Annotated in this window: 418 protein-coding genes, 3 tRNA genes, 1 other RNA gene, 3 pseudogenes, 1 CRISPR repeat array and 1 riboswitch (2 of these 427 only partly in view); of the genes and pseudogenes, 231 read left to right on the top strand and 194 right to left on the bottom strand. The window is 60.6% G+C overall.

The features are described 5' to 3' along the window. The 10 genes from yihA to Thiofri_RS21605 all read right to left on the bottom strand — a co-directional run. On the bottom strand, positions 1 to 624 hold the 5' portion of the coding sequence (yihA, locus tag Thiofri_RS21650; RefSeq protein ID WP_009148523.1) for a ribosome biogenesis GTP-binding protein YihA/YsxC. 6 nt of this gene lie to the left of the window's left edge; 624 of the gene's 630 nt are visible here — the first part of the coding sequence; the start codon lies at positions 622 to 624; its stop codon lies off the left edge, out of view. Beyond that, on the bottom strand, positions 621 to 1127 hold the full coding sequence (gene moaC / locus Thiofri_RS21645; protein ID WP_009148522.1) for a cyclic pyranopterin monophosphate synthase MoaC: 507 nt from the start codon (positions 1125 to 1127) through the stop codon (positions 621 to 623). Before moaC ends, yihA begins: the two co-directional genes overlap by 4 nt. Before the next feature lie 90 nt (positions 1128 to 1217). Next, a complete protein-coding gene (ppa, locus tag Thiofri_RS21640; RefSeq protein ID WP_009148521.1) occupies positions 1218 to 1766 on the bottom strand; it encodes an inorganic diphosphatase in 549 nt (182 codons plus the stop codon). 124 nt (positions 1767 to 1890) lie between these two features. Further along, positions 1891 to 2085: a DUF4926 domain-containing protein gene (locus tag Thiofri_RS21635; protein ID WP_009148520.1), complete on the bottom strand. Its 195-nt coding sequence runs from the start codon at positions 2083 to 2085 to the stop codon at positions 1891 to 1893. Positions 2086 to 2285: 200 nt separating this feature from the next. Next, positions 2286 to 4289 carry a sodium-translocating pyrophosphatase gene (locus tag Thiofri_RS21630; protein ID WP_009148519.1) on the bottom strand — a complete coding sequence of 668 codons (2004 nt, stop codon included), beginning with the start codon at positions 4287 to 4289 and terminating at the stop codon, positions 2286 to 2288. Between the two features lie 185 nt (positions 4290 to 4474). Next, positions 4475 to 5728: a 6-phosphofructokinase gene (locus Thiofri_RS21625; protein ID WP_009148518.1), complete on the bottom strand. Its 1254-nt coding sequence runs from the start codon at positions 5726 to 5728 to the stop codon at positions 4475 to 4477. Between the two features lie 208 nt (positions 5729 to 5936). Then, positions 5937 to 7283: a UbiH/UbiF/VisC/COQ6 family ubiquinone biosynthesis hydroxylase gene (locus tag Thiofri_RS21620; protein ID WP_009148517.1), complete on the bottom strand. Its 1347-nt coding sequence runs from the start codon at positions 7281 to 7283 to the stop codon at positions 5937 to 5939. Further along, positions 7280 to 8605: a 2-octaprenyl-6-methoxyphenyl hydroxylase gene (gene ubiH, locus Thiofri_RS21615; RefSeq protein ID WP_009148516.1), complete on the bottom strand. Its 1326-nt coding sequence runs from the start codon at positions 8603 to 8605 to the stop codon at positions 7280 to 7282. Before ubiH ends, Thiofri_RS21620 begins: the two co-directional genes overlap by 4 nt. 12 nt (positions 8606 to 8617) lie before the next feature. Next, entirely contained in the window at positions 8618 to 9976 is a 1359-nt protein-coding gene (gene pepP / locus Thiofri_RS21610) for a Xaa-Pro aminopeptidase (RefSeq protein ID WP_051023911.1), read from the bottom strand. 200 nt (positions 9977 to 10176) lie between these two features. Further along, positions 10177 to 10743 carry a UPF0149 family protein gene (locus tag Thiofri_RS21605; RefSeq protein WP_009148514.1) on the bottom strand — a complete coding sequence of 189 codons (567 nt, stop codon included), beginning with the start codon at positions 10741 to 10743 and terminating at the stop codon, positions 10177 to 10179. A gap of 351 nt (positions 10744 to 11094) precedes the next feature. Between Thiofri_RS21605 and Thiofri_RS21600 the strand changes: the two genes are divergently transcribed. From Thiofri_RS21600 to Thiofri_RS21585, 4 genes are all read left to right on the top strand, one after another. Beyond that, positions 11095 to 11304, top strand: coding sequence for a TIGR02449 family protein (locus Thiofri_RS21600; protein WP_009148513.1), 210 nt, complete (start codon positions 11095 to 11097; stop codon positions 11302 to 11304). Positions 11305 to 11333: 29 nt separating this feature from the next. Next, positions 11334 to 11642 carry a cell division protein ZapA gene (locus Thiofri_RS21595; RefSeq protein ID WP_009148512.1) on the top strand — a complete coding sequence of 103 codons (309 nt, stop codon included), beginning with the start codon at positions 11334 to 11336 and terminating at the stop codon, positions 11640 to 11642. 125 nt (positions 11643 to 11767) lie between these two features. After that, positions 11768 to 13381, top strand: coding sequence for a peptidoglycan D,D-transpeptidase FtsI family protein (locus Thiofri_RS21590; RefSeq protein ID WP_009148511.1), 1614 nt, complete (start codon positions 11768 to 11770; stop codon positions 13379 to 13381). Next, positions 13378 to 14709: an FtsW/RodA/SpoVE family cell cycle protein gene (locus Thiofri_RS21585; RefSeq protein ID WP_009148510.1), complete on the top strand. Its 1332-nt coding sequence runs from the start codon at positions 13378 to 13380 to the stop codon at positions 14707 to 14709. Before Thiofri_RS21590 ends, Thiofri_RS21585 begins: the two co-directional genes overlap by 4 nt. A 56-nt stretch (positions 14710 to 14765) precedes the next feature. On the opposite strand, the gene Thiofri_RS21580 is transcribed toward Thiofri_RS21585, so the two are convergent. Next, positions 14766 to 15308 carry a hypothetical protein gene (locus tag Thiofri_RS21580; protein ID WP_009148509.1) on the bottom strand — a complete coding sequence of 181 codons (543 nt, stop codon included), beginning with the start codon at positions 15306 to 15308 and terminating at the stop codon, positions 14766 to 14768. 279 nt (positions 15309 to 15587) lie between these two features. Here Thiofri_RS21580 and Thiofri_RS21575 point away from each other — a divergent pair, with 279 nt between their 5' ends. Together Thiofri_RS21575 and Thiofri_RS21570 are read left to right on the top strand one after the other, a co-directional pair. Further along, positions 15588 to 16016 carry a hypothetical protein gene (locus tag Thiofri_RS21575; protein ID WP_009148508.1) on the top strand — a complete coding sequence of 143 codons (429 nt, stop codon included), beginning with the start codon at positions 15588 to 15590 and terminating at the stop codon, positions 16014 to 16016. A 99-nt stretch (positions 16017 to 16115) separates the two neighbouring features. Further along, a complete protein-coding gene (locus Thiofri_RS21570; protein ID WP_009148507.1) occupies positions 16116 to 17543 on the top strand; it encodes a DEAD/DEAH box helicase in 1428 nt (475 codons plus the stop codon). A 33-nt stretch (positions 17544 to 17576) separates the two neighbouring features. Here the strand turns inward: Thiofri_RS21570 and Thiofri_RS21565 are convergent, their stop codons facing one another. After that, positions 17577 to 18650, bottom strand: a complete 1074-nt coding sequence (locus Thiofri_RS21565; RefSeq protein ID WP_009148506.1) for a uracil-DNA glycosylase — start codon at positions 18648 to 18650, stop codon at positions 17577 to 17579. Between the two features lie 28 nt (positions 18651 to 18678). Next, positions 18679 to 20253, bottom strand: coding sequence for a 2-isopropylmalate synthase (locus Thiofri_RS21560; protein ID WP_009148505.1), 1575 nt, complete (start codon positions 20251 to 20253; stop codon positions 18679 to 18681). Between the two features lie 384 nt (positions 20254 to 20637). On the opposite strand from Thiofri_RS21560, the gene Thiofri_RS21555 reads away from it, so the two are divergent. Beyond that, the gene (locus Thiofri_RS21555; protein ID WP_009148504.1) at positions 20638 to 21216 is read left to right on the top strand and encodes a Uma2 family endonuclease; all 579 of its coding nucleotides are present in this window, start codon (positions 20638 to 20640) and stop codon (positions 21214 to 21216) included. A gap of 58 nt (positions 21217 to 21274) precedes the next feature. Here the strand turns inward: Thiofri_RS21555 and pgi are convergent, their stop codons facing one another. After that, positions 21275 to 22918: a glucose-6-phosphate isomerase gene (pgi, locus tag Thiofri_RS21550; protein ID WP_009148503.1), complete on the bottom strand. Its 1644-nt coding sequence runs from the start codon at positions 22916 to 22918 to the stop codon at positions 21275 to 21277. Between the two features lie 37 nt (positions 22919 to 22955). Beyond that, positions 22956 to 24485: a glucose-6-phosphate dehydrogenase gene (gene zwf / locus Thiofri_RS21545; protein WP_009148502.1), complete on the bottom strand. Its 1530-nt coding sequence runs from the start codon at positions 24483 to 24485 to the stop codon at positions 22956 to 22958. A 177-nt stretch (positions 24486 to 24662) separates the two neighbouring features. On the opposite strand from zwf, the gene glgA reads away from it, so the two are divergent. Next, entirely contained in the window at positions 24663 to 26171 is a 1509-nt protein-coding gene (gene glgA / locus Thiofri_RS21540; RefSeq protein WP_009148501.1) for a glycogen synthase GlgA, read from the top strand. Positions 26172 to 26201: 30 nt separating this feature from the next. Here the strand turns inward: glgA and panD are convergent, their stop codons facing one another. Then, positions 26202 to 26582 (bottom strand): aspartate 1-decarboxylase, encoded by a 381-nt coding sequence (gene panD, locus Thiofri_RS21535; protein WP_009148500.1) that lies wholly within the window; start codon positions 26580 to 26582, stop codon positions 26202 to 26204. A 247-nt stretch (positions 26583 to 26829) separates the two neighbouring features. Between panD and Thiofri_RS21530 the strand changes: the two genes are divergently transcribed. Continuing rightward, positions 26830 to 27102: a YARHG domain-containing protein gene (locus tag Thiofri_RS21530; protein WP_009148499.1), complete on the top strand. Its 273-nt coding sequence runs from the start codon at positions 26830 to 26832 to the stop codon at positions 27100 to 27102. Positions 27103 to 27123: 21 nt separating this feature from the next. On the opposite strand, the gene Thiofri_RS21525 is transcribed toward Thiofri_RS21530, so the two are convergent. Continuing rightward, entirely contained in the window at positions 27124 to 27906 is a 783-nt protein-coding gene (locus Thiofri_RS21525; RefSeq protein ID WP_390166343.1) for a pyruvate, water dikinase regulatory protein, read from the bottom strand. Between the two features lie 67 nt (positions 27907 to 27973). Further along, complete coding sequence (locus tag Thiofri_RS21520) at positions 27974 to 28270, bottom strand: HypC/HybG/HupF family hydrogenase formation chaperone (RefSeq protein ID WP_407702922.1); 297 nt, start codon at positions 28268 to 28270, stop codon at positions 27974 to 27976. Positions 28271 to 28428: 158 nt separating this feature from the next. Between Thiofri_RS21520 and Thiofri_RS21515 the strand changes: the two genes are divergently transcribed. Continuing rightward, complete coding sequence (locus Thiofri_RS21515) at positions 28429 to 28962, top strand: L,D-transpeptidase family protein (RefSeq protein WP_009148496.1); 534 nt, start codon at positions 28429 to 28431, stop codon at positions 28960 to 28962. 41 nt (positions 28963 to 29003) lie between these two features. On the opposite strand, the gene lptG is transcribed toward Thiofri_RS21515, so the two are convergent. Further along, positions 29004 to 30065: an LPS export ABC transporter permease LptG gene (gene lptG / locus Thiofri_RS21510; protein WP_009148495.1), complete on the bottom strand. Its 1062-nt coding sequence runs from the start codon at positions 30063 to 30065 to the stop codon at positions 29004 to 29006. 159 nt (positions 30066 to 30224) lie between these two features. Here lptG and Thiofri_RS21505 point away from each other — a divergent pair, with 159 nt between their 5' ends. From Thiofri_RS21505 to lpxC, 28 genes are all read left to right on the top strand, one after another. Beyond that, the gene (locus Thiofri_RS21505) at positions 30225 to 31727 is read left to right on the top strand and encodes a leucyl aminopeptidase (RefSeq protein ID WP_009148494.1); all 1503 of its coding nucleotides are present in this window, start codon (positions 30225 to 30227) and stop codon (positions 31725 to 31727) included. Between the two features lie 4 nt (positions 31728 to 31731). Further along, positions 31732 to 32178 carry a DNA polymerase III subunit chi gene (locus tag Thiofri_RS21500; RefSeq protein WP_009148493.1) on the top strand — a complete coding sequence of 149 codons (447 nt, stop codon included), beginning with the start codon at positions 31732 to 31734 and terminating at the stop codon, positions 32176 to 32178. A gap of 196 nt (positions 32179 to 32374) precedes the next feature. Further along, an RNA gene (gene rnpB / locus Thiofri_RS21495) (RNase P RNA component class A) lies at positions 32375 to 32778 on the top strand. A gap of 41 nt (positions 32779 to 32819) precedes the next feature. Further along, the gene (locus Thiofri_RS21490) at positions 32820 to 33527 is read left to right on the top strand and encodes a site-2 protease family protein (RefSeq protein ID WP_009148492.1); all 708 of its coding nucleotides are present in this window, start codon (positions 32820 to 32822) and stop codon (positions 33525 to 33527) included. Between the two features lie 81 nt (positions 33528 to 33608). Beyond that, positions 33609 to 34826 carry a tryptophan--tRNA ligase gene (locus Thiofri_RS21485; RefSeq protein WP_009148491.1) on the top strand — a complete coding sequence of 406 codons (1218 nt, stop codon included), beginning with the start codon at positions 33609 to 33611 and terminating at the stop codon, positions 34824 to 34826. A 96-nt stretch (positions 34827 to 34922) separates the two neighbouring features. After that, positions 34923 to 35783 carry a segregation and condensation protein A gene (locus Thiofri_RS21480; protein WP_009148490.1) on the top strand — a complete coding sequence of 287 codons (861 nt, stop codon included), beginning with the start codon at positions 34923 to 34925 and terminating at the stop codon, positions 35781 to 35783. 8 nt (positions 35784 to 35791) lie between these two features. After that, the gene (gene scpB, locus Thiofri_RS21475; protein ID WP_390165879.1) at positions 35792 to 36613 is read left to right on the top strand and encodes an SMC-Scp complex subunit ScpB; all 822 of its coding nucleotides are present in this window, start codon (positions 35792 to 35794) and stop codon (positions 36611 to 36613) included. Continuing rightward, complete coding sequence (rluB, locus tag Thiofri_RS21470) at positions 36610 to 37449, top strand: 23S rRNA pseudouridine(2605) synthase RluB (protein ID WP_009148488.1); 840 nt, start codon at positions 36610 to 36612, stop codon at positions 37447 to 37449. The genes scpB and rluB overlap by 4 nt, the downstream gene beginning before the upstream one ends. 102 nt (positions 37450 to 37551) lie before the next feature. Further along, the gene (locus Thiofri_RS21465; RefSeq protein ID WP_009148487.1) at positions 37552 to 39414 is read left to right on the top strand and encodes a phosphoenolpyruvate carboxykinase (GTP); all 1863 of its coding nucleotides are present in this window, start codon (positions 37552 to 37554) and stop codon (positions 39412 to 39414) included. 171 nt (positions 39415 to 39585) lie between these two features. Beyond that, on the top strand, positions 39586 to 41274 hold the full coding sequence (locus tag Thiofri_RS21460) for a glutamine--tRNA ligase/YqeY domain fusion protein (protein ID WP_009148486.1): 1689 nt from the start codon (positions 39586 to 39588) through the stop codon (positions 41272 to 41274). 91 nt (positions 41275 to 41365) lie between these two features. Continuing rightward, complete coding sequence (locus tag Thiofri_RS21455) at positions 41366 to 41941, top strand: DinB family protein (RefSeq protein WP_009148485.1); 576 nt, start codon at positions 41366 to 41368, stop codon at positions 41939 to 41941. Between the two features lie 436 nt (positions 41942 to 42377). Continuing rightward, positions 42378 to 42833 (top strand): division/cell wall cluster transcriptional repressor MraZ, encoded by a 456-nt coding sequence (mraZ, locus tag Thiofri_RS21450; RefSeq protein ID WP_009148484.1) that lies wholly within the window; start codon positions 42378 to 42380, stop codon positions 42831 to 42833. A gap of 119 nt (positions 42834 to 42952) precedes the next feature. Continuing rightward, the gene (gene rsmH, locus Thiofri_RS21445; protein ID WP_407702921.1) at positions 42953 to 43843 is read left to right on the top strand and encodes a 16S rRNA (cytosine(1402)-N(4))-methyltransferase RsmH; all 891 of its coding nucleotides are present in this window, start codon (positions 42953 to 42955) and stop codon (positions 43841 to 43843) included. After that, positions 43840 to 44127 carry a cell division protein FtsL gene (gene ftsL / locus Thiofri_RS21440; RefSeq protein WP_009148482.1) on the top strand — a complete coding sequence of 96 codons (288 nt, stop codon included), beginning with the start codon at positions 43840 to 43842 and terminating at the stop codon, positions 44125 to 44127. The genes rsmH and ftsL overlap by 4 nt, the downstream gene beginning before the upstream one ends. Then, positions 44117 to 45910: a peptidoglycan D,D-transpeptidase FtsI family protein gene (locus tag Thiofri_RS21435; RefSeq protein WP_009148481.1), complete on the top strand. Its 1794-nt coding sequence runs from the start codon at positions 44117 to 44119 to the stop codon at positions 45908 to 45910. Before ftsL ends, Thiofri_RS21435 begins: the two co-directional genes overlap by 11 nt. Continuing rightward, positions 45907 to 47520 carry a UDP-N-acetylmuramoyl-L-alanyl-D-glutamate--2,6-diaminopimelate ligase gene (locus tag Thiofri_RS21430; protein ID WP_009148480.1) on the top strand — a complete coding sequence of 538 codons (1614 nt, stop codon included), beginning with the start codon at positions 45907 to 45909 and terminating at the stop codon, positions 47518 to 47520. The genes Thiofri_RS21435 and Thiofri_RS21430 overlap by 4 nt, the downstream gene beginning before the upstream one ends. A 2-nt stretch (positions 47521 to 47522) precedes the next feature. Next, the gene (locus Thiofri_RS21425) at positions 47523 to 48920 is read left to right on the top strand and encodes a UDP-N-acetylmuramoyl-tripeptide--D-alanyl-D-alanine ligase (RefSeq protein ID WP_009148479.1); all 1398 of its coding nucleotides are present in this window, start codon (positions 47523 to 47525) and stop codon (positions 48918 to 48920) included. Position 48921: 1 nt separating this feature from the next. Next, positions 48922 to 50004 carry a phospho-N-acetylmuramoyl-pentapeptide-transferase gene (gene mraY, locus Thiofri_RS21420; protein WP_009148478.1) on the top strand — a complete coding sequence of 361 codons (1083 nt, stop codon included), beginning with the start codon at positions 48922 to 48924 and terminating at the stop codon, positions 50002 to 50004. Beyond that, complete coding sequence (gene murD / locus Thiofri_RS21415) at positions 50001 to 51419, top strand: UDP-N-acetylmuramoyl-L-alanine--D-glutamate ligase (protein WP_009148477.1); 1419 nt, start codon at positions 50001 to 50003, stop codon at positions 51417 to 51419. The genes mraY and murD overlap by 4 nt, the downstream gene beginning before the upstream one ends. Next, positions 51416 to 52666 carry a putative lipid II flippase FtsW gene (gene ftsW / locus Thiofri_RS21410; protein ID WP_009148476.1) on the top strand — a complete coding sequence of 417 codons (1251 nt, stop codon included), beginning with the start codon at positions 51416 to 51418 and terminating at the stop codon, positions 52664 to 52666. The genes murD and ftsW overlap by 4 nt, the downstream gene beginning before the upstream one ends. Then, positions 52651 to 53742, top strand: a complete 1092-nt coding sequence (murG, locus tag Thiofri_RS21405; protein WP_009148475.1) for an undecaprenyldiphospho-muramoylpentapeptide beta-N-acetylglucosaminyltransferase — start codon at positions 52651 to 52653, stop codon at positions 53740 to 53742. Before ftsW ends, murG begins: the two co-directional genes overlap by 16 nt. A 50-nt stretch (positions 53743 to 53792) precedes the next feature. Then, entirely contained in the window at positions 53793 to 55232 is a 1440-nt protein-coding gene (gene murC, locus Thiofri_RS21400; protein ID WP_040855738.1) for a UDP-N-acetylmuramate--L-alanine ligase, read from the top strand. Then, positions 55229 to 56134: a UDP-N-acetylmuramate dehydrogenase gene (gene murB / locus Thiofri_RS21395; RefSeq protein ID WP_009148473.1), complete on the top strand. Its 906-nt coding sequence runs from the start codon at positions 55229 to 55231 to the stop codon at positions 56132 to 56134. Before murC ends, murB begins: the two co-directional genes overlap by 4 nt. Beyond that, positions 56131 to 57048, top strand: coding sequence for a D-alanine--D-alanine ligase (locus Thiofri_RS21390; RefSeq protein ID WP_009148472.1), 918 nt, complete (start codon positions 56131 to 56133; stop codon positions 57046 to 57048). Before murB ends, Thiofri_RS21390 begins: the two co-directional genes overlap by 4 nt. A gap of 11 nt (positions 57049 to 57059) precedes the next feature. After that, positions 57060 to 57899, top strand: coding sequence for a cell division protein FtsQ/DivIB (locus Thiofri_RS21385; RefSeq protein ID WP_009148471.1), 840 nt, complete (start codon positions 57060 to 57062; stop codon positions 57897 to 57899). Between the two features lie 11 nt (positions 57900 to 57910). After that, entirely contained in the window at positions 57911 to 59140 is a 1230-nt protein-coding gene (ftsA, locus tag Thiofri_RS21380) for a cell division protein FtsA (protein WP_009148470.1), read from the top strand. Positions 59141 to 59221: 81 nt separating this feature from the next. Beyond that, complete coding sequence (gene ftsZ, locus Thiofri_RS21375) at positions 59222 to 60391, top strand: cell division protein FtsZ (protein WP_009148469.1); 1170 nt, start codon at positions 59222 to 59224, stop codon at positions 60389 to 60391. A gap of 464 nt (positions 60392 to 60855) precedes the next feature. Then, the gene (gene lpxC / locus Thiofri_RS21370) at positions 60856 to 61767 is read left to right on the top strand and encodes a UDP-3-O-acyl-N-acetylglucosamine deacetylase (RefSeq protein ID WP_009148468.1); all 912 of its coding nucleotides are present in this window, start codon (positions 60856 to 60858) and stop codon (positions 61765 to 61767) included. 41 nt (positions 61768 to 61808) lie between these two features. Here lpxC and Thiofri_RS21365 read toward each other — a convergent pair whose 3' ends face one another. Continuing rightward, positions 61809 to 62345 (bottom strand): DciA family protein, encoded by a 537-nt coding sequence (locus tag Thiofri_RS21365; RefSeq protein ID WP_009148467.1) that lies wholly within the window; start codon positions 62343 to 62345, stop codon positions 61809 to 61811. A 227-nt stretch (positions 62346 to 62572) separates the two neighbouring features. On the opposite strand from Thiofri_RS21365, the gene Thiofri_RS21360 reads away from it, so the two are divergent. The 4 genes from Thiofri_RS21360 (at position 62573) to Thiofri_RS21345 (ending at position 68946) form a co-directional block, all read left to right on the top strand. Beyond that, on the top strand, positions 62573 to 63493 hold the full coding sequence (locus tag Thiofri_RS21360) for a M23 family metallopeptidase (RefSeq protein WP_009148466.1): 921 nt from the start codon (positions 62573 to 62575) through the stop codon (positions 63491 to 63493). A 313-nt stretch (positions 63494 to 63806) separates the two neighbouring features. Further along, positions 63807 to 66650, top strand: coding sequence for a preprotein translocase subunit SecA (secA, locus tag Thiofri_RS21355; RefSeq protein WP_009148465.1), 2844 nt, complete (start codon positions 63807 to 63809; stop codon positions 66648 to 66650). Positions 66651 to 66721: 71 nt separating this feature from the next. Continuing rightward, complete coding sequence (argJ, locus tag Thiofri_RS21350; RefSeq protein WP_009148464.1) at positions 66722 to 67933, top strand: bifunctional glutamate N-acetyltransferase/amino-acid acetyltransferase ArgJ; 1212 nt, start codon at positions 66722 to 66724, stop codon at positions 67931 to 67933. An 11-nt stretch (positions 67934 to 67944) separates the two neighbouring features. Continuing rightward, positions 67945 to 68946, top strand: coding sequence for a Nudix family hydrolase (locus tag Thiofri_RS21345; RefSeq protein ID WP_009148463.1), 1002 nt, complete (start codon positions 67945 to 67947; stop codon positions 68944 to 68946). Here Thiofri_RS21345 and Thiofri_RS21340 read toward each other — a convergent pair. From Thiofri_RS21340 to Thiofri_RS21330, 3 genes are all read right to left on the bottom strand, one after another. After that, positions 68930 to 70504, bottom strand: a complete 1575-nt coding sequence (locus Thiofri_RS21340) for a sensor histidine kinase (RefSeq protein ID WP_009148462.1) — start codon at positions 70502 to 70504, stop codon at positions 68930 to 68932. The two genes, Thiofri_RS21345 and Thiofri_RS21340, sit on opposite strands and share 17 nt — an antisense overlap. A gap of 157 nt (positions 70505 to 70661) precedes the next feature. Next, the gene (locus Thiofri_RS21335) at positions 70662 to 71117 is read right to left on the bottom strand and encodes a hypothetical protein (protein ID WP_009148461.1); all 456 of its coding nucleotides are present in this window, start codon (positions 71115 to 71117) and stop codon (positions 70662 to 70664) included. A 52-nt stretch (positions 71118 to 71169) separates the two neighbouring features. Further along, positions 71170 to 74652 carry a PAS domain-containing sensor histidine kinase gene (locus tag Thiofri_RS21330; protein WP_009148460.1) on the bottom strand — a complete coding sequence of 1161 codons (3483 nt, stop codon included), beginning with the start codon at positions 74650 to 74652 and terminating at the stop codon, positions 71170 to 71172. Between the two features lie 180 nt (positions 74653 to 74832). Here Thiofri_RS21330 and Thiofri_RS21325 point away from each other — a divergent pair, with 180 nt between their 5' ends. From Thiofri_RS21325 to Thiofri_RS21300, 5 genes are all read left to right on the top strand, one after another. After that, positions 74833 to 75813: a MotA/TolQ/ExbB proton channel family protein gene (locus tag Thiofri_RS21325; protein WP_313777923.1), complete on the top strand. Its 981-nt coding sequence runs from the start codon at positions 74833 to 74835 to the stop codon at positions 75811 to 75813. A 54-nt stretch (positions 75814 to 75867) separates the two neighbouring features. Continuing rightward, entirely contained in the window at positions 75868 to 76698 is an 831-nt protein-coding gene (gene tssL / locus Thiofri_RS21320; RefSeq protein ID WP_407702920.1) for a type VI secretion system protein TssL, long form, read from the top strand. After that, positions 76695 to 76988: a DUF3096 domain-containing protein gene (locus tag Thiofri_RS24895; RefSeq protein ID WP_009148457.1), complete on the top strand. Its 294-nt coding sequence runs from the start codon at positions 76695 to 76697 to the stop codon at positions 76986 to 76988. The genes tssL and Thiofri_RS24895 overlap by 4 nt, the downstream gene beginning before the upstream one ends. Then, the gene (locus Thiofri_RS21305) at positions 76985 to 78148 is read left to right on the top strand and encodes a GTPase family protein (protein ID WP_009148456.1); all 1164 of its coding nucleotides are present in this window, start codon (positions 76985 to 76987) and stop codon (positions 78146 to 78148) included. The genes Thiofri_RS24895 and Thiofri_RS21305 overlap by 4 nt, the downstream gene beginning before the upstream one ends. 93 nt (positions 78149 to 78241) lie before the next feature. Beyond that, entirely contained in the window at positions 78242 to 79831 is a 1590-nt protein-coding gene (locus Thiofri_RS21300; protein WP_009148455.1) for a GTPase family protein, read from the top strand. A 41-nt stretch (positions 79832 to 79872) separates the two neighbouring features. On the opposite strand, the gene Thiofri_RS21295 is transcribed toward Thiofri_RS21300, so the two are convergent. Both Thiofri_RS21295 and Thiofri_RS21290 read right to left on the bottom strand, forming a co-directional pair. Then, positions 79873 to 80796: an alpha/beta fold hydrolase gene (locus tag Thiofri_RS21295; RefSeq protein ID WP_009148454.1), complete on the bottom strand. Its 924-nt coding sequence runs from the start codon at positions 80794 to 80796 to the stop codon at positions 79873 to 79875. A gap of 92 nt (positions 80797 to 80888) precedes the next feature. After that, positions 80889 to 81563 (bottom strand): hypothetical protein, encoded by a 675-nt coding sequence (locus Thiofri_RS21290; protein ID WP_009148453.1) that lies wholly within the window; start codon positions 81561 to 81563, stop codon positions 80889 to 80891. Positions 81564 to 81823: 260 nt separating this feature from the next. Here Thiofri_RS21290 and Thiofri_RS21285 point away from each other — a divergent pair, with 260 nt between their 5' ends. Together Thiofri_RS21285 and Thiofri_RS21280 are read left to right on the top strand one after the other, a co-directional pair. Then, positions 81824 to 82279: a phosphate-starvation-inducible protein PsiE gene (locus tag Thiofri_RS21285; RefSeq protein ID WP_009148452.1), complete on the top strand. Its 456-nt coding sequence runs from the start codon at positions 81824 to 81826 to the stop codon at positions 82277 to 82279. 154 nt (positions 82280 to 82433) lie between these two features. Continuing rightward, positions 82434 to 84383 (top strand): GspE/PulE family protein, encoded by a 1950-nt coding sequence (locus tag Thiofri_RS21280; RefSeq protein ID WP_009148451.1) that lies wholly within the window; start codon positions 82434 to 82436, stop codon positions 84381 to 84383. A gap of 93 nt (positions 84384 to 84476) precedes the next feature. Here the strand turns inward: Thiofri_RS21280 and Thiofri_RS21275 are convergent, their stop codons facing one another. Then, the gene (locus tag Thiofri_RS21275) at positions 84477 to 85991 is read right to left on the bottom strand and encodes an ISKra4-like element ISThio1 family transposase (protein ID WP_323705484.1); all 1515 of its coding nucleotides are present in this window, start codon (positions 85989 to 85991) and stop codon (positions 84477 to 84479) included. 307 nt (positions 85992 to 86298) lie between these two features. Between Thiofri_RS21275 and Thiofri_RS21270 the strand changes: the two genes are divergently transcribed. Next, positions 86299 to 87162, top strand: coding sequence for an HDOD domain-containing protein (locus tag Thiofri_RS21270; protein WP_009148155.1), 864 nt, complete (start codon positions 86299 to 86301; stop codon positions 87160 to 87162). A 103-nt stretch (positions 87163 to 87265) separates the two neighbouring features. Here the strand turns inward: Thiofri_RS21270 and Thiofri_RS21265 are convergent, their stop codons facing one another. The 11 genes from Thiofri_RS21265 to Thiofri_RS21215 all read right to left on the bottom strand — a co-directional run bounded on the left by Thiofri_RS21265 (position 87266) and on the right by Thiofri_RS21215 (position 97831). After that, complete coding sequence (locus tag Thiofri_RS21265) at positions 87266 to 89605, bottom strand: proton-conducting transporter transmembrane domain-containing protein (protein WP_009148154.1); 2340 nt, start codon at positions 89603 to 89605, stop codon at positions 87266 to 87268. 82 nt (positions 89606 to 89687) lie between these two features. Continuing rightward, complete coding sequence (locus Thiofri_RS21260; RefSeq protein WP_009148153.1) at positions 89688 to 91496, bottom strand: complex I subunit 5 family protein; 1809 nt, start codon at positions 91494 to 91496, stop codon at positions 89688 to 89690. After that, entirely contained in the window at positions 91493 to 92998 is a 1506-nt protein-coding gene (locus Thiofri_RS21255) for a complex I subunit 5 family protein (protein WP_009148152.1), read from the bottom strand. Before Thiofri_RS21255 ends, Thiofri_RS21260 begins: the two co-directional genes overlap by 4 nt. After that, positions 92995 to 94464, bottom strand: coding sequence for a complex I subunit 5 family protein (locus Thiofri_RS21250; RefSeq protein ID WP_009148151.1), 1470 nt, complete (start codon positions 94462 to 94464; stop codon positions 92995 to 92997). Before Thiofri_RS21250 ends, Thiofri_RS21255 begins: the two co-directional genes overlap by 4 nt. Continuing rightward, positions 94457 to 94735 carry a cation:proton antiporter subunit C gene (locus Thiofri_RS21245; protein ID WP_009148150.1) on the bottom strand — a complete coding sequence of 93 codons (279 nt, stop codon included), beginning with the start codon at positions 94733 to 94735 and terminating at the stop codon, positions 94457 to 94459. Before Thiofri_RS21245 ends, Thiofri_RS21250 begins: the two co-directional genes overlap by 8 nt. A 75-nt stretch (positions 94736 to 94810) precedes the next feature. Continuing rightward, positions 94811 to 95506: an MnhB domain-containing protein gene (locus Thiofri_RS21240; protein WP_009148149.1), complete on the bottom strand. Its 696-nt coding sequence runs from the start codon at positions 95504 to 95506 to the stop codon at positions 94811 to 94813. Continuing rightward, positions 95503 to 96174: a Na(+)/H(+) antiporter subunit B gene (locus Thiofri_RS21235; RefSeq protein ID WP_009148148.1), complete on the bottom strand. Its 672-nt coding sequence runs from the start codon at positions 96172 to 96174 to the stop codon at positions 95503 to 95505. Before Thiofri_RS21235 ends, Thiofri_RS21240 begins: the two co-directional genes overlap by 4 nt. Next, positions 96171 to 96470 (bottom strand): monovalent cation/H(+) antiporter subunit G, encoded by a 300-nt coding sequence (locus tag Thiofri_RS21230; RefSeq protein ID WP_009148147.1) that lies wholly within the window; start codon positions 96468 to 96470, stop codon positions 96171 to 96173. The genes Thiofri_RS21235 and Thiofri_RS21230 overlap by 4 nt, the downstream gene beginning before the upstream one ends. Next, complete coding sequence (locus tag Thiofri_RS21225) at positions 96467 to 96793, bottom strand: monovalent cation/H+ antiporter complex subunit F (protein WP_009148146.1); 327 nt, start codon at positions 96791 to 96793, stop codon at positions 96467 to 96469. The genes Thiofri_RS21230 and Thiofri_RS21225 overlap by 4 nt, the downstream gene beginning before the upstream one ends. A gap of 34 nt (positions 96794 to 96827) precedes the next feature. Then, positions 96828 to 97397, bottom strand: coding sequence for a Na+/H+ antiporter subunit E (locus Thiofri_RS21220; RefSeq protein WP_190275797.1), 570 nt, complete (start codon positions 97395 to 97397; stop codon positions 96828 to 96830). Between the two features lie 269 nt (positions 97398 to 97666). Beyond that, complete coding sequence (locus Thiofri_RS21215) at positions 97667 to 97831, bottom strand: hypothetical protein (protein ID WP_009148144.1); 165 nt, start codon at positions 97829 to 97831, stop codon at positions 97667 to 97669. A gap of 38 nt (positions 97832 to 97869) precedes the next feature. On the opposite strand from Thiofri_RS21215, the gene Thiofri_RS21210 reads away from it, so the two are divergent. Next, positions 97870 to 98895 (top strand): DUF2333 family protein, encoded by a 1026-nt coding sequence (locus Thiofri_RS21210; protein WP_009148143.1) that lies wholly within the window; start codon positions 97870 to 97872, stop codon positions 98893 to 98895. 110 nt (positions 98896 to 99005) lie between these two features. On the opposite strand, the gene Thiofri_RS21205 is transcribed toward Thiofri_RS21210, so the two are convergent. After that, positions 99006 to 100577, bottom strand: a complete 1572-nt coding sequence (locus tag Thiofri_RS21205; RefSeq protein WP_009148142.1) for an SUMF1/EgtB/PvdO family nonheme iron enzyme — start codon at positions 100575 to 100577, stop codon at positions 99006 to 99008. Positions 100578 to 100834: 257 nt separating this feature from the next. Here Thiofri_RS21205 and Thiofri_RS21200 point away from each other — a divergent pair, with 257 nt between their 5' ends. Both Thiofri_RS21200 and Thiofri_RS21195 read left to right on the top strand, forming a co-directional pair. Next, positions 100835 to 101593 carry a DUF6776 family protein gene (locus Thiofri_RS21200; RefSeq protein WP_040855652.1) on the top strand — a complete coding sequence of 253 codons (759 nt, stop codon included), beginning with the start codon at positions 100835 to 100837 and terminating at the stop codon, positions 101591 to 101593. Positions 101594 to 101830: 237 nt separating this feature from the next. After that, complete coding sequence (locus tag Thiofri_RS21195; protein WP_009148139.1) at positions 101831 to 102376, top strand: bactofilin family protein; 546 nt, start codon at positions 101831 to 101833, stop codon at positions 102374 to 102376. A gap of 141 nt (positions 102377 to 102517) precedes the next feature. Here the strand turns inward: Thiofri_RS21195 and rpiA are convergent, their stop codons facing one another. Then, positions 102518 to 103174, bottom strand: coding sequence for a ribose-5-phosphate isomerase RpiA (gene rpiA / locus Thiofri_RS21190; RefSeq protein WP_009148138.1), 657 nt, complete (start codon positions 103172 to 103174; stop codon positions 102518 to 102520). Between the two features lie 264 nt (positions 103175 to 103438). Here rpiA and ilvA point away from each other — a divergent pair, with 264 nt between their 5' ends. Next, positions 103439 to 104983: a threonine ammonia-lyase, biosynthetic gene (gene ilvA, locus Thiofri_RS21185; protein WP_009148137.1), complete on the top strand. Its 1545-nt coding sequence runs from the start codon at positions 103439 to 103441 to the stop codon at positions 104981 to 104983. Here ilvA and Thiofri_RS21180 read toward each other — a convergent pair. The 3 genes from Thiofri_RS21180 to Thiofri_RS21170 form a co-directional block, all read right to left on the bottom strand. Continuing rightward, positions 104963 to 105586 (bottom strand): bacterial microcompartment protein, encoded by a 624-nt coding sequence (locus tag Thiofri_RS21180; RefSeq protein WP_009148136.1) that lies wholly within the window; start codon positions 105584 to 105586, stop codon positions 104963 to 104965. The genes ilvA and Thiofri_RS21180 overlap by 21 nt on opposite strands. A 68-nt stretch (positions 105587 to 105654) precedes the next feature. Continuing rightward, positions 105655 to 106644, bottom strand: coding sequence for a lipoyl synthase (lipA, locus tag Thiofri_RS21175; protein ID WP_255324716.1), 990 nt, complete (start codon positions 106642 to 106644; stop codon positions 105655 to 105657). A gap of 202 nt (positions 106645 to 106846) precedes the next feature. Further along, positions 106847 to 107941 (bottom strand): DUF2333 family protein, encoded by a 1095-nt coding sequence (locus Thiofri_RS21170; protein WP_009148134.1) that lies wholly within the window; start codon positions 107939 to 107941, stop codon positions 106847 to 106849. A 351-nt stretch (positions 107942 to 108292) separates the two neighbouring features. Between Thiofri_RS21170 and Thiofri_RS21165 the strand changes: the two genes are divergently transcribed. The 3 genes from Thiofri_RS21165 to Thiofri_RS21155 all read left to right on the top strand — a co-directional run bounded on the left by Thiofri_RS21165 (position 108293) and on the right by Thiofri_RS21155 (position 115660). Continuing rightward, the gene (locus Thiofri_RS21165) at positions 108293 to 109612 is read left to right on the top strand and encodes a metallophosphoesterase family protein (RefSeq protein WP_009148133.1); all 1320 of its coding nucleotides are present in this window, start codon (positions 108293 to 108295) and stop codon (positions 109610 to 109612) included. A gap of 63 nt (positions 109613 to 109675) precedes the next feature. Continuing rightward, positions 109676 to 113545 (top strand): ATP-binding protein, encoded by a 3870-nt coding sequence (locus tag Thiofri_RS21160; protein WP_009148132.1) that lies wholly within the window; start codon positions 109676 to 109678, stop codon positions 113543 to 113545. Positions 113546 to 113905: 360 nt separating this feature from the next. Continuing rightward, entirely contained in the window at positions 113906 to 115660 is a 1755-nt protein-coding gene (locus tag Thiofri_RS21155) for a methyl-accepting chemotaxis protein (RefSeq protein ID WP_009148131.1), read from the top strand. 251 nt (positions 115661 to 115911) lie between these two features. On the opposite strand, the gene Thiofri_RS21150 is transcribed toward Thiofri_RS21155, so the two are convergent. Then, on the bottom strand, positions 115912 to 118110 hold the full coding sequence (locus Thiofri_RS21150; protein WP_009148130.1) for a YgiQ family radical SAM protein: 2199 nt from the start codon (positions 118108 to 118110) through the stop codon (positions 115912 to 115914). 266 nt (positions 118111 to 118376) lie between these two features. On the opposite strand from Thiofri_RS21150, the gene Thiofri_RS21145 reads away from it, so the two are divergent. The 8 genes from Thiofri_RS21145 (at position 118377) to Thiofri_RS21110 (ending at position 134088) form a co-directional block, all read left to right on the top strand. Beyond that, on the top strand, positions 118377 to 119894 hold the full coding sequence (locus Thiofri_RS21145; RefSeq protein WP_009148129.1) for an efflux RND transporter periplasmic adaptor subunit: 1518 nt from the start codon (positions 118377 to 118379) through the stop codon (positions 119892 to 119894). Beyond that, the gene (locus Thiofri_RS21140) at positions 119891 to 123046 is read left to right on the top strand and encodes an efflux RND transporter permease subunit (protein ID WP_009148128.1); all 3156 of its coding nucleotides are present in this window, start codon (positions 119891 to 119893) and stop codon (positions 123044 to 123046) included. Before Thiofri_RS21145 ends, Thiofri_RS21140 begins: the two co-directional genes overlap by 4 nt. Positions 123047 to 123094: 48 nt before the next feature. Further along, positions 123095 to 123286 (top strand): type II toxin-antitoxin system HicA family toxin, encoded by a 192-nt coding sequence (locus tag Thiofri_RS21135; RefSeq protein WP_009148127.1) that lies wholly within the window; start codon positions 123095 to 123097, stop codon positions 123284 to 123286. A gap of 4 nt (positions 123287 to 123290) precedes the next feature. Further along, positions 123291 to 123539, top strand: a complete 249-nt coding sequence (locus tag Thiofri_RS21130) for a type II toxin-antitoxin system HicB family antitoxin (protein WP_009148126.1) — start codon at positions 123291 to 123293, stop codon at positions 123537 to 123539. Between the two features lie 24 nt (positions 123540 to 123563). Beyond that, positions 123564 to 124805 carry a malic enzyme-like NAD(P)-binding protein gene (locus Thiofri_RS21125; RefSeq protein ID WP_009148125.1) on the top strand — a complete coding sequence of 414 codons (1242 nt, stop codon included), beginning with the start codon at positions 123564 to 123566 and terminating at the stop codon, positions 124803 to 124805. A gap of 149 nt (positions 124806 to 124954) precedes the next feature. Continuing rightward, entirely contained in the window at positions 124955 to 129115 is a 4161-nt protein-coding gene (locus Thiofri_RS21120; protein ID WP_009148124.1) for an ATP-binding protein, read from the top strand. Next, the gene (locus Thiofri_RS21115) at positions 129112 to 133071 is read left to right on the top strand and encodes an ABC transporter substrate-binding protein (RefSeq protein WP_009148123.1); all 3960 of its coding nucleotides are present in this window, start codon (positions 129112 to 129114) and stop codon (positions 133069 to 133071) included. The genes Thiofri_RS21120 and Thiofri_RS21115 overlap by 4 nt, the downstream gene beginning before the upstream one ends. 99 nt (positions 133072 to 133170) lie before the next feature. Then, positions 133171 to 134088: a diguanylate cyclase gene (locus Thiofri_RS21110; RefSeq protein WP_009148122.1), complete on the top strand. Its 918-nt coding sequence runs from the start codon at positions 133171 to 133173 to the stop codon at positions 134086 to 134088. A 10-nt stretch (positions 134089 to 134098) separates the two neighbouring features. On the opposite strand, the gene Thiofri_RS21105 is transcribed toward Thiofri_RS21110, so the two are convergent. Beyond that, positions 134099 to 134263 carry a hypothetical protein gene (locus Thiofri_RS21105; RefSeq protein WP_009148121.1) on the bottom strand — a complete coding sequence of 55 codons (165 nt, stop codon included), beginning with the start codon at positions 134261 to 134263 and terminating at the stop codon, positions 134099 to 134101. A 12-nt stretch (positions 134264 to 134275) separates the two neighbouring features. Then, entirely contained in the window at positions 134276 to 134518 is a 243-nt protein-coding gene (locus Thiofri_RS21100) for a ribbon-helix-helix domain-containing protein (RefSeq protein WP_009148120.1), read from the bottom strand. Positions 134519 to 134706: 188 nt separating this feature from the next. Between Thiofri_RS21100 and Thiofri_RS21095 the strand changes: the two genes are divergently transcribed. Beyond that, on the top strand, positions 134707 to 134871 hold the full coding sequence (locus Thiofri_RS21095) for a hypothetical protein (RefSeq protein WP_009148119.1): 165 nt from the start codon (positions 134707 to 134709) through the stop codon (positions 134869 to 134871). A 185-nt stretch (positions 134872 to 135056) separates the two neighbouring features. Here Thiofri_RS21095 and Thiofri_RS21090 read toward each other — a convergent pair whose 3' ends face one another. The 7 genes from Thiofri_RS21090 to Thiofri_RS21060 all read right to left on the bottom strand — a co-directional run bounded on the left by Thiofri_RS21090 (position 135057) and on the right by Thiofri_RS21060 (position 144794). Then, positions 135057 to 137576 (bottom strand): cellulose synthase subunit BcsC-related outer membrane protein, encoded by a 2520-nt coding sequence (locus Thiofri_RS21090; protein WP_323705713.1) that lies wholly within the window; start codon positions 137574 to 137576, stop codon positions 135057 to 135059. Further along, complete coding sequence (locus Thiofri_RS21085; protein WP_009148117.1) at positions 137533 to 138666, bottom strand: glycosyl hydrolase family 8; 1134 nt, start codon at positions 138664 to 138666, stop codon at positions 137533 to 137535. Before Thiofri_RS21085 ends, Thiofri_RS21090 begins: the two co-directional genes overlap by 44 nt. Positions 138667 to 138781: 115 nt before the next feature. Continuing rightward, positions 138782 to 140416: a cellulose biosynthesis cyclic di-GMP-binding regulatory protein BcsB gene (locus Thiofri_RS21080; protein WP_323706239.1), complete on the bottom strand. Its 1635-nt coding sequence runs from the start codon at positions 140414 to 140416 to the stop codon at positions 138782 to 138784. After that, on the bottom strand, positions 140389 to 141294 hold the full coding sequence (locus Thiofri_RS21075) for a cellulose biosynthesis cyclic di-GMP-binding regulatory protein BcsB (RefSeq protein ID WP_323705712.1): 906 nt from the start codon (positions 141292 to 141294) through the stop codon (positions 140389 to 140391). The genes Thiofri_RS21080 and Thiofri_RS21075 overlap by 28 nt, the downstream gene beginning before the upstream one ends. Before the next feature lie 86 nt (positions 141295 to 141380). Continuing rightward, positions 141381 to 143750: a UDP-forming cellulose synthase catalytic subunit gene (gene bcsA, locus Thiofri_RS21070; protein ID WP_009148114.1), complete on the bottom strand. Its 2370-nt coding sequence runs from the start codon at positions 143748 to 143750 to the stop codon at positions 141381 to 141383. A 115-nt stretch (positions 143751 to 143865) separates the two neighbouring features. Next, on the bottom strand, positions 143866 to 144081 hold the full coding sequence (locus Thiofri_RS21065) for a hypothetical protein (protein ID WP_009148113.1): 216 nt from the start codon (positions 144079 to 144081) through the stop codon (positions 143866 to 143868). Continuing rightward, positions 144078 to 144794, bottom strand: coding sequence for a DUF2092 domain-containing protein (locus tag Thiofri_RS21060; RefSeq protein ID WP_223296715.1), 717 nt, complete (start codon positions 144792 to 144794; stop codon positions 144078 to 144080). Before Thiofri_RS21060 ends, Thiofri_RS21065 begins: the two co-directional genes overlap by 4 nt. 479 nt (positions 144795 to 145273) lie before the next feature. Between Thiofri_RS21060 and Thiofri_RS21055 the strand changes: the two genes are divergently transcribed. The 15 genes from Thiofri_RS21055 to Thiofri_RS20985 all read left to right on the top strand — a co-directional run bounded on the left by Thiofri_RS21055 (position 145274) and on the right by Thiofri_RS20985 (position 158959). Further along, on the top strand, positions 145274 to 145663 hold the full coding sequence (locus Thiofri_RS21055; RefSeq protein WP_009148111.1) for a DUF3775 domain-containing protein: 390 nt from the start codon (positions 145274 to 145276) through the stop codon (positions 145661 to 145663). 41 nt (positions 145664 to 145704) lie between these two features. After that, complete coding sequence (locus tag Thiofri_RS21050; protein ID WP_009148110.1) at positions 145705 to 145923, top strand: DUF433 domain-containing protein; 219 nt, start codon at positions 145705 to 145707, stop codon at positions 145921 to 145923. Beyond that, positions 145898 to 146242, top strand: a complete 345-nt coding sequence (locus Thiofri_RS21045) for a DUF5615 family PIN-like protein (protein ID WP_040855648.1) — start codon at positions 145898 to 145900, stop codon at positions 146240 to 146242. Before Thiofri_RS21050 ends, Thiofri_RS21045 begins: the two co-directional genes overlap by 26 nt. 255 nt (positions 146243 to 146497) lie before the next feature. Further along, a complete protein-coding gene (gene cas6 / locus Thiofri_RS21040; protein WP_143741857.1) occupies positions 146498 to 147352 on the top strand; it encodes a CRISPR system precrRNA processing endoribonuclease RAMP protein Cas6 in 855 nt (284 codons plus the stop codon). Positions 147353 to 147420: 68 nt separating this feature from the next. Next, positions 147421 to 148608 carry a CRISPR-associated ring nuclease Csm6 gene (gene csm6 / locus Thiofri_RS21035; RefSeq protein WP_009148107.1) on the top strand — a complete coding sequence of 396 codons (1188 nt, stop codon included), beginning with the start codon at positions 147421 to 147423 and terminating at the stop codon, positions 148606 to 148608. A 177-nt stretch (positions 148609 to 148785) separates the two neighbouring features. After that, complete coding sequence (locus Thiofri_RS21030) at positions 148786 to 149835, top strand: RAMP superfamily CRISPR-associated protein (protein ID WP_009148106.1); 1050 nt, start codon at positions 148786 to 148788, stop codon at positions 149833 to 149835. An 11-nt stretch (positions 149836 to 149846) separates the two neighbouring features. After that, positions 149847 to 152942 (top strand): type III-B CRISPR-associated protein Cas10/Cmr2, encoded by a 3096-nt coding sequence (gene cas10 / locus Thiofri_RS21025; protein WP_009148105.1) that lies wholly within the window; start codon positions 149847 to 149849, stop codon positions 152940 to 152942. Beyond that, positions 152939 to 154084, top strand: coding sequence for a type III-B CRISPR module-associated Cmr3 family protein (locus Thiofri_RS21020; protein ID WP_009148104.1), 1146 nt, complete (start codon positions 152939 to 152941; stop codon positions 154082 to 154084). Before cas10 ends, Thiofri_RS21020 begins: the two co-directional genes overlap by 4 nt. Positions 154085 to 154134: 50 nt before the next feature. Next, positions 154135 to 154395, top strand: coding sequence for a hypothetical protein (locus Thiofri_RS21015; RefSeq protein WP_009148103.1), 261 nt, complete (start codon positions 154135 to 154137; stop codon positions 154393 to 154395). Further along, positions 154386 to 154817: a type II toxin-antitoxin system VapC family toxin gene (locus Thiofri_RS24890; protein WP_009148102.1), complete on the top strand. Its 432-nt coding sequence runs from the start codon at positions 154386 to 154388 to the stop codon at positions 154815 to 154817. The genes Thiofri_RS21015 and Thiofri_RS24890 overlap by 10 nt, the downstream gene beginning before the upstream one ends. 24 nt (positions 154818 to 154841) lie before the next feature. Further along, positions 154842 to 155741, top strand: a complete 900-nt coding sequence (gene cmr4, locus Thiofri_RS21005; protein WP_009148101.1) for a type III-B CRISPR module RAMP protein Cmr4 — start codon at positions 154842 to 154844, stop codon at positions 155739 to 155741. Positions 155742 to 155745: 4 nt separating this feature from the next. Beyond that, complete coding sequence (gene cmr5 / locus Thiofri_RS21000) at positions 155746 to 156117, top strand: type III-B CRISPR module-associated protein Cmr5 (protein ID WP_009148100.1); 372 nt, start codon at positions 155746 to 155748, stop codon at positions 156115 to 156117. A gap of 2 nt (positions 156118 to 156119) precedes the next feature. Next, positions 156120 to 157424 carry a type III-B CRISPR module RAMP protein Cmr6 gene (cmr6, locus tag Thiofri_RS20995; protein ID WP_009148099.1) on the top strand — a complete coding sequence of 435 codons (1305 nt, stop codon included), beginning with the start codon at positions 156120 to 156122 and terminating at the stop codon, positions 157422 to 157424. A 9-nt stretch (positions 157425 to 157433) separates the two neighbouring features. After that, the gene (locus tag Thiofri_RS20990; protein WP_009148098.1) at positions 157434 to 157670 is read left to right on the top strand and encodes a DUF2283 domain-containing protein; all 237 of its coding nucleotides are present in this window, start codon (positions 157434 to 157436) and stop codon (positions 157668 to 157670) included. Next, positions 157667 to 158959 (top strand): TIGR02710 family CRISPR-associated CARF protein, encoded by a 1293-nt coding sequence (locus Thiofri_RS20985; RefSeq protein ID WP_009148097.1) that lies wholly within the window; start codon positions 157667 to 157669, stop codon positions 158957 to 158959. The genes Thiofri_RS20990 and Thiofri_RS20985 overlap by 4 nt, the downstream gene beginning before the upstream one ends. Positions 158960 to 159020: 61 nt before the next feature. Here the strand turns inward: Thiofri_RS20985 and Thiofri_RS20980 are convergent, their stop codons facing one another. Together Thiofri_RS20980 and Thiofri_RS20975 are read right to left on the bottom strand one after the other, a co-directional pair. Further along, a complete protein-coding gene (locus Thiofri_RS20980; protein WP_009148096.1) occupies positions 159021 to 159620 on the bottom strand; it encodes a putative phosphoesterase (MutT family) in 600 nt (199 codons plus the stop codon). Beyond that, positions 159613 to 161745, bottom strand: coding sequence for a CRISPR-associated ring nuclease (locus Thiofri_RS20975; RefSeq protein ID WP_040855643.1), 2133 nt, complete (start codon positions 161743 to 161745; stop codon positions 159613 to 159615). The genes Thiofri_RS20980 and Thiofri_RS20975 overlap by 8 nt, the downstream gene beginning before the upstream one ends. Here Thiofri_RS20975 and Thiofri_RS20970 point away from each other — a divergent pair. Both Thiofri_RS20970 and Thiofri_RS20965 read left to right on the top strand, forming a co-directional pair. Beyond that, positions 161740 to 161958 (top strand): hypothetical protein, encoded by a 219-nt coding sequence (locus tag Thiofri_RS20970; RefSeq protein ID WP_009148094.1) that lies wholly within the window; start codon positions 161740 to 161742, stop codon positions 161956 to 161958. The two genes, Thiofri_RS20975 and Thiofri_RS20970, sit on opposite strands and share 6 nt — an antisense overlap. 221 nt (positions 161959 to 162179) lie before the next feature. Next, positions 162180 to 162821 (top strand): Card1-like endonuclease domain-containing protein, encoded by a 642-nt coding sequence (locus Thiofri_RS20965; RefSeq protein ID WP_009148093.1) that lies wholly within the window; start codon positions 162180 to 162182, stop codon positions 162819 to 162821. A 247-nt stretch (positions 162822 to 163068) separates the two neighbouring features. Here the strand turns inward: Thiofri_RS20965 and Thiofri_RS20960 are convergent, their stop codons facing one another. Then, on the bottom strand, positions 163069 to 164580 hold the full coding sequence (locus Thiofri_RS20960; RefSeq protein ID WP_323705705.1) for an ISKra4-like element ISThio1 family transposase: 1512 nt from the start codon (positions 164578 to 164580) through the stop codon (positions 163069 to 163071). A gap of 400 nt (positions 164581 to 164980) precedes the next feature. Here Thiofri_RS20960 and cas1 point away from each other — a divergent pair, with 400 nt between their 5' ends. The 3 genes from cas1 to cas2 are packed head-to-tail and all read left to right on the top strand — an operon-like array spanning position 164981 to position 167167. After that, the gene (gene cas1, locus Thiofri_RS20950; protein WP_009148089.1) at positions 164981 to 165958 is read left to right on the top strand and encodes a CRISPR-associated endonuclease Cas1; all 978 of its coding nucleotides are present in this window, start codon (positions 164981 to 164983) and stop codon (positions 165956 to 165958) included. Beyond that, a complete protein-coding gene (locus Thiofri_RS20945; protein ID WP_009148088.1) occupies positions 165955 to 166806 on the top strand; it encodes a CRISPR-associated endonuclease Cas1 in 852 nt (283 codons plus the stop codon). The genes cas1 and Thiofri_RS20945 overlap by 4 nt, the downstream gene beginning before the upstream one ends. 10 nt (positions 166807 to 166816) lie before the next feature. Next, a complete protein-coding gene (cas2, locus tag Thiofri_RS20940; protein WP_009148087.1) occupies positions 166817 to 167167 on the top strand; it encodes a CRISPR-associated endonuclease Cas2 in 351 nt (116 codons plus the stop codon). A 137-nt stretch (positions 167168 to 167304) separates the two neighbouring features. Next, positions 167305 to 169296: a CRISPR direct-repeat array (repeat unit 37 nt; unit sequence GACCCGAACGATGACCCGATTTTTAGGGGATTAAGAC). 140 nt (positions 169297 to 169436) lie between these two features. On the opposite strand, the gene Thiofri_RS20935 is transcribed toward cas2, so the two are convergent. Together Thiofri_RS20935 and cls are read right to left on the bottom strand one after the other, a co-directional pair. Next, the gene (locus Thiofri_RS20935; RefSeq protein ID WP_009148086.1) at positions 169437 to 170780 is read right to left on the bottom strand and encodes a dihydroorotase; all 1344 of its coding nucleotides are present in this window, start codon (positions 170778 to 170780) and stop codon (positions 169437 to 169439) included. 314 nt (positions 170781 to 171094) lie between these two features. Next, the gene (cls, locus tag Thiofri_RS20930) at positions 171095 to 172489 is read right to left on the bottom strand and encodes a cardiolipin synthase (RefSeq protein ID WP_143741918.1); all 1395 of its coding nucleotides are present in this window, start codon (positions 172487 to 172489) and stop codon (positions 171095 to 171097) included. A 98-nt stretch (positions 172490 to 172587) separates the two neighbouring features. Between cls and Thiofri_RS20925 the strand changes: the two genes are divergently transcribed. The 3 genes from Thiofri_RS20925 to Thiofri_RS20915 all read left to right on the top strand — a co-directional run bounded on the left by Thiofri_RS20925 (position 172588) and on the right by Thiofri_RS20915 (position 175005). Further along, on the top strand, positions 172588 to 173658 hold the full coding sequence (locus tag Thiofri_RS20925) for a quinone-dependent dihydroorotate dehydrogenase (protein WP_009148084.1): 1071 nt from the start codon (positions 172588 to 172590) through the stop codon (positions 173656 to 173658). A gap of 138 nt (positions 173659 to 173796) precedes the next feature. Further along, the gene (locus tag Thiofri_RS20920) at positions 173797 to 174498 is read left to right on the top strand and encodes an HAD family hydrolase (protein ID WP_009148083.1); all 702 of its coding nucleotides are present in this window, start codon (positions 173797 to 173799) and stop codon (positions 174496 to 174498) included. A 138-nt stretch (positions 174499 to 174636) separates the two neighbouring features. Then, positions 174637 to 175005: a sulfur globule family protein gene (locus Thiofri_RS20915; RefSeq protein WP_009148082.1), complete on the top strand. Its 369-nt coding sequence runs from the start codon at positions 174637 to 174639 to the stop codon at positions 175003 to 175005. Between the two features lie 106 nt (positions 175006 to 175111). On the opposite strand, the gene Thiofri_RS20910 is transcribed toward Thiofri_RS20915, so the two are convergent. From Thiofri_RS20910 to Thiofri_RS20895, 4 genes are all read right to left on the bottom strand, one after another. Then, positions 175112 to 175663 carry a ferritin-like domain-containing protein gene (locus Thiofri_RS20910; RefSeq protein WP_009148081.1) on the bottom strand — a complete coding sequence of 184 codons (552 nt, stop codon included), beginning with the start codon at positions 175661 to 175663 and terminating at the stop codon, positions 175112 to 175114. Then, a complete protein-coding gene (locus tag Thiofri_RS20905; RefSeq protein WP_009148080.1) occupies positions 175660 to 176514 on the bottom strand; it encodes a thiamine pyrophosphate-dependent enzyme in 855 nt (284 codons plus the stop codon). The genes Thiofri_RS20910 and Thiofri_RS20905 overlap by 4 nt, the downstream gene beginning before the upstream one ends. Next, entirely contained in the window at positions 176501 to 178231 is a 1731-nt protein-coding gene (locus Thiofri_RS20900) for a 2-oxoacid:acceptor oxidoreductase subunit alpha (RefSeq protein ID WP_009148079.1), read from the bottom strand. The genes Thiofri_RS20905 and Thiofri_RS20900 overlap by 14 nt, the downstream gene beginning before the upstream one ends. A gap of 86 nt (positions 178232 to 178317) precedes the next feature. Continuing rightward, positions 178318 to 179115 carry an inositol monophosphatase family protein gene (locus Thiofri_RS20895; RefSeq protein ID WP_009148078.1) on the bottom strand — a complete coding sequence of 266 codons (798 nt, stop codon included), beginning with the start codon at positions 179113 to 179115 and terminating at the stop codon, positions 178318 to 178320. Between the two features lie 241 nt (positions 179116 to 179356). Between Thiofri_RS20895 and Thiofri_RS20890 the strand changes: the two genes are divergently transcribed. The 6 genes from Thiofri_RS20890 to Thiofri_RS20865 all read left to right on the top strand — a co-directional run bounded on the left by Thiofri_RS20890 (position 179357) and on the right by Thiofri_RS20865 (position 189112). Then, positions 179357 to 180469: a helix-turn-helix domain-containing protein gene (locus Thiofri_RS20890; protein WP_190275796.1), complete on the top strand. Its 1113-nt coding sequence runs from the start codon at positions 179357 to 179359 to the stop codon at positions 180467 to 180469. A gap of 223 nt (positions 180470 to 180692) precedes the next feature. Next, on the top strand, positions 180693 to 182930 hold the full coding sequence (locus Thiofri_RS20885) for a S8 family serine peptidase (RefSeq protein WP_009148076.1): 2238 nt from the start codon (positions 180693 to 180695) through the stop codon (positions 182928 to 182930). Positions 182931 to 183225: 295 nt separating this feature from the next. Continuing rightward, positions 183226 to 183567 carry an STAS domain-containing protein gene (locus tag Thiofri_RS20880; RefSeq protein ID WP_009148075.1) on the top strand — a complete coding sequence of 114 codons (342 nt, stop codon included), beginning with the start codon at positions 183226 to 183228 and terminating at the stop codon, positions 183565 to 183567. A gap of 20 nt (positions 183568 to 183587) precedes the next feature. Continuing rightward, positions 183588 to 184796, top strand: a complete 1209-nt coding sequence (locus tag Thiofri_RS20875) for an ABC transporter substrate-binding protein (protein WP_009148074.1) — start codon at positions 183588 to 183590, stop codon at positions 184794 to 184796. Beyond that, on the top strand, positions 184774 to 187200 hold the full coding sequence (locus Thiofri_RS20870; RefSeq protein ID WP_009148073.1) for a SpoIIE family protein phosphatase: 2427 nt from the start codon (positions 184774 to 184776) through the stop codon (positions 187198 to 187200). The genes Thiofri_RS20875 and Thiofri_RS20870 overlap by 23 nt, the downstream gene beginning before the upstream one ends. A 334-nt stretch (positions 187201 to 187534) precedes the next feature. Next, a complete protein-coding gene (locus Thiofri_RS20865; protein ID WP_040855638.1) occupies positions 187535 to 189112 on the top strand; it encodes an ATP-binding protein in 1578 nt (525 codons plus the stop codon). A gap of 82 nt (positions 189113 to 189194) precedes the next feature. Here the strand turns inward: Thiofri_RS20865 and Thiofri_RS20860 are convergent, their stop codons facing one another. Then, entirely contained in the window at positions 189195 to 190130 is a 936-nt protein-coding gene (locus Thiofri_RS20860) for an HD-GYP domain-containing protein (RefSeq protein WP_009148071.1), read from the bottom strand. A 705-nt stretch (positions 190131 to 190835) separates the two neighbouring features. Between Thiofri_RS20860 and Thiofri_RS20855 the strand changes: the two genes are divergently transcribed. Further along, entirely contained in the window at positions 190836 to 191108 is a 273-nt protein-coding gene (locus tag Thiofri_RS20855) for an NHLP leader peptide family RiPP precursor (protein WP_009148070.1), read from the top strand. Positions 191109 to 191238: 130 nt separating this feature from the next. Here Thiofri_RS20855 and Thiofri_RS20850 read toward each other — a convergent pair whose 3' ends face one another. Further along, the gene (locus Thiofri_RS20850) at positions 191239 to 191829 is read right to left on the bottom strand and encodes an RNA-directed DNA polymerase (RefSeq protein ID WP_009148069.1); all 591 of its coding nucleotides are present in this window, start codon (positions 191827 to 191829) and stop codon (positions 191239 to 191241) included. A 188-nt stretch (positions 191830 to 192017) separates the two neighbouring features. On the opposite strand from Thiofri_RS20850, the gene Thiofri_RS20845 reads away from it, so the two are divergent. From Thiofri_RS20845 to Thiofri_RS20815, 7 genes are all read left to right on the top strand, one after another. Continuing rightward, positions 192018 to 192260 carry an NHLP leader peptide family RiPP precursor gene (locus tag Thiofri_RS20845; protein WP_223296712.1) on the top strand — a complete coding sequence of 81 codons (243 nt, stop codon included), beginning with the start codon at positions 192018 to 192020 and terminating at the stop codon, positions 192258 to 192260. A gap of 230 nt (positions 192261 to 192490) precedes the next feature. Then, positions 192491 to 192763, top strand: coding sequence for a Nif11-like leader peptide family RiPP precursor (locus tag Thiofri_RS20840; protein WP_009148067.1), 273 nt, complete (start codon positions 192491 to 192493; stop codon positions 192761 to 192763). A 70-nt stretch (positions 192764 to 192833) separates the two neighbouring features. Further along, positions 192834 to 193775, top strand: coding sequence for a peptide arginase family protein (locus Thiofri_RS20835; RefSeq protein ID WP_040855635.1), 942 nt, complete (start codon positions 192834 to 192836; stop codon positions 193773 to 193775). A gap of 50 nt (positions 193776 to 193825) precedes the next feature. Next, positions 193826 to 195088 carry a hypothetical protein gene (locus tag Thiofri_RS20830; RefSeq protein ID WP_040855632.1) on the top strand — a complete coding sequence of 421 codons (1263 nt, stop codon included), beginning with the start codon at positions 193826 to 193828 and terminating at the stop codon, positions 195086 to 195088. Positions 195089 to 195197: 109 nt separating this feature from the next. Continuing rightward, the gene (locus Thiofri_RS20825; protein WP_009148064.1) at positions 195198 to 195659 is read left to right on the top strand and encodes a hypothetical protein; all 462 of its coding nucleotides are present in this window, start codon (positions 195198 to 195200) and stop codon (positions 195657 to 195659) included. A gap of 420 nt (positions 195660 to 196079) precedes the next feature. After that, the gene (locus tag Thiofri_RS20820; RefSeq protein ID WP_009148063.1) at positions 196080 to 197762 is read left to right on the top strand and encodes a GH3 auxin-responsive promoter family protein; all 1683 of its coding nucleotides are present in this window, start codon (positions 196080 to 196082) and stop codon (positions 197760 to 197762) included. Further along, positions 197759 to 198655, top strand: a complete 897-nt coding sequence (locus Thiofri_RS20815) for a patatin-like phospholipase family protein (RefSeq protein WP_009148062.1) — start codon at positions 197759 to 197761, stop codon at positions 198653 to 198655. The genes Thiofri_RS20820 and Thiofri_RS20815 overlap by 4 nt, the downstream gene beginning before the upstream one ends. 32 nt (positions 198656 to 198687) lie before the next feature. On the opposite strand, the gene Thiofri_RS20810 is transcribed toward Thiofri_RS20815, so the two are convergent. Continuing rightward, the gene (locus Thiofri_RS20810) at positions 198688 to 199953 is read right to left on the bottom strand and encodes an MFS transporter (RefSeq protein ID WP_009148061.1); all 1266 of its coding nucleotides are present in this window, start codon (positions 199951 to 199953) and stop codon (positions 198688 to 198690) included. Between the two features lie 28 nt (positions 199954 to 199981). Next, positions 199982 to 201628: a GH3 auxin-responsive promoter family protein gene (locus tag Thiofri_RS20805; protein WP_009148060.1), complete on the bottom strand. Its 1647-nt coding sequence runs from the start codon at positions 201626 to 201628 to the stop codon at positions 199982 to 199984. Positions 201629 to 201696: 68 nt separating this feature from the next. Between Thiofri_RS20805 and Thiofri_RS20800 the strand changes: the two genes are divergently transcribed. From Thiofri_RS20800 to Thiofri_RS20775, 6 genes are all read left to right on the top strand, one after another. Then, positions 201697 to 201936, top strand: coding sequence for a hypothetical protein (locus Thiofri_RS20800; RefSeq protein WP_009148059.1), 240 nt, complete (start codon positions 201697 to 201699; stop codon positions 201934 to 201936). 189 nt (positions 201937 to 202125) lie between these two features. Continuing rightward, positions 202126 to 202434 carry a Nif11 family protein gene (locus Thiofri_RS20795; RefSeq protein ID WP_009148058.1) on the top strand — a complete coding sequence of 103 codons (309 nt, stop codon included), beginning with the start codon at positions 202126 to 202128 and terminating at the stop codon, positions 202432 to 202434. A 55-nt stretch (positions 202435 to 202489) separates the two neighbouring features. Continuing rightward, the gene (locus Thiofri_RS20790; protein WP_143741855.1) at positions 202490 to 202852 is read left to right on the top strand and encodes a Nif11-like leader peptide family natural product precursor; all 363 of its coding nucleotides are present in this window, start codon (positions 202490 to 202492) and stop codon (positions 202850 to 202852) included. Positions 202853 to 203409: 557 nt separating this feature from the next. Next, the gene (locus Thiofri_RS20785) at positions 203410 to 203754 is read left to right on the top strand and encodes a hypothetical protein (RefSeq protein ID WP_009148056.1); all 345 of its coding nucleotides are present in this window, start codon (positions 203410 to 203412) and stop codon (positions 203752 to 203754) included. Between the two features lie 104 nt (positions 203755 to 203858). Further along, entirely contained in the window at positions 203859 to 205493 is a 1635-nt protein-coding gene (locus Thiofri_RS20780; RefSeq protein WP_190275794.1) for a radical SAM/SPASM domain-containing protein, read from the top strand. Positions 205494 to 205533: 40 nt separating this feature from the next. Next, the gene (locus Thiofri_RS20775) at positions 205534 to 206172 is read left to right on the top strand and encodes a TylF/MycF/NovP-related O-methyltransferase (RefSeq protein ID WP_009148054.1); all 639 of its coding nucleotides are present in this window, start codon (positions 205534 to 205536) and stop codon (positions 206170 to 206172) included. On the opposite strand, the gene Thiofri_RS20770 is transcribed toward Thiofri_RS20775, so the two are convergent. Further along, positions 206160 to 207332 (bottom strand): radical SAM/SPASM domain-containing protein, encoded by a 1173-nt coding sequence (locus Thiofri_RS20770; RefSeq protein WP_223296757.1) that lies wholly within the window; start codon positions 207330 to 207332, stop codon positions 206160 to 206162. The genes Thiofri_RS20775 and Thiofri_RS20770 overlap by 13 nt on opposite strands. 215 nt (positions 207333 to 207547) lie before the next feature. Then, complete coding sequence (locus Thiofri_RS20765) at positions 207548 to 207904, bottom strand: hypothetical protein (protein ID WP_040855620.1); 357 nt, start codon at positions 207902 to 207904, stop codon at positions 207548 to 207550. A 449-nt stretch (positions 207905 to 208353) separates the two neighbouring features. Between Thiofri_RS20765 and Thiofri_RS20760 the strand changes: the two genes are divergently transcribed. The 15 genes from Thiofri_RS20760 to Thiofri_RS20690 all read left to right on the top strand — a co-directional run bounded on the left by Thiofri_RS20760 (position 208354) and on the right by Thiofri_RS20690 (position 227569). Then, positions 208354 to 209466, top strand: coding sequence for a helix-turn-helix domain-containing protein (locus Thiofri_RS20760; RefSeq protein WP_323705691.1), 1113 nt, complete (start codon positions 208354 to 208356; stop codon positions 209464 to 209466). Positions 209467 to 209633: 167 nt separating this feature from the next. Next, positions 209634 to 210062, top strand: coding sequence for a Nif11 family protein (locus tag Thiofri_RS20755; RefSeq protein ID WP_009148050.1), 429 nt, complete (start codon positions 209634 to 209636; stop codon positions 210060 to 210062). A 69-nt stretch (positions 210063 to 210131) separates the two neighbouring features. Beyond that, positions 210132 to 210500 carry a hypothetical protein gene (locus tag Thiofri_RS20750; RefSeq protein ID WP_009148049.1) on the top strand — a complete coding sequence of 123 codons (369 nt, stop codon included), beginning with the start codon at positions 210132 to 210134 and terminating at the stop codon, positions 210498 to 210500. Between the two features lie 352 nt (positions 210501 to 210852). Further along, positions 210853 to 212256, top strand: a complete 1404-nt coding sequence (locus Thiofri_RS20745; protein WP_323705690.1) for a radical SAM/SPASM domain-containing protein — start codon at positions 210853 to 210855, stop codon at positions 212254 to 212256. A gap of 49 nt (positions 212257 to 212305) precedes the next feature. After that, on the top strand, positions 212306 to 213562 hold the full coding sequence (locus Thiofri_RS20740; RefSeq protein WP_009148047.1) for an NHLP bacteriocin system secretion protein: 1257 nt from the start codon (positions 212306 to 212308) through the stop codon (positions 213560 to 213562). A gap of 26 nt (positions 213563 to 213588) precedes the next feature. Beyond that, complete coding sequence (locus Thiofri_RS20735) at positions 213589 to 215805, top strand: NHLP family bacteriocin export ABC transporter peptidase/permease/ATPase subunit (protein WP_223296711.1); 2217 nt, start codon at positions 213589 to 213591, stop codon at positions 215803 to 215805. Between the two features lie 2 nt (positions 215806 to 215807). Then, entirely contained in the window at positions 215808 to 218876 is a 3069-nt protein-coding gene (locus Thiofri_RS20730) for an NHLP bacteriocin export ABC transporter permease/ATPase subunit (RefSeq protein ID WP_009148045.1), read from the top strand. Positions 218877 to 219107: 231 nt separating this feature from the next. Then, a complete protein-coding gene (locus Thiofri_RS20725) occupies positions 219108 to 219500 on the top strand; it encodes a hypothetical protein (protein WP_009148044.1) in 393 nt (130 codons plus the stop codon). A gap of 194 nt (positions 219501 to 219694) precedes the next feature. Then, the gene (locus tag Thiofri_RS20720; RefSeq protein ID WP_009148043.1) at positions 219695 to 221164 is read left to right on the top strand and encodes a radical SAM/SPASM domain-containing protein; all 1470 of its coding nucleotides are present in this window, start codon (positions 219695 to 219697) and stop codon (positions 221162 to 221164) included. 62 nt (positions 221165 to 221226) lie between these two features. After that, positions 221227 to 222180 (top strand): DUF7005 family protein, encoded by a 954-nt coding sequence (locus tag Thiofri_RS20715; protein ID WP_009148042.1) that lies wholly within the window; start codon positions 221227 to 221229, stop codon positions 222178 to 222180. Positions 222181 to 222299: 119 nt separating this feature from the next. Beyond that, a complete protein-coding gene (locus Thiofri_RS20710) occupies positions 222300 to 224039 on the top strand; it encodes a tetratricopeptide repeat protein (protein WP_009148041.1) in 1740 nt (579 codons plus the stop codon). 179 nt (positions 224040 to 224218) lie between these two features. Then, on the top strand, positions 224219 to 224992 hold the full coding sequence (locus tag Thiofri_RS20705) for an RNA methyltransferase (protein ID WP_009148040.1): 774 nt from the start codon (positions 224219 to 224221) through the stop codon (positions 224990 to 224992). A 93-nt stretch (positions 224993 to 225085) separates the two neighbouring features. Further along, the gene (cysE, locus tag Thiofri_RS20700; protein ID WP_009148039.1) at positions 225086 to 225853 is read left to right on the top strand and encodes a serine O-acetyltransferase; all 768 of its coding nucleotides are present in this window, start codon (positions 225086 to 225088) and stop codon (positions 225851 to 225853) included. A 117-nt stretch (positions 225854 to 225970) separates the two neighbouring features. Next, positions 225971 to 226465 (top strand): Fe-S cluster assembly transcription factor, encoded by a 495-nt coding sequence (locus tag Thiofri_RS20695; RefSeq protein ID WP_009148038.1) that lies wholly within the window; start codon positions 225971 to 225973, stop codon positions 226463 to 226465. Positions 226466 to 226561: 96 nt separating this feature from the next. After that, positions 226562 to 227569, top strand: a complete 1008-nt coding sequence (locus Thiofri_RS20690; RefSeq protein ID WP_009148037.1) for a lysophospholipid acyltransferase family protein — start codon at positions 226562 to 226564, stop codon at positions 227567 to 227569. A 92-nt stretch (positions 227570 to 227661) separates the two neighbouring features. Here Thiofri_RS20690 and soxZ read toward each other — a convergent pair whose 3' ends face one another. The 3 genes from soxZ to uvrA form a co-directional block, all read right to left on the bottom strand. Next, complete coding sequence (gene soxZ / locus Thiofri_RS20685; RefSeq protein WP_009148036.1) at positions 227662 to 227979, bottom strand: thiosulfate oxidation carrier complex protein SoxZ; 318 nt, start codon at positions 227977 to 227979, stop codon at positions 227662 to 227664. Between the two features lie 134 nt (positions 227980 to 228113). Next, positions 228114 to 228587: a thiosulfate oxidation carrier protein SoxY gene (gene soxY / locus Thiofri_RS20680; RefSeq protein ID WP_009148035.1), complete on the bottom strand. Its 474-nt coding sequence runs from the start codon at positions 228585 to 228587 to the stop codon at positions 228114 to 228116. 388 nt (positions 228588 to 228975) lie between these two features. Continuing rightward, the gene (uvrA, locus tag Thiofri_RS20675; protein WP_009148034.1) at positions 228976 to 231801 is read right to left on the bottom strand and encodes an excinuclease ABC subunit UvrA; all 2826 of its coding nucleotides are present in this window, start codon (positions 231799 to 231801) and stop codon (positions 228976 to 228978) included. A 195-nt stretch (positions 231802 to 231996) separates the two neighbouring features. Between uvrA and Thiofri_RS20670 the strand changes: the two genes are divergently transcribed. Together Thiofri_RS20670 and Thiofri_RS20665 are read left to right on the top strand one after the other, a co-directional pair. Next, entirely contained in the window at positions 231997 to 232710 is a 714-nt protein-coding gene (locus tag Thiofri_RS20670) for an SDR family oxidoreductase (protein ID WP_009148033.1), read from the top strand. A gap of 127 nt (positions 232711 to 232837) precedes the next feature. Continuing rightward, positions 232838 to 232912 (top strand) — tRNA-Val (locus Thiofri_RS20665). Here Thiofri_RS20665 and Thiofri_RS20660 read toward each other — a convergent pair. The 7 genes from Thiofri_RS20660 to Thiofri_RS20635 all read right to left on the bottom strand — a co-directional run bounded on the left by Thiofri_RS20660 (position 232869) and on the right by Thiofri_RS20635 (position 239305). Beyond that, positions 232869 to 233810 carry a tyrosine-type recombinase/integrase gene (locus tag Thiofri_RS20660; protein ID WP_456129297.1) on the bottom strand — a complete coding sequence of 314 codons (942 nt, stop codon included), beginning with the start codon at positions 233808 to 233810 and terminating at the stop codon, positions 232869 to 232871. The two genes, Thiofri_RS20665 and Thiofri_RS20660, sit on opposite strands and share 44 nt — an antisense overlap. 104 nt (positions 233811 to 233914) lie before the next feature. Continuing rightward, a complete protein-coding gene (locus Thiofri_RS24885; RefSeq protein WP_083848444.1) occupies positions 233915 to 234268 on the bottom strand; it encodes a helix-turn-helix domain-containing protein in 354 nt (117 codons plus the stop codon). Further along, positions 234252 to 234611 carry a hypothetical protein gene (locus Thiofri_RS20655; protein ID WP_143741854.1) on the bottom strand — a complete coding sequence of 120 codons (360 nt, stop codon included), beginning with the start codon at positions 234609 to 234611 and terminating at the stop codon, positions 234252 to 234254. The genes Thiofri_RS24885 and Thiofri_RS20655 overlap by 17 nt, the downstream gene beginning before the upstream one ends. Before the next feature lie 210 nt (positions 234612 to 234821). Further along, positions 234822 to 236594: a DNA polymerase gene (locus Thiofri_RS20650; RefSeq protein ID WP_009148031.1), complete on the bottom strand. Its 1773-nt coding sequence runs from the start codon at positions 236592 to 236594 to the stop codon at positions 234822 to 234824. A gap of 2 nt (positions 236595 to 236596) precedes the next feature. Next, on the bottom strand, positions 236597 to 237319 hold the full coding sequence (locus tag Thiofri_RS20645) for a hypothetical protein (protein WP_009148030.1): 723 nt from the start codon (positions 237317 to 237319) through the stop codon (positions 236597 to 236599). Positions 237320 to 237617: 298 nt separating this feature from the next. Next, positions 237618 to 238304, bottom strand: coding sequence for a hypothetical protein (locus Thiofri_RS20640; protein WP_009148029.1), 687 nt, complete (start codon positions 238302 to 238304; stop codon positions 237618 to 237620). Between the two features lie 599 nt (positions 238305 to 238903). After that, positions 238904 to 239305, bottom strand: coding sequence for a terminase small subunit (locus tag Thiofri_RS20635; protein ID WP_009148028.1), 402 nt, complete (start codon positions 239303 to 239305; stop codon positions 238904 to 238906). 111 nt (positions 239306 to 239416) lie between these two features. Between Thiofri_RS20635 and Thiofri_RS20630 the strand changes: the two genes are divergently transcribed. Next, a complete protein-coding gene (locus Thiofri_RS20630) occupies positions 239417 to 239650 on the top strand; it encodes a hypothetical protein (RefSeq protein ID WP_009148027.1) in 234 nt (77 codons plus the stop codon). A 79-nt stretch (positions 239651 to 239729) separates the two neighbouring features. Here Thiofri_RS20630 and Thiofri_RS20625 read toward each other — a convergent pair whose 3' ends face one another. After that, the gene (locus Thiofri_RS20625) at positions 239730 to 239996 is read right to left on the bottom strand and encodes a hypothetical protein (protein ID WP_009148026.1); all 267 of its coding nucleotides are present in this window, start codon (positions 239994 to 239996) and stop codon (positions 239730 to 239732) included. Between the two features lie 291 nt (positions 239997 to 240287). Here Thiofri_RS20625 and Thiofri_RS20620 point away from each other — a divergent pair, with 291 nt between their 5' ends. Next, a complete protein-coding gene (locus Thiofri_RS20620; RefSeq protein WP_040856235.1) occupies positions 240288 to 242177 on the top strand; it encodes a DEAD/DEAH box helicase in 1890 nt (629 codons plus the stop codon). A gap of 60 nt (positions 242178 to 242237) precedes the next feature. Here Thiofri_RS20620 and Thiofri_RS20615 read toward each other — a convergent pair whose 3' ends face one another. From Thiofri_RS20615 to Thiofri_RS20555, 13 genes are all read right to left on the bottom strand, one after another. After that, positions 242238 to 243701 carry a tetratricopeptide repeat protein gene (locus Thiofri_RS20615; protein WP_009148024.1) on the bottom strand — a complete coding sequence of 488 codons (1464 nt, stop codon included), beginning with the start codon at positions 243699 to 243701 and terminating at the stop codon, positions 242238 to 242240. Between the two features lie 7 nt (positions 243702 to 243708). Next, positions 243709 to 245763: a hypothetical protein gene (locus tag Thiofri_RS20610; RefSeq protein WP_009148023.1), complete on the bottom strand. Its 2055-nt coding sequence runs from the start codon at positions 245761 to 245763 to the stop codon at positions 243709 to 243711. Continuing rightward, a complete protein-coding gene (locus tag Thiofri_RS20605) occupies positions 245763 to 248807 on the bottom strand; it encodes a type III restriction-modification system endonuclease (RefSeq protein ID WP_009148022.1) in 3045 nt (1014 codons plus the stop codon). The genes Thiofri_RS20610 and Thiofri_RS20605 overlap by 1 nt, the downstream gene beginning before the upstream one ends. 66 nt (positions 248808 to 248873) lie before the next feature. Next, the gene (locus Thiofri_RS20600; protein ID WP_040856232.1) at positions 248874 to 249155 is read right to left on the bottom strand and encodes a helix-turn-helix domain-containing protein; all 282 of its coding nucleotides are present in this window, start codon (positions 249153 to 249155) and stop codon (positions 248874 to 248876) included. A 123-nt stretch (positions 249156 to 249278) separates the two neighbouring features. Then, a complete protein-coding gene (locus Thiofri_RS20595; protein WP_009148020.1) occupies positions 249279 to 249665 on the bottom strand; it encodes a type II toxin-antitoxin system VapC family toxin in 387 nt (128 codons plus the stop codon). A gap of 3 nt (positions 249666 to 249668) precedes the next feature. Then, entirely contained in the window at positions 249669 to 249902 is a 234-nt protein-coding gene (locus tag Thiofri_RS20590; RefSeq protein ID WP_009148019.1) for a type II toxin-antitoxin system Phd/YefM family antitoxin, read from the bottom strand. Positions 249903 to 249977: 75 nt separating this feature from the next. Further along, the gene (locus Thiofri_RS20585) at positions 249978 to 251849 is read right to left on the bottom strand and encodes a site-specific DNA-methyltransferase (RefSeq protein ID WP_009148018.1); all 1872 of its coding nucleotides are present in this window, start codon (positions 251847 to 251849) and stop codon (positions 249978 to 249980) included. 18 nt (positions 251850 to 251867) lie between these two features. After that, positions 251868 to 252539: a DUF4391 domain-containing protein gene (locus tag Thiofri_RS20580; protein ID WP_009148017.1), complete on the bottom strand. Its 672-nt coding sequence runs from the start codon at positions 252537 to 252539 to the stop codon at positions 251868 to 251870. 22 nt (positions 252540 to 252561) lie between these two features. Continuing rightward, positions 252562 to 255849: a helicase-related protein gene (locus Thiofri_RS20575; RefSeq protein WP_009148016.1), complete on the bottom strand. Its 3288-nt coding sequence runs from the start codon at positions 255847 to 255849 to the stop codon at positions 252562 to 252564. Positions 255850 to 256086: 237 nt separating this feature from the next. Then, positions 256087 to 257475, bottom strand: coding sequence for a hypothetical protein (locus Thiofri_RS20570; protein WP_009148015.1), 1389 nt, complete (start codon positions 257473 to 257475; stop codon positions 256087 to 256089). After that, positions 257472 to 258233, bottom strand: a complete 762-nt coding sequence (locus Thiofri_RS20565; RefSeq protein ID WP_009148014.1) for a hypothetical protein — start codon at positions 258231 to 258233, stop codon at positions 257472 to 257474. Before Thiofri_RS20565 ends, Thiofri_RS20570 begins: the two co-directional genes overlap by 4 nt. 190 nt (positions 258234 to 258423) lie before the next feature. After that, positions 258424 to 259278 (bottom strand): hypothetical protein, encoded by an 855-nt coding sequence (locus Thiofri_RS20560; RefSeq protein ID WP_009148013.1) that lies wholly within the window; start codon positions 259276 to 259278, stop codon positions 258424 to 258426. A gap of 13 nt (positions 259279 to 259291) precedes the next feature. Continuing rightward, the gene (locus Thiofri_RS20555) at positions 259292 to 259834 is read right to left on the bottom strand and encodes a YcjF family protein (RefSeq protein WP_009148012.1); all 543 of its coding nucleotides are present in this window, start codon (positions 259832 to 259834) and stop codon (positions 259292 to 259294) included. A gap of 582 nt (positions 259835 to 260416) precedes the next feature. Between Thiofri_RS20555 and Thiofri_RS20550 the strand changes: the two genes are divergently transcribed. After that, the gene (locus Thiofri_RS20550; RefSeq protein WP_009148011.1) at positions 260417 to 260683 is read left to right on the top strand and encodes a hypothetical protein; all 267 of its coding nucleotides are present in this window, start codon (positions 260417 to 260419) and stop codon (positions 260681 to 260683) included. A 146-nt stretch (positions 260684 to 260829) separates the two neighbouring features. On the opposite strand, the gene Thiofri_RS20545 is transcribed toward Thiofri_RS20550, so the two are convergent. Further along, positions 260830 to 261729: a phosphate-starvation-inducible PsiE family protein gene (locus tag Thiofri_RS20545; protein WP_009148009.1), complete on the bottom strand. Its 900-nt coding sequence runs from the start codon at positions 261727 to 261729 to the stop codon at positions 260830 to 260832. 782 nt (positions 261730 to 262511) lie between these two features. On the opposite strand from Thiofri_RS20545, the gene Thiofri_RS20540 reads away from it, so the two are divergent. Both Thiofri_RS20540 and Thiofri_RS20535 read left to right on the top strand, forming a co-directional pair. Further along, positions 262512 to 262769, top strand: a complete 258-nt coding sequence (locus tag Thiofri_RS20540; protein ID WP_190275791.1) for a carbon storage regulator — start codon at positions 262512 to 262514, stop codon at positions 262767 to 262769. Continuing rightward, on the top strand, positions 262766 to 263035 hold the full coding sequence (locus tag Thiofri_RS20535; RefSeq protein ID WP_009148007.1) for a DUF4224 domain-containing protein: 270 nt from the start codon (positions 262766 to 262768) through the stop codon (positions 263033 to 263035). Before Thiofri_RS20540 ends, Thiofri_RS20535 begins: the two co-directional genes overlap by 4 nt. Positions 263036 to 263335: 300 nt before the next feature. Here Thiofri_RS20535 and Thiofri_RS20530 read toward each other — a convergent pair whose 3' ends face one another. The 8 genes from Thiofri_RS20530 to metK form a co-directional block, all read right to left on the bottom strand. Further along, on the bottom strand, positions 263336 to 263524 hold the full coding sequence (locus Thiofri_RS20530; RefSeq protein ID WP_009148006.1) for a hypothetical protein: 189 nt from the start codon (positions 263522 to 263524) through the stop codon (positions 263336 to 263338). Beyond that, entirely contained in the window at positions 263521 to 263748 is a 228-nt protein-coding gene (locus tag Thiofri_RS20525) for an AbrB/MazE/SpoVT family DNA-binding domain-containing protein (RefSeq protein ID WP_009148005.1), read from the bottom strand. The genes Thiofri_RS20530 and Thiofri_RS20525 overlap by 4 nt, the downstream gene beginning before the upstream one ends. A 135-nt stretch (positions 263749 to 263883) precedes the next feature. Continuing rightward, entirely contained in the window at positions 263884 to 264792 is a 909-nt protein-coding gene (locus Thiofri_RS20520; protein WP_009148004.1) for a recombination-associated protein RdgC, read from the bottom strand. A 261-nt stretch (positions 264793 to 265053) separates the two neighbouring features. Next, positions 265054 to 265138: transfer RNA gene (locus Thiofri_RS20515), tRNA-Leu, on the bottom strand. A gap of 177 nt (positions 265139 to 265315) precedes the next feature. Beyond that, positions 265316 to 267415, bottom strand: coding sequence for a SulP family inorganic anion transporter (locus Thiofri_RS20510; RefSeq protein ID WP_040856222.1), 2100 nt, complete (start codon positions 267413 to 267415; stop codon positions 265316 to 265318). Positions 267416 to 267895: 480 nt separating this feature from the next. After that, on the bottom strand, positions 267896 to 268774 hold the full coding sequence (gene metF / locus Thiofri_RS20505; RefSeq protein ID WP_009148001.1) for a methylenetetrahydrofolate reductase [NAD(P)H]: 879 nt from the start codon (positions 268772 to 268774) through the stop codon (positions 267896 to 267898). A gap of 137 nt (positions 268775 to 268911) precedes the next feature. Further along, a complete protein-coding gene (ahcY, locus tag Thiofri_RS20500) occupies positions 268912 to 270333 on the bottom strand; it encodes an adenosylhomocysteinase (RefSeq protein ID WP_009148000.1) in 1422 nt (473 codons plus the stop codon). 22 nt (positions 270334 to 270355) lie between these two features. Further along, positions 270356 to 270463: riboswitch (S-adenosyl-L-homocysteine riboswitch) on the bottom strand. 64 nt (positions 270464 to 270527) lie between these two features. Then, positions 270528 to 271697 carry a methionine adenosyltransferase gene (gene metK, locus Thiofri_RS20495; RefSeq protein ID WP_009147999.1) on the bottom strand — a complete coding sequence of 390 codons (1170 nt, stop codon included), beginning with the start codon at positions 271695 to 271697 and terminating at the stop codon, positions 270528 to 270530. Between the two features lie 388 nt (positions 271698 to 272085). Between metK and Thiofri_RS20490 the strand changes: the two genes are divergently transcribed. From Thiofri_RS20490 to Thiofri_RS20405, 18 genes are all read left to right on the top strand, one after another. Then, the gene (locus tag Thiofri_RS20490) at positions 272086 to 272643 is read left to right on the top strand and encodes a thioredoxin family protein (RefSeq protein ID WP_009147998.1); all 558 of its coding nucleotides are present in this window, start codon (positions 272086 to 272088) and stop codon (positions 272641 to 272643) included. A 443-nt stretch (positions 272644 to 273086) separates the two neighbouring features. Beyond that, positions 273087 to 275099, top strand: a complete 2013-nt coding sequence (gene tkt, locus Thiofri_RS20485; protein ID WP_009147997.1) for a transketolase — start codon at positions 273087 to 273089, stop codon at positions 275097 to 275099. 70 nt (positions 275100 to 275169) lie between these two features. Next, the gene (gap, locus tag Thiofri_RS20480) at positions 275170 to 276171 is read left to right on the top strand and encodes a type I glyceraldehyde-3-phosphate dehydrogenase (protein WP_009147996.1); all 1002 of its coding nucleotides are present in this window, start codon (positions 275170 to 275172) and stop codon (positions 276169 to 276171) included. A gap of 72 nt (positions 276172 to 276243) precedes the next feature. Then, positions 276244 to 276573, top strand: coding sequence for a hypothetical protein (locus Thiofri_RS20475; protein WP_009147995.1), 330 nt, complete (start codon positions 276244 to 276246; stop codon positions 276571 to 276573). A gap of 57 nt (positions 276574 to 276630) precedes the next feature. Next, positions 276631 to 277812, top strand: coding sequence for a phosphoglycerate kinase (locus Thiofri_RS20470; protein ID WP_009147994.1), 1182 nt, complete (start codon positions 276631 to 276633; stop codon positions 277810 to 277812). A gap of 6 nt (positions 277813 to 277818) precedes the next feature. Further along, positions 277819 to 279267 (top strand): pyruvate kinase, encoded by a 1449-nt coding sequence (gene pyk / locus Thiofri_RS20465; RefSeq protein WP_009147993.1) that lies wholly within the window; start codon positions 277819 to 277821, stop codon positions 279265 to 279267. A gap of 146 nt (positions 279268 to 279413) precedes the next feature. Beyond that, entirely contained in the window at positions 279414 to 280478 is a 1065-nt protein-coding gene (gene fba, locus Thiofri_RS20460) for a class II fructose-bisphosphate aldolase (protein ID WP_009147992.1), read from the top strand. A gap of 364 nt (positions 280479 to 280842) precedes the next feature. Continuing rightward, entirely contained in the window at positions 280843 to 281397 is a 555-nt protein-coding gene (locus Thiofri_RS20455) for a DUF6776 family protein (protein WP_009147991.1), read from the top strand. Positions 281398 to 281483: 86 nt separating this feature from the next. Continuing rightward, on the top strand, positions 281484 to 282155 hold the full coding sequence (locus Thiofri_RS20450; protein WP_009147990.1) for a biliverdin-producing heme oxygenase: 672 nt from the start codon (positions 281484 to 281486) through the stop codon (positions 282153 to 282155). A gap of 333 nt (positions 282156 to 282488) precedes the next feature. Continuing rightward, entirely contained in the window at positions 282489 to 284198 is a 1710-nt protein-coding gene (ilvB, locus tag Thiofri_RS20445) for a biosynthetic-type acetolactate synthase large subunit (protein WP_040856216.1), read from the top strand. Positions 284199 to 284246: 48 nt separating this feature from the next. Next, positions 284247 to 284738 (top strand): acetolactate synthase small subunit, encoded by a 492-nt coding sequence (gene ilvN / locus Thiofri_RS20440; protein WP_009147988.1) that lies wholly within the window; start codon positions 284247 to 284249, stop codon positions 284736 to 284738. A 215-nt stretch (positions 284739 to 284953) separates the two neighbouring features. Then, on the top strand, positions 284954 to 285970 hold the full coding sequence (gene ilvC / locus Thiofri_RS20435; protein ID WP_190275827.1) for a ketol-acid reductoisomerase: 1017 nt from the start codon (positions 284954 to 284956) through the stop codon (positions 285968 to 285970). A gap of 533 nt (positions 285971 to 286503) precedes the next feature. Then, positions 286504 to 286845, top strand: coding sequence for a helix-turn-helix domain-containing protein (locus Thiofri_RS20430; protein ID WP_009147986.1), 342 nt, complete (start codon positions 286504 to 286506; stop codon positions 286843 to 286845). 144 nt (positions 286846 to 286989) lie between these two features. Next, positions 286990 to 287388, top strand: a complete 399-nt coding sequence (locus tag Thiofri_RS20425) for a PilZ domain-containing protein (protein ID WP_040855586.1) — start codon at positions 286990 to 286992, stop codon at positions 287386 to 287388. Between the two features lie 65 nt (positions 287389 to 287453). After that, positions 287454 to 288455 (top strand): zinc-binding dehydrogenase, encoded by a 1002-nt coding sequence (locus Thiofri_RS20420; protein ID WP_009147984.1) that lies wholly within the window; start codon positions 287454 to 287456, stop codon positions 288453 to 288455. A gap of 46 nt (positions 288456 to 288501) precedes the next feature. Next, positions 288502 to 289071 (top strand): metallophosphoesterase family protein, encoded by a 570-nt coding sequence (locus tag Thiofri_RS20415; RefSeq protein WP_009147983.1) that lies wholly within the window; start codon positions 288502 to 288504, stop codon positions 289069 to 289071. Between the two features lie 220 nt (positions 289072 to 289291). Then, positions 289292 to 290029: a tRNA 2-thiocytidine(32) synthetase TtcA gene (locus Thiofri_RS20410; RefSeq protein WP_009147982.1), complete on the top strand. Its 738-nt coding sequence runs from the start codon at positions 289292 to 289294 to the stop codon at positions 290027 to 290029. A 276-nt stretch (positions 290030 to 290305) separates the two neighbouring features. Continuing rightward, positions 290306 to 290707 carry a hypothetical protein gene (locus tag Thiofri_RS20405; RefSeq protein WP_009147981.1) on the top strand — a complete coding sequence of 134 codons (402 nt, stop codon included), beginning with the start codon at positions 290306 to 290308 and terminating at the stop codon, positions 290705 to 290707. Between the two features lie 43 nt (positions 290708 to 290750). On the opposite strand, the gene Thiofri_RS20400 is transcribed toward Thiofri_RS20405, so the two are convergent. Both Thiofri_RS20400 and polA read right to left on the bottom strand, forming a co-directional pair. Continuing rightward, positions 290751 to 291677 (bottom strand): alpha/beta hydrolase, encoded by a 927-nt coding sequence (locus Thiofri_RS20400; protein ID WP_009147980.1) that lies wholly within the window; start codon positions 291675 to 291677, stop codon positions 290751 to 290753. A gap of 61 nt (positions 291678 to 291738) precedes the next feature. Beyond that, positions 291739 to 294456, bottom strand: a complete 2718-nt coding sequence (gene polA, locus Thiofri_RS20395; protein ID WP_009147979.1) for a DNA polymerase I — start codon at positions 294454 to 294456, stop codon at positions 291739 to 291741. Positions 294457 to 294672: 216 nt separating this feature from the next. Between polA and Thiofri_RS20390 the strand changes: the two genes are divergently transcribed. The 5 genes from Thiofri_RS20390 to hda all read left to right on the top strand — a co-directional run bounded on the left by Thiofri_RS20390 (position 294673) and on the right by hda (position 299800). Next, the gene (locus tag Thiofri_RS20390; protein ID WP_009147977.1) at positions 294673 to 296223 is read left to right on the top strand and encodes a mechanosensitive ion channel family protein; all 1551 of its coding nucleotides are present in this window, start codon (positions 294673 to 294675) and stop codon (positions 296221 to 296223) included. Positions 296224 to 296318: 95 nt separating this feature from the next. Next, entirely contained in the window at positions 296319 to 296939 is a 621-nt protein-coding gene (locus Thiofri_RS20385) for a D-sedoheptulose-7-phosphate isomerase (protein ID WP_009147976.1), read from the top strand. Further along, positions 296936 to 298426, top strand: a complete 1491-nt coding sequence (gene hldE, locus Thiofri_RS20380; RefSeq protein ID WP_009147975.1) for a bifunctional D-glycero-beta-D-manno-heptose-7-phosphate kinase/D-glycero-beta-D-manno-heptose 1-phosphate adenylyltransferase HldE — start codon at positions 296936 to 296938, stop codon at positions 298424 to 298426. Before Thiofri_RS20385 ends, hldE begins: the two co-directional genes overlap by 4 nt. 54 nt (positions 298427 to 298480) lie before the next feature. Next, positions 298481 to 299071, top strand: coding sequence for an NAD(P)H:quinone oxidoreductase (gene wrbA / locus Thiofri_RS20375; protein WP_009147974.1), 591 nt, complete (start codon positions 298481 to 298483; stop codon positions 299069 to 299071). A gap of 30 nt (positions 299072 to 299101) precedes the next feature. Continuing rightward, complete coding sequence (gene hda / locus Thiofri_RS20370) at positions 299102 to 299800, top strand: DnaA regulatory inactivator Hda (RefSeq protein WP_009147973.1); 699 nt, start codon at positions 299102 to 299104, stop codon at positions 299798 to 299800. A 21-nt stretch (positions 299801 to 299821) separates the two neighbouring features. Here hda and Thiofri_RS20365 read toward each other — a convergent pair whose 3' ends face one another. Continuing rightward, positions 299822 to 302083 (bottom strand): patatin-like phospholipase family protein, encoded by a 2262-nt coding sequence (locus Thiofri_RS20365; protein WP_223296710.1) that lies wholly within the window; start codon positions 302081 to 302083, stop codon positions 299822 to 299824. A 217-nt stretch (positions 302084 to 302300) separates the two neighbouring features. On the opposite strand from Thiofri_RS20365, the gene Thiofri_RS20360 reads away from it, so the two are divergent. The 10 genes from Thiofri_RS20360 to ubiB all read left to right on the top strand — a co-directional run bounded on the left by Thiofri_RS20360 (position 302301) and on the right by ubiB (position 314369). Then, positions 302301 to 304316, top strand: coding sequence for a UvrD-helicase domain-containing protein (locus tag Thiofri_RS20360; RefSeq protein WP_009147971.1), 2016 nt, complete (start codon positions 302301 to 302303; stop codon positions 304314 to 304316). A 210-nt stretch (positions 304317 to 304526) separates the two neighbouring features. Beyond that, the gene (locus Thiofri_RS20355; RefSeq protein ID WP_143741853.1) at positions 304527 to 305513 is read left to right on the top strand and encodes a DUF1848 domain-containing protein; all 987 of its coding nucleotides are present in this window, start codon (positions 304527 to 304529) and stop codon (positions 305511 to 305513) included. A gap of 149 nt (positions 305514 to 305662) precedes the next feature. Beyond that, positions 305663 to 306292, top strand: a complete 630-nt coding sequence (parA, locus tag Thiofri_RS20350; protein WP_009147969.1) for a ParA family partition ATPase — start codon at positions 305663 to 305665, stop codon at positions 306290 to 306292. Beyond that, on the top strand, positions 306289 to 306561 hold the full coding sequence (locus Thiofri_RS20345) for a hypothetical protein (RefSeq protein WP_009147968.1): 273 nt from the start codon (positions 306289 to 306291) through the stop codon (positions 306559 to 306561). Before parA ends, Thiofri_RS20345 begins: the two co-directional genes overlap by 4 nt. A 40-nt stretch (positions 306562 to 306601) precedes the next feature. Then, the gene (locus Thiofri_RS20340; RefSeq protein WP_009147967.1) at positions 306602 to 307591 is read left to right on the top strand and encodes an MBL fold metallo-hydrolase; all 990 of its coding nucleotides are present in this window, start codon (positions 306602 to 306604) and stop codon (positions 307589 to 307591) included. Between the two features lie 245 nt (positions 307592 to 307836). Next, positions 307837 to 308199, top strand: a complete 363-nt coding sequence (locus Thiofri_RS20335) for a gamma-butyrobetaine hydroxylase-like domain-containing protein (protein WP_009147966.1) — start codon at positions 307837 to 307839, stop codon at positions 308197 to 308199. Between the two features lie 86 nt (positions 308200 to 308285). After that, complete coding sequence (locus Thiofri_RS20330) at positions 308286 to 311156, top strand: helicase domain-containing protein (protein WP_009147965.1); 2871 nt, start codon at positions 308286 to 308288, stop codon at positions 311154 to 311156. An 89-nt stretch (positions 311157 to 311245) separates the two neighbouring features. Next, the gene (gene ubiE, locus Thiofri_RS20325) at positions 311246 to 311995 is read left to right on the top strand and encodes a bifunctional demethylmenaquinone methyltransferase/2-methoxy-6-polyprenyl-1,4-benzoquinol methylase UbiE (protein WP_009147964.1); all 750 of its coding nucleotides are present in this window, start codon (positions 311246 to 311248) and stop codon (positions 311993 to 311995) included. Next, positions 311992 to 312711, top strand: a complete 720-nt coding sequence (locus tag Thiofri_RS20320) for a ubiquinone biosynthesis accessory factor UbiJ (RefSeq protein WP_009147963.1) — start codon at positions 311992 to 311994, stop codon at positions 312709 to 312711. The genes ubiE and Thiofri_RS20320 overlap by 4 nt, the downstream gene beginning before the upstream one ends. Beyond that, positions 312711 to 314369: a ubiquinone biosynthesis regulatory protein kinase UbiB gene (gene ubiB / locus Thiofri_RS20315; protein ID WP_040856195.1), complete on the top strand. Its 1659-nt coding sequence runs from the start codon at positions 312711 to 312713 to the stop codon at positions 314367 to 314369. Before Thiofri_RS20320 ends, ubiB begins: the two co-directional genes overlap by 1 nt. 57 nt (positions 314370 to 314426) lie before the next feature. Here the strand turns inward: ubiB and Thiofri_RS20310 are convergent, their stop codons facing one another. The 4 genes from Thiofri_RS20310 to Thiofri_RS20295 form a co-directional block, all read right to left on the bottom strand. Beyond that, entirely contained in the window at positions 314427 to 315404 is a 978-nt protein-coding gene (locus tag Thiofri_RS20310; protein ID WP_009147961.1) for an NAD-dependent epimerase/dehydratase family protein, read from the bottom strand. After that, the gene (xthA, locus tag Thiofri_RS20305) at positions 315401 to 316216 is read right to left on the bottom strand and encodes an exodeoxyribonuclease III (protein WP_009147960.1); all 816 of its coding nucleotides are present in this window, start codon (positions 316214 to 316216) and stop codon (positions 315401 to 315403) included. The genes Thiofri_RS20310 and xthA overlap by 4 nt, the downstream gene beginning before the upstream one ends. A gap of 37 nt (positions 316217 to 316253) precedes the next feature. Further along, positions 316254 to 316985: a phosphate signaling complex protein PhoU gene (phoU, locus tag Thiofri_RS20300; protein ID WP_009147959.1), complete on the bottom strand. Its 732-nt coding sequence runs from the start codon at positions 316983 to 316985 to the stop codon at positions 316254 to 316256. A 63-nt stretch (positions 316986 to 317048) separates the two neighbouring features. Then, positions 317049 to 317633, bottom strand: coding sequence for a L,D-transpeptidase family protein (locus Thiofri_RS20295; RefSeq protein ID WP_009147958.1), 585 nt, complete (start codon positions 317631 to 317633; stop codon positions 317049 to 317051). Between the two features lie 242 nt (positions 317634 to 317875). Here Thiofri_RS20295 and lgt point away from each other — a divergent pair, with 242 nt between their 5' ends. Beyond that, complete coding sequence (gene lgt / locus Thiofri_RS20290) at positions 317876 to 318730, top strand: prolipoprotein diacylglyceryl transferase (RefSeq protein ID WP_009147957.1); 855 nt, start codon at positions 317876 to 317878, stop codon at positions 318728 to 318730. Here the strand turns inward: lgt and Thiofri_RS20285 are convergent. The 11 genes from Thiofri_RS20285 to Thiofri_RS20235 all read right to left on the bottom strand — a co-directional run bounded on the left by Thiofri_RS20285 (position 318654) and on the right by Thiofri_RS20235 (position 330020). Continuing rightward, positions 318654 to 321329, bottom strand: a complete 2676-nt coding sequence (locus Thiofri_RS20285) for a glycosyltransferase (RefSeq protein WP_009147956.1) — start codon at positions 321327 to 321329, stop codon at positions 318654 to 318656. The genes lgt and Thiofri_RS20285 overlap by 77 nt on opposite strands. Then, on the bottom strand, positions 321326 to 323074 hold the full coding sequence (locus Thiofri_RS20280; RefSeq protein WP_009147955.1) for a glycosyltransferase family 39 protein: 1749 nt from the start codon (positions 323072 to 323074) through the stop codon (positions 321326 to 321328). Before Thiofri_RS20280 ends, Thiofri_RS20285 begins: the two co-directional genes overlap by 4 nt. Before the next feature lie 10 nt (positions 323075 to 323084). Continuing rightward, positions 323085 to 323654: a dCTP deaminase gene (dcd, locus tag Thiofri_RS20275; protein ID WP_009147954.1), complete on the bottom strand. Its 570-nt coding sequence runs from the start codon at positions 323652 to 323654 to the stop codon at positions 323085 to 323087. Further along, positions 323654 to 325069, bottom strand: coding sequence for a lytic transglycosylase domain-containing protein (locus Thiofri_RS20270; RefSeq protein WP_009147953.1), 1416 nt, complete (start codon positions 325067 to 325069; stop codon positions 323654 to 323656). Before Thiofri_RS20270 ends, dcd begins: the two co-directional genes overlap by 1 nt. A gap of 296 nt (positions 325070 to 325365) precedes the next feature. Next, the gene (locus Thiofri_RS20265; RefSeq protein WP_009147952.1) at positions 325366 to 325746 is read right to left on the bottom strand and encodes a helix-turn-helix domain-containing protein; all 381 of its coding nucleotides are present in this window, start codon (positions 325744 to 325746) and stop codon (positions 325366 to 325368) included. A gap of 579 nt (positions 325747 to 326325) precedes the next feature. Beyond that, positions 326326 to 327513 carry a twin-arginine translocase subunit TatC gene (gene tatC, locus Thiofri_RS20260; protein ID WP_009147951.1) on the bottom strand — a complete coding sequence of 396 codons (1188 nt, stop codon included), beginning with the start codon at positions 327511 to 327513 and terminating at the stop codon, positions 326326 to 326328. A 2-nt stretch (positions 327514 to 327515) separates the two neighbouring features. Beyond that, the gene (gene tatB / locus Thiofri_RS20255; protein ID WP_009147950.1) at positions 327516 to 327869 is read right to left on the bottom strand and encodes a Sec-independent protein translocase protein TatB; all 354 of its coding nucleotides are present in this window, start codon (positions 327867 to 327869) and stop codon (positions 327516 to 327518) included. 18 nt (positions 327870 to 327887) lie between these two features. Beyond that, positions 327888 to 328160 carry a Sec-independent protein translocase subunit TatA gene (tatA, locus tag Thiofri_RS20250; protein WP_009147949.1) on the bottom strand — a complete coding sequence of 91 codons (273 nt, stop codon included), beginning with the start codon at positions 328158 to 328160 and terminating at the stop codon, positions 327888 to 327890. A 174-nt stretch (positions 328161 to 328334) separates the two neighbouring features. After that, a complete protein-coding gene (locus Thiofri_RS20245) occupies positions 328335 to 328658 on the bottom strand; it encodes a phosphoribosyl-ATP diphosphatase (protein WP_009147948.1) in 324 nt (107 codons plus the stop codon). Then, complete coding sequence (gene hisA / locus Thiofri_RS20240; protein ID WP_009147947.1) at positions 328655 to 329419, bottom strand: 1-(5-phosphoribosyl)-5-[(5-phosphoribosylamino)methylideneamino]imidazole-4-carboxamide isomerase; 765 nt, start codon at positions 329417 to 329419, stop codon at positions 328655 to 328657. Before hisA ends, Thiofri_RS20245 begins: the two co-directional genes overlap by 4 nt. 55 nt (positions 329420 to 329474) lie before the next feature. Then, positions 329475 to 330020 (bottom strand): ATP-dependent zinc protease family protein, encoded by a 546-nt coding sequence (locus Thiofri_RS20235; RefSeq protein ID WP_009147946.1) that lies wholly within the window; start codon positions 330018 to 330020, stop codon positions 329475 to 329477. A gap of 841 nt (positions 330021 to 330861) precedes the next feature. Here Thiofri_RS20235 and Thiofri_RS20230 point away from each other — a divergent pair. The 11 genes from Thiofri_RS20230 (at position 330862) to Thiofri_RS20180 (ending at position 345070) form a co-directional block, all read left to right on the top strand. Further along, the gene (locus tag Thiofri_RS20230) at positions 330862 to 334692 is read left to right on the top strand and encodes a magnesium chelatase subunit H (RefSeq protein WP_009147945.1); all 3831 of its coding nucleotides are present in this window, start codon (positions 330862 to 330864) and stop codon (positions 334690 to 334692) included. Positions 334693 to 334703: 11 nt separating this feature from the next. Continuing rightward, a complete protein-coding gene (gene bchL, locus Thiofri_RS20225) occupies positions 334704 to 335615 on the top strand; it encodes a ferredoxin:protochlorophyllide reductase (ATP-dependent) iron-sulfur ATP-binding protein (protein WP_051023898.1) in 912 nt (303 codons plus the stop codon). After that, complete coding sequence (gene bchM, locus Thiofri_RS20220; protein WP_009147943.1) at positions 335616 to 336320, top strand: magnesium protoporphyrin IX methyltransferase; 705 nt, start codon at positions 335616 to 335618, stop codon at positions 336318 to 336320. Beyond that, positions 336317 to 336799, top strand: a complete 483-nt coding sequence (locus Thiofri_RS20215; protein WP_040855577.1) for a PucC family protein — start codon at positions 336317 to 336319, stop codon at positions 336797 to 336799. The genes bchM and Thiofri_RS20215 overlap by 4 nt, the downstream gene beginning before the upstream one ends. A gap of 28 nt (positions 336800 to 336827) precedes the next feature. Next, positions 336828 to 337604 (top strand): photosynthetic reaction center subunit H, encoded by a 777-nt coding sequence (gene puhA / locus Thiofri_RS20210; RefSeq protein ID WP_009147942.1) that lies wholly within the window; start codon positions 336828 to 336830, stop codon positions 337602 to 337604. After that, positions 337601 to 338296, top strand: a complete 696-nt coding sequence (puhB, locus tag Thiofri_RS20205) for a photosynthetic complex putative assembly protein PuhB (RefSeq protein ID WP_009147941.1) — start codon at positions 337601 to 337603, stop codon at positions 338294 to 338296. Before puhA ends, puhB begins: the two co-directional genes overlap by 4 nt. A 28-nt stretch (positions 338297 to 338324) precedes the next feature. Further along, complete coding sequence (gene puhC / locus Thiofri_RS20200; RefSeq protein ID WP_009147940.1) at positions 338325 to 338837, top strand: photosynthetic complex assembly protein PuhC; 513 nt, start codon at positions 338325 to 338327, stop codon at positions 338835 to 338837. Positions 338838 to 338855: 18 nt separating this feature from the next. Beyond that, entirely contained in the window at positions 338856 to 339671 is an 816-nt protein-coding gene (puhE, locus tag Thiofri_RS20195) for a putative photosynthetic complex assembly protein PuhE (protein ID WP_009147939.1), read from the top strand. A 509-nt stretch (positions 339672 to 340180) separates the two neighbouring features. Further along, positions 340181 to 341539: an oxygen-independent coproporphyrinogen III oxidase gene (hemN, locus tag Thiofri_RS20190; RefSeq protein WP_009147938.1), complete on the top strand. Its 1359-nt coding sequence runs from the start codon at positions 340181 to 340183 to the stop codon at positions 341537 to 341539. Further along, positions 341536 to 342162 (top strand): bacteriochlorophyll 4-vinyl reductase, encoded by a 627-nt coding sequence (bchJ, locus tag Thiofri_RS20185; protein ID WP_009147937.1) that lies wholly within the window; start codon positions 341536 to 341538, stop codon positions 342160 to 342162. Before hemN ends, bchJ begins: the two co-directional genes overlap by 4 nt. Before the next feature lie 85 nt (positions 342163 to 342247). Further along, complete coding sequence (locus Thiofri_RS20180; RefSeq protein ID WP_009147936.1) at positions 342248 to 345070, top strand: PAS domain-containing protein; 2823 nt, start codon at positions 342248 to 342250, stop codon at positions 345068 to 345070. A 108-nt stretch (positions 345071 to 345178) separates the two neighbouring features. Here the strand turns inward: Thiofri_RS20180 and Thiofri_RS20175 are convergent, their stop codons facing one another. From Thiofri_RS20175 to murJ, 6 genes are all read right to left on the bottom strand, one after another. Next, positions 345179 to 346210 (bottom strand): succinylglutamate desuccinylase/aspartoacylase family protein, encoded by a 1032-nt coding sequence (locus Thiofri_RS20175; RefSeq protein ID WP_009147935.1) that lies wholly within the window; start codon positions 346208 to 346210, stop codon positions 345179 to 345181. Between the two features lie 68 nt (positions 346211 to 346278). Continuing rightward, complete coding sequence (rimK, locus tag Thiofri_RS20170; protein WP_009147934.1) at positions 346279 to 347184, bottom strand: 30S ribosomal protein S6--L-glutamate ligase; 906 nt, start codon at positions 347182 to 347184, stop codon at positions 346279 to 346281. A gap of 197 nt (positions 347185 to 347381) precedes the next feature. Further along, positions 347382 to 347867 (bottom strand): signal peptidase II, encoded by a 486-nt coding sequence (lspA, locus tag Thiofri_RS20165; RefSeq protein WP_040856171.1) that lies wholly within the window; start codon positions 347865 to 347867, stop codon positions 347382 to 347384. An 11-nt stretch (positions 347868 to 347878) separates the two neighbouring features. Continuing rightward, the gene (gene ileS / locus Thiofri_RS20160) at positions 347879 to 350713 is read right to left on the bottom strand and encodes an isoleucine--tRNA ligase (RefSeq protein ID WP_051023897.1); all 2835 of its coding nucleotides are present in this window, start codon (positions 350711 to 350713) and stop codon (positions 347879 to 347881) included. Between the two features lie 114 nt (positions 350714 to 350827). Beyond that, entirely contained in the window at positions 350828 to 351754 is a 927-nt protein-coding gene (gene ribF / locus Thiofri_RS20155; RefSeq protein ID WP_009147931.1) for a bifunctional riboflavin kinase/FAD synthetase, read from the bottom strand. A 346-nt stretch (positions 351755 to 352100) separates the two neighbouring features. Further along, the gene (gene murJ / locus Thiofri_RS20150) at positions 352101 to 353666 is read right to left on the bottom strand and encodes a murein biosynthesis integral membrane protein MurJ (RefSeq protein WP_009147930.1); all 1566 of its coding nucleotides are present in this window, start codon (positions 353664 to 353666) and stop codon (positions 352101 to 352103) included. A gap of 128 nt (positions 353667 to 353794) precedes the next feature. On the opposite strand from murJ, the gene rpsT reads away from it, so the two are divergent. Together rpsT and Thiofri_RS20140 are read left to right on the top strand one after the other, a co-directional pair. Continuing rightward, entirely contained in the window at positions 353795 to 354061 is a 267-nt protein-coding gene (gene rpsT, locus Thiofri_RS20145; protein WP_009147929.1) for a 30S ribosomal protein S20, read from the top strand. 402 nt (positions 354062 to 354463) lie between these two features. Next, complete coding sequence (locus Thiofri_RS20140; protein WP_143741851.1) at positions 354464 to 355348, top strand: IS1634 family transposase; 885 nt, start codon at positions 354464 to 354466, stop codon at positions 355346 to 355348. A gap of 390 nt (positions 355349 to 355738) precedes the next feature. On the opposite strand, the gene Thiofri_RS20135 is transcribed toward Thiofri_RS20140, so the two are convergent. From Thiofri_RS20135 to Thiofri_RS20125, 3 genes are read right to left on the bottom strand one after another with little or no spacing between them, the layout of a single operon-like run. Then, the gene (locus Thiofri_RS20135; protein ID WP_009147928.1) at positions 355739 to 356698 is read right to left on the bottom strand and encodes a hypothetical protein; all 960 of its coding nucleotides are present in this window, start codon (positions 356696 to 356698) and stop codon (positions 355739 to 355741) included. A 12-nt stretch (positions 356699 to 356710) separates the two neighbouring features. Beyond that, positions 356711 to 357352, bottom strand: a complete 642-nt coding sequence (locus Thiofri_RS20130) for a class I SAM-dependent methyltransferase (protein ID WP_009147927.1) — start codon at positions 357350 to 357352, stop codon at positions 356711 to 356713. Next, a complete protein-coding gene (locus tag Thiofri_RS20125) occupies positions 357327 to 358337 on the bottom strand; it encodes a glycosyltransferase family 2 protein (protein WP_009147926.1) in 1011 nt (336 codons plus the stop codon). Before Thiofri_RS20125 ends, Thiofri_RS20130 begins: the two co-directional genes overlap by 26 nt. 409 nt (positions 358338 to 358746) lie before the next feature. On the opposite strand from Thiofri_RS20125, the gene Thiofri_RS20120 reads away from it, so the two are divergent. After that, positions 358747 to 360093 (top strand): ArnT family glycosyltransferase, encoded by a 1347-nt coding sequence (locus Thiofri_RS20120; protein ID WP_009147925.1) that lies wholly within the window; start codon positions 358747 to 358749, stop codon positions 360091 to 360093. 44 nt (positions 360094 to 360137) lie between these two features. On the opposite strand, the pseudogene Thiofri_RS24970 reads toward Thiofri_RS20120, so the two are convergent. From Thiofri_RS24970 to Thiofri_RS20070, 10 genes and pseudogenes are all read right to left on the bottom strand, one after another. After that, positions 360138 to 360602, bottom strand: a pseudogene (locus tag Thiofri_RS24970) (transposase); the annotation flags it as partial. A 42-nt stretch (positions 360603 to 360644) separates the two neighbouring features. Continuing rightward, entirely contained in the window at positions 360645 to 362336 is a 1692-nt protein-coding gene (locus Thiofri_RS20110) for a SulP family inorganic anion transporter (RefSeq protein WP_009147924.1), read from the bottom strand. A 181-nt stretch (positions 362337 to 362517) separates the two neighbouring features. Further along, complete coding sequence (locus Thiofri_RS20105; RefSeq protein ID WP_009147923.1) at positions 362518 to 363501, bottom strand: aldolase catalytic domain-containing protein; 984 nt, start codon at positions 363499 to 363501, stop codon at positions 362518 to 362520. A gap of 301 nt (positions 363502 to 363802) precedes the next feature. Continuing rightward, positions 363803 to 365230, bottom strand: a complete 1428-nt coding sequence (locus Thiofri_RS20100) for a GGDEF domain-containing protein (RefSeq protein WP_190275790.1) — start codon at positions 365228 to 365230, stop codon at positions 363803 to 363805. Between the two features lie 428 nt (positions 365231 to 365658). Further along, complete coding sequence (locus tag Thiofri_RS20095; RefSeq protein WP_009147921.1) at positions 365659 to 366333, bottom strand: hypothetical protein; 675 nt, start codon at positions 366331 to 366333, stop codon at positions 365659 to 365661. An 81-nt stretch (positions 366334 to 366414) separates the two neighbouring features. Then, positions 366415 to 371265 carry a hybrid sensor histidine kinase/response regulator gene (locus Thiofri_RS20090; RefSeq protein WP_190275789.1) on the bottom strand — a complete coding sequence of 1617 codons (4851 nt, stop codon included), beginning with the start codon at positions 371263 to 371265 and terminating at the stop codon, positions 366415 to 366417. A 193-nt stretch (positions 371266 to 371458) separates the two neighbouring features. Then, positions 371459 to 372613 carry a lipocalin-like domain-containing protein gene (locus Thiofri_RS20085; RefSeq protein ID WP_009147919.1) on the bottom strand — a complete coding sequence of 385 codons (1155 nt, stop codon included), beginning with the start codon at positions 372611 to 372613 and terminating at the stop codon, positions 371459 to 371461. Continuing rightward, a complete protein-coding gene (locus Thiofri_RS20080) occupies positions 372610 to 375207 on the bottom strand; it encodes an FtsX-like permease family protein (protein ID WP_009147918.1) in 2598 nt (865 codons plus the stop codon). Before Thiofri_RS20080 ends, Thiofri_RS20085 begins: the two co-directional genes overlap by 4 nt. Then, positions 375204 to 375884, bottom strand: a complete 681-nt coding sequence (locus Thiofri_RS20075) for an ABC transporter ATP-binding protein (RefSeq protein ID WP_009147917.1) — start codon at positions 375882 to 375884, stop codon at positions 375204 to 375206. The genes Thiofri_RS20080 and Thiofri_RS20075 overlap by 4 nt, the downstream gene beginning before the upstream one ends. Positions 375885 to 376028: 144 nt before the next feature. Beyond that, positions 376029 to 376679: a L,D-transpeptidase gene (locus tag Thiofri_RS20070; protein WP_051023895.1), complete on the bottom strand. Its 651-nt coding sequence runs from the start codon at positions 376677 to 376679 to the stop codon at positions 376029 to 376031. Positions 376680 to 376757: 78 nt separating this feature from the next. Here Thiofri_RS20070 and Thiofri_RS20065 point away from each other — a divergent pair, with 78 nt between their 5' ends. After that, positions 376758 to 377276: a nitrous oxide-stimulated promoter family protein gene (locus Thiofri_RS20065; RefSeq protein ID WP_083848442.1), complete on the top strand. Its 519-nt coding sequence runs from the start codon at positions 376758 to 376760 to the stop codon at positions 377274 to 377276. 31 nt (positions 377277 to 377307) lie between these two features. Here the strand turns inward: Thiofri_RS20065 and Thiofri_RS20060 are convergent, their stop codons facing one another. Further along, positions 377308 to 377796 (bottom strand): DUF3127 domain-containing protein, encoded by a 489-nt coding sequence (locus Thiofri_RS20060; RefSeq protein WP_009147915.1) that lies wholly within the window; start codon positions 377794 to 377796, stop codon positions 377308 to 377310. 176 nt (positions 377797 to 377972) lie between these two features. Between Thiofri_RS20060 and Thiofri_RS20055 the strand changes: the two genes are divergently transcribed. Both Thiofri_RS20055 and pgl read left to right on the top strand, forming a co-directional pair. Continuing rightward, a complete protein-coding gene (locus tag Thiofri_RS20055) occupies positions 377973 to 378338 on the top strand; it encodes a NifB/NifX family molybdenum-iron cluster-binding protein (RefSeq protein ID WP_009147914.1) in 366 nt (121 codons plus the stop codon). A 69-nt stretch (positions 378339 to 378407) separates the two neighbouring features. Continuing rightward, positions 378408 to 379097 (top strand): 6-phosphogluconolactonase, encoded by a 690-nt coding sequence (pgl, locus tag Thiofri_RS20050; RefSeq protein ID WP_009147913.1) that lies wholly within the window; start codon positions 378408 to 378410, stop codon positions 379095 to 379097. A 119-nt stretch (positions 379098 to 379216) separates the two neighbouring features. Here pgl and msrA read toward each other — a convergent pair whose 3' ends face one another. Next, complete coding sequence (gene msrA / locus Thiofri_RS20045) at positions 379217 to 379810, bottom strand: peptide-methionine (S)-S-oxide reductase MsrA (protein WP_009147912.1); 594 nt, start codon at positions 379808 to 379810, stop codon at positions 379217 to 379219. Positions 379811 to 380151: 341 nt separating this feature from the next. On the opposite strand from msrA, the gene Thiofri_RS20040 reads away from it, so the two are divergent. From Thiofri_RS20040 to Thiofri_RS20015, 6 genes are all read left to right on the top strand, one after another. Further along, complete coding sequence (locus Thiofri_RS20040; RefSeq protein ID WP_009147911.1) at positions 380152 to 380871, top strand: HAD family hydrolase; 720 nt, start codon at positions 380152 to 380154, stop codon at positions 380869 to 380871. Next, entirely contained in the window at positions 380861 to 382015 is a 1155-nt protein-coding gene (gene tgt, locus Thiofri_RS20035; protein WP_009147910.1) for a tRNA guanosine(34) transglycosylase Tgt, read from the top strand. Before Thiofri_RS20040 ends, tgt begins: the two co-directional genes overlap by 11 nt. A gap of 33 nt (positions 382016 to 382048) precedes the next feature. After that, entirely contained in the window at positions 382049 to 382363 is a 315-nt protein-coding gene (locus tag Thiofri_RS20030; RefSeq protein WP_009147909.1) for a FitA-like ribbon-helix-helix domain-containing protein, read from the top strand. A gap of 1 nt (position 382364) precedes the next feature. Beyond that, on the top strand, positions 382365 to 382769 hold the full coding sequence (locus Thiofri_RS20025; RefSeq protein ID WP_040856153.1) for a type II toxin-antitoxin system VapC family toxin: 405 nt from the start codon (positions 382365 to 382367) through the stop codon (positions 382767 to 382769). A gap of 101 nt (positions 382770 to 382870) precedes the next feature. Further along, positions 382871 to 383338: a CYTH domain-containing protein gene (locus tag Thiofri_RS20020; protein WP_009147906.1), complete on the top strand. Its 468-nt coding sequence runs from the start codon at positions 382871 to 382873 to the stop codon at positions 383336 to 383338. 47 nt (positions 383339 to 383385) lie between these two features. Further along, complete coding sequence (locus Thiofri_RS20015; protein WP_009147905.1) at positions 383386 to 384981, top strand: ABC transporter substrate-binding protein; 1596 nt, start codon at positions 383386 to 383388, stop codon at positions 384979 to 384981. Here Thiofri_RS20015 and Thiofri_RS20010 read toward each other — a convergent pair. From Thiofri_RS20010 to Thiofri_RS20000, 3 genes are all read right to left on the bottom strand, one after another. Further along, positions 384953 to 385963, bottom strand: a complete 1011-nt coding sequence (locus Thiofri_RS20010) for an alpha/beta fold hydrolase (protein ID WP_009147904.1) — start codon at positions 385961 to 385963, stop codon at positions 384953 to 384955. The two genes, Thiofri_RS20015 and Thiofri_RS20010, sit on opposite strands and share 29 nt — an antisense overlap. Positions 385964 to 386094: 131 nt before the next feature. Then, the gene (locus Thiofri_RS20005) at positions 386095 to 387039 is read right to left on the bottom strand and encodes a bile acid:sodium symporter family protein (protein ID WP_009147903.1); all 945 of its coding nucleotides are present in this window, start codon (positions 387037 to 387039) and stop codon (positions 386095 to 386097) included. 22 nt (positions 387040 to 387061) lie between these two features. Beyond that, positions 387062 to 387958 carry a phosphoribosylaminoimidazolesuccinocarboxamide synthase gene (locus tag Thiofri_RS20000; RefSeq protein WP_009147902.1) on the bottom strand — a complete coding sequence of 299 codons (897 nt, stop codon included), beginning with the start codon at positions 387956 to 387958 and terminating at the stop codon, positions 387062 to 387064. A gap of 108 nt (positions 387959 to 388066) precedes the next feature. Between Thiofri_RS20000 and Thiofri_RS19995 the strand changes: the two genes are divergently transcribed. The 3 genes from Thiofri_RS19995 to mltB all read left to right on the top strand — a co-directional run bounded on the left by Thiofri_RS19995 (position 388067) and on the right by mltB (position 390571). After that, on the top strand, positions 388067 to 388519 hold the full coding sequence (locus Thiofri_RS19995) for a hypothetical protein (RefSeq protein ID WP_009147901.1): 453 nt from the start codon (positions 388067 to 388069) through the stop codon (positions 388517 to 388519). Between the two features lie 139 nt (positions 388520 to 388658). After that, positions 388659 to 389045, top strand: coding sequence for a RidA family protein (locus tag Thiofri_RS19990; protein WP_009147900.1), 387 nt, complete (start codon positions 388659 to 388661; stop codon positions 389043 to 389045). Between the two features lie 197 nt (positions 389046 to 389242). Next, positions 389243 to 390571 carry a lytic murein transglycosylase B gene (gene mltB / locus Thiofri_RS19985; protein ID WP_009147899.1) on the top strand — a complete coding sequence of 443 codons (1329 nt, stop codon included), beginning with the start codon at positions 389243 to 389245 and terminating at the stop codon, positions 390569 to 390571. Between the two features lie 27 nt (positions 390572 to 390598). Here the strand turns inward: mltB and Thiofri_RS19980 are convergent, their stop codons facing one another. Further along, positions 390599 to 391015 (bottom strand): secondary thiamine-phosphate synthase enzyme YjbQ, encoded by a 417-nt coding sequence (locus Thiofri_RS19980; protein WP_009147898.1) that lies wholly within the window; start codon positions 391013 to 391015, stop codon positions 390599 to 390601. Between the two features lie 121 nt (positions 391016 to 391136). On the opposite strand from Thiofri_RS19980, the gene recG reads away from it, so the two are divergent. Then, entirely contained in the window at positions 391137 to 393431 is a 2295-nt protein-coding gene (recG, locus tag Thiofri_RS19975; RefSeq protein WP_009147897.1) for an ATP-dependent DNA helicase RecG, read from the top strand. A gap of 135 nt (positions 393432 to 393566) precedes the next feature. Here recG and yjjJ read toward each other — a convergent pair whose 3' ends face one another. Next, positions 393567 to 394949: a type II toxin-antitoxin system HipA family toxin YjjJ gene (gene yjjJ / locus Thiofri_RS19970; RefSeq protein WP_009147896.1), complete on the bottom strand. Its 1383-nt coding sequence runs from the start codon at positions 394947 to 394949 to the stop codon at positions 393567 to 393569. 77 nt (positions 394950 to 395026) lie between these two features. Between yjjJ and Thiofri_RS19965 the strand changes: the two genes are divergently transcribed. The 9 genes from Thiofri_RS19965 to Thiofri_RS19925 all read left to right on the top strand — a co-directional run bounded on the left by Thiofri_RS19965 (position 395027) and on the right by Thiofri_RS19925 (position 399298). Beyond that, the gene (locus Thiofri_RS19965; protein ID WP_223296707.1) at positions 395027 to 395347 is read left to right on the top strand and encodes a type II toxin-antitoxin system RelE/ParE family toxin; all 321 of its coding nucleotides are present in this window, start codon (positions 395027 to 395029) and stop codon (positions 395345 to 395347) included. Continuing rightward, entirely contained in the window at positions 395344 to 395751 is a 408-nt protein-coding gene (locus tag Thiofri_RS19960; protein WP_009147895.1) for a nucleotidyltransferase substrate binding protein, read from the top strand. Before Thiofri_RS19965 ends, Thiofri_RS19960 begins: the two co-directional genes overlap by 4 nt. 2 nt (positions 395752 to 395753) lie before the next feature. Then, the gene (locus Thiofri_RS19955) at positions 395754 to 396119 is read left to right on the top strand and encodes a nucleotidyltransferase domain-containing protein (RefSeq protein WP_009147894.1); all 366 of its coding nucleotides are present in this window, start codon (positions 395754 to 395756) and stop codon (positions 396117 to 396119) included. Positions 396120 to 396133: 14 nt separating this feature from the next. After that, a complete protein-coding gene (locus Thiofri_RS19950) occupies positions 396134 to 396286 on the top strand; it encodes a hypothetical protein (RefSeq protein ID WP_009147893.1) in 153 nt (50 codons plus the stop codon). A 100-nt stretch (positions 396287 to 396386) separates the two neighbouring features. Then, positions 396387 to 396638, top strand: coding sequence for a UPF0175 family protein (locus Thiofri_RS19945; protein WP_009147892.1), 252 nt, complete (start codon positions 396387 to 396389; stop codon positions 396636 to 396638). Positions 396639 to 396699: 61 nt separating this feature from the next. Further along, entirely contained in the window at positions 396700 to 396942 is a 243-nt protein-coding gene (locus tag Thiofri_RS19940) for a DUF2442 domain-containing protein (protein ID WP_009147891.1), read from the top strand. 430 nt (positions 396943 to 397372) lie between these two features. After that, positions 397373 to 397972, top strand: a complete 600-nt coding sequence (locus Thiofri_RS19935) for a winged helix-turn-helix domain-containing protein (RefSeq protein WP_009147889.1) — start codon at positions 397373 to 397375, stop codon at positions 397970 to 397972. Positions 397973 to 397987: 15 nt separating this feature from the next. Further along, complete coding sequence (locus tag Thiofri_RS19930; RefSeq protein ID WP_009147888.1) at positions 397988 to 398884, top strand: DUF2887 domain-containing protein; 897 nt, start codon at positions 397988 to 397990, stop codon at positions 398882 to 398884. A gap of 54 nt (positions 398885 to 398938) precedes the next feature. Next, positions 398939 to 399298 (top strand): hypothetical protein, encoded by a 360-nt coding sequence (locus tag Thiofri_RS19925; protein WP_009147887.1) that lies wholly within the window; start codon positions 398939 to 398941, stop codon positions 399296 to 399298. 1052 nt (positions 399299 to 400350) lie between these two features. On the opposite strand, the gene Thiofri_RS19920 is transcribed toward Thiofri_RS19925, so the two are convergent. The 6 genes from Thiofri_RS19920 to Thiofri_RS19895 form a co-directional block, all read right to left on the bottom strand. After that, on the bottom strand, positions 400351 to 401841 hold the full coding sequence (locus tag Thiofri_RS19920) for an MOP flippase family protein (RefSeq protein ID WP_009147885.1): 1491 nt from the start codon (positions 401839 to 401841) through the stop codon (positions 400351 to 400353). Between the two features lie 16 nt (positions 401842 to 401857). Continuing rightward, entirely contained in the window at positions 401858 to 402523 is a 666-nt protein-coding gene (locus Thiofri_RS19915) for a sulfotransferase family 2 domain-containing protein (protein WP_009147884.1), read from the bottom strand. After that, positions 402501 to 403661, bottom strand: a complete 1161-nt coding sequence (locus tag Thiofri_RS19910) for a glycosyltransferase (RefSeq protein ID WP_051023815.1) — start codon at positions 403659 to 403661, stop codon at positions 402501 to 402503. The genes Thiofri_RS19915 and Thiofri_RS19910 overlap by 23 nt, the downstream gene beginning before the upstream one ends. Before the next feature lie 28 nt (positions 403662 to 403689). Continuing rightward, complete coding sequence (locus Thiofri_RS19905; protein ID WP_223296706.1) at positions 403690 to 404085, bottom strand: nucleotidyltransferase substrate binding protein; 396 nt, start codon at positions 404083 to 404085, stop codon at positions 403690 to 403692. A gap of 124 nt (positions 404086 to 404209) precedes the next feature. Then, positions 404210 to 404509, bottom strand: coding sequence for a nucleotidyltransferase domain-containing protein (locus tag Thiofri_RS19900; RefSeq protein ID WP_009147882.1), 300 nt, complete (start codon positions 404507 to 404509; stop codon positions 404210 to 404212). A gap of 365 nt (positions 404510 to 404874) precedes the next feature. Next, on the bottom strand, positions 404875 to 405777 hold the full coding sequence (locus Thiofri_RS19895) for a glycosyltransferase (RefSeq protein ID WP_009147881.1): 903 nt from the start codon (positions 405775 to 405777) through the stop codon (positions 404875 to 404877). Between the two features lie 37 nt (positions 405778 to 405814). On the opposite strand from Thiofri_RS19895, the gene Thiofri_RS19890 reads away from it, so the two are divergent. Then, positions 405815 to 406924 (top strand): glycosyltransferase family 4 protein, encoded by a 1110-nt coding sequence (locus Thiofri_RS19890; protein WP_009147880.1) that lies wholly within the window; start codon positions 405815 to 405817, stop codon positions 406922 to 406924. A 152-nt stretch (positions 406925 to 407076) separates the two neighbouring features. Here the strand turns inward: Thiofri_RS19890 and Thiofri_RS19885 are convergent, their stop codons facing one another. Then, the gene (locus Thiofri_RS19885) at positions 407077 to 407766 is read right to left on the bottom strand and encodes a HipA domain-containing protein (protein WP_407702950.1); all 690 of its coding nucleotides are present in this window, start codon (positions 407764 to 407766) and stop codon (positions 407077 to 407079) included. A 374-nt stretch (positions 407767 to 408140) separates the two neighbouring features. Here Thiofri_RS19885 and Thiofri_RS19880 point away from each other — a divergent pair, with 374 nt between their 5' ends. The 3 genes from Thiofri_RS19880 to Thiofri_RS19870 all read left to right on the top strand — a co-directional run bounded on the left by Thiofri_RS19880 (position 408141) and on the right by Thiofri_RS19870 (position 410587). Beyond that, complete coding sequence (locus tag Thiofri_RS19880) at positions 408141 to 409091, top strand: PD-(D/E)XK nuclease family protein (RefSeq protein WP_323705616.1); 951 nt, start codon at positions 408141 to 408143, stop codon at positions 409089 to 409091. A gap of 58 nt (positions 409092 to 409149) precedes the next feature. Continuing rightward, complete coding sequence (locus tag Thiofri_RS19875) at positions 409150 to 410298, top strand: RNA-binding domain-containing protein (protein ID WP_009147878.1); 1149 nt, start codon at positions 409150 to 409152, stop codon at positions 410296 to 410298. A gap of 61 nt (positions 410299 to 410359) precedes the next feature. Further along, complete coding sequence (locus Thiofri_RS19870; RefSeq protein ID WP_190275788.1) at positions 410360 to 410587, top strand: hypothetical protein; 228 nt, start codon at positions 410360 to 410362, stop codon at positions 410585 to 410587. A 132-nt stretch (positions 410588 to 410719) separates the two neighbouring features. On the opposite strand, the gene Thiofri_RS19865 is transcribed toward Thiofri_RS19870, so the two are convergent. Further along, positions 410720 to 411694: an IS5 family transposase gene (locus tag Thiofri_RS19865; RefSeq protein ID WP_009148401.1), complete on the bottom strand. Its 975-nt coding sequence runs from the start codon at positions 411692 to 411694 to the stop codon at positions 410720 to 410722. Between the two features lie 271 nt (positions 411695 to 411965). Between Thiofri_RS19865 and Thiofri_RS19860 the strand changes: the two genes are divergently transcribed. The 5 genes from Thiofri_RS19860 to Thiofri_RS19840 all read left to right on the top strand — a co-directional run bounded on the left by Thiofri_RS19860 (position 411966) and on the right by Thiofri_RS19840 (position 414573). Then, complete coding sequence (locus Thiofri_RS19860; RefSeq protein ID WP_009147875.1) at positions 411966 to 412187, top strand: ribbon-helix-helix domain-containing protein; 222 nt, start codon at positions 411966 to 411968, stop codon at positions 412185 to 412187. Further along, positions 412175 to 412546, top strand: coding sequence for a type II toxin-antitoxin system VapC family toxin (locus Thiofri_RS19855; protein WP_009147874.1), 372 nt, complete (start codon positions 412175 to 412177; stop codon positions 412544 to 412546). The genes Thiofri_RS19860 and Thiofri_RS19855 overlap by 13 nt, the downstream gene beginning before the upstream one ends. Before the next feature lie 471 nt (positions 412547 to 413017). Beyond that, positions 413018 to 413281 (top strand): type II toxin-antitoxin system ParD family antitoxin, encoded by a 264-nt coding sequence (locus tag Thiofri_RS19850; RefSeq protein ID WP_009147873.1) that lies wholly within the window; start codon positions 413018 to 413020, stop codon positions 413279 to 413281. A gap of 70 nt (positions 413282 to 413351) precedes the next feature. Continuing rightward, on the top strand, positions 413352 to 413588 hold the full coding sequence (locus Thiofri_RS19845; RefSeq protein WP_051023814.1) for a type II toxin-antitoxin system RelE/ParE family toxin: 237 nt from the start codon (positions 413352 to 413354) through the stop codon (positions 413586 to 413588). 100 nt (positions 413589 to 413688) lie between these two features. Then, positions 413689 to 414573, top strand: a complete 885-nt coding sequence (locus tag Thiofri_RS19840) for a glycosyltransferase family 2 protein (RefSeq protein ID WP_009147872.1) — start codon at positions 413689 to 413691, stop codon at positions 414571 to 414573. Between the two features lie 301 nt (positions 414574 to 414874). Here Thiofri_RS19840 and Thiofri_RS19835 read toward each other — a convergent pair whose 3' ends face one another. The 12 genes and pseudogenes from Thiofri_RS19835 to Thiofri_RS19780 all read right to left on the bottom strand — a co-directional run bounded on the left by Thiofri_RS19835 (position 414875) and on the right by Thiofri_RS19780 (position 422199). Next, positions 414875 to 415813, bottom strand: coding sequence for a lysylphosphatidylglycerol synthase domain-containing protein (locus tag Thiofri_RS19835; protein WP_009147871.1), 939 nt, complete (start codon positions 415811 to 415813; stop codon positions 414875 to 414877). Continuing rightward, positions 415810 to 416859, bottom strand: coding sequence for a phosphoenolpyruvate carboxykinase (locus Thiofri_RS19830; protein ID WP_009147870.1), 1050 nt, complete (start codon positions 416857 to 416859; stop codon positions 415810 to 415812). The genes Thiofri_RS19835 and Thiofri_RS19830 overlap by 4 nt, the downstream gene beginning before the upstream one ends. 43 nt (positions 416860 to 416902) lie before the next feature. Next, positions 416903 to 418177, bottom strand: coding sequence for a glycosyltransferase (locus tag Thiofri_RS19825; protein WP_009147869.1), 1275 nt, complete (start codon positions 418175 to 418177; stop codon positions 416903 to 416905). A gap of 336 nt (positions 418178 to 418513) precedes the next feature. Next, on the bottom strand, positions 418514 to 418987 hold the full coding sequence (locus Thiofri_RS19820; protein WP_009147868.1) for a DUF29 domain-containing protein: 474 nt from the start codon (positions 418985 to 418987) through the stop codon (positions 418514 to 418516). An 81-nt stretch (positions 418988 to 419068) separates the two neighbouring features. Beyond that, on the bottom strand, positions 419069 to 419254 hold the full coding sequence (locus Thiofri_RS19815) for a Uma2 family endonuclease (protein ID WP_040855548.1): 186 nt from the start codon (positions 419252 to 419254) through the stop codon (positions 419069 to 419071). Between the two features lie 252 nt (positions 419255 to 419506). Continuing rightward, on the bottom strand, positions 419507 to 419980 hold the full coding sequence (locus Thiofri_RS19810; protein ID WP_407702919.1) for a DUF3782 domain-containing protein: 474 nt from the start codon (positions 419978 to 419980) through the stop codon (positions 419507 to 419509). A gap of 364 nt (positions 419981 to 420344) precedes the next feature. Next, a complete protein-coding gene (locus tag Thiofri_RS19805; RefSeq protein ID WP_009147866.1) occupies positions 420345 to 420716 on the bottom strand; it encodes a type II toxin-antitoxin system VapC family toxin in 372 nt (123 codons plus the stop codon). Next, on the bottom strand, positions 420706 to 420978 hold the full coding sequence (locus Thiofri_RS19800) for a DUF2281 domain-containing protein (protein ID WP_009147865.1): 273 nt from the start codon (positions 420976 to 420978) through the stop codon (positions 420706 to 420708). The genes Thiofri_RS19805 and Thiofri_RS19800 overlap by 11 nt, the downstream gene beginning before the upstream one ends. A 41-nt stretch (positions 420979 to 421019) precedes the next feature. Beyond that, positions 421020 to 421193, bottom strand: a complete 174-nt coding sequence (locus Thiofri_RS19795) for a hypothetical protein (RefSeq protein WP_223296705.1) — start codon at positions 421191 to 421193, stop codon at positions 421020 to 421022. Beyond that, positions 421178 to 421414: a HigA family addiction module antitoxin gene (locus Thiofri_RS19790; protein ID WP_009147864.1), complete on the bottom strand. Its 237-nt coding sequence runs from the start codon at positions 421412 to 421414 to the stop codon at positions 421178 to 421180. The genes Thiofri_RS19795 and Thiofri_RS19790 overlap by 16 nt, the downstream gene beginning before the upstream one ends. 14 nt (positions 421415 to 421428) lie before the next feature. Next, positions 421429 to 421605: pseudogene (locus tag Thiofri_RS19785) on the bottom strand (type II toxin-antitoxin system RelE/ParE family toxin); the annotation flags it as partial. A 9-nt stretch (positions 421606 to 421614) separates the two neighbouring features. Next, positions 421615 to 422199 (bottom strand): Uma2 family endonuclease, encoded by a 585-nt coding sequence (locus tag Thiofri_RS19780; protein ID WP_323705614.1) that lies wholly within the window; start codon positions 422197 to 422199, stop codon positions 421615 to 421617. Between the two features lie 405 nt (positions 422200 to 422604). Between Thiofri_RS19780 and Thiofri_RS19775 the strand changes: the two genes are divergently transcribed. Then, entirely contained in the window at positions 422605 to 422865 is a 261-nt protein-coding gene (locus Thiofri_RS19775) for a hypothetical protein (protein ID WP_009147862.1), read from the top strand. Positions 422866 to 422876: 11 nt separating this feature from the next. Next, on the top strand, positions 422877 to 423269 hold the full coding sequence (locus tag Thiofri_RS19770) for a type II toxin-antitoxin system VapC family toxin (protein WP_009147861.1): 393 nt from the start codon (positions 422877 to 422879) through the stop codon (positions 423267 to 423269). A 413-nt stretch (positions 423270 to 423682) separates the two neighbouring features. Here Thiofri_RS19770 and Thiofri_RS19765 read toward each other — a convergent pair whose 3' ends face one another. The 12 genes and pseudogenes from Thiofri_RS19765 to Thiofri_RS19710 all read right to left on the bottom strand — a co-directional run bounded on the left by Thiofri_RS19765 (position 423683) and on the right by Thiofri_RS19710 (position 430529). Beyond that, positions 423683 to 423928 carry a hypothetical protein gene (locus tag Thiofri_RS19765; RefSeq protein ID WP_009147860.1) on the bottom strand — a complete coding sequence of 82 codons (246 nt, stop codon included), beginning with the start codon at positions 423926 to 423928 and terminating at the stop codon, positions 423683 to 423685. Beyond that, positions 423921 to 424346 carry a putative toxin-antitoxin system toxin component, PIN family gene (locus tag Thiofri_RS19760; protein ID WP_009147859.1) on the bottom strand — a complete coding sequence of 142 codons (426 nt, stop codon included), beginning with the start codon at positions 424344 to 424346 and terminating at the stop codon, positions 423921 to 423923. The genes Thiofri_RS19765 and Thiofri_RS19760 overlap by 8 nt, the downstream gene beginning before the upstream one ends. Before the next feature lie 235 nt (positions 424347 to 424581). Further along, the gene (locus tag Thiofri_RS19755) at positions 424582 to 424914 is read right to left on the bottom strand and encodes a HigA family addiction module antitoxin (RefSeq protein ID WP_009147858.1); all 333 of its coding nucleotides are present in this window, start codon (positions 424912 to 424914) and stop codon (positions 424582 to 424584) included. A 14-nt stretch (positions 424915 to 424928) separates the two neighbouring features. After that, positions 424929 to 425075, bottom strand: coding sequence for a type II toxin-antitoxin system RelE/ParE family toxin (locus tag Thiofri_RS19750; RefSeq protein ID WP_086014225.1), 147 nt, complete (start codon positions 425073 to 425075; stop codon positions 424929 to 424931). A gap of 39 nt (positions 425076 to 425114) precedes the next feature. Beyond that, positions 425115 to 425699 (bottom strand): Uma2 family endonuclease, encoded by a 585-nt coding sequence (locus tag Thiofri_RS19745; RefSeq protein ID WP_009147857.1) that lies wholly within the window; start codon positions 425697 to 425699, stop codon positions 425115 to 425117. 41 nt (positions 425700 to 425740) lie between these two features. Then, complete coding sequence (locus tag Thiofri_RS19740) at positions 425741 to 425926, bottom strand: hypothetical protein (protein WP_143741849.1); 186 nt, start codon at positions 425924 to 425926, stop codon at positions 425741 to 425743. After that, positions 425913 to 426212, bottom strand: coding sequence for a PIN domain-containing protein (locus Thiofri_RS19735; protein ID WP_083848437.1), 300 nt, complete (start codon positions 426210 to 426212; stop codon positions 425913 to 425915). Before Thiofri_RS19735 ends, Thiofri_RS19740 begins: the two co-directional genes overlap by 14 nt. Before the next feature lie 318 nt (positions 426213 to 426530). After that, positions 426531 to 426788, bottom strand: coding sequence for a DUF4351 domain-containing protein (locus tag Thiofri_RS19730; protein ID WP_313778271.1), 258 nt, complete (start codon positions 426786 to 426788; stop codon positions 426531 to 426533). Between the two features lie 54 nt (positions 426789 to 426842). Beyond that, positions 426843 to 427384: pseudogene (locus Thiofri_RS19725) on the bottom strand (DUF2887 domain-containing protein); the annotation flags it as partial. A gap of 21 nt (positions 427385 to 427405) precedes the next feature. Then, entirely contained in the window at positions 427406 to 427603 is a 198-nt protein-coding gene (locus Thiofri_RS19720; protein ID WP_009147855.1) for a hypothetical protein, read from the bottom strand. A 411-nt stretch (positions 427604 to 428014) separates the two neighbouring features. Beyond that, positions 428015 to 429934: a hypothetical protein gene (locus Thiofri_RS19715; RefSeq protein WP_009147854.1), complete on the bottom strand. Its 1920-nt coding sequence runs from the start codon at positions 429932 to 429934 to the stop codon at positions 428015 to 428017. Positions 429935 to 430097: 163 nt separating this feature from the next. Then, positions 430098 to 430529 (bottom strand): pilin, encoded by a 432-nt coding sequence (locus Thiofri_RS19710; protein ID WP_009147853.1) that lies wholly within the window; start codon positions 430527 to 430529, stop codon positions 430098 to 430100. A 589-nt stretch (positions 430530 to 431118) separates the two neighbouring features. Between Thiofri_RS19710 and Thiofri_RS19705 the strand changes: the two genes are divergently transcribed. From Thiofri_RS19705 to Thiofri_RS19675, 7 genes are all read left to right on the top strand, one after another. Then, positions 431119 to 431580 carry an SEL1-like repeat protein gene (locus tag Thiofri_RS19705; protein ID WP_009147852.1) on the top strand — a complete coding sequence of 154 codons (462 nt, stop codon included), beginning with the start codon at positions 431119 to 431121 and terminating at the stop codon, positions 431578 to 431580. Between the two features lie 102 nt (positions 431581 to 431682). After that, a complete protein-coding gene (locus tag Thiofri_RS19700) occupies positions 431683 to 431928 on the top strand; it encodes an AbrB/MazE/SpoVT family DNA-binding domain-containing protein (RefSeq protein WP_009147851.1) in 246 nt (81 codons plus the stop codon). Then, positions 431928 to 432275, top strand: a complete 348-nt coding sequence (locus tag Thiofri_RS19695) for a type II toxin-antitoxin system PemK/MazF family toxin (protein ID WP_009147850.1) — start codon at positions 431928 to 431930, stop codon at positions 432273 to 432275. The genes Thiofri_RS19700 and Thiofri_RS19695 overlap by 1 nt, the downstream gene beginning before the upstream one ends. Positions 432276 to 432304: 29 nt before the next feature. Continuing rightward, complete coding sequence (locus Thiofri_RS19690) at positions 432305 to 432757, top strand: hypothetical protein (RefSeq protein WP_009147849.1); 453 nt, start codon at positions 432305 to 432307, stop codon at positions 432755 to 432757. Between the two features lie 113 nt (positions 432758 to 432870). After that, the gene (locus Thiofri_RS19685; protein WP_255324712.1) at positions 432871 to 433116 is read left to right on the top strand and encodes a type II toxin-antitoxin system TacA family antitoxin; all 246 of its coding nucleotides are present in this window, start codon (positions 432871 to 432873) and stop codon (positions 433114 to 433116) included. A 13-nt stretch (positions 433117 to 433129) separates the two neighbouring features. Further along, entirely contained in the window at positions 433130 to 433678 is a 549-nt protein-coding gene (locus Thiofri_RS19680) for a hypothetical protein (RefSeq protein WP_009147847.1), read from the top strand. A 45-nt stretch (positions 433679 to 433723) separates the two neighbouring features. Further along, entirely contained in the window at positions 433724 to 433993 is a 270-nt protein-coding gene (locus tag Thiofri_RS19675) for an SEL1-like repeat protein (RefSeq protein WP_009147846.1), read from the top strand. Between the two features lie 21 nt (positions 433994 to 434014). Here Thiofri_RS19675 and Thiofri_RS19670 read toward each other — a convergent pair whose 3' ends face one another. The 4 genes from Thiofri_RS19670 to Thiofri_RS19655 all read right to left on the bottom strand — a co-directional run bounded on the left by Thiofri_RS19670 (position 434015) and on the right by Thiofri_RS19655 (position 435021). Continuing rightward, positions 434015 to 434143 (bottom strand): PIN domain-containing protein, encoded by a 129-nt coding sequence (locus Thiofri_RS19670; RefSeq protein WP_255324711.1) that lies wholly within the window; start codon positions 434141 to 434143, stop codon positions 434015 to 434017. Beyond that, entirely contained in the window at positions 434140 to 434394 is a 255-nt protein-coding gene (locus Thiofri_RS19665) for a hypothetical protein (RefSeq protein WP_051023812.1), read from the bottom strand. The genes Thiofri_RS19670 and Thiofri_RS19665 overlap by 4 nt, the downstream gene beginning before the upstream one ends. A gap of 84 nt (positions 434395 to 434478) precedes the next feature. Next, positions 434479 to 434802, bottom strand: coding sequence for a type II toxin-antitoxin system PemK/MazF family toxin (locus Thiofri_RS19660; RefSeq protein WP_009147845.1), 324 nt, complete (start codon positions 434800 to 434802; stop codon positions 434479 to 434481). Then, positions 434803 to 435021 carry an antitoxin MazE family protein gene (locus Thiofri_RS19655; RefSeq protein ID WP_009147844.1) on the bottom strand — a complete coding sequence of 73 codons (219 nt, stop codon included), beginning with the start codon at positions 435019 to 435021 and terminating at the stop codon, positions 434803 to 434805. A gap of 242 nt (positions 435022 to 435263) precedes the next feature. Here Thiofri_RS19655 and Thiofri_RS19650 point away from each other — a divergent pair, with 242 nt between their 5' ends. The 3 genes from Thiofri_RS19650 to vapB all read left to right on the top strand — a co-directional run bounded on the left by Thiofri_RS19650 (position 435264) and on the right by vapB (position 436613). Further along, on the top strand, positions 435264 to 435524 hold the full coding sequence (locus Thiofri_RS19650; protein ID WP_009147843.1) for a type II toxin-antitoxin system Phd/YefM family antitoxin: 261 nt from the start codon (positions 435264 to 435266) through the stop codon (positions 435522 to 435524). Beyond that, on the top strand, positions 435524 to 435940 hold the full coding sequence (locus Thiofri_RS19645; RefSeq protein WP_009147842.1) for a type II toxin-antitoxin system VapC family toxin: 417 nt from the start codon (positions 435524 to 435526) through the stop codon (positions 435938 to 435940). Before Thiofri_RS19650 ends, Thiofri_RS19645 begins: the two co-directional genes overlap by 1 nt. A gap of 439 nt (positions 435941 to 436379) precedes the next feature. After that, positions 436380 to 436613: a type II toxin-antitoxin system VapB family antitoxin gene (gene vapB / locus Thiofri_RS19640; protein ID WP_009147841.1), complete on the top strand. Its 234-nt coding sequence runs from the start codon at positions 436380 to 436382 to the stop codon at positions 436611 to 436613. 344 nt (positions 436614 to 436957) lie between these two features. On the opposite strand, the gene Thiofri_RS19635 is transcribed toward vapB, so the two are convergent. The 4 genes from Thiofri_RS19635 to Thiofri_RS19620 all read right to left on the bottom strand — a co-directional run bounded on the left by Thiofri_RS19635 (position 436958) and on the right by Thiofri_RS19620 (position 438579). After that, positions 436958 to 437317 carry an HVO_A0114 family putative DNA-binding protein gene (locus Thiofri_RS19635; RefSeq protein WP_009147840.1) on the bottom strand — a complete coding sequence of 120 codons (360 nt, stop codon included), beginning with the start codon at positions 437315 to 437317 and terminating at the stop codon, positions 436958 to 436960. Then, entirely contained in the window at positions 437314 to 437601 is a 288-nt protein-coding gene (locus tag Thiofri_RS19630; protein WP_009147839.1) for a toxin-antitoxin system TumE family protein, read from the bottom strand. Before Thiofri_RS19630 ends, Thiofri_RS19635 begins: the two co-directional genes overlap by 4 nt. Positions 437602 to 437933: 332 nt before the next feature. After that, positions 437934 to 438272, bottom strand: coding sequence for a helix-turn-helix domain-containing protein (locus Thiofri_RS19625; RefSeq protein ID WP_009147838.1), 339 nt, complete (start codon positions 438270 to 438272; stop codon positions 437934 to 437936). After that, on the bottom strand, positions 438259 to 438579 hold the full coding sequence (locus Thiofri_RS19620; protein WP_223296704.1) for a type II toxin-antitoxin system RelE family toxin: 321 nt from the start codon (positions 438577 to 438579) through the stop codon (positions 438259 to 438261). The genes Thiofri_RS19625 and Thiofri_RS19620 overlap by 14 nt, the downstream gene beginning before the upstream one ends. 492 nt (positions 438580 to 439071) lie before the next feature. On the opposite strand from Thiofri_RS19620, the gene Thiofri_RS19615 reads away from it, so the two are divergent. Continuing rightward, complete coding sequence (locus Thiofri_RS19615) at positions 439072 to 440613, top strand: exonuclease domain-containing protein (RefSeq protein WP_407702918.1); 1542 nt, start codon at positions 439072 to 439074, stop codon at positions 440611 to 440613. 34 nt (positions 440614 to 440647) lie between these two features. Here Thiofri_RS19615 and Thiofri_RS19610 read toward each other — a convergent pair whose 3' ends face one another. The 4 genes from Thiofri_RS19610 to Thiofri_RS19595 form a co-directional block, all read right to left on the bottom strand. Continuing rightward, positions 440648 to 441382 carry an HIRAN domain-containing protein gene (locus tag Thiofri_RS19610; protein WP_009147834.1) on the bottom strand — a complete coding sequence of 245 codons (735 nt, stop codon included), beginning with the start codon at positions 441380 to 441382 and terminating at the stop codon, positions 440648 to 440650. Continuing rightward, a complete protein-coding gene (locus Thiofri_RS19605; protein ID WP_051023811.1) occupies positions 441379 to 441822 on the bottom strand; it encodes a HipA domain-containing protein in 444 nt (147 codons plus the stop codon). Before Thiofri_RS19605 ends, Thiofri_RS19610 begins: the two co-directional genes overlap by 4 nt. Before the next feature lie 22 nt (positions 441823 to 441844). Continuing rightward, positions 441845 to 442276: a hypothetical protein gene (locus tag Thiofri_RS19600; RefSeq protein WP_040855534.1), complete on the bottom strand. Its 432-nt coding sequence runs from the start codon at positions 442274 to 442276 to the stop codon at positions 441845 to 441847. An 867-nt stretch (positions 442277 to 443143) separates the two neighbouring features. Next, positions 443144 to 443233, bottom strand: a tRNA-Ser gene (locus Thiofri_RS19595). A 266-nt stretch (positions 443234 to 443499) separates the two neighbouring features. Here Thiofri_RS19595 and Thiofri_RS19590 point away from each other — a divergent pair. From Thiofri_RS19590 to dnaE, 4 genes are all read left to right on the top strand, one after another. Beyond that, positions 443500 to 444057, top strand: coding sequence for a Uma2 family endonuclease (locus Thiofri_RS19590; protein ID WP_009147832.1), 558 nt, complete (start codon positions 443500 to 443502; stop codon positions 444055 to 444057). A 189-nt stretch (positions 444058 to 444246) separates the two neighbouring features. Continuing rightward, entirely contained in the window at positions 444247 to 444912 is a 666-nt protein-coding gene (locus Thiofri_RS19585; RefSeq protein WP_009147831.1) for a Bax inhibitor-1/YccA family protein, read from the top strand. A gap of 135 nt (positions 444913 to 445047) precedes the next feature. Then, positions 445048 to 445233, top strand: a complete 186-nt coding sequence (locus Thiofri_RS19580; protein WP_009147830.1) for a hypothetical protein — start codon at positions 445048 to 445050, stop codon at positions 445231 to 445233. Between the two features lie 108 nt (positions 445234 to 445341). After that, entirely contained in the window at positions 445342 to 448953 is a 3612-nt protein-coding gene (gene dnaE / locus Thiofri_RS19575; RefSeq protein WP_009147829.1) for a DNA polymerase III subunit alpha, read from the top strand. A 54-nt stretch (positions 448954 to 449007) separates the two neighbouring features. Here the strand turns inward: dnaE and Thiofri_RS19570 are convergent, their stop codons facing one another. Continuing rightward, complete coding sequence (locus tag Thiofri_RS19570) at positions 449008 to 450618, bottom strand: bifunctional aminoglycoside phosphotransferase/ATP-binding protein (RefSeq protein WP_009147828.1); 1611 nt, start codon at positions 450616 to 450618, stop codon at positions 449008 to 449010. A 198-nt stretch (positions 450619 to 450816) separates the two neighbouring features. Here Thiofri_RS19570 and Thiofri_RS19565 point away from each other — a divergent pair, with 198 nt between their 5' ends. After that, a complete protein-coding gene (locus tag Thiofri_RS19565) occupies positions 450817 to 451017 on the top strand; it encodes a YgaP family membrane protein (RefSeq protein ID WP_009147827.1) in 201 nt (66 codons plus the stop codon). Positions 451018 to 451048: 31 nt separating this feature from the next. Here Thiofri_RS19565 and Thiofri_RS19560 read toward each other — a convergent pair whose 3' ends face one another. After that, positions 451049 to 451291, bottom strand: coding sequence for a DUF2934 domain-containing protein (locus Thiofri_RS19560; RefSeq protein WP_009147826.1), 243 nt, complete (start codon positions 451289 to 451291; stop codon positions 451049 to 451051). Between the two features lie 206 nt (positions 451292 to 451497). Between Thiofri_RS19560 and Thiofri_RS19555 the strand changes: the two genes are divergently transcribed. Both Thiofri_RS19555 and Thiofri_RS19550 read left to right on the top strand, forming a co-directional pair. Next, positions 451498 to 452253 (top strand): DUF2760 domain-containing protein, encoded by a 756-nt coding sequence (locus tag Thiofri_RS19555; RefSeq protein ID WP_009147825.1) that lies wholly within the window; start codon positions 451498 to 451500, stop codon positions 452251 to 452253. Continuing rightward, entirely contained in the window at positions 452250 to 454115 is a 1866-nt protein-coding gene (locus tag Thiofri_RS19550) for an Hsp70 family protein (protein ID WP_009147824.1), read from the top strand. The genes Thiofri_RS19555 and Thiofri_RS19550 overlap by 4 nt, the downstream gene beginning before the upstream one ends. A 71-nt stretch (positions 454116 to 454186) precedes the next feature. Here Thiofri_RS19550 and Thiofri_RS19545 read toward each other — a convergent pair whose 3' ends face one another. The 4 genes from Thiofri_RS19545 to Thiofri_RS19530 all read right to left on the bottom strand — a co-directional run bounded on the left by Thiofri_RS19545 (position 454187) and on the right by Thiofri_RS19530 (position 457894). Then, positions 454187 to 455560 (bottom strand): HDOD domain-containing protein, encoded by a 1374-nt coding sequence (locus tag Thiofri_RS19545; RefSeq protein ID WP_009147823.1) that lies wholly within the window; start codon positions 455558 to 455560, stop codon positions 454187 to 454189. Between the two features lie 146 nt (positions 455561 to 455706). Next, a complete protein-coding gene (locus Thiofri_RS19540; RefSeq protein WP_009147822.1) occupies positions 455707 to 456495 on the bottom strand; it encodes a tRNA threonylcarbamoyladenosine dehydratase in 789 nt (262 codons plus the stop codon). Between the two features lie 4 nt (positions 456496 to 456499). Then, positions 456500 to 457327 (bottom strand): TatD family hydrolase, encoded by an 828-nt coding sequence (locus tag Thiofri_RS19535; RefSeq protein WP_009147821.1) that lies wholly within the window; start codon positions 457325 to 457327, stop codon positions 456500 to 456502. Between the two features lie 36 nt (positions 457328 to 457363). Continuing rightward, entirely contained in the window at positions 457364 to 457894 is a 531-nt protein-coding gene (locus Thiofri_RS19530; RefSeq protein ID WP_009147820.1) for a DUF2058 domain-containing protein, read from the bottom strand. Between the two features lie 261 nt (positions 457895 to 458155). On the opposite strand from Thiofri_RS19530, the gene Thiofri_RS19525 reads away from it, so the two are divergent. After that, positions 458156 to 458458, top strand: the 5' portion of a protein-coding gene (locus Thiofri_RS19525; RefSeq protein WP_040856103.1) for an OmpH family outer membrane protein. The gene runs 216 nt beyond the window's last position; the window shows 303 of its 519 coding nt (coding positions 1-303); its start codon is at positions 458156 to 458158; the stop codon falls past the right edge of the window.

Raw genomic sequence — 458458 nt, 5'->3', positions numbered from 1 at the left:
GGCATCAGTTGACAACAGGGTGGATGGCTGATGCGCCAGTTGCGCTGTGATCCATGACTGGGCCGCTTCGATGCCGAGCGTTTTGGTGGCGGAAAAGGCGAGCAGCTGGCTGCCTGGCGGCAAGTCGGTGAGTTCGCGCCGCACCAGATGCAGGGCTTTGTCAATTGCGCCGCGCTTGAGCTTGTCGGCTTTGGTCAGCAGGATGAGCAGGGGCAGCTCGCCGTCCTGGCCCCAGGCGAGCATCTGGCGGTCGATCTCGGTGAGCGGGTGGCGGATGTCCATCAGGACCACCAGACCTTGCAGGGATTGGCGCTCGGCCAGGTAATTGGCCATGAGCTGCTGCCAGCCGGTCTTGATGGCGACCGAGACCTTGGCGAAGCCGTAGCCAGGCAGGTCAACCAGGCGGCGCTGGTCGTCGAGTTGAAAAAAGATCAGCTGCTGGGTGCGCCCCGGCGTTTTGCTGGTGCGCGCGAGCCGGTTCTGGTGGCACAGGGCATTGAGCGCGCTGGACTTGCCGGCGTTGGAACGCCCGGCAAAGGCCACCTCGGCGCCCTGATCGGGCGGGGCGTGATCCAGCCCGGAGGCGGCGGAGAGAAAATGCGCGCGCTGAAAGATTGCGTTCATGCCATCGTGGTGCCGGGGGGCTGGTGTTGGTCACGTTGCCAATGTCCGGATTGGCCGCCGTTTTTCTCGACCAGCCCGATGCCGTCCATGGTCATGCCGCGGTCGACGGCCTTGCACATGTCATAGATGGTCAGCAGGCCAATCTGCACCGCGCACAGGGCTTCCATTTCCACACCGGTTTTGGATTGGGTCTCGACCCGTGCGGTACAAAGCACCGCCGGCGGACTCTCCTGCGGCTGAAAGTTAACCTCCACATGGGTCAGCGGCAGCGGATGGCACAGGGGTACCAGGTCTGCCGCCCGTTTAGTGGCCATAATGGCAGCGATGCGGGCGATGCCCAACACGTCGCCCTTGACGGCGTCGCCGGCTTGAATCAATGCGAGCGTGTGGCGTTGCATCAGGATGCGCCCGGAAGCGATGGCGCAGCGGTGCGAGGCGGGTTTCTCGCCCACATCGACCATGTGCGCCTGACCCTGGTTGTCGAAATGCGTGAGCTCAGCCATTTGCTTGACCCTGAATCACAAGGATGCATTCTCCGGGGTGGCCGGGACCATAAGCGGTGGTTGCCAGTTCGGCAGTTACAAGTGCGGCGGTTAGAAGTTCGGCTTCTCAGGTGCCTCTTCAAACATCTTGACCGAAGCCATGATCTCCTCGCGCGCTTCCTCGCGCCCGCCCCAGCCGGCGATACGCACCCATTTGCCCTCGTCGAGGTCTTTGTAGTGCTCAAAAAAGTGCGCGATTTGATCGAGCAGATGCGGCGGCATGTCGCGGAAGCTGGTGATGTTGCGATAGCCCTTGAACAGCTTGTCGATCGGCAGGGCCAGAATCTTGGCGTCGTCGCCCGACTCGTCGGTCATCTTGAGCACGCCGATGGGGCGGCATTTAATGACCGAGCCCGGGATGAGCGGATAGGGCGTGACCACCATCACATCGATGGGGTCGCCGTCGAGCGACAGTGTGTGGGGCACGTAGCCATAGTTGCAGGGGTAATGCATGGCCGTGGACATGAAACGGTCGACGAACATGGCCCCGGTGGTCTTGTCCATCTCGTACTTGACCGGTTCCGCATGCGACGGAATCTCGATGATGACGTTGATTTCGTTCGGTACATTGTCGCCGCGCGGGACGCTGCTTAAATCCATGGAGGTCTCCAGTAAACACTTGGCTGAAAGGCTGGGCTGTTCGCGCCTGTCGGCCAGCTTGAAAACAAAAAAGGCCCTGAACGGGCCTTGGCCAGTCGGGGATTTTACCCCTTTTTGCGCAGGTTTAGGCTGCGACCTCGGCCATGTGATGCAGGCGCATCAGCTTCTCTGTGGGAACGGGCAGTAAAGCACGGGTTCTTCCCTGAGCATCGGCGAAGTCGACCTCGCAGTTTTGTTCATCGTAAATCATGACGATAGTCCCCACCTGGCCGCGCTTTAGAACAAAAGAACGGTTGGTTTCAAAATCTTGCGCCGGCATGTCGATGAGCAGGGCAACAGGGTCGTGAAGACGGAATTCTGATGTCTTAGTTCAAACGATGTAGCAACTGACTAACCGAGGACAATGTTGAGTGATGTTATCCAGTGCGACCTGTTTTGAGCAGGGTGTTTTTTCAGGATATTTAGAAGTCCTGGCATGCAACATATTGTGGCATGCCAGGACTGGCTAGAGCGCCCCGATCACAGCAACGGCACAATCAACAACGCCACGATGTTGATGATTTTGATCAGCGGGTTCACCGCAGGGCCGGCGGTGTCCTTGTAGGGGTCGCCAACGGTGTCACCGGTGACGGCCGCTTTGTGGGCTTCCGAGCCCTTGCCGCCACAGTTGCCGTCTTCGATGTACTTCTTGGCGTTGTCCCAGGCGCCGCCGCCGACGGTCATGGAGATGGCGACGAACAGGCCGGTGACGATGGTGCCGATCAGCATGCCGCCCAGGGCTTCTTTACCCAGAATCACGCCCACCAGCACGGGTGCCAGTACTGGCAGCAGGGAGGGGACGACCATCTCCTTGATGGCGTCGCGGGTGAGCATGTCGACCGCCTTGGTGTAGTCCGGCTTCTGTTCGCCCTTCATGATGCCGGGCATTTCGCGGAACTGACGGCGCACCTCGTTCACGATACCGCTTGCGGCACGACCGACCGCTTCCATCGCCATGGCGCCGAACAGATAGGGCACCATGCCGCCGATGAACAGGCCAATAATCACCATGTGATTGTTCAGGCTGAAGTCGATGGTGGCATCGCCGAGCGCATGGGTGTAGTCGGCGAAGAGCACCAGCGCGGCGAGCCCTGCCGAGCCGATGGCATAGCCCTTGGTGACGGCTTTGGTGGTGTTGCCCACGGCGTCGAGCGGATCGGTAATATTGCGGATCTTTTCATCCAGTTCGGCCATCTCGGCAATACCGCCGGCGTTGTCGGTGATGGGGCCGAAGGCGTCGAGCGCAACGATGATGCCAGTCATGCTGAGCATGGCGGTGGCGGCGATGGCGATGCCGTAGAGACCGCCGAGCCAGTAGGACAGCAGGATGGCGAGACAGACCGCAAGCACAGGGGCGGCGGTGGCCTTCATCGAGACACCCAAGCCTGCGATGATGTTGGTGGCATGGCCGGTTTCGGACGCCTTGGCCACCAGTTGCACCGGACTGAACTCGGTGCCGGTGTAGTACTCAGTGATCACCACCAGCAGGCCGGTCAGGACCAGGCCGATCAGGGCAGCCAGATAGAGCGAGAAGCTGGCGCCAAAGCTGCCACCGGGGCTCATGATCAGGGTGATCGGCAGGAAGGCGACAGCCGCGATGCCGCCAGCGACGATCAGCCCCTTGTACAGGGCGCTCATGATCTTGGTGTCGCCTTCCTCGGCCTTGACGTAGAAGGTGCCGATCACCGAAGCGATGATGGATACGCCGCCGAGGACCAAGGGGTAAGTCACAGCTGTGCCGGAGGCCATCAGCAGGGAACCGAGCAGCATGGTCGCGACCACGGTGACGGCATAGGTCTCAAACAGGTCCGCTGCCATGCCGGCGCAGTCGCCAACATTGTCGCCGACGTTATCGGCGATCACCGCCGGGTTGCGCGGGTCATCCTCGGGGATGCCGGCTTCGACCTTGCCGACCAGATCAGCGCCAACGTCCGCACCCTTGGTGAAGATGCCGCCGCCAAGTCGGGCGAAAATGGAGATCAGCGAGCCGCCGAAGCCCAGGCCCACCAGCGCGTGCAGGACTTTTGCCTGTTCCACGCCCATCATCGATAGCAGGCCGTAGTAGCCGGCGACGCCCAGCAGCGCCAGGCCGACGACCAGCAGGCCGGTGATGGCGCCGCCGCGGAAGGCGACCTGCAGTGCCGCGTCCAGCCCGTCATTGGCGGCCTGGGCGGTGCGCACATTGGCGCGTACCGAGATGTTCATGCCGATGTAACCGGTCGCACCGGACAGTACGGCGCCGATCACGAAGCCCATCGCGGTGTAGAAGTCCAGGAAAATCAGCAGGACTAATGCCAGGGCACCGCCGACCATACCGATGGTCATGTATTGGCGGTTGAGGTAGGCGGTGGCGCCCTCCTGGATGGCTCCGGCAATTTCCTGCATGCGCTCGTTGCCGGGCGAGAGCTTGAGGATCCATTGTACGGACCAGATGCCGTAACCGAGCGCTGCGAAGGCGCAGAGAATCGCAAAAAAGGTTCCCATGGTTTAAGTTCGCTCCTAAATCGGGTTAGTGGGGCTTGGATAACCGTCAGGGCGCGGCACAGCATGGATTAAGTTTTGCGCGATGACGGCAAGGAAGTCCGCAGTCGGGCTTGGTGAGGCCCGACCGCCAGACGCTAGTCGCGGGAGCAGGTCCGCGACTGGCGCAAGTCGTTGGCAGCCTTTGCTCAGAGCTCAAAAGCCGCGAGTTTTTTCTCAACCGCTGCGTTTTTAAGCGTGACGAAACGCGGCAGCCCGTTGGTGAACGGCGGATAATCCTCGCCCTGAATCAAGGGCAGCAGATACTCCTTGCAGGCGGCGGTGATGCCGAAGCCATCCTCGGTGATAAATTCCCGGGGCATGAATTTTTCCACATTGGCCACCTCCGATAGCGGTGCCTCGCCCACTTCCCAGCGGTAAGGGTCGCTGCTGACCCGCTTGATGGTCGGCATGATTGCGTTGTGCCCGGCCAGCGCGAACTCCACGCCCGCCTTACCGGTGGCATAGGCCTGCTCGACATCGGTCTTGGAGGCCAGATGGCGCGCGGCGCGTTGCAGATAATCCGCCACTGCCCAGTGGAACTTGTAGCCGAGTGCCTCCTTGACCATGTTTGCCACTACGGGCGCGGCGCCGCCGAGCTGGGCATGGCCAAAGGCGTCCTTGGTGCCCTGTTCGGCTAGAAAGCGGCCGTCTGGCCAATGGCAGCCCTCGGAGACGACCACGGTGCAGTAGCCATGCTGTTCGACCATCGCCTTGACCTTGGCCATGAAGCGATCCTGATCGAATTCGATCTCTGGGAAGAGCACCAGTACCGGGATGCCGTGATCATCAATCAGGCCACCGGCGGCGGCGATCCAGCCGGCATGGCGGCCCATGACCTCAAGCACAAAGAGCTTGGTCGAGGTCTTGGCCATGGAGCGCACGTCGAACGATGCCTCAAGCGCTGAGGTGGCGATGTATTTGGCCACCGAGCCAAAACCGGGGCAGTTGTCGGTGATCGGCAGGTCGTTATCCACTGTCTTGGGGACATGAATGGCCTGCACCGGATAGCCCAGGGTCTCGGACAGTTGGCTGACCTTGTAGCAGGTGTCAGCCGAGTCGCCCCCGCCGTTGTAGAAAAAGTAACCGATGTTATGTGCCTTGAAGACTTCGATCAGGCGCTCGTACTCGCGCCTGTTGGCCTCCAGGCTTTTCAGCTTATAGCGGCAGGAGCCGAAGGCGCCGGCTGGGGTATAGCGCAGCGCGGCGATGTCATCGTCGCTCTCCTGACTGGTGTCGATTAGATCCTCGGTCAGGGCGCCGATGATGCCGTTGCGCCCGGCATAGACATTGGCGATTTTGTCCTTGTGCTGGCGCGCGGTTTCGATTACCCCGCAGGCGGAGGCGTTGATCACGGCGGTGACGCCGCCAGATTGGGCGTAGAAAGCATTCTTCGCGGGCATCGGAAGTCTCCCGGGGATGTGGTTTGGGGGATGGGTTTTGGGGCTTGGAGTAATGGGGGCTGGCTGATTGGGGTTTGGACGAGTCGGCTTGGCGAGATAGGGTAACCAAAGCCCATGCCGAGCGCACCGAAAAAATCGCCTTGATCGCCAGTCGGGCATCCTGAAAGGCCGGGTGCTGGCTTGGCTTCGGCCCGCTGGCCGCATCGGCTCAGGGACGCGCTAGCGATGGCAGGCGGTCGCTGAGCCCCATGGCTTCGCGCATGAAGCCGAGCTTTAGCGGCCGCAGTTGGTCGACGGCGCTCAGGCCCAGGCCACGGCCGGCGGTGAGTAGTGGGTTGTCGTTGCTGAACAGTCGTTTGATGGCATCCATGGCAAGCAGCATTTGTTGATTTTCCGCCCGACGCGCACGCTCGTAGCGGCGCAGGATGGCGGGGCTGGCGATGTCGCGGCCACGGCTGCTGGCATGGGCCAGGGCATCGTAAAGGGCGGCGATATCGAGAAAGCCGAGATTCACCCCTTGCCCGGCGAGTGGGTGAATGGCATGGGCGGCATCGCCGATCAGGGCCGCGTGTTCGGCGACATAGCGCATGGCGTGCGCGCGGCGCAGCCCGAAGGCCGCGCGCGGACCCACTGCGCGGATTGGTCCCAGACGCCGGTCAAAGGCCTGCTCCAGTTCGGCAGCGAAGGCGGCATCGTCGAATGCCAGGAGTTCCTCGGCGCGCCCTTGTTCTGCTGACCAGACGATGGAGCAGCGCCCGTCGGCCAGTGGCAGAAAGGCCAAGGGACCGGTTGGTAGAAAGCGCTGCCAGGCGGTCTCGCGATGCCAGTGTCCCGGCTCCACCGTGGCGACTATGGCCTGCTGGTCATAGAGCAGGGTCTCGCTGCCGATGCCGAGCGCGGCGCGCACGCGCGAGTCGCGCCCGTCGGCGCCGACCAGCAGCTTGGCTGTCAGGCTCTGGCCATCGCCAAGGCGCAGCTGTGCGCCACTGGTGTTCATCTCGAGCGCATCCAGGGTGGCCGGGCACAGCAGGCTGACATTCTCGGCCGGTTCGAGCTGTTCCCAGAGCGCCAGGCGGGTGACGCGGTTCTCGACGATGTGACCCAGATCCGGCTCGCCCAGCTCGGCGCTGTCGAAATGCAGTTCGCCCTGACCGAGACCCGTCTCTGGCGCTTGCCAGACGATCATCTCCCGATAGGGGCTGACGCCGAGTTCGAGCATGCGTGGCCAGGCGCCGAGGCGGCGCAGCAGACGCTCGCTCGCGCGGCTCAGGGCTGAGACGCGCAGGTCGATGCTACCAATGGGCCAGTTGCGCTGCGGCGGTTGAGCGTCGATGATGGCGATACGCAGGCCGAGAGGGCAGCAGGCACAGGCCAGGGCAGCGCCCACCATGCCGCCGCCGACGATGGCCAGATCGAAATGCTCGGGGCTGTTACGGATTTTCTGGGTGGGGCGCCTCGCGGTGGCCTTGGTCTGAGGACGTTTTTTGGCGGAGCTTGAGCGGGAATGATTGCCGGTGCGCGGTTTCCCGGTCTGCGGGTTGGATTTGGTGCTCATGCCGGCCCTCCCGAAGACTGTTCGGCCCAGCGGGCAAAGGCGGGGGAGATTGGTGGCAGCCCGCGCGCCAGTCGCGGCAGGCGCCCTTCGAGCCCCATGAAGCGCCGCGCGAGCCGATGACGCAGCGGCGGCAGGAGATCCAGCCCGACCAGCCCCAGGTTGCGCCCGAGTTGCGCGCCGGGACAGGGGAGGCCAAACAGGCGCACCAGGCCATCGGTCAGCCCGGCGGTGGCCAGATGATCCGCCCGGCGGCGGCGCTGGTAGGCATTGAGCAGCGTTGGTCCGCCCAGATCAGCGGCGGTGCTCTGTGCCTCGACGAGCAAATCTGTTAGCTCGGCGACATCGCGCAGGCCGAGGTTGAAGCCCTGGCCAGCGACCGGGTGCAGGCTGTGGGCGGCGTTGCCGAGCAGCGCAAAGCGCGCCCGGGTGAGTTGACCCGCCAGACGCAGCCGCAGCGGGTAGGCGACGCGTCGCGCGGGCTGTGTCAGTGGCCCGAGTCGCTGGCCAAAGCGCTGCTGCAAGCGCGCGAGAAAGGCCTGGTCGTCCAGCCCCATGATGGCCGGGACTTCTCTGTCCAGTGCGGTTAAGACCACCGAGTAGCGGCCCCTTGTCATCGGTAGCATGGCCAGCGGGCCGGAACTGGTGAAGCGCTCAAAGGCGGTGCCAGGTGCTGCGTCGGTCCCCTCGGGCGTCACCGTCGAGATGATGGCATGCTGGCCGTAGTCGAGATCCTTCAGCGGGATGCCCAGGCGCTGGCGCAGGCGGGAGTCGCCGCCATCTGCCGCCACCACCAGGTTGGCGGCGAGGCTGCGATGTCCATCTGGCAGCATCACCTCGAGCCGCGCTTGCTCACCGCTCAGGCTGAGGGAGACCACCTGCCCGGGGCGCAGCCAGTCCACATTCGGGCTGTCGGCGAGCGCTTGCTCGATGGCTGCGCCCATGGCGCGTGCCGGGACCACCTCACCCAGGGAGTCCACGCCTTCATCGGTCGCGCTCAGGTGGGCAAGGCCGGCATGGCCGCGATCAGAGATGTGAACTTGCCGGATGGCTTCGGCCTCGGGCGCGATTGCGGGCCATAGGCCCATGCCAGAAAAAATGCGCCGGCTGCCAAGCGACAGGGCAATCACGCGCTCGTCGTAGCTTGATTGCCCTGATTTGGGTTGCTGGTGGCCAGATTGCCCTGGGCTGGATTGTCCGGGGTTGGCCGGCCCAGGCGCTTTCTCGATAATGGCAATGCGCAGCCCGGTGTCGCGCAGGGCGCAGGCCAGGCTGCCGCCGACCAGGCCGCCGCCGACGATGGCGAGATCGTAGCTGTGCGTCATGCTGTTCTCCGGTTAGGCGGTTATGTCGTGCGCCCCGTTTTTGGTGATCGGGAGCTCGGCCATCAGGCGCTCGATCTCATCGGGGTCTTTGGGCGCGTCCCGCGACAGGATCTCGGCGCCCGAGTCGGTAATCAGGATGTCGTCTTCAATGCGGATGCCAATGCCACGGTACGCCTTAGGCACCTCGGCAGCGGGCGCCACATAAAGCCCCGGCTCAATGGTGAGCGTCATGCCAGGCTCGAGTGTGCGCCAACTCCCGTCGCGTTTATAATCGCCGACATCATGCACATCAAGCCCCAGCCAATGGCCGGTGCGGTGCATGTAGAAGGGCTTGAACTTCTCCTTCTTGATGAGTTTTCGGACTTTCTGCCCCTTCTTGTCAAGCAGCCCAAGTCGCACCAGTCCCTTGGTCAGCACTTGCAGCGCGGCCTTGTGCATGGCACTCCATGCCTGGCCGGGGCGTGCTTTGTCAATGGCGGCTTGCTGGGCCTCCAGCACCAGGTTGTAGAGTTCACGCTGGGCCGGGCTGAAGTGGCCATTGACCGGGAAGGTGCGGGTGATGTCCGAGGCATAGCCCTGCCACTCGCAGCCGGCGTCGATCAGCACCAGATCGCCGTCGCGCAGGCGCGCGCTGTTCTCGACATAGTGCAGGATGCAGGCATTCTCGCCGCCGGCGACGATGGGCGGATAAGCCTGCTCGCGCGCGCCCTGTTCGGCGCAGCGGTGCAAGAACAGCGCTTCGAGCTGCTGTTCGCTCATGCCGGGGCGGCAATGGGTCATCAGCGCAAGATGCGCACCGGCCGATATCCGCGCCGCCTTGCGCATCATTGACAGTTCTGACTCGCTCTTGCGCAGGCGCGCCTCGTGCAGTAGCTCACCGCTGTCGACCAGCTCCACTGGCGCGGTGACGCCTTTGCGCGCCTGCCCGCGCAGGGTTCTCAGCCAGCGCATCACGCGCAGGTCGAAGGCATCATCCTGGCCGAGGGGATAGTACAGCTGTCGGCGCGAGGCCAGCAGCTTGGGCAGTTTCTTGTCGATCTCAGCGAGCGGATGGGCGGCTTTAGCGCAAAAGTCTTTCACTGCACCCTCGGGACCGAAGCGTCGGCCATCCCAGGTCTCGCGCTCGGGGTCTTTCGGGCGCACGAAGAGCACATAGTCGCCGTCTTTGTGCTCGGGCGCCAGTACGGCAATGGCTTCGGGCTCGGGAAAGCCGGTCAGCCACAGGAAGTCGCTGCTCTGGCGGAAGGGATACTGGGTGTCGCGATTGCGCGTCACCTCGCTGGCGGCGGGGATGATAAGCGCCGCATCGGGTCCAATGGCCTCGAGTAAGGCATCCCGGCGCTGGCGGTGTTCGTCCTGGCTGATGCTCATGTTCCCGATCACCCCCATAAGGTTACAGCAGATGTTTCACGATAACGCCCCAAGGTTTTCAACACCACGGCGGATCAATCGAATGTTTCACGCCATGCCAGCTGCTATACCGAAACCCTTTTTAGAGTTCGGCCCAAAACCGACAACCCGTATGCGGTTGGTATATGCGGTCTGATCGCGCTTCGCTGGTGTGATCCGTTTCAGCGCGCCTGGGCCTGTGCTTGTTCCTCGTACACCAGCATGGCGACAACCCAGAGGAATTCGGTCACCTCGGCCAGGGATTGCTCGTTGTCCTCGCTGTCGTCAAGTTCGTTGACGTCCATGTGCGTGATTTCGGTCAGATCCCCGAGCGCATCGCGCGTGATCTCGCTGAAGCTGTTGGGGTCGCAGCCGTTCAGGCCCAGTCCGTAGAGAAACCCCCGGCTCCAGTCGCTCACCGCCTCGGCACGCGCGGCCAGGGGCGCCTCAGGCTCCGGCAGCAGCGGGGTGAAAGCGCCTTCAGGGCCTTGGATGGCCGCCAGGGTCTGCTCCGCGACCTGGGTCAGGGCGGCGCGGCAGTTCGCGCTGTCGTGATCCGAGGTGGGGGTTTTGGGCAGAATTTCATCGAGCCAGCGCGCCAGGCAGTCGCGCTTGCCGCTGCACAGCAGGCCGCAGTATATGCCGTGCGCCTCACTGGGGGTTAAAGCAAGATCGCTTAAGTCGCTCAGATGCGCAAGTGCGGAAAAGTCGGCCAGGGTGGTGGCGGAGAGGGGTTGTTCGGCGGACATGGCAACAGGATGTTTGAAGGTTGGTGCGCGGGTTTGCGAGCAGGGGTTTCCTGTCGCTCTGGGATGGCCGGGGCCACGAGCCTGTGGCAGGCAGTGACAGGCGCCTGGGGAGCTCACCGGCTGCCAGGGAGCATGTGCTCGGGTAATCTGGGATAATAGCACGCCGCTTGCGCTCGGCCCCTTCAATGGGGTTTTGCGGAGGTGACAAAAGGCTTGCGGTGCGCGAGTTTTTTCTACAAAGTTGCCGCAAGTCTGTGTCCTTGCGAGGCATCCGGTTGCAGTTCAGATTGACCGATTGGCTCGCGACTTCTATATTGCAAAGCGTTAATAGGTAAAAAAGAAGCTCGCGCGATGTCCGGGTTCGACTTCAATCTTTTTGAAAAGCAGGTGGATGAGCTGGTCGCTCTGAGTGATCGGCTGCGCGAGGAAAATGCGTCCTTGCGCGCGAGCCAGGAACACCTGGTCACCGAAAGAGCCGAATTGATCGAAAAAACCGAGCTGGCCCGCAGCCGCATCGAGGCCATGGTGCAGCGCTTGAAATCGCTCGAAGATCAACTGTAGAGGGCATTAATTGTGAGAGGGCATCAACTGTGAGCCAGGATACCCCCGCCCCGGTCACGGTTCAGATTCTGGATAAAGACTATCGCGTTTCCTGCGGACCCGATGAACGCCAGGGCCTGCTCGAATCCGCGCGCATCCTTGATGAACGCATGCGCCAGGTGCGTCAAAACGGCCGCGTGCTTGGCGCCGACCGCATCGCCGTCATGGCCGCGCTCAATCTCATCTATGAGCTAATGCAGGAACGCGACGTGCAGGCTGAGACGGCGAGCCGACTAAAAGGTCTGCAAGAGCGCGTTAGTCACGCCGTCAGTGGGGATTCCGGTTCGTCCTCATCGTAACGCCCAATCTTCGCTACCCTGTCGAACCCCCGCGCCATCTTATCGCCATTGTTTATCGCTGCCTGGGGGTGGCTGATGCTGCCGCGCTCAGGCGCTGACGGCTCAAGTTCCTCAGACGCCGGCCCTTGAATCCGCTCGCCACCTTCAACACCCTGATCGACTCGCCCGCCTGGCCGACCTTGCAACTGGGTCTGCACGGGCTGTTTTTTCTCGCTTTTCTGTATCTGCTCAAGCGGCTGTTCGATCTGCGCCGCGCAGCTGTGCTCAAGGCGTTACCCAAGCCGAAATCCATGGTCGGTGGGGGGCTGGTGCTTCTGGTGCTTGGCGTGGCCTTCGGTGCCGTGCTGGCCTATCAGGCGAGCTGGCAGCTGATGGGCATGACTCGCCCGGACTTCATCGCCTTTATGCAGACGTACGACAGGCGTCAGTTCAATCCGGCCCATCGTATTGCGCGCGGGCGCATTGCCGACCGGCGCGGGCGGGTGCTGGCTGACAGCGACGAGGCTGAGGGCCGGGTGCGACGGGTCTATCCCTACGGGCCAGTCTTCGCCCATGTTATCGGCTATCAGGACCCCACCTTTGGCGCCACGGGGCTGGAGGGTTCAGCCAACGCGCACTTGAATGGCAGCACGCCGGCGGATCTGCGCGCCTGGCGGGACCTTGGCCAGCAGGTCATTACCCAACGCGAGCCGCGCGGTCAGGATCTGGTGCTGACTCTCGATGCCGATTTGCAGCGGCTGGCCTTCGCGGCTCTGGATGGCCGCGCCGGGGCCGTAGTCATGCTGCGCCCGGGCGACGGGGCCGTGCGCGTGCTCGCCAGTGCGCCGGCTTTCGATCCCAATCGCCTGGACCCCGCTCTGTTCAAGCCCGGTGATCCTAATGCGCGGCTGCTGAACCGGGCGCTTCAGGGCCGTTATCCGCCCGGCTCCACCTTCAAGCTGGTGGTGGCGGCTGAGGCACTGGCGGCCGGTCAGACCGGGCCTTTGTATTGCGAGGCGCAAGGCTTTACCACCTCGGCGCGCTATCCGCTGATTCGCGATCACGACTACTACACCGCCCGCCGTGCCGGTCTGACCTGGAAAGGGCATGGCAGCCTGGGTTTGTCGCGCGCCCTGGCGGAGTCCTGCAATGTGTTCTTTGCCAAGCTCGGCGTGCAGCTTGGGCATGAACGCTTCGCCGCGACTCTGAACAACTTTCTTTTTGGTCAGCGCATCCCGCTGCACAGCAGCGCTTACGGCAGCCTGACCATGGTCACCGGCGAGGCGCCGCGCATTGCCAAATCCGACCAATACGGTCTCGCCCAGGCATCTATCGGCCAGGGGCGGGTGCTGATGAGCCCGGCGCATCTGGCGCTGATCACCGCCGCTATCGCCAACGATGGCCTGGCGGTCAAGCCGCGTCTGGTGGCGAGTGACGAGCCCGAGGCTCTGGCGCGGCTGATGACGGCGACGCAGGCGCGTCAGTTGCAGCAGATGATGCGTCGGGTGGTGACCGAGGGCACTGCGCGCGGCATCGCCATGCCGGGGCTGGCCATTGCTGGCAAAACCGGCACGGCGCAGAACTCCGATGGCGCGCCCCATAGCTGGTTTGTCGGCTTCGCGCCAGCGGACAGGCGCGCGCCCGAGCAGACCCTGGCTATCGCCGTGCTGGTGGAGCAGGGCGGCTATGGCTCGGCCGTCGCCGCACCCCTGGCGCGCGACCTGTTGTTGCAGGCGCAGCAGCTTGGTCTGTTGCCATGACGGCGGCGAACCCGACAAGCTGGCAGGAGACCTGGACGGCACGGGCGCCCGAGCGACATTGGCTGTTGCTGTGCGGCTTTGCCGTCAGCGTGGGGTTTTTGCTCATTTTCGGCGCTCAGCGCAGTGTCGAGCGGCTGATTGAAGCACGCGATCTGCTGCCGCTGGCGCTCTATGTGCCGAGCTTGATTGTTGTGCATCTGACCCTGGTTGCAGTGCGCTTTCGCGGCGATCAACTGCTGGTTGCGGCGGTGGCGCTGCTCTCAGGACTGGGGATTTTGATGCACTATCGACTCGGCGCTTTCGCCGCCGATACGCTGGCGGGAGCGCTTCGCCAATACGCCCTCTACCCCGCCTGCATGGGCGCCATGCTGCTGGTCACCCTGGCAGCCATGCGCGGGCGTTATCGCCATCTGGCTGCCTCGCCCTGGCTGTGGGCGCTGGTCTCGCTGGGGCTGCTGGCTGCTTTGGTGGTGACGGGGCAGCGTTATCGCGGTGCCATCTATGCGGCTGGCTTTTTGACCCCGAGCGAGTTTCTCAAGCTCAGTGTGGTGCTCTATCTGGCTGCATTCATCGCCGCGCGTGCAGCGGCACTCGGTGCCTGGCGGTATGGCGTGTTGCCACCCGCACGCGCGCTGCTGCCGCTCGTGGCCGTATGGCTGGTGCTGTGCGCCCTGCTGTTATGGCAGCGTGATTTGGGCATGGTCGCAATTTTAAATGTGGTGCTGCTGTTGTTGCTCACGCTCGGCAGCGGGCGCATCGGCTATTTTCTGCTCGGGCTCGCGGTGGCTGTTGGCGGCTCTCTGATACTGCTGCGCTTTTTCAGCCATAGCGCGCGCCGCATTGATGCCTGGCTGAATCCTTTCACTGATCCAACCGGCGCCAGCTGGCAGTTGCTGCAGGGGCTGTCGGGCATGTACTCGGGCGGGCTTTGGGGGCAAGGCTTCGGTGCCGGCAATCCGGAATACATTCCCATTGCCGCCTCGGATTTTGTCTACGCTGTGGTGGGTGAGGAACTTGGCTTTTTCGGCTCGGTGCTGGTGGTGTTGTTTTTTCTGCTGTTGTTTCAGCGCGGCTTCGCCATTGCGCTGCGCTGTCGTGGTCTGTTTGCCCGACTGCTGGCCGCCGGCCTGACCGCCGTGCTGGCGGTGCAGACCTTCCTGAACATCGGCGGGGTAACCAAGCTGATTCCGCTGACCGGTCTCACCCTGCCCTTTATCAGCCAGGGCGGCAGCAGCCTGCTTGCCTCCCTGATGGCGGTGGGCCTGCTATTGGCGATCTCTGATGGCGAGCCCAAGGGCCGTGGGCGGACAAAACGCCGGAAGGCCTGAGTGTCTATACCCAAGTCAGATGGAATTCCGAAAACTGATTTGGGATGGGTATAAAGTCAATTCTGCGCGTAGCGTTCTTGTTGGCCTGCAGGTCTGATAATCTGATAAATGTTCGACAGATCGTAGTCGCTATAACGTGCCGGCTTTTTGCGGTTTTCTCCGCCGTAGCTAAGCATCAGGGCCTTTTTGTGAGCAGGATCCTCCCAGCCAACGAAAATGGCGCTGTGCTCAACGCCTCCGTACTGATGGTTGATATAGTAAAGCCAGTCGCCCGGCTGCACTAACCCGATGTCAGCATAGGGCCCACGATTTTTGCTGCCCTTGAAAACCGTCTTGCGTTGGCCCCTCGGGTATCCCGCGCGGTCATAGACGGTGTCGATGTAATCCCAGCAGCTGCCGGGAATGATTTCCTTTTCAATCAGCGTCATGCGTCTTCCGGTCGCCAGTATTTCACGGCCGTCGGGTGTCGCCTTTCTTTCCGCCGCGGAGATGATGCCGTCTCCGGAATTGTCATCGAGCTTAGCGGCAGCTTTGTCGGGGTTGGATTGACAAGCGGCGATGAAAAGCGCTAGCAGCATGATCAATAAATGTTTTGTCATGGTTCCGATGCATCCTCAAGCGAGAGATTTGTTTATGCCGAAACCCTTTGAGATTTCGGCTCGTTCTGGGCCGGGTGACGGCCACGGGGGACGCCGTAAATCCATCCATGGAGGCTTCCCGGCGGCGTGAGGGAAATGGCCAATGGTTGACTAATTTCATCGACAATCATTCGTGTTGCCATCAAGCTGTGCCTCATTCAAACAGCGCAGGCTTGATCAGGGCTGAGTCACAGGCTGACCAGAGAGTGCGCGCGACTCCACGAAAGAGGTTGATGAAAAATGGACAGTTTTACGCGAAATTACAGCATTATTCTGGGCGTGATTGTGGTTTTGGTGCTGGGCTTTTGGATTAAGTCTAGCTGGCAACCGCGCGTTTGGGAACTAAATAATCTGCTTGAGGCTGATTCCACCCTGGCCGACTATCCCTATCAGTTCCGGGTGCGCTCGTTCGAAAATGGTCTGGCTATTCTGTCTACGCCACGCAATCAAAGTTTTCCGGCCTATCTTTTTTTGCAGGTGATTCACCCCGAGCTGGCCGGCAAGGATCAGGGTGATCCCGCCATGGTTGCCGCCCAGCAGGAGTTGATTAAGCACCAAAAAGGCGCTCAGACTCTGATACTCGGCCAGCCGGATGTCGAGCGGGTGGATTGGGAACTGGATGTCAAATGGTTGTCCGATCATGGCGTGCATGCATCGGCGAACCCTTAAAGCCGTTCTGGTCGTGCTGGCGGCAGAGCACTCGGGTGTGAGTTTTCGGGTATCCTTACTGTGAATCAGACGGATTCATTATCAGGGGTGGTCGGGACCATGAAAGCTAGCGGGATGATACCCGAGCAGAACAGCGTACAGAACCCTCCTCGGGCGGACTCTGAAGCCAGTCTTCCGATCAGCCCCCTAGCTGAGTCCCAAACTGGCTCCCAAGTTGGCTCCCAAACCGGCTCCCAAACCGGCTTTGCCGTCTTCCCACTGGCAGAGCCCCTGCAACGGGGCCTGGTCAAGGCGGGCTTTAGCGAACCGACGCCGGTGCAACAGGCGGTGATTCCCGCTGCGCTTGCGGGCGCGGATTTGCTGGTCGCCGCCGCCACCGGCTCGGGTAAGACCGCCGCCTTTCTGTTACCCGTGATGCAGCGCCTGCTCGAGCGCCCGGCGCCGCGTGCCGCGACCCGGGTGCTGATCCTGGTGCCAACGCGCGAGTTGGCAACCCAGATTGAGACGCATTTTTTTGCCCTGGGCAGCTACAGTCGCCTTGGCATCGGGGTCATCATCGGTGGCGCGTCGCGGGCGCGCCAGATTTCCATCCTGCGCAAGAACCCCGAGTTGATTGTCGCCACCCCAGGGCGCCTGCTCGATCAGCTGCGCGCCGGTGAGGTGGACCTTGGCGATCTGGAATGCCTGGTGCTTGACGAGGCTGATCGCATGCTCGACCTGGGCTTTGCCGAGGACGTTTTGGCCATCCTGGAGTGTTGCAATCCCGCGCGCCAGTCGCTGCTGTTCTCGGCCACCCTGCATCATCGCCATCTTCAGGGCCTGATCGGTCCTGCGCTGCGTGAGCCGCAGGTGTTGCGCATCGATTCCCCGCGCGCGCCGTCTGCGCTGATCCGCCATCAGCTTATCCGCAGCAATGACCTGGTGCAGAAACAGGCGCAATTGCTTGGCCTGCTGGGCACCGAGCCGGTACGTCTGGCGCTGGTGTTTGTCAACCAGCGCGAGCGCACCCTGGAGTTGACAGGGCAGTTGCGTGCTGCGGGCCATCGCGCCGCTGCTCTGCATGGGGAGTTGGACCAGCGTGAGCGCGAGCGGGTGCTCGGGTTGTTTCGTGCTGGTCAGCTGCGCATGCTAGTGGCCACCGAAGTGGCCGCACGCGGCCTGGATATTCCTGATGTGGATCTGGTGGTGCACTATGATCCACCCCCGCGTGGTGATGACTACCTGCACCGCAGCGGGCGCACCGGACGCGCTGGCGCTGTTGGCCTCGCTGTCACCTTGGTGACGGCAGCCGACTGGCATCGCATGGACAACATCCGCCGCTACCTGGGGCTGGAACTTGAGGAACGGGTACTGCCCGGCCTCAAAGCCAGTTTTCGCATCCCGCCCAAGCGCGGCAAGGCGAAGGGGTCACGCAGCGGTAAGCCGAAGGGGGCTGGCGCTCAAGCCGCGACGGCAGTCAAGCCTAAGGGCCGCTGGCGGGATCGTAAACAGCTTGGTCGTCCACGCGGACCTAGGTCGCCATCTTGACCAGGTCACCCGGCCCCAGAACGAGCCGAAATCTCAAGGGGTTTCGGTATAGAGGTCGCGCAGGCGCCGCGCAACCTGCTGCAAGTCCTCCCAGCCGCGTGCCTTCTCCGCCGGGGTGCGCAGGTAGTAGGATGGGTGATAGGTCACCAGTAGCGGAATCCGCTCCGGGCCGAAACTGTGCCAGCGCCCGCGCAGTCGCCACAAGGCGTCGCCGGTTTGCAGCAGCGCCTGCGCCGAGATGCGCCCAAGGCACAGCAGCAGTTGCGGGGCGACCAGCGCGATCTGGCGTTCGATAAAGGCGCGGCAGATGGCGGTTTCCTCGGGTAGCGGATCGCGGTTGCCGGGCGGGCGGCATTTGATGATATTGCCGATGTAGACTTGCTCGCGTGGCAGATCGATGGCGGCGAGCATGCGGGTGAGCAGTTGCCCGGCGCGCCCAACAAAGGGCTCGCCCTGACGATCCTCGTCTTCTCCAGGCGCCTCGCCGATAAGCATCAACCGGGCCTGGCGGTTGCCGACGCCAAAGACGGTCTGACTGCGGCGTTCGCACAGCCCGCAGCGCCGACACTGGCTGACCTCGGTCTCCAGTGTTGGCCAGTCCATGGCGGCGATGGCTTGGGCATCGGCGGCATTTGGGGCCTGGGCTGGCGGCGGTGCAGGGCTGCCGGTCGCGGGGCCAGAGGGCACTGGCGGACGAGCCGAGGCAATAGGCGTGTCCGGTGGGAGAGGGGCTGGCTGGGTTGGCGTCGGTGGGGGCGTTGGTGGCTGTGAAGACCTGGTGGCAGCATGCCTTGCCTGAGCGGATGTCCCAGTGTTCCCGCCGTTACCTGCACCAGTGCCCCCTCCAGCGCCCAGGGCCGCTCTGGCCGCAGCCATACCAGCCAACCCGCTGGTCGATGAGGCTGCAGCCGGCGTCGCCAGGCCTGTGGTGCTGGCGTGGCCCTGGGTTGGCGGCGCTGCGGGAAGCGCCATCTCGTTGCCACTCTCGAGGTCGGCGCTCACCTCGCCTTCAGCGAAGGTCTCCAGTTCGGCGTCAAAGCTGTCGCGCGGACGCCACAGCACGACACCCACGGCCTTCAGGTAGCGGCGGCTGCGCGCGAGATCCATGGCTAGCAGAAGTTACCGAGCCGGCGCGTCAAACGTCACCTTGCTGCGGATGCTCGCGCTTGTGTGGTTGCAGAAATTTGTTCACCGCATTGATGTAGGCCTTGGCCGAGGCGATGACAATATCGGTATCCGCGCCCTGGCCGTTGGCGATGCGTCCGCCTTTTTCCAGTCGCACCGTCACTTCGCCAAGTGCATCGGTGCCGCTGGTGATGGCGTTGACCGAATAGAGCTTGAGCGTGGTGCCACTGTCGATCACGGATTCGATGGCCTTGAAGGTCGCGTCTACCGGGCCGCCACCGCTGGCGGTGCCCTGAATCTCTTCGCCTTCCAGGACCAGAGTGACCTGCGCCTGGGGGATTTCGCCGGTCTCTGAACACACCCGCATGGAACTCAGTTTGACCCGCTCATTGGTGGCGTCGATGGTGGCATCCGTGACCAGGGCTTGCAGATCCTCGTCGAAAATCTCGTGCTTCTTGTCGGCAAGATCCTTAAAGCGGCTAAAGGCGGCGTTGATTTCCTCTTCGGAGGCAAAGGCCACGCCAAGCTCCTGCAAGCGCATGCGAAAGGCATTACGCCCGGAGTGTTTTCCCAGCACCATGCGGTTCTCGCTCCAGCCAACATCCTGGGCGCGCATAATCTCGTAGGTCTCGCGATGTTTGAGCACGCCATCCTGATGGATGCCCGACTCGTGCGCGAAGGCGTTGGCGCCGACAATGGCTTTGTTAGGCTGGATCGGGAAGCCGGTAATGCTTGAGACCAGGCGCGAACAGGGCACGATTTGAGTGGCATCCAGGCGCGTGTGGCAGCCAAACAGATCCGGGCGCACCCGGACCGCCATGATGATCTCCTCAAGTGCCGCGTTGCCGGCGCGCTCGCCCAGACCATTGATGGTGCACTCCACTTGACGCGCGCCATTGCGCACCGCCGCCAGGGAGTTGGCCACCGCCAGGCCGAGATCATTGTGGCAATGCACCGAAAACACGGCTTTGTCGGAGTTCGGGATGCGCTCGCGCAGGGTTTCGATCAGTTGCCCAAACTGATGCGGAATGGCATAGCCGACCGTATCGGGAATGTTCAGGGTGCGCGCACCAGCGTCGATCACGGCCTCCAGGATGCGGCAGAGGAAATCAATCTCCGAGCGCCCGGCGTCCTCGGGCGAAAATTCGACGTCGTCGGTGAATTGGCGCGCGCGCTTGACCGCATGCACTGCTTGCTCAACGACCTGATCGGGCGTCATGCGCAGCTTCTTCTCCATGTGGATTGGAGAGGTGGCGATAAAGGTATGAATGCGCCCCGAGGCCGCATTGCGCAGCGCATCCCCGGCACGGTCGATGTCCTTGTCGAGCGCGCGGGCCAGACCGCAGATGGTGGAGTCCTTGACCGTCTCGGCCACGGCCTTGACCGCCTCGAAGTCCCCCGGGCTGGCAATCGGAAAGCCGGCCTCGATCACATCTACCCGCAGCTTCTCGAGCGCGCGCGCGATCCGCACCTTCTCGTCCTTGGTCATCGAAGCCCCTGGGCTCTGCTCGCCATCGCGCAGGGTGGTGTCGAAAATGATTAATCGGTCTTGCTCGCTGCCTGGATTGCTAATGGGGTCGCTCATGGTCGTGCTCAGTGTGGTTGGTGCGGCAAAAATGGATGCTGGATCGGGTTGCTGGATCGGTTGCGCCGGCCCGTCGTTTGCGGCGAATGACTAGCCTAAGCTTAACAGGTCGTGCTGCTCAATACCCGGGAACGCCTTTTGGAAGTTTCGCCGCAAAGTGATGGTGTTTCGTCAGTCGTTGCCCCTTGCGATATGATGCAGTTTCGGCGACTACAGCCTTCAGGGATAAGGGTACGAACAGATGCGTTCAACCCGCCAACGCTGATCGGAAATCCTGATTGGCACCGTCAACCCGGAAGTTGTCACCGCCAGCTTCAGCCGGGTGCTAGGAGATCCCTTGCATCATGAAGGCAGGTGGTCTTGGATATTTGGAGGAGGGTATTCATGCCTGCCTTGGCCTGCCAACTGACGCCTTATGACCAGCTCGAAGCCCTACCTGAGGGGCTGACGGGGGAGATTCTGAACGGGCAGTTGCATACCCAGCCGCGCCCGAGCGGGCGGCATGGGCGTGCGAGCGTCCTGCTTGATCGGGCGCTTGGGCGCAGCTACGACGATGGCGATGCCGGACCGGGCGGCTGGTGGATACTGATTGAACCCGAGGTCCACTTCATCCGCGACACCGAAGTCGCCGTGCCCGACCTGGCCGGTTGGCGGCGCCAGCGCATGCCGCAGATACCTGACGGCCATCGCTTCGAGGTGGTGCCGGACTGGGTGTGTGAGATTCTCTCGCCCTCCACCGAAAGCAAGGATCGCAACATCAAGATGCCGCTCTATGCCCACTATGGCGTGCCCCATGCCTGGCTGCTCGATCCCCGGCAGCGCCGGCTGGAGGCCTATGCACTGGAGACCCAGGGCCAGCAACCCTCAGGCTGGCGCCTGTTGCTCGAAGCGGGCGGCACGGAGTGCGTGCAGGCGCCGCCCTTCAGCGAGCTGGCGCTGGAGCTGGACGCGCTCTGGGTCTAATGCATGACGTTTCTGCGGCTGCGGGGCGACCGGGCGTGGCAGGCTTGAGTCTCCGTTCTCAGCGATTCTTCAAATAGTAATCAAGCAACGCGCGGGTTGAGCCGTCGTGATGCTCGGCCATGACGCGGCCTTCTTCAAGCTCTTTCAAAATCACAGTGGCGAGCTGCTTGCCGAGCTCCACGCCCCATTGGTCGAAGGAGTTGATGCCCCAGATCACGCCCTGGCAGAAGATTTTGTGCTCATAGAGCGCGATCAGCGCGCCGAGGGTGCGGGGGGTGACTTCCTCAACGAACAGGGTGTTGGTCGGGCGGTTGCCGTCGAACTGGCGGTGCGGGGCGAGACGCTCGGCTTCCGCGCGCTGCATGCCGGCGGCGAGCATGCCTTCGAGGGCTTCTTCCGCGGTGCGCCCACGCATTAGCGCTTCGGTCTGCGCCAGGCAGTTGGCGAGCAGCTTGATGTGATGATCGCCAAGCGGGTTGTGGCTGTGCACCGGGGCGATGAAATCGCAGGGGATCAGCTCGGTGCCCTGGTGGATGAGCTGGTAGAAGGCGTGCTGGCCGTCGGTGCCGGGCTGGCCCCAGACCACCGGGCCGGTGGCATAGTCCACCCGCGTGCCGTCGAGGGTGACATGCTTGCCGTTGCTCTCCATGTCGCCCTGCTGGAAGTAGGCAGGGAAATGCTCCAGGTACTGGTCGTAGGGCAGGATGGCGAGCGTCTTGGCGCCGGCGAAGTTGATGTACCAGACCCCGAGCAGCGCCATGATGACCGGCAGGTTGTCCTCAAGCGGCGCGTCACGGAAGTGATTGTCCATTTCGTGTGCGCCATCGAGGAGTTCGACAAAGTTGTCGAAACCGATGGCCAGCGCGATCGGCAGCCCGATGGCGGACCAGAGTGAATAGCGCCCGCCAACCCAGTCCCAGAAGCCGAACATCTGTTCGGTGTCGATGCCGAAGGCGGCGACCTTCTCGGCATTGGTCGAGACTGCCACGAAGTGCTGGGCGACGGCGGATTCATCCCCGAGTTGATCGACCAGCCAGCGCCGCGCGCTCTGGGCGTTGGTCATGGTCTCCATGGTAGTAAAGGTTTTGGATGCGACGACGAAGAGCGTGGTCTCTGGATTCAGGTGCTTGACGGTCTCGGACAGGTGGGTGCCGTCGATATTGGAGACGAAATGCAGGCGCAGGTCGTCGCGCTGATAGGGCATGAGCGCGGTGCAGACCATCTTGGGGCCGAGGTTGGAGCCGCCGATGCCGATGTTGACCACGTCGGTGATGCGCTTGCCGGTAAAGCCGGTCCAGTCGCCATTGCGCACCTGATGGACGAAAAAGCGCATGCGCTCGAGGACTTCGTTAACCTGCGGCATCACGTCAGTGCCATCGACCAGAATCGGCGTGTTGGCGCGGTTGCGCAGTGCAATGTGCAGGACGGCGCGCCCTTCGGTGCTGTTGATGGGCTCGCCGGCGAACATGCGCGCTCGCTGGGCCTCAATGCCAGCCGTCTGGGCAAGTTCGCGCAGGAGCTTGAATGTTTCCTCTGTGGCGATGTTTTTTGAGTAGTCGAGATGAATGCCGGCGGCCTCACGCGTCATGCGCGCGGCGCGCTCGTCATCTTGCGCGAAGAGTTCACGCATCTTGATCTGGCTCATCTGTTGCCAGTGCGCAGCCAGTGCCTGCCAGGCGGGGGTGGTGTTGATCAGTGCCATGGGGTCGGAGTCCTGTTGCTAATCGCCGGGAGAATTGTCAGTGTTCGACGCTCGGTCCGTCTGGGGTTGGCGCATTCAGCCCATTGCGCCAGTCCTGGTCGTCCTTGTCGAACAACCTGTTGGCCTCGCTCGGGCCCCAGGAACCTGCTGGGTAGGTGTGGATGAACTCGCGCTCGGTCGCCCAGAGTTTGATCACAGGATCGACCACGCGCCAGGCATATTCAACCTCGTCGGAGCGCAGGAAGAGCGAATGATCGCCTGAGATAACATCCAGAATCAACGCCTCGTAGGCGTCGATCTGATCGCGGCCCATGGTGCAGGTGCTCGCATCCAAGGTTTCGGTCTGGGTGCGCATCTCCAGGCCAGGCTCCTTCACCAGCAGCTCGAAGCGCATGCACTCATTGGGCTGGATGCCGAGCATGAGCCAGTTGGGCCGCAGCTGCTCAATCGCCGTCGTATTAAACAGCTGTTGCGGTGGATGGCGGAAGCGAATGGCGATCAGCGACTGGGTGTCGGCCAGGCGCTTGCCGGTGCGCAGATAAAAGGGCACATTGCGCCAGCGCCAGTTGTCGATGTAGAACTTGAGTGCAGCGAAGGTCTCGGTGCTGCTACGGGCGTCAACCTCGGGCTCCTCGAGGTAACCTGGTACCCGCGCTCCCTCGACCAGGCCGCTGCGGTACTGGGCGCGAAAGGCATGGGCATGGACCGCCTGGCGCGGAATGGGGCGGATGGAACGCAGCACCTTGACCTTTTCATCGCGCAGCGCCTCGGCATCCATGCTCGGCGGCGGTTCCATGGCGACCAGGGTCAGCAGCTGCAACAGATGGCTTTGGATCATGTCGCGCAGGGCGCCAACGCCGTCATAAAAGCCGGCGCGCTGGCCAATGCCGCAGCTCTCGGCATGGGTGATCTGGACGTGATCGATGTAGTTGCGGTTCCAGAGTGGCTCGAACAGCAGGTTGGCGAAGCGAAACACCAGCACATTCTGCACGGTGTTTTTGCCCAGGTAATGATCGATGCGATAGAGCTGATGCTCCTGGAAGTGCCGCCGCAGCCGCTCGCCGAGAATGCGCGCGCTTTCCAGGTCGTAGCCAAAAGGCTTTTCCACCACGAGGCGCACCCAGCCGTTGTCCTCGTCCGCCAGGCCGTTGGCGGCGAGGCGGTCGGCCACGTCGCCATAAAATTCGGGTGCGATTGCCAGATAGAACGCCAGGTTGGCCGGCAGGTCGTCCTGACCGCGCAGGCGCTCGGCCAAGTGGGCAAAGGCGGCATCCTCGCGCAGATTACCCTCGATAAAATGCAGGCGCGCGCTCAGGCGATCAGCAATCGCCGTTTCGATGCGCTCGCCGAGTTGCTCGGTGAGAATCTGTCGTACCTCATCGCGCCATTGCGCATCGGACCAGTCCCGCCGCCCAAAGCCCAGTACCTGCGTTTCAGCGGCCAGATGACCACCGCGCTCAAGCTGATAGAGCGCTGGCAGTAATTTGATTTGCGCCAGGTTTCCGGTTGAGCCGAAAATGACCATGGTGCAGGGTGGGATGCCAGCGGGATTGGGTGCCATGGCCATAAGGATCTCCAGTGGGGCAGTCGCGGATGTGCTATGCGCACTTGGCGGCCGTCTGTGCTACCTTGTGATTCGTCACTATCCATTGATTCCTGAGTCTGTCAACCTTGCTGCATGGTCGCCTGGCCTGGTACCAAGCGGCGGAGCAGGCTCGTTTTGCATTTTCAGAGGTTGGTCCTGATGAGCATGATTCGAGAACGCGCTACGGATGGTGCGATGGGCTTCGATGTGCTCTTTGCCAGCAGCGAGGCTTTGCCGCTGATTAAGACCGGCGGACTGGCGGACGTCGCCGGCAGTTTGCCGGTGGCGCTGCGCTCGCTTGGGCATGATGCGCGACTGATTTTGCCGGCCTATCCGCAAGCGCTCAAACAGGTGCGCGAGTTGCGTTCGGTTTGTGAGTTGCGCCTGCCCGGCGCCCTGAGCCCGGTGCGGGTGCTGAGCGGCTTCATGCCTGATCGCGACCTGCCGGTTTATCTGGTGGACGCTCCCGAGCATTTCTGCCGCGAGGGTAATCCTTATACGGACGTGAGCGGGCGCGACTGGGGCGACAATGCCGAGCGCTTCCTGCTGTTCAGCTCGGCGGTGGCGACTGTGGCTATGGGGGTGCCAGCGCTCAACTGGCGCCCGCAGTTGCTGCATTGCAACGACTGGCAAACTGCTTTGGCGCCGGCCCTGCTGCGCGATCAGGGCGAGCGCCCGGCGGTGGTCTTCACCATCCATAACCTGGCCTATCAGGGTCTGTTCGACCGCGCGACCTTTGATCGGCTTAAGCTGCCGCCGGCGCTTTGGTCGGTGGCTGGGCTGGAGTTCCATCAGCGGCTGTCTTTCATCAAGGGCGGCATTGTCTTTGCTGATCGCGTGAATACCGTCAGCCCCACCTATGCCGATGAGGTCCGCACCAGCCAGTTCGGTTGCGGGCTTGATGGACTGCTGCGCCAGATTGGCGGGCGCTTTCAGGGCATCTTAAACGGCATTGACTATCACACCTGGAACCCTGCGACTGACGCCGCGCTGACGCAGCCCTACGACATCGACAACGTGCATTTCAAGGCCGGCAACAAGCTTGAAGTCCAGCGCCTGTTTGATTTGCCGCACGACGAGAATGCCTTTGTGCTCGGCTATATTGGCCGTCTGGTCGAACAAAAGGGCGTGGATCTGATCGTCGAGATGCTGCCGCTGCTACTCGAAGACCCGAGCGTGCAGGTGGTGTTGCAAGGCTCAGGCGAGGCCAGTCTGGAACTGATGCTCAAGCGGGTGGCCGAGTCCCATCGCGACCGCGTTGGTGTCTATGTGGGTTACGACGAGGGGCGCGCTCATCTAATCGAGGGCGGCTGCGATGCCTTCCTGATGCCCTCGCGCTTCGAGCCTTGCGGGCTCAATCAAATGTATAGCTTGCGCTACGGCTGCGTGCCCATTGTACGACGCACCGGTGGTCTTGCGGACACCGTGAGCGACGGCCGTCAAGGACCGGCGACCGGTTTTCTGTTTGATGAGCCGAGCGCCGAAGCGCTTTGTGCCAAGGTGCGCGAGGCCATTGCCGTGTGGCGGCACGACCAAAACGCCTGGCGCGCGCTCATGCGTGCCGGCATGGAGCAGGATCTGAGCTGGCAGGCCAGCGCGCGCCAATACCAGGGCTACTATGCCGAGGCGCTAGAAGCGCGCCAGGACATGGAACGTGCCCTGGCCTGAGGTTGCGCCGAGATAAGGCCGGGCCGAGGCTCAGGCCGCTTGGGCGGTAATCTTGTGGCCCGTGCCCGTCACCTCATTGCGCGCATTGCAGTAGACGAGCTTTGGTTGATGCATGCGCGCCTCGGCCTGGGTCAGGGCCAGGTAGGTGCAGATGATCAGCCGATCTTTGGGCGCGGCCTTGTGTGCCGCCGCGCCATTGATGGAAATAATTCGCGAGCCGGGCTCGGCCGGAATGGCATAGGTGGTGAAACGCTCGCCATTGGTCAGGTTGTAGATGTGGAGCTGCTCGAACTCCAGAATGTCTGCGCGTTCCAGCAGTTCCGAGTCAATCGCGCAGGAGCCCTCGTAGTCGAGTTCCGCGTGGGTGACGCAGGCGCGATGCAGTTTGCTTTTCAGCATGGTCAGTTGCATGGGGGTCTCCTGAAAAGGGGGGTGCGCATTGGCAATGGTGGTATTTTCGCCCCCTGCTTCATGGGTTGGCAAGCCGGTCGGACGCTGGTGGCCGGTTCTCGTTGCTCCAGCCGCTGTCATCGCGGTTTTGGGGTGTTGTTAGACCGAAACTCTTTGAGAGTTCGGCTCGTTCTGGGTCACCCGACCCAAAGCCAAAACTTTCCGATTGGCATGTTCAACATCGTGAATCCTTAGGGAGGAAACCAGGATGATTAAGTTCAAACCGGCCTTGGCGCTTGGCATCAGTATTCTCGCAACCAGCGCCGCGGCGCCGGTGATGGCCCAGAGTTGCATGGATCTGTGGTACCAGCGCAATCTGATTTACGCGCAGAACGGGTATTGCTTCTCGACCTCGCTCGGAAAGCGTCAGTTTGCTGAGTACAAGTGTTGGACGAAAAATCCGGATCTCACGCAGCAGGAGCAGAAACGGGTGGATTCCATCCGGGCAGAAGAGCGTCGCCGTGGCTGCAAAGTGAACTGATTTTGGTGCGCGGATGCTGGCTCAGTCGCCATTGTCCGTCGCATTTTTCAGTCCCCGCAGAATCTGCGCGGCGATCTCCTCAATCGACTGGCTGGTGGTGTTCAGCGACGGGATGCGCAGGCGCTTGAGCATCTCCCCGGCGGCGCGCAGTTCGACCTGGCAACGCCTGGCCGAGGCGTAATCGCTGCCGGGGCGGCGCTCCTCGCGGATCAGATGCAGGCGTTGTGCATCAATGGTGAGTCCAAACACTTTAGCGCGCATCGCGCGTATCTCATCGGGCAGGTCACCGCGCTCCAGATCAATCTCGGTGATGGGATAATTGGCCGCGCGCAGGCCATAGTGCATGGCCAGATAAAGGCAGGTCGGCGTCTTGCCGGAGCGTGACACCCCGGCCAAAATGACATCGGCATGACGAAAATTGGCGGGTTTCATGCCGTCGTCGTTGCTCATTGCGAAGTTGATGGCTTCGATGCGTTTGGTGTAGAAACTTGGCTTGGTGATGGCATGGCTGCGCCCAGGCTCGCGGCTGGGCGTCAGGCCAAGTTCGGCACCGAGCGGTGCGACGAAATGCTCGAAAACCTCGAGATAAAAGCAGTTGCCGCTGCGCAGAATTTCGCCGATGCCTTGGGCGAGCATGGTGGCGACGCAGATGGGCCGCGCGCCATCGCGATCACAGGCCTCTTGCATGCGCACCGTCAGCGCCCGAGCGCGCGCCTCGGTGTTGATGTAGGGCATGTAGACTTCCTCGAACTCCACGCCGTCGAACTGCGACAGCAGACTTTGCCCGAGGGTCTCGGCCGTGATACCAGTGCTTTCCGAAGCGAAAAAGACCGTCCGCTTAGGTCGGTCTTTTTGGCATCCTAGGGTGGGCTCATTGAGGGCGTTCAGAGGGCACCTCCCGCGAGGGGCTGATCAGATTGTCTGGCGCGGCGCCATTGCCGCCATGGCGACCATCCCCGCCATCCATGGCTGCGAGCATCTCATCGTAAAGCGCCCACGCAGTGGCAGCATCCTCGGCAGTGACGCGCTCGATCGCGCGACCAAGATGCACCACAATATGGTCGCCGACCGCAAGATCCTCGTGCATCAGCATGAGCAGATTTGCATCGCGCTCCACGCCTTTCGCTTCGCAGCGTGCCATCAGGCCGTTGATGGATTTAATTTGCATTGGAATCCCAAGACACATGCCACCCCACTCCTTCATCGTCCGGGCTGAAAGCGCCCGCATCAAGACTAAGTCCCACCATGCCATCCTGGCAAGCAGGCGGGTTGATCGCGACCATGGTCAAGACTCGCAAGGTCGCTAGGCGCAGGCGATATCAGCCGATGACGATCTGGTGGTCAGTGCTGCTGGTGCTCCTGCTCGCGGTGGCATTGATCGCGCTACTGCGTTACTTCGAGTATCAACTGCCAACCCTGTTTGCGCAGGATTTGCCGCGCGCAGATGCTGTGCGAGTGGACAAATCAGCGCGCCGGCTCTGGCTGATGCGCGCAGGCGAAGCCTATGCGAGTTACCGGATCGCGCTGGGCCGCAACCCGACGGGGCATAAAGAGCGCGAAGGCGATCAGCGCACGCCAGAAGGCCAATATGTGCTCGACTGGCGCAACCCGGACAGTTGCTGCTACAAGTCGCTGCATGTCTCTTACCCCGATGCCACGGATCGCGCGCAAGCCGCCGCGCGTGGCGATAATCCAGGTGGGCTCATTATGATCCACGGCCAGGTCAACGGCTGGGGTTGGCTCGGCTGGTTGGCGCAATATGTCGACCACACCCACGGCTGTATTGCGGTGCGCAATGTGCCAATGGAGGAAATCTGGCGTGCCGTTGCTGATGGCACGCCAATTGAGATCCTGCCTTGACCTGAATGACAGGGATTCAGTGTTCGGATGGCTGCCAGGTTCTAACCAACCCGGCGTAGAAGCCGGAGCGCAACAAGCACAAAGAGCGCCGGCGGAATAAAGGCGGCCAGGGCGGGGTTCAGGCCATAGAGCAGCGCCAGGTAGGTGAAGGTGCGGTTGACCAGATAGAAGACGATGCCGATCAGGATGCCGGCGAAGATTTTGATGCCCAGTCCAGTGCTGCGCGCCGAGCCCAGTAACACCGGAATGGAGACGAAGATCATGGCCAGCACCAGAATCGGGTGAACCAGCTTGCTCCAGAAGGCCACTTGATAGCGGCCGCTGTCCTGTTCGCTGTCGCGCAGAAAGCGCAGATAGCGCCACAGCCCCCAGATTGGCAGGCTGTGCGGGTCGGCTACTATCACCTTTAGTAGCGCCGGGTCGATCAGCGACTGCCATTGATCCTGCGCTAAGTATTGCGCCCGCGCGCTGTCGTTGCCGATCTGGCTGCGGGAAATGTCGCTTAGAATCCAGTGGTCGTTTTCATAATGCGCCTCGTGCGCGCGCGTTGTTGAGATCAATCGGGCGCCATCAAGCTCGAAAATGACAATGTCCTGCAAGCGCGCATCGGGTAGTACCTCGCGCACATTGATGAATGTATTGTCATCACGCGCCCAAAAGCCATGCTGGGTCGCCTGCAACTCTTGGCCGCTCTGGGCATTGGAACGCAGAGTTTTCGCGCGCTGATCGGTCAGAGGGGCCAGACCCTCGCCCACCAGTACTGCGGCGATGGCCAGCACTAGGCCGCCGGCCAGGGCTCCCTGCACGATGCGGCCGATGGAAACGCCGGCTGCGCGCATGGCAACCAGTTCTGAGCGGCTCGCCAGCAGGCCAAGCCCGACCAGGGCTCCGATCAAGGTCGCGATGGGAAATAGCTGATAGGCAAAACGCGGGAGGCTCAGCGTCACGTACAGCAAAGCTGTCGAGAAGCCATAGGCGTTGGTGCCCATGTTGTCCATCTCATCGGCCAGAATGAAAATGCCGAGCAAGGGCAGCAACGCGGCCAGGGTGATTAGGGTGCCGGTAATCACGGCAGTCGCCAGGTAGCGGTCGAGAATCTTCATATTGCGGACGTGAATCCGTTAGACTGCGGGTTTATTAGCCCGTCGCTGGCCGGGCGCGTGGAGTGACTGCCCGCACGAGTCGGTGCAGCAGTTCGCGCCAGTGCTTTGCACCAATAACTGGGCCAACCGGGCAGGCAAAGAGCATTGTTTGGAGGATGCATGGATTTCTCGGTTAATACGGGTGCGCTGGCCACCTCAGATACAGCTTGCCTGATTCTCGGCGTTTTTGAACAGCATAAGCTCTCTGCCGCCGCTCAGGTTGTCGATGATGCCAGCGGCGGACATTTGGGTAAACTGCTTCAAAGCGGCGATCTCAACGGCGATGCGGGTCAGACGCTGGTGCTCCACGGCGTGCCAGGCTTGGTCGCCAATCGGGTGATGCTGGTTGATTGCGGCAAGGCAGAGGAGTTGGATCGGCGCGTATTCGACAAAGTGCTCAAGGCCGTTTTCGCGCGCTGCGCCGAGTTGGGCCTGACGCAGGCGACCAGCACTCTGGCCGAGTTGCCGGTGGCGGGGATGAGCTTCTACCAGCGCCAGCGCGCGGTGGCCCAGGCGGCGGCTCAGAGTGCTTACCGCTATGAGCACACCAAGGCAAAAAAACCCAATGCCAGGGCGCCGCTCGCTGAGCTCGCGCTCTGGGTGTCGCCTGATGCGAGTCAGGCTGCCGCTGAGCAGGCTGCCGTCCATGGGCGCGCCATTGCCGCCGGTGCCAATCTGGCACGCGATCTGGGCAATCTGCCGGGCAACATTTGCACACCGAGCTATCTGGCCGAGCAGGCTGGGGGCTTGGCTGATAGTGCCGACACCTTCAGCGTCGAGGTGCTTGATGAAGCTGCCATGAGCGAGCTTGGCATGGGCGCGCTCTTGTCGGTGGCGCGCGGTAGCCGCGAGCCGGCGAAGTTGATCGTGATGCAGCATCGTGGCGGCCAGGATGGCGAGAAGCCTGTCGTATTGGTGGGCAAGGGGCTCACCTTTGACGCCGGTGGCATTTCCATCAAGTCAGCCGCCGAGATGGACGAGATGAAGTACGACATGTGTGGCGGTGCGGCGGTGATCGGCGCCATGCAGGCGGTGCGCGATCTCAAGCTTCCGCTCAATGTTATCGGCGTGGTGCCGGCGTCAGAAAATTTGCCCGATGGCGCGGCGAACAAGCCGGGCGATATTGTCACTAGCATGTCCGGCCAGACGATCGAGATTCTTAATACCGACGCTGAGGGCAGGCTGATTCTGTGCGATGCGCTGACCTACTGCGAGCGTTTCGAGCCCGATGTTGTCATCGACATGGCGACCCTGACTGGTGCTGTGATCGTGGCGCTGGGGCGGCATCCCTCGGGTTTGCTTGCCAATGACGACGCCCTTGCCGAGGCGCTGCTCGCAGCCGGCGATGCGGCAGGGGATCGCCTCTGGCGGCTACCCCTGTGGAAGGACTACGACAGCCAGCTTGACAGCAACTTTGCCGACATGGCCAATATCGGCGGGCGCGATGGTGGGGCCATTACGGCGGCTGCCTTCCTGGCCAAGTTCACCAAAAAGTTCACTTGGGCGCATCTCGACATCGCCGGGACGGCCTGGATCACCGGTAAGGAGAAAGGCGCGACCGGTCGGCCGGTGCCACTTCTGCTGGAGTATTTGCTGCGCCGTTGTGGACAGGTGAGCGAATAGCGCGATGACGCGGGTCGATTTCTACACCCTGGGCAAGCAGTATCCGGGCGACCGTTTCCATTTCGCCTGCCGCCTGATCGGAAAAATCCGCAGCCAGGGCCTGCGCGTGCTGGTGCACTGCCCCGACGCAGGCCAGGCACAGGCGCTGGACCGGCTGTTGTGGAGCTTCGACGAGGGGAGTTTTCTTCCTCATGGCCTGATTGGCCGGGTGGATGCCGAGTTGACGCCGGTGCTAATCAGCCCCAATGGCGAGCCCCAAGCCGAGCATCAGGTGCTGGTCAATCTGGGTTTGGAGGTGCCGGCCTTTTTTTCAAGATTCCAGCGCCTGTGCGAGCTAATCGACCAAAGCGCGGAGGTGCGAAAGGCCGGGCGGCGACGGTGGGCCTGGTACAAGGAGCAATCCTGCCGGCTCGAGCATCATCCGATTGAAAGCTATACCCAGCGGACATGAAGTTTCGATTTGTTTCGGACCGGGCAACGGTCATGGGGGACGCCCTGAACCCTGAGCATGGGGCTTCACGGCGCCATCCTTGCGCCGCGACCCTTGGGAGCGCTACCCGGCCCAAAGCAGAAAACTCAGTTGTTGCGGCGATAACCTGCTGCCAAACCCCTTGGCGTCGGCGCCCTTGCTGGTTAGACTGCCAACGGGAGTCGGCCAGACAATCGCGGTCCGGGCCTTGTTCGCAAGGCGTTGGATGGAGGAAAGTCCGGGCTCCGCAGGGCAGGGTGCCAGGTAACGCCTGGGGGGCGCGAGCCTACGGAAAGTGCCACAGAAAATATACCGCCAAACCCGCAGCCAGTGCTCTGGCCAGCGGGCGGTAAGGGTGAAATGGTGTGGTAAGAGCGCACCGCGCTCCTGGCAACAGGGGTGGCAGGGTAAACCCCACCCGGAGCAAGACCAAATAGAGGAGCGGGCGGCCCCATCATCCGACGGGGTCGCACCATGCGGCCCGCATGGGCTCCCGGGTAGGTCGCACGAGGCAGGCGGTGACGTCTGTCCCAGATGAATGATTGTCCACGACAGAACCCGGCTTATCGGCCGACTCCTTTTTTTATGGTCAGTGGCCGGTGACCGATGTTCCCTTCTTTGCAATGGATACACTCAACCAACTGATTCCGCTAATTGCCGTGCTGGCCTTGCCGATGCTGTTCGCCATCACGGTGCATGAGGCGGCGCACGGTTGGGTGGCCAGCAGGCGCGGCGACAAAACGGCCCTGATGCTGGGGCGGGTGACCTTCAATCCGCTCAAGCACATCGATCCGGTGGGGACCATCGCGGTGCCCCTGGGAATTTTTTTGCTTGCCTCGTTGATGGGGAGTGCTCCGATTTTGTTTGGCTGGGCCAAACCGGTGCCGGTCAATTGGCGCAATTTGCAGCGTCCGCGGCTGGATATGGCCCTGGTCGCCGTGGCCGGCCCGACAGCCAACCTGCTGATGGCTCTGGCCTGGGGGCTGATGATTAAACTCGGTGCCCTGCTGTTGACCACCTATCAGGGGCCAACCGCTGAATGGTTGGCCATGCCGCTCATTTACATGGGTGCGGCTGGGGTGCTGATTAACCTGCTGCTGATGGTGCTGAATCTCTTTCCGCTGCTGCCGCTCGATGGCGGACGGGTGCTGAACGCTGCCTTGCCGCCGCGCTTGTCCCGTTACTACAGTCGGCTTGAGCCTTTCGGCTTGATGATCCTGATTCTAATGCTCTTTACCGGCGCGCTCACGCTGGTCCTGTTTCCGGCGGTGTCGGCCGTGCTGTCAGTGATGCCTGGCGCCGGTATTGTGCGCGAACTTTTTCCACTCTGAAATTGCCGGGCTTCCTGACGTCGGCAAGGCGAATCAATTCTCCCCTAATAAGGCCACTGACCATCGCGAGGTATAGCAACTTTGTCTTCGGTATCCGCTGCGCATGCGCGCGTGCTCTCGGGCATGCGCCCGACTGGCCGCTTGCATCTGGGGCACTATCATGGCGTGCTCAAAAATTGGCTCGAATTGCAGCATGAGTATGACTGCTTCTTCTTCGTCGCCGACTGGCATGCCCTGACCACCGACTACGAGCAGCCTGGCAATATTCCCCAGGCCAGCTGGGAGATGGTGATTGACTGGCTGGCAGCGGGCATCAATGCCGGGTCCGCCACCATCTTTGTGCAGTCGCGGGTACCTGAGCATGCCGAGCTGCATCTGCTGCTGTCCATGATCACCCCGCTCGGTTGGCTCGAGCGGGTGCCGACCTATAAAGACCAGCAGGAAAAGCTCAAGGAAAAAGACCTGGCGACCTATGGGTTTCTCGGTTATCCGCTGTTGCAGAGCGCCGATATCCTGATGTATCGCGCCGGTCTGGTGCCGGTGGGTGAGGATCAGGTCGCGCATGTCGAGATGACGCGCGAAATTGCCCGCCGCTTCAATCACATCTATGGGCGCGAGGCAGACTTTGAGGAGCAGGCCGAACAAGCCGTGCGCAAAATGGGCAAGAAGAACGCGCGCCTGTTCAGCGACCTGCGCCGCAGCTACCAGGAGCAGGGTGACCAGGAAGCGCTCGGGGTCGCCCGCGCCCTGCTAGAGACCCAGGCGAACCTGACCCTGGGGGACCGCGAGCGGCTGTTCGGCTATCTCGAGGGTGGCGGTCGGGTGATACTGCCCGAGCCCAAGCCACTGCTAACCAAGGCATCGAAAATGCCGGGGCTCGATGGACAGAAAATGTCCAAATCCTATGGCAACACCATCGGCCTGCGCGATGATCCAGCGGAGATCGAAAAAAAGCTGCGCACCATGCCGACCGATCCCCAGCGCGTGCGTCGCACCGATCCGGGCGATCCGGAAGTCTGCCCGGTGTGGCAGTTCCATCAGGTCTATTCCGACGAGGCGCGTCGCGACTGGGTGCAGGAGGGCTGTCGGTCAGCCAGCATTGGTTGCATCGAGTGCAAGCGCCCTGTGATTGATGCCGTGCTTGCCGAGCTGGAACCAATACAGAATCACGCGCGCGAACTCGAGCAGCAACCCGAGCTGGTGCGCTCTATCCTCAACGATGGCTGCGATCATGCGCGCGATGTGGCGCGTGAGACCATGGCCGAGGTGCGCCATGCCATGTCGCTCACGCAGACCTAACCCGCCGCCGCGCCCTTAAGCCAATTCAATACGCTGCTCCGATCAACTGACAGACGCGGAATGATCCCAAGTACCCAAGCGGAGCCTGCCGCAGACATGGTGCCGTCGCCGGTGGTCGCGGATGCCGATGCGCTATCCGATGCCGATGTCGCGTTGACTGGCGACTCGCTGCGGGCGCTGGTGCATGGTCAGCCCTTTAACGAATGGCCGCAGGATCTGTTCATTCCGCCGGATGCACTCGAGGTGTTTCTTGAGACCTTTGAGGGGCCGCTCGATCTGTTGCTGTATCTGATCCGACGCCAGAATCTGGATATTCTTGACATCCCCATTGCCGACATCACTCGCCAGTACATGGAATATGTCGAGCTGATGAAAGAGATGCGCCTGGATCTGGCGGCCGAATATCTGGTGATGGCCGCGCTTCTGTGCGAAATCAAATCGCGCATGCTGCTGCCGCGTCCCGCAACGGAGGACGAGGACGCCGAGGACCCGCGTGCCGAGCTGGTGCGCCGGCTGCTTGAGTATGAACGTTTCCAGCAGGCCGCGCGCAAGCTCGATGAACTGCCACGGCTGGAGCGTGATTGGCACCAGACGCAGATTGAAGTCCCCACTGGCTACTTGCGTCGCGTCCCGCCCCAGGTCGATCTGTCCGAGATTCTTGCGGCCCTGCGTGCTGTGCTCGAGCGCGCGGATCTGTCCGCCGCACATCGGGTGTCGCAGGAGTCTTTGTCCCTGCGCGAACGCATGACCATGGTGCTTGAGCGTTTGCAAGGGCGCAGCTTCACGCCCTTTGTTGAGCTATTCGATGTGAACGAAGGTCGCCCCGGCGTGGTGGTCACCTTTCTGGCGATTCTGGAATTGATCAAGACGGCCGTGCTCGAGTTGGTGCAGGCCGAGCCCTTTGCATCCATTCATGTGCGTGCCCGGGATGCCGCAGATGAGCCGGGAGCGGCATGAAGGGGCCCATGCCTAAAATGAAACCGGATATCAAGTCTGATAGCGAGTTTGCGCCGAGGCCCGATGTCGTGCTTGACCTCCAGCCTAGGTCTGAGCCTGGTTGCAAAAGCGCGTCTGAACCCGATCTTAAACAGGTTGTTGAGGGTGCCCTGCTGGCCGCTGGCGGCCCGCTCAGTGTCGAGCGGTTGCTGGCACTCTATGGCGAGGACGAACAGCCGCCGCGCGAGGCCGTGCTCGCGGCGCTGGGCGCTCTGGAGCAAGACTATGCCGGGCGTGGCATCGAGGTGATGCAGGTGGCCGGTGGCTATCGCATCCAGGTGCGCGCCGAGGTTGCCCCTCGGGTGGCGCGCTTGTGGGATGAAAAACCGACGCGTTACTCGCGGGCGCTGCTCGAGACTCTGGCGCTCATCGCCTACCGCCAACCCATCACGCGCGGGGAAATCGAAGACATTCGTGGCGTTTCGGTCAGTACCCAGATTATCCGCACCCTGCAAGAGCGCGACTGGGTGCGGGTGGTCGGCCATCGCGATGTGCCGGGGCGTCCGGCGCTCTACACCACCACCAAGACCTTTCTGGACTATTTCGGCTTGATATCCCTAAACGATTTACCCCCACTGGCCGCTCTGCGTGAGCCGGCTGACCTGCTGCGCGAGCATCCGGCACTGGCGGAGCTAACGCCGCCGGAGCCCGTCGCTGATGCGCAAGAGCCCGCCGATCAGACAGACGCCGGTGAGCAGACAGACCCTGATGACCGTCCAGCCGATCAGCCAGAAGCCGACAACCCAGAAGTGGATAGCCCAGAAACCGACAACGAGGAGTTCCCTTCATGAGCGCCGAAGAGCATAGCCCGCAGGCGGGCGTGCGCCTGCAAAAGGCGCTGGCTGAGGCGGGGCAGGGCTCGCGGCGGCGCATTGAGGAATGGATCGCGGCCGGGCGGGTGCGCATTAACGGGCGAGTGGCGAAACTCGGCGAGCGCGTGGTTGCAGGTGACAAGGTGATGGTCGACGGGCGCGCGGTGCGTTTGCAACGCGATGCCTTTAAGCGCCGGCGCATCATTGCTTATCACAAGCCTGAGGGTGAGGTGGTCACCAGACGCGATCCCGAAGGCCGCACCACGGTGTTTCAGCATCTGCCCGGCCTTCAGGACGGGCGCTGGATCGCCATCGGGCGGCTCGACATCAATACTGCCGGATTGCTGCTGCTGACCAACGATGGTGCCCTAGCCAATGGCCTGATGCATCCCTCGCACGCGGTTGAGCGCGAATATGCCGTGCGGGTGCAGGGGCCGGTCGCCGATGATGTGTTGCGTCGGCTGACACAGGGAGTGCAACTCGAGGATGGTCAGGCGCGCTTTGAGGAGATCGTCGTCTCTGGTGGCAGCGGTTTCAATCAATGGTTCCATGTGGTGCTGTGCGAGGGGCGCAATCGCGAGGTGCGGCGCCTGTGGGAAGCGGTTGGCTGTGCTGTCAGTCGCCTCAAACGCGTGCGTTTTGGTAATGTGATTCTTGGCGCCCGGCCGTTGCCACGCCAGTGGCGGGCGCTGACCGAGGAGGAGGAGTCCGGGCTGCTGGCGCTTGCCGGGTTGCCCGCTTCGCCCAGACCTGCGGGGCGCGGTGTTGGTCGGCGTCCAGCCGGAGCCAAGCGCACTTCTGCGCGGGCGGGCTGATCCCACCCGCTTGACTCATCTGCCACCAAGCGGACTGTCCGGCACCAGCCTGCTGGCGTAGTATTTGCGTAATATCAGCGACAAAGACAGGAGCTTTTCAAAATGACCATGACCCATGATGGCGCAACCCGAACCCGCCACGCCAAATTGCTCGCCTGGGTGGATGCAATGGCGGCGCTCACTACCCCAGATCGCATCTGCTGGTGCGACGGCTCGGAGGAAGAGTACAAACGCATTTGCGATCAGGCGGTGGAGAAAGGGAGCTTCATTCGGCTCAATCCCGAGAAGCGTCCGAACAGCTTTCTTGCGCGCTCGCACCCGAGCGATGTCGCGCGGGTGGAGAATCGGACCTTCATCTGCTCTGAGCGCGAGGAAGACGCTGGTCCAACCAATAACTGGATGGACCCCAAGGCCATGCGCGCCGAGCTTTTGGAGCGGTTTCGTGGCTGCATGCGTGGGCGCACCATGTACATCATTCCTTTCAGCATGGGGCCGCTTGGCTCGCCCATTGCGCATATCGGCATTGAGATTACCGATTCGGCCTATGTGGTGGCCAACCAGCGCATCATGACGCGCATGGGGCAACCGGTGCTGGATGTACTGGGCGAGGATGGTGAATTTGTCCCCTGTATGCACAGTGTTGGAGCCCCGTTGGAGCCCAATCAGGACGATGTGCCCTGGCCTTGCGCGACCGATATCGAGGACAAATACATCGTGCATTTCCCCGAGACGCGCGAGATCTGGTCCTTCGGCAGCGGCTATGGTGGCAATGCCCTGCTCGGCAAGAAGTGCTTCGCGTTGCGCATCGCTTCGGTCATGGCGCGTGATGAGGGCTGGCTTGCCGAGCACATGCTGATTCTCGGCGTCGAGTCACCCGAGGGCAAGAAGCACTATGTCGCCGCCGCCTTCCCGAGTGCCTGCGGCAAGACCAATTTTGCCATGCTGATTCCGCCCGAGGGCTTCGACGGCTGGAAGGTGACCACCGTCGGTGACGACATTGCCTGGATCAAGCCCAATCCCGAGGATGGGCGCTTCTATGGCATTAATCCCGAATACGGCTACTTCGGCGTGGCGCCCGGCACCAATGCCAGTTCGAATCCCAATGCATTGGCTTCGCTGAAGGAAAATGCCATCTTCACCAATACCGCCCTGACCGACGATGGCGATGTCTGGTGGGAGGGGCTGACCAAAGAAGCGCCAGCGCACTTGATTGACTGGCAGGGTAACGACTGGACCCCAAACACTGATCGACCGGCGGCGCATCCCAACTCCCGCTTTACCGCCCCTGCTGGTCAGTGTCCCTCGGTGGACCCCGCTTGGGAGGACCCGGCCGGCGTGCCTATCAGTGCGTTTCTGTTTGGCGGGCGTGTCAGCAAGAACTTCCCGCTGGTGTTCCAGAGCTTCAGCTGGGAGCACGGCGTTTATCTGGCCGCCACCATGGGCTCGGAGGCCACGGCCGCAGCCGTCAGCCAGCAGTCGATGCGGCGCGATCCCATGGCCATGCTGCCCTTCTGTGGGTACAACATGGCCGAATACTGGAAGCACTGGCTGCGCATCGGGCGGCAGAAGGTGGCTACACCGCCGCCGATTTTCCGCGTGAATTGGTTCCGTAAGGATGAGCATGGCCATTTTATCTGGCCGGGCTTTGGCGATAACATGCGGGTGCTGGAATGGATTGTCGAGCGCTGCGAGGGCGGGGCGCCCGCGGTGGAGAGCCCCTTCGGTCTGTTACCTCCCTATGATGCTCTGAACTGGGAGGGTATCGACTTCACTAAGGCCGATTTTGACTCCATCATGGGCATTGATCGGGAGATCGCGCGCCGCGAAGCGCTCGATCAGGAAGAACTCTTGGCGCGCTTTGGCGACCACTTGCCGCGCGAACTGGAAATGCAGCGCGAATTGCTGCTGTCACGCCTGTACCATTCGCCCGAGGTCTGGAACCTGCCCGAGGCCGACAAAGGCTGAAGCAGGTCAAGGCGTTCGGACATCGGCGGCCATCTCGCGCCGCCGATGTTCCGACTCCCTCGGCTGTAGTATCCTTGCGCACAACCTGCATTGGCTGGCGTTTCTGGATGCCGGTCTGCCTGGTTCGCGCTTCAATCCCTATCTGCAACCGACTCACAGAAGCCCCGCTCGATGTCTGATACTCCCGCCGCGCCCGTCACGCATTTCATTCGTCAGATCGTCGCGGCGGACCTGGCCGCCGGCAAACACCAGCGCATCGTCACGCGTTTCCCGCCCGAGCCCAACGGTTATTTGCACATCGGGCATGCCAAATCCATTGTGCTGAATTTTGGCCTGGCGGAAGACTTTGGTGGTCAGTGCAATCTGCGCTTCGACGACACCAACCCGCTAAAAGAAAGCCCCGAATTCGTCGCCTCCATCCAGGCCGATGTGCGCTGGCTGGGTTTCCACTGGGGCGAGCGGGTGTTTTTTGCCTCCGATTACTTCGAGCAGCTTTATGCTTTTGCGCTTGAGTTAATTGACCAGCGGCTTGCCTATGTCTGCGATCTCAGCGCCGAGGACACCCGTGCCTATCGCGGTACCCTGACCGAGCCCGGGCGCGACAGCCCTTATCGCGAGCGCTCTGTGGCGGAGAACAGGGCGCTGTTCGAGCGCATGCGCGCCGGGGAGTTTGACGATGGCAGCCGCACCCTGCGTGCGCGTATCGACATGGCCTCGCCCAACATTAACCTGCGCGACCCGGTGCTCTACCGCATCAAGCGTGGCGTGATCCATCACCAAACCGGCAATGCCTGGTGTCTCTATCCCACCTACGACTTCACCCATCCGCTCTCCGATGCGCTCGAAGGCGTGACCCATTCGCTCTGTACTTTGGAGTTTGAGGATCACCGCCCACTCTACGACTGGTGCATCGAACATGTTTCGGTGCCGACGAAACCGCGTCAGATCGAGTTCAGTCGGCTGAATCTTGAATATGCCGTGATGAGTAAGCGCATCCTCACCCGGCTGGTCGAGGAGGGGCTGGTCGCCGGCTGGGATGACCCGCGCATGCCGACCATCGCCGGGCTGCGCCGCCGCGGCTACACACCGGAATCCATCCGCGATTTTTGTCAGCGCATCGGGGTGACCAAGTCCGACAATCTGGTCGAAATGGGCATGCTCGAGAGCGCCATCCGCGACCACCTCGACGCCAGCGCGCCGCGCGCCATGGTGGTGCTGCGCCCACTCAAGGTGGTGCTGGAGAATTGGCCAGCAGAGCGGGTCGAATCGCTCGAAGCAGCGCGTCATCCCAAGGATGGCAGCATGGGCACCCGCGCGATTCCCTTTGGTCGCGAGCTGTGGATTGACCGCGAGGATTTTTCCGAGAACCCGCCCAAAGGCTTTAAGCGCCTAGTGCCGGGTGGCGAAGTGCGCCTGCGTAATGCCTACGTGATTCGCTGCGAGGAGATTATTCACGACCCGGACGGAACGCCGGTCGAGCTGCGCGCATCAGTTGATCTCGATACGCTTGGCTGCAATCCGCAGGGCCGCAAAGTGAAAGGTGTGATTCACTGGGTCGCGGCTCAGTCCGCAGTGACGGCCGAGGTCAGGCTTTATGATCGGCTGTTTAGCACCCCCAGTCCTGGGGCTGGGGGGCGCGATATGGTCGCAGACCTCAACCCCGCGTCTTTGAGCGTCTTGACCGGCTGTCAGGCCGAGGCCAGTCTGGGCGCGGCACAACCTGGCGAGCGCTTTCAGTTCGAGCGCGAAGGCTATTTCGCCGTCGATGATGACAGCCAGGCAGATTGCCTGGTCTTCAATCGCACCGTGACCCTGCGAGACACCTGGGGCAAGCAGCAGGCCGTGCGCAACGCCGCTTGATGTCCGCAGCCCGATTCTTGCCCCCTGTCCCTTGCCCCGATGGAGGCGTGATCGAAATCGGGGTCCAGATGACGTTCGAGATGAGGCCAGCATGAGCGAGACACCCAAGCCGTCCAAAGTCCCGGGCCAGGGTATCCCTGGCCTGGAGCGGCGTTTCATCGCCGCCAGTATCCGGCTAACGGCGCGCTTCTACAGCAAGGATCGCATCACCGCTATGTTTCGTGAGGAGGCGCACCAGGCAATTGAATTGGCGGCGCGGCTATCGCTTGAGGATGGTCAGCGACCCGTGGCCATCTCGCGTTTCTTTGGGGTCGAAGCCGACAGCTGCGATTGGTCGGTTTTCATGGTCTTGGAGCATCTGGTCATCGCCAACACCGCCATCACCGCGCTGCTGCCGCGGCTTTTCTCGCGGCGCGACCCCTGTGTCGACTTTCCGCTCGAGGATCTGAAACCCCTGCCCACTGCTGGGCCTGAACAGATCGAAAGTCTCGCCACCCTGCGCGAGCGTTATACCGAGGTGGTCGATAAACTTGGCAACCTCCATGCCGGCTCCCGCTGTCCCCACCCTTGGTTTGGCAACCTCTCTGCCGCCCAATGGCATGCGCTGGCCGCCTTCCACACCAGTACCCACCGGCGCCAGATCGAACGCATCTTGAAAGCGAACTAATCTTCCCCCACTTCTCCCCACTCATTTCTCACCCGCTTCCGTCTCACCTTCCGCGACCGCCGTTTCAAGTTTCCGACGAACGGTGGCCGTGCTCTGCCTCTTGCCGCTTGATCTGCCTTTCGCGTTCGCAAATAGCGCGTCAAATCGGGCTTTCTGATGGCTCTTGGGCGTCGCTGCGCGCGCTCCTCTCGGCTCCGTATGCCAGCTTCAAAGAGCTCTAATAACCTCGATTTAACCTTAGGAATTACGTTCAGGGCACTGAAAAACGGTTTGTTTCTGGTTTCCTCTCTCCGAGTTTAAGCAGTTTGCGTAAGTCGCTGGAAGCTCGAAGAAAATGCCTGTCAGTTCCTTGACCGGTGGCCCAAGCTCTCCTAATATCATTTTTGCGTGGGGGATTGTGGGGAATTAAGGAGGAGGTCGCTCAGCGACAGCAGCCGTGTTTCGTGGGGTTAGCTATTTGAATCTCGACGCCAAGGGGCGTCTGGCGATACCCGCGCGGCAGCGCGAGCGTCTGGCGCGGATGTGCGACTCGCGTCTGGTGATTACCGCCGACCCGCAACATTGCTTGCTGGTTTATCCCGAAACAACCTGGACGGATATCGAGCGCAAGCTGATGGGGCTGCCATCCTTCGATCCAACAAGTCGTTCCATGCAGCGACTGCTGATCGGCTACGCCAACGATGTCGAAATCGACACCCAGGGGCGGGTAATGGTGACCAGCGAGCAGCGTGAGTACGCGAATCTCGATAAGCGCGTCGCCTTGGTTGGTGTCGGTAATAAATTTGAACTCTGGGACGAGGCGATCTGGCGCCAGACCCTGAAGGAAGCGGAAGCATCTTTTGACATGGCGAATCTGGCGGCGAATTCCGAACTCGGTTCGTTATCCATTTAGCCCGGCGACCCCGGGCCAACAAGACGGAGATCAGGATGGGCCCGACCGGCTGTGACCACCCTGGGGGCGGCACGGCCCTTGGGAACGCACAACATTGCCCTGTCCTTGTGGAAGAAACTATGCATGCATTGGCGATCAATCCTGCCGCGACCTATGTTGACGCGACCTTCGGGCGCGGCGGCCATGCGCGCGCCTTGCTTGAGCGCCTGGGCCCCGACGGCCGCCTGCTGGCCTTTGATCGCGATCCCGAGGCGATTGGTGCCGGGGAGGCTTTGCAGCAGAGAGACTGTCGGCTGCAAATCAGCCACTGCCGTTTGTCCGAGACACCGGCACGGCTTAAAGAAATGGGTTTGCAAGGGCGTATTGCCGGCTTTTTGCTCGATCTCGGCGTGTCTTCGCCGCAGCTTGATACGCCTGCGCGCGGTTTTAGTTTCAACCAGGATGGCCCGCTGGATATGCGTATGGATCCAAGCCAAGGCGAACCCCTCTCGGCCTGGCTGGCGGGGGCGCCGGTCGCTGAGATCGTTCGGGTGCTGAAAGACTATGGCGAGGAGCGCTATGCCGCGCGCATCGCCCGCGCCATCGAACGCGAGCGCGCGCAGCGGGCCTTGACCACCACTGGCGCCCTGGCCGGTTTGATTGAGCGCAGTGTGCCGACCCGGGAACCTGGTAAGCATCCGGCGACGAGAAGCTTTCAAGCGCTGCGTATTGTCATCAATCAGGAGCTCGACGAGCTGCGCGCCTGCCTGGCGGGCGTGACTGAGTTGCTGGCCGCCGGCGGCCGCTTGGTGGTGATCAGCTTTCATTCGCTAGAGGATCGGATCGTCAAACGCTTTATTCGCGATCAGGCGCGCGGGCCGGTGTTGCCCAAATCGGTGCCGGTGCGTGCTGCCGCCAGCAGCGGGCTGCTGCGTTCGCTCGGCGGCGCGCTGCGTCCGGGCGAGAGCGAAATTGCGACAAATCCGCGTGCGCGTAGTGCCATCCTGCGGGTGGCGGAGCGGCGCTCATGAGTCGCTCGAGCCAGGTTGGTCTTGCTCTGCTGATGATTGCGGTGATTTTCAGTGCCGTGTCCGTCGCCTATGTCAAGTACCTGACGCGCGGGGAGTTCGTGCGTTTGCAGGAGGCCCGTGCCGAGCGCGATGCCCTGGATGTGGAGTGGGGGCGGCTGCGCCTTGAGGAAGCCTCGCTGACCGCGCACTCGCGCCTTGAAGAGCGCGCGCGGCAAGCACTTGGCATGCACTTGCCCGAGGCGGCGGATGTACGCGTGCTGGAGGTGGCGACCCATGACCGTTAAGCTCGAACGCAAAAAGCGCGCTGAACGTTGGCAGAAAGCGCTGACGCAAAAACCAAATTTTCCGGCGCGGCGCGCGGTCCTGTTGGTCGGTCTGAGTGTTGCATTCAGTGCCGTGCTGGCCAGCGCCTTCTATCGGCAGGTGTTGGAGACGGATTTTCTCAAGCACGAGGGCGAGCTGCGCTCGGTGCGCGAGCGCGAGATTCCAGCCCGTCGCGGCATGGTGATGGATCGCCATGGCGAGCCGCTGGCGATTAGTACCGCCGTGGCCACCCTGAGCATCGACCCGCGCTCCCTGCTCGAACGCCCCCAAGCCATTGAGCCCCTGGCGCAGAGTCTGGAGCTCGACCCGACCGAATTGAAGCAGCGGCTCGAGCACTATCGCGAGAAGGCCTTCATGTACCTGCGCCGCCGCGTTGAGCCGCGCCTGGTCGATGCTGCCGAGGAGGTCGTGCGCCGCTACGATGTGCAGGGCTTTGGCGTTGAGACCGAATATCGCCGGTTCTATCCCGGTGGCGAGGTTTTCGCTCACGTGCTGGGTTTCACCGATATCGACGATCAGGGGCAGGAAGGCATCGAGCTGGCCTATGACCAGCAATTGCGCGCCATCCCCGGCAAGCGCCGGGTGATTCAGGACGGTCGCGGCCGGGTGGTGGAGGAAATCGAGCAGATCCGCGCGCCACGCCATGGCGAGGATCTGTTGCTGAGTCTGGATCGGCGATTGCAGTTTCTGGCCTATCGGGAACTCAAGCGTGCCGTGAGTCAGCATCAGGCCGTCGGCGGCACTGCTGTTTTGCTCGATGTTGATACCGGCGAGGTGCTGGCCGCGGCCAGTCAGCCGTCCTTCAATCCCAATGCGCCGCGCTCCGAACTGGCTGCGCAGCGCCGTAATCGCGTCTTTACCGACCTGTTTGAGCCCGGCTCGACCGTCAAACCACTGGTCATTGCCATGGCCATGGAAAATGGCGTCATCAACCCCGGTACTGCCGTCGATACCGGGCCCGGCTTTTTGCAAGTTGGCAGAAATCGGGTGCGCGATGTGCACAACTATGGCTTGCTCAACGCCACGAGTGTGCTGACGAAATCGAGCAATGTCGGCATTGTGAAAATCGCCCGGCAGATGGACCGTGCGCTGCTGTGGCAACTCTATGATCGGGTCGGTTTTGGACAGGCGGTGCACTGGGTTGGAGATGAGCAACCTTTCCCGGGAACAGGTTCTGGGTTCTTGCCGAATTTTGAGGGCTGGTCTGAATTCGAGCATGCCACTCTGGCGTTCGGCTATGGGCTGAATGTCACCACCATGCAGCTGGCCAGTGCCTATGGCGTGCTGGCTGGCGATGGCGTCTTGCGACCCGTGACCCTGCTGCGCCGGGATCGCGGGGGTGAGGCGCAACGGGTGTTTTCTCCTCGCACCATGCGGGACGTGCGCGCCATGATGGAAACCGTGGTCTCGCCCGAGGGCACGGCTCGGCGTGCAGCAGTGACGGGGTATCGGGTGGCGGGCAAGACCGGTACCGCCAAGAAAGCCGGCCCCCATGGCTATGTCGACGGGCGATACCAGGCGGTGTTTGCCGGCATGGCACCAGCGAGCGCGCCGCGTTTCGTCATGGTGGTGATGATCGACGAGCCGGGTGGCAAACAATACTACGGCGGTTTGGTCGCGGCGCCGGTCTTTGCCAAGGTCATGGAAATGGCCCTGCGCCTCTACAATGTGCCACCGGATGATCCGGCGGCCAGCCTCTTGCTAACAGCCGGCGCGGACTCTCCCGCAGGGGCGCCTAGATGATGGCGGCCCCCGCGTTTTCTAACGGCGCCTGGCGGCTCGATGAGTTGCTCGCAGGCTTCATTGCGCCTGGCATTGAAGTGTCGCCAGTGCCGCTTGCGGGTATCGCGCTCGACAGCCGCAAGGCTGGTCCGGGCGCCTTGTTTCTGGCCTGCCAGGGCGGGCAGGCGCACGGGCTCGACTTCGCCCGCGAACTGGCCGGGCGCGGTCTCGGTGCCATCGCGGCCGAGCCGGGTGGTCCCTGGTCGCTCTCGGCAATGAGCGCTCTGGCCGCCGAGCTTTCACTGCCGGTGATTCCGGTCGAGCAACTTAGCGTTCGTGCTGGTGCCATAGCGGCCCGTTTTCATCATGACCCCAGTGCCGCGCTCGAAATAATCGGCATCACGGGCACTAATGGCAAGACCAGCGTTAGCCATTTCGTTGCTCAGAGTCTCGCCTCCGAGGTGCGTTGCGCCATCCTTGGCACCCTGGGTCAGGGGTTTCCCGACGCCCTGTCCAGTACCGGAATGACCACGCCGGATGCGCTCAGCCTTCAGTCCACCATGGCCGATCTGCGCCAGCAGGGCGCTGCGGCGGTGGCGATGGAAATTTCCTCGCATGCGCTGGCGCAGCGGCGAGCCGATGCCGTGCATCTCGACTATGCAATCCTGACAAACCTGACCCGGGATCATCTCGACTATCACGGCAGCATGGATGCCTATGCGGCGGCCAAGGCGCGGCTCTTTGCTTTCCAGGGCCTGCGCTGGGCTGTCCTCAATGCCGATGATGCCTTCAGTGTCCAGGTGCTTGGAAGCCTGTCGCCCGAGGCTCGGTTGGCGCTCTATAGTCTGAGTCCAGCGCCCAGCCTTCCGGCCGGGGTGCTAGGGCGCTGCGACCTGTTGCTGTGCGCCCGACATCTGGAACTGCATCAACGCGGACTGCGCTTAACCGTGCAGGTGCAGCGGCCAGCAGCCGGCAGTGAGATGCTTGACGGCGTCATTGAGGCCGGGCTGATCGGACGTTTCAATGCGGCCAATTTGCTCGCGACCCTGGCCCTGCTGTTGGCGCGCGGGGTGCATTTTGATACCGCGCTGCATCAACTCAATCAGGTCTGCGGCGTGCCGGGGCGGATGGAATGCTTCGGCGCCGAGGGCGAACCCCTGTGCGTGGTTGACTACGCCCACACACCGGATGCGCTTGAACAGGCTCTTGGCGAGCTGCGCTCACACTGCAATGGCAAGCTGATCCTGGTCTTTGGCTGTGGTGGCGAGCGTGATCGCGGCAAACGTCCGCTCATGGGCCAGGCCGCTGCACGCCTGGCCGACCACATTATTTTGACCGACGACAACCCGCGCCACGAGGACGGCGACGCCATTATTGCCGAGATTCTTGCCGGCATGGATGAGGCGCAAGCAAGCGGGCAGAAGGCAGATGGCAGCGTGCCCCCTCCCGAAATCGAACGTCAGCGCGCGGTGGCTATTCGCCGCGCGTTGCTGCTCGCTGGCCCCGAGGATGCAGTGCTGATCGCCGGCAAGGGGCACGAAACCGAGCAGGACATGGGGGATCTGAAGGTGCGCTTCAGTGATCGGGCTCAGGTGATGCAGGCGCTGCGCGAGTGGCGGGGGAGGGACTGAGCATGTGGACTCTTGCGCAGGCGACGGCAAGCGCTGGCGGTCGGCTTGAAGGCGCTGACCTTGCGTTCGATGGCGTGACCACCGATAGCCGTCAAGACTGCCAGGGCAAGCTGTTTGTGGCGCTGAGCGGCGAGCGTTTCGACGGCCACGCCTATGTTGCCACGGCGGCCGAGCGCGGCGCGGTGGCCGCCATGGTGAGTCGCCCGGTCGCCGTCGATCTGCCGCAATGGATTGTTGATGATCCGCTGCAAGGACTCGGGCGGTTGGCGGCAGCTTGGCGGGCGCGTTTCAAAGGCAGGGTCATCGCCATCACCGGCAGCAATGGCAAGACCACCTGTAAGGAAATGACTGCGGCCATCTGCCGTCAGGTCGGGGCCACCCGCGCCACCGCAGGCAACCTCAATAATGCCATCGGCATGCCGCTGACCCTGCTCGCGGCGCGCGATGAGGCGTTTCTGATCTTGGAAATGGGTGCCAATCATCATGGCGAGATCGGCTATCTGAGCGGCATCGCCGCACCCGATGTGGCGGTCATTACCAATGCCGGGCGCGCCCATCTGGAAGGCTTCGGCAGCCTTGAAGGGGTCGCGCGCGCCAAGGGTGAGATCGCCTCGGGCCTGGGTGCGGATGGCACCTTTGCGTTCATGGCCGATGTGCCCTGGACGCCTTTGTGGCAAGAGTTAGCCGGCACGTGTCGCCGCATTTCCTTTGGCACCGGACCGGGGGCCGAGCTGCGGGCAGACCCGGATTCTATCCGCACCCGCTGGGACCAGGACGGCTTTCGCACCCTGTTCGATGCCTGGCTGCCCGGGCAGGATAAGCCGTGGGAAATCGGGCTAGGTCTTGCTGGGCGACACAATGTGAATAATGCCTTGGCAGCAATGGCGCTGGCACTGGCCTTGGACCTGCCAGTGGATGCCATCGCCCATGGGCTCGCCTTGTTGCAACCGGTCGCGCGGCGCCTGCAACCGCGTCGCACCGCCGAGGGGGTGCGTCTGATCGACGACAGCTATAACGCCAACCCGGATTCGCTGGCGGCGGCGGTGGATGTGCTGGTGGACTTGCCTGGTCGCCACCTGCTGGTGCTTGGGGATTTCGGCGAGCTTGGGCCTGAGAGTGCGAAGCTGCATGCCGACATGGGCAGGCGGGCGCTTGATGCTGGGGTGGAGCGCTTGTTTGCGGTTGGTGATCTGGCTGGCAAAGCGGCTTCAGCCTTCGGCGATCAGGGTGCGGCATTCGCGACTCAGGCCGAATTGCTGCGGGCGCTAAAGGGGACACTGCAACCCGATGATGTCGTGTTGGTGAAAGGCTCTCGTCTCGCTGGCATGGACCGCATTGCCGATGCCCTGTGCACCGGTGGAAAGATGGATGGACTCGCGATGAACTTGGAGGCGAACTGAGATGCTGTTGCTGTTGACCGACTGGCTGACGCAGTTTTACTCCGGGTTTTTTGTATTCCGCTACTTGACGCTGCGCGGCATTCTGGGCGTGCTGACGGCACTGTCCATTGCCCTTTTGGTTGGCCGGCCACTGATCCGCTGGCTCAGCAGTTACAAAGTTGGTCAGGTGGTGCGCGATGATGGGCCGAGCAGCCATCTCTCAAAAGCCGGTACCCCCACCATGGGTGGCACCCTGATGCTGGTCGCTATTGCTATCAGCACCTTGCTGTGGGCGGACTTGTCCAATCGTTTCGTCTGGGTTGTGCTGCTGACCACCCTGGCCTTCGGCGCCATCGGCTTTATCGATGATTACCGCAAGCTGGTGCTGCGCGACTCGCGTGGACTACCCGCGCGCTACAAATACCTGTTGCAGACGCTCTTTGGGCTGGCTGCGGCTTGTTATCTCTACTACACCGCGACGAGCCCGCACGAGACCGAGCTGCTGGTGCCTTATCTCAAGAATGTGGCCATTCAACTCGGGCCGCTGTTCATTGTCTTTGCTTACCTAGTCATAGTCGGGGCGAGCAATGCGGTGAATCTCACCGATGGCCTTGATGGCCTGGCGGTGCTGCCGGCGGTGCTGGTGGCCGGCGGGCTCGGCATCATGGTTTATGCGGCTGGCCATGCCGAAATCGCCAATTACCTCAAGATTCCCCACATCCCTCAGGTCGGGGAGGTGGTGATCTTTTGCGGTGCCCTGGTCGGTTCCGGTCTCGGTTTTCTGTGGTTCAACACCTACCCAGCGCAGGTTTTCATGGGCGATGTTGGCGCCTTGGCCCTGGGTGCCGCGCTCGGCGCCGTTGCCGTGGTGGCAAAGCAGGAACTGGTGCTCTTCATCATGGGCGGGATTTTCGTGCTTGAGACCCTGTCGGTGATGCTGCAGGTGGCCAGCTTCAAGCTGACTGGCAAACGCATTTTCCGCATGGCGCCCCTGCATCATCACTACGAGCTTAAGGGCTGGCCCGAGCCGCGGGTGATCGTGCGCTTCTGGATTGTCACCGTGATTCTGGTCTTGATTGGCCTGGCGAGTCTGAAGATTCGATGAACGCCTATACCCCCAACATTGGGTCCAGCATGGGGCCCAGAATCGCGACCTTGCCGGAGCTTTCGGGCGCCCGGGTACTGGTGGTTGGTTTGGGGGTCACGGGGCTTTCGTGCGTGCGCTATTTGACCAGCATCGGTTGCCGTGTGGCCGTCACCGACAGCCGCGACAAGCCGCCGGCGGCCGAAGCCCTGAGCGAGGAATTTCCCGATGTTGCCATCATGCTCGGCGGCTGGGACGCGAGCGCCTTTGCCGTCGCCGAGCAGATCGTGATCAGTCCAGGGGTGTCGCTGCAAGCCATCAAGCCCTATCTCGGCGGGCGCGATATTCCAATTTGCGGCGATATTGAGCTTTTTACTCACTCAGTGCCGGCGCCCGTGCTGGCCATTACCGGCTCCAATGGCAAGAGTACGGTCACCGAGTTGCTTGGGCAGATGGCGCGCGATGCGGGCCTTAAGGTGGCGGTCGGTGGCAATCTCGGAACCCCGGCGCTCGACTTGCTTGCACCCAATATCGACCTCTATGTGCTGGAGCTCTCCAGCTTCCAGCTCGAAACGACGGCGTCGCTGCACCCGCAAGCGGCGGCTTTGCTCAATCTCTCGGCCGATCATCTGGATCGTTACCCAGATCTGGCCGCCTATGCGAGCGCCAAGCAGCGCATCTTCCAGGGTGCCCAGGCCGCCGTGGTCAATCGCGATGATGTCGCCTCGCGCGATCTGGTCGTCAATGTGCCCAAGCAGGTCAGTTTCGGCCTGGGGCAACCCGAGCGGGAGGATGATTGGGGCTTGCTGCCAGGCGCGGGCGATGACGCAGCGGAGCTTTGGATCGGTCGCGGTAGCCAGGCGTTGTTCCCCGCGCGCGAAGTGCGCATGGCTGGCGCGCACAATCTCGCCAATGCGCTGGCTGCGCTCGCGCTGGGCGATCTGTTTGGGCTGCCACTGGAACCCATGCGCGCGGCCGTAGCGGAATTCCCTGGCCTTCCTCATCGTTGCGTCCTGGTTGCCGAGGCCAGTGGCGTGCGTTGGATTGATGACTCCAAGGGCACCAATCCGGGTGCGACCATCGCGGCACTCCAGGGTGTTGCGCGCGACCTAGCGGGCGCGGGCAAGGTGGTTTTGATTGCGGGCGGTGATGGCAAGGGCGCCGATTTTTCTCCACTGACGCCTGCGCTGGCGCAATGCGCGCGCGCACTGGTACTGATCGGCCGGGATGCGCCCCTGATTGAAGCAATCGCACCAGCCGGCTTGCCGGTGGAAACAGCCTTGGACATGAACGCTGCTGTCGCCCGCAGTGCCAAACTGGCGCAGCCCGGTGATGCGGTGCTCTTGTCTCCGGCCTGCGCCAGCTTTGATATGTTTACCGACTACCGCCATCGCGGCCGGGTGTTTGCCGAGGCAGTGCTGGGGGTGGCCCCATGACGGCGCATGAGAGTGCCGCAATCCCAGGCACTGCCTTGGTCGCGCTCGAGCGCATGCCGCGCATGCCGCGCAGTTGGCATACGCGCGTGGGCGCAACCCTGGCGCCGATCGATTATCCCTTGCTGCTGGCGGTGATATTTTTGCTGGGACTGGGCTTTGTAATGGTGGCCTCGGCGTCCATGCCTATCGGTGCCCAGCCGCCGCATAACGAGCCGCTCTACTATCTCTACCGGCATGCCACGGCGCTGGGTCTGGGCGCGGTGGCCGGTTTTGTCTGCTGGTGTCTACCGGTGGCTTTCTGGCAGCGTGCCGGTCTCTGGCTGCTGCTCGGCGGTATGGGGCTGCTGTTGCTGGTGCTGATTCCTGGGCTGGGTTACAGCGTTAACGGGGCCACGCGCTGGATTCGCCTGGCCGGTTTTAACTTGCAGCCCTCAGAACTGGTCAAGCTCTTCGCAGTGGTCTATCTGGCCGGCTATCTGGTGCGGTGCCCCCTGGCTGCGGGGCTGGAAGTGCGCCACGTGCTAAGTCCACTGCTGCTGCTTGGTGCCGCCGGCGCTATGGTGATGGCACAGCCGGATTTTGGCACCGCCGCCGTGTTGTTGGCGACAGTGCTCGGGCTGCTGTTTCTGGGTGGCGCGCCCCTGAAGCATTTTGTGGTGCTGATCGCCCTGGTGTCCATGGCCCTGGTGGCATTGGTCCTGTTCGAGCCCTACAGGCTTGTGCGGGTGACCTCATTCATGAAACCTTTCGCTGATCCCTTCAACAGCGGTTATCAGCTCAGTCAGGCGCTGATTGCGCTGGGGCGCGGGGAGTGGCTCGGCGTCGGGCTCGGCAATGGGATTCAGAAACAGTATTTCCTGCCCGAGGCACATACCGATTTTCTGCTCGCCGTGATCGGTGAGGAACTGGGTTTTGTCGGCTTTGCTGTCGTCATCGTCGTGCTGGGCTTCGTCACTTGGCGCGCCTTGGCCATCGGAGCGCGGGCACGGGAGATGGGTGAGGAGTTTGCCTCTTATGTGGCCCATGGCATTGGCCTGCTGATCGGCATTCAGGCGTTCGTCAATGCCGGCGTCAACACCGGGCTGCTGCCGACCAAGGGGCTGACCTTGCCCTTTATGAGTTATGGCAGCAATTCCATCATCGTCGCCATGATGAGTGCGGCAATGCTGCTGCGCCTTGATGCCGAGCTGCGCCGTAAGGCGCAGGAACCCAAACCGACAGGAACCTCCCAATGGCGCCGCGCATAGCCGTGATGGCCGGTGGCACCGGCGGCCATGTGTTCCCTGCGCTGGCAGTGGCGCACGCATTGCGCGCGCGCGGCGCTGAAATTTTCTGGATGGGCACCCGCGCCGGGCTGGAAGCGCGCCTGGTGCCTGAACAGGGCTTTGAGATCGAATGGCTACAGGTTCAGGGTCTGCGTGGCAAAGGTTTCAAGACGCTTGCCATGGCGCCCTGGCGATTGACAGTGGCACTGCGCGAGGCCGCTGAGGTGCTGCGTCGACGTGCGCCTGATCTGGTGCTCGGCATGGGCGGTTTTGTTTCTGGTCCCGGCGGGCTCATGGCCTGGCGGCAGGGCCGCAGACTGGTGATTCAAGAACAAAACAGCGTGCCGGGCATGACCAATCAATGGCTCGCGCGCCTAGCCGACCGGGTGTTCGAGGGCTTCCCCGGGAGTTTTCCGCCGGCGCGTGCGGCTGTGGCCAGCGGTAATCCGGTGCGCGCGGAGATTGCCGCATTGCCGACGCCGATCGAGCGTTGGGCAGGTCGCCTGGCAGAAGACGGACATCGAGTGCGGCTCTTTGTGCTCGGCGGTTCGCTGGGGGCGCGGGCTTTGAACCAAATGGTGCCTCAGGCGCTGGCGCGGTTGCCCGAGGAGTTGCGCCCCGAAGTGCGCCATCAAGCCGGTGAGCGCACGCTGGAGTTGGCCCGGCAGGCGTACGGGGATGCTGGCGTGCAGGCTGATATCCAGCCCTTTGTCGCGGACATGGCCGAGGCTTATGCCTGGGCGGATCTGATGATTTGCCGCGCGGGCGCGCTGACGGTGGCAGAAATCGCCGCAGTGGGAGTGCCGGCCATCTTTGTGCCCTTTCCCTATGCGGTGGACGATCATCAGGTTGGCAATGCCGAATATCTGGTGCGCGCGGGTGCGGCCAAGCTGTTGTTGGAGTCGGACCTGAGTGCGGAAACCTTGGTCGAGCCGCTGAAAATGCTGCTGACTGACCCAGCCATCCGCCTGAAAATGGCCGAGGCCGCGCGCGCCAAAGCGCAGCCCTCTGCCGCCGCGCGCATCGCCGATGCCTGCATGGAGCTCGTCGCGTCATGAGTCGGCCAGCTTCCATCACGCAGGGTTCGATCCTCATCGATCAGCCTACTATGGATCACTCGCATAGTGCCGCCAGCATGGGGCGCATCCGGCGGCTGCATTTCGTCGGCATCGGCGGTGCCGGCATGAGCGGAATTGCCGAGCTGCTGTTGACCTTGGGCTATCAGGTGCAGGGCTCTGATCGCCGTCGTGGCGCTGTAACCGAGCGCCTAGAGCGCTTGGGCGCGGCGGTGTTCATTGGCCATCGCGCGGATCAGGTGCGTGGAGTGGATGCCGTGGTGGTGTCCTCGGCCATTGATGTCGACAACCCGGAAATCGAAGCTGCCCGCGCGGCGCGTTTGCCCATTGTGCGCCGCGCCGAGATGCTGGCCGAGCTGATGCGCTTTTACTACGGGGTGGCCGTGGCCGGGACCCATGGCAAGACTACCACCACCAGTTTGATCGCCAGTATTCTCGGCGAAGCAGGTCTGGACCCGACCTTTGTGATTGGCGGTCTGCTAAACAGTGCCGGCAGTCACGCCCGGCTTGGTAGCAGCAAATTCCTGATTGCCGAGGCCGACGAGAGCGATGCTTCCTTCCTGCTGTTGCAGCCGATGATGGCCGTGGTGACCAATATCGATGCCGATCACATGATCACCTATGGCAACGATTTTTCCCGGCTGCGCGCGACCTTCGTTGAGTTTCTGCACCATCTACCTTTCTATGGTCTCGCCGTGCTCTGCGCCGATGATCCCGAAGTCGCGGCGGTGCAGTCAGAAGTTGCCCGCCCGGTGCGTACCTATGGCACAGGCGCCGGCGCTGATCTGCGGGCGCTCGATATTTGCCCTCAGGGCGCGCGCATGGGTTTTCGCGTGCAGGATCGAGAGTCAGGGCTTGATCTGCCAATCGAGCTGAATCTTCCGGGTCAGCACAACGTGCTGAACGCCCTTGCTGCCATTGCGGTGGCGCTGGAGCATCAGGTTCCGCCTGAGGCGATTCAAACTGCGCTGGCGCAGTTTCAGGGCATTGGTCGGAGATTTGTGGTGAGTGAAATCACCAGGCCGGCAGGCGATCAGGTCACACTGGTGGATGACTATGGTCATCACCCGCGCGAGCTGGCGGCGACCCTGACGGCCATCCGTCAGGGCTGGCCCGGCCGGCGTCTGTTGCTGGTGTTCCAGCCGCATCGCTATTCGCGCACTCTCGAACAGTTCGAGGATTTCGCCCAGGTACTTTCGAGCGTCGATGTGCTGGTGCTGTGCGAAGTTTACCCGGCGGGCGAGCAACCGCTGCCCGGCGCCGACGGGCGCAGCCTGAGTCGCTCCGTTCGCGCCCGTGGTCAGGTGGACCCGGTGTTTGTCTCCGAGCTTGACGAAGTGCCCGGGGTGCTGATGCATCTGCTCGAAGACGGCGACATGGTGCTAGTCAGTGGTGCCGGCGACATTGGCGCGCTGGCCGCGCGCCTGCCGCAAGTGCTGGCTGGCGAGTCATCGCCGGTGGAGGGGACATGAGCGAGAGTCTCACCGAACGCATCCCCTTGCGCGGCGAAGTAAGGCTCAATGAGCCGCTGTCCAGGCACACGACCTGGCGCGTCGGTGGGCCGGCCGCGCGCTTTTACCGCCCCGCGGACGCTGAAGATCTGGCGGTTTTTCTGCGCGGGCTCGATACGCAAGAGCCGCTGTTGTGGCTGGGTTTGGGCAGCAACCTGCTGGTGGATGACGCAGGCTTTGCCGGCACTGTGATCCAGACCCAGGGCTGCCTGAACGAGATGGTACGTATTGGTCCCGAGCGCCTGCGCGTTCAGGCCGGGGTTGCGAGCGCCAAGGCCGCGCGCTATGCGGTGCGTCAGGGTCTGGCGGGCATTGAATTTCTGGCCGGGATTCCCGGCACCATCGGCGGAGCGCTGGCGATGAATGCCGGTGCCTGGAGTGGGGAGACCTGGGACTTTGTCAGCCGGGTGAAGACCATTGATCGCAGTGGGCAGATGCGCGAGCGCGAACCACAGGATTTCAAGGTCGGCTACCGCTCGGTGCAGGGACCGCCGGGGGAATGGTTTTTGTCTGCTGAGTTGCGCCTAGTGCCGGGCGATCCGGAAGTCGGCGCTAACTGGATCAAAGAACTGCTCGCGCAGCGGGCAGCCACTCAGCCCACAGGGAGCGCCAACTGCGGTTCGGTGTTTCGAAATCCGCCGGGTGATCGGGCGGCTCGTCTGATCGACAGTGCTGGTCTTAAGGGATTCAGTATCGGGGGTGCCCTAGTGTCGCAGAAGCATGCGAATTTCATCATCAATGGTGGCAAAGCCAGTGCCGCAGACATTCTTGCACTGATTGAGCATGTGCAGGACGTCGTTGAACAACACCATGGCATCCGGCTGGTTCCCGAGGTGCATCGCGTCGGAGGTGAGCAGCTATGAAGGCTACTGATGCCGTGCGCTTCGGCAAGGTCGCGGTCCTGATGGGCGGGCGCTCGGCGGAACGGGCGATTTCACTGAAAAGCGGTGCTGCCGTGCTGCAGGCGCTGCTTGCGCTTGGCGTGGATGCGCATGAAATCGACCCGGACGAGCGGGTGCTTGAGCGACTTGATCGCGGCGGTTTTGACCGCGCTTTCATCATCCTGCACGGGCGCGGTGGCGAGGATGGTCGGATTCAGGGAGCACTTGAGACGCTTGGCATGCCTTACACCGGATCTGGCGTGCTTGGTTCGGCCATCGGCATGGACAAGGTGCGCACAAAAATGGTCTGGGCTGGCGGCGACCTGCCGACGGCTGGGTTCGTGGTGTTGCGCTCGCAGCGAGACCTGGATGTCGCGGCCGGGCTGGGCTTTCCGTTGATGATTAAACCCGCGCGGGAAGGGTCAAGCCTGGGCATGGCTCGGGCCGATTCGCCTCAGGAGTTGGCAGATGCCTATCAGGCCGCCGCCGCCTTCGATACCGAGGTCATCGCCGAGACCTGGCTCAGTGGCGCCGAGTACACCTGCGCCATTCTTGACGGCGAGGCACTGCCCTTGATTCGGCTGGAAACGCCAAATGCTTTCTATGACTTTGAGGCCAAGTACCAAGCCGATACCACCAGCTATTTGTGCCCCTGCGGTCTGCCGGCGGACCGCGAAGCCGAATATGGTGCGCTCTGTCTGCGCGCTTTCGAGGCCGTAGGCGCAACCGGCTGGGGGCGGGTGGATTTTATGCTCGATAGTGCAGGCCAGCCGCGCTTGCTCGAAGTCAATACAGTCCCTGGCATGACCGACCATAGCCTGGTGCCCATGGCGGCGGCCGCTCGGGGGATGGATTTTACCGATTTGGTCGCGCGCATTCTGCGGACCAGCCTGTAACCAAGACACTCATGGTCAATCCTGCTGATCCCAAGTACTACAGCCTGATCGCAGCCACGCTCAGGCGCGACTCGCCCAGCCGCCCGATGCGTTTGGGAACCAGTACCGAGACGCTGCTGGTGCGTCTGTTTGTGGCGCTGTCGCTGATCATCGCGCTGGCGGCGACCCTGTGGTTGGCGGCGGAGTGGGAGCCGCGGGTGTTGCCGATTCGGGTCATTACCGTGGACGGAGAGATGCGTAGTCTCTCGCGCCAGGCGTTGCAAGAGCAGGTGGCCAGTCATCTGACCGGCGGCATCCTGTCACAGGATCTTGAAGCCCTGCGCGAGCAGGTCGAGGCATTGCCCTGGGTGCGCGGCGCGAGCTTGCGACGGGTGTGGCCGGATCGGCTGATTCTAAAGGTTAGTGAGCACGAAGCAGTTGCCCGCTGGGGTGAAGACGGGCTGGTCACCCGCGAGGGGGTGATTTTTCACCCGCAGGACCGTCGGGTTCCGGCCGGGCTGCCACGTCTGTCGGGTCCGGATGCGCTTGCCGCAGAGGTGGTTGACCGCTTGCTGCAGTGGCAGCCGCGCCTCGCCGACCTGGGCCTGCTGATCGACGCTCTGGGACGTGACCGGCGTGGCGACTGGACCCTGGAGTTGTTGGGTGGGCCGGTGTTGCATTTCGGCACCGAGCAACTCGATCAGCGCCTTGCCCGGTTGTTGACGGCGTTTCCACGCATCGAGGCGGTGGCGGTACCAGAGCGCATTGATCTGCGCTATAGCAATGGCCTCGCGGTGCGTTGGCGCACCGACAAGGAGAGCGATTTCCAGGCCCAGGGAAAACGTATGGCAGCAGTCAACGAACAGCGATAGAGCACATGATCATGTCTAGACGCAGAGAGAATTTGGTAGTCGGCCTCGACATTGGCACCTCGAAGGTGGCAGCCCTGGTTGGTGAGATTAAAGCCGATGACAGTATCGAGATTGTCGGGCTTGGATTGCATCCGTCACGCGGCCTGAAGAAAGGCGTGGTGGTGGATATCGAGTCCACGGTGCAGTCGATTCAACGCGCGGTCGAAGAGGCCGAACTCATGGCCGGGTGCGAGATTCATTCGGTGCATGCCGGGATCTCTGGCAGCCATGTCGGTAGCCGCAATTCCGATGGAGTCACGGCCATCAAGGAGCATGAAGTCGGTCAGGGCGATATCGACCGGGTCATAGACGCCGCCCGCGCCGTGCCCATTCCAGCGGATCAGAAAATCCTCCACATCCTGCCGCAGGAATTCATCATCGACAATCAGGAAGGTATCCGCGAGCCCGTGGGGATGTGCGGTGTGCGCCTGGAAGCGCGAGTGCACATCATCACTGGTGCGGTCAGTGCCGCGCAGAATATCGTCAAGTGCATTCGTCGCTGCGGATTGGAAGTCGATGATCTGGTGCTTGATCAGCTCAGTTCGAGTTACTCGGTGCTCACCGAAGATGAAAAAGAACTCGGCGTTTGCCTGATCGACATGGGTGGCGGCACCACCGACATGGCCGTATTTACTGATGGCGCCATTCGCCACACAGCCGTGGTGCCCATAGCCGGCGATCAGGTAACCAACGACATCGCGGTGGCGCTGCGCACGCCCATTCATCACGCCGAATCCATCAAGATCAATCACGGTTGTGCTCAGGGCGAGAGCGCCGACGGCGACAATATTGAGGTGCCGAGTATTGGCGACCGGCCCGCGCGCCAGCTCTCGCATCACACCCTAGCCAATGTGGTCGAGCCGCGTTACGAAGAGTTGCTTGGCCTGTTGCAGGGCGAACTGCGCCGCAGCGGCTTCGAGGATCTGGTCCCCGGCGGTGTGGTCCTGACCGGCGGTAGCGCCAAGATGCAAGGTCTGGTGGAGCTGGCCGAGGATGTGTTCCGCATGCCGGTGCGCATCGGCGTGCCCCAGTATTTCACCGGGCTTGAGGATCGCATGCGCGATCCTGTCTACGCTAGCGGCGTGGGGCTGCTGATTTACGCCAAGCAACATCGATTTGAGGCACATCCCGAGTATCGCGACACTCGGGGGCTCGGTGGTGCCTGGCACAAATTCCGCTCTTGGCTGAGCGGTGATCTTTAGCACGGAATGCTATGCGGTGGTCGCTTCAGGGCAAGACAAGATCCATACCTCATTTAACGACAAGAAATCAGGAGAACTGCGATGACTTTTGAATTGTTAGACGCTCAGACCCAGACCGCGGTGATCCGTGTGATCGGCATTGGCGGCGGCGGCGGGAATGCTGTGAATCACATGGTGGCTTCGGATATCGAAGGAGTCGAGTTTATCTGCGCCAACACCGATGCGCAGGCACTCGAGAATTCCAATGTGAAAACCATTTTGCAACTTGGTACCGAAATTACCAAGGGTCTAGGAGCTGGTGCTGATCCGCAGGTCGGTCGCACTGCTGCCGAGGAAGATCGTGAACGCGTCAAGGACGCACTCGAAGGAGCCGATATGGTGTTCATCACCGCCGGCATGGGCGGTGGTACAGGCACTGGCGCTGCGCCCATCGTGGCGCAGATCGCGCGCGAGCTTGGTATTCTGACCGTGGCCGTGGTGACCAAGCCCTTCCCATTCGAGGGTGTCAAAAGGCGCAAGGTGGCGGACGCGGGCATTGAGGAACTGGCCAAGTCGGTTGACTCCCTGATTACCATCCCGAACGAGAAGCTCCTAGCCGTACTCGGCAAAGACATGAGCTTGCTTGATGCCTTCAGCGCCGCCAACGACGTGCTGCGAAACGCCACCCAGGGTATCGCCGAGTTGATCACCCGTCCCGGGCTGATCAACGTCGACTTCGCCGATGTCAAGACAGTGATGTCGGAAATGGGTGTGGCCATGATGGGCACGGGCGCCGCGAGCGGTGATGAGCGCGCGCGCGAGGCTGCCGAAGCTGCCATTAATAGTCCACTGCTCGAAGACATTGACCTGTCCGGGGCGCGCGGCATTCTGGTCAACATTACCGCCGGGAGTTCCCTGACCATTGGTGAGTTCACTGAGGTCGGCGACACCGTGCGGGATTTCGCCGATGACGATGCCACCGTGGTTGTGGGCACAGTTATTGATACCAGCATGGACAAGGAAATGCGCGTGACCGTGGTCGCGACCGGGCTTGGTGCGCGTGCTGCGGCCAAGGCTGAACAGCCAAAAATGCGTTTGGTCTCCAGTGAGCCCGAGCGCGCTGCGGCGCCGGATTATCGCGATATGGATCAGCCAGCTTACATCCGCAACAAGCGCGCAGCGGCCAATGCAGCGGCCAGCGAGGGAGGCTCCTCCGCAGCTGATCTGGACTATCTCGACATTCCCGCCTTCCTGCGCCGGCAGGCGGATTAGCGGCAATGGAGGGGCAAACAAGTGGGCGATGTGCCAGTGCAGGTTGGTTGCCTGGTGCGCCGCGCCACTTGGAGCGCGAATTTTGATGGGTTGACGTTTTGATGCGGAAGTTTAGATGCTAAATAATTGTTTTTGCAGCTTAAAGATTTCTGCATTCAGAGCCGCGCCTGGATGTTCGAGCAGGGATAAACGGCTTTTTCGCAAAAAGCGGGCTCACAGCGCTTGATTAACCTTCGGGAAAACCCTAATATGCCGATCAAACTAAGACAGGGCCGGTGCGGCTTGCATGCGCGCGGAATCATCAACGCGCCAGTCCGCTCCTCCGGGAAACAGCCGTTTCTTTTGCCGGGGTGGTCGGGGCCATGAGCAATCAAGGCCAATCAGGGCCATCCAGGGCCAATCCGAGCAGGAGCAATCAACTGGCGACGCCGCAGGGACTGTCGCAGCCAACGGAGAGCCTTACAATGATCCGGCAGCGAACTCTAAAAAACGTGATCCGCGCCACTGGCGTCGGATTGCATACCGGCGAGAAAGTGTATCTCACGCTGTCGCCTGCGGCGCCCGATACCGGAATTGTATTCTGCCGCGATGATCTTCCGTCGCCGGCCGAAATCAAGGCTAGCCCCGCCAATGTGGGCGATACCCTCCTGTCCACGACTCTAGTGCAGGATGGCGTGCGCATCGCCACCGTTGAGCACCTGCTCTCGGCTTTCGCTGGTCTTGGTATCGACAATGCCTATGTTCGTGTCAGCGCGCCAGAAGTGCCCATCATGGATGGTAGTGCCGCACCCTTCGTGTTTCTGATTCAATCCGCAGGCATCGAGGAGCAATCGCGCCCGAAGCGTTTTATCCGCATCAAGCGCCGCATCCGGGTCGAAGATGGCGATAAATTCGCCCAGTTTGATCCCTTCGACGGCTTCAAGGTGTCCTTCGCGATCGACTTTGATCATCCGGCCTTCGCATCGCGCGAGCAGTCGGCCAGCATCAATTTCTCAACCACCTCCTTTGTCAAGGAGATCAGTCGTGCGCGCACTTTCGGTTTTCTGCGCGACATTGAGGCGCTACGCCAACAGAATCTGGCGCTTGGCGGTACGATGGACAACGCTGTCGTGGTTGATGATTACCGGGTTCTCAATGAAGAAGGGCTCAGGTACCACAACGAGTTTGTCAAACACAAAATTCTTGATGCGATTGGCGACCTCTACCTGCTTGGTTACTCTCTGATCGGTGCGTTCCAAGGCTACAAGTCCGGCCATGCCCTCAACAATCAGTTGTTGCGTGCGCTTCTCGCCAACGAGGGAGCCTGGGAAGAAGTCACATTTGAGGACCCCAAAAAGGCGCCAATCAGCTATGGACAGCCTGTTGCTGTTGCTTGAAATTGCTCTTGCTGATTAAATAGCGGGCTGAGCTGAATCGGCTAGCTTGTCGTGCCGGGTTTGACCGTATTGGGTTTCCTGACATCGGGTTGTCTAGTGTCGGGTGCCTTGGCGTCGGATTGATGATGTCGGGCGATTCGCTCGAAGCAGGCGGCAATGCACGGATCCTGCACACCAAGGGCTGCCTGTTTCAGATGGGATGCCGCTGCCGCAGAGAGATGCGTGTGCTGGGGGTGGTCGCTGTCAATGCCGTGGCGCGAGGCCGGGGCAGCGACCAGCGGAGGGCACACGCGGATTTGGCATTGTTTGAGTGCGAGTCCTCGTTTTCTCAGGGCGCGTAGAATCTCCTGAGTGCAGAGTCGCAGCTTTGCTGCCCAGACGGGTGAGTCGGCGAAAAGCCGCAGACAGTCGCCGTCGATCTGTGCTTGGGAACAATGGCTGCGGACGTGGTCTGGAAGCAGCGGCTTGACGGTGCGAAGCAGTTTGTCGCGCTCATCGAGTTCCCGCAGCAAAACGGCCAGTGCGGTTGCCCGCTCGGGGCCAGCCAGGGTCTTGGTGGGACGGAGTTTTTTTAGCATCGTGCTGAATGCGCGGTCACCGCTTTGCAGGTACCGATGAAAACCGGGGGCTGATGACAAAGTAACGCCCCTAAGTCCAAATTCAGGGATCTAACAAACTCAGTTGGTGTCGCGCGCCGCTGAATTCAATTGCTTGTGATTGCCCTGGTGAGTTATTTGAACTCGCCAAATCTTTTTTTGTGTCCTTTTTCAACATTCGCCCAACCGAACCCGTTTCAGGAGTACTTATGCATCGACGTCAGGCTTTCGTCGCCGAGCAAGGTTTCAGCTCCGTTGTTTTGCTAAGCATCATGATTGTTGGTTTGATCGCCGGTGGCTTTGGCTATTGGCTCGGCAAATACCGGCTCAGCGATGCCCCTTCCGACAGCGCTCAAGTCGCACTCACTCGCGATCTTGAAGCCGCCAAACTCGAGTTGGAGCAGAAACGACGACAGATTCAAGCGCATATCGACACCATCGCTGTGCGGGTCGCAGAAATGCAGGCTGAAGTGCTAAGGGTCAACGCCCTGGGGCAGCGACTGGTCAAAATGGCTGGTCTTAACAGCGATGAATTCGACTTCGAGAACCCCGCCGGTTCTGGTGGTCCTGAGCACTACCGGGATTCGGCCAACAGGATCGATGAAGTCGCCCAGGACTTGGCGAAGGTGCTCTCCGCGCTTGATGATCGCAAGCGCAAACTCGGCCTGCTTGAGACGCTGATCATGGAGCGCGACCTGATCAAACATACCAAGCCCGAGGGCTGGCCGCTGCGCTCGGGCGGGATCGTGACTTCGGAGTTCGGCGATCGCCGTCACCCAATCAGCGGGCGGCGCAGCATGCACACCGGCATTGACATCTCGGCAAAGACCGGCACTCCCATTCTAGCAATGGCCGATGGACTGGTGATCTTTGCCGGGCGCAAACATGGGTACGGGAATATTGTCGAGATTCGTCATGGCAATGGTCTCGAAACCTGGTATGCCCACAATCAGGAGAATCGGGTCAAAGAAGGTGACCTGGTGCGGCGGGGTGAGGAAATCGCCCTTCTGGGTTCAACTGGCCGATCCACCGGTCCTCACGTGCATTTCGAGGTTCGCAAGAACGGCACTCCGGTCAATCCAAGGGCCTATCTCAATCCGCGTGGCACCATGCGCGTCGCGCATCTGTAGTCAATCCTCGCAGCCTCTCTTCTATATCGGAACGGATTCTCCCGCGCCGGGTTGTCCGTGCTGTTGCCCTGAAACGGCTGCATCCTCCGGGTGGGCCGTCTCCCTTAGACAGCATAGACAGCCGGGTGTTCGGGAGTTTTTGCTTCTGACCGGCGCTGAACCCTGCCTGGCAGGGTTTTGTTGCTCTGTTGGCGCTTATGGGTCGTACCTTTTCGCCTGATATCCTTAACACTCTGCTGCCGCCGGGCATAGCCGCCGATGCGGCCTTGGCGCTATACTGCCGCTAATTTTGTGCTTCCGCTGAGAGCCACCTATGGGGATGAATGTTTTCAAAAAAATGTTTGGCAGCCGCAATGATCGTTTCGTCAAACGCCTGCTGAAAACGACCGAGCAGATCACGGCGCTTGAGCCCGAACTGGCACTGCTTTCGGATGATGAATTGCGCGCCAAGACTGCCGAATTTCGCGCGCGCCTGGAGCAGGGTACCAAGCTCGACGACCTTCTGGCCGAGACCTTTGCCGTGGTGCGCGAGGCCGGCAAGCGGGTGCTCGGCATGCGCCACTTCGACGTGCAGATGGTCGGCGGCATGGTGCTGCACTCTGGCAAAATCGCCGAGATGCGCACGGGTGAGGGCAAGACCCTGGTTGCCACCCTGGCGGCCTACCTTAACGCTCTGCCCGGCAAGGGCGTGCATGTGGTGACGGTCAACGACTACCTCGCTCGGCGCGACGCGGCCTGGATGGGGCAGGTCTATCACTTCCTTGGGCTCTCGGTCGGGGTGGTGAACTCTTCCGGTGGTCTGGGGCCGGACTCTGCCTCCTACCTTTACGATCCCGAGTTTGAACCGACCGACGACAGCGGCTATCGCCATCTGCGTGCGGTCACCCGGCGCGAGACCTATCACGCCGATATCACCTATGGCACCAATAACGAGTTTGGCTTCGACTACCTGCGTGACAACATGGCTTTCACCCCCGAGCAGCGGGTGCAGCGCGATCCTTTCTATGCCATTGTCGACGAGGTTGATTCCATCCTGATCGATGAGGCGCGTACGCCTCTGATCATCTCGGGTCCGTCCGAGGGCAACAGCGAGCTTTATGTGCAGATCGATCAGATTGTGCCCAAGCTCGCGCGCCAGGAGCCCATCACCAATGACGAAGGCCAACCCGATTTCGGTCCGGGCGATTACTCGGTCGACGAGAAAGCCCGCCAGGTCTATCTGAGCGAGGACGGCCACGAGAAGGTCGAGGATATGCTCACCGAGCTCGGGCTGCTCGGCGAGGGGCAAAGCCTCTACGATGCCTCCAACATCGTGCTGATGCACCATGTATACGCTGCCCTGCGTGCCCGTGCCCTGTTCCAGAAAAACGTCGACTACATTGTTCGCGATGGCCAGATCATCATCGTCGATGAGTTTACCGGTCGCACCATGCCGGGGCGGCGCTGGTCCGAGGGGCTACATCAGGCGGTCGAGGCCAAGGAGCGGGTGGACATCCAACAGGAGAACCAGACGCTCGCCTCCATCACCTTCCAGAACCTGTTCCGGCTCTACCCGAAGCTCGCCGGCATGACCGGCACGGCGGATACTGAGGCCTACGAGTTCCAGCAGATCTACGGGCTTGAAGTGGTAGTGATCCCGACCAATGTGCCCATGATCCGCGCTGATCACGGCGATCTGGTCTATCTGGGTCAGGATGAGAAGTACAAAGCCATCATCGAGGACATCAAGGACTGCGTCGAACGGGGTCAACCGGTGCTGGTCGGCACGGCGTCCATCGAGACCTCCGAGCTGGTTTCCAAGCTGCTGAATGCCGAGAAGATCCCGCACGAGGTGCTGAACGCCAAGCAGCACGAGCGCGAGGCGGGTATTGTCGCGCGTGCGGGCGAGCCGGGCGCGGTGACCATCGCCACCAACATGGCCGGTCGTGGCACCGACATTGTGCTGGGCGGTAATCTCGAGGCTGAACTCGAAAACGCCCAGGATGCCGCCGAACGCGAGCGCATTAAAACCCAGTGGAAAGCCAGCCACCAGCGTGTAATCGAGGCTGGAGGCTTGCATGTGATCGGCACTGAGCGGCACGAGTCCCGGCGCATTGACAATCAGCTGCGCGGGCGCTCTGGCCGCCAGGGCGATCCGGGCTCAAGCCGTTTTTATCTGTCGCTGAAAGACAATCTGATGCGCATTTTCGCCTCTGACCGCGTGGCGAACATGATGCAGAAGCTTGGCATGCAGGAAGGCGAGGCCATCGAACACCCTTGGGTCACCAAGGCGATCGAAAACGCCCAGCGCAAGGTCGAGGGACGCAACTTCGATATCCGCAAGCAACTACTCGACTACGATGACGTTGCCAACGACCAGCGCAAGGTCATTTACCGGCAGCGGCGCGAACTGATGGATGCAACCGAGGTCTCGGACACCATTGAGTTGATGCGCCAGGATGTGCTCGGCCATTTGATTGATCAGCACATCCCCAGACAAAGCCTGGAAGAGCAATGGGACGTGCCGGGCCTGGCCCAGGCCCTGATCGACGAGTTCGGCGGCGACTGGCCTATCCAGCACTGGCTGGACCAGGACTCTGAGCTGCACGAAGAGAGCCTGCGTCAGCGCATTGATGATGAACTTGCCAGTCGCTATCGCGACAAGAAAGACCAGGTTGGGGAAGATAGCATTCGCCAAGTTGAAAAGGCAGTCATGCTACAAACGCTGGACACCCAATGGAAGGAGCATCTCGCGCAGATGGACTACCTGCGTCAGGGGATTCACTTGCGCGGCTATGCGCAGAAGAATCCCAAGCAGGAGTACAAGCGCGAAGCCTTTGCAATGTTCGCGGCGCTGCTCGACAGCATCAAGCAGGACGTGGTGCGCACCCTCGCGCGCATGCAGGTGCAGATGCCGCCCGAGTTGGCCAGTCTCGCAGAACATCAATCCGAGCAGGAGCGGGCGTTCGAGTTCAAGCACGAAAGCTTCGGTGGTTTGGGGGCGGACGCCGCGCCTGAGGATGGCGAACTCCAGGGCGGCTCGGCGACAGGTGGTGCGCCAGAATCAGCCGGCGATCACCAGCCTTTCGTGCGCGCCGGGCGCAAAGTCGGTCGCAACGAACCCTGCCCCTGTGGCTCGGGAAAAAAGTATAAGCAATGCCACGGCAAGATTGGCTGAACGGTCGCACGTTTTGGTTCGAATCTCAGCTGTCACTGATACCGAAAATCAGTTTACGATTGGTATAGCCGATGAGGGCTGAACTCTCAACCCAATTCAGCGTCCCTGGCGTGCGGGTCGCCGCAGGCGCGGCTGGCATCCGCTATCGTGAGCGTGATGATCTGGTGCTGATGGAACTTGCTCTTGGCACCCAAACGGCGGCCGTTTTTACTCAGAACGCCTTTTGTGCCGCACCTGTGACTTTGGCTCGCCAGCATCTGAGCGCAGCTTCTCCCCGCTATCTTCTCATTAATTCCGGCAACGCCAATGCCGGCACCGGTGCGCGTGGGCTTACCGACGCCCTTGCCAGTTGCTCTCTGGTCGCCGGCCAGGCAGGCTGTGAGGCGAATCAAGTGCTGCCCTTCTCTACTGGAGTGATCGGTGAGGATCTGCCGGTCGCACGCATCGGCGCCGCATTGCCGCATCTGTTTGAGGGGCTGCGTGCGGATGCCTGGGAAGCTGCTGCGCGTGCCATCATGACCACCGACACCCGACCCAAGCTGGTCCAGCGCCAGTTTGAACTGAACGGGCGTCGCGCAACCTTGGTTGGCATGGCCAAGGGCGCTGGTATGATTTGCCCGAACATGGCGACCATGCTGGCTTTTGTCGCCACGGACCTGGCCATTGCCGAAGGACCACTGCGCGCTAGCCTGAATGCTGCCGTGGCTGGCTCCTTCAATGCCATCAGCATTGACGGCGATACCTCCACCAATGACGCCTGCGTGGCGGCTGCGACTGGCGCTTTGGGCAACCCCCTCCTGGATGATCTGGACCCAGACGCTCTGGCGATCTGGCAGCAGGCGCTGTCGGATCTTTGCCTGGAGCTGGCCACCAACATTGTGCGCGACGGCGAGGGTGCGACCAAGCTGGTGCGCGTCGCGGTGCGCGAGGCGGCCACCTCTGCAGAGGCGCGCCTGGTGGCCGAGACCATCGCCCATTCACCCCTGGTCAAAACCGCGCTATTTGCTGGTGATCCCAATTGGGGCCGCATCCTGGCGGCGGTGGGTCGCGCCGGGGTTGCCGGGCTCGACATCGAGCGGGTAAGGATCTGGCTTGATGACGTGCGCATCGTCGCCGGTGGCGGGCGCGACCCAGAGTATCGAGAGGAGCAGGGCGCCCGTGTGATGGCGCAGGATGCCTTCAAGATCGAGGTCCATCTTGGTCGCGGCGAGGCCGAGCTGACCATGCTGACCTGCGATCTGTCGTACGACTATGTGCGAATCAACGCCGAATATCGCAGCTAGGCGTCAGCGGGTTGGTGGGTGTGCTGCATGTCGTCGCCGGTGCCCTGATCGACGCCCAGGGTCGGGTGCTGATCGCGCGGCGGCCCGAGCAAGTCCATCAGGGCGGGCGGTGGGAATTCCCCGGCGGTAAGCTGGAGCCGGGCGAATCTGCCATCAACGCCCTCTCGCGTGAGCTCCAAGAGGAGCTTGGCATTCGCCCCCGCTCCTCTCGTCCGCTGATTCAGATTGAGCACGACTACCGCGAGCGGCGGATTTTGCTCGACCTCTATCGGGTCTCCGCCTGGGATGGCGAGCCGCGCGGATGTGAAGGTCAGCCGCTTGCCTGGGAATTTCCGCAGGCGCTCGATCCCGCCCTGTTTCCCCCGGCCGATGGCCCGGCAATTCTGGCACTGCGCCTGCCGGCGCTTTATCTGATTACCCCGCCCGCCGCGCCCGATCCAACCCAGGCCGGCGGACGTGCGCAACTCCCGGGGTATCTCACTCGCCTGCGCGCCGCCCTCGCAGCCGGGGCCGGTGCGGTGCAACTGCGCGCGCATGATCTCTCCGCGCCCGCATATGCTGCGCTTTCGTGTGCGGTTGCGCCCATCTGCGCGGCGGCCGGCGTGCCCCTAGTTCTCAACCGCGCACCCGAGGAGCTGACCAAGTTGCCGGCGGACGGCTGGCATCTGAGCAGCGCCCACTTGCATCAGTTGGCCGCGCGGCCACCACAGGCCCCCAGCCTGCTGGGTGCGTCCTGCCATACTGAGGCCGATCTGTGCCTGGCTGCGCGCCTGGGGCTCGACTATGCGCTACTGTCGCCGGTGCAACAGACCCGCAGCCATCCACACAGCCACCCGCTTGGCTGGGAGGGCTTTGCGCAACTCACCCGCGCGGCACGGCTGCCGGTCTATGCACTTGGCGGCCTGGGACCGGCCGATCTGGAGCCGGCCTGGGCGCACGGTGCTCAAGGGGTCGCCGCTATTGGCGGCTTGTGGGGCGCTCAATTAGCGGAAGCCCTTAGCTTGACCCACTGACGTCCGCATCCGGGTTGAGGGTCGGGGCTGACGGAATCAGCAACTCGATGCAGGTGGTGTCGCTGGCGTCAGAGGTTTCCATGCTGAGTGCCATTTTCATGGTGTCAGCCATCAGCTTGGCGGAATAGGTGCCGAGCCCAGTGCCGCCTTTTTTGCCGTGGGAGCGATATTTCTCGAAGAAATGCGCGCGGATGGCGGGTGGGACCAGGCCGCGGTTGATGATGGCCAGCCGTAACGGGTTGTGCTGATTGATCGCCAGCACCACAGCCTCGCCATCGGGCGAGGCGTCGATGGCGTTGGTGATGAGATTCGATAGCATGGAGAACAGCAGGCGGGCGTCGGCGCGGATATAGATGGGTTGATCGGGCGACGGCTCGCCATCGAGATTGCGGCCGTCGAGTCGATAGCGGAAATCCAGCCGCTGGCTGGCAGCGCGTGGCTCGACTATCCGAATGACCTGACGCAGAACGGGAATCAAGTTGAGTGTTTGTGGCCGGTAGTCGAATTGCCCCGTTTCCATTTTGAACAGATCGAGTGACAGTTCGATCATGTCGCGCATTTTGCGCGCGCTCTCCTGAATCACGGTGACGGAATCGCGCTGATCGGCGGTCAGATTGTCATCGAGTAACAAGAGTTCCGGCAGCGCCAGAATGGCGTTCAGCGGCGTTTTCAGATCGTGGCGCATGATGCGCTCGACATCCTCTTTGATGCGTTCAAGTTCTTTGCTGTCGTCGATGCTTTCCTTCACGCCGAGAAAATTAACGATGCGACCACGATCATCGCGGATCGGCGAGATGGTTGCTGCCTCCCAATACAGGCTGCCATCCTTGCGTTTGTTGACCAGTTCGCCGCGCCAGGTCTCGCCGCGGCGCAGGTTCTCCCATAGCTCACGGTAGGTGTCGTCGGATTGTTCGCCGGACTTGAACAGTTGCGGTGTTTGCCCAATCACCTCGCTTGGCGCGTACCCCGTGATCCGGCAGAAGAATGGATTGACGTACTGGATTCTGGATTCAGTATCGGTGATCAGGATGGAGACCGGCGCCTGGTCAATGGCGCGCTGAAGGTTGCGCAGCCTGGCCTCGAAGGCGTTGCGCTCGGTGGTGTCGAGTGCAATGCCCTCAATGAAATCCTCGTTGCGCTCCTCGCTGTAAATGCGATAGGCGTGAATGGCCAGATGGTGCAAATTGCCATCCGGTTGCCGATAGGCCAGATCGAAGTTGGAGCGCTCGAGTTCGCCAGTGAGCAAGCGGGTGAATTGATCGAGCAGGGTATTGATGGATTCGGCGGTCCAGTCAGCCAGGTTGCGCCAGTTCTGGCCAATCTTTTGTTCAATGTGTTCATCAACCAGCAGCCGATAACCGTCGCTGAGGTAGAGGATTTCGCCGTCTGTCGTAGTTGTGAACACAAATAGCCTGTCGGCCAGGCCAGCAGTCAGACGGGTGAAGCGCGCCTGACTTTCGCGCAGCGCGAGAGCGGTGCGCTCGCTTGGTGCCATACCCAGGAGCGGATCACCGGCATTGTCATCGCTGGTCGGGTTTGATCGCGTATCCTGTGACATTCGCGGCAAAGTCAGTCTGGAGCTGGCAGTATGAGTCGGGCAGAATCAAGAAACCTCAGATGCCCCTTAAGATAGCATCAGAAGCAAAAAATGACCTTTGAATGATGACGCCAGCGGCTAGGACAATGTTGGTCCAGAGGCTGGCCGCACTTCGCAGTTAACGGTCGCAGTCTACCGGCAGGCCGTTGGACTGGCGCTCGTTGTGGGCGATGTCGATCATAATCGCGATATCGCGCTCGCGACGATTGGTTTTCAGCGTGCTTTTCCGCACGGCTTTCCAGGCCGCCTCGATTTCCGGGTAGATGGCCTCGGCCGCAGCCGTCTTGCCCATGTCATGCAAAATTGCCGCTTTCAGCACCCAGGCGCGCTGGACGTGATAAACGTCCTTTTCTTGCTCAATGACTCGCTCGGTCAGTTGCATTGCCTGCTGGTAATCGCAGCGACCGAAGGCAATGAGTGCCATGCGGTTGTCCGGCCCCATGGGGTCCGCAGGGCAACCGCTGAGGAGTGCACCGGCAATCGCCAGTGATGCGATCCTTGCTAACTGACGGCCGTGGCGCTTGGACAGGCGGTTGCCGAGCTTTATCAGGTGTGCTAGGGCTGCTTTAGGCATGGGTTCTGGCATGATGTTTTTGTCTGTTGGCAGGGGGCGGTCAGAGCGCAATCTATAGTAACAGGGGGGTGGTGGTTTCCGATTTTAGCAGCGGGGCGGTGGCTCTTGTTGTGGGCTGACGCGGCAGCTCGAACCAAAAGCAACTGCCTTCGCCTGGGGTGCTCTCCACCCCGATCCTGCCGCCCATGAGCTCGACTAAGCGTTTGACCACGGCAAGACCGACGCCTGAGCCTTCGATCCCACGTAGCTGCGCGTCTGGCAGCCGTCGGAACGGCTCAAACAACTCATCAAGGCGATCAGCCGGAATGCCGATGCCAGTATCGCGCACGCTGACCCGCACCTGCCTGTCGGTGCTCGTTGCAGGCGTTGTTTCCGCCGCCTCGAGCGTGATGGAGCCTCCGGGACGATTAAATTTCACAGCATTTGAAAGCAGGTTGATCAATACCTGTCTGAGGCGGAAGGAGTCGGCTGCGACAGCCAGTTCGCTGCAACTTGCGCACTCGATTTTTAGCTCCTGGTCACTCGCCAGCTGTCGGATCAGGGCCAGGGATTCCACCAGCGCCGGTTCTAGCAAAATTTGCTGGACCTGCATTTCGGTCTCGCCGGATTCGATTTGCGCCAGATCCAGTACCTCGTCGATGAGTTTAAGCAGATGGTGACCCGAGTGCAGAATTTCCTGAATGCTATCGCGCTGGTCGTTGTTCAGGTCGGGGTCACTGTCGAGCAGTTGCGCAAATCCGAGCACCGCGTTCATCGGCGTGCGCAGTTCATGGCTGACCTGGGACAGGAACTGGGTCTTCATCTGGCTGGCTTTCTCGGCCATGTCCTTGGCCTGGAGCAGGCGCACCTCAGTCTCCTTGCGGCGGGTGATGTCGAAGCAGACGCCGATGAGATAATGACTGTGATGGTTCGCTCTGCGATGAACGCTGCCAATGATGCGCAGGTAGCGCAGTTCGTCTGGGTTGAGTTGTAGGCGCAGTTCCTGGTTGAGTTCGCCATCGTTACTGAGTGCGCTTTCGAGCCTTTGCTGAAACTTGGACATGTCTTCCGGCAGCAGACGCAGGGTCCAGTCATCAATGCTGCGCGTGGCTTGAACCGGCTGGAGCCCGAGAAGCCCATGCATTGGCGCATCGAGCCTGAGTTGGCGGGTGTCGGGTTCGTACTCCCAGATGCCGATGCCGGTGCTGCGCATGGCCAGTGACATGCGTTTTTCGCTGAGTTCAAGCTCGCGGGTGGCGAGATGGCGGTTTTCCTCGGTGGTCAGCGCGGCGGCAAGAATCCCCAGCAGGCGTTTTTCCTCGTCGCTCGGGGAGCGCTGTTGCTTGAAGACCACGCAGAGAGAGCCGCAGGTTTGACTGCCACAGCGCACAACGTGCCCGAAATAGGCTTTGAGCTGGTATTTGCGTACGGCGGGGTCAATGCGCGCATAGGGCGTTTGGTCAAGGTCTGCGAGGAAAAATGCCTCGCGGCTGCTTTGGTTCTCGGCGAGTTCGCCGCCACAGTGGCCGCTGACGCGGTCGCTGCGGTCCTGAATCAGGTCATAGCAGATATGGCCCTCGGGGGTATCACTTTCGGGATAGTCCTCGGGCGCCTGCCAGCGCCCGAGCGTCACCAGAAGACCGTTGTCGAGTCGGTTGTAAAGCGCGGTGTCGGCGGCAAGGATTTCGCCGCAAACCGAGGTGATGCGATGGATATTTTCGCGATAGTCCGAGCCAAGATTGACCAGGCAATCGTTCAGTTTGACCAGGCGCTCCCGGCTGCGCCGGCGTTCCGTGATGTCGCGCAGCACGCCAATGGCATGCCATGCACCATCCAGACGCATTGTCGACAGGGACAGTTCGAGCGGCACCCGGTCACCACTTTTGTGTTGCGCCTCGACTTCGACCAGTCGACCAATCAGTGAGGCGCCAACGAATGTGCCTTGGCCGGGCTTCGTACCGGGCAAGGTGTTGGCGAGTTCCGGCCCGCCGATTAGACGATGCAAATCCTGCCCTTTGGCCTCGGCTTCGGTATGGCCGAACAACTGCTCAGCGGCGGGATTCCAGTACAGGATTCTGAAATTCTCGTCGGCCATAATAATGGCGTCGCGCACCGCGTTGGTGATTGCGTTGAAGTTGGTCTCGCGTTGTTGCAGCGCGGAGGTGCGTTGATTAAGCAGTCTTTCGAGGCCGGACAGGCGTCCACGAAGCCAGGTCACCAGTGCGGTGGCGACTGCTGTCAGGATTAAGCCAATGGTGGCAGTCGCAGCGGCGGCACTTGCCAGCGGACCAGAAGGCTTGGGCGTATGAATCCCGAGCTGAATGGCAAAGGTCCGATGATCGGCAAACACCGGTATGACTTGTTGGCGTTGCGCCATAGCCGACAGCGGTGGGATCAGCCTGACCTTGGTTGGGGTCTCGGCTCCGTCGCTGGCGGGGATGCGGGCAATCAGACGGGCCGTGCCCTGATCGTTTAGGGCAAGCAGGCGGGCGTCAATTTGACTTTCATAGGAATGCTGCCGGGCCAGTGTTTGCTCTAGCAGTTGGCGAACTGCCGTGATCGTCCGGGATTCGGAATTTGCGAATTCGTCTGGGGCCGGAGCGCGATCCGCAACGGAAGATGGCAGGGTTGCGGGGCTGTGCCCATCTGGCGCCTCGCGCAGCTGATCCATCATCATCGTCAGGTCGCGGCTGGTGCGAGCGCTTGCCCATTCGAGCAGATCGGACTCGAAATCCTGTTCGAGTTGATAAGTGACGGAAGTGGCGGCCAGCGTGAGAGCGGCGCCGGTCAGACCGGCCAGCAGGGGCTCAAGGTAGCGAAGGCTGGTAGGTGTTTCGTCTCCGCTGGCACTACTGCGATAAACAATCCAGGCGGCGATGGCGAAGGTGATGGTAAGAAGTCCGCCCAGCGCGAGCGGGAGCATAGCGACGCTCCACACCGCTGCGCGCCAGTGCCGTGCGGCAATGTCGACGCCGAGAATGCGCCCAACCTTGTGGTCCTCTGGTACGGGCCCGATAGGAACAAGAATTGAAATGACGCGTGCGTCACCCTGCCCATGGGGCGCGGTGATTTTGGGCTGTCCACTGTTAAAGACTTGGGTAATTTCAGGCGGTAGGCTAGCGATACCAGCCTCAGGCTGCTGGGCGCAATCACTGCCGGCAGCATGGCTGGCCGGACCTTCGTGACGCACTCCCTCGTGCTGGGTTAGGGTCCAGATGTTCTGGTAACCGGCAAAAGCGGCAAGCCGGTGTAAATGGCAATTCAGGCGAGTGAGATCTGCCTCCTGCTGCCGGGCTGAGCTGCCCTCATCGGCCTGGGGTGGGGCGTCAAGGGGTTGCAGCGCCAGTGTCCGGGCGAGATCGAGGGTCTCAGTGAGCACCTTCTCGCGTATTTCTGAGTCCTGCACGTGCATGCGCCATGACGCCAGGATGATGGAGACGGCCACTAACCCGATGCAGGCCAGCACAGGGATGGTGAGTCCGCTTAGGGCGGCGTGCCGAAAGACGTCTTTTGATTCGGTGAGATCGGCTGATTGGGCAAAATCGGCTGTGGGCATGGGCGAGCGCCGGTTGCTTCTCGGGGCCTGGCGGCTGTCGCCAGGCTGGGTAGGTCATTATTGAAGCCGGACCCTGATGCTGCAGCGGGTGTCCGGTCAATCCTTAACATGTCTGGTGTTATTTTTCGAGTATAACGATCAGAGTCGTGAATCGATACTCCGCGTGGCAATGAGCCCCTAATGCTCAGGGGCCTGCCCGTGTGCACAAAAGCGGCTATTTCAGGGCAAGGTGCATGGTCTCGACCGACCATTCCGGAGAATGGATCCATGCAAAGAATTTGGATAGCGAACCGCGCAGGCCAGGGCGCGTCGGCGGGCACAAGTTTTCGGGTCTCGCCCCCAGCGGCGGTTTTTTGCGTAGAATACCGGGGGTTCAGTCACTCGAGGACGGGTATTCTCCCCATGGATTTTGCAACCATTGTCGGCGTTGTTGTTGTGCTGATCGCGGCCATTGGCGCTATCCTTGTTGGCGGCGACATCGGCGTCTTTATCAATATCCCGTCCATTTTGATCGTGGTTCTTGGAACCTTCGGCGCCACCCTGGTGCGGATTTCCTTCGGCGAGTTTTTTGGCTCCTTCAAGATCGGGCTCAAGTCCATCATTCACTCATCGCCGTCGCCGCGCGAGTTGATCGAAGATGCGGTCCAGCTTGCCAACGTGGCGCGCAAGGAAGGCATCCTGGCGCTTGAGAATCAAACCATCAGCGAGCCTTTTATGCAAAAAGGCATCAGTCTCTGTATTGATGGTCATCCGCCCGAAACCGTCGAGCGCTTGTTGTCGAAGGAAATTGATCTGACCATCGAACGCCACACCAAAGGCGTGAAGATGTGGGCGTCCATCGGCGACTACTCTCCCGCCTTTGGCATGATTGGTACCTTGATCGGTTTGGTGCAAATGCTCTCGAACATGGATGATCCCAAGGCCATCGGACCGGCTATGGCTGTGGCGCTTCTGACCACGCTTTACGGAGCCCTCATCGCCAACGGTTTCGCCATTCCGATCTCGGAAAAGCTGAAGGCGGTGAGCGAGGAGGAGCGAATGCTCAAAGACCTAGTGCTCGAGGCCATCTCGGCCATCCAGTCTGGCATCAATCCAAGGGTCATGGAGCAGATTTTGCTGACCTATCTCCCATCCAACCAACGTGACTCGACGCTCGATTAGGGGTGATGCATGGCTGGCAAGGCAGCAGAATGTCCCAAAGGTTTGCCAGGATGGATGGCGACTTTCGCCGATTTGATGGCGCTGCTGCTGTGCTTTTTTGTGCTGCTGCTCTCTTTCTCCGAAATGGACGTGCACAAATACAAGCAGATTGCCGGGTCCATGAAAATGGCCTTTGGCGTACAGCGAGAGGTCGATGTGCAGGCCATTCCAAAGGGTACTACGGTGATCTCGCCCGACTTTAGCCCGGGCAAGCCGACCCCAACCTTGGCTCAGGAGCTGCGCCAGCAGACGACCGATGAATCCAAGACCGAACTCGGTCCTGACCAGATGCGCAAGGAGCTGGAGGCGGCCGCGCAGGAAATCGCCGCAGCCCTGCAGGAGGAAATTGAGCAAGGTCTGATCGATGTCGAGGTGGTTGGCGAAGAGATCCTGATCCGCATCCGTGAGAAAGGCTCTTTCGCCTCCGGCAGTGCGCGCTTGCAGGATAGCTTTTCCCCGATCCTCGACAAGATCGCGGAGACCCTGTCAGCGACAGAAGGCAGCCTGATCGTTGCCGGTCATACCGATGACGTGCCCATCAATACGATGCAGTTTCCATCCAACTGGGTGCTCTCGGCGGCTCGCGCCGCTGCTGTGGTGCATCACATCACCGAGGTTCGTCCGGAACTGGCCGAACGGATGCAGATTCGCGCCCATGGCGACACCCGCCCGGTGGCGACGAACGATACGCCCGAGGGGCGGGCCGAGAATCGCCGCGTCGAGATTGTGATTGCGCGCAAGAAGAGCGACGAAGAAGGGCGGGATATCACAGGTGATGCGATCGATATCCCTTACCGAAGCATGATGCCTCCTGAACCCGAAGCGCCATTGGAGTTAACGCAGTGAATCTATCTTTTTTGAATCAATGGCCGATTGAGGCAGCGCTGGCAATTCTTGCCGGTGTGCTTATCCTGCTGCTGCCGCGGCTGTTGCATGTCATGGTGGCCGCCTATCTGATCGCCATTGGTATCCTCGGACTGGTGGCCTTCTTTTACGGAGCCGCCCTGCCACTGAAAGCCATAATTGCCCTGGTGGCCGGCTTTCTGGTGCTGTTGCGCCCAGCCGTATTGAGCTATGTGGTGGGAATCTATCTGATTGTGGTCGGGCTGCTCGAGTCGGGGCTGATTCGGTTTTGAGCGAAACCGGCCAGATCGAGCGTGCTGCGGCCTGGGTCGAGGCCGATGCTCCCGTGATCTGGCTGCTCGGCAAGACCCAGGCGGGTAAGACGAGCATTGTCGCCGAGCTGACAGGGCAAGCGGGCGATCAGATCGGCAATGGGTTTGAGCCCTTTACCGCGCATTCGCGGCTTTATGCCTTTCCCGAGCAGCGTCCGGTGCTGCGCTTTCTCGACACCCGCGGGCTGGCGGATACCGCTGTTGATGCACCTTTCGATGAGCTGCGCGCGGCTGAGCGTCAGGCCCATGTGCTGTTGCTGATTGCCAGGGCCGAGGATCTGGCGCTCGATGAGCTGTTGGTGCTCGCCCGCAAGTTGCGCCGCGCCCACCCTGACTGGCCGCTGATTGTGGCGCAAAGCTGCCTGCATCAGCTCTATCCAATCACTGATGGCCCAACCGGCAGCGGGCATGCGCTGCCTTACCCCTTCACCGGCACTGAGGCCGACTTTCATCTTGAGCCTTTGCCGGATGCGCTGCTACGTGCGCTGCGCGCGCAGCGGCTGTTGTTTGCCGAGCTGCCTGGCACAGCGCCCGTCTTTGTGCCTCTGGACTTCACCCGTCCCGAGCAGGGCCTGGCGCCAGTTGACTATGGTGCCAGCGCGCTTTGGGCGGCGCTGGAGCGTCTGCTGCCGGAGGTGGTGGCGGATCTGAAAATTGCCGCGCATCAGCCTAACGATGAGCGCCGCCGGCGCCGGCTAATCCTGCCCTGGGCGCTGGCTGCCGCGAGTGCCAATGCTGTCCCAGTGCCGGTGCTGGGTGGCCTGGGTTCCGCCAGCTTGCAGGCTGCCATGGTGGCCCAGATTGCGCGCGCGGCGGGCCTCGATAACAGCCGTGATGCCTGGAAGGAGCTTATTTCGACCCTGGGCGGCGGTTTCGCGCTGGGCTATGGCGCTAGCTGGTTAGCGCAGCAGGTGCTTAAGCTCGGCATTGGTTGGGGCAGCGCCCTGACCGCGAGTTGGACCTTCGCGCTGACCTGGGCCATTGGCGAAGTGGCCATGCTGTTGTTCGCCGAGCAGGCTGCCGGACGCACCCCGAATCGAGAAGCCCTGCGTGCACATTATCGCGCCGCCTACAAAGGCGCCCTGCAGCGCGCGCGCACCGAAGAAGGTCTGCGCCGGTAGACGCGCATTCATTCGCCTTGCAAAGGCTGACAAGGCATTTAATTGAGTCGGCTGAACTCACCAAAAACCCGATCTTTCATACAGGCCGTCCACGTGAGTGATCCCAAAAATCCGTCGCCCCTGAACTGGCGTCTGCTGCTGCGGCGCCTGTGGCCAGAGCTGCTGACACTCACGCTGGTCTCGGCGGCCTTTACCCTGCTGCCCGCGCTTGGCCTCCTGTGGCTCGCCCAGCAGGGCTGGCTGGCCTGGTGGCTGGCGTTGTGCGCGGGACTCATGGGGCTGCTGGCGCTGCTGCGGTTGTTGCGTAGCGATCCGACCACAGGGGGGCTAATGGGCGCACCGCGACCGGGTGCGGCGGCAGCCGAGTGTCAGGCGCGCGCGGACTTGGCAGCGCTCGCGGCCGAGACCTCGGCAGAGGATCTGGCCAATCGCGAAGCGGTTGATCGACTGCTGCGCCGCACCGTCAATGCCGTGGCTTCGGCCTACGCGCCTGATGACGAGGCGGCCGTGCTGAATTTTACCCTGCCCGAAGTCTTGCTGATGCTCGAGGAGGTCGCGCGACGGCTGCGTCACATTCTGAGCGACGAGCTGCCGGTGCTGCGCCATCTGCGCCTGAGCTGGGCAGCCCGGGGCAGCGACCTGATTGGGCGCGGTCTCAAGCCGGCGCGTGGGCTGGCCAATGCCTGGCGCGTCATGCGCCTGGCTGATCCGCTCGGCGCGGTGATTGCCGAGGTGCGCTCGCTGGTTATCGAGCAGGGCGTCACCCTGCTTGGGCGCGAGGCGCGCGCGGTGATGGCGACCCTGCTGGTGCGTGAGGTAGGCGAGGTCGCCATCGAGCTTTACTCAGGCGCGTATCGCCAGCGCGCCGAGCCGCCACCGCAGGGGCTCGGTCGGCAGAGGTACCAAGCCGCCACAGGACCGCTGCGGGTACTGGTCACCGGTCAGCGCAACAGCGGCAAGTCCAGTCTGGTCAATGCGCTGCTTGGGCGCGAGCTGGCAGCAGTTGGCCTGACGCAGACGACCTCGGACTGGACGCTGTATCAGGCGCCGCCACTGCTGGCGGAGCAGGATGCCGCTGCGGAAAGCGCGAATCCAGCAAGGGCGGGTGCGCCAGTCGGGATGAGCGCAGAGGCGCAACCCTGGGAGCTAATCGACAGCCCGTCGCTCGCCGTTCAGAGCGATGCCGCATGGCTCGGTCAGTTACGCGAGGCGGATCTGGTCATTTGGGTGGTTGCCGCGCATCGCGCTGATCGTGCCCCCGATCAGCGCGCGCTTAACGCCATGCGCGAGCAAGTCGCTGCCGATGTGCGGCTGCGCCCGGTGCCGCTGGTGTTGGTGCTGACGCATGCTGATCGTCTGGAGCCAGTGTTGGACTGGCAACCGCCTTATGATCCGATCAGGGGGCAAGGCGCCAAGGAGCGCAATATGGCGCGTGCACTGCATGCGGCAAGCACCGCGCTCGCGATAGCGCCCGAGCGGGCACTACTGGTGGCACTCGGCGAGAACAGGCCAGCATGGAATTTGCCAGCATTGCGCCAGCAACTGCGCACCCGCTGGCCGGAGGCCGAGCAGAAACGCCTCGAGCGCCTAGGGCGTGCCGAGGGAGTGGTGAAAGCCGGCGTCGATTTGCTGCGCAGTGTGCCGGGCGCCATTGAGCGCGCCCGGCACTTTTTGCGCCGCTGATTGGGTCTGGCCCTTCACTTTTCGCGTCACTTGCTGTCCTTTCAGTCGGACGGCGAGTCCAGCGAGTGCCAGAATTCGTCCAGGGTTTTGACGGTCGCGGGTAGATCTTCCCAGTGCGGTAGGCCCATGTTGGGCACCACCCGACCGCGACGCCAGTTGCTATGGGCGGGGATGAAATCATCCAGCCCCTCAAAGTGCACATAGGGGTCGCGATCAGCCAGCACCAGCGTGGGGTGCGTGGTCAGCTGGCCGTAAAGGTTGGTCATGGCTTTTAGCGTGAACAGCTTGCCCGAGAGAAAGGTCAAGGGCGCATGGCGCGCACCGGGTTGGTGCGAGGTGGCATAGGCGTAGTCGAGCATCTCCTGCGGCGCCGCTTGCATGAAGGATTTGCTCAAGTAATAGTTGATGCTGCGCCGGGAGGCAACCAGGTCAAACAGGGGTTGATTCCACGGCAGCCCGGCCAATAGCGGGTGGACAAAGTTGCTGATCGGTCGCGGTGGTGGCTGGCGCTTGCTGAAGCCGGTCGGGGAGATCAGCACCAGGGAGTGCACCCGCTCTGGCAGCGACAGGGTCGCGCGCACCGCGAATTCGCTGCTCAAGGAGAGCGCGAGCAGATCGACCGGCTGATTCGGCACCTGCTTAAGAAATTGTCCGATGGCCTCGGCATAGTGCTCAGGGGAGTAGTTCCAGGGACCGCGTCCGGCCTGGCCGAAGCCCGGCAGATCCAGGCTGAATACCGGGCGTTGCTGGCGGTAGTGCTCAAACAGCGGCTTTACCTCGAAACTGCTAGGCGCGGCATTGATGCTATGGATTAACACCAGTGGCCGGCCGGTGGCTTGCTGGTCGGCGTAGTAGGCCAGGCTGGGCTGGTGTCTGAAGGCGATGCGCTCGCAGGGAGCATCAAGGGCGGGCGCCAGGCCCGCTGGGTTGCCAGCGTTGATGGCGGTGTCGATTGGCAGTGTCATGCGTCATCTCTCCGTAGCAGGTTAGAGGCAGAAGCGCGCGGGACTGCCGCTGCTTGTGCCTGTGTTTCTAATCGGGTGTCCTAACTGGTGTCCTAATTGACATCATCGGGCTGTGCGCCTTCGTGGCGGAGAAAGGCATTGACGATATCCTCGCCGTCCTGACTCCTGTTGCCCTGATTTCCGCGCGTCTGATTCCCACTCGCCTGATTCCCACTCGCCTGATTCCAGACCCAGGGTGCCCAGTCGGGTTCCTTGGCCCAGCAGGTGCTACCGGAGTCTGGCGGCAGACGGCGATGATGTGCCCGGCGACCAATCACCCGGTATTGCTCGCGTGCGGCGGTGTTTGGGTCGGAGCCGAGCGCATCGGGGTAGCGCAGTTCCAGCGTGCGGTCAGGCAGCAGGCTAGCCCGTATGCCGTCGAGTTCGGGGTGCTTGAAAACCGGGGCAGCAGCCCATTCTTCCAGGACTTGGGCAATCTCATGCCCGCCGGTGCTCCCGCTCCCGCGCTCAAGCGCCTCGCGAATCGCTGAGCGGTAGCAATGCATCGCCGTCTCCTCGACGGAGTGCGGGACGAAAAACCAGCGCTCTGGCAGCGGCAGACGCCAGACCGGCAAATAGGTGCGCAGGTTATCGCAGTAAGAGGGCGCGAGCAGGAAATTGGCCAGATCATGCGCATACCAGCGGGCGATATCCAGTGCGGATACCGAACCCGGCAGCAACGTCGGTTGCGGGCAATTCTCAGCAAGCCAGGCGGAATCGATCGTCAAGACATCTTGTCAGGGTAGAGAATTTCAGAGCGCTATTATCAAGGAATGCGGGCTTGGGGCAAAATGATCTTTTTCCTAGCGCACCCGGCGCTGGCATGTCGAAATACCCATGGTTCCGGCGACCCCGGAGGATGACGCTGTTGTTTCACCTTGATGCGCTGACAGCTGCGGGATTTCCGCTTGCGGATTTTGCTAGACTGCGCACATTTCTCGGCCGGTGCCGGGTGTCATCTTAAAATGATACGGATTCTCTGAGCATCATGACAGTCGACCAACGCATTGATGGTTTTCTCTCGCGCCTTTTCGGCTATGTCGAGAAGCTGGTGCTGCTGCTCGTCGGCGTGCTGGCACTGGCCGGGATCGGGCAGATCATCATGGCAATTCCGGAGCGCGGGAATGTTCGCCTTGAAGACCTGCTGCTGATTTTTATTTTTATTGAAATCATGGCCATGGCGAATGTGTATTTTCAGCATCGAGAAGTGCCTTTCACTTTTCCAATGTTTATTGCTGTCACAGCGCTGTCACGGCTGGTGGTGTTACAGGGCAAGGAAATCGAAGGCGAACTGCTGCTCTACGAGGGGGCTGCAATCCTGCTGGTATCCCTGGCGATTTTAGTGATCCGCTTTAGTCAGCGTTTCGCGATTTCGCCAACCGACTCGGAGAGCGATCCAGCTGGCGATCTCGGCACGAGCGCGGATGAAGCGGGCCGCCACTAGCTATCAGTGGGCAAAAAGCATCTAGCTCACGGACAGCTGCTAATCTGTGAACGCAGCTGCCCAGGCGCCTGGCGTTGACTATGAGGCGGCCACCAAGACTATGACGCCGCCAACACATATTGCTCGGCGTGGTCTCAAAGTTTTGGAGTCTGACGTGAATGCTGAATTGCAAGGGGATGACGAGCAAGGATCAGGGGCGCCGCCGCCGGCACCTATGCCTCAGGCGGCGACTCCGAGCGCCGAGATTGCACGGCTTCTGATCGAGGCCGGTGCGGTCAGCCCTGAGCAGATAAATCACGCAATGCGCGTTCGAAGCAAGCTGGGCGAGGATTTTTCGCTGACCCGGGTTCTGACTGAACTTGGCTATCTTTCCTCTGATCGATTGCGCGCGGCGCTGCGCGACCAGGGAGCCAGAATCCATCTCGGCGATGTGATGGTCGAGCTTGGCTATCTGAAGCCGCGCGATCTGCGCGCGGCTCTTGAAGCGCAGTCGGAACCGGAATATCAAGGCAAGCGCCTGGGTGAGATTCTGCTCGATATGGGGCTGATCTCTGAGCAGCGGCTGATCGAAGTACTTGCCGACCAGCTCGATTTTCTGGTCGAGTCGCCGAACTTCTCGCAGGTCGATCAGGAACTGCTCAAGCTGGTGACGCCGGACTGGTGCCGGCGGCTGGCCGCGATGCCGCTGCGGCGCGAGGCTGAAGGCGTGTTGGTTGCCTTCACTGACCCGCTCGATTCGGCCGCCCGACACGGGGCGGATGCCGCTTTTGGTCGGGTGGTGCCGGTGATTGCCACTCGCCGCGCCCTCGACGAGACCATCCGCTCCTACGAGGCGAGCCGCCAGCATGCCAAGCAGCGCAAGAGCGAAACCAACGAATCTGACGTCACCCGTCAGGTCGATTCGCTGATTTTGAATGCGCTCGATAAAGGCGCTAGCGATATTCACATCGAGCCCATGCGCCACATGTTGCGGGTGCGTTACCGCATTGATGGCGTGCTGATGCAAGTGTGGGAAATTGATCGCGAATTGGCGCCGGCCATCGCGAGCCGGCTGAAAGTGCTGGCCAAGGCCGATATTGCCGAGCGGCGGCGCCATCAGGACGGCGGTTTCCGCTTCGATGACCCGGTCTCGGGGCGTCGTTGCGATGTGCGCGCATCCTTCTACGCGACCGTTTTTGGCGAAAAAATCGTGTTGAGGCTGCTGAGCCGCAAGGCTGAGTTGCTCGATATCGACGCCTCTGGTATCGCCCCAAGAATGCTCGAACGCTTCAACGACCATGCGCTCGAACTGCCCAGCGGGGTTATTCTGGTGACCGGGCCAACCGGCTCGGGCAAGACCACCACCCTCTATGGCTGTGTCAATAAGCTCAATGATATGGAGACCAGTATTGCCACGGCAGAAGACCCAGTTGAGTATGTCATCGACGGCATTGCCCAATGCAGCGTCAACCCCAAGATCAATCTCACCTTCGCTGAAACCTTGCGCGCCCTAGTGCGTCAGGACCCGGATGTGATTGTCCTGGGCGAGATTCGCGACAAATTCTCCGCCGAGTCAGCAATTCAAGCGGCACTCACCGGTCACAAGGTGCTTTCGACCTTTCATACTGAGGACAGTATTGGTGCTTTGTTGCGGCTCATGAACATGGACATTGAAACCTTTCTGATCTCGTCAACCGTTGTCGCGGTGCTGGCTCAGAGGTTGCTTCGTAAAGTGTGTGATCGTTGCTCCGAAGGCTATCAGCCAACGCCGCACGATTTGCAGCGCATCGGCTGGACCCAAGCGGATGCTGCTGGCGGCCAGTTCCGTCTTGGGCGCGGCTGCCGCTATTGCAACTTCACCGGGTACGCGGGTCGGGTCGGCGTCTTCGAGTTGCTGTTGCCAAACGATGGTGTCAAGGATGCGGTGTTGAATCGTCGCTCCTCTGGCGAGATTCGGCGCATTAGTATCGAGACCGCCGGGCTGGTGAGTCTGATGGAAGACGGCCTGGCCAAAGCGGCCCAAGGGATGACCACCATCAAAGAGGTGCTCGGTCATCTGCCGCGCATTGGACGCCCGCGCTCCTATCGCGAAGTCGTGGCCATGGTTGGTGCTGTCAAAATCTAATGGGTGCGGCTCTTTTGGAACGACGCCAAGCGCCGCAGAATCCAGCGGTTGCGGGCGACGTTTCCGGTCGATGGTGATGGCGCAAGTGAGACATCATGCCGCCACGGGCAAGTCCAGCGGGATCGGTGGTCCTGGATAGTGGCGTCGGTGCTCAGCGTCGAAGTGAAACGCAAGATAGGCCGGCAAGTCCCCACTGATCTTTAGTGAGCGCAGTTTCAGGATCGCCTCGGCGCGGGCCAGCCCCCAACGCGCCCCGGTGAGATCCATGCGATCTTTGACGAGATGGCGACAGGCGCCTTCGATCACACCAGTGGCGATTGGCAGCCCCAGCGCAAGCGCTTGGTCGTATTCGAGGCGCTCGCGGTTGTTGTCGATATAGTCGGCCGCCTTATCGATGGGTTTGCGCGCCGTCTCGCCGAGTTGCTTGCGCGTTGCCGCGCGGCGCAGTCCCACGGCCACGTCGTGGGCGCGACCTTCGAGGATGGCCATGGCGCGCTCCATCACCCACTGCTCGCGCTCCGCGGGGGTCTCGGGAAAGAGCGCATGCGCGGCTTTCCACAGATATTCCAGCACATGGATGAAGTCCTGGATCACCACCACCTCGACCTTGTAGCGCTCGGCCGCGGCTGTGACTTGGCGCAGCAGATCTTCCTGACCGTCACAGAGCACCACCCAGCGGCGGTGCTGATCCGGGTCGCGGCGCATGGCCTCCTCAAACGCCTGCTCGATGACGGTGCGCTGATCGGCCTCCACGCGTGCCCAGGTGCGTTTGTTCTGGACTTCGGGACGTTTGCCCGCGGGGGCTTGTTTGGGATCAAAGATCTGCTCTGGGGTGCGTGGGTAGGGCTCGACCTCATAGACCGAGGCGACGGTGGCCATGCGTTTGCGCTGCTTTTTCTCCCCAGGACTCAGCCGGGTCTGTTGCTTGTGCGCTTGGCGCTCGCGCGCCTTGCGGGTGGCCTCGCGCAAATCGCTGGGGCGCATCACGATGCCCTTGCCGTCAGCACTGATGATCAGGAGGCGTTCGCTCGCTTCATTCGGCTCCTGGGGGACAAAGGGTTGGGCGTAGAAGGCGTCGAAGTCCTGGCTCAGATGCACGGCCACCTCCTCGGCTTGGCGCTTGGCCAGCGTCCCGCCGCCGGCTTGTTCGAGTGCCGCAAGCGCGGCGTCGAAGGAGTTGTTCACGACCTCACCGGCCAGCACCTCGCACAGGCCATGGGAATACCTGCCCGGGGGCAGATTCAGCTCAGCATCCAAGGGGAAGACGCTCTGGAGTCCCCGCGCACCGTAGCCCCGGCGCGTGACGGTCACTTCCCCAAAGCGGGTCTCCAGAAGTCGGGTACAGCCGGCGCGATGATGGGTCCGGGGATAACCATCGGCGCCAATCACGGACGCATACCGCGGTTCCTCTCGCGCTCTTTGTTCCAGGTGCGACTGGACCATCTCACACAGCAGCTTCATGCCGCCCTGTTGCACCAGCGCTTCGATTTCCCCGTGCGTGGCATGTTGGGCTTGCTCCCCGCTCAGCGTCTCAAGCAGTTGGACGAACTGCGCGATCGCCCCCTCGTAGCAATCGAGGCTTGGCAAAGAAATCGTGTAGCATGGCATCGACAGGGTCTCCTCAGGGTCCGTGACAAAAGTTTCGTCCCTTCAGTTTCGCACCCGAGTGGAGGCCCTGTCTTCCCTGTCCTCAGGTTTCTAGCTGGTTAAGCTGTTGTTTTCTAGTCGCTGAGCGTCGTTCTAAAGGAGCCGCACCCAAATCTAATGGTCGCCGGCATTCTTTCCGGACGCCTTTGCATCTAGGTGCCGCAACTAAACCCTTTGCGTGGTGGTCCCAGTGCCTGGCCGCATGGATGTGGCTCGCGCCGGGATGGCTTGCCCGCGTTCACCAACGCAATAAATTGAGCATCAGACAATGAGTGAGAAGTCCCTGGCGGAACTGATCGACGAACATTTCGACGCTGACAGTCAACAATTGCCCGTGTTTAACCGCGTGGCGCTGGAGCTGCAAAAGCTCAAGACGTCCGAGACCGCGACCATGAAACAGGTCACTGATCTGATCATGAAAGACCAGGCGCTGACTAGCCGTATCCTCCAGGTCGCTAACTCTTCGTTCTTCGGCGGGCTCAAGCAGGTCGATACCCTGAGTGGCGCGGTGCTCAGGCTCGGTATTAACAAAGTGGCCAGTCTGGCCATGATGGCCTCGCAACTCTTGGCCTACCAGTCGAAACTGCCATTAACTGGCGAGCGCATGACCGGATTGTGGCAGCGCGCCTATGTGTGTGCGTCTGGCGCGCGCTGGGTCGTCGAGAATTATGGTCAGCGTAGCGAAGCAGAAACGGCCTTTCTGTGCGGGTTACTGCATGATATTGGCGAATTGTTCCTGCTCAAGGTGCTCGACGGCCTGGCCGAGGACGATAGCGCATCAACCGCCATCACCGACGCTCTGATTGAGGAAGTTCTTGAGGCCATGCACTGTGAGATCGGCTATCGCCTGATGCTCAAGTGGGAGTTGCCCAAGCATTACGCATTGGTGGCGCGGGATCACCACAAAAGCACCTTCGATGAAAAAGACCCCTCAATGGCGGTGACCCGGCTGCTCGATATGTTGTGCCGCAAGCTCGGCATCGGGCAGACTGCCGATCCCGACATCGTGCTGGCTGCCACCAACGAGGCCCAAGTGCTGGGACTCAAGGAAATCCATCTTGCGCAACTCGAGGTGATGATCGAAGATCTGGTCAGCCAAGCCAACGCTATGCTGCAACTGGGGGCGGGGTAGGGCTGTTCAATGCCCCTGAGCTGCTCGCCTCAGGGAGTGGCTCGAGCCGGGATCAGCTGCCTGCCCAGGGTATCCGTTCGTGAGGGCCGTCGCCTCACAGGGGCTATGGCTCGCTGATGGGTTGACGACGCGCGATCTCGGCATTCATGGCGTGCAGCAGCCGGAAGCTGATGCCACCGGTCGAGCGCAGGCCATTGGCTTGCTCGAAGGCGCGAATGGCATCCCTGGTGGCGGGGCCGATCATGCCGTCAGTGCTGCCGGGCGCATAGCCGAGCCATTGAAGATTGCGCTGTAGCACCAGCACCAAGCGGTTGCTGGTTTCGGGCTCGGCGAGCGCTCGCAGACCGCCCGCCTCATCGGCAACGCACTGGGTCAGCTCAATGAATGTGCCGGGATCATCAGCCTGGGTAAAGATGAAAAGGGCATTATCCTGGCATTGCAGGGGCGATGCTTCGGCGGGCACGGCGCTGTCTGATGCAACGGGTTGGTTGGCGGCGTCAGCGCCTGCGATCTTATGGGCTCGGCTGTCGCCATCGCTGTGGTTCGCGCTTGGTGATGGCGCAGCAGGCGGGGCCGGCTGCTGTGTTTTCCAGGGGTCGGCCGGGATGACGCCGGTGGTCTCCTCCTCAATCGGTCGCATCGCCAGTGGCCGAGGCTCCGGATTGGACTCGGTGGCCTTGGTTGCGGCCAGGGGGTGACTGGCAGCCATGGGTTGGCGGACAGGCCCAAACTCGGCTGGCCCGCCCAGCAGCGAGAACAGCAGCACCGCACCGACTGCCAACCAGAGTGCGCCTGCCACCGGCCAAGCGCGTAACTCGCGCTCCGGGTCGCCCGGCGGGCGGGTGAAGCGCTGGCTCACGGCTTGAGACGCCCAGGCACCAATGCGACTGACCAATGCCTGCCAGTGGAACCAAAGCAGAGCGCCCAGCAATTGCATCAGTCGATAGATGGGTACCAGCCATTCCAGCAGATCTCCCGGCGGTACTCGCCCGACCAACTGAGCCAGCGGCTGTTGCCCGCGCCTGGCTAGCCAGACAGCCGCTGCCACTAGCCCAAGACCGAGCGCGACTGGCAGTCCATTGGCAAGCAGCGTCTTGGGCTCGGCCAGCGCGAAGGGCAGGATAATGATGGTCTGTAGCAGCAGCGCCCAAGCAATTTCCGCGGCGCCCTCGCCGGCCAGCGGATGCGCGCGGGTGCCTTTGGCAAGCCACAGCAGGCGGGCCATTAGCGCCGTGGTGACTATGGTGGATAAGGTCAGCGCCAATCCCAGCCACAGCCAGGTCGGTGGCAGCCCAGCGAGCAGCGGCTTGGTGGCATCCTTGGCCACGGCGCCCGTGGTCAGGGGCGCGCCGGCCATGGCGAGGGCGAGAAAGCCAAGCCCGCCCAGAATCAGCGGCTGGCGCATCGCCTCGGCGTGCTTGCGCAGCCCGACGCCGAGAAAAAGCCCTCCCTTGACCAACCCATGATGGGCCGCATAGAGCGCAATAGCCGTCACGCCGAGCGGTGCCAACGCCGGCTGCAATAGCGTTAGCCCCAGCAGCACCAGCAGAAAGCCCATTTTGCTGATGCTCGAATAGGCCAGGATGACCTTGAGATCACGTTGCATCAGGCCCAGGACTAGGCCGAAAAACAGGGTGAACAGCCCGAGCAGGATCAGCGCCGTGCCCCAGTGCGGCAGTGCCAGTTCGCCCACCGGCAGGAAGCGCAGCCAGCCGAGCAGCGCGACCTCGATCATGGTGCCGCTCAGCACCGCACTGGCGGCAATGGGTGCCGCCGGATGCGCCAGCGGCAGCCACAGATGCAGCGGAAAAATGCCTGCCTTCACTCCCAGCCCCAGCAAAGCCAGGGCAATGGCCAGATCGCTCAGTACCGCCAGTTGCTGTGGATTGGGTGCCGTGGTGCCAGTCTCGGCGGCAATCATCGCCAAGGCAGCGAATAGCAGTACCTCCCCGAGCAGCGCCATGATCAGATAGACTTTGCCAGCACGCAGCGCGGCACGGGTGCCGTCGTGTATTACCAGAATGTAAGATGCCAGCCCCATGATGGCAAAGCCAACATAGAAACTGGCCAGGTCGAGCCCCAGAATGAGCCAGAAGTTGCCGCCCATCGCCAGCAAAAAGAAGGCATTGAAACGCGCCGCGCGGCGATCATCCTCGTCCGCCGCCAGCGCGCGCCAGCGCTGACTGGCTGCGAATATCCCAGCCGCGAGCCACAGCATGGCGGTGAATATCAAAAAGATTCGGCCGGTGGTATCCAGTCCCAGGTGGGTGCCGAGCAACAGCCAGGGCAATTCGACGCGGGTGTCGACTGGCAGGGCGAAGGCAATCAGCAGGGCCGGCAGCGCCCCCAGCGGCGAAAGCCACCACAGCCGCCTTGCCAGAGCCGGCCCGGCCAGCAGCAGCGGCCAGACCCAGGCGAACAGCAGCCAGAAGCCGTTCAGCATCGCCACGGCGAAAATCTCCCCGGGATCGCGGTCCTAAGCCGCCAAACGCGCGAGCGCAGACCAGAGCAAAGGCGGGTGCGCATCACAGACCACCTGCCAGCAGCAAAAACAGCAACAAAATGCCGAAAGCCAGCCACAGTGCCCCCGCCACTGACCAAGCGCGCAGCCTGGTTTCCACCCAAGCCCCGGAAGCCGTATCGAGTGCAAGTTGCGCAAGCCCGCCCCCAACCAGCCAGCGCGCGAGGGCATCGCGTGCGTCTTGCCAGCCCTGCCACAGCCAGTTGGCGGCGGTGCTTAGCCCGCGCGCGCCGCGCAGAACCAGGGGCAGAAGATCGCCTGGAGGTAACCGGCCCACCAGCTTTGATAGCGGGTTAAAGCCGCGCCGCGCCAAAAGCAGCACGGCGGCACAGGCAGCCAGGGCAACCACCGTATTCGCGGTATTGCTCAGCCAGGCCGAGGCCGGACCAAAAACCCAGGGCAGTGCGGCAATCAGCCCTACCAGCAGGCTCCAGCCGATCAGCGGCGGGATAACCCTCGGACGCACGGAAAGGGTTTGGGCCTCCAGTGCGCTAAACGCAGTTTCCGGACGTTCATGCTGGGCCAAGGCACGCGCATCAGCGGTGCGAACAATCAGCCAGAAGAAGCGTGCCATCAGCGCCACAGTGGCCAGCGTCATCAGCCATAGCAGTGGGTTCAACCAACTCCAAGGCGCATCTTGCAATAACGGCTTAGTCAGGTATTTGGCCAGGGCGCCACTGGTCAGAGGTGCGCCGGCCAGCGTCAGAGCCAGAAAGCCCAGACCCACCAGCAGCCAGCGCCGCGCGCGCTGGCCGCCCGGAAGTGTCTTTTGCTCGTACAGACCTAGCCCCAGAAATAACCCCGCCTTGGTGAGCGCATGGTGGGCGGCGTAGAAGACCATGGCCGTCACGCCCACTCCGACCAATTCCGGCTGGCCGAGCATCAGGCCGGTCAACAGCAGCAGAAAGCCCATTTTGCTGATGCTTGAATAGGCCAGCACGACCTTAGGGTCGCGCTGCATCAGGCCGATCGGCAGCGCATAAAGGGCCGTGGTCAGCCCAATGATGACCAGCGCCAGCGACCAGCCCGGCCAGGTCACGGCCCCGAGCGGCAGCCAGCGCAGCCAGCCAAGCAGCGCGACCTTGATCATGGCACTGCTCAGCACCGCGGTCGCGGCGACCGGCGCGGCTGGATAGGTCAGCGGCAGCCACAGATGCAGAGGCACAATGGCCGCCTTCACCCCCAGGCCCACCAGCACCAAGGCCAGGCTCAAATCACTGACTTGCGCCAGCAGTTCAGGTGTCGGTGTCAGGGTCGCGCTCTGGGCGGAGACACTCACCAGCCCCGCGAACAGCGCCACCTCGCCGAGCATCGTCATCGCCAGATAAAGCCGCCCGGCGCGCAAGGCTGCGACGCTGCCATCGGCGACCACTAGTGCATAGGACGCCAGCCCCATGATGGCGAAGCCAACATAGAAGCTGATGACATCCAATCCGACCACCGCCCACAACTGCCCGCTCATGGCGAGCAGAAAGAACGCATTGAAACGGCGCTGCCCGAGGTTGTCTGGCCCCTGTTGTGAGAGACCGGTTCGCATCAGGCCGGCAACAAAGACTGAAGCGAGCAGCCACAACACTGCACTGAACAGCAAAACCACGCGCCCGGCGGTATCCAGCCCCAGTTCAGTGCCCAGCATCAGCCAGGGCAATTCAAGCCGGGAGTTGGCCGGCAGCACCATGGCCGCACCCAACGCCGGCAGCGCCCCCAAAGCCGGCAGCCAGGTCCAGCGCCAGCGTGCAGCCAGAGGGGCCAGCAGCAGCGGCCAGACCCAGAGCGCCAGCAGCAGCCAGGCGGGGGAGGTGAAAGCACTCATCCGTGATACTCACGCCGCGCGATGAGCTCTGTCCACTCCAGCGGACTGAAGGGTGCGGCTGCCAATAGTCCGGCGATCAGGCACAAAGCGGCAGTAATCAGAGGCGGCCATAGCAGGGTGGCGTGGGTTTCCAGTCGTCGGCGCGGGATTTCCTCATGTGGCCAGTCTGCCGGTGGTTCGCGGAACCAGGCGCGAAAGAGAATTGGCAGAAAATAGCCGGCATTTAGCAGGGTACTGACCGCCAGTACCAGCAGGACCCAGGGCATGCCGGCCTCGATTGCGCCCATGCCCAGATACCATTTACTGATAAAGCCAGCGATAGGCGGAATGCCGATCATGCCCAGCGCCCCGACACTGAAGGCCAGAGTGGTCCAGGGCATGCGACGGCCGATGCCATTCATCTCGCTGACCTTGTGCACGCCCAGGGTCTCGGCATAATTCCCCGCGCACAAAAACAGCGTGATCTTCATGATGCCCTGATGCACCAGATGCACCATGCCGCCAATGGTCGCGACTGGCCCGAGGATGGAGGCGCCCAGCGCAATGTAAGACACCTGACTGACGGTCGAGTAGGCCAGGCGCTTTTTCAGCCCATCCTGACTGAGCGCCATCATGGAACCATAAATGATGGTGATTGAAGCCAGAGCGCCGAGGATGGTCAGTAGGCCGAGCGAATGGGCGAACTCAACGCCATAGATGTCGTAGACCAGCCGCACAATGCCAAAGGCACCGGCCTTGACCACAGCGACCGCATGCAACAGGGCACTGACCGGCGCGGGCGCCACCATGGAGCGCGGTAGCCAACCATGCAGGGGCACTAACGCCGCCTTGACTCCCAGCCCAGCCAGCAACAGCAGAAAAATCGCGATGAACTGCGGATACAACGCTGACGGTTGATCCGACAAGAGCCCGCCTTGGGTGAAATCAACCGGGCCGATCAACCCCTGAAGCCAGACAGCGCCAGTGAGCAGCAACGCCCCACCGACCATGGTATAGGCAAGATAGACCCGTGCTCCGGCAGTCGCATCTGGCGTGCCGCGATGCGAGACCAGCGGATAGGTGGCCAGAGTCAGAATCTCGTAGAAGACCACAAAGGTGAACAGGTTCCCGGCCAGTGCGACACCCACAGTTGCGGTGACGCACAGGCTGAAAAAGCCGAAGAAGCGGCTACGATTGGGCGAGTGCTCCAGATAGCCGACAGCATAAATGGTGGTCACCAACCAGAGCACGGTCGATAGGGTGACAAACAGCACAGAGAGCGCGTCAGCCCGTAAAATCAAGCTCAGCCCGGGGGCAAGCGGCAGCTCGGCGCGATAGGCGTGGTCGTGGTAGACCCCCCAGACCAGCACCCCGACCAGTAGCAGCTTGACGATGGCGCCGGTCAGGTTCAGCAGGGTGCGCAGGCGACGGTTGTCTTCCGCCACCAGAAAGATTGCCAGACCGGGCAGTAGCGAACTCAGCACAATGGCAACCGGCAGCAGATGGTCAAAGCTCGTGGTCATGACGCCCCTCCGGTAACACCCAGCAGGCGCCACAGCGGCGCGGTAGTGAGCCCTAACACCCCAACCGCCATCACGGCCAGCAGTAGCGCCGGCACCTCGGCACCGGCCTGAGTGAAGAAGCGCCTTGGTGTGGGCTCCAGCCCGAAAGCTTGAGTCAGCAGCCGGAACACATAGGCTACCGCCAGCAGCGTGCCAGCAAAGAGTACTAGTACCCACCACCACTGCCCGGTGGCGAAGGCGCCGCCAAGTAGTAGCCACTTCGCGGTGAAATTGCCGCTTGGCGGCAGGCCGATCAGGGCCATGCCAGCCAGCGCAAGGGTCAGGGTGGTGGCTGGTAGCCGTTGCATGGTGGCGCCCAGGTCGGCGATGCGATCATGCCCGGCTTGCTTCTGCATGAAGCCCGCTGCGAGAAAAAAGCCGGACTTCGCAAAGCCATGCGTGATGGCCATCAGCGCTAGGGCCACCAGCAGGTTGTCGCGTGCATCACCAGCAGGCAAGGCCTGCATGATGGGGAAAAACACAAACAGATAGCCAAGTTGAGCCACAGTCGAATAGGCCGCCAGCAGCTTGAGGCGCTCGGCGCGCAATGCCTGCCAGGAGCCCCAGAGCACTGCGCCAGCGCCAAGCAGTCCGAGCAGATTGGCCGCGCCCTGAGTGGTCACAGGCGCGAAGACCAGTAGCCACAGGCGCAAAATCAAGTAAAAAGCCGCCTTGACCACCAGCGCCGAGAGCGCAGCACTGACAGGGGCCGGCGCACTGCCGTGAGCGGGTGGCAGCCAGAAGTGCAACGGAAAGAGCGCAGCCTTGAGCGCTAGTCCCAGCACCATCAGCCCCAGCGCTGTCGCGGCGATGGGGCTTGGCATCTGGCCCTCGGCCAACCCGGCGGTGAGTCGTTCTGTGAGCAGTGCAAAATCCAGGGTCGCGAATCCGGAATAGACCAGTGCCACACCCAGCAGATAGGTCATGGAGCCGAGCAGTCCGACCAGCAGATAGCGCAGATTTGCCTCCAGTGCCGCGCGCTGTCCGCCAAGCGCGCCCAGAGCGGCAGCCGTCAGCCCCAAGAGTTCCAGATTCACGTAGAGATTGAACAGATCGGCTGACAGAAAAAGGCCGTTTAGGGAGGTGAGCAGCAGCAGCCACAGCGGCCAGAAGTGGCGCGCGCGCGCCGGGTCGCGAAAGTAGTCGGCGGCGTTGATGCTGATCACCAGGGTGACCAGCGCTGTCATCGCCAGCATGGCTGTGCTTAGGCCATCGGCGACAAAGCCAATTCCGAGCGGTGCGCCCCAGCCACCAAAATCCGCGTGCAAGGCACCCTGCTGCCAGACACCGAGGGTCAGTAAGGCGGTATTCAGCGTATTGAGCGCCACTGCCAGCAGGCCAAGACGTGCTGCCTGCCCTGGCAGCACCACTGTCAGCAGCGCGCCGCCCAAGGGCAACACCAGGGCTAGAGCGAGGGTTTCAGTCATCGGTGGCGGTTTCCAGTGCGCGCCCAAAGGCAAGCGCCAGGGCCGTGGCACTGACAGCGACCACAATACCAGTCAGCACTAGGGCATGCGGAATAGGGTCAGCGGGTGGCCCAGCGCGCCCAGCGACCGCGATTAGCAGATGAAAGACACCGCTGCCCATGATGTTCATCGCAATCAGCTTGCGCAGCAGCGCCCGGTGGAGCAGAAAGGACCAGGCGCCAAGCCCAAAGAGCGCAAAGCCGGCACCTGCGTAGAGAAACTCAGCTGTCATGATCTTCTCGTCATGGTGTTGAGAGGTGAGTGCAAAGCAGTGAGAAACGCGTGAAGAAACCCCATGACCCCGTCGTCATCTCTTCTTGTCGTAAGGGTCATCCTCGCTCCCCACATAGGCCGCTGCCAGCAGCGTCGCAATGGTCAGGGTGGCGAAGACCTCAATTGCCAAAATCAGCCAGCCGGACCAGGCTGGCGGATAGTTAAGGAAGTCGCGCCCCGCTAGCATTGTTCCCAAGCCGACCAGGGCAAAAACAGCAATACCGGCAACTGCCAGCCAGCGCTGCGCGGACACGCTCGGAAGCCCGGCACTTGCCGCGCCCCCAAGACGCAGAATGACCCCAGCTGCCGCAAGCAGGGCGCCGGCCTGAAACGCGCCGCCCGGTGCCTTGGCGCCAATCCACAGCAGATAACCCGCCGTAATGATCAACAAAGGCACCACCCAGGCCACCATGCCGGCATAGACTGGCCCGGCGCGCTGATAGCCGGGTGTGGCGGCCCCAAGCGACCAGATGCCTAACAGGGCTGCAAGCAGCACGGCAAGCTCCAACAAGGTGTCGAGTGCGCGAAAATTGAGCAGTACGGCGGTGACCGGATTGGTGACCCCTGTGCGCACCAGTTCGGCCTGGGCCGGTGCCGCCAGCCCGGTGGTGGCCGACTCCAGCTGATGGCTGAAAAAGACCCACTGCAGCAGGCCCACCAGCAGTACCAGAAAAACCACCACCAGAATGGCAGCGGATTGCTGAGGCTTGGGCTCCAGGCGCATGCTCATTTGGGCGGGCTCCGATCAGGTGGCTCTGATTTGGGCCTAGGCTTGGGTTTGAGCTTGCGCTTTGGCTTTGGCTTAAGCGGGGGTTGGGGCTCGGATAGGGGGGCTACGGGCTGAGCGGTTGGAGACCCAGCCTCCGGTCCAGCATCCACCGCGCCTGATTCGGCGATGGCAGCCTTTGCTACTGGTGGTTCTGGTTCCGCGGGCGCTGGCGGAGATAGGGCCTGCTCGGGCGCGGATGGCTCGGGCGTTGCTTCTTTCTCAGGCTCGGGCGGCTCGGCATCCAGTTTCGGTTCAGGTGCTTGTAACTCAGGCTCAAGCTCGGCACTCGTTTCAGGCGCGTAGTCACCTTCAGGTGCAGGCACATCCGGCGCGGCTGCGACCGGTTCTGGCTCCCTTGCCTCGGGCTTGCCAGGCTCCCGGCTACCCGGCATGCGCCGCGCGGCCGCCAGCATCAGGGCGCCACCCAGTCCTGCGCCAATGGCCGCTTCGGCCAGGGCCACATCTGGCGCGCCAAGCCTTGCCCAGACAATTGACAGCCACAACCCGAAGGCGATGAACAGAATGGCCGCGCGACGCGGGTCGCGGCTGCTCAGGGTCGAGATTGCCAGGCCGAGCAGGGTGGAGATCATCAGGATGTCGAAAACGAACATGGCTGGAGTGTCTGTCATTGCCGATCCTCCCCGTCGCCATGCAGGGCGCGCTTGGCGATCAGGTGGGCACCGGTGGCACCGCCGAGCAGCACCAGCAGCCAGATCAGAAACAGCTCCAGCGCGTACCAGAGGCTGGGCGCCCAGGGCAATAAGCCGAGAATCACCAGCCCAAGGCCAAGGTTATCGGCCTTGGTCAGGGCGTGCAGGCGGGTAAATAAATCCGGCAGTCGCAGCAGGCCCAGGGTGCCGGCGGCAAAAAAAACCAGACCAGCACCGATTACAACGATGGAGTAGATCATCAACAGGGTCGTCATGTCTGGCTCCGATTCGACCTGTTGTGGGGCTGCGGCGATGATTCAGGCGCTGAGGCCGTTGGCGCGGGACTCGGCGGCGCGCGGCGGCGAGTCAGTGCGGCAACTGCGACCGCAGCGAGCAGGCTGAACACCAGCGCCACATCGGCAAGCGCCGGTGCCTCCAGCGCGGCGGCGAGCAGCAGGAGCACGCCAATGCTGGCAGTGCCGAGCAACTGCACTGCCAGCAGCCGATCCGCTGGAGTCGGTCCGCGCAGCGCGCGCACCAGACCGATTGCCATGGTGGTCAGGAGGAAACTGGCAAAAGCAAGCAGCCAGGAAGTCATATCAGTCCGGTGCCATCTGAGAGGGTTGTTGTCATTAGAGGGTTCCAGCCCGGATGGACTCGCGAAACAGACGCGCAACCTGCAACTCTAGTTGCGCCAGCTCGCGATAATTATCCGCGCCAGTATCCAGCACATGAATCACCAGTCGGTCGGGCGCTTCCAGATCGGCGCTCAGAGTGCCGGGCAGCAGGCTGATCAGGTCGAGAAAAAAAATCTGCGCGCCCGGATGGCGCAGCGCGGTGCGATAGGTCTGAAAGCCGGGTGAAATAGCCAGCGGTCGCGCCAGGATGCGTCGTGTGACATCTATCCCACCGCGCATCGAGGTGACGAGAAAAAAGCCGAAAAAGGCCGGCAGTTGCCGGATGTCGATGATCAGCAAGGGCGCGCCCACCGCCCGTGAGGCAAGGGGTCGCGCAATCCCGGACTGGGCCAGATCGACTGAGGCCAGCCCCAGTGACGAACCGGCAGGCCCGCGCAGCACCGGGCGCGGATGGGAAACTTCCAGCCGCCTGCTCGCCCAGGTGGCCGCTAATACCACGGGCAGGCCGATGATCCAAGACAAGGGATCGGCCTGGGTGAAAACGAGCCAAAGGCCTGCGAACATCAGCCCGCGCATCGGTAAACGACTGCTAGCGATCCTTATCATCCTCTGGAATCATCCTTTTGGAACCACGATTGTCGGGTGACATCCGAACTGGTCTGCCGGGTTCGCCTGGTGCTACGCAAATGAGCGAGCAGCCAGTGCTGGGCAGCCAGAGTGTAGCAAAACTGGCCAGGCATGCCGCGACCAGGGGTAGCTGTGAGAGTTTTTCCAGCCCTTGCCAAGGCCAATGTGCCCGCCATAATCTGTCGTCAGTGCGCCTGGTTTTCCGGTTAGAATGGCAAGAATTCCACGGCGGCCCCCAAGGGCGCCACGCGCAAACCGCTGATTGGCAGACGCTCGAACCGCCCGCGACCATCCTGTAACCCAGGCAACTGGTGCAGATAGTTGGCGCGGGCCATTGCCGGAGCCAGGCCGAGTGTCTCGCCCATCAGCATTCAATTCGGTTCATTTTATCCAAAACGAGGTGCTCATTGTGACCAAGGAAACCTCCGCCGGCCGCTCGGACGAGCAGTCAAACACAACGTCATCGACCCGCAGCAAATGGCCTGTCGGCCGCATCATCGCTGTGCTGGTGGTGCTGTCGATGGCAACCATCGTCGGTCTTGGCGTCTACTGGTCGCGGCAGCCTGAAACCTTTGATATCAGCCAGATCCAAATCGAGGGCATGGATATCAAGGAGGCGCTCAAGACTCCGGGAGTCGCCACCGTCTCCTCGGCCATTAATGTCGCTGAAACCTTGCTCGAAAAGCCCGGTGGCTATATCAGCAACGACATTACCCCGCCCGGCATCTTGATAGACAACATGCCCAATTGGGAATATGGCGCCCTGACTGAGCTGCGCGACTCCGTCCGCTCGCTGCGTAATGACTTTAGCCGTTCCCAGACCCAGTCGATTGAAAACAATCAGCTGAAACTCGCAGATTCCGATTTTAACTTCGACTCCAATTCCTACATGCTGCCCTCGACCGAGTCCCAGTACCGCGACGGCATTAATGCACTCAAGGAGTATCGCGCGGCCCTGATTGCCGGTACCGACCAGACCGCGCGTTTCTATACTCGTGCAGACAACTTGCGCGCCTATCTGATGGTGGTGGAAAAGCGTCTCGGCAGCTATGCACAGCGCCTGAGCGCCAGCGTAAACGATGCCGAGCTGACCGCTGCCTTCACCGAGGGTGGCGCCCAGATCCTAGAGGCAACGGCCTGGACTGAGGTGGACGATATCTTTTACGAAGCCCGCGGCTACACCTGGGCGCTGCTGCACATGATTCAGGCCATTTCGGTCGATTTTGAATCGGTATTAAAGGGCAAGAACGCCACAGTTTCAGTTGAGCAAATCATGCGCGATCTGCGTGGCGCGGCGATGCGCAAATGGAGCCCCATGGTCCTCAATGGTCACGGCTATGGCTTGCTGGCTAATCACTCGCTGGTGATGGCGTCCTACATCTCGCGCGCCAATGCCGCAGTCATTGACCTGCGTATGCTGCTTGAGAACGGCTGAGGTTTGCTAACGGCTATCCTAGCGCCCGCTCAGGCGGGCGCGAATAGTCAATGACCAGTCTGGTTGATGCTGTGGGCGGCAGCGCTTGAAACTCCGGGGCTATTTGGCATTTAGTCGTTATCTGGGGCCTGATCTGGGGCCTGCGCCGGCGGGGTGAGATCGCGGGCGACACGAAAGCCAAGCATATCCGCTCGCGCATCGGCGGAGAAGCGGTTGCGCGCGTGACTTCGCATGGCCCCTGCCGGAGACTTGAAACTACCACCGCGCACCGCGCGCGACGCGCATCCCGGGTCGCTGCGGGCACTGCCGTCACTGGGAGCGCCCTGATAGCTGTGGTGGTAACAGTCTGTCGTCCATTCATAAACATTGCCGGCGGTATCATAAAGACCGAAGGGGTTGGGCGGGAAGCTGCCTACCGGTGCGGTGGATATCTGATCCCAGCGGGTCCCGCAATTGACGCAGAGCGCGCGACTTGCCGGGGAACCTATGCCCCACCAGAACGATGAGGTGCTGCCGCCGCGCGCCGCGTATTCCCATTCGGCCTCGGTTGGCAGGCGGTAGGGCTGCCCGGTTTTTTTGCCAAGCCACTTGGCGTAGGCCATGGCATCGTCCCAGGACACATCGATGACCGGGCGCGACCCCCGTCCCCAGCCATAATCCTGTGGCCGCCGCGCGCCGGTCTCGCGCACATAACGGTCATAGTCGCTGAATGTCACCTCGCGTGCGCCGATCATGAAACCATCGAGGCTGACTCTGTGGACTGGTCGAGCATCGCTATCGGCCATGCCGACCGGGTTACCCATCATGAATTCGCTCGGCTTGAGCGCCACCATTTCTGGTGCTGTCGTGTCCCCGACCAGAAAAACATCTGTGTGAGTGCCGGCAACGGGCTCGGCGGGCACTCGCAAATCTCCGCTGAGGGGCTCGGACGACGCCGGCCCCGAGGCGCGATCTGCATCCGCAGGCGTTTGATTTTCAGAAACAATCCCGGTCGTCCCCTGCGATACATCCGTTCCCGGATCGGGTCTGCCCGCCGTGGCATTTCCTGCCGGATTGGGCTTGGCGATGGGGGTCGCTGTATTGCTTGGCGCGTCATCCGTGGTCTGCGTCTGCGCTGTTGGCGTTGCTGGCGGTCGGGACGGTGGCGCGGGCTCGGCAATCTGTGGCGATATCGCTTTCTGGCCTGTCAGCGTCATCAGGCCGGCGAACCACAAGGCGGTCACCGTGCCTGCTGCCAGCACCACCCCGGAAAGCAGTCCGGCGGCAAAACTGAGCGGGCTGCCCTTGGCGCCCGCAGACTTGGCGGTGGACTTTTTGCTATCCTCTGCGTCCGCTGCTGCTTGCGCCTCTGGCGCACCGGCAGCGGGCGTGGCGGTGTCGCCCACAAGCTGCGAGGGGCGCTCCTCGGCCTGCTTGAGCGCTCGCTCGCCACGGTCGAGTTCGCGCCGCAGGGCGTCGATGTCCTGATACCGATCCTCGAGCCGGTCTTCCAGTCGGCGGCATTCGTTGGTCAGTTCCTCGACGATGCGCTCCTGCTCGCGTAAGGCAAGGCGCAGGCCTTCATTTTCTTGCTGAATGGCAAGATCGGCGGCCACGGCGCTGATGTTGCGCTGAGCAGGCTGGCCGTTGCCGGTCGAGGGGCTGGTGGCCGGCGGCTTGGATTGTGATGGTTGATCGGGCATGAATTCTCCCCGCCTGGGAGCGGATGCTGATAGTCATTGGACGTGGCAGAGTATAGCCAAGCTGCGCTCAAGCACAAAAACGGCTGCGCCGGTTTGCAAAGGCGTCTATCCTAACGCTCATGGTTCCGGCCACCCCGGACAATGAAGTTGCTGTTTCACGGTAACGCGCCTAGCTGCGACGATACCGGAAAATGAATCCAGGTGATTGAGGATAATCACCCTTTTTTATAGAGTTTAGAGTGCGGATGCGAAAAGGCATGGGACAGGTCAAGGTACGTCGAATTCGCCAACCCCATATTATCGATTCCCGCCCGACCGGACGGCTAGGCCTGTTGCTAGTGTTACTGGTCGTGGCGCTTGGCAGTTGGGGCTATCTGGCGCTCGATCTTCCCCGTGAACAGCCGACCTCTATCAAGGTGCCAGCTCCAGCGAACGAGCCGGTAAAGCCATCTGATCTGGACAGCATCGAACAGAATCGTGCGACACTTGCGGATGAAACCGCCGAACTCGAACAACGACTGCAAAGTCTGAGCGAGGATCGTCAGGCGCAAAGCGAGGCAGTGCGCCAGGCACAAGACGAAATTCGTCAGCTCCAGAGCGAAAACGCCAAACTGCGCTCGCAAATAGCCTTTTTAACGCAGCTCTTCGGCGGCGACGACGGCCCCATCACCATCAGCGATCTGGCCTTGTCGAGTGAGGGCGAGGGCAGCGTGCGTTACTGGTTCAAGGTCTCGCGCACCAATGCCGACGAAGACATGCTGACCGGCCAGGTGCGCATGCAGTTACGCGGCACCATTGACGACCAGGAGCGCTACTTCAGCCTGTCAGAACTGACCGAAAACGGCGACGACGGGCACCGGCTCGGCTTCCGGCATTTCCAGGAAATTGACGGCACAATCAAATTACCGCAAAACTTTCTCCCCGAGGAACTACTGGTGATCGTGGTGCCGGACGACAAGGCCAAAGGTGGAGCACGGCGGCAGTTTGAATGGAAATTGAGCGAAGAGCCAGATTAAACAGCCGAACCAGAGCTGCACCATATAGCTGGTGCGAATGAGTTGTCGTTTTGTCGTGAATCACATGGTTTTATTCTCCGGGCTGGCAGAGACTAAGAGCCTCATCCTGAAATTCTATGTCGATTGGGTAACAACCCCAGACGAGCGAAATGCCAAATACCACCACGCGCTAATTGATGCGAGATAGCAGTGTTTTTCAAAAAAATGTCTCAAAACCAGAACCAGGAGGTTCGTTTCATGGCACGCATTCGTAGAGTGAAGCCGCCCAAGGTCGTGACTGTTATTGGACAGGGTACCGTCATTGAGGGCCATGTCCGATTCTCGGGCGCGCTCCACCTCGACGGGAAGATCAAGGGCGAGGTCACCGCAGAAGCAGAAACCAATGCCACGCTGATCATTAGTGAGCAGGGCGCCATCGAAGGCGACGTCAAAGTCGAGCAGCTCATTACCGACGGTAGCATTGTGGGCGATGTGCATGCGCGCGACCGGGTCGAACTCGGAGCCCATGCGCGCGTCACCGGCACCCTGTATTACCAGTTGCTGGAAATGGCCATGGGCGCCGAGATCAACGGCAAGCTGGTGCATTGCGACTCGGCCGAACTGCAACGCCTGAGCTACGATGGACGCCACTTCGAGGAGACAGTGACGCTGAAGGAAAGCCCTGGAACACCCGAGAGTGCAGCCGATGCTGACAAGCCGCAGGATAATGCCGGCGCCGATAAGGACACTAGCAGCGGCCGCTCACGCCGCGCCAGTACCAAATCGGCGACCGAATCCGCCTGAGCCTGGACGCCCTGACCGCCTGTTTTCTGGCCAAGGCTCAGGGTTTGGGCCACCCGGGACAATGAATCCGCGTGATTAGGCGCAAGACGAGATTAGGCGCGAGAAGATTAGGCGCAAGAGTTAGAGTAGTGGCTTATGCGATCAGGGCTCGTAGATATTGACCCCATTGGGCGAGCCCAGAATCAGCATATCGGCTCCACGCAGGGCGAACAGACCTACGGTCACCACACCGGCGATGTTATTGATCTGCTGCTCCATGGCTGCGGGGTCCTGAATCTCGAGGCCCTGAATGTCTAGAATGGCATTGCCGTTGTCGGTCACGAAGCCCTCGCGCCACACCGGTGTGCCACCGAGCTTGACCAACTCGCGCGCCACATAACTGCGTGCCATCGGAATGACTTCTACCGGCAGCGGGAAGGCCCCGAGCACATCGACACGCTTGCTTTCATCGGCAATGCAGACAAAGGTCTCGCTGGCGGCAGCGACGATTTTCTCGCGCGTCAGTGCGCCGCCGCCCCCTTTGATGAGTTGCAGGCGACCGTTGGCCTCGTCGGCGCCATCGACATAGAGCGACAGGTCGCCGGCGCTGTTGAGATCAAACACCTGTATGCCGTGGCTTTTCAGTCGCTCGCTTGAGACCTCGGAACTCGAGACTGCGCCCTCAAACCGGCCTTTGATCTGGGCGAGAAAATCGATAAAGTGGTTCACGGTCGAGCCGGTGCCAACGCCAATCACGCCACCCTGCACATAGGAAAGGGCGGCCTCGGCGGCTTGTTTTTTCAGTTCGTCCTGAGTCATGGGGCTCAAGCTCCTGGGGTAAGATGATGATTGAAAGGTAATGGTTTAAGGATGATGGTGCCCGGGCAAAGGCCAAGCCGCGCGCATTCTCTAAGCCGTGCGCCTTGTCATGGAAGCGCAGCCTTTATCCTCCGGGTCGGCTGGGGCCGTGAGTATTGCCTAATCTGGATATCATGTGTGGATCATAACAGAGCGACTCCAACCCCGACCTGATCTTCTATCATCGAGACAATCCCCGCGCTTAGCGTCACTTCTGGTTCCCGCATGCCCCATCGCTATATCGAACGTATCCTCAAAGCCCGCGTCTATGAGGTCGCGGTAGAAACCCCACTGAGCCCCGCGCCCCTGCTCTCGCGCCGTCTGGCCAATCAGGTGTTCCTCAAGCGTGAGGACTTGCAGCCGGTGTTTTCCTTCAAGCTGCGCGGGGCTTACAACAAACTGCGCCATCTTACGCCCGAGGCGCTTGCCCGTGGGGTGATTGCCGCCTCGGCTGGCAATCACGCCCAGGGGGTGTCGCTCGGTGCGGCGCGGCTCGGGGCTGAGGCGACCATTGTGATGCCGCGCACCACGCCGGCTATTAAGGTTCAGGCCGTGCGCAATCTCGGCGGGCGCGCACTCCTGCATGGCGACTCATACGACGAGGCCTGCGCTCATGCCTTTGAGCTGGCCGAAGAACGCGGTCTGACCTTTATCCACCCCTTCGATGACCCAGAAGTGATCGCCGGTCAGGGCACCATCGGCATGGAGCTGCTGCGTCAGCACCCGGACCCACCGGCGGCCATCTTCGTGCCCGTCGGTGGTGGGGGGTTGATCGCGGGTATTGCCGCCTATGTGAAATACCTGCGCCCGGAGGTGCTGGTGATTGGCGTCGAGCCGGCTGAAGCAGCGACCCTGCATCAGGCCCTTGCCGCCGGTAAACCTGTCGATCTTCCCGAGGTTGGGCTGTTCGCCGATGGCGTGGCGGTGCGGCGTATTGGCAGCGAGACCTTTCGGGTAGCGCGTGAATGCGTGGATGAGGTGATTTTAGTCGACACCGACGAAATCTGCGCCGCCATTAAGGATATCTATGACGATACTCGAGGCATTGCCGAGCCCGCCGGCGCCTTGGCGGTTGCTGGGCTCAAGCGCTATGTGGAAGTTTACGGCCTGCGCGACGAGCATCTCATTGCCATTGAAAGTGGCGCCAATATCAACTTCGACCGCCTGCGCCATGTCGCCGAGCGCGCTGAACTCGGTGAGCGTCGCGAGGCACTGTTCGCCGTCGGCATTCCCGAGCGGCCCGGCAGTTTTCTCGGCTTCTGTAAGGCGATTGGCAAACGCCAGATTACCGAGTTCAATTATCGCTACAACGATGCCCAAGAGGCCCAGGTGTTTGTCGGCATTGAGCTCGGCGGCGGTGCGCAGGAGCGGTGTGACCTGGCCGAGCGCCTAGAGAAGAAAGGCTTCAGCGTGCTCGATATGAGCGAAAACGAGACCGCGAAGTTGCATATTCGCTTTATGGTGGGCGGCCATGCACCTGGACTGACAGACGAGCGCCTGGTGCGCTTTGAGTTTCCCGAACGTCCTGGCGCGCTGCTGAACTTCTTATCCAGCCTGGGCCGACGCTGGAACATCAGTCTGTTCCATTACCGCAACCATGGTGCGGCCTACGGTCGGGTATTGATGGGCATTCAGGTGCCAGAGGCCGAAGGCGCCGAGTTCGAGCGCAGCCTGCGGGAACTGGGCTATCCCTTCTGGAACGAAACCGACAACCCGGCTTGCCGCCTTTTTGCTGCTAGCGGCCGGGGCCTAGCGGATTATCCCACTTAGGCTCTCGACCGCATTGACCGCCGCTGCTGCGGCCACGTCGGCATCGGCCTCGCGTCCGGCCATGGTCAGGCGGCCGAAGGCACCAACCGCGCGTGCGTCGACCAAAGTCACATTGGCGGCTTTTTCGGCCTCGTTTGCGGCATAGACGATGTAGCCCGCTGGTTCGGTCTCCAAAATAAACAGGCTTTGTCCGGGCAGAATCATCGACCCGCGGCGGTTCTGGCGATTGATCAGCACTGCATGATCTGGCGTGACCGCGCGGATAATCTCGGTCCATGCCACCTGGCATTTCTGGCGGTCGTCTTCTCCCACGCCAAGGCGATTCAATACCGTGCGCCCGGCCTCGAGCACATCACTCTGGTCGCGCTGATGAATCACCATGGTGCCGTAAGCGCGCTCGACCACCTGTTGGCTGAGATGAACCCGGGTGGCTTTCAGCGCAATGTCCGTCAGCCGATGGATGGCCATGCCGGGGGAGACCTCGAGCCACAGACAGGCATCGCCCGGCACCGGCAAAAAGCCCTGGGAAACACTGCCCATATAGGCTGCGAGCTGCGGCTGCAAGGAGTCGATGAAGACGTAGGTCTTAAGCTCAATGGACATGAGTCATTAGCGGGACTGGTTCTGGGGCTAGATTTGGGGCTAGGTTTTGGGGCGATTTCTGGGGCCTGTTAGACGGTGCCGACCAGGCCGTGTGCCTGGCGGTCGGCATGGTAAGAGGAACGCACCATGGCGCCTGCGGCAACAGCGGAAAAGCCCATGGCCTTGCCTGCGGCCTCAAGTGCGCCAAAGGCATCGGGCGTCCAGTATTCGCGCACGGGCAGATGCTCAGCGCTTGGCTGCAAATACTGGCCAATGGTCAGCATGTCGCAGTCATGCGCGCGCAGATCGCGCATTTCCGCCAGCACCTCCTCGCGCGTCTCGCCCAGTCCGAGCATTAGCCCGGATTTCGTCGGCACCTGCGGATGGCGCTGTTTGAACGCACGCAGCAGGTCGAGTGAGCCCTGGTAACTGGCTCCCGGACGGGCCTGTGCATAGAGCCTGGGGACCGTTTCCAGATTATGGTTGAAGACATCGGGCACCGAATCGCCGCGGAAGTGCTCCAGTGCCACCGCCTCGCGCGTGCGAAAATCAGGCACTAGCACTTCGATTCGGGTGGCCGGCGCGCGCTCGCGGATGGCGCGCAGGCAGTCAGCGAAATGCCCAGCGCCACCATCGCGCAGATCGTCACGATCCACCGAGGTGATCACCACATAGCGCAGCCCCATGGTCGCGATTGCCTCGGCCAGACGCGCTGGTTCTTCTGCATCCGGCGGTAGCGGTCGGCCATGGGCTACATCGCAAAAAGGGCACCGGCGCGTGCAGATATCGCCCAGAATCATAAAAGTGGCCGTGCCATGCGCGAAGCACTCACCCAGATTCGGACACTGGGCCTCTTCGCACACGGTTGCCAGTTCAGCATCGCGAAGTAACCGCCTGATCCGCGCCACCCCGGCTCCGAGCGGCGCCTTAGCCCGAATCCAGGCCGGCTTGCGCAAGGATGCGCCCGACTCGACCTTCACCGGAATGCGCGCGACCTTATCTAGCCCACGCTGATGGGTGTGGGGGCTCAGTCGCGACTGTGGGGTTAGCTTCTCGGCGGCCGGCATGGAGTTAGGCATAGGGTCAGGATTCAGGTCATTGCAAGGCGTGCACTCGCAGCTGGCATCCCGGCAGGGAAGGGCGGTTAGCAGCAAGCCAAATTGGCGAAAAAAAGCCGCGAAAAAGCGCAAAGCCGCCCATTTTAACAGCTTCAGTCAGTTTGTTTCGCAGCCGATTCGTTACAGGAGTGCGAAAATGTTCAGGTTATGCTCGAGATGGCAGCTAACCCTGCTCAAGCAGATTGCGCAGATCGATAATGGCCGCGTTGGCGCGTGAGATATAAGACGCCATCACCAGCGAATGATTGGCCATGGGGCCAAAGCCGGTGCCGTTTAAGATCAGCGGGCTCCAGACGGGCTTCTGGGTGTTCTCGAGTGCGCGGATGATCTGGCGCAAGGATACTTCAGCCGTCTTGCCCTCGAGTACTTGCTTGAAGTCAACCTGCACCGCTTTCAGTGTGTGCAAAAGTGCCCAGCAGTAGCCGCGCGACTCGAAGAAAATATCGTCAATTTCCCACCAGGATGTCTTGACCAGCGTCTCAGAGGGGGTCGCTGTGGACTTGGATGCGTTTGGGTCGCCTGCAAGATCGATATCGTGGCGCATCTCCCCAGCATTGGCCGCCAGTCTCAGCGCGAAACTGCCCAGGCGTTTTTCGACCACCGCCAGATAGGCAGCGAGATTGTCCGCGCGGCTAAAGAACTGACCGTCGTACTGTTGATCATCAGCCAAGCGGTCCAGGTAACGGTAGAGGTACTTGGTGCCGTCACGATAGGCTGACTCTGTGGAGGGCAAAATCCAGGAGTCCGAATTGAAATGGAACTGGGGCTCGCCGAGTTGTAAGTCCTTGTCTTCGGTCGACTGGGTTTGGGAACGACTGAAATCATTGCGCAGCGCGCGCACCAGGTCGCGCAGTTCGGTCAGGGCGCCAAATTCCCAGTTCTTGATGTTGTCCAGATACAGACCGGGCGGGATCTTGTCATTGGTGATGTAGCCGCCGGGCTTGTCGAGCAGGGTCTCGCCAATGCCAATCGCGGTGGCTGTCATGACATAACCGGGCACCAGTTTTGTTTTGTCGCCGTCGGCTTTTTCCAGTGCAAACTGCTCGACATCAAACATCCCTGGGCTGCGCGACCAGTAAATGCCGACCAACACCATGATGACCGCGCCGGTTAGCAGCAGGAGTCCGGCGGTCCACCAGAGTCCTTTCTCCTTCCAGGTGCGCGGATCGTAGAGTTTGACGACTTTTGCCGCGCTCTCTTTCAGGCGCAGGGCGTTTTTGGGCGCTGCTGCGCCCGATGGGAAATTCTGCTGTTGCATTGTTTAGGCTCCTGAGCCTGAGACTCGATCAGTCATGACTAACGCTCATGGTCCCCGCCACTCTGGAGAATAAAGTGGCTGTTTCAGGGTAAAGACCGCCATCAGTATCTATTATCGGGGTCTTGGTTGCGATAGTCACCTTTGCGCGCAGCATCGGCGATCAGCGGCGGCTTTGCAGCAGCCATGGATTTGTTACACTGAGCGTCGCGATAGTGACAGGCTTTTCTTGCAACACCCCGAAATGCTTAACTGAGGATACCAACCGCAAACTGGTTTTAGGTTTTGGGCCGCTACCCGGCCCAAGACGAGCCGAAATCTCAAAGGGTTTCGGTATAAAATCAGGCACACGCCATGCCGAGCTTCCTCCACGCCGCTGACCTGCATCTCGACAGCCCGCTGACCGGGCTCGAAGCCTATGAGGGTGCGCCCGTGGAGGACATCCGCGGCGCCACCCGCCGCGCGCTCGAAAATTTAGTCGACCTGGCGCTGGCCGAATTCGTTGATGCCCTGCTGTTGGCCGGGGACATTTACGACGGCGACTGGCGCGACTATAACACCGGGCTCTTCTTTGCCGGGCAGATGGCGCGGCTCAAACAGGCGGATATTCCGGTGTTTATGGTCCAGGGCAATCATGATGCAGCCAGCCAGATCAGCCGCCAGCTGCGCCTGCCAGATAATGTGCATCTATTCCCCAGCCGCCGGCCGGCAAGTATTCCGCTGGAATCGGCCGGGCTGATGGTTCATGGCCAGAGCTATCCCAGTCGCCAGGTCGAGCAGAACCTGGCCCGTGCCTATCCGCCAGCCGAAGCGGGCTTGTTTAACATCGGCCTGCTGCACACCTCGCTCGACGGTCGCCCCGGTCATGCCAGCTACGCCCCCTGTCGGCTTGATGACTTGCAGCGCCTCGGCTACGACTACTGGGCACTAGGCCATGTGCACCAGCGCGAGGTGGTGAGTGAAGACCCCTGGGTGGTCTTTTCCGGCAATCTCCAGGGCCGCCATGCGCGCGAGACTGGCGTGAAGGGCGCTACCCTTGTTCGCATCGACAACGCCCGGGTGCAGGCGGTCGAGCATCAGCCGCTCGATGCCATGCGCTGGGCGCTGTGCGAGATTGCCGTCGATGACCAACTGGGGCGCGACGGGCTCGAAGAGCGCATTGCCGCCGCCCTGCGCGCCGAACTGGATGCTGCCGATGGCCGGCTGCTTGCGGTGCGCCTGCGCCTGCATGGCAGCACCTGCCATGATGGAGCGCTGCGTGCCCGCGCCGAAGAATTTCTCAACCAGTGTCGCATCCTGGCGCTCGAATGCGGCGGTCGCGGGATATGGATCGAGAAGCTCATCATCGCCACTGAGCGCGCGACCCGCGCCGCCACCGGGGCCGAAAAGTCCGATGAGTCCGCGCTTAGCCCGCTACTCGAGGCCCTCGCAAACCCTGAGAGCCTGCTCGATGCGACATCACAAGAGCCGACATCTCTTACCACCGCAATGTTTGAAGACATCGCAGACCTTGAGCGCAAACTCCCGGCCAGTCTGGCCAATGAGAACGACCCGCTCGATCTCAGTTTCACCAGCCTGAGCCGCCAGGATGGCGACCTGCATCAGTGCCTGCGCGATGCCCACGCTCTGCTGCTCGAGCGCCTGCAAGGCGAGCCCGAATCCAATCCGCGCTAACGTTCATGGTCCCGACCACCCCGGATAATGAACCCGTGTGATTCACAGTAAAGCGACCCACGCATGCGCCTGCTCGACCTCCATCTGCAAGCCTTCGGCCCCTTCACCGACTGCCGACTCGACCTGAGCGCCGGTCGCGAGGGGCTGCATATCATCCATGGCCCCAACGAGGCCGGCAAAAGCTCCGCCCTGCGCGCCCTGCATGGCCTGCTGTTTGGCATTCCCGAGCGCACCCGGGATGACTTTATCCACGGCTCACGCGACCTGCGCATTGGCGCGCGCCTGCGGGCCAGCGATGGGCACGAATGGCAGGGCTACCGCCGCAAGGGCCGCAAGAACACCCTGCTCGCGCCCGACGGCAGCGCGGATAACAGCAGCATGGCTGAGGACCAGCTTCAGGCCATGCTCGGCGGCGTCGATGCCGAGACCTTTCGCCGCCTGTTCGGCATCGACCACCAGACTCTGGTTAGCGGTGGCGAGGAACTGCTCGCCGAACGCGGCGCTGCGGCCGATGCCCTGTTTGGCGCCGGTATGGGGCGGCTGAATCTGCGCGGTCTGGCCCAGCAGCTCGACAGCGAGGCCAATGCGCTATTCCGCCCCCAGGCAACCAAAAAGCCGTTACTCAACCAAGAACTGGCCCGCCACCGCGAGCTCGAACGCGACCTCAAAACCGCTGGTCTTACCGCGCGCGACTGGGCCGAGGCCGAACAGCGCCTGAACGAGGCCAGGCAGGAGCTCGACCAACTCGCCCAAGACATCCTGCACGCCGAGACCCGCCGCAGCCAGCTTGAACGCGTGCGTCGCACTCAGCCCAGACTGGCGCGCCTGGACGAACTCAAGGCCCAGCTCGCCGCCTTGGCTGATGTCCCCATCCTGCCCGAGGACTTCAGCCAGCGCCGCCAGCAGGCTGAGCGCCAGTTACAAGATAGCGCCGTTCAACGCGCGACCCTGGAAACCCGGCTTGCGCGCCTGCGCCAGCAGATTGCCGAGCAGCCGGTCGACGACCGCCTGCTCGCCGAGGCCGAGGCCATCGAGGCCTTGACCGAAGCGCTCGGCGGCTTTCGCAAAGCCGCCCGCGACCGTCCCGGGCTTCTGGCCGAGCGCGACACCGAGCGCGATCAAGCCGCGCGCATCCTGGCCATGGCTCGCCCAGATCTGCCACTGGAGCAGGCTGAGACCTTGCGCCCGCTGCTCGCCCGCCAGCGCGCCACTCAGCAACTGGCCGCCGAGGGCGCCCGACTGAAAACCGCCGCCACCCTCGCGCAGAAATCTCTGCGCGATCTCGAACAGCAATTGGCCCAGCGCGAGGCGCACCTGGCCGCCTGCCCAGCGCCGCCCCCCACCGAAGCCTTGGAGGACGCCGTCACCGCTGCCCGCCGCGCCGGCGATCTTGATCGCCACATCGCCGAGGTCACAGACGAGCAGGTCAACACCCAACGCCAGGCCGAGCGCAGCCTGGCTGCCGCCGGCTTCTGGCCACACGACCTGTCGGCCCTGTGCCGCGCTGCCCTGCCGAGCGAAGCACAAATTCAGACCTTCATCGAGCGCGAGCAAGACCTAGCGCAACAAGCCGAGCGCATCGCCAACGCGCTCAGCGACACCCGTGCCGAACAGGCGCGTTCGAGCGAACGTCTGCGTGCCCTGCAATTGGGCGGAGAAATACCCACCGAAGCGCAGCTTGCCGAGGCGCGTGCCCAGCGGGAAGCCTTGTGGCAATGCATCAAGACCTCGTGCTTTAGCGGCAAGAATACTGCTGGGGATGCTGGTGGGGATGCTGGTGGGGATGTTGGTGGGGATGTTGGCGCTGATACTGTCAACAATCCCGTTAAAGACACCTCCACAGATACCGGCAACACGCCGGCGCCGCCAGATGCCGAAGGCGGCAAGGCACCACTGCCCGAGCGCTTCGAGACCAGCCAAGGTGCCGCCGACCGCATTGCCGATCGGCTCAGGCGCGAGGCCGCCAACGTGCATGAGCAGGCCAGTATCCAGGCGCGGCTCGAACAGACTCAGGCCGAGGAGGCCAAACTTGTGCGCGAGTCCAGCGCTTGCGATGCGAAGGCCGCTGCGCTCGACCAGCAATGGCAGGCACTTTGGGCCGTGCTAGACAGCAAGCCCGCTACCCCAGCCGCCATGCGCGACTGGCGCGCCCTAGTGCGCCCGCTGATCGAACAGGCTGAGCAGCGGGAGAATTTGGCGCACCGCCTGGATGCCCTCAAGCAGGAGCGCTCGCGGCTGATACAAAGGCTGGCACAGAGCCTTGAGCGCGTCGGCGAGCACAGTGACCTGCCCGCAGCAGCGGACAGCGACGAACTGGACAATCAGGAGTTGGAGGATCCCAGCGATCCCGCCAGCGCGAGCCAAGCCTGCCTCGGGCCCTTGTTGCAGCAGACCGAGCGCGCCCTCACCAAGCTGCAAAAGAAGGCGCGCGAGCATGCCAGCTTGCGCGACGCCTGCCAAGAGCAGCGCGTGCGCCAGCAGCAACTGCACGCCGACAGTACCGCCGCCGACCAACAGCTTGCCGACTGGCAAGCGCGCTGGCAGGTTCTGCTCGCCGAGCTGAAGCTGCCAGGCGCGCGCGATGCCGAGGCGGTGGCCGAGGACTTCGAGCGCCTCAGCGAGCTGTTCGCCGCCCTCGACCGCCACGCCGGGCTCAATGCGCGCATTCAGGCCATCGACGCCGATGCCCGCGCCTTCGCGCACAGCGCCCGCGCCTTGCTCGCGCGCCTGACGTCGGCTCTGCCCGAAGGCGCAGCGCAAGCGGTCCCTGAGGCCAAACCGGAACCCACGCTGGAAATCGAGCGGGAACCCGAGCTGGAACCGGCTCTGGCCGAACTGCGCCAGCGCCTGGCCCGGGAGCGCGCGGCACGCAGCCGCCGCGACGAACTCAACAGCCAGCACCAGCAAGCCGAGCAGGATATGGCCCGCATTGAGGATGCCCAGGCCGGCGCCCGCGCCGCATTGCAGGCACTGTGCGAGATCGCTGGCTGTTCCGCCGCCGAGGATCTGCCCGACATCGAAGCGCGCGCGCGCCAACAGCAGGAATGCCAGTCAGAGCTCACCGTCGTGCAGGCCGAACTGCGCGAAGCTGGCGATGGTCGCCCGCTAACCGATCTGCGCACCGAAGCCCAAGCGCTCGCAGGCGATGCCCTGAGTGCCGAACTCATCGCCCTCGAACAACAGCTCAGCATGGACCTGCGCCCGCGTGAGCGCGCCGCCATCGAGCACAAGCTCTGCGCGCAGCAGGTCCTTGCCGCCATGGATGGCAGCGCCCAGGCTGCCGATCTGGCCACCCAGGTTGCTCAATCACGCGCGCGCATCAAGCGGCTCGCGCGTCAGTGGCTGGAACGCCGTTTTGCCGCGCACTTGCTGCAAGATGCCCGCGACCGCTTTGCCGAGCGCCATCGTGACCCGCTGCTGCCGCTCATCGCGCGGTATTTCGCGCAGCTGACCGAAAGCGCCTTCAGCGCGGTGGAAATCGACTTCGACCAGGGCGACCCGCCGGTGCTGGTGGCGCGCCGAGCCAGTGGCGAGCGCCTGGGGGTCGACGCCCTGAGCACCGGAACCCGCGATCAGCTCTACCTGGCACTGCGTCTGGCCACGCTCGAACAGCGCGCCAGCCGCGCCGAGCCGCTGCCGCTGATCGTCGATGACATCCTGGTGCAATTCGACGATCGCCGCTCCCGCGCCACCTTAAGCGCGTTGGCCGAGTTCTCCGCCCATACCCAGGTGATCCTCTTTACCCATCACCGCTATGTGGTGGAGCAGGCGCAGGCCCTGAAATCCGATATCCAATCCGTTGCCGCCAGCGGGATGCCCGAGCAGACCCCAGGGCAGATCCCAGAGCAAACATCAGTAAAGATGGCGCAGGCAGATGCAATGGCCCGGATTTTCGTCCATGATCTCTGCGCGAGCCGGTCACGGGATGGGTGATTTCCACTCAGGCCGCGCGGTCTTGATCAAGACTTCAGGCGGTGCAACACCCCAGGCGGAAGACGGCAAGTGCCACTCGGTGATCCCTAATTGCCGCGATTGTCAGGATCATCGCCGCAAGCAAAACAAGTGCGTTACCGCGAGCTCACGCGCGGGCGACTTGACGGCCGCCGCGCGAATGCATAGCCTTGGCCAATTGCCGCAAAAATTATCGCGACTCTTCCGGTCGCGGCTGCGTCACTTCAGGTGGTCCCTAAGGATTGCGCGCCCCATGCCCCGGCGATGCGTCCCTGAAGTCCCTCGGTTGCAACTCGGTCCACTCGGCTTTTCATCTAACGCATCGCGCAGGAACAGCTCGCCGTGAAAGCATTTAACAGCGTCGGCTTTCGTATTCTGGCCGCGACCGCAGCCATTCTCATTGTGGTTGCCGCAGTCGCACTTGTGATCTACTCCAAGGACGAATTAAATCAAACCGTCGCAAGCGAGGTTCATGCCGCCCGCAACCTGCTGCTCCTGACCGAATCCATGCGCGAGAACATGGACGAGAAATGGGGCCTGGGACTGTTCACGGCCGAGAAACTGCGCGAAATCCATGAGTCCACTGACTTGTCCGAAGATGAGCGCTGGAAAAAGATCTTTGCCACAATCCCCGTCATCACCGCATGGGAGGCCGCCAAGTCCAAGGCCGATGCTGGCGGTTTTGAGTTCCGCACTCCCAGGCCTAATGCTCGTAATGACGAGAACGAGCCCGATGCGGTGGAAGCCGAGGTTCTCGCCTATCTGCGCGAAAACCCCGATGTGGAAGAGCATTTCGTCGTCGACGAAGAACGCGACGCCGTGCGTTATTTTCGCCCCGTTTACTTAAGTCACATGTGCCTGCTGTGCCACGGCGACCCGGCGCGCAGCGAGCAAATCTGGGGCACCACGGACGGCACCGACATCACCGGCTTCCGCATGGATGGCAAGCGCTTGGGCGACATGCATGGCGCCTTCGAGATTATTCGCCCGCTGACTGAATCACGCACCCAAACGCGCAACAAAATTTTCTTGCTGATCGCGCTGGTCATTATTGCCGGCGGCTTCATTATCGGCCTGATCGGCTGGCTGAGCTATCGCATGGTTTCGCGCCCCATCGACACCGCAGTCGATGCGCTACTTGAGGCCCAGAAAAGCGGCGACCTGAGCTTCCGTCTGCCAGCACAGAACAACCGCGAAATGCAACGCCTGTCAGAAGGCTTTAACGAATTCATCGCCCGCATTCAGGGGCTGGTCACCGAGGTGGCCCATTCGGCCGAGCAACTCGACAGCGCTAGCCGCCAGGTCAGCCAAATCACCAATGAGACCCATGCTGGCGTGCGCCAGCAGCAGGCGGAGACCGATCAGGTCGCCACCGCCATGAATGAAATGACCGCTACGGTCGAGGAGGTCGCGCGCAACGCCGCCTCCGCCGCCGAGTCTGCGCGCGATGCCGATGGCCAGTCCAGCCGCGGCAAGGCCATCGTGCAAGAAACCATGTCATCCATTGAACAGCTTGCCAACGACATCGAAACCGCCTCGCAAGTCATCTCCCGCCTGGAGAATGACGCCGAGCAGATCGGCGCCGTGGTGGATGTCATCAAAGGCGTGGCTGAGCAGACCAATCTGCTCGCGCTCAATGCCGCCATTGAGGCGGCCCGCGCTGGCGAGCAGGGCCGGGGCTTCGCAGTGGTTGCCGACGAGGTGCGCAGCCTTGCCAGCCGCACCCAAAGTTCCACCGACGAAATCCAGCAGATGATCCAGCGGCTGCAATCTGCCGCCAAGGAAGCGGTCGCGGCCATGGAACACGGCCAAACGCAAGCCCAGGCATCGGTTGCCAAGGCAGTTGAGGCCGGTGCCGGACTCGACACCATTACCGATGCGGTCAGCACCATCACTGATATGAACCAACAGATCGCCAGCGCCTCGGAAGAGCAGTCCGCCGTGGCCGAGGAGATCAACCGCAACATTGTCAACATCAGCCAGGTCGCCGACCAGACATCCAACGGTGCCGAGCGCATGTCCGAGGCTACCGAGCACCTCAAGGAACTCGCCCAGGTGCTGCGTGACCAGCTTCAGCAGTTTAGGCTCAACAGCTAATGGCAAGTTTCACCATCTAGCACCGGGAACCCAGCAGAATCGCCTTGAGATTCAGGGTAACGCTGAGTGAGCCTCGCAATAAGAGAGGCTCCCTAAAAAGATGGCTTGGCTTTACCTGATTATCGCTGGAATCTTCGAGTGGGGCTGGCCTGTCGGACTCAAGCTTGGCCTGACAGATGGCGGTATGCGCTGGGGCTGGATCCTCTTTTCCGTCCTTTGCATGACCGCGAAAGGTGCGGCGCAAGTGGCAGTTACCGTCGTCGCTCGGGCTGTCGGCGCCGAGCAGATCCCTGGCTGCGTGGCGAGGCGGACGCCCTTGGCACTCCACCCGTCCCTGCTGGCTGAAAGGTCGGGATGAGATGGCGCTTGCCGTTGCCGATCAAATCCGTGCGGCCCATGCGGGTCAGGGCTTCGCGTAGCAGTGGCCAGTTGTCGGGGTCGTGATAGCGCAAGAACGCCTTGTGCAGGCGGCGCTGGCGCTGGCCGCGTGGCACTAGCACCTGTTCGGAATCCGGGGTGATGATTTTCAGTGGATTGCGCTCGCTGTGGTACATGGCAGTGGCGAGCGACAGGGGCGTAGGCAGGAAAGATTGAACCTGGTCAAGGCGAAAATTGTTGCGCTTGAGCCAGAGGGCGAGATTGAGCATGTCTTCATCGCTGGTGCCAGGATGAGCGGCGATGAAGTAGGGGATCAGATACTGCTCCTTGCCGGCCTCGCGCGAGTAGCGCTCGAACAACTCGCGGAAGCGCTCAAAGCTGCCGATGCCGGGCTTGAGCATTTTACCCAGCGGCCCCGGCTCGGTGTGCTCGGGGGCGATTTTGAGGTAGCCGCCGACGTGGTGGGTGACCAGTTCGCGCACATAGGTGGGCGAGCGCACGGCGAGATCGTAGCGCAGGCCGGATGCGATCAGAATGCGTTTGATGCCGGGCACCGCGCGCGCTTGGCGATACAGGCCAATCAGCGGACCATGGTCGGCGTTGAGGTTCTTGCAGATGTCCGGATGCACGCAGGATAGCCGCCGACAAGCAGCAGCAATCACCGGGCTGCGGCAGGACATGCGCCACATGTTGGCGGTCGGGCCGCCGAGGTCGGAGATGGCACCGGTGAAGTCGGGTGCACGGTCGCGGATGTCTTCCAGCTCCTTGAGGATGGATTCCTGTGAACGGCTCTGTATTACTCTGCCTTCGTGTTCGGTGATGGAACAGAAGGTGCAGCCGCCGAAGCACCCGCGCATGATGTTGACCGAGAAGCGGATCATTTCCCAGGCGGGAATGCGCGCGGCGCCATAGCTCGAATGCGGGCGGCGTGCAAAAGGCAGCTCAAACAGGCGGTCGAGTTCGCGCGTGCTGAGCGGAATGGGTGGCGGATTCAGCCATAGCAGGCGATTCCCATGCGCCTGCACCAGCGCTCGGGCGTTGCCGGGATTGGTCTCGAGATGAAACACCCGCGCGGCATGGGCGTAGAGCACCGGATCGGCGCGCACCTGCTCATAAGAGGGCAGCTGCACCAGGGTGCATTCGCACCGGGTGGCAGCGGCTTCAGCCGCGACAGCCACGCGTGGCTTTGGCTGCGAAGGGGCTGCATCAGCCGAACCCTGCTGTCCAGAACCCTGCTGTTTAGAATCTTTTTGGCCAGAATCTTTTCGGCCAGAATTGTTTTTGCCAGAGTTCTTTTGGCCCGAACAAAGCGGCTCATCACGATAAGGGTCAGGGTGCGGATCAACCCGCCCCGGCTGATCCAGCATCCTGGCATCCAGCTGTGCCCAGTCCTCTGGCAGTTCGCGCACCATAAAAGCGGTGCCGCGCAGATCGCGGATGCTCTCGACCGGCTCGCCGCGCGCGAGCCGATGTGCCAGGGCGACCAGCGCACGCTCGGCATTGCCAAACAGCAGGATGTCAGCCTTGGCATCGACCAGCACGCTGCGGCGCACCTTCTCCGACCAGTAATCATAATGCGCCACCCGGCGCAAGCTGGCCTCGATGCCACCGAGCACGATGGGAACGTCTTTGTAAGCCTCGCGCGCACGCTGGGCATAGACGGTGAGGGCGCGATCCGGGCGGCGGTCGGGCTGGGCGTCTGGTGTGTAGGCATCGTCTGAGCGCTTGCGCCGCTCGGCGGTGTAGCGGTTGACCATGGAGTCCATGTTGCCGGCGGTGATGCCGAAGAACAGCTCTGGGCGGCCAAGGCGCTTGAAGTCCTTGGCGCTGGTCCAGTCAGGCTGGGCGATGATGCCGACGCGAAAGCCCTGGGCTTCGAGCAGGCGGCCGACAATGGACATGCCGAAGCTGGGATGATCCACATAGGCATCGCCGCACACCAGGATCACATCGCAGGCGTCCCAGCCGAGCAGGTCCATCTCGGCACGCGACATGGGCAGCTCAGGTGCGGTGCCGAATTTGTGTGCCCAGTGTTTGCGGTGAGAGAAAATGTCGATTGGTTGCTGCACCATGAATCCGCCGCTTGCCATGTTGGGATGCTTTTCCAGTCGTCAGCCTTTAGTCGTCTGAGGGCTTTAGGCAGTAGTCGTCGGTGGTTAGCCTGGGGTAGCGGATATTTGTCGTTGAGCGCGACGAAACACCCTGCAATGGTAAGCAAACCACGCGCATCAAGCCGCAATTTCCTTTAGCATAGCGCCATCCTGATATCTGGGGTGATCTCGGCTGTTATCGAGACCACCGCAATTTGGCTTTGAGCGACCATTAAGAGGTTTACCCGATGCGGCAAGCAGCTTGGGCGACGGATTTTTCCAACATCACGCCGGTCGCGACGCTCCGGTGCTTCCATCAATCGTCCAGTTTGCGCTGGCGCTTGCTGCCGGCAGCCGTGCTTGCGGGCTTGGTGCTCGGTGGCTGCAGCAAGTCAGCGCCGCCAGCACCGCCCCCTGCGCCGCCCTCGGTGGTGGCCGAGCCGGCCAAGAAGGAACTGGTCGAGGGTTCGGCCAATTTTGTCGGCCGCGTGGTCGCTATCAATAAGGTGGAACTGCGCGCCCGGGTCGAGGGTTTTCTTAAGGAGCGGCGCTTTACGGAAGGTGACCGTGTTGACAAGGACCAGGTGCTCTTCCTGATTGAGCCCGATCAGTACCAGGCGGTGGTGGAACAGCGCCAGGCCGATGTGGCCTCGGCCGAGGCAAGCGAACTCAACGCCAGCGCCCAGCTCAAGCGCGGCCAGGAACTGCTGCAAAGCAAAAATATCGCGCAATCGAAGGTGGATGAACTCCAGGCGGCGGAATCCGTCGCCCAGGCGAGCATTCAGCAGGCGAAAGCAGCGCTGAACTCGGCCGAGCTGAATCTTGGCTACACCCAGATCACCGCTCCGGTTGCCGGGCGCATTGGCCTGGCCAATTACACCATCGGCAATCTGGTCGCCCCCTCGTCCGGTCCGCTGGCGACACTGGTCAGTCAGGACCCGATCTATGTGCAGTTTCCGGTTACTCAGCGCGAGCTGCTCGAGGCACGCCGCGAGATCGAGGGCCGTGGCGGCAACGCTAAGGATGTGAAAGTGAAGGTGGAACTGCCTGATGGCAGCCAGTACGACCACACCGGCCAGCTCGACTTTGTCGATGTGACCACCAATGAGACCACGGATTCCGTCACCCTGCGCGCCGAACTCGCCAATCCGAAGGGGATTCTGATCGATGGACAGTTCGTCAATCTGAGCCTCGCGCTCGGTGATCCAGACGAGGCCGTCGTGGTGCCGCAGGCCGCGCTTCAGGTCGATCAGCAGGGCGTTTACATTTTTGTGGTCGACGAAGACAGCAAGGCACAAGTGCGCCGCATTGAGACCGGCCCGACCAAGGGCGCGGATGTCGCGGTGACCAAGGGCCTGAAGGAAGGCGAGTTGGTGATCGTCGAGGGCATTCAGAAAGTCCGTCCGGGCCAGCCGGTGAAGGCCAGTCCGCCGCAGGAGCCTGGCGACAGCGGCGATGGTGGTGCTGATCAGGACGCGGGCGCTGGTGCATCCACGGACGAGTCCAAGGACACGCCGAAGGACGCACCCAAGGATTCGCCCAAGGATGCGCCCAAGCCTGGGGCAACAGTGGATGACAGCGACAAGGCATCATCTGACAAGGCGGCTGATGACAAACCTGGGACGCAAACCCAAGCCGCCAGCCCCGGCAGTGCTGACAGTGCTGACGGCACGAAAAATCAAGCAGACCAAGCCGATCAGGGCGATGCTGGCGACCAGAACGGCCAGGCCGAGCAGGAACAGAACAGCGAGGCCAACGCGCTATGATTTCCGACGTCTTCATCGACCGGCCGCGACTGTCGATCGTCATTTCGGTCGTTCTGACGCTCGCCGGGATCATTGCCATCACCCGCATTCCGGTCGCCCAGTTCCCGGACATCGTGCCGCCCCAGGTGTCGGTGAGCGGTGCCTATCCGGGGGCCAGCGCCTCGGTCGTGGAGTCCTCAGTCGCCCAACCGATCGAGTCCCAGGTCAATGGCGTCGACAACATGCTCTACATGAAGTCGACCAGCGCCAATGACGGCAGCTATTCGCTCAATGTGACATTCGCGCTTGGCACCAATCCGGATATCAACACCGTCAATGTGCAGAACCGGGTCAGTCTTGCCGAGCCGCAACTGCCGCTGGAAGTCACCCGCCAGGGGCTCAGCGTCAAGAAGCAATCCACCGCGATGCTGCAAGTCATCGCGCTTTATTCGCCAGAAAAGTCCTATGACGGGCTCTTTCTGAGCAACTACGCCACCATCAACCTGATCGATACCCTCGCGCGCGTCCCCGGTGTGGGCGAGGTGATGCAGTTCGGTCCGCTCAACTACAGCATGCGCATCTGGCTGAATGTTGATCGCATGACGGCGCTGTCCCTGACCCCGACTGACGTGATCAACGCCATCCAGGCGCAGAACGTGCAGGCCGCAGTCGGGCGCATTGGCTCCCAGCCGATGACGCCGGATCAGCAGTTCCAGATCACCTTGCAGACGCAAGGACGGCTGACGGACGCGAGCGAGTTCGAGAACATCGTGGTGCGCGCCAATCAGGATGGCTCCACCGTGCTGATCAAGGATATTGGCACCGTCGATCTTGGCTCACAGCAGTCGGACTCCGTCAGTATGCTCGATGGCCAGGATACGGCATCCATGGCCATCTACCTGGCACCGGGCGCCAACGCGGTTGCCGTCGCCAAGGGCATTGATGCGGCGATGGATAAGCTCGCTAAGCGCTTCCCGGATGATTTGGACTACAACATCGTCTACGACACCACGGATTTTGTCGAGTCGAGCCTTGAGGATGTTATTCACACACTGTTCGAGGCCTTCGCCCTGGTCATCCTGGTGGTGTTCATCTTCCTCGGCAGTTGGCGCGCAACCCTGATTCCGCTAGTCGCTGTTCCAGTGGCCCTGGTCGGTACCTTTGCCTTTTTGCTGATGATCGGCTTCTCGGCCAATACCATCTCACTGCTCGCCATCGTTCTTGCCATTGGCATTGTAGTGGATGACGCCATTGTGGTGGTTGAAAACGTCGAGCGCGTCATGGAGGAAGAAGGCCTCGACCCCCGCGCCGCCGCCAAGAAAGCCATGGGGCAGATAACCGGCCCTATCATTGCCGTGACATTGGTGCTGCTGTCGGTCTTCGTGCCGGTGGCCTTCATCCCCGGCATCACCGGGCAGTTGTTCCAGCAGTTCGCCGCCGTGGTGACCTTCTCCATGCTGATTTCGGCGGTCAACGCACTCACCTTATCGCCTGCGCTGTGCGCGGTGCTGCTCAAGCCGACCCACCATCGCAAAGGCGGGCTGATGGCGCGGATGATGGGCGCCATCGACGGGGTGCGGGATGGCTATTCGTCCATCGTCACCCGGCTGGTGCGGGTCGCGATCATGGTTCTGGTCATGGTGGCGGTTATCGCGCTCAGCGCCGGCTGGCTGTTCACCCACACGCCCACGGGCTTTTTGCCTGAAGAAGATCAGGGCGCCTTCATGGCCGAGGTGCAGCTACCCGAGGCGGCCTCGCTCAATCGCACCATCGCCATCAGCCAGCAGATCGTCGACATCATGAAGGATGATCCGGCCGTCAAGCATCTGCTCACGGTTCCCGGCTACAGCATTTTGAACGGCAGCGTGCAGTCGAACAGCGCCCTAGTGGTGGTGCGGCTCAAGCCTTTCTCAGAGCGCACCTCGCCCGATCTGGGCGTGAATGCCGTCATCGACCGCATGGCGACCAAGACCGCGGGCATCCCTGGTGCGCGCGTCATGCCCTTTAACTTGCCGCCCATTATCGGACTCGGCACCGGCGGCGGTTTCGAGTATCAATTGCAGGACTTGCAAGGGCGCAAACCAGAAGAACTCGCCGGGGCGATGCGCGCCATGATCGTGGCTGCCAACCAGCAACCGGACCTGGAGCGGGTGTTCTCGACCTGGACCACCAGCACCCCGCAGATCTTCCTGCATATCGACCGTCAGAAAGCCCAGACGCTCGGGGTGACGATTAGCGACATCTTCCTCGCGCTCCAGTCGACGCTTGGCGGCTACTACGTGAACGACTTCAACAAATTTGGCCGGGTCTGGCAGGTGCAAATCCAGGGCAGCCAACGTGACCGCGAACGCTTCGATGATGTCTATCGCATTCATGTGCGCAATAAACAGGGCCAGATGGTGCCGATCCGCGCCCTGATGACCCCTGAACTGTTGCTGGCACCGCAGATTCTCCAGCGGTATAACAACTATCGCAGCGTCACCATTCAGGGCCAGCCGGCACCTGGCTATAGCTCCGGCCAGGCGTTGAAAGAAATGGAAACCCTGTCGGCCAAGACCTTGCCAGCCGGCTATGCCTATGAATGGACTGGCACCGCCTTCCAGGAGAAGGAAGCCGGGGGCCAGACGCCCATCGTGCTGGGCCTGGCGGTGCTCTTTGCCTACCTGTTCCTGGTCGCCCTCTATGAGAGCTGGTCGATGCCGGCGGCGGTGCTGTTGTCGGTCACCGTCGGCATGCTCGGCGCCATGCTGGCGTTATGGATCAGCGGACTGCCGAATGACCTCTATGCCCAGGTCGGCATCGTGGTGCTGATTGGCCTGGCGAGTAAGAACGCCATTCTGATCGTCGAGTTCGCCATGGCCGAGCGCAAAGCCGGGCGCAGCATCGAGCAAGCCGCCATCAACGGCTCGCATTTGCGAATTCGCGCGGTGCTGATGACCAGCTTTGCCTTTATCCTAGGGCTCATCCCATTGGTCATCGCCTCTGGCGCCGGCGAGGCCAGCCAGCGCGGCGTGGGCACGGCGGTGTTCGGCGGCATGCTCGCCGCCGCCGTACTGGGTATCTTCCTGATCCCGATGCTCTACGTGGTCTTCCAACGCGGGCGCGAGTGGTTCCATGGATTGGGTAAGACGCCTTCCGCTGACGAGCCAACCGCGTCCGCTTCTTTGCACTGACATAGCCGGTGGCCAGGCCCTATAGCGTTCTATTTTGCCCAAAATCAAGTGAAGTTCAGCGAATTGGTCCGACTCTTGGAAAGCAACGGCTTCCGTCTCATTAAACAGAAGGGGTCCGTGCGTTATTACGCCAAGGATGGCTGCGACAACCTGATTCGCGTTGATTATCACGGAGCAAAAGAAATCCCCACCGGCACTTGCCGGTCAATTCTCAAAGCCGCCGGCATTGAAATGAGGTGACCCAATGATCGAGTTACCCTACTCTCTGATCATCGAGGCAACGCTGGAGCCCGATTTCTTTACCTTTTTTTCACCGCAACTCGCCGGATTCTCGGGCGCGGGACATTCGGTTGAGGACTGCATTGATCGGGCCACAACCGCAATGCCGGAGCATGTCGAGATGCTGTTGCAAACCAATCGCCCGATTCCCCAAAAACCAAACAATCCAACAATTCTGATCCAAAACGCACAAAGCCTCGAACAGGCCGCGTAAATACCACCGAGCGGAGATAATAACGTGACCGACACCGCCGCCCAAGACGCCGACATCAACGCCGAGGCGCTCGCCTATCACGCCGAGCCAATCCCCGGCAAAATTGCCACCGAAATCACCAAACCGGCCAGCACCCAGCATCAGCTTGCGCTAGCCTACACGCCAGGCGTGGCTGAGCCTGTGCGCCGCATCCATGCTGATCCGGCCGACGCCTACCGCTATACCAATAAGGGCAACCTGGTTGCGGTCATCACCGACGGCACCGCCGTGCTGGGCCTCGGCAATGTCGGTTCCCTGGCCGGCAAGCCGGTGATGGAAGGCAAGGCAGTGTTGTTCAAGCGCTTTGCCGGCATCGACTGCTTCGATATCGAAGTCAATGCCGACAGCCCGGATGCCTTCATCGAAACGGTGGCAAACATCGCCCCGACCTTCGGCGGCATCAATCTCGAGGACATCGCCGCACCCCACTGCTTTGATATCGAGCGGCGACTGATTGAACGCCTCGACATCCCGGTATTTCACGACGACCAGCACGGCACCGCCATCATCATCGCTGCCGGACTGCTGAACGCACTGGAATTGCAGGGCAAGACGTTGGCCGCGGCCAAAATCGTCATCCTCGGCGCCGGTGCCGCCGGCATCGCGGCCATTCATCTGCTGGTGAGCTTGGGCGCAAAGCTTGAGAACATCTTCACCCTCGACCGCAAGGGCGTGATCCACCCCGGGCGCGATGATCTCAATACCTTCAAGGCCGAAATCGCCAACCCGACCGACAAGCGCAGCCTGGCGGACGCCATGCAGGATGCTGATGTCTTTATCGGCGTCTCCGGCCCTGATCTGGTCAGCGACGCCATGCTCGCCTCCATGGCGCCCAAGCCGATCGTCTTTGCGCTCTCAAATCCCATTCCAGAGATCCGCCCAACGCAGGCATTCAAGGTGCGCGATGATCTGATCATGGCCACCGGCCGTTCGGATTATCCGAACCAGGTCAACAATGTGCTTGGCTTCCCCTTCATCTTCCGCGGCGCGCTCGACGTGCGAGCAAAGCGCATCAACCAGGAGATGCAGATCGCCGCGGTCGAGGCGCTGCGCACCATCGCTCGCGAACCGGTGCCAAAGGAAGTCCTGCAAGCCTATGAACTCGACAAGCTGGAATTCGGCCCCGACTACATCATCCCCAAACCCTTCGACCCGCGCCTGCGCGAGCGCGTCCCCCAAGCCGTCGCCCAGGCGGCTATTGATAGCGGGGTTGCCGTGATTTCTTAACTCCATTTTGGCTCGGGGCCTCGTCAGAGGTCTGTGGGGCTTGAGCGAAAAGCCCTGGTTCGGTCTAGAATCGGCGTGTGGAACATCCATTGCCCAACTCTAGCTCGGCCCCCAGGCCCGACCCGCCGCCGCTTGCGACGGGCGGTTCCATGAATCACGGGGATTCAGTCTCCCGGGTGGCCGAGACCATGAGCACTGGCACCGCTGCCAGGCGCGTGCGCGGTGAGCGGCTGTCCCTTCTCGCGATTGTGCTCCTCTGGCTGCTGCTGTTCGGCCTGGCGGTCAGCCAGTATCTCATCGGCACGCGCGACTTTTCCGAGCATCTACTGCAGAGCGCGCGCGCCCGCACCGAGGGCTTGGCGCTTACCGAAGAGTCGCTGGTGCTCGCGCGTTTGGCCGAGCTTGACCGCACGCTGGTGCAGATTCGCCAGATCAACCCCATGACCAACGGACCTGCAATGGCGGCGGCCATGCTGCGACCGCACGATGATCAGGTGCCGGTGGTGCTCGACTTCCTGCTGCTCGACCGCACCGGGCGGATCATCGCCTGGGCGTCCGAGGGCAAGCCGCCGACGGTGGCTGATCGCAGCTATTTCGTCCGCCATCGCGAGGACCCGCGCGACCACGCCTTGCTTTCCGAGTTAATGGACTCGCGCATCTATCCCGACCATTATTTTCTCGCACTGAGTCGCCCGGTGCTCGACGGGCAGGGCCAATTCGCCGGCGCTGTAGTGGCCATCATGGATGTCGAGTGGTTGGCTGAGGCCATGGCCGTTGCGGACCGCCTGGCTGGCACCGGGGTGACCATTACCACCAGTGCGGGCGAAATCATTGTTCAGCAGCCTGACCAGCCCCGGGCGGGCGACTACATCGCGCCAGAAGCGGTCGAGCTGATGCAGGCGGATAGTGCCACGGCGTCGGCGGTTTTGACCTCCAACGGCGGGGCACCGCGCATGGTCTCGGTGCGCACCATGGTGGACTGGCCATTGGCGGTGATGATCAGCGAGGACATCGCGCCTGTAATGGCTGCCATTGCCAATCACCGCCGCCAGCAGATGCTGAGCTGGGCCCTGGCGGCCGTGGTGCTGAGCGCACTGCTCGCGAGCCTGCTGTACCTGCTGCGCCGTCAGGCCCAGGCGGCCGCCGCGCTGTCGGCCAATTTGAATCTGACCCGGGCCAAGGAGCGTGCCCTGCGCGAAAGCGAGTACAAATTTCGCTCGCTTGTCCAAAGTGTGCCTGGCGTGGTCTACCGTTGCCTGAACGAGCCGGGCTGGCCCATGGACTACATCAGCGACGGCATCGAGGTCCTGAGTGGCTACCCGGCAGCGGACTTTCTGGCCGAGGAGCCGCGCCGCTACGGGGACCTGATCCACCCCGAGGATCGCGACAGTGTCACTGAACAAGTGCAGTGGGCCGTGAGCGCGCGCAAGCCCTTCGAGCTCAGCTATCGGATCATTCATCGCGACGGGGGCAGCCTCTGGGTGCAGGAAACCGGACGCGGCTGTTATGCCGAAGACGGGCGGCTCGAGTGGCTCGACGGCATCATCGTGAACATCACCGAGCGCAAACAGGCGGAGTCGCGCCTGCAAGAAATTACCGACTTCCACGCCATCGCCTCACGCCTCGCACTCGCGAATGCCAGCCTACGGATTGACACCATCGACGAGGGACTGACGCGCTGTCTGGAAATCCTCGGCACCCATCTGAACGCGGGTCGCGCCTACATCTTCAGCAACGACCTCAATGCCAGAACCTGGTCAAACACGCACGAATGGTGTCGCGAGGGTGTCCAGTGCAAGATCGACGAACTACAGAACGTACCCTTCGAAACCTTCCCCGGTCTGATCGACCAATTCCTGGTCGGCGAGCCACTCTACCTCAGCTCCTTCGACGCGCTGCCACCACCCATGGCCGATGCGCGCGAGCTACTGCAAGCCCAATCCATCAATGCCTGTGTGATGCAGCCGATGCGTGTCGATGGCGAGCTGATTGGCTTTGTCGGCTTCGACGATACCGAGCGCGAGCGCTCCTTCAGCCCGACTGAGCGCGCGCTGCTGCAACTCGCGGCCGATAACTTTGCCGCCACCCTCGGTCGCTACCAGCAGTATCTCGGCGAGCGCCAGGCGCGCGAGGCACAGGAGCGGCTGAACCAGGCGCTCAATCAGTCGATCCAGCACGCCAACGCCATGGCGGCGGAGGCCGATGCGGCCAACCAAGCCAAGAGCCGCTTCCTGGCCAACATGAGCCACGAGATTCGCACGCCCATGAATGCGGTCATTGGCATGACCTACCTCGCACAGCGCAAGGCCGTCGACCCGGAGCAACGCGAGCACCTCGACATGACCATGACGGCGGCCCAGCAACTGCTGGCGCTGCTGAACGACATCCTCGACTTCTCCAAGATCGAGGCCGAGCGCCTGGAGTTCGAGCAGCGGCCCTTCGTGCTGGACTCTCTGCTCGACACCCTCAGGGCCGTGATCCGCGAGCCGGCCGAGCGCAAGGGGCTCGCGCTGCACCTGGAGGTCGCGCCCGGCACACCGACAACGTTTATCGGCGACTCGCTGCGCCTGGGCCAGGTGCTGACCAACCTCGCCAGCAACGCGGTGAAGTTCACCGAGCAGGGAGCGGTTGGCGTGCGCGTCGCGGCCTTGCCAGCCGCGCCTGAGGCCGAGGAGCGGGTGCTTCAGTTTGAGGTCTGGGACACCGGTATCGGCATCGACAAGCAGGAGGTTCCGCGTCTGTTCACGGTCTTCTCCCAGGGAGACAGCTCCACCACCCGCCGCTATGGGGGCGCCGGGCTCGGGCTCGCCATCAGCAAGAGTTTGATCGAGCGCATGGGCGGTCGCATCGAGGTCGAGAGCACACCCGGGCAGGGCAGCTGCTTCCGCTTCACCGTGCGCCTGCGTGTCGACCGCGAACCGGCGCGGATGCCGCCGCACTCGCGCGCCGAGGCCGCCTCCGCGCCCCCAGGCGCGCCAGAGCTGTCCGCCCTAGACCGGGCGCGCCTGCGCGGTCGCCATGTGCTGGTGGTGGAGGACAACCGACTCAACCTCGAACTGGCCAAGGCGCTGCTCGCCGAGCTGGGCGTCCGGGTCACCACGGCAACCGACGGGCTGACCGGCGTCGAGCTCGCGCTGACGCAGCGCTTCGACCTGATTTTTATGGACATTCAGATGCCGGAGCTGGACGGACTCGAGGCGACCCGCCGCATCCGTCGCGCCGAAGGGAAACAGGCGCCGGGCGTTCCCATCATCGCGCTGACCGCCCATGCACTCACCGCAGATCGCGCCAAGAGCCTGACCGCGGGCATGAACGATCACCTGACCAAGCCCGTCGACCCTGTCAGCCTGTCCACCATGCTCAAGCGCTGGCTGCCGCCGGGCCCAGCGCATCCGGACACCGCACATCCGGCCCCAGCGCATCCGGACACCGCGCATCCGGCCCCAGCGCATCCGGACACCGCACATCCAGCCCCAGCGCATGCGGACACCGCGCTCGCTCTGGCCAACGACAAGCCGCGCGACCCTGAGCTCCAGCAACCCGACCGAGCGCCGGATACCGGGGGTTTGCTGCCTGAGGACTGGCCGCCGTTTGATTTGCGCGCGGCGAGCGCCCGTTGCAGCGGCAATCAGCGCCTGCTGCTGCGGCTGATCGCGCGCTTTGTCGAGGGCTTTGAGCAGGCCGATGCGCAGATCCGCGACGCGCTTGCGGCCGGTCATGCACGGGCCGCGAGCGAGCAACTCCATGCTCTTAAGAGCAACGCTGCCACTCTCGGACTCGGCGAGCTCGCCAGCACCGCCGCCGGGCTTGAAAAGGCGCTGTCGGCGCGGGAGGAAGGTGCCGCTCCGTCACACACAGCCGCGCACAAGGACGCAGCACTCGAACGCTTGAGCGAGCAACTCGCCGCCGCGCTCGCGGCCGCACAAGCGCTGTGCGACAGGGCGCCGGCGCATGAACCCGAACAGGCTCCAGACGCCAGCCCAGAAGCAGGCCCAGAAGCAGGCCCAGAAGCAGGCCCAGAAGCGAGCCCAGCAACGAACCGGCAAACAACCCAGGCAATCGATCAGGCCCCGTCCCCAGCTTCCATCGCCCTCATCGGCCCGCGTCTGGCGGAGCTGCGCGAGCAGCTTGCGGCCAATCGGATCAGCGCGCGGCGCACCTTTGCCGAGCTGCGCCCGCTGCTGGCGCAGGCAAGCGACCCGCTGGCGCTGGACGATCTGGCCGACGCGATCGAGCGGCTCGATTTCGCCGCCGCAGGTCAGCTGCTCAATCGCCTCCATGGCGGCAAGGCCGAGAGCACTGAGGCATGAAGATCACCAGCTGCCGCATGCGCCAACACGGGCTGCTAGCCGGCCTGCTCGCCGCCCTGCTGCTGCACGCCGCCCCCGGCATCGCGCTCGAGCCGGTGCGGGTGCAGCTCAAATGGACCCACGCCTTCCAGTTCGCGGGCTACTACGCCGCCCAGAGCCAAGGCTACTATCGTGACGCCGGGCTGGAGGTCGAGCTGGTCGAAGCCCGCCCCGACACCGACGTGGTGGCCGAGGTGGTCAGCGGTCGGGCGCAATTCGGCATCGGCACCAGCAGCCTGTTGCTTGCGCGCGCCGCCGGGCAGCCGGTGGTGGCGCTGGCGACCATCTTTCAGCACTCGCCGCTGGTGCTGCTCGCGCGGCGCGATAACGACCTGCAAAGCATCCATGATCTGGCCGGCAAGCCGGTGATGATCGAGCGCCAGGCCGAGGAACTGCTCGCCTATCTGGCGGCCGAGGACGTGCCGCTCGACACCATCGATATCATCGAGCACCAATTTGACTTCCGCGATCTGATCGAGGGCCGCGCCCAGGCCATTTCCGCCTACTCAACCAACGAGGTGTTCTTTCTGCAACAGGCCGAGCTGCCGTTTTCCATCTTCTCGCCGCGCTCGGCCGGGATCGACTTCTACGGCGACAATCTCTTCACCAGCGAGGCCGAACTCGACCGGCATCCGAGTCGGGTCGCCGCCTTTCTCGACGCCAGTCTGCGCGGCTGGGCCTATGCGCTCGCTCACCCCCAAGAGGTCATAGACGACATTCTGGCGCGCGACATCAGCGACCCGCCACCGAGCCGGGCCTTCCTGACCTTCGAGGCCGAGCAGACCGCCAAGCTGATTCGCGCCGATCTGGTCGAGATCGGCTATATGAACCCCGGTCGCTGGCAGCACATCGCCGCCGTCTATGCCGATCTTGGCATGCTGGAACGCGACTTTCCGGTCGCGGACATGCTCTATGGCGCGCCCGAACGCGGCGCACTGCCCGCCTGGCTGCGGCTTTCCATGGGCGGCGCGCTGGTGCTCATCCTGCTCAGCTTCGCTATTACCTGGCAGTTCCGGCGCATCAATCGCCGCCTGCGCGCGAGCCTGGCAGAGAGTGCGCGAATTCGCCACGAGCTGAGCCAAAGCGAGGAGAAATTCCGCCATCTCACCGAGCACTCAAGCGACATCATCTGGCATCTCGACAGTGATCTGCGCTTCACCTACATCAGCCTGGCCGATGAGCGCCTGCGCGGCTTCCCGCGCGAGGAGGTGCTTGGCCAGACCGTCTGGAGCCTGCTCAAGCCCGAGGGCATTGAGCAGATCCAGCAGGCCAACGCCCAGCGTCTGGAGCGCGAATCCCAGGCCAAGTCCACCAGCACCCAATGCTATGAGCTGGAGCAGAAATGCAAGAACGGTGGCTGGCTCTGGACTGAGATCAATGTCGCGCCCATGCGCGATGATCAGGGCCAGATCAGCGGTTACTACGGTGTCACCCGCGACATCTCCGCGCGCCGGGCGGCTGAGCTGGCTTTGCGCGCCAGCGAGCGTCGCTACCGGCTGCTGTTCGAGCGCTCCCCGGCCGGCGTGTTTCTGTTCGATCAGGATCTGCAACTGCTCGACTGCAACCAGCGCCTGGCGACTATCCTGCAAACTTCGCGCGAGCGGCTGATCGGTCTCGACCTCAGCAAGCTACGTGATCGAGGCCTGATTCCGGCATTGCAGGCCGCGCTCACTGGCGAGGAAGGTCTGTTCGAGGGGCTGTATCGCGCCACCATCAGCGAGGCCGAGGTGTGGCTCTCGGGGCGCGTGGCGCCGCTATACGACGATGCTGGTCGCATCTCAGGTGGCATCGCGGTGTTTGAGGATGTCGGCGAGCGCAAGCGCGCGGAAGCCGTGATCGAAGCCTCCCGCCAGGAGCTGGAGCGGGCCAACCGCGCCCTGCGCGCCTCCAGTCAGGAGGCCATGACCATGGCCGAGCGTGCCGAGGCGGCCAATCGCGCCAAGAGCCAGTTCCTCGCCAACATGAGCCACGAAATCCGCACGCCGATGAATGCCGTCCTTGGTATGACACACCTGACACTGCGTACCGAGCTGACCGACCATCAGCGCAACTACCTAAACGAAATCCAGACAGCCGCCCAAAGCCTGCTGCTCATCATCGACGATATTCTGGACTTCTCGAAAATCGAAGCGAACAAGCTGGTGCTCGAGCATGCACCCTTCCACCTGCGCTCGGCGCTCGCTCAGGTTGAGCGGCTCTTGTGCGTCAAGGCACAGGAGAAGGGCGTCGCCCTGCGCCTGGAGCTGGCCCCCGATCTGCCCAACCAAGTCCAGGGCGACCGCTTGCGCCTCGGGCAGGTGCTGATCAACCTGATCAACAATGCGATCAAATTCACTACGCAGGGTCAGGTGGTACTGCGTGTCGCGCCTGCCGCTGGGCCAAAAGAGCACGAGGCCACCCCGGAGCAGCCTGAAGCAATCACGCTGGACTTCGAGGTGAGAGATACCGGCGTCGGCATGAGCGAGGAGCAGATGGCGCGGCTGTTCGAACCTTTCGCCCAGGGCGACAGCTCAATCACCCGCCGTTATGGCGGCACCGGACTCGGGCTGGCCATCAGCCGGGAGCTGGTCGAACGCATGGGCGGCACACTCTGGGTCAGGAGCGAGTTGGGGCAAGGCAGCACCTTCGGCTTCGCTCTAGCGTTCGAACGGGTCGCGGATTCCGCAACCCATCACGAGCCAGTCCCCGCCGAAGCGCCAGCGCTCGACCTGCACGGTCGCCGGCTGCTGGTGGTTGACGACAACCGGGTGAACCGGGTGCTGATTGAGGAGCTGCTGCGACCCTTCGGGGCGAGCATCGCGACCGCCGACAGCGGTGAAGCCGCCGTCGCCCGCGTCACCGCAGAGCCCTTCGACCTGGTGCTGATGGACATCCAGATGCCGGGCATGGATGGCCTCACCGCCACCCGACGCATTCGCGCCTGGGAAGAGCGCCAAGCCGACCAGTCGCATCTCCCCATCATCGCGATGACGGCGCATGCCCTGCGCGGCGATGAGGCCAAGAGCCTGGCTGCCGGGATGGACGCGCATCTCACCAAGCCGATTGACCTGGACAAGCTGGTCGCCACCCTGGCACGCTGGCTGCGCGCGGAGTTGGCCAGCGCCGGGGCGACGGATTGGCCGGTGGAGCGGGCGACCGGACAGCCGACGGGTTGGCCGATGACCCGCGAAGCCGGGCATGCAAGCGCGGATAACTCAGCCGGCCCGCCGCCGCTGCGTGACTGTCCGCCCTTTGAGATCGCCGCCGCGCTGCACCGCTGCAACGACGACCTCGCCCTGCTGGTCAAGCTGATCGATACCTTCGTTGCCGAGTTTGCGGACTTGGTTCCAGAGCTGCGCGCGCACCTGCAAGACGGGCACTGGGCGCAGGCGCGGCTGCGGGCGCATTCGCTCAAAGGTTCCGCCGCGACCCTGGCCTTGGAGTCACTCGCCCGCGCGGCGCGCGAGCTGGAAGCCGCCATCGAAGCCACGGCCGAATCGCTCCCGGAGAGCTCGAATACCCAGCCGCTTGAGTCCAATTTACCCGCGTCACTCGCCAGCGCTCTTGCGCACCTGGAAACCCTGCTGCCCGCCGCGCTGAGCGCTGCCCGCCAACTGCTCGGCGAGGTCCGCATTCCCGCCGCCGCGCCCGATCCGGCGAGCGATGTCGCGAAGCTGTCTCAAACAGACCTCGACGAAGCCCTGCAACATTTGCGTGACAAGCTAGACATAAATGCTGTTGATGCGCGCCTAGACTTTCAGAACCTGCGACAATCCCTGGAAGCGCGCATCAGCTCCCCGGACATCGAAGCACTGGCCGCCGCGCTCGCCAGACTGGACTTTCCTAATGCAAGCAAGCACCTCGGTTCTATCGTGGACATTTTAAGGACGGATTCTGCTGCTGTTTCTGCTCAGGCTCCTGCTCCCACTCCTACGTGAGAGTTAAGGCCAGTCATCTCCTCCGGTTTCTTCTTAGGCTTCGATTTAGACTGTGGCTATCGTCACCCAATCGCCCTCCAATCACCCGACCACACGCGCATGAACCAGCCACGGATTTTGATCGTCGATGATGAGACCCTCAACATCGAGCTGATTGCCAAGATATTCATGGACGACCATGAAGTGCTCTTCGCCACCGACGGCGCCAAAGCACTGGAGCTGGCCGCCAGCACCAACCCCGACCTGATCCTGCTCGATATTATGCTGCCCGGCATGGACGGCTTCGAGATCTGCGCGCGCCTGAAAACCGAGCCTCACACCGCCGATATTCCAGTCATCTTCATCACCGGGCGCGACGATATCGAGACCGAGACGCGCGGCCTGGCGCTGGGTGCGGTGGACTACATCACCAAGCCGATTAACCCCCAGATCGTGCGCATGCGGGTCGGCAATCACATCGAGCTCAAGCGCGCGCGCGACCGCCTGACCGAACTCGCCACCACCGACGGCCTGACCGGCCTGGCCAACCGCCGGCGCTTCGACGAAGTGCTGGAGCGCGAAGTGCAGCGCCACCTGCGCAGCCACGAGCCGCTTACGGTCATCATGCTCGATATCGACCACTTCAAGCTCTACAACGACACCTACGGCCATCTACGCGGCGACGACTGCCTGCGCGCCATCGCCTGCTCCATACATGGCTCCCTGTTGCGCGCCACCGATCTGGCCGCCCGCTACGGTGGCGAGGAGTTTGCCTGCATCCTGCCCGACACCGGCGCGCTCGAAGATGTCACCGCCATCGCCGAGCGCATCCGCACCAACGTCATCGCACTCAAAATCCCGCACGAGACCTCGCCCACCGCCCCCCATGTCACCGTCAGCCTCGGCCTGGTCAGCTGCTACTGCACCCAAAGCCTGCAACCCGAGCAACTCACCGCCGCCGCCGACAAACAGCTTTACCTGGCCAAATCACTGGGGCGCAACCGCTATGCCCTCGAGCAACCAGATCGGAAATCATAAACTTCCCGTTCTATTTTTCCTCAAGGGGCGCCATCTCCACGATCGCTCTGCAAGATCGCTCGATGGCATCGATAAACCTCAACTCCAGAGCCTCGCCGCCCTGGGCAAAATGAAAATCAGCCGCTTCCTCCAGGTCTTTGCGTGAGCGCTCGCGGCGGATAACGGGCTTAGCCATCAGGCCTGCCGATCAGGTAGCAGTCGTTCGGTGCTTGGCACGGCTCCGCAGATCGTCGAAATACCCCTTGTCAAACTCGCCTTCTATTGGGGAGCAGGCACCATCGTCGATCAGGGTGCGAAATCTCACCACTTCGCGGTGCTCACGGATCAGCTGGCGGAGGTATTCACTGGTGCTGGTATAGCTTGACGCCACGACCTGCTCGTTGACAAAGTCGCGCAGATCATCCGAAAGGGAAATGTTGATTGTCGCCATGGTTGCCCGCTCCCGATTGGCAAGTTTTGCCAAAGTATAACGCCGCTGTCTTGGTGGACGAAGGTCTTGGAAATCTCGCCGCAGGCCATAGCTAAGGCTTCGAGGCGGTTGCGAATTCGCAATTCGCTCTTTCGAATCCTTCAAAATCTAGCCTTTGGCTTATCCTGCTTCGGACGGAGGAAGTACTGATGAAAACGCGCAACATGAACCTGCTCGGCACGCTGGCATTTGGCCTTATCCTCGCTTTTGGTGCTCTGGGAACAGCCACGGCTGGTGACGGCAAAAGCTGTGGCGGCAAAAAGGACGGCGATAAATCCGCCGCTGTGAGCATTCCTGCTAAAGCCGTCGCCTGAGCTGTCTGATCGAGCTCAGCACCATCTTGCCGGTGCAAAGCCGGCAGGGTGGTGTACTTCAGGCGAATCAGGCTGAGCGAAGATGATTCGCGAAACGCGGCCTCTTCGCTCTCTTCACCGTGTATGTCATGGATTCATTCTCCGGGCTGACCGGGACCATGAGCGTTAGCTAGACAAAACCCGAATCAGGGTAAAATGCTCTCGGACAGCAGATCGCTGCTGAAGACGGCCGGTCTGGGACGGAAAAGGCGGCGGACGAAGAGCATGCCGCTGAATTCATCGAACTGGGGGCTGTAGTCGGCTGACAGGGTTCCGCCGAGCTGCCAGTATGAGCTGAGGCGCATTATGCCCTCCAGGCGCAGTGAGCCGCCCAACCCCTGTTTGCGCGAATCGGCGTAGGTTCCATTGATGCCTGGGTCCAGCAAGCCTGCTGAGAGTCCATTTTGTGGCAGGCCGAGTGGATACCAGGGACTTTCGGCTTCATTCTGCATGCGCCAGCCGGCGCGAGCGGAGCCGCGTACCAACCAGTGCGCGGCCTCGCGGGTCTGAAAATCGAGCGCCAGCATCACGCCGAGGTCGAGGTCGGGGCTGTAGTAGCCGCCGTGGCCCCAGGTGAAGTGGTTGAGGTTGCGCTCGAAGTGCCGGTATTCCAGGGCCGGCCCCAGGGTCAGATAGGCGAAGTCGGGGTGATTCAGGTTGCGCGCGAGTGACAGGCCGGCCTCAATGCCAAAATTGTCTTCCACGTCGGTGCCGCGATACGCGTGCGCCCGCAGCAGACCGCTCAGGGTCCAATCGGGATTGAGCAACATCCAGCCGTCGAGTGAGACACCGGTGCGCGACACCCGCCCCCAGGCATCGCCGGTGACAGGATCCACCATGCCGGTGTAGGACAGCAGGGATTCGCGCAGCGGGAGATGCTCGAAGGTGGCCGTCCAGGCGAAGTTTGACTGGCGCCGCTCGACGCCGAGCAGACCCTGCCAGCCCGCCGGTAGTGCCCCTTCGGTCGGTGTCTGGCCGATGGCGGCAACCAGTTGCCAGTTCCCAAGTTGCAGGCGCTGATCGTTCAGGCTCAGCATCCAGCTCAGGCCGCCCTCGACCTGGTTGTCGCGGCGAGCGGCTTGCCACTCTGAAAACTGGCCCAAGGATTGTTGCCGCGCGCGGCGCGATGGCCAGGAGCCGAGCAAGGCGTCGGCATCTGGCCTGCCGGCATCCAGCGAAATGCGCTCGACAGCCAAGGACAGGCCGACTTCACCCAGCCAGCCGCTGGCCAGCAGCAGTGGCTCGGTGCGCTCATCCAGGCGGCTCAGGCCCGGATCGCCGCTGCGGCTGCGCCAGCCGAGTCCGAGCGCCAGTGCCGGGCTGTCGATGTTCTCAAGGGCCGGATTCAGGCTCGGGTCGAGCCGGTAGGCGCGCAGGAACTGGCTCTGGTCAAAGCGGGTTTGGGCCTGTTCACGTCGCCACAGATCCCGCAGTGGGCCAGGGGCTTGTGCCAGCGCGCGCAGCTCGCCTCGGTCGCCAAGTTTCTCGAGGCTCTGTAGCAGACCCTCGGCACTTGGCTTGTCCGGCTCGGCTTGGTAGAGCGCCTGGAAGGTGTCGGTCGCTTGCCGATAGTCGCCGAGCTTGAAGTCGTTCCAGCCGGTGAGCATCTCGGTGTCGCGATCTGCGGGCGAGAGCCCCTGGGCCGCGCTCAACAGGCGTCCAGCCGCTTGATAATCGCCTTGCTGATGCTCTCGCACCGCCAGCGCGCGCAGGGCGCCAGCGGCCGACTTGCGCAGCGCGGGCCAGCGTTGCGTGCTGGTCTCAGCCTGGGCCAGGAGCGGATCGGGCTCGCCGAGGGCGGAGAGCGCCAGCAGTTCGCCTTTGGCCGCCTCGCTGCTCGCGCGCCAGCGCAAGGCTTGTTGGAAGGCGGCCAGCGCCTGCTGTGGCTGATCCAGTGCGAGCCGCGCCCAGCCAACCTGGGCCATGGCCGAGGCATCGCGTCGCGCTTGCATCGTCTTGAGCCAGGGCTTCAGGGTGTTGAGTGCCGCTCCGGGCTGGCCGCGGCTTTGCTGGCGACCGGCGCGGGTCAGTGCCTCGGCGTAAGGATCGGGCCTTGCCGGCGCGGCGGGCTCGCCAGCTACGGCTGGGGCGGAGGGTTTCGCCTGCTCGGCCAGGTGATGGTCCAGCCAGAATAGCAACTCGGTCGGGGGCTGCCAGTTCGGGTCTTCATTGCGCAGCCGGGCGATGTCGCGCTGCAATTCGTCGTAGCGCCCCGCATTTAACAGTGCCCAGAGTGCTGGCTCGGCGCGGCGGCCGGCGGAGTAGATGGGTTGGTCCGCCCGTACTGCCCCGGCTGGCAGTTCCGGCAGGTCCTGCCCCGGTTGTGGGGTGTAGCGCACCTCGGTGTCCGGGGCATTGCGCACTTCCACGCTCGACCTCTGTTCGCGAACTTGTACGTCCGCTGTCTCGCTTGATAATTCGACGGTCTGTGCATCGGTCGAGACTTCGACACCTGGGTCGGGGCGGACCACATCCGTCGCACCCTGCTGCGGACTGGCTTGTTGTCCGGTCGAATCTTTCTGATCGGTCTGGGCATTCGCACTCTGGCCGCAGCCGAGAAGGCCAGTCCAAAGAATCAGGGCGAGCAAAACCGCCCGCTCAGACAGGAGCGCACGGGCGGGATCACTGCCCATCGCCGAAAGTTCCGAGACAGGGGCTTTGGCCATCTTTGCCCGAGTGCCGGCACCAGCCCTCGCCGGCCATGGCAGTGAACAGGCGCAAAGAGGCCGAGTAGTAGTCGAGCCCGGAATCCTTGTCATCTGGCAAGGCGGACAGGCGCAGAAGCGCGACGCCATGATTCTCATCGCCATTGGTGGCAACAAAGCGCGTCAGTCCAGCAATGGAGGCAATGCCTAGGGGGGCCGCGTTGCTGCTGATGGCGTCGGTTTTGAGATCCACCCAGTCCGGCTGCCAGGCCCAGCCCTGCTGCCCCTGCCAGTAAGCGCCAATGCGCGCGATGGGCTCGCCAGCCTGCCCGTGCCAGATCCAATACAGCGGCACCCGCACAGCGTCATAGCTGAAGCGCGGCGGGAACTGATCCGGCAGGCTGAAGCCATTCGCTTCGGACCAGGCCACCCAGTCTGGTGGCAGTTGCCAGCGCCCGAAGCGCAGCTTGCCGATCAGGTCGGCGCCGGATTCAATCAGCGCAGCCCATTCCTTGGCCTTCGGTTGCAGTTGGGCTAGCTCGTCAAAGGCCGGAAAAACCCAATAGGACAGATTGAGCGTCAGGGTCTCATCGTGCTCAAACCCCTCGGTGCCCGGCAGCAGCAGTGCGCCGGCTTTGGTCTGACGGACCAGCTTGGCGCGAATGTCATCGGCGATCTTGCCCGCGGCGCTGAGATATTCCGGCTTGTCCCAGCAGCGTCCGGCCAGCGCCAGGGACCAGGCGATGAAGAGATCCCCATCGGTGGCATTGTTTTTGTCGTCGACGTGGGGGTCAGCATCCGGGCGCCAGCGCCAAGCGGCGAGATGATCGCCGCGCACATAGAGATTCTTCTGCGTCCATTGCCAGATGCGCGCGAAATCCTCGCGCTGGTTGTAATGGAAGGCAAGTCGCATACCGAAGCCCTGCCCCTCGGAATGCGAGATGCCACCATTGCCGGTGTCGCGCACCCGCCCGTCCTTGTCCAGTACCAGGGCGGCATAGCGCTGCCAGTTGGCTGGGTCGGCGGCGGTTGGACAGTCTGCTGATGGCTCGGTCGCGGCGCGCACCGGCTGGGTCAACACCAGTATCGGCACCACTATCAGCGCCAGCATCGATCGCCAAGCGCGAGGCACCAAAGCCCCGGCGGGACGAGCATGTGCATCAGCATGGAGTCCATCATTAACGCCAGTTTGGGTGCGAGGAATGCGGTGGAAGCGACGAAAGACATCAAGCATCTTCAGGTACCTGCGGATGACGGCGGCGGCGGAAACGCCCGGTAACCACGAACAGCAGTGAGGCGAGCAACACCGCCAGCAACAATGTCACACTGATGAGCGCGGCAGGATAGGCGCTGAGCAGATAATTCAGCCAGGTGCCGGTATTGACTTCGCCAACGGTGAAGGTGCGCCGCGGCGACTGGCTGAACAGGCTTTGCTCGGTCTGCTCCCAAAGCACCATTCCACCTTTGAGGTTGTACCAGAAGTCCGGTTGCACCAGGCGTGCGGTGCGCTCTTGCAGGAGCTCTGGGGTGCGCGCGGTCAGCATCAGCACGGCGCGCCCGGGTGCGTTGGGCGACTCGAAACTGAAGAGTGCGCCGCGCTCGCCAAGCAGGTCGCCTGAGGGCCGGGTGGAACTTTCGGGTTCCGTCAGTCCGAATCGGGCATCAAAGCGGCCCAATCGGCCCTTGGGCGGATCGAACCAGCTCTCGATGCCAGCGAGCCCACGCTCGGCCCATTGTTTATCCGGTTTAGCGGGCATGACTGCCTCCAGCACCGGATAGTCGATCCGGACTTGACCATCACGGCAACTGATGGGCCCGGCGGCGCAGAGCTTGGATTTCAGCACCGGCACGGCCCCGATCATCAGCAGATCGCGGTCCTCGTTGGGCTGTTGCTCGTCGATATTGGAACCAATGCTGGCCCGAAACAGCGGCACTCCGGTGATCTGCGCCATGCGGCCAAGCAGGGTCCAGGCGGCGGAGGCGGTGGCGGGAGTGGCATCACCCAACTCCACGGCAAGATCGCTGCCGGTGGGATCACGCAACCAGGGGTAGCCTGCACGCGCGAGCAATTCCAGGTCTGGCAGGGTGGCGAGGCGCTGCACCGGCGGCAGTTGCAGGCTGGATTCGGCGTCAATCGTCAGCAGCAGGTTCTCGCCCTGGCGCAGATCACATTCACCGGTGTAGGAAGGCACCAGCATCGGCGAAAGATCGAGCTGATTGCTTCCCGGCCGCAGCAGACTAAGCGGGAAGCGGACCTCATAACCGCGTTCGACGCTGCCGGCTGGCTGATCGAGCGGAATGGCACGCACGAAAATGCCGTTCAAGCTCAGATTTAGCACCGAGTCGCCGCGCAGGCGCGCGCCATAGGAGAAATTCAGCGTCACCACGCCTTCGAGCGGTCGGCCCGGGAAGAAGCCCGCCGGCACCCAGAAATTGAGCCCGAGCGAGGTCGGCAAGTCAGCCAGCACATCGCCGCCCTCGCCGGAGAAGAGTGTTGCCGGCAACAAGGGGCTGGTCAGCGTGGTGGTCGACGCACCCAGGTCGGCAAAGCTGGCGACGGCGCCGTCGATCAGCGCGTGCGGGCCGGTGTTGTCGGGAATGTCTGGCAGCTCCAGTGTTTTGATCAGGGCTGATGGCATAGCCGGCAGTGGCTCGCGCATCACACCCAGGGCGGTGGCCGCGCGTGTGACCTCCGCTTCATCTCGGCCTGAAACCACCAGGGCCACCCAGGGTTCTGCGGCTTTGCCCGCCGTGCCGGCAAGGTCCTGGCTGCTACGGATACCCAGATAGGCATCGGTGACGGTGTCGGCCCAGTCCGCTCCCAGCGCACCTTTTAGCTGGTCGCGGGTTCCAACCAGCACGATGTCGCCATAGTGCGCGTTGACCTGCTTGGCAAAGGGGTGCAGCGGTTCGAGCCGAGACTCGAGCGGATTGAAGAGCAGGCCAATCGCCGCTGCTTGTGCCACCAGCGCGCCCAGCGCAGCTGATCGGCATCGGCCTTGCCGTCCGTGAGCGGCATCAGGATGCGCAAACGGCCTTGTCCCCAGCGATGGCGTTTGACAAAGTTATTGATGCCGGAGAGTTTAAGAGTCGGAAACAGACGCTGATACTCAAGCGTCAGAGTCGAAGCCTTGGCATCAATCTGCGTCCAAAGCTCGGGTGCCCTCGGGTCCTCGCAACTCGGCCGATTGGTGTGCTGCGCGACCGAGAACTCGAGATAATTGGAACCGACCTCAAGCAGATCGCGCGGCAAAGGAATGCGTGCCTCACCTTCGGGGCGTTCCGGGTCGAGCGCGAATTGCCCGATGATCAGGCCATTCAGCGCCACGCGTAATTGCGAGCGGTCGCGCACCAGGCTGCCGGAGTTGCGGTATTTGAGCCTGAGCGTGAAGGCCTGGACATCCCAGGCTGCCGGCAGCGGCAGGGTGACACTCGCCCGAGCCTGAGCACCCTGCAGCATGATGCTGGTCTTTCCGTACAGGAAGCTGGCCAGGTCCTGCTCCGCGCGCAGGGGTGCTGCGCCATTGGCCGACTGCGTGGCCGATTGGCCCATTGCCTGGCCTGTTGGCGGACTTGTTGACGGGTTAGGCGACTGGTCGGTTACTTGATCAGTTGGCTGATCGGCTGGCTGATCGGCTGGCGGATTTGCCGGTTGCACGGCGGCGGGCGCGGCGGCATCCGCTGCTTGCGGCGCGGCATCCTGGGCGATCACCATCGGCGACAGCGCGATAGCGGTCATCAGCAGGAGCGCCGATCCCGGCAACCCTCGAGAGGGACCAAAACAGAGTCCATGGTGCACGATCATTTTCCTCATCAAACGAAAAGTTATTCCGACTGGGCAAGGGACAGGGCGGCGGTGACTGGAGGTTGCGAGGGCGGCGGCTTGTGAGCGTCGGGAGACGCTGCGGAGCCTGAGCGGAGATGCTGCTCGGACTGTCCCGGGGCATATCGTTCGCCATGCCGGTGATTTTGCCACCGATCTTGCCATTGGCGCGCCAGGTTGCGTCCCAAAAATCGCAGATGCGCGAGGCCATATTGCACCACCAGCTGCAACATGATGCGGCTCGCGGGAAGAATGCCGACACGCTGGTCGCGCGCCTGCAAGATGGTGCGCCAGCGCTCGCTGTCGCCAAAGACCAGGCGCACAATGGTCGCCTTCTCCGCAGTGCTCAAGGCGCCGTCCTTGCCGACGAACAAGCAGCCAAGCCGCAGATCGTCGCCGAAGCGCTGACGGTCGCGGATATCCACATGCACCTCGACGAAATCGGCCGCCGCGCGTTGCACCAGCACGCGCACCCGCGAAAGCTCCGCGATGCGCTCGCCCACTTGGGCATCGACCACCAGCCCAATTCCGGTGGCCGAAAGGTCCCCGGTGCGGCAAGGCAGCCAGTCGTCGCCGCATTTGATGTGCGCTTCAGCGTCGATGTCGAAGCGCGGCGCCGCGCGGCGCTGCTGGCGCTCGAGCAGGGCGCCCAGAGCACCGATTAGCAATAGCAGATTCAGGGAATTCCAGAACAGGGTGACCAGGTCGGTCACCAGGCTGCCGGGCACCAGCGCCACCCGGATCAAACCGGCCAGCATGCCGGCGAGCGACAGCCCGATCAGCCAGTAGATGGGACGCGCCAGCGGGGAGATGAAGTCCTGACCTGACACCTCGCCCTTGGCGGTGACGGCAAAGTGCGGCGCGCGCGGCTGGCGCAGGACGGTGATCAGGGGCTTGATGAGAAAAAAGCTCAGCGCCGTTTCGTAGAATTCCGAGACAAAGCTCCAGCGCGCGTTGCCATAGAGGTAGTCGATAACGATCAGCACCCCGATCAGGTGCGGGATCATATAGGCCAGCAGCTCGGTAAAATTCGCGTTGAAAATGCCGAGCCCGAAGAACAGGTAGGCCAGGGGTGCGAAAAGGAATATCAGTCGGGCGAAGGGAAACCACCAGAACATCATGCTATTGAGGTAGCCAAGCTGCTGCCACCAATGCACCCGCCCGCCTGATCGCAGCGGATTTTTGAGTAAAAACAACTGCATCATGCCCTGCGCCCAGCGCGCGCGCTGGGACACCAGAGAGCTGAAGGTCTCGGGCTGCAAGCCGGCGATCATCGGCCGCCAGATGTAGGCGCTGTCGTAGCCGCGACGATGCAGCTCCAGCGCGGTTTCGGCATCCTCAGTGATGGTCTCGCCCGCCAGACCGCCGACCTCATCCAGACAGCTGCGCCGCAGCACAGCGGCTGAGCCACAAAAGAAGGATGCATTCCAGAAGTCGAGCCCGCGCTGGATGTTGGTATAGAACATCTCCTGCTCGCTTGGCATGCGCTGAAAGGTCGCGAGGTTTTTCTCGATCGGGTCCGGACTGAGAAAGAAATGCGGCGTCTGCACCAGAAACAGCTTGGGATTGCGCAGAAACCAGCCGACGGTGTTGCGCAAAAAGTCCCGCGTTGGCACATGGTCGGCATCCAGAATCAGCACGAGCTCGCCATGCACCTTGGGCAGCGCATCGTTGAGATTGCCGGCCTTGGCCGAATGATTGCGCTCGCGCGTCAAATACTGCACACCGAGCTGCTCGCACAGCGCATTCAGCTCTTGGTGGCGTGCCTCGGCCGCCTGGCGGCGCTCCGGGTCCGCCTGGCTGCGCTTTTCGATTGTGCCGCCGTCATCGAGCAGATAGACCTTGAGCTTGTCGGCCGGGTAGTCGATGTCGCGCGCGCCAAGCAGGGTGGTCTCGAGCAACTCGGTGCTCTCGTTGTAGCTGGGGATGAGCACATCCACGCTCGGCCACTGAGACCTATCCGCCGGCAGTGGCGCCACCGGGCGGGTGATCGGACGCAAAGAGACGAACATGCCCAAAATCAAAATGACGAAAGCGAAGACTTCCCCGGCATAGAGCAGCAGCCCGAGGGCAAAATCCACCACACCCTCAGTTGGCAGGGTATAGAAGGCGCGCCACAGCAAATAGCGGGTGCTGACGAAGAGCCCCAGCGTCAGCAGCACAAAACGCAGTATCAGCCCAATATTGCTCGCATAAAGGTGGCGCAGCGCCACCGGGCGCAACACAATCATTGTCAGCACCAGGGCGGCCGCCAGCAGTAGCTGCTCCCAGATCGACTGTGGCATGGCGGCTAGAGACATCAGCCCTAGGGCCGCGAGCACCAACAAAGCAGCACTGGTGCTGCCTATCACAGTCGGGTGGGCGTCATTCATCGGTTGGTTGGCAGGATAAGGGCTGATGCTTGCAATTGCTGGTTTCTGGTTGACAAAATCCCTCAAAACCTTGGGTGCCGGCAGCAAGCCGGTCTAACACCGGCACCCAAGACAACTATCTGCAGCGATAAACGCCTACCGCACAACGTCGCACCGTGCGCCGCGCCACCCCGGCAACACTCAATGGTGTGAGTGGGCGCCCGATGATGGCTTCGGCCGTCGGGATCAGGCTCTGAACACCAGGGACTGAAAGCCGTTCGCCAATTTCAGACCCACCAATAGCGGCAATGGCCACAACCAGCATGATGCCAAATCGTTTCAATGCCTTCATTGTGCTTCTCCTGTCTGGAAGTTTTTAGGTAATTCATCCGCACCCTCAAGATTCTTTAGATCCACTTTTTTGGCATCGGCGGGGGGCATAAAGGTGAAATCAGTGGCTGCAACCTCGTCACCAGCTTTCCAGTCCTTGATCTGGATGCTGTACTGAGGGGCACCGTCGATTAACTTGGATGTGACCACATAACGGCAAGGGTAGGGTTGCTCTCCTTGAGCGATCCAGATCTGCCAGTCAACCTCCTCTGTGCGAAAAGCCAGGTAATCGCATTCAACGCCACCAATCACGCCGCTACCAAGATCTTTGACGTCGACGACATCGTGCATCAGGGTTTCGTAAGGGTCCGTCAACAATAAGTCTGCACCTGGGAGTGGCCGGTCGCGCTTGCGCAACTCATCGACCAAATTTTCAACCGTGCCAGGTACTTCCTCCTGTGCATAGAGGTTGAGGTTTTTGCTCAGTAGGGTGAGTGTCTTGCCGTCAAAGACCATCTCGACATCCGCAAATCCGCTGGACCTTGTGGCGATGATTTTGTCTGGCCGATTGAGTGTGACGGCGCCCGAGCTTGCAAGCGCGAGGACCTGTTCATCCGTGGTGACGACCTCGAGCATGGCGTCGTAGTCGAATGAAATGGCCTGCTGCGCCACTAGATAGTCGGACATGGCTTTGAGTAAGCGCTTGGCGTCTGTCTCATCGGCGCTTGCCTGCATGGATGTCCCCAGCAGAACCATGCACGAAAGGGTGGCAGCAGTCAGGCCGCGCGCATAAAGGTTTACGAGCATGCGTGATGTTCTCATCATAAAGCGCCTCTTTGAATGGAGATATACTGTGGGTTAATTTTCATTGCCAATTTCCTGGTGCTAGAAAGTTAGAAAGGTTGTGAGGCTGTCGCCGGCTCGACCCTCACTATTCTAGTCTAGTGAATACCCAAGGGAACCAGTATGTCCATTAGTCACGATACTTAGGCTACGTACGTAGTATGGTTGCGTGAAGCATCGACAGGAGTATAACCGCACTGGCGCAGCCGCACCCGCGCAGACTGATGACAGTTTCCGTTGCGCCCTGTCAGATACCCGCGACGGCTGGCGTAGTAGACTGGTGTCGGTCAGCGCAAGGGCGCTGGCTCAAAAAGGCCGGCAAACACCGGCATTACCCACCGGAAACCAAAAACAACCCACAGGGGGAGGTCATGCGACTGCATATCCGGCTCGAAACACTCTGCTGCATCATTGCCCTGGCACGGGAGTTCCAGGCAAAAGAGGAGGTGGTGATACCAGATACGCCCGCAGCCCCCACAGAAGACTGGGCGCTGCAAATCCTGGCTGATCACAGCGAGGACTACAGCTTAAACCAACTGCGCCAGAGCATCGGCGACATGGGCGAGCGCCAGCGCGCCGAGCTGGTGGCATTAATGTGGGTCGGACGGGGCGACTACAGCATTGACGAATGGGAAGAATGCGTCGATGAAGCCCTGGGCGATTTCAGTATTCGCGCCTGCGAGTATCTCCTGGCCCACCCGATGATCTCCGACCACCTCGAAGAAGGCCTGATCGCGCACGGGCTGTCCTGCGAGGAGTAATCCGCCTCACACAACTCCGGGCCCGAACCGAGCCAGCACCAATGAAAGCCATCATCCATACCGACTCCCAGATCATGGGTGGCACTCCAGTGTTCGCCGGAACCCGAGTGCCCGTCGCCACCTTGATCGACTACCTGGAAGCCGGAGACTCGATCGAGGATTTTCTAGACGGTTTTCCGACTGTCCAGCGCGAGCAAGTTATCGCACTCCTTGAGCGGGTCCGGCAACAGATCGATGAGCAACTCCTCGCCGCCGCTTAGGATTTTGCTCGACGAATGCATTGACCGCCGCTTGGCCCGGTCACTCCCGCACCATAACCTAACAACTGTCCCCCAGATGGGGTGGTCAGGATTACAAGACGGTGCCTTGCTTGCGGCAGCGCAGACGCAATTTGATGCTTTCATCACCGTCGACCGCAATCTGGCATTCCAGCAACGCCTATCAAATTTCCAGATTGCCGTGCTTGTGCTGCATGCCAAGACGAATCGGCTGCAAGACCTTCAGGCACTGATACCCGCCATTACCCAAGCGCTCATCACTCCGGCTCAAGGTGTTGCGACCATCATTGGCGCAAACTGAACCAAGCCTGCAAGCTTGCCGGGGCGTGCATGCCGGGCGGGTCGGGATATACTTCACGCACTCGGCTCCAGGCCGCTGACGGCTACAAAGACCCCTGCCAACCTTTCCGCCTTTTGCTTGAACCTGTACTTTCCCGTGCTACAGCTGCGCCGCCTCAGATTCCACTGCCAGAGCCTTGATGCCCTGCGTTTGCCCTATTTTAGCGGCTCAGCCTGGCGCGGTCTGCTCGGCCACAGCTTGCGCAGAAGTGTCTGCGTGACCCGTGCGCCTCATTGCGACGGCTGTCTGCTGCGCGGTCAGTGTGTCTACTCGCGCTTTTTCGAAACACCTCCGCTCTCGCCTGAGATGTCCCTGCGATACAACGCGCTGCCGCACCCATTCGTGCTCGAGCCACCGCCCGCCGGTGCGCGCGACCATGCGCCCGGAGATCCGCTCTCACTGGGTATAACCCTCATCGGCCCCAGGCAGGATATTCCCGCCTATCTGATCCACGCCATGCAGCGGGCTGGAGAGCGCGGACTGGGCAGGACCGACGGACGTTTTCAGTTGCTCGAGGTTACTCAAGAACGTACGCCTGGCAGCGGCGACTGGCAATGCATTTTCAACGCGGCTAACGGGCAGCTAATACCGCTTGAAACCAGCCCACCGCCAGCACCGCCACCCCGGCCTGAGCCGCTCGAGTTTGAACTGCTTACCCCCTTGCGCATCAAGCGGGGTGGCCAATACGTCAGCCAACACCAGCTGGACAGCCGCGCGTTGCTCGGCTCATTGATCGCACGGATCGCGCTGCTGCAAGAACTTTACCCGGACCCAAGCGAAGGGACCAAGCTATCCCTGCCCGACATGGACCATCTCAAACAAGCCGTCGATCAGGTCAGAATCGAACACCATGAGCTGGAATGGGTGGACTGGACGCGCTGGTCCTCGCGCCAGGCGACACACATGCAGCTCGGCGGCCTGCTTGGCAGCCTGCGCCTAACTGGGCAGGGACTCGATCAGCTATGGCCGCTGATTGTGCTTGGCCAGTGGGTGCATCTCGGCAAGCAGAGTAGCTTTGGGCTTGGGTGTTATCGGGTGAAAACTGCATCGGTCAGCGAGGAGACCGGCTGATCCCCAACAGTTGCCAGGTCGCCTTAGCCAATCAGGCGCCAAACCGCGCAGCACAAAGGAGAAGCGCAATGCGACAAGCGGCGGTGACTCAAGCGATTGACATCTCCTTGACGGGAGTCGGTGAGGCAAGGCACCAAGCGCATCCGCGCCGCGTCCTCCTCGCCGTCGCCGGACTTTCTCCGCAAATCCTCACCGAAACGCTCTTCGCCCTGGCCGTCGCGGCCGACCCGCCCTGGATACCGACTGAAATCCGCCTGATTACCACCAGTGAGGGCGCTGAGCGCGCTCGCCTCAGTCTCCTCTCGGCCGATCCTGGCTGGTTTTCTCGATTGCTCAAGGACTATCGCCTGCCACCCGTGCCCTTTAGCGTAGATGACATTGTTGTCATCACCGACGCGGAGGGTCATCCGCTGCCCGACATTCGCGATCTCGACGACAACGCTCGCGTCGCCGACCAGATCACCGAGACCGTCCGCGACATCACCGCAGACCCAAATAGCGCATTGCATGTTTCCCTGGCTGGCGGGCGCAAGACTATGGGCTACTACGCCGGCTATGCGCTCTCGCTGTTCGGCCGCGCCCAGGACCGGCTCAGCCATGTGCTGGTGTCCGAGCCCTTCGAGCAAAGCTGGGCCTTCTTTTATCCCACCCCCTATCCGCGCGTGATCGAGACCCGCGACGGCAAGCTGGCTGATACCCAGAGCGCGCGCGTCACCCTAGCCGAGGTGCCTTTCGTACGCCTGCGCGATGGCGTGGTACCGGGGCGCCTGCTGAGCGGCCAGGCCAGCTTCGGCGAGACCATCGCCGCCGCCCAGCGCGCGCTCCAACCAGCCGAGTTGGTCATCGACCTTGCCGCGCGTTGCATCCGGGCCGCCGGCGAGATCATCAATCTCCCCCCGGCGCCGCTCGCCTTCCTCGCCCTGATGGCCCGACGCCGACAAAAAGGACTCCACCCCGCGCGCTGGAACACCGAGGGCATCGCCGAGCAATACCTGAGCGAATACCGCCGCATCGTCGGCCGCGATAGCGCCGAACTGGATCGCGTGGAAAAGTCTCTCGCACAGGGCATGACAAAGGACGACTTCGATCAGCGCAAGGCGCGCACCAATCGCGAGCTGACCCGCGCTCTCGGCGATCAGCTCGCCGAGCCTTATCTCATCCATTCCGATGGCGCGAGGCCGCATACCCGTTATCGGCTTGCTCTGGAACCCGCGGCGATTCACTTCCCCAGCCTGGCGCGCGAAGGCGAGGGATGATTGCCAAGCCGGTAAGGGCATCTGATTTGAGATGGGCATTCGCCCCATGATCCTCGTCTTGCGCCAAGGCCCCGAAACACGGCCCGCAAGCTTGCCGAGGATGACAAACGTCAGTGTTGTGATGCACACTGCTTCCATCGCCAACCGCCACTTGCGCCATCGACAGGATCGCACCCGATGAAACGGCTTGACTATCACATTACCTTTCACACCCCTGCTTTTCTCGGCAACGCCGAGCAAGACGGGCAGTGGCGCACCCCGCCGTTCAAGGCGCTGCTGCGGCAGTGGTGGCGGATCAGCTATGCCTGCCAAGAAGGGGGACAACCCGACATCAACCAGATGCGCCGCGACGAGGGGCTGCTGTTCGGTGTCGCGGCCGATGGCAAGGATGGCTCGCGCAAGAGCCAGGTGCGGCTGCGACTGGATCGCTGGGACATGGGCAAGCAGCGCGAGTGGCCCGGGCTTGAGAAGGTTAAGCACGATGATGTGCCATTTGCGATCGATGGCGGTCTCTACTTAGGTTACGGACCGATCACCCTACCGAAAGGTTCGAAGCAACCGGCTTTGAAGAAGAGTGCAGTCATTCAGGCTGGCGAACAGGCGGTCTTCTCCATCGCCTGCCCCGATGACGCCGCACCGCTGATTGAAACCGCCCTGGGGCTGATCGACCGCTTTGGCACCATCGGCGGCCGCAGCCGCAATGGTTGGGGCTCATTTGACTTGACACCGACCTCTGCCACTATCTTCAACCATGTCGATAGACTGCCTCTTGAGTTGATGCGGGACTGGGGCCAAGCACTGGCGCTGGATTGGCCCCATGCGATCGGAGCTGACGATTATGGACCGCTGCAATGGCAAAGCAGGCAAATCCACAAAGACTGGCGGAGCGCGATGGTGGAATTCGCGCGGCTGAAAATCGGTCTGCGAACCCAGTTCAAGTTCACGGCTGGAAAATTTGCCAAGCATCCTGAAGGCCGCCATTGGCTGAGCTATCCAGTCACCAATCACAACGTCCAGGCTTGGGGCAAGGATGCCCGCCTGCCCAACAGCCTGCGCTTCAAGGTGCGTCCGGACGTCAATGGCCAACTGCGCGCGATGATCGTGCATGTGCCCTGCCGACCGCCGGATGAGCCTTTCCACCCGCGCGTTCGGGAGCTGATCGCCGTCTGGTCACAGGTTCACGCCTTTCTGGACCAACATCCCGACTTGCAACGCCTTCCGGCTTGAGGACAGCCCCCATGGATGACACCAACACAAGACTCTGGCAAGCCAAGCTCCACGCCCGCTTGCATGATCCAGCCGAAAAGGCGCTGGTGCTGTTGCGCGATCCAGCCGGGCATGAAGGCGGCACCTCCAAGGCGCTGCAACGCTTGCTCGGACTGACCGGCAACGACAGCGACTCGATCCCCTCCGACCGGGACGGACTGCATGGTGCGCTGTTCAAGGATGGCATCCCCAAGGATCTTTATGCTCTGATTCGCCGCGCTGACCAATGGTCCGCCGCCGCCGACCGCCCGCAATGGCCGATGCAGGCACTTCAAGTCAAGACCCGCTCGGGCGAGGAGAAAACCCTCAAGGTCGCCGACTGGGCGCAGGTGCGGTGGAGCAAGCAGCCAGTTCTGATCCACCCGCTGACCGGCGCCGAGTATGATCTCGGGCGTCACGGCAGTCTGGCCGATACCGATTTTCACGACATCAAGGCGCGCAGTCTTGCCCACTTCAACCGGCTGAGGCTCACCAGTGGTGCCGGCCCGGATGCCCCGACCGACTGGCAACGCACTCTGCTCGCCTACTGGCGTTTTGGCCCCGAGTTACTCGAAGAGAAAGACTTCGGCAAGCTGGGCGCGCTGTGGAATCTGCTGCCCGCCGATACCAGGGTGCCGGATCACAGCATCTGGGATCATCTCGACCTGGCCTCCGCCTTCACCGGCGCCTTCGCGGCCGACCCCGAAGGCGAGGCGGCGCTGCTGGCCTTGTCCATCGGCCCGGTGCAACCCTTCATCGCCGCCGCGCGCACAACGTCTGATCTCTGGGCTGGCTCGCATCTGCTGGCACGCCTGGCTTGGGAGGCCATGCGCCCGGTGTGCGAGGCGCTGGGGCCGGATGCCATCCTTTTCCCGCGGCTGCGCGGGGTGCCGCAGGTCGACCTTTGGCTGCGGGACAACTGCGGTCTGCCAGGTGACTGGTTCAAAGACTGCGAATGGGCGCGCGGCGGCACCGACAGCAATCCGCTGTTCTCTGCCGCGCTGCCCAATCGCTTCGTCGCTCTGGTGCCGCGTGCTCAGGCTCGGGCGCTGGCCGAACAGGTTGAACAGCGGGTGCGCGCTTGGCTAGCGGATCTTGGCGAGCAAGTGCTGGCAAAGCTTTTGGATGTTGACAATATCGCGCCCGACCCGAACTTCTACTGCTATCGCCAAATGGCCGAGCAGCTCCAGGGCTTCCCGGAAGTCCACTGGGCCGCCGTGCCCTTCGGGCTGATCCGGGAAACCCAGGTCGATGGCCAGCGCGCGCTCGACACCGCCGAGCTGTCCGCCGCCATGGCGCCCTTCCTCGGCGCCGAGCCCGGGCAGGACGCCGGCTTCCTCGCCACGCCGGCCTGGCAGGTGCTGCAACGCGAGACCCGCTGGCAGGATGGGACGACCTTCTTCTCGCCCAATCCCGGTGTGCTCTACCCGGCGGTCTATGATCTCGCCGAGCGTGTGCTGGCCGCTGCCAAGACCACCCGCTCCTTCGCGCAAAGCGAGCAGCGCGGCTGGCGATGCTCCCTGACCGGCGAGACCGAGTGGCTGACCACCGACCCGGATCAGCTCGCGACCTCCTATCGCCAGCGCGAGGATACCCTCTGGGCCAAGGTGGCCAAGCACCGCCGTGCCTGGGCCAAATCCGGCGAGCATCTCGGCGCCCTGCCGGCAATCAAGCGGCTGTGGCCGACGCTCTTTGCCGCGGAAATGGAACAGGCCCTGGGTGCCGACATAAAGCGCTTCGTCGTCTCCACCCACGCCATGACCCTGGTGCACGGGCTCAATCGCTGGCTGGAGAGCAACGGTGGCCTGTCGCAAGCTTGCCGCGAGGCCATGGCAATTTATCGCGCCCCAAGTGTCGCGCTGCCGCAAGGCTTGCTGCGCCGCCATGGGCAAGTGGGCGGTGAACGCCTGCGTGAAGCCAAGCAGCTCGCCGGGCTGCTGGAGGTCGCGCGCGAGCTGGAGGATGCCGAAGAAGCCAATCGGCTTGAACGCCTGGTGCGCCAGAGCCTGAACGAGAACATGAGCGCCGAGAGCGACGAAGACGCCCCAATCGAGGCTTATTACGCTCTGCTACTGATGGACGGTGATCGCATGGGCGCCTGGCTCGCCGGCGGCGAGGACTATGCCATCAGCTATCGAGACAGCTTTCATCCCCAGGTGCGCGCGGGCTTCGACGCCAAGGCCAAGAACGAGCCACGGTTGCAAGCCTATGCCAAGCAAGCCCGCGCCCTGTCGCCCAACCGCCATCTCGCCATCTCCGGCGCGCTGAATGACTTCGCCCTCACCCTGGTGCGCCATGTCGTGGAGCGGGAATTCCTCGGTCGCGTCATCTACGCCGGCGGCGACGATGTGCTGGCCATGCTGCCGGTCAGCGATCTGCTGCCAGCCATGGCGCGGTTGCGCGACGCCTACTCCGGGCGCGGCGCGGACTCCGCCGACACGGACCCTCGCGCGCTGCGCCTTGGCAATGGCTTCGCCTGGCTGGGTTCCGGATCGGGTGGCCGCCTGCTGCGCCTGATGGGCGAGCGCGCCACCGCCAGTTGCGGCGCCGTGATCGCCCATCACCAGGCGCCGCTTGGCATGGTGCTGCGGGAGCTGCGTCAGGCCGAGTCGGCCGCCAAGAACGCCGGCGGGCGCGATGCCTTCAGCGTCACGCTCATCAAGCGCTCCGGCGGCATCCGCCGCTTCAGCGCCAAATGGGGCGAGCCCATGGCCGTGTTGACTGCGCTGCAAGCTTTCCTCGCCGAGCCCGATGTGTCACGCCGCGCGGTCTACAACAGTCTTGAGTGGCTGAAGGATCTGCCTGACCCTGACGGCGATCCGCGCATGCTCGCGGAACTGCTTGGTTACCAACTCGCGCGCCAGACCGAGCGCCGCTCCACTGTTGATCATCGCGACTTGCCTGGCCTCGCTCGCCGACTTGCGACCCTGGCAACGGCGCAGCGGGAACCCCTGCGCTGGTTGGAAAACTGCCTGGCGGTCGCGGAGTTTCTCGTCCGCGACTGTCGCGTCAAGATCGCCAGCACCCGTGCTCCCGGCCTGCCGCGAGAGTTGCCGGCCAAAGCCGGTGCACTAGGAGAACCCGCATGACCGCCTATCGCTTCCTGCAACCGCTCGATGTGCTCTTTTTGCGCGGCAACAAGCTGTTTGGCCAGCCCGGCAGCTTCGGTGAAAGCCTGATCCCGCCGCCGCCGTCGGCGGCAGCCGGCGCGCTGCGCTCGCTGATGCTGGCGGCCGACGGCGTGGCATTGGCCGAGTTCGCCAGCGGCCAAGTCACCCATACAAGCATCGGCACGCCCACCACGCCCGGCAGCTTTCGGCTCACCGAGTGTTGCCTCGCCCGCCGCGCGGCGTCTGGCGCCGTCGAGCGGCTGATCGAGCCGCCGGCCGATCTGTTCATCGCCCGCGACGGCGAAGGCGACGACGGCGGCGACGACGACAAGCTAAGCCTGTCGCTGCTTCACCCCCAGCCGTTGCCCGCCGGTCTCATGGCGTCGAGCTCGCTGCCACGCCTGCCCATCCTTGGTGAGTCCGAGCGGCGCAAGCCCGGCGGCGGGCTCTGGCTGACTGAAGCCGGCTTTGTGGACTACCTTGCCGGTCGCGTCCCAGCGCCGACGGAACTGATCCCGGTCGGCAAGCTCTGGCAGCTCGACCCGCGCATCAGCGTTGGACTCGACACCGAGCAGCGTCGCGCCGATGACGGCAAGCTGTTCAGCGCCCAGGCGGTTGCCTTCCAGCCCGAGATTGGCTTCCTCGTCGGCATCGCCGGCGCCGAGCCGCCCGCGACCGGCCTGGTGCGCCTCGGCGGCGATGGGCGCGGTGCCGCCCTGTCCAGCATCGACGCCGCTCCACCGGTAACTCACCTGCGCGTTATCGCCAAAGCCCACCGCTGCCGTCTGGTTCTGACCAGCCCCGGCATCTTCCCCGATGGCTGGCGCCTGCCCGGCACCGACAGCGATGGCCGCTTCGCGCTGCATGGCGTGCGTGCTCGCCTGGTCAGCGCCGCCGTGCCGCGCGCCCAGACCGTCTCCGGCTGGGATCTGGCCAACTGGGAGCCGAAAACCGCCCAGCGCGCCGCGCCTGCCGGCAGTGTCTATTGGCTCGACGAGCTGGAAGCCACACCCGCGGCACTCGGCAAGCTTGCCGCCGAGGGGCTTTGGTCGGAACCCTGCGACCATCCCCAACGCCGCGCCGAGGGGTTTAATCGTTTCAGCTTTGCCCTGTGGCCCTAGCGCCGATTTCCAGCCGGTATCCAAACGTAATAATTGCCAGGAGAGACCCAATGCGCGCCGAACGCCTCAGAGCCTATGTCGAAGATGACCATTCCCTCACCCTGCAACTGCCACCCGAGGTGCCAAGCGGGGATGTGGATGTGCTTGTGCTTTATTCCGAGTTACCCGGGGTCATCACCGAGCCAGAAACACCGAGCAAACCCAAGACCCTTGAGGAATTCGACGCCTGGCTTGCCCAGCAGCCGGCGATCGACCGCAGCCCCGATGAAATTGTGCGAGAAATTGCCGAGGAGCGGGCCTCATGGGATTGAATTCAATAGCCCCGCGACCTCGGGTGTATTTCGATGCCTGCATTGAAATTCATTACGTCGAACGCAACCCAGCCCGTTATCAAAATCTCCGCGCGCGGATGTTCCCCACGGAAGGCGCAAGACCCCAGATTGCGTTCTCGGAATTGGTGCGCCTCGAATGCCGTGTCGGGCCATTGCGCCGCCAGGACCCGGCATTGCTTGCCCGCTTTGATGATTTTTTTGCTCTCGCCAATGCGGTCAAAGTCGAAATCGACAGGCGCGTTTTTGAACTGGCGACCGATCTGCGCGCCACCCATCGGTTGAAAACCCCCGATGCCCTGCACCTGGCTGCCGCCATCACTGGCAGCTGCGACGACTTTTGGACTACTGACGACCGCCTGCAGCGCGCAGCCGAAAACCACCTGGACATCACCATTTTTTGAACCCGATAGCCTTGGACCCCGCTCATGTTCGAACAACACGCCGCCGTATTCCTCTACGCCGTCAGTCCGGTGCATCTTGGCGCCGGCAATACCCTCGGCATCATCGACAACCCCATCCAGCGCGAGAAGCACACCGGGCACCCGAGCTTCGCCGGCTCCGGCATCAAAGGTGCGGTGCGCCATGGCTTCACCGCCCTGGGCGGCGCGGCCGATGAGATCGATCGGCTGTTCGGCCCGCCGTCGGGCAGCAGCCAGCTACATGCCGGCGCGGTCAGCTTCGGCGACGCGCAACTGGTCGCGTTGCCGGTGCGCTGCCTCAAGAATGGCTATGTCTATGCCAGCTGCCCGCAGGCACTCGGGCGCGCGCAACGGTTGTTGCGACTGCTCGGCATCGCCGCCGATTGGCGCATTCCAAGTGTCGAGGAGGGCCATTGCCTGCTATCCAATCCCAAGCTGCGCTCCGGCGACGCCCTGCATCTGGAGGCCTTCGAGTACCAGGCGCCCGTCTCGCCCGACGACCTGCCGGCCATCGCCGCCGACCTCGCCGGCAAGGCGCTACCAGAAGGCGCCGAGCACAATTTCTTCCGCGACAAGCTGAAGCAGGATCTGGTGTTGCTGTCCGATACCGACTTCAGCTACTTCGCCGAGCATGCCATGCTGGTCGAGCCCCATGTGCGCATCAACGAGACCACCGGCACCGCCGACGATGGCGGCCTGTTCTACACCGAGAACCTGCCGCCCGAGTCCCTGCTAATCGCCCCGCTGATGGCCAGCCAAACCCGCACCGGCAAGGAGGCCGACAAGCTTGGCGCCGGCGAGGTGCTGCTGCGCGTCAAGAACCTGCTCAACAACCGCGTGCTGCAAGTCGGCGGCGACGCCACCACCGGCCGCGGTCTGGTCGCCACCCGGGTTCTGGGAGGTTGAAGCCATGCAGACACTCGAACAAGCACGCGCCGCCCACGCCTGGAGCAAGGCCCAGCGTTGTAACGACGAATACGTCAAGCTCGCCAAGGGCTTGCCGGCGCTGATCATGAATAGTGGGCTGATGCAGGTCTTCGCGTTCCTGGAAGAAAAGGGCGCCAAACCCAGTCAGCACCATTGCCGCGACCTCAGCAATCATCTGCGCGACTGGCTTCGGCGCCGCTTCGCCGGAACCTTCACCAGCGACGATTTCCCGACCTTCATGACCGCGCTGATGGACGCCGACCCACGCACCTTCCAGGCCATCACAGCCGAGGCCTTCGCCTGGCTGCGCTGGATGCGCCAGATGGCTGCCGCTTCGCGGGCAGGGGGGCACTGATCATGGCTATTGCCGCTGTACCTGCTTATCTTGGCAACGACTTTGCCGGCGCGTCGCCTGGACTCAGATTCAGCTATTTGCTGAAATCTTGGGATCAACAATTCAAGCTGATCAAAGACAAAAAGGAGGCTTGGAAGGAGGCGACCCGCCTTACGCCACAGGACCGCCATCTAATGAACGCCCTGGTCGCTCGCCAAACCGCCCTCGCCAACCCCTTGCAGCAAGCCGGCCAGCTGCTGCGCGTCGACGCCAAAGCTATCGCTCCCTTCACCACCGGCCTTGGCAACGAACATCCACTCGAAAACGGTTTCGCCTTTCTCAACCCCTATGGCCTGCCCTACCTGTCCGGCAGCGGCGTGAAAGGTGTGCTGCGCCAGGCCGCCCGCGAACTGGCGAGCGGCGAGTGGGGCGACACCCAGGGTTGGGACCTCGCCGAGCGCTACAGCCTGACCTTGGCTGACAGAAGTCGCATCTCGCTCAGCCTGCTCGATGTCCTCTTCGGCAAACAAAGCCAGGATCACGAGACCGAGCATGTCCGCGGAGCGCTCTCCTTCTGGGATGTCTATCCGCAACTGCCGGGTCAGAGCCTAACGGTCGAGGTGATGACCGCCCATCAGTCACACTATCTGCAAGCCCGTTCTCAGGACCCGACTAGCCCTCACGAATCCGGCCAGCCCAACCCCATCAACTTCCTGACCGTCCCGCCCGGCGCTGACTTTCATTTCCACATCCAGTGCGATCAGCCGTTCCTCGCTCGCATCGCCTTGGAGCTGGCCGCGCCCCAAGCGTGGCAACCCCTGCTCAATGCCGCGCTGGAGCATGTCTTTGAATGGCTCGGCTTCGGCGCCAAGACCGCCGTCGGCTATGGCGCCATGAAGCGCGACCGCAGCGCCGAACTGGCCCGGCAACAGGCCGAACAAGACGCCGCGGAGCAGCGCGCGCGAGAAGAAGCCGAGCGCCAGCGCGAACAGGAACAAGCCGCCCGCGTCGAGGCTGAGCGCAAAGCCTTCGAGGCCCTGCCCGAGAGCGAAAAGGCCCTGAGACAATTCAATCAAGGCCTGTCCAGCCTTGGCGAGCCGCCGCTCACCAAGGACGTCTATGCCAACTTCTCCGGGATGATCAACACGCTGGCCGAGCTAGCCCAGCAATGGCCAGAAGCCGACAAGCGCCAAGAGGCAGTTGATGCCATGACCGCCGCACTCGAGCGCTTGGGGTGGCACGGTCCTGGACTAAGGCCGCCACAACGCGAGAAGCAGCGAGTCAAACGCGAGAAGCTTCTGCGCACCGTGGTTGACGGCTGTATTTGAGCCGGACTCATGAAGCTCGAGCTCGACCCAATCGCAGACGCGGCCTATTTTGAGATTTGCGATGCAGACGTCGAAACCGCTCGCGAATTGGAGCCCGGCATCATTGCTGATTACGACGACAAAGGCCGCCTCGTCGGTATCGAAGTGTTAGCAATCCGTCAGTGCGGTACAACAAACACCGAATCTCCAGCCATGCTGCCATTAGGCGCCAAACCCCAAGCGCTCGTGACGAAAGACTGTACATGACCCAAACCATCCTCCTCTGCACAGTCGGCGGCTCACACCAGCCCATTTTGACCGCCATTCGCGAGCTTCAGCCGGTTTTTGTGCTGTTCTTCGCCAGTGGACGCGATCAGGGGACCGGGCAGCCGGGGTCCATAGTCACCATCACCGGCAAGGGGCATCCGGTGGAGGTGCGGCGCGCTGGCCAGGTGGTCGAGCATCTGCCGAATATCCCGACCCAGGCCGGTCTGGGTGATGATCAATTTCAAGCCGTGGAGGTGCCGACGGACGATCTGGACCAAGCGGTATCGGCTATGACCGCCGCCATCGCCGAGATCGCCGAACGATTCCCGCGGGCGCGGCTGATCGCCGATTACACCGGCGGCACCAAAACCATGACCGCCGCGCTGGTGATGGCGGCGCTCGATAACGACCGGGTGGAGTTGCAGCTGATTACCGGCAACCGTGCCGATCTAATCAAGGTGCAGGACGGTAGCCAGGCCGGGCTGGCGGTGAGCGCCGAGGAGATTCGCCTGCGTCGCGCCATGCGCGCCTATCTCAATGCCTGGGATCGCTTCGCGTACGGTGAGGCGGCCGAGGGGCTACTGCGTCTGCCGCTGCCGCGCGATCCTGGCTTGCGCGGGGATTTGCAGATCGCCCGCAGCCTGAGCCAGGCTTTTGATGCCTGGGATCGCTTCGACCACGCCGAGGCCAGTGCACTGCTTGAGGTCTATCGCCCGCGCCTCGGCAGTCAGGCCGGCGCTCAAGTCGGGCCGCTGTTTCTGGCGCTCAAGCACCTGTGCGCCGAGGATGACAGCTCGCAGAAGACCCCGGCCCGGCTGTGGGATCTGTGGCTCAACGCCAAGCGCCGCGCCGCCCAGGGCCGCTACGATGATGCCGTCGCGCGCGGCTACCGGCTACTGGAATGGACCGCGCAATGGCTGCTGGCCGGCCGGGGCATCCTGACCGGCGATCTCAAGCCCGAGCAAATCCCCGCAAGCTTAGCGATCACAGCCAACCCTGACGGCAAGCTTCAGGCCGGTCTGCGCAACGCTTGGGAACTGGCAGCGCACCACATTGGCGGCGAGGTGGCGGCCTTTGTCGAGGCCGAGCGCGGCCACATGCTCGATCAGCTCACCAAGCGCAATTATTCCATCCTGGCCCATGGCGACCGTCCCATTGCCCGTGCCGACTGGGAAGCCTTTAGCGGCTGGATGGAACAGGCGCTGATCCCGCTGCTCGGCACCCAAGCCGCGCGCGCCGGGCTGAAAAAGTTCGCGCCCCAGCTCCCGCAAGCGCCGCTATGGACTTAATTCTCATGGTGCGGTGCCACGCGGGCGAATGATTCGCGTGTGATTCACGGTTAGCGGATTCTTACGCGGCCTTGTCGGCACCCAGCAGGTCAAGCGCGAGTTGACTCCAATACTCCAAGGGGCATTGCCGCGCGACGGATGGGGGTAGCCAGTCGAGATCCAGTAATTCCGGTCCGCCGCGTGGCGGCCTTTGGGTGTCGATCTCGACCATCATCGCGATACCCAGGTGGACGCGACCCACGGGGGTCAGGTCTTCATTGATGAGGCCCAACACCCTGACCGGCGGGCAGGCCGTCAGGTCGAGAAGCTCCTCCAGCAGTTCCCGCCGGGCGGCGGACAACAGGGTGTCGAGGAGGCTGTTCGCCGCGTCCTCGACTTCAACATGGCCGCCGATGCCGACGGACCGGAGCCCGTGCAGGCGCTGCTCAGTTCCCTGACGCCGATAACAGGCAAGGCGCGTCCCATGCCGAACCAGGACATAGGGAATGGGTTGCTTATGGCTCGGGTCCTCCTCGGCCGCCGCGCGTGGGAGCCAGACCGGGCTTCGCTGTGCGAGCTGTTCGGCGAGCTCGGTGCTTCCCATGCGCAAGGCGCCGCGCTCGGGCAACCACTGCGCTGGCAAATCGCCGCGGGCAAAGGCCAGGATGTGTCGATCAGACATCGCGTGAAGCCGTTTCGGTCAGCCACTCCATCAACTCCGCCTCGGCGCGGCCAAGTAGCTCGCGGCGGTCCTGGCGGTTGCAAAAGGCGGCCTGAAAACCGTTGCGAATCAATTGTAGTACCTCCCAATAGGTCAGCCCGCCCGGCGTCATCGCCGCGGCCTTATAGAGCTCTTGGCTGGGATCGGTGCGGGAAATCCCGGGATTATCGGTGTTGACCGTCACACGCAATCCGGCGGACAGATAATCGGCCAGTGGATACTGGGTGTCGGGACCTGCCTGGAGCACAAAATCCCGAAATCCGACGATTTGATAGTTGCTACTCGGACACATTTCCACCGCGATGCGACGCTCGACACAGCGCCGCAACAATTCCGGATTGTCGTGCAAGGTCAGGCCGTGGCCAATGCGCTCGGCGCTGAGCTCATAGGTCGCTTCCCAGATATTGTTGACGGGTTGATCCTCACCGGCGTGAATGCTGATCGGAATGCAAGCCTTCAGCAATGGGCGAAAGGCGTCGCGCATCTCCACGGGGGAGCGCTGCTGCTCGTTGCCAGCCAGATCAAAGCCCACGAACCGGCGGCGGAAATCGGCCGATGCCGCACGCAGGTCCTGGGCCAGCTCGATATGCTGAATCGCCTCGCTCATGCGCCGGTGCCGGCTGGCAATGAACAGAAGCCGAATATCGCAATCGGTCTCGTCAGACAGGGAATCCAAAAGGATGTCAACGACTTGCTGGGCGCTCAGTCCGCCGCGCGTGTAGTTGTGGGGGGAACAACGCAGCTCCAGATAGCGCAGCCGGTCGCGCCGGGCCGCGCGTCGCACCATGGCGCAGGCCGCCCGCAGACTGGCTTCGCACTGCAAGAGCGCGGACCCCTGAAGATCCCCCAGCGGCTCGTAAGCGGCGATGCCGATGCCTTGGTAGCGGGCCGGATCGCGCAGGGCGTCGAACACTAGGGCGTCGAGCAATGCCGGGCGGTCGGTGAAGGCCATCAGGAAGCCACAGACGCCCCATGGCTCCTGCGTATCCCACTGTCGAATCTGGCGGAAATCTGGCGTCTGGGCGGTCGCGGCGCCAAGCAGAGCGCGTAGACCGTCCAGATCCTCGGCGGCCGCCAGCGCGCGCACCTGTTTCAGTTGCCGTGCCAGTTCGGGATTCACGGCCTCGCGCTCGCGGACCTGCGCGGCGCTGGTCGTGGCGACTTCGATCAACCCCGCCGCGTCCAGCACGCCGCCGAGGTGACAGTGCAGATCGCTCTTGGGCAGTTGGGCAAGCCAGCCCAGATCGGCTTGGGTACGCGCCGAATCTGCACCAAGGCGCGTGGCGCGCAACGCCTTGACCCGATCAGGTGGCAGCATATAGAGCCCATGGAAGTTACTCTGTGCTTCGGCCTGGCTCACCTGGCAACTGAAGTTATAGATCAGACTGTCGGCTTGCCGGAGTCGGCGCCGCACCTCTTCATAGAGAGGCAGCTCTGGCGGAACCGCGCCACCGGCAGGTGGAACCGGAAAATCCGCTGATCGAATACTGGGATGGACCTCTAGCGCGGCGTTGGGCGGACAACGGCCCAAGGTGACCAAGGGCTGATAGATGTCGGCATAGGGTTTCGGCAAGGGCGCGCAAAAGGCGCCAACATCCTGGTCGGACAGTCGCTCGATACCGGACGGCAGCTGCCGGTCAACCACATGGAGCAGCGCGTCGCAGCCAAACAGCATTCCGGCCTGCTGCATCTCGGCGCTCATTGTTTTGCGACCGCCGGCCAGAGACAGATAGAGTCGGCCATTGCGGGTGACCTCCCGGCCGCGCAGTACAACCCGATAGATCAGATCGGCCATCGCGCGGTTCTCGCGAACACTCGCCAGTTCATCCACTCCAAGCGGGTGCCAGATGTCGATGGGCATTTCAATGCGCGCCGCCCATTCTCGTAGGCGATCAGTGCGCATCTTCTCGGTTGTTACAACCCAAATCCGATTGACCCCGACAATCCCGTACTCCGCTCTCTGGGCGGCAATTTGGGCGCAACTCTCGTGATGCGCATAGAGGTCAAGCTGTTGCGGGTTAGTGAACGCAAACAGCTCCGGCACGATAGACCAGGAAGTGCCCAGGGTGGAGATCAAAAGATGCATTGTTCCGCAAACCGTGCGACCAGCGTTAGCGAGTACGATGTGGTTCAGACTCTGGATGAGAAGCGCTTTGATGTCGCTGCTCGGCGCGATGACGATGTGGCCAAGACCTTCAGCTCAAACCCGGATGCATCCATTTCCGCATCAAAGGATGCGATTCCTTCGCGTCAAAAGCCGAGAAATCTCGCCGAATTCGCCACTTGGTTGGAACAATAGCCGCCAACCGGTCGAACCGTCGAGGACATTCAGCAACAAATTCGTGAAGAGCGGGATGCTTGGACCAGTCGATTTTTTCCTTGTAACGAACGGAGAAATCAGGTTCCGCCTTGAAACTGCCAATGAAACTGCCAATGAAACCGACTTCTCTTGCCTAGGGCAAACCATGCAAGACAGCATCTAGCGACATCGCCCTGAACGTCACCGGCGGGAACAAGCTAATGTCGCTTGCCTTCTTCGAGGCCCTGTGGGGGATCGCCAGCCGCATCCTTTATACCGACACCGCCCACCGCGCGCTCGAGCCCATCCCTGGCAGCCGAATGGAACGGCTGGTCGCGCCCAAGCAATTCTTCACCAAGGGCTCGCCGCGCGGTATTTGGAAAAGCGCCTTGCGTGAACTGGCCAATGCCTCGCTGATCGACTGGCATCGGGATTCCGACACTTTTGTCTTCAACAGTCTCGATGCCGCGCAATTCATCCGCGGCAGCTGGCTGGAAGAATACGCCTATCACACGTTGAAAGACGAAGGCGTGTTTGATGCGCGCATGAGCGTCGAGGGCACCTGGGACCGCGGGCAGACGATTACCAACGAATTCGACGCCCTGGCGTGCCACCTCAACCAGCTGCTGGTCATTGAATGCAAGACCGCCCGCTTTCAACCAGGCCAGAACGACAACGAAATCGCCTACAAGCTTGACAGCCTCGGTGATGACGCGCGCGGCCTGTTTGGCAGCACTTGGCTACTATGCGCCCGCGAGCCGACCGAGATTCTCATTGCCCGCGCCCGCCGCGCCAACATTCGGCTGATTCCGCCTGCAGAACTGGCGAAGCTGCGCGACCTGGTGCGCCAGTGGCGGGGATGATTGTCTAACCAAGCCCCGCAAGCTTGCCGGCGCAGACAAAGCGCCCACGCGGGGTTAGCCTTAACCCCATGCCTCAGCGTCAGCTCTACATCGCCGCCTACGACGTGTCCAGCCCCGCCCGGCTCCAGGACGCGCTGAAAGTCCTCAAAGGCTATGGGTGCGGCTCTTTTGGAACGACGCCAAGCGCCGCAGAATCCAGCGGTTGCGGGCGACGTTTCCGGTCGATGGTGATGGCGCAAGTGAGACATCATGCCGCCACGGGCAAGTCCAGCGGGATCGGTGGTCCTGGATAGTGGCGTCGGTGCTCAGCGAAGTGAAACGCAAGATAGGCCGGCAAGTCCCCACTGATCTTTAGTGAGCGCAGTTTCAGGATCGCCTCGGCGCGGGCCAGCCCCCAACGCGCCCCGGTGAGATCCATGCGATCTTTGACGAGATGGCGACAGGCGCCTTCGATCACACCAGTGGCGATTGGCAGCCCCAGCGCAAGCGCTTGGTCGTATTCGAGGCGCTCGCGGTTGTTGTCGATATAGTCGGCCGCCTTATCGATGGGTTTGCGCGCCGTCTCGCCGAGTTGCTTGCGCGTTGCCGCGCGGCGCAGTCCCACGGCCACGTCGTGGGCGCGACCTTCGAGGATGGCCATGGCGCGCTCCATCACCCACTGCTCGCGCTCCGCGGGGGTCTCGGGAAAGAGCGCATGCGCGGCTTTCCACAGATATTCCAGCACATGGATGAAGTCCTGGATCACCACCACCTCGACCTTGTAGCGCTCGGCCGCGGCTGTGACTTGGCGCAGCAGATCTTCCTGACCGTCACAGAGCACCACCCAGCGGCGGTGCTGATCCGGGTCGCGGCGCATGGCCTCCTCAAACGCCTGCTCGATGACGGTGCGCTGATCGGCCTCCACGCGTGCCCAGGTGCGTTTGTTCTGGACTTCGGGACGTTTGCCCGCGGGGGCTTGTTTGGGATCAAGGATCTGCTCTGGGGTGCGTGGGTAGGGCTCGACCTCATAGACCGAGGCGACGGTGGCCATGCGTTTGCGCTGCTTTTTCTCCCCAGGACTCAGCCGGGTCTGTTGCTTGTGCGCTTGGCGCTCGCGCGCCTTGCGGGTGGCCTCGCGCAAATCGCTGGGGCGCATCACGATGCCCTTGCCGTCAGCACTGATGATCAGGAGGCGTTCGCTCGCTTCATTCGGCTCCTGGGGGACAAAGGGTTGGGCGTAGAAGGCGTCGAAGTCCTGGCTCAGATGCACGGCCACCTCCTCGGCTTGGCGCTTGGCCAGCGTCCCGCCGCCGGCTTGTTCGAGTGCCGCAAGCGCGGCGTCGAAGGAGTTGTTCACGACCTCACCGGCCAGCACCTCGCACAGGCCATGGGAATACCTGCCCGGGGGCAGATTCAGCTCAGCATCCAAGGGGAAGACGCTCTGGAGTCCCCGCGCACCGTAGCCCCGGCGCGTGACGGTCACTTCCCCAAAGCGGGTCTCCAGAAGTCGGGTACAGCCGGCGCGATGATGGGTCCGGGGATAACCATCGGCGCCAATCACGGACGCATACCGCGGTTCCTCTCGCGCTCTTTGTTCCAGGTGCGACTGGACCATCTCACACAGCAGCTTCATGCCGCCCTGTTGCACCAGCGCTTCGATTTCCCCGTGCGTGGCATGTTGGGCTTGCTCCCCGCTCAGCGTCTCAAGCAGTTGGACGAACTGCGCGATCGCCCCCTCGTAGCAATCGAGGCTTGGCAAAGAAATCGTGTAGCATGGCATCGACAGGGTCTCCTCAGGGTCCGTGACAAAAGTTTCGTCCCTTCAGTTTCGCACCCGAGTGGAGGCCCTGTCTTCCCTGTCCTCAGGTTTCTAGCTGGTTAAGCTGTTGTTTTCTAGTCGCTGAGCGTCGTTCTAAAGGAGCCGCACCCAAAGGCTATGCCAGCGGACGGCAGAAATCCGTCTTCGAGTGCTTTCTCACCCCCGCTGAACGCAGCACGCTGCTCGAAGAAATCCAGGCCCTGCTCAATGGCGAAGAAGATCGCTTCATGCTGCTGCGCCTCGAGCCCCGCAGCAAGGTCCGCGTGCGCGGAAAAGCCATCAAACCCGCCGATCCTGCTTACTTTTACGTCGGCTAATTGCGCACACCTGTTCCTCCCTACTGTACACGCTTACCCCGCCAATGACCACTCTCTACCTCGACCGCCGCGATACCCGCCTGAAGCTCGAAGGCCGCGCGCTCGCCATTTACACCGACAAGGAACGTCGCGGCACCGTGCCCCTCAATCTGCTCGAAAGCGTCGTCATGCGCAGCGCCGTCAGCATAGAAAGCAGCCTGCTCGCCAATCTGGCCGACGCCGGCATTGCGATTGTCATCTTTGGCGGACGCAACGCCAGCAAGCTTGCCATCGTCCATGGTCGCAGCGGCAACGACGGCGCCCGGCGCGTCGGCCAACTGCGCCTGACCGACGATCTCGCCTGGTGCCTGACCTGGACCCGCCGTCTGGTGCGCGGCAAACTCCGCCGCCAGCAGCGCCTGATTGTCGCCGCCCTGCGCGAACGCCCCGACCTGCGCCTGACGCTCACCAAAGCCCGCGAGCAACTGATGCAAGCCCGCGCGCACGCCACCGACCCGGTCAGCGCCAGCATCGACACTCTGCGCGGCATCGAGGGCGCTGGCGCCGCAGCCTACTTCAAAGCCTACTGCGGCCTATTCGCGCCCGAGCTGGACTTTACCGGCCGCAACCGCCGCCCGCCGCGCGATCCGGTCAATGCCGTGCTCTCGCTCGCCTACACCCTGCTGCATGCTGAGGCCGTCCATGCCGCCTATGGCGCCGGTCTCGACCCCATCATCGGCTACTACCATACACTCGACTTCGGGCGCGAATCCCTCGCCTCCGACCTGATCGAGCCGCTGCGCCCGCTTGCTGACACTTGGGTATGGGAGCAGTTCCGCACCCGCCACCTGCGGCCCGACCACTTTTCCCGCGAGGGCGACGCCTGCCTGCTCGGCAAGGCCGGACGCGAACACTTCTACAGCGCCTGGCAAGTCTTCGTCCGCCCGCACCGCCGCCTGCTGCGCCGCGCCAGCCGCAAGCTTGCCGGGCGCTTGGCCGAAGCCGCTAACACAGACGCCATCGACCCGGAGATTCCGTTTTGATCGTTCAGACCGCGCACCAACCCAGCGCCGAGACCGTCGAACGCGCGTTCGAACTCGACGCCCGGCCACTCTACCTCGCCGCCGGCAGCGACACCCGCGTCCTGCTCGACGGTCGCGCGCTCAGCATCCAACGCGATGAGCGCGCTGAACAAATCTTTCCACTTGCCCGCATCGGCCGCGTCCATAGCAGCACCCGCGTGCAATGGACCAGCGAGGCTCTGCTCGCTTGCGCCGCGCGCGGTATCAGCGTCATCTTTGTTACCGACGACGGCGAGATACAAGCCCGCCTGCTCGGGCGCCCCGGCGAACGCGACGAACTCCTGCTGCGCTTTACCGAACTCATGCTTCTACCTCATGCCCTTGGCCTTTACGGGCACTGGCTGCGCATCGCCCGCGCCCGCACCGCCTACTGGGCCTGTGCCCGCCTTGGCGCCCCGCAAGGCGCGCGCGACCCGCGCACCGGCCGCGCCTGGATTGAGCACCAAGCCCAGCAATACGCTGGCAACCGCGGTGCCGAGCGCACCCGGCAATGGCTTCGCTCCTTCGCTTACCAATGGATGGCCGCCCACCTGCATGACCTCGGCTTTGGCCACAATACCGAGCTTGGCCAAAGCGGCGAGCCCAGCCTGGCGCGCGACCTCGCCGAACTGCTGATGTGGTACCTCGAACCCGCGCGCATCGGCTGGCTGCGCCGCCGCTTCGACGCCGCCCGCCATCGCCGGCAACCGTTGCGACTCCCTCGTCATTCCGAAACTGCACGCCTGTTTGAATCCCGCGCCGCCCGCGTTGCCCAGCGTGGCCACGACATCACCAACTGCCTCCACCGCTGGCTGGTCAGCGAAACCTGAGGCACCGCCAATGGCCGCCAACCAAATACGTCCCTATCTGCTGGCCTACGACATTGCTGATCGCAAACGCCTCGTCCGGGTGCATCGCACCGTCAAAGGTTACGGAATGCCCCTGCAGTATTCAGTCTTTCTCGTTGTTGGCACCAGCCGCACCCTTGATGAACTGCTCGGCGAGCTCGACGACATCATCAACCCCAAAGAAGACGACATCCGCGTCTACCCCCTGCCGCTCCAATTCGACGCCGACCAATACGGCCGCCAATGGCTCCCCGGTGGCATCGACATCCCCGCCAACGCGGGTCTGACCGACGCCCTCGCCGCCATGGTCAACGCACAAAACATCCGCGTCGGTCGGACTTGACCATCGCTGAAACAAAGGCTAATTTTCAGTCAGGGAAAGCAACAAGCTACCAAATGCACGTGAACTTTTCTGTACACGATATTTCCGTCAGCTGCCCTTGTAAGTATCTGTTTAAATGGCGCTTTCCCGCTCTGGCGGACCCGAACGATGACCCGATTTTTAGGGGATTAAGACGACACCAGAGAATCGTAGATGCTGGGCCGACGAGACCCGAACGATGACCCGATTTTTAGGGGATTAAGACTGGTAAGTATAACATGGTTGCCAATAATAACGACCCGAACGATGACCCGATTTTTAGGGGATTAAGACCGTTGCCGTAGTCAATGGTGGTCGCTACGATTGGACCCGAACGATGACCCGATTTTTAGGGGATTAAGACCGGAGGACTTGGTAGATGTCGTGTAGCATGATGGGACCCGAACGATGACCCGATTTTTAGGGGATTAAGACCGATGGGACGCGCATAGTCTATGGTCATGTCGACCCGAACGATGACCCGATTTTTAGGGGATTAAGACTTTCAGGGCGTAGTTCACTAGGTATGCCTTGAAGGACCCGAACGATGACCCGATTTTTAGGGGATTAAGACGATATCGTCTGGGAGTGATGATACGGTAGTGTGACCCGAACGATGACCCGATTTTTAGGGGATTAAGACACACAGTGCTTCGAGGTACTGCGCAGGATGGACGGACCCGAACGATGACCCGATTTTTAGGGGATTAAGACGCTCGAACCTGAGCGCTTGCTCAATCGACTCTCGACCCGAACGATGACCCGATTTTTAGGGGATTAAGACAATATCGTGCGAGGGGTGTTCTTACCTTTCTTGGACCCGAACGATGACCCGATTTTTAGGGGATTAAGACGCCATGTCGGTCTTTTGCTTCGCCGACAGCTCCGACCCGAACGATGACCCGATTTTTAGGGGATTAAGACACTTCCTCAATCGGCATCTTCTCAATCGCCGAGGATCCGAACGATGACCCGATTTTTAGGGGATTAAGACAAGGCCACGCCATCCACGTGGCCTGAAGTGGCGGACCCGAACGATGACCCGATTTTTAGGGGATTAAGACGATCGATCGAGGATCACTTTCAGGGCGTACTTAGACCCGAACGATGACCCGATTTTTAGGGGATTAAGACTATGCGGGTGAAGGCTTCCTCTTGGGCTGGGGGACCCGAACGATGACCCGATTTTTAGGGGATTAAGACTTTTCCTCCATTGACGCCCCGTCCTTTAAGGTCGACCCGAACGATGACCCGATTTTTAGGGGATTAAGACCGCGGACTAAGGCCACGCCATCCACGTGGCCTGGACCCGAACGATGACCCGATTTTTAGGGGATTAAGACGCCGCTCGCAGCGCGTAGTCCTCATCCGTCATGACCCGAACGATGACCCGATTTTTAGGGGATTAAGACGCAGTGCGGGCACTCTTCATGTCCGCGCGCGTGACCCGAACGATGACCCGATTTTTAGGGGATTAAGACCTGCGCTGCGCCCGTCCTTGGGCGTTGTTGGTCGGACCCGAACGATGACCCGATTTTTAGGGGATTAAGACGGCGCCCGCGCTTGCGATTACGTCTAGCTGGCCGACCCGAACGATGACCCGATTTTTAGGGGATTAAGACGTTTGGAAGCGCCGGTATTAACGGAATCCATTTGGACCCGAACGATGACCCGATTTTTAGGGGATTAAGACGCAGATTTTTGCCAGATGCGATTTGCGTGCGCTGACCCGAACGATGACCCGATTTTTAGGGGATTAAGACGCTATCACCTCGACACCCAACAGATCCATGGCGGACCCGAACGATGACCCGATTTTTAGGGGATTAAGACTTGTTCGAGTCGAGCGCCGGCTCGAAGCATCCTGACCCGAACGATGACCCGATTTTTAGGGGATTAAGACTGCTCGCCGCCGAGGAAGCATCCTTCTGTTGGGACCCGAACGATGACCCGATTTTTAGGGGATTAAGACGCCTGCAGACGGGCATCTCGCTGCCGTCGAAGGACCCGAACGATGACCCGATTTTTAAGGGATTAAGACAAGCTCGGCTTTTGCTTTGTACGCATTTTCTGCGACCCGAACTACGACCCGTTTTTTGGGGATGTAAGACGGAAAATTCCGAGCGGCCGGCAGCCCAGGTCGAGCGCGCCTTGGCCCGGGTCGGTCTGCGGGGTTCTAGTGGTCTCTCGGCGGCTGGCTGGAAGACTGCATGGTCGAACTTGCCGGGGCGGACGCTTCGAGTCGGCCGGTTCAGCGCGTAGCGCCAAACTCTAGGCGCATGCCGGCGGTCGCTTGCGGATTGAGTGCTCCGTTTTGCCAGATGAGGTCACCATTGACCAAAGTTGCGAGCACGCGCGCGCTGAATGTCCGCCCCTCGAAGGGCGACCAGCCGCATTTGCTCAAGACTTCGGCGCGGTTGATGGCGTGCGGGCTGTTGGGGTCGATCAGCACCAGGTCGGCCCAGTAGCCCTCGCGGATGTAGCCGCGACCTTGAATGTTGAAACAATCGGCCACCGCGTGGCTGGTTTTCTCGACCAGGGTTTCCAGCGTCAGGGCGCCGACGCGCACATGTTCAAACAGACTGGGTAGGGCGTGTTGCACCAGCGGCAGGCCGGCTGGGGCGGCGAAGTAGGGCGCATCTTTTTCGCTGAGCAGATGGGGGGCGTGGTCGGTGGCGATCACGTCGATGCGGCCCTCGGTGACTGCGGCAAGCAGCGCGGCGCGGTCTTCTGGCTGTTTGATGGCGGGGTTACATTTGATCAGGCTGCCTTTCTCGGCATAGTCGTGCGCGTCAAAATACAGGTGATGCACGCAGGCCTCGACGGTGATGCGCTTGTCGCGGTGCGAGCCGGGCTCGAATAACCCGAGTTCGCGCGCCGTGGTGAGATGCAGCACATGCAGGCGGGTGTTGTGCTGGCGCGCCAGCTCTACCGCAAGCGAGGACGAACGCCAACAGGCTTCTTCCGAGCGGATCAGCGGATGCATCTCCATCGGCACCGTCTCGCCGTATTGCTCCCGATAGGCTTGCTCATTGGCGCGAATGAGCGGGGTGTCTTCGCAATGGGTGGCGATTAGCACCGGTGCCTCAGCAAAGATACTCGCCAGCACCTTGGGGTCATCGACCAGCATGTTGCCGGTGGATGCGCCCATGAAGACCTTTACACCGCAGGCGGCACCGACCGGCAGGCGGCGGATGGCGTCCAGATTGTCGTTGCTCGCGCCGAGGTAGAAGCCGAAATTGGCCGGCGAGACCTGGGCGGCACGCTGGTACTTGGCCTCCAGTGCCTCCAGGCTCAGCGTCGGCGGCTGGGTGTTGGGCATCTCAAGAAAGCTGGTGATGCCGCCGGCCACCGCCGCGCGGGACTCGGTCGCGATCTCCGCCTTGTGCGTCAAGCCCGGCTCGCGAAAATGCACCTGGTCGTCGATCATGCCCGGCAGCAGCAGGTGGCCGCGCGCATCAATGGCCTGGTCCGCCGGTCGCGATTGAAGATCGGCACCGATCGTATAGATGCGTCCGTTGCGGACGTACAAATCGGCATCGTATTGACGCCCCTCGTTTACCACGCGCGCATTGGTAATCAGCAGTGTTTTCATCGCAATCAGCACTCGTTTAAGGGAATAGGCATCAGCCAGGCGGATGCCATCCTGCTACGACCCATAGGCGCCGCTCCGCCAGCGCGCTCGGCCAAGGAATCGGGGAGATCAAGTGTGACGGTTGTCATTGTCGCGTTCCCTCGTTCTTGCGGACAGAAAATTCAAGGCCCCTGATGATCGATTACAGTGTTCGGAGCGGAGATTATTCAGAGCAGATCGCCGTCCTGATTAGACACCGAGATCATTTAGTTGTAACCACCCGGACCGCAGCGTCGCTCCAGCTGCTTGATGATGCGTTTTTTCATCACCATCGTTCATAGATAGGGACTCAACAACCGTGCCGCGCCGTCGCGCAGTTTAATTGGCACCGAGCGGGTGCGCATCTGCTGGGCGTTGATCTCTGTTGCCGCCTGTAGCTTGGCATCGAACAACAGCTGAAGGTGGCGGGCGAGGGGACGGTCGTAGACTTCTACATTTAGCTCAAAATTGAGTCGCAGGCTGCGCGGGTCCCAGTTCGAGGAGCCAAAAAAGCACCAGAGATCATCCACCAGCATGAGTTTGGTGTGGTCGAAGGGCGGTGGCGAGAGAAACATCCGGCTGCCGCCGGCGAGAATCTGCCGCGTCTGCGCCTGGGCGGCCCATTCGACGAATCTGAGATTATTGCGCTCGGGGAGCAGAATTCGCACATCGACGCCGCGCAGCGCGGTGACATTGAGCGCGGTGAGCAAGACCTGATCCGGCAGAAAGTAGGGGGAGATGATACAGACGCGTTGACGCGCCTGGGCCAAAGCGCCAAGCATCATGCGGCGGATGACGTCGAAGTCCTCATCGGGTCCATCTGGCAGGCAGCGCGCCAGGCTGTCTCCCAGCGGCATCAGGGGCGGAAACCAGGCATTACCGCTCAGGCGCTCGCCGGTGGTGAAATGCCAGTCCACTTCGAAGGCGCTCATCAGGCCGCGCACTACCGGCCCCTCCAGATGAAAATGCAGATCCTGCACCGGGTTGCGGGGGCGGTTGGCCAGCAGGCAACCACCGCGAATGTTCAGCCCGCCGGTAAAGCCGACGCGTCCGTCGACCACCAGAATTTTGCGATGATTGCGCAGATTGAGGTACTGACTGCGAATCGGCAGCAGGGACTCAAGAAACACCGCCACTGGCACCCCCAGGCGCGCCAGCAGGCGCGGTGCGCGCGGACGGCTGTAGCGCTGACCGACGGCATCGATTAGCACCCGCACCTTGATGCCACGGCGATGAGCGCGTTCGAGCGCGGCGACAAACTGGCGGCCAGCCGCGTCGATATCGAAAATATAAGTAGAGAGGGCAATGCTGTGATGTGCTCCATCAATGGCGCGCAGCATCTCCGGATACGCCTGATCGCCATTGATTAACGCCCGCACCCGATTGCCGGATTCCAGCACCGATTGGGTCAAGGCATCACCGAGATGCCCGAGCGCCACCCAGTGGGGGTAGCGCTGCTCAAGCAAATGATGCGCCCGATCTTCGGCCGCAATTCTTGCCGACTCGCTCTGCGCGGAGCCTTGGGGCCGCAGCCGATGGGCCTTTCGCTGGATGCGGTTGACGCCGAATACCCAATAAATTAAAAGGCCGATCAGAGGTGCGAGCCAGACCAGGCCAGTCCAGCCCACAGTGGAGGCTACATCCCTGTCGCTAAGCAGAATGTGCGCCGTGGTTAGAATTACCGCGAGCATCTGCGCCGTGAGCACAAGGTGCAGGCCCAGATCTTCAAGCTCCAAAATCAACTCCATGCGATACTCTCGATGCTGTTGGCAACTTGCACCCTTGCATTATGACCCATGAACCCACAACCGGAAGCTGGCGGCTGCTGCGTCCGCTGTTGTTTCGGCTCGATCCTGAGTTGGCCCATCGTTTGACCCTGACACTGGCAGGTGCCTGGTCACGGGCGCTGGACCGCCTGGATGTGCCATCGCGGACAAAGACCCTTGGCCAGACCGGCGTTCGGCGTCTGATGGGGATTGATTTTCCCAATCCCGTCGGGCTGGCAGCCGGGCTCGACAAGGACGCTACTGCGGTGCAAGCCTGGCAGCGCATGGGCTTTGGTTTTGTCGAGGTTGGCACGGTGACTGCGCATCCCCAGCCGGGCAATCCGCGTCCGCGGCTGTTTCGCTTTCCGCATCAGGGTGCGTTGGTCAACCGAATGGGTTTTAACAACCTGGGTGCCGAGCACATGGCCTGCCGGTTGCGCGCGCTGCGCGAGGGCGGATGCCTGCGTGTGCCGCTTGGGGTGAATATTGGCAAGTCCAAACGCGCTACTCCCGCAGAGGCCGCAGCTGACTATCGCCAGAGTTTCTCGGTACTGGGTGACTGGGCAGACTATGTCGCGGTGAATATTTCCAGCCCTAATACGCCTGGCCTGCGAAATCTTCAGAGTATTGATGATGTCAGGCGCATCATCTCGGCGGTGCAGACAGTCAATCAGGGGCTCGCCGCGCCCCGTCCGCTATTGGTCAAGCTGGCACCAGACCTGGCTGATGATGACGCTATCGACTGCGCCCGGGCAGCCCTGGACGAAGGCTGTGCGGGTTTGATCCTGACCAACACCACCATTGATTTCTCGGCCTTGCCCGAGCCGCCCGCCGGGCTGAGCGGCGGTCTGTCCGGCCGGCCATTGTTTGCCCGCAGCACAGAACTGCTCGCCAGGCTGCGCGCGGAACTGGGTGAACAGGCGGTACTCATTGGCGTTGGCGGAATCTTCTCGCCCCAGGATGCCGTGGCAAAGCTCAACGCCGGCGCCGATCTGATTCAGCTCTACACCGGGCTGATTTACCATGGCCCGGCTCTGGTGCGGTGTATCCTTGGTCAAGACTTGGAGTTGCGGCCAAGGTCTTTGGGACTGTGAAAACTCCTTGCACTTAAGAACGCGCTTGCGGATCATTTCGCCACTCTGAAACCGCGCCCGCCGGATACCGTCCCGCTTCAATCGGCAGGCGACCTTTATAGGCCGGTTTACGCGCCTGCCTGCTGGAAGCCGACGCCCATGTATAGCGACGACCGACTGGTGATTCTGGATGCTGATGGCACCACCATCGATGCCTTTCGCGCGATCGAAAAAACCTTTAACCATCACAGCATGGACATAGGTCCGCTGGCGCGTTTTCAGAAGCGGCGCAACATCTTTAAGTATCTTGGTGGCTTCAAGGAGATGCCGCAAAACCTGCGCCAGCAGATTGGCTGGCAGAAGCGCACCAAGCTGGTGGCTACCCTGACCGAGGTCTACCGCGAGGAGGCGCGCATGTTTGATGGCATCGAGCATCTGATTCATGCGCTGGCCGAGGCTGCGGATGTGAAAGTCGGCATTGTGACCCGCAACATTACCAATGATCCGCTAAGCACCCTGCATCGACTGTTCGAGCGCCATGGGCTGGACCACGGCATGCTCGACTTTCTGGTGCACCTGCCGCTTAGCGAGCATAAGCTGCCCTATTTTCGTGAGCTGCGCGAGCGCTTTAAGATTAATCCGGCGCGTGCCTATGCCTGTGGTGACGAGGTGAAGGACTACCGCGCCGCAGTCGGCACCGGCATGCATCCCTTTATGGTGTCCTATGGGTTCGAGGATTTCGAGCGCCTGCATGTGCGCCACGAGATCCCGGCCGAGGTCATTTTGCCCACACCGGATGCGCTTGCCGAAAGGGTCACTCATGCGCTTGGCTTGCGCCTGAAAACTCCACGCGCGGGCTAACCGTTCGTCGGCTCGCGAGGTTCCGAGGCAGGCTAAACGAGATTTCCGGTTGACACATTAGTAACCGCTAATATAATTAACTTCGTTGGCGCCGCATTGGCGTCAGCTCGAAAGCAATAACTCAACGGAGATTGGATAATGAAAAAGCTTGCAACCGCAGCGGCTGTGGCCGCACTTCTTGGTGTTTCAGCAACCGCCAGCGCCTGGTGGGGTCCGGGTGGTGGCTACGGCCCTGGCTACAATGATGGCGTTGGTGATTTCTGGAACGATATGTTCGGAGACGGCTACGGCGACTTCAACATGAGCTTCAGCGGCGGTGGTCGCGGGCGTGGCAATGGTCGCGGTTATGGGCGCGGCTATGGGTATGACGCTCCCTACTACTATGGCGGCCCTTACGGCTACCCCTATGGTGCGCCAGTCGCTCCTTACGGCGCCCCGGCTCCTTATGGCGCTCCAGCCCCCTATGGCGCGCCTGCTCCGCAGCAGCCGCAGGCTGAGCAGCAGTAAGCTCGCTGAATCCAGTCCGCTACCGGCACCCAAGTGCCGGACGTGGGCTCATCGGGCAAAAAGGCCGGCCATGGTGCCGGCCTTTTTGCGTTTGAGTCGGGCTTGTCTACTCAGGGACGTTTGGCGGATCGAAATCATCGGCGGGTTCTGCTTCCGGCGATTGCCGTTCCAGCCATTCATTGAGCAGGCTGACATGCTCTGCTTCTTCGGTGGCCATTTCCGACGCGAGGTCGCGCACCTTTGCATCTTTGGTGTGATCGGCAATCCCTTGATAAAAAGCCCGCGCATGTTCCTCGTTAAACAGCGCCACCCGCAGCGCCTGGGTGGCGGTCATCAGGTAATTGACTTCTTCGTCCAGACAATGGCTCTCCGGCTCGTCCGGGCAGTTCCATTTGAATTCCCAAGGTGGAATCTGCGGCAGCTTAAGCCCGTGGGCGTGCGCCTCAATCGCGGCGGCGTGGGCCTCGCTAAGCTCGGCGAGCTCGCGGAATAGCCCTGCCACCTCGGCGTTGTGATGCACTTCCATGCTGTCGGCGAGTTGGTGGAAGCGCCCGGCTGACTCGTGCTCGAGTTCCAGGGCATGGGCGCAGAGTTCTTCCAGCGACTCAATCGAGTGCGATTCCTGTTTAGATGGGGGTTCAGATGCGGTTTGGTTCATAGCAGAAACTCCGCTTCGATCTCACTGAGCTCAGCCTCAACTTGGTTGCGCGGCTGATAGACGGGCGCTCGCTGGGCATAGAGTACGCCGAGCGCCAGGCCGTCGTCGCTCTGGATGAGTCGCGCGGCTTCGCTCGGGTCCGCCGGTGCGGGCTCGGCAATCGGATGCACTGCCTGCTTCCAGGCTTTCTGCTCTGGGCGAAAGGTCTGGCAGGGGCTTAGCACTTGCACCAGCGCGAAGCCAGGGTGCTCAAGCGCTTGCACCAGCAGCCGAACCAGCTCGTTGGGTGCGCCCGCGTAGCCACGGGCGATGAAGCTGGCGCCGGAGGCGAGCGCAATGGCGGCAGGATAAAACCGTGGCACGCCGGTACCGTGTGGGGTGAGCTTGCTGTGGGACCAGTCGGGCTGGGTGGTGGGCGATGCCTGGCCTTTGGTCATGCCATAGACCTCGTTGTCCATGACGATATAGGTCATGTCCATATTGCGCCGGCAGGCATGCAGGAAATGATTGCCGCCGATGGAAAAACCGTCGCCATCGCCGCCGGTGACCACCAGAGTGAGGTCTTGTCGCGCCGCCTTGAGCCCGGCCGCAAGTGCCAGGGCGCGCCCATGCACACCATGAAAGCCATAGCCGTCGATGTAGGCCGGGATGCGCGAGGAGCAACCAATGCCAGAGACGGTGACGACTTCGTTTTTCGGTAGGCCGAGGTAGGCAAATGCCTTGGTCAGGGCGGCAAGTACGCCAAAATGTCCGCACCCTGGGCACCAGACCGGCTTGACATCGGACTTGTAGTCTTTGGCCCTTAGAGTGGTGGAGGAGCTCTTGGGGCGCTCGGCGCTAGGTGTGGTCATCAGCAGGCTCCGCAGCAATGGCGGTGAGGATTTCCGCCGGGCGCAGCGGCAACGGCCCCGGGCGGGCAAAAGACCTGGCGCCCTCCGGCAGGGCGGCCTCGGAGCGCAGGTAGTGGAATAGCTGGCCGTCCTGATTCAACTCGATTACCCAGACCTGAGTGCCGGTGGTGGCTGCGTGCAGCGCCGCGCGTTGCAGGGGGGCGATGAGCCGCAGACCGAGCACCCGGGTTGGGCGGCCACTGGCATTGAGTCTGGCGGCGGCCTCGAGCACCGCGCCGTGACTCGAGCCCCAGGTGAGCAGACAGAGGTCGCCCGCACCGGTGATCTCGGCCCAGAGTGGCCCAGCGTCGAACTGCGTCAGCTTATCGCGGCGCTTGGTCAGTTGCGCGAGATGGTCGCCAGCCAGGCTGGAAGGGGTGCCGAACTCGTTGTGCTCGAGTCCGTCGGCGGTGTAGCTGAGGTCCGTCAGCCCAGGGGCACTGATTGGCGAAATGCCATCCTTTGTGAGTTGGTAGCGCTGGTAGTCGGCGCCCGGATCGGCTGTGGCGCAACGGCGGCCAAGGGGCAGATTGGACAGATCGGGTGTCTCTGGCGGATCAACAATGACGCGCGATTGCCCCAGGAGCTGATCGGACAGCACAATGGCGACCGTTTGCAGATGTTCGACCAGTCGTGTCGCCCAATGGAGCGTGAGCACGCAGTCGGCGATATCCAGGGCCGCTAGCACCAGATGGGGCGCATCGCCATGCAGTCCGTAGAGGGCGATGTTGAGATCCGACTGTTCGGACTTGGTCGGGATGCCGGTGCTCGGTCCGCCGCGCATGACATTGATGACGACGATGGGGGTTTCGCTCGCCACGGCAAGGCCGATTCCCTCCATCATCAGGCTGAGTCCGGGACCGGAGGTGGCCGTCATGGAGGGCACGCCGCCGAAGGAGCTGCCGATGATCATGTTGATGGATGCCAGCTCGTCCTCGGCTTGCAGCAGGCCGCCGCCAAGACGCGCGATGCGCGGGGCCAGCCACTCGAGAATCTCGGTTGCCGGGGTGATGGGGTAGGCCGCCACAAAGCGCACGCCACCGCGCAGCGCACCCAGTCCAGCGGCCTCGTTTCCGCTGAGGCTCCAGCGACGGGGTACCTCAGACGGTGCGGGGCTTGCGTCGGCCTCAGCCGGAAGCTGTTGGTAACCAAGGCCAATGCAGGCATGGGCGGCGGCGATGACCTCCGACCCTTTGGCGCTCAGGATTGCGGTAGCGGCTTCGAGTACCGCCGACAGCGGCAAGCGCGCGCAGGCGGCGATGGCGCCGACTGCGACCATGTTGAAACGCCCGCTGGGCATTGTATCTGCGAGTTCGCGCAGATTGATCCAGCGCGTTTGTTCGCGATAGGGCTCAAGCTCGGGCGGCAGTTTGCCAGCGCCGGGGTCGGCGAGTATGAGGGTGTCGGCAGTGAGCGGGATTTCACCGGCGAAGCGGGCGAAATTTCCCCAATCGAGCGCGGCCAGGATACCGAAGCTGTCGCCCATGCAGGTGACGGGCGCGGGGCCAAACCGTAGCATGGCGGCCGACTCGCCACCGCGAATTTGCGGGCCGGCCGAGCGCGTCATTAGCCCATAGTAGCCAGCGCGCGCTGCCGCCTCGAGCACCAGCATGCCGGCGGTGACGGCGCCGCTGCCGCCCGAGCCAGTGATGGCGCAGGATTGATACCAGTCAGACATTCATTACTCGCTTCGCGCCAGAAGCATCATCCGTGCAGGCGCTGCTTTAGAAAGACATGGGCCGACTCGCGCGGCCTTGCTCCGCATCAGGCTTTCAGCCGGCCATTGAGCACGGGCTTCAGGCGTTCGAGAATGTCCTGATGAATGCGCAGATTGCCGGCCACCACATTGCCGGTTTCGAAAAAGCGATCACCGCCAGCCATGTCGGTTACGGTGCCGCCGGCCTCCAGCACCAGTAGGGCACCAGCGGCGAAATCCCAGGGCGAGAGGCCAAACTCCCAGAAGCCGTCCAGACGCCCGGCGGCGACATAGGCAAAATCCAGCGCCGCAGAGCCTGGGCGCCGCACGCCAGCGGTCTCGGGAATCATCACTCTCAGAGTCTCGAGAAATAACGCGAGTTCGTCCTGGTCCTTAAAGGGGACTCCGGTGCCGAGCAAAGCTCCGCGCAGGTCGCGCCTGTTGCTGACGCGCAGGCGCCGGTCATTGAGCAGCGCGCCGCCGCCGCGGCTGGCGGTGAAGAGTTCTTCGTGCAGCGGGTCATAGACCACCGCTTGCTGCATCAGGCCGCGATGGCGCAGGCCGATGGAGACGGCAAACTGGGGAAAACCGTGCAGATAATTGGTCGTCCCGTCGAGCGGATCGATCACCCACTCGAAGTCATTGCCGGAATGCTGACCGCTTTCCTCGGCCAGAATGGCGTGACTGGGGTACTTGCTGCGGATTTCCTGCAGGATGGCCGCCTCGGCGGCACGGTCAACCTCGGTGACGAAGTCGTTTGGCTGCTTGGTGGAAATGATGAGTTCATCACGTCGCTCGAACGAGCGCATGATAACGCGCGCGGCACTGCGTGCGGCGCGAATGGCGATATTTAGCATGGGGTCCATGGGATAACCATACCGCAAGAGCGTCTGAAATGGCACCCGTTGCGGTGAACTCCTTGCTATCCCGAGCACTCAGCCATCGGCGACTCCACAGCGGAGTGCCTTTTTGGAGGCGACTCGAAGGTTTCGGCGTTGGTATCAAAGCCGCCGGCGTAGTAGCCTGTCTTCCGCGTGAGCTTGTCATTGTGCGGCCGCTCGTCTCCGCGAGAATGCGCCGCCAATGCCACCCCACACAGAAGAGAGGATGAAGCAATTGTCCAGCGCCGCGCGCACGCCCCCTTATAGTCCAGCGCCCCCCCCACAACTGAATCACCTTCCGCAATCGCGCCACGGCACCATCGGCGCAATGACCGCTCGCGCGGACGCGATCGATAAGCACCAAGACCGCTCCTCGCGCAACCTCGCCTTTATCGATGCTTCCCAAGCCGCCGGCGCCCAGTCCTGGGTCCCCATCATCTACCGCCAAATCAGCCCCGGCCAGTTCCACGGCCGCATGGACATCGTCGACTTCGGCGACCTGACGTTGGTTCACGAGCAGCACCATCAAAGCGTCAACAAATCCGGCGCCCTACCGCCCGGACAATGCACCCTGTCGTTCATTGATCGCGGTCATCACGACGCGCGATTTTCCCAGTTTGTCATCGCTGGCGAGGACCTGGCTTTCTTCCAACCCGAACAGCACGAGTTCGACATCCTGATGCCAGGCGGTCACACCAACAGTTACGCGCGCATCGACCAAAACGCGCTGATCCGCGACCTGCATATCCTGGATGCCGCGCTCGCCGATCGCTTGGGCGCTAGCCGCTCCCTGCAATCCCTGGGCACGGTCGGCAAGGCTCGGCTGGAAAGGGTCATGCACCAGATTCTCACGGTTGGGAAGGCGCCAGGAACGGGTCGCGGTGGGGCAGACCCTGCTGGACTGCACGCCATCCTGAAGGAGCAAATACTGCTCGCGATCACGGCCTCTGGCCCGTGGCACTCGGGGGACGCGCCCTACCTGCACGGTCGCCGACGTGCATGGCGTACCGCGCGGGCGGCGCGCGAGTTCATGGAGGACTGCCTCAACCGGGGCATAACCCCTGGAATGGTGGACCTGTGCGCGCATCTTCATGTCTCGGAGCGCACCCTGCGCTACGTTTTCAACGAGCAGATGGGATGCCCACCGGCAACCTACCTGCGCCGACTGCGCTTGAACGGCGCGCGCGCCGAGCTGCTTGATCCCGGCGCCGCGACCACCTCGGTGACGGCCGTGGCGACCCGCTGGGGCTTCCTGCAAATGGGGCATTTTTCCCGGGATTATCGCGCGCTTTTTCACGAAAAGCCCTCACTCACCCTGGCGCGCGCGCTCAGCGTCTGAACGCGCTCAGTGCCTGAACATGACCCAGCTCCACCCGCCGTTCCCGCGGCGACCCTAAGTCTTGCCGGAATTGCATAGTCGCGACGCATTGAAACGGATAGAGTCCCGCCGCGTCGATTGCTTGAATGCTCAAGTCCGCGCGGGAGAATCGCGGTGCGGATCCAAAAAACCAAGGATACTGGCCGCCTGCCAGGTCCGCGTCATTCCATGAGAGGTCACGACCATGCTCCCAACCGATCCCTACTTCCTTCCCTACCAATGGCACTTGCTCAATTTCGGACAGTTCGGTGGTCGCCCCGGTGTTGATCTGAATGTGGTTCCGGTCTGGGAAGACTATACCGGCGCCAACGTCACGGTCGGCGTCTTCGATGCCGGCACCCAGGTCACCCACCCCGACCTCCAACCCAATTGGGACCCTGACTTGCAACCGATGATGGCCGGCCATCCCGTCAACCCCAGTCCCTACGGCTGGGGAGAGGAAGTTGGTGCGCACGGGACCGCCGTTGCCGGATTGATACTTGGCGCGCGCAACGGCCAAGGCATTGTCGGCGTTGCCTATGACGCCACCTTTGGCGTCGGAATTTATGATCCCGACTCCGAAGCCTGGGCAGTGAGCGGTGCGTCCAGCTACGAGGCCTTTAGTGAAACGCTCAACCACCAGCGCTTCCTCTATGACGTCACCAATAGCAGTTATGGCACGAATACTCCCCTGACGGATCAAAATTTTTCCGAGACCGCCGGCATTGAAAGCTCTGTCATTCTTGGCAGAAATGGTCTGGGCACCATCAATGTCATCGCCGCTGGCAACGAGAAGACGGGTAGCAGGCCGGTTGACGGCATGGACAGAGACGCCCGTTGGTCGACTGACGGTGGCTTCGAGGCGCTTCGCCAAACGGTGTCTGTCGCCGCCGGCACCAATCAAGGCGACATCATGTGGTATAGCAACCCCGGAGCATCGCTTTTGGTGACAGCCCCGGTCAGTTACAACCTCCCCGCGGAGGATGTCGCAAACACCCTAATGCCATTCCAATCCACAACGACGGATTTGCTCGGAACGGACGGCTACTCTGTAGACAACTCGCCCGAGATTGACGATAACTACTCCGATCAGATGGCCGGCACCTCCGCGGCGGCCCCCATGGTCACCGGCGTGGTGGCTCTCATGCTGGAAGCCAACCCTGCGCTTGGCTATCGGGACGTGCAGGAGATTCTCGCCCTCAGCGCCCGACCGAACTGGCAGCAAGGAGCAACGGAGGTCGATCGATGGCAAACCAATGGCGCCGACCACTTCAACGGCGGCGGGATGCGCTTCAGTCACGACTATGGCTTCGGTTTTGTCGATGCCTTGGCCGCTGTGCGTATCGCCGAGACCTGGACCGAGCAGCGCACCCGTTTTAATGAGGTGAGCATTCCAGAACCCCTTTCCCTCAACCTCAACGACGTTCCCATTCCGGATAATTCAGGCGAGCCATTAAGCTACAGCTTTGAGGTCACCGACGCCTTCGAGGTCGAGTGGATCGAGGTCGGCGTCGCTATCGAGCATGAATGGTGGGGCGATCTGGCCATCTCCGTCATCTCCCCGGCAGGAACCGAGAGCCGCTTGCTGGTGCGCCCCGGCGTGGTGCCTGACTCGGTCCTGGATTATCGCGTTGCGATCGATGACCAATTCGATCCCGAGATGAATCAAGGCATGCAAGGCAGAGAAGATCTCGATACCAGCTTCGTCTCGACTGCCTCGCGGGGTGAAAGCACCCTCGGCACCTGGACCGTCCAGGTCTGGGACCTCGGCGAAGGCGCCGCCAACGGCGAGCTCGATGGCTTGGGTTTGCAGCTTTATGGAAATCCGGAAGGGGAAACGACAGAGACCTTTTTCTACACCGACCGCTACGCCGACCTGGCCAGCGCCGAGCCTTGGCGTCAGACCCTGGCCACCGATGGCGAAGCCCGCATCAACGCGGCGGCCGTCACCAGCGACACTGTGATTCACCTCACGCCTGGCATCACCGGCGAGATCGCCGGCACACCCTTCAGGCTTGCCCCAGGGTCCCAAGTCACCGAAGCCATAGGCGGCGATGGGGCCGACGCGCTATTCGCGGCGACCTGGGACAGCATCCTATTCGGCGGGCGCGGCGATGATTTGCTTTTCGGCAATGCCGGCGCCGACATCCTCGTCGGCGGGCGGGGTACCGACCTAATGAGAGGAGCAGCGGGAGCCGACCGCTTTGTATTCGAAACCGACAGCGGTCGCGATCGCATCGCGGACTTCGACCCCAACAACGACCTTATCGAGGTGGATCAAGCCATCAACGGCCAGATCCTCGCCGGCCCCTCGACACTGCTCGAGACCGCCTTCACCGATGCACAGGGTAACGCGGTGATCAACCTCGGCGCTGGCAACCAGGTAACCTTGCTAGGTCTGTCCGTTGATGAACTCAGCAGTGATGTGTTCTCACTGGTTTAGCAAAGCACAAAGGTTTGCTTCCACGTCAACACGGGAGCACGCCTTTGGTGGTCATCGATCCGCCTCTGTCGCGCGCGAGTTGGCATGCTCCAAATGAGTATCGGATTCCCAGGGACGGCGCTCAAACGCTGATGCAAGGGGACGAAAGGCGACCAAGGCGTTATGCTTAAGCGGCCCCCGGGATCAGCGTGGAGGTGACAGCTCCGCGCATCAGCGCCCGCCCGGTGCTGGAGAATCAATCAATCCCGCGGACGATGAACCCTGCAAGTATTCAGCTCCAACCGAAGGCGAGACCATGGAAATTCTGACAGAAACACAATCCGATGCGCTGATTTTCGTGATTTCGGGGCGTCTCGACGGCAGCACCGCCCCGGATCTCCAGGAAACCATGCTCGGCCAACTCGATGCCGCGCCCGTGATTCTGGTCGACTGCGCCGCGCTCGATTACATCTCCAGCGCGGGCTTGCGCGTGCTCTTGCTGGCCACCAAGGAGTGCAAAAAAGCCCGCCGCCCCTTCGGCCTGTGCGGCCTGCAGGAAGAGGTGCGGGAGGTCTTTAAGCTCAGCGGCTTCAGTTCCATCATCGAGACCTTCGACTCGCGCGAGCAGGCGCTCACAAAGCTCTCAACACCCGCCTGACCCCGGCCGTTAAGCTCCGGATGCTGGACTTGCGACCCCTTCTGCTGTGCGCGGCCCTGGTCACCCCACCGCTGGCCCAGGGCGCCGCCCCAGTCTCCGCGGACGGCGCCGACTCCCTGCCCGCAGTGCGCATTGCACTGCAATGGAGCCCCCAGAGTCAGTTCGCCGGGTTCTACCTGGCGCGGCAACAGGGCTTCTACACCGCCGCTGGCGCGCGGGTGAGCTTGCTGCACGGCAATGCACTGCGTTCCTCGCTTGCATGGCTGCGGCAGGGCAAGGCTGAGTTGGCAACGGCCTTTCTGGCCGACGCCATGGTCGCTGCCGCCAATTCAGATACTACGGCGGCTGAGGATCCTCGCCCGGTATTGATTGGCCAGCTGGTGCGACGCTCCAACCTGATGCTCCTGGCATGGAAGGATCACGGCATCTCCCACTTGGAAGATCTCGACGGCCGCCGCGTCAGCCTGATGCCCGGGCCTTTTTCCGCCGCGATTCGCGCGCTCCTCGCCGAACATCAAATCCAACCCGAACTGATTCCCCAATACGGCACGGTGAATCTGTTTCTGCACCGCGGCGTCTCCGCCTGCGCGGCGATGGAGTACAACGAATTTCACCGCGTCTGGCAGGCTGGCGTCGACACGGATCAGCTAACGGTTTTTCTCCCGCGCGAGCTTGGCTTTGATTTTCCCGAGGATGGTCTTTACGCCCGCTCCGACTGGCTCAAGGATCACGGCGAGCTGGCGCAACGGCTGTGGAATGCCACCATAAAGGGCTGGGAATACGCCCGCGACCACCCGGAGGAAGCCCTGGATCTGGTTCTGACCGAGGCCAAGCACGCGGGCATCCCGGCCAACCGCCCCCATGAGCGTTGGATGCTCAAGCATTTGCTGGCAGCCATCTTCGGCGAGCACTCCGATGCGGCATCCGCGAATGGGCAGCTCTCGGCGCGTGCCTATGCGGCCACAGCCAAGGCGCTGATCGCGGCTGATTTCATCAAGGCGCCACTACCTTTCGCTGTCTTCTGTCCGAGGTGTGACGCCAAGGATAAGACTCCATCCATGGCTAGGGAACCGCGGCCGCGTCCGGCCACGGTCCCCGCCTCAGTTCCAGGCCCAACTCCCAACTCTGCCCCCAGCCCAGGGGCGCGTCCAGCCCGAGACTCAATTCCCCGCTCACCCCCCAGTGCGAACGCGGACGCATCGCCAGATGAAAGCGCCAACTCCCGCTGAAATCGCCCCCTCAGGCGACCTGGAAATACGCCCGGTTCCGCTGCGGGCGCGGCTGCGCAACCGCCTGCTGCTGTCGACCGTGGGCATCGCCGGACTCATCCTGTGCGGATTACTACTGTGGAATTATCTGAGCTTCCGCGAGCGTCTGACCGAGGACGCGCAAATCCGCGCGCGCTTCCTTGCCAATGCCGCCGCCGACCGCATCGACATGACCCTCGGCCGCTTGCAAAGCCTGGTCGATGGCATGGCGATCAGCCTCAATGCCACCGCGCTCGATCTGAGCCTGGAGCAAGTGCGCGCCTTGCAGCGAGAAGCCCTGCGCGGCACCCCCGCTCTCTACGGCATCGCCTTCGCCTGGCTGCCAGAGCGCAAGCCACCCGGCTGGGACGCCTGGTCCCCCTACAGCTATCGCGCCGAGGGCACGCTGAGATACACGGATCTCGGCCACGACAACCGCGACTACATTGGCCAGGACTGGTTTTACCTCCCGCGTTTTCTCGACCGACCCGTCTGGACCGAGCCCTACATCTGGACCGGGCCATACCTCAAAACCACCGGCGTGCGCATGGTGACCTACTCGGCTCCGGTGCGCCTGCCCTCGCCAGATGGTCCCGTCTTCGCCGGTGTCGTCACTTGCGATATCGAGCTGACCTGGCTCGACCGGATGTTGGCCGAACTGCCCTTGGGCGAGAACGGCTATGGCTTCCTGCTGAGCCGCAATGGCGTACATATCAGCCATCCGATCGCCGAACTCACCATGGACGAGTCCATTTTCAGCGTCGCCGAGGCCCGCGGCGACCCCGATCTGCGCAAGGCCGGCCAGGCGATGCTATCCGGTCAGCCCGGCATACGCGCATGGGTCGGCTGGGCGAACGATGAAACCAGCTGGCTGGCATGGGATCGGCTCGCGACCACCGGCTGGACATCCGGGGTGTTGATCTCCCAGACCGCGCTCAATCGCGATATCGCCCAGCTCACCCAGATCGAGGCGCTGGCCGGCGGCGGCGGACTGCTGCTGCTGCTGCTGACCGTCGGCTGGATCGCCCGCTCCATCACCCGGCCCATCACCGCGCTGAGCGAGGCCGCGCCCGGCATCGCCGCCGGTCACCTCGACGAGCCGCTGCCGGAACCCAAGGGCGAAGACGAGGTCGCGCGGCTCACGGCGATCTTCCGCACCATGCGCGACCATCTCAAGGGCTACATCGCCGATCTGCAAGCCACTACCGCCGCTCGCGAACGCATTGAGGGCGAACTGCGCATCGCGCGCGATATCCAGATGGACCTGGTCCCCAAGACCTTCCCGGCCTTTCCCGAGCGCGAGGACATGGACCTGTTCGCCATCATCGAGCCGGCGCGCGAGGTGGGCGGGGACTTCTACGACTTCCTGCTGCTCGATGACGACCATCTCTTCTTGGCCATCGGCGACGTCTCTGGCAAAGGCGTGCCAGCGGCCCTGTTCATGGCGGTCACCCGCAGCCTGCTGCGCGCCGAGGTCAAGACCGACCGCGATCCGGGCCGGGTGCTGGCACGGCTGAATAACGCTCTGGCCGAGCACAATGATGCCTGTATGTTCGTTACGGTGTTCTGTGCCCTTGTGTCCCTGTCTGATGGGCGGGTGCGTTATGTCAATGCAGGCCATAATCCGCCGCTGTGGTTGCGCGCGGATGGTCGGGTGGATTGGATCGACAGCCCAAGCGGCGTCGCCGCCGGCCCCATTGCCGATCTGGACTACGCAACCGGCCAGCTGACCCTTGCCCCCGGCGAGAGCCTGCTGCTGTACACCGACGGCGTCAACGAAGCCATGAACGCCGACGACCAGGAATTCGGCAACGAACGCCTGCACCAGCGCATGCGCGCCAGTCAGTCACTGAGCTGCCATGATGCCCTCCATGCCCTGCTGGCGGACATTCGCGCTCACACCGGCGAGGCCGAGCAATTCGATGACATCACCATGATGATGTTTCGCCGCGAGGAAGCACAGATGAACCAGCCAAAACGCCTCACCCTGACCAATGATCTCTCCGAGCTCGGCCGCCTGGCTGACTGGCTCGAGCGCTTTGGTGACGCGCACGGCATCCCGCGCAAAGTCATTCACCCGCTCAATCTGGCACTCGATGAGCTGGTGACCAACATCATCCACTATGCCTACCCGGACGGCGAGGCCCACAGCTTCACTCTCGAGCTGCGCCCCCTGGGAGATCGCCTGGAGGCCGAGCTCGTCGACGACGGCATCCCCTTCAACCCACTCGAAATGCCCGACGCCGACACGGAATCGGACGTCGAGGAACGCCAGATCGGCGGGCTAGGCATTCACTTCGTCCGCCAGACCATGGACGGGGTTTACTACCAGTTCGAGCAGGGACACAATCACCTGCGGCTGATCAAACGCCTTGCCGAGACATGATGGCGCGGCTGACGTCTGGGTACCCAGGAGCACCCTGAAACCATCAGGGCTGAAACCATCAGGGCTGGAACCAGACTCGGAATCGGAACGGAAATCACGGCCAACTGGACATCTTGGATTTTCAGGACGTGACGGTTTTTCACGAGCACCACGACCAAAGCGTCAACAAGTCAGGTGCCCTTCCGCCGGGACGCCGCTGTCCGGGGACGCGCCCCACCTGCATGGCCGCCGGCGCCGCGACCACCTCGGTGTGGGATGCGGGTGAGCGATGCGGGTTGGCGCCAAGGCCTGCTATCCTTTGGCGCTGAGTTTCGTTCGCCCGAGCACTGTAAAGATGCGCTATTTCAACACCGAAGGCCCAATCCATTGCACCCAGCATTATTGCCTACCGCCGCTCACACGCTGGGACATGGAGGAAATCCTTGGACTAATCGAGCGCCAGAAGTATTTCCTGCTCCACGCCCCACGCCAGACCGGCAAGACCAGCTGCATGATCGCGCTGATGGAGCAGCTCAATCGGGTCGGGCGGTATCAGGCACTCTATGTCAACATCGAAACGGCGCAGACCGCGCGCGAGGAGGTGCCCCGCGCCATGCGTGCCATCTGTGGCGCCATTGGCGCCTCGGCGCGCGGTCTTCTTGGTGAGGAGCGCCTGTTCGAATGGCTGAACCAGGCCCTGGCTGAACAAGGCGCCGACGGTGCGCTAAGCGGCATGCTCACCCGCTGGAGCGCGGCGGCCGAGCGGCCCATCGTGCTGCTGCTCGATGAGGTTGATGCCCTGATCGGCGATACCTTGGTATCCCTGCTGCGGCAACTGCGCACTGGCTACACCCAGCGCCCGGGGCTGCCCTTTCCTCAAACCGTGATGCTGTGCAGTGTGCGCGATTTACACGACTACCGCATCCACGCCCGCTCCGAGCCGGCCCCCATCACCGGCGGCAGTGCCTTCAACATCAAGGCCAAATCACTTCGGTTGGGCGACTTCTCACCGGAGGAAACCCAGCGTCTGCTACAAGAGCACACCCAGGAAACCGGCCAGGCCTTCACCCCCGAGGCGCTGACCCGCGTGTGGGAGCTGACCCAAGGCCAACCCTGGCTGGTCAATGCGATCGCCTATCGCACTTGTTTTGAACAACCCGAGGGGCGGGATCACCGCCATCCAATCAGCGTCGCGATGATCGATGCGGCCAAGGAGTCAATGATTGTTGAGCGCGTCACCCATCTCGATCAGCTTGCCGACAAGCTACGCGAAGAGCGAGTGCGGCGTGTCATCGAGCCGATGCTGGCCGGTGAGACGCTGGACAGCGTGCCTCTGGATGATCGCGACTACCTGGTCGACCTTGGTTTGCTCCGTCGCGCCCAAGGCGGCGGGCTGGAGGTGGCTAATCCCATCTATCGCGAAGTGCTACCTCGCATGCTGGCATCGGGCCCACAAGATTCGCTACCCCAGAGCGCTCCCATCTGGCTCGATGCCCAAGGTCGGCTCGACCCCGAGCGCCTGCTAAAAGCGTTTCTCGGCTTTTGGCGTCAGCACGGCGAGCCGCTTCTGCGCAGCGCACCCTATGCTGAAATTGCGCCACATCTGGTGCTCATGGCATTTTTGCATCGGGTCGTGAATGGCGGCGGCAGTCTGGAGCGCGAGTACGCCATCGGCGCGGGGCGCATGGATTTGTGCCTGCGCTATGGCTCGGTCACCCTCGGTATCGAACTCAAGGTCTGGCGCGACGGACGCCCGGATCCGATCACCGAGGGTCTGACCCAGCTCGATGGCTACCTGAACGGACTGGGTTTGGACACCGGCTGGCTCGTGATTTTCGACCGCCGCGCCGGGCAGCCGCCGATTGAGGCACGCTCCCGGGTCGAGGAGGCCAGCAGCCCAGCCGGTCGGCCGATTCGGGTGATTCGTGCCTGAGCGACACAATCACCTGCGGCTGATCAAGCACCTCGTCGAGACATGATGACTGTCAAGTCCCGAGCGTCTTTGCGATCAGACATCAAACGCGGTGATCGGAAAGGCTTTTGAAATCGTCGAAATACAACGCGACCAGTTGCCTCATTCGCTCCGCCACGGCCTTTTCATCGAGCTGACTGAGCTCCTCATGCCAGGTCGCGGCCAAAGGCAGGAAGATATCGACGAGCCTCGGATCAAAATGACTACCCGCTGACTCGGTGATAATCGCGAGCGCTTGCTCAACGGTCATTGCCTCTTTGTAAGGTCGGCGCGAGGTTAACGCATCGAAGACGTCAACGATGGCGAAAATCCTTGCCACAAGAGGAATTGCCTCGCCAGACAAGCCATTGGGGTAGCCTTCGCCATTGTATTTCTCGTGATGACAGCGCACGACGGCCTCGGCATCCTTCAGCCACGAAGAGCCCCGAATAATCTCGACACCATGATCGACGTGCGTCCGCATCACGCCAAACTCCTGCTCGTCAAGGCGTCCTGGCTTGAGCAGAATGTTGTCAGGAATGGCAATCTTGCCGATGTCGTGAAGAAACGCACCTTTCACGAGGGCGCGGATATCTGGCAACCCCAGACCCAGCCTCTCGGCGAGGCGAACGGCGTAAAGTGTCACCCGGTAATTGTGCGCGCTGGTATCGCTATCGCGCTTGGCGATCATCGCGCCAAGCATCTCAAGCATTTCCAGATTGGCATTCAACAACTGCTTGACCAACAGCTCGAGATGCCATTCCCGCGACTCAACCTTGACCACCATCATCCCGAATGCCTCGGCGAGCGCCGTGATACTCCGCGGCAAATCCTGCCCCGCGGTCATCGCCATGAGGTTGTCGACTTCCCTGTAATCGCCCGCGGCAATCAGCTCCGCCACCTTCCTGAGTCGCTCTAGTGAGCTTCGCTCCTCGGCGGTCAGCCCGCGCGTGCTTCCAGGCGAATTGGCAGGCACTGTTGTGTTCTTTTGCAAGCTCATGCAGGTTTCTGTTGCACTGTCAGATAGCAAGACGCACAAGGGTCTTGGGGCGAGCCAGGCGCCCATGGACACGGCGGCTGTGCGCAAGCTCTAGCCACTGATGATAACGAAAGCGTCTCCCACGGCGACCCTTATTGTCCCGAAGGCGAGGCAAGTCACATTCTCCTGATTTTTTGCTCCAGAAAACAGCAGCGGCGGCACTTGTGGACGCAAGTCTTGCCGGAATTGCATAGTCAAAACAAGCCGCCCAAGCTAGGCTTGCGCCTCGGGATTTTACCGGTTCCCGGGTGCGAGATTAGGCTGCCACTTCGTTACCGTGAAACAACGGGCTTCATCCTCCGGGGTGGCCGTGACCATGAACGTTAGGAGATTTTTAACAATGTCCACGCAAGACCTACAAGCGTTGATGAAAATGGTGGTAGACGGTTGCCGACCCACAGCTGCCACCGGAGCTGAGTACCACGACAGCGAATCCGCATCCGGCCACTCCAACTGATCAGCACTGCCTAACTGGCAGGGATCGCTGGTCGATCCAGCGAGAGAGAACGTCCAGCACGGATCGCCATTTGGCTCCTTGCCTGACCAGTGCGAAGCTGGCACATTGAGTCCGCCAGCGCGCCGCTGCTGAACGGGATGCTTGCCTCCAGGGTGAGCAATTCCATGACGGCACATCACTCAACTAACAACTTTCTATCGGAGAACACGATGAACGACCAATCCAACCAATACCAACAGCTCATTGCCAAGTGCTGGGCGGACGAGGCCTTCAAGCACCGGCTCCTGGACAACCCGGCCGAGACGCTCAAGGCCGAGGGGATGGAGTTGCCGGAGGGGGTTCGCGTGCAGGTGGTGGAAAACACCGCACAGGCCTTCACGCTAGTGATTCCTGCACGGCCTGCGGAGTTGTCGCACGAAGAGTTGAGCGGTGCGGCGGGTGGTTTTTATGACGGTTGGGGGTGGAATTTTAATTGGTTATAAGGGTAACGGATTATGAGATAGCCTAAACTAACGCATTAAGATGTTGATCCACGCGCGGCGGGAAAGCCCGATGCCGAACGCGCCTAGCTGTGTTCCAGCGACACCCCACCCGTGCGCGGCCGGAGGCCGCTCAGCGCGGGCGGATACGGTTGCCGGTGAGGTGAAGTCGTTTTAGAACGGTGACCCAGACCCTGATGAATCGCCCCTTGGTGCTGACCCGGCCGCGTAGCCCGCCGTGCAGCCATCGATACCAACGCCACACGTACTGCCGGAGCCGATCGAGATCGGCTCCTTGCTCATGAAGCCGGCGTGCCCGGGTGATGAGTCGGTTGATGGACTGCTGGGCGGGCCGCGGTTTCCGGCCCGGTCGGAAGCGATACCCCAGGAAATCGAACCCCTTGATGGTTTTGCCGATGAAACGTTTGTCGGGATGGACGCTGAGCCTGAGCGCTGCGAGCACCGCGTGCATGCGCCGAATGGCCGCCCGCGGCCTGTGGCGGGTCGGCGCGAAGATCACAAAGTCATCCATAAAGCGGCGGTAGCGGATACCGGCCCGCTGCGCCAACGCCTGCATGGCGCGGTCCAGTGACACGAGATAGAGCGCACCCAAGAGTGGTGAAAGGGCCGCACTCGCGACCAGACCTCGCCGAGTGTGGTGAACGTCCGGTATCCGCAGATACTCACCCACCAGAACGGCCAAGTCGGGCGAAACGATGACCATCTTCAGACCGGCCACTCCAACTGATCAGCACTGGCTAACTGGCAGGGATCGCTGGTCGATCCAGCGAGAGAGAACGTCCAGCACGGATCGCCATTTGGCTCCTTGCCTGACCACTGCGAAGCTGGCATCCTGAGTCCGCCAGCGCGCCGCTGCTGAACGGGACGCTTGCCTCCAGGGTGAGCAATTCCATGACGGCACGTCACTCGACTCACGACTTTCTGCCGGAGAAACCGATGAACGACCAATCCAACCAATACCAACAGCTCATTGCCAAGTGCTGGGCGGACGAGGTCTTCAAGCACCGGCTCCTGGACAACCCGGCCGAGACGCTCAAGGCCGAGGGGATGGAGTTGCCGGAGGGTGTTAGCGTGCAGGTGGTGGAAAACACCGCACAGGACTTCACGCTAGTGATTCCCTCACGGCCCACGTAGCTGTCGGATGAAGAGCTGGACGCAGTGGCTGCTGGAGCACAACTTCCCAGTCAAGTATTGGATGTAGTGCAATTTATGGGAATGTTTTTTTTAAAATCTGTTGTGGGAAAAGGCGGACCCCTCCATTGGTAACCCCAATTTCGAGATTAGGCAGCAACTTCGTTACCGTGAAACAACGGGTTTCATCCTCCGGGGTGGCCGTGACCATGAACGTTAGGAGATTTTAAGCAATGTCCACGCAAGACCTACAAACGTTGATGAAGATGGTGGAAGACGACAGCGCCGTTGCCGAGAAAGTCGAGGCCATCGGCCATGACAATATCGATGGTCTGATCGCCTATGCGAGAGAGCTCGGGCTCAGCTTGGACGAGAGCGACTTCACCGCGATGAAGGAATCGCTCTTGCGGCAAGGCCAGGAGATCAGCGAGGAGGAACTGGAGTCGGTCGCGGGCGGCTGGCTGTTTCGGCCCTATCGTCGGAGACACAGCGATTATCGGTTCTAAATCGCCTCGCGCCACGCGGGCCAACCCTTGAGTTGAAGGCGACCCGAGGGTGACCCGGGCGGGGTTCATCGTGATTGCAACCGTCGTTATCGAGGAGCACCACGAGGCATTCCTGGCTTGGCTGCTCGCGGCCGCGCGCGGCTGGATCGCCCCGACTGGCAACTGGCTGCTGCATGTCGACACGCATGCGGACATGAGTCTGCCGTGCCTGAATCAATCGCTGCATTCGATCCGCCTTGACGCGGTGGGCGCGGACCGGCAATCGCTACGGCGTTTCACCTACGAAGAGCTCGGCATCGGCGATTTCATCCTACCGGCCTTGTACCTTGGGCTGTTCGAGCGCATCGACTGGTTGCGCCCCGCGCCGTCCGAGGCGACGCATCCTCCGCCGGTGCGCGCCAAGCCCCTGTATCTCGCCTCGCTCGAGGGTGACGGCCGCCGTCTGCGCCTGACCGCCAATCGTTTCCAAGCCGGCCTGCTCGACCCAGCCGGCTGGGCGCGCGCCCATTTCCGCTCCATCACAACGCAGACTCCGGCGGATGCGGCGGTCGATTCACGCGCGCCATCCGCCCTGCCCTGGGTGCTGGATATCGATTTGGACTATTTCCACAGCGATGACGCAGCCGCCGAAACCATGGAAATCCAGATCACCGAGGCGGAATATCGCGCTTATCGCGATCATCCCTATCATCGGGTGCGCCTGCACGGCGGCTGCGTGAGGGCATTTTGCCGCGAAGGCCAGTATTACTACCGTTTCGCCCGCTCAGCGCCCGGCGGCTCCCCGGTCTTTGAGCGAGCGCGCGTCACTGAGCGCATCCAGGTCTTCATGGACTGGCTAAAGCGGCTTCCACACCAGCCAAGCCTGATCACGGTCTGCCGTTCCAGCATCAGCGGTTACGTGCCGGCCGATCAGGTCGACTGGCTAGAGCAGCAGGTCCTCGACGGCCTGGCGATGCTCTACCCGCTGCGCCAGATCGCCATCGCCGAGCTGGCCGCCGAGATCGGTTCCTAACAGGCATGATCACGACCACCCCGGAGGATGAAGCCTTTGTGTAACGGTAAATGACGGCCAGTTCCGACCGCGCAACCCCATGGCAGGCCCGAAGCACCTTGACCGCGCACAACGCCTCCCAGGCTCGGATTGAGTTTCCCCGCCACCGCGCCTTCAGTGCCTGGCGGGCGCGGCGTCTGGCCGCGGCGAAAAGCGAGCTTGGCATCCTGGACGCGGACCTGCTGTCGCCGGCGGTGGCGATCGAACTCTGCGACGGTTGCAGCCTGCGGTGTTGGTTCTGCGCCCTCGCCCCCCAGCCGTTGCGCGCCGTGCTCGACCACGCCACCGAGCGCGACTTGTTTCGAGCCATTGTGCAAGGCTGCCTCGCCGTGATCGGCGCGGAGATCGCGCCCATCACCCTGCTTTATCATGGCACCGAGCCGCATGACAATCCGCACTATCTGGATTACTTACGCGATTTCGAAGCACTGACCGGCAGTAAGGTTTTCACCTCGACCGCCGTCGTTGAAGACGCGCACTGGGTCGCTGGGCTACTGCGCTTTTATGGCGATGAGGCGGCGTCGAATCTGCGGTTCAATCTTCTCTCGACCAAGAGTCTGTGCTGGCTGCAACGTAATTTCCCTCCGCGAGCACTCGCTGGCGTCGAGTTGGCGATACGAATCGAAGGCACGGGATTCGCGTTCGCCAGCTCTGGACGGCTCCTAAAACAGAGCCAGGGCGGGCGCGATTTGCGCGACCTCGGGCCGGATGATGATCCGCGCGCCGCGTCCGTCGCGCAAAGCAGTATCGCGTGTCTCAACGGGGTGAAGATTAATCCGCCGCGACGCGAGATTCAGCTCATCGCGCCTTGCCATGCCTGTCGCCGCTGGCCTTTGGGCTATCGGGTGTTTGACCAGGCCCATTTCCATGATGCGCGCGACTTTTCCGCCGTCTTGACTCAACTGCTCGCGCGAGCGACCTCACCGGCCCCGCCGCCCGAACATCCCCTGCGTTTTCGCGATGATCTGCGCTATCGCGCAACCGCGGGCGGTTTCGATCTCATCTCGCCCAGGCAGATCCACCATTTCTCCGGAGCTGGCCCGGCGGCGCGCATCGGCGCTCTGGTCGCGGACGGCAACCGAAGCGCGCGCGATGTCCAGCGCGTCCTAATTCGCGACCAGGGTCTGAATCCACTGATGGCCGCCGCGCTTATTCAGGGCTTGTTTGACGATGGTTTCATCGACGAGCGCGTCCAACCAACGGACATTCCCGAGCGCCCATTCAGACCGCGCCCAGCGACCAACCCCAGCCCTCATGTCGCCAGTGAACTTTAACGATCGCCCCGCGCCGAGCACGGCAAGCCGAGAGCATCCACCGGCAGCCGCGCATGATGTCCGCGAGTCAGTTCTCGCCCATTTTTTAACGCAACGGAGGTTGACCCCCATGCACAACGCAATGCGAACCACTTTGGCGACGGTTCTTTTCGGTGTCTTTCTTTGGAGTCCGCTGGCACGGGCGCAAGACTTCGCCGGCAATTACCGGATCGAGGGGTGGAATCCCGGCTCTAGCACCTCCGCCCCAGCGGACTATGACGGAACGGCACTAATCCAAATCGAAGGCCAAATCGAAGGCCAAATCGAAGGCCAAATCGAAGGCCAAATCGAAGGAAAGATCTTCAGGTTTTCCGGGATGATTGATGGGCAAGCCTATTTAGGCAAAGGCATCGCGCACACCAAAACCGGGACTCTGGCCTTGATCTTTGCCAGCCAAGACTCACCCGAGCAAGGTGTCACCCTGCTCGTGCCCAGCGCCCAAGGCTTTGCAGCGACCTGGACGGATTTCGCGCCCAACAAGGCCAATCAAGGCGGCGTCGGACAGGAGCTCTGGACCAAAATCCCCGATTGACCAAAACACCAGCCCCCAGAATCCCTGGCGGTCGCCGCAAGTCTTGCCGGAATTGCATAGTCGACGCCCGGACTGCCCACTACTATTTATGTCGGCATCAAAGCGCGTCTGCGGCGCTTGAGCATTGATGCGCCGACATGCGTCTCAATCCACCGGTCCACATCATTGCCTGGAAAAACCGAGCACGGCCCCTTAGTTCGCCCCTTAGTTCGCCGCCCCTTAGTTCGCCCCTTAGTTCGCACGCGCTCGCCCTGGCACGCAAGGATAGCGCATCGGTTGGGATCGCTTTAAAATAATCCAATTGGCCACCTTGGACCCAGGATTCAAGTCGGACGAGGCGCGCTCGGTTGCTTCTGGCATGGTGGCGTTTTTTGCTTGGTGAGTCGAAATCCCTTGTGGTTAAGGTATAAGTGAAGATCTATGTCCGCCATTCTTAACACCTTGATACATACTGTCACGCGCGCGCGCTGGCATGGATTCCTTCAGCGTTGTCGCGATCTCAGGGCGTCCCAGTGTCGGCTGCTCGAAGAGCGCCTGGAACGCAACGCCGACACCGTCTTTGGGCGCGAGCATGATTTCAAGCGGCTCAAGTCCCCGGCGGATTTTGCGCGCGCGGTGCCGGTTTCGAGTTGGGAGACGGTTGACCCCTATGTCGATCGAATCATCGCGGGCGAGACAAATATTCTCACCCTCGGTCCGCTGCCCGCGATGTTCAACAAGACAAGCGGCACCACGGGCAAGCCCAAGCTGATTCCGGTCACGGCCGAGAGCACCAAGGGCAACTCGCTCAATCAGAAGATCTGGGCTTTTGCCGCCATCGAACGTCATCCGCGCTTTCTCGGCGGGAAAGTGTTTCCGGTGGTGAATAAGGCAATCGAGGGATACACGCAGACCACCAATATCCCTTACGGGGCGGTCTCGGGCTTGATGGTGCGCGACGCACACCCGCTTGCCCGCGCCAAGCTTGCCTACCCCTATGACGCAGTCGAGATCGAAGACTTCACGGCGCGCCGCTACGCCATGATGCGGTGTGCCGTCCCGCGGTCGGTGACCTTTATTCCTGGTTCCAATCCCAACGCCTTGCTCAAGCTGTTCGAGAGCGCGGATGAGCGCAAGACGGAGCTTTTTCGTGATATTCATGACGGCACGCTCTCCAAGAATTTCGACATTCCCGGGCCTATTCGCGCCACGCTGAGCAAAAACCTCAAGCCCGAGCCGGCCAAGGCGCGAGAATTGGAGCGCTTGGCCGGGCGCGCCGGTCGGCTGCGGCCGAGGGACTATTGGCCCGATCTCAAGCTCATCGGCTGCTGGAAGGGTGGGACCGTGGGGCAGTTCGCGCATCATCTTCAGGATTGGTGCGCGCCCGGACTGACACTGCGTGATAGCGGCTATATGGCCAGCGAGGCGCACATCACCATTCCCATCAGCGACGATGGCAACAGTGGCTTGCTGACCGTCCATACCAATTTCTTCGAGTTTATTCCAGAGGAGGAATTCGGTCAGCCGGATGCGCCTGTGCTGATGGCGCATGAGCTCGAGATTGGCACGCCCTACCAGATTCTGATGACGACGGCAGGCGGACTGTATCGGTATTCGATCAACGACGTGATCGAGGTGACGGATTTCTTCCACGGGGCGCCCCTTGTCAGCTTTCTGCGCAAGGGGCGGGATGTGATGAATTTGCAAGGCGAGAAGGTCAGCGCCAACCAAATTCTCATTGCGGTTCAGTCCGCCTGTGCCGAAACTGGGGTGACGCCCATGCATTTCATGGTCGTGGGCGAGTCGGCGGCTTCGCGTTATCACCTGCATATCGAGGCCGCTGGCAGCCCACCAGCTCCGGACGTGATCCAGCGCCTGCTCGCCTGCTTCAACGCCCGCCTCTGCGAACTCAACCATGTCGTCAAGCGGTATCGGGAACTGGATATGCTCAAGCCTCCGGCGCTGTCGCTGATGGAACCCGGCTGGCTCGGGGCCATTGTTGATCATCAAGTGGCGTCCGGGATGCGTGATACCCAATTCAAGCCCGCGATTCTCGGGCCAGAACGACCACCTGGCGGGTCTGTTGCCTATACCCTGGACCCAAGCGAGGGCTCGCCGGCATGACAATCGAACAGCCCGAGCGCCCCAAGGTCGCCGTGGTGCTTTCCAGTGGCGGCATCAAGCCATTGGCGGCGATCCCCTTGTTTGAGTTTCTCGACCAGGCGCGGATTCCGGTTGATCTCCTGGTTGGCTGCAGCGGCGGCAGTATCATGAGTGCCCTGCGCGGCTGCGGTTACACCGCCGAGCAAATCCGGGAGCTTATCGGGCGAGTGGCCAGGCGCGATCTGTTCTCTTCGATCAACTTGCGGGCCTTGCTCGCCATGGCGCGCCTTCCTTTTGGGCGTTTCGACACCCGCTCCGGTCTGGTGCGGCCGGCCAGGCTCAGGCAAGCGCTGTATGAGATGTTTGGTGATCGTCGCTTGGAGGACCTCAATCCCAAGACAGTCATCCAGACCACGGAGATCCAGACTGGCCTGGGGGTCATCCTCGAGGAGGGGCCGCTAATCGACGCGGTCTATGCCTCCAGCGCGGTTTTCCCAATGCTGCCACCGCTGGAAGTGAACGGCCGCCTGCTCGCCGATGGTTACTACACCTCGTCGTTGCCGGTTATGGAGGCAGTCAAGCGCGACATGGATGTGATTATCGCCGTTATTTTTCATGATCCGGTGGATCATGGCGCCAACGACTATCTCGCCTGTCTATCCAATTACTACACCATCCAGGGGGATTCCATCACCCGCTTCCAGTTGGCCCTGTCAATTGAATTGCACCATCACGAAATCATTATCATCAAGGTGCCGTTCAACCGTCCCATCAATATGTGGGACGTGCACCACATTCCCTACATTATCGAGACTGGCCAGCAAGTGGTTGCAAGGCGTGGCGCGGAAATTCTGGATGCCGTCGGTTCGGTCTCCGGGCAGGCGTCGCTGCGGGGCGCCGATGCCGATGGGTGAGCGGCGGCGCGCCCTGGCCGATACCAGCGGTCTTATCGCCGACGCTCTGACTTGACGGGGGCTGGCTCCCCGGATGCCAGCGCGGCGGGTGGGATCTCACGGATGATGCGATGACTGGTTGGCCAGAACAGGGCGGTGACTACGAGCACCGCCGCGCCAGCCGCCAGCGAGGCGCCATGCAGGCCAAGCACCTGGCTGAGCCAGCCGCCGAGCAGATTGCCGATTGGAATGGAGCCGAACACAGCCAGCAGGTAAAAGGCGATGACGCCGGCGCGATGGTCATCGTCGATGCTGAGTTGCAACAAGGTATTGGCGGCAACGCCTTGGGCGATATAGGCCATCCCCAGCATCACGGTCACCAGCATCGCCAGCCAGAGTCCGTGCGAGAGCGCAAGCAGAATCAAGGCCAATCCAAGCAGGATGGCCGCGAGCCGAAACATGGGCCACAGCCGCTCCGGGCGACGCTGGGTGCCAATCAGGGCCGCCCCGGCCAGCGCGCCGAAACCGATGCCTCCCATCAACCAGCCCAGTCCCTGTGGGCCGGCCTCCGCCACCTCGTTGGCCCAAACTGGCAGCATCACATAGACCGACATGGCGGCAATGGCCACCAGGGAATAGGACAGGATCAAGTAACGCAGGGAGCGGGTTGCCAGGATGAAACCGAGATTGCCGAGCGCGCCGCGAGCCGTTCGCGTCGCCGCGCCCTTGATCGGCGGAGTCAGGCAGATGAGCAATAGGGCGGTGATCATGAACAGATAACTGACCGCGTTCAGCAAAAAACAGGGCGCGGGCCCGGTCTGGGCCATCACCCACCCGGCGAGCGGCGGGCCAACCGAGCGCGCTGTGTTGAACAGCATCGAGTTCAGAGAGATTGCCGCTGGGAGATTCTCGCGCTGGGTCACCAGGCGCGGGACAATGGCCTGCCGGCTTGGACTGTCGAAGGCTGTCAGCGCGCTCATCACACAACCCATGATGATGATCAGCGGCAGGGTCAGAAGCTCGAAATGCGCCAATACCGCCAAGGCGAGGGCCTGGACGGCAAACAGGATTTGGAGCGCGATCAACAGCCGCCGTCGCTCGAAGCGGTCGACAAGGGCGCCGGCGAATGGCAGCAGCAGAAGCACCGGCAGATTGATGGCCGCGGTGAGATAACCAAGCATCAGGGGCGAGTCGGTCAAGGTGTAGAGCATCCAATTGAAGGCCGTGCTCTGGATCCAATAGCCGATTAGCGACAATCCCTGACCGATGAAAAACAGCCGGTAGTTGCGCTCGCTGAAGGTGCTGAACAAATGTGTCATACCGCTGCCGATTCAGACCCTCGCCGATTCAGTTCGAGTTGCTCCGCTGGTCGGGGGCGATGCGAGCGACGGTCAATTCGGGCTCGGCAAGCTGGTGGCCGACGATTTTGGGCTTGGCCTGGTAGCCGCCGCGTTGGGAGAGCGCCTCCAACCAACCGGCGCGCATGAGCCGCAGCTGTGGCGCCTTGAAAGTGCCGTTGTCGCGCCGCAGACGGTAACCATGGCTGAGGGAACGCAGTTCCCGGTCGAAGGTATCTCGCAATTGGCGCCACAGCGCTTCATCGCTGCTTGCCGCCGGCTCGACGCACAGTTCGTAGCTCAGGCTGGCTTCATCGGCAATCCACTGGAAATGCCGGATGGCGGCTCCCGTGTCACCCTGGGCCGCTTGCATGGCCATGGCGACCTGACGGGCATCGATCTTCTCGCCCAGCAGATTCAGCACGTCACCCACCTTGCGCTGAAAGGTCACCAGCGGGGTGCTTCCCTGAAAACCCGTGACCTCGACCAGATCACCCAGGCAGTAGCGGTAGAGACCGGCGGCATTGGTCAGGACCAATTGGTAGCATTGCCCGACCTCCAGTTCATGCGCCAGAAGCGTCGGCGCGTCCGGGGTCTGGGGGGGCTCCTCGGGCAGAAACTCAAAAAACATCGCATGAATCGCAAGCGCGCCCGCCGAGCTGGTGTCACTGACAGGAATCGTCAGCAGACCCTCGCTTGCGCCGTAACCGTATTCACGAAATTGCGTGTCTGGTGGGCAGCGCTCGGCCAGGTCGGCCAGAAATCGCCCCATGAGCCCGGTCTTCCAGCAGACGATCAAGCGCAGATTGGGCCAGGCCGCGCGGGCGGTGAGACCCTCGAGTTGCCGCAACCGCTCGGCACGCTCGGGATTGGGCCGCAACGGCGCCTGAAGACGCTGGCGCACCTCCTCCGGCAAGGGGGTTGGTGGCGAGATGGACCCGGAGGCGATATCGGCGATCAGCGCATCGGCATGGACGGGTAGCAGATCGAAGAGCTGGGTGAAGTTGAGTGGGTTATTGCCAACCGCTAGCCTCAGGTCATGTTCAAGCGCGAAACGCAGCATCGCATAGACGCGACTGGCCTGGTCCTCGATTTCCAGGACGGCGGGCGGATAGGCGAAGCGGCGCTGGAGTTCGGCCGGTGCGCGAGTCATCGTCATTCCGGAGGCCGAGCCATAGGGGACGCCCTGAGCGGTTTGGCCCGCGACCGGCGCGTTGGCAAGTGCTAGGATGCCGCCCTGCAAGACCTCCGGATGATCCTGCAATACCCCAAGCAGACGCAGGGCCATGGTGACGCCATTGGCGGTCTGGCTGGCCGCGTTGGCGGGGATCAGCTTGGGCGTGCCCGTGGTGCCGCTGGTCATGACGAAACGCGAGACCGGCTGCGCGTGGGTCAGGGCATCCGCCTCGCCCTCGACCAGCGCTGTCACATAGGGTTCAATCCCAGTCCAGTCGCGCAACGGAACCTGGCGGCGAAAGTCGGCGATCGAGGCAATCCGCGCGAAGCCATGTTCGCGCCCGAAGCGGCTGTCCGCGTTCTGACTGACCAGCTCGAGCAGCAGCCTTTCCTGAACCGCTTTGGTACGATCACAGAGCGCGGCGAACCGCCGCCAAAGTGCTGGCCCTTCGAGTGCGGCGAGTTCAGTCGAGAAGGTCATTCAGGGTACTCCGCGAAAAGGCCCGCAGCAGAAAACCTGTTTGCGCTGGGTATGTCCACGATGTTTCGATGACTGATGGGCCGTGTCAGGAATTTGGCGAGATCCATACGCGCATTATGCCAAAAATCGCGCGTGATCGTCGCCCCTTCGGTTCGCCGAGCTGTTCGACGGGAAAAATCGAGCCTGGATCCATTTTGCTTCTCGTGCCCAGCGCCCAAGGCTTTGCAGCGACCTGCACGGATTTCGCGCCCAACAACGCCAATCAAGGCGGCGTCGGACAGGAGCTCTGGACCAAAATCCCGGATTGACAAAAACACCAGCCCTCAGAATCCCTGGCGGTCGCCGCAAGTCTTGCCGGAATTGCATAGTCGACGCCCGGACTGCCCACTAGAATTTAACCACGCGTCCATGCTCGCGCGACGACAGCAGCCATGGCGGCGAGGCGATTTGGCGCCGCTCAAACATGGCATCAACCTCAGTCACAGGAGTGCACCCCTATGGTGAACGAGGCCGAAAAACAGTTCCTGCAATATGTTGGCACCGTCAAGGCCCGCATGGAACAGATTGCCACCATGAGCCCCGATGAACTTCTCGGCTATGCCCGAGAGAATGGTTTTACCATCACCTTGGAAAATCTTAAATCAACGATTGACGAATTCGAATCCATCGTGGAAATCGGGGCGGAAGAATTGGACCAGGTGTCGGGCGGCCTCCCGGAAGAACGAAAAATATTCTTCGCGGCAAACCCGGCCGCGCAAGCCATGTACAAGATTCTTTATCCCCCCGCCTCCCGCCCATCCTGGTAGCACCATCTGCCGAGACTTGATGCTTACGAATGCAAGCGGTACGAGAGACTCCTTTATGACGGTTGAACATGTCAAGCAATTCTTCGCCTCCCTTGCGGTAGAACCATCACGACGGGAAAAGCTTCAGCAATTGAACGCGACCTACAGAGGTCAGGCCCTCGATGAAGCGCGTCGACTCGAGCTAATCCAGGAGCATGTCTTGCCGATCGCGGAATCGATGGGTTTTTCATTCACGGTGGACGATCTCCGCGACTATGAAGTCACAACCTTTGAGGCGGTTCGCCGATCCGGTCAGTTGTCGAACGATGAGTTGGACGTTATTCGTGGCGGAGGCGGAAACGGCGGTTCCTGTGAGGTCCTCGGGATGGCGCCCAATGTCTCGCCGTACTGGCTTAACGGCTGTCCACTTGGCATTTAGCGTCGACTCCAGACTAGGTCGTTCAATCTGCCAACAACAAGCCCAAACACCTCATGCAGTTTTCATGTCGACATCAAAGCGGGTCTGCGGCGCTTGAGCATTGAGGCGCTGACATGCCTCCCGATCCAATGGCCCACATCATTACCTGAAAATCCGACCACGGCCCCTTAATTCACTTTCAAACCCGCCGAGAACAGCTGTCAGCTGATGCGACGCCGCTGCGAAATGGCCGCCTACACAGTGTCACAGTTGACAGATGAAGATCGCCACTTTCTGACTCACCAGAAGATATTTCCAAGCAAGCCATGCCCACTCGACTTGTATCCAGGAGTGGATATCCACCATCTGTCCAAGGGGCCTATCCGCGGAACGACAACCAATCCTCGGCGCATCGCAGTCAAAAACCCGTGCCTTATCCCACGGCTACCGGCAATTAGTCAGCACGTCCGAGCAACAATTAGCGAGCCATAGGATGCGTGTAACAGAAATCGCACAGAACATTATCCTCCGACATCGCACTCACTTGATTATTAGCAAGCAACATTGAGAGAACTCCAATGAAACAGAGTCAAAAGATACAACGGCTAGAAAATCTTTTTAGTGAAATAAAAAAGAAGGTCGAAGGCGACGGGGAATTTCGCCAACGTCTCGAAACCAACCCTTTTGCTGCCCTAAAAGAGTTCGATAGGGGCGACGAGGAAACCAAGCAGCTACTAGAGCTTTTAAGAGCGGAGATTTTGAACAAGCGCGACCGAAACAGAGAACTCGATCTGAAGGAACTAGATGTGGTGGCCGGCGGCGGATTTGTAGACGATTTTTTCTACAATAATATCCTAAAGCCGTGGACAGATTTCTTGCACTCTCACAACATCGAGCCTAGTAGCGGCTGTTCACACCGCTAGGCAGATTTGACCATCCAAAAAATAGGCGGAAATTAATTCGTCCGTCTTGGACGAAAAGCCCGTCCTCAATGGGCGGGGATTTCGTTTTTGATTTTCCTTGTATTATGTACGTACTTCTTTCTTCTCGTTATGCGCTCCGGGGTTGGCATGGGCTTCCTTTCGGCCTCCATGATCGGAAAAGTGGACGCAATCTGCTACTTGATGCCGAGAGCTTTCACGCATTGTCGTTGTGCGACGGCAGTACGCCGATCCTATTTCCGCTTGTCCCCGCCCCGCTAATTGATCGGGTTAAGTCACACATTCGCGAAGGTCTTGCCCAAATTTGCGAACCTGGCACCGCGTTGCCCGATGATCAGGCCTACCGGAAGACAGAGTCCCGCTTTACTGATTTGGTCCAATGGTCGATCACCGGCAAATACAACCTGCCCTGCCGCCATTGTTACATGGATGCGCCGAAGGCTAAATACGGCGAGCTATCCACCCGACAATGCCTGGAGATTGTCGATCAGTTCCACGCCGCCAATGTCGGCCGGGTCGCCTTAACAGGCGGCGAGCCGCTGGTGCGGCGGGACTTTTGGCAAATCGTCGACGCGCTGATTGAAAAAGGCATTGTCCTGTCACAACTCTATACCAATGGTGTCTTGCTCACCGACCAAACCCTGGCGGAATTCGAGCGACGCGCGTTGCGGCCGACAATGGTCATGAGCTTCGACGGCATTGGTAGCCATGATTGGGTGCGGGGTGTCGCGGGGGCCGAGGACAAAGCGGTCGAGGCAATTTCGCGGGCGGTCCAGGCTGGTTTTCCGGTCAGTATCGAAACAGCGCTCTATAAGGGAAATCTTCGCCGCCTAAAGGCCACTTATGCGCTGCTAAAGGAGCTAGGCATCATCTCTTGGAAAGTCTCGAGAATGATGAGCACCGGCGCTTGGGCGCGCAAAGGCGACCAGATGGACGCACCACGCCAGGCGCTGTTCGACGCCTACCTGGAATTAGGCGCGCATCATCACCGCGACGGGGCGCCTTTCGAGTTGGCGCTCGGTGGGCTGTATTACGGCCCCAAGGGTAGTTCACTGTGGATGAGCCCCTTTAACAAGTTTTCCGGGCAGGCGGACGCCGCCAAACAAACAGCCTGCCAAAGCTGCCGCCTTCACCCTTACATCATGGCCGATGGCCGGCTGTTGCCCTGCATTCCCATGACGGGTTCGCAGGTGGAGCAAGACATGCCGCGGCTAACCGAGACCACGCTGTCGCGGGGCTTGCGTGGCTCGGCCTATTTCGACAGGATCGATACGCGGCTAGACCAAGTTTTCGTCAATAACCGCGGCTGCCGGTCATGCGCGCACCGGTTCAAGTGCGGGGGCGGTTGCCGGGCCGCCGCCATGACTGCGGGCACGGACTATTTCGGTGCCGACCCGGACGCCTGCTTTTTCTTCCGCAACGGCTACGATGAAAAGCTCGCGCGCAAGCTGAAATCAAGCCCCGCCTCCCCCATGGAGATCGCCCGGGCGCGCCATGCCGCGAGCCTCTCCAAGGCACCGGCGGCCTTCATCGGCTCGCAAATAGACCGCAGTCAGCCGCCCGCGAGCGAGCGCCGAACCGCAAGCGCGATGGCTTTCCAGGATCGAAGACGCTTTGGGTTGGCTTGCAGCTTATCCCAGATTTTGTGCTGGCGATGGAGGCGATGCGAAGCTTCGCGGGGAGTTATGGGTAATGCCATGCCCCTCTACCTGGCGGGATAACAGCGCTGGCTAATCGCCAATAGAAGAGCATCGACAGCCCATGTCATCGGGACAGGAACGGATTACAGCGCTACTGCATGAGCATCCAATTATTTCCGGCATGATCACGCGGCGCCAACTGGAGATTGTCCTCTCCCATTTGCACCAAGTGCTGGAAGCACAAGTGCATGGCGCGGTTGTTGAGCTTGGATGCTGCATGGGAACAACGTCACTCTTCATCAGAAGATTGTTAGATGCGCGCGAATCGCGCCGTCGTTTTATTGTCTACGATTCCTTTCTTGGCTTGCCGGCGAAGCGGGCCGAAGACGAGAGCCTCGACGGCTCCATCGTCCGCGAGGGAAGTTGCAAATGCGAGCGGGAAGTCCTTCTTGCCAATTTTCACCAAGCGGGTCTCAGGCCTCCTGAAATCCGCGAGGGATGGTTTCGCGCGCTCCCGGCGCGATCTTATCCGGAAAGTATCGCCTTCGCGTTTCTTGACGGCGACTTTTATCAATCCATCTGGGATTCATTGAACATTGTCTATCCGCGTCTAAGCCGCGGCGGAGTCATTGTTATGCACGATTATTCGTCGCTGATGTTGCCTGGTGTGGAAAGAGCATGTTCCGAATTTCTACGCGGCAAGGCGGAAGAAGGCCATGTCACCAAACAGGAGTTGATCGGCGCCTTTCACAAACGCTGACTTTTTTTGTTCTCGTAATAGACTTCCAAGAATCCCGGCAGGTCAGCTTTCATAAAGGGGCAGTAAGAAACATCATGTCCGTGGTATTTCGCGCGAACGCGGGAATTTGGACAGCCGCCAAAGCAGTTGGGAAGCAACACACAATCCGCGCAAATCGGATCATCGAAAGGGTCGACGCCCACCATGTATCGCGCCATGGTCGAGGCCTCCCCCAAGGTCATCTTGCCCTGATCGAAGATGTTTCCAACACTCAGCGCGGCCTTTCCAAGGTCGCACCAACATTTGTAAAGCTTTCCGGAAGGCGCGACCACGAGACTGTTCGGCTGGGTAAAAGAGCAATAGTGGCTTGGGTCGGTCGGCGCGAAATAACGCCTCGGGTTGGATCCATGGCCGCGATACATCTCGAGAATGAGCGCGGCAACCTCCGTGTCGTCGGGCGTTTGCCGGGAACAGGATGGACGGTGGCTAGCGTCCAAGATGCCGGGATAAATATGGAGATTTTTTTGGGGAATGCGTTCGCGCAGATCCTGATACAGCGCCGGGTAGTCTCGCAGGTTGGACTTATCAAGGTTCACGCGTATCGTGCAAGTTCCTTTCCAGTCACTCGCTAGCAAGGCCTGAATATTTTGGATGATTCGGTCGTAGGTTTCCTCGTCTTGCGTCCCAGCTTTTTTGGGCTTCGGGGCTTTACCGGGCTGCAATCCTCGACTGGCATTGTGGGAACACTTGTCACCGTCTAGCGGAATGTGCACGGATGCGATCCGCAGCGCGCCCAAGGCGCCAATGACGGATTGGTCAAGATGATAGCCATTAGTGCTGATGGACGCGGTAAGCGGGTGCCCGCCGTCGAGCAATTTGCGCGTGACACTTTGGATGCGATCAAAGGCGAGCAGCGGTTCCCCCCCGAACCAGTCGATGGATAGTATCTCTCGCGAGCCCGGCCACTTGTCAATGAATCGGATTAGGGCATCCTCGGTCGCATCGTCCATACTCGAGTCCGCTTGTCGGGACACGTAGCAATAGGAACAGGAAAAATCGCAAGCCAGGGTGGGGGCCACAGTGAGCAGTAATCCGTGGTTTTGGCATTGGCGCAAACGCCTTTTCAAGCGAACCACTTCCAACAAACTCCGCTCCTCGCCGTCCTTGACAATGGCGTGCATGGAACGAAAGCGAAAATACCACAGCGGCAAATCGCACAAGCGGTCGATGTCCGGGGCACCTTTGACAAACAGCGGATCGAGCCGAGCATCCCGCAACGGAATGATCTCGTCACTCAGGCTGTTATACAACAATAAACCGTGCTTTTCCGAACGAAACCAATAATTGTAGCGGGACCATCTCATGATGCGTGGTTAATGTTTCATTCGTGCGGCCTTTAGCAATGCGAACAATTGCCGCCTCCGCTGTTGGTCGGGAGGGCTTTTTTCAACCATTGCCACAAATCATCAAAGAAGAGGCCGCCAGCGACGCCGTCAAGCTCGTCCTGGCTCAATGCTCGATTCTCGCTTCGTTCCTTGGTGATTTTCGCCTGAATAATCTCCAGCAACTGACGAGCCTCGTCGTTGTTGCAGTTAATCTCATTTAACGCCTCGGCCGGCCGGGCTCGCACCCTTTGCTGAAATTCCGCATCAGCCTCCGCCTTTTCCTTAACTTGGGTAAACAAATCCTCTAGCCGTTGCATCTTTGCTGTCTGTGCCATTGAGTCACCCTCGTTGTTGACAGTTGTACTCATCCTCGGGCCGTCCACCGGGGACTTCGGCAATCGTGACAAACTCGCGGTATCGACTGTCATCCTAAGTGATCGGACGCTGAGCCTAACAGTGATAAGCAGTCTAGGCGTGATCTCGCTCGCCCGCCATGCAATTCCGGCAAGACTTTCGGTTCAGTGGCGGACTTCCAGCAGAATATCGAAGGGGCGACCCGGTCTCGCGCGGGATGCATCTCGTTGCTTTGCTTTCCGTTTTCCAGGCGTTCGAACGCCTTGGGCAGGCCCGGATAGTTGGACCGCGCCTTGCGGAATTTCACCCGCGCCCGGTCTCGGAAAAAGGGCTCGGCGGTGGCATCAAAGCCGCCAAGGTAGTACCCTCATCTTTCGCATGGGCTTGCCGTTGCGCGAGCGCTCGTCTTCACGAGAATGTGACGCCCTGCCCCACAGACGCCTCCCCCCATGGAGAAGCGAGGATGGATCACATACCTGAAACCGCGCACACGAGCACAACTGACCCGGCCACATCGCCGCGCCAGAGCCGCGTCCCGCAAACGCGCCACGCCGCCGCCCCGACAAGAATCGCTCGCGCGGATTTCGCCGAGAAATACCCTGGACTGGCCTCGCGCGAGCTTGCCTTTATCGATGCGTCGCAAGCCGCCGACGCTCAGTCCTGGGTCCCCATCACCTACCGCCAAATCAGCCCCGGCCAGTTCAGCGGCCGCATGGACATGGTCGACTTTAACAATGTCACTGTGGTTCATGAACAGCACCATCAAAGCGTCAACAAATCCGGCGCTCTCCCGCCCGGGCAATGCACCCTGTCGTTCATTGATCGCGGTCATCACGACGCGCGATTTTCCCAGTTTGTCATCGCTGGCGAGGACCTGGCTTTCTTCCAACCCGAACAGCACGAGTTCGACATCCTGATGCCAGGCGGTCACACCAACACTTACGCGCGCATCGACCAAAACACGCTGATCCGCGACCTGCATATCCTGGATGCCGCGCTTGCCGATCGCTTGGGCGCTAGCCGCTCACTGCAATCCCTGGGCACGGTCGGCAAGGCTCGGCTGGAAAGGGTCATGCACCAGATTCTCACGGTTGGGAAGGCGCCAGGAACGGGTCGCGGTGGGGCAGACCCGGCTGGACTGCACGCCATCCTGAAGGAGCAAATACTGCTCGCGATCACTGCCTCTGGCCCGCGGCACTCGGGCGACGCGCCCCGCCTGCACGGTCGCCGACGTGCCTGGCGGATCGCGCGGGCGGCGCGCGAGTTCATGGAGGACTGCCTCAACCGGGGCATAACCCCTGGAATGCTGGACCTGTGCGCGCATCTTCATGTCTCGGAGCGCACCCTGCGCTACGTTTTCAACGAGCAAATGGGATGCCCACCGGCAACCTACCTGCGTCGACTGCGCTTGAACGGCGCGCGCGCCGAGCTGCTTGCTCCCGGCGCCGCGACCACCTCGGTGACGGCAGTAGCGACCCGCTGGGGCTTCCTGCAAATGGGGCATTTTTCCCGGGATTATCGCGCGCTTTTTCACGAAAAGCCCTCACTCACCCTGGCGCGCGCGCTCAGCGCCTGAACGCGCTCAGCGCCTGAACATGACCCCGCTCCGCCCGCCGTTTCCGCGGCCACGAACGGCCGGCTCGCCTCCGTCCATCCAAGCTGAAAGTCTTGCCGGAATTGCATAGTCAATTCCCGTTTTGTCTGCTAAATTTTACTAACTAACGTTCTCTATGAGAAGAATCCGTGGCTTCCGAGCTACGCTATCAGCTCGCGACCGAGTCAATCAAACTGAAAATAGAGGGGGGCCTTATGGCAAATCCAAGCGTCGGTGCTTTTTATGAAGCAGTGGTAAAAGACGAAACCAAAAAGGAACAGCTAATCAAACTAGGCGAAGCCCATTCCCCGAGAGAAATGGACAAACAGCAAATACTCGATTTTCTGGATAAGCATATGGTTCCGCTTGCGAAAGAAATGGGTTTTGAAATAACCGCCAACGATATATTCTCCTTCTCCTATGAGCTTCCCAAAGAAAGCGACAGCGGCAAATTATCCAAGGAAGAGCTTGACGCGGTCGCGGGCGGAGCTTCAATCTATGTTGGGAGTTTCTGCCTTGGTATCGGCGCGACTTTCATCGCCGCAGGCTCGAAATTATGCTTTGGTTTCGGCACCTAATCGTGTTCTTTTTTCACGTCGAGCCTCTAACCAAGCACTTCGCAAAACTTACCCGCTGGAGGTTTAATCATGTCTTATGAGAATATTTCCAAGTTTTTCATTGCGCTCCATCACGACGAGCAAAAAAGGAGTGTTCTTGAGAGCTTAAACAAGCAATACGCTGGCCAACAAATCGATGACGAAACAAGAATGGATGTGATCCGCACTCATATCTTACCCTTGGCGGAAAAATTGCAAATGCCTTTCACCATAGAAGAGCTTCAAACATACAGCTCAAAACAGTCGAAAAGCTCAGGAGCACTGGATGGTGTTTCGCTCAAAGAACTTGACTCTGTCGTTGGTGGCCTGGGAATAGGATCTATCTGCGTAGGGTTGGGGCTTGGTCTTTCTATTGGTGATGGCCTTTGCACTATCATTGGCTTTTCCGCATTCGGTTAGATATTTAGTAAAGCGTCGATTCGCGGGATAAACATCGTTGTTTAGCATTCATTTTAATGTTTAATTGTGATTTTTACCTGCTGATCGGCGCGAGGCTAGATATCAAAGGCTGATACGCCTGAAGCCCCCGGTTTCTCCTAATAACTCAAAAAATCAAACTTAGTAGTGCGTTTAAAGCGCGATGTACGCAATTCTATCTTCCCGTTATGCGCTCAGAGGCTGGCATGGACTACCCTTTGGACTTAAGGATCGTGTGAGCGGATCAAGTTCGCTGATCGATAGCAAGACCTTTCAGGCATTGTCTTTGTGCGACGGCAAAACACCAATCGCCTTCCCCTTGGTGCCTTTGTCCTTGATCGACCATATCAAGTTGCTCATTGAGCAAGGAATTGTTGATGTTTGCAATCCGGGTCAGACATTAGTCGATGAGCAGCGCTATCGCCAAACACAGTCGCGCTTTGTTGACTTGGTGCAGTGGTCCATTACAGGTAAGTGTAACCTACGTTGCCGACATTGCTTCATGGAAGCACCAAATGCCAAATATGGCGAACTTTCTACGAAAGAATGTTTGCGCATCGTTGATCAACTTGACGAAGCCAATGTTGGCCGGGTTTCCATCACTGGCGGCGAACCTTTTGTTAGAAAAGATTTTTTGCACATTATCGATTCCTTGCAAGCCAAAGAGATTATTCTGGCCCAGCTTTATACAAATGGCGTTCTTCTTAACGATGCCATGCTCACTGAATTCGAGCGGCGTCAGTCAAAACCGACGCTGATCTTGAGCTTCGACGGAATAGGCACCCACGATTGGGTAAGAGGGCTTTCTGGAACGGAAAAAAGAGTGATCGATGTGATTACCCGAGCCGTTGAAGCTGGCTTTCAGGTGAGTATCGAAACAGCCGTCTACAAAGAAAACCTTGATCGCCTAATGGCGACTTATGACCTTATGCAAAACCTCGGAGTCGTCGCTTGGAAAGTGTCAGCGATGGCGAATGCCGGTGCTTGGAGGCGCGAAGGCGGCCACAGGGATGCTTCTCAGCAAGCGCTTTTTGACACCTATCTGGAACTGGCCGCGCATCATCACCGCGACGGGGCGCCTTTCGAGTTGGCGCTTGGTGGGCTGTATTACGGCCCCAAGGGTAGTTCACTGTGGATGAGCCCCTTTAACAAGTTTTCCGGGCAGGCGGACGCCGCCAAACAAACAGCCTGCCAAAGCTGCCGCCTTCACCCTTACATCATGGCCGATGGCCGGCTGTTGCCCTGCATTCCCATGACGGGTTCGCTGGTGGAGCAAGACATGCCGCGGCTAACCGAGACCACGCTGTCGCGGGCCTTGCGTGGCTCGGCCTATTTCGACAGGATCGATACGCGGCTGGACCAAGTTTTCGCCAATAACCGCGGCTGCCGGTCATGCGCGCACCGGTTCAAGTGCGGGGGCGGTTGCCGGGCCGCCGCCATGACTGCGGGCACGGACTATTTCGGTGCCGACCCGGACGCCTGTTTTTTCTTCCGCAACGGGTATGATGAAAAGCTCGCGCGCAAGCTGAAATCAAGCCCCGCTTCCCCCATGGAGATCGCCCAGGCGCGCCATGCCGCGAGCCTCTCCAAGGCACCGGCGACGTCCACCAGCGCGCGAATCGACGGCGGTCAGCCACCCGCGAGCGAGCGCCGAACCGGAATCGCCGTTGAACCTCCCACGCCTGGCCTTCCGGTATCATCCAAAGCTCGACCGGACAGGATGGCGGCGGGCGTATAGGACTCCGCTGCTCCAAATGGCCAAACGGCCAAACAACGGGCAGGACCCAATGGGACAAGAGATTTTTCGCAAATCGGCGCTTGAGCGCCTGTCTTCCCCCGAGCAGCTCGATCGGCTAGTCACCGTGGTCAGCCCCAAGAATTGGGTGGCACTGATCGCCATCGCCGTGTTGCTGGCGGCGGTTGTGGTCTGGGGTATCCTTGGCGCCTTGCCGACCCTGGTCAAGGGCAACGGCATTCTGATCAGCAGCGGTGGGCAGATCACCACCATTCAGGCCCCGGCGTCCGGCACCCTCACTGAAATCCTGGTGGACCTCGGCCAGGAGGTGGAAGCCGAACAGGTGCTCGCGCGGATTTCCCAGACCGACGCCATGCAACGTCTGCGCAGCGCCAAGGGACTGCTCGAGGATCGCCAGCGCACCCTGGCGGAATTGGAGCAGCAGTTCGCCGAAGCGCTGCGGCTCAAACGCGCCAACATGGCGCTGCGGCGCGAGGCATTGGAGGATCAGATGCAGGCGGGCGTCAAACGCACCGAATTCCTGCGCGAGCGCCTTGCCAACCAGCAATCGCTTGAAAAACGCGGCCTGGCCGCGCGCGATGAGATTGAAACCACCCGCGACGAGCTGAATCAAGTCGAGCAGAAGACTGCGCAGGTGCGCACCGAGATCGCCAAGATCGAGGCCGAGGAGCTTGATTTGCTGACATCGCAGGCGAATGAACGCCGCCGCGCCGAGGAGGCCGTGCATGAAGCCGAGCGCCAGATCCGGGAGCTCGAGGCGAACCTGGCCGAGAGCACGGTCGTCACCTCTCCCGCGCGCGGCATTGTTGCCGAGGTGAAGATCAACCCGGGTGCCCGCGTGGCCGAGGGACAGTCCTTGTTCTCGGTGCAATCCGGTGGCCAGTCGCTCGAGCTGATTCTTTATGTGCCACCCCAGGACGGCAAGCGGGTCAAGCCGGGCATGCCCGCGCAGGTCTCGCCCGCCACGGCCAGGCAAGAGGAATTCGGCACCATCAAGGCCAGGGTGGACTGGGTTTCGGACTTTCCCGCCTCCATCGCTGGCATGCGCGCCGTGCTCGGCAGTGACGAGCTCGCCAAGACCTTCGCGCCCGCCGGCCCGCCCTATGTGGCGCGGGTCAAGCTCGAGCGAGCCCAGGACAGCGTCAGCGGTTACCGCTGGACCTCGCGCAAGGGCGCGCGGCTGCCACTCTCCGCCGGCACCCTGTGCAGCGCCGAGATCACCATTGAGAAGCGCGCGCCCATCACACTGGTCATTCCGCTGCTGCGTGAATTGACGGGTATCTACTAAGGCCCGTGACTCTATCCGAGAACACCGTGGCCGAGAACACCATGGCCAAGAACCCGAAACCCAAAGCGGGCAAGCGCTTCAAAACCCCGACCGTCCTGCAAATGGAGGCGACCGAGTGTGGCGCCGCCGCGCTGGCCATGATCCTCGCCCGCCATGGCTGCTGGATTCCGCTCGAGGAACTGCGCCTGGCCTGCGATGTGTCGCGCGACGGCTCCAAGGCCTCGAACATGGTGCACGCCGCGCGCCACTATGGTCTGACGGCCAGGGGTTATCGCTGCGAGCCCGAGGGCCTGGAGCGGTTTTCGTTCCCAATGATTATTCATTGGAACTTCAATCATTTTCTGGTGCTCGAGGGGATCGATCGCAAGCGCGGCCGGGTGTGGCTCAATGACCCGGGCACGGGTCCGCGCACCATCGGCTTGCGCGAATTCGACGATTGCTTCACCGGGATTTGCCTGACGTTCGAGCCGGGTCCGGAGTTCCAACGCCTCGGCCGCCGACCGAGTCTGCTCGCGCCGCTCAAGCAGCGCCTGACGGGTTCAGGCAATGCCCTGTCCTATGTGCTGCTCGCGACCTTGCTCTTGGTGCTGCCCGGACTGGTCATCCCAGTCTTCAACAAGGTCTTTATCGACGAAATCCTGATCGGCGGCAGCGACCGCTGGCTGATGCCGCTGTTGATCGGCATGGGACTCACCGCGATCATTAATGCCACCATCGTCTGGCTACAGCAGATCAATCTGTCGCGCATGGAGATCAAGCTGGCGCTCAACTCCTCGGCGGCGTTTTTCTGGCATGTGCTGCGCCTGCCGGTACAATTCTTCAGCCAGCGCTACCCCGGCGACATCAGCAATCGGGTCGCCTCGAACGACGATTTCGCCCGCCTGATGTCCGGTCAGTTGGCCACCAATCTTATCGGGCTGGTCACCGTGGTGTTCTATGCCATTGTGATGGCATTCTACAGCCTGCCGCTGACGCTGATCACCGTCACCCTGGCGCTGCTCAATTTCCTTGCGCTGGCCGCGGTCTCCCGCCGTCGCGAGGACAGCTCGCGGCAATTGGTCAACGACGAAGGCAAGCTCGGCGCCACCTCGATCAGCGGCTTGCAACTGATCGAAACCTTGAAATCCAGCGGCTCGGAAAGCGACTTCTTCACCAAATGGGCGGGGCTTCAGGCCAAGTATCTCAATGCCCAGCAATCCCTGTCCGCCGCCACCACGGTGATTTCCTCGGTACCGACCCTGCTCGCCTCGCTCACCACCGCGACCATCCTCGGGGTTGGCGGACTGCTGGTGCTCGACGGCTCCCTGACCATCGGCGGTCTGGTTGCCTTTCAGGGCCTGGCGGCCAGTTTCGCCGGGCCGATCGGAAGTTTGGTCGGATTGGGCGGGGAGCTGCAAACCATCAAGGGGGAGCTCGCGCGCATCGATGATGTGCTCCATTACGACATGGACGAGCGCATGCGCGACAGCGAGCGGGTCTTCGCCGTGACCACGCCCGCCCGCCCGCTGCCACCCAAACTGCGCGGACGGCTCGAGATCCGCGAGCTGGTCTTTGGCTACAACCGCTCCGACCCGCCGCTGATCCAGGGGCTGGATCTGGTGGTGGAGCCGGGCCAGCGCATTGCCCTGATCGGCGGCTCCGGCAGCGGTAAATCCACCCTGGCCCGGATCGTCAGCGGACTGCACCGCCCCTGGTCGGGCGAGGTGCTCTATGACGGCATGCCGCTCGCGGAGCTGCCGCATGCCTGGTTCGCCAACTCGGTGGCCACGGTCGATCAGGAGATTTTTCTATTTTCCGGCAACGTGCGCGACAACATCGCCCTTTGGGATGCCACCATCACGGACGAGGCCATCACCCAGGCGCTGCGCGATGCCTGCGTGCTCGATCTGATCGAGAACCGTCCCGGTCGCTACAACGCCCAGGTGGCCGAGAACGGCGCCAATTTCAGCGGCGGCCAGCGCCAGCGCCTGGAGATTGCCCGCGCCCTGGCGACCCAACCCAGCGTGCTGATTCTCGACGAGGCCACCTCGGCGCTCGACCCCACGGTGGAGAAACGCATCGACGAGAACCTGCGCCGCCGCGGCTGCACCTGCCTGATCGTCGCCCATCGCTTGAGCACCATTCGCGACGCCGACCAAATCCTGGTCCTCGAGCGCGGCCAGGTGGTCGAGCAAGGGCGTCACGAGGAACTGGTCGCCAAGGACGGACCCTATCGGCGACTCATCCAGTCCGGCGAGGCCTGATCATGGGACAGAACCCGCAACAGACAATGCCAAAGGCAACGCCCGGGACCGGGCCAGAAACCACGCGAGCCAGCCACGACAGTTTCGACGCCGAGCTGCTGGCGAAAATCGACGGCACCCGGCTCTCGGTCGGCTATCACAACCCCTTCCTGATCCAAGAGCCCGACCTGATCTGGCTGGTGCTCAAGGGCAGTCTGGACATCTTCGCGGTGCCGGTGGTCGCGGGCAAGATCGTCGGCACCGGCCAGCATTTGCTGCGGGTCGAGGCGGGCGAGCTGGTCTTTGGCATGGCTCCGGCGCCAGCCCAGCCGGCCGGCCCGCCGTCAAGCGCGGATGAATCCGCCGCGCAAGCGGGCCAAACCCAGATCGCGCTGCGCGCCGTCGCCACCATGGGCACGGAGCTTTATCGCGCCCGCCGTCGCGATATCGAGGACGAGGATTTCGACATCATCGTGGTGGACTGGATCGACACCTGGATCGGCCAGCTTGCCACCGTGCTGATGCCGGTCGGCGGGCCGCGCGCGGACGGCTTTCTCGAGGCCGAGCCGGGGCTCGAATACCCAGCCAAGCGCGTCCTGTTGCCGCAAGCCCGCGACACTATCTGGCTCCAGGCCGATCAGGGCGAGGCCAAGGTCGCGGGAAATTGGCCGATCCCGGGCGCGGGCGAGGGGCGGTGGTTCCCGCTCTCCGGCAATCTCTGGCTCGCCTGCGAGAACGCCTGCACCCTGAGCGGCATCTACACGCCCACCGCTCTGTTTCGCGGCGCCCTGTGGCAAAGCCTGGATGGGTTTCACCGGGTCTTCATGGGCGCGCTCGCTAAGCGGCTGGCCGAAAACCAGCAGCGCGATGCCGCGCGTCTTGAGCAGCGCGCCGCAGGCGATCGCCTGACCTTTGGCGGCGCCCTGCGGCGTATCGCCGGCATTTTGCGGCCGCTGGGCGCGGACCGGAACCTGACCGAGGGGCTGGATGCCACCGCTGATCCGCTGCATGAAGCCGCGCGCCTGGTCGCCGCCGCCTCCGGCATCAGCATCGCTCCGCCCGCGCGGGCCAAGAATCCGCTCGCCCATCCGCTCGAGGAGATCGCGCGCCGCTCCCAGGTGCGCACCCGGCGGGTGTTGCTGCGTGATCAGTGGCATCGCCAGGACAACGACCCGCTGCTCGGCTATCTGGGCGCGGACCAGCGCCCGGTCGCGCTCATTCCCGACGGGCCCAGGCGCTATCGGCTGATCGATCCCAGCACGAACACCGAGCAACCGGTCACCGATCAGGTCGCCGAGCAACTCGCCGGCGAGGCCCAGGTGCTCTACCGCCCCTTCCCGGCCCACGCCCTCAATGTGCGCGAGGTACTGCGCTTCGGGCTCGCCGGGTTGCGGCTCGATCCCGCCACGGTGCTCGCCATGGGGCTGCTGACCGGCCTACTTGCCCTGGCGACCCCGATCGCGACTAGCCAGATCCTCTCCGATATTATCCCCCGCGCCGATGTTTCCATGCATCTGATGCTGGTCGCGGGCTTGGTGCTCGCCGCCCTGGGCGCGGCCGCCTTCGCGGTGGCCCGCAGTTTCGCCATGCTGCGCTTGCAGACCCGCATGGACGCACGCATCCAAACCGCCGTCTGGGATCGGCTGCTGAGCCTTCCGGTCAGCTTCTTTCGCGACTACACCGCTGGCGACCTCGCCGATCGCGCCAATGGCATCAACGCGATTCGCGAAGTGCTGAGCTCGACGGTTATCCAGGCCGCGCTTAACCTGGTCTTCTCGGTCTTCAGCCTGGTGTTGCTGTTCTGGTACAGCTGGAAGCTGGCGCTGGTCGCGCTGGCCGTGGTGCTGGTCATCCTTGGGCTGTCCTTTCTGGTCACCCTGATGCAGCTGCCCTTGCAACGAGAAATGATCGGCCGCGGCGGCAAGATCGAGGGCCTGGTGTTTCAACTGCTGGTGGGCTTGTCGAAGCTGCGTATTTCCGCGGCCGAGGCACGCGCCTTCGCGCGCTGGGCCGAGCAATTCAGCATCACCAAGGACCTGACCTATCGCGCCCGTCGCCTCGCGGCCTTGCAGCAGGTGCTCAACGCGCTCTTCCCGCTGATCGCGTCCATCGTCTTTTTTGCCATGATCAGCTTCGCGCTCAACAAAAGCGCCAACCCCGGCGGCGCCGAGTTTGCCATGGCTCAGAGCGGCTTCGGCATCAAGGAGTTCCTCGGCTTTCTGCCCGCCTTCGGGCAATTCAGCGGCGCCATGACCGCGCTCTTGGGCACCCTGACCACCCTGATCACCATCGTTCCCCTCTACGAGCGCGCGCGCCCAATACTCGAGGCCATCCCGGAGCGCTCGGAGCTGAAAGCCGATCCGGGCGCGCTCGACGGCCACATCGAGTTCTCCTCGGTGCTCTTTCGCTACGACCCGCAAGTCCCGCCGGCGGTCAATCAGGTCTCCTTGCGCATCCCCAGTGGCAGCTATGTTGCCTTCGTCGGCGCCTCGGGCTCCGGCAAGTCGACCCTGGTGCGCCTGCTGCTAGGCTTCGAGCAACCGGAATCCGGCGGCGTCTACATCGACGGACGCGACATCTCCGGGCTCGACATGCAGGCGGTGCGCCGCCAGATCGGCGTGGTGCTGCAGAACGGACGCATCATGTCCGGCTCCATCTTCGACAACATCGTCGGCAGCCTGCCCTTGACCATCGACGACGCCTGGCAAGCCGCCGAGATGGCGGGCTTTTCAGACGATATCAAACAAATGCCCATGGGCATGCACACCGTGCTACCCGATGGGGCCGCGTCCCTCTCCGGCGGCCAACGCCAGCGGCTGATGATCGCTCGCGCGCTGGTGCACAAGCCACGCATTCTCATCCTCGACGAGGCGACCTCGGCACTGGACAACCGCACCCAGGATGTCGTCAACAAAAGCCTGGCGAAATTGAACATGACGCGCATTGTCGTCGCCCATCGCCTCAGCACCATTGAGCGCGTCGACCGCATCTTCGTCATGCGCCAAGGCAGCATCGCCGAATCCGGTGGCTTCCGTGAACTGATGGACCTAAACGGCGAGTTCGCCGAATTGGCGCGGCGGCAGATGGTATGACCAGTCCCGCGAGCGAAGACGATTGAACGTTCGGCGCGCACTTATCCGCGCTCCATCGATACTTGCCAAGCTTGAAACAACGCAAGGACCCCATGAACAACATTGATTCCTTGAATCGTCTTGCAAGCCAGAAGCCGATACAGTTCCCGTCCAATTTGGACGAGAATCCGCATAGGAATGTGCGGACCAACGCAAAGGGTGTTTTACCTCGATCAACAATGGAGGCTCATCATGTCAAGCAGTGACAAAACCTGCTCCCCTGAACTACACAAAAAAGTCGCCGAAACCTTGGATAGGATACTCACCAAGGCGACCGAAGACGAAACTTTTGGCGCACTCTGCGTAAAGGATTTCAGCGCCGCTTTCGAGCAATTAATTGGCAAGCCAATGCCGGAAGGGGCGCGGTTTTCCTGCGAGAAGAAGGACGGGCGCGTCCTACTTAAGGTTCCCGCCAATCAAGACAATGAAAATGATGAACTGACGGATGCCGATCTTCAAAAAGTAGCTGGCGGATTTGTCAGTCCGCTAAACATACTAGAGAAATTCCTCTTGCCTGAAGTGCCATTCCCCAGCGTTCCCGCCTATGCCGCGCCAAGCTGGTTTGGCAATCCAGGTGCTTGGTAACAGATGGTGAAACACCGTTAACAAAGCCTTACGATTGAGAAGGGCCGCCTTGGTGACAATAGGCACTACCCCATCGCTTATTGTTAACCAAGGCGGCTAGGGCGCCCCCTCCCGGACCTCCACCGCCGCAGACTGCAATCTTGATCCGCCAATAAAGCGGACTACCACTGTGAATTCATCGCGGGCTTCAGAACATGAATGCTTCCTCGACACAAGGATATCCGCGCACCGCGGTATGGGAATTGACCCTAGCGTGCAACATGCGTTGTCAACATTGCGGCTCCTCATGCACCAACAAATCTCCCGACGAATTGGATACGGAAGCAGCCCTTGATCTTTGCGATCAACTCGCGGACCTTGGTGTCGAGTTAGTTACCCTGTCCGGCGGTGAGCCTCTTTTACGTGACGACTGGGATCGCATCGGTTCCCGCCTGTCTGAAAAGGGCGTGAGGGTCAACATGATTTCCAATGGCTGGCTGCTTGACTCGGACACTGCCAGTCGCGCATGCGAGGCTGGCTTCGGCAACTGCGCGGTTAGTCTCGATGGCACCAAGGAAGTGCATGACACCCTTCGCCGCGATGGCTCCTTCGAACGCGCATGCAATGCCTTGGAGACGCTGCGGCAAGCAGGGCTGGGCTCCGCCGTGATCACGACCGTGATGCAAGACAATCTCGCCCTGCTGCCGAAAATGCGCCCGCTGTTGGAGGATCTTGGAATACAGCATTGGCAATTACAGCTCGGCATGCCAATGGGCAAGATGACCATGGATCGCGTCATTGCCCCCGAGCAGGTGGAAGAGATTGTGAGCTTTGGTCGCGCGCTTCTCGACAGCAGTCCAATTCAGCCGGTTCTTGCCGATTGTGTTGGATATTATTCCCATCACCATCAAGAGATACGCAAGTCCTACTTTGACTCCGACCATCCCTGGCAGGGATGCAATGCCGGAAAATCGAATATCGGCATCCTGCATAACGGCGATATTCTCGGCTGTACTTCAATTCGCGCGCCCGAATTTGTGGAAGGCAACATTCGGCGGACGCCGCTAAGTGTCATTTGGAATAGACCCGGCGCTTTTGCCTGGAATCGAGATTTCTCGGTCGAGGATCTCGGCGGCTTTTGCGCGAAATGCCGTTATGGCGAAATTTGCCTGGGCGGATGTCAAAACGTCAAACTCACCATGACCCAGTCGCTCCGGGACAACCCTTACTGTGCGTACAGAACTCAAGTCGAAGAACTCTCGCCAAAAATTCACCGGATGCGCAATGTTGACCAACTCTTAGACAGAGCGCGCAAGGCGCTTGCGATGGAACTATTTGAAGTCGCGGAAACCTGTCTGTTACAAGCCAATACCCTTAGTTCTGACAACCTCGACATCCTGCAATTGCTGGGTTACGCCCACTTTCGCTGCCGCCAGTACGAAAAGAGCCGCGACATCAACGAACAGGCTCTCATGATCGCCCCGAACGACGCGTATTCCTGGCATGGCTTGGGCAATGCGCTCGCCAAGCTTGGCAACATTCCAGAAGCCAAGCAGGCCATGCTGCGCGCGCGGGACCAAGCAGGCGATGCCGGCCCCCTCTTGTCCGAAATCGAAAACGACCTATCCATTCTCATGGGCGGCGAAATCCAAACCACCAACATGCAAAACACGTCAATTAGATAACGAGTATTCCAAATCGGACAGCCAGTCATCCCAGTTTCCGTGGATTTTTTGAACCGCCCCCGGTGAAGCAATCGCTCAGCGACTATTGTCGCGGTTTTGCCAACGCGAATGCCCCTTGGCCAGCGCTGCCGCTTGCCGAGCCGCCCTCCATGGCCTGGTGGCGCGCTCTTCTGGCGGAGACGGATGGTGTCAGCCTGTTCGATAGGCTACGCGAATCGCTGCCGCAGCTGTGCATGCCGCAGCGGCCGGGTGTTTCACAGTCCGAGGAATACCGGCACGCGGTGCTGCGCGGGCTCCCGCTGCATACCAGCCTTGGCGCCGAGATGCCCGGTTTGCTCGCCCCCGAACAACTGCGCCTCGAGATTGCAGCGCATTTTGCCGTCACGCTTCCGGTTCTTCGCACCTCGGATCGCGAGGATTTTCTGTTCCTGACGCGCGCGCTTGCTCACCGCTGCGAGCCGGTACCCATCGCCGCCGGTGTGCATGCCCAGGCAGTTGGCGGGCTGATTCACTGGGGCTTGATTCGCGTCCACGGACGCGAAACGCGCGCCCAACTGATCCTGCTGCATGAGGCCCCCTATGGTTCTGTTCCGGCGGATCGGGTTCCGGGCCGCCCGAGTGCCGCGCACTGGCTCGCCCTCTCCGGCGTGCTGCGGCTCGAGCATGAACTGACCCATCTCGCCACCAAGGCGCTGTGCGGGGAAATGCGCCTGAATCTGCTCGATGAGTTGATCGCCGACGCCATGGGCATGCTCCGCGCTCTTGGCACCTTTTCGGCGGACCTATTTCGGCGCTGCCTTGGTGTCGAGGAGGACGGCAGCGCGCCAGCGCATGCACGTGTCTGGACCTATGTCGCCGAGCTCGAGCAAAGCGACGCGCTGACGGCGATCCAGCTGGCACTGGAGCGGGCACAGGAGCTCGAAGCGCTGTTCAAGTCTTCACGGCTGCCAACCGATCCAGTCCAGCGCCTACGCTGGCTCTGTCAGCAAAGGCTCTGCTCGCGCTGGCGCGACTGAGCGGGCGGAAGTTTCCCAGGATCAAACTAACAGCACACAAGCCAAAAGTTGTCGATGGCACCAGTTCAGTGTTACGACTCCAACCAAGATACCATCTGGCATCCCAAGAGGTTTTGTTTATGAATTTAGTTCGATACGCTCCCCTCGGCTCCATTCTGTTGCTTTGCGTTCTTTTCTCGGCAAGCACCTTTGGCGCGAACGACTATCCGCGCCTAGAGGAATATCTCGAGCCGACCGACCTTGAGCAAGGAGACCCCGCCGGCTATGCCCAGGCCGCCCGCGATTTTCTCGCAAGCCATCCAGATTCCAGTCTGGCCCCGCGCGTGGCCTTTGATCTGCTGATGGTGGCCAAGGTATTCCAAGACCAACCGGCGCTTGCGGAAATGCGGCGGTTGTTGGCCCTGGATTACGCCCAAAGTTTCCAAGCACGCTACTATCGCTCGACATTCGCCAATGCCGGAGACTATCGCCAGATGCTCTCCGAATTGATTGACCAATTTTCTCGGCGGCCCGCCCCCGAATTTCCTGAACACTTTGCCCACGGACTCGGGGCCGCCTTGGATGACTTTGGCGATCAACTGCTCAATGATCCCGATTTTCTGCTGAAATCGGCGTACCTCCTGCAAGCCGCCGGGGAGACCGCAGGGCAGGAGGATCTGCTGGCGCGCCTCGAGCCCATGCTCGGAGGGGACGATGATCTCGCCCGAATCGCCGGGATCGCTGCGGACAGCGACCAAAGCGCCGCCGAGAAAGCCGTCGCCCTGCACGGCATGTCGACCAACCCCAGCGCGCGCTTTCTGCGCGACCTGTTACTGCTTCAGATGACGGAGGACGCGCGGCAAGCGCCCGCGATTCGCCAGATTTCCGCCGAGGCAGCCATTCAGGACAAAAGATTCGCCGATGCCCTCGCCCTGCTCCCGCGACAAGCTCCCACGGAGGGCGGAGACAAAATCCTTTTTCAGCGCGCCTGGTCCCATGCCGCCCTTGGCCAACCCGACGAGGCCCGGGCACTGATCGACCAGCTCGCGGCGGATTATCCGGACAGCCCTTGGCTTGCTCCAGGGCATGCGCTGAAGGAGTCCCAGGAGCAATATGACGCGCGGCTGAAAGCCTTCAGCAACGCCCTGATCAGCGCCGCGAAAGCCATCGCGGACCTGGAGGCGCTCGAAGGGACACTGCTTTACACCGCGGCGCCAGACGGGCGTCCCATCACGGCCTATGTGGCCATGGACCTCGAAAGAAATTTCTTTGCCACCCAGCTGCGGCGCGCGGAAACACTGGAGTTGGCCTACGAGACAGGCCCAGATGGAGCCCTGCTGTACAAACGAGGAGACAAGGTGCTGCGGCGCGCCTTGGAGCCTGGCCCGGTGCCCTCTTTCAAGGTGGACTTACAACGTGGCACCGACGGTGGATTCAACTTCAGCCTTGCCGCGAATCTCGAGGATAACCTCGGCGACCTGATCCGAGAAAACCGCTCGCTACTGGAGTCGCCGCTGCTCACAACCCGCGCGGGCAGGGATGAGTTGCTGAACTATCTGCGAGAATCTGGCTATCTGCTTGGCGAGGTGAAGCAAATCGATGGCGGTGCCACCCTGAAACTGCTTCGACCCGACGCGCGCGACCCGGATGCCTCAAGCACAACGCTGTTCCAGCTCAACGAGGCCGGCCAACTGATCGGGCTCACCATCGGTGATATCAAGATTGAGGACATGCGCTATGGCGAATCCGGCGCCATGGCTTTCTCCCAACCTGAATGGCCGCCACTCGATACCCTAACGACCGAGGAATTCGACGCGGGATTCTTCTTCGGCATCATGGATAACATGTCACAGATATTCATTGAGCCAAGCCAGCGCTGAGGTTCGCCATTCAGGCCGGGCTGCGCCAGATCGGCGCAGTGCTGCAGAATCGACGCATCATCCAAGTTCGTGGTGAGAGTTGTCCACTCAATGACGCGGTGCTAAGCTCTAACGCCTTTCTAGCACCATCAAACATTGCCCCTGGCGCTTCACGCCAGCCCTCCCTCACTAGAGCCACAATGACCAACGCCGACGCTCACGCTGACTCCGAGGCGCTTGGCCGCATTCGCTTTGTCCTTGTCGAGACCAGCCTGACCGGCAACCAGGGTGCGGTGGCACGCGCAATGAAGACCATGGGGCTGGATCAGCTGGCCCTGGTCAACCCGCGTCGCGCGCCGGATGCCGAGGCCCTCGCTCGCGCGGTGGGTGCCGATGACTTGTTACAGCGAGCGCCCATCCATCCCACCCTGCCAGAGGCGCTCGGCGACTGCCGCCTGGTAATTGGCGCGAGCGCCCGACGACGCGCGATTGAATGGCCCCTGCTGAGCCCGGCGGACGCAGCACGCAAACTGCTCGCCGAGGCAGCGGAAGGCCCGGTCGCCCTGGTGCTGGGTCGGGAGAGCTCTGGGCTGAGCAACGAGGAGCTGGCCCACTGCCATTATCTGACCCAAATCCCCGCCAACCCGGCCTTCAGCTCGCTCAACCTGGCCGCCGCGGCCCAGGTGTTTGCCTACGAGATTCGCCAGGCGTGGCTTGCGGCGACTACCGCAGACATGCCGGCGACATCGCCAGCAGACGAAGGCGCGCATGAGCCGGCCAGCGCGGAGGAGATGGCGGGGTTTTTCGAGCATCTGCGCGAAACCCTGGTGCTGGTCGGCTTTGCCAAGCCGGAACAGTCCCACAAGCTGCTGCGCCGGCTGCGACGCCTGTTCAATCGCGCGCGGCCCGATCGCACCGAGATCAATATCCTGCGCGGGATGCTCAAGGCGCTCGGCCGCCACGCCAACTCATGAATCTGCTCCATATAGAATTAACTGACTTGGTAGGATTCACCGCGGGGCGCGACCCAAGCCGCAACATGCATCCGCGACACTCAAGGAAAATCCATGTTTGAGCGACTCCGCGAAGACATTCATTGCGTCTTCTCCCGCGATCCCGCGGCGCGCAACAGCTTCGAGGTTCTGACCACCTACCCCGGTCTGCACGCCGTGCTGATGCACCGGCTGGCTCATCGTCTGTGGCAAGCGCGTCTGCGCTGGCTCGCAAGAATGCTGTCGAACGTCGCACGGCTGTTCACCGGCATCGAAATCCACCCGGGCGCCGAAATCGGCCGGCGCTTTTTCATCGACCATGGCATGGGCGTGGTGATCGGTGAAACCGCCGTGGTGGGGGACGACTGCACGCTCTACCATGGGGTCACCCTGGGCGGCACCAGCTGGCAGAAAGGCAAGCGCCATCCGACCCTGGGGCGGGATGTTGTCGTCGGCGCCGGCGCTAAGGTTCTCGGACCCATCGAGATTGGCGATGGCGCCCGCATCGGCTCCAATGCCGTGGTGGTCAAGCCGGTACCCGCCGGCAGCACCGTGATCGGGGTGCCTGGCCGGGTGATCGAGCGGCCCGCCGATGCCACCAGTCGCCGTCGCGCCGACACCGCCAAGCGCATCGGCTTCGATGCCTATGGCGCCACGAGTGATGTGCCAGACCCGGTCTCCAATGCCATCAACCGCATGCTCGACCATATCCATGTGCTTGATCACCGCGTCGAAGCCCTGTCGCGTACTTTGGAGGAGCATGGCCTGACCCGCCACTTTGAGCATCTCGATGATCTTGACGACTGCGAGATGGAGTCCGCGACCGAACAAAAGAGCAACTGATGCCCGCCAGCAAGAGACTATCCAACAGGCGCCAGCCGCACTCAGTGAAAAATTGATCGAATTAGTCAGCTATCGTAGGATGGAACATCGGTTTTCCATCGCAAGGAGTCGCCACGTATGAGATTGACTACCAAAGGCCGTTACGCGGTGACCGCCGTGCTCGACCTGGCCATCCATCACGGCCAGGGGCCGATCGCACTGGCTGACATCGCCCGCCGGCAGGGCATCTCCCTGTCCTATCTGGAGCAACTCTTTGCCAAGCTGCGCCGGCAGCGGCTGGTTTGCAGCGTGCGTGGTCCGGGCGGTGGCTATAATCTGGCGCGGGAAATGGGTGAGATCAAGGTGGCGGAAATCATCGCCGCCGTCGATGAACATGTGGATGCCACCAAATGCGGCGGTGCTGGCGACTGCTACAATGAGGGCCCCTGTCTGACGCACGACCTTTGGATGGATCTGAGTCACCGCATCTACGAGTATCTGAACCAAATCTCTCTGCGCGATCTGGTCGAGCGCCGCTGCCACCCCGCTGATTCCGACCAAACCCACATACCGCAAGAACCGATGATGGAGAGGCCGCAAGCACAGCCCAACCAGTTTTCGGCCAATGCCTGATCGGACGTGCCGCGACTTAAGGCTCGTGGTTCCGGCTATCCGGACACTAATGTGGTTTGATTGTTCGTTTCATTCACGCTAAAGGGCCTGCACTTCATGGCCGCCCCCTCGACTGAACGCCCCCCGCTGATCGACAAAACCATCTTGCTTGAGCGCACCACCCGCGCACTGATGCGGCTGCTCGCCCGACTGCCGCTTCCGTTGGTCCATCGCTTAGGCAGTGCCATCGGTACCTTGGTTGCCTTGTTTCCCAACCGCCAGCGTCGTAATACCCTGATCAATATCGGCCTGTGCCTGCCGGAACTCGGCCAAGACAATGCGACCGTGCTGCGCAACCGCTGCCTGCGCGAGTTCGGCAAAACCTATGCGGAAATCGCGCATCTCTGGCTGCGCCCCAGTGAGGACGTCTTGAGCCTGGTGCGCGAGACCAGCGGCACCGAGCTGCTCGAGCGCCAGCCGGGCAGCGGACTGATTGTCCTGTCACCTCACCTGGGGGCCTGGGAGCTTGCCGGTCTCTATCTGGCCGCCCAAGGGCCTACAGCCATTTTCTATAAACCGCAGAAATATCTGGATGACCTGATTCTCGCCGCGCGCAAGCGCAGCGGTGCGACTCTGGCGCCAATTACTGCCAGGGGGATTCGCGTGCTGGTGCAGGCGCTGGAGCGCGGAGAATACGTCGGCATCCTGCCCGATCAAGCGCCACGGGCGGATAAAGGTGCCGTATTTGCGCCTTTTTTTGGCATTCCAGCCTACACCATGCTGCTGGTCAACCGACTGTCGCGCAAGACGGGTGCGCCGGTGGTTTTTTTGTTTGCTGAACGCCTTGGCCCAGGGCTCGGTTACCGCATCCACTGCCGTAAGGCGCCAGAAGCTGTTGCGTCGGATCGCGATGAGTTCGCTGCTGCGGCCTTGAATCAGGGTATTGCCGAGTGCGTGCGCACCTGTCCGGAGCAATACCTGTGGCCCTATCGGCGCTTTCGCGAGCGGCTCGAGGGCATGCCGAAATTTTACGATGGGAAATTATCCGACAATGCCGTCTGGGAGCAAGTCACGCACCTGAAAGCACAGCTTGCGGCGTGCGGGAAATTTGAATCGGCATCTTGACGGGAGCTGCGCAATCGCGCGCCGGCATGGGAATCGAATCGCGCCGGCGCGCGTGATGGCGGCTCCCGCCAAAAAATTATTGAAACAGGAGCTTAGTCGGATATCTTGGTCGTGGTGCTGTCGGTCTCGCCCTTGCTATCGACCCAGCTGATCTCGACGGTATCCTCTGGCTCGCCACCTTTGAACTGAAACGCCAGATAAGGATCCTTGGAGACACCACCGCTGAAGAGAGCCTTCATCACGACCTGATCCTTCCATTTCGCGGTGACCTCCTGGATGAAGTGTGCGGGAATGAGTTCTTCGGTCTCTTTGTCCTTGCGCAGACCGGTTTCCATTGGGTGTTCGATAATTGACTTCACGGTGGTCACGCCATCTTTCACCTTGGCGCGGATTCGAATGCTGCTAGCCATGATTTCATCACCTCTCGCGCAAGCGCTTGCCGCTCGTCGCTATATTGAATTGAATGTCGGCTGGAATTTAACTTCGGGGCCTGAGAGTGGGGGAAGATAAAAGTCCGCCCGGGCTTGAGTGACGGCGTTCAGCCTCAGGCACCACAGCCGCCGGCGGTTACTTTCACATTCTTTGCGGCACCGAAAAGCCCTGCCGGGGTTTGCACCACAGCGATCACATCGGCGGTCTCGGCCATCTTGATATTCATCGATACATAAGGCACGGAATACTCAGACAGCTCGAAAGATGCAATCAGCGGCCTCTGGTTGCCGGCTGCGAAGATAGTGATTGACTTGGCATCCTCGAGATCAGTTGAGACGGTCAACCGCACCAAGGCGCTGTTATCGGCGGCAGGGGGCGCATCAATCTTGACGGCGTCGCTGGTCTCGAAGGTGTCGGAACCGAGCAGGTCTTTCAGCGCGGCGTCTTTGTCTTTCGCCTCGAAAGCGGCCTTTGGCCAGGCTGCCAGCAGTGCTTGCGGGATCAGCAAGCCAGCCCCAGCCGCCAGGCCAAGCGCCCCGGCACCCACGGAAGCTTTGAGCAGCGTTCTGCGTTTGTTATCGATCATGGACTGTCTCCTTTGGGGAATGAGTCAAACAGATGGAGGATCGCAGCAGACCCGGGCACGAGGCAACAATAGGTACCCAAGCGACGACCTGAGGGGAGACATCGATGCGCGACAGGAAAAAATCACGCTGCGGCAGACGGTTGTGTGCCGCTGCATCTCCTCCCAGGCTGGCTGTGATCGCTCCTGTTTATCGGAGCTGGATTTTGGTCTGTGGGCAATACCGCACGGAACCACGAGGTTTTTTGCTCGTCCACTAAGCTTACCTGAGTCGCGCGTTTGTGCAACCCTAAGCCTCATGGTCACGTCTACTTCGGCCAATAAAGTGGTTATTTCACGGTAAGGGTCTGAGTCCCAGCAACCCTGGGAAATACCCCCTGTGGCGTTCAGGTTAACGGGCATTGAGCAACGGCCGCAAAAACTGCCCGGTAAAGGAGTTTGCGCAGGTAGCAAGGCTTTCAGGCGTTCCGCTCGCCACGACTTGCCCGCCGCCGTCACCGCCCTCGGGGCCAAGGTCGATCACCCAGTCGGCGGTCTTGATGACATCCAGGTTGTGCTCGATCACCACCACGGTATTGCCGCGATCGCACAACTGATGCAGTACGGCGAGCAGGTGTTTCACATCCTCAAAATGCAGCCCGGTGGTCGGCTCGTCGAGAATATAAAAGGTGCGGCCGGTATCGCGGCGGGAGAGTTCCCGGCTGAGTTTGATGCGCTGCGCCTCGCCGCCGGAAAGCGTCGTTGCGCTCTGGCCGAGGGCGATGTAGGACAGGCCTACGGCGTCGAGGGTGTCGAGCTTGCGCTTGAGCAGCGGCACGGGCGCGAAAAACTCGAGCGCATCGGCCACTGTGAGGTTCAGCACCTCATCAATGGTTTTGCCCTTGTAGCGAATCTCCAGTGTTTCGCGATTGTAGCGGCGCCCGGCGCAGGCATCGCAGGGCACATAGACATCGGGCAGAAAGTGCATCTCGACCCGAATCAGCCCGTCGCCCTTGCACGCCTCGCAGCGCCCTCCTTTTATATTAAAGCTGAAGCGTCCCGGTCCATAGCCACGTGCGCGTGATTCGGGCACGGCGGCGAACAGCTCACGAATCAGACCAAAGAGCCCGGTGTAGGTGGCAGCATTGGAGCGCGGCGTGCGCCCGATGGGACTTTGGTCGATCTCGACCACCTTGTCGAAATGCTCAAGCCCCTGAATGTTCCTGTAGGGTGCGCCCCGCAGGCTGGCCTGGTTGAGCTTGCGCGCCAGGATGGGATAGAGCGTGTCGTTGATCAGGGTGGATTTGCCAGACCCAGACACGCCGGTGATGGCGCAAAAGGTGCCCACCGGAATGGCGATGTCGACGCCTTGCAGATTATTGCCCGTCGCGCCAAGCAGCCGCAGCCAGCGGTCATCCGCCGCCGGCCGGCGCTGCGCGGGGATCTCGATCCGCAACACGCCTGCGAGATAGCGCCCGGTCAGGGAGGCCGGCTCGGCCATGATCTGCTCCGCTGTGCCCTGGGCGACAATCTCCCCGCCCCGCGCGCCCGCGCCCGGTCCAAGATCGACAATCTCATCGGCGGCGCGCATGGCCTCCTCGTCATGCTCGACCACGATCACGGTATTACCGCTGTCGCGCAGCCGCCGCAGCGTGTCGAGCAGCCGGGCATTGTCGCGCTGGTGCAGGCCGATGGAGGGCTCGTCGAGAATGTACATGACCCCTACCAGCCCGGCGCCGATCTGGCTGGCCAGGCGAATGCGCTGCGCCTCGCCGCCAGAGAGGGTGTCGGCCCCGCGTGCGAGGCTGAGATAGGTCAGGCCGACATCGGCGAGAAAGCGCAGCCGCGCGATGATTTCACGCAGGATTTTCTCGCCGATGGCGGCGCGCTGGCCGGTCAGTTCCAACGAGTCGAACCAGTTCAGGCACGCGGCCACCGGCAATGCGGACAGCTCGGGCAGATTCTTTCCGTCAATGCTTACATGACGCGCCGCACGATTGAGCCGGGTGCCGGCGCAGGTCGGGCAGGGCTGGCGCGAGAGGTAGCGCCCGAGTTCCTCGCGCACCAGGGCCGAGTCCGTCTCACGATAGCGCCGCTCCAGCATGGGCAGAATGCCTTCAAACACTCGCTGCTTGCCACTGCCGCGCTCGTGCGGAAGCTTGAGTTTAAGTTTGTCTTGCCCGGTGCCCTTCAGGACCTGAGCCTGCACGGCCCCAGGCAGCTCGCACCAGGGTGTGTTTAGATCAAAGCCAAGATGTCCCGCCAGCGCCTCAAGCATGCGAAAGTAATGGCGATTGTTGCGGTCCCAGCCACGGATGGCACCGTCCGCCAGGCTGAGCGCCGACTGCTGTACCAGCTTGGCCGGGTCGAAGAATAATTCATGTCCCAGTCCGTCACAGGTTGGGCAGGCGCCGGCGGGGTTATTGAAGGAGAACAGGCGCGGTTCCAGCTCGCTTAAACTGTAGCCGCAGACCGGACAGGCAAAGTTGGCCGAGAAGGTCGTCTCTGCCACCCCGGATTCGGGCTCCATGGCCGCCAGGTGCACAAGACCACCGGACAGGGCCAGTGCCGTCTCTAATGACTCGGCCAGCCGCTGGGCGCGATCAGCGCGCACGCGAAAGCGGTCGATCACCACCTCGATGTCATGTCGGGTTTTGGCATCCAGTGCCGGCGGCGCGTCTAGCTCGCACAACTGGCCGTCGATGCGCGCCCGCACAAAGCCTTGGGCATTTAGTTCCGCGCACAGCGCCTGATACTCGCCTTTGCGGTCGGTCACCACGGGCGCGAGCAGCATCAGCTTCTCGCCCTCGGGGCGGCTTAGAATCTGATCGACCATCTGGCTGACCGTCTGCGCCGCCAGTGGCTCCCCATGCTCGGGGCAGTGCGGCGTGCCGACGCGCGCGAACAGCAGTCGCAGATAATCGTGGATCTCGGTGATGGTGCCGACCGTGGAGCGCGGATTGTGCGAGGTGCTCTTCTGCTCAATGGAAATGGCCGGCGACAGTCCCTCGATATGATCGACATCGGGCTTTTCCATCAACGACAGGAACTGCCGCGCGTAGGCCGAGAGCGACTCGACATAGCGCCGCTGCCCCTCGGCATAGAGGGTGTCGAAGGCGAGCGAGGACTTACCCGAACCGGACAGCCCTGTGACCACCACCAACCGGTTGCGCGGCAAGTCGAGGTCGATGTTTTTGAGATTGTGGGTGCGTGCGCCGCGAATGCGGATCTTGTCCATTACCGTAACAACAAGCTTCATATTCCGGGGTGGCCGGGACCATGAGCGTCAGGCCGGGAACAGCGTTTTGCTCTGCGATCTTTTTCCATCATCCCTTGATTCCGCCCCGGAACGGGCCGAAGTCCAAGGTTGTTTGGATATATACTGACATAAACGCTGGAACCTACCACTGAGATCAACCCTCGGAGATCGCCCATGGCTACCGAACCCGTCGCCGTCGTCACCGGCGCCTATCGCGGACTAGGGCTGGAAACCTGCCGCCAGCTCGCTGCACGCGGTTATTGCGTCGTCCTCACCGCTCGCCGCGAGGCCGAGGGCCAGACCGCCGCCGGCAAACTCGCCGCCGAAGGGCTGGACCTGCGATTTTTTCCGCTGCATGTCACCGAAGAATCCTCGGTGCTCGGATTGCGCGATTATCTCAGCAAGGAATTCGGCCGCATCGACGTGCTGGTCAATAATGCCGGCATTTTCCCCGACCCGCCCCCCGGCACGCCCGGCTCCAGCATCTTCGACGCTGATCTCACCGACCTGCGCAGCGCCTTCGAGACCAACACCCTGTCGGCCCTGCGTCTGTGCCAAAGCCTGATTCCACTCATGCAGGGCCAGGGGCGGGTTGTCAACGTCTCCTCCGGCATGGGCCAGTTGAGCGACATGAATGGCTTCGCCCCCGCCTATCGGCTATCCAAAACCGCCATGAACGCTGTCACCCGCATCTTCGCCGACGAGCTCAAAGACACCGGCATCAAGATCAACTCCGTCTGCCCCGGCTGGGTCCGCACCGAAATGGGCGGCAGCAACGCCACCCGCTCCATCGAAGAAGGCGCCGAAGGCATCGTCTGGGCCGCTACCCTGCCGGATGATGGCCCCAGCGGCGGCTTTTTCCGCGACGGTCAGCCCATTCCCTGGTAGCACCGCCGGGAGCGGCTGCAGCCACGGCTGAGAAACCGACAACAGCCAAATGGTCAGCATCCATTTGACCCGCCACCAGTCAGCGGCTAGACTTCCGCTCCACCTGCAAAACCAGACCGCACAATCAGGGCGCGTAGCTCAGTGGGAGAGCACTGCCTTCACACGGCAGGGGTCGCTGGTTCGAAACCAGCCGCGCCCACCAAAGCCCCTTCTAAATCAGCCGCTTGAGGGTCAGCCTCAGCGGCTTTTTTATTGCCGTTTGCCAATGTGGGGCGAAAGTGGGACAAACGCTCCACGGCCTCTCGCACATTCCTTGATGACAAATGCGCATACCGCATAGTCACCGTGATCGACGAATGCCGCAGCAACTCGCAGACCACCCGGATATCCACCCCATCTTGCACCAGCCAGGCGGCACAGGTGTGGCGCATGTCGTGCGGGTGGAAGTCCTCGATCCCAGCCTTCTCGCACGCGGTCTTGAATCCCTTCTTGATCTCCCCCAACCGCTCTCCCGCGCGGTTGGCGAACACCCAGGGCGATTGCGGACAATGCGTCTCGCGGAATTCCCGCCGGCTGTTAAGCGCCGCTAGGGCCTCCGCGTTGAGCGGCACGCTACCATGCTTGCCGTTCTTCTGATCCTTGTCCGTGAGGTAGACCATCTCCTGGTCAAAATCCACCCGGTCCCAGGACAGCCCCAACAGCTCACCTTTGCGCATCCCGGTGTTTAGACCCAGCCGGATAAAATCCGGCAAGTAGTTCCGCACCCCGGCCGCCGCCGCCATCAGACGCTCCGCCTCCTCGTGACGAATCCAGCGAATCCGCCCCTCCGGTGGGCGCAGCCGCATGTGCTGTACCGGATTCGGCACCTCCCACTGCAAGCGTCGACGGGCATAATTCAGCGCCGCCGAGAGCAGATTCAGTTCCTTGTTCACCGTCGCCGGCCCCACGCCCTGCGCGCGCCGATGATCGATGTACGCCTGAATATCCGCCGTTCCCAACCGGTTCAACGTCCGCCCTTGGAAGAACGGCGTCAGCCGCTTGGCCGCATACAGATCGCGCTGATGCGCCCGCTTCTCGGTCGACGGGCCTTGCAGATACATCAGCATCAACTCGTCGTAGGAGCGCTCCGGTGCCTCCTCCCACATCGTCTGCCGGTGCGCCGCGAGCTTCCACTTCGCCAGCAGCGCCTCGGCCTCCTTGCGGTTTACAGTCCGAGTAGAGCGTTTAACGCGTCGCCCGCTGGCATCGCTGTAGTCCGCGTACCAGAATTTGCTGTTCGGTTTCTTAAAGAGCCCTTGTGCTTGTTTTGGCATGCACTTTCTCCTGTTGTCGGAGCCAGCGCACCCTGATTCATGCGCCCTCCATTCTCCGCGTCCCTGGTGCGTTGGGCAACAAATTCTCGCACGGCGGCCGAGGGCACCATCACCCGACCACCCACCCGTGCCACCGGCAGCTCGCCCCGCGCGATCAGCCGTCGCACGGTTGAGTCTGAAACGCCGCCGAGCTGGTGGCGCACTGCTGGTAGGTCCCACAGCAAGGGATCAGTCGCTTCCGCCATGGTTGTGCCCCTCCGTGCCGCCAACCGCCGCTTGCACGGCCTTCAGCCGCACCAGCGGGCTCGCGTTCCTCGACACCCCTGGCTGCGTCTCGACCAACCCAGCGCCCTGCAATGCGGTCAAGGCTCGGCGCTTGGCATTGCGCTCCACCCCAAAACGGGCCACCAGCCCATTGGAGAGCTTCACCCAAGCATCCCCAACCATGCCCGCGCGAAACCACAACGCCAGCCCGACATGCAACGCCTTACCTGGCAACCGGGCCGCACGTTCCAACCAATTGAGCGGAATCGGCCCTTTCACAAAGGGCTCGCCCGCCTGATGCCTCGGCACCCCGGATCGGCCCACCGTTCCTCCGTCGCCCTTTGTCACCCTGTGAGGGCGAGCTCTCAAGCAGGCGAGTTCAACCTGGCGCTCATCGACACCCATCTTCCGTTCCTCCATGATGAAGACCCTTAATAAGAATAAAGAGATAAGAGACCCTGGTGCGCACCGATGAGCAGTTCACCGCTCACCCATGCGCACCGGGTGCTCACGGATGCGACACGACTCCGGCCGTCAGTCGGTCGGTTCCAATACCGACGCTGGGACCGATTCCGCCTTGGGCTCGGCCTCAATCTCCGCCAGCAGCCCAAGCACCCGCTCCCACATCGCCACGCCGCGTTCGTCCTGGTACCGTTGCGGATGGCGCACCACCTCCGCATCGGTGCGCAGCACAAAGCCATCCAGCACGATCCGGCTGGCCTCCGCCATCAGCGCCTGGGCCTGGGCGATGGTGTCGTCCAGCGCGCCCAAGGGGGCCTCAATCAGCACCGCGTCATGCACCGGCGCGCAGAGCCGAATGCCGGCCTCCGTGATCAGGCAGCACGCCAACCGCAACATCTCGGCCCCGTTCGCCTGCATCGGAAAGTTCCGCAGCGAGCGCGGATTTGGGTCTAAACCCACACCGATATGCCAGCCGAACACCGTCCATAGCTCGCCTTCAAGCATGGCGTAGTCCAGCGCCGCGTCCGACCAGTGCCAGAAGGTGCGATAGGTCTGCCGATGCAACATCAGCAACTCCCGCGCCTTCGCCACCGGTTGCCCAATGCGCTCCGCCAGCGCTGCCTCGCCCATGCCGTACTGCACCGCGAGCACGCAAGCCTTGAACAGATCCCGCTCGCGCTTATGGCTCTGCTTGGTCGCACCCGCCGGCACCGCGCCGGCCTGCTTGGCGAAAGCCAGGTAGGGATCGCCCGAGGCATAGGCGGCCCGCATCAGCGGATCGTCAGACAAGGCCGCCGCGATGCCGAACTCCTGCTGGCACCAGTCGACGTAGGCCACACCCCGGCCGGGTGGCGGTTGAATCAGCCCCCGCAGCCAGGCCGCCGTGCCGAAGATGAACTTGCTATTGCTCGGCTGATTGCGCCCAGTGCGCGCCCGGAACGCCGACAGCAAGCACCGGTTCCGGCCGTCATCGCCGACGGCAAGGTCGTGCAGTCGCAGCTGGGAAAGCGTCTTGCGCAGCTCCCACAAAGGAGCGACTTGCGGGTACAGCACACTCATCGCCTTGAAGGTGTTGTCATCCAACTTCACCGTCCCCGACGGGCTGTAAGGCCAGGCAATCTCTTCGCGCACCAACCACTCCTCGAACCGCTGGCGTTTGAAGGTGCTCCCCTCAAAGACGCCATAATCGCGGTCCACGGACGCGATCAGCCGTGCCGGCAGCACCGACCAGTGCGTGCGCAACCGCTCGAGCGTCTCAACATCAATCGGCACGCCGCAGTGCTCCATGTGCGCCGCCGCCTTCATCGAACGTCCGCGCAGCAGGGCGCGCGGCCAATCCAGCGTCTCGCGCATCGGCACCATGAGCCGCTCCAGCGCTGCCACGTCGGACTCGCAATAGTCCAGCAACGCTTCGCGCTCGTCCGTCGTCCAGGGGCCGCCTCGTATCGCCAGCTCGCGCATGGAGTTCTTTTCCACCGCCTCGATGCTATCCAGCCCGAACCAGGCCAGCGCGCCGACCAGCCCGCTGCCCATTGGTAACGACTGCCCATTGGTCAGGCAGCGGAACTCGGGGAACAAGTCGAGCACATGGGTTGGCAGCGGCCACCCCAGCGCGAGGTGGCAGCCCATCTCCGCGCTGGCGTAGTAGGCAACGAACAACACATCCTCGCCCACTGGGTAGGGCGGCGCGGCCATGCCGGCCAGTTCGTCTTCCCAAACCCGCATAAGCTGCCCCGAAAAGAGTTCCCGAGCCACCAGGCAAACGACCCTCGGCCGTTCGCCCGGAGGCGCGGAGAACTCGAAATCGACGAGCCAGATCTCGCCAAAGTTCGGTTCTCCGCTCATGGTCACAGCTCCCCGTTCAGGCGACGAATCACCGGGTGGTCCAGGTTGTCGATGACCCGCCCCTTGAACGCGATCTCGAGCAGCTGCCCCATGGAGAGGTCGGCCGGCCACTCCGGCTCAGATAGGTTCCCGGTCGCCTCATACACGTCGTAGGCACCCAGCGACATGTTGGCCTGCACCCGCACCCAACGGGTCTTGGCCAACTCGGCCGCTTCAAGGGCGCTGGCGTTCCAGTCATCGTGGCGGCCATCTTCGCTTGGCAGGCGAATCGGCCAGAGTGACAGATTTCCCTGCCGATCAATGGTCGTGACCAGCACCTTCGGGGTCAGCTCTTGCGGCAACTCCGGCCACAAGTTTGGGTGGACCAGATAGGACTCGCGCTCCTCCTTCAGGTCTACCACTGGCGTTTCCATCCAGAACGCCTGGTCCGGATGCGTGCGCACATAAGCCTGCTTGTTTGGCTTGCGGACCGGCGCGATCAGCAGCTTCTTCTTGGCTCCCGAAACTGCACCGAAGTTTTGGTGCAGGCGGAAGGATTCGGGGTTGAAGGGCGAGGGCGAAGCGTTGGGGGCTTCGAGTTTTGAGTTACCTGGATCGGATGACAGGTTTTCCGGCATTCCCTGCGAGCAGTCGGGTGCCGGCGCGCCTGCCGGATTCTCTTCGATTGTGGCGCTCGCCTGATTATCGTCATCGAGGACTTGATTGCTGATTGCCAATGCGGCCATGGAGTTTCACCTGTGCCTGCCGGACGCGGATTGCGGCGGCTTCAGGTTCTCCATGATCAGCAGGCGAAAAGGCGAAACAACATGGCTGCCACCGCGCCTCCGGTGAGTCCAGGCCAGGGGGCTCCCGCGCCATCGTGCCCATCAAAAAAGGCGCAAAGGCGCAGCAAGCCGCAATTGGCCTCGGTTACGACTGAAATTGTCCATCAAATCAGACCCTTAAAAGGGGCGCGGCAACGAAAAGCAAAAAGGCGCAATTTTGGAGCGCTTTTTTTTTGGGCAGGCCAGAGACAGAAACCCGCTAGCGGCGAGGCCGGCGCACGATCCGCTCAATTCTGGAGGCCGTTATTCCGTCAGGATTGAGGTCCTTGTTGTTTGCTAAAGCCTCACAAATTTTTTCCTTAAGTGGCTTCGGTGCCCCCGTGCTCGCCATTTTTGCAATCCCGGCTCGCCACGCATCCGCAAACGCTTCTTGGATACGATCATCTCGCGCTTTGGTTTCAGCCTTTTTTTCTGCGCGAGACCTTGTCTGGCTACTCGGTTTTAGACTAACCAGTCCCCTCAACGCCTCCGGACAGTCCTTGACGAGACCCTGGATACCGTGCAAGTTAGGCACCCAATCAGGTTGGTTGTGGTGATATAGGGGTTCGTCGAAGTGGTCACGGTGGGCCTGGACTAACGCAGCCTCCAAGTCATCAGAATAGACAAACAGATCTGGTGGCACTCTAGAGAGCGCTTCATACTCGGAGTCGGCTTGAGCAGCGAACTCCAACAAGTTCCGGAGTACGGAAACGGTTTTCCTTACGGCCCCACCGCTCTCCTGCCATTGGTACACATATAGATAGAATTCCTCAGCACCAGGAGGGGCAGTCGCCATTGGTTCCGTTGTCAGCCAGCGCAAAGTCGATACCGTCCACGAGGTAATACGGGTAACCAAGCGCAGAGCAACGGGGATATTCTGTGCGGGCTTAGGTGCAAACTCACCCATCAGCCAAGCCCCCTGTCCACCTCGCAAAAGCCGCTCTTTCTCGTACCTTGACCTTCATGTCTTTCTCGAAAGCTCTCGAATTGGCGAGTCGCCCAATCGAACTCCAACCTTGTCCACAAAGCCCTTATGAAGAAATTTGGGACACATCAAGTCTAAGTGGGAGTGTAGTCCAACGGAGCGCTGCCCGAAAGCGCCCCACATAGGCACAAGCCCCCAAGGACTCGGCTAGCCGGGAAAGAGAGCTAGTGGTAGGGAGGTCAGCCGACCGAGGGGCGACAGCAAGATCGTCGAGCCCACAAGTACGATCAACAACGAAAGGGATCGGGTCCAACCTGAAACGCCGCTACCCCGACCAATCGGGCAACGATTGCAGGCCCCCTGCGCCTTTCAGCTGATTAACTCGACGTTGTCCGACGCCGCCGCAGAAGTTACCTAAACCTGGTTCAGGGGCGAGAGCCTAGACTTCAGGGCACCCGTTCGAGCGAATCGTCTGTCAAACCACAGCGTCCCAGACTTGCCGGGCATCGAGCTGAAAGGATCAAAAACCAACGAAACAACAAGCGCGACGGCATGCCTCAACGTGCCGAAATTAAATTTAGTTACCCCTCAGCCATCGCCCGAAGCTCAGCGTCCGACAGCTCCTTGAGCATGCGTCCCGCTGGCAGTTGACGTTGTTTGTCAGGATACAGACCGCAGAACTCAGCCAACCGATGACAAGCCGAGATCATAGCCCCCGGATCGGACTGCTCACGCGCAACCTCGAAGGCTTCCATGAAGCCCATCGCCACTGAGTCATGTGTCACTGAAAGCCGTCGAGCCACGGCCTCACGCTTACGCTGCACAGCACGGGCAACGTCAGGATTCGCCAGTAGGTCAGAACCCGTCTGTCTGGCGCAACTAGCGGCATACCCAGCTCTCCTTGCAGCCGCCGCACCGTTGCCATCAACGAGATACTCATCAATAAAGCGCTTCCTTCGACCATTCACGATTGCCAACTCCATTCCTGAATGACTGTCCTTAATGATACCCGATTCCTAGGCCCGAAGCCCCGCGTACGGAAAACCATACGAGACGCTTCACACTGACTCCACAACCGCATAGGAGAGCAACTCATGTCACCGGACGAACCCAAACTCCATCTCATCAAGAACGAACGCTATCTCGAAGGCCAAGTCAAAGACATCAAAGCCCAGCTCGAGCAGCAGAAAGTGATCAACGCAGACTATGCCTACCGTATCGATCTGCTGGAGAGCTACCTGCAGGTCTTGGTTGAACGAATGCCAGGGCTCACCCAAGCAGAACGCGACTTCGGGCCTGAGTTTGGCCCACGCGTTATCCGCTTATGAGTTGTGCGTGAAGCGCTAGGCGCGGTTTTCCGCACCTAGCACTTCGACTCGGACTTGAACAACTTGTAAGTGTTTGCACTCATGCAGGAAATTGCGCTCCATACTTAGCGAGGAACCGGACGACTTTCTCGTAGGCAGCAGTAATACTCTCTGCCTTGATCTGATGCTGTTCCGGCATGTTCACCGAGTAGGGATGTGGCGGCACGAACGTCATGTCGAGGGTGACCGGAGTCTTGCCTCCAGAACAGACTCTCAAGACACACCGGTATTCAATCAAGTCATTGGCCCTTGGCACAACGCCAATGATGGTTTCCTGGGTTTCGAGTATTTCTTCATACTTTGGCATGGCTAAGTCTCAGGACCCAGGGAACGCCTTTCGCTCGGCGAGTAAAGGTTTAGTTGCTAAGTTATCCACAGATGGAACGTTCGTCGCACATGATCGAGACCTTAGGTTAGAGATACTGTGGCGCGTCCACCGCCTTGTTTCAAGTTCGTATTCAAGTTCTAGTGTCTGCCAGGAGATGTGTCAGGGATTGATATCCCATAAGCTGAAAGTTTCGCACGACTCCTTGATGCATGGAGTGCTAGACTTGAGTCACTTTAGATGGCTCCTACACGAGTAGCAACGAGTAACATCGTGGAACGTTTCGTCTCGCCACCACTAAATGCGCTGGGCAATCTCCGTCAACCGCTGACAGAGGGGGAACGTTTGGTTCTAGACTTTTTTCTACAGAACCTTCCGGAAAAGTGGGAAATATACATTCAGCCGCATCTTAATGGCCTACGTCCCGATTTCGTTCTCCTTAATCCGGATATTGGGATCGCAGTCTACGAGATTAAGGATTGGTCGCTCCATGCGATGGAGTACAAGGTCATTCCTCGGGTGGGAAGATCTCCGGAGCTTGTTGCCCACAAAGATGGAAAGTGGTTTTCGCTTCAGCATCAAAATCCAGTTGATAAGGTACTCATCTATCAGCAAGAAATCCTAGATCTTTATTGCCCCCGCCTCAACAGCAAAAAAGCCATTGCTGCCGTAACGGCTGGTGTGATCATGCCGTTTTCGAGTCAAGCGCAGGTCGACCAGCTTTTCGAGCCCGTCTTGTCCTACCACAAGTTGAATGATCCCAACGTCGCAAGTTACCACCCCCTTGTAGGTCGAGACACGCTTGAGAAGGCTGGGATCAGTAGAGTTTTTCCGGAGGCAAAACGCAGCTGGTCGGCACTCATGAGCGCTGATGTCGCAAAGGATCTACGACATTGGCTGGTCGAGCCGGATTTCGCTGCGACACAAAGGCTTCCTCTGGAACTTGATGAGAATCAGAAACGGCTCTCAAAGACACGGTCAGCATCTGGCTATCGCCGCATTAAAGGCCCAGCAGGCTCTGGTAAGTCGCTGGTCCTCGCGGCAAGAACAGCGGAACTCTTGTCACAGGGTAAACATGTTCTCGTCGTAACCTTCAATCTCACGCTGCTCAATTACCTTCAGGACCTCACTGTTCGTTGTCCTGAATACCAGGGGCGTTCTCGAACAGAGGCAACATGGCTGAATTTTCATGCTTGGTGCAAGCGGGTTTGTATCCATTCAGGTTTCCAAGAGGAGTACGACGCACTCTGGAAATCCGGAGACCTTAACCAAGTCCTCACAAACTCGCTGCCAGCGCTCGTTGATAAAGCGTTGAACGAGAACAGCGCAGGAGTAGAGCATTTCGACGCAGTTCTGGTTGACGAAGGCCAAGACTTCCAGCTCAACTGGTGGAACTTGCTTCGTCGAGTCTGCTTGCCAGACGGGGAGATGTGGCTTTCAGCAGATACAAGTCAAGACGTCTATGGTACGGCAAGTGCCTGGACCGAGGAGGCGATGAATCATTCAGGCTTCGTCGGCCGTTGGGCGCGCCTTGGGCTGAGTTACCGATTACCCCCTGTTGCCTTGAGATATGCCGCAGACTTCGCGCAACGGTACCTGCCACACCAATTGCTTGATCTCCCGGATAACATACCTGACGTTAACGACGAGCTTGACTTTTACCCCTGTCAGCTTCGATGGGTGCAAGTTAAATCTGAGCATGCAGCGGCCCAGTGCATCGAGGAGTTCCGTGCGCTATTTCCCAAAGCCGAGCCCGATGTTCTTGCGATTACGGATGTTGTTTTCCTCTGTGATTCAAAACAGTTCGGTTACAACTTTGTCTGCAAGATTGGCATGAAAGGCGTGAAGTGCACGCACACTTTCACCAAGTTGCCAGAAGAATGGAAAATTGAGCGTCAGCGGAAGCAGTATTTCTTTATGGGAGCGGAGAAAATCAAGGCAACGACACTGCATAGTTTCAAGGGCTGGGAGTCACGGGCTCTGGTAATATTCGTTGATAGTCAACAGGGTCCGCAAGCTGCCACATTACTCTATACCGGGCTTACTCGTTTAAAGCGGCATGTGTCAGGAAGTTTTTTGACGGTCGTTTGTGCGGACCAGCAGTATCGTGATTACGGAGTGACCTGGCCTGAGTACTTAGATCTAACGGTCGAGCAGAGCTAAACTCGATGGTATTTTGATTTTTTTTTATTGAACCTCAGGAGTCGGCAACTAGAAAAGCAATTAACGAAATTCGAAATTTAATACTGCCCCGGCAAAAGTGCCGTCTTTTTGTAGGATATATTCAACTGATAACTGATCTCTCGGAATGTTATATTTTTCATGTTTTTTCTCAAGCAGGTTTTGCGATACCCCGCGAGCTTCAGTAGTCATATTGAGGTGACTGAATACCGATTCGTACAACGCGCCAAGGCATCTTAGGGCTATAAAATGATCATGTTTAGCTGCCCGGTGCAGAAGATCCAGACCGCGAATATGGTTTTTCTCTACACCTCTTCCCTCCAGATGCATCTTCCCCAGTAAAACGGTCGCATCTACGTAACCGAGGTCGGATGATTGTCGAATGGACTCGCGAGCAGTATCAAAGTCTCTTTCGAGATAATAATGTGCGCCTAACTGAAAGTTAAAATATCCCAGTCTTTGACTCGTTTGTTCGTTCTGGAGTTCTTTTTCGGCGAGTCTTTTCAACCAAACCAGGGCTTCTTCTTTGTCCTGGCTAACATCTCTCCCGAAGTAGAAAGACTTCCAAAGAAAAGCTTGGGCATCAGGATGTCCCTGTTTCGCCGCTTTCCGATGCCATTCAATAGCGCGCCTTAGGCAATCTTGGTCTGTCGATATCGAGGCTAGCTCCCGAAAGATTGGCAATGTTTTGAAGCCGCCTGCTAGTAAATAATACTCCGCAAGTTTGTATTGCGCCTCACGATGCCCTAACTGTGCCGAGCGAAGATAAGTGCTTCGAACACAGCCTGCGTAGTAAAAATTATATTGTTGTGCGAAGTGCCGCGTGTGTGTTTGGTATCTTTCGTTTTTCCAGAATTCAGCGCATTGAAAATAATCTTCTGAGACTGCTTCCTTACTATTTGGTTCTGTCTTATTCAGTAACGCACGAAGTTGCAAAGCACTAATGTTTGAGAAAGCCGTTGCGCAGACTTGTGATGTTGCAAATTTACTCGATTGTTCGTTTTCTAGGTGAGTAGTTTTCGTTACCTTGTTTAGATAGCCAACGTCATGTGAATTTTGACCAAGTGCAAGAACCAAATCACCCTTCGAGAATGCTTCTTTGCCGTATCGTTCCAATACCCAAGACCTCATAGAAAGACTCTCAATAATCAAGGAATTTGCTATTAATCCCCTGGGATTCCATTTTTCGGCGAATGTCTTCAGAATATCTAAATTCCAGGGAATACTTAGGTTTTCAGATAATAAAGAAAAATCGAGTTTCGCAGCGTATTGAACGACAAAATTCTTCGTCCAAGGAAGTGCTGGATTCTTAGAAAGTTCAGTCCAGTCCCAATTATCTTGGAAATCAGAGACAATTTGCTCTGTCCAAGGCAAGTCTGGATTACTAGAAAGCCAACTCCAATCCCAGTTGTCTAGATATCTTTTAATAAGGTCGGCATTCCATGGCAAGCCAGGATTGGCAGATAAGCCATGGGGGTGTCCTGCGTTAAGAAGAGTGGTGCTCATTTAATATTCACCAATCCCATCGATCATCGAATTTTGCTATCAAGTCCGTAGTCCACTTCACAGACGGATTGCCTGACAATGCATACATGTCTAAGTGGTTTTCGTAAAGAGCTATCAGATCCTCTTGCCATGGCAATGCGGTATTTCCGCAAAGCGAGCTCCAATCCCAGCAGGCTTTGTAACGCTCAATAAGTGCGGCAGTCCATGGTAACGATTGATTCCCGGAAAGGGTTTGCCAGTCCCAGAGTTCAGAAAACCGTGAGATTAATGAATCGCTCCAAGGCAGGTTTCTATTGTCGGAAAGCGCCTCCCAGTCCCAAAGCTCGGAAAACTGTGAAATTAGGGATTCGTCCCATGGCAGGTGTTCATTCTCGGAAAGTGCTGACCAATCCAGTTTCTTTTGATATTTTTTCAGCAAATTGGCCGACCAATCGACATTCGGGTTGCCGCTGATAAATGGCCAATAAACACGGTCGATATGTCGATCAAGCAGACTTTCCGACCAGACGATATGTTTATTTAACGCCAAGGCAGCCCAATCCCATCGATCTTTGTACTCGGACAGAAGGGATTCGCTCAGGGGTGCGTACAAGGAAGCAGCAATTGTAAAGCGGCGGGGCACTTGTTCAAATACGCGGGTCAGTAATGACATGGCCTCGCGTTCACGTCGGGCGGCGAGTCCGGTCTCGAAAGACTTGCTGCAGTTGGGCTCAAGCTCGGGATAGAGCGTTTCGACCAGTTCGCAGAGTAGATGGCGAAAGTCGGAGTCGACCTCAAAGGCTTCGTTGAGCTTGGTATCCTTCGCAAGGTCTGAAAGAAAATGTTGAACCAGGCTGTATCCTTCAGACGATGTGGTGGAAAGTTCCCTGAGCGCACACCATGACCTGACAGCCCGCTCAAGAACTTCCTGTGCCGGTCGTCGGTCAGCTAAGCCGAGCATTGTCTTCGCAAGTTGAGCAAGTAGAATTGGGGTCTCAATCGGTCGGTCAGCAATCAGTGCCTGGTAGGTAGTCGAATACTGGCCGAGGATTTCGCTTAAGCCTTGTCCAAGGTTTTTCTCGGCTGCCAGTAGCTTTGGCAAGGCATTTGGGAGTTGCGGAGTGCGTTCCCAGTAACTCGCGAAGTAAAGATCAGAGACCCAGCCAATGGCGAGGCAGCTCCAGGTGATCAAGGGCGTTTGGATGTCCGCGTAATCCTCAGCCTCCAGTTCGAAGGCTGGGAGTGTGATATCGGCGAGATTCACCCCGGCGGCTTGCAAGGCAGTCTCTTGTTCGATGCGCTTGAGATTCTTGGCTCGGATGCCTCCGAAGCGTTGATCAGCGTCTTCGGGCGAGTCGGCAAGCCCCGCGCTGATGAGCGTGTCGCGGGCCGCCTTCCACTGCGTGGCTCGCCGCCTTGCGGATGTTTCCAGTTCGGTGCGAATATTGAACTGAAGAACCGTGTCGTAACGATACTGAGAATCGGCTGGTCCCCATGCGGCCAAATTCAGCGAGAGGGACTCGCCGTTCGATAGAGCCTGCATCTCAAGGACCAGTGTTGGTTCGGACTGGAGGCGCGCATGCAATGCCTTAATGGATGCAGCCCCCTGAAAATCCCCATCGCGCCAAGCACCGTCGAGTAACTCAACCGGGCGTTCCGAGCTATTGAAGCCATAGTATTCGGTGACAAAGGCGCGTAGAGCCGGCCTCAGGGAACCTTCCAGATCGAACAGCAAATGCTTGGGCGGGGAAATTAAAACCCGCAGCGGAACTGGGCCGCTCCCGACTGCCGTTTTCAGAATCTGGGAAGGGAACAAGCGCAGCGGCCAGTGATCCAGAACCTTCTGGTTTTCCTGCAGGTCCAGCGCGCTTTGTCGTTGTTGTGCTGCGAGTTCCCAGTCATGCGCGCGGCTTTCTGCGGCTTGGTGTCGCTCCTCCTCGCATCTGGCGCGAAACAGCTCGCGGTCAAAACTCTGCTGTAACAGGGATTGTTCGTGCCGCTCGCCCTGTTTGCGTCGCCCCTGGAACTTGCCACTCATGTTGGCGGCAAAATTCACCAGAGCCATGAGGCTAAAAAGCTCCATCAGCCAACCTGCCGAGCGCCCACAACATCCATCAACCGTCCATAATCCGTCACCACGTCATACCTCACTGCTTTACTCCCAACCTGCCGGGCCAGCTCGGCGAAGAACTTCCGCGCGCAGTCGATCTTGGTGCTCTCAATGCCGCGTAGTGCCAGACTCGACATGCTGCCCTTGGTCTCGGCGACGAAGTAGATGTGCTTGACCTGGCCTTCATCGAAGGCGATGGCCCAGTCGGGGTTGTAGTCTCCAACCGGCGTTGGGATTAGGAAGCCGCGTGGGAGTTTGGCGTAGACAGTGACCTCCTGTGCGGTCTCCAGCGCTTGGACGAACGCGCGCTCGACCTCGGAGTCGGGCATCACATAATCGTAGATATGGCGCTTGAGCTTCTCGGTGGCGCGGGAGAAGTCGTTGCCGGTCTGCCCGGCGGTGAAGATGTCGGTGTCGTAGTGCTCGTTGATGGCGTCGTAGGTGAGGCGCTCGATCATCACCGTGGCCTTCTGCTCGCGGATCAGGCGCGTGGCCTCGGTGATGAATTGCTCCGGATTCTGGCGATATTGGGCGAAGACGGATGGCTCGATGTCATTGAGAATCCGCGCGACCGTCTGGCGCGTCAGGTCGGCGGCTTCGGCAATCTTGCCGAGCAGATCATAGGCAATGGAGGAGTGAGCGCTCTCACCGGTTTCGGTGAGGCTCTCACCGACCTTGAACGAGCGGCCTTCGCGCAGGTCGTCGTCGGTCATGCCCTCGATTTGGGTGCCGCGTTGAATCAGATACTTGATGGGCGTGACGCGCAGGTCTTTGTTGAGGGTGGGTACGCTTTTGCGGATCAGCTCCTCGGTGTCGAAGTCCACCCGGTAGACGGCTTTCTGGTTGATGCGCCGCCAGAGTTCCTGGAAGGCGCGCTTGTCGAAGTTCTGGTTCAGCGGGTTGGTACTTGGCTTGCGGGCATCGCCTGGCATGGGCAGGCTGGCACCGCTGAAGACGCTGTCAACCAGGCCCAGCACGGGCTCGGCATAGGGCTGCAAGCTTGCTGGCAGCTCGGCCAGGGTGCCGGCGGCGCGGGCTTGGTGGTAGGGCTCGGCGATGTGATCGTCGTTATCGACATAGCCGTGGCGGATCAAATAGCGGTGCAGCTCGCGCGCCAACTCCGCTGTCATCTCGACCGGTCCCGCGTCGGTGGCGAGTTGTTTGCCGGTGAAATAAGCCTCGGTCGCCTGGCGCGGTCGGGCACTCAGCCCATCGGCGATTTCCTGTTGCAGACCGGAGACGAAGTCGCGGTAGCTCTCGCTCGCCACCACCGTCAGCACATTGATGCGATGCACCTCGGCCGGATGGTCGACCCGCTCCCCTTGTTGATCCACCGCGATGCGCAGGCCACGCCCAACTTCCTGTCGCCGCGAGATGCTGCTATCGCTCTGCTTGAGCATGCACATCACAAACACATTCGGGTTATCCCAGCCCTCACGCAGCGCGGAATGCGAAAAGATAAAGCGCGTCGGCTCCCTGAACGACAGCAGCAGTTCCTTTTTCGTCAAGATCAGATCATAGGCGGTCACATCGTCAGACAGGCCCTTGTCCGTCCCGCGCTTAGCCACGTTCGGGTCCGCCAGGCGGCCTTTCTTGTCGATGGCGAAATAGCCATTGTGGGTTTCGCTGGCGGCGATGCTTTTCAGGTACTGGTGGTAGCTCGGGTTGTCGAAGTCGAACCGCCCCAGCGCCTCCGCCTTCAGTTGCTCGTACTCGTCCTCGAACAGGCGCGCATACTCACCTTTCTCATCCGGCTGGCTGTAATCCCGATACTTGGCCACCTCATCGATGAAGAACAGCGACAGCACCTTGATGCCCTTGGCAAAAAGCTGCTCCTCGCGCTGCAAGTGGGCGCGGATGGTCTCGCGAATCTGCAAGCGGCGGATGTCGCCCTCGGTCACATCGCCTATCGCCTCGCCGAGCCCCAGCACCACGCCATTGCTGAACTCCAGCGTGCCGCTGCGGGCGTCGATCTGAGTGACGCTGAAGCCCTGATATTGATCTAGCTCGCGCGACAGGGCAAAGAGATTGGCTCCGCGCTCCAGCCGCCGGGGCTGGCGGCGAATCTGGCCTGACTTCATGCGCACTTCCATATCGACGCGCGCCACCGGAGCCGCGTCTTTCGACACCTCGATATCGTTCAGATGCAGATAGGCGCTCACCCCCTCAATGCCGCGCACCTGAATGCCCGAGACCTGGATCTTCTTCACCAGCTTCTGCTGGTAGGCATCCACCGCGTCGAGCCGATGCACCTTGTTGTGCTCGCTCTTGTGGGTGGCGGAGTAGCGCAGCACCATCAGGGCCTGGAACTGGGGCAGCGCTTTCTTGGTCGCCGGTCCCTCCATCTTCTGCGGCTCATCCAGAATCAGAATCGGGCGGTTGCGCGCGATCACGTCAATTGGCTTACGCGATTGGAAGTCATCCAGCTCATCATAGATGCGCCGGTTCTCTTTGCCGGTCGAGGCGAACGCCTGGACGTTGATCACCATCACATTGATGCCGGCGTCGCTCGAAAAGCTCTCGATCTCATGCAGGCGCTTGGAGTTGTAGGTGAAAAACCGCGCCTTGCGGTGGTAGGTCTGGGCGAAGTGCTCGGCGGTCATCGCCAATGACTTCTGCACCCCCTCGCGAATCGCAATGCTGGGCACCATGATGATGAACTTCGACCAGCCGTATTCTTCGTACAGCTCGAAGATGGTCTTCAAGTAGACGTAGGTCTTGCCGGTGCCGGTCTCCATCTCGATGTCGAGGTTGATCTTGCCGCCCGCGCTCGGGACCAGCCGGTCGGACAGGATCAGGTTCTGGCGCTTCTGCACCGCCCGGATGTTTTCCAGCACATCCACCGTCTGCGCGATCTCGGCGTTGCGAAAGCCCTCGGTGCTCAGCTGCAGCTGATCCAGGCGACCGGGGTCGATGCGATAGCGCGCTGGGTCTGCCTTCGGCTGACCACGAAAGCAGTCCACCACCGCCTGAACGGCTTCGGTCTGGTAGGGTTGGACTTTGAATTTGATCTTCATATCAGTCGCTTGCTCGACGATGTCTCCGGCGCTCCCAGACTGCGCGACTGGACCGTAGCCATTGACCTAAGCTGCCTCGCGGATCTGGATGTCACAGTGGAGCCCCGCCGTTGCTGCCATTGCGATCAAGGCATCGACATCGAAGGCGTTCACTTGTCCATTGATTAACTCGGCAATGCGAGGTGGCGTGACGCCGAAATGCTTGGCGGCTTCGGCCTGGCTGAGCCCTTGGCGAGCGATGTACTTCTGCAATGCCATCATCAAGCCAGAGCGTACCTTCATCATTTCTGCATTTTTCGGCGTGTCCTCGATCGCGTCCCAAACGCTGTCGAATTGATGCATGTTCATCCTTTCAGTTCCCGTCCTATTGATCCCGTTGTGAACGCAAATGGCGATCAACATCGCTCGGCGTTTCAAAGAGTCATCGACTTGGCGCTAACGTTTCAAATTGAATCGGTTGCATGGTCTGGTTTACCAAAGTCGTTGCACCCCGAATTGATCGAAGAGCTTTTCGTTGCTAACCAAGGCCATACCCTCGATCTGCGCCTGCGCGATAAGCATCCGATCGAATGGATCGCGATGATCGCTCTGTAATAGCCCTGATCGGCGGGCGTGCTCGATACTAATTGGGAGTGGTGTAAACAACTGTTCCGAGAGAATCTCGGGCAGCCGTTCCGCCACTTCGACAGCCTGTGGCAACTTGCCGATGCGAACCTTGGTTGCAATTTCCCAAGCAGAGGCAGCACTGACCCAAACCGGGTTTGCCTCGTCACCCATGGCCGCGCGTGCGCTGACCGAAAGTTGTTCATCGCCATCAAGCCACCAAAGCAACGCATGGGTATCCAGTAAGAGCCGCACGCATCAGCCCTCCCAAGCCTGCAATTCGCTCTTTGGCAGGGGGTCGAAAAACCGCTCATCGACACGGGCGCGACCAGCCAGCGCGCCAAAACGGCGTCCCACTCTGGATTGAGTGACGGCACTGAGACGGGCAACGGGCACTCCCGCTTCGGCGATCAAAATCTCCTCGCCCTGACAGGCCCTTTCAATGAGGCTGGAAAGCTGAACCTCTGCTTCGCGGATGCTGATTTGCGACATGATGATTGGCTCTCTGAGTGGTATGGCTAGCGCGGGTTCGGCAGTGACCATCCGCCGTTGGATTTGATCATCCAACTACAGTGACTTTACTTCGGTGCCTGGCGAAAGCTGGCGGAAGATCTGCACCACATTGGTCCGGGTGGCGTCGGTGGCATAGCCGGTATCGCGGAAGACAGCGCGCAGCGGCTGATGGGTGGCGAGTTGTTTGACCAGCTCCTCGGTCACATTGTCATCGAAGCAGGCAAGCAGATCATAGGGAGGCTCGTTGACGAAAAAGACCCGGCGACCCTGAACGGTCTCCTCGCGTATCGGCAACGTCAGATCGACGCCCCAGTCGACCAGCACCTGAAACAGCAGGTCTTCGGGCGTGCGGTCGGGTTTGATGTTGGCGACCTGGCCGAGGAGGTCGCGCTGGTCGGTTTGGTCGGGGGTGTAGTAGACATCCGCCATGTTGGAGGTGTCGACTTTGAGGACGCGGAAGCCACTCCGTTCAGGTGTACTTTCGTCATTAACCGTTTGGAGTTTTCTTAAAGCGCGGCGTAGACGTTCTTTGCCAATGTCGGCTATAACGTTCAGCCCAAATTTTATTGCATTTTTCCCTGATGGCTTCGACTCATCCACAGGTTCGGCAATTTGGACCGTTATAAAGCTTACATTATTTGTTTTTAGGCAAGCATGAGCTAACGAACAAGAGCCAGCAAAAAAATCAAGAACGATGCTATTGCGATCTTTATAGCAACCAAAATTTAGCAATCTTTCCATGAAGCTCGTCGGTTTTGGATAGTCAAAAATTTTCTTTCCATCGAATAGCTCCATCATTTCAGTTGTGCCATCTTTTGTTGTGCCTGCATCTAAAAGGATTGAGCTAGGTGTTTTTGTATCGCCCTTTTTGATCCGTTCATGATAGAATAGTTTTTTCTTCGGCGCTGAATCGTCAGTTTTGCCAAATTTAATTCTCCCATCCAAGAAAAGCCTTTCGTATTCACGTGGATTCATAGCCCAACTTCTGCCATTTGGTGGCCAGAATTCCTCTCCTGTTTTTGGGTTTCTTATTGGATATTGGGTGTCACCCCCTGGTTTATTCGCATCAATTGGAACGAGTTTCCAAGGTCCACGGGTGTCATTATCGGGGTTTTCGTAGTCATTTGGATCCAATGGTTCACCAAAAAAGACCAATTGCTCTCGGTCTCTTGCATATACTAACGTATGATTATGATTCAGCGAAATTTCTTGATCATTTGAGATTGATGTTCTTGATTGCCAGATTATGTTTCCGACGAAGTTTTCCTCTCCAAATATTTCAGAACAAATCTTTTGAAGGCTCGCAACTTCACCATCATCGATAGAAATGAAAATAACCCCATCGTAACTAAGGAGGTTTCGAGCGAGTTTCAGTCTCGGGTAAATCATTGTCAGCCAATCTGAATGAAACCGCCCGTTTGTTTCTGTGTTTGCAACCAATCTGCTTCCCGAGTTATCTGTTTGGTTCGATTTTGCAAGGTATTGCCGATTGTTCTCAATAAAGTTGTCGTCATATATGAATTCAGAACCGGTGTTGTAAGGTGGGTCAATATAAATCATTTTGACCTTGCCCAAGTAGGTCTCCTGAAGAAGTTTCAGGGCTTCCAAGTTGTCTCCTTCTATGAACAAATTTTTTGCGGTAAAAAAATTTTCACTTTCGTCAAGACAAGGTCTAAGCGTTTTTGCAATTGGCGCGCTGGCTATAAACAAAGCTTCCCGTTTCCCCGGCCAATCGAGGTGATAGCGCTCCTGCGGTCCCTCCACCAGCTCGTCGGACAACTCTTGCCGCAGCAGATCAAAATCCACCGCCAGCCGGAGCTGCCCATCCTCCCCGCGCGCTTCAGTCACGCAGCCGGGGAACAACTCGCGCAGCTTGGCGATGTTGTTCTGGGTGAGGTCGGGGCTGTGCATCTTGAGCTTATCCATCCATCGAATCTCGGTGTTCTAGCCAGTGGGGCCGTTGAGTTGGTGTAGTTGGCGCACCGCGTCGCGCAGCTCGGCATTGATGGCGACCCGGCGGTTGAATTGTGGCTCGCGTCGCAGTCGCGCTTGCAGGCGGTCGATGGCGCGCTGTTGCGCGGCAATGGCCTGGGTGCGGTCGATCCGCGCCGGCAGGCTGTCCTCCGCATCGGCGGCCACCGGCAGCAGGGGTGAGAGCAGCTGCTCGTAGAGCTTGTCCATGGAGGTCGCGACCGGCAAGGGCGCGCGTTCGGTCTCCAGCGGCCGCCAGTCGGAGTGGAAATGCTCGCTGATGACCCACTTGTGCTTGTCAGCCTCGCTCGGGCGCTTGTGCGCGGCCGCAACCAGCAGACGCTCGCCGCAGGTCAGCTCGAAAATCAGCGGGAAGGGGATGGCCTGGTCAATGGCACGCAAAATCTTGGTATCGACACTTGGCTCGCGCAGTTGCAGGTGGAAGACCTGAATCTCCGGCACCTGCGGGCTGGGGTTCAGGTTCAGGGTGGCGGGCGCGAGCTTGTGCGCCCAGCGGATGTGGTCAACCAAGGCGACGAAGCGGCGTTTCAGCGCAGCCGTGGCGCTGGCATGTTGGTAGATCTTGTTCTTGGGGATGACGCGCCCGAACCGGGTGGCGGGCGGGTAGGCGAAGCAGGGGTTCATCTGTCGGCGTCCCTGATCGGCGTCACAGCACCACGATGAAGGCGATCAGCTCGAAGTCTTCGAGCCCGGCGATGCGGTTGACCAGGGCGCTGGTCTGACCGCCGCTGAACAGGCTGTCGATGTCCTGCTCGTCCTTTACCTCGATCATGGAGCGGATGGCGTCGGTGAGCAGCTCGGAGTAGCGGCGCATGTCGCGGCCATCTTGGGTGCCTTGGTTGAACAGGTCGCACAGGTCCGCGACGGGCTGATCGCGGCCCTTGCAGCCAGTGCGGATCAGATCGAGCAGGCGCTTGACCTGGGTGTGATCCGCGATCAGCCCGCCCTGGTGGTCAATATACACCAGATAATGCGGGTGCAGCCGGTTCTGCTGGTCGATGTTGACGCTGTCATGGATGTTGCGCAGCAGGAAGATGACCCCGGGGTGCAGCCCGCGCGCAACATCGGCCGGGATCACGGCATGCAGCCCCTTGGGCGCGTTGTCCAGCTCGCCATGGGCTTTCACGTAGTGGAGCAGGTCCATGCGAAAGTCGTTGAGGCCAAGGTCGGTGATGGAGACGCCGGTCTTCACGTCTTCCAGCTCGATCACCTCGTCCTGCAGGCGCTGCAGCTGTTCCTTCCGGTAGGCGATATCGTTGCTTTTGGCGGTGAGCACATTGTCATCGCCGGTGGCGGCGACATCGGCGATCACCATGCGATTTTCGACCCGCTCCTTGAGGTTGATGTACTCATCGAGCGTGATGTCCGGCCAGAAGTTGGTCAACTGAATGCGCGCATTGGGCGAGCCGATGCGGTCGATACGCCCGAAGCGCTGGATGATGCGCACCGGGTTCCAGTGGATGTCGTAGTTGATCAGGGTGTCGCAGTCTTGCAGGTTTTGCCCCTCGGAGATGCAGTCGGTGCCGATCAGCACGTCCAGCTCGGCCGGATCGTCGGGCAGGATCAGCGCCTTGTCCTTGGCGCGCGGCGCGAACAGCGTCAGCACCGATTGCACGTCATAGCCGGCCTTGCGCCCGGTTTTCAGGGTGGTCTTGGGCGCGCCGGTGCCGGTGATGCGCCCGCTCTCCAGTCCGCGTTCCTGCCGCAACACCGGGGCGAGGTGCGCGAACAGGTAATTCGCGGTATCGGCAAAGGCGGTGAAGATCAGCACCTTGCGGTTGCCCGGGTTGATCGGCTGGTCGAGCTTGTCGAGCACCACCTGCTTGAGCTGCTGCAGCTTGCTGTCGTCCTCGGGCGCGACCCGGTCCATGGATGCCAGCAGGCCATCGATCAGCACCAGATCGCCGCGCAGGTCATGCTGCCAGGCGAGCAAGTCCATGTCGGCGAGGCTAATTTGCACCCGGTTGCCGACGGTGAACTCCTCGAGTCCGGCCAGCTCTTCGTCTTCCAGTTCCTCGTCATTGAAGCTCGGGCTGAAGCTGGCCGGCACACTGCCGCCGCCGTTGGCCTCGAAGGTTTCAATCGCCTTCAGGGTGTTGCTGAGATTGTTGCTCAATTGGCGCAAGGTCAGCCGGAAGGCTTCCACCGAGCTTTCCAGCCGCTTGAGCAGGTTAGTGGTCATCAGCGCCTGCAGGCTGCGCTCGCGGTCCACTTGCCGCAGGGGCGCGCCGCCGCTGGCCGGGTCGGTGTCGTAGAGCGCCTCGTACTTGGCCAGCCGCGAGGGCAAAACATAGCTGATGGGGGCGTAGATCGCGAGCTTGAGCGCCGAGAGCTGGGTGAAAATCTCGTTGAAGTCCATCACGTCGCGGCGGTGCGTGAGCGGACAATGGTAGGACTTCGGCTTCAGTCGCTCGGGGAAGGAGCCGATGTCGCGGGTGTCGTAGAAGGTCTCGATATGACGTCGGGAGCGGGCGATGGTCACCGCATCGAGCAGCTCGAAGAACTCAAAATCCAACGCCCGCAGAATGCTGGCCGGTGTGCGCTGCTCCGGGGCGAGCAGGCTCCAGCTGTTGAAGGCCTTTTGTGCCTGACGGAAGATCTCCTCCACGCTGCTGTCGCTGCGCAAGTGCCGGCTGAGCTGGTCGGACTGGCCTTCGTAGGCCAGCGCTAGCTGATTGCGCAGGTCGGTGAAGCGGTTGTTCACCGGGGTGGCGGAGAGCATCAGCACCTTGGTCTTCACGCCTTCGCGGATGACCTGATTCATCAACCTCTGGTAGCGCGTCTCCCGATCCTTAAAGGCATCGTTGTTGCGGAAGTTGTGCGACTCGTCGATCACGACCAAGTCGTAGTTGCCCCAGTTGATCTTGTTCAGCGGGATGCCGAAGGACTCCCCTTGGGTGCGCGAGAGGTCCGTGTGGCACAGCACGTCGTAGTTGAAGCGATCCGCCGCGAACAGATTCGTTTTGAGATTGGCGTTGTAGTTCAGCCAATTGTCGGCCAGCTTCTTCGGGCACAACACCAGCACAGAGCGGTTGCGCAACTCGTAATACTTGATGACCGCAAGCGCGGTGAAGGTCTTGCCGAGCCCGACACTGTCAGCCAGGATGCAGCCGTTGTAGGTCTCAAGCTTGTTGATGATGCCGGTGGCCGCATCACGCTGGAAGTTAAACAGCTTCTGCCAAACCTGGGTTTCCTGATACCCCGTGCGGTCGTTCGGTAGCACGTCCTCGTCAACATCGTCCAGGAACTCCCGGAAGATGTGATACAGCATCAGGAAGTAAATCCGCTCCGCCGGGTTTTCCTGGTAGACGGACTCGATATGATGGCAAATCGCCTCGGTGACATCCTCCACCTGCGCCGGGTCGTCCCAAATCTGCCCGAACAACTGCAGATAGGTCTGGGTATGAACCGGCTCATCCAGCCGGTTCACGAAATTGGAGACCGCGTTGCCTTTCTGGTACCCCAGGTCAGTCAGGGTAAACCCGCTCAAAGGCATGTAGACCGCAGCCCCGCCACCGCCCGACGCAGCGCCTCCGAGATGCGCAAACCCCTGCATCGGAGCCTGCGTCCGGTTCGACTTAAAACGCGCCCGCTGCCGAATCCAGTCCGCACACTCCCGCGCAATCGCCCGTTGAGTTAGCTGATTGCGCAGATGAATCTCAAACTCCGTCCCGTACAGACTGGTCTCACGCCCAAGCTTTGGGATATAAAACTCCCGCCGCTCCTTCTTCAGTCGATCCGTCACCTCAGAGGCCACAAAGGTCGGCGCGGTAAAAATGAACTCCAACCGCTCGACCGTGGAAAGCTCCGCCTTCAGAGTCTCGAAGGCATAGATCGAAAAACACGACGCCGCCACCCGCAGCCGCGATCCCGGCCGCAGGCTTTCCTTGAGATCATCGCCAAACAGGGCGTTGGTGTTGTCGAGGAGTTTCATTATGCGCCAACGGGGGCAATAATGAATTGCCGCCAATGCGAACCAAAGTATCTAGAGAGTGAATTAGTCAGGAACGCAAACTTTCAATCTTTAGTTACTGTATAGAATAATTTTCTATCCGTAAATTGTAACTTGAAACTCACCGAATTGGTTTGCGAACGTAAAATCGACAAGTTAACATTGAGAGTCAATTTTTTTCTATTGCGCTAAGTTGCTGATCTATATATTTTATTTACATTATCTGCGGGATTGATTTTGAAACGTTCTCAGATTCTCTACTAGATCATTTAATCTCCGTTTGTCTACAACATAATTTATCATCAGATCTCCCATATTCCATGCCTCAGAAAAGGCTTCATCATCAGTCCACAGATACTTTGTTGCTAATAATTCCTTCAGGACAATGTCGCCGTCTTTGAGCAAGATCTCGTATGACTTAAGTGAGTCTTCCAAAACCTCAAGTGTTCTCTTGCTGTTTTTGATCGTGCTGTTCATCGACGTTGATAGTGAAGCTATTTTTTGCTGCTCCAATTTTAACCTCATTAAATATCTAGAAAGCATAATGGTATAATTTGGTATTTGAAAGTCTCTTACAGATGGGTCACGCATTGTCTCAAAAACTTTAAAAAGTGATCTTTCATCAAGTGTGCCATCGTCAATACGGAGAAGTAATCTGTCAAGATACAGCGAAAATAGAAGGGGGATTAAGGGATTGTCGGGCTCGGCCAGAATAGCATAATTAAAAAAATTCTTATGGTTCTTAATGAAATGCGGGTTTTCATCATAGAGCACGCTTGTGGCATAAATAAATGCGGGAAGGGTTCGTCGGATTTCTGACTTGCGAGCCATTTTTATTGCAGCGTTTGCGTATTCCTTGGCCTCGACATAATCATTTGAAACAAACTCAAGGAGAGAAAGCAATGAAATTGTTTTTATTAGCCTCTCCGGACTCGAGCTTTCACGACCTAAAAAGCGTACGGCAGTGACGGGAGTCAGAATGAGAAGAGGATAGGTCGTTTTACCACTTTTTTTTGACTTATAAGGCAGCATCCGTAACAGCTCAGTTGCGTCATTAATGATGACCTTATTATATGGAGAGAAAATTGGCAGATCATCATCGATCTCGTCGAGCAATCGTAAAGCCTTCCTGTATTGAGAAGGGCCTGACCCATTGAGGGGAAGTGGAAGGGTTGGCATTTGCTGGCTATGTTCTTGGAGCTTGTTGTACTGGTATTCATTGACCGCACTGCTTAACGAATAATCGAAAATTAATTCGGTACTAAATGTTAATGCAGCAGTTAATACTGCGGTACCTCCGATAACACCAAAGCCGCCCGACGCTATTGAGCCCGCGCCGAGTAGGGCTAAGCCGGCCTTGGTTGCAACAATACCGGACAATCCCATTGTCTGGCCAATCCAGGTTCCAATGCTTATGACTAAGGGGCTTGCAGTACCACCGGAAAAGTATATGAAAGCCCCCGCGATTAACGCAGCCAGTGCGGCGAGAACCCAACTTACACCGGCTGATTCTTGATAAAAAGCTTCGAAAGTAGCGTACTCCTTGGCAGATTGGGCTGTATCAGGCAAAAGCATCATAAGAATAGTTATGGTGACCAGAGCTTTCATAACAACTCCGCCAACATGTCAATTTGCTCGACCTGGCTTTGTTGGGAGCCGAATATTAACTGAATACCTCTTTTGTCAGCTTCTTTTTGAAGCATCCTGATGTATTGTTGATCATTCGGCAGGTTAGTGATAGTGAAAACCGGTATAACGCTTGAGTTTTGTTCTTTATATTTCACTAGTGTATCCATGTCGGCACGGACAGCATCCATATTTATTTTTCCTGAAGCAGATCGGCTTTTTGCTTCAATCGCGAAGACTTTGCCTGACTTTTCTAAAACGACGTCTATGTCGGTATCACTCCTCCTTAGTCCATCATTAAATTTTTTGCCTATTTCAACCACTTTAAATCCCTTCTTGGCCGCATTATCAGCAATTAATAGCTCATTTAAGAATCCAAATGAGTGGGGCGGAGCGCCCATTATTTTTCTGAGGTTTGATGAAAACCCACGTGTACCCGACAATCTTAAGAACATACCTTCCGCAGTGGCGCGGTCAATAACTCCATTTTTTACTGCAATTCGCAAATATGTATCTTCAATAACTTCCGAAGGGCTTCCAGCGAGTATCTTGCCAATTTTTTGTACTCCACCTGGTTTCCTTGCCAGAATGGCGAGGCGGATGATTTCCTTATCAGGCAAAACATCTGCATGTTTGGAAATTGCATAAAGGGATTTAATAATGGGGCCAACATAGGAGTTTGTTGGCGGCGAGAACAAAAATAAAACTAAGATAACTAAGAAGATGCGTTTTGAAAGCATTTCGTATACTCTAAGTTGCATATGAAAAAAACCAGTCTAAAAGATTGCTTTTCTGATAATTGATCTAAGTCTGGGCAGGGTCGATATGACCAGCGGCTTAAAGCAGTCAAGATAGCATTTTATTCATGGAGAAGGAGGGGGATGTTTATTGATTCAATGCTTAGGTTTTCTCGCTTCATCGGCGAATCGACTAATCTGCCCGCAAGAACGCAAACGGACGAAAAGACGATGCTCTCCCGGCGATGTCGCTGACATTAAGGATTAAGGAGGCAAGCAGATAAGCGCCAACAACAACATTCAGACCGGGGACTGCGAGAGCCGAGAACAAGGTCACATACTTGGCAGCCTTCAGCCCGAGCGTCTTGATCGTCATGTCGCGAAACTGCTCGAAAGCCATCTCTCCGCTGCGATACCGACGCCATAACTCAAACACGATGATCCCGGAGGAGGCGACGACCAATACGGGGAAGTGATCCCACAGCGAGGGATCATTCTGGAACTCCAGCATCCGGTCGACGAAGTCCTCCACCCGCATCGTCAGATCATCATTGGACTGGCCGGAGGAGGGCAGATCCATCTTCTCCGCCAGTTCATCGGTGACGAGAATCTCTGTGTCAGGATTAGCGGCCATCCAGGCGTTGATCGCGCCTGGGTCGTCGGTGGCTTTCAGCTGCAGTGACCAGCTCTCTCCCGATGAACGGTCCAACATCTGCACATCGACGGCGCGGTGGTTGGTGTCGGGATAGAGCGCCGCGAAGACCGAGTCCCCGTCCTCGTTCTCAAGGCGCTGGAACTCCATCTCATGCAGGATGCCCTTGGTATTGTTCACCAGCCCGGCAATTTGATCTTCGTCATAACCAGCAAGCCTTGCGCTGGTCTCCTCGACCGATAGCTCCGCCCACTCTGGAGAAGACCGGCGCAAGGCCGCGAGCACCGCCAAATCTTGGTCGTTGAGAGAGGCGGACGGCTCGAAGGCAACCTTTGCCAGCGACGCAAGAACCGCCGCCTCGTCAAAACGCCGGGAGATGTGCTTGACCGCAATCACAGGCCGCTCACACTTACAACTGGTCTTTGCGCTGCATGACCTCGGACTTGGCTGCCTTGGCCTGCTGTTTGCCTTCTGCGCGCGCCTTGGCCCAAGCCGCGCGCATATCCGCCTGGCTTAACGTCTGACCTCGCTCCTTATGCGCTAGGTAAAGATCCATGACCCGGCCGATGGCATATGTCAGCCCGTAAACCAAAGGAATGGTTGTAAAGCCGGCCAAGAAGGGCAGCCCGGTCTTGTAAAGCCCAAGGGCGATCTGCTGAGCGAGCATGCCCAGACCGACGACGCCACCGATCTCAACCACCAGATCTTTGGCCTCCGTCTCAGAGAGTGGCATGCCCCGGATGGCACTGAGTCGCGTGCCCATGTACGCCTGGATGGGCGTCAGCACAAAGATGTCAGCGAAGGGAATCGGCTGCACCGCGACAGCCGCGCAGGTAGCCGAGAAGATGTGAATGATGCGAGAACGTTTCTGATCGTCGGTCAGGTCCGTGCGATTCTCGATGTCCGTGACTTCACGCTGAATTCGCTTTTTCGCCGATTCAATGATGTCCATCCTGCATGCAACTCCGTATTTGCCGAGACATGACGACAGCAAACCTGAGGCACACGGGAAAACCTGGCCCGAGGTTTTCCCGTTCCTTCAGAAGACCCTAGGCAACGTCCTAACGCACTCATGATCTGCGAGGGGTTGCCTAGCAGAGGTCACAGTGACTTGAACATGCCTCGGAAGGCCCCCTTGATTGCCGTTGCTGATTTGGTTGCCTGTCGAGCGTGCAAGAGGCGTCGAACGGCATCTGCCGGACCCCCGCCTCTTTGCCCACCATGGCAAACACTATAGCAAAAAAGACCGCACATAAAGTATTTAGCACCGCACACGTAAATCAGGCCAAAAATGAGGGTTTTTGGCTTTGGTAGCAAATGTTTGTAGGGATATTCCCTACAAACATAACCGTGGCGGTGTATCGTATTCGATTGGGGTTCGCCTAACCCTTTATAAGAAGCGAGTGGGATATTTATGGTACACAAAAAGAAATGGCTTGGTCCCCGCGCAGGGTTTTGTACAGAAAACGCAAGGCGTGCAAGTGACCCTGTTTGCTGCTAACTGTGTTTAGCGCAGGTATCGCAGCGTTTTCGGTTGGAAAGGACGAAGTCGAAGCGTGAGCCCGCAGCCGCAAACGTCACCCCTATCACTCCATCCGTAGAGCGGGTACAAACCTTCAAGACCCCAGACGGCAAGTTCTTCACCACCGAGGCCGAGGCCATGCGTCATGTGCTGGCCGAGCAGTTCAAACCGCGCATTGATGCCTACCTGGCTTCTCGCGATGACTGGCCGAAGGGCACCGCTGGGCGCATCCGCTCGGTCGTGGGTGAGTTCTTGGCTTGGGAAGAGTCGCAGAAGTAAACGAGTGGCCTGATGCCTCTACCTAGCACACCGCAAACCGCCGCCTTCGCCTTCTGGCAGGGGTACTACGAGTACCAGGCTGGGTTTGCGGTGTGCCCCTATCGCGGGGGCGTTGAGGCGTATGCCTGGGGTCTGGGGTGGAGGGCTCAGGCCTCTGGCCGCTGATACCGTGCGCCGATGACAGTTTGGCGATCCATCAGCCAGTAGACCAGGCCAAGCGCCAACACCACGGCAGCCGTCGCAAGGATATACATCGGCGTCAGCTTCTCGAAGTCGAAGACGATCACCTTCCGCGCGATGGCCATGAGCGCCGTGGCGATGACCAGCTTCACATGCACGACGTCATCACGTAGGTACAGGGTGATGTTGACGAAGATCTCGATGGCAATCAGCACAGAGAGGAAAGCACCGAAAATCACCACGATGTCGTTGATGCGAAGATCGGTCACCGCAGGCGCGAGCAACTGGCTGTAGAGCGCATAGCCCACCTCCAGCACGCCCCAGACGATGGTGATCACCATCATGATGGCCAGCGCGCGCACTGACAGGCGGATGATCCGGTGCAGCACATTGATCATGGCGTCTTCTTCATCGACGCCCAGCTCGCTTTGGCCGGCGGCCTTGATGCGCTGCTTGCGGAAGTGATCCATCAAGCTCTGCACCACAATGCGGTGCTCACGCAGGTAGCCGGTTTTAAAATCCCCTTCATGAAAGTCGTCCAGCTCGGCTGAAGCGGCCGCGCGCAACGCGCGCTCTGATACCTGCTGAAAGCCCATGCTCCAGTCAGCGTACTCGCGCTCGGTAATCGCTTTGCGCTGGATCACCTGCAAACCGGTGTGGCGCGGGTCTTGTTCGATGGTGTCGAGCAACTCGTCGATAACCTGCTCTTCGCCCTCGAGCACCTGCAAGAAGGTACCGTTGCCGTAGAACAGCATCCCGGTCACGCCGATTTGCGGATTGTGCTGACGGCAATACTGGAGCAGGTCTTTTAAGTCCTGCTTGGACATGGGCGCGGTAGCAGCGCTGATATAGACAAGTTGAATCATCCACTAGCTCCTCGGGCAAGTGCTTCGCGGGTGCGCGACAGCGGCTTTGATGACATTGGTGTCGGCAGGGAGAAGGGTACCGCAAACAAGCCGCGTGCGGCGTGTTCTGAGGTGGGTTGTTCGCCGACCGAGTCAACTCCCCCATACCCGGGAACTCAAACCCCACCCCCCACTTCGGATTCCCTCTCACCGCAATAGAGTCCCACCCTTTCTCCACCAGGCTCACGCCCGAATGGAAAATGGTGAGATGACCCAGTGGACTGCGGCCATCTGCTGTCGTCAGCCTGATCCCTAACCGCCCGGCCGCTACGAACCCAGCCTCAGCACATCAAACCGCAATCATCGAGTGACGCATTGCGCCCGCTGGGCGCGACGTGAAAGGTGGAGGTGGAACAGGAAGCCAACAGCCATTGGCCGGCTACCGACACCCAACCCGCCGGTGCGCCCGCAGCACAACCCTCGCTGCACGCAGGAGTGCGCCCGTTGGGCGCGTGGTGGGTGGGGCTCCCCGGGCTTGATGACAACACACCCCATTGTCGTTGCGCATCGAGGCGATGTGTCAGCAGCAACCTCTGGGTCACCCGAGTGGCACAGCGCGCCACTGTCCCGGGAGACGCAGGCTTCAGCAAAGGCTGTGGTCACCGCCATGAAGGCGGACCACAGCAACATCCCACCGTTACACCATCACCATGGAGGGCCATTACATGCCCAATACACCGCAGAACAACGACACATCCCGCTCCGTAGGGCTCATCCTTACGCGAAGGCCTGGCGAGTTGATCATGCTCGAGTTACCCGAGGACCTCGGCGGCCATCGCGTACAGATCAGCTGCGTGGCCATTGACAGAAACCAAGTCAAAATCGGTATCAGAGCGCCGAACGACTGGAATATCTATCGAGGAGAACTGCGCGGTGAGTATGTCGACACTGGCGGCGAAGCACCCGAGGCTGACGTCGAAGCACAAGCACCAGGGGTAACATCTGACAGGCAGCAGATCATCATCCGCACCCGCCCGCGTCGCCGGAGGAAGCAGCCATGAACGACGAACCCTTCTTCCTGACCGACGAGGACATTGCCGATTTAACCGGGTATGTCCGCGCCGACAAGCAGCGTGAGCATCTGCGGGAACTTGGTATCCCGTTCTTCCCGGACAGGAAGGGGCGGCCACGGGTGGCTCGGGAAGCTTTCCGCAATAAGCTGCGCCTGATCTCCGCGCCACCTGGAACGCGATTTCAGTCCGGCGACGTCGAGATTCGGATTCCTTACGACCTGCCGCCAAGGCCAAAAGGCACAGAAGACACGTAGGTCCAACCAATTTGTCAGTGGGGCAGAAGTGGGACAAAATATAAACTGCCAAGGAACAGAGGTGACCGGTTGCGACAAATCTGCATGAATCAGAGCGCACTAGCCTGCTGTTTTTAAAAAGTTTTCCTTTGTCGCTGGGCCTTCACACGGCAGGGGTCGCTGGTTCGAAACCAGCCGCGCCCACCAAAGAATCAAGCACTTAGAAAACCGGCTTAATGCCGGTTTTTTGTTGGGGCCGACCAGGGGTAACAGAGTTTCCGAAGTCACCCGGTCGTTTGCATCACCTCAGCCGTTCAAACATCAGCGTGACGTCAGGGCCGCTGTCTGATAGATATCTCCGGTGTAATACCAGCCGTGCTCGGCCGCGCCCAAAGCTGATTCCAATAGCGATTCATCACGCAGTCCCGGCGAACCGCCAAAGCGTTCGATTTGCTGCTGATGCACCATGAAAATAGCCTGTTTGCTTAAAAAACGCGGCGACTTGCTCATTCGGCCAATTTTTTGAAGGCGGCCTGATAGTTTTCCATTAGTTCCTGGTGAATCTCCTGCACCTCTGCTAGTTCAGTGTTTACAGGCGCAATCATCAAGCACTGTTGTTCGGCGCGGATATCCAGAACAGCCCCCGGCTTCAAATCCAGACTCTGGACCAATTCTCGGGGAATCTTGACTACATAATCCAGGCCAATTTGTTGCAGAATCCCCTCGGTACTCATAACAATTCGGCCTCCTATTCAGTTCACATACGCAGTCAATCCTGAAATCTCGTGCCCGCCCGCCTGCTTTTTCAGCAGCCGATCCAGAACCAGCCGCGCCCACCATCAGGACCGAGGTCGATGCGGCGTTTTTTTTTAAGCCCCGTCCTGCGTCGGGGCAAACTCGGTGCTGAGTGCTGTGAGGAGAGTGCGCAGCTCGGCTGACATGATGATGAATTCGGCATCCTGACGCGCTTGCTCGTCCTCGGATTCATCCGCGAGCGCTTCCTCAACCAGTTCGTCGCTAAAACGCAGCCGTTTGAGCGACAGGTCCTCGCCCAGCACCAGGGATAGTCGCTCGTTCCAGGTGAGCCCCAGCGCGACCACTCGCTTGCCTGAGTCCAGATGGGCCTTGATTTCCGGACTGGTCAAGTCCTGCCCGCGGCAGCGCACTACCCCGCGACTGTCGCCCGGGTCGCGCAGTTCGCACTGATCCTCGATATCGAAGCCGCTTGGGGCGGCATCGCTCGCCACCCAGGCACTCAGGCGCTCGTCCACGGCGGTGGTCGCGCGCAGTGGCTTGACTGGCAGAGAGCCGAGACTTTCGCGCAGCAGGCTGACCAGTTCCTCGGCCAGTTTGTCGCTGGAGGCATCCACCACCAGCCAGCCGGCGCTTGGGTCGACGTAGGCGCGCAGCAAGCGCGAGCGGGTGAACGCACGGGGCAGCATTTCCGTCAACAGTTCCTCGCGCAGGCGGCTGCGCTCGCGTCGGCCCACATCGCGCGACTCGCTCTGCTCAATCTCGGCGACCTTTTCCGCCACCGCCTCGGCTACTACCGAGGCCGGCAGCAGTCGCTCCTGGCGGCGTGCAGCGATCAGCAGGCAGCCGCCGACTTGATGCGCCAGGGTCTCGGCATTGGGTCCCAAGGGTGAGGCCCAGCCGAGTGTGGCGGTCTCGAGCGGACCACAGGGCCGGAAGGCGCGCGCGCCAAGCTGCTCGTGCAGTTGCAGTTGGTCGAGAGCAAACCCGCCTTCGAGACGAAAAACCTTGGCATTTCTGAACACATGGACTCCTTAAAGCTCAGCAAAAGGGCCGCATTATGCGCTGCTGGCGCATCGATGCAAGCCAAATGGTCATACTGCGGCGAACCTCAGTCAGGCTGCTTTTTGCCAGAGCGCTAGAAATTCCTGCGTCCCCGATGGGAACCATGATCGATGCAGATAGATCCAGCAATCCGAGCCAGCCAAAGGTTGCTGCCAGAGATTTTCCGAGACTTGCATCCATCTTGGGACGAGTTGGCGCTAGTGGCGCCCGTTGAATGCAGATGGTGCGCGAGGGGGGACTCGAACCCCCACGGATTACTCCACTGGAACCTAAATCCAGCGCGTCTACCAATTCCGCCACCCGCGCGTGAGAGGTGGGAGCGCTGGTTGGGGCCAGCGCCAAGTGCGAAGTTTAGTTGACCAGGGCGGGGCTGGCCAGTGCGGTGATGATCGTTGCCCCGCAGTAGGGAATCGGGGCGCCTGTTAGAGGCTGCGACAGCGGCTCGGATCAGGTGGTCTGAGCCTGGGTGAGCTTTCGGTTTGCTCAGGCCGTCAGGGTGTCGCTGTCGTAGGTGCTTTCCATGAAGATGAGCGCACGTTCTTTCGTGCGGAAGAAATGGTCGCGCCCGAGCATGTCGAACAGGCGCCCGCGTTCCAGGGCTTCGTAAACCTGGGCTTTGAGGCTGGAGAAGTAGATTTCGATGCCATTGTCGCGGTAGGTGTCGATGACATCGCGTAGGCGTTCTTCGCCGGAGACGTCGATGGCGTTGATGCCGCTGCCGATGACCAGCACGGCCTTGGCCTGGGGGTTTTGCATGCGAGCTTCGAGCAACATGTCCTCGAAGTGAGATGCGTTGACGAAGTTGAGCGAGCCGTCAAAGCGCACGGCGATGAAGTTTTTCCCTAAGGGTGGCAGGTTGTTTTCGGCGGCACCGGCCAGGGTGCCGTCGGCGTCGCGGCCAAGAATGGTGGTGCGCGGTTTCATGGTGCGCAGCATCCATAAAATGATGGCCAGGCCACCGCCGAGCAGGATGCCATTGGCGAGTTGCGGCGCCATGGCCAGGGTGGCGGCGAAGGTGACCAAACCGGCGATGGCTTCCTGCCGCTCGATGCGCCAGGCGCGGATCAGGGCGCGGATGTTGATCAGCCCGAACACCGCCATCATGACGATGACTGCCAGTACCGCTTGCGGCAGGTGGTAGAGCAGTGGCGTCAGGTATAGCAGCACCAGCATCACGGCGATGGCGCTGAAGATGGCGAAGAGCCCGGTCTTGGCGCCGGTTTTGGCCGCCACCGCCGAGCGCGAGAAAGAGCCGCTAACGGTGAAGGAGCTGAAGAAACTGCCGACGATGTTAGCCAGGCCCTGGCCGATGAGTTCCTTGCTGGTATCAACCCGCTCTTTGGTTTGGGCCGCGATGGCTTTGGAGATGGAGGTGGCCTCCATGAAGCCGATCAGCGCCATGACCAGTGCCGAGGGCAGCAGGGCCCAGAAGAAGTCGAGTTTGAAGCTTGGCAGATGAAACTGGGGCAGGCCTGCGGGAATGGTGCCGACCACGGCGCCGCCGCCCATGAAGGTGATGTTGTCATCCTGGACTTTGCTGATGCGCCAGGTGTGGCTATCTGCGGTAATCCCGGGTGGGGTTTGGCCTCGACGGAAGAAGATGTCCTGGCCATCAGAGGTGACGGCATGCTCGAAGCGCATTCTGTGCAGGTCGACCTGGCGCTCATTGTTGGAGAGTTTGCGGTGTTCCATGTCGCGGTTTAGCACGCGCAGGTCGGCTTCCATCAGGGCGAGTTCGCCGAAGCGGTCGTTGTCTTTGGCTTTGGCCAGTTCGCGGATGTCCTGCGCGATGCTGGCGGTGTTGCGCCCGAGCGCGTCGATGGCGCGCGCGTTGGATGCGTAGTCCAATGCGAGCTGGCGCGCGGCGGGGTCCTGAATGGCATCGACGCTGACGACTTGGTTGCGCTCAAAGCCGATCAGCCAGCTGACAAGGGTGGCGAGAACCACGGCAAGCAGCACGCCGGGCAACTTGGGGGCGATCTTCTTGGTGCCCACAATGATGGCGACCGTGGCGAGCGCGAACAGCACGGTTGGCAGATGGGAGCTGGGTAATTGCTCAATCACTGTCCAGAGATCGACCACGAAACTGTCGGTGCGCGGGAAGGGCACATTGAGCACCTTACTGAGCTGTGACAGGCCGATGATCAGGGCGGCGGCATTGGTGAAGCCGATGATGACCGGGCTCGATAGAAAATTGGCGATGATGCCCAAGCGCAGCAGTCCGAGCAGCAGGCGCAGCACTCCGACCATGAGCGCGAGCATAATGGACAGTTGCAGGAATTCTTTACTGCCGAAAGCGGCCAGCGGCAGCACCGCGGCAGCGGACATGAGCGAGAGCATGGCCACCGGGCCGGTGTGGAGTTGGTTGGACGAACCCCACAGCGAGGCGATGATGACGGGAACGAAGGAAGCATAGAGCCCATAGACCACCGGCAGTCCGGCAAGCTGGGCATAGGCCATGCTCTGTGGTACCAGCACCAGTGCGACTGTGATGCCGGCGATCAAGTCGGCTTGCAGTGTGACGCGGGTCATGGGGAACCAGCGCAGGAAGGGGAGCAGGGCCAGCAGGAGCGGAGATTTCATCGGACTCACCAGATTCGACTGACTGTTGGGGCTTGCGGCATTCGGGGCAGGGCGCAGCATGAAGCGCGCGGGAGGCTTGTTTCATCGCCGATTTGACCGCTTAGATTAACCCATGCCGCCATCGTTGATGATAGATGTTGAGCGTGCGATCTATCGATAAATGGCTATGTTTTGGACCCGGTGTCGGCTAAATTTTGCGGATTGGCTGAGCGGCTGTGGGGCGCAAAAAATAGGCCGCGCCACAGGCGTGGGGCGGCCAAATCCAAGGAGGAGTGGATGATTTCGGCTACCACTGTAAAAAGCATCCGGGCGCTTGTCGCTGACAATTCGCAGTTACTTTGGGTTGTGGCCGATCCGGGCTTGGTTGATTTTGCGAGCAATCCTCAAGGTCGTATCGGTCAACTCCGCTTCGGCGAATCATCTCGCCGCAACAAGCGGGCCGCTGGGATACTTGATCGCGACACCGAGGTTAATCCACCCTTAATCTGCCGCCGCATCCCCGGCTAGCTTTGGCGTGACGCCGAGGTCGGTGCATAGCGCCAGGATGGGCTTGGCCTGATTCATGGTGTAGAAGTGCAGCCCCGGAGCGCCGCCGGCGACTAGGCGCTCGCACAGCTTGAGCACGACGTCGTGGCCGAAGGCGCGGATGGCCTCGCGGTCTTCGCCGAAGGCTTCCAGCCGGCGGCGTATCCAACGCGGGATTTCGGCCCCGCAGGCGTCTGAGAAGCGCGCGAGCTGGGAGTAATTGGTGATGGGCATGATGCCGGGAATAATGGGCACGGCGATGCCCTGTTTTTCGCAGGCGTCGACAAAGGCGAAGTAGGCATCGGCGTTGTAGAAGTATTGGGTGATAGCGGTGTCCGCGCCGCAGGCCACCTTGTGCTTGAAGTGCTCTAGGTCGGCGCTGGCTGAGGCGGCCTGTGGGTGGAATTCCGGGTAGGCGGCCACTTCGATGCTGAATTGCTGGCCATAGGCTTCGCGTAGATATGCGACCAGTTCGCTGGCATAGCGAAAGGTGCCGCGGTCGGGTCGACCCATGCCGGAGGGCAGATCGCCGCGCAGTGCCACCAGGCGGGTGATGCCCTGTTGGCTGTAGTGCTCGACAATGTCGCGGATTTCCTCCTTGCCGGAACCGATGCAGGCAAGATGGGGCGCGGTTTCGATGCCTTGTTCGCGCAGCCAGGAGACAGTCTCGAAGGTGCGCTCGCGGGTGGAACCGCCGGCGCCGTAGGTGCATGAAAAGTAGAGTGGTTTGAGCTGATTCAGTTGGGTGACCGCGCGTTTGAGCTTGGTCATCCCCTCGTCCGTCTTGGGCGGAAACACCTCGAAGCTCAGGGTGTCTTGCAGATGCTTGGTCATGGTATGGCCTTCGCGATAGTGAGCGGGAGTGGGCGCGCGGGGATTGGGCGATCTGGAGGTTACCCACCAAGTTGCCTCTCCCAGGTCGCCCGTATTTAAGTCAGCCTTCCCCAAAGTGCTTGGGGAAGGCTTCCGGCTCAGTAGCGGTAGTGCTCGGCCTTGTAGGGGCCGTCGACGCTGACGCCGATGTAGTCCGCCTGGTCGGGGCGGAGTTTGGTCAGCTTGACGCCGATTTTTTCCAGATGCAGCCGCGCGACTTCCTCGTCGAGATGCTTGGGCAGCACATAGACGCCGGTCGGATACTCGTCCGGCTTGGTGAAGATCTCAATCTGCGCCAGTACCTGGTTGGTGAAGGAGTTGGACATCACGAAGCTCGGATGCCCGGTTGCGCAGCCAAGGTTCACCAGCCGCCCTTGTGCGAGCAGGGTGATGCGATGACCGTCGGGGAAGATGATCTGATCGACCTGCGGCTTGATATTGACCCACTCGTATTTTGCGAGACTCTGAACCTGAATCTCGTTATCGAAGTGGCCGATGTTGCAGACAATTGCCTGGTCCTTCATCGCTGCCATGTGGTCATGGGTGATGATGTCCAGGTTGCCGGTGGTGGTGACGAAAATATCGCCCTGGTTGGCGACTTCATCAAGGCGCACCACACGGTAGCCTTCCATGGCCGCCTGTAGAGCACAGATGGGGTCGATCTCAGTGACCCAGACGGTGGCGCCGAGTGCGCGCAGGGCGGCAGCCGAGCCTTTGCCGACGTCGCCATAGCCACAGACGATGCCGACCTTGCCGGCGATCATCACATCGGTGGCGCGCTTGATGGCGTCGACCAGAGACTCGCGGCAGCCGTAGAGGTTGTCGAACTTGGACTTGGTGACCGAGTCATTGACGTTCATCGCCGGGAACAGCAGAGTGCCGTTTTTGAACATCTCATAGAGACGATGCACGCCGGTGGTGGTCTCCTCGGTCACGCCCTTGATACCCTTGGCCATTTTGTGCCAATGCTCGCGGTCGCGCTCGAAGGTCCGGCCCAGCACGCCGAGTACTGCCGTCCATTCTTCATTATCGTCTGCGGTCGCCTTGGGCACGCTGCCGGCTTTTTCGTACTCAACGCCCTTGTGGACGAGCAGAGTGGCGTCGCCGCCGTCGTCGAGGATCATGTTCGGACCCCTTTTTTCTCCATTGGGGCCGTCCGGCCAGTTGATGACCTGCTCGGTGCACCACCAGTACTCTTCCAGGGTCTCGCCCTTCCAGGCATAGACTGGGATATCGCGCGCGGCGATAGCAGCGGCGGCATGGTCTTGGGTGGAGAAGATGTTGCAGGAACACCAGCGCACTTCGGCGCCGAGTTCGACCAGGGTCTCGATCAGCACCGCGGTCTGGATGGTCATGTGCAGGCTGCCGGTGATGCGCGCGCCTTTCAGCGGCTTTTCGGGGCCGTATTTTTTGCGCAGTGCCATCAGACCAGGCATTTCGGTCTCGGCAATGACCATTTCTTTGCGGCCGAAATCGGCGAGGGACAGGTCGGCGACTTTGTAGTCAGTAAACTCACTCATGGTTAATCAGCTCCTGATGAATCGTGAGTGAGCGCCGTTGTAATTGTTGGGGCTCCAGCTTCCGAGCCTGGCCCTTGCCCTTGATGATCCATTTGAGAATCCAGGGTGGGTTGCAGCGCTCCTCGGAAGGGAGGGTTGGATGCGTGATTTAAGTAGGCGTTTGAATTCCTCGTTGGTCAAACCAGCATCTAGTGTCAGATCCCTGCCGCATCCTTCAGCGCTGCGGCCTTATCGGTCTTCTCCCAGCCGAATTCCGGCAGCTCGCGACCGAAGTGGCCGTATGCAGCGGTCTTGCGGTAGATGGGCTGGATCAGGTTCATCATGTTGACCAGGTTGTAGGGGCGCAGGTCGAAGTGCTCGCGCACCAGCATGGCGATACGATCCTCGTCGATTTTGGCGGTGCCGAAGGTTTCGACCGAGATCGAGGTCGGCTCGGCGACGCCAATGGCATAGGAGATCTGAATCTCGCAGCGCTCAGCCAGACCGGCGGCAACGATGTTCTTAGCCACATAGCGCCCGGCATAAGCAGCGGAGCGGTCCACCTTCGATGGGTCCTTGCCGGAGAAAGCACCACCGCCGTGACGGGCCATGCCGCCATAGGTATCGACGATGATCTTGCGCCCGGTCAGGCCGCAGTCACCCACAGGGCCGCCGATGACGAAGTTGCCGGTTGGGTTGATGTGGATCTTGGTGTCCTTGTGCATCCACTCAGGCGGAATCACCGGCTTGATGATGTTCTCCATCACAGCCTCTTGCAGATGGGCATAATCAATGTCCGGGTCGTGCTGAGTGGAGAGTACCAGCGCATCGACGGCGACGACCTTGCCGTTTTCGTAACGCATGGTCACCTGGCTCTTGGCATCCGGGCGCAGCCAGGGCAGGACGTGTTGCTTACGCATCTCGGATTGGCGCTCGACCAAGCGATGCGAATAGGTGATCGGAGCCGGCATCAGCACGTCGGTCTCATTGGTTGCATAGCCGAACATCAGGCCCTGGTCGCCGGCGCCTTGTTCCTCGGGCGCGCTACGATCAACGCCTTGGGCAATGTCGGTGCTCTGCTTGCCGATCAGTGACATGACCGCGCAGGTGGAGCCGTCGAAGCCGACATCTGAGCTGTTGTAGCCGATATCATTGACCACCTCGCGTACCAGGGTGTCGAAATCGATCCATGCCTCGGTGGTGATCTCGCCGCCCAGGATGACTGCGCCGGTTTTGATCATGGTTTCGCAGGCAACGCGAGCGTGGGCTGGGTTGGGGTCGGTGGCCAGAATGGCATCGAGCACCGCGTCGGAGATTTGGTCAGCCACCTTGTCGGGATGGCCCTCGGAGACGGACTCGGAAGTGAATATGTAGTCTCTCGCCATGGTTGGGTTTCCTGTCGGATGTTGAAGCCTAAAGCACCCGCGCAAGCGCGCTGGATGTTGCGTGGCGTCGGTTGATGGGAGGGCAGAAAGTTGGCCACTGATTGGCCGCCCTCAAGGAAGGTGAGTTCCCCAGTGTAACCGCAGAGGCGTCCAGAATGCAAAAGGCGCGCAGCGGTCAGTCAACTATTCTGACGCGCTTGACTCTTGTTTTTTAAAGTAATATTGCGTTCCGGAAGTTGCCGGTTGCATCCGTATAGTGTTTGTTTGCGGGGGCAGCGGGTCGGGTGCGAGCGTGCGATCAGGTTTGGGGATATCTGAGCTTTCCGGTACCATTAAACGGCTAATTTTTGAACAATCTGTCAGGCGCTCTCGCCTGGGGAGTCAGAGCATGGTTTCACTCGAAACACCGGTGTGCGAATTCGGTCTGCCCGCTCCGGATTTTTCCCTGCCGGGCGTGGATGGCAAGACCTGGACGCGCGATGACTGCAAGGGCCCCAAGGGGCTCCTGGTGATGTTCATCTGCAATCATTGCCCCTATGTGCAGGCAGTGCGCGAGCGGATCGTGCGTGATGCGCGTGAACTGGCCGAGCTCGGCGTCAACTGCGTCGCCATTATGTCGAACGATCCGACCGACTATCCCGAGGATTCGTTTGAGAACATGAAGCAGGTTGCCGAGCAATTTCAGTTTCCTTTTCCCTATCTGCTCGATGAGACCCAGCAAGTAGCCAAAACCTTCGGTGCCATCTGTACGCCTGACTTTTTTGGTTACAACGGACAGCTTGAGCTTCAGTATCGCGGGCGGCTGGATGAAAGCCGCAAGGAAGCCGCGCCCGAGGGCGTGCGTCGCGACCTTTTCGAGGGCATGAAGCAAGTGGCCGAGACCGGCAAGGGCCCGGAGAAGCAGATTCCCAGTGTCGGCTGTTCCATTAAGTGGCGGGAAGACTGAGGCGGCTGCGGGGACTTACCCTAATCAAAGAGATTCATTCTCCGGGGGTGCGGGACCATGCGCCTTAGGCTTGCCAGGCTTAGACGACGAGCGGAGCATTTAAGGCCCAACCGACTGATTTGATGGGTGGATATTGGGCAGCTCCGGAAAGCCGGAGCGTCCGAGGCATTTGGTGCCTGTTCGGAAAAAGTTGCTCCTGTGGGGCATTCCTACTTAATATGTCGGTTTTTATGTCGCGCGTTTTTCCCGTGTGGCGGGATTTCAGATTGGGCGTCGGCGGCTTGGGCTGAGTTGCCTTGCCGCGCTCTTCAGCGATCTCGGCCCGGTCGCCAGTTTTCCCATGGGGTGCCCCGGACGGCTTCGGTTTAGACGGCTTAGGATGGCCAGACGCGCGCACCGAATTCTTATCGCATTGATTAAACCTTACTTCTAGGGAGGGGCTCATGTCCTCACGCAAAGAACTCGCGAACGCCATCCGTGCGCTCAGTATGGATGCCGTACAGAAGGCCAAGTCGGGTCATCCCGGCGCGCCCATGGGCATGGCAGATATCGCCGAGGTGCTGTGGAACGACTTCATGCAGCACAATCCTGCTAACCCCAACTGGGCTAATCGGGATCGATTCGTGTTGTCGAACGGCCATGGCTCCATGCTGATCTACTCTTTGCTTCATCTCACAGGTTACGATTTGAGCATTGAGGACTTAAAACAGTTCCGCCAATTGCATTCCAGAACTCCGGGTCATCCGGAATATGGCTACGCGCCGGGCGTCGAGACCACCACAGGTCCGCTCGGGCAGGGAATTACCAATGGCGTTGGCATGGCGCTGGCCGAGAAAATTCTGGCCGCCCAGTTCAATAAGCCGGGTCATGAGATCGTCGATCACAATACCTATGTGTTTCTGGGCGATGGCTGCCTGATGGAAGGTGTCTCCCACGAGTCCTGCTCGCTGGCTGGTGCTCTGGGGCTGGGCAAGTTGATCGCTTTCTATGACGACAACAATATTTCTATCGACGGCGAAGTGCGCGGCCATGGCGATACCCCAGCCTGGTTCCTCGATGATACGCCCAAGCGTTTTGATGCCTATGGCTGGCATGTGATCCCCAAGGTCGATGGCCATGATGCCGAGGCGCTGAAGGTGGCAATTGAGGCCGCGCGCGCGGTCAGCGACAAGCCCACCCTGATCTGCTGTCAGACCATTATCGGCTTTGGCTCGCCCAATAAGCAGGGCAAGGAAGAGTGTCACGGCGCGCCGCTCGGTGATGACGAAATTGCCTTGACCCGCGAGAAGCTTGGTTGGACCCATCCCCCCTTTGAGATTCCGAAAGCTATCTACGAGGGTTGGAGCGCCAAGGCGCGCGGTGCCGATCTGGAAAAGGACTGGAACAAGCGCTTCGCCGCCTACAAGAGCGCCCACCCGAGCGAAGCCGCCGAGTTCGAGCGGCGCATGGCCGGCGAACTGCCGGATGACTTCGATGCCAAGGCGTGGGAGTTCATCAAGGAAGTCGATGCCAAGGCTGAGAAGATCGCTACCCGCAAGGCCTCGCAGAACGCGCTCAATGGCTTTGGCCCGCTGCTGCCGGAATTGCTCGGCGGCTCGGCTGATCTCGCCGGCTCTAACTTGACGCTGTGGAAGGGCTGCAAGGGTGTCGGTCCCAAGAATGCCAGCGGCAACTACATTTACTACGGCGTGCGCGAGTTCGGCATGTCCGCCATCATGAACGGCCTGACGCTGCACGGCGGTTTCAAGCCCTATGGCGCGACCTTCCTGATGTTCATGGAGTATGCCCGCAATGCAGTGCGCATGGCGGCGCTGATGAAGATCACCCCGATCTTTGTCTACACCCATGATTCCATCGGCCTCGGCGAGGACGGTCCTACCCACCAGCCGGTCGAACAGGTCAGCATACTGCGCCTGACCCCGCGCTTGTCCACCTGGCGTCCCTGCGACGCGGTCGAAAGCGCGGTGGCCTGGAAGTGCGCCATCGAGCGTCAGGGCGCACCCAGCGCGCTGATTTTCTCCCGCCAGGGTGCGCCGCACATGAGCCGGACGGAGGATCAGCTCCGCGCTATCGAAAAGGGCGGTTATGTGCTGCGCGACTGCGAGGGCACGCCTGATGCCATCATCATCGGCACTGGCACCGAGGTCGAGCTGGCCGTGGCGGCTTGCGAGGCTCTGACCGCCAAGGGGCGCAAGGTGCGGGTGGTCTCTATGCCATCGATGGATACCTTCGATGCCCAGGACGACGCTTACAAAGCCGCCGTGCTGCCAGAATCCGTCCGCGCCCGAGTTGCGGTCGAGGCTGGCGTATCCAACCTATGGCCAAAATATGTGGGCATGCATGGCAAGGTCATCGGTGTCGACACCTTCGGCGAGTCGGCGCCTGCGGGCGATGTCTACAAGGCCTTCGGCGTCACCGCCGAGGCGGTCACGGCAGCAGTTGAAAGTCTGCTCTAAGTCTTTCGTGGACCAGCGCGCGCAAGAAAAGCAGCATGATCTGTATTTCACTTACTGAGGAGTTGTTCTTATGCCTTTGAAAGTCGGTATTAACGGTTTTGGTCGTATTGGTCGCATGGCATTTCGTGCCATCTCCAAGGAATTCCCTGACATGCAGGTGGTCGGCATCAACGACCTGCTCGATCCCGAGTACCTGGCCTACATGCTCAAGTACGATTCAGTCCATGGCAATTTCGCCGGCGACATCAGCGTCGACGGCAAGACCATGATCGTCAATGGCAACAAAATTCGCCTGACTGCCGAGCGCGATCCTGCCAACCTGGCCTGGGGCGATGTCGGCGCCGATCTGGTGCTGGAGTGCACCGGCTTTTTCCTCACCACCGAGAGCTGCCAGGCCCATATCGATGCTGGTGCCAAGAAGGTCGTGCAGTCCGCGCCTTCCAAGGACAGCACCCCGATGTTCGTCTATGGTGTCAACCATAAGACCTACGACGGCCAGGCCATTATCTCGGCGGCCAGTTGCACCACCAACTGTCTGGCACCCGTCTCTAAGGTGCTGCATGACAACTGGGGCATCAAGCGCGGCCTGATGACCACTGTCCATGCTGCCACTGCCACCCAAAAGACCGTCGATGGCCCGTCGCAGAAAGACTGGCGCGGTGGTCGCGGCATCCTGGAGAACATCATCCCGTCCTCCACCGGTGCGGCCAAAGCAGTCGGCAAGGTGCTGCCCGAGCTGAACGGCAAGCTGACCGGCATGGCCTTCCGCGTGCCGACATCTGACGTTTCCGTGGTTGACCTGACTTGCGAGCTCAACAAGGACGCGAGCTACGACGACATCTGCGCGGCCATGAAGGCGGCATCTGAGTCGGGCGACCTGGCCGGCGTGCTGGCCTATACCGATGAGAAGGTTGTTTCGACCGACTTCCGTGGTCACGGCACCCCGTCCATCTTCGACGCCGGTGCTGGCATCATGCTGGATTCAACCTTCGTCAAGGTGGTCTCCTGGTACGATAACGAGTACGGTTACACCTGCAACTTCCTGCGCATGGCGCAGCACGTCTCGTCCTGAACCATCTGTTTGCGACCGGCGCCCGCCCTCCAGGCGGGCGCTCCAGCCACCTCTGTTTGAGCGAATATACTAATGAAAAAAACGCTATTTCTGTTCGTGGCCTTATTTGGCTTTTCAGTGGCCGCCGTTGCTGAGGACTACTACGTCAATATCACGAACAATACGGGCTACACCATTGAGTACCTTTATGTGAGCCCCGGAAACTCGGATGAGTGGCAGGATGATGTGCTTGGCGAGGAAAATGTACTGCCGAATGGAAGCACTGGTCGTGTAATATTGACTGGGTATTCCGGGCCTATTTTCGATATCCGTGTTGAGGACAATGAAGGCGATACCTACACCTTTCCGGCTTTTAACGTGAAAGAGTACGATCTTGTGGTGGGGCCTGACGATATTGATTAGCCATCGCTCGATGGAGCCCGTGTGTTGTTTTTTTGAATTCTAGAGGAATGCTGCATCATGTCCTTCAAGAAATTGACCGATCTTGACCTTGCTGGAAAACGCGTGCTGATCCGATCCGACCTCAATGTTCCGGTGAAGGACGGTAAGGTGACCTCCGATGCTCGTATCACCGCATCCATGCCGACATTTGAGCACTGTCTGAAAGCGGGCGCCAAGGTCATGGTGATGTCGCACCTCGGACGCCCGGAAGAGGGTGTCTACTCCGAGGAAAATTCATTAGCGCCAGTCGCCGCAGATCTTGGAGCTAAGATGGGCCGTGAGGTGCGCTTGGTGAAGGATTATCTGGACGCAGCACCGGAAGTTGGCGATGGTGAATTGGTGCTGCTGGAGAACGTGCGGTTTAACAAGGGCGAGAAGAAGGACGAAGAAGCGCTGGCGAAACAATACGCAAGCCTCTGCGATGTCTATGTGATGGACGCTTTTGGCACCTCCCACCGCGCCCAGGCCTCGACCCATGGCGCCGGTAAGTTCGCGCCCAGCGCTTGTGCTGGCCTGCTGCTGGCTGCGGAACTCGACGCGTTAAAGAAAGCCTTGGCCGAGCCCAAGCGGCCCATGGTCGCCATCGTCGGCGGCTCCAAGGTATCGACCAAGCTGACGGTGCTTGAGGCTTTGTCCGAGAAGGTTGATCAACTGGTTGTTGGTGGCGGTATCGCCAACACCTTCATTAAGGCCGCTGGTCATAATGTCGGAAAATCTCTGTGCGAACATGACCTGGTCGACACCGCCAAGGCACTGATGGAGAAAATGACTGCGCGCGGCGCCACCATCCCCATCGCGACTGACGTGGTGTGCGGCAAGGCGTTCAATGAAAACGAGCCAGCCGTGCAGAAAAAAGTCGATGAGGTCGCCGATGACGACATGGTCTTCGACATCGGCCCGGACAGCGCCAAGGAACTGGCCGAGATTATCAAGAAAGCTGGTACCGTGGTCTGGAATGGCCCGGTCGGTGTGTTCGAGTTCGATCAGTTCGGCGCCGGCACTAAAACCATCTCCATGGCCATTGCCGAGACTGGCGCCTTCACTTTGGCCGGCGGTGGCGACACCATTGCCGCTATCCAAAAATACGACATCTACGACAAGGTGTCTTACATCTCCACCGCTGGCGGTGCCTTCCTCGAGTATCTGGAAGGCAAGACTCTGCCCGCCGTGGCCATGCTTGAGGCTCGCGCCAAGGACTGAACCCTGATGCCCAGACGGACCAAAATTGTCGCTACCCTAGGGCCCGCCACCGACGCGCCTGGGGTGCTTGAGGCCATGATGGATGCCGGTCTCAATGTGGTGCGGCTTAATATGTCGCACGACAGCCACGAGCGGCAGCGCGAACGTGTGCGTCAGGTGCGCGAGATGGCGCTCGCCAAAGGTCACCCCTTGGGCGTGCTGATCGACTTGCAGGGGCCGAAAATCCGCATCGGTCGCTTTGCCGATGGGCCAATCGAGCTGGCAGTGGGTGAAGATTTTTCCATTGATGCCGATTGCCCGCTCGAGGCAGGGGATTCCACCCGGGTTGGCACCACCCTGCCGAGCATGGTGGCCGATGTCAGCGCCGGCGATGTGCTGCTGCTCGACGATGGCGCGATTGAGCTTGAAGTCACCGCTATCACCGGTGCGCGCATCCAGTGTCGGGTGCTGCACGGCGGTAAGCTGTCGAACAGCAAGGGTATTAACAAAAAGGGCGGCGGACTCTCGGCGCCGGCCCTGACGGAAAAAGACAAAGAAGATATCGGCTTCGCCGCCGAGGTCGAGGCGGATTATTTGGCCGTGTCCTTTGTCTGTAACTGCGAGGATGTGCATCTGGCACGGGAACTCCTGCACGCCGCTGGCGGTCGGGGCGGTATTGTCGCTAAGATCGAGCGCGCCGAGGCACTGCCAGTGGTTGCCGATATCATCGATGCCGCCGATGTCATCATGGTCGCGCGCGGCGATCTGGGTGTGGAAATCGGCGATGCTGAACTACCGGCGGTGCAAAAGCGTCTGATCAGCCTGGCACGCGAGCGCAACAGCGTGGTCATCACTGCAACTCAGATGATGCAGTCGATGATCGAAAACCCGATTCCGACCCGGGCCGAGGTGTTTGATGTTGCCAACGCTGTTATCGACGGTACGGACGCGGTCATGCTCTCGGCAGAGACCTCCATTGGCCGCAATCCGGTCAAAGTGGTGGAGTCTATGTCGCGCATTTGCGCCGAGGCCGAGAAGGAACGCTTGGTGCGACGTTCCGGCCACCGCATCGACAGCGTTTTCGGACGGGTCGACGAGGGTATTGCCATGGCCGCCATGTACACTGCCAATCATCTAGGCGTCAAAGCCATCGCAGCGCTGACCGAATCCGGTTCCACGGTCAAATGGATGTCGCGAATCAGTTCTGGCATCCCCATTTATGCCATGACCCGCCAGGTTTCGACGCGGCGCAAGGTCACGCTCTTTCGCGGCGTTTACCCGGTGCGCTTCGATGTCTCCAGCACCGACATCCATCAGGTCAACAAAGAGGTGATCGAAGAACTCCTACGCCACGGCACCGTCCATCCGGGCGATCTGGTCATCATCACCAAGGGCGACCGCAGCGGTGTCGAAGGGCAGACCAACATCATGAAAATCATGCGCGTCGGCGAACATCATCTGCTGGTAGACGATTAACCTGTCTTAACCTGTCGCTCGCCTGTCTCTGCCAAGGTGTCCGTCGGTATCTGCCTGGGTCTTCGCCGGAGCGGGCGCGCGCCACCATTCAAACCGGGCTTGCATCCGGAACATCAAGTTTACGTCAACGTCACAGGAGTATCACTATGGCCCTCATCTCCCTTCGTCAAATGCTCGATCACGCCGCCGAACATCAGTATGGCGTGCCCGCATTCAATGTGAACAATCTTGAACAGATGCGCGCCATCATGGAGGCCGCCGACGAGACCGACTCGCCGGTTATCGTTCAGGCCTCGGCCGGTGCGCGATCATATGCCGGCGCCCCTTTTTTGCGCCATCTGATCCTCGCCGCTATTGAGGAATGGCCGCACATCCCGGTGTGCATGCACCAGGACCATGGTACCTCCATGCCCGTGTGCCAACGCTCCATCCAGCTCGGGTTCAGCTCGGTCATGATGGACGGCTCTCTGGGCGAGGACGGTAAGACCCCGACCAGCTACGAGTACAACGTGGATGTGACCCGCAAAGTGGTCGAAATGTCTCACGCCTGTGGTGTCTCGGTCGAGGGTGAACTCGGCTGCCTGGGCTCGCTTGAAACCGGCCAGGCCGGCGAGGAAGACGGTATCGGCGCTGAGGGCACGCTCGATCACAGCCAGCTGCTGACCGATCCCGATGAAGCGGCCGACTTCGTCAGCAAGACCCACGTCGATGCCCTGGCCATCGCCATCGGCACCTCCCATGGCGCCTACAAGTTCACTCGCCCACCGACCGGCGACATCCTTGCCATCGGTCGCATCAAGGAAATCAACGCGCGCATTCCGACCGTGCATCTGGTCATGCATGGGTCTTCCTCGGTGCCGCAGGAGTGGCTGAAGATCATTGATGAATTCGGCGGCGACATGGGCGAGACCTATGGTGTGCCGGTCGAGGAAATCGCCGAGGGCATCAAGCACGGTGTGCGCAAGGTCAATATCGACACCGACCTGCGCATGGCCTCCACCGGCGCCATTCGCAAGCATCTGGCGGAAAACCGCAAGAACTTCGACCCGCGCAAGTACTTGGCCGCTGCCACCAAAGCCATGCACGACATCTGTAAGGCCCGTTACGAGGCATTCGGAACTGCTGGCAACGCGAGCAAAATTCGAGCGCTGTCCCTCGAAGACATGACCACGCGCTATACTAAAGGCGAGCTTGATCCCAAGATCAACTAATAGTTGCCTTCAGTAAGCCAGTTGCACTGGAGGCAACCGGATCAAGGGCGCTTCGGCGCCCTTTTTTGTCTCGCCATGGTCGGCAAGTCAATCGCGCTGGTCCCCCGTTTGCGTGCCGAAGCCGGGAACTGCTAGCGCTTGGTCTGGCCACCAACCGAAGCCGGAGTCAGGCATTTTGGCCCGCGTACGCCCGAGGCGCATTTATCGGCCGCAAATTGTTACGGCCCGCAGGGAATGGGCCAATTGGTCGCTGATCGCGCTCCTTGTATTGGCTCCCTGGCCAATTTCTGTGTTTTCGCCTTGGCTTGCGCAGTTCTCTTTCCCGCGCCTTGCCAAAGCACCTTCGCCGCTCGAGCGCCAGGTAATGGCACTGCGTCAGGAACTCGGGTTGCAGCAGCACCGCTATGACCAACTGGCCGGGCAAATTGCGCAACTTGAACTCGACTTGCGTATCGATCGTCATGCGCATGATCTTGCAAGCGAGCAAATCCTTACCTTAAGGCTGGAGCGCGAGCAACTGACCCAGAGCGTCGCGGATTTGTATCAACTGCTGGGCGCGACGGACGCGTCTGAATTGGTCAAGCGATTGCAGCTTGACTCGGCGGATGGCCGGAGTTTCGGCTATCAGTTGGATCTGAGTCCCGAGTATTGGGACAGGCTTGCAACCGGCGGGGAATTGTCACTTTGGGTGACAGGGCGGTGGCAAGAAGACTTCCTGAATGCGTCCCTTGAGGAGCCTGAGCAGGATCGTATTCGCGTTGCGCTGCGCAGGGGCGCTAACGGCCAAGCGCTGGACGGCGATTTTCAACTGCCGGATGGTTTTAGCCCGGAGGCCCTGTTGATTGAGTTGCTGCCGGCTTCTGGCGTGCTGGGCGGAGCAAGGCAGGTCATCGCCTGGGATGTGGCCTCCGATTGGTGAGGTTTTTGGTCTTCCCGGCCATTATTGGTGTTGCGATGAACAAATCATCAACAACTTGCTTTTAAGATGCCGAAGGAATCTCGCTGATGTCGGAAGCAGCTATAAACAACACAGCAAACACCACAGCGCCGGGGGCGCTGATGACAGCCTTGCGCGCCAGAACCGCCGCGTTGCATGTCGCCACCGAGAATCTTAAGCTGATGCGCAAGCTGATGGCACCAGAGGTGGATCTCGGTACCTACCGCGACTACCTGGCTGCAATTGCGGCTCCCTACACTAGGGTGGAACCACACTTGCACAATCTTTGTGCGCCAGCGACTCTGGCGCGGCTTGGGGTGCAGCCGAAGTTGCCGGCGCTCGAGCGGGATTTGGCGGCCTTGGAACTCGAGCCATCGAGGTTACCGAAGGCTCTGAATGAACGCCTGAAGGACTTGGTGCGCGACGAAACGGACGCGCTTGGCGGGCTCTACGTGCTTGAGGGGGCGACCCTGGGGGGGCGGGTGATCTCCCAGCAGCTCACACGCAATCTTGGCTCTGCGGCAAACACCCTGCCGTTCGGGTTTCTCGGCTCCCGCGTCGATCCATCGCCGGCCAGTGGCTGGCGCCATTTCGGCACCGCGCTCGAGGCTGAAGTTAGCGCCGGTGGGCATGATCCCGAGCGGGTGCTGTCAGCCGCTGTCGCTGTGTTTGAGATTGTGCACCAGGGGCTCGGCAATAGCCGTTGCGCCAGAGATGCCCGCGAGGTAAATATCGGTTAATTTGTGACCATGCGGTCATAATAGTTGACCCTGTTGGCCGGAATATTGTAGTTTTTCCAGTTCGCTGGCAGACGCCGGCGTCACTCGCCTCCCGCGAGCAAGCATATTTTCTAAATCATTTTTCCTGTCGTGTGCCGCTGGCGGCACCTTGGCCGGGTTTTCTGTCCGCTTTTTCGCCGGGCAAGAAGGCGCTGGCCCCGGGTGTTCAATGGCCGGTACGGAGGTAGACCCGTGCAGCAAAGGCCCGCGCCTGACTCGTCATCCGAGCAGACCGCATCCCCGGATCAGCATCAGACACCGGATCAGCGCGCAAGCGTTCTCTCTGGTGCGGAAATCCTAATACAGTCGCTGATCGACCAGGGCGTGGAGACCGTTTTCGGCTACCCCGGCGGCGCGGTGCTGCACATCTACGACGCGCTCTTTCAGAAGAGCGATCAGATTCGCCATATCCTGGTGCGCCATGAGCAGGGCGCCGCCCATGCCGCTGACGGCTACGCGCGTGCCAGCGGCAAATGCGGCGTCTGCTTGGTGACCTCCGGTCCGGGCGCGACCAATGCCGTGACTGGCATCGCTACCGCCTACATGGACTCCATTCCCATGGTGGTGATTACCGGCCAGGTGCCAACGCCTGTCATTGGCAGCGATGCCTTCCAGGAAGTGGACACCGTCGGCATTACCCGCCCCTGCGTGAAGCACAATTTTCTGGTCAAGCGGGTCGAGGATCTGGCTGAGACCATCGCCAAGGCCTTTCATATTGCGACCTCCGGGCGCCCTGGTCCGGTGGTGGTCGACGTGCCCAAGGACGTGACCGATCCGGGCATCAAGATTCCCTACCAATTCCAGCCCAATCTCAAACTGCGTTCCTACCAGCCGGCGCTCAAGGGCCATCTCGGTCAGATACGCAAGGCGTTAGAGGCCATGGTCGGTGCCAAGCGCCCGGTGTTTTACACCGGCGGCGGTGTGATTTTGGGCAACGCCCACGAACCCCTGATCGATCTGGTGCGTGCGCTCGGTCATCCCATTACCAGTACCCTGATGGGTTTAGGTGCCTACCCTAGTACCGATAGCCAATTCCTCGGCATGCTCGGCATGCATGGCACCTACGAGGCCAACATGGCCATGCACGAGACCGATTGCCTGATTGCCATCGGCGCGCGCTTCGACGACCGGGTCACGGGCAAGATCGAGCATTTCTGCCCGCATGCGACCATCATTCATATCGATGTCGACCCTTCGTCCATCTCCAAGAACGTGCGGGTGGATATTCCCATCGTTGGCCCGGTCGAAACGGTACTGGCCGACATGCTTGGCTTGCTACGCGAGATGAAGGCGCAACCGGACAAAGCGGCCATTACGGCCTGGTGGGAGCAAATTGACGCCTGGCGCAAACTGGACTGCCTGTGCTATGACCGCGAGAGTGAGCTGATCAAGCCGCAATTCGCCGTGCAGACACTTTACAAGGTGACCGGGGGCGATCTCTACCTGACTTCCGATGTGGGTCAGCACCAGATGTTTGCCGCCCAGTTTTATCCTTTCGACAAGCCCAGGCGCTGGATTAACTCGGGCGGGCTGGGCACCATGGGCTTTGGCCTGCCGTCGGCTATGGGCGTGCAAATCGCGCATCCCGAGGCCCAGGTGGCCTGCATCTCGGGCGAGGCGAGCATTCTGATGTGCATTCAGGAGCTGGCGACCTGCAAGCAGTACGATCTGCCGATCAAAATCATACTGCTCAATAACGGCTACATGGGCATGGTGCGCCAGTGGCAGGAGTTCTTCTACGAGAGCCGTTACGCGCACAGCTATGTGGATGCGTTGCCGGACTTCGTTGCCCTGACCGAGAGCTTCGGCCATGTTGGGATGCGGGTGGACAAGCCCGGCGAGCTCGAAGCCGCTATGCAGGAGGCCTTTGCCATGCGCGACCGCCTGGTGTTCCTCGATGTGATCGTCGACCCGACCGAGAACGTCTACCCGATGATCGCAGCTGGCAAAGGCCAGCACGAGATGCACCTGCCGCCGACGATCTCCCAGCGTGAACTGGCCTAAGCCCCCTTTCTTTAAGCCCAGCCTTTACCGCTCTCCCTGGACAAAGTGATGAGACACATTCTTTCCATGCTGGTCGAAAACGAGTCGGGCGCCCTGTCGCGCATCGCGGGGCTCTTCTCCGCGCGCGGCTACAACATAGAGTCCCTGACCGTGGCGCCCACTGATGACCCCACCCTGTCGCGCATGACCCTGGTGACCTGCGGCAACGACGACATCGTCGAGCAGATCAAAAAGCAGCTCAACAAGCTGATCGACGTGGTCAAGCTCGCCGATCTGTCCGAAGGGCCGCACATCGAACGCGAGATGATGCTGATCAAGCTGCGCGCCAAGGGCGCAGATCGCGAGGAACTCAAGCGCCTGACCGAAATCTTCCGCGCCAAGATCGTCGACGTGACCGAGGCCAGCTATGTGGTCGAGCTGACTGGTACTTCAAGCAAGCTCGATGCCTTTATCCAGGCCGTGCCTGACGGGCTGATCACAGAGGTGGTGCGCTCCGGGCCGAGTGGCATCGGGCGGGGCGAAAAAGCACTGGCGCTCTGATACCCATGCGTCCAGCGTTTTGGACTGTGTGATCAGAGCTGGATTCTTCCGCGACCTTGCAATATCCGCGTCAGCCGCCGGCGAGTTTAAAACCCAATTGTTTGCGCCCCGCGTACCCCATTATGCAGCCCAGAACGCACCGGAATCCGTTGCGATTTCGGCAGCAAGTTTTTACCACTGACTGAATTTTACTGAAGGATTCTCCTGTTATGGCAATCAACGTTTACTACGACAAAGACGCCGACCTCTCGCTGATCCAGGGCAAAGAGGTCGCCATCATCGGCTATGGCTCCCAGGGGCATGCTCATGCCAATAACCTGAAAGAGTCGGGCGTCTCGGTCACCGTGGGTTTGCGTCCAGGCTCCTCCTCGGCGGCCAAGGCGAGCAATGCCGGGTTGCAGGTCAAGGACATCCCTGAGGCGGTCGCTGGTGCCGACGTGGTGATGATTCTTGCCCCCGATGAGCATCAGGCCAAGCTGTATCGCGACCAGATCGCGCCGAACATTAAGCAGGGGGCCGCGCTGGCCTTCGCGCACGGGTTCAACATCCATTTTGGTCAGATCGAGCCGCGTGCCGATCTCGACGTGATCATGATCGCGCCCAAGGGTCCCGGCCATCTGGTGCGCTCCACCTATACCCAGGGCGGCGGCGTGCCGAGCTTGATCGCGGTGCAGCAGGATGCCAGCGGTAAGGCGCGCGACATCGCCCTGGCCTACGCCTCAGCCAACGGCGGTGGCCGTGCCGGCATCATCGAGACCAACTTCCGCGAGGAATGCGAAACCGATCTGTTCGGCGAGCAGGTGGTCCTCTGTGGCGGCCTGACCGCACTCATCCAGAACGGCTTCGAGACCCTGGTCGAGGCCGGCTATGCGCCCGAGATGGCCTACTTCGAGTGCCTGCACGAGGTCAAGCTGATCGTCGACCTCATCTACGAGGGTGGTATCGCCAACATGCGCTACTCCATCTCCAATACCGCCGAGTATGGCGATCTGACTCGTGGCCCGCGCATCGTCACCGATGAGACCAAGGCCGAGATGAAGCGTGTTCTCGGCGAAATCCAGAACGGTTCTTTTGCGCGTGAATTCATCCTTGAGAACCAGGCCGGTGCGCCGCGCATGAAAGCCATGCGCCGTCTGAGTCAGGAGCATCAGATCGAGGAAGTCGGCGCCCGCCTGCGCGAGATGATGCCCTGGATTCGCGAGAAGCAGTTGGTCGACAAATCCAAGAACTGAGGCGATTGGCGGACAGTCTCATCGCGGATGAGGCAGGATCCCGGTTTGCCTTTTTACAGAAGGGCGAGAGCCGGTGGCGCGCAGTGTGGGGGCAAGGCGGCACTGATCAAGTGTTGCGATCTTTGTGCCAGACTAGCGAGCAAGGGTTCAATGCCGCACTGAAGTGCGCGGGCGGTACTCAAACACTGTACAGACTGCCTTGCTACTGATGGCGCTGGCAGGCATAGTACGAGCGCATGGTGCGAATTCCTTGTCTGGCATGTGCCGAGCTGCCGATGCTTGTATGGCGCGGTGGCCTGTGCATCGGCCATGGATCTTGCTTCTATAAGCAATGGGAAATTGGTTTGCGGTTTTGGGTCGGGTGACGGACGCGGGGTCTCCCGGCGGCAAGGGTGCCGCCGGGAAGCCTCCCTGGATGCAAAGGGGGAGGTATTCACGGCGTTTTTCGTGGCCGTCACCCAGCCCAAACCGAGCCGAAATGCCATAGGGTTTGGGTATATATATGGATTTTTGTTTCGAGATGGCGATTTATCATGAATACAAAAGAGTTGAATGACGCGATCGGCCAACGGTTGAGAGAGGCGCGCCAAGCGCAGGGCCTGAGCCTGGCGCAGTTGTCGGAGAGGACGGGTAACGAGCTGTCAAAGTCCCGCATCAGCAATTACGAGCAGGGTATTCGCCGAATGGGCATCGAACAGGCGCAGACCCTGACGCAGGCGCTAGGTACAGTGTCACCAGTGTATTTGCTGTGCCTGGATGACTCGGCACCCGAGTTGTCCCCGGAGGAACAGCGTCTGATTGGCAATTTCCGCGCTGCCGACCCAACCGGGCGCCTGCGGGTGCTCGAAGCGGCCGAAGAAGCCAAGAACGGGTGATATTTTTACTGCGAATCACACGGATGCATTATCCGGGGTGGTCGGGACCATGAGCGTTAGGCGGGCTAAAGGTTCCGTGCCTCAGAGGGCGCAATGCGCGCAACCTGTTGGTGTGGGCGGTGCCTATCAAATGAGTTCAGCCAGATGAGTTCAGCCACTGACACAGACGGCAATCGCCGGCGCTTCCAGCGTATCGGCCTCGACCGCGAGGTGCGGGTTGAGGCGATGGATCAGGAGACCCAGTGCCGGCTGGTCGATATTTCGCTGCGCGGTCTGCTGCTGGATGCCTGTGAGAGTTGGCAACCGGTGCTTGGGCAACTGGTCGATCTGTCTGTGGTGCTCGATGAGCAGGGTAGTATGCGCATTCAGGTCAAAGGCGAAGTCAGGCACCTGGACGCCGGACAGATTGGTGTCCATGTGCTGGAAATGGACTTGGACAGCGTGGCGCAACTGCGGCGGTTGGTCGAGGTGAATCTGGACGACGATTCGCGGCTTGATCTCGAATTGCAGGCCATGCTGGTTGAGCGCGATCCCACCGACTGAACAGGCTGCTGAATCGGTGGACTGAATCCTTGCAGGTGCCCTCGGCAACAGGAGGACCCTAACCGATGAAAGCCATGGTAATGAACGGACCGGGCGGCCCCGAGGTGCTCGTTCCGTCCGAGCTTGATGATCCCCGGATCGAATCACCGCACGCGGTTCTGGTGCGCGTGCAGGCCGCAGGTGTGAACCCGGTCGACACCAAGATCCGCAGTCGCGGCCCGATGCGCGCGGCCACCGGACCGACGGTACTCGGTTGCGACGGTGCCGGCGTGGTCGAAGCCGTGGGCACGGAGGTGACCCGGGTGCGACCCGGTGACAGCGTCTGGTATTGCAGCGGCGGACTAGGCGGCATGCGCGGCAATTATGCCCAGTTCAATCTGGTCGACGAGGCGCTTATCCAGCCTCTGCCGGCGGGGCTTCCCATCGATCAGGGCGCTGCCGCGCCCTTGGTGCTGATCACCGCCTGGGAGGCGCTGCATGATCGCGCTGGTATCAGGCCTGGTCAGCAGGTGCTGATTCATGGCGGCGCGGGTGGTGTTGGCCATGTCGCCATTCAGCTTGCGGTCGCTGCCGGCGCGCGCGTGGCCACCACGGTCAGCAGCGCCGAAAAGGCGGACGTTGCGCATCGTCTCGGCGCTGAGTGCGCGATCAATTATCGCGAGGAGTCTTTGATCGAGGCTATATCCGACTGGACTCAGGGGCGTGGCGTGGATATTGCGCTTGATACCGTCGGTCCTGAGGTTTTCCGCCAGACTATCCCCGCCATGGCGCTTTATGGTGATCTGATCACCATTCTCGATCCTGGTCCGGATATTGACCTGAGCGAAGCGCGCCTGCGCAATCTACGCATCAGTCTGGAACTGATGCTGACCCCGCAACTGCGCGATATCGGTGAAGCCCAGGCGCGTCAGGGCTGGATTCTCAGCCAGTGCGCCGAACTCATGGAGCGGGGTCAATTAGGCATTCATGTCAGTGAGTCTTTGCCCTTCACCCAGGCAGCCGAGGCTCATCGTCAGCTCGAAGCGGGCGGGATGAGCGGCAAATTGGTGCTGCGCATCGACCCTTGACGACTTTGGCGCCTATGTCCGGTGTGTTGTCTCTCGCCGGTGACGCGTGAGTGACCCGACCCCTTTACCGCAAAGGCTGCGGGTCGCTCTGCTGGCGGATACGCACGGGCAGATTGATCCGCGCATTCTTGCCCTAGTGGCGGACTGCGACATGGCCGTGCATGGCGGGGATATCGGCTCGGTGGCGGTGCTGGCGAGTCTTCAACCCAAGCTTGGACAGGTCTATGCAGTGCGGGGCAACAACGACGTCCATCGTGACTGGCCGGTTGCAGACCAGGCGCTACTTGAACGCATTCCCGGGCGAGCCCAGGTGGACCTGCCGGGCGGTCTTTTGGTGGTTGAGCACAGCCACCGCATGGCAGCGGCTGGGCGTCATGAGCGGCTGCGCCGACGCTATCCTCAGGCGCGGGCCATCGTTTATGGGCATAGTCACCGTCTGGTGGTGGACTGCGAGTGCCTGCCCTGGGTGCTGAACCCGGGCGCAGCCGGGCGTTCGCGTACCTGCGGCGGCCCTTCCTGTCTGGTGCTGACGGCGAGTCTTGATCGTTGGGAGATCGATGAGCACCGTTTTGCGCTGCCACCGCGATCAAAACACCAGACTGCGGCCAGACTCTGAGCGATCCGCCGAGCGACCGCTCGTCGGAATCGGGCCGAGTTTGGGCAAAATGGGGCTGCCAAACCGAGCGGGATTTGAAAACTGCGCTACACTTTTAATTATGGCTCCTGACACAGGAGTTCAAAACGCCCTGACCCAGGGTGCGCGCCCAAGGCGCCAGCAGCATAAGGCCGGCATCCGCCGGCCTTAATCTTTTGGCGGATGCGCTACACTGCCGGGCATGAGCAAGAGCCCAGATACCCCGCCCAAATCCCTGCTGCGCCTGGTCGGGCGCGCCATCGCCGACTATCGCATGATCCAGCCCGGTGATCGCGTGCTGGTTGCAGTCTCCGGTGGCAAGGATTCTTTGTCATTGCTACAGATTCTCCGTCATCTGCAACGGCGTGCGCCGGTGCACTTCGAGCTTGGCGTCATCACGGTCGATCCGCAAGTGCCGGGTTTTGACCCTGAACCGCTGATTGGCTATTACAGCCAGCTTGGGCTCGACTATCTCTACGAGCGCCAGCCGATCATGGAACAGGCGCAAGCGCACATGGATGGCGATTCTTTTTGCGCTTATTGCGCGCGCATGAAGCGCGGCATCATGTATCGGCTGTGCCGCGAGCATGGTTATGGGGTGCTGGCGCTTGGGCAGCATCTTGATGATCTGGGCGAAAGTCTGATGATGTCCATGTTTCACGGCGGGCAGTTGCGCACCATGAAAGCGCACTATCGCATCGACGCAGGCGATCTGCGCGTCATCCGCCCGCTGGTCTATTGCCGTGAGCGCCAGACTTGCGCCTATGCCGAGACCGCCGCGCTGCCGGTGGTGCCAGATTCCTGTCCGGCCTGTTTTGACAAACCGACCCAGCGCGACTACTTCAAGGGATTGCTCGCGCGCGAGGAGCAGGCCAATCCGCGCCTGTTTGGCAATTTGCTGAGCGCGATGCGTCCGCTGCTGACAGAAGGCGACCTTTGATCTGGTGCATCTCGCCCGGCTCCGCCCAACACTCTCCAGTACTGATTGTTCAAGAACCGGCCCCAGAGAACGATACAGAGGGTAAGGCTCCGCGAAAAATGGAGCTGATGAAGGCAGGGATTTTCGGGACAGGGAGTCGCCTTCTGTCAGGGACTGAGCTGGGCGGAGCAGAGCAGGACCGGTCACGGCCAAAGAAAGGATTCTGGCAGGTCGTGACTGGTCGTTTTCCGCACAGACCTTGAGGCGGACCCTCGGGCACACCTTCGAGGCTTGACCATGTTTGATCGATTGGATGCCATACAACCCATTTCCTCCACCCGTTTTGGCCAGGCGATGGGCAGTGATGAAAACGAGCACTACCCAATGCTCGATGGGCGCGCGGTGCCGGGCAAAAGCGGCAAGCGCAGCGATCAGCGCGGCAGCGAGCGGCGTTCGGCAGAAAGGCGCCGCAAAGAGCGACGATTCAAGGAGCGGCGCGACGATGATCGCCGAGGCGGTCTGCGCATGGTTACGGAACGTCGCCTGGAAGATCGGCGCGATCTTGATCGACGCGATACTGATCGCCGCCGCAACGAGCGCCGCCTGCCAAGTGCACCCAGGGTCAACCTGCGCGGCCCGGCGATGTTTCCGTCAGGCTGGGGGCGCGCTCGCAGCCCGGTGGTTGACGACTACGCCTGATTTTGATGCGGTCGGTGATCCTTACCGTGACACAGTCGCTTCATTATCCGGGCTGGCCGGGACCATGCGCCTCAGGCTCCCGCTTTGCGCAGTAAGATTGCTGCTGTTCCGCGGCAGCCAGAAATGCCAGCAAGCGCGGACTGTATTCAGGAATATGCTCGCTTGAGTCATGATCCCCTCCGGGAATGACCAGCAGCTCTAGCCCTCCCGGAGCGCCTGATTGGGCAATCATCTGAGCATCAGTGATCGGCACCGCCCGGTCAGCATCGCCATGTACCAGCAGCACCGGGCAGGGGATGGCCTTGATGGTGTTCACGGGCGCAATGGTCTCGAAGCGATGGCCGATGACCCATTCCACATAACGCGCGACCAGCGCGATGACGGGGGACGGCAGACGGATCTGGCGCAGATAACGCGCGGTCACCCAACGCGGGTGGGCGAAGGTGGACAGGCTGACCACGGCGGCTAAGTCATTGCGGCGCGAGGCACTGAACAATGCCGCGCCGGCGCCAACTGAGTGACCAATCACTGTGATGGAGGCTGCCGCATCGGACTGATTTGCTTGCAGCCAGGTGATGGCGGCGTCCAGATCCTCGGCAAAACGGGGCAGCGAGGAAAAGGTCGCTCCCGGGCTGCGGCCATGGTTGCGCGCATCAAACAACAGCACATTGTAGCCACCACCATGCAGGGGCAGGGCGAGCGGCAGCATTTGCTCGGCATTGCTGCCCCAGCCGTGCAGAATAATGACCGAACGACGGCTGTTTTCAGCAGGCAGCCACCAGCCAAACAGCGGCTTGCGGGCGCGACCCGGGATTGCCACGGTGGCAAAAGGCAGACCGAGTGTGCCGGGATCAGACTGCTCGGGCAGACGTTTGGCGCGAAAGCCGAGCTGGATAGCAAGATGAAATAGCAGCCAGGCCAAGATCAGGCCGGCTGCAAGGGAGGCGAACTGGAATGGCGAGGGCATCATGGATGCCAGAGTTTGCGCGGTCGGCCGACTCGACCGCCATGCATTCGGTCAATCCCGCAGCCTAATGCGCCTCATCCCAATTTTCCCCCACGCCGATATCGACAATCAGCGGCACCTTCAGCTCGGCGGCTGACTGCATCAGCTCGCGGATCTGGCTAGTGGCGGCATCAATAGCTTCATTGGCAATCTCAAATACCAGCTCATCATGGACCTGCATGATCATCCGCACCGGCGGTTGCTCGCGCTGGATCCAGTCATCGACGGTGATCATGGCGCGCTTGATAATGTCCGCCGCGCTGCCCTGCATGGGGGCGTTGATGGCGGTGCGCTCAGCACCCTGGCGGCGCTGCTGATTGGTGTGGTTGATGTCCGGCAGATAAAGTCGGCGACCGAAGATTGTCTCGACATAGCGGTCGCGTCCGGCCTGCTCGCGAATCCGCTCCATAAAGGCTTTTACCCCTGGGTAGCGGGCAAAATAGGTATCCACGTAGGCTTGGGCCTCACGCCGCTCAATGCCAAGCTGGCGCGCGAGGCCGAAGGCGGACATGCCGTAAATGAGCCCGAAGTTGATCGCCTTGGCCGAGCGGCGCTGGTCTGAGGTAACCTCCTCTGGCGGCAGGCCATGGATTTCCGCTGCGGTGGCGCGATGCACATCGGCCCCGGCGGCAAAGGCGGCCAGCAGACGTTGGTCACCGGACAGATGCGCCATAATGCGCAGCTCGATCTGAGAATAATCCGCTGCCACCAGCCGATAGCCGGGTTCGGGGATAAAGGCACGGCGAATGCGCCGGCCCTCTTCGCGACGGATGGGTATATTTTGCAAATTGGGGTCGCTGGAGGATAGGCGTCCGGTGGCGGCGACCGCTTGGTGGTAGCTGGTATGCACCCGGCCGGATTCGGGGTTGCGCATGCGCGGCAATTTGTCGGTGTAGGTGGAGCGCAACTTCGACAGGCCGCGATGCTCAAGGATCAGGTGCGGCAGCTCGTGTCCGTCCTCGGCGAGTTTTTCGAGGACTGATTCCGCTGTTGATGGCGCGCCCTTAGGCGTGCGCGAGAGCACCGGCAGGCCCAGTTCCTCGAAGAAGATTTGGCCGATCTGCTTGGGTGATCCGAGATTGAACTTGCGCCCGGCGGCCTGATAGGACTTCTCCTCAAGCTCGGCGATGCGCTCGGCTAACTCGCGGCTTTGTTTGCCGAGTTCCTCGGCATCAATGCGCACACCTAAGCGCTCCATGCGCGAAAGAACCGGGATCAGCGGGATTTCGATTTCTTGATACAGCTGCTTCAGGCTTGGTGTCTGCTCGAGCCTTGGCCAGAAGCTGCGATGCAGTTGCAGGGTGATGTCGGCATCCTCGGCGGCATAGGGCGCGGCCTGCTCGAGGTCGATTTGATCGAAGCGCAGCTGTTTCGCACCCTTGCCGGCGATGTCCTTGAATGCGATGCACTGGTGGCCGAGGTATTTCAGCGCCAGGGTGTCCATGTCGTGGCGGCTCGCGGTGCTGTCGAGCACATAGCTCTGGAGCATGCTGTCGTGGGCGACGCCTTGGAGCGCGATGCCATGGCCGGCAAGCACGTTCATGTCGTATTTGAGATTCTGCCCGAGCTTGCGCCGGGTTGGATCTTCCAGCAACGGCTTGAGCGCGGTGAGAATCTCGTTGCGCTTAAGTTGGGTCGGAGCGCCGGGGTAGCAGTGCGCGAGCGGCAAATAAGCGGCATCGCCGGGCGTAATGGCAAAGGACAGCCCGACGATCTCGGCTTGCATATAATCGAGCGCGGTGGTTTCGGTATCGACGGCGAACAGCTCGGCGGCTTGCAGGCGCTCAAGCCAGCTCGCGAAATCCGCTTCGGTCAAGATGACCTGGTAGTCCACCTCGATCTTGGGGCTGGCTTGGGGGTCGGTCCCGCTCGAAGCCTCGGGGTCTGCCACGGCCTCGAGCGTTGCCAGCAGCCGGCGCGATTCGATGCGCTCATACCAGGTGCGCAGGCTGTCGCTGTCCGGGGCGCCGGGACTGAGATCCTCCGGTGCCAGTTCAAGCTCTAGATCGCGCTTGATGGTGGTGAGTTGCCGTGCCAAGGGCAGTTGCGAAAGGCTCTCGCGCAGGTTCTCACCGACCTTGCCGCCAATCTTATCGGCGTGCGCCATCACGCCATCAAGATCGCCATACTCGCCGAGCCACTTGACTGCCGTCTTGGGACCGCACTTGGGTACGCCGGGAATGTTGTCGACGCTGTCGCCCATCAGGCTCAAATAGTCCACAATTCGTTCAGGCGGCACGCCGAACTTCTCACGCACGCCATCGGGGTCGAGCAGACTGTCGCTCATGGTGTTGATCAGATGAATGCGATCTGTCACCAGTTGCGCCAGATCCTTATCGCCGGTAGAAATCAGCGTGCGCAGCCCGGCCGCCTCGGCGCGGGTCGCCAGGGTGCCGAGCACGTCATCGGCTTCTACCTCGGGGATGATCAACAACGGCAGCCCGAGTGCGCGCACAATCTCGCGCAGCGGGTCGATCTGTTCGCGCAAGTCCGCCGGCATCTCCGGGCGGTTGGCCTTGTAGTCAGCAAAGAGGGCGTTGCGAAAGGTTGGTCCGGGAGCGTCGAACACCACACCGATATAGCGGGGTTGATAACGCTCGCATAAACTACGGATCATGTTTAGCACGCCAACCAGGGCGCCGGTCGGCTCACCGCGCGAGTTACTGAGCTTGGGCAGGGCATGATAGGCGCGGAACAGGTAACCTGATGCGTCGAGCAGCACGAGATCGTAGACGTTTGACATGATGGCGATGGTGACAGCGTTAAAACCAAAGAATCGGGGGCTCGGAGGCCAAGTTAGCATGATGCGACGGCTGGCGGCAGTGGGCTTGGGGAAGCTTGGCGTGAATCACCCGGTTTTATTCGGCACAGTGGCCGCGAGCATCAGCAGCGGCATGCACGCTTGCAGCAATAGCGCACCAGCCTCCGCGCACCACAGCAGTTGCAGACTGCAAGCCTGATGGAACAATCGACGGCCCACCAAAGCAGTCTGTTCGACGCCCTTCTGGACAAGCCGGCCTGGTTGCTCGCGGCCTGCCTGGGACTATTCGCGCTGTGGGAGCTTGGACTGCGCAAACTCGGTGGTCGCGGTGGATCGGCGAACAAGCCTGGCCTGGTCGCAACCCTGGATTTGTTGCTGCTGCCAACAGTGGTCATCCTGGTCGGCACACTGCTGCGGTTGGCGGTCGAGGAGTTTGGCATCGCGCGCGCCGAGGAACCGCTGCGGGTCATCATGGTGTTTTTTTTCTACATGGTGTTGTCCTGGTGCCTGGTGCGGATGGGCGAGGTGTTTCTGTTCGAGAAGCGCGTCGCAGACTACCGCGCGAGCGTGCCTGGGCTGCTGCGCGCGCTTGGCTATCTCGGCGGTCTGCTTGGCGGCGTCAGCCTCTTTATGTGGCAGCAGGGCTATTCCATCGCCGGGGTCTGGGTCTCGACCGGTGTCGCTGCCGCCCTGGCCGGATTCGCGCTGCAACGGCCGTTGGGAGATCTGTTTGCCGGCATTGCCATGGGGCTGGAGCAGCCCTTTCAGATTGGCGACTGGATTGAGCTGCCGGGCGACATTGTCGGGCGGGTGGTGGACATTAACTGGCGCGCCACCTGGTTGCAGGGCTGGGACAACAGCCGCCTTATCATTCCCAATTCGCTGCTTGCCGGGCAGAACATCAAGAACTACGAAAGTGGCCGGCGCCAGTTTGCCCCCTGGTACATCGTCAAGGTGCCGGCCGAGGTCGACCCGCGCTTTGCCACCGCGTTGCTGCTCGAGGCCGCGATGCGCGCGCCCCATGTGCTGAATCGGCCGCTGCCGGTGGTGCGCCTGGCCAATGCGACGAGTCAGCCCTATGAATACATGGTGTGGGTCCATTACGATAATTATCCGGCCATGTTCCGCGGTCGCGAGGAGCTGTTTCGCGAGATTCATTACGCTTTTCTGAATGCGGGTATTCACATCTCGCCGCAAATCTCTGAATGGCGCACCCGGCGTGCCGATGCCAACACCCGCGAGCGCCCGAGTATTTTTCAGGCGCTCAAACAACTCGACGTCTCCCGCCATTGGGCGGATGAAGAGATCGAACAGATCGCGACGCCCAGCCGCTATCTCGACTTCGATGCTGGCGCCGTGCTGCTGCGCGAGGGCGAGATTGCCGAGGCCTTCGATATCGTGATCCACGGCCTGGTGGAGGCCAGCATTACCCTGCCCGGCGGTGCGAAGGAAGTCACAGAGCTGCTTGGCCCCGGCGACTACTATGGCATTCTGTCGATGGCGACCAGTGAGCCCTCATTTCTCGAATACACGGCAAGAAGTGATGTCGTGCTGGTGCGCGTGAGCTTTGAGTGCCTGCAACGAATCTTAACCGCGCACCCGGACCGCGCTGCCGTTCTCGCGGCCACCGTCAAGCAGCGCTTCGACGCTGCCGAACAGGCACGCGAGGCCTCTCGGCGCCATGTGCCCAAGCGCAGTTTCCGTGAAATTTCGCGCCGGATTGAAGAGCTGATTGGGCGGCGGGGCTGAGCCAGCATGTGGGTGTGATGGGTTCCGGTTTGCTATCTCGCAGCGGAAACCCGGATACTTGGCCTTTGCCCGACACTTCTAGACTTTGAAACCCGATGCACCAGCGGATTCGCGCAACCCTTGCCGAGCATATCGACACCATTAATGCGCTGGTTGACCTCACCGGCGAGATTGCGGCCCTGGCCGAGCGCGGGGTAGCCACACTCAAGGCCGGCGGGCGGATTCTTTGGATGGGCAATGGCGGCAGCGCAGCCGATGCTCAGCATCTGGCCGCCGAGTTGGTTGGCCGTTTTGAGCGCGAGCGCCCTGGGCTTGCGTCCATTGCTCTGACCACCGACACCTCAATTCTGACCTCGGTTGCCAATGACTATGGTTTTGAGCACATTTTTGCCCGTCAGGTCGAAGCCATCGGGCGCCCGGGAGACTTGCTGATCGGCCTGTCGACATCCGGCAATAGCCCCAATGTGCTGCGCGCCATGGAGGTTGGCGCCAGACTCGGGTTGACGTGTGCCGGGCTGACCGGTGCAGATGGTGGCGCGCTGCGTGAGCAGTGCGAACTTTGCCTGTGCGTGCCATCCAGACGCACCGCGCGCATCCAGGAGGCCCATCAGCTGATCGGGCATCTGCTGTGTGATGCCATCGAGGCCCAAGCCCAAGCTGAAGCCCAGGCCAACACCCAAGCCGGGGTTCAACAAGACCGGGGCACGGGGTCATGAGCTTTTCCGATCCGGCTGCGGTGCGCGAGGCGGTGACCAGCGGTTTTGGCGGGCGGCGCCTGCTGGTGGCCGGCGATTTGATGCTTGATCGCTACTTATGGGGCGAGGTGCAACGCATCTCGCCCGAAGCGCCTGTGCCCGTGCTGCGCCTGCGCCGCGAGACCGAAGTGGCCGGTGGCGCGGCCAATGTCGCGCGCAATCTGGCCGCGCTTGGGCTTAAGGTCGAATTGGCGGGCGTGATCGGGCAGGATACCGAAGCTGAGCGGCTGCTGGCGCTGCTGCGACAAGCCGGGATTGGGACCGATGCGGTTGTGGGTGCGAGCGAGCGCGGCACCAGCACCAAGACGCGCGCCATCGGCAATCACCAGCAGATGCTGCGCATCGACCGCGAGGAAACCAGGCCCCTGGAACCCGCGCTCGAGGATGCCCTGTTCGCCGCGATCAGCCCACGTCTTAAAGATGTCCATAGCCTGCTGCTCTCAGACTACGCCAAGGGCGTGCTGAGCGGCGGCCTCTGCCAGCGGCTGATCCAGGCGGCGCGAGCGCTCGGTAAGCCGGTGTGGGTCGATCCCAAGGGTCGGGATTTCAGCCGCTACCAGGGCGCTAGCTTGATGACCCCAAATCGCGCCGAACTGGCTGTCGCCCTGGGGCTGTCGGCGAGTGAACTCCCGTCCTTGCTCACAGGTGCCGATCGGCTGCGCGAGACACTGGAGCTGGAGGCGCTGGTCATCACCCTGGGTGAATTGGGGATGACACTAATCGACGCCCAAGGTCAGCACCAAATTCCGGCGGTGGCGCGCGAGGTGTTTGATGTTTCCGGTGCTGGCGACACTGCCATTGCTGTGCTGGCCGCCGCCCTGACCGCAGGTCTGACGCGTGCCGATGCCGTTGCGCTGGCCAATCTCGGCGCTGGCGTGGTGGTCGGTCGGGTCGGCACCGCCCAGCTTGAAGCCGCCGAACTCCTGGCCGCCATGGAACAGGACAGCGCCAATGCCCAGCAGGCGAAAATCCTCACGCGAGAAGCGCTGCTGGAACGACTGCGCCACTGGCGGGATCAGGGCGAGCGTGTTGTTTTCACCAATGGCTGCTTCGATCTATTGCATGCCGGCCATGTCAGCTATCTTGCGCAGGCACGTCAGTATGGACAGCGCTTAATCCTTGGGCTAAACAGCGATGATTCAGTGCGCGCGCTTAAAGGCCCGCAACGCCCGATTGTGTCGGAAGCTGACCGCGCCCTGGTGCTGGCTGGCCTGACCGCTGTGGATGCCGTGGTGATTTTCAACGAGTCCACACCCTTGGAGCTGATCCGCGCCATTCGCCCCGACGTGCTGGTCAAGGGGGCGGATTATCGGCCCGAGCAAGTCGTGGGTGCCGATGAGGTGCAAGGTTATGGTGGGCAACTGGTGCTGATCCCGCTCTTGCCCGAGCGCAGCACCAGCGCCATGATCGCGGAGTTGGCTGCTGGAGATTGCAGGAAGCAAGGCTGAAGGCAGACGACTTTTTCACCGAAATAACCTAACCACTGACCACAAACAAACCTCATGAGCTACATCCTGATTCTCTACTACAGCCGCTACGGCGCCACTGCCGAGATGGCGCGCATGATCGCGCGCGGTGCCGAGGAGGAAGGCATGGAGGCACGCTTGCGCACCGTGCCGGCCGTGTCTGCGGTGTGCGAGGCGCTTGAAGACGGCATCCCCGCCACCGGCGCTCCTTATGCAACTGAAGAAGATCTGCGTGATTGCGCGGGCCTCGCGCTTGGCAGCCCAACGCGCTTCGGCAACATGGCTGCGCCGATGAAATACTTTCTTGACGGCACCTCCTCGCTATGGCTGAAAGGCGCTTTGGCTGGCAAACCGGCGGGGGTATTCACCTCCACCTCCAGCCTGCACGGCGGGCAGGAGACCACGCTCACCTCCATGATGTTGCCGCTGTTGCATCATGGCATGCTGCTGGTTGGCCTGCCCTATAGCGAAACCGATCTGCTGCACACCACTGGCGGCGGCACGCCCTATGGTCCCTCGCACCTGGCTGGTATCAACAATGATCTGCCGTTGAACGAGGCCGAGTCACGCCTGTGCCAGGCGCTGGGCCGGCGATTGGCGCGCACTGCGCGCGCGCTGGCGGGATGATTTCCTTCCACCACCCGCATCCCATTCCCCATGCAACAACTCGGTCTGGCGTTGCGCCTGCCCCAGGTGCAAGCCTTTGCTAATTTTATCCCCGGGCGCAATGCTGAGGTGCTGGCTGCGCTGCGTGACTGGGCGGGCGGTCAGGGGGCGCCCTATCTGAGCCTGCACGGCGAGCCCGGCTGCGGCAAGACGCATTTGCTGCGCGCCGCTTGTGCCGAGGTCGAGCGCCAGGAGCGGCCGCTGGTCTATCTATCGCTGGCGCAACTGGACCTGATGCCGGACGTCTGCGAAGGGCTGGAAGCACTCAATGCCGTTGTGCTCGACGACCTGCAAGCCATTGCCGGCAACGCCCTTTGGGAGCAAGCCTTGTTCGCGCTCTTCAACCGCCTGCGCGAACAGGGCGCGCGCTTGTTGGTCGCCGCCACACGCCCGCCGGCAGCCCTCTCGATTGAACTACCCGACCTGCAATCGCGCCTTTGCTCCGGGCCAAGCTTTTTGCTCCAGCCGCTGGATGACGATGGGCTGGATCAGCTTCTCAGCCAGGGCGCGTGCGAGCGTGGCTTCACCCTGGATGCCGCCGCGCGCCGCTATCTGCTCTGTCGCTGCACCCGCGCCCCGGCTGCCCTGCTGCGCCTGCTCGATGAGATTGATGCCGCCAGCCTGGCACAGAGCCGGGTGCCGACGGTGCCTTTTTTGAGCGCATGGCTGGCCTCCCAGGATATCTGCTGAAAATCAGCTGTAGGCTCGGGATCAGTTCGGGCGCCCGATCAGCACATAGACCGCATGATCCCCGCTGGCGGAAAGCCCAAGGCCCAGATAGGCCGGGCCAATCCAGGTGTCGGAGCCAAAAAACAGGCTGCTGCCAAAGCGGGTGCCCTCGGGCGCCAGATTGAAGTCAACCCCCGCGGCATCGTTGAAGCGGCTTTCGGGCAGCCAGCCGGCTTCCAGCGAAGCGCCAAGAAAGAGCCCGCGTCCGAAGGGGGTTGGCAGGGTGGCGATCTGGCGATAGTAGGCCAGGGAGCCGAACACCATGTCGTTGCCGCGGAATTGCTCGTTGGCATAGCCCGAGAGCGTCAGGAAGCCGCCGAGCGGAAACTGGTCGTAGTAGGGCATGTCGGCGCCGAAACTGGTTCCGGCCTTGAAGCGCACGGCCAAAGTGTTGGGACCGAAACTTGTTGCATCAAAGGCGGTGACCTCGGCGCGGGTGTAGTTTGGATCGGCACCCAAGGCGGCAAGCGGCGCGCGAGCCTCAAGCGTCAGACGCTGGCCGTTACGCGGCACGGCGGCGCGATCCATGGTGTCGTAAGCCAGACGCGCGCGCACGCCGGAATCGACCACCCGCCCGTCTGGCAGCTCGGCTGAGCCCGTATCCAGATTGACATCGGTAATGCCCCAGTAAGGCCCAATGCGCATTTCCAGATGACTGCGGCTGAGGCCAAAATCGGCCCCGACACGCGCCCGGCTGACATCGTAGCGGGCAACACGCTGATCGCCATCAAAGACGCTGTAAGGCGTCTGGTAGATGTCGAAATAGGGCGCGACAAAGCCGGAGTGATCCAGGTCGAGCGGCTGGAACCACTCGCTGAATAGGCGTGGTTCGTTACCCAGTTCAAGCTCGCTGAACCATTCGGCACCGAGGCTGTTCATCCAGGTCTGGCGATAGGTGGCGCGCAGACCAAAGCGGCTGTCACCCTGATTGTCGCTCGAGAGTTTCAGCCCGAAGCCGAGATAGCCCGGTCCCCAGCCTTTTTCCACCGCATCGACGACCAGCACCTCGCCTCTGCCCCGGTCATCCGGCTGAAAACGGTAGCTGATGCGCTCGAAGTCCCCGCGTCCATAAAGACGCTGGATATCACGCTCAAGGCGCTCGCGGTCGAAGGGCTTGCCCTGCTGGGCTTCAATCAGTGCGTCAAACAACTTGGCATTGACCCGTTTGAGTCCGGCGATTCGTACCTCGCTGACGCGCTGCACCGGCGCGCCGGAGCCGAAGTGCGCCTGCTTCCAGGCGGCGTATTCGGTCTCGCTCAGGCTGAAGCGGCGCAGTTGGTCAGCGCTTTGGCGCGCAGCGGTTACCCCGGTGGCGATGGCCTCGGCCGCGCGCGGAAAATCACCCGAGCCGATATCGCCCAGATCGGGCACAATGAGCAGATCGCGCTTGGGGTCGATCTCGGCCAGCGAGGTCTCGACGTTCTGCTCGGTGAGAATGGCGATCATCTGACCGGTGATGCCGATAAGATTGTCGAGCTGATCGCGTGGCAGAAAGCTCGAGCCAAGATTCACCACGATCAGATGATCGACACCCATGGAACGCGCGACATCCACCGGCAGGTTGCGCACAAGGCCGCCGTCGACAAAAATGTGATCTTGCCACACGATGGGAGCAAAAATGCCAGGCACCGCCATGCTCGCGCGCAGCGCTATTGGCAGCGGGCCCTGATCGAACACAAACATCTCGCCGTTTTCAAGGTTGGTCGCCACGGCCCGAAAGGGAATCGGCAGGGCGTCGAAGTTCTCCGTGGTCTCCACGCCCTTGAGCAGATCGTTAAAAAACAGCTGGACTTTCTGCCCGGAAATGGCGCCCGGGGGCAGTTTCATCTTGCCCCCGCTCACCCCGACGGTGAAATTAAAGGCGGTTGTCATGCTCGCCTCCTGACGCCGAGCTGGCCACTGTGAGCGCGGCGGGTTGTCGTCGAAGAGCTCGTTCCAGTCCACTAGTAGCACACGATTCTCGAGTTCTTCCGCTGACAGCCCGGCGGCATAGCCGCCGCCGACCAGCGAGCCCATACTGGTGCCGGCAATGGCGTGAATGGGAATTCGTAATTCCTCCAGCACCTTGAGCACTCCGATATGGGCGGCGCCCTTGGCACCCCCGCCGGCCAGCACCAGGCCAATGCGCGGATGCCTGGCGGTGCCGGCGGCATTTGCTGGGCTTGGCGCCAGGATGGTGCAGCTGAGGGTAAGCAGGACAAGCGCCGGAAGTAGCCAGCCCGAAAGCAGCCAACTGGGAAGCAACCAGCTGCGAGGCAACCGGCGGGCCATGACAGCGCTTTTAGGGGCGAATGGATTCGCCCGGTCGAGGTGAACACCCTGATGCATCATGATTTCGCAAGGACATTTAATGGACAGATAGGGGGCAGGAACCAAGCTATGTTAGCGCACTCGGTTGCAGCGCTCCCTAATCCCTCATCACTTCTCGCTATCCACTCTCCACTTCCTAATCAACCAATACATGCAGGACCTCAACCCGGCCCAGGCCGAAGCTGTCGCCCACACCTCAGGTCCGCTGCTGGTTATCGCCGGTGCCGGCTCAGGCAAAACCCGGGTCATTACCCGCAAAGTGGGTTTTTTGATCAAAAAACGCGGGCTGCCGGCGCGTGCCATTGTGGCGCTGACGTTCACCAACAAGGCCGCGCGGGAGATGAAGTCCCGCGTGGGCGAACTGGTGCAGGGCAGGGCGGCACGCGGCTTGAGGGTCTCGACCTTCCACACCTTTGGGCTCAATCTGCTGCGTCGCGAACTCAAACACGCCGGTCTTCGCCCCGGCTTTTCGCTGTTCGATCCGCAGGACGGTGAGGCGCTGCTGAAGGACCGTCTGGCCGAGGCCGGGCTGGCCGAGATCGCCCCGGCGGCCGCCCTGTCCCGCATCTCTCATTGGAAGAATGATCTGATCCCGCCAGAGACGGCCGCCAGCGCGGCCGAAGATGACTTCGAGGCCGCACTGGCCGCACTCTATCGCGACTACGAACGCAGCCTGCACGCTTACAACGCGGTGGATTTCGATGACCTCATCCTGCGCCCGGTCGTCCTGCTGCGCGAGCACACAGGGGTGCGCGAGGCCTGGCAGGCGCGCATTGATCATCTGCTGGTGGACGAGTACCAGGATACCAACAGCGCCCAGTATGAGCTGATCCGCCTGCTGGTCGGGGAGCGCGGTGCCTTCACCATGGTGGGCGATGATGATCAGTCCATCTACGCCTGGCGCGGTGCCCGCCCGCAAAATCTCGCCCGGCTCAAAGAGGACTATCCAACACTCAAGGTCATTATGCTTGAGCAGAATTACCGCTCCAGCGGGCGGATTCTCAAGCTCGCCAATGGCTTGATTGCGCACAATCCGCACTTGTTTGAAAAACGCCTGTGGAGCGCGCTTGGCCCCGGCGAGCCGGTGCGTCTGCTCAGCTGCCGCGACGAGGCGCACGAGGCCGAACGGGTGATCGCCGAGATTTTGCACGGGCATTTTGCCGAACAGCACCACTTTGGCGACTACGCCATTCTCTATCGGGGCAATCACCAGGCGCGGGTGTTCGAGCAGGCGCTGCGCACCCATCGCATTCCGTATTTTCTCAGCGGCGGTCAGTCCTTTTTCGCCCGCTCCGAGGTGAAAGACGTGATGGCCTATCTGCGCCTGCTGACCAACCCGGATGACGATGCTGCCTTTCTGCGCGTTGTAAATCGCCCGGGGCGCGGGCTTGGCGCCACCACCCTGGAGGCACTCGGCGGTTTTGCCGGTGCCCAGCGCCTGAGCCTGCTGCGCGCTTGCGACGCCGCTGGCCTCGGCGGCCCGGTGAAAGAACCCCAGCGCGCCGAGCTGCGCGCCTTCAGCCATTGGCTCGAGGAGTTACGCCTGCGCTCGCGTACCGAACCTATCGCTGCCGCGCGCGCCTTGCTGAAAGACTGCGATTATGACGGCTGGCTCTACCAGCAGTCGAGCAGCCGCGCGCAGGGCGAGAAACGCATGCAGAATGTTGATGACCTCATTGCCTGGCTGGAGGCGCTGCACAAAGGCGAGCGCTCCGAGGGCAACCTGCGCGGCGCCGGCCTCGACGACCTGACGGCGCGTCTGAGCCTGCTTGATGTCCTTGAGCGCCAGGAAGAAGACGCTGGCGGCGACCGCGTGCACCTGATGACATTGCATGCCGCCAAGGGGCTGGAATTCGAGCGGGTGTTCTTGGTCGGTATGGAAGAAGACCTGTTGCCGCACCGCGCCAGCATTGAAGCCGATACCATTGAGGAGGAACGCCGATTGTGCTATGTGGGCATCACGCGCGCCCGTCGCACCCTGTGCCTGACGCTCGCCCGCCAGCGTCGCCGCTATGGTGAGACGGTCAGCTGCGAGCCCAGCCGCTTTCTTGCCGAACTACCCGAGGGCGAAGTGCGCCGTGACAACGACCCGGCAGCGGCTGCGGACAGCCGCAATCGCGGCAAGGCGCATCTGGATGCGCTGAAGGCGATGCTGGGCAATGACTGATGGCAATGTCGGCAGTGCTGAGTTTAAGACTCTTAATACCGAAACCCTTCGAGATTTTGGCTCGTTCTGGGCCGAGTGACGGCCACGGAGGTCTCGGCGGCAAGAATGCCGCCGCGAAGCCTCCATGGATGGATTCACGGCGTCCCCCGTGGCTGTCACTCGGCCCAGAACCGAAAACCATTTACGATTGGTATAGCAGCAAGCTTCATCGTGTCCCTGCGCATTCTTAGCGCCAGCCGGCGTACCGACATTCCTGCGTTTTATGGCGACTGGTTTATGAACCGGATGCGCGCTGGCTGGTGTGCCGTACCCAATCCTTTTAATGCTGAGCAGGTCTCGCGGATGGATTTCGTCCCGGGCGAGACGGTGATTGTGTTCTGGACGCGCTGGCCGTTGCCTTTTTTGCGCCACCTTGATGAGCTTGAGCAGCGTGGCTTTGCTTTCTACTTTCTTTACACCCTGGTCGATTATCCTCGCCCGCTTGAGCCTCATGCGCCGCTGTGCGTGAAGAGCCTTGATGCTTTCCGTCGCCTGGCGAACCGCGTTGGCCCGGAGCGGGTCGTTTGGCGCTATGACCCCATTGTGCTCAGTAATGCAATGGATGGGGATTTTCATCGCGAACGCTTTGCGCGCATCGGGCAGCGACTGCGAGGCGCGACTCGCCGGGTTGTCATTAGTATTCTTGATGATTACGCGAAAATGCGCGGGCGATTGCAGACTCTTGGCGCAGCCCACCCGGAATTGGCGCCGCGCCCCTTCGACACTGAGCGCGACGGGTCATTGATCCGCGATCTGGCGACGATAGCAGGCGATCTGGGCTTGGATATCCAAAGCTGTGCCGAGGAGATTGATTTGCAACCCTGGGGGGTGAGTCCTGGAAAGTGCATTGATGATCGGCTCATCCGCCGGTTGTTCGGTCTGGCGGCTGCGGCGCGCAAGGACAAAAGTCAGCGCGCGCTCTGCGGCTGTATCGAGGCGCGCGATATCGGCATGTACGATAGTTGTCTCTTTGGTTGTGCCTACTGCTACGCCACCCGCAGTTTCGCGCTCGCGCGGTGTCATCAGGCCGCGCATGATCCGCACGGTGAATCCCTGTATGGCGGGTATCGCGTGGCACTAGACCGCAGCAAAGACGCATCGGCTGAGCCAAGGCTGCCAGTGCAGCGGGATTTGTTTGAGACGAGCGGCCCGCTCTGATCGCGCCTGCCAGCTGGCCGGGTTAGAATGCCATGGTAAACAGCGGGAACTCTGACGAGCGCGGTTGGCGGCGCTGACTGCACCGCATCCGTTACGGCGGTTGTTTTCTCCCCGCGATATCGACGATGTTTTAACCCGAGGAAACCGATGTGGCCATTATTGCCGTGGTCAGCAACAAGGGCGGGACCGGTAAGACAACCCTGGCTATGAGCTTGGCCGCCGGGTTGCTGCGCAATGACAGCCTGATGCTGATTGATGCCGATCCGCAGCAGTCGGCCTATCAGTGGCGGTTGGTGGGGGAAGATCGCCCGGGCCTGCCGCCGGTGGTCGCCGTGGCCCATGGGCTTGAGTCCACGGTCAAGGCGCTGAGCGACAGCCACCAGCACCTGATCATCGACTGCCCGCCGTCGATCAAGTCCGAGCAGAGCGCTCGTGCGCTGCGTTTGGCTGACATTGCGTTGGTCCCGGTGCAGCCCTCGCCCATGGACCTCTGGGCGACGGCGCCCATCGCACGGGTCATCGCCGAACTGCGAGCCGAGAATCCGCACCTGCGCGGCTTTATCGTGATGAGCCAGATCGAACCGCGCACGACCCTGTCACGCCTGATGCCCGAGGCAGTCGCCGAACTGGACCTGCCGGTGGCGAGTTCCATGCTGCGGCGGCGCTCTATCCATCGCCTGTGCGCACTGGAGGGGCGGACAATTTTTCAGAGCGGCCGCCGTGGTGCTGATGCCGTCGCCGAGATAGAACAACTCATTGAGGAGATATTTCGCCCATGACTGCCGCGAGCAAGACCGAACGTCAGTTGATCGATTCCATTCGCAAGGCCAAGACCGGCGGTGAGTCGGGGGTAGGTGAGTCTGACGGCGCCTCCAAGGCGATTGAAGCTGCCGCGCCCAGGATGTCAGAAGCCTCGGTCCCAACTGAAAGTCAACAGCCAAGGCCGCGCGCTGCGGCTGCCAAAGGCAGCGCGCGAAAAAAGGCGCAGACAGCGCCTGCGACTGGCAGCAGCGGCTACAGTAGTGCGCGCCGAGTGTGGCCGGATTGATGTCCGGGTACCAATGGCTCATCTGGGTTTGGAGTAGATAATGGAAAGTGTTGCTGAGGGTATTTATTGCATCGACACAGATCTCTACCGGCCGCGACTGGCTGCCAGTTATCTGATACGCGGCGGCGACAGTCTGGCCTTTGTCGATACTGGCGTTGCCCGCGCGCTCCCGCGACTGCTTGATGCCGTCGCAGAGATCGGTCTGACGCCTGAGCATGTGGACATGGTGATTCCGACGCATGTGCATCTCGACCATGCCGGTGCTGCCGGTGCCCTGCTGCAGGCCTGCCCCAATGCACGTCTGATCGTGCATCCCAAGGGCGCGCCGCATTTGATTGATCCCGCCAAGCTGATTGCGGGCGCCACGGCTGTTTATGGCGCCGAGGAGTTCGAGCGTCATTTCGGTGCCCTGACACCCATCCCCGAGTCGCGTGTTGAGCTGGCGCAAGACGAACAGTCTCTTGATCTTGGCGGGCGCATCCTGCGTTTTATCGACACCCCTGGGCATGCCAACCATCACGGCTGTCTGTTCGACGAGCGCACCCGGGGTTGGTTTACCGGAGATACTTTCGGCATTGCCTATCCGGAGTTTTATACCGAGGCCGGCCCCTGGCTGTTCGCGCCCACCACGCCCGTGGCCTTCGACCCGACTGCCTGGCAGGCCAGTGTCGAACGGCTACTTGAGGTCGCGCCGCAGATGATGTTCCTGACGCATTTTGGCCGCGTTGATGCCCCGGCGGCATTGGGGGGGCAGCTCAGGGCAAGCATTGCCACACTGGCCGAGGTGGCCTTGCGTGAGGAAGAATTGGGCGAGGATGCTTCAGGTCAGCAAGAACAGGCCGAGGACGGCCGGCTCGCGCGGCTCAAAACTGCTGTGGCCGACAGCCTGGTGGCTGCGGCCCAGGCTCATGGCGTGCGCTTGGAGGCCGAGCACATCCGTGCGCTGCTGGCGGTGGATACCGAGTTAAACGCCCAGGGTCTGGATGTCTGGCTGAAACGCCGGCGCAAGCAGCGCGAGGCGGCCGGCTGAGCGCGGGCTGGATAGGGCAGGGACTCGCCTGTGGCTTGAGTTCCGCGTGCCTTCACCCACCTAACGCTCATAGTCCCGGCCACCCCAGAGAACGAAACTTTGATTGATTCAGGGCTGAGCCCATGGTCCCGACCACCCCGGAGAATCAATCTGTTTGATCCAAGGGTAACCCGGGCTAAGTCGGCTGCGCGGACACCCGCTTTGGCAGCCAAATCACCAGATCGCGCCACGGAGTTTTTATCAGCATGCCAACCCCCACGGAATTTAACCTGCACCGCGCCTCGCGGGTGCTTGAGATCACCTTTGACGACGATGCTCACTTCACCCTGCCAGTCGAGTTGCTGCGGGTGTACTCCCCCTCGGCCGAGGTGATGGGCCATGGCCCCGGTCAGCGGGTGTTGCAGCTTGGCAAGGAGGAAGTCGGCATCGACAAGATCGAGCCGGTCGGCAACTACGCCGTCTGTCTGCATTTCGATGACGAACACAATACCGGTATTTTCTCCTGGGAGTACCTGTACAACCTGGGTAAGAACCAGGAAGGTCTCTGGGCCGATTATCTGGCCGAACTCGAAAAAGCCGGCCACAAGCGCAAGCTGCGCCCGTCCTGACAGGTCGCACCGCCAAAACTCTCGCCCGCCATCTATTCAGTTGCTTTTGATGCGGGCAACTACCGACCATTGCCACCCATTTTCCTATGCAGTTTCGTCTTCTGACCTACCGTGGCCTGGACACCGGCAAGATCCCGGGCTACGCCAAACTTGCCGGCTATCTGAGCGCTGGCGATTTCAGCTCCGCCGAGGTCAAGAAGGTCGGTGAGAATCTCTTTCGCGCCCGCCTCGACAAGGCCAACCGCCTGCTGTTCGCCCTGCATCGGCACGAGGGTGAAGGCTGTATCCTGGTGCTCGAATACATCGCCGCGCATGCCTATGAGAAATCCCGCTTCCTTAGTCGCGGGGCGGTGATCGACGAGGCGAAGATTCCGGATGTTGACACTAGCGCCGTCGACGAGGCGCCGGAGCTGGCATATCTGAACCCCGAGTTACCGCGCTTTCATCTGCTCGATAAGGTGCTCAGCTTCGACCAAGACCAGGAGGCTATCTACCAGCAGCCGCCGCCGCTGATCGTGATCGGCTCGGCCGGAAGCGGCAAGACGGCCCTGACGCTCGAGAAGATGAAAGACGCCGTCGGCGAGGTGCTCTACGTCACCCGTTCGCCCTTCCTGGTGCAGAACGCGCGCGAGCTCTACTACGCCAACGGTTACGACAACGAGGACCAGGAGGTCGATTTCCTGTCCTTCCGCGAGTATCTGGAAACCATCCGCGTGCCTGAGGGCCGCGAGATGACCCCGCGCACCTTCGCCGCATGGGCTGGACGCCAGAAGCTCCCGCGCGAGCTGCGCGATACTCATCGGTTGTTCGAGGAGTTCCAGGGCGCTCTGACCGGCACCGACGAGGAGCGGCCCTATCTGGACCGCGCGACCTATCGCAGTCTCGGCGTGCGCCAGTCGATCTATGCACCTGAGCTGCGCGATGCCGTTTACGATCTGTTCGAACGCTACCTGCGCCTGCTGGCCGATGAGGGCTGGTTCGACGCCAATCTGGTCAGTCACGATTGGCTTGCACTGATCGCGCCGCGCTATGACTTCATCGTGATTGATGAGGTGCAGGATCTGACTGCCGTGCAGCTCTTGCTGATTCTGCGCGCGCTGCGCGATCCGACAGCCTTTCTGCTGTGTGGCGACTCTAACCAGATCGTCCATCCGAATTTCTTCTCCTGGGCCAAGGTCAAGACGCTGTTCTGGCGCGAGCGCACTGAGGGGTCTGGTGGCTCCGCCGAGCTGATCCGCATCCTCAATGCCAACTTCCGCAACTCGCCGCAGATCACCGAGATGGCCAACCGGCTGCTGCACATCAAGCAGGCGCGTTTTGGCTCGGTTGATCGCGAGAGCAATTATCTGGTTCAGAGCCGTGGCCCCAAGACTGGCAGGGTCGGGCTGCTGGCCGACAGCGATGCCGTCAAGCGCGATCTCGACCGCCGCACGGCCGGCTCGGCGCGTTTCGCCATCCTGGTGCTGCATCCGGACCAAAAGGCCGAGGTGCGCAAGCATTTCCGCACACCACTAGTGTTTTCAATTCACGAAGCCAAGGGCCTCGAATACGAAAACGTCCTGCTCTACAACTTCCTGTCGGGCGAGGAGAAACGCTACCGCGACATCGCCGGCGATCTGGTGCTCGAGGACTTGCAAGGCGAGCTGCGTTATGCGCGCGGGCGCGATAAGAGCGACAAATCGCTCGAGATCTATAAGTTCTACATCAATGCGCTCTATGTCGCCGTGACCCGAGCGGTGCGCAATCTCTATCTCCTGGAGACTAGCCCCAAGCAGGCGCTGCTTGAGTTGCTCGGCCTGACCGAGGTGCATCAGGATGTCAATGATGTGGAGGAACAGCGCTCCAGCCTCGATGACTGGCGCCGCGAGGCCCATCGGCTGGAAATGCAGGGCAAGGAGGATCAGGCCGCTGAAATCCGCGAGCAGATCCTCAAGCAGCGCGAGGTGCCCTGGACGGTGTTGCAGGGCGAGGCGCTCGCGGAGCTGGAGCAAAACGCGCTTGAGAAAGGCGAGAAAAAGGCTCGCGTTGCGCTGATGGAATACGCCTTGGTCTATCGTGACCAGCGCTGGCTGAATGCGCTGATCGATGCCGGCTTCAGTGCCGCGAAGCAGCCCGAGAAAGCCATGAGCTTCCTTGAGAAGAAGCACTATCTGGCTTATGGGCTCAAGCACACCAATGGCGTAATGCGGGAGGTTGAGCGCTATGGGGTCGACTTCCGCAATGTCTTTAACCAGACGCCGCTGATGATTGCCAGCCGTCAAGGCCACGCGGACTTGATCGAAGAGCTACTTGCGGGCGATGCCGACACTAGCCTAGTCGATGCCAATGGACTCAATGCCTTTCAGATCAGTTTGGAGCGCGCCTGTGTCGATCAGCGTTATGCGCGCCAAAAGCTGCCGGCAGTGTTCGAGCATCTCGCACCGCCAAGCCTGGACATCCAGGTCGACGGGCGCCTGATCAAGCTCGACCGCAAGATCATGGAATATCTGATGCTGTGCGTGGCCATGGTGCTTTTCTACCAGCGTCTGGGTCAGAATTACGTTCGGGGCAGCAGGTTTTTGGCAGCGCCGGATTTCGAGGAGATCCTGGCGCACTTTCCCGATGCCATCATCCCCGAGCGTCGCAAGAAGCGGCAGTATCTGTCGTCCATCCTGTCGAAAAATGAAGTGGCGCGCGAAGGTCCGGGCAATCGCAAGCTGTTCATGCGGGTGCGCCGTGGCCACTATCTCCTCAACCCTTACCTCTCTCTGCGCGTCGAGGGCCGCTGGCAACCTATTTACCAGCTTCTCGCCCCCGAGCGCCTGGCGGCGGAGCTCATAGACGTGGCGGGCTGGTATGCCAACGATGGACTCTCAGACCCCAATCATTTTTTAACGCGAAAGGTCGTGCGCTTGCGTGACATCCTGCAACAGCCGGACGCGGATGCCATTGCCGCCGGGCTTGAGTCGACGAAATAGCGTTTCGTTCTCAGATTGATTCCTGCCCGGGCAGAGGGCGCGCGGCTGGGGTAGAATTGACGGCTGTATTGCAACCAGAGTTGACACCGATGTCGGATCAGGATCAGACCCATTTTGGCTATCAACAGGTACCCGTTGCCGAGAAACAGGAACGGGTGCGTGCGGTTTTCGATTCAGTCGCCGATCGCTACGATTTAATGAACGACCTGATGTCGTTCGGCATTCATCGGCTGTGGAAGCGGCGGCTGATTGAGCTTGCCGGCGTGCGGCGTGGCCAGCGGGTGCTGGATCTTGCCGCCGGAACCGGGGACTTGAGCGCGCGCTTTGCCGGCATTGTCGGTAGCAGCGGACAGGTGGTGATGTCGGACATCAACGCCGCCATGCTCGAGCGCGGTCGTGAGCGCATGGACGATGCCGCTGTGGTTGGTAACATTCACTACGCGCTGGCCAATGCCGAGGCGCTGCCTTTTGCCTCCAATAGCTTCGACTGCGTCACCATTGGCTTCGGTTTGCGCAACGTCACCCGCAAGGAGCGGGCGCTGGCCGAGATGCAACGTATTCTCAGGCCAGGTGGTCGCGGTCTGGTGCTCGAGTTCTCCCATCCGACCCAGGCGCCGCTGCAAAAAGCTTATGATGCTTATTCTTTTTCGGTGCTGCCGCTGCTCGGGCGCCTGGTGGCGAAAGATCCGGACAGTTACAAGTATCTGGCTGAGTCCATCCGCATGCACCCGGATCAGGAAAGTCTGCGCGATATGATGGAACTGGCCGGGTTCGAGCGTTGTGAGTACTTCAACCTGACCGGCGGCGTCGTCGCCATCCATCGGGGGGTCAAGTTATGAGCGAGAGCGGGAGTGAGAATGGGGGTATCCAGATTCCGGACGCGCTGCTTTTGTCCTTGCAGGAGAGCGTCAACCGGTTTTTAGCGCTGGACCCGGAGGGCGCCGAGCGACTGTCTGACGTTCAGGGTCAGGTGTTGCTGATTGAGCTGGAAGGCTTTGGAACGCGCATTTTCGTGGTGCCGGGCCATCACACTCTCGGACTCTACGCCAGTTACGATGCCGAGCCTGACTGTCGGGTGCGCGGTACGCCAGCCGCGTTGCTGCGGATGTCGCTGGCCGACCACCGCGAGGATGAGGTCTTCTCGGGTGCGATTGAAATCACCGGTGATAACCAGGTCGCGCAGCGCGTCGGCGATGTCTTTCGCAATCTCGATATCGACTGGGAAGAACAGCTCGCGCGTCTGTTTGGCGACAGTGTGGCGCGGCAAATTGGCCAGCAAGCGCGTAATGTCAAGGAATGGACTGAGCGCGGAGGCGATACCCTGACGCAAAACCTGCGCGAGTTCCTACAACAGGAAAGCCGCTTGTTACCGAGCGACACCGAGTTGCGCCAGTTTCTCAATGGCGTGGATATTTTCCGCGACGATGTGGAGCGCTTGGCTGCGCGGGTTGACCGCCTTGTGCCAAAAGGTCCAGCGGCCAGCGCGTCGGGGCGTCCCTCAGCGCATCCACCAGCATCTTCATCGGCACCCCCATCAGAGCAACCTGACGCATGATGGTTCCAATCAGCCAGACCCTGCGGCTGATTCATATCAACCTGGTTCTGCTGCGCCACGGTCTCGACGAACTCATCTTTGCGACCCCGCTGTTTCGGCCCTTGCGCTTTCTGCTGTGGCTCTCACCACTGTATTGGTGGCGCAAGCGCAAAACCATGACACCCTACCCAGCACGGGTGCGCGAGGCGCTTGAGGATCTGGGGCCAATTTTCATCAAATTTGGCCAGTTGCTCTCCACCCGGCGCGATCTACTGCCGGATGACTGGGCCGTGGAGCTTGCGCGCCTGCAGGACAGGGTGCCGCCCTTCCCGAGCGAGATTGCCCGGGAGCTGATCGAAAAAGCCTGGGGCCAATCTATCGACAGCGTCCTTGATGACTTCTCCGATATCCCGCTGGCCTCTGCCTCTATTGCTCAGGTACATACCGGGCGGCTGAAGGATGGGCGCTCGGTCATCGTTAAGGTGCTGCGCCCCGGCATCGCGCGCACCATTAACCGCGACATTGCGCTCATGTACAGCATTGCGCGTTTGGCCCATCGTTACTCCAAAGAAGCCCGCCGGCTGCGCCCGATCGAGGTCGTCGCTGAGTACGAAAAGACCATTTACGGCGAGCTCGACCTGCAGCGCGAGGCGGCCAATGCCTCCCAATTGCGGCGCAACTGGCTGCACAGCTCGGCGTTGTACATTCCGGACGTTTACTGGGACTGGACACGCCCGACGGTGATGGTGATGGAGCGCATCTTTGGCACCCCGGTGAGCGATGTTGGCACCCTCAAGCAGCAGGGTATTAGCATGCAGTTGCTTGGCGAGCGCGGGGTGGAGATTTTCTTCACTCAGGTGTTCCGGGACAATTTTTTTCATGCCGATATGCATCCCGGCAACATTTTTGTCGAGCCCAGCGGGCGTTACATCTCGGTGGACTTTGGCATTGTCGGCAGCTTGACCGAGGAAGATCAGCGCTATCTGGCGGAAAATCTGCTGGCCTTTTTCGAGCGCAATTATCGCCGAGTGGCCGAGCTGCATGTGGAGTCCGGCTGGGTGCCGCGCGGCACCCGGGTGGACGAGTTTGAAGCGGCCATCCGCACAGTGAGTGAGCCGATTTTTGAAAAGCCCCTGTCGGAAATCTCGTTCGGGCATTTCCTCGTGCGGCTGTTTCAGACGGCGCGGCGCTTTAATATGGAAATTCAGCCGCAACTGGTGTTACTTGAAAAAACCCTGCTCAATATCGAAGGGCTTGGTCGCCAGCTCTATCCGGAGCTAGACCTCTGGACCACCGCCAAGCCCTTTATGGAACGCTGGATGAAGGAACGCATCGGCCCGCGCGCTCTGCTGCGTCGGGTTAGGGCCAACTTCGGTCCCTTCGCCGAACATCTGCCGGATCTGCCCATGCTGGCTTACCGGGTGCTCGAGAACATGGAAAGCGCCCAGCAGCAAGCACACGCCATGCGCGAGGAACAGGCCCGCTTGCAACGTGAACTGCGCGAGCGACGCACCCTGGTCGGCGCGCTAAGCGGCGCGGTGCTGATCGTCTGTGCCACCCTGCTGTTGCTCTTGGGGCCGGGTTCGCTGGTTAGTCCACTGGTGGCCCAAGTGGTCGCCGGCGCGGTGCTGGTGCTTGGCGTTTGGCTGCTGCTCTATCAGTGGCGCGCGGCCAGCTGAGGCCAGGTTCAGGATAGACCGGACCCGTTTAACTAAGCCGAAAACTCAGGTTGGCGGCTAAAGCGCATGACGTGCCGCGCGATACCTGGCTGCTGTCTGTTGCAGACTGACCTCGGCGGTGAGTGGCGGTGTCCAGTCGAGCTGCTGGCGGAGCGGCAGGCTGTCAATCTGTAACGAACCAGTCAGTCGGGCCAGAGTGGCGCGCTGACCGCTGAGCCAGGCCAGCCCTTGCAAGGCGACTTGCGGCAGGGGAAACAAGCGCGCCGGGCGCTCAAGACCGCTCGCCAAGGCGCGGATCAACGCGGGCGTTGAAAGATCCGCATCAGCGGCTAGCCAGGTCACCCCGGATGCTGCAGGGTGATGCAGGCAGTGCGCGATTAGATCGCACAGATTGGCCACTGCCAGCAGGCTGCGCTGGTTATTGATCGCGGCAAAGGGTAGCGGCAAGCCCAGGTCGATCAGTCGCATCAACCGTGGCAGATTGCCTTTCACGCCAGGTCCGTGCAGCAGGGGCGGGCGGATGATGACGATCTCAAGCCCGGTGGTGGCGCCTATGCGGTGCAAGGTCTGCTCGGCGGCGAGTTTGGAGCGGCCATAGGCGTCCTCCGGGGCTGGGGTGTCGCTAGCGCGAAACGGCTGGCCTTCTGTGGTGTGTTCGCCATTGACCTTAATGCTGCTGATGAAGACCAGCCGGCGCACTCCGGCGCTGGCGGCGGCAGATGCGAGATGTTCTGTAGCTGTGGTATTCGCGGCAAAAAAAGCCTGTTCCGGATTATGCGCCTGGTCGTGCATCACATGGGCGCGACCGGCGAGATGCACGATGCTGTCGATGCCGCGGAGCGCCTCGGTAAGCGGTGGGCGCTGGGCAAGATCGCCAAGGTGGCAGACGTCGCTGGCACCATCTGGCAGTGGACCATGGGTTCGCACGCCGGCTGCGACTCGCCAGCCAAGCCCGGCCAACCAAGGGCACAGATGGCGCCCGACAAAGCCGGTCGCGCCAGTGATCAGCACACGCGCGCCGGTCGGGTTGCTCACTCGAGGTCGATCCACACCGGGCAGTGATCCGAGGGTTTTTCCAGTGCACGGATGTCGTAGTCGATGCCGGCACCGCGCAGGCGCTCGCGCAGCGGGGTGCTGATCAGCATCAAGTCGATGCGAAGGCCGCGTTTTGGATTGTCCTCGAAACCGCGCGAGCGGTAGTCGAACCAGCTAAAGCGGTTGTCGGTATCTGGGTGCAGGAGGCGGAAGCTGTCGTGCAGGCCCCAGGCTGTCAGGGCTGAGAACCATTCGCGCTCCTCGGGCAGGAAGCTGCATTTGCCCGAGCGCAGCCAGCGTTTGGCGTTGTTCTCCCCAATGCCGATGTCGAGATCAAGCGGGGCGACGTTCATGTCACCCATCACCAGGATTTGCTGATCGGGGGTGAAGTCGCGGCGCAAATAATCAAGCAGATTGGCGTAGAAACGCTGCTTGTAGGGGAATTTCACCGGGTGCGCGCGGCTCTCGCCCTGCGGGAAATAACCATTGATGACATGCAGTTCGCTGCCGTCGCTTAAGGTGAAAACGCCTGTGATGGCGCGGCGTTGAGCGTCGGCGTCGTCACCCGGGAAGCCTTTGTGCAACCGTTTTGGTGGTTCTTTACTCAGCAGGGCAACCCCGTAATGTCCTTTCTGGCCATGGTAGGCCGGATGGTAACCAAGCGCTTCGATCATCTCGCGCGGGAACTGCTCATCAACGACCTTCGATTCCTGCAGGCCGATGATGTCGGGCGCAAGCAGGTCCTTGATGGCTTGCAGCTGGTGGGGGCGGGCGCGGATGCCGTTGATGTTGAAGGAAGTGAGAACCGTCATTGCAAGTGCTGAATGCGTATTTAGATGCCTGCCAGGATTAGGACCCGGTGTTTGCATGACGCAGGGCGTCGATCAGTAATTCGCGGTTGCGGTAGCGCACGTCGTCGCCACGGATGACATAAACCGCCTGCTCGGCGATATTGGCACCATGGTTGCCGAGCCGCTTGAGCGAGTGCGGAATTGTCAGCAGCTCGGCCATTGCTCTTGGCTGTTGGGCATAGGGGGAGTCAAGGATATCCTCGCGCGTGGACCTGACTTGCTGGTAGAACGCGGTTTCAAGCTCGAAAACCTCGATAGCTGGTGTCAGATCGGCCTCGGCTAGCGCGGTGACGCCCTGTTCGAGCATCTGGCAACCGGCAGCGAACAGCTGTTCAAAGGATTTGGACAAGGGGACCGATGGTGGCGAATAGCCAGACTCATGCAGGCGAATCGCGCTGCGCGCCATGCTGGCGGCATGATCGCCGCCGCGTTCGAGATCGTTGATGACTTTGGAAATCGCCATAACCAGGCGCAGGTCGACCGCTGTGGGTTGGCGTTTGGCGATGACAATGAAGATTTCTTCATCGGCTTCGAGCGTCAGGGTGTCGATGCCTGGCTCGCGATCAAGAACCAGATGCGCGGCGTTGATATCGGGCTCTAGCAGACTGGTCAGTGCTTCGCGGGTCTGCTCGAGCACGCGGGTTTTCATGTCGAGAACCAGGTCGCGTAGACGCGCGAGTTCCTGATCGAAGGCACGCATGATATGGCGGCCGCGCGGTGATTCAATCATCTGGAGAGCGCTCGGGCAGCGGGGTGGATTTGGCAGGGGCAGGTGACCCCGAGGGACGCCGGATCAGGGCAGAATGGTAATAGGTGTGCCATCGGAAACTTTTTGCCAGATCTCGTCCATGGCGTCGTTCTGAACCGCGATGCAGCCGTTGGTCCAGTCGAGTTCGTCGTAGTCCTTGACCAACGGTCCGGGCTGAAGCCAGTTGGGGCGACCATGAATCATAATCATGCCGCCGGGCCTGACGCCAATCGCGCGGGCAAACTCACGATCCGCCTGGTTCGGATAGGATACATGAATTGACTTGTAAAAACGGCTGTTTGGATTGCGCCAGTCGAGAATATAGTCGCCTTCCGGGGTGCGCTCATCGCCTTCCTGAACTTTGTGGCCTCTGGGCGAGTCGCCAAGGTTGACGCGATATTCGCGAAATACTCGCCCGTTATTGAGCAATTGCAACAGGCGCTCGTCTTTGCGCACCACGACTTTGTCCGCGTAGGTCGGCTCGATCGGGGGTTTAACTGGGCAGCCCGTGAAGCACAAAACAGCAAAGCAGAGAAGAACAAGGCGGCCAAGCCAAAAATGCTTTTGCCGGTCGTCGTGATGTGTGTTGGTGATTCTGAATGGCTGTGATTTCGAAGTGCGTGTGTTCATGCGGTAGAAATGTCAGTCAGCGCAATGGTGGATGTGGGTTAGCGCAATGGTAATAATGCCGCCGCCATGGGGGTGATGCTTGTTCGGACCGGGCATTCTGTCGCAGCGGTCAGTATGTCGCGGATGGCTTGGAGACTAGCGCAGCTTGCACGCGATCACAAGATTTCGGTGCCGCAGGGGCAGGATTGTTGTCATCCGACTGACATCGGCGCTAGAGCTGCGCTGTGCTAGACTCCCGGGCCATGTTGACCTATCCCACCATTGATCCTATCGCCCTCTCGCTGGGGCCGCTCAAAATTCACTGGTACGGCCTGATGTACCTGGTGGGCTTCGCGCTCGCCTGGATGCTCGGGCGCTGGCGCGTGGCGCACAGTCATTACGGCTCCCGTCTGGATTCGCCCTGGTCGGCCGAGATGGTCGACGATCTCATCTTCTACGGTGTTATCGGCACCATTGCCGGCGGGCGTCTGGGCTACATGCTGTTTTATGGCCAGGCGCAGATTCTCGACAATCCGCTTAACCTGCTCAAGGTGTGGCAGGGCGGGATGTCCTTTCATGGTGGGCTGATTGGCGTATTGCTGGCTATCTGGCTGTTTGCGCGCAAGTATCAGCTGCGTTTTTTTGAAGTTGGCGATTTTCTCGCGCCGCTGGTGCCGCTGGGGCTTTTGGCCGGTCGCGTCGGTAATTTCATCAATGGCGAGTTATGGGGGCACGCCACCCATGTGCCCTGGGGCATGCGCCTGCCCTGCATGCGTTTTCCTGAATCTTGCCAGGGGCTGCCGTCGGGGACGCTCTGGTCGTTGCCACTGCATCCGTCGCAACTCTACGAAGCGATGCTTGAAGGGCTAGTGCTCTTTGTGGTGCTGTGGCTGTTCTCCCGCCGTCCGCGCCCGACCATGGCGGTGTCCGGGCTGTTTTTGCTGCTGTACGGCCTGTTTCGTTTTGCTGTTGAATGGGTGCGCCAGCCGGATGCACATATCGGCTACCTGGCCTTTAACTGGCTGACCATGGGCCAGTTGCTCAGCCTGCCGATGCTGTTGGCTGGTGCCGGTCTGTTGGTTTGGGCTTATCGGGGCGGGGCGGTTCGGTCTTCGTAAGCGGGTCGTCGATTTCCGCCATGGTGCCGATCATGCCCGCCGGCAGCCGGTTCCAGGCGCTGATCAGAGACACCACTACCGCCGCCAGATAGGGAATGGCCTGCACCAGCAGCACGCTGATCCACACTTTCACGTCCAGCATGTAGGCGTCCTCGCGCTGTATGACGCCATGGGCGCCTAGGCACAGGGCGAGCGCGAACAAAGCTTCTTCTCGCGCATCGAGCAGTGCGCGAATCAGTGCCGGCGAGTGTGCCAGCTTGGGGGTGCGCAGAAAGGGCAATTTCCCCGAGGTCATGCCCGCCACAATTGCGCGGGCAATGGTGTGGGACAGCGCCAGTCCGGCCAGACCTGCGGCCAGGCTCTGGCGCCAGGTGGCCGACACGCGACGGCGGTACAGGAAGAGGCTTTTTAGTACCTTGAAGCTAAAGAGCACCAGCGGGATCAGGGCGACTGTCATATAGGGCGGGGTGACCTGGTCCGGGTAATAGATCATCGCCAGTGTCCAGCCGAGCGCGGCGAAGTTAAACAGCAGATTGAAGCTATCCGCGAACCAGGGCAGCCAGCCGGCGATAAAGTGATAGCGCTGTCCGGCGCAGAGTGCGGTGCGACGCCAGCCGAAGAGTTCGCGCCAGTGGTGGGCAAGAATGCGCACTGCGCCATAGGCCCAGCGAAAGCGCTGCTTGCGAAAATCGGCAAAGCTGTCTGGAATCAGTCCGCGCCCATAGGTACAGGGAATATACAGCGCCTTGTAACCCTGCTCGAACAGCCGCAGGCCAAGTTCGGCATCCTCGGTAATGCACCACTCGGCCCAGCCATGGGCAGCAACCAGGGTTTTGCGCCGGATCATGGTCATGGTGCCATGCTGAATAATGGCGTTGCGCTCGTTGCGCGTGACCATGCCGATATGGAAAAAGCCGCGGTATTCAGCGTGGCACATGGCCTTGAAGGCGTTCTGATCGCCATCGCGATAATCCTGTGGCGCCTGCACGATGCCAACGTCCGGGTCGTCAAAGGCCGGGACCAGATCGCGCAGCCAGTTGGGCTGCACCACATAGTCGGCGTCGATCACGGCCACCACGTCGACCTCGGGATGGGTTTCGCGCAGGGCGAAATTGAGCGCCCCCGCCTTGAAGCCCGCCAGCGGATCGACATGGAAGAAGCGAAAGCGCTCGCCCAAACACGCGCAATGGGCACATACGGGCTGCCAGACATCAGGATCTTTGGTGTTGTTGTCGATCACCAGCACCTCAAAGTGCGGGTAATCCAGCGCCGCCAGGGCATCCAGGGTTTCAATCAAGAGTGCCGGCGGCTCGTTGTAGGCCGGCACATGAATGGAGACGAAAGGCATATCCTGGTCGGACTTGATATGGCGGGGAAAAGGCCGGCGCCACTGCTTGAGCCAGAGCGCCTCGGCCCATTCGTGCGCCTCTGCCACCAGCAACACAATGACGCCGATGCCGCCGATCAGCAGTAGCGCGCCGACCGCAGCAGTCGCTGGGGTCATGTACTGGCGGGTGTAGTCGTAGATAATCCACACGGCCGCCGTTGAGATCGCATAGGTGATCAGCGCCAGGAAGCCCTTGCCCGATGAAGACAGAGACGCGCTGTCGCGATACAGCAAAAGCAGCAACAATACGGCCATGCCGACCGAGAGCGCGGCCAGCTCCTGCCATTGCGGAATGCGCACAACCGGTTGGGTGAAGTTGAATTTGGGTTCGCGTTCAGCGTTGTAGACGCCCCAGTAGGTGCCGACCCCACCTTCGAGCTTGGCTTTCCAGGGTTGGTCGAAGGCTTCGAGTACATAATAGATGTATCCGCCCTTCTCGGCCTCGGCGAGGAAACGCCGCAAAAAGCGCGTCTGGTTGGCCTGCGATGCCTCGGCACCGCGATTGCGCCGGCCGTTGCTGGGCCAACCAACCTCGCCAATAATCACGGGTTTGTCCGGATAGGCGGCCTGTACCTCATCGAAGCGATTGAAGGCAAAGCTGATCGCGTGATCGATCGGCAGGCCCTCCCAGTAGGGCAACAGGTGGATGGCGATAAAGTCCACATGTTCGACCAGTTCCGGGTGTTTCAGCCAGACGTGCCAGGGCTCGGCGGTGCTGACTGGAAGGTTGGTGACTTCGCGCACGCGCTCGATGTGCTCGACGAGATCCTCCACCGGCACATCGCCGCGCAGAATGCTCTCGTTGCCGACCATCACCCGCACGACGCTGCGATGGCCCTCGCGCAGTATGCTGATCAGGCGCTCGAGTTCGCGCTCGTTGGCGTTCGGAAAAGGGCCAATCCAGGCCCCCAGGGTGACATTGAAGCGGTGATTGCTGGCCAGGCCTGGAATCTCACCGAGCGTTTCCTCGACGCTATAGGTGCGCAGCGCATGGGCGCGGCCTTCGAGCAGCGCCATGTCGCTTTCGATCTGTTCTATTGTTGGAAAAATCTTCTCCATCGGGTCCTGATCGGCACGAATCGGCGAGAAGGAAAAGCCTTGAATGCGCGTCGGCCAGGGTGGCTCTTCGGAGGGTTGATTCAACAAACCCCAGATGGTGATGGTCAGCAGTGCCATCAGCATAGGAATTAACAGGGTCAGGACGCGTCTCATGAGGGGGCTCTTCGCGGGTGCTCGGGTGTTGGGTTGCGGATGTCGCTGGGCATGGTACCTGGTTGCGCCTGGAACCATTGCCAGTGGCCGGGAACGGGTCGCAGGGAAAGCGGTTTCAGCGCGGTTCTGAGTTTGGCCGAAGGGGTCAGGGCGAAGTAACCCGTAAAACCATCGGGAATTGTCAGCGGGGAGTCGATTTCGGGCTCGCCCCAGATTCGCACATGGGGCGCCAGATGATAGGCAAGGGACAGGATTTCGCCGGTGCTGACGCCGCTTGGGCTGACTGCCACCAGCGGGGCAGGGGCGGCATTGATGTCGTGGGCGAGAGCAGAATTGCCGGCGCTGAAGTTCTTGTTCCACCAGCTCTCGGCTTGGCCAATGGCTGCGAAGGACCAGAGCCCGGCGGTTAGCAGGGTGGCCAGTAGCATGCAGCCGGCCCATCGCCAGCCAGTCGAGTTGCCCGTGAGCATCTTGCTGAGGCTCCAGGCCAGCATCAGTTCAAGCGCGAGCAAGCCGGGCAAGGCATAACGTGGGTGCTGCGAGCGACTGCCGCCGAGCAATAAATCCGGCCCGAGCACCATGCCGATAAAGGCGAGCGCGAGCAACGGTAGGAACCAGACTGCCGGTCGCGGCGCCTTGAGCAGATAATGTCCCAGAGCCAAGCCAACCGGCACCAAGACTAGCGCGGTCCATGGCGGAACGCCCACGCCGGTGGTGCCGACGGGGCGAATGTCGATGAACACCCGTGTCAGGTGGTCGCGCCAGGCGAGAAACATCTCGGCGAGCGGGATGGGGCGCTGCATCCAGGACGTATAGTCATCGACCCGATCTGCGGCGACGATCATCAGCACCAGCCAGGGGGAGAGCAGCATGATGGCGGCGCCGACGGCCAGCGCAAAGCGCCGCGCCAGGGGGCGTACTTCCTGCTGCCAGCCCAGTTGCCAGTCCATTTGTGAGCTCAGTTTCGAGCCGAATTTCCAGTTGCTCGCAAGCAGCCCATAGAGTGCATGTAGTGGGATCAGCAGCGCTGAGAGCAGGTGGGTGTAGAGCGCAAGTGCGAGCAGCGTCGCATAGCTGGCCCAGTTCAGGTTGTCACGGGTGCGCAGGGCGCGCAGGAAAGCTGCGCTTGCCGCCGCCACCAGCAGCGTCCAGAGCGCGTACTGGCGACCTTCCTGCGCATAGAGCAGATATAGGGGCGATGCAGCGACCAGCAGCGCTGTGAGCCAGGGCGCTGGCCAGGATGCCGGTCGCTGCCAGGCATTCTGGGGTTGGCTCGAACCAAAGACTTCCTGCATCAGCCAGAAAGCGGCAAGCGGCAGCAGCACGCCAAAGCCAGCCGATGCGCCGCGCATGGCCGTCACCGGGTCGATAGGTAGCCCCATCAGCGCGCGTGCGAGCAGGTAATACAGCGGCGGATGCTCGGGGTGGCGCATCAGGGCGGTCAGCGTGGCCGCCCAGGTGTCGGCTGGGCCTTGCAGCAAGGCCAGTGCGTCCGCGGGTGACAGCGGGGTGGCGTTGAACAAGCTTTGGTTGACTGTGAGTGCGGACCGGCCGAGCACCCGGATCAGGGTAAAGACCTCGTCGTGCCAGACCAGCAGGTGATCGAATCCGACCAAACGCCACAGGCTGAGCGCCAGGATCAGGCCGCCTAGCAGCCAAGGCACCAGACCGACCGGCAGTGTGGCTTCGAGTGCTAAAGCGGGTGCGGGTTCTCGCGGGGATGTCTGCCGCGGCGCTTTGCGCATTGCGACTGATTTAGGGCTTGGGCAGTGTCACGCCACGCTGCCCCTGATATTTGCCCTTGCGGTCGCGGTAGGAGCTTTCGCAAACCTCGTCGGACTCGAAGAACAGAATCTGCGCGACACCCTCGTTGGCATAGATTTTTGCGGGCAGCGGCGTGGTGTTGGAAAACTCAAGGGTGACATGGCCTTCCCACTCGGGCTCGAGCGGCGTCACATTCACGATGATGCCGCAGCGCGCATAGGTGCTTTTGCCCAGGCACAGCGTCAGGACATTGCGCGGGATGCGAAAGTACTCCACGGTGCGCGCCAGTGCGAAAGAATTGGGCGGAATCATGCAGACATCGGCGCGCAAATCGACAAAGCTCGAGGCATCAAAGTTTTTTGGGTCGACGATGGCCGAGTTGATGTTGGTGAAAATCTTGAACTCATCGGCGCAGCGGATATCGTAGCCGTAGCTTGAGGTGCCGTAGGAGATGACGCGCTCGCCTTGGGGCGTTTCGCGCACCTGGGTCGGCTCGAAAGGCTCGATCATGCCGGTCTCGGTCGCCATGAGGCGAATCCAGTTGTCGGACTTAATCGACATCAGGCCTCCGCGCCAGGACGCGGCATGAATGGAAGGGGTGAATGGTTAATGCGCATGGTCCCGGCTATGCCGGAAAATGAATCCATGTGATTCACGGCAAGCCTCATGGCGCGGCGCCACGCCTTGGGATGAATTGGCTTTTGCATGCTAAGTGCTTGTGGTGCGGCCTCGGGGGAGGAGCCGTTGATCTGGCGTGCTCCGAACAGCGGCCTGTCAGGAGCAGGTTGCTTCTTGGGCCGAGACGACTGTTGATCTGTTGGCAGCCAGATTGCGCTGCCGGCTGGAACGGGCGCGCGGCCGTCGCGGATGGGATCGAGCCAGGCGGGGTTGGCGCGGATGAGTTCATAGGCAGGCACCCGATACTCGCGTGCGATTTGGTTTATTGTCAGGCTGCGCGCTAGGCGCTCACGCTTGTGCGCAATCGGGGGCTCATAATGGATGTTGCCGGGAAAATAGTTGTTGGCGTTCATGGCGACATGTCGCGCGGCGATGAATTCCGCATAAAAATTGCGCGAGGCAAAACCAAAGTAGCGCCCACGATAGGATTTTACGATGCTGCCGATGTCGTTGCCATGCAGCGCCCGGGCATTGCTCATGCCGCCGACCCCGTGGTTGTATGAGGTAATTGCCAGCGGCCAACTGCCGAGTTCTCGGTGTGCCTCCGCCAGATAGCGTGCGGCGGCGTCGGCGGCGATGAAGGGATCGAGGCGCTCGTCGATCTGGCTGTTCACTGTCATGTAATGCCGCCCGGTGGAGCGGATGAACTGCCACATGCCGGTCGCGCCTGCGCTTGAGCGGGCGTTGAGTTGGAAGGAGGACTCTACGTGAGGCAGATAGGCGAGGTCCTCGGGGACCCCATGGCGACGGAAGATCTCCCGGAACTCTTGATCATAGCGCCCGCTGATATCGATTCCGCGCCGGAAACGTTCGCGCAAGCCGCGCTGGGTGCGCACGCGCTCGGCTGGGTTGATCAGGGCCGCAGCGCCGCCAGCGGCGGTGATTTTGTCTTTAAGCGCGCGTTCCTCGTTGGTTAGTGGGGCATTGCTCGCGAGCTTGCGAGACAGTCGCTGCAGCCGTTCGCTCCAACTCAGTTTCAGTCGGTCGACAAAATCCCGCTGTTGCGGCGTATAGGACGCCTTCACGGGGCCGGGAAGATCGGCGATTTGGTAGATGAGGTCCAGATAACGGTCGTCGTGCACAACCACCTGAGATCGGCTCCATTCGGCGTACACCTTGCGCCAAAATTCGACATTTGGCTTCAGACTGGCCGGCACCGCAAAGTCATGGGTGGTGGCAAACTCGGGCTGGGTGTCTTGGTTGGCGCAGCCTGACGGGAGCAGGGCCAGCACCGCAGTGAACATCGCAAGAAGCAGTGCCGCGAAATGCGGAGACCGCTGCCGGGCAGGTTGGTGCATGGTGACGGCGAGGATTCTGTTGGCTTGGTGAGTTGAAGTCTGGACGGCTGTTTGGCGCCGGATACCAGTTAGAGGTGGGAACGCCCTGATTAGCGAGAGACTTGCTAGCCTGGCATCGCAGGCAACCGGGCGGGTGAACTCTAATGGGAAAGGTGCGCCGGCGTCAAAAAGAGATGTTGCGGGCGCCACCGGCGAGTCCCAACTCGCCGGTGGTTTGGTCAGCGCGCTGCTTTAGCTGAACCAACGATTGCTCAATTAGCCATTGCTCAATCAGCCATTGCCTAATCAGCCATTGCCTAATCAGCCATTTCTAGGCGACTGCGCATGGCAGGTACCGAGTACTCCCGCTGCACTTCACAGACGCGCAGGATGGTGTCCTTGCCGCGTTCGTCGCTGTTGCGGAAGGCGTCGATCATTTTCCACTCGGTCTTGCTCAGCGGGGATTTGTCATCCAGGCATAGCAGATAGGTTGGCGTCAGGCCGTCGAGAGCGTTGGACAACTCGGATGCCTCTTCCAAGCCCATCCGGCGGATGCCCTGCTCATAGTTGCTAATACGGGATTTGGACAGGGAGTTGGTCCGAGCGGCCAGCTCAGCCAGGCTGTAGCCATGAGCGTTGCGGGCGGCGCGCAGGCGTTGGCCGATCATTTTTGTGAGGTTAATGCTTTCTTCGTCCATAGTATCTCTCGCATTGAGGTGAAAAAATTGTTTCAGTGGACGTTTGTAGGGAAATTCCCTACAAATGTCCGTGGGGGCTATCGTACACCTGAGGCTCTGAAGGTCAAGGGTTTTTTTTCATCGATAACAATGCGAATTCTGGCGATAGTGGCTTGTTGCGGCTGAGTAATGCGAGGCGCTGTGCTTTGGTTGGTAAAACTTGGCGGATTTTCGCTCGACCTGAGACGTGAATGCTTGCCTTTTGAAGGGTCTAGGGGCTGCGCTGTTCGCGGCGGCTGGGCATCGCTAGCCATTGGTGCACCTGAGATGCCGGTTTCTTGTCTCGGCGATGCTGCAAGCTGGCAGCGGAGATCGATCACAGAAAGACAGAAAAATGGCCCGTCACGGACAAAAAAAACTGTGCTGTTCCTGTGTCGCCGGGGCTGCCCGGGCAGCGATGGTTATTCTGCCCAGTCGATTGGGGATGGCGGATAAAGCGTTGATGCTTTGCGCCCTCGCTCCCGCCAAGCAGGGTTGCTCGGGTGGACATTGGGGCGGGGCGGTTTTGCGGGCAGGCGCGATGCGCCGAGCGCGAGGGGCTTAGCTGTCGAGGTCGCTGAGGATGTTGCGGGCGACGCGGCGCTGGTCGGCAGTGCCGTCTTCGAGGACGCGATAGAGCAGATGACGGGCGGCGTTTAGGTTGCCTTCAGCGCGGTGTTGGTTGGCTTGGTAAAGCAGGGTGTCGGTGGCTGCGGTGGGCATCGCGCTGGAACCGCTTGCGTCGACTCTTGCGCCGCTTTGATGTGGGTGCAGATCCTCGGCCTCAATGGCATCGAGTTCGGCTTCCATTTCATCATCTGTCAGCGGCCGGAAGCGCTCAGGGTCGTTGATATCGCTGCTATCAATTTCATGACCAACCGCGATCTCAGCCGCACCCGGCCCTGCGGGGGGCTTTGGGGATTTCGGGCGGTGCGACCCGGTTGGCGGGTCATCGTCGCCGGGGGAGTCATCGTCGCTTTGCGCGCGTGCTCCGGCATCTTTCTGAAAGAAGCGCGAGAACAGAATGCCAAGCTCATAGAGCAGCCACATGGGTATGGCCAGCAGGGTTTGGGAAATGACATCTGGCGGCGTGAGCAGCATGCCGGCAATGAAAACACCAACAATCACATAGGGGCGCTTGTTTTCCAGCGCTGCCGGTGTGGTGATGCCGGCGGCCACCAGCAGAATGGTGGCGATGGGAATCTCAAAGGCGATGCCAAAGGCAAAAAACAGCTTGAGAATGAATTCCAGGTAAAAGGCGATGTCCGGCATTTGCTGTACGCCCTCGGGCGTGACCGAGGTGAAGAAGCCGAAGACCAGCGGAAAAACCACAAAGTAAGCGAACACCATGCCCAGGTAGAACAGGACGATGCTCGAGGCCAAAAGCGGCACCGCCAGGCGCTTTTCGTGCCGGTAGAGCCCGGGCGCGATAAAGGCCCAGAGCTGGTAGAGGATGTAGGGCATGGCGATGAACACCGCCACCACCAGCGCAAGCTTGAAGGGAGTCAGAAAGGGCGAGGCCACCTGGGTGGCGATCATGGTCGCGCCTTCTGGCAACTGGGCGCGGATCGGCGCGGCGATCCAGGTATAAAGTGTGTTGGCGAAGGGGAAGAGCCCGAGGAAAACGATCACAATAGCCACGACCATGCGCAGCAGGCGGTCGCGCAATTCGATCAGGTGGTCGATGAAGGGCTGTTCACTGCCGCCGTCATCGGCTGCGAGTCGCGGGTCGGGCAGGCGTTCGTTCATGCTCAGGCGTGCGGCTCTTGCCCGGATTCAGCGCCAGATTCAGCGTCGGACTTGGCGTTGGTTTGGAGACGCTTGCCGCCAGTCAGCGCCTGGCCTTTGGCGGCGGTTTTGGGGTCGAACTGCTCTTCGAGAATCTCATCGAGCGGCTTGCGCTCGTTCTGGCGGCGGATGATCTCGCGCAGTTCTTCAGCTTTGATTTCGCGATCAATCTCGTCTTTGACTGACAGTAGCGCTCGTCGCCCGCGCCCGACCCAGCGCCCGGCGGTGCGCGCCAGACGTGGCAAGCGCTCTGGCCCCACGACCAGCAGGGCCACCACGGCAATCACGACCAACTCAAGCGCGCCGACGTCGAACATGGTGCAGCTGTCTCGCGGTTAGCGGCTGGAATCCGAGGGCTTGGCCGTTTCACCGGCAGGCTGGGAAGCAGGTTTGCCGGGTTCGTCGGTCCGACCCGAGAGTTGCGCGCTGGATTGATTCTCTTCCTCTTCTGCATCCTTGCGGTCAGGGTCGCTCATTGCCGAGCGGAAACCCTTAACGGCTCCGCCAAGGTCTGAGCCGAGGTTTTTCAACTTCTTGGTGCCGAAGAGCAAGAGCACGATGACGAGCACGATCAGTAGTTGCCAGATACTAATGCCACCCATTCCCATAGAATCCTCCTGTGTGCCTATCCGGTTTGCCAGCGATGGGTGCTGGGCAATGGGGCAGGCTTGTCTGTTTCTTGTTGAAGCTGTGATAAAAGCGACGGCGAATCATACCGCAACCGCGCGGCACGATGCAGTCCTGACAAGCGCGATCACGCCAAAGTGCAGTTGCATCATGACTCAGGCTGGTGGTTTACGCGCGGCTTTTTCGGCCAGACCCGAGAGACCAAAACGCCGGTCGAGTTCATCCAGCACGGCGTTCGGGTGCAGACCCTGATCTGCAAGCAGCACCAGGCTGTGAAACCAGAGGTCAGCGACCTCTTTGACGAGATGCTCGCGGTCGCCATCTTTGGCGGCCATCACGGTTTCGGTCGCTTCCTCGCCAATTTTTTTCAGGATGGCGTCTAGCCCCTTGGCGTAGAGCTTGGCGACATAAGAGGATTCCGGCTCCGCCTGCTTGCGGGCCTCAAGCACCTCGGCCAAGCGTTCGAGTACGTCACTCATGCTGCGCGATCCCCGGCGCTCAGGCTGTCGGCCAAGCGTTGGCCCTCGGCGAAGTCCAGGGTGCCCTCGTAAATGGCGCGCCCGGTGATTGCGCCGCTGATGCCGCCTTTGGTGAGTTGGGCGGCGATTCCGGCCAGAGCGCGCACGTCATCAAGGGTGGTGATGCCGCCCGAGGCGATGACTGGCACATCAATGGCGTCGGCCAGACGCGCGGTGGCCTCGAGATTGGGGCCGGTCAGCATACCGTCGCGGCCGATGTCGGTGTAGATCACGGCGCCGATGCCGTCGCTGGCGAAGCGCCGCGCCAATTCTTCCACTCGGTGCTCAGTGGTCTCGGCCCAGCCGCGGATGGCGACCTGTCCATCCTTGGCGTCCAGCCCGACCAGAATATGACCAGGGAAGGACTTGCAGGCGCGGGCAACGAACTCGGGTTCGATCACCGCCTGGGTGCCGATGATACAGAAATGCACGCCCGCATCCAGATAGGCGCCAATGGTGTCAAGATCGCGGATGCCGCCGCCGACCTGAATGGGCAGTTCGGGGTAGGCAGTGGCGATGGCGCGAATGGCCGCGCCGTTGACCGGGGTGCCGGCAAAGGCACCGTTAAGATCAACCAGATGCAGGCGACGCGCGCCGGCGCTCGACCAGCGCCCAGCCATCTCCACCGGATTGTCGGAAAAGCGGGTTTCATCGTCCATGCGCCCTTGGCGCAGGCGCACGCAGCAGCCGTCCTTGAGGTCAATGGCGGGGATCAGCAGCATAGCTTGAAGGCTTCCTTGATTGCATCTGTTGGGTATTTCATGTTTTCGCGGAATATCATGTCTGCGAGGGTTCGGTTGTCTGGTTGTAGCCATTTGGCGACGGCTGATAGCGGGCGATGGCGTCGTGCGGTCGGCCAAACGCATAGGAATGACCCGAATCCACCAATGCGCGTCCGGCCAAGGCAGTGCGCCCGATCAGCATGCGAAAGCGCATGGTATCGCGATTGGTCAGGGTCAGCTCAATGGGCCAGGCGTTCGCGCCCAGCTGCAGTTGGGTAGCAATCACAAAGCGCTGCTCGCGATGGCCGCCCGAATCTGATACCAGGCGCTGGTCCAGCACGAGGGCGCGGCACCGGACCACAACATCCAGGCGGTCTTGCAGTGGATGCACCCCGAATAACGCCCAGACGCGGCCCTCGGCGTCGGTTTCGGTATCCAGATCGAAGGCGTGCAGTGCCGAAGTGCGGGCGCCGGTATCGAGCTTGGCCTTGATTAGCGGTAACCCAAGCTCTGGCAGGCCGATCCATTCGCGCCAGCCAAGGATGGCGAGTCTGGCGTTCTCGGCTGTTTGCACCAAGGCGGGCGAGGGATCTGATGACATGGCTTCTGGTAGATGTCAGTGAGGCGTGATTGTTGTTAATGATGGCCCAGGATAGTCGCCGATTCGGCGTCAGGGCTCAAGTGCGGCGAGCATTGTGGTGGTGTGCGGGATGCTTGGCATAGGACTTGAAAAAATCCGGTGCAGGCTTGTGTTCCCTCCCTGCGGTATGGAATTTGCCTGACAGAACGGCTGTTTGTCGAGATTTTTTGCAAGCCCGTGTTTCTTTTTTCGGTTTTTTCCGGTTTCCACCAGGCGCCTACCGCGTGGAGTCCAGTCATGCTAACCGAATTGAAGTGTCCTGACATGAAAGCCGCCCGGATCGCACCCCTGCGCGATAGCGCCCCTTCCAGCGCTCATGGTCCCGACTACCCCAGACGATTTTTTCCGGCGAACCGCGCTACAATCGCCTGTCCCAGTCACAAATTTTTTTCGGCTTGACTCTAGCGCGCGAGTCAGGGTGACTGGCGGAGTCCGCTGGCGGTTGTGACTGTCAACTTTGCTTAACGTAAAGAAATATTGACATCTGGGGTGTCGGCGACTAGATTCTTTAATATAGATGGATTCTTCGCCGGCGGCTGCCCTCACTCGTGAAGGGGCTGATCCCGGTTTGCCCCAGGGTTCGCCCTCGCGGTTCGGTGCATGTTACGGCTTTGGCTGGAAACTAGACTGTTTGAGTATTCGGTGCATTGCGGCTTAATATAGGGAGTTCGGGTTCGACGGGGTGCTGCGGCGATAGCCGCGCGCTGCCCCGTTAAAGGTTGCAAGGCGGTTAGCTTGCTTGGGAGCGCGCGCATCGGCAGGCAGCAATGCGCGGCTGGTCTAGAGAGATCGAATAGCAAAGATGGCAACAAAGACGTCGACTTCCCGTTCATCATCAAGGGGCCAGTCAGGGACGACACAAACGTGCATCAATGTGGTGATCGTCACCCTGGACAGCCATCTTGCCGGTGCTGCGGAGCGCGCGCAGGCGCTGCTGAAGGATGAAATTCCCGGCTTGCGCCTGACGCTGCATGCCGCCACCGAGTGGGAGGCAGATCCCAAGGCGCTCGCGCGCTGCCATCAGGATATCGCCCAGGGTGACATTATCTTGTCGACCATGTTGTTCATGGACGATCACATTAATGCTGTGCTGCCGGCACTTGAGGCACGTCGCGATCAGTGCGACGCCCTGGTCGGTTGCATGTCGGCTGGCGAGGTGACCAAGCTCACCCGCATGGGCAATTTCGACATGACCGCCAAGCAGAGCGGTGTGATGTCGATCCTGAAACGCCTGCGCGGTGGGGCAAAAAAACCGGCTGGCCAGGAAGGCGAGTCGGAGTCCTCCTCCAGCAATGCCGGCGCCAGTAATTCCAGCGCAAGTAACTCTAGCGATGGCGCTCGCCAGATGGCGATGTTGCGGCGCATCCCCAAAATTCTGCGCTTCATTCCCGGCACCGCCCAAGATGTGCGGGCGTATTTCTTGGTGTTGCAGTACTGGCTGGCCGGTTCGGACGAGAACGTCGCCAATCTGGTGCGTCAGTTGGTTGATCGCTACGCGACCGGCCCGCGCGCGGCACTGCGCGGTACCATCAAGGTCTCGGCGCCGGCTGAGTATCCCGACGTTGGCCTCTATCACCCGCGCCTGCGCGGGCGCATCACCGACAAGCTCGCCAAGCTACCAACTAAGCCGCCCAAGAACGCCGACATCAAGGGTCAGGTCGGCCTGCTGGTGATGCGCTCTTATGTGCTGGCGGGGAATACCGGCCACTACGATGGCGTCATCAAGGCGCTGGAAGCGCGGGGGCTCAGAGTAATTCCCGCTTTCGCCAGCGGTTTGGATGCGCGCGCGGCAATTGAAAAGTTCTTTTTCAACAAAGGCAAGTCGAGCGTGGATGCGGTCGTCTCCTTGACCGGCTTCTCTTTGGTTGGCGGCCCGGCCTATAACGACTCAGCCGCCGCGCAGGAACTGCTCGCGCGGCTGGACGTGCCCTACCTGGCCGCGCATCCGGTCGAGTTCCAGACTCTGGAGCAGTGGGAAGCCTCCGATCGCGGCCTGATGCCGGTCGAGGCCACCATGATGGTCGCCATTCCCGAACTTGATGGCTCTACTGGCCCCATGGTCTTTGGCGGCCGCTCGGCTGAGGCGACGGAAGATCGCGCGCGCGACATGCTGCCCCAGCCCGAGCGTGCCGATACCCTGGCCGCGCGTGTCGAGCGTCTGATTCGGCTGCGCCAGACGCCAGCGAAGGATCGTAAGATCGCCGCCGTGTTGTTTAACTTCCCGCCCAATGCTGGCAACACCGGCACTGCGGCCTATTTGTCGGTGTTTGAGTCGTTATTCCGCACCATGCAGGCGCTTAAGGCCGATGGTTATCGGGTTGATCTGCCCAATGATGCCGATGACCTGCGCGAGCGTGTCATCTATGGCAATGCCGCCGTGCATGGCGCCCATGCCAATGTTGCCGCGCGCATCGCGAGCGACGATCACGTCCGCCGCGAGCGTTACCTGGCCGAGATCGAAAGTCAGTGGGGGCCGGCGCCGGGCAAGCAGCAGACCGATGGCGCCTCGATTTTTGTGCTGGGCGAGCACTTCGGCAACATCTTCGTCGGCATCCAGCCGAGCTTCGGCTACGAAGGCGACCCCATGCGGCTGCTGTTCGACAAGGGTTTTGCGCCCACCCATGCCTTCTCGGCCTTCTATCGCTATCTGAAAGAAGACTTCGCTGCCCATGCGGTGCTGCATTTTGGCACCCATGGCGCGCTGGAATTCATGCCCGGCAAACAGGCCGGCCTGAGTGCTGCATGCTGGCCTGATCGGCTTATCGGCGATCTGCCCAATTTGTACTTGTATGCCTCGAATAACCCCTCCGAGGGCACCATCGCCAAGCGCCGCGCCGCCGCGACCCTCATTAGCTACCTGACTCCGCCTATCGCCAATGCCGGTCTCTATCGCGGCCTGGTGGATCTCAAAAGCTCCATTGAGCACTGGCGCGGCCTGACTCCAGAAGCCTCGGAAGAAGAACGCCTCGATCTGGCGCAGTTGATTCAGGCCCAGGCGGCCGAGTTGGACCTGTGCAATGCCGAACCGCAATGGGAAATGGCCGCAGCCGAGGGCCTGGTCCAGCAGTTGAATGACGAGATTTTGGAGCTGGAATACACCCTGATTCCCTATGGTCTGCATGTGGTCGGCGAGCCGCCCAATGGCCAGGAGCGCCTTGATCTGCTGATGGCGGTGGCCGAATCCAGCGTCGCGGGCGATGTCAGTCGCGAAGTCGTGCAGGCTCTGACTGAAGGTGCCACACCCGCCAAGGCGCTGAAGACCGCCGGCATTGAGGCCAGCGAGGAAGAGATCGCTCGCTATGGCGAACTGGCCAATTACAACAAGCTGCTGAGCGAGGACCACGAAACCCCAGCCGTTCTGCGCGCGCTTGCCGGGCGTTTTGTCCCGCCGGCACCAGGTGGCGATCTGCTGCGCACCCCGGAGATTCTGCCCACCGGGCGCAACCTGCATGGGTTTGATCCCTTCCGCATTCCCAGCGCCTTTGCCTTCAAAGAAGGCGGGCGCCACGCCCAGCAACTGCTGGATCGCTATAGCCAGGACGGCCATCCGCTGCCCGAGTCCATTGCCCTGGTGCTCTGGGGGACGGACAACTTAAAGACCGAAGGTGGCCCCATCGCCCAAGCGCTGCATTTGATTGGCGCCAAGCCAAGACTCGACAGCTACGGGCGGGTGTGCGGTGCCGAGCTGACATCTTTGGAAGAGCTCGGGCGCCCGCGCATTGATGTGGTTATGACCCTGTCGGGCATTTTCCGCGATCTACTGCCGTTGCAGACCCAACTGTTGGCCGAGGCGAGCTTCTTGGCCGCGACGGCGGATGAACCCGCAGAGCAGAATTTCATCCGCAAGCATGCCCTGGCTTATCAGCAGGAGCACGACTGCGACATCGAAACCGCCGCGCTGCGCGTGTTCAGTAATGCCGACGGCGCCTATGGCTCCAATGTCAATCACCTGATCGACAACAGCCGCTGGGACGAGGAAGACGAACTCGCCGAGACCTATACCCAGCGCAAGTGCTTTGCCTACGGTCGTGCCGGCAAGCCGGTGCGCCAGGCCGAGCTGCTGAAAAGCGTGCTGGGCGAGGTGGAACTGGCTTACCAGAATCTGGATTCGGTCGAACTCGGCGTCACCACGGTGGATCACTACTTCGACACCCTCGGTGGCATCAGCCGCGCGGTTGGGCGTTCCAAGGGCAAAGAGGTTCCGGTCTATATCGGTGACCAGACCCGTGGCGATGGTCAGGTGCGCACCCTGGCCGAGCAGGTCGCGCTCGAGACCCGCACCCGCATGCTCAACCCCAAGTGGTATGAAGGCATGCTCAAGCACGGCTACGAGGGCGTGCGCCAGATTGAGGTCCATGTCACCAACACCATGGGTTGGTCGGCTACCACCGGGCAGGTTGCGCCCTGGGTCTATCAGCGCATGACCGAGACCTTTGTGCTCGATGATGAAATGCGCGAGCGCCTGGCCGCCCTGAACCCAACGGCCTCGGCCAAGGTCGCCAATCGGCTGCTTGAGGCCCACGAGCGCAACTACTGGACTCCGGATGCCAACACCCTGGAGGCCCTGCGTCGCGCGGGCGAGGAACTTGAAGACCGGCTCGAAGGTATCACCGAGGGAGTAGCCGCAGCGTGAGTCTTGATCGTCTGCCACCTGGTCTTTTTGGCGCTGGTTCGAACCCGCCCCGCCGTCCGCCGCCGGATGGCGAGGGTAGCGTACAGGTGCAGCTTGACCCGGATATCACAATCGGCAAGGCCAAGGTCTTCGCCGTCTATGGTAAGGGTGGCATAGGCAAGAGCACGACCAGCTCCAATTTGTCGGTTGCTTTCTCCAATCTTGGCAAGCGGGTGGTGCAGATCGGCTGTGATCCCAAGCACGATTCCACCTTTACCCTGACCAAGTCTCTGGTGCCGACTGTGATCGATGTGCTGGAGACGGTCAATTTCCACCCCGAAGAACTGCATCTCGATGACTTTGTCTTCGAGGGTTATAATGGAGTCATGTGTGTCGAGGCCGGCGGCCCGCCCGCCGGCACCGGTTGCGGTGGCTATGTGGTTGGGCAGACGGTGAAGTTGCTGAAGCAGCATCATCTGTTCGATGATACCGACGTGGTGATTTTCGATGTGCTGGGAGATGTGGTTTGCGGTGGATTCGCGGCCCCTCTGCAGCATGCCGACCGCGCGGTGATTGTCACCGCCAACGATTTCGACTCGATTTTTGCGATGAATCGCATTGCATCGGCTATCCTTGCCAAGGCAAAGAACTACAAAGTGCGTCTTGCCGGCGTGATTGCCAATCGCAGCGACGAGACCAATGAGATCGACCGCTTTAATGAGGCGGTTGGGCTGAAAACCCTGGCGCATTTGCGTAACCTCGATATCATCCGCCGCAGCCGGCTGAAGAAATCGACGCTTTTTGAGCTGGACTCGACGCCCGAACTGGAACAGGCCAAGGCGCAATACATGGGGCTGGCACAGGCGCTCTGGGATGGGGTCGATCCGCTAACCGTCAGTCCAATGAAAGACCGCAATCTGTTCGACTTTTTAGGATTCGATTAAATGGCCAATGCCTCCTACCAGCAGCGCCGCAGCCAAATCGAAACCTATTTCGACCGCACTGCTGCCGATGGCTGGAAACGCCTCACCTCCGATGCCCCGCTCGGGCGCATTCGAGAGACCGTACGCCAGGGCCGCGAGCTGATGCGTCAGACGCTGCTCGACTGGATGCCGCAGGATCTCTCCGGCTGCCGCCTGCTTGATGCCGGCTGTGGGACTGGCCTGTTCAGCTTGGCTGCCGCGCGCCGTGGCGCCGATGTGGTGGCGGTGGACCTGTCCGCGACCCTCATCGACTTGGCGCGCGAGCGAGCGCCTGGTGAGCTCGGTGGCGGGTCGGTCAATTTCTCGGTGGGCGATATGCTGGATGCCGAGCGCGGAACCTTTGATTACATTGTCGCCATGGATTCGCTGATCCATTACGAGCCTGAGGACGCGCTGGCGTTGATTCGCGGCTTCGCCGCGCAGGCTCGCTGCGCAGTGATCTTTACCTTCGCGCCGCGTACCCGGGCATTGGCGCTGATGCATGCGGTCGGTCAGTTCTTTCCGCGCAGTGATCGCTCTCCAGCTATTGTTCCCATCGCCGAGAAACGGCTTCGCGCGCTTATTGAACAGGATAGCGCGTTAAAACCCTGGCATATCGGTCGTTGCGAGCGCATTATTCGCGGTTTCTATACCTCGCAGGGACTGGAGTTGGTCACCGCATCATGATGGCCGCCTATTGCCTACTCGCGCAAAAATGGCTTCGGACTGCGTCGCAATACCCGCATGCTGCGGATGTTTCGACTCGCAAACTGCCGTCTGGCTGGGCACAAGTTTTCCGCGCCAATGAGGCGCTAATCGGATTCGGCGGCGGGCTGTTTGCCGTCGGAGCTTTGACCACTGCCATTCATCTGGCGCACAATGGTCAAAGTGGGCTGGCCTTAGGAGTTTCTGGTGCGGTTCAGGGAGCCGCGCTCGGGATAGCGATTGTGCTTGGCGGTGTGCCAAGTGATCTCTTCTCCTGGCTGGCTGTGGAGAGTGCGCTGGAGCCGGCTTTGACCGGACTAAGCGCCTGGTATCTGTTGGTTTACCATCTCGAAAGTCTTTTCCTGTTCGCAACCCTGATCGCGGTTGGCCTACTCGTGCGGTGCACGGGGGCGGCCAAGGCGCCATCGTCGTCGAGGCTCGGGCTGACCGAGCTTCCTTAACTCAACTCTCTCTTCGGAGGATCTCCGCATGGAATTTGGTTACATCACACAATATTTTGACCTCGCGCAGGTCACGCTTTGGGCGTTCTGGTTGTCGCTCCTCAGCGTCATTTTCTTCAACCGTCGTGAGGACAAACGTGAGGGCTATCCGCAAGAGGCGGTGCAAATTTTCGGCAAAACTATTTTGACCGAGGGCTTTCCGTTTATGCCCGCACCAAAGACCTTCAAGCTGCCCCACAATGGCGGCGATGTGGTTAAGCCCGGTCCGGAGCGTCCGCAGTACGACTTTAAGCTGGAGCAGGTCGATCGTTTCGCCGGTGCAGCCTATCGTCCGGTCGGTAACCCGATGCTCGCGGGTGTTGGCCCCGGCGCTTATGCCGTTCGCGCGAACAAGCCTGACCTCACCAACGCTGGCGATCCGCGCATCGTGCCGATGCGAGTAGCCAAGCATTTTGCCGTGGTCGATAAAGATCCCGATCCCCGCGGTATGACCGTGATCGGCGCTGACGGCCAAGTCGGTGGCAAAGTGACCGAAATCTGGGTTGACCGTGCTGAGCCCCAAGTGCGCTACCTGGAACTCGAAGCTGGCAACAAGAAGAAGGTGTTGGTGCCGATTGCCCTGTGCGTGATCAAGGGCCAGAAGCGTGAAGTGAAAGTCCGGTCTATCAATGGCATCCACTTCAATGATGTCCCCACTCTCTCCAACTATGACCAGATCACCCTGGCCGAAGAAGACAAGGTCTCGGCTTACTATGGTGCTGGTACGCTGTATGCCACTCCGAATCGGGCGGAGTCCGTTCTGTGAGTGAATTCGAAGTCGAGCCGATTCCCGGCTTGCCTGCGCTCCTCCCCGATGGGGAGGAGCTCCTTTGGCAGGGCACCCCGCTGTGGGTGCCGCTGGCCAAACGGGCGTTTCATGTCCGCGAGGTGGGGATTTACTTTGGCGTACTGATTTTGCTTCGGGCGGGTTTTATTCTCTCCGACGGCGACGGCTGGGACGTTGTGCTCGGGTCCGCCTTGTGGCTCGTTTTTGTGGGGCTGGTGACTGTTGCCATTCTGTCGATGCTTGCGTGGTTCTATGCGCGGTCGACTATCTACAGCATCAGCAGTAAGCGGGTCATTTTCCGCCATGGTGTGGTCGTGCCCATCGCAGTGAATTTGCCATTTAAGAGTATCGAAAGCGCTGGTCTGCGCGTCCATTCCGACGGCTCTGGCGATATTCCCCTGGCGTTGATTGCTAAGCAAAAGGTCAGTTACCTCCTGATGTGGCCAAATGTCAGGCCATGGCATTTCTCCAAGGCGCAGCCGATGCTGCGGGCCATTCCAGACGTCGAGGACGTCGCTGAACTGCTCGCCGACGCACTCAAGGCCGAGGCAGAAGCCGTTCCATCGGATGTTGCCCCTCATCATCCGAATTCAGCATCGCCGGAGTCAGGCTCAACATCTGGAGCGGAGACCGCGAGCGCCGACCCCTTGGCGACATCGTCGTCATCCTGAACCGACTGCCAAATACGAGGTATCATCCTTGAGTGACGCATTCGAGGGCCGCCAGTTTCCGCGACCCCTGCTAATTGGTGCGGCCCTTCTGATTGGCTTTACCATTGCGGCAGCCGCCTTTGTGCGTCTGACCGGGATTGGGAAAAGCGAGACGGAATTCGCCCCCGTGGTTGTTGAACGCAAATTGTTTTTCCGCGAGATTGACCAGAGCACCATTGAGGTTATCGCCGAGGGTGCGCCAATCGCCGTGCTTGACTCTAAAGAGGATGGCTTCATCTTCGGCGTTCTGCGCGGACTTGGGCACTATCGCAAGGTCAGTGAAACCGGTAAAGACCGTCCTTACATCGTATCGCTGCGCGCTAGCGGTCGCTTGGTGCTAGAAGACCCGACAACTGGCGAACAACTCGATTTGCGCGCTTATGGCGTGGATAACGCCGCTGCCTTTCGTGAGCTCCTTGAAGCCAAGCATCTAGATACATCCTCTTCGTCCGCCGCAGACCCGGCAACCGGGTACCCAACGCAGCCAGACGTCCCACGCTAATTACAACTGTATCTGCACATGCTGAGCCTTGCGCTCGCGATTCTCTACGCGCTGTTTTTGTGGTGGTTTAGTACCGGGGTCATCCTGTTTCTGGACCGCCTCCCGGCGCGAACCTATCGCTTTAGTTTGCTTGGTGCTACGCTGCTCGGCGGCGCTTCTGTAGCGGTGGTCATTTGGGTGGCGGATCGAGCCGACACCTTGGGTGCCTATCTCGGCTTTACCAGCGGTGTGCTGATCTGGGGCTGGATTGAAATGACCTATTTCATGAATGCCCTCACAGGTCCGCGTAAGGCAGATTGCCCGCATGATTGCCATCAGCGACAGCGCTTTTGGCTGGCAATTCAGACCAGCCTGTATCATGAATTGGCTATTGTCTCGGTCGGCTTGCTGTTATTCGCGTTGAGCTGGGGGCAGGTCAATCAGATGGCCGCCTGGACCTTCGCGGTTCTCTGGTGGATGCGCTGGAGTTCCAAGCTCAATCTGTTTTTTGGTGTGCCCAACCTGAACGAAGACTGGCTGCCGGCGCATTTGCGTTTTCTCACCAGCTATCTCGCCAAGCGCCCGATGAATCTGCTGTTTCCTATCTCGGTGACAGTGGCTACCGTGGTGATGGCCCTGCTGATCGAGCATGCGTTGGATTTTCCGCCCGGCAGCTTTACTGCGCAAGCCGCAGTGCTGGGTGCCAGCCTGCTCGCGCTGGCCATTCTTGAGCATTGGTTTCTGGTGCTTCCCGTGGCCGATTCGGCCTTGTGGGACTGGGTGTTTGAGCCCAATGAGGTGTCAGCGTCCAAAGAGAAGCAGAAAGGCTCGCCGTCAGAGACATCGGCGCAATAACGAGCACTTGCGCGTGCTTGTTCAAGCTCATTCTATCGCGTAGCGTGTTTGGCTCCAGTTTCTTGCTCATTTGCAGTGCCGCTAGTCCGGGAATTTGGCAAAACGCCGGAAAGGGGTTTAAGCTTTGCTAAGTGCGATGCCTTTGAGTTGAGTCAAGGTATTGAGTCGGCGGTTGACTTATTCTGTGCGGCCCTGCTGCCTTTGGAGAATCCCCGGAGGACGCTGTATGCGTATCTTGCCGGTTCACGTTTTGGACCACTCGGCAACTGATCGAGGCGACCCGGAATTCCAGCCCGGCGAATCGCGACCCAACAGATTGCGATCCGTTCAATCTGTCTTTCCCCCTGTTGTCCGTCTGCGGCCGAATCGCTCAGGCCATCAAAGGCCCGCGCCCTCTGTGCGCGGCTTTGTTCCCGATCATGTCTTTCTCGATCAACTGGCCTGGCCAGATAAGGTTGTTCGGGACTGCGCGCTTGTTTACCGCCCAGCCACGCTGAGGTTGCCGTCTGATGACTAACATGGTGTCCGTCGATATCTCGCCGGAGTTACTGACCCGATTTAGCTGTTTCGACCGTCCTGATCCACCGGCGGCAGATGCTTGGTCGGAGGGGTTCACCGGGGCGGATTATCGACAGGCGCTCAGGGACGTGGGCCGGAATCCCGATGACACCCTTGCCCTGTATCTGCATATTCCCTTCTGTCCGGGGCGCTGCCTTTACTGCGGCTGTAATACCACGGTGACGCACAATAGCCAGCGCATCGATGGCTACCTTGATGCGCTCGAACGTGAGGTGGAGATGGTCGGGGACGCCATCGGCGCTGGACGCGATGTTTTACAACTCCATGTTGCCGGCGGCACGCCCAATTACCTAAACGACGCGCAACTCACTCGCCTGGTAGAGCTAGTCAACGACCGTTTCCGCATCCTGCCGGAAACCGACGCCTCGATTGAGTGCGATCCGCGCCGCACCTCCGCTGGTCAGCTCGAGCTGCTGTATGCGCTGGGCTTCAGACGCGTCACCTTTGGCGTGCAGGATCTGGAACCTCGGGTGCAACGCTCAATCGGGCGCATTCAGTCCATCGACCTGGTACGCGATGTCTACTGGATGGCGCGCGAGGTCGGGTTCGACTCCATCGGTTTCGATCTGATCTACGGCTTACCCGAGCAAACCCCGGACAGCTTTCAGGCTACGCTTGATGCCGTGATCGAGATGGCGCCTGATCGGGTGGCCTGCTTCGGCTACTCGCGCGGGACCAGCCTTGCCATGCATCAGCATGCCATTGATATCCACCGACTACCGGATGACATGGGTCGGCAGGGGTTGTTCGAGCAGGCGGTCAAGTCCTTTCTGGGGTCCGGCTATGTGTGGGTCGGGCTGGATACCTTTGTGCTCGATACCGATGAACTGGCCATTGCTCAGGATGAAGGGCGGCTGGGGCGCAACTGTATCGGCTACACCACGATGCGGGCGGACCATACCATCGGGCTGGGCACAGGCGCGGCTGGCGACGTGCATGGTCATTGCGTGCAGAACGAGCCCAACCTCTCGGCTTGGGAAGCCACGATCGAACGCGGGGAATTTCCCATTGCCCGCGGGCATTTACTCAATTCGACCGACCGCCGTCGCCGCGAGGCTATCGGCTATCTCATCTGTAATCTTGAACTGCCACTGGAACTGGCCGAAGGCTGCTTGGACGAGGAATACCATCGCCTGGCGGCCTATGCCCGCGATGGCTTGGTCGATGTCGAGGGCGATAAGCTGCGCATTACCCCGACAGGACGCTATTTGCTGCGGCATTTGTGCACCGAGCACGAGGCCTACTTCGCCTGGGATCGCGCCCGCTGGCATTTCTCGAGGTCCCTTTGACAGTCTCGGGCGGGCAGGCTCCGCAGCCGGGTGCCCAGCCAGCGCGCATTGGCCCCAATGCCATCATTCGTGTTGGTGAGGCTTTGCTTGCGCTTGAGAGCGCCGAGACTGCTGACCGGGTTTTCGCCACTGCCGGCTTATCCCATTACCGGCAGAATCTGCCTTCGGAGATGGTCCCTGAGGCTGAGGTGATTGCGCTTCAACAGGCATTGCGCGCGGAACTCTCGATCGAGGCTGCGGGCGCTGTCTCGCGCGATGCTGGCCTGCGTACCGGCGATTACCTGCTGGCGCATCGAATCCCGAAGCCTGCTCAGCGGGTGCTGAAATGGCTGCCACCCGGCCCGGCATGTCGCATGCTGCTGAAAGCCGTCGCCAATAACGCCTGGACCTTTGTCGGCAGCGGTCACTATGGGTTTGAAATGGGACGCCCGGTGCGGGTGTCCATTGCCCAATGTCCAATCTGTCGTGGTGCGACGGCCAGCCTTCCAGTCTGCGACTTCTATGCTGGTGCCTTCGAGCGTTTGTGCCAAATCCTGGTCAGCCCGCGAGCGCGAGTGCGCGAAACGCAGTGCCAGGCACTTGGTGCCCCGGCCTGTCAGTTCGAGATCGACTGGCGGCGCTGATTTTTCTCTTTCCAACCAGGCGGTGCCGAGTCGCGTTCCAACCTCGCCCCAACCTGGCTGAGTTTCCTGCCCAGCCTCGACTCGCATGCTGTCTCCCTTGGCATTCCTGCTGACTGGTGTGCTGCTCGGTGCCCTGCCGGTCAGCCTGCTCTGGCTGCGTGCGCGCTGGCTCCAACGCAATCCTGTGTCTGCCTCGGAGCCGGTGAATGCGGCTCGGTGGTCGTGCCGGTTGCCTGATCATTTCGCGGAGTCCGTCATCGTGCTCGATGGCGAAGGTGTTCTGCGCTTCGCTACGCCCTCTTTGTATAAACTGCTTGGGGTGGAAACGCCAGCGCTGCTTGGGCGCAATATGCTCGACTTTGTGCATCCGCAAGAGCACGGCGAAATCATCGAGGTACTGCAATGGCTCGATGGCGATGCTGAGTGTGAAGAAAATGTGACGCTCGATACCCTGGGCGTGCGCTCGCGTCTTTACTCCGAGCAGCGCTTGTCCACCCGGGCTGGCTGGTGCTGGTTTGGCTGGTCTTATACCCGCTTACCCGCCGGAGACGGGGCCGATGCCGCCATCATCGGGGTGGGGCGCGATATCAGTGCCCGCAGGCGGGTCGAGCAAGAGCTGCGTCAGGTCGAGTCTATTCTAGCCGCCGTCGGTGACCCCGTGTCCTTTGTTGATACGGATTATATTTACCGCTATGTGAATGCCGTCTACGAGAGAGTTTTCGGCAAGCCCCGCAGCATGATTGTGGGGCACCATGTCGCGGATATGCTTGGCGAGGGTGTTTTCAGTGCGCGGGTTAAACCTCAGTTGGACCGCTGCTTTGACGGAGAAATCGTCTCCTACGATGCCTGGTTCGAGCTGCAGCCCGGTGCGCAGTCTTTTATGTCGGTCACGTACCGACCCTGTCGAGAAAACGCGGGCCGGGTGATTGGCGCGGCTGTCATCGGGCGGGACAATTCGGCGCTCCGGCGCGCGCGCGATCAGACCGGGCTTGCTCTCGGCAAATTCCGAATTCTGTTCGAGCATTTTCCCCTGGGCATTCTGGTCGTCGATGCCGCAGGTTTCATCACCGAGGCCAATCCGGTTGCGCATCGCTTGCTCGATAGTGCTTTCGGTCGCTACCAGGGGCGTCATATCGAAGAGAGCTATTGGCGACTCGTCGACGCGAACCAACAGCCTTTTCCCATTGAGCACTCGGCAACCGTGCGCGCGTTTCGCGAGCGACGGGTGGTAACGGACGAAGTTGTCGGTTGTCCGCGTTCCGATGGCAGTGTGCTATGGCTCAATGCCACGGCCGCGCCGCTGCCGGGAAGCGACCAGGGTGTGGTGGTCGTGCTTGAGGACATTAGCATGCGTATTGCTGCCGAGGCAGCCCAGCGCGCGCTGGTGGCTATGCGCGAGAGCGAGCGGCGATTTCGTATTATGGCCGATGGCGTCCCCTTGATCCTGTGGGTGGCAGATCAGCAGGGTCGACTGGAGTTTGTCAATGGCGTCTTCCGGCAGTTTTTCGGCTTGGGTAGCCAGGCATCCGAACAGCTTCGAGACCTGTGGCCACAGCTACTTCACCGTGAAGATCTGCCGGCTTTTCAGCAACGGCTTGCGGAGTCGGCACAGCCTCCGTGCGCTTTTGAGATGGCCTGTCGGGTACGCCGGGGCGATGGCGCGTGGCGCTGGATGCAAGTCTCGGCGGCGCCCCATCACAGCAGCACTGGCGAGGTGCTGGGCCTGGTGGGGGCGATGCAGGACATCAACGCGCGTCGCCGTGCCGAGGCGCAAGTGCGCAAATCGCGCGATCAGCTTCGGGCACGCGCCGAGCAGCTCGCCCGTCTGACTTTGCAGCTGACTCTGTCTGAGCAGCAGGAGCGGTTACGCATCAGTCGGCTGTTGCACGACCACTTGCAACAGGACATGGTCGCAGTCAAGTTCCAACTCGCCAAGCTTGCCAGCAACCCGCGCGTGGCTGGAGAAGATGGCCTGGCTCAGGCGAAGGCCCTGATCGATCAAGCGATTGCCACTGGCCGCACGCTCAATGCCGACCTCAACCCCCCGTTGTTGCACCAGGGCAGTTTTGGCAACGCCTTGGCTTGGCTGGCACAGGGGTTTGGTGAGCGGCACGGACTAGAGGTTTGCATGCAAGTCGAGCATGACGTCTGGTTTGAGCGCGAGGAGTTGCGCATTCTGCTGTTTGAGTCGGTCAGGGAGCTCCTGCTAAACGTCGTCAAGCACGCAGAGACTCGTGACGCACTTTTGGTATTGGATGTTGAGCACAATGAGCAGGTGCTGGTACGGGTCGAGGACTCGGGGCGCGGGTTCACGCCGGATAGCGGCGCGACCGATCAGAACATGGGGTTGGGTCTGGTGGCCATTCGCGAGCGCATCACCCTGCTTGGCGGGACCTTGGCTGTTCATAGTGGGGAGGGCGTGGCCGGCACCAGCATCGTTCTCAGGGTGCCTCTTAGCGAGGGCAGCAAGAACAAAACCGCTGGCAACCAGTTCGTCGTTAGCGGCGCCGGCACGCACGGGCAGCAGCCGGTGTTGGAGCGCAGGCGAACCATTCGGATCGTGCTGGTGGATGATCATGTGATGGTGCGCCAGGCACTGGCGAGTCTGATCAACGATGAACCGGACATGCGCGTGGTGGGTGAGGCATCCGATGGCTTCGAGGCGATTGAGATGGTGAACCGCAAGCAGCCTGACGTGGTAGTGATGGATGTTTCCATGCCTGAGCTAAACGGCGCTGAGGCAACGCGGGTGATACGCGCGCGCTGGAGTCAGGTGCGGGTGATTGGTCTGTCGGTGCAAGAAGATCAGAGCTGGGTCGAAGAGATGCTCGATGCTGGAGCAGAATACGCTCTGAGCAAGGCTGATGTGAGTGAAGCGCTGCTCGACTGTTTGCGCGAGATTGCCTGAAACCTATCCTGAGGTTGCTGGAAGCGGTTTGCGCTTCTTCTGTTACTTGGTATTTTCAGTGTTGTCTGCAAAATGCAGACAGGATCAAATCCGAGCGCTTGGTTTCTGTCAGTTGGAATCCACAAAGAGATCATCGGGCGGGTCAAGCAGACTTTGCAATTGCTCAACAGACTCGGCTGCCGCAGCAGTCTGCTCAAAGCGCGCGATATGAAACAGCGCCTCCCCCTCGGTGACCAGCGGCAGATTGGTGCGTCCGATGATAATCCCGCCGGTGGGTGCTGGCACCGGTGTGTCGAAGTCGCCAAAGGGATCAGCAATGGTCGCCAGATGAGCGCCCTTGACCACCCGTGACCCGAGCGGCTTGATCTGCCGTAGCACGCCGCTCTGCCCGGCGCGCGCCCACTGGGTGGAGCGGGCGATGGCCGGTGTTGGCGTTGCGGACCGGCGCCCGCGCAGCATGCCGAGATATCGCATCACCGCCAGAATGCCGCGCAGGCCGGCACGGATGGCCAGTTCGTTAAAGCGCAGCGCCTCGCCGCCTTCGTAGACCATCACCGGCACGCCGAGCGCGGCCGATTCGGCGCGCAACGAGCCATCGCGCACCTCGGCATTGATCATCACCGGCGCGCCAAAGGCGCTGGCCAGCTCGAGCATGCCAAAGTCGTCGAGCGCAGCGCGAATCTGCGGCAGATTCTCCCGATGCGCAGCTCCCGTGTGCAAATCAATGCCAAGATCGCTGTCGCGCACCACCTCCTGCATCAGGGTGGCGGCCAGGCGTGCGGCCAGCGAGCCGCTTTCGGAGCCTGGAAAGCTGCGGTTAAGATCGCGCCGGTCAGGTAAATAGCGCGATAGCCGCACAAAGCCATAGGCATTGACCACGGGCACCGCCAGCAGGGTGCCGCGCAGATGGCGCAGGATAGAGGTCGCAAGCAGGCGGCGGATGATCTCAAGCCCGTTGATCTCATCGCCATGGATGGCGGCGGTGACAAACAAACGTGGCCCGGCCAGCCGGCCATGGATGACATGTACCGGCAGAACCACCCGGTTCTGGGTGAACAGACTCGGCAGCGGGATGTCGACCCGGGTGCGGCGGCCGGGGAGAATCTGCTGCTCGGCGATCTGGAGTGGGGTTTGATTCAAAGGCCTTGAGCAGCTCTCTGGATGGCGGGTGGGGCAGGGGGCTTAAGCGAATGTGCTTGGGATATGGCTTAGCCCTTGCCGCGGGTGCGCGTCTTGCCGGCAATGGCGTCCTTGACCAGAAAGTCGATGATCATGCCGGCAATGTCTTTGGTGGTGGCCGCCTCAATGCCTTCGAGTCCAGGTGAGGAGTTGACTTCCATAACCAGTGGGCCGTGATTGGAGCGCAGGATATCCACCCCGGCAACATTCAGCCCCAGGACGCGCGCGGCGCGTACCGCAGTCGAGCGTTCCTCCGGCGTGATGCGGATAAGGTTTGCGGTGCCACCGCGGTGCAGATTGGAGCGGAACTCGCCCTCCTTGCCCTGGCGTTTCATGGCCGCGACCACCTTGTCGCCGATCACGAAGCAGCGGATGTCAGTTCCGCGCGATTCCTTGATGTATTCCTGCACCAGAATATTGACCTGCAGTCCCATGAAGGCTTCGATCACGCTTTCGGCAGCCTGCGCGGTTTCGGCCAGTACCACACCGATGCCCTGGGTGCCTTCCAGCAGTTTGATGACCAGCGGTGCGCCGCCGACCATTTTGATCAGATCCTGAACATCGTCAGGTGCATGCGCAAAGCCGGTGACCGGCAGCCCGATCCCCTTGCGCGACAGCAACTGAAGCGAGCGCAGTTTGTCGCGCGAGCGCGTGATAGCGACGGATTCGTTCAGCGGATAGACATTCATCATCTCAAACTGTCGCAGCACGGCGGTGCCGTAGAAGGTCACCGAGGCGCCGATGCGCGGAATGACCGCATCGAAACCCGTCAGGGACTCGCCCTTGTAGTGGATGGACGGGGCATGGGAGGTGATATTCATGTAGCAGCGCAGCACGTCGACGACCCGGGCCTCGTGACCGCGCTCGCGGGCGGCCTCTAGGATGCGTCGGGTCGAATAGAGGCTGGCGTTGCGGGAGAGAATGGCAATTTTCATTACGATGAACCTGAGCTTTTCAGTGATGATCCGGAATCACATCGGGCCGAGCCGCGACCAGCCGTTCGCTTCCCAGATGGGAGGTGCTTTAGCCGCCAATGCCGGTTAGATGTGGGCCGAGTTCAGATGCCGGGGGAGCATGGTTGCAAGGATGGTCGCGGTCGAAGCTGTTTGCGCCGATTTTGTCGCTTCCGGCTTCAAGTGTTTTTCCCCGCCCGCAGGGTCTCGATCAGCAGCAGTGCGACGCCAAGGGTGATGGCGCTATCGGCAAGGTTAAACGCCGGCCAGTGCCAGTCACCATAATAGACATCGATGAAATCCACCACCCTGCCGGTGCGTACCCGGTCGATCAGGTTGCCAATAGCACCGCCAATTAGCAGCGTTAGCGCCGCAGCAGTCAGGCGCTCGCGGGCGTCGAGGCGCAGCAGCCAGATGATCAGCCCGATGGTGACCAGCAGCGCAAAGCCCGCGAACAGCCAGCGCTGCCAGCCACCGGCATCGGCTAGCAGGCTGAAGGCTGCGCCCTCGTTGTGCATCAGGGTGAGGTTTAACATCGGCATGAGCGCGACCGGCTCGTGCAGCGGCAGTAGACGCTCAGCCAGCCATTTGCTGAGCTGGTCGAGTGCGATGACTGTGACCGACAGCCATAACCAGTGCGCCCGGCTCGGGGTGAATGCGGACATGTTGTCACTCATTAGGCAAAGCGCCGGGTCTCGCCGGCGCCGGTGATGTTCTCAACACAGCGCCCACACAGATGCGGATGCTCGGTATGGGTGCCCAGGTCGGCGCGATGATGCCAGCAGCGCACGCATTTTGGGTGCGGGCTTGGGCGCACCTGCACTTTCAGTCCCTCTGCGGCGTCGGTCGCGTCCGCCGGAGCCTGCTCAAGCCCGTGCACAGAGACCCCTGATGTGATGAAGATAAAGCGCAACTCCTCGCCTAGGCGGTTCAGAATCCCCGCCAACTCGGGTTTGCAATAAAGCGCGATCTCGGCATCCAGGGCGGCGCCGATCAGCGCGGATTTGCGCGCGTCTTCCAGCGCTTTACCAACGGCGGCGCGGCACTCGAGTATCTGATTCCAGGCCGCAGTATCGAGCGGGTCGCTGGCATCGAGCGCGAACAGGCCGTCGAACCAGGAGGCGGCGAAGACGCTCGATGGCGGCTCAGCACCGGGCTCCCGATCTGGTTGGCGACCGGGAATGTGCTGCCAGATCTCATCGGCGGTGAAGCTCAAGATGGGTGCCAGCCAGCGACTCATGGCCTCAATGATCAGGTACATGGCGCTCTGGCAGGAGCGACGGGCCAGGCTGTCGGCCGGCGTGGTGTACTGGCGATCCTTGATGACATCCAGATAAAAGCCGCCCATGTCGACCACGCAGAAGTTGTGCAGGCGGTGGTAGATCAAGTGAAATTGATAGTCCTGGTAGGCGCTGAGGATCTCCTGCTGCAACTCATGCGCGCGGGCCACCGCCCAACGGTCGAGCGCGATCATTTCACCCGGGGCAACCAGATGCTGTTCGGGGTCGAAGCCGTTGAGATTAGCCAGCAGAAAGCGCGCGGTGTTGCGGATGCGCCGGTAGGCATCGGCGGTGCGCTTGAGGATTTCCTCCGACACACTCATCTCGCCGCGATAGTCGGTCGCCGCTACCCACAGACGGATGATGTCGGCGCCGAGCGTTTTGACCACCTGCTGGGGACTGACCACATTGCCGAGGGACTTCGACATCTTGCGTCCCTGCTGATCGACGGTGAAACCATGGGTCAGCACGGTTTTGTAGGGCGCCCTGCTCTCATCAGGCCCGTGCATGGCGACGGATGTCAGCAACGAGGACTGGAACCAGCCGCGATGTTGGTCGGAGCCCTCCAGGTACAGATCGGCCGGGACGCTTAAGCCCGTGCGCTGCTCAAGCACGCAGGCGTGGGTGACGCCCGAGTCGAACCAGACATCCAGGGTGTCCGTCACCTTCACGTAGTCGGCTGCTTCAGCTTCCGGCAGCAGGTCGCTCACTTGCAGCTCGAACCAGGCATTGATGCCGCCTTGTTCGATGCGCCGGGCAACCTCTTCGATCAGTTCCGGGGTGCGCGGGTGGCGCTCGCCGCTGTGCTTGTGGATCAGCAGCGTGATGGGGACGCCCCAGGTTCGCTGACGGGAAATGCACCAGTCCGGCCGGTTGGCCACCATGCCCTGAATGCGCGACTGCCCCCAGTCGGGCAGCCAGCGCACGGTGTCGATGGCCTCCAGCGCGGCATTTCTGAGTCCGCGTTGCTCCATGCCGATGAACCACTGCGGGGTGGCGCGGAAGATTACCGGGGTCTTATGTCGCCAGCAATGCGGATAGCTGTGGTTGAAACGTGACGCGCGCAGCAGGGCGCCCCGGGCTTTGAGGATTTCTACTACCTGCTCGTTGGCATCAAACACATTTTCGCCCGCCAACAGCGGGGTGCCGGGGACGAAGCGGCCATCACCGCCGACCGGGTTGTCGACGCGCAATTTGTAGCGGTTGCCGACCAGATAGTCCTCCAGGCCATGACCGGGGGCAGTATGCACGGCACCGGTGCCGGCATCGAGGGTGACATGCTCGCCGAGGATGATCGGAATCTCGCGGTCATAGAAGGGATGTGCCAGTTTCATCCCCTCGAACGCATGGCCGGGGCCATAGGCAATCACCCGATAATGCGCGATATTCCATCGATCCATGGTGTCCTTGATCAGCCCCTCAGCGATCAGCAGGCGCTCCTTCCCGCCATGGCCATTGCCCGGGCCATCCTCCACTTGCACCAGGGCGTATTCCAGCTCGGGATTGAGTGCCACGGCCTGATTGGCTGGGAGTGTCCAAGGCGTGGTGGTCCAGATGACCACCGACATGGGCCCCTCGCCATGGCCATCGGGCACCGCATGGCAGCGTGCGAACAGGGCGTCGTCTTCCTGCACCGGAAAGCGCACATCGATGGCGATGGATTCTTTCTCGGCATATTCCACCTCGGCCTCGGCTAGGGCCGAGCCGCAATCGATGCACCAGTGCACAGGCTTGGCGCCCTTGTGCAGATGCCCGGCGTCGATGATGCGCCCGAGCGAGCGCACGATTTCGGCCTCAAAGGCTGGGGCCATGGTCAGGTAAGGATTGGCCCAGTCGCCCAGTACGCCCAAGCGTTTGAAGTCCTCGCGCTGGCCATCGACCTGTTTGCCCGCATACTCGCGGCAGGCGTCGCGAAACTGCGTGGCCGAGATACGCAGCCCTGGCTTGCCCTTTTTCTTCTCGACCTGCAACTCGATCGGCAGCCCGTGACAGTCCCAGCCCGGCACATAGGGCGCGTCCAGCCCGTCGAGCGTGCGCGACTTGACGATGATGTCCTTGAGAATCTTGTTCACCGCATGGCCGATGTGAATGGCACCATTTGCATAGGGCGGGCCATCGTGCAGGATGAACTGCTCCGCGCCGGCGCGCGCGGCGCGAATCTGGCCGTAGACGTCTTCCTGCTCCCAGCGCTTGAGCATCTCCGGCTCGCGCTGAGCCAGGTTGCCCTTCATCGGAAAGCCGGTGCTGGGAAGGTTCAGGGTGGCTTTGTAGTCGTTCTCGGCTTGGGTCACGGGATGCTGTCCTTGATCGTTATGTTCGATGTGTCGCGGCGAACAAAGTCGCCTTTACTGCACGAAAACCGCTCTGGCCGCTGCGCTGTCGCGAGTGATTTGTTCGCGCAGTGCTGCGAGGGATGAAAATTTTTGTTCAGGGCGCAGCCAGGTGCGAAATTCTACCCGCAGATGCGCACCGTAGATGTCTTGCGCGAAGTCGAACAGATGGACTTCTAGCCGCACGACAGTGCCGGCTACCGTGGGGCGAATACCAACATTGGCGACACCGGGCAGCGCGCCTTGAGCCAGGCCATGCACCAACACCGCATAGACCCCGCTGAGCGGCGTGGCGTGTCGGTGCAGGTGGATATTGGCTGTCGGAAATCCGAGCTCGCGCCCGCGTCTTTCGCCATGGGCAACCCGTCCATGCAGACAATAGGGCCGCCCCAACAGTCGACGGGCCAGTGTTAGCTCGCCTGCCGCCAGGGCCGCGCGCACTCTAGTGCTGCTGATGCGCTCGTCACCATCGCGCACCGTTGCCAGATTGGCAACCTCGAATCCATTCCTTTGGCCGCAATCGCACAGCAGTTGATAGTCACCCGCGCGCTGGTGGCCAAAGCGAAAATCGTCCCCCACCAGCAGATAACGCACCCCAAGCCCAGCAACCAGCAGGCGCGAGACAAAGACTTCCGGATCGAGACTTGCCAAGGAATGATCAAAACGCAGCACCATCAGCTGCTCGATGCCATCCTCGGCCATGACCCGCGCCTTCTCGCGCAGTCGGGTCAGGCGCGCCGGTGCCTGCTTGGGCGCGAAAAACTCCATCGGCTGCGGCTCGAAGGTAATGACAGTCGCTGGCACCTGATGGATGCGCGCAAGATCGATCAGCCGCCGGAAAACTGCCCGATGGCCCAAATGCACGCCGTCGAAGTTACCGATGGTCGCGACACAGCCCCGGTCAGAGGCACGCAGATTATAAAGGCCACGAATTAGGCGCATGGAGTGAGTGAAATGTGGAAGCTGTCGCTGTGGGGCCGGTTAGGTGCAGGCTCTGTCGTCATCAGGGCTCTGCTTGTCGAGATGTCCAGGTATGGCTCCGACCAAGCAGCGTCCTCGAATGTCGGCCATTACTCGGGTGCAACACCGAGGCAGGCTTTGGTAATCGTCTGGGTAAACGCGGCATTTTAACGGAAAACAAGGCCAAAGACGCGGACTGTCTCGTGTGGTTTCGCGAGACTGCACGGTTAATGGGGCAGGAGAGTCGATGCTGTTTGATCTTGTCCGTCTGGTGGCGTTGCCTGATTGAACGGTCTGCAAGCCTTTGGCGGCGGATCGAGCGAGTCGCTCAATGTTGCCGCTTGGGGCGGATATGCCGCGCCCTGAATCCCAGCATCAGAAGCATGAGCGGATAGACGATGGCGCCGGTGAGGACGAGGGCGATGAGCGGTAACAGGCCTTTGGCGAATCCCGGTTCTGTCGGGAGTGGCAGCTTTGCTGACATCCATGCAATCAGCAGCATCATGACAGCTGTGCCGAGGGTCGTGCGCAGCAGGAGTGCCGACCAGCCGGGCTGGAGCTTGGCGTGATCGGCGCGCAGCATGGCTCGCAGCAGCAGACCGGCACCGAGGGCGCTCGCGAGCGATGTGGCAAGTGCGAGTCCGACGTGCCCAAATGGCACCATGAGCAGAAGGCTCAGCAGCAGGTTGGCAGCCATGCTGATCAGACCGATTCGCAGTGGTGTTTTCAGGTCATTGCGGCTGAAAAAGCCAGGGGCTACAACCTTGTAGGCCATGAAAAAAGGCAGGCCTAACGCGTAGGCCATGAGTGCCCGCTGGGCCTGGTGGATGTCTTGGGCTCCGAAGTGGTCAGACCTGAACAGGATTGCAATGATTGGCTCGGCGAGCACCAGCAGTCCGGCAGCAGCAGGCAAGCCGAGGAGCAGAGTCCAGCGCAGTGCCCAGTCGAGTGTGACGTTGAAGTCGTCGCGATGTCCGCTCGCATGGGTCCGTGCGAGTCGCGGCAGAATCGCCGTGCCTAGGGCGGCGCCAAGAATGCCGAGCGGAAAATCCATCAGTCGTTCGGCGTAATAAAGCCAGGAGATGCTGCCGGCAATCAGAAAGGATGCCAGCAGAGTGTCGAGCAGCAGGTTGATTTGCGTGACTGACATGCCAATCAGCGTCGGCCCCATGGCGGCCAGCAGACGGGTCAGTTCCGGGCTGTGCCAGTTGATGCTTGGGGTGACCAGCAGCCCGAGGCGCGCTAGCGCAGCGACTTGCAGGGCGAGTTGCGCCACACCGCCAAACAGGACACCCCAGGCGAGGGCAAAAACGGGTTGTTCAAGTCGAGGCGCGAGCAGCAAGGCGCAGCCAATGAGTGAAAGATTGAGCAGCGCGGGGGTCAGAGCTGGGATGGCGAAGTGCTCGTAGGAGTTGAGCACCGCGCCGGCCAGTGCCGTGAGCCCGATAAACAACAGATAGGGCAGCGTCAGGCGCAAGAGCGCAGTCGTTAATTGCAGTTGTTGTGTTTCGGCGCTAAAGCCGGGCGCCAGCAGCCAGACCAGCAAGGGCGCTGCGAGCAGGCCGAGGCCGGTGATCAGCAGCAGCAGGGCTGTCAGCGAGCCGGTGAATTCGCTGATCAGCTTGCGTGTGGAGTCTTGGTCTTGGAGGTGCTGGCCGCCCGCGTGGGTCAGGGCGGGGATCAGAGTGGCGGCAAAGGCGCCCTCGGCAAAGAGTCGCCGCATCAGATTGGGAATCCGGAAAGCGACAAAAAACGCATCAGTCGCCTGACTGGCTCCGAACAGGCGCGCAATCAGCAAATCACGCGCGAATCCGAGCAGACGGGAGATCAGCGTGCCGCCGCCAACGCGAGCAACGGAACCTGCGAGCGATGCGGAGGGCTCGGCTTGGGACATGGAGTACTTTGTTGATTTTTTGAACTGTGGATTGACAGAGCGGGAACATCACATTAGCATTGATCAGCTAACCAGACCGAGAAGATTTCAACCTTCCCATTCCACCCGACTTTTGCGAGAGGATTCCTTTGGCTAATTCCGCCCAAGCCCGCAAGCGCGCTCGCCAGGCCGAGACACATCGCCAGCGCAACGCCGCGCAGCGCAGCCATTTTCGCACCGCACTGAAAAAGGTTCTCAAAGCCATTGGTGCCGGTGACAGGGAGGCTGCTACCGCTGCCTATCAGTCCGCCGTACCCGTGATTGATCGGGCCGCCAATAAAGGACTGATTCATTGTAACAAGGCCGCTCGGCACAAAAGCCGGCTGAACGCGCGCCTGCGTGCCATGGCATCCTGAGCCTGAGCGACCGCTGCGCGGCCAGACCCAAGCCGCACATCCAGGTCGTTTGGGTATTAAAAAGCCGATGCGAGTTTTCTCTCGCATCGGCTTTTTGCGCTTTTGCTTGCCAGTCAGAGGTTGCACACCCTTAGCGAAAAATCCTAGGGACCCAGCTTCTGCCGGAGTGGTTGGGGCGACGCGCGCTAGCTATTTGTCGCTGCGCTGTTCGGCTTTTGGCTGGCTTTGGGGCTGGGTTTGACCTTGGGGTTGGCGTTGGCCGGCGCGGTCGGCGATGGCGGTTTTTAGCGCGTCCGGGCGGTTGTCGATCCAGTTCTCTGCCGGGACCAGTTTCTGCCGATCCCAGTACGGTCAGCACCCAGATTGATCTTCTCCCTCTTTTGGATCAAGGAGCAATTTGGCGTGACCGAGGTCGTCTTCATCGGTGATCGTGGCATGCTCAAGGCGAAGGGCAAAGCCGTGCTGAGCGCCGATGGCTGGCGCTACATCAGCGCCCTGACCAAGCCGCAGGTCCGCGCCTTGCTCACCCAAGGCGTGTTGCAGCCTGATCTGTTCGATGAGGAGATCGGCGAAGTACTCCAGGATGGCAAACGTCTGATCACCCGATGCAATCCCTCCATACAACGGCGCATGCGCGCGCGTCGGGCCGATAAGCTCAATCAACTCGAGCATCTGATTGCCGAGCGTAATGCCTTTGTCAGCCAATCGACCCGCGCCGATCCAACCGCAGGGTTGCGCCAACTCGAGCACTGGGTCAAGCGCTACAAGCTCCATGGCTTTGTGAGCTTGGCGCTGGAGGGGGATCAAATCTGCTGCACCATCGATCAGGATCACTTGGCCGAGGTCGCCCTGTTGGATGGTTGCTATGTTTTGGAAACCACCGTACCGGCACCTGTCATGGATCGCCATGCGGTCGATGCGCGCTATCGCGACCTGCAACAGGTCGAGCGCAATTTCAAAACCATGAAAACGGATTTTCTCGAGATCCGCCCGGTCTTTCTGCGCAATGGCCAGCGCACCAAAGCCCATGTCTTCGTGGCCATGCTGGCGCTAAAGATCACCCGCCTGTTTCAATCTCTCTTACATCAGGCCTATGGCACCACGGATGATGACCCGCATGCCATCACGCCCGAGGATGCCTTAGAGGCCCTCAGTCGCTTGACGTATTTGATCTATGACGTCAAAGGCAGCCGTTACGCGCGTCTCGTGCAACCCGATGAGGAGCAATGCAAACTCCTCGACGCACTCGGCCTGCGCTTTCCCCGCCAAACCGCCAAAGCACTCTAGCTCCACAGCTACTTCAGTACTGTAGGCAGTAAGTCCTTCCGCTGCCTAGGCCGCTTTCTGCTTTTCTATCGGGTGCTTAGTTGATAATTCGAGGGCGTACACGACGGAGGATCCGTCCGAAGCCGAGAGCGCATGGTGCCTCGGTGCGTTTTGGGCCAGGTAACGGTCTCGGGAGACGCCGTGAATACATCCCTGGAGGCTTCCCAGCGGCATCTATACCGCTGAAGCCCCCGCGCCCAACACCCAGCCCAAAACACGCAATTCACGTCTGGCAGATGAGACTAGTACACTCCTGTTCAGCGGAGCATCAATTGTGTCAGGCGGAATGATTGCTGGCGGGCCACTGGGCATTTGATGCGCTCGCTGATTCGGTGCCAAGAAGTTCGCTGTTTAGACTGATCGGCAATTTGGATTCCGACCTGTAGGACCGGCCAGTGGATCTGAAACTGCGCAGTGCGATTGTCCGCCCTTGCTGCGGGAACGCATGAGGCTGGCAAGCAGAAAGAAACCCAGGTCACCAAACAGGGTCACAACGCGCGCGAGTAGCACGGCCGCTAACAGGTCAGGCGGCAGCAGGTCAGGCGGCAACTGTTCGCTAAAGAGAAATAACAGGGCGGCCTCCCGGACGCCGACTCCGGCTGGTGCCCCGGGCGTGAGCAGACCCACCAGCCAGGCGAGCACATAGCCGCCAATTATTATCGGCCACCAGATGGGCGCGGGAGGGTGCGGTGCGATGTTTAGCAACAGGAGCAGGAAGATTGCGCCGGATCCGCTCAGAAACAGGGCATAACGAACGACAGCGCGGGCAATTTCGCGGCCGGCCAAGTGCCGGGCAAGCGTGGCGAACAACCACATTATGCCGGCAAAGGTGGCGACGGCGCTGCTGACGACGTGCAGTAATATGGGGCCGGCGAGTAACGGTGTGGTCAGCAGGCCGAAAACCAACCCGGTGGCGACCAGCAGGGCAAGCTCCCAAATAGCAGAACGGCCGAGTGCCCAGCCGGGCAGCCCGGCGGCCATGCCCAACGCCTGGCGGGTGCCAAGGTGGAAGATATTGCCTGGAAGGTATTTGGCAAGCTGGGAGCGACCGAAGATGCTAGTAGTGAGCCGCCAGCCGGGATGCAGACCCTCGCGGGCTAGCAGGCAGCGCCAGGCGCCGGCCAGCCACAGGTTGGCGGCGGTGTGGAGGGCGCTCAGGGTGGCAAGAGTGAGGAGCGCGCGGGCACCAATATGGGCGAGTTTTAGGGCGGCACCCTGCTCAAGCAGCCGCGTCAGAACAAAGCCGATGGCGGCAATGGCAATCGCGCTGCCAGCCCAGTTGAGGGCCTGTCTTGCTGCAGCTGGCTGCATGGGGCTGGACGCTCAGGTGCGCGGGCGGCACAGGAGCATGCACCAGGGCAGCGGCCTGCGCACGGCGATGATGTCGAAGTACTGCGCAACCAGTGCCTGAAAGCTGTGGCTCGACCAGTGTTGGATGTGGCCGGGTGTGTTGCCGGCTTGAGGCAGATATGCGCAGCGAAGGATGTTCAAAGCGCGCCAGAGAGGCTCGCGAGGAACGCTAAGGATGAGATACTTGGCGCGCAGCGAGGCGAGGACAGCGAGCGCCCTGGTCGGCTCTTGAAGATGCTCGAGCACCTCGCAGCAGACGATGAGATCGGCGCTGTCGAGCGCTGGGTCCAGATCGTAAACACTGGTTACGCTAAACAACTCCGCTGGTGCCTGATGAAGCTGTAGCCGGGCGTTTTCCCGCGCGATGTTTATGACCGTGTGCGAAAAATCGCAGCCGCGAGCGCGGTAGCCGGCACGGAGCCAGCGCAGTACCCAATAGCCTTCGCCGCAGCCAATCTCGTGAATGCTTGCGGGTGAGCTTCGGGCGACCAAGGCTGCCAAAGCCAGCTCGAAGCCCTGCATGATTCGCTGGACCAGCGGGTTTGTGGATTGATATTTGTCGTAGGCGTTGCCGACGAAGATGCCGTGCTCAGTTTGGCCTTGGCTGATTTTCATGGCTTGGTGCGGTCTGGTGGGCCTGGTTGATGGGTTGGACGGTGAGCGGGAGACGGCTGCGCAGGTCTTCGATTAGGCGGCGGTTGGCGGCTAGCAGGTCGGCGAGAAAGGCGACCAGTAGAGTTTGAAAGCCGATTGTGAGCAGAATGCCGGCGAGAATGAGCGACTGCACATGACCTGTGCCATCACCCGAGAGATAAAACCCCAGGAAGCGCAGACCGATCAGGGTCCCGAGTGCGATTACCGTCAGACCAATGGCACCAAAGAAACGAAACGGTCGGTACACAACAAAAATGCGCACGATGGTGATCAAGCTCTTGCGAACATAGAAAGGTATGCTGCGCACGAGGCGGGAAGGGCGCAGGTCAGGGTTGACACGGATGGGCACGGATTCAACGGCGATGTTTTTCTGTCCGGCCTGAATGATAGTCTCGAGCGTGTAGGTATAGTTGTTGAAGACCATCAGCTGGCGCGCAGCAGAGCGGCTGATGGCGCGAAAGCCACATGGCGCATCGTCGACACGGGTGCCGCTGGCCATGCGCACCGCCCAGCTGCCGAGTCGTTGGAGCCATTTTTTGAATGGGGAGAAATGGTCGATTTCACTGATGGGCCGCGCACCGATGACCATGTCCGCTTGGCCTTGAAGGATAGGGGCGGTGAGGGCGGGGATGTCGTCGGCACAGTATTGGTTGTCAGCGTCGAAGTTGACAATGACGTCGGCGCCCCGGTCTAGGCAGGCATCAAGCCCGGTCAGGAACGCTTTTGCGAGGCCGAAGTTGGTGGTGTGGCGAACGACGGAGGCGACGCCATATGCGCGGGCGATGTCCGCTGTGCTATCGGTGCTGCCGTCATCAATGACCAGCCACTCGACGAAGTCGAAGCCGGGCACCTGACTAGGCAGGGCGGCGAGTGTGACCGGAAGGGCGGCAGCCTCGTTGTAGCAGGGTATTTGGATGATGAGCTTCAAGCTGTTTGGCCCTAGCATGATGGGTAGTCCGAGTTTGCACCATCATAGGGGATTGGCGGCGCGTGTGGCGAGCCTGACCAAGGGTATTTTAGTCGGGCTTGTGCATCTTAAAGGCTGGATTTTGCTCGACTGATAGGATGGGAAAGATGCCGTGGCGCCATATCTATTCGCTCAGCTAGCAGTGCGTGGCCAACAATAGGCAGATGCTGGTTAGTACGACGGCGCTGGTTACCTGCGATTGGATTAACTGGTGAAACCTCCTGAGGCAGTCAGCGTTGATTCCGTGGTGGTTGGTGTTCCCTTTGATTTGGAAGTTCTGTTACGTCCACATCGAGACTGATACTCCGTTTGGCTACGATTGTCGGCGGCCTTTTGCTGTATGCTCTCCTTCGATTTGGACTACCACGATTAACCCTAGGAACTCGCCATGAACAGCAATGAAATAACCCCCTTAACTCTGAAGGCGCTAACAGTTCTGATGGTTACACTGGTGCTTGCTGCAGTCGTCCGCATTGGCGCGATTGAGGGATCACAGGTCATTGCGCCGCTTCGCGCTGACGCAACCGATTACTATTTTTATGCCTTGAATCTGAAGGAATGCGGAACCTACAGCCGCCAAGACTGGACGGGAGACACGGGGTGCCCCACGCAGATCAAGGCCGATAGTCAGCGATCGCCCGGCTATCCGCTTTTTCTGACTTTTTTCGTCGACTTTCCACCAAGCAATGCGATGATTAAGCGAATCCAGTATGCGCAACTTGTGCTTGGCGTGTTCACAGTTTTCCTGACTTTCCTGTTGTTCCGGCCAATTCTCGGCAACTGGCCGAGCATCGGAGCCGCTGCCATGGTCGCTATCTCGCCCCACCTCGCAGCATCCGGTGTCTATGTTTTGACAGAGACACTGTTCACCTTTCTATTACTTGCCTGGCTATGGGCCAGTATGCACCTCCTAAGGAGCGGTCATTCCGCATGGGCATTTGTCTCGGGTCTTCTGCTCGGGGGCGCGGCCTTGACCCGCCCGACCATGCTCTATTTTATACTGCTCCTGCTTCCGTTTCTCATCTTCGTCATTGGCAGTAAAGGATGGCTGAAAAGCGTCTTGGTGGTTGCCGGATTCCTGATCGCTTACGGTCCTTGGGTTCTTTATACTGCTACGCAGGTCCCGGCCGATAACAACAGTTCACTAGCGCGTGACACCGTGCACAAGGGCATGTACGCGAACCTGATCTACCAGAACGATCCTGAGACTTATGGCTTCCCCAACCGTGCCGATCCCACCTGGCGCGAGCGAACGACCATGGGAGCTGTGCTTGATGAGGTCGTCCGACGTGTCGTCGATGACCCTTCAACATACGTGCGCTGGTATCTGTTGGGCAAGCCTATGATGTTCTTGTCTTGGAGCATCATTGTGGGAATGGGTGATGTATGGATCTATCCGCTGTTCGTCAATCCTTACGATTTCGATCCCCTGCTGAGAGTGACCCATGGTCTGATGTATCTCCTGCATTGGCCATTGGTCGGGATGGCGCTCTTGACCTGTCTTTTTGTCTGGACACCAGTGGTGGACTCACTGCTAGCCTCGTCCGAACGACTTATTACCCGTCTCATCAGTCTGGTTTGTTTATATTTTCTCTGTGTCCATGTTGTGGGTACTCCGCTACCGCGCTACTCCATCCCGCTTCGGCCCATCATCTTCGGAATGGCGCTCCTTGCGCCGGTTATGATCTGGCGCTGGACACATCGTCGCAAAACCATCAACGACGCTCTCGATTAGCAAGATATCTCAACTTCTCAAAGCCAGCGTTGCGATCAATGGGCGAGCGTGTGACTGTGAATGGTGTCGAGGTGGAAGCGGCGGTTGAAGCGATAGGCGAAAGTCGAAAGATAACGCGTGCCATATTTGGCGAAATCCAAGGCGTGGTAAGCCCCCGAAGCTGTTTTTAAGGTTGCCGAGGAGGGTGTTAACCCAAGCGAATTGCGGGAAATCCTTTTGTTTAAGGGCGCCAACGACGACGGGGCTGTGCTGACATCCGGCATCGGTCACGCTAGCAAAGCAGCCCAAACCATCTGAAATGACCTGAGCCCATGGCGTCATGTCGCTGGTGGCGGTCCAGCTGGCAATGGCCTGGCAAGTAAAGCAGGGTATGGGCGCCATTTTCGTTAGTGCGCATGCCCCTCGGATGTCACCGAGACGGCTGGAATGAAGGGCACTTTTTTCTCATAGCCCCGTACGACTTTGCCACTGGTGAGCTCCCAGCCGAGGTAGACATCATCGACCTGGATGAAGAGGCTCCCCCTAACTGTGGGTTCCAGGTCCAGCAAGGATCATGCTGGTGTGGCTTCCTGAGCGGGACGCTGACCGGCGCGGTCGGCGATGGCGGTTTTTAGCGCGTCCGGGCGGTTGTCGATCCAGTTCTCTGCCGGCACCAGTTTGAGCAGACCAAGACTCTCGAGTCGCTTGCGCGTCGCGGGCTGGGTGCCAGCAAAATACACTCGGCAGCCGTGATGTATGGCCTCGGTCACTGTGGTCTCGATTGCCATTGAGCTGGTCACGCCAATGTGCGGCACATCGGTCAGGTCCAGGATCAGGCTGCGGGCATTGGCGATCTCCGTCTGCTGGCGTGTAATGGCCTTGGCCGCGCCGAAAATCAGCGGGCCGCTCAGACATAGCAGCGCGATGCCATTGTCCGGATCGCCGATGATTTTCTTCTCCTCGTTGGTTGCCTTGGGGCAGTCCATGTCTGCCGCGTTGGCGCCGCCGCCGAACAGGCGCACTCCTTCTGATTGGAGGTCAGCCAGGCGGCGAATGGTGAGGATATTGGCGACGAACAGACCAATGCCGACGGCGGTAATCAAGTCGACGAAGACGGTTAATGCAATCACCCCGTACATGATGAGTGCACCGCGCAAGGAGACCCGATGGGCGCGGCGCAGAAAACCCCAGTCGATGATGTCAAGGCCAACCTTGATGGCGATGCCAGCCAGCACCGCGAGCGGAATGATCGAAACCAGGCCGGTGGCCCAGAGCACAACCACGGCTAGAATGATGGCGCGCGTCAGGCCGGAGAGCGCCGTGCTTGCGCCAGTCTGAATATTGACTACTGTGCCCATGGTTGCGCCCGCACCCGGCAGACCGCCGAACAGGCCCGAGGCCATGTTGCCGATCCCCTGGCCGATGAGTTCTTTGTCAGAGTCGTGATGGGTGCGGGTCAGGCTGTCGGCGATGACCGATGTCAGCAGGGCGTCGATGGAGCCCAGCATGGCCAGGACCAGCGCGTCGACCAGCATGCTTTGCCACAGGTCCGCTGTCAGAGTGGGCAGATGCAGCGAAGGGACTCCGGAGGGGATGGCGCCGATTTCACGGTAATCACCGCTGCCGATCACCAGCACGGCGATCAGCGTGCCGGCCACCAGCGCGAGCAACTGCGGCGGCAGCAGGCGGCGCAGGCGCTTGGGCATGAGCAAAAGAACCGCGAGCGAAATACAACCGAGAAGCAGCTCATCGGGCCGCAAGGTCGCGGCGAGTTCCGGTAATGCCTGCAAGGAGCCGAGTACGCCGCCGGACGGCGTTGGATGGCCGAGCAGGACGGGTAATTGCAAAATAATCAGAATGAAGCCGATGCCCGACATGAAACCGGAAATCACCGTATAGGGCATCATGGTGACATAGCGCCCGAGCTTCAGGATGCCGAAGAGGATCTGAAACAGCCCGGCGAGCATCACGGTGGTGAAGGCGATGGCCATGCCGCCTTCCGGGTTCGCGGCCATGATGCTGGTGATGACCGCTGTGATGACCACGGTCATGGGGCCGGTGGGCTCGGAGATCAGGGTCGGGGTGCCGCCAAACAGGGCCGCGAACAGGCCCACGAGCACGGCGCCATAAAGACCTGCCTCGGCGCCGGCACCAGAGGCCACGCCAAAGGCAAGCGCCATCGGCAGGGCCACCACAGCCGCGGTGACACCGCCGAACAGGTCGCCACGCAGATTATTGAAGCGAATGGTGTTGAGTACGCGCATGGCGAGTTCCTCGTCCTGATGCTGACCCTGACTTCAGACCCAATATGGACCTTAGTCTGAGCGAAACCCGCTTAGTATGGCGACTTCTGTGGTTGCTGAACAATCGCTGGTGACAATACCCTGGATCAGCGATTGCTGATGAATCGCGCACGCCGCCGTTGCCGGCGGCAGGCGATTGGTGTCAGATCTCGGCCACCACCTTGTCGTAGAAGGCGAGAAAATCGTCCGGTGTCGGCCCCTCGCGCCACTCGATGGCCGCGCGCGGGTGCTGATTGAGCTGACCTGTGATGTTGTAAGGCACCAGCGGACCCCACTCGATCTGCTCGCGCAGCGGCACCACCTGATGCTGAATTACCTCGATTATCGGGCGCACATCAAACTTCGGGTTGCGCAGAAAGCCGAGCAGCAACTCGGTATGGCAGTTGCCGGCACCGCGGCCCATGCCGAAGATGGTCGCATCGACGCGGTTACAGCCAAGGATGATGGCCTCGATGGTGTTGGCGAAGGCAAGTTGCAGATTGTTGTGCGCATGGATGCCGATCTCTTTGCCGTTCCCGGCCATGGCCGCCGCGTACTTGTGATACAGGCGGTCGATCTGCTCGCGATACAGGTAGCCAAAGCTATCCACAATCACCATGGTCGAGGCCTGGGTCGGCGCGATGGCCTCAAGCACAGTGTCGATTTCCGACTCGGTGATGTTGGACACCGCCATCAGATTGGCCGTGGTCTCATAGCCTAGCTCATGGGCATGGGCGATCATCTCCACCGCCTCCGAGACCTGATGGGCGTAGAAGGCCACCCGGATCACATCTAGCACGCTGTCTGCGGCCGGCAGCAGTTGGGTCTTCCAGTCACTTTTGCCGGCATCGGCCATGGCGGCCAGCTTTAAGCCGTTGGTGGCGCTGTCATGGTCACCCACAACGCGGCGCATGTCCGCCTCATCGCAATGGCGCCAGGGGCCGAATTGTTCTTTGGGGAAGATTTTTTTTGAGTTCTTGTAACCGATTTCCATGTAGTCGACCCCCGCAGCCAGGCAGGCGCGGTAGACGGCTTTCACAAAGGCGTCGGTGAACTGGTGCGCATTGATCAACCCCCCATCGCGCACGGTGCAGTCGAGTACCTTGAGTTCGGGGCGATAGGTGATCCAGGGGGCTTTTTCGGACATCGGGGCTTCTCCTGACGCAAAATCAGACAGGCTAGGGAGTGTCCGCAGCGCCAAATCCGATCAGGGACCGCCCTGTCACTTTGTAAGCCGGTTTCAGGCCGGTGGTGACAAGGGTAGGCCCTCGGCGTGGCGCGCGCGGGCGACATATCCGGCTAGTCTAGCCTAGATGGGGTTTCTCTTCCCAAGCAGGAGTCCAATCCGTCCGTTGCAAGGCGCATGCGGTTGCCTTGAGGTTCTCTCGCCTTCGGAGCCATCGATGACCCGCCAATCGCGGGTTTGTGTGAAATCTTTGCTGTGAGCGTTAAGAAATGGCTGCCAGTCGCTTGCTCTCGCGGGTTCTGCCACTATGTGCTTGTCGCGTCTGCGCCGGCATGCAAGTCTGGACGCGATTGCGCCCTGCCTCCTTGGCTTGATAAAGCGCGCGGTCGGCCAGTGCGATGAGCGCCTCCGGGGTCTCGGCGTCCTGATCCGGGAAGCAGGCCAGCCCGATGCTGATGGTGACCTGCAAGCGCAACTGGGCAGTTTCCACGACCTGGTCGGCGATTGCATGGCAGATGCGTTCGGCCAGGATGCGGCCACTGTCGTTGGTGGCTCCGGGCAGCAGCATCAGGAATTCTTCTCCGCCATAGCGCAGCACAATGTCACCTTCGCGGGACAGGCCTTTGAGTGTTTGGGCGACCTCGATCAGCACCCGATCACCAATCAGGTGGCCATGGGTGTCGTTGACGTCTTTGAAATGATCGATGTCCAGCATCAGCAGGCTGAGCGCAGCGTCGCCACGGGTTGCGCGCTGGAATTCTTCGCTGAGTCGCGCCATGCCGAAGCGGCGGTTGTAGAGCCCGGTCAGGGGGTCTATGACGACCAGATGTTGCAACTGATGATGTGCCTGGGCATTGTTCAATGCCAGCGCGAAGCTCTGCTGAAAGAGCGTCATCATGCGATGCGCGTGCTGGCTGAACTCATGTGCCCGTGCGAGCAGAAAGAGCCCTAGCGGCACCCCTTTGAACGCCAGCGGAATCAGTACCAGTTGGCGTGGGCGAAAGCGCGTCAGCACAGCATCAATGCTGATGTCCTCGGGCAAGGTCACCGTTACCTGGCTGTTGGATTTCAGGCAATGGCGGATTGGTGCGTAGGCTGATGGATCGGACAAGCCCTGGATGCCGCGCAGGGCGGTCAGGGTAAGTTCGCCAGCCTGCTCGACGATTACTGCGCCGGCATCGGCCTGGGTGTGCTCGATCAGCCGGTCCAGGGCCTCCTCGGACATGGGTTCGAGTTCCAGCTTGCCGGTCAGACGATGCACGAACTCATTTACTGCCGCCTCAACCGCATGCGACAGCAACAGGGCATCGACAAGATCGTTGAAAGAACGGCCGATTTCGCCGATTTCATCGGCTGAATCGACAGTCAACTGACATTTCTCCGGCGTGCAGGCGTGCCAGTCGTTGGTGTCGGTGGCGCGACGGATAGCCGCCTCGACCTGACGCGCCTGCGAGGACAGCCGGCGCAGTCGCGGCGCCACCACCCAGCGCGCCACCAGAAAATTGGCCACAGCCATCATCAGGCCGGCTGTCAGGCAGGCCAGCATGAAGCGCGAGGAATAGACCTCCTCGGTCGGAAAGCCCAGCCAGTGCATCATGGGCGGAAATAGCAGGCCGATCGTCAGGCCCAGGCCGATCATCCAGACCGCCATGTCGTAGCACAGCTTTTGCGTTAATTTTGGTAGCACCATGCCCATCTGCCTCACCTCCTTTATTGAGGACGCTGTTGTCGCGCCTTTATTCACATCATGTCGATGTCGGTGCCAGAAAAAACCGAAAACGCATTTGCTACAGCAATATCTGTAAAATCAACAGAGTCTGGCTTGTTAGTGCCCATTCTGTGATCGGCAAGGAATGATTGTTTCGCTAAATGATCGAGCGTGCTTTGGTGGGTGCTCCTGTTGGCGCCGGAGTGGTCTGCTTTTGCCTTGGATGAGCATTGCCTAGAGCATCGACACTAACCTATTTTGCTCGAAGATAACATAAAAAAAGAAAGGGTTTTCAGTTGGTTAAGTATTTTATTCGAATATACTGATAGACTCCTTTGCCGATTTGTCCGGGCTTTAGCTGTTGCTGGGGGCGGATTGCCGTGGAATAGCAGGTGGATTTTTCGCGGCGCTCAGAGCAGAGGGCCTGCTGACACACCCAACAGCAACACCAGACTGCTGGACAGCGTGATCAGCACATTGTCGTCTATCGGCCCGAACTCATAGCGCTCTACCACAGTGGCGACCAGGGCTGAGATCATGCCCCATAATGGAATGGCTGGCTGGGCATGGAGTCCCACCGCATAGCCGATTGGCAGGCACACAATGAGCATAAAGATATTGCCAATCGGGCTTTTGGAGCGCCGGCGGATGAGTGCATTGCGCGCGATGCCGGTCACTCCGTCGCCAAAGGCCATGTAAAGCGCCGGCACAATGGCCAGCCAGGGATCATTCAGCAGCCACCAGAGCGCGGAGACCGAGAGTGCCCACATCAGCGCGAACTTCACGTCGTTGCGATTTTCTGGCGTTTGAAACCAGTAAAAGCGCCAGCCGCTCTGGTGAGTTGCCCATGTGAGCCCCGTCAGCAGCAGGCCGGCGATCAGCGGTACCCAAGGGCTGGTGAACACCAAAGGCACTGCGAGCGAGCCGATGCCACCGGCAGCCATGTGGACAATCTTGCGGTTGTAGTAGACGGCGCGAATTGGCTCTATGCCGCGTGCGACCATCCAGCGATAAGGCAGGCGGGTCACCAACAGAATGCCCAGCACATAGAGGCTGAGCAGTAGAGCCCAGAGAATTTGTGACATGAATGTGCCTGTTGTCAGGGAGATGACCGCCGACAACCAAGATTTATAGCGCGGCTTGTCGCGAGCATCAAGACCGTCGTTTCAGTCAATACGCGTGACGCGCGCGAGGGTGGCGAGCAGATCAGCGCGGTCGACCGGCTTGGCTGCATAGGCATTCATGCCATGGGCAAGGAAGCGTTCCTCGTCTCCGCGCATGGCATGGGCAGTCATGGCAACAATAGGGACGCGCGCCTGCTTTGTCCCAGCTGCGCCGTCGCGAATGGCCCGGGTGGTCTCAAGCCCGTCCATGCCGGGCATCTGCACATCCATCAACACGGCATCGAAAGCCTTGCTGCGCAGTACCTCCAGTGCTTCAAGCCCGTTGTTGGCGCACTGCACATTGTGGCCGGATTTCTCCAGCAATCGGCGCGCGACCAGTAAGTTGGTCGGTTCATCATCGACCACCAGAAGTTCCAGGCAGCTGTCCTGGATTTTTGCGGGTGGGTCCTGGGTCACGGGCAGCGGGGTGGTGGATTGCGAGTCGACGGCCCGCAACGGCAGCGTGAAGCCCACAGTGGTGCCCGCTCCGAGGGTGCTTTCGACCTTGATCTGGCCGTCCATGAGTGCAAGCAGGCGCTGCACGATGGACAGGCCAAGTCCCGCCCCCTGCGATACCGATCCGGGCTTGGGCGAGGACTGGAAAAAGGGCTGAAAGACCCGCTCAATGTCTTCGGGCGGAATCCCGCGCCCGGTGTCTCGCACCTCGAAGCCGATACGCGCCTGAGTCGTGTCGGTTGCGCGCAATGCTCGCAGGGTGACCGAAACTTGCCCGTGATCAGAATACTTGATGGCATTGCCGACCAGATTGAGCAGCACCTGGCGCAAGCGCAGCTCGTCGCCGACGATCTGTTCCGGCAGTCCGGGCAGCAGCTCGAAGGAGAGCATCAGCCCTTTGTTGGCGGCCGCCAGCTTGAAGATGTCCATGACCGCTTCGCGCAGATCCGCGAGCCGCAAGGGCGCAGGGGTCAGGCTGAGTTTGCCGGCCTCGATGCGCGACAGATCGAGAATATCCGACAGCAGCGCTTCCAGACGCCTCGAGCAGCTCAGTGCGGTGCAGGTGAATTCGCTCTGCTCCTCGCTCAGTGTGGTTTCCTCAAGCAACTGAAGCATGCCGAACACGCCATTGAGCGGCGTGCGGATCTCATGGCTCATGTTGGCGAGAAACTCACTCTTGGCGCGACTCGCTGCCTGTGCCTCCTCGCTGGCGCGGCGTAGTGCCTGTTCGGTTGCTTTGGCCGTGGTGATGTCTTCGATCAACGACAGAAAGTACAGCGGCTGGTCCTGGTTGTCTTGGATAAGACTGACGGACAGGCGGCCCCAGACAATGCTCCGGTCAGAGCGAAGATATCGCTTGTCGAGGTGCATTTCGGCGATCTCGCCGGTCAGCAGCTTGCCGACGAGTGCGCGCGTCTCCGGTAGGTCATCGGGATAGGTGATGTCGGCGACGCTCAAATTCCGCATCTGGGCTTGGCTGTAGCCAAGAAAGCGGCACATGGCGCGATTGACGCGTTGATAGCGCAGATCGAGGGTGACGACACCGGCGCCCACGGGCGATTCATCGAAGGTGAGGCGAGAGCGTGCCTCGCTCTCGCGCAGTTCGGCCTCCACCGCCTTGCGCTGCGCCACTTCCTCGCGCAGTCGCTTGGTGGCTATGGCCAGTTCTGCCGCTTGGCGCTCGGCATGGTGGCGAAGATCGGTCTCGTGCGCCTGCGCCGATTGCAAACCTAGCAGCTTGATCTGCCGTTCCACCACGTCCGCGCGCACCTGTTCGATCTCGGGGTTGCCAGCGGCTGGCGGCAGCCTTGCCGAGATCCACTCGCGATAATGGAGTTCCATCGCCCGCAGCTTGGCCGTTGCACCCCAGCGCGCAAGGGAGTCATAGGCTTGCTGCCAGCAGCCCTGGGCGACCCGGTCGTTGCCCTGGGACTCCCAGAACCAGGCGGCCCGCTCGGCGATCAGTCCTTCCCAGTGCATTAAGCCAGCTGATTGTGCCAGACCCATGGCGTCCACATAATTGCGCATGGCCTGGGGCGCATTGCCGCGCAAGCGCGCCATTTCGGCCTCCGCCAGCAGGGTCATGGGAGCGAAGTTTGCAGGGCTCTGCGTGCCCCAGTGCTTGAGCCGGCTGAACAGCCCCATGAGTTCATCGTCCCACTGGCGCTGGCGGGTGGCGTCAACCCAGGGGTAGAGCGCGCTCAGGATCAGAAAGCGGGTGTAGAGATGCATGGGCCAGGGTAGCAGCCCTTGGGTACCGACCATGTAGAGCGCGGGTTCGACCTCTTCGGTAACGGCCAGAGCTTCTTCGTGGCGCCCGAGCAGCAACAGCGAAAAGCTTTTGAGAATGCGATGGATGCACAGCACCTGAGGGTTGTCGTGCGCGATCACCTGCTGTAGCCAGGCGCTCTCGGCGCTTGCCTGCGCAGCCGGGTCAGCGTCCCCGTTGCTGAGCATGTCGATGATCAGCAACCCACCTTCGAGCAGGTCGATTGCCCACTGATTGAAGCGGGTGCGACTGAAGCTCAGGGACTGTTCGGTTTCCTCGCGCAGAGTGGCTAGATTGGTCCCCTGGTAGAACCGGCAATACATGTTATGCCCAAAGGCATAGGCGGCGTATTGCAGATTGCCGGCGCGCAGACCAATGGCATAGGCCTCAGCATAATCGGCGCTGCTGCGCTCAAGCGGCTCGAACCAAAAGCGCGCCGAGCTGCCGATCATCAGCCGGAAAACGCTTTGGTCTGATGGGGCATGAAAACGCTGGGTCATCAACTGCTCGGCCAGCGCGCTGAAGGCGCGCGCGGTGGCGAAATCGTCGTCCACCCAAATCAGCAGACCAGCAAAAGCGGTATGACTGTAGCCGGCCTGCGGCAGATTGCCGTGGCGCAGGCTCAGATTAACTGCCATGGGCACGATGACCGACCACAGCCGCTGATGCGCGCGGTAGCAGGGCGGACCCATGGTGATCAGCAGGCAGCCGACCATGCGCTGCATCGGGTCAGACATCGGCGGGTGGTCCGCTAGGGCGGCGATGGCTTGATCTGCCGGCTGGCCTGTCGCTTGGTCCGTCGCCTGGTCTACCCCCAGTTCCGCCCCCAGTTCTCCCAGAGTCGCGCGAACTCGGGCGATCCCGGCATCGCGTGCCCCTTCGTAGTCGGTGCCTGGGTCGGCGTCCGGTAAGCTGACGCCGAGTGCGGCCAGGGCCTCGCGGCCGGCGGCAATGGCGTCCGCATAGCGGGCTTGAAGCGTGTATTGCACGATGAGCCCGTTCAAGACTCCGGCGCGTTCCAGCGCACTGTCGGCGCGCTCCGCAGCCTGGCGTAATAACCGCTCGGCCAGGGCGCGATCACCCTCCAGAAACTCGCTCTCCGCCCACTCCTGCAGTAACTCCATGGCCTTGGCGTGATGATCGCGCCAGATGCCATCGGCAAAGGCGCCCTCGCCGAGCAGGGCTGCGGCGGCGCGGTGGTAACGCAGTGCGCTGCGGTAGGCGGTTGCGGTGCGCGCTTTGCGGGCGGCTGTCAGATTCAGCTCCAGCACGCGGCGCTTTTCGTCGTCATCTTCGATCAGTTCGCGACCGGCATCGAGTAGCTCGACCAGCTCGAACAGGCGTTCGCTCAGCGCCTCCGGCGGCAGTTCGCGCAGCAGGGTGCGGCCAATCTCGAGCCTGGTCGCGGTCAGGGCGGCCGGGTCGAGCAGTCCGTGGGCGGCCTGTTGTACCCGATCATGGACGAAGGACAGTTGCCAGCCCGTCTCTCCCCCAGCTTCGGTCATCAGCAGGCTAGTGTCGATTTCCGCGCGCAGCAACGCCAGACAGTCAGCCTCCGACTGACCGGTTAGCAGGGCGAGATCGGCCAGCGTGAATCGGTTGCCAAGGCAGGCGGCCCGCGCCAGCATTGTGCGCAGTTCGGGAGCAAGTTGGCGGAAGCGGTGGGCGAGGAACTCCACCACATCGCCCTCCAGTGCCATGGCGTCGAAGTCGGTTGGCGACCACTGCCAGAGCTGCCGGTCGGGGTCGAAGATCAGTGCATCCGTGTTATGAATGAATTGCAGAAAGGCCCGCATGAATAATGGATTGCCCTGGGTATGGCGGTGTATCACGCGGGCCAGTTCTGCGGGTTTGTCGAGCGCTGGCTTTAGGGTATCGACCAGAAATTCTTGCTGCGCGGACAAGCCGAGGGGTCGCACCGCCAGGGTCGTTATCGGGCATTGCTGGTGTTTCAGGCTGCGCAGGGTGACGCGGAAAGGATGAGCGTCATCATCCACCTCGTCATCGCGGTAGGCGGTAATGAACAGCAGATAGCGCAGGGTGGTGCCGATCTCGAGTGATTCGAGCATGGCGAGTGAGGCCGGGTCCGCCCATTGCCACTCGTCGATAAACAGCACCAGCGGATGCTCTGGCTGGCAAAGGGGAGCGAGAAAGCGCCGCAGCACGGTTGCGAATAGGTGCCGCGCTTCCTGTGGACTGATGTCTGGTAGTGGCGGGGGCGCGCCGAGCAGCGGGCTAAGCTCGGGTGCCAGCTCGGTCAGCAGGTGCCCGAAATCGCCCGCGGCGCTCTGTAGCTGTGCCGACCAGTCTTTGCCGGTGCTGGTTTCTCCGGTGAGCGCTTGGGCCAAAGTTGCGAGTGCCTGACGCATGGCCAGATAGGGTATGCCCTGCTGGTACTGACGGAACTTGCCCGCACAGAAAAAACCATTGCTGGCCAGCACGGGCTTTCTGAGTTGCTCGACCAGGGCGGTCTTGCCCACCCCGGACGGGCCCGGCACCAGCAGTATCTCCCCGCTGCCGCGCGCTACCCGGGCGAAGGCGTCAAGCAGTACGCCGCGCTCACTGTCGCGGCCATGGAGGCGCTCGGGGAAAATCAGAGGCGCGGGAAAGGGCGTGGATCGATGGGGCATAATGTTCGCGGTATCCGGCAAGTCGACGCCTGACCTGTGGGCCATTGCAAGGCAGGGCCTGAAGAACTTAGGGGAAGCTTAAGGGGGAAGCTCAGGGGGGAAGCTCAGGCTCGACCCAGGGCAGTGTCACGAACCATTTCTCTTCGTCTTAAGCATAGCACTCGCGTGAATTGGCGTGAGTCAAACGCCGCGCTCAAAGCCCCGATTGTCGCTGCCAGTAGCCGGTCATTTCCAGATAGCCGCGGCCGATTTCTTCAGACTTGGCCTTGTCCGACTCTGGACGTTGCTCAAGCACTCGCACGGCGCCTTCCCAGTAGATGGTGGCGGTGGATCGGCGGGCGTCGAGTTCTTGGTCGTCCATCAGAGGGACCAGGCGCAACCGGGTCCCTGGAATATCCAATGACCATTCCACCGGATAGTCAGTTCCCGTGCGCGGTGATTGCCACCAACGCCGAGGGGTAAAGCTGATGTCATCCGGGGCCAGCACTTGCACGGATGCTCCGGGTCGCACCAGGGTGCCGCCGGCCCAGAGCTTGGAGCCATCAGCGCGACGCATCTGGTAGGCCATCAGCGAGCCGCCATCGTGCAGGTTGATGCCGATCCAGTCCCAGCCGGCGGCCTGCTCGGCCAGATAGGCGGTGGACCATTCGTGATCCAGCCAGGCCCGGCCGGTGACGGGAAATGCCTGTTCGCTCAGACGCAGTGTGCCGCTGATCTCAAGCTGCGGGCGGCTGTAGTAGTGGCTGGCGTCCTGCGGATCGGGACTTTTTTGACTGAAGCCGGCGCGGCCGTTCAGCACCGGTGGGCCGGGTGGCACCAGGCGCAGGTCAAAGGCGAAGTCAGGGGCTGCGATCTGCGTGTGATAGGCGTTATCGTCCGGGTCACGCTGGAGTGTCCAGTCTTGAATCCAGGCGTGGGTGTCGTCGCGGGATAGCCCCGCCAGGGGCGGTAATTCGCGTGCGGCGCGCTCGTCATGCAACAAAAACCCCTTGTCCGGGTCGCCTAGCGCGGCATGGGCAAGAATCAATTGCCGTGGCGCGAAGCGGCTGGGGTTGTCGGCGCCAATGCCGGTCGCGGAGCGGAAAAAAGTCACCTGAAAACCACGTTCGCGGCCTTGGCTGTCGGTCAGCCAGCCGGTGATGTACCACCATTCGGTGCGATAGTCTGGATGGGCGCCGAAGTCGCGCGGGAAGCGCAGTGCGCGCTCGGGTGTGACCGGGGTGAAAGTGCCAGCCTCGCTCGCCGGAGTTGGCACTGATAGCAGTGGCAGCAGGGTCAGGCCGAGTGCGGCGAGTAGCGCGCGTGCCGGCTTGCCTCTGCCGACTGATGTCGACGCTGCAATTCTCACCAGTCCTCCCGCACTGCCAGTACCGCGTTCTGACGCATGGCCTGAGCGCCGGCCAGCCGTGCCGCGCCGGCGGCGAGCAGGATCATCGCTGCCGCGAAGGTGGCGAGCAGGACGACAGGTACCGCCAGTTCCATGCTCCAATGGAAACTCTGGCGGTTGATCACCTCAATCAGCACCCAGGCGATGCCGCCGCCGGCGACCAGGCCGACCATCACCGCCAGCAGGGCACCGAGCCCGGCCTCTAGTTCCAGCAGCCGACCGATGTCGCGCGGGCTTAAGCCTAGGTGCCGCAGGATGCCGAATTCCTTGCGCCGACTGCTGGTCAGAGCAGCAAAGGTGGTGGCAATGCCAAAGAGTCCGATCAGTACCGCCACGCCTTCCATCAGATAGGTGACCACAAAGGTGCGGTCAAAAATTTTGAGGATCATGGCGCGCAGATCGCCGGGCAGGATCATTTCGCTGACCGATTCGCCTAAGATGTCGCGAACTGTGCGCATGACCGCCTCGGGCTCGGCGTCGGGCCTGAGCATCAGGCCCAGGTCATTGGTCAGCTTGTCGCCACTCAGGGCGCGATAATTGGCCATGCGGACTACGATAGAGCCGTGCTGACGGGCGTAGTCGCGCCAGATGCCGGCGATGGTGAAGGATCTCGGCGTGCCGCCCAGGGGCAGTTGCAGATGATCGCCAAGGTCCAGCCCATACTGATCGACCAGCGCTTCGGAGACCCAGGCGGGTGGCATTGCTTCGTCTGGCACTTGCAGCGTTCCAGCCACCAGTGGCAGACCGCCCGCACCATCAACGCGCCGGGCGATCAGGCTGACTGCTGGCCGGGCGCTGTCGAGCCGCAGGCTGTCGAAGCGCACCGGGTAGAGCTCGCGCACGCTGGGCAGGGCCCGCACTTGCTCGACCTGTTCTGGCGTAAGAAAGCCGCTGGCACTGGAGTCCGATGCGCGCAGGTAAAGATCGGCCGGCAGCATGCGCGTGAGCCAGTCATCGACCGAGCCGCGGAAGGAATCGACCATGACTGCCATGGAGGCCGCTAGCGCGACACTGGCGACTACGCCGGCACCAGCGACCACCGTTTGCCCCGGGGCGCCCGTCAGACGCGCTCGCGCCAGCTGCGCGATGGGACTGGATGCAAAGGGCAGGTCAACACCTAGCCAGCCGATTAGCTGGGTGACGCCGGGCAGCGCCAGGATGGCGGTGAGCAAAATCAGCAGTACCGCCAGGTAGCCGAACACCGGAATGCCCCCCAGCGGCGGCAGGGTGCAGAGTAGCGCGGCCAGCAGCGCACTGCCTGCCGCCCAGCCCCAGCGTGGGCGGGCACGATAGGCCTCGGCTTCGTCGCCGGCTTTCAGTGCCTGAGCGGGGGCGGTGCGCGCAGCCTCGCGTGCCGGGAGCCAGGCACCTGCGAGCCCGGCCGCCACGCCCAGGGCGAGATAGCTTAAGGTGGCGAGCCATTGCCAGCTTAAGTGCGGGTTCAGCCCACGGAAGAATCCGGCGCCGAGATCGCCGCCCACAGCCGCGAAGGCCAGGGCGGCGAGCAGATAGGCCAACAGGGCGCCAAGCAGACCGCCGAGCAGACCAAGCAGGGCGCCCTCGGCGAGGAGCCCGCGCCATAGCTTGGCGCGCGTGAGCCCCAGCGCGCGCAAAAATGCCAGTTCCTGACGCCGACGCACCACCGCGAGCCATTGGGTGGAGAACACCAGAAAACCGCCGGTTAAAAGCGCAATAGTGGCCAGCATGGTGAGATTAACGCGGTAGGCGCGGGTCAGGCCCAGGGATTCGCCGGCGGCTTCTGCCGGCGGCAGCACGGCAAGTCCGGGTGGGAGTTGTGCCGCAATGGCGGCGCGCGCGTGCGCCGGCGGCAGGTCGTCGCGCAAACGCAGGTCGATGCGCGTGAGCACGCCGATGCGCGCGAACTGCCATTGGGCTGCGGCGATGTCCATCACCGCCAGCTCCTGGCCGACGCCCGCTGCGGGTACGCGACCGGCGATGCGCAGTTCGCGCTCCTGGGTGCCGGCTTGCAGGGTTAGGCTATCGCCCGGCTCGAGCCCGAGCCGAGCGGCGGCAGCCGGGCTGAGAAAAAGCGCGTTCTCGCGCAGGGTGGCGAGCAGATCGGGGGGTGCTTGTTCGGCCTGCTCGGCGGCCGCGCTCGGGTCGCTTTGCTGGTGATCCTTGGGACTATTGATTGCGGTTGCAGGCATTGCCGTCGCAGGCTCTGGCAGCAGAGATGGATTGACTGCCGCGATCCTGAACACATCAAGGCCAAGAATTTTAAGAGTTTCAGGGCGCCCGGGCAGGCGCGCGCTGATCTCCAGCACCGGGCTCGCGGCGGCGACTTCGGGCAGTTGGGCGATGCGGGCAAAGAGACTGTCGTCGAAACCGCTCGCTCCGGCCAGTACCTGCAAATCGGCCTGACCGCTTAGCAGACTTACGCCGCGTTGAAACTCGTCCAGGGCACCGCGATGAATCAACTGCACTGCCAGCCCCAGCGCCACCCCGAGCGCAATGGCCAGTACCGACAGAGACGTCGGCAGCCGCCGTCGCCACAGGCTGGCGAGGAACAGATGGCGCAGGGTGGCGGCGGTCATTGACTGACCGTCTCATCAATCAGGCCGTTGTTCGTCAGCCGCAGTGTGCGCTGCGCTTTCGCGGCGGCGACTTGGGAATGGGTGACCAAAAGGGTGATGGCGCCGGCATCCCGGGTGCGCTCGAACAGCAACTCAAGGACCCCTGCTGCCCGTTCGGGGTCAAGATTGCCGGTTGGTTCATCGCACAGCACCAGCGCCGGCTCATGCACCAGGGCACGGGCAATGGCAACCCGCTGCATCTCCCCGCCCGACAGATGTCGCGGCCAGTCATCTGCTCGATGCTCCAGCCCCACCCGTTCCAGCATCGCCAGTGCCTGCTCGCGGGCGACCTTGTCCTTTTTCTCGAGCAACCACAGCGGCAGGGCGACATTCTGCGCCAGAGTGAGATGTGGCAGCAGGTGAAAAGCCTGAAACACAAAGCCAAAATGCCGCTTGCGTAGCTCGGCGAAGCGCTCGTCATCAAGCGCCGTCAGCTCCTGCTCGCCCAGATGAATGCGCCCGCTGGCGACCCGCTCCAACCCGGCGATGCAATTGAGCAGTGTCGACTTGCCGACGCCCGATTCGCCAACAATGGCCGCAGACTGCCCCGGCTCCAAGCGCAGGGAGATGTCGCGGAACAGCGGATGCCCAAGGCTGGGGTCGAAGGCCTTGGTGAGGCGTTCGAGAACCAATGTCATGATCTGGTCAGAACTCTCCGCGAGTGCCCGTCGATTGGATGGCTGAAGCCCTTGTTGCCGGCGCAGGCCCCGAGCCCTGCCATGGGGAGTTCCAGGGGGATTCCCAGCAGCATCGCTGCCGCCGGGACGCTCGGGATCAGAGCCTCAATTAGATACGGTGACTCGATCACCGACCCGCATACGCTCGAAGATGAATTTGGCATCCTCATAGCGCAGGCGCACGCAGCCGTGCGAGGCCGGCTTATCGGGCAGGTAGCCCTCGTGGATAAAGTAGGGCCCATAAAACTGAAGCGAGTAGGGCATCGGGGTCGGGCGGTTGAAATAATTGGTGTAGCTGCCGGAGCGTTTGTCGATGTCCTTGCTCTGCACCCGGAACTGTCCTCTGGGCGTGGGATGTTGTCGAGTGCCAGACGAAATGGGACCAGACCAGACGAGATCGCTGTCTTCAAAATACTCGAATTGTTGGTCTTTCAGGTGGATTTTTATCTGCCGATGCTTGGCCGGGGGCAGGCTGGCAGCCTCGGGTGGGTCGGGTAGTTTGGTCTGTTGCGAAGCGCCGGCGGCGGCCGATGCATCCGCTGCGACGGGTTTAGTCGCATCAGTTGCTGGCGACGAGCTGGTGTCGACCGGACGCTCTTGGGAGGCATCTGGAAGCTCGGCGGCGAGTGGGTCCGGCTCATCGAGATCGGGGTAGGGCTGCTGGTAGGCGCAGCCGCTGACCAGCAGCAAAGTGACCAGAGCAGACCCCAAGACGAAGCGGAAAAGATCGCCTTCTCTCGGACTGTTTTTTTGCACCGGATTTGCCAGCGGGTTTGGCGCCGGGCGAGCGTCTCGCCTCTGGTGAGAATGGGTGCCGGGGCGCATAATCCGGTCATGGACAACCAGAAAGATCGGCATCAAAGTAACGGGCGTCAGCCTGGTGGGGATCAACCCGACAGCAGCCGCTCGTATTCGGCCAAGGCCGCACGGCCTGGCAAGGGGCGACGTCAGCCAAGAAACCAGGGGCCGCGCATTGGTCGCGAAAAGCGCACCATCAAGGCGATGACCGCCCTGTACTGTCGCGACCATCATCAGGGCGCGAAGCCTGCCGATGGCCTGTGCGCTGAGTGCGCGGATTTGTTCGACTACGCCCAAACCCGTCTCGACTACTGCCCCTTTGGCGAGTCGAAATACGCCTGTGCCGATTGCCAGATCGGCTGCTACACCGAAGAAATGGCGACGGCGACGCGCAACCTGATGCGCTACGCAGGGCCGCGCTTGTGGCGGCGGCATCCGATTCTGGCTCTGTTTCATTTTCTTGATGGACATCTGTTGCATCGCGCTCCTGACCGTTCGGCGGCAGCAGCGCGCCCTGGTCGTGATAAAAACGCCAGTCAAGGGCGGAAGGCTTGAGTCTGCAGCAAGCGTTCCGCCCGATCACTGGTCAAAATGGCGGGTCACCAAAGCCGTCGTCGCCGAAGGGCGGTGGCTCCTCGGCTCCCAGCGGCGGTGGGCCATCGTCGGACTGCTGGAGAGGTGACACCCGCCAGGCCTTCACATCTGTATACCAGCGGCCATTGTACTCGCGGCTTTCGAGGTCCACCTCGACGCGCAACTGCTGGCCCTCGCGGATGGCAAACTCGTCGATTTTCTCGCCCCACAGCATGAAGCAGATTTTTTTTGGGTACTCGGCCTGGGTCTCGAGTACATACTCCTGTTTGCGCCAAGGGCCGCGCGCCGAGGTGCCGGATTTTTCCGGGATGACTTGAGTAATGGTTCCGCTGATCTCCATCGCACTGTCCTGTGAGCTGTGATTGCAACTGTTGAGGGTGGCAGCTGTCCGATCAGTTTCCTCGAAAGTCTTGGGCTTGTCCGGGGCAAGCACCGCGATACGCTCAGACCGGTCCAGAATGCCAACTCTGTCGGTCCCCATAGTGCCCTGTCGCGCTTTTTGAGTCCAGAGAACGACGCGCTTGATAACCGGCAATGTGGGCCGATGCCTCTTTCGGCTTTAATGACAGCTGCTGTCGCGAAGTTGGGCTGCCAGACCAGTGTTCGCGATAAGTTTCCGCAAACGTTCTGTTGCTTCCAAAGACTGAGGATACCTGAATGAAGACCATTGCCGTGACGGCGAACGATGACCGCGGGCTAGCCGGAGAGATGTCGATGCACTTTGGCCATTGCAGCCATTTCGTGCTGGCCACTCTGGACGAAAAAAGCCAGGTCAAATCAACGGATATCTGTGTCAATCCTTATGCTGAGCAGCATCAGCCGGGGCAGATTCCGGATTTTGTCAAATCGCTGGGGGCCAATGTGGTGCTCTCCGGCGGCATGGGCGGCCGGGCGATCGAGTTCTTCGATCAACTTGGCATCGAGGTTGCCACGGGTCATCATTCAAGCGTCGGCGCGGCCATTGACGCCTACGCTGCCGGCGAACTGAAGGGCGCGAGCGGCTGCGCGCATGATCATCACTAACTTTCATGGTCCCGACCACCCAGGGTAATGAATCCGTCTGATTCACAGTAAAGTATAGAGGGCCGAGCGATGCAATTGCCGGGAGTCGACACCCAAGTCTTGGCCGATGCTGATGCGGTGGCCGCAGCGGCGGCTGAGTTGATTCTGGAGCAGGGGCGGGCGGCGGTCGCCGAGCGCGGTCAGTTCTATCTGGTGCTGGCCGGTGGCACTACGCCGGAGGCGGCCTATCGGCGGTTGGCCGGTGCGCGCGAGGACTGGACCGGCTGGCGCTTTTTCATTGGCGACGAGCGCTGCCTGCCGGTGGATGATGCCGAGCGCAACAGCCACATGGCGCGCACCGCCTGGCTGGAGCCGGCTGGCATTGCGCCAGATCAGCTTGCCGCCATGCCAGCTGAACTTGGACCGGAGGCTGCGGCACTGGCTTATGCGCCCGTGGTCGCCGAGGCACTGCCTTTTGATCTGGTGCTGCTCGGCATGGGCGAGGACGGGCATACCGCCAGTCTGTTTCCGGGGCATGCGTGGCCAGAGCAAGCGCTGATCATGCCAGTGCGCGGGGCACCCAAGCCGCCGCCCGAGCGGGTGTCGCTCACGCCAATGGCGCTGGTGTCCTGCCGGCGGATGCTGCTGTTGGTGACGGGCGGTGGAAAACACCAGGCGCTGAGGCAATGGCAGCAGGGGGAGCATCTGCCGGTCGCTCAGGTCGCCGCAGCCGGGCGGGCACTGGTGCTGCTGGACCGGGCGGCGGCAGGGGCTGATTGATCCGCGCGTTCTGGCTTTGCTGGGAGGCTTGATCGGCGGGTGAACAGAAGGCGACCTGGACGTTGCCTCTCCCAGACTCGGCACGCGATGATAATTCTGGTCAATCAGCTGACTGGGTTTCAGCGCAAGCGCCGCGCCGCATACTGCTGATGGTAGTCTTCGGCATAATATAGCGGTGGTGCGGCGCGGACCTCGGTGGTGATGGTGCCGCTGCTGTTGGCATCGAGCCTGCGTTGCTCAGCCGCCAGACTTTCCCGGGCCAGGGCGAGATGATCCTCTCCATCGGTGAAAATAACCGAGCGGTACTGGGTGCCAATATCGACTCCTTGGCGCATGCCGGAGGTGGGATTATGGCCGCTCCAAAAGGTTTCCAGACAGGCGGTGAAGGGCAGGTGAGCGGGGTCGAACACCACCAGCACCACCTCGGTATGCCCAGTCAGGCCGGTGCAGACTTCCTCGTAAGTCGGGTTGGGTGTGAGTCCGCCGGCATATCCAACCGCCGTGGTATGGACGCCATCAAGCTGCCAGAAGCGCTGCTCGGCGCCCCAAAAACAGCCCATGCCAAATAGCACCTGGCGCATGCCAGCAGGGAAAGGCGGGCGCATCGCCGTGCCCAGCACCAGATGCTGACTACCAATCATCATGGGTTGACGGCGCCCCGGCAGGGCATCGCCCGGGCCAGGGAGTTCGAGTTTTTTGCCGAATGGGAACATGATGGCCACCTTCGCTAAGGGTTGTTTCTGGCTTGATAATGGCCCCAATCGGCCACCTGTTGGCAAAGATCAGGTCGCGGGCTCCGATTGGCAAGCTATTCCGAAACGCTTTGAGATTTCGGCTCGTTCTGGGTCGGGTGACGGCCACGGGGGGCGCCGTGAATACGTCCCCCATTTGCATTCAGGGCGGCTGCCCGGCGGCGTCCTGCCGCTGAGGCCCCCATGGGCGTCACCCGACCCAAAACCGAAAATCAGTTTGCAATTGCTATCGAGCGAAACTGTCATCACTGGATCTTTTTTTTGTCACCTGGGCTGCGGGATATGGGAGGACGATAAGGACTATGGCATCAAACTATCGCCTGCTGACGCTGGATCTCGACGATACCCTCTGGCCCTGCCAGCCAACCGTCGATCGCGCCGAGGCAGAGTTTCATGCATGGCTCGACCAGCAGGTGCCAAGGCTCGCCGCCGCGCACGATCTCGCCAGCCTGCGCCGGCATCGGCGCGAGCTCTATCACGCGAGGCCGGATATCGCTCACGATATGACCGCGCTGCGCCAAGTCTCGCTGGAGATGCTGCTCGGTGAATTCGACTACAGCCCGACCCTGGCCGCCGAAGCCGTGGCCCTGTTTTGCACGCATCGCAATCGGGTCGAACCTTACACCGAGGTACCCGAGGTACTGGGATTGCTCGGGTACGATCACCGGCTGGTTTCGGTTACCAATGGCAATGCCGAGGTGGCCCTGACGCCACTCAAGGATTGTTTTCACCACTCCCTGACCGCTGCCGGAGTGGGTGCCGCCAAGCCCGATCCGGCCATCTTTAAAGCGGCCATGCGCTGGGCCGGAGCCAGTCCAGCCGAGACCCTGCATGTGGGCGATGATCCCATCCGTGATATCCAGGCTGCGCGCCAGTGCGGGCTGGATGCGGTTTGGGTCAATCGCCATGGCCAGTCCTGGCCCGATGATCTGGAGCCACCCATGGCCGAAGTCTCCGACCTGCACGGCCTGCGCGCCTGGCTCGAGGGGACCTCGCAAGGGGGGAAGACCAATGCGCTTTGAGGTTCTGCAACGGGATGGCCTTGCCCGACGGAGCCGGCTTGAACTGCCGCGTGGGAGCATTGACACCCCGGCTTTCATGCCCGTGGGCACCTATGGCACCGTCAAGGGCCTGACACCGGAAGAAGTCCGCGCACTGGGTGCCCAGATCATTCTCGGCAACAGCTTTCATCTGATGGTGCGCCCCGGCACCGACATTATTTCGGCCCATGGCGACCTGCATGATTTCATGCACTGGGACGGCCCCATTCTGACCGACTCGGGCGGTTTTCAGGTGTTTAGCCTGGGCGAGTTGCGCAAAATCACCGAGCAGGGGGTGCATTTTCGCTCCCCGGTCGATGGGGCCAAGCTCTTTATGGGGCCAGAGGAATCCATGGCGGTGCAGCGCGCGCTCGGTGCCGACATTGTGATGATTTTCGACGACTGCACGCCATATCCGGCGACCCGCGAACAGGCGCGCACCTCCATGGAACTCTCGCTGCGCTGGGCCGGACGCAGCAAGGTGGCGCATGGAGACAACCCGGCGGCCCTGTTCGGTATCGTGCAGGGCGGCATGTTCACCGATCTGCGCGCGGCCTCGCTTGAGGGCTTGCTTGAGATGGGCTTTGATGGTTTCGCGGTCGGCGGCTTGTCAGTCGGCGAACCACCGGATCAGCGCGAACAGGTGCTCGATCATCTCGCTTCGCTCCTGCCGGCCGACAAACCCCATTATCTGATGGGCGTCGGCACGCCTTTAGATATCATTGCCGCTGTGCAGCGCGGCATTGACATGTTCGACTGCGTAATGCCAACGCGCAATGCCCGCAACGGCCATCTGTTCACCAGTCAGGGCGTGGTGCGCATCCGCAATGCCGTCCATAAGACCGACACTGGCCCCTTGGACCCAGCTTGCGACTGTGCTACTTGTCGTCATTACAGCCGCGCCTACCTGCATCATCTGGACAAATGCAACGAAATGCTCGGCGCCCGACTCAACACCCTGCATAATCTGTCCTACTACCAGCGCCTGATGCGTGAGCTGCGCGCGGCCATTGAGCAGGGACGGTTGACGGCTTTGGCGCGCGGGATCGCCGAAGTCTATGCTGCATCCAGGATCGAAAAACGGAGCGCTGAGGATGGCGGAGTCCGCAGTACGCGCTGGTTTTGAGGTCCACCATTGCTAAGTTCGGAGGTCTGATCAATGCCATCCTTGATGTTGCGCGATATTCCTGATGATTTGCATCACAGGCTCAAGGCCGTTGCTGCCGCGCACCAAAGATCCGTGCCGCAGCAGGCCATGCTGGCGCTGGAGTCTGCACTTTCAGCAGAGGCTTCCCTGAAGTGCGAGGATTCATCCTCTGCGGTTGCCGGGACTGCGAGCCTTAGCGCCGACGCACGGCCCGATTTAGAACAGTCCCTGGCTTGGCTGCGTCGTGAACTTTGGGCGCTGCCAGTTCGGGACGCGCGTCCTGCTGAGGCAATTTTGGACTATAACAACGATGGCCTCTGCAATTGACTTGGTTGTCGATACCAGTGCGTTGGTCGCTATATTGACCGGCGAGGCGGATGCGTGCGCGCTCTTGGAGCGTTTGAAATTGGCTCGCAGGATTGTGCTTTGCGCCGCCAACCGAACGGAATTGCTTCTGGTGATGCAGGCTCGATTCGGCTCAGTCGGGGCGGATCGTGCGAAGCAGTTTCTCGCGCTGGAGGAAATCCAAACCCAACCCTTGGATGAAAAGTTGGCGGACGGGGCGGCCATGGCTTATCGGCGTTTTGGCAAAGGACGGCATCCGGCTGGTCTTAACTTTGGAGATTGCTTTTCATACGCGTTGGCGGAGCATGCTGGAGCCCCTTTGTTGTTTAAGGGCGATGATTTTTCTCGCACGGATATCCGTTCCGCTTTGGCCGAGGATTTCTCATGAACCGAGTGATTGCTGGGACCTTGTCCGTTCCTGACAACGCGATTCTGGTCGACGCCGACTTGATCCACGCTGGTCTTCGCAATGCGGATTGAGTAGCGCCAATGGCCATTGAAATTGAACGCAAATTCCTGGTCAAGGACGATAGCTGGCGTGCGCGGGTGGAGTCTGAGTCGCGTATTCGCCAAGGCTATCTGAGTGCCGATGCGCGCCTGACTCTGCGGGTGCGGGTGCGCGATGACCAGGCTTACCTGACGCTCAAGGGCGCCACCAAGGGAATTGCGCGTTCAGAGTTCGAGTACGGGATTCCGCCCGCCGATGCCGAGGCCATGCTGGCGGAATTTGCCCAGGGGCCGCTGATCGACAAACGCCGCTATCTGCTGCATGAGGGCGGCTGGCTGTGGGAGGTCGATGAGTTCGCGGGCGAAAACCAAGGTCTGGTGCTGGCCGAGATCGAACTGCCCAGTGCCGATCAGGCCTTTTCGCGCCCGGACTGGCTGGGTGCCGAGGTCTCGGATGATCCGCGCTATTTTAATGCCAGCCTGGCGCGCCATCCTTTCGGCCGCTGGTGACTGGCCGCGCCTCGGCAACCAACAGCCTCGCGCCAAGAGTCTGATCCGTGCATAACAGCCAGCACCAGCGCGCACTGAAGACTTGTTACCACCCGCGTTGGCCCTTGCTCAGACATCTGCTCGGGCTTTGGGCCTGCCTGCTGCTTGTGGCTTGCGGTGCGCCCAATGAGCCCGATAGCGTCATTAGGTTTGGCATCGCCAACTCCGCGCGCAATCTCGATCCGCGCCATGCGACGGATGCCACCTCCGAGCGGGTCAATCATCTGCTCTATCGCACGCTGGTCGATTTTGATGACACTGGCCAGGTGGTGCCTGGCCTGGCAACTTGGGAGCAGCTTTCGGCGCGGCGCTACCGCTTTGCGCTGGGCCAAGAGGGGCGGCGTTTTTCCGATGGCAGTTGGCTGACGGCAGCGGATGTTGCGGCCACCTACCAATCCCTGCTCGACCCGGCGACGGGCTCCCCGCATGGATCGCAGCTTGATCTGATCGAGGAGATCCGGCTGCTGGATGAGGATCATCTGGAGTTTGTGCTGAGCCGCTCGGACCCGCTGTTTCCGTCCTATCTTGGTCTTGGCATTCTGCCGGCAAAGGCAGTTGCCGCTGGTCGGGATTTTGCGCGCGCACCTCTGGGCAGCGGACCCTTTCTGGTCCGTGATTGGCCGGAAACTGGCCGGCTGCTGCTTGAGCGTCGCCGCGACGGTCAGCGCATCGAGCTGGTGACGGTCAAAGACCCAAATGTGCGGGTTATGAAACTCCTGCGCGGTGAGGTCCAGATGCTACAGAACGATCTGGCCCCGGAGCTGGTCGATTACCTGCGTGAGCAGTCCGCCGTGGTGGTCGAAACTCGCCCCGGCGTGAATTTCGCTTACCTGGGCTTTAATCTCGAGGATCCGCTGCTAAGCCAACGCCAGCTGCGCCTGGCTATTGCCCATGCCATCGATCGCGAGGCCATTCTCAAGTACCTGTTTCGTGGTCTGGGACGGCCCGCGCAGGCGCTGCTGCCACCAGAGCACTGGGCCGGTGCGCCCGACCTCAAGCCCTATGCGCATGATCCGCAACGCGCGCGGGAGCTGCTCGCCGAGCTTGGCTACGGACCTGAGCGCCCGCTGCAACTGAGCTACAAGACCTCAAGCGATCCCTTTCGGCTGCGCGTGGCCAGTGTGATTCAAGCCCAACTTAAGCCGGTGGGCATTGAGCTTCGCATCCGCAGTTATGATTGGGGCACCTTCTTTGGCGACATCAAGGCCGGGCGCTTTCAGCTTTATAGTCTGACCTGGGTGGGGGTGCGGGGGCCGGATATTTTTCGCTATGTGTTTCATAGTGAATCCCTGCCGCCTAAAGGTGCCAATCGCGGGCGCTTTCGCGACGCGCGGGTCGATGATTTAATCGACCGCGCGGGAATGACCGAGGGGCTGGCAGAAAGGGCCAGGCTCTATCGCGAGCTGCAAGCGCGGTTGTTGCGCGAACTGCCCTATGTCCCGCTCTGGTATGAGGACCAGATTCTGGCCAGGCGCGCCGAAATCAGCGGCTATCGGCTCGCTCCCGATGGCGACTACGATGGCCTGGAAAGCGTGGTGACCAGTCGCGCGCAAGTCCGCGCTGGCCGCAGCGGTGTTAGAGGCGCCGTAGCCAGTCGGCAATGATCGCCCTGACCAGATCCGGGCATTCCTCGTGTGGGACGTGACCGCACTCGGGCAGGACTGCGAATTCAGCATTGGGCATGGTGTTGGCGGCGCGGGCGCTGTCGGCCATCTTGACGATTTGATCTTCTGCGCCTGCGATGATCAGGGTCGGCTGGGTGATGTCCGCCAGCGATTCGCTGACGGTGACGGCATCGATCAGTGAGCGGTTCATCAGCGCGCCCCAGGCCAGATCCCAGCCGGGTGTCCAGCTATGGTCAGCGGCAAGCTCCCGCCGCTCGTCGCTGATGCGTTCGGGGTTGGCATAGGCGAGATCGAGCAGCGGCATGTTTTTGCCCAAATAACGCCCGAGCAGCAGGCTGATGCGCTTCATCTGTGGAGAGTTGACCAGCCAGGCCGGGAAGGTGGGGCGATTGGCGTAAACCCAGGGGCTGATCAGAATCAGGCCGCTGACGCGCTCGGGTGCGCGCCGCGCGACATCAAGTGCCAGGGTGCCGCCGGCCGAGTTACCCACCAGGATCGCCTGCGGCATCTCGAGCGCGTCCATCAGGGCAAGGAGTTGCTCGATGGCAGATGCCTTGGCATAAGGGTTGGCGTCTTTGAGACCTGCCGGCAAGGGCTTTTCGCTCAGCCCATAGGGGAGTTGGTCATAAGCGACCGTGCGTCCTTCCTTGGCGAAGAAGACGAACATCGGGTCCCAGGTCGACAGGTTGAAGGTAAAGCCGTGCAGCAGAAGAAAATTCCGATGGCCGAGCGGGTTGAGATCATCGCGCTGGGGGTCAGTGGAGTCGCGATAATGAACACGCAGTCCCGGCGTGCCGCTGACGGGAATGGTGATGAACCCGAAGGTTGCCGCAGACGGTTCGACATGCACCGGCGAGTGTTCGGGGGCCGGATTGGGGTCGATGAATAGTGGTCCGACAAGGGCAAATAGAATAAGCGCGAACACCAGAACCAGGAGCGCGCGCAGCAGTAAAGGCCACATAACCAAGATCACCTTCGTTGAGATGTCGGCATTCTAGCGCGTTTGCGGATCGATTTTTTGCTCCGTTGCATCTTTGTGCGAGATTGTTGATTCCGATGGCGGCGAAAACGCATGATTGTTGCGGAATTGTGTCATTGATCACGACTTTGTGCGGATCGATTATTCTTGCCCGGGATTGGGCGGTGCGCCCAGGCGGCGGCGAGCAGCGAGCCACTCAGGTTATGCCAGACAGAGAAAATGGCGCCGGGCAGAGCCGCAGCAGCGGAAAAATACTGGCTGGCCAGGGCAACTGCGAGCCCGGAGTTTTGCATGCCAACCTCAATGGCCAGGGTGCGCGCGGTGCGTTCGTCGTGCGTGAGCCAGCGGGCGAGCCAATAGCCGCCGAGCAATCCAAAGCCATTGTGCAGCATCACGGCCAACATCAGAAGCGCGCCGGTTTGCGCGATCTGATCGCGGTTGAGCGCCACCACAATCGCAATGATGATCACAATTGCCAGCATGGAGATCACCGGGAACGCGGCTTTTGCCCGCGTCAGGCGCCTGCCCAGCCAGGTATTAATGGCTACGCCGATGGCTACAGGCGCCAGCACCACTTTCAGCATCGAGATCAGCATGGCGGCTGCCGGCACCGGCACCTGCTGGCCGGCGTAGGCCAGCGTCAGCGCCGGCGTGGCCAGGATGGCGAGCAGGGTCGAGACGCTTGTCAGGGTGATTGAGAGGGCCACATCACCGCGCGCCAGGTAGCAGATCAGGTTCGATGCCGTGCCGCCTGGGCTCGCGCCGAGCAGCACCATACCAACGGCCAGCTCTGGCGGCAGCCGCAGGCCAATGGCAATTGCCCAAGCGGCGAGCGGCATGATCAAAAACTGCAAGCTCACGCCCAGAACCACCACGGAGCGCCGCGACCAGACAGTGGCGAATTGGCGCCAGTCCAGGGTCAATCCCATCCCCAGCATTACAAGGCTGAGCAGCGGCACGATAAGCGGCTTGCCGGGGGCGAACAGCCCTGGCAGCCACCAGGCAAGCAGGGCGCCGAGCAGCGCCCACAAGGGGAAGAGGGTGGTGAGACGCGTCATCGTCTTTGTGCTCCGCTGACGCTCAGCCGGTTAGTCGTCGCTCGGCCTCGGCGTATTTGGCGGCGGTCTGCGCGATAATCTCTGCTGGCAGTTCAGGGCCGGGCGGGCGCTTGTCCCACTGGATGGACTCCAGATAATCGCGCACAAATTGCTTGTCGAAGCTCGGCGGGCTGCTGCCCGGGCGGTAGGCATCGGCTGGCCAGAAGCGCGAGGAATCCGGCGTGAGAACCTCGTCGATGAGATGCAGGCGCCCCTGATGATCAAGGCCGAATTCAAACTTGGTATCAGCGATAATAATCCCGCGCGCTGCGGCGTAAGCGGCGGCTTCTTTGTAGAGCCGCAGGCTGATGTCGCGCACCTTGGCGGCAAGGTCGTCTCCAAGCAGCTCTTGGGTCTGCTCAAAGCGGATGTTCTCATCATGGGCGCCAACCTCGGCCTTGGTCGCCGGGGTATAGATGGGCTCGGGTAGCCTTGCTGCCTGCACCAAGTCCGGTGGCAGGGCGATGCCGCAGACAGCACCCTCGCGCTGATAATCCTTCCAGCCGGAACCAATCAGGTAACCGCGCACCACGGCCTCCACCGGCAATGGGCGCAGACGCTGCACCAGCATGGCCCGCTCGCCAATATGCGCGCGCTGTTCAGGGTCGGGGATCAGCTCCTCGAGCGCCGGGGCGTTCGCGCCTTGTTGCGGCAATTGGTTGGGAATCAGATGCGCGGTGCGCGCGAGCCAGAACCGCGTCACCCGGGTCAGAACCTCGCCTTTACCGGGAATTGGCTGCGGTAGCACCACGTCGAAGGCCGACAGCCGGTCGCTGGTGACGATGAGCAGCCACTCATCATCAACAGCGTAAATGTCGCGCACTTTGCCTTGACCGATGAGCGGGAGATGGTCAATCTTTGCAGCGTACAGGCCTATCATGACGGCATGATCCTCAACAATCTGTTCTGGCCAGAAACTTGTCCCGACCCGGAATTTGCGCCAGCACAAAAACGGCACGGCAGCCTATCACAGCAACGCGGAATGCGAATGACCACAAAGACGCCGAACCAAGATCCCTATCTGGTCGCATTTCGCGGCAGTTTTACCTCGGCTCTGCGCTGGCCGCAGCTCGAGGCACTCTGGCAGGTGCTGCGCCAGCGCGCGGATCAGGGCTGGTATCTCTACGCTTTGGGCGAGCCACCGCCGAGCGAACCCCTTGGAGCGGATCGGATCAGGCGCTTTATCGACGAAATCGACCTTTTGCTCAAACGCGAGCACGACGAGGATTTTTGTGGCATCGTTTATGCCGACTCCTTAAGCGAGCCGCGCTTTGTAAAGATTTACGACCCAAACAACCTCGGTGTTGTCTGTGGCTTCAGCGATAATCCGCCGCTGCCGGGCTGGACGCTGTCCTTGCTCGCTCCGGTGGATCTGCCGACCGCGACCGCGCCGGCACGGGGGCGGAGGCGCTGGTGGCAGCGGTTGTTCGCCTCACGCTGAGGTGCTCAACGAGCCTTGGCTGCGGGCAGTGCGCTTTTGCCCGTTAGGGCGCCATGATGGTCGGTCCAAGCCCCCAAACCAAAGCGCCCAAGCATTGCATACCGGGGCACAAGCAAAAAGCAACAGCGGAATTTCAAGCATGACCAGAACCCAGATTCACACCGACCAGGCGCCGCAGGCCATTGGCACCTACTCCCAGGCCGTGCGGGCCGGCAAGACTGTTTATTTGTCGGGACAGATTCCTCTCGATCCCGCGACCATGGAACTGGTTGATGGCGACATGGAAGCGCAGATCCGCCGTGTGTTTGATAATCTGCTTGCTGTCGCCCAGGCGGCCGGTGGCGGCTTTCAGGATCTGGTCAAGCTGCATGTTTTCCTGACCGACCTGAGTCATTTTCCGTTGGTGAATCAGGTCATGGCCGACTATTTCCAGGAACCTTACCCGGCGCGCGCGGCCATTGGCGTCGCCGCCTTGCCAAAAGGTGCCGGGGTGGAGATGGATGCCATCCTGGTGCTGGATGAGTGATGGGCCCAGATTTCCAGCCCACAGATTTCCAGCCCACAGAGTTCCAGCCCAAAGAGTGCCACTCCAAGTGGCGAACAAAGCCAGGATGTCTGTTGACGGCGTCTTGGCCCTGAATCTCACGGATTGATGTTCCGGGATGGCGGTACCATAAGCCTTAGCTATTTATTGTCCGATATCTGCCGCGAGGACACAGAGGCATGACCAACCTGCAAGCGCGATTTCTGCTGCCATTGGCCTGCGCGGCTGTGGCGCTCAGTGGCTGTTCAACTCAGCAGACCAGAGCCTCCGACACCACGGATGGCGAGGCGGTCGGGTTCGCCGCCGGGGCGGGCCAGCCCAGTTCTGTCCAGTCCAGTTCTGCCCAGTCCAGTTCTGCCCAGTCCCCGCATGCGCGGTCAACGTCCAATTCCGATGTGCGCCTGGTCGCCTCTGCGAGAAATTCGCGGGGTGCGGATGGCTTTGTTACCACCAGGAGCGACATGGGTGGGGCCGCTGTGCGAGCCGCTTCTCTGCGCAAGGTATCGGCGGCAGCTAGCGTGCAGGGAGACTATGCGGGTGATCCGGGCCTCGAGCGTTTCATGGTGCGCATGCAGGCCGAGGGCTTTGATGCGGCGGAACTCGCGCGCCTGTTCTCCCAGGTCGAGCGCCAGCAGTGGATCATCGACTACATGCACAAAACCGCACCGCGTCCGAGCAAACCGAGTCGCCCCACTGGTGCCTGGCTGCGCTATCGTAACAAATTCCTAAAAGAGTCAAATATCGCGGCGGGGACTGACTTCTGGCGTCGTCACGCTAGCACCTTGGCGAGCGCCGAGAAGCAATACGGCGTGCCGGCCGAGTATCTGGTCGCCATCATTGGCGTGGAAACCCGCTGGGGCGGCTATCTGGGCTCGCACCGCGTCATCGATGCGCTGTCGACTCTGGCCTTCGATTACCCGCGCCGGTCTGAGTTCTTCACCGACGAGTTGGCGCATTACCTGATTATTGCGCGCGATGAACAGTTTGACCCCTTGCAACCGGTTGGCTCCTTCGCCGGTGCCATGGGGCTGGGACAGTTCATGCCTTCGAGCTTCCGCCGCTATGCCGTCGATTTTGACGGCAACGGTCATCGCAACCTCTGGGATACCGAGGATGCCATCGGCAGTGTGGCGAATTATTTCATCGGCCACGGTTGGCGCCCTGGTCAGCCGGTAGCGCGGCGGGTCAGCGTCGCCAAGGCCGTGCCAGCAAGTCTTGAGACTGGCTTTCCGAGCAACTATCGCCCAGCCGAGCTGACTGCGCTGGGTATCGACGCCGCGCGGCTGCCCGCCGGTCAGCAGCGCCTGAGCCTGTTGCAGCTCGATGTCGGCAGTGGTTATGAGTACTGGGTAGGCTTTGATAACTTTTACGCCATCACCCGCTACAACCACAGCACCTACTATGCCATGGCCGTGCATCAGCTTGCGCAAGCGCTCAAAGCCCGCCAAGGTGGAGCGCCGCGTACCCTGATCACCGAAGAAGTCCCGGCTTCGGCTGCGCGGGGTTGAGCTGGCGCTTACAGGGCCGGCAGGGGGTTATTCTCCAGTTAGAGTGACCAAAACCCGGCGCTGATGAGCATGAGCACGGTGCTCATAGAGATAGACGCCCTGCCAGGTGCCAAGGCCGCAGCGTCCTTCAACAATGGGCAGGCTAATATCCATTTTTGTCAGTACCGAGCGGATATGGGCCGGCATGTCATCTGGCCCCTCATCCGCGTGTCCGAACAGCGGATCGCCATCTGGCACCAGCCGGGCCAGAAAGGCTTCCAGATCGCGCCCGACCTGGGGGTCGGCATTTTCGCAAATCAAGAGCGATGCGCTGGTGTGTTGCACAAAGACATGGCATAAGCCGGTGCGAATGCCGCTCTCGCGCACCGTCCGGCCGAGCTGGTCGTCAAGGCGATAAAGCCCGCGTCCGCGGGTCGCGATCTTGAGCTGTTGTTGAGAAATCATCGTTGGACTCCTTTTGGCCTGCGGCGTCTAGCGCAAATTGTCAGGGATTCATCGTCCGGGGTGCCCGGGATCATGAGTCTTGGTTGGCGGCGTGTCGGCTGCTTGTGGGACAAGGACGAACATGAAAACACCAGCGTCGCCGCCTGCCGATCTGCCCGATTTGCCCGATCTGAGAGCCTTGCCAGTCGAGCAGCTTCGCGGGGCAGGGCCGCGAATTGCCGAACGCCTCGCGCATCTGGGGGTTCGCAGTGTCGCTGATCTGCTGCTGCATCTGCCACTACGCTATCAGGATCGCACCTGTGCCTGCGCGATTGCCGCGTTGCGCCCTGGGCAGGAAGCATTGGTGCAGGGACGTATTCTAACGGCTGACATTCATCAGGGCCGCCGACGCGCGCTGCTAGTCGCGCTTGCCGATGCGGACCAAGACACCGGTGCGCGCCTGTGGCTGAGGTTTTTCCATTTTGGCCAGCCCCTGATGCGCCGGTTTCAGTCGGGCGCGGGGGTCAATGTGTTTGGCGAGGTGCGCCCTGGCCCCAAGGGGCTCGAGATGATTCACCCGGAGCTTGCATTTCTCGCCGAGGAGCCCGCTGACGGAGACTCGAGCGGGGAATCCAAGAGTGAACCGCTCTCAATATCAGCGGACGTGGGCGGTGAACAGGATGGAGCAGCGCCCGCGCTAACCCCGGTATACCCCACGACCGAGGGGCTGAGCCAGACCCTGTGGCGTTCGCTGACCGAGCAGAGCCTCGCGCTGTTGCGGGCCCAACCCGAATGTCTGCCGGCGTTGCTGCCAGAATCTCTGCTAGGCCCGCTCAAGTTGCCGCCGCTGACCGATGCGTTGCGCATCCTGCATCGGCCGCCACCGGATATCTCCACCGAGGCGCTGCTGGAGCGCCGCCATCCCGCCTTTCAGCGCCTGGCACTGGAAGAGCTGATCGCACAGCAGCTTGCGCTGCGGGTGTTTCGCGAGCAGTTGCGGGAATTAGGCGCTCGCCCTTTGCCGGGTACCGGCAACCTGGTTGTGCGGCTGCGCGACCTGATTGGCTTTGAGCTAACGCGCGCGCAAAGCCGGGTGCTGTCCGAGATTGCCGCCGACCTTGCCATCGCGCGCCCGATGCTGCGCCTGTTGCAGGGCGATGTCGGTTCCGGCAAAACCATTGTCGCCGCTCTGGCGGCCGCCCAGGCGCTGGAGTCCGACGCGCAGGTGGCACTCATGGCGCCAACCGAACTGCTGGCCGAGCAACATCTGCGCAGCTTCAAGCGATGGTTCGTGCCGCTCGGCATCGAACCCCAGTGGCTGGCCGGTCGTCACAAGGGCGCTGAGCGCGCAAGCATTCTGCGGGCGCTGGCCACTGGCGCGGCCCCTCTGGTGGTCGGCACCCATGCGCTCTTCCAGGAGGATGTGCAGTTCGATCAGCTGGGGCTCGTGATCATCGACGAACAGCATCGCTTCGGCGTACATCAGCGCCTGCGGTTGCGTGAAAAGGGCCAACGGGATGGGCGCCTACCCCACCAGCTCATCATGACTGCCACGCCCATTCCGCGTTCGCTCGCCATGACCGCCTATGCCGACCTCGACCTGTCGGTGATCGATGAGCTGCCGCCGGGACGCCAGCCGATCCAGACCATCGCGGTGCCCGACACCCGCCGTAGCGAGGTCATGGCGCGACTGCGCGCAGCCTGCGAGAGCGGTCGCCAGGCATACTGGGTCTGCACCCTGGTTGAGGAATCCGAAGCGCTCCAATGCCAGGCGGCCGAAGATGCCGCAGCCGAACTCACCCGCGAACTGCCTGGCCAGCGCATTGGCCTGGTGCATGGGCGCATGAAGCCGCTCGAGCGTGAGCCGGTCATGAGCGCCTTCGCCGCCGGTGAACTCCAGGTGCTGGTCGCCACCACGGTCATCGAGGTTGGCGTCGACGTGCCCAACGCCAGCCTGATGATCATCGAGAATCCCGAGCGCCTGGGCCTCGCGCAACTGCACCAGCTACGTGGCCGAGTCGGGCGCGGGCGGGTTGAGAGCGTCTGCCTGCTGCTCTACCATCCGCCGCTCACCGGCCAGGCGTTCGAGCGGCTAAAAATGCTGCGCGAGGAGCGCAGCGGCTTCAAAATAGCCGACGCCGACCTGCGCCTGCGCGGCGCCGGGGAAGTGCTAGGCACCCGCCAGTCCGGCCACGCCCGCCTGCGCCTAGCCGACCCACTGCGCGATCAAGACCTTGTCCAACGCGCAAGGGAACTCGCAGCCGCGCTCTACCAAAAACATCCTGAACTCGTGCAGCCGCTGATCGAGCGCTGGGTTCATCAGTCGCCTAAACTGAACTCTGGTGACCAGTTCATACTGGAAACGGCACGTCTTCATACAGAGTCTCCATGCCCACCTCGATATCGAGACACTCCAGCTGCACCCAGCCCTCCGTGATGCGCGCAAAGGCCCAGCCACGATTGCGCCGATAGATCTCGACGGCGCGGGTGGTACAAAAATTCGAGCCCGGAACCTTGTAATTACGGAACCCTTAATTGTGTTGCAAAATTGTGGTAGCCGGCCCGCGATCCATCAAACCCGTTCGCCGGCTGCCCGCAACAGCGCCCCATGGTCGCGAACCAATGTGCGAAAACCAGTACTGATGCGCATATCTGCACGGACCGCGTCCCAAAAGTCGGCGGCGGCTTGGCAGGCGATGAGCCAGGTGTCACGCTCGCGGGGCAGCGGCAAGGGCGGCTCAAAAGAGCGCGTCGGCAGTTCGCCCCCGGCTAGGGGCGCATAGAGCATGGGCAGCATGTCATAGACGGGCGCCAAAGAGAGGCGAGCTTGGTCCGGGCGAAAACTCAGATTGCCCAGATGCATGTCGGTATTGGCGGTCAGGCGGCCAAACCACCAGATCAGATGAATGCTCCGGCCATCCTCGACACTTAGCAGGCCGGCAGCGACCAGCGCATCGGCCAATGGGCGCCAGTCGCAGGGATCCTTGCCCAACAAGGCCGCGTTGAGCGTTTCCAGGCTGATGAGCGGACTGCGGCCAAAACGGCCATGCCGATCAAACCGCTCAACTTCCAGAAAGGTCCGTCCGCCGTGAGCGATGATCCGGCTGCGGGCGCTGACGACAGTTGGCAGGCGTTGCGCGTAGTCCAGGGCCAGATGCTCACAGATTAGGAGATCGCTCCAGCGAGTGACCGTCGGCGAGGCATCGGCCCCGGAGAACTTGATCAGAACATGAGGCGTCAGGCTGCCGGACAACTCACGCAGGGCTGTGAACTTGGGGAATTCGCCGGCGGCGCTGGAACCTGCCAGCCCCAAGGCCAATGCCGCTTCGGCGGCTTCGAGATACCGGGCCGGTGTTTCGGACTCCCGCCACGGATCGGCCGGGCGATGGCAATCCTGTTGCCAGCGCTCGCAGGCAGAGTCCCCCAAAATCAGATTGCCGGGCAAATCGGTACCGATCCGACTCAGTGCGAATAGGATGTGATCGTCAGTCCAAAGGTTCGGGTTTTCGGGAACGCCAAACGACTGGTGCGCACCGCGTGCCAGTTGTCGTCCCATGAAGCCTTGCGGTCGCATGTCATAGAGCGGATAGGGCAAACCGTCCCACCACCCATCGCGTTCCTCTTCGGTCAGCGGCCAATCGGTGTCCCGCAACGGCATCCAGCAGCCAGACGGAAAGACCGTGGCAAGCCGTGTTAGCAGCGTCGCCCGCCCGGTCTCATCAATGGCGTAAAGGGGCAAGTCAGCGGTATCACCGCGCAGGGGACGGCGCAGGGCATAGCGCGTGCGGCGGGCTTTTCCGGCAACCAGGATCGGCTCGGGGCTTTCCTGCAACAGCCGGTGCAGGGTTGGGACACTCACGCCGAGTTCCATCGCCAGGTCAGCGGCCTTGACCGCCGAGCGGCGGGCAAGAGCCGTTCTTAGCCGATCTCGGGCCAGTTGCTGCTTGGTCGTCATGGGGCGATGGACTGTAAACTGAGAAGATTCTTGAGAAGATTAAACACCGCTCTCCAAGACGTGTCCACTATACTGGCGTGAGGGTGTACAAGTTCGACTGCGTTAATCAGCCGTTCCTGCTAGCCTACCTGTCGAGCGAAGCGACGCGCATCTTTATCGCCATCGGCCCTCACGAGAACTTTTACCGCGATCTGAAGCGGTGCCGCCCCATGAGCCGCGCCCCAAGGCGCGGATCTTTCAGGCATCCACCAGCGAGGTCTAAGGCGACTCTAGGTGCATCCACACCAGACAGTCTCGCGCGCGAGGCACTCGGCTGGCAGCCAGGAGTGACGCTGGAAGATGGGCTGAAGCCAGCGATTGCATTCTTTAGACCTGTTACTGACGGAGAGTGGCTGTGACGCATGATATTCGTTGGAAACAACGCTTTGATAATTTTCAACGCGCCCTGCATCAACTCACACTCGCCATTGAGCTCCAAGAACAGCGCCCCCTGTCCGATCTCGAGCAACAAGGGTTGATCCAAGGGTTCGAGTTTACCCATGAGCTTGGTTGGAATGTCTTGAAGGATTACCTCGAAATGGAAGGTATCCAAGGGCTGGTTGGCTCCAGAAGCACCGCGCGCGAAGCCTTTAAACGGGGATTGGTTCGCGATGGCGAGGTGTGGATGGACATGATCGACAAACGCAATCTCTCTAGCCACACCTACAATCAAGCTGTCGCAAGCACCGTGGCTGCGGCTATCGTGGATCGGTATTATCAGGCCTTTCTGGATCTGCAACAGCGCTTTGCTGCGGAAGCTTGAGTATGCTTGAATTCGGCTTGCCACTCACCACGACCCGCGCGATACGGCACATTCTCACCGAGGTGCCCGCCGTGGAAAAAGCGGTCATCTATGGTTCGCGCGCCAAGGGAAATCACCGACCAGGCTCCGACATCGACCTCACTCTATTCGGTCAGGGGCTCAATCTGGACATGCTGTCTAAGATCGCCGCCCAACTTGATGAGTCTCCAATCCCCTACCAAGTCGATCTCTCGCTCTTTGACCAGATCGACCATGCGGGCCTGCGCGCCCACATTGAACGCGTGGGAAAGCTGTTCTATCAACGCTCACACAGTAAGACTGCCGAACGGATCTGCGAAGCAGCCGCCATGAACTGCCGATTTGAATAACCCTCTGGACATCAATGCTTGAAAAAAAATACACGTCACGCACCCGTGCCCGCACCCTCGTCACCTGCGGCGCCGGTCTCATCAAGCCGGACGCTGAACGGATCGAGATGCGCGGGCGGATCGACTCCAGTCCCTTTCAATATCGGGTGCGAGCAAGTAGCGGGTGACCATCATGACGAACGGGTATGTCTCGAAATGAAAAACCGGACCCGTCCCGGTTTTCTCTCGTCCCGGTTTTCTCTCTCGTCAAATCACGCGGAGACCGCCATGCAAATAGCGATTGAACTACCCAATGATTTCGTAAACTTTCAAGGGGCCGCTGAAATTCGTCAGGAGGTCGCCATCTCCTATGCGCTATGGCTCTATCAGCAAGGCCGTGTGACCCTCTCGAAAGCGGCCGAATTGGCAGGTGTGGATTTGTATGATTTCATGATGACCTGCAAGCGGAACAAGGTGCCTATCATCGACATCAGTCGCGATGACCTTATTGCGGAACTCTCGGGGTTTGACGGGGGATGATCCTCGTTGCCGACTCGTCCGCACACTGCGATTTCGGCACCTAGAACCCTTGGATTAATGGATGAAACTCAAGTCTCTTCAGCAAGAGCAAGGTGATCGCTATCGACTGACATTCGACAGCGGCGAAGTCACCTCGGTCGACCTTCGCGACCTGATCGCTCACCATGTCTCGGAGGAGCAGTTGCAAACCGCTCATCTCGATTCCGAGTGGGGCTGTCTAGAATTCAACGAAGGTCATGTCGACATTCCGCCAAAAACCCTTTATCACTTTGCTTGCCAGCAACGAGACCGGCAAGTCGCCTAGACAATAGAGCCATCTTTGATTCGAGAAAATATTTCGAGCCTGGCACTTTTCTCTTATGCTAGCGAACCAGTTAAGAGCTTAAGGAGTGAGGTGGCCATCAGTGGCGAGCAACTGCCGAGTGTCATTTGTTCCGACTTGGTAATGAAACCTCGGAGGTCGTGAATCGAAGACTCGCTGCGGTGCTCCGCCTGGAAAGAGTTGCTTGGACGCATGGCGTCTTCGTCAATGCCACGGAAACCACCTTGCGCGTGCGACAACTTCCGCTGTAAACCCTCACGGAGATTCGCAAGATGTTTCAGACCCATCAGAAACCGCCCCATGGACTAAACAAAAACTTGCGGATTCGACATTGACACCCAGGCACCCGCCGCCTATTGTTCTTACTTAGAGAACAGAAATTATCAGGTTTCGCCCAACATTCCACGATCCAGTGCCCGACTCAGCCCCCAACACCGTTTTCGACGCCCTCATCGCCTCCAAGACCCGCGTGCGCATCCTCATGCGCCTGCTTCTTGACCCGGCGCGGCGCATCCACCTGCGCCAGATGGCGCGCGACTGCGCCGCATCCCCCGGCCAAGTCCACGGCGAGTTGCAACAACTGGCAACCGCCGGCTTCCTGCGCAGCGAGCCCGAGGGCAAGCAAACCTTCTACAGCGCCAACCCCGAGCACCCGCTCTTTCCCGAACTGCGCTCCATGGTGCACAAGGCCCTCGGGATGGACCGCATCATCGACAGCATTGTCGAGCGCCTGGGTAATCTGGAACAAGCCATCCTGCTCGACGACTACGCCGTCGGCAAAGACTCCGGTCTGGTCGACCTGCTGCTGATCGGCGACATCAACCAAACCAATCTCGCCGACTTGATCACAAAAACAGAACGCCACATCAAACGCAAAATCCGCGTCCTGGTACTCTCTGCCAATGAGTTCGAGCGGCTCGGCCCAACGCTCAGCCAACGCCCACAACTGCTTCTGTGGCACCGTCCGATCACCGACACCGCTCTCGACATCAGTCACACCAAGGCCGCCTGAGCGCATCTGAGTCTGATGAAGACCGACATCTCCATCTACGACTTCCTCGCACTCGGCCCCGAGGCCTTTCGCATCCTCGCCGGTGGCAAAAAACTCCAAGGTCCTTATCAATTTCGCTCCGAGACGCTCAAAAACATCGAGCGGCGCATTGACGGCCTGTGCGAGCCCATCGGCCACAACGGTCCGGCCTGGATCGTGGAATTTCAGATCGAACGCAAGCCCGCCGCGCTCTATAACCTGCTGACTAAAATCGGCCTGTTCGGCGAAACTCAGCCTCATCGAGATGTCCGCGGACTGCTCATCGTCCCGCGCCAAGCCGATCAACCCGCGCAACCGCAAGGCATCGGCAGCAACTGTCACCTGCTCGATGTGGTCTACCTGCAAGACTGGTTGCAAACACTCTTCCAGCGCGAGCCGACCAATCCCTTTCTGGCCGTCTTGGCGCCGCTGATCTGGACTGATAAGGAACTCCGAACCCAAGCCCCGCAGCTCTGGCGTACCATCAGCGAAGCCGACATAGAACCAGTCCATCGCGAACGGTTGAGTGCGCTCCTGGAATATTGGTTTATCGAACGCTTCCGCACCCTATCGCTAACGGAGATTCGCAACATGTTTCAAACCCTGACACCATTGCAAGAAACTCGCGCATACCAAGAGATTTTTGCCGAAGGCGAAATTGAAGGAGAGATTAAGGGCGAGATTAAGGGAGAAATTAAGGGGGAGATTAAGGGCGAGATTAAGGGCGAGATTAAAGGAAAAAGACACGGTCTATTACGCCTCATCACCCGCCGCTTCGGCCCCCTGCCTGAATGGGCCGAGGAGCGCATCAACAAGGCCGATGGCGACCAGCTCGACGCATGGCTCGACGGCATCCTTGATGCTGAAACGCTCGAACAACTCCTCGCCACCTGAGCACTTCCCCAGAAACAGCGCCGCCGCGCCAAGTCCCGCCACTACCCGAGCCCCATGCCCCAACCCCAGCCACTCCAGGTCACCGTCTACACCCCCGGCTCCGCGCTGCGCCAGCCGTCGCGGCTGCTTGCCGACCTGTTTCGGGATGTCTGGCGCGGCCGCGGCCTGGCATGGCGACTCGCCGTGCGCGACATCAGCGCCCAATACCGCCAAACTGCGCTCGGCCTGCTGTGGGCACTCATCCTGCCGCTCACCCCGCTGATCCTCATCGCCTGCGACTGGCTAACCGGCCTGCCCGGCGACGTCCTCGACCCCTTTTTGCTGGTCAACGCCATCCTGCTCGTCCTGCTGCTGTTCATGGGCTCCCTCTTTCGGCTCGCCATGCCCATGCTGATCGAGCGCATGGGCAGCTGAGACCGAACCCGATGACAAAGTCCACCAACCAAGACGACGAAGTCCTGGTTCGCGTCGGAGGCGTGGGCAAAAAATTCTGCCGCGAGATGAAGAAATCCTTCGAGAAAATAAACCTATCCGGAGAGTAAGCCAGGAACTTGTCCGCGTTTAGGTCAAGGTTTGTTTTCTCTGTTTCCGCCTGGTTTCCCGACGGTGCCACGATATTTTGACCATGCGCAGCTTCGTTACCCGGCTCCTCGCAGAACCGGACTTGGAGTGTTACACCATCCGGCTCCCAGTTCAGGTCATTCACCAAGGAATGGGCTGTCTCAACCCATCAACACAGAAAGCCCTCCTTCCATCAGACCACCCATGTTTCTCGCGCTTGGCTCCATTGGTGTGAATCGCATCGGCTCTCGTTTTCACGCGCAGAGTCCTCTCGGTGTAGGGGCGTGTTAGACCAATGCAATCTCCCAAACCGCCACTCCTTTGCTCGACCCGCATTACCGGGCGTCATCGCTCATACGAGTGGCTCCGACTTCCAGCAACCACCGCCGATGTCCTCGTTGATTAGACTTGTTCATCGGTGCCCACCTCCCGCAGACCGGCTGTTGGATCTCCCTGGTTACCACGTGCTCTCAATGTAAGGCTCGATACGGCCTCGGACCCCGGGGAGTCTCCATGCCACTGACCTTGACGCGACATGGAGTGTTGCCTGCCGGGGGGACAAACCCGTCGGCACTCTCCGACAAATTCTTTTCGGGGCTCTACACCTTCAGGGGCGGCTTCACCCGCTACCTTTGCACCTCGCCTGTTTTCATGCCTACGCACCGACGCGTCAGTTACCCTTCGCGCCGTAAGGCTTGATACCGGGCTCGCGGCTCACGATTACCCGGGCGGGACTCTAACCCGCTAGAGCACGCGGCCTTGCCAGGCCGCACTGTCCCCATAATTCCTTTGCTTTAGGTGTAAATTCAATAGCGTGACGATCAAAATCATATCGAATTGAATAGTCACACCATGCCGGTATTGCTTAACTAAATGAATACCATCTATAAGCTGCCGGTTTCCGTTCACCGATCTCTCTGCGCCGGAAACATCGGTCCCGCACCCCATTTCTCTTTCACTACCAAAAGATCGCGCATGGCAGCAACCCAGACTCGATTGAAAAAAATACTCAACACAAGATAAACAAATGCACCGATCAATAACCCTGACAGAACTCGCAACCCGCTCTGCTCAATGTCGTAGCTAACTCCATAGGCCACGCTACCTGCCACTGCGGCGATCAACAATGGCGGCCATAACGCGCCGAGAAATTCACTGAAGCGAGCACCACAGAGTGGATAGATCAACACCCTCCATGCCGGGATAAAAATGCCAAGCTGAGTCAGCAGGAATGACCAGGCCAGACCTTTCGCTCCCCCAAGCCAGACACCGATGAGGAAAATCCAGGGTACAATTACCAACAAGCTCAGATTCCACCAAAACGCGCGTCGCGCACGCCCAACTGCGTAAACTAGGCTGCCAGAGGGATTCCCGGTAGAGCGCAATAACCCCGTCAGAGCAAAAAGACGCAGATAGTCGCCTGCCGGATGCCAGTCGGCACCAAAGACAATAACGACAATATCCTCGGCGTAGAGCGCGAGTGCCAGATACAGCGGAAAATTCACGGAAGCGGTCATGCGTAGAGTTTGCAGATAAATCGACTTTAACCGCACCACGTCCCCCTGAACGCGAGCCATCACAGGAAAGCCAACGCGGGTAATAATAGGATTGATTACAAAGGCGATGCGCAGGCTCAGATCACGTGGCAGGCTGTAAAAACCCAGATTGGCTGATCCAAGAAACAGACCACCAAGCAACACATCGGACTGCATTCTCAGAGTATTTGCCAGAGTTTCTCCCATCGCAAACCCACCAAAGTTCAAAAATGTCCGACATTCCTGGACACTCAGGTGCCAAGCCGGTCGCCAGCCCGCAGCCAACCAGCGCCAGGACAGCAAAGCGGTGCTTGTTGCGCTGAAAAGCATTCCTGCGAGCAGAGCCCAGACTCCGCCACCGAAGAGTGCAACGCTGAGCGCGCAAAGAAAGCCTGAGATAGCCGCGCTGATTTCTACGGCAGCCAACGCCGCAAAGCGCAACTGTTTTTCGGCCTGCATGCGCAGTTGATGCCCGATTGCCGTGATGGGAAAAATTAAACTAGCGGCTAGCAAGAGCGGCAGCAGACGGGGATCGGCATAGAGCCAGGTCGCGAAAGGCGCCGCAATCATCATCAGGCCCATTAACAGCAGGGCTGCGCTAAAATTAAGCCAGTAAAGACTCGATAACTGGCTCGCGGAAATGTTTTGATGATGGATAATGGCTTTGCCAAGACCTAGGTCAGAAAACAAATTCAGAATCGATGTGAGAGAGATAACGATGGCCATTAGGCCGAAGTCGGTAGGGGCGAGGATGCGGGCGAGAAATGCGACTTGCAGTAACTGCAGCATCACGCGGATTGAAATTGCAAAACTCAACCATCGAATTGCATTGAATGACTGACTTTTTAACGGAAGCTGCATGCTGGATGATAAATTTTCAATCGAAAAAGTAATGGAATAATTTCACGTCTTGCGCATACAGCTCACTGATAATCTCTATTGACTCATTTTTCTTGTAAGCAAAGCGATAATCAAGTTCTCTTCTTGAATGGTTCAATTTTTTAATTTTAGTGTCGATGCTTAAGTGCGTGCTTAATTTTTGGATATCCTCTGTTATAGATTCCAGCTTCCCTATAAAGTCAACTTTAAAAATTCCCGAGCCATCAGTGATAAAATTTGCCTGAGGAGCAAAAAGAAGACCGCTTCGAGCTATGCCTGCTCCTAAGCCATCAATGACAAAACTATCAAAGTCTGGAAAGCTTTTCTGTAACCAAAAGGAATAGTTTTTATCAGTCGTTTTATTTCCGCCTTGGATTAAATAATTGTAAGCAGAAAACGCTCGATCCCAAGGGTTTCTAACAAATGCAAACTTAAAGTATCTTTCAAATCGTGCCCTGCTTTTCTCGTGGTAAATATACCACGGGAGATGAAGTCTAGGGCGGTCCTGTACATTCATCGCATGAAGAATTGATGTTCCAGCAGTTTTCGGGATATGAATAAAAATAATTTTTCTATTTATCATCCAGGTTTTGTAAGGAAATAAAAGCCAACTGGAAAGTTTTTCTATGTACATTTTTTCTTTAACTAGATACTTTAAATTCAAAATAAATTTCCTCGAGATTTTTAGTGCATATTTTTATATTAAAGTGATTTTTTGCTAAATATCGTCCTTTAATTGAAGCCTCTTTTAAAAAATTGTCATCTTCAAAAAATCTGAATATATGAAAAATGATGCTTTTTATATCACTTTCTTTAAATTGAATTCCTGCCTCAGTATCTAAAACTCCCGCACTCTTCGCGCCAATAGCAGATGTAATAACTGGAACTCCAGACGCCTGAGCTTCTAGAATCACCATGCCAAATCCTTCAGCATCCCCGTTCTCTGCCATAACACTTGGCAAACAAAAAATGCGTGCTAAATTCATTTGTTCTCGAACCTGTTCACTACCCAACACCCCAAGAAATTGAATATTTCCACCAACACGTTTAGCTTTCTCCATCAGTTGTGTGCGCAATGGACCATCGCCCACAATAATCAACTCGGCATCCGGAAACTCTTTCGCCACCTGCCCAAAAGCATCGATTAGATAAGTCGCCCCTTTCTTTTCAACCAAACGCCCGACGAACAAAACCCGCCGTGCTCGTTGATGAATTGGCAATCCGCCGGGCTTGAAGCGATCAGTATCAACGCCGATATAGCAAACTGTAATTTTTTTCTCTGGAATGCCGTACGCCATGGCGCGCTCTCGGATTGCCTCGGAAACGGCGATGAAATGAACCCGTGGCTCCTGCGCCAGCGCCAGCAACTTACGCGGATAAGCACGCATCCGCCAGCCGCCATGCCCGGCTTCCCACCAGTCGCGATAAATATTGATATCGTAGCCGTGCAAGGTGATAACCATCGGTAAGTTTAACGCGCGCACCAGTGGCCAGATATCGACTGCCTTGGTTGCAAAATGCACATGAAATAACTGCGCTTTTTCGCGGGCCAGCAAGCGAATATCCCTGCGCGCAGCCCGACCAAGCAAACGGTTGAGGCGCCACTGACGAGTCTCGAACCATCCTGGCGGGTCGGCGAGCAGCAGTCGAACATCCAGCCCATCAAGGTTTAGCCCGTTCGGAAAGCGGCGGTGACCAACCAGGACGCCGTGCCACTGACGATAAGCCAGCATCTGTTCCTTGATGAAGGTTTGAGAATATGGAAGAAGATCGGATTGGTAAACAAGGACTTTTGGCTTCATGAGGAGAATAAACCGGCGTTCATTGCAGTTAGCCCTGATTTCCGTTCTTGGCTGATAAGTCTTGTTCCACCACCCCAAAACGCGTCACAGCATCGGTATGGAGTTGAGCGTACGTCCGAATCAGCATCCGTCCGTACGCTTCTGCCAAGTTGATATCCCGTGCGAAAGTCACCGGATCGGTACAATATTCATGCACTAATCGATTGCGCAGTTGTCGTGCTTCCAACCACTGTGTTGAATCCTCAAGAACTCCAAGCCGTCCGGCACGCTGGAGCACATCGATTTGGCTACCCGGTTGTTCGGCAAGCGCGCGCAACCAGCGCGGCAAGAGTTTATCCGAAATCGTATCTTGCAAGCGGCCATAGCGTGACACGAAGGCTTCCAGCCGCTCGGCACGTTCCGGCTGGGTATCCAGCGCCAGCACCCAATCGGCATCGATCCGCTGTTCAAAAAGCCGGGGGAGACTCCATTCAAGATGTTTCGACTTCCTTGGCGACGATGGCGAGGGTACCCAGAAATCGCTCGATTTGGAAGCAGTGGATTAAGACTCACAACAACACCCCGTTCGCAATGGCCTGTTTGTGGATCGGCTGTGGTGGCGTTTCGGGGTCTATTAACAAAACATCGATTCGTTGATCGCCCAGCCGGATTTGCAGGCGCGCTGCCAGCGTTAGGCTTTTGCGGTGCCCATCCGTTTGCTGACGCGGCAGTTCGACGAGCAGATCAATATCGCCGCCCCGCTGATCATCATCAACGCGGGAACCAAACAGGCGCACTTGAGCCTGGTCGCCGAAAATAGCCCGGGTTTCGGCGCGGATGATGCTGGCGGTTCCAGGTGTCAGGCGCATGGCTCGCTCTGGCGGACAAGAAGCGGAGGGTCGATTTCGTAGGATCGAATAAATGCGATTATATACGGGTTCGGTGCGCGAGGGTCAGAAAAAAGCCGGCTGAGAGGGATTGAGTAACCGAAAAGACGTTATACCGACTGGCTAGCTTCTTGCGCAATTTATCAAGCTTGAGAGCAAGCAACTAGAGTCACTCACCAAGGATCTGGTGGCGTTTTTCAATATCTTGAGCGGCACTCTGGATATCAAGGGGGAGAGTTTACCACATACAGCTAATCGAGCCTCGTTATAGTCGAGTCGATGGACCACTAAGGATTCGTTCTATATTCAGTAAACAGTCGCTGTATTTACGATAATAAAATAATTGTTTATCGCCTCTCAGGTTTCCCGCCAAGCACTATGCGTATTATTTCGAGTTGACCGGCAGCCCAAATAATGGCAGCATTCAGCAAAATGGCAATCTTTTCAGAGACGGAATAATCTAGTGTCCATATGCGCGCCAGGCGTTTTTTAAGGGATTCTTTTTGATATCCTTTTTTGACTGCTTCTTCATGAAAGTAATCGCTTGTCTTATTTTTTAATTGCATTCGTCCACCGGCAACTCGTCGAGCCTGACGCACAGCGCTTCTTAAACGTGTTCTGGGTAAAGTCGTTACAATAAGATTGGGGGCGAACTTTATCGGGAAGCCTTTTGTGAATCCGCGTGCACACCACTCTCGGTCACCTCCAGATAAAAGATCCTCGCGAAAGGGACCAATGCTTTGCTCAGCCTTGCGTGGCACCCATAAATTCGCAGTGGCGCCAAATCCTTTTAATTGGATGTTATTTTGTTGTTGAAAACCAAGTGCGCATTGATAGCGACTGACAGCGGTTGGCAGAGCGGGTTTTTTAAACACCACGTCTCCGCCGATCATAGCTGCATATTTTTCTTTCTCAATTACGCTGACTCCTTCGGTTAGCCAGTTTCTGGCTGGAATGCAATCCGCGTCAAGGAAGGCAATAATTTGGCCGCGCGCATGTTTGAGCCCATGGTTACGAGCAGCATAAGAACCCGGCGTGTTGCAAATAAATCCATGGATTGTTAATTCAGGAAATTGTTTAAAGGGGATGGCAATTCTCGGAATCGAGTCGTTATCGACCACGATAACTTCAAAAGGAACTCGGCTTGTTTGATTATCAAGAGCGCTAAGTGACTGCTCTAAACCAAGCGGATCATTGAAAACGGGAATGATGACACTCACTAGTGGTTGGGGCGTGACTTGTTGTTGCATAATTTAATGTAATCTTGGGTTGTCAGAGCGCTCAATCATGAGAATCCTTATCTTATCAAAGCGCCAATATACGAGTCGTGATCTTCTTGATGATCGCTACGGGCGTTTGCGTGAACTTCCGCTGGCGCTTGCGGATCTTTGTCATGACCTGCGTGGGGTGTGCCTGAGCTATCGACCGCGCGATGAAGGGCGCTATGAAGATATTCAAAATGATGCACGGGTGATTTGGCAGGCATGTAATGCGCATCGTTTGCTTCCGTTTGGAAGAAACAGTTATTGGAATCAAATTCAGGTGCTCGCTGATTCATGGCGCCCCGATGTCGTGCTGGCCTGCTCGGATGCTCTGCATGCCGTTCTTGGCGAACGCCTTGCCCGAAAGTTGGGCGCGGCTCTGGTGATTGATCTTTACGATAATTTCGAGAGTTTTCAATCAAGTCGCTTGCCTGGTCTCAGAAGTGCATTCAGGCGTGCAGTGCGCGGCGCGGACGGTGTCGTCTGCATCAGCAAGCCGCTGGCAGGACTGGTACGAGATCGGTATGGCTATCATGGGCCATTGGCTGTGATCGAGAATGCCGTGCCGGCTGGCCTTTTCCATCCGCATGATCGGCTGGTCTGCCGGCGAGCGCTCGCGTTGCCGGAAGCAGCGCGCCTGATAGGGACTGCTGGTGCATTGACTCGTAACCGCGGAATTGAAGTACTTTTTCGTGCGTTCGAGCACTTGGGCAGGCGGCGGGCAGATGTGCATCTAGTGCTGGCTGGGCCGCGTGATAAATCGTTGCGCTTGCCGTGTGGCGATCATGTGCATGATCTCGGGTGTCTGGCGCCCGACCAGGTACCAAATCTGTTGTCAGCCCTTGATGTTGGGGTCATCTGCAATCGTGATTCGGCTTTTGGTCGTTACTGTTTTCCGCAAAAGTTTTATGAAATGGTGGCTTGTGGAATACCCGTCGTGGCGGCGGCAACGGGATCCATGGCGGATCTGCTCCGAGATTGGCCAGGGCATCTGTATGCTCCCGATGATCCTGAAAGTCTAGCGGGTGCGTTGAATGCGCAACTCGACGATCCCCAGAGGTTACCATTCCATGCCCCCTGTTGGCATGATTTAGCGAAGCGTCTGGAGTGTTTGATACAAGATTCTTGTTCATGATCGAAAATCTCGCCGAGTCGATACGGACAAGCCCCCGGAAAGTTCATGTTATAAAGACCCGTCTGGCCGCACGCATCCCTAACGGCTGTGCCGATCGTCTGGGAACCGCTGCTGGCACAACTGCCGGGGTCGGTTGGCTGACTCAAACCGCTTCAAACTTGTTCAGCTAAGGTTTGCAACCTTTGGCCATGCTCTAAACCCAGCCGACGAAAGCCCTCGCTGATGCGCGTATCCGCTCCGACCCGCGACCAAAACTCCACGGCAGCCTGACAAGCTGCCAACCAGATTGCGCGTTGTCGCGGGAGTGGTAGTGGCGGCTCGACCTCATCCGTCGGCAATTCGCCGCCGGCCAGTGGCGCATGGCGCATCGGCAGTATGTCATAGGTGGGCGCCAGGCACAGGCGGCCCTGCGTGGGCTGAAAGCTGAGATTGCCGAGGTGCATGTCTGTATTGGCGATGAGCCGGCCAAACCACCAGAGATGATGCCTCCGTTGGGCGTCGCCGTCTCCGAGCCATTTGGCAGCGACCAGCGCGTCGGCGAATGTCGGCCAATCGCCCGGCGTCTTCCCCAGCAGGGCGGCATTGAGCGTGTCTAGGCTACAGAGTGGACTGCGTCCGAGCCGATCATGACGATCGAATCGTTCGACCTCCAGAAAGGTTCGGCCCGCCTGGATGAGGATACGACTGCGCGCGCTGGCGATCCCCGGCAGGGTGCGCGCGCATTCCAGGGCCAGATGCTCGCATACCAGCAGATCCGCCCAGCGGGTCACGGTCGGCGAGGCATCCGCTCCGGAGAACTTGACCAGGACATGGGGTGTCGCGCTGCCGGTAAGCGCACGCAGCGCGGTGAATTTGGGGAATTCGCCAGCGGCGCTCGATCCCGCGATCCCGGCGGCCAGTGCCCGCTCAGCTGGGACGCGCCATCATCCTGAGAAGATTGTTGAGGCGTTTTTATCAAAAAAAGTAAAATTGAATCAGATAACTACAGCATTGTTACAGATATTTGTGATGCGATTGTCGAGTCCTGTTCTACAGATGTCGCGGCTAAAGCATCGACGGCTGCTGTCGGCGGTAGGTGCGGACCGGCATCGCATGTGATTCGTTGTCATCACACATTGGCGAGAAACGTGCCGGCAAACTTGCAGGCGAGCTTCTTGACAAAGATGTAAGAAGACGATTGGCTTGTTCTCAACATGACAACAGGAGTTGAAGCATCATGGGCGAGACAATGCAGGAGACTATTCGACGGACCTTGCCGGAACTCGTGCGGAGCGATTCTGGATTTCGTGACGAGATCCTGAATATCACTCAATCAGTCTATGCCAATCGTGGGGATACCGAGTCGCGTTTTGATCGCGTGCTGGCCGAGCTGCAACGTGATCGCGAGGAGCAAACCCGCAAATGGGAGGAACAGGTCAAGGCCCGTGAGAGTGATCGCGAGGAGCAGGCCCGAAAATGGGAGGAACAGGTCAAGGCCCGTGAGAGTGATCGCGAGGAGCAGGCCCGAAAATGGGAGGAACAGGTCAAGGCCCGCGAGAGTGACCGCGAGGAGCAGAATCGCAAGTGGGAGGCGCAGGTCAAGGAGCGCGAGAGTGATCGCGAGGAGCAGGCCCGCAAGTGGGAGGAACAAGTCAAGGCCCGCGAGAGTGACCGCGAGGGGCAGAATCGCAAGTGGGAAGAGCAAAATCGCAAGTGGGACCAGCAGATGGCAGAGAATCACAATTTGCTGGAAGAGATACGGAGATCACGTGTGCGCCAGGAGCAATCCCTGGGTGCCATGGGAGCGCGTTGGGGGTTGTCGTCCGAGCAGAGCTTTCGCGGCGCGCTCAGGGGGATTCTGGAGGAGATTTTCGGTGTAGATGTCATCAACATCAATGACTTCGACGATAGCGGGATGGTGTTCGGCGCACCCGATCAAGTCGAGATTGATGTCATCATCAAGAACGGTGAGGTCATCCTCTGCGAATTGAAGTCTTCGATGTCAAAGGGGGATATGTACATCTTCGACCGCAAGGCGGCCTTTTACGCGCAACGCCATCAGCGTGCGGTGACACGCAAGCTGGCCATCTCTCCGATGGTGCGCCCCAATGCTAGGGCGGTAGCGGAGAAGCTCGGTATCGAAGTCTTCAGTGATGCCGAGGATGCAACCAATCAACTAGCTAGCTAGGCAGGGCAGCATCGACGTTTGAACTGCCTGAACTCACGAATCCAGCAACGGCCGCAGTATGATGTGCGATCTCGAACAACTTATTGCTCAAGGCGAGCACGCTTCTCTGGAGTTTAAGCTTGAGGACGTGCGGCCAGAGTCGCTCGCCAAGGAGCTGGTGGCCTTTTCCAATACCTTGGGCGGCACTCTGCTCATTGGGGTCGCAGACAACAGTGCCATTTTGGGTGTCACCGACAAAGCCGCCATTGAGCAACGCGTTCTCAATGTGGCGCGGCACAATGTAGTACCAGCAATCAATCCCAACCTGTTTTGGCAGACGCTGGATGATAAGGATATCTGCCAGGTTAAGGTCGGCAAGGGTACGGCCAAACCCTATCAAACGCTGGACGGAAAGTTTTTGATCCGGGTCGGTTCCACTAATCGTCAGGCGACCATGGAAGAACTGAGCCGTCTCTTTCAGGCCGCTGGTCTGATCCATTTTGACATTTCGCCGGTCCAGCAGACCGGCCTGCGAGATCTCGATGAGGCCAAGCTTCAAGCCTATTGGCAGACATCGTACCAAATCGATTTCGACTCACTGGATAATCACGAGCGCACCAATCTGTTGCTCAACGCCGATCTGTTGGCGTTGCACGAAACCGTGCCAGTCTGCACCGTCGGCGGTTTGCTGATGTTTGGCAAGCAACCACAGCGTCGACTGCCGCAAAGCGCGATTCAGTTTGCGGTGTTCGATGGCCTTGATCTCACCGCTCCCCTGCTGGATAAGAAAGAACTCTCGGGTGCGCTGCCGGATCTCATCGACAATGGCGCTGCCCTGATTCGCCTGTTTCTGCCGAATCCCTCGACCATCAATGGATTACGGCGCCAGGAGCAGGATTTGATGCCGCCATCCGTCATTCGCGAGGTGCTGGTCAACGCGGTTTGTCATCGTGACTATTCGATCTCTCAGCGACGGATTCAGATCTTTCTCTTTCGAGACCGGCTGGAGGTTCGCTCACCTGGCCGGCTGCCGAATACTCTGACGTTGCAGAAGATTCGCTTTGGTAACTCAGCGCCTCGCAACCTGTTATTGCTGAAATATCTTGATAACATGCGCTATATCGACGGTCTTGGTCGAGGTGTCCCACTTATGATCCGTGCATTGGGCGAACGGCTGAGTTTCGCTGAAACAGGGGAGATATTTTCCGTCGTAATTCGACTTGGATGACTGATATGCCATCATCCTACGAGCAGGACTCTCTGAACGCGGCATAGTGGGAGCATTGCACATGCCCGCCGAGGTCCCAGGTAAACCCCTGGTCATCGACAAAGGACGCGGCCAAGCCACCGGCCTGCTGGAAAGGGCAATACAGCGGAAATTGCAAGAACCGGTCTGTTCCCCGTTGCCGATACCGACGTGGTGGGAGCAAGTCGCGATGTTTGAAACCTGGCTGCATAAGAATGTATCACGGGTATCGCTTAAGGAAGCGCTGATCTATTCGCCTCGCCGCGTATGAATCGCCCTAACAGCACTAATTGTGTTTTTCGATGGCACGCAAATAGGAATGACTCGCAACAGTGGGCGCAAACTCGCTCCGATTTGGCCGTTTCGGCCCCCGCGCCCGGTTTTCGGGCGCACCTCGCCTGTCTCAGGCGAGCAGCGGTTTGCGCAGCAGGTAGAGATTGCTCAAGGCGAAGAGGACCTGCCATTGGACGTTGTTCTTCTTCAGTCCTCTGTAGCGGACCTTGCGATGGCCGAAGAGGTTCTTGATGACATGAAAGGGGTGCTCGACGCGGGCGCGCAAGGATGCCTTCTGCTGCTCGATGGCTTTGATCTGCTCTTTGATCGGGCCGTCCTCGAGGGCTTTGACGCGCCCGCGCTTGGCGGCGATCTGCCAGCGGATCTTGCGCTTGCTCAGTTCATCGCGCTTGTCAGCACCGATGTAGCCGGCGTCGGCAAAGACGGTGGTCTCTTGGCCGTGGAGGAGCTTGTCGGTGGCGCTGACATCGGCGACATTGGCCGCGGTGCAATGAACGCTGTGCACCGCCCCGCTGAACAGATCAGCGCCGATATGGGCTTTCATGCCGAAGTGCCACTGGTTGCCTTTCTTGGTCTGATGCATCTCGGGGTCGCGCGCCTTGCTGGCGTTCTTGGTCGAGGAAGGGGCGGCCACAATGGTGGCGTCAACCATGGTGCCTTCGTTCATCATCAGCCCGCGCTCGCTCAAGTGGGCGTTAACCCGCTCGAGCAGGCGCCCGCCGAGGTCGTTGGCTTCGAGCAGGCGGCGGAACTTCGGCAAGAGGGTGGCGTCGGGGACCCCGGCGTTGAGCAGATCAATGCCCAGGAAACCGCGAAAGGACTGGCTGTCATAGACCGTGTCTTCCAAGGCTTCGTCGGCGAGGTTGAACCATTGCTGCAGGAAATACAGCCGCAGCATGCGCTCCAGCGGCACCGGCGGGCGCCCACGTCCCCGGTTGTGCTCCTGATAGTAGTGTGGCCCCAACTCCTCCAGCAGCTCCTCCCAAGGGACGACCTTTTCCATCTCGGCCAGAAAGCGATCCCGGCGGGTGACTTTCTTCTTGTGCTGATACTCAAGTTGGGCGAACGTCAGTTGCTGCTGCATCGGGGGACTCTCCAGGACGGGGCGGGTCAACAGGAGGAATTTTACCGCTCCGACCGTGACGGTGCAGGGAATAAATCAGCGTTTCCCTAGCTGCCAGCCTTCCCCAATTGTTTTCAAACCCTTGCGCTTATCTTAGTGCCATTCGAACCCCATTAACTCCGCATTCCAACCTGACCTCATTGGCACCATTTGCAGTCGCTAAGAAGCGCTTGGACTGTCGAGCCACGTGCTATATGATGCTGGCACCTGACATCATACGGGGTGACTGGCGATGCGCACCGTCATTGAGCTACCGGACGACCAGATCCCACCGCTGAAGGATCTTGCTGACGCCCTCAAGGTCTCTCGCGCCGAGCTGATCCGACGCGCTGTGGCGGATTATCTGCGACGGTTTGAAACGCCGCCGGATGACACCGCCTTCGGCATTTGGAAAGAAAGTGGCGAGGATGGGCTTGACTACCAAGTGCGCATGCGCTCGGAATGGCACCGGTGAAGGCGCTGTTTGACACCAACATTCTAATCGACTACTTGAACGGAGTGGTCGCAGCGCGTGATGAGATCGCTCATTATGATGACCCCATGATCAGCCTGATCACCTGGATGGAGGTGATGGTCGGCACCTCTGCAGAGCATGCAATACCGGTACGGGCCTTCCTGCGGCGATTCGAGTGCATCGGCATCGGCAGCGACATCGCTGAACGTGTCATCAGCATCCGCCAGGCGCGCCGACTCAAGCTTCCGGATGCCATCATTCACGCCACGGCCACAGAACAGAGCGCATTGCTGGTGACCCGCAACACCAAGGATTTCCCCGACGGCGAACCCGGTATTCGCGTCCCCTATTCCCTATAGTCGCCTCGGCTTTAGGCATCCGTGCCAGCGGGGTAAACCGAGCCGGGTTGCGCTTAGGTTCGGCGCGGCTCGGAAATGATCGGCTTTCCGGCTCCTTGGGGAGCGCTTCAGATCCGAGAGCGGACGCAGCTCGGCCATTTCCTCGTCGGTGAGATAGCCTTATCGATTGTCTTCACGACAGACCATCCGATCCCATTCCAGATCGGCGGCTAATTTCAAAGACACACCATGCTTGGCGATGTTGCTGCGGTTTTTATCGGAATCGAATTCGATGTACACAAAAAAGAATTTATCCGCCTTCACTTTAGGAATCAAGCTAGGGAAACGCCAGCCACGTCAAGCAAACATAAAAACCCCGCTCCGATGACTCGGAAGCGGGGTTGAAAAGGCCGTTGGGCGTCCTTGCCCGAGCAAGGTCGAAAAGAATTCGAGCCTGTAATCTTTAATTAAGCAGTTTTTGGAGATGATGTCATGGCAAGAACGCAAAACCTAACTCTTTGTGATCATTGGAGTGATTTCGTTGCCAGCCTTGTCGAGAGCGGGCGCTATTCCACGGCCAGCGATGTAGTGCGCGAGTCGCTCCGGTTACTCCAGGAGCGCGAGGCGACTTCAACGCTCGAGAACCTGCGGGAGGCGTTGATCGAAGGCGAGAACAGCGCCCCAGCCGGGCCGCTCGATATGGAAGCCATTAAGCACCGCGCGCGTCGAGAAGCCGGTCTCCAACAGGATGTATGACATTCACCTCCGCCAAGCTGCGGAAAAAGATCTCATCACCATCTGGCAAAGGTCTTAAGACGACTGGGGAATGGTTCAGGCCGACCGCTATCTCGATGAATTGAACGAGGGGATGGCCACGCTCGCTGAAAACCCTCGGTTTGGCGCGGATTGTGGCTGGATTCGCGCCGGCTACCGGTGTCTCGCCATCCGACATCACATTGTTTATTATCGCGTCACCATTGCCCGCATCGAGATTATTCGCATCCTGCACGAACGCATGGACCCGAAGCGCCATCTGGGCTCAAGCGGGCCGGAGAAATGCTAAGGCGCTGTGCGGAAAAAGGGCGGAAAGTGCCTGGCTGGAATTGATTTCCAGCTAGGCGGGAAACTAAACTGACCCCGGCCCTATTTCTCGGAGTTTCACCATGCCAGATTCCACTGCAGCGATATCCATCATCCTCCCCGCCTGCAACGAAGCCGGTGCCTTGGCCGAACTCCTACCCAGACTGCGCGCCCAATGCCCGCAGGCGGAGATTCTGCTCGTCGATGACGGCTCCACCGATGCCACCGCCCGCATCGCCCGCGAGCAAGGCGCGCGGGTCATCTCCCACCCCATCAGCCTCGGCAACGGTGCCGCCATCAAAACCGGCGCCCGCTCGGCAAAGGGCGAGATCCTGGTCTTCATGGACGCCGACGGCCAGCACGACCCAGCCGACATCCCACGCCTGCTCGCCCGGCTCGATGACGGCCACGACATGGTCATCGGCGCACGCACCAAAGGCTCCCAGGCCACCTGGGGACGCGGCATCGCCAATGCCCTCTACAACCGCCTGGCTAGCTACATGACCGGCCACCCCATTCCCGACCTCACATCCGGGTTTCGCGCCGTGCGCGCCGCCCCTTTCCGGCAATTCCTCTACCTGCTGCCCAACGGCTTCTCCTACCCCACCACCATCACCATGGCCTTCTTCCGCGCCGGCTTGAGCGTCGCCTATCAGCCCATTGTCGCCAAGGCCCGCATCGGTCGCAGCCACATCCGCCCGCTCAAGGACGGCCTGCGCTTTCTGCTCATCATCTTCAAGATCGGCACACTGTATTCGCCGCTCAAGCTGTTCGTGCCCATCGCCGCGCTTCACGGCCTGATCGGCCTCGGCTACTACGCCTATACGTATCTCACCGCCACGCGCATCTCGCTCGCCACGCTCTTTCTGCTCACCACCGCTGTCACCATCTTTCTCATCGGCCTTGTCTCAGAGCAGATCACTCAGCTAATGTACAAAGACAGCGACCGCCATAAGTCAGCGGATTAAGCGCGCCGCCCGAGCATGAAAACCGACATCTCGAACATTACAACTTCCTCGCCCTCTGTCTCGAAGCCTTCCGCATCCTTGCTGGCTCATGCCGCCCTGGCTTGCCTTGGTACATGATTACATTGCCGAGAATTCGCTTTATTTTGAAACCCGCTACACCAGCTCGGACACCCAGTTGCTGGCCGAGGTATGCCATTCTCCGAGGGTCAGTGTAGAAACACGCTTTTGAATAAAAAAAGAAGAGTGTCGAGACAGAATAAGACGCAAGCGTCAGAGATGCCTGAGCTTAGTAGGTGGACTGCTATTGTGCTACAGGGCTAGCCACGAATTTTTGCGCTGCGCTTGCAACCAGGAAAAACAGCAAGTCGATCGCCGCCGACCACAGGCGACCAACCACCGTCAAGCTCAGGGCTATTTCAAGGGGGAAGATAACTGCCAGCAAGGCGAATAGCACACCTTCTCTGACACCGATGCCGCTGGGCAGCAGCGGTGTCGCCATACCTAGGGCGCCGGCAAGGTTGTATGCACCCGTCAAGTAAAGCAGGTGCTGGCTATCGGTAGCGGGATAAAACGCTCGGCACATGAAGTAAAAGGAAATGCCTGAAATCAGGGCGCCACAAGCATAGAGTAAAAATGATTTGGCGATGGCCGACAGGTTAATTCTGAGTTCATCTCCTGGAGCTGACTTCTTAACCAAGGTATAGGCGATTGCCAACACCCTGTTAAATACGGGAGGCAACAAACACGTCAGACTGACCAGTGAAACCAGGGCAATGAACCACTTAAGTTCCTGCAGCATCGTATCCAACCTCGAATCAAAGGTTAGTAGCACCAGAGAAACTGAGATCACGGAGACTATCTGCATACCACCTTCCAGCAGGGAGGAGGCTGCCAGTCTCGACTTAGAAATGCCCAGTGACTGGGCGAGGTAAATCTTGCCCGCGATCCAAAACACTGTCCCCGGTATATACCTAGCCATCCAGGCCTTCGCGTATACCGCGCCGAGAGGTACCAGTCCCGGCACCTGTTTGCCTTCCAGCTCCCGCAGGATCACTTGCCAAGTGAAAACCCCCCAATACCTGAAAATCACGGCAAAAATAACTGAGTAAGCAAGAAACGATGCCTCGAGGGACATCGCAGAGACCTGTGAATAATCGAGGCGGATTAGGTAGAACAGGAAGCAGGCGGCAATCGCGAGATAAAAAACCAGCAGCAATGCCATGTGCTTTTGTTTGCTCATTGCTGCCGCTCTCTCAGGCACTCGACAAGAGAAGGTACCAGCTGATCTAATGCCATTGCTCTGGTATTGATGTAACTGATATGCGGGAATTGTCGGAGTAACTTATCCACCAACTGCCGCTCCCGGGTTACAACCCTGCTTTGCAAGGGGGAACTCTTGAGCAGGATGTAGAGACTCTCGTTGAGATCGGCAGAATGCAGGATTTCGCTGGTGAGCATCTCGACATTGTTGCTGTCAATCTCAACACATGAGTGCGTAGGTCCTTCCTTCACCAGGAAGCCTATGGAACGATAAGGCACGGAGGAACCGAAAGGGTCATCGCTAAAAATTTCCTGAGCATGCACCCTGGTAGAAATCAGGAACTCGGTTCGGTACAGCAATTTTAGGCAATAGCGTATAATATTCTTGAAGTAAATGGCGGTCCGGTAATGGAACGGAACGCTGGCGTTCTGCAAAGAGTTAATGTTGTAGGTAAAAAGGTGCAGGGGACGTGGATACGGATGCACAACACCTTTGTTAGTGTCGATGAATAAAAGATCGTCACCCAGCAGTTTGAAGCCGTGGGCAAGCAACGCGATACTGAGCGTCGTTTTGCCGGTACCACCGTGGGCCGGAAACAGGTAGCCGGCTTTTCCGTCCGTGACTCCAGCGGCATGCATTAAAAGCACACCCCGCTGAAGAAGTTTGTAATACATCAAGGGTTCCAGCACCTGGGCCTGCAGAAAAACGGCCACTGCGTTGATATAGAGCTTGTCCATGAAATGCTGGCAGAAGTAGATCTCCACCTCGTCCGTGTCGATGCCGCGAATGACATAACTAAAGCTGAACAGCTTGCGGCGATCCTTGATCGTGCGGATTTCATGGTCGCTCGGCGGCGGCAGTTCCCTGACGATACCAACCTTGATGAGCGGAGCAGAAGGATTCAGGTTGTTGCTCTGACTGATTAGCTGATATTCATTATTGAAGTACTTTTCATAGCCAGCATGACCACCTGAATTCAATACTAGGTTCAACTGGCCGTAAAAGCAGTATTGGAATTCGCTCATTGAATCTGTCCAGGAGGTCGCTTCTAGGGTTGAGATGGGGTAGTTAGTGCTTGCGGGCCATGGAGTTTTCATCTGCGGCTACTATCCAGTCATAGTATGCCTTCCCAATGTTGTCCCAGTGATAGCGGTTGGCGATGGCTTGCGCCCGCTTTGCGATTACCATGAGTCTGTCCAGATCCATGTCGATGACTTGCTGCAAAAGCGAGGTCAGTTGTTCAGTTGAGTTACTTCGAAAAATAAAGCCGTTTTCGCCATGCTCCAACACGTCCTCTGCACCTGTGGCGTCACTGGCAAGAATCACCTTGCCATGAGCCAGCCCCTCCATCAGTACCACGGGAAATCCTTCAGTGTCGCCACGGCTATCGACAATAGAGGGCAAGCAAAGTAAAGCTGACAAAGACAGCAGGCCGTCCTTGGTTTCCCCCTGCACGAAACCGGTAAATATCACGTTAGATAATTTAAGATTGCGTACATCTTCCTCAAGCCGGCTTTTCAACTGACCGTCTCCGGCAATGACTAATTGCAGGGAGTCCCGAGTTTTCGCGGGTAATGCCGCAAACGAACGCAAGAGGATGTCGACGCCCTTTTTTTCCGTCAGACGCCCGATGAAAAGCAGAATCGGGCGTTGGTCGAGCATGAATTGTTGCCTGGTCTGCTCCTGGATGGAATGGCTCACTGGCGATGGGCGAGCATCGACTCCCATAGGGATAATCGACAGTTTGTCGGCATAACAGTTGCGCCATTGTTGCTGCTCAAAGCAGGATGCCAGTTTTTTAGCGGTGCGTTCCGATACCGCTGTATAGGCGCTGGCCCTCTGGCAAACCCAAGCTATCAGCTTTTTATTGAAGGGCAGCTTTGCCAATACCGAAACATCCGAAGCGTGAGTGGTGAACAGGAACGGGATATCGCAAAGCTTGCCCACTAGTGCGCAATTAATTGCCTGAGGCGTGAACCAGTGCGCGTACAATAATGCAGGCCGTTCACGTCTAGCCAGCCGCCACAGGGAAAGGAACTGGCACACGAACATGAAGGGAATCTGCAAATAGAGCAAGGGGTTGGCCCTCAAGGCGGGCAATATCCCCCGCCCGCTCAGTCGTTCCCAAGTGTAGGGCCAGAAATAATGAAACCTAATTTCCCGGTAGTGAAGAGAAGGTTGCGAACCTGAAGTCGTATTACTGTAGATATTATGCGGGGCGTGTGCGACAATATCTAGCGAGGAATCGTGATTTTTCAGCCAGATAGCCTGCTCTCTGACAAAAGAAGGAATTGGGTCGTCATCACGGGCCGGAAAAGTTGAACTTGTTATCAGTATTTTCATACGTTCCTCCGCGAGAAACCCCGCCCTCCTGGATGGGGAGGGATAGCGGCTGCGGCCTGACAGCCAACAAAAACAGGTGCCGGCTTTCCACCGGACTGGGCCGAAGCTCTGCCCCGTAAAGGGCCTGGTGACGGAGCTTGCGGCTCGCTCCCCTCGCCAATGTGTGCCACCGGCTCCCGCCCTGCGGCGGCGATCAGACCTTCGGCGTTTTACCTTGCGCCAGCATGATACTGGCCTTTCAGAGCGGCTGACTGAGGAAGCATCCGCCGGTGAGTCTGAACGACCTGTGACACACGTAGCCCCTTTCGACCTCCTGGTCAGGCGAACTTAGGCTGGTCAACCAAGCTCTTTCAAGCTCCGCCCTTCAGGGCGGGGTAGTTGACCGGGATACCATTCCTGATGAAGCACCTGTTCCCGCATCGACCAGGGGCAGGTATCCGGGAAGCAATCCAGTCCGGTTTCGTTGACAGCCTGCGCCAGGGCTTTCGACCACATCATGTCGAGCCAGCGCGTTTCCTGGAGTTTTGGCTTCAAGCTCGACGTGTCATCCAGATGGTAAAGAATCTCTTTGCGTTGCGCGCGAATGGTCGCCTCCCAAGTTGCGCCTCGACGTGCTGGTTGGTAGCGCCACTTGAGCAAATGAGCCAATAGGATGGCCATGCGGCTTGCCAGTTCGCGTTGTTCGCTCTTACCCACGTCCTCGATCTCCTCGGCGATATGCCTGATGTCCAAGAGATCGAAACGCCCGCTCAACAGAAGCCCTACTTGCTCATTGGCCCAAGCAACAATATCGTCTTCGTAGGTTTGCACCGGGTTGTTACCTCGTAGCCTGCGCCTTCGTCTCCTGGATCGGGGTAACCAGATTTAACATTGTGCAAATCTCCCACGCTACTACCAGATTTCCTCGACCCGAAGGTGCAGACTCGGCAAAAGCAGCGGCGCCACGACCTCGGTCGGATCGGGTCGTAGAACCTGCCGATAGCCGTCGGGTCCGGGATCCCGATAGAGGTCTAGGCGCCGATGTTTGAGGTCGACGAGCCAGACCTCGGGGACACCATAGGCCGCGTAAAGAGGCATCCACGTCCAATCGAAAAAACGGACGTGCCTCCTCAAAGGTGGGTTCGGTTTCGACAACAGGCATAGGAAACCTCTGGTCGATAGGAAACAGGCAATCTCGACAGTGCTCGGTTTACGTCGTATCGGATCTAGGATGCGCGCCAACGAGAGTAGCAGATGCCTCCCATGCGTGCAGCCAGAAGACAGCAAACTGCCCCGGAATGCCCGTCAGGAACCTTTGGCTGATTCGTCGGCGATCTGAAGCTCAAATCCTCACCACGCCTTGGGCTCGAATCCTGCATCATTGCGGATCTCCATCGTATTGCCAGACTGGGCAAGCACAAATAAGCCGCTGCGGTAGGCATGTCGACCGACCTGGTCCGGCACCACCATGCCTGCGACGGCACCAAGAAGTTGGTAGCCGCTGTATTGGGGAAAGCACCCTTTAAAGATCGCGAGTAACTCAAGATGCTCTTTGACATCATCGACGCTGAGATGGGATTTGCACTCGACAGCAACAGCTACCTCTCGGTTGACGGCGAGCAAATCCACCTCGGCAATGACCTGCCCGCTATCGTCGTAGGCGGTCATGTTCGGCACCACCTGATGCACCGGTAACTGGCGTTCGCGCAACAATCGCACTACGCCGGGCCGCACCATTTCCTCGACAAATTCGCCCAAGCGGTTGCCCTGACGCCCCAGTGCTTTGTTGACTTCCTGAATCTGGTGGTCAGTTTTCTTGGACATTTCCTGAAACTTCCGATCAGTTTCCTGAAACTTGCGATCAGTTTCTTGAAACTTGCGGTCAGTTTCTTGAAACTTGCGGTCAGTTTCCCGAAACAAATTCAGGATCTCTTCGTAGGTGACAGACATCGCTATGCTCAGCTATCGCTTAAATTTCTTGAGTCCAGCATAGCAAAAACCCGCCCCGCCGAGCATCGCACGAAAAAGCCCGCTCTGGTCAAACCCTCGGGGGACTGGAAGGCAAAGCCTGTGTTCAGGCAGGGATCAGATGACGACAGGTCGCTTTCGTTTGGATGAGTTGGATTTAAGCTGACCCATTAGCTCCCCTTTGCTCAGCGGGGCTCGAAAACATATCGACCCCATTTACTCACAACTCATCCTTCAATGGGTTATTGACAGCCAACTCATCTATCCAGGCAAAATCCTTTTCGTTGGCTGTGGCTAATGGAAGTTGATGCACCAAGCAACTGGCGGCGACCAGAGCATCGCCCAATGACATCTTGCGCAGACGGCGCAGTCCAATGGCCTGTTCGACGATGATGTCATCAATGTCCACCCGCTCCAACTGATCGAGAATGGCATTGATCGACCGTGCCTCGGCATCGCTTAGCTGTTGATACCCCAAGGTTTCCAGACGGCTAATGACCGAATAATGGGTAGCCTGCTCGACAAGCCAAGCTCGCAACCGTGGCTGACGCGGCTGTGTGGCGTAGATGACCAGATTGCTGTCAATCAGCATGGGTTCTGCCGGGCAAGGGGCGATCCTGACGCTGCTCACGCTGCCAAGCGACCGGATCTTTGATGTCGCGATAGGAGTTGAGCGCGACCGCGTTCTCCAGGGCTTCGGTCAAGAGCCGGCGGCGCGTGTGCTCGGAGACGGGTGTCGTGGGGCGCGCTTTCGCCTTCTTTTGCAGATAGATCGCATAGTTGAGCAATTCCGCCTGCAAGGGGGGCGGCAGCACCGAAGCATGGTGTTGAAGGTTTTGCAAAATAGTGTTCATTGTCGCTTGATGCTCCTCAAGAGCCTGTTGGTGAAGACAGGCTATTCATACGCTGCCAATCCTGAAATCTCGTGCCCGCTGGCCTGTTTCTTCAACAGTGGCACCAAGTCGCCCGTCCGCGCCAGTTCCGCCGCGCCGTGCGCCTTCCAGCCCAGCGCCAGCGGTGCGAACAGTTCGCTGAGCACCTCGCCGTCGAAGATCAGCCGATCCCCCATGCTTGCAGGGCCAGCCAGCCTTGGGCATCGACATCGAAGAAGGCCCCGAGGCGAGTAGCGGTATCGGCGCTGATCGCCCGTTGGCCGCGCACGATCTCGTTGATGCGTCGGCGCGGCACGCCGATCGCGTTGGCAAGTGCGTATTGGCTGATGCCCAATGGCTCAAGCCAGTCCTTGAGCAGGATTTCTCCAGGGTGTACCAGCGCGACTTCACGACTCATGTTCGCTTGCTCCATCAGTGATAGTCGACGATTTCGACCTGCGAAGGACCACCCTCTTCCCAACAGAAACACACCCGCCATTGCTCGTTGATGCGAATGCTGAACTGCCCAGCGCGATCCCCTTCGAGTCCCTCCAGTCGATTGCCAGGTGGTCGGCGCAGGAATCCTAGATTCGGCGCGGCATGCAATCTCCCTCACTACTACCAGATTTCATCGACGCGAAGATGCAGACTCGGCAAAAGCAGCGGCACCACGACCTCGCTCGGATCGGGTCGTAGAACGTGCCGATAGCCGTCGGGTCCGGGATCCCGATAGAGGTCCAGGCGCCGATGTTTGAGGTCGACCAGCCAGACCTCGGGGACACCATAGGCCGCGTATAGAGGTACTTTGACCTCGCGGTCGTAGCCCAGCGAGGTATCACAGATCTCGATGACCAACAGCGTATCTGCCGGCGTTGGGTTCGCGCCTTCGTAGAAGTCATCGCGCGGGCGCAGTAGCATCAGGTCCGGCTCGGGCTCCGAACGAGGTGCCAGCGTGAGCGGATCCTGCACAGAAACCAAGGCCGCGTCCCCCACACGGAGCGTCAGCAGTCGGTTCAGCCGTTTGTTCTTTCCTGCATGATCGGGATTGATGGGCGTCATTGCGCGAAGCTCTCCTTCGATCAGCTCAACGCGGTCGTCTTCATCGAAGATGCCGGCGCGAATCATTTGATGGTAGGCATCCACGCCCAATCGAAAGATGGGACGTGCCTCCTCAAAGGTGGGTTCGGCTTCGACAACAGGCATAGAGAAACCTCTGGTCGATAGGAAACAGGCGATCACGACAGTGCTCGGTTAACGCCTTATCGGATCTAGGATGCGCGCCAACAAGAGTAGCAGATGCCTCCCATGCGTGCAGCCAGAAGACAGCAAACTGCCCCGGAATGCCCGTCAGGAACCTTTGGCTGATTCGTCGGCGATCTGAAGCTCAAATCGTCACACGGCTCTCCTGAAGAGAGACCGAGGCCGGCGCGGATGGCAACTTCGGCGTCTTTTATATCGGCTTGCGGCACGCCAAAAGTGGCGCTAGTCGGCGCCAGCGTGGGACGATCCGGGGGCTGCCTCGGAGGATTAATTCGAGCCTGGAACCTTCAATCGGGTAGCCAGTGCTAGACTTACCGAACATTTGTTCTATTTCACCGGCGCAATCATATGCATTCCATCGAATTTGAGGCTCACCTAAAAGACGGCGTTATTTGCCTACCGGCTACTTACCGGCGTTGGCGGGAAGACCGTCCCGTAAAAGTCATCGTTCTGGTGGACGACGAGACGCATCACTCGCCCCTGCGGGACGCGAGTCAGCGGCTATCCGCTATCCTGGACATCAGCCGACGCTGCGCGGCAGCTCCAGAACTCGATCCGCGCGGCGCGAATGAGATCATCGGCTACGATGCAAACGGACTGCCGAGCTAAGTGACACCCACATGGTCATCGATACCTCATCGCTTGTGTGCATCCTGCTGGACGAGCCCGAAGCCGAGCGCCACGCCCGCCGTTTGAGCGAGATGGATTCGCCCAATGTCATGTCGGCCGCCACCTGGCTTGAAACCATGCTCGTCATCAGCGCGCGACGTGGCGAGCTGGGTCGGCAAAGCCTTGACGAATTGCTCGTGCTAGCCATGATCGACATCCAGCCCGTCGATGCCGAACTGGCGCGCATCGCATATCACGCCTGGCTGCAATACGGCAAGGGGCGTCATCCAGCCGGCCTGAACTTCGGTGATTGTTTTTCCTACGCGCTCGCGAAGAAGCTCCAAGAGCCGCTCTTGTTCAAGGGCGCGGATTTCTCCAAAACCGATGTCGCTTTCGCGCTCTAGCACCTCACAACAGGGGGCTGTTCTTGGGCTTTGGCCATCCGTGCCCGAGGGGGGCAGTCGCGCCGGGTTGCGGTTAGGCTTGGCCCGGCTGGGGTGGCTCGGAAATTAATTCCAACCTGACCCCATTTGTTCCCAGCCAATCGCGTACTGGTTCGCTGTTGCTTTCGGTGGCGAAGAAGTGGACGGTGAGTATGGATTCAGACATGCGCGTATTGCATCAATTTTGATCCGCATCAACAATACCACCCCACCAAGGCAAAAGCCCCGCCCCGATGACTCGGGAGCGGGGTTGTCTGGGGCTGTGGGCATCCGTGCCCGAGGGGTCAGCAGCGCCAGGTTGGGCTTAGGTTAACTCCAACCTGGCCCCATTTAGCACATTTAGCAGCACCATTTAGCAGCACCATTTAGCACATTTAGCTGAGTTCGTCCCCCGGTCGAGGCGGGTCTCGACCCAAACGCTTTAAGACATCCAAGAAACGCGCTCGGTCAGCCCTTTCTGCGCGGCGCGTAAAGACTGCCTCAGTCTCCAGTGTGGCGACCTTCTCAGCCAAGGCGGTATTGATGAATTGGTTCAAGCTGACGCCATCACGCTTGGCGGCGCGGCGTGCCGCCTCCAGAATGCTCTGTGGCGCGCTCAATGCGTAGTTGCTCTTACTCATGGCGCAAAATCCTCGCTATCTCAGCCGGGCGGCACAGTTCAATCCCGAATCGGCTCGGCGCCGTTTTGAAGTCACGGATATTGAAGGTGACCAAATGCGTTGCTGCCGCATTTGCAGCCGCCTCCAGCACCATGTCGTCGTTCGCGTCACGCAACTGCGGACGCCACAAGTACCAGATTGGTGCCCGCTGCATAACGGCGGCCAACTGATCGAGAATCACATCCATGTCACCCAGCGTGCCGCCTGCACGATCAAGTGTTTCAGGGCGTTTAAGCACGGCCTCGTATTCCAGCAGCAACGGTACAGATGCTGCTGCTGGTAAGCGACCAACACCGATTTCATGCAGCAAAAAACGGGATGCTCCAGTCGGACTGACAACAGCCGAAACAATGACATCGGTATCAAGCACTACGATCATATGCTATAGCCTATGAGAAATGAAGCGCATGTCAAGCGATACCGCTGTATGTTTTAGGAATTAAGCAAGAAAACACAGCAAAAACCCCGCCCCGAGGAGTCGGGAGCGGGGTTGTCTGGGGCTGTGGGCATCCGTGCCCGAGGGGTCAGCCGCGCCGGGTTGCGCTAAGGCTGCGCCCGGCTGGGGTGGCTCAGAAATTAAATCCAACCTGGCCCCATTTAGCTCCTATTGGGCTCTAAAGGGAAAAGTGATCGTTTTTCGGCCGCGCGGTGGTCTCGCGGTCGTAGCGCGGAATCCGCGGCAATTCCTCGCGCAGCCGTTCGCGGGCCTGTTCCGCGTCGCAATGAGCTTGCAGGGCCAGCCAGCCTTGGGCATCGACATCGAAGAAGACCCCGAGGCGAGTAGCGGTATCGGCGCTGATCGCCCGTTGGCCGCGCACGATCTCGTTGATGCGTCGGCGCGGCACGCCGATCGCGTTGGCAAGTGCGTATTGGCTGATGCCCAATGGCTCAAGCCAGTCCTTGAGCAGGATTTCTCCAGGGTGTACCAGCGCGACTTCACGACTCATGTTCGCTTGCTCCATCAGTGATAGTCGACGATTTCGACCTGCGAAGGACCACCCTCTTCCCAACAGAAACACTCCCGCCATTGCTCGTTGATACGAATGCTGAACTGCCCAGCGCGATCCCCTTCGAGTCCCTCCAGTCGATTGCCAGGTGGTCGGCGCAAGAATCCTAGATTCGGCTCGGCATGCAATCTCCCTCGCTACTACCAGATTTCATCGACGCGAAGATGCAGACTCGGCAAAAGCAGCGGCGCCAAGACCTCGCTCGGATCGGGTCGTAGAACCTGCCGATAGCCGTCGGGTCCGGGATCCCGATAGAGGTCCAGGCGCCGATGTTTGAGGTCGACCAGCCAGACCTCGGGGACACCATAGGCCGCGTATAGAGGTACTTTGACCTCGCGGTCGTAGGGCAGCGAGGTATCACAGATCTCGATGACCAACAGCGTATCTGCCGGCGTTGGGTTCGCGCCTTCGTAGAAGTCATCGCGCGGGCGCAGTAGCATCAGGTCCGGCTCGGGCTCCGAACGAGGTGCCAGCGTGAGCGGATCCTGCACCGAAACCAGGGCCGCGTCCCCCACACGGAGCGTCAAAAGTCGGTTCAGCCGTTTGTTCTTTCCTGCATGACCGGGATTGATGGGCGTCATTGCGCGAAGCTCTCCTTCGATCAGCTCAACGCGGTCGTCTTCATCGAAGATGCCAGCGCGAATCATTTGATGGTAGGCATCCACGCCCAATCGAAAAATCGGACGTGCCTCCTCAAAGGTGGGTTCGGCTTCGACAACAGGCATGGAGAAACCTCTGGTCGATAGGAAACAGGCGATCTCGATAGCTACCTAAATGCTCGGTTTTGGACCAAGGCATGATCAAGGCCCTCCCTTCTATCAACAATAACACGATGATTTGTTTGTTGCTGCGCTTGCAGATGGGCAACCATGTCCGCCAAGTTATGTCGGTGTTCTGAAGTAAAAGCATCGCGGTTTTGCCAAACTTCAGCAATAATTTCATCGTGATACATCGTCGTTCTCCGGAAGTAGTTCCATCGGGGTGCAGATTTCAGGACAACAATATCCTGCTTTTTCACAAATTGCCCTTAACATCGGCTTTCTGGTTGCATTATCAATATGACGACAATTCCATGTCAGCAAATAATCGATGCGATGAACGGCAGAAATCGCGATATGAAGCGCGTCGGCTTCCGCTTGAGATGTCAATTGCTGCCACGCAGCAACTCGCACATCCCGACTTGGCCTTGCTGTGAGATAGCTTGGAATCGATGTTTCAATGTAGACGCTCTTTCTCATGCTTTATATAATAGCCTTGCTTGATCAGTGGACGAACAAACGGCACGAGCGAAACGAGATTAAGTTTGTTTGATTTGCGGATACGGTGAGCGTAGACGCCTCTGCTCCAGGAATCAAGCTCGTGACGTTGGCCGCCAGCCCCCCACAGCAAAAACCCCGCCTCGATGACTCGGGAGCGGGGTTGAAAAGGCCGTTGGGCGTCCTTGCCCGAGCAGGTTCGAAAAGAATTCGAGCATGGAACCTTTTAATCGAACCTTTTAATCTTTGGTTTGGACTGATTCAGGAAGCAAAGCGAACCTGGAACCTTTAATCCTGATATCAGTGCCGCTCGTTCTTGCCTCCAAGCAAGTCCTCGACGCTGGTAGCGTCGAAAATTCCATCGAGCCAGGTGTCAAGCTGCGCCTCGGGAGCGGCGGCGATGCGCTGCGCGGCCCAAACGGGCTGTGGGCCGAACCGGCGGGTTAGTTGGCGTTGGAGGGTCGCCGCCTTGCCTTCAGTCTTGCCTTCAGTCTTGCCTTCAGCATAAATCGACTGATACGCCTTCGTCTCCTGGATTGGGGTCACCAGATTTAACATTGTCCAAATCTCCTTCGCGGTCATGCCACGGAAGCGTTCGAAAAACCAGAACTCCAGCACATTCGACAGTGTCTCGCGGACCTTTTCATCGACCGGCGCCTGTTGAACCGTCTGCCACAGCGCCGGGGCGCGTTCGGTCAGCTCGGCGTCACTGTCGATAATGAGCGGCGCGAACACCGCCACGAATGGGTTGTCCGGTTCGCGCTCAAGCAGCTCGCGCAGGAAGCTGTCGAGTGCCACACAACAAATTGGTGAGCCTTTTTCATGCACCCAGCGCGGGTGGGCGGGAATGTTGACTGCGCGCAGAAATACCGCGATGCCCAGCACTTCTCGCTCAGGGTGTTCCTCGCCGACGAGTCCGATCTTGGTGTTGAGATTGTACAGCGCTTTGACTGAGGGCTGCGCTTGGAATTCGACAACAAAGGTCGGGCCTGAATGCCGTCAGGTTCGACCAAGCCATCGAGCCGGCGCTCAATGTCCTTGATGGTCAGGGAGCAGACTTTGTAGGGGCCTTCCAGCTGGATGCCACCGGTGAGCACCCGGAAGGCATCTGGGCCGCTGCGCAGGAACAGATAAATCGGGTGGTCAGTTTTCATGAGCGCAGAAATCTATGGTCGCTATTCAGTGAGTCTAGTTGATGGCGTGCCTACAGCGACTCCAAAATTGCGAGCCTGGACCTTTGGCTCTTCGATCAGCTCAACGCGGTCGTCTTCATCGAAGATGCCGGCGCGAATCATTTGATGGTAGGCATCCACGCCCAATCGAAAAATCGGACGTGCCTCCTCAAAGGTGGGTTCGGCTTCGACAACAGGCATGGAGAAACCTCTGGTCGATAGGAAACAGGCGATCTCGACAGTGCTCGGTTAACGCCTTATCGGATCTAGGATGCGCGCCAACAAGAGTAGCAGATGCCTTCCATGCGTGCAGCCAGAAGACAGCAAACTGCCCCGGAATGCCCGTCAGGAACCTTTGGCTGATTCGTCGGCGATCTGAAGCTCAAATCGTCACACGGCTCTCCTGAAGAGAGACCGAGGCCGGCGCGGATGGCAACTTCGGCGTCTTTTATATCGGCTTGCGGCACGCCAAAAGTGGCGCTAGTCGGCGTGGGACGATGCGGGGGCTGCCTCGGAGGATTAATTCGAGCCCGGAACCTTTAATTGGACTTGGATGGCCTACATAGTTTCTTTAATTACCTCGTTTTCTCTGAGAGCCAGAGAATCTAAGTTTCAGTGCGATTGGTTGACAAGATCATTTTTCAACGTCATGCGCAGTCTGGCGATTTCTTGTTCGTAGGTATCACGCTTTCGGCCAAGTTCACTGTCAGACTGTGATTCGAGCACGCGCATGGATTGATCCAGCATGTCCAGCGCCTGTTTAAAGTGCTTATGCGTGGCCAGCATGCTCACCATATTTAGACCGGTTTCTACACTCTTGTAATACGACAGTGCCTCGCTCAGATCGCGGTACGCACCCACACCATCGCCTTGCCCCGACAACAATAACCCTTGCAGATAATAGCTATAGCGGTGCGCAACCGGAACCTGACCATGAAGGTCATCGCGCATAGCATCCAATAGCGACAGCATAATAGCCGTATGTTCAGGTAATGGTGCGCGCGCATTGATGCCTTCTACCAGATGTTTTAGGCCTTTGAGCATTTGTGCATCGAATGGTTGTTGACGCAAACGTGCCGCGCCCTCAGCAAGCTCGGCTGGACTGAGAATTCCGAGTTCGGCCTTGAAAGAAAGCGTGTTCACAGTGAGCAGAACACTCTGCGGCATCTCCCGCGAGGCGCGTTCTAAAAGCGCAAACGCGCGTTCTGGTTGACCTATTCGCAGCCAGGTTTGCGCGGCCGATGTCTGTGCACGCGGAGAATTTGGATTCATGTCAGCCCAAACCAGCATCAGTTGCGACTCGTCGCCCCATAGGCGCGCGCGCTGCCAGGTTGCCATCGCGTAGCTACCAGTGAATGCTGCGATGATGAACACGACCAATACCGGCTTAAGATGGTTACGTAATGCCAAGATGCCGGCGGCCAAAGGCACAAATAAAAAGACTGCTGGAAGATAGTTTCGGTGTTCGAAATACAGTTCAAGCGCAATTGTCGTGGATTCAAGCAGCTGCCCGACAAGAAAAAACAGAACGCTGAGACTAAACAGGGGCCATTGACGTCGCGCCAGCCATCCAGCTATCCCCAAAGCCAAGAGTCCGACCGCCGCAGGCCATGTCGTCCAGGGAGTGGAGAGTCCTGTTGAAATCACTATTCCATCCTGATAAAGCCCGCGGGTTTGAATATGCGGGATAAACAGATGGTATAGGTAGTCCCAGAGGATGCGCGGTTCGGTGAGCAGGCGCTCCAGCAAGGTGAACGCCCGGGTGGGAATGGGGCGCTCAAGGCCGGGCAGGCGCATGGCCAGATACGCGGCAATCACCAGTGCAGGCAGTCCTAAGAAAATGCCCTTCCAGCGCCAATCCGGGCCTGATGTCGTCCAGTGAAAACGCAGCGCGAATTCCATCGTTAGAATCAGCAAAGGCAGCAGTGCACCGTTTTCCTTGCTGAGCAAGGCCAGCAGAGTCGCCAAGACCAAGCTGACGCTGATCGTGGCATAGCCCAGATGCGGGCGTGTCGCCAACCACAGCCGCCCTTGTAGATAGCCCCAGATGCCGAGGATGGAGAATAAAGTAGCAAGCTGCGTCATCCGCTGCACGGCATAGAGCGTGGTGGAAACCAAAAAGGGGTTGAGCACCCATAGACTGGAGGCGATGAGCCCAATCCAGTCTGCTTCGCGGGGCGCGCGACCGATGGCATGCAACAGCTTGCGGATGGTAGGAAAAAGGATGACGCCAATTAGCAGATGGATGAGTAGATTAGTGGCTTTGAACGGCGCAGGATCAGCCGGCCAATCATTGGCGTCAAGCAGGAAACTAGTCAGTGAAATTGGGCGACCGGTGGGGCCGGCAAAGCCACTATGCAGGTAGGCGCGGAAGAGTTCCCAGCTATCAATGGGGCCGAGGGCGCCGAGCTTTTCCAAATTCGGGATATCGTCAAACAGAAAAGGCCCGGACAAACCCGGTTGATAAATCAGGAGGGTAAGTAACCAACTAATGGAAAGGGAGATACTAATGAGAAATGCATGTCGAGTCATTCGCTGGTTGAAAGAATGTGAAAATAAACAATTGCAGGCAGCGTTAATAGAGGAATCAGAGTGATCATGCTATCACTTATGACAGAATATGCATATCGCCGCATTTGTTGTCAGACATCACAACGCCCGCCGGTGGCGGGCATTACGATAAGCCTTCGGGTTCTTACGGACGACAATTGCCGGGTATGTACTTAGCATCTGCGCTAGACGTACAAACCCACTCTACCGCGCCAGCGGTTGTGACCGGACTAAGAGTTAAGGTTTCGCCTTGGATACCTGCTGAAACGCCCGTGGCCTGCATTGTCGCTACAATTGGACCACCGGATACGTCAACTTGCGCCACATATTTACCAGAAATAGCAGTGTTCGTGGCCAAACCAGCAGATGCATTGCCAGTTGGCCAACCACCTTCACGACTCCAAAACTCAACAACGGCTGTTTTTGACCCACTGGCAAGGCTGAATGCCTCAGACATTTGGGCACGCGCAACATAATCCTGATACGCAGGAATCGCAATCGCCGCCAGAATACCAATGATCGCCACAACGATCATGAGTTCGATCAGGGTAAAACCTTTCTGAATTTGCTTACGCATGAGTAAATTCCCCTTCGTTCAACATTAGAATAAATGAAACCCGAATTCGTTGATGACTGACTGAGCCTAGATCCAAGATCGGGCTTCGTGCGGGCTCGCGTGACAGTATGCAGCGATCATGCCAAGTGACGCCAAAGACCCAACAAGGCGTCGCGTCATTCAGGCGAAAAAACGCAATTTCAGCCTCTTACCCGCCGCTAAGGCTCGACCTCCCCCAGAATCGCCGCAATTCCAGGGATCGCACCCCCAGCCAGTCGTGACAAAAAACGCCGGCTCTAGCGCTGAGGTGCGAGGGCGCAACCCCGTCTCAAGAAGGATGATGAGACTGGGTTACCCTGTCTCATGGTGGCATCTGAGACGGGTTACCCTTTCTCAAGGTGGCATCTGAGAAGGGCAGCCTGTCTCCAAGGCACCCGATCAGCCATCAATACTGCCGGACTTGATGCTTGACAAGATTTGGGTGCGATTGCCAGTGTCCCGTTCGGGTACCATGATGGCAAGGATGCTGTGCGCGACTTCATGCGCCGCGACTAGAAGCGCTCTGGCTGAAGGGGATTTGACCCGGGTTTTTGTCGCAGGAGCTTTAAGAATGCCAACGATCCACTTCAAAACCGCGATGGCCATCACCGGTTTTAGCCGTGCCACCTTGTGGCGACGCATCAAGGATCATCCGGGAACGAGTGAAACCCTGGGTAAGCCAAAGGGCCTCCGCCATACCCGCATCGACCTCGACAGCGCCCTAGCCTGGGCTGGCCTGATGCTGGAAGACGAAGATCGCGCATTGATCCCCGCCGCCGATGCTGGGGACGCCGCCGCCCAGCTCGAACTGGGCCTGCTGTTCCTGGCGCTTACGCAACCCGAGTGTGCGGCCCACTGGCTGCACCTGGCCGCCGCGCAAGAGGATGCCGATGCCATGCAGTGGCTCGGCAAGCTCTCTGCGCGCGGCGAGGGTGTGGAGCAAGACGAGACCAAGGCCATTGAGTGGATCAAAAAAGCCGCAGAGCATGGCCATGTGATCGCGCGGCGGCAGGTGGCGGAGTTGGGGCTTTAGCGAACCCGAACGGGTCAGAATCGGCTCAGAATTGGCTCAGGCCAAGGGGGCTGAGATGCACAATCCACCGTTGTTTGGCTCTATCAAGACAGGAGATTTTTCATGCTGCAAACCCTGCACAACGCCGATGGCTCGCTGGTGATGACTGTGCCCAAGGCGTTTGTCGATCAAAACCAACTCCACGATGGCTCGCAGGTCGAGTTTTATGTCCGTGGCACGACCATGACGATCAAAGTACCTGAGCGTCCGCGCTATCAACTCACTGAGTTGCTCGCTGAGATGCCCAACGGGTTGCCGCGTGTTGAAGGGTGGGACGAGATGCCAGCGCTTGGCTTGGAGCGTGGTTGATGCCCTACCTGCCCAATCGTGGCGACATTGTGCATCTGGACTTCGACCCATCGTCTGGTCGTGAAATGCAAGGCCCACACTTTGGTCTCGTTGTCAGCGGCAAACTGTTTAACCAGCAGGGTATGGCGATGATTTGCCCGATTTCGCAAGGCGTTGCAGCCGCTGCGCGCACGCATGGAACCTTGGTCACGCTGATGGGAACTGGAACAGATACACAAGGATCCGTTCATTGTCATCAGGTCAAGTCGCTCGACTGGCGCGCCCGACATGCACGCTTCAAAGAAGCGGTGCCCGAATTTGTCGTTTCTGAAGTCTTAGCTCGCATTGAAGCCATTTTGTTTGATTGAGGTGCCGCCGAATTTTCAATCCTCGGAGCTTGTCGTGTATTGACCTCGGCACCGCCTCCGCTAGGGCCGGTCTGACGCTCAACGACGATGATCGCGCTCAGATCTCCGCTGCCGATGACGGGGACGCCGCCGCCCAGCGCGAACTAGCCCTGCTGTTCCTGGATCTGGAGCAACCCGAGCGCGCGGCCCACTGGCTGCACTTGGCTGCCGCGCAAGAGGATGCCGATGCCATGCAGTGGCTCAGCAAGCTCCATGCGCGCGGCGAGGGTATGGAGCACGACGAAGCGCAGGCCATCTGGTCGCCCAGCGGCAGGTGGAGGAGTTGCGGTTTTAGCGAATTAGTCCGGGCGCTTTGGCGCGCGCTGGTCATTGCCGCTGAATCTGCTCAAGACGATTCGGATGGGACGCCAAGTCCCATCTGGCGAGAAAGCTTGAAGTGGTTTTCCTGCGCGGCGCCTACCCGACGCCACCCATCTCTTTGACCTGTGCGCATGGTAAGCGTACATTAAGTCGGTTGTTACTTTAAACGGAGCGCTGGAGCATGCCACCGAGTGGACAGTTAGTAACTACAGTTGACGAGCGAAATGACGCACGGATGCATTTTCGCACCAAGCCAAGTATCAAGGCGACCATCCATAAAGCCGCTGTTCTGTCAGGCTTGGATGATTCAAGCTTTGCCTTGCAAGCGGCTTACCGAGCCGCTGTGGAGACCATTGCCGCCCAAGAAAAAACGCACCTCCATCCGGATGATCATGCCGTTTTTTTCGCTGCGCTTGATCACGCCGCCGAACCGACCCCTGCGTTGCGTGCGGCCCTAAAGCGCAGTCGCGAAAGAACCTAATGGCGCATTTGTCATGAGCGATGAGAGCCCGCGCTATCGTATTGAGCGATTCGACCCCGCTCGGCATGATCGCGATGGATTTGAGTGCGGCATTCCCGCTATCGACAATTATTTCCGCAAGACAGCCAACAAGCTGGCGAAAGCTGACAATATTCGCCTTTATGTTATGGTGGCACCCGATGGGGACGTGATTGGTTTTTACTCCATCAATGCCCACGCTGTTGATTATGTGGACCTCCCCGCGAAATACGCGCGCACGCGACCGGCGCATGGCTCAGTCCCGGCAGCATTTATTTCAATGATTGGCCGTGATCGGCGTTATCGCAACCAGGGCTTCGGCGGCGACTTGCTCGTGGACGCTTTGGCGCGGACTGCTCGTGCTGCTGACGAGATCGGTATTGCGGTGGTGATGCTGGATATTTTTGATTGCGGAGATCCGTTGCGTGTCATGCGGCGGAAAACGTTGTATGAGGGATTTGGTTTTCTGCCCCTTCCATCAAATCCGAGGCGGCTTTTTTTACCTATCACCACTGTGCGGAAGTTGCTCTTGGTAGAGGTTTAGACTGGTGCCTGGGCTGGCCTGACGCTGGAAGACGAAGATCGCGCATTGATCCCCGCCGCCGATGCTGGGGACGCCGCCGCCCAGCGCGAACTGGGCCTGCTGTTCCTGGAGCTTACGCAACCCGAGCGCGCAGCACACTGGCTGCACCTGGCCGCCGCGCAAGGGGATGCCAATGCCATGCAGTGGCTCGGCAAGCTCCATGCACGCGGCGAGGGTGTGGAACTGGATGAGGCACAAGCCATTGCATGGATTAAAAAAGCCGCCGAGGGTGGCCACATCATCGCGCAGCGGCAGGTGGCGGAGTTGGGGCTCTAACCCGTCAAGGTTGGCGTTCGGTCAAGAAGCTGCCGCGTCAGAAAAGGGATTGAGCACTGACACGCCACTGCGCTCGACATCCTTTACATTGCGGGTCACCAGGGTCAAGCCATGGACCTGCGCCGTCGCGGCCAGCAGGCCATCGATCACCGGCAGCGCATCCGGTACATTGTTGCGCGCCCAGCGCTCCGACCGACATCCCGGGCGCGATGCAAATCCTCATCACTGAGGCCCTCGGTCAATCCCGCAAGGCGGCGCTTCAAGTCGTCGTCTGTCCTGGAGGCATTGGCGGGAGGGTCATCCATCAGCAACAGCACCCGCAGATGGGTGCCGTCCTGGATGGTTTCCGGCACGCGAATGCTGTGCTGCTCGACCGTGGCTTCTAACTCGATGGCTTGCATTAGCGCCTCCAGAAATAACCTGTTCTTTTATCGCGCGATACCGCACATTTGGCTTGAGACTCGACATTGCACGCGAATTTACGCTTATTTTGCGATACCCAAGAACACTGCTAGACAACGATCAACCTCCACCATCGCATTCGCATCAATGCGCCCGAAGACAGCTCCGATCTTGTCGCGCCTCACCGTCACAGCTTTATCCAGCATCACCTGTGATGGCTTTTGCAAGCCATTTTCCGGGCTAGGATCAATGGTGATGCGCAATAGCGGCGCATCAACAAGCGCGCTGGTAAGTGGCAACAATGTGACAGTCCCGTGCTCGCTGAACTGGTCAGCTTGGATGACCAGCGCAGGTCGCGGTTTGCCGAAATCGCCCTGCATGGCGACGGTGACGAAATCGCCGCGCATTTACTCAACCCAAGCATCCAGACCAGCCAAGGCGTCATCCAAGAGCTGCTGCATGTCCGTGTCGGCCATGTCCGATTGGGATACAAGGCGAGACTGGCGGCGACATTCTTCGGCAAAGTCTGACCGTCGTGTATCCGGCACCCAAATTTGCACCGGACGAAGTCCAGCCCTGCGCAGTGCATCGCGGTGCTTTTGAGCTCTTGCGTTCGTGCTTGCCATGTCGGCCTCCTCGATTTGTTACATGAAACATACTCTACCCCCATATTTCATTCAAGATCGCGACCCTTGCGTTGATGCGGTTACTGCAACAGGCCATAGCCGCAGCCGAGTGATGCGGGCCGTTGGGACGGGTCGCTCTGGAAATTTGGTGTTGCGATGGACATTTGCTTTGCAACAGTCGCCTGCCGTAGCATCTAGCCAAATAAGCTAGACAGGCCAAATAAGCTAGACAGGATTAAGCAATGCCAACCTCGACATGGTCTTTACAAGATGCCAAAAATCGCTTTAGTGCCGTGGTTGACGCGGCTTTGCTTGGCCAACCACAGTGGGTCACGCGACGCGGCAAGCCCGTCAGTGTCATCCTGTCTGTCGAGGCCTACGAACGATTACGGCAGTGCGAACAGGCCACCGCCCCCTCGTTTTCTGCACTGCTGCTGCAATTGCCGCAGGATGACCAGGCGTTTGAGCGATTATCCGTTCAACAGCGGGATGTGGAACTCTGATGTATCTGCTCGACACGGTCGTGTTGTCGGAATTGCGCCGCAAGCAACGCAATCCCGGTGTGGTTGGCTGGATCTCAGCGCAGGCTTCAACCGACCTGTTCCTCAGTGTGGTGACCATCGGCGAGATCGAACGCGGTATCATGCAGCAACAAAAGCGCAATGCCGTGTTTGCGCGGGAACTCGGAAAATGGCTCGACCAGGTGCTTTCCCTTTACGCTGACCGGATTTTGCCCATTGATCGTTCGGTGGCGCGGCGCTGGGGCAGGCTCTCGGCGAAGATTGGCCATGATGGAGCCGATCTCTTGATCGCGGCAACGGCACTGGAAAAGGGTCTCACTGTGGTCACGCGAAATCTTTGCCACTTCGAACCGACGGGGGTGGCGGTGTTCAACCCCTTCACTGAGTCGCACGGCTGAAGCGGCTAAGATTGGCTATCCTGCGCGGGATCATCGCGCCAGGCAGTGACAGCGATCAGACCGCTGCTTAGCCTTCTCGATACCGAAACCTGCTAGCCATTCCACTTAATGGCTCTGCAAGACGATGCCAATGAGTGGATCAAGCAGGCTGCCGAGCAAGGCCATGTCATCGCGCACCGGCAGGTGGAGGAGCTGGGACTCTAACCCGTCAAGGTTGGCGTTCGGTCAAGAAGCTGCCGCGTCAGAAAAGCGGGTGCTCGACTTACAACGGCTGAGGCGGCAACAGATGATCGGTCATTGCAACCCGGCATCCCAGGGAGCCTTGGCGCGCATCAGGCGTTTCAGAGCGGGATTCGGTGCGGGTCGAGTGGCTGTTTGTCATCCAACGGCCCAAGCAATGATCGGTTTATGCGTCTTCGAAAGTAGGGGGATTTGAGTCATGCAGACTAGAACCGTCTCCATTTTTGCCGATGGCCATCATCAGGCGATCCATATTCCCAAGGAGATGGAGTTTACTGATACAACGGAATTGGAAATCATGCGGGAAGGGAATACGGTGATTTTACGACCAGCGCGACCTGATTGGCTGTCATACACCAAGGTTGCCAAAGCAGATCCTGATTTTTTGCTGGATCGCCCCGATGTTGTCGCCGATGAAGGGCGGTTTTCATGACCGTAAACTGCTATATGTTGGATACCTGTATATGCAGTTTTATCCAGCGTGAACAGCCACTAAACCGGAGCTAGGCAAAGGTGTTCGTTCCTGTGCTTACGGCAACTATGCGATCTTCTTTGTTCGCAAGGGCGAATCTCTAGGTTCTTCTAGTGCTGCATGGCGCGATGGATATTGATGCCCATTTCGGACAGGCAGAATCGGGGTACTCTACAAAGGCATCGCTCTCTGGACGGCTCCGGTGAGTCTGTAGCTGTCAAGCGCATGAGTGCCTGATGGCTCTCTGAAATGACGCGGAAGAAAAAGATGATTTTTCCCCAAATAGAGCGAATGACCACCTCATCCTACGCAACTCGTGCCAGGGACAGAATAATTTCGATGGAGGTAAAGGGGACGGACAAGGTGCCATCCTCGTTGCGCTCTAGTAAACCAAGGGTTTCGAGTCGGTCGAGATGCTGCGATAACACTTGGGGATCGCCTGCGACCGGCAGCTCGGCAGCCAGTTCCTCGGCATGGCATGGACCGATGCGCCGCAGGTGATCGAGAAGCTCCAGCCGTTGGGAGGTCAGCTCGGCGAACAGCGTCTGCGCCGATTCGAACCTGAGCTGATAATTGACCGACCGCCCTGAGCGTGCGTCGGCCATTTGGTCGGCAACGGCATCAAAGATCGAGCTGCGGTGACCAACTTCAATGGTGGCTTTCATTTTGGCGACTCCCAGCGAGCGATATCGGCGCGAAAACCTGCGATAAGTTGATCGAGCGTTGTGAACGGGTAAGGCTGCTCCTCGCTGGCGAAATGCCGATGATCCCCTCTTCCACGTTCATTGTCGTAACGGACCCGGCACCTGTCGCGGGTTCCAAAAAACAAGCGATATTTGTAGCGATGCCGGCAGGGCGGCAGCGGTTTTGGCAGCTCCCAAATAACCACTTCCACGATGGAGCCGTTATCACGAACCTCTTTTGCACGAGCCAGTAAGGTTGCGGCCATTCATCTAGCTTAACTGAAGATCGGTTCAGCGTAGTGAGGATTAGCGACGAAGATTTTTCGGAAGCCACCCTGATACACGGCTAGCCAAGAACGCAACCATCGGCTGCATGGTGCCGTGGCCTGGCTGACCGCCGATGCGGGCGCGGAGGCCATGGCGATCAACAAGGGATTGTTCAGCATTCGCGCCACTGGCGATTTGGCGCGAATGATGAATCCAGACGATTTTCGCCTCGGGCTTGGTAAGGGGCGAGTTCGCGAACGGACAACTCCCCGGCACCCGTCAGCGCCCGAAGAGGGTGCCGGCAGACTCGAAATTCAGCGTCTCGCCTTGATTAGTCGTTCAAGTCCAACTGCGCCACGCTCAGGCCGAGTGCATCGGCAAGCTTCTCCATGGTAGCCACGCGGGTCTTGTGTTTGCCGGATTCGATTTGCGCGAGCGCGGCTTGGCTCATCTCGGCGCGCTGTGCGACTTCGGCTTGGGTCAATCCCAAGTGCTCACGCCATGCGCGGATGGGGTGCTGTTCATCCATGATGATTTTGCCGACAACCTCGTTAGGAATCAGATCACGCGCCTGTCCGTATTGGGACAAGAACTGTTCATACGGAACCACCACGAACGCGGGTGCGCCGCTGGCATCGCGGATGATTTGCAAATCACTAGGTGCGTTCATCGCGTTTTTTGACTTCCTCGATGCAGATGATGCGGACAGCGCCATCGACGCTGAAAAAGACCCGATAGTCACCGATGCGAAGCCGGTAATCGCGTTCGGTATCGGTCAGTTTTTTGATCTTGGCGCAGTTTGGAAAGTTGGCCAACGCTTGCGTTTCGGTATAGATGCGCTTTTGCATCGCTGTGTTTTTCAACTTGCGCAGCTGCTTGGTGGCTTTTGCTGTCCACTGGATGCTGTTCATGATGTCAATAATAGGCAAAAAATAAGATAAAACAAGATTTGCCTTATATTGAGGCAGGCAAGCCAAGCCTCGCCTGACGCTTTCGCTTTTCGCTGCGCATCCAGGCCAAGCGGCGATGATGGGGTTATGGCGCTAGGATGAAACCGCTGGAGGACAGTGATGCCCACCAGTATCGCTCTGAACCCCCATTTTGAGGATTTCATCCGTCAGCAGGTGGATTCGGGCTGCTTCATGCCGCCTGGCGCGGCTCTGCGCTCAGCCGCAAATCAACGTGGATGTCGGAAAAGGGGCAGAGCACTCTACCCCCGCTTGCCGGGCGGCGGCTCAGCAGGCTACGGGACTGTTCTGGCGTTTAGCACACAGATCATCCGACTCAAGTGCAGAGTTTTGACTCGATTTGTGATCAAGACCCCACAGTTGATTAAACTTCGGCGCGATGCATCCGTCCGCCTCATCAATCCTCCGGCTAATCTTAAACGGTGACGCAGGCACTCTACCTCCTGGCTTATACTGGACACCGAAACCACCGGCTTCAAACCGCCGATTTATGTTGTCGAGTTGGCCGCCCAACGCATGCGCGGCTGGAAGCCCGAAGGTCCAGCTTTCCGCCGGCTGCTCAATCACGGCGTCGAGATCCCGTCCGAGGCCGCGCGCGTCAATGGCTACACCCCCGAAATCCTGGAGCGCGACGGCGAAGCGCCGCACGACGTTTATGCCGCCTTCACGGAGTATGCCGGTGCCCATCCGCTGGTCGCTTACAACCTTGAATACGATCTGGAACAGGTGCTGCGTCCGGAATGGCAGCGTCTCGGCATCGACCCCATCGGTCAAGCCGGCTTTTGCGCCCTGCGGCTGACGCAACGCTTGCTCGATCCCGTCCCCGCTGGCAACCACAAGCTCCAGACGCTGCGACAGTATTGCCGCCTCCCGCAACGCGGCGCGCACACCGCGCTCGGCGACGTGGAGACCCTGGTTGATTTGATGCAGCAGGTACTGCGCCCGCTTGCCGAGGCACGCGGGCTGGCCACATGGGAGCAGATCGCCGTCTTCGCCTCCGCGCCATGGTTCCCGTCGCGCATCGCCTTCGGTCGCTTCAAGGGGCGCCCTTTTAGCGAAGTGATCGATGATCCCGAGCTGCACGCCTGGTTGGAATGGCTGTCGCGCTCCAACAACCCGCGCAGCGCCGCCATGGGTCGCTGGTATCTCAACCAACTCGACGCCGATGCCGAGCAGCGGATCGACGATTCCGCAGTGCTGGAGGTCAGAACCGACAACGCCACCGCGCTGACGCTGTTCCGCAACCCGGAGTTGGAAACGCTGCGCCAACTGATCGCCGGCGCCTGGACCCGCTTGGCAGAACTCGAAGCCGAATACACACAGGAACACCACGGTGTTGAAGTCACCCAGTCGGAACTGTTCCAGCGCTTGCGAGCCCATTATGAGCGCCGCGACGCACTCCAGCTCAAGATACAGTTCCGCCGGAAGTTCCTCGACACCCTGCTGATCGACGGCGAGGAAGAGGCCGAGGCAGTGGAATCGGCCTATCAAGACGCACGCGCCGAAACCGAGCGCGAGTACCAGGACGCCGCCGCCGAAGCCGCCGCCAGCCAAGCACTAAGCGACGAAGAGCAACGGGAACTGAAGACGCTATTCAAAAAACTCGCGCGGCTCTACCACCCCGACCGTTACGCCAGCGACCCGGACAAGCAGCAAACCTACGAGCGCTTGATGCAGGCGGCCAACCAGGCGCGCGACCGTGGCGACATTGAAGAGCTGCGGGAGATCGCCAACGATCCGAATGGCTTCCTGTTGCGCCAAGGCTTGAGCGGCCTGGATTTCAGCGGCGAAGCGGAACTTGCCAAGCTACGTCAGCTCTACGAGACGCTCCAAGCGCGCATCCTCGACGCCCTGCAAAACCTGCGTGAAAGTAGCGGCTATGAGCTTTATCAACTCAGCCAGAGGCAACCCGGATTGATCGAACAAGTGGCGCGGCAGCAGGCCGATGAACTCGATGCCGAGATTGCCGAGCTAGACAGTCAGGCAATACAGTTGGGGGAGGAGATCGAGGGATTGACCGGGGCAAGCGATCCTTTCCGGTAATCACAGACCGTAATGAGTCTGTGGGGGCGGGTGTTTAGGCGGCCATGGCCGGCTCGGCGATCAGTTGATGCTCATCGGATTCGTGTAGAGTGCAGCCCGCTGGTAACCGGAAGACAGCTTTGCACAACAGCCGGAATTGCATTGGGGCGTCATCGTTGGCTTTCTCGACGGTTAAATCAACGGATGTCTGCTGCAAGACGCAATGGAGATCTTTGTTAAGATAGCGGGGACAATAGCCCACGCGAATGGCCTGCTCGCTTGCCAGCCGCAAAGCATAGCGATCTTCGCGGTTGTCGTCCTCGGGCCGAAGCTCCAAGCGCTCACCATGACAGAGTCTCGGAATGGCGATCTGCTCGTCCTCGCTCAGGTAGCGCACACCATGAGCGAAAAAATAGAGCGTGACCCAGCCCCGGGCGTCTGGCTGCAACATCGGATAAACACTGAGCTTGTCGGTTCCCCGTCGGCCGCCGGAGCGGGCCAGAATCTCCAGTGGATCGGCCCCGTCGGCAACGCCCATCCAAGATAAATACGCCGGGTATTCAGGGCGCTTTTGAGTCAGTAGGCGATTGGAAAACAACGGGAACAGCGCATTCGAATAGTACGTCCGCCGCTTGTCGATCATCCGACCAAGGTAGCTGAAACGCGGGGACATCTCGGCCCCCTGGGTGTAGCGAAAACAATAGCCACCGTTGGTATCGCGGTCGAGGCGACCGACTGTCAGCCAACGACGGGTTTTTGGATCTTGCCAGGCGATGAAAAGTGTTTTCATGATCGGAGTTCTAGGAGTCGCATCTGGTTCAGCGAGAGCAGAGTCTGGGCAAATTCTTTGGCGAGTGGTGACGCATCCTTGGGTGACAGCTCGTCGAAGATGGATTGGACCGACTCCTCCCGCACTTGCGCGAGCCGCTTCAGCCATGTTGCGCCTGCGCGCGGCGATTTATGGGCCGCCAGCTCAAACAACGCAAGGGTCGTCAGCGGTTTTTTGCTCGTTCGTTGATCATAAATAGCGGAACGTGCCTTTGTGACATAGTGGCGAATGTGACGGCCATGGTCTCGTGTTGTCAGGCGTTTTTCACGGGTTGCGTCCGTTTCGTTTTGCCCCATTGATGCGGCATGATCAAAGGTAGGCGCGAGGTAGATCCGCTTCTCATGGTTGATCAGTCCCCAGTTTTCGTGATGCCGGTCTTGGTTGGCAATCCAGGCGTCCAACAGCAGATAGCCGGTGAAGAGATCAAAAGCCCAGGGATGCTGTCATCTCGGTTTGACCAGTCGGGAGGACAGCGAATATTCGGTCGTGTGAGCAGGGCGTGAATGCGACCGAGTCGATGCTCACGGACCCGTCTGATTTCATGTCGCGGATAACCTGGATGATTCTCGGCCAGCAACTCATTGCCAAGAACCAGACGAGCGCCGTCCGGCTCGAAACTAGGCGACAGGACACCCTTGTGGCCGCGCCAAGTTGCAAAATCGTAACTGGCATGCGGCAATCCAAGGAGATCAGCGAGTTCCGCGGCAACTTTTCCGCCCAGTTTTCACCAGTTCCTGGACGGCCGATCTTGAACAGGCAACGCCGATCATTGATGCGAAACCAGTATTTCTCCTTGTTGCCGAGCTGTTCGAGCAGGTCCGGCGTGCGGTCTCCGAGGTCGATCACGGGATACATCGGCTTAGGCGGCCTAAACGCTCTTGGGGAAGACAAGGATTTGGCGGCAGAGACCGAAGAATTGACCAGGGCAAGCGAGACCTTTGGGTTCCCCCTGCCAAGCGCCAGGAACCTCGAAGACAACAGGTACTTACCCAAGCCAGCTTCGGCCGTTGCCGGGCCAAGTCTCCCATATCGAGGTAACCGTTGCTACCGAGCGACAGCGCCACCAGAGAAGATCAGGCAACAGAAGAGAGTTGATCAGGCGACCCATTGCTTGCCAACTGGACAATGGTATGCACTGCGAATGGGGTAATCACAAAAAACATCGCAGTTGCCGAGCACCCCTCTGGATGCCACCACACCTGCGAGCTAATAAAAAATGATGTGTATGCCGGTCATGGGAATGCGTGCGCTGGAGCCAGAGGAAAAGACCGGCATGCGCAACAGGCGTGCGGTCAATTCCACAGTTGCCAGCAGCTAACGAACATGCACTTGCGGGGATGCGCATGAACAGGCGGGGATCCTATATCGCCCGCGCCTCGTCGCGTGAGGCGTTTGCAGCGGCGATTCACATCGCTTAACCCGGTATTCTCGGCGATCCGCGCTCGAAACTCCCACGGCGCGGCGGTACCCTGGTGAATCGGGGGAAGCCCAGGCCGAGCTTGGGTTGAGCATTGACGATGAAGATCGGCTCGCGGGTTGCGAGCGCCACCTGGCGTTCCGACAATCCCTTGTTGCTCATGCGAAGCTTGGAATGGTTGAAATGAGGTCTGCGGCAAGCACTGATCCGCAGAAGATGGCAGGCTAAAAGGTGGCCTTTGGGGTGGCCTAAGCGCTGATGTTTGAATCTAACTGACTGTTATTAATCGATATTTTGATAATAAATGGCGGAGAGGGTGGGATTCGAACCCACGGACGGGATTAACCGTCGCCGGTTTTCAAGACCGGTGCATTCAACCGCTCTGCCACCTCTCCGGGATGATGGGCTTGGCGCCGAGCTGAAGGCTGTTGGCGCGGGTGCGGTTTGTATGAGGGCTGGGTGCTCCTCATCGAACAAGCCGGTAAGCATACCTCAGAGGGCCTCTGGCTGACCACAGGAAATTGCAGGTGCGTTTTCTACCCGCCGAGCTTTGACGGCGTGCCGGGGCTGCTATAAGGTCTGCTTTCTCTGAAGAGGCGGTTTTTATCAGTGTGCAGCTTGCGTTGAAGCTTCAGCGCGCAGCCTGTTGCGGGTGACGATCATGGCCGAGACAGCCGAGGGTTTTGCGACCTACGAGGATATTCTCGATCTGCCGGAGCATCTGGTGGGGGAGATTATCCATGGCGCGCTGATCACACAGCCGCGTCCGGCGCCGCGCCATGCGCTGGCGAGTTCGTCCATTGGTAGCGATCTGCTAGGCCCGTTTCAGAAAGGCCGGGGTGGTCCTGGGGGCTGGTGGATTCTTGATGAGCCGGAACTGCATTTGGGACCGCATATTTTGGTGCCGGATCTGGCTGGCTGGCGGCGGGAGCGGCTGCCCGGCTTGCCGGAGACGGCTTGGTTCGAGATGGCGCCGGATTGGGTCTGCGAGGTGCTGTCGCCCGGCACTGCGCGCATGGATCGAGCGGATAAGCTGCCCATTTATGCGCTCCAGGGTGTGGGCTGGTGTTGGTTGGTGGATCCGGACCTGCGCACGCTGGAGGTTTTTCAGCGGCAGGAGTCCGGCTGGTTGCTGCTTGAAACGCTGGCCGATGATGCTTTGGTGCGGGCGCCGCCGTTCGCAGCGATTACAATTGAGCTGGCGAGTTTGTGGGCTTGAGGTGGGCTGTCTGAGCTTGAGTGCCTGGTTGGCAGAGGTTGGCCAGGACGACAGTGCTTGATCTTGCGGCTACTTTGGTTATGCTCTCAAAATCTGTGACGGGCTGGGGAGTCGATAAGGAGTTGATTCCAGCCGGTTGCGGACTTAAATTGCACTCAGCCGTTAACAAATTTGGAGTGGTTAAATACAATGGCAAATGAACACATTATGATGCAGGGCGCTTCTGGCGCCATGTCCGCGAACAAGGTGCTGAAAAACACCTATTTGCTGCTCTCCGCGACCCTTGGCTTTAGTGCGGTGATGGCCATGATATCCATGGCTCTGGCCATGCCGCCTTGGGTCTATCTGGTGACCGTGATCGGCGCCATGTTGCTCGGCATGTTTGTGCTGCCGCGCGCGGCTCAGTCGGCCAGCGGTGTCGGGGTGATTTTTTTGATTACTGGCATGCTTGGCTTTGGTCTCGGGGCTATCTTGAGCATGTATATGGCGTTGCCGAACGGCCCTAGCATTATCGCGATGGCCTTTGGTGGTACGGCAGTGATCTTCCTCGGTCTGTCCGGCTATGCGCTGACCAGCAAGCGGGATTTCAGCTTCCTGGGTGGCTTTGTCTTTGCCGGCATGATGGTGGTTTTGGTCGCCATTGTCGCCAATATTTTCCTGAACATGCCGGCATTGTCGCTGGCCATCTCAAGCGCGATCATCCTGCTGATGAGTGCTTTCATCCTGTTCGATACCAGTCGGATCGCGCGGGGTGAAGAGACCAACTACATCATGGCCACCTATGGCATTTATCTGTCGATCTTCAACATCTTCATCAGCCTGTTGCAGATTCTCGGTGTGATGGGCGATGACTGATGGCGAGTGACCTCGATTGATTGAGGCAGGCCGGCTGCGGGCCTCCGTGGCGGTCGTTGCCTTGATCAATCTGTCCTGACAGCCCCGGCGCCGTTCGGGGCTTTTTTATGCCAGCCTGTTTGGAGGCAAAAACGCATGGATCTTTTTCTGAAGCTCGTGTTGGCCGCCGTGATGGTCTTGATGCTGTTTCGGCTGTGGCCCGCGTTCAAGTCCTGGCAGGAGCATGGGCCAAGAGCGCAGCAAGGCGACTGGGCGGCCGTGGTGTTACCCTTGGCCGGCGTGGTCGGCCTGGTGGTGATTTTGGTTTTGATGGTGCGATGAGACTTGGCCACGGGATTCTTAGCGCAATGAAATCACTCGAGGCAGTCACGCTAGTTAACCCTCTGGGCAATCATCTTGGGTAATCCGTTAGATCATCAGGGCCGGACCGTGGAGCAGTCTTTCGTCCATCTTCATCTGCATTCGGAGTTCTCCCTGGTTGACGGCTTGGTCCGGCCGAAGGCGCTGGTGGCGGCGGCGGCTGAGGCGGGCATGCCGGCGGTGGCGGTGACGGATCTGACCAATCTGTTCTGCCTGGTGCGCTTCTACAAAGCGGCGATGGCGGCGGGCGTCAAGCCGATTGTTGGCAGCGAGTTTCGCGTCGATGATCCGGCCGATCCCGCGCACCCGCACCGGCTGGTGCTGCTGGTGCAGGACCTGACCGGTTATCGCAACCTGACCCGCCTGATTTCCCGCGCCTATCTCGAACGCCAGGACACCGGCTTTCCGCGCATCGACCGTGCCTGGTTGACCGAGAGCGCCGAGGGGCTCATTGCGCTCTCCGCCGGGCAGCATGGCGATGTCGGCCAGGCGCTGGTGCGTGGGCATCGCGAGGAGGCCGAGCAGCGGCTCTCTGACTGGCTGGGCCTGTTTGGCGACAGGTTTTATCTCGAGGTCATGCGCACCGGGCGCGCGGACGAGGATCTTTATCTCGAGGCCTGTGTCGATCTCGCCACGGCGCACTCGGTGCCCGTGGTGGCGACCAACGACGTGCGTTTTCTAAAGACCGAGGACTTCGATGCCCATGAGGTGCGGGTCTGCATTCATGAGGGTGTCACGCTCGAAGACCCGCGCCGACCGCGCCATTACAGCGCCGAGCAGTATCTGCGCACCCCGGCCGAGATGGCAGAGCTGTTCGCCGACCTGCCCGAGGCGCTGGAGAATTCGCTCGAAATCGCCAAGCGCTGCAATCTGGAGCTGGAACTTGGCAAAAGTTATCTGCCAGACTCGCCTTTGCCCGAGGGCCGCACGGTGAATGACTTCATCGCCGAGGCGTCGCGCCAGGGTCTTGACTGGCGGCTGGCGCGTACCTTCGATACCCAAGCGCCGGATTTCGCCGAGCGCCGTCGGGTCTATGACGAGCGCCTGGATATCGAGCTCAAAGTCATTTGTGACATGGGCTTTCCCGGTTACTTTCTGATTGTGGCCGACTTTATCCAGTGGGCCAAGGATCAGGGGATTCCGGTTGGCCCGGGGCGTGGGTCGGGCGCAGGTTCCCTGGTGGCCTATGCGCTCAAGATTACCGATCTTGACCCCATTGAACACGACCTGCTGTTCGAGCGCTTTTTGAATCCCGAGCGCGTGTCCATGCCCGACTTCGATATCGACTTCTGCATGGAGCGCCGCGACGAGGTTATCGACTATGTGGCCCGCAAGTACGGCCGCGATGCCGTGTCGCAAATCATCACCTTCGGCACCATGGCGGCCAAGGCGGTGGTGCGCGATGTCGGGCGTGTGCTGGGCCAACCCTATGGCTTTGTCGACAAGATTGCCAAAATGGTGCCCTTTGAGCTCAAGATGACGCTCGACAAGGCGCTGGTCGAGAGCGAGGAGCTCAAAGCGGCCTATGCCGAAGACGAAGCCGTTACCGCCATCATCGATATGGCGCGCAAGCTTGAGGGCTTGGCGCGCAATGCCGGCAAGCATGCGGGTGGCGTGGTCATCGCACCGACCAAGCTGACGGATTTCGCACCGCTCTACTGCGAGCCGGGCGGCGAGAATCTGGTCACCCAGTTCGACAAGGACGATGTCGAACAGGCCGGCCTGGTGAAGTTCGACTTCCTCGGTCTGCGCACTCTCACCATCATCGACTGGGCGCTCAAGACGGTGAACGCCCGACGCGCCGAGCAGGGCGAGCCGCCGCTCGAGATCGAACGCATCGATCCTTATGATGAGAAAGCCTTCGCGCTGCTCAAGCGTTGCGAGACCACGGCGGTGTTCCAGCTTGAGTCGCGCGGCATGAAGGAGCTGATAAAAAAGCTCCAGCCCGACAGCTTTGGCGACATTACCGCCCTGGTGGCCCTGTTTCGCCCCGGTCCGCTGCAATCGGGCATGGTGGATGACTTCATCGACCGCAAGCATGGTCGCGCCGCAGTGGCCTATCCGCACCCGGATCTCGAACCCATCCTCAAGCCCACCTATGGTGTCATTCTGTATCAGGAGCAGGTGATGCAGATCGCCCAGGTCCTCGCCGGCTACTCGCTTGGCGGCGCCGATCTGCTGCGCCGTGCCATGGGCAAGAAGAAGGCCGAGGAGATGGATAAGCAGCGCGCTATTTTCGAACAAGGCGCAGCCGAGCGCGGCGTGGATGCCGGGGTGGCAACCCGCATTTTCGATCTGATGGAAAAATTCGCCGGCTATGGCTTCAATAAAAGCCATTCGGCGGCTTATGCGCTGGTGTCCTACCAGACCCTGTGGCTGAAGACGCATTATCCCGCCGCTTTCATGGCCGCCGTGCTCTCAGCCGATATGGACAACACCGACAAGGTGGTGACCCTGATCGACGAATGCCGGGCGATGCAGCTTAGTGTTGAGCCGCCTTGCATCAACGGCTCCGAGTGGCGCTTCACCACTGCAGGTGATGCGCGCGTCATCTACGGCCTGGGCGCCATCAAAGGCGTGGGCGAGTCCGCTATCGAGAGCATCCTTAAGGTGCGCGATGGCCGGCCCTTTGCTGATTTGTGGGATTTTTGCCGCCGCATCGATCTGCGCCGGGTGAATCGCCGGGTGGTCGAGGCGCTGATTCGTGCCGGCGCGCTCGACAAGCTCGGCAAGAACCGTGCAACCCTGTTTAACCAGCTGCCGGTGGCGCTCAAGCTGGCCGAGCAGGCGCATGCCAGCGCTAGCAGCGGTCAAAATGATCTCTTCGGCATGGGGGGTGACGACGCCGACGCCGTTCCCGACCCACAGATCGCCGCCGACCAATGGCCGGAGTGGGACGAGGACGAGCGCCTGCTCGGCGAGAAGGAAACCTTGGGCCTGTATCTCACCGGTCATCCTATCGATGCCTATGAGTCGGAATTGAACGCCATGGTCTCGCGCCGCATCGCTGGCCTGCTCGAGGGCGGCCAGAGCTTTGGCTTTGGTGAGGAAGGCGGTGCGCGCGGCGAGCCGCGTACCGTGGTCGGCCTGGTGGTGGCGGTGCGAGTCAACAAGACTCAGCGCGGGCGCATGGCTAGCGTGACCCTGGATGATCGTACCGGGCGCATCGAAGCGACGGTGTTCTCCGAGCTTTACGAACAAACGCGCGAGCTATTGGTGACCGACAGTATCCTGGTGGTCTCCGGGCAGGTGGTGTTCGATCAGTTCCGCGATAGTTGGTCTCTGCGCGCCAGTGCCGTGCGCCCACTGGCAGATGCGCGTGCCGAGTTGGCCGATCATCTGCATCTGACGCTCGACCTGGCCGAGCCCGCGCGGCATGCGCAGGGCCAGACGCTGGTCGATAACATGATCGACATTCTCCAGCAATTTCGCGGCAGTGGTCTTACTGTGCGCGTCCATTACCGACGCCCGGGTGCAACCGGCGAGCTGCGCCTGGGCGAGGACTGGCGGATTGCCCCCAGCGACAACCTGATTAAACGCCTGCGCCAGTTGCTGGGGGCCGACGCGGTGGGCATCGTCTATGAGCGCGAACTGCGTCTGGCGCCATCGCTGAGCCTGGTCGCGCCGGGGCAGTTTGAGGATCAGCCAGACCCTGAACCCGCTGAGGAGCTTGCTGGCTGACAGGGCGTGAGCGGTGACCCAGAATGAGCCGAAATCTCAAAGGGTTTCGGTAGATCAGTTCAGTCCAGATTCAGCGCTAGGCTCAGTGTTGTCGCGCATCAGGTTTTGCAGAAAGGCGGCAATCTCAGCCGGCGATTGGGTGTTCAGGTGGATGGCGCTGGCGGCTTCCTCGGCGCTGAGCGGCGCTTGTTTCTCTTGCTGGCGGGCCAGAGTCGCTGCATCGGCGTCTGAGGCGTCGTCACCGCGCTTGAGGCGCGCAAGGACCCGGGCCTTGAGGACCTCGGGTGGGGCCTTGAGTGCCAGTATGGTGAAGCGGCAGTCCTGCTGCCTGGCTAGTGCGCGAAACCACTCACGGTGCTCGGCGCGCAGGAAGGCGGCATCGACCAGCACGCTACAGCCGGAGAGCAAAATCTGCTCAGCAAGTGCGAGCAGGCGCTGGTAGGTCAGCCGAGAGGTCTCCTCGCTGTAAAGTGCAGGCGGCTGGGATTGGTTCGCTGGGTCATGACTCGCTGTGGCAAACAGGCGCTTGCGCTCAACATCGGAGCGGATTTGAATCAGCGGCAGGCGCTCACGCAGCGCTAGGCCGAGCCAGGTTTTGCCGGAGCCCGACAGTCCGTGGGTGATTAATAACTGCGGCTGGTGGTTTTTTGTATAGTCCTCGGCCAGGCGCAGATAGTGATCGAGCTGGGAGCGTGCCTGGGTTGCGTCCGCCGCCGCCTCGGGGTGTTGTGCCAGGCGGATGCCGCTGACTTTAGCCCGCACCATGGCGCGATAGACTTGATAAAAGGCCAGCAGGCGCAGGCCGGGGTAATCGCCAGTGCGCTCCAGGTAGGCATTGATCAGGCGTCGCTCGAGTGCGGTCTCGCCGATCTCGCGCAGATCCATGGCGAGAAAGGCCAGGTCGCTGATGCAGTCGATCCAGCGCAGTTCGGGGTTGAACTCAAGTGCGTCGAAAATCACCGGCTCGCCGTCGAGCAGTGCAATGTTGCCGCGATGCAGGTCGCCATGGCACTCGCGAATCCAGCCCTCGGCCTTGCGCGCCGCGAGTAACGGCTCAAGCTCGGCAAAGCGCGTTCGGGTCCAGTGCTCGATCTGGTTCAGGCGCTGCTGGCTGTCCGGGTCAAGCGGGCTCTTGCGCAGCACCTGCACATTGGCCAGCATGGGATCGAGGATCTTGTCAGGTCGGCCAAAGGGGCTCTCGGGCGCCGCTGCGGGCAGGCTGAGGTGAAACTCGGCGATCTGATTGGCGAGTCGGTCAATGATGGTGCGATCAATGGGCGTTTCTGTCAGTGCCGCGTGGCGCGCAAAGCGGCGCATGCGCACGGCATAGTCCAGCGCCTCGCCCTGGGTCTGGATGCGCACTTCTCCGTCGTGGTCGCCAAGGCTCACAACGTCCAGATACAGCCCCGGAGCCAGGCGGCGGTTGATGCGCACTTCCTCGTGGCAGAAGTGTCGGCGCTGCTCCAGGGTGGAGAAGTCGAGAAAGCCCAGATTGACCGGTTTTTTCAGCTTGTAGGCATAGGCGCCGGCGAGCAGCACAAAGGAAATGTGGGTTTCAATGACCTCGACGCGGCCAACCGGGTGCGGGTAGGCGCCAGGGTTTTTCAGTGCCTCGACAAGGGACGCAAGCGACCGGGCGTTGGCAGTTTGGCTTGCGGCTGTCATGCTGGGGCGGCTTGCATCTGGCGCCGGTGCGTCTGCTGGCTTTTGGCGCGCGCAGGTCGCGGGTCGCCGGCGGGGGTGGCGCCCGCTTGATGCCGCGATGCAGCTTGACTATGATCGCGCGTCATCCGATGCCGTGCTGACACCTCAAGCTCGTGGCTCCATTTATGACCATTTTTCATCCAAGCAGGAGAATATCCCATGAATATTGATCGTATCGTTTTTGCCTTTGCTGGATTCATGATTTTGGTGACCCTGGCTCTTGGTAACTGGGTGTCGCCTTATTGGTATTTGTTCACCGCCTTTATCGGGCTTAATTTGCTGCAGTCGGCATTTACCGGCTTCTGCCCGCTGGCGCTGATTCTGAAGAAAATGAACAAGCCCTCGGGCGCGGCCTTCTGAGGCCACACCCAAAGGCAATAGGGGGCTCAGGCTAGTCCGACAACAGCCGTAGCGCGTTGCGGATGTCGGTCGCGCTCAGACCTTCGGTCGGTTTGCCGGCCTGGCGCAGGCGTTCGAGCATGCACTCGATCTGATGCTCGGCCAGTTCCCAGTCGCGCTCGGCCTCTCCGGGGAGAAAGCCGCGCTGCTCGGCTAAGAAATAGGCGGCCACGGCAATCATGCTGTGGCGTTCCTCGGCATTGGGGCTGGTGACGGTGAAGGTTTCTGCTGTCATGTCTTGCTGTGATCTTGGCGTGCAGTCTTGGTGCGCGGGTCTGGCGGCTCGATGTCCAGGCAATTTCGAGTGTCAGGGTAAAGTGATGAAGCCTGAGAGCTTGCGCGTTACTATACCGGCACATCATGACGGTCGTCAGACTCTCAGGGCGCGGCCGGTCGTGCCGTCGCTGCTGATTCAGTAGTCCCTCCGATGAGGAAGAAGGAATGAAAAAGCTCAAGTCTCTGCCCGATCAGGAAGGTGTTCGCGCTTTGTTGGCGAAGGCTCAGCCTCTGCTGGCCCAATTTTGGGCGTTGACGCAAAAATATGGCGCCATTGCCTATCACTACCTGCGGATTGGCGCGCGGGAGGCATGGGTTGTCTTGCAGCGACTGCCAATTGCCAGCCTGTCGTTCGCCCGCGCGCTGGCGAGCCACGAGTATGCCGAGGAACTGCGAGCTCTGCATGCCGATCAGGCCTCGACGCCCGGCGTGGTTGGGAGTTCGCCAGGTCCGCAGCCGTCCGCGTCCCGATCTGAATCCGTTGCGGACTTGCGCCCGGCATCCCAGCAGGCTCGGGTCAAAACGGCCGAACTCGAAAAAGCCCCGCCGGATTCCGCCTTGCTGCTGCTCAGTTTGCTGCAAAAGGAAGGGCGTTTCATTGATTTCATGCAGGAGGACGTCGGCAGCTACACCGATCAGGACGTCGGCGCGGCGGCGCGCGTGGTGCATGAGGGCTGCGGGCGGGTGTTGCGGGATCATCTGCATATCGCTCCGGTGCGGTCTGAAACCGAAGGGGCGCAGGTGACGCTCGAACCCGGTTTCAATCCCGCCGAGGTGCGCCCGACCGGTCAGGTGGTGGGGGAACCGCCCTTTACCGGAGCGCTTGTGCATCGCGGCTGGCGGGCGACAAAAATCCAGTTGCCCCAGGTGGCCAGCAGCCATGATCTGCACATCCTGGCGGCAGCGGAGGTGGAGCTGTGAGCAAACCGCGTTTTGCGATTGGCATCGATCTTGGTACGACCCATTGTGCCCTGGCCTATGTCGAGTCGGAACAATGCGACGGCGAACAGGTCGAGCACGAGCAGATGGCCATTCCCCAACTGACGGCGCCGGGCTCGGTCGAGGAACTCCCGGTCCTGCCATCTTTCATTTACCTGCCGCATCAGGACGAATTCAAAACCGGCGATCTCAGCCTGCCTTGGCCGTCCGATCCGCAGCGGATCGCTGGTGCCCTGGCGCGCAAGCAGGGCACCACCACCCCGATGCGCCTGGTTTCGAGTGCCAAGAGTTGGTTGTGTCATCCCGATGTTGACCGCAAGGCGGGAATTCTACCGCCGCCCATCGGGGCTCCCGATTTGCCTGACGAGATTCCGCGCATGTCGCCTTTTGATGCCAGCATCCTGTATCTGGCGCACCTGCGCGACGCCTGGAATGGGCAGTTCCCCAATGACCCGCTGGAACAGCAGGAAGTCACTGTCACAGTGCCCGCTTCTTTTGACCCGGCCGCGCGTGAGCTGACGGCCGAGGCCGCGAGTGCGGTTGGTATCCAGAATCTGGTGTTGCTTGAAGAACCCCAGGCGGCGCTCTACTCCTGGGTGAATGACAGTCGCGGTGACTGGCGCCAGAAAGTCAAGGTGGGTGACATTCTGCTGGTGGTGGATGTTGGCGGTGGCACGACGGACCTATCCCTGATTGCTGTCACTGAAGACGCCGGTGCGCTTGAGCTGACCCGAGTGGCCGTGGGTGAGCACATTTTGCTCGGCGGCGACAACATGGATTTGGCCCTCGCCCATCTGGTCAAGCAAAAGCTCAAGGCCGATGGCACCGAGCTCGACCGCTGGCAGGTGCAGGCACTCACCCACGGCTGCCGTCAAGCCAAGGAGTCCCTGCTTGCGGATGCGGAACTGACCAGCGTTCCCGTGGTGGTACCCAGTCGAGGCACCAAGCTGATTGGCGGCAGTATTCGTACCGAACTTACGCGCGAGGAAGTTGAGCAGACGCTGATTGAGGGCTTTTTCCCCGATTGCGATATTTCCGCCCGCCCGACGGTGCGCGAGCGCGGCGCTTTGACCAAGGTGGGCTTGCCCTTCGCGCAAGACCCCGGCATCACCCGGCATCTGGCAGCTTTTCTAAGCCGCCAAGCGGGTGCGACCGGCGACCTTGAAGGTTTCGTTGAGCAAGCGCACTGGGCAAGCTTTCTGCATCCAACGGCTGTGCTTTTCAATGGTGGCGTGTTCAATGCGCCCGTGTTGCGCGAGCGCGTCACAGCCGTCATCAATCAGTGGCTCGCGACCGAAGATGCACCGCCTGCGCGGGTGTTGAATGCGCGCGACCTGGATCTGGCTGTGGCACGCGGCGCGGCCTTCTTCGCTCATGTGCGTGGCCATGGCGGGGTGCGTATTCGCGGTGGCACCTCGCACTCCTATTACGTTGGCATCGAATGCGCGGTGCCCGCCATCCCTGGCATGGAGCCTGAGTTACAAGCGTTGTGCCTGGTGCCCTTTGGGCTGGAAGAGGGCTCGGATCCGGTGCAGCCGCCACAGGAATTCGGTCTGGTTGTTGGCGAGCCAGTGCGTTTCCGGTTTTTTGGCTCCAGCGTGCGGCGCGATGATCAACCTGGCGATCTGCTTGAGGAATGGAGTTCGGAAGAACTCGATGAACTCGAAGACATTCAGACTAACCTGCCGGCCGATAATCACCAGCAGGGTGAGGTGGTGCCGGTGCGCCTGCAGGCGGCGGTATCGGAGGTTGGTAATCTCGAACTCACCGCGATCCCGCTGACTGGCCAAGCGGCCGAGTGGAAGGTGTCGTTCAACACTCGCAGCAGCGGGTCCGAGCGCTGAGAGCCCAATACTCCGGTGGCGCACTGGCCAGCGGGCGGGTGAATGCGGGGGATGGGGCTGGCCAATGGGTCTCAGCGGTCTTCGGCTTTGACCAGGTTCGCGAGCGACTTGGGTAGTTTGTCGATCTCCCGGCGCAGGCGCGGCAGCACGCGCTCGAAAATCAGTTTGTTCTCGCCGAGGTCGCGCTGGTCGATCACCTGCAAATAGTCGTCGATAAAAATGGCTGGCGCCGGATTGGGTGTTTTGCTCAATATTTGATGCATGCGCCGTGACAGGTACAGCAGCGCGATCCGGGTTCTGACATCCTCAGGCACCTTATCCGGTGGGGCAAATTCGGGGTAATACTGATAGCGCAAGCTTTTGCACAGGCTCTCTGGCAGATTCCATGTGTGCAGCAGTTCGGCACCCATTTCGGCCGGGTCGACATGTTCGAACAGGGCGCTGAGATCGCGGTTGTAGCTTTTGAGCAGTTCGACGATAACCAGCCCGATTTCGCTGAGCAGTGCGATGGTTGCAATCTCGGCCGGCTTCACTTGCTGCTGCGTGAGCGCCATTGCCAAGGCAATGCGCGAGATTTCGACCGCGCGCTGGTGGATCTCTGTGAACGCCTGGCTTTCGGGCAGGCTGTAGCGCACGCTCTCGGACATTACGATGTGATACACCTGATCGTGTCCGAGTAACAGCATGGCGTGATTCAGGTTGGTGATCTTGGTTTCAAGGCCATAGAGCGGCGAGTTCACGGCCTTGAGCAGGTTGCTGGTCAGGGAATAATCCATGGCGACCATGTCGACGATCTCTTGCCGCGTGGTGCGCTCATCGAGCATTTTGTTCAGCAGTTCGATCGAGGAGAGCGGCAACTTCGGGACCTTGTCGAAGAGTTTTTTTGCGATGGGCGATTGGCTGAAGCCCTTGCCACGCTCGGTACGCAGATGGTACATGGCGTCCAGCAGATCGGTGCGGTTTTGAAAGAAGCTCTGGGCGTTTTTGCGCTCTTGGCCCAAGCGGTCTTGCGCGCTCCGCTTCATCCACAGAATAAGGTAGGTCTGTAAGTGGTCCTCGAGATGCGAGAAGGTGTCAGCTGTGATCACCACCGCGCTGCCCGCGCTGCGGGCCAAGGCAGCGATCGCTCCCTCCTCAGGCGGTTCCTCGAAGTCGCCATCGCCAATCCAGTCACCCGGCATGATGGTCTCGGCCGGCAGGCTCTGCTGCTCGCTTGAGCGCAGTTCGAGCCGTCCGCTGAGCAGGATAATTAGGTCGGTACTGAGTTGCGCGGCGCTGAAAGGCCATTCCCCCGCAGCAAACTTGACCAGCTCGGCGGCATTGAAAAGCGCGATGACATCCGGTTCTGCCAAGTCGGGGAAAGCGCCGGATTTGCCTGCCGCCTTCAGCTCGGAGGCAAGTGAATCGTTATCGGTTGATTGGTCCTTTTTCCAGAATCCGCGCATCAGAGACATCCCGGGTCGAGCCAATCGACCGCTGTGTTGTTGTTTTGCCTACGTGCGAATTAAACACGAAAATACGCGCTGAGGCTAGGCGCCGAATGTCGGTATGCGTTCGGATTTTTTGATTCTGTGTTGATTCTATGCCGGCCTTATTCAGGCGGGGCTGTCTCCTCAAGCAAGCGCCGAATCGCACAGCCCGCCAGGGTGAGTCCAAACAGGGCCGGCATGTAGCTGATGGTGCCGTTGATGGCGTGCCCACCCGCGCCTGGGGCTGGCATCAACGGCGGATGGGCGGTTTCTTGCGACCAGACCGCCAGCACGCCCTTACCGTGGCCAAGGCGACGCAGCTGCTGGCGTACCGCCCGGGCAAGCGGGCATTGCTGGCTGTGCATCAAATCGCTAATGCGAATGGCCCCTGGGTCCAGGCGAGAACCGGCGCCCATGCTGCTGAATACCGGCACCCCGGCTTCCAGGCAGGCGGCGAGCAGCGCCACCTTAGTGCTCAGGCTGTCGATGGCGTCGACTACCGCATCGAAGCGGCCGAGCGCTAGACCAGCGATGTCATCGACGGCGACAAAGCGCTCCAGGCGTTCGATCTGGCACTTCGGGTTGATATCGCCCAGGCGCGCGGCCATGACTGCGACCTTGGATTGCCCCAGTGTCGAGTGAAGCGCGACTAGTTGACGATTGAGGTTTGATGGCGCGACCCGGTCGCCATCGACCAGGGTCAGCCGTCCGATACCGGCGCGCGCCAGAGCCTCAGCCGCGTGGCCGCCGACGCCGCCAAGACCAGCTACCAGCACCTGGGCGCGCGCTAGACGCTCGCAGCCGGCGTCGCCAATTAATATGGCGCTGCGCTCGCACAGGCCAGTGGCAGGGTCGTCGCTGTTGGCTGGCGGGGTGGCGATCTGTGAGATGTGGTCGTCAGCAGTGCTCATGGGTTCAATTGCGGTGCGCTTTTAGTGCGTCAGTCTCCGTCAGGCCCAGTACAGAACGGGCGTTGGCAGTGGTGGCGCTGGCGAGGGCGTCGGGCTCGGCGCCGCGCACCTCGGCCAGGGCTGCCAGCACCTCGGGCAGATACTCGGGACTGTTGCGCTGGCCCTGATGCGAGGCGACCGTCATGTCGGGTGCGTCTGTCTCCAGCACCAGGGCCTCGAGCGGGAGTGCGCGCGCCAGATGCCGCAGCTTGCGTGAGCGCTCGAAGGTAAGCATGCCGCCGAAGCCGAGCTTGAAGCCGAGCGCTATGTAGGCATGTGCTTGTTGCAGGCTGCCGTTGAATGCATGGGCGATGCCGCCGGGCACATCGGCCTCGCGCAAGCATTGGATGACTTCGTCATGGGCCTTGCGCACATGCAAGAGCACAGGCAGCTTGAAGGCTCGGGCCAGGGCAAGCTGCTGCGCCAAATACCAGCGCTGGGCATCAGGGTCTTTGTCTGGGTGTGCGAAGTCAAGCCCAATCTCGCCGATGGCGATGGGGCGGTCCTGCCGCAGCCGCTCGCGCAGGCGGTCGATATCTGCCGGCTGATGGTCTGCGACAAACAGCGGGTGCAAACCCAGTGCCGGAAAGAGCTTGCCGTTGGCCTTGAGGCAGCTGTCCTGCTGGTGGCTATCCTGTTGGCAAATATCCAGCACGCCCGACCAGTTCGCCGCTGTGACGCCCGGAATCACCATGTTCAGGACACCCCGGTCGCGGGCGCGTCTCGATACCTCGGCACGATCCGCATCGAAGGCGGGAAAGTCCAGATGACAGTGGGTGTCGATCAACGGCATGAGCGATTGGTGGCCATTTCTGTTGCCACACCCCTGTTACCACATCAGGTCATCTGGTACCTGGTAGTCAGCGTATTCGCTGTCATCCGCTGCCGAGTCGCCGCCCTGGTTCCAGACCAGAATGCGTTCAGGATCGCGCTCGGCGACGCGCGCGGCGGTCTCCGCCGGGATCAGTTCGTAGAAGTTATCCTGACGCACAATGGCGAGTTGGCCAGCGACCAGGGCCGCGTGCTGTTCGGCATTGACATAGAGCCGTTTCAGCGCTGCGCCGTCGGCAAAATTGTAGGCCAGGTCACCATGGGCGCGGGCGACGCGATGGCGGTGGATCAGCTCCCGCAGTGCGCTTTGTGCGGCTTTCTGCTGGGCTTCTTCCTCGCGCTGACGATTCAGCTCGCGGTCGCGCGTGGCTTTTTCGGCCTCGGTGCGGGCGACGGCCTCGCGGCGTTCGACGGTTTCGCGATCATCGCCTTGGCGGCGCTGTTTGCGCTTCTTGGATTTGGTCTGTTTGGCCTTCTGTGTGCTGGCCAGACCAGCTTTGACGAGTTGATCCTGTAAGGAATTTCCCATGTGCACCCCGTGCTCAGGTTTCAGGATGAATGCGCATGATAAAGCACTGCGGCTTGCTGGTGACCATGACGTGGCACCGATAGACCGAATCCTTTGAAAATCAGTTTGCGATTGTAATATTTGGAGTGTCGAGCCGCAGTGATCAGGCTGGCGATGATGGAAAGCAAAAAACTCCTGCCGGATTGTTATAAACTCGCCATTTTTGCCCCGGACCGGCTGTGCGTCGGTCTCGGTTGCCCAAGACTATCGGGAGAGAATGTAATGAAACGACAGACCGCCTTATTTTACCTTGGATGCCTGCTGTGCATGCCATTGCTTGGCCTGGCGAATGCGCAGGCTGCGGATATGGGCTATGTGAACATGCAGCGGGTGCTGAAGGAAAGTCAGCTCGGCCGCGATGCTGAGGCTCGGCTGGAAGAACGCTTCGGCCCCAAGACCGAACCCTTTGCCGAGGAGGAAATGGCCATCCGTCAGCTTCAGCAGGTGCTTGAGCGCGACAAGGCGTTGATGAGTGAAGCGCAGGTCGAGAAGAAACAGACCGAGATTCGCGAGCGCATTCAGGCG

This window comes from Thiorhodovibrio frisius, from assembly GCF_033954835.1.
Taxonomy (GTDB): Bacteria; Pseudomonadota; Gammaproteobacteria; order Chromatiales; family Chromatiaceae; genus Thiorhodovibrio; species Thiorhodovibrio frisius.
This window is presented reverse-complemented; position numbering and strand designations above follow the sequence as displayed.

Bases quoted from the DNA above. Each gene is read 5' to 3' on its own strand.
- tatA (WP_009147949.1), bottom strand. From the start codon at position 328,160: ATGGGAATGGGTGGCATTAGTATCTGGCAACTACTGATCGTGCTCGTC.
- Thiofri_RS21490 (WP_009148492.1), top strand. From the start codon at position 32,820: ATGGATACACTCAACCAACTGATTCCGCTAATTGCCGTGCTGGCCTTG.
- Thiofri_RS20720 (WP_009148043.1), top strand. From the start codon at position 219,695: ATGAATGCTTCCTCGACACAAGGATATCCGCGCACCGCGGTATGGGAA.
- murJ (WP_009147930.1), bottom strand. From the start codon at position 353,666: ATGTCCCAAGCCGAGCCCTCCGCATCGCTCGCAGGTTCCGTTGCTCGC.
- dcd (WP_009147954.1), bottom strand. From the start codon at position 323,654: ATGTCGATTAAGTCCGACAACTGGATTCGCCTCATGGCGACCGAGACC.
- lpxC (WP_009148468.1), top strand. From the start codon at position 60,856: ATGATCCGGCAGCGAACTCTAAAAAACGTGATCCGCGCCACTGGCGTC.
- Thiofri_RS21520 (WP_407702922.1), bottom strand. From the start codon at position 28,270: ATGCAAATTAAATCCATCAACGGCCTGATGGCACGCTGCGAAGCGAAA.
- Thiofri_RS20475 (WP_009147995.1), top strand. From the start codon at position 276,244: ATGAAAAAAACGCTATTTCTGTTCGTGGCCTTATTTGGCTTTTCAGTG.
- Thiofri_RS20965 (WP_009148093.1), top strand. From the start codon at position 162,180: ATGTCGCTTGCCTTCTTCGAGGCCCTGTGGGGGATCGCCAGCCGCATC.
- Thiofri_RS21325 (WP_313777923.1), top strand. From the start codon at position 74,833: ATGCTCAGGGGCCTGCCCGTGTGCACAAAAGCGGCTATTTCAGGGCAA.
- Thiofri_RS20660 (WP_456129297.1), bottom strand. From the start codon at position 233,810: ATGTATCTGCAAGGCCCGTCGACCGAGAAGCGGGCGCATCAGCGCGAT.
- recG (WP_009147897.1), top strand. From the start codon at position 391,137: ATGAAAACACCAGCGTCGCCGCCTGCCGATCTGCCCGATTTGCCCGAT.
- Thiofri_RS21635 (WP_009148520.1), bottom strand. From the start codon at position 2,085: ATGCCGGCGCAAGATTTTGAAACCAACCGTTCTTTTGTTCTAAAGCGC.
- vapB (WP_009147841.1), top strand. From the start codon at position 436,380: ATGCAGACTAGAACCGTCTCCATTTTTGCCGATGGCCATCATCAGGCG.
- metF (WP_009148001.1), bottom strand. From the start codon at position 268,774: ATGACCAAGCATCTGCAAGACACCCTGAGCTTCGAGGTGTTTCCGCCC.
- Thiofri_RS20470 (WP_009147994.1), top strand. From the start codon at position 276,631: ATGTCCTTCAAGAAATTGACCGATCTTGACCTTGCTGGAAAACGCGTG.
- Thiofri_RS20810 (WP_009148061.1), bottom strand. From the start codon at position 199,953: ATGACACATTTGTTCAGCACCTTCAGCGAGCGCAACTACCGGCTGTTT.
- Thiofri_RS19645 (WP_009147842.1), top strand. From the start codon at position 435,524: ATGTATCTGCTCGACACGGTCGTGTTGTCGGAATTGCGCCGCAAGCAA.
- Thiofri_RS21120 (WP_009148124.1), top strand. From the start codon at position 124,955: ATGAATCACGGGGATTCAGTCTCCCGGGTGGCCGAGACCATGAGCACT.
- Thiofri_RS20040 (WP_009147911.1), top strand. From the start codon at position 380,152: ATGGCATCAAACTATCGCCTGCTGACGCTGGATCTCGACGATACCCTC.
- cmr5 (WP_009148100.1), top strand. From the start codon at position 155,746: ATGCAGACACTCGAACAAGCACGCGCCGCCCACGCCTGGAGCAAGGCC.
- Thiofri_RS19655 (WP_009147844.1), bottom strand. From the start codon at position 435,021: ATGGCAAGCACGAACGCAAGAGCTCAAAAGCACCGCGATGCACTGCGC.
- Thiofri_RS21580 (WP_009148509.1), bottom strand. From the start codon at position 15,308: ATGACAAAACATTTATTGATCATGCTGCTAGCGCTTTTCATCGCCGCT.
- phoU (WP_009147959.1), bottom strand. From the start codon at position 316,985: ATGATTGAATCACCGCGCGGCCGCCATATCATGCGTGCCTTCGATCAG.
- soxY (WP_009148035.1), bottom strand. From the start codon at position 228,587: ATGATCGATAACAAACGCAGAACGCTGCTCAAAGCTTCCGTGGGTGCC.
- lipA (WP_255324716.1), bottom strand. From the start codon at position 106,644: ATGCCTAACTCCATGCCGGCCGCCGAGAAGCTAACCCCACAGTCGCGA.
- Thiofri_RS20725 (WP_009148044.1), top strand. From the start codon at position 219,108: ATGTCAAGCAGTGACAAAACCTGCTCCCCTGAACTACACAAAAAAGTC.
- argJ (WP_009148464.1), top strand. From the start codon at position 66,722: ATGAGGGCTGAACTCTCAACCCAATTCAGCGTCCCTGGCGTGCGGGTC.
- pgl (WP_009147913.1), top strand. From the start codon at position 378,408: ATGCAATTGCCGGGAGTCGACACCCAAGTCTTGGCCGATGCTGATGCG.
- Thiofri_RS21565 (WP_009148506.1), bottom strand. From the start codon at position 18,650: ATGGATCTCGCGCGCAGCCGCCGCTACCTGAAGGCCGTGGGTGTCGTG.
- Thiofri_RS20590 (WP_009148019.1), bottom strand. From the start codon at position 249,902: ATGTCGCAAATCAGCATCCGCGAAGCAGAGGTTCAGCTTTCCAGCCTC.
- Thiofri_RS19710 (WP_009147853.1), bottom strand. From the start codon at position 430,529: ATGCGTAAGCAAATTCAGAAAGGTTTTACCCTGATCGAACTCATGATC.
- Thiofri_RS19835 (WP_009147871.1), bottom strand. From the start codon at position 415,813: ATGAGCAAACAAAAGCACATGGCATTGCTGCTGGTTTTTTATCTCGCG.
- Thiofri_RS19740 (WP_143741849.1), bottom strand. From the start codon at position 425,926: ATGTATCACGATGAAATTATTGCTGAAGTTTGGCAAAACCGCGATGCT.
- Thiofri_RS19850 (WP_009147873.1), top strand. From the start codon at position 413,018: ATGGCAAGAACGCAAAACCTAACTCTTTGTGATCATTGGAGTGATTTC.
- Thiofri_RS21265 (WP_009148154.1), bottom strand. From the start codon at position 89,605: ATGCTGAACGGCTTCTGGCTGCTGTTCGCCTGGGTCTGGCCGCTGCTG.
- Thiofri_RS19910 (WP_051023815.1), bottom strand. From the start codon at position 403,661: ATGAAGCCAAAAGTCCTTGTTTACCAATCCGATCTTCTTCCATATTCT.
- Thiofri_RS20555 (WP_009148012.1), bottom strand. From the start codon at position 259,834: ATGGACATCATTGAATCGGCGAAAAAGCGAATTCAGCGTGAAGTCACG.
- Thiofri_RS21625 (WP_009148518.1), bottom strand. From the start codon at position 5,728: ATGCCCGCGAAGAATGCTTTCTACGCCCAATCTGGCGGCGTCACCGCC.
- Thiofri_RS20765 (WP_040855620.1), bottom strand. From the start codon at position 207,904: ATGAGTACAACTGTCAACAACGAGGGTGACTCAATGGCACAGACAGCA.
- Thiofri_RS21255 (WP_009148152.1), bottom strand. From the start codon at position 92,998: ATGACCACGAGCTTTGACCATCTGCTGCCGGTTGCCATTGTGCTGAGT.
- Thiofri_RS20135 (WP_009147928.1), bottom strand. From the start codon at position 356,698: ATGCAGCCAGCTGCAGCAAGACAGGCCCTCAACTGGGCTGGCAGCGCG.
- Thiofri_RS20105 (WP_009147923.1), bottom strand. From the start codon at position 363,501: ATGTCCGAAAAAGCCCCCTGGATCACCTATCGCCCCGAACTCAAGGTA.
- Thiofri_RS19660 (WP_009147845.1), bottom strand. From the start codon at position 434,802: ATGCGCGGCGATTTCGTCACCGTCGCCATGCAGGGCGATTTCGGCAAA.
- Thiofri_RS19880 (WP_323705616.1), top strand. From the start codon at position 408,141: ATGGGCGAGACAATGCAGGAGACTATTCGACGGACCTTGCCGGAACTC.
- ubiH (WP_009148516.1), bottom strand. From the start codon at position 8,605: ATGACGCACAGCTACGATCTCGCCATCGTCGGCGGCGGCCTGGTCGGC.
- Thiofri_RS19870 (WP_190275788.1), top strand. From the start codon at position 410,360: ATGCCCGCCGAGGTCCCAGGTAAACCCCTGGTCATCGACAAAGGACGC.
- Thiofri_RS19860 (WP_009147875.1), top strand. From the start codon at position 411,966: ATGCGCACCGTCATTGAGCTACCGGACGACCAGATCCCACCGCTGAAG.
- Thiofri_RS21130 (WP_009148126.1), top strand. From the start codon at position 123,291: ATGATCGAGTTACCCTACTCTCTGATCATCGAGGCAACGCTGGAGCCC.
- rsmH (WP_407702921.1), top strand. From the start codon at position 42,953: ATGCATGCATTGGCGATCAATCCTGCCGCGACCTATGTTGACGCGACC.
- Thiofri_RS19840 (WP_009147872.1), top strand. From the start codon at position 413,689: ATGCCAGATTCCACTGCAGCGATATCCATCATCCTCCCCGCCTGCAAC.
- Thiofri_RS20410 (WP_009147982.1), top strand. From the start codon at position 289,292: ATGAGCAAGAGCCCAGATACCCCGCCCAAATCCCTGCTGCGCCTGGTC.
- Thiofri_RS20690 (WP_009148037.1), top strand. From the start codon at position 226,562: ATGGCCGCCCCCTCGACTGAACGCCCCCCGCTGATCGACAAAACCATC.
- Thiofri_RS21030 (WP_009148106.1), top strand. From the start codon at position 148,786: ATGAAACGGCTTGACTATCACATTACCTTTCACACCCCTGCTTTTCTC.
- tssL (WP_407702920.1), top strand. From the start codon at position 75,868: ATGGCGACTTTCGCCGATTTGATGGCGCTGCTGCTGTGCTTTTTTGTG.
- Thiofri_RS20650 (WP_009148031.1), bottom strand. From the start codon at position 236,594: ATGAGCGGAGAACCGAACTTTGGCGAGATCTGGCTCGTCGATTTCGAG.
- Thiofri_RS21065 (WP_009148113.1), bottom strand. From the start codon at position 144,081: ATGAAGGCATTGAAACGATTTGGCATCATGCTGGTTGTGGCCATTGCC.
- murD (WP_009148477.1), top strand. From the start codon at position 50,001: ATGAACGCCTATACCCCCAACATTGGGTCCAGCATGGGGCCCAGAATC.
- rpiA (WP_009148138.1), bottom strand. From the start codon at position 103,174: ATGACTCAGGACGAACTGAAAAAACAAGCCGCCGAGGCCGCCCTTTCC.
- Thiofri_RS20510 (WP_040856222.1), bottom strand. From the start codon at position 267,415: ATGAAATCTCCGCTCCTGCTGGCCCTGCTCCCCTTCCTGCGCTGGTTC.
- puhE (WP_009147939.1), top strand. From the start codon at position 338,856: ATGCTGAGCCTTGCGCTCGCGATTCTCTACGCGCTGTTTTTGTGGTGG.
- Thiofri_RS21530 (WP_009148499.1), top strand. From the start codon at position 26,830: ATGATTAAGTTCAAACCGGCCTTGGCGCTTGGCATCAGTATTCTCGCA.
- Thiofri_RS21600 (WP_009148513.1), top strand. From the start codon at position 11,095: ATGTCCGGGTTCGACTTCAATCTTTTTGAAAAGCAGGTGGATGAGCTG.
- ilvA (WP_009148137.1), top strand. From the start codon at position 103,439: ATGCCCCATCGCTATATCGAACGTATCCTCAAAGCCCGCGTCTATGAG.
- gap (WP_009147996.1), top strand. From the start codon at position 275,170: ATGCCTTTGAAAGTCGGTATTAACGGTTTTGGTCGTATTGGTCGCATG.
- mraY (WP_009148478.1), top strand. From the start codon at position 48,922: ATGCTGTTGCTGTTGACCGACTGGCTGACGCAGTTTTACTCCGGGTTT.
- Thiofri_RS20000 (WP_009147902.1), bottom strand. From the start codon at position 387,958: ATGATAGGCCTGTACGCTGCAAAGATTGACCATCTCCCGCTCATCGGT.
- Thiofri_RS20705 (WP_009148040.1), top strand. From the start codon at position 224,219: ATGACCAACGCCGACGCTCACGCTGACTCCGAGGCGCTTGGCCGCATT.
- Thiofri_RS20525 (WP_009148005.1), bottom strand. From the start codon at position 263,748: ATGAGTACCGAGGGGATTCTGCAACAAATTGGCCTGGATTATGTAGTC.
- Thiofri_RS20020 (WP_009147906.1), top strand. From the start codon at position 382,871: ATGGCCATTGAAATTGAACGCAAATTCCTGGTCAAGGACGATAGCTGG.
- Thiofri_RS20790 (WP_143741855.1), top strand. From the start codon at position 202,490: ATGACGGTTGAACATGTCAAGCAATTCTTCGCCTCCCTTGCGGTAGAA.
- Thiofri_RS20875 (WP_009148074.1), top strand. From the start codon at position 183,588: ATGCTGGACTTGCGACCCCTTCTGCTGTGCGCGGCCCTGGTCACCCCA.
- Thiofri_RS20270 (WP_009147953.1), bottom strand. From the start codon at position 325,069: ATGCACCAACCTGCCCGGCAGCGGTCTCCGCATTTCGCGGCACTGCTT.
- Thiofri_RS20265 (WP_009147952.1), bottom strand. From the start codon at position 325,746: ATGGACGAAGAAAGCATTAACCTCACAAAAATGATCGGCCAACGCCTG.
- Thiofri_RS20295 (WP_009147958.1), bottom strand. From the start codon at position 317,633: ATGAACACACGCACTTCGAAATCACAGCCATTCAGAATCACCAACACA.
- Thiofri_RS20855 (WP_009148070.1), top strand. From the start codon at position 190,836: ATGAACGACCAATCCAACCAATACCAACAGCTCATTGCCAAGTGCTGG.
- Thiofri_RS20065 (WP_083848442.1), top strand. From the start codon at position 376,758: ATGGACAACCAGAAAGATCGGCATCAAAGTAACGGGCGTCAGCCTGGT.
- Thiofri_RS21570 (WP_009148507.1), top strand. From the start codon at position 16,116: ATGAAAGCTAGCGGGATGATACCCGAGCAGAACAGCGTACAGAACCCT.
- Thiofri_RS21145 (WP_009148129.1), top strand. From the start codon at position 118,377: ATGCGGCAAGCAGCTTGGGCGACGGATTTTTCCAACATCACGCCGGTC.
- Thiofri_RS20320 (WP_009147963.1), top strand. From the start codon at position 311,992: ATGAGCGAGAGCGGGAGTGAGAATGGGGGTATCCAGATTCCGGACGCG.
- Thiofri_RS20670 (WP_009148033.1), top strand. From the start codon at position 231,997: ATGGCTACCGAACCCGTCGCCGTCGTCACCGGCGCCTATCGCGGACTA.
- Thiofri_RS20005 (WP_009147903.1), bottom strand. From the start codon at position 387,039: ATGACGCGTCTCACCACCCTCTTCCCCTTGTGGGCGCTGCTCGGCGCC.
- rluB (WP_009148488.1), top strand. From the start codon at position 36,610: ATGAGCGCCGAAGAGCATAGCCCGCAGGCGGGCGTGCGCCTGCAAAAG.
- wrbA (WP_009147974.1), top strand. From the start codon at position 298,481: ATGAGCTACATCCTGATTCTCTACTACAGCCGCTACGGCGCCACTGCC.
- Thiofri_RS19920 (WP_009147885.1), bottom strand. From the start codon at position 401,841: ATGCAGCTTCCGTTAAAAAGTCAGTCATTCAATGCAATTCGATGGTTG.
- Thiofri_RS19705 (WP_009147852.1), top strand. From the start codon at position 431,119: ATGCCAACGATCCACTTCAAAACCGCGATGGCCATCACCGGTTTTAGC.
- Thiofri_RS20340 (WP_009147967.1), top strand. From the start codon at position 306,602: ATGGAAAGTGTTGCTGAGGGTATTTATTGCATCGACACAGATCTCTAC.
- ubiE (WP_009147964.1), top strand. From the start codon at position 311,246: ATGTCGGATCAGGATCAGACCCATTTTGGCTATCAACAGGTACCCGTT.
- Thiofri_RS19745 (WP_009147857.1), bottom strand. From the start codon at position 425,699: ATGCCTGTTGTCGAAGCCGAACCCACCTTTGAGGAGGCACGTCCGATT.
- Thiofri_RS20345 (WP_009147968.1), top strand. From the start codon at position 306,289: ATGACTGCCGCGAGCAAGACCGAACGTCAGTTGATCGATTCCATTCGC.
- Thiofri_RS21225 (WP_009148146.1), bottom strand. From the start codon at position 96,793: ATGACTTCCTGGCTGCTTGCTTTTGCCAGTTTCCTCCTGACCACCATG.
- Thiofri_RS21250 (WP_009148151.1), bottom strand. From the start codon at position 94,464: ATGACTGAAACCCTCGCTCTAGCCCTGGTGTTGCCCTTGGGCGGCGCG.
- Thiofri_RS19990 (WP_009147900.1), top strand. From the start codon at position 388,659: ATGACCAGAACCCAGATTCACACCGACCAGGCGCCGCAGGCCATTGGC.
- tkt (WP_009147997.1), top strand. From the start codon at position 273,087: ATGTCCTCACGCAAAGAACTCGCGAACGCCATCCGTGCGCTCAGTATG.
- Thiofri_RS21275 (WP_323705484.1), bottom strand. From the start codon at position 85,991: ATGCCATGCTACACGATTTCTTTGCCAAGCCTCGATTGCTACGAGGGG.
- Thiofri_RS19800 (WP_009147865.1), bottom strand. From the start codon at position 420,978: ATGAACACTATTTTGCAAAACCTTCAACACCATGCTTCGGTGCTGCCG.
- Thiofri_RS20030 (WP_009147909.1), top strand. From the start codon at position 382,049: ATGCCATCCTTGATGTTGCGCGATATTCCTGATGATTTGCATCACAGG.
- Thiofri_RS21015 (WP_009148103.1), top strand. From the start codon at position 154,135: ATGCGCGCCGAACGCCTCAGAGCCTATGTCGAAGATGACCATTCCCTC.
- Thiofri_RS19685 (WP_255324712.1), top strand. From the start codon at position 432,871: ATGCATTTTCGCACCAAGCCAAGTATCAAGGCGACCATCCATAAAGCC.
- Thiofri_RS19700 (WP_009147851.1), top strand. From the start codon at position 431,683: ATGCTGCAAACCCTGCACAACGCCGATGGCTCGCTGGTGATGACTGTG.
- Thiofri_RS21090 (WP_323705713.1), bottom strand. From the start codon at position 137,576: ATGGCCAAAGCCCCTGTCTCGGAACTTTCGGCGATGGGCAGTGATCCC.
- bcsA (WP_009148114.1), bottom strand. From the start codon at position 143,750: ATGAATGACGCCCACCCGACTGTGATAGGCAGCACCAGTGCTGCTTTG.
- Thiofri_RS20280 (WP_009147955.1), bottom strand. From the start codon at position 323,074: ATGCGCAAAGCGCCGCGGCAGACATCCCCGCGAGAACCCGCACCCGCT.
- Thiofri_RS19770 (WP_009147861.1), top strand. From the start codon at position 422,877: ATGGTCATCGATACCTCATCGCTTGTGTGCATCCTGCTGGACGAGCCC.
- Thiofri_RS21630 (WP_009148519.1), bottom strand. From the start codon at position 4,289: ATGGGAACCTTTTTTGCGATTCTCTGCGCCTTCGCAGCGCTCGGTTAC.
- ftsZ (WP_009148469.1), top strand. From the start codon at position 59,222: ATGACTTTTGAATTGTTAGACGCTCAGACCCAGACCGCGGTGATCCGT.
- lspA (WP_040856171.1), bottom strand. From the start codon at position 347,867: ATGTCCGCATTCACCCCGAGCCGGGCGCACTGGTTATGGCTGTCGGTC.
- Thiofri_RS19610 (WP_009147834.1), bottom strand. From the start codon at position 441,382: ATGAAAACACTTTTCATCGCCTGGCAAGATCCAAAAACCCGTCGTTGG.
- Thiofri_RS20130 (WP_009147927.1), bottom strand. From the start codon at position 357,352: ATGAAAATCAGCCAAGGCCAAACTGAGCACGGCATCTTCGTCGGCAAC.
- ftsW (WP_009148476.1), top strand. From the start codon at position 51,416: ATGACGGCGCATGAGAGTGCCGCAATCCCAGGCACTGCCTTGGTCGCG.
- Thiofri_RS21500 (WP_009148493.1), top strand. From the start codon at position 31,732: ATGACGCGGGTCGATTTCTACACCCTGGGCAAGCAGTATCCGGGCGAC.
- Thiofri_RS21215 (WP_009148144.1), bottom strand. From the start codon at position 97,831: ATGCTGATGGGCGAGACACTCGGCCTGGCTCCGGCAATGGCCCGCGCC.
- Thiofri_RS20100 (WP_190275790.1), bottom strand. From the start codon at position 365,230: ATGGTGCTACCAAAATTAACGCAAAAGCTGTGCTACGACATGGCGGTC.
- tatC (WP_009147951.1), bottom strand. From the start codon at position 327,513: ATGAACGAACGCCTGCCCGACCCGCGACTCGCAGCCGATGACGGCGGC.
- Thiofri_RS19890 (WP_009147880.1), top strand. From the start codon at position 405,815: ATGAGAATCCTTATCTTATCAAAGCGCCAATATACGAGTCGTGATCTT.
- Thiofri_RS20840 (WP_009148067.1), top strand. From the start codon at position 192,491: ATGTCCACGCAAGACCTACAAACGTTGATGAAGATGGTGGAAGACGAC.
- Thiofri_RS20815 (WP_009148062.1), top strand. From the start codon at position 197,759: ATGACAATCGAACAGCCCGAGCGCCCCAAGGTCGCCGTGGTGCTTTCC.
- Thiofri_RS20625 (WP_009148026.1), bottom strand. From the start codon at position 239,996: ATGCCAAAGTATGAAGAAATACTCGAAACCCAGGAAACCATCATTGGC.
- rimK (WP_009147934.1), bottom strand. From the start codon at position 347,184: ATGAAAATTGCCATTCTCTCCCGCAACGCCAGCCTCTATTCGACCCGA.
- Thiofri_RS20695 (WP_009148038.1), top strand. From the start codon at position 225,971: ATGAGATTGACTACCAAAGGCCGTTACGCGGTGACCGCCGTGCTCGAC.
- Thiofri_RS19955 (WP_009147894.1), top strand. From the start codon at position 395,754: ATGCTTGAATTCGGCTTGCCACTCACCACGACCCGCGCGATACGGCAC.
- Thiofri_RS19580 (WP_009147830.1), top strand. From the start codon at position 445,048: ATGGATCTTTTTCTGAAGCTCGTGTTGGCCGCCGTGATGGTCTTGATG.
- Thiofri_RS20570 (WP_009148015.1), bottom strand. From the start codon at position 257,475: ATGAAAGCTCTGGTCACCATAACTATTCTTATGATGCTTTTGCCTGAT.
- Thiofri_RS21195 (WP_009148139.1), top strand. From the start codon at position 101,831: ATGGCACGCATTCGTAGAGTGAAGCCGCCCAAGGTCGTGACTGTTATT.
- Thiofri_RS20080 (WP_009147918.1), bottom strand. From the start codon at position 375,207: ATGACCGCCGCCACCCTGCGCCATCTGTTCCTCGCCAGCCTGTGGCGA.
- Thiofri_RS19650 (WP_009147843.1), top strand. From the start codon at position 435,264: ATGCCAACCTCGACATGGTCTTTACAAGATGCCAAAAATCGCTTTAGT.
- Thiofri_RS19715 (WP_009147854.1), bottom strand. From the start codon at position 429,934: ATGACTCGACATGCATTTCTCATTAGTATCTCCCTTTCCATTAGTTGG.
- Thiofri_RS20635 (WP_009148028.1), bottom strand. From the start codon at position 239,305: ATGGAGTTGGCAATCGTGAATGGTCGAAGGAAGCGCTTTATTGATGAG.
- Thiofri_RS20760 (WP_323705691.1), top strand. From the start codon at position 208,354: ATGGATCACATACCTGAAACCGCGCACACGAGCACAACTGACCCGGCC.
- Thiofri_RS20640 (WP_009148029.1), bottom strand. From the start codon at position 238,304: ATGGGTGAGTTTGCACCTAAGCCCGCACAGAATATCCCCGTTGCTCTG.
- Thiofri_RS19560 (WP_009147826.1), bottom strand. From the start codon at position 451,291: ATGACAGCAGAAACCTTCACCGTCACCAGCCCCAATGCCGAGGAACGC.
- Thiofri_RS20870 (WP_009148073.1), top strand. From the start codon at position 184,774: ATGAAAGCGCCAACTCCCGCTGAAATCGCCCCCTCAGGCGACCTGGAA.
- Thiofri_RS19940 (WP_009147891.1), top strand. From the start codon at position 396,700: ATGAAACTCAAGTCTCTTCAGCAAGAGCAAGGTGATCGCTATCGACTG.
- Thiofri_RS20615 (WP_009148024.1), bottom strand. From the start codon at position 243,701: ATGAGCACCACTCTTCTTAACGCAGGACACCCCCATGGCTTATCTGCC.
- Thiofri_RS19810 (WP_407702919.1), bottom strand. From the start codon at position 419,980: ATGTCCAAGAAAACTGACCACCAGATTCAGGAAGTCAACAAAGCACTG.
- Thiofri_RS21335 (WP_009148461.1), bottom strand. From the start codon at position 71,117: ATGCCTAAAGCAGCCCTAGCACACCTGATAAAGCTCGGCAACCGCCTG.
- Thiofri_RS21465 (WP_009148487.1), top strand. From the start codon at position 37,552: ATGACCATGACCCATGATGGCGCAACCCGAACCCGCCACGCCAAATTG.
- Thiofri_RS19625 (WP_009147838.1), bottom strand. From the start codon at position 438,272: ATGAACGCACCTAGTGATTTGCAAATCATCCGCGATGCCAGCGGCGCA.
- Thiofri_RS20235 (WP_009147946.1), bottom strand. From the start codon at position 330,020: ATGTCATCAGATCCCTCGCCCGCCTTGGTGCAAACAGCCGAGAACGCC.
- Thiofri_RS20985 (WP_009148097.1), top strand. From the start codon at position 157,667: ATGACCCAAACCATCCTCCTCTGCACAGTCGGCGGCTCACACCAGCCC.
- csm6 (WP_009148107.1), top strand. From the start codon at position 147,421: ATGCGACAAGCGGCGGTGACTCAAGCGATTGACATCTCCTTGACGGGA.
- Thiofri_RS20900 (WP_009148079.1), bottom strand. From the start codon at position 178,231: ATGTCTGACTGGTATCAATCCTGCGCCATCACTGGCTCGGGCGGCAGC.
- Thiofri_RS19585 (WP_009147831.1), top strand. From the start codon at position 444,247: ATGGCAAATGAACACATTATGATGCAGGGCGCTTCTGGCGCCATGTCC.
- Thiofri_RS20750 (WP_009148049.1), top strand. From the start codon at position 210,132: ATGTCTTATGAGAATATTTCCAAGTTTTTCATTGCGCTCCATCACGAC.
- Thiofri_RS20795 (WP_009148058.1), top strand. From the start codon at position 202,126: ATGGTGAACGAGGCCGAAAAACAGTTCCTGCAATATGTTGGCACCGTC.
- Thiofri_RS20970 (WP_009148094.1), top strand. From the start codon at position 161,740: ATGCATTGTTCCGCAAACCGTGCGACCAGCGTTAGCGAGTACGATGTG.
- cas10 (WP_009148105.1), top strand. From the start codon at position 149,847: ATGGATGACACCAACACAAGACTCTGGCAAGCCAAGCTCCACGCCCGC.
- Thiofri_RS20180 (WP_009147936.1), top strand. From the start codon at position 342,248: ATGCTGTCTCCCTTGGCATTCCTGCTGACTGGTGTGCTGCTCGGTGCC.
- Thiofri_RS19925 (WP_009147887.1), top strand. From the start codon at position 398,939: ATGCCCCAACCCCAGCCACTCCAGGTCACCGTCTACACCCCCGGCTCC.
- Thiofri_RS21575 (WP_009148508.1), top strand. From the start codon at position 15,588: ATGGACAGTTTTACGCGAAATTACAGCATTATTCTGGGCGTGATTGTG.
- Thiofri_RS21205 (WP_009148142.1), bottom strand. From the start codon at position 100,577: ATGCCCGATCAACCATCACAATCCAAGCCGCCGGCCACCAGCCCCTCG.
- Thiofri_RS20895 (WP_009148078.1), bottom strand. From the start codon at position 179,115: ATGGACCCCATGCTAAATATCGCCATTCGCGCCGCACGCAGTGCCGCG.
- Thiofri_RS19545 (WP_009147823.1), bottom strand. From the start codon at position 455,560: ATGCGCGGATTCTGGAAAAAGGACCAATCAACCGATAACGATTCACTT.
- Thiofri_RS21385 (WP_009148471.1), top strand. From the start codon at position 57,060: ATGGTCAATCCTGCTGATCCCAAGTACTACAGCCTGATCGCAGCCACG.
- Thiofri_RS21620 (WP_009148517.1), bottom strand. From the start codon at position 7,283: ATGAGCACCAAATCCAACCCGCAGACCGGGAAACCGCGCACCGGCAAT.
- Thiofri_RS20730 (WP_009148045.1), top strand. From the start codon at position 215,808: ATGGGACAGAACCCGCAACAGACAATGCCAAAGGCAACGCCCGGGACC.
- fba (WP_009147992.1), top strand. From the start codon at position 279,414: ATGGCCCTCATCTCCCTTCGTCAAATGCTCGATCACGCCGCCGAACAT.
- Thiofri_RS19535 (WP_009147821.1), bottom strand. From the start codon at position 457,327: ATGCCGTTGATCGACACCCACTGTCATCTGGACTTTCCCGCCTTCGAT.
- xthA (WP_009147960.1), bottom strand. From the start codon at position 316,216: ATGACGGTTCTCACTTCCTTCAACATCAACGGCATCCGCGCCCGCCCC.
- Thiofri_RS20825 (WP_009148064.1), top strand. From the start codon at position 195,198: ATGCACAACGCAATGCGAACCACTTTGGCGACGGTTCTTTTCGGTGTC.
- bchM (WP_009147943.1), top strand. From the start codon at position 335,616: ATGGCCAATGCCTCCTACCAGCAGCGCCGCAGCCAAATCGAAACCTAT.
- Thiofri_RS21505 (WP_009148494.1), top strand. From the start codon at position 30,225: ATGGATTTCTCGGTTAATACGGGTGCGCTGGCCACCTCAGATACAGCT.
- Thiofri_RS19680 (WP_009147847.1), top strand. From the start codon at position 433,130: ATGAGCGATGAGAGCCCGCGCTATCGTATTGAGCGATTCGACCCCGCT.
- Thiofri_RS21140 (WP_009148128.1), top strand. From the start codon at position 119,891: ATGATTTCCGACGTCTTCATCGACCGGCCGCGACTGTCGATCGTCATT.
- Thiofri_RS24890 (WP_009148102.1), top strand. From the start codon at position 154,386: ATGGGATTGAATTCAATAGCCCCGCGACCTCGGGTGTATTTCGATGCC.
- Thiofri_RS21270 (WP_009148155.1), top strand. From the start codon at position 86,299: ATGAGTGAGAAGTCCCTGGCGGAACTGATCGACGAACATTTCGACGCT.
- Thiofri_RS21085 (WP_009148117.1), bottom strand. From the start codon at position 138,666: ATGCTGGCGCTGATAGTGGTGCCGATACTGGTGTTGACCCAGCCGGTG.
- Thiofri_RS20630 (WP_009148027.1), top strand. From the start codon at position 239,417: ATGTCACCGGACGAACCCAAACTCCATCTCATCAAGAACGAACGCTAT.
- Thiofri_RS21295 (WP_009148454.1), bottom strand. From the start codon at position 80,796: ATGACACTGCCAATCGACACCGCCATCAACGCTGGCAACCCAGCGGGC.
- cmr4 (WP_009148101.1), top strand. From the start codon at position 154,842: ATGTTCGAACAACACGCCGCCGTATTCCTCTACGCCGTCAGTCCGGTG.
- Thiofri_RS20540 (WP_190275791.1), top strand. From the start codon at position 262,512: ATGCTCGAGTTACCCGAGGACCTCGGCGGCCATCGCGTACAGATCAGC.
- cmr6 (WP_009148099.1), top strand. From the start codon at position 156,120: ATGGCTATTGCCGCTGTACCTGCTTATCTTGGCAACGACTTTGCCGGC.
- Thiofri_RS19730 (WP_313778271.1), bottom strand. From the start codon at position 426,788: ATGTTAAATCTGGTGACCCCAATCCAGGAGACGAAGGCGTATCAGTCG.
- Thiofri_RS21430 (WP_009148480.1), top strand. From the start codon at position 45,907: ATGATGGCGGCCCCCGCGTTTTCTAACGGCGCCTGGCGGCTCGATGAG.
- Thiofri_RS19765 (WP_009147860.1), bottom strand. From the start codon at position 423,928: ATGAGTAAGAGCAACTACGCATTGAGCGCGCCACAGAGCATTCTGGAG.
- Thiofri_RS21435 (WP_009148481.1), top strand. From the start codon at position 44,117: ATGACCGTTAAGCTCGAACGCAAAAAGCGCGCTGAACGTTGGCAGAAA.
- Thiofri_RS19760 (WP_009147859.1), bottom strand. From the start codon at position 424,346: ATGATCGTAGTGCTTGATACCGATGTCATTGTTTCGGCTGTTGTCAGT.
- Thiofri_RS20830 (WP_040855632.1), top strand. From the start codon at position 193,826: ATGACGGCCAGTTCCGACCGCGCAACCCCATGGCAGGCCCGAAGCACC.
- Thiofri_RS20710 (WP_009148041.1), top strand. From the start codon at position 222,300: ATGAATTTAGTTCGATACGCTCCCCTCGGCTCCATTCTGTTGCTTTGC.
- Thiofri_RS20920 (WP_009148083.1), top strand. From the start codon at position 173,797: ATGTATAGCGACGACCGACTGGTGATTCTGGATGCTGATGGCACCACC.
- Thiofri_RS19790 (WP_009147864.1), bottom strand. From the start codon at position 421,414: ATGAGTCGTGAAGTCGCGCTGGTACACCCTGGAGAAATCCTGCTCAAG.
- Thiofri_RS21585 (WP_009148510.1), top strand. From the start codon at position 13,378: ATGACGGCGGCGAACCCGACAAGCTGGCAGGAGACCTGGACGGCACGG.
- Thiofri_RS19865 (WP_009148401.1), bottom strand. From the start codon at position 411,694: ATGCAGCAGCAACTGACGTTCGCCCAACTTGAGTATCAGCACAAGAAG.
- uvrA (WP_009148034.1), bottom strand. From the start codon at position 231,801: ATGGACAAGATCCGCATTCGCGGCGCACGCACCCACAATCTCAAAAAC.
- Thiofri_RS21235 (WP_009148148.1), bottom strand. From the start codon at position 96,174: ATGACAGACACTCCAGCCATGTTCGTTTTCGACATCCTGATGATCTCC.
- Thiofri_RS20885 (WP_009148076.1), top strand. From the start codon at position 180,693: ATGCTCCCAACCGATCCCTACTTCCTTCCCTACCAATGGCACTTGCTC.
- Thiofri_RS19570 (WP_009147828.1), bottom strand. From the start codon at position 450,618: ATGACAGCCGCAAGCCAAACTGCCAACGCCCGGTCGCTTGCGTCCCTT.
- Thiofri_RS19720 (WP_009147855.1), bottom strand. From the start codon at position 427,603: ATGCCTGTTGTCGAAGCCGAACCCACCTTTGAGGAGGCACGTCCGATT.
- Thiofri_RS21060 (WP_223296715.1), bottom strand. From the start codon at position 144,794: ATGCAGGCAAGCGCCGATGAGACAGACGCCAAGCGCTTACTCAAAGCC.
- scpB (WP_390165879.1), top strand. From the start codon at position 35,792: ATGCCTAAAATGAAACCGGATATCAAGTCTGATAGCGAGTTTGCGCCG.
- Thiofri_RS20785 (WP_009148056.1), top strand. From the start codon at position 203,410: ATGAAACAGAGTCAAAAGATACAACGGCTAGAAAATCTTTTTAGTGAA.
- Thiofri_RS19945 (WP_009147892.1), top strand. From the start codon at position 396,387: ATGCAAATAGCGATTGAACTACCCAATGATTTCGTAAACTTTCAAGGG.
- Thiofri_RS19815 (WP_040855548.1), bottom strand. From the start codon at position 419,254: ATGCCTCTTTACGCGGCCTATGGTGTCCCCGAGGTCTGGCTCGTCGAC.
- Thiofri_RS20245 (WP_009147948.1), bottom strand. From the start codon at position 328,658: ATGAGTGACGTACTCGAACGCTTGGCCGAGGTGCTTGAGGCCCGCAAG.
- Thiofri_RS19665 (WP_051023812.1), bottom strand. From the start codon at position 434,394: ATGCAAGCCATCGAGTTAGAAGCCACGGTCGAGCAGCACAGCATTCGC.
- Thiofri_RS20910 (WP_009148081.1), bottom strand. From the start codon at position 175,663: ATGAACCAAACCGCATCTGAACCCCCATCTAAACAGGAATCGCACTCG.
- cas1 (WP_009148089.1), top strand. From the start codon at position 164,981: ATGACCACTCTCTACCTCGACCGCCGCGATACCCGCCTGAAGCTCGAA.
- Thiofri_RS21330 (WP_009148460.1), bottom strand. From the start codon at position 74,652: ATGCCCACAGCCGATTTTGCCCAATCAGCCGATCTCACCGAATCAAAA.
- Thiofri_RS20120 (WP_009147925.1), top strand. From the start codon at position 358,747: ATGAACAGCAATGAAATAACCCCCTTAACTCTGAAGGCGCTAACAGTT.
- Thiofri_RS21170 (WP_009148134.1), bottom strand. From the start codon at position 107,941: ATGCAACAGCAGAATTTCCCATCGGGCGCAGCAGCGCCCAAAAACGCC.
- Thiofri_RS20975 (WP_040855643.1), bottom strand. From the start codon at position 161,745: ATGCATCTTTTGATCTCCACCCTGGGCACTTCCTGGTCTATCGTGCCG.
- Thiofri_RS20010 (WP_009147904.1), bottom strand. From the start codon at position 385,963: ATGTGGCCTTTACTGCTGCGCGCGCTCCTGGTTCTGGTGTTCGCGCTT.
- Thiofri_RS20095 (WP_009147921.1), bottom strand. From the start codon at position 366,333: ATGTCACAAATTCTCTGGGCTCTACTGCTCAGCCTCTATGTGCTGGGC.
- ftsA (WP_009148470.1), top strand. From the start codon at position 57,911: ATGTCTAGACGCAGAGAGAATTTGGTAGTCGGCCTCGACATTGGCACC.
- hisA (WP_009147947.1), bottom strand. From the start codon at position 329,419: ATGCTGCTGATCCCCGCCATTGACCTCAAGGACGGCTGCTGCGTGCGC.
- Thiofri_RS20585 (WP_009148018.1), bottom strand. From the start codon at position 251,849: ATGGATAAGCTCAAGATGCACAGCCCCGACCTCACCCAGAACAACATC.
- pepP (WP_051023911.1), bottom strand. From the start codon at position 9,976: ATGAGCATCAGCCAGGACGAACACCGCCAGCGCCGGGATGCCTTACTC.
- Thiofri_RS19875 (WP_009147878.1), top strand. From the start codon at position 409,150: ATGATGTGCGATCTCGAACAACTTATTGCTCAAGGCGAGCACGCTTCT.
- Thiofri_RS20645 (WP_009148030.1), bottom strand. From the start codon at position 237,319: ATGGCCGCATTGGCAATCAGCAATCAAGTCCTCGATGACGATAATCAG.
- Thiofri_RS20060 (WP_009147915.1), bottom strand. From the start codon at position 377,796: ATGGGGACCGACAGAGTTGGCATTCTGGACCGGTCTGAGCGTATCGCG.
- Thiofri_RS20545 (WP_009148009.1), bottom strand. From the start codon at position 261,729: ATGATTCAACTTGTCTATATCAGCGCTGCTACCGCGCCCATGTCCAAG.
- Thiofri_RS21425 (WP_009148479.1), top strand. From the start codon at position 47,523: ATGTGGACTCTTGCGCAGGCGACGGCAAGCGCTGGCGGTCGGCTTGAA.
- ileS (WP_051023897.1), bottom strand. From the start codon at position 350,713: ATGAAGGGCAACCTGGCTCAGCGCGAGCCGGAGATGCTCAAGCGCTGG.
- Thiofri_RS21165 (WP_009148133.1), top strand. From the start codon at position 108,293: ATGCCGAGCTTCCTCCACGCCGCTGACCTGCATCTCGACAGCCCGCTG.
- msrA (WP_009147912.1), bottom strand. From the start codon at position 379,810: ATGTTCCCATTCGGCAAAAAACTCGAACTCCCTGGCCCGGGCGATGCC.
- Thiofri_RS20850 (WP_009148069.1), bottom strand. From the start codon at position 191,829: ATGGTCATCGTTTCGCCCGACTTGGCCGTTCTGGTGGGTGAGTATCTG.
- Thiofri_RS21150 (WP_009148130.1), bottom strand. From the start codon at position 118,110: ATGGTGCAGCAACCAATCGACATTTTCTCTCACCGCAAACACTGGGCA.
- ahcY (WP_009148000.1), bottom strand. From the start codon at position 270,333: ATGAGTGAGTTTACTGACTACAAAGTCGCCGACCTGTCCCTCGCCGAT.
- Thiofri_RS20740 (WP_009148047.1), top strand. From the start codon at position 212,306: ATGGGACAAGAGATTTTTCGCAAATCGGCGCTTGAGCGCCTGTCTTCC.
- Thiofri_RS21200 (WP_040855652.1), top strand. From the start codon at position 100,835: ATGGGACAGGTCAAGGTACGTCGAATTCGCCAACCCCATATTATCGAT.
- Thiofri_RS20915 (WP_009148082.1), top strand. From the start codon at position 174,637: ATGAAAAAGCTTGCAACCGCAGCGGCTGTGGCCGCACTTCTTGGTGTT.
- soxZ (WP_009148036.1), bottom strand. From the start codon at position 227,979: ATGGCTAGCAGCATTCGAATCCGCGCCAAGGTGAAAGATGGCGTGACC.
- Thiofri_RS21480 (WP_009148490.1), top strand. From the start codon at position 34,923: ATGGTGCCGTCGCCGGTGGTCGCGGATGCCGATGCGCTATCCGATGCC.
- Thiofri_RS19590 (WP_009147832.1), top strand. From the start codon at position 443,500: ATGGCCGAGACAGCCGAGGGTTTTGCGACCTACGAGGATATTCTCGAT.
- Thiofri_RS21560 (WP_009148505.1), bottom strand. From the start codon at position 20,253: ATGAGCGACCCCATTAGCAATCCAGGCAGCGAGCAAGACCGATTAATC.
- Thiofri_RS20990 (WP_009148098.1), top strand. From the start codon at position 157,434: ATGAAGCTCGAGCTCGACCCAATCGCAGACGCGGCCTATTTTGAGATT.
- Thiofri_RS20925 (WP_009148084.1), top strand. From the start codon at position 172,588: ATGACCCATGAACCCACAACCGGAAGCTGGCGGCTGCTGCGTCCGCTG.
- puhA (WP_009147942.1), top strand. From the start codon at position 336,828: ATGGAATTTGGTTACATCACACAATATTTTGACCTCGCGCAGGTCACG.
- ubiB (WP_040856195.1), top strand. From the start codon at position 312,711: ATGGTTCCAATCAGCCAGACCCTGCGGCTGATTCATATCAACCTGGTT.
- Thiofri_RS20430 (WP_009147986.1), top strand. From the start codon at position 286,504: ATGAATACAAAAGAGTTGAATGACGCGATCGGCCAACGGTTGAGAGAG.
- Thiofri_RS20285 (WP_009147956.1), bottom strand. From the start codon at position 321,329: ATGAGACGCGTCCTGACCCTGTTAATTCCTATGCTGATGGCACTGCTG.
- Thiofri_RS19530 (WP_009147820.1), bottom strand. From the start codon at position 457,894: ATGGGAAATTCCTTACAGGATCAACTCGTCAAAGCTGGTCTGGCCAGC.
- pyk (WP_009147993.1), top strand. From the start codon at position 277,819: ATGCCCAGACGGACCAAAATTGTCGCTACCCTAGGGCCCGCCACCGAC.
- Thiofri_RS20110 (WP_009147924.1), bottom strand. From the start codon at position 362,336: ATGCGCGTACTCAACACCATTCGCTTCAATAATCTGCGTGGCGACCTG.
- Thiofri_RS20385 (WP_009147976.1), top strand. From the start codon at position 296,319: ATGCACCAGCGGATTCGCGCAACCCTTGCCGAGCATATCGACACCATT.
- Thiofri_RS21460 (WP_009148486.1), top strand. From the start codon at position 39,586: ATGTCTGATACTCCCGCCGCGCCCGTCACGCATTTCATTCGTCAGATC.
- Thiofri_RS20400 (WP_009147980.1), bottom strand. From the start codon at position 291,677: ATGATGCCCTCGCCATTCCAGTTCGCCTCCCTTGCAGCCGGCCTGATC.
- Thiofri_RS19855 (WP_009147874.1), top strand. From the start codon at position 412,175: ATGGCACCGGTGAAGGCGCTGTTTGACACCAACATTCTAATCGACTAC.
- Thiofri_RS20800 (WP_009148059.1), top strand. From the start codon at position 201,697: ATGACTGATGGGCCGTGTCAGGAATTTGGCGAGATCCATACGCGCATT.
- Thiofri_RS20090 (WP_190275789.1), bottom strand. From the start codon at position 371,265: ATGCCCCATCGATCCACGCCCTTTCCCGCGCCTCTGATTTTCCCCGAG.
- Thiofri_RS21260 (WP_009148153.1), bottom strand. From the start codon at position 91,496: ATGAGTGCTTTCACCTCCCCCGCCTGGCTGCTGCTGGCGCTCTGGGTC.
- Thiofri_RS20125 (WP_009147926.1), bottom strand. From the start codon at position 358,337: ATGCTAGGGCCAAACAGCTTGAAGCTCATCATCCAAATACCCTGCTAC.
- tatB (WP_009147950.1), bottom strand. From the start codon at position 327,869: ATGTTCGACGTCGGCGCGCTTGAGTTGGTCGTGATTGCCGTGGTGGCC.
- Thiofri_RS20330 (WP_009147965.1), top strand. From the start codon at position 308,286: ATGCAGTTTCGTCTTCTGACCTACCGTGGCCTGGACACCGGCAAGATC.
- Thiofri_RS19630 (WP_009147839.1), bottom strand. From the start codon at position 437,601: ATGGCCGCAACCTTACTGGCTCGTGCAAAAGAGGTTCGTGATAACGGC.
- Thiofri_RS21105 (WP_009148121.1), bottom strand. From the start codon at position 134,263: ATGGCTAAGCCCGTTATCCGCCGCGAGCGCTCACGCAAAGACCTGGAG.
- Thiofri_RS20575 (WP_009148016.1), bottom strand. From the start codon at position 255,849: ATGAAACTCCTCGACAACACCAACGCCCTGTTTGGCGATGATCTCAAG.
- Thiofri_RS19980 (WP_009147898.1), bottom strand. From the start codon at position 391,015: ATGATTTCTCAACAACAGCTCAAGATCGCGACCCGCGGACGCGGGCTT.
- ilvN (WP_009147988.1), top strand. From the start codon at position 284,247: ATGAGACACATTCTTTCCATGCTGGTCGAAAACGAGTCGGGCGCCCTG.
- Thiofri_RS20490 (WP_009147998.1), top strand. From the start codon at position 272,086: ATGGTTTCACTCGAAACACCGGTGTGCGAATTCGGTCTGCCCGCTCCG.
- Thiofri_RS19600 (WP_040855534.1), bottom strand. From the start codon at position 442,276: ATGTATCCCGTGATCGACCTCGGAGACCGCACGCCGGACCTGCTCGAA.
- murG (WP_009148475.1), top strand. From the start codon at position 52,651: ATGGCGCCGCGCATAGCCGTGATGGCCGGTGGCACCGGCGGCCATGTG.
- Thiofri_RS21160 (WP_009148132.1), top strand. From the start codon at position 109,676: ATGCGCCTGCTCGACCTCCATCTGCAAGCCTTCGGCCCCTTCACCGAC.
- Thiofri_RS21340 (WP_009148462.1), bottom strand. From the start codon at position 70,504: ATGTCACAGGATACGCGATCAAACCCGACCAGCGATGACAATGCCGGT.
- pgi (WP_009148503.1), bottom strand. From the start codon at position 22,918: ATGGCACTGATCAACACCACCCCCGCCTGGCAGGCACTGGCTGCGCAC.
- lptG (WP_009148495.1), bottom strand. From the start codon at position 30,065: ATGAAGATTCTCGACCGCTACCTGGCGACTGCCGTGATTACCGGCACC.
- Thiofri_RS20420 (WP_009147984.1), top strand. From the start codon at position 287,454: ATGAAAGCCATGGTAATGAACGGACCGGGCGGCCCCGAGGTGCTCGTT.
- Thiofri_RS20865 (WP_040855638.1), top strand. From the start codon at position 187,535: ATGCGCTATTTCAACACCGAAGGCCCAATCCATTGCACCCAGCATTAT.
- Thiofri_RS20425 (WP_040855586.1), top strand. From the start codon at position 286,990: ATGAGTTCAGCCACTGACACAGACGGCAATCGCCGGCGCTTCCAGCGT.
- murB (WP_009148473.1), top strand. From the start codon at position 55,229: ATGAGCGAGAGTCTCACCGAACGCATCCCCTTGCGCGGCGAAGTAAGG.
- Thiofri_RS20565 (WP_009148014.1), bottom strand. From the start codon at position 258,233: ATGCTTTCAAAACGCATCTTCTTAGTTATCTTAGTTTTATTTTTGTTC.
- Thiofri_RS21515 (WP_009148496.1), top strand. From the start codon at position 28,429: ATGACGATCTGGTGGTCAGTGCTGCTGGTGCTCCTGCTCGCGGTGGCA.
- Thiofri_RS21095 (WP_009148119.1), top strand. From the start codon at position 134,707: ATGAAAACGCGCAACATGAACCTGCTCGGCACGCTGGCATTTGGCCTT.
- Thiofri_RS21455 (WP_009148485.1), top strand. From the start codon at position 41,366: ATGAGCGAGACACCCAAGCCGTCCAAAGTCCCGGGCCAGGGTATCCCT.
- Thiofri_RS19900 (WP_009147882.1), bottom strand. From the start codon at position 404,509: ATGCGCCTGACACCTGGAACCGCCAGCATCATCCGCGCCGAAACCCGG.
- glgA (WP_009148501.1), top strand. From the start codon at position 24,663: ATGAGCATGATTCGAGAACGCGCTACGGATGGTGCGATGGGCTTCGAT.
- Thiofri_RS21020 (WP_009148104.1), top strand. From the start codon at position 152,939: ATGACCGCCTATCGCTTCCTGCAACCGCTCGATGTGCTCTTTTTGCGC.
- Thiofri_RS20605 (WP_009148022.1), bottom strand. From the start codon at position 248,807: ATGAAGATCAAATTCAAAGTCCAACCCTACCAGACCGAAGCCGTTCAG.
- panD (WP_009148500.1), bottom strand. From the start codon at position 26,582: ATGCAACTGACCATGCTGAAAAGCAAACTGCATCGCGCCTGCGTCACC.
- Thiofri_RS20905 (WP_009148080.1), bottom strand. From the start codon at position 176,514: ATGACCACACCTAGCGCCGAGCGCCCCAAGAGCTCCTCCACCACTCTA.
- Thiofri_RS20215 (WP_040855577.1), top strand. From the start codon at position 336,317: ATGATGGCCGCCTATTGCCTACTCGCGCAAAAATGGCTTCGGACTGCG.
- Thiofri_RS21100 (WP_009148120.1), bottom strand. From the start codon at position 134,518: ATGGCGACAATCAACATTTCCCTTTCGGATGATCTGCGCGACTTTGTC.
- Thiofri_RS20610 (WP_009148023.1), bottom strand. From the start codon at position 245,763: ATGGAGCTTTTTAGCCTCATGGCTCTGGTGAATTTTGCCGCCAACATG.
- Thiofri_RS19780 (WP_323705614.1), bottom strand. From the start codon at position 422,199: ATGCCTGTTGTCGAAGCCGAACCCACCTTTGAGGAGGCACGTCCCATC.
- Thiofri_RS19695 (WP_009147850.1), top strand. From the start codon at position 431,928: ATGCCCTACCTGCCCAATCGTGGCGACATTGTGCATCTGGACTTCGAC.
- cls (WP_143741918.1), bottom strand. From the start codon at position 172,489: ATGCTCGCGGTAATTCTAACCACGGCGCACATTCTGCTTAGCGACAGG.
- Thiofri_RS19565 (WP_009147827.1), top strand. From the start codon at position 450,817: ATGAATATTGATCGTATCGTTTTTGCCTTTGCTGGATTCATGATTTTG.
- Thiofri_RS21055 (WP_009148111.1), top strand. From the start codon at position 145,274: ATGCGACTGCATATCCGGCTCGAAACACTCTGCTGCATCATTGCCCTG.
- moaC (WP_009148522.1), bottom strand. From the start codon at position 1,127: ATGGCTGAGCTCACGCATTTCGACAACCAGGGTCAGGCGCACATGGTC.
- lgt (WP_009147957.1), top strand. From the start codon at position 317,876: ATGTTGACCTATCCCACCATTGATCCTATCGCCCTCTCGCTGGGGCCG.
- Thiofri_RS19995 (WP_009147901.1), top strand. From the start codon at position 388,067: ATGACCACAAAGACGCCGAACCAAGATCCCTATCTGGTCGCATTTCGC.
- Thiofri_RS20980 (WP_009148096.1), bottom strand. From the start codon at position 159,620: ATGTCTGATCGACACATCCTGGCCTTTGCCCGCGGCGATTTGCCAGCG.
- Thiofri_RS20530 (WP_009148006.1), bottom strand. From the start codon at position 263,524: ATGAGCAAGTCGCCGCGTTTTTTAAGCAAACAGGCTATTTTCATGGTG.
- polA (WP_009147979.1), bottom strand. From the start codon at position 294,456: ATGTCAAACGTCTACGATCTCGTGCTGCTCGACGCATCAGGTTACCTG.
- cas2 (WP_009148087.1), top strand. From the start codon at position 166,817: ATGGCCGCCAACCAAATACGTCCCTATCTGCTGGCCTACGACATTGCT.
- Thiofri_RS21045 (WP_040855648.1), top strand. From the start codon at position 145,898: ATGAGCAACTCCTCGCCGCCGCTTAGGATTTTGCTCGACGAATGCATT.
- Thiofri_RS21075 (WP_323705712.1), bottom strand. From the start codon at position 141,294: ATGACCGCTATCGCGCTGTCGCCGATGGTGATCGCCCAGGATGCCGCG.
- Thiofri_RS20600 (WP_040856232.1), bottom strand. From the start codon at position 249,155: ATGAACATGCATCAATTCGACAGCGTTTGGGACGCGATCGAGGACACG.
- Thiofri_RS21245 (WP_009148150.1), bottom strand. From the start codon at position 94,735: ATGACAGCTGAGTTTCTCTACGCAGGTGCCGGCTTTGCGCTCTTTGGG.
- Thiofri_RS20455 (WP_009147991.1), top strand. From the start codon at position 280,843: ATGGCACTGCGTCAGGAACTCGGGTTGCAGCAGCACCGCTATGACCAA.
- Thiofri_RS20075 (WP_009147917.1), bottom strand. From the start codon at position 375,884: ATGACATTGGTTCTCGAACGCCTCACCAAGGCCTTCGACCCCAGCCTT.
- Thiofri_RS24885 (WP_083848444.1), bottom strand. From the start codon at position 234,268: ATGGCGGAAGCGACTGATCCCTTGCTGTGGGACCTACCAGCAGTGCGC.
- Thiofri_RS19950 (WP_009147893.1), top strand. From the start codon at position 396,134: ATGCTTGAAAAAAAATACACGTCACGCACCCGTGCCCGCACCCTCGTC.
- Thiofri_RS19930 (WP_009147888.1), top strand. From the start codon at position 397,988: ATGAAGACCGACATCTCCATCTACGACTTCCTCGCACTCGGCCCCGAG.
- secA (WP_009148465.1), top strand. From the start codon at position 63,807: ATGGGGATGAATGTTTTCAAAAAAATGTTTGGCAGCCGCAATGATCGT.
- hemN (WP_009147938.1), top strand. From the start codon at position 340,181: ATGACTAACATGGTGTCCGTCGATATCTCGCCGGAGTTACTGACCCGA.
- ppa (WP_009148521.1), bottom strand. From the start codon at position 1,766: ATGGATTTAAGCAGCGTCCCGCGCGGCGACAATGTACCGAACGAAATC.
- Thiofri_RS20535 (WP_009148007.1), top strand. From the start codon at position 262,766: ATGAACGACGAACCCTTCTTCCTGACCGACGAGGACATTGCCGATTTA.
- Thiofri_RS19755 (WP_009147858.1), bottom strand. From the start codon at position 424,914: ATGAGTCGTGAAGTCGCGCTGGTACACCCTGGAGAAATCCTGCTCAAG.
- ribF (WP_009147931.1), bottom strand. From the start codon at position 351,754: ATGCGCCTAATTCGTGGCCTTTATAATCTGCGTGCCTCTGACCGGGGC.
- hda (WP_009147973.1), top strand. From the start codon at position 299,102: ATGCAACAACTCGGTCTGGCGTTGCGCCTGCCCCAGGTGCAAGCCTTT.
- Thiofri_RS20230 (WP_009147945.1), top strand. From the start codon at position 330,862: ATGGCAACAAAGACGTCGACTTCCCGTTCATCATCAAGGGGCCAGTCA.
- mltB (WP_009147899.1), top strand. From the start codon at position 389,243: ATGACCAACCTGCAAGCGCGATTTCTGCTGCCATTGGCCTGCGCGGCT.
- Thiofri_RS21360 (WP_009148466.1), top strand. From the start codon at position 62,573: ATGCATCGACGTCAGGCTTTCGTCGCCGAGCAAGGTTTCAGCTCCGTT.
- Thiofri_RS21050 (WP_009148110.1), top strand. From the start codon at position 145,705: ATGAAAGCCATCATCCATACCGACTCCCAGATCATGGGTGGCACTCCA.
- yjjJ (WP_009147896.1), bottom strand. From the start codon at position 394,949: ATGACGACCAAGCAGCAACTGGCCCGAGATCGGCTAAGAACGGCTCTT.
- Thiofri_RS20820 (WP_009148063.1), top strand. From the start codon at position 196,080: ATGTCCGCCATTCTTAACACCTTGATACATACTGTCACGCGCGCGCGC.
- Thiofri_RS19825 (WP_009147869.1), bottom strand. From the start codon at position 418,177: ATGAAAATACTGATAACAAGTTCAACTTTTCCGGCCCGTGATGACGAC.
- Thiofri_RS19775 (WP_009147862.1), top strand. From the start codon at position 422,605: ATGCATTCCATCGAATTTGAGGCTCACCTAAAAGACGGCGTTATTTGC.
- Thiofri_RS21230 (WP_009148147.1), bottom strand. From the start codon at position 96,470: ATGACGACCCTGTTGATGATCTACTCCATCGTTGTAATCGGTGCTGGT.
- metK (WP_009147999.1), bottom strand. From the start codon at position 271,697: ATGGCGAGAGACTACATATTCACTTCCGAGTCCGTCTCCGAGGGCCAT.
- Thiofri_RS19830 (WP_009147870.1), bottom strand. From the start codon at position 416,859: ATGAGCGAATTCCAATACTGCTTTTACGGCCAGTTGAACCTAGTATTG.
- tgt (WP_009147910.1), top strand. From the start codon at position 380,861: ATGCGCTTTGAGGTTCTGCAACGGGATGGCCTTGCCCGACGGAGCCGG.
- hldE (WP_009147975.1), top strand. From the start codon at position 296,936: ATGAGCTTTTCCGATCCGGCTGCGGTGCGCGAGGCGGTGACCAGCGGT.
- Thiofri_RS20890 (WP_190275796.1), top strand. From the start codon at position 179,357: ATGAAGCAATTGTCCAGCGCCGCGCGCACGCCCCCTTATAGTCCAGCG.
- murC (WP_040855738.1), top strand. From the start codon at position 53,793: ATGGATCACTCGCATAGTGCCGCCAGCATGGGGCGCATCCGGCGGCTG.
- Thiofri_RS21110 (WP_009148122.1), top strand. From the start codon at position 133,171: ATGAACCAGCCACGGATTTTGATCGTCGATGATGAGACCCTCAACATC.
- Thiofri_RS21180 (WP_009148136.1), bottom strand. From the start codon at position 105,586: ATGTCCATTGAGCTTAAGACCTACGTCTTCATCGACTCCTTGCAGCCG.
- Thiofri_RS20845 (WP_223296712.1), top strand. From the start codon at position 192,018: ATGACGGCACGTCACTCGACTCACGACTTTCTGCCGGAGAAACCGATG.
- Thiofri_RS20450 (WP_009147990.1), top strand. From the start codon at position 281,484: ATGTCGGAAGCAGCTATAAACAACACAGCAAACACCACAGCGCCGGGG.
- Thiofri_RS20805 (WP_009148060.1), bottom strand. From the start codon at position 201,628: ATGACCTTCTCGACTGAACTCGCCGCACTCGAAGGGCCAGCACTTTGG.
- Thiofri_RS20860 (WP_009148071.1), bottom strand. From the start codon at position 190,130: ATGAGCTTGCAAAAGAACACAACAGTGCCTGCCAATTCGCCTGGAAGC.
- Thiofri_RS20775 (WP_009148054.1), top strand. From the start codon at position 205,534: ATGTCATCGGGACAGGAACGGATTACAGCGCTACTGCATGAGCATCCA.
- Thiofri_RS20405 (WP_009147981.1), top strand. From the start codon at position 290,306: ATGTTTGATCGATTGGATGCCATACAACCCATTTCCTCCACCCGTTTT.
- Thiofri_RS19540 (WP_009147822.1), bottom strand. From the start codon at position 456,495: ATGAGCACTGCTGACGACCACATCTCACAGATCGCCACCCCGCCAGCC.
- cysE (WP_009148039.1), top strand. From the start codon at position 225,086: ATGTTTGAGCGACTCCGCGAAGACATTCATTGCGTCTTCTCCCGCGAT.
- zwf (WP_009148502.1), bottom strand. From the start codon at position 24,485: ATGGCCATGGCACCCAATCCCGCTGGCATCCCACCCTGCACCATGGTC.
- Thiofri_RS20960 (WP_323705705.1), bottom strand. From the start codon at position 164,580: ATGCCATGCTACACGATTTCTTTGCCAAGCCTCGATTGCTACGAGGGG.
- Thiofri_RS19805 (WP_009147866.1), bottom strand. From the start codon at position 420,716: ATGCTGATTGACAGCAATCTGGTCATCTACGCCACACAGCCGCGTCAG.
- Thiofri_RS20780 (WP_190275794.1), top strand. From the start codon at position 203,859: ATGTACGTACTTCTTTCTTCTCGTTATGCGCTCCGGGGTTGGCATGGG.
- Thiofri_RS20935 (WP_009148086.1), bottom strand. From the start codon at position 170,780: ATGAAAACACTGCTGATTACCAATGCGCGCGTGGTAAACGAGGGGCGT.
- Thiofri_RS21240 (WP_009148149.1), bottom strand. From the start codon at position 95,506: ATGAGCATGCGCCTGGAGCCCAAGCCTCAGCAATCCGCTGCCATTCTG.
- Thiofri_RS21555 (WP_009148504.1), top strand. From the start codon at position 20,638: ATGCCTGCCTTGGCCTGCCAACTGACGCCTTATGACCAGCTCGAAGCC.
- Thiofri_RS20360 (WP_009147971.1), top strand. From the start codon at position 302,301: ATGCAGGACCTCAACCCGGCCCAGGCCGAAGCTGTCGCCCACACCTCA.
- Thiofri_RS19795 (WP_223296705.1), bottom strand. From the start codon at position 421,193: ATGGGGGATCGGCTGATCTTCGACGGCGAGGTGCTCAGCGAACTGTTC.
- Thiofri_RS20335 (WP_009147966.1), top strand. From the start codon at position 307,837: ATGCCAACCCCCACGGAATTTAACCTGCACCGCGCCTCGCGGGTGCTT.
- Thiofri_RS21390 (WP_009148472.1), top strand. From the start codon at position 56,131: ATGAAGGCTACTGATGCCGTGCGCTTCGGCAAGGTCGCGGTCCTGATG.
- Thiofri_RS20770 (WP_223296757.1), bottom strand. From the start codon at position 207,332: ATGCACGCCATTGTCAAGGACGGCGAGGAGCGGAGTTTGTTGGAAGTG.
- Thiofri_RS20390 (WP_009147977.1), top strand. From the start codon at position 294,673: ATGGAACAATCGACGGCCCACCAAAGCAGTCTGTTCGACGCCCTTCTG.
- Thiofri_RS20580 (WP_009148017.1), bottom strand. From the start codon at position 252,539: ATGAACCCCTGCTTCGCCTACCCGCCCGCCACCCGGTTCGGGCGCGTC.
- Thiofri_RS19735 (WP_083848437.1), bottom strand. From the start codon at position 426,212: ATGAGAAAGAGCGTCTACATTGAAACATCGATTCCAAGCTATCTCACA.
- Thiofri_RS19555 (WP_009147825.1), top strand. From the start codon at position 451,498: ATGAAAAAGCTCAAGTCTCTGCCCGATCAGGAAGGTGTTCGCGCTTTG.
- Thiofri_RS19895 (WP_009147881.1), bottom strand. From the start codon at position 405,777: ATGCAACAACAAGTCACGCCCCAACCACTAGTGAGTGTCATCATTCCC.
- Thiofri_RS21605 (WP_009148514.1), bottom strand. From the start codon at position 10,743: ATGTCCGCCGAACAACCCCTCTCCGCCACCACCCTGGCCGACTTTTCC.
- Thiofri_RS19845 (WP_051023814.1), top strand. From the start codon at position 413,352: ATGGTTCAGGCCGACCGCTATCTCGATGAATTGAACGAGGGGATGGCC.
- Thiofri_RS20055 (WP_009147914.1), top strand. From the start codon at position 377,973: ATGAAGACCATTGCCGTGACGGCGAACGATGACCGCGGGCTAGCCGGA.
- Thiofri_RS21220 (WP_190275797.1), bottom strand. From the start codon at position 97,397: ATGTTCGCAGGCCTTTGGCTCGTTTTCACCCAGGCCGATCCCTTGTCT.
- Thiofri_RS21285 (WP_009148452.1), top strand. From the start codon at position 81,824: ATGACAGTCGACCAACGCATTGATGGTTTTCTCTCGCGCCTTTTCGGC.
- Thiofri_RS19635 (WP_009147840.1), bottom strand. From the start codon at position 437,317: ATGAAAGCCACCATTGAAGTTGGTCACCGCAGCTCGATCTTTGATGCC.
- Thiofri_RS20880 (WP_009148075.1), top strand. From the start codon at position 183,226: ATGGAAATTCTGACAGAAACACAATCCGATGCGCTGATTTTCGTGATT.
- Thiofri_RS21365 (WP_009148467.1), bottom strand. From the start codon at position 62,345: ATGCTAAAAAAACTCCGTCCCACCAAGACCCTGGCTGGCCCCGAGCGG.
- Thiofri_RS21115 (WP_009148123.1), top strand. From the start codon at position 129,112: ATGAAGATCACCAGCTGCCGCATGCGCCAACACGGGCTGCTAGCCGGC.
- ftsL (WP_009148482.1), top strand. From the start codon at position 43,840: ATGAGTCGCTCGAGCCAGGTTGGTCTTGCTCTGCTGATGATTGCGGTG.